This window comes from Amphibacillus sediminis NBRC 103570, assembly GCF_001552275.1.
GTDB classification, from domain to species: Bacteria; Bacillota; Bacilli; order Bacillales; family Amphibacillaceae; genus Amphibacillus_B; species Amphibacillus_B sediminis.
Genome location: NZ_BCQW01000001.1, coordinates 1 through 398,816, shown reverse-complemented (window position 1 = coordinate 398,816; position 398,816 = coordinate 1). Strand labels below are relative to the sequence as shown.

Annotated in this window: 388 protein-coding genes, 6 tRNA genes, 2 other RNA genes, 6 pseudogenes, 3 riboswitches and 6 other annotated features; of the genes and pseudogenes, 320 read left to right on the top strand and 82 right to left on the bottom strand. The window is 37.7% G+C overall.

Translation table 11 applies throughout. The features are described from left to right. Nucleotides 1-17 precede the first annotated feature (17 nt). Complete coding sequence (gene hemL / locus ASE01S_RS01960; protein ID WP_067837462.1) at nucleotides 18-1,313, top strand: glutamate-1-semialdehyde 2,1-aminomutase; 1,296 nt, start codon at nucleotides 18-20, stop codon at nucleotides 1,311-1,313. 180 nt (nucleotides 1,314-1,493) lie between these two features. Next, nucleotides 1,494-2,972 (top strand): LysM peptidoglycan-binding domain-containing protein, encoded by a 1,479-nt coding sequence (locus tag ASE01S_RS01955; RefSeq protein ID WP_067837460.1) that lies wholly within the window; start codon nucleotides 1,494-1,496, stop codon nucleotides 2,970-2,972. 489 nt (nucleotides 2,973-3,461) lie between these two features. Here ASE01S_RS01955 and ASE01S_RS01950 read toward each other — a convergent pair whose 3' ends face one another. Further along, entirely contained in the window at nucleotides 3,462-3,650 is a 189-nt protein-coding gene (locus ASE01S_RS01950) for a YszA family small membrane protein (RefSeq protein ID WP_067837458.1), read from the bottom strand. A 138-nt stretch (nucleotides 3,651-3,788) separates the two neighbouring features. Beyond that, nucleotides 3,789-4,029 (top strand) — a binding site (T-box leader). A 140-nt stretch (nucleotides 4,030-4,169) separates the two neighbouring features. Between ASE01S_RS01950 and ASE01S_RS01945 the strand changes: the two genes are divergently transcribed. From ASE01S_RS01945 to ASE01S_RS01865, 17 genes and pseudogenes are all read left to right on the top strand, one after another. Further along, entirely contained in the window at nucleotides 4,170-6,818 is a 2,649-nt protein-coding gene (locus ASE01S_RS01945; RefSeq protein WP_067837455.1) for a valine--tRNA ligase, read from the top strand. Between the two features lie 320 nt (nucleotides 6,819-7,138). After that, complete coding sequence (locus tag ASE01S_RS01940) at nucleotides 7,139-8,434, top strand: bifunctional folylpolyglutamate synthase/dihydrofolate synthase (protein ID WP_067837451.1); 1,296 nt, start codon at nucleotides 7,139-7,141, stop codon at nucleotides 8,432-8,434. Nucleotides 8,435-8,788: 354 nt separating this feature from the next. Next, the gene (locus ASE01S_RS01935; RefSeq protein ID WP_067837449.1) at nucleotides 8,789-9,250 is read left to right on the top strand and encodes a type IV pilus modification PilV family protein; all 462 of its coding nucleotides are present in this window, start codon (nucleotides 8,789-8,791) and stop codon (nucleotides 9,248-9,250) included. Next, a complete protein-coding gene (locus ASE01S_RS01930; RefSeq protein ID WP_067837447.1) occupies nucleotides 9,243-9,662 on the top strand; it encodes a PilW family protein in 420 nt (139 codons plus the stop codon). Before ASE01S_RS01935 ends, ASE01S_RS01930 begins: the two co-directional genes overlap by 8 nt. Before the next feature lie 8 nt (nucleotides 9,663-9,670). Further along, the gene (locus tag ASE01S_RS01925) at nucleotides 9,671-11,167 is read left to right on the top strand and encodes a PilX N-terminal domain-containing pilus assembly protein (RefSeq protein ID WP_067837444.1); all 1,497 of its coding nucleotides are present in this window, start codon (nucleotides 9,671-9,673) and stop codon (nucleotides 11,165-11,167) included. A gap of 17 nt (nucleotides 11,168-11,184) precedes the next feature. Further along, a complete protein-coding gene (locus tag ASE01S_RS01920; protein WP_067837441.1) occupies nucleotides 11,185-12,831 on the top strand; it encodes a GspE/PulE family protein in 1,647 nt (548 codons plus the stop codon). Further along, on the top strand, nucleotides 12,819-13,853 hold the full coding sequence (locus ASE01S_RS01915; protein ID WP_067837438.1) for a type IV pilus twitching motility protein PilT: 1,035 nt from the start codon (nucleotides 12,819-12,821) through the stop codon (nucleotides 13,851-13,853). Before ASE01S_RS01920 ends, ASE01S_RS01915 begins: the two co-directional genes overlap by 13 nt. A gap of 21 nt (nucleotides 13,854-13,874) precedes the next feature. Beyond that, on the top strand, nucleotides 13,875-15,080 hold the full coding sequence (locus tag ASE01S_RS01910) for a type II secretion system F family protein (RefSeq protein WP_067837436.1): 1,206 nt from the start codon (nucleotides 13,875-13,877) through the stop codon (nucleotides 15,078-15,080). A 77-nt stretch (nucleotides 15,081-15,157) separates the two neighbouring features. Continuing rightward, a riboswitch (cyclic di-GMP riboswitch) is annotated at nucleotides 15,158-15,240 on the top strand. A gap of 107 nt (nucleotides 15,241-15,347) precedes the next feature. Then, nucleotides 15,348-15,671 (top strand): competence type IV pilus major pilin ComGC, encoded by a 324-nt coding sequence (locus ASE01S_RS01905; RefSeq protein WP_067837434.1) that lies wholly within the window; start codon nucleotides 15,348-15,350, stop codon nucleotides 15,669-15,671. 172 nt (nucleotides 15,672-15,843) lie between these two features. Further along, nucleotides 15,844-16,599, top strand: a complete 756-nt coding sequence (locus tag ASE01S_RS01900; protein ID WP_067837432.1) for a prepilin peptidase — start codon at nucleotides 15,844-15,846, stop codon at nucleotides 16,597-16,599. A 41-nt stretch (nucleotides 16,600-16,640) separates the two neighbouring features. Next, a complete protein-coding gene (gene pilM, locus ASE01S_RS01895) occupies nucleotides 16,641-17,609 on the top strand; it encodes a type IV pilus biogenesis protein PilM (protein WP_067837430.1) in 969 nt (322 codons plus the stop codon). Nucleotides 17,610-17,631: 22 nt separating this feature from the next. Next, a complete protein-coding gene (locus ASE01S_RS01890; RefSeq protein WP_067837428.1) occupies nucleotides 17,632-18,183 on the top strand; it encodes a PilN family protein in 552 nt (183 codons plus the stop codon). Further along, a complete protein-coding gene (locus tag ASE01S_RS01885) occupies nucleotides 18,176-18,730 on the top strand; it encodes a hypothetical protein (RefSeq protein ID WP_169793082.1) in 555 nt (184 codons plus the stop codon). The genes ASE01S_RS01890 and ASE01S_RS01885 overlap by 8 nt, the downstream gene beginning before the upstream one ends. Before the next feature lie 112 nt (nucleotides 18,731-18,842). Continuing rightward, the gene (locus ASE01S_RS01880; RefSeq protein WP_067837423.1) at nucleotides 18,843-19,676 is read left to right on the top strand and encodes an SPOR domain-containing protein; all 834 of its coding nucleotides are present in this window, start codon (nucleotides 18,843-18,845) and stop codon (nucleotides 19,674-19,676) included. 153 nt (nucleotides 19,677-19,829) lie between these two features. Then, a complete protein-coding gene (radC, locus tag ASE01S_RS01875) occupies nucleotides 19,830-20,402 on the top strand; it encodes a RadC family protein (protein WP_067837421.1) in 573 nt (190 codons plus the stop codon). 441 nt (nucleotides 20,403-20,843) lie between these two features. Then, complete coding sequence (locus tag ASE01S_RS01870; protein ID WP_067837417.1) at nucleotides 20,844-21,980, top strand: hypothetical protein; 1,137 nt, start codon at nucleotides 20,844-20,846, stop codon at nucleotides 21,978-21,980. Between the two features lie 55 nt (nucleotides 21,981-22,035). Continuing rightward, nucleotides 22,036-22,176: pseudogene (locus tag ASE01S_RS01865) on the top strand (JAB domain-containing protein); the annotation flags it as partial. Nucleotides 22,177-22,577: 401 nt separating this feature from the next. Here ASE01S_RS01865 and ASE01S_RS01860 read toward each other — a convergent pair. Continuing rightward, nucleotides 22,578-23,180 carry a hypothetical protein gene (locus tag ASE01S_RS01860; protein ID WP_067837411.1) on the bottom strand — a complete coding sequence of 201 codons (603 nt, stop codon included), beginning with the start codon at nucleotides 23,178-23,180 and terminating at the stop codon, nucleotides 22,578-22,580. Between the two features lie 503 nt (nucleotides 23,181-23,683). Between ASE01S_RS01860 and ASE01S_RS01855 the strand changes: the two genes are divergently transcribed. From ASE01S_RS01855 to pheA, 15 genes are all read left to right on the top strand, one after another. Beyond that, entirely contained in the window at nucleotides 23,684-24,724 is a 1,041-nt protein-coding gene (locus ASE01S_RS01855; RefSeq protein ID WP_067837407.1) for a rod shape-determining protein, read from the top strand. A 14-nt stretch (nucleotides 24,725-24,738) separates the two neighbouring features. Then, nucleotides 24,739-25,638 carry a rod shape-determining protein MreC gene (gene mreC / locus ASE01S_RS01850; protein WP_067837403.1) on the top strand — a complete coding sequence of 300 codons (900 nt, stop codon included), beginning with the start codon at nucleotides 24,739-24,741 and terminating at the stop codon, nucleotides 25,636-25,638. Next, complete coding sequence (gene mreD / locus ASE01S_RS01845) at nucleotides 25,638-26,180, top strand: rod shape-determining protein MreD (RefSeq protein ID WP_067837399.1); 543 nt, start codon at nucleotides 25,638-25,640, stop codon at nucleotides 26,178-26,180. Before mreC ends, mreD begins: the two co-directional genes overlap by 1 nt. Nucleotides 26,181-26,221: 41 nt before the next feature. Then, the gene (gene minC, locus ASE01S_RS01840) at nucleotides 26,222-26,902 is read left to right on the top strand and encodes a septum site-determining protein MinC (protein ID WP_067837395.1); all 681 of its coding nucleotides are present in this window, start codon (nucleotides 26,222-26,224) and stop codon (nucleotides 26,900-26,902) included. Beyond that, nucleotides 26,895-27,692 carry a septum site-determining protein MinD gene (gene minD / locus ASE01S_RS01835; protein WP_067837392.1) on the top strand — a complete coding sequence of 266 codons (798 nt, stop codon included), beginning with the start codon at nucleotides 26,895-26,897 and terminating at the stop codon, nucleotides 27,690-27,692. Before minC ends, minD begins: the two co-directional genes overlap by 8 nt. Nucleotides 27,693-27,922: 230 nt before the next feature. After that, a complete protein-coding gene (locus tag ASE01S_RS01830; protein ID WP_067837388.1) occupies nucleotides 27,923-28,654 on the top strand; it encodes a M23 family metallopeptidase in 732 nt (243 codons plus the stop codon). After that, the gene (locus tag ASE01S_RS01825) at nucleotides 28,644-29,489 is read left to right on the top strand and encodes a site-2 protease family protein (RefSeq protein ID WP_067837384.1); all 846 of its coding nucleotides are present in this window, start codon (nucleotides 28,644-28,646) and stop codon (nucleotides 29,487-29,489) included. The genes ASE01S_RS01830 and ASE01S_RS01825 overlap by 11 nt, the downstream gene beginning before the upstream one ends. A 15-nt stretch (nucleotides 29,490-29,504) precedes the next feature. Then, entirely contained in the window at nucleotides 29,505-30,953 is a 1,449-nt protein-coding gene (locus ASE01S_RS01820; RefSeq protein ID WP_067837381.1) for a ribonuclease E/G, read from the top strand. Between the two features lie 39 nt (nucleotides 30,954-30,992). Next, nucleotides 30,993-31,068 (top strand) — a sequence feature (ribosomal protein L21 leader region). A gap of 15 nt (nucleotides 31,069-31,083) precedes the next feature. Further along, nucleotides 31,084-31,392: a 50S ribosomal protein L21 gene (gene rplU, locus ASE01S_RS01815; RefSeq protein WP_067837377.1), complete on the top strand. Its 309-nt coding sequence runs from the start codon at nucleotides 31,084-31,086 to the stop codon at nucleotides 31,390-31,392. Nucleotides 31,393-31,403: 11 nt separating this feature from the next. After that, nucleotides 31,404-31,736, top strand: a complete 333-nt coding sequence (locus ASE01S_RS01810; protein ID WP_067837374.1) for a ribosomal-processing cysteine protease Prp — start codon at nucleotides 31,404-31,406, stop codon at nucleotides 31,734-31,736. A 14-nt stretch (nucleotides 31,737-31,750) separates the two neighbouring features. Further along, a complete protein-coding gene (gene rpmA / locus ASE01S_RS01805; RefSeq protein ID WP_067837371.1) occupies nucleotides 31,751-32,041 on the top strand; it encodes a 50S ribosomal protein L27 in 291 nt (96 codons plus the stop codon). Nucleotides 32,042-32,628: 587 nt separating this feature from the next. Then, nucleotides 32,629-33,150 (top strand): Spo0B domain-containing protein, encoded by a 522-nt coding sequence (locus ASE01S_RS01800; protein ID WP_067837368.1) that lies wholly within the window; start codon nucleotides 32,629-32,631, stop codon nucleotides 33,148-33,150. 12 nt (nucleotides 33,151-33,162) lie between these two features. Further along, complete coding sequence (gene obgE / locus ASE01S_RS01795; protein ID WP_067837364.1) at nucleotides 33,163-34,443, top strand: GTPase ObgE; 1,281 nt, start codon at nucleotides 33,163-33,165, stop codon at nucleotides 34,441-34,443. A gap of 136 nt (nucleotides 34,444-34,579) precedes the next feature. After that, entirely contained in the window at nucleotides 34,580-35,032 is a 453-nt protein-coding gene (gene thrR / locus ASE01S_RS01790; protein ID WP_067837360.1) for a transcriptional regulator ThrR, read from the top strand. 299 nt (nucleotides 35,033-35,331) lie between these two features. Then, nucleotides 35,332-36,195 carry a prephenate dehydratase gene (gene pheA, locus ASE01S_RS01785; protein ID WP_067837357.1) on the top strand — a complete coding sequence of 288 codons (864 nt, stop codon included), beginning with the start codon at nucleotides 35,332-35,334 and terminating at the stop codon, nucleotides 36,193-36,195. A 268-nt stretch (nucleotides 36,196-36,463) separates the two neighbouring features. On the opposite strand, the gene ASE01S_RS01780 is transcribed toward pheA, so the two are convergent. After that, the gene (locus ASE01S_RS01780) at nucleotides 36,464-37,000 is read right to left on the bottom strand and encodes a transcription repressor NadR (protein ID WP_067837352.1); all 537 of its coding nucleotides are present in this window, start codon (nucleotides 36,998-37,000) and stop codon (nucleotides 36,464-36,466) included. A 444-nt stretch (nucleotides 37,001-37,444) separates the two neighbouring features. Between ASE01S_RS01780 and safA the strand changes: the two genes are divergently transcribed. The 18 genes and pseudogenes from safA to ASE01S_RS01695 all read left to right on the top strand — a co-directional run bounded on the left by safA (nucleotide 37,445) and on the right by ASE01S_RS01695 (nucleotide 52,793). After that, nucleotides 37,445-38,647, top strand: a complete 1,203-nt coding sequence (gene safA, locus ASE01S_RS01775) for a SafA/ExsA family spore coat assembly protein (RefSeq protein WP_067837349.1) — start codon at nucleotides 37,445-37,447, stop codon at nucleotides 38,645-38,647. Nucleotides 38,648-38,944: 297 nt separating this feature from the next. Continuing rightward, nucleotides 38,945-39,685: an NAD(+) synthase gene (gene nadE, locus ASE01S_RS01770; RefSeq protein WP_067837345.1), complete on the top strand. Its 741-nt coding sequence runs from the start codon at nucleotides 38,945-38,947 to the stop codon at nucleotides 39,683-39,685. A 106-nt stretch (nucleotides 39,686-39,791) separates the two neighbouring features. Then, entirely contained in the window at nucleotides 39,792-40,523 is a 732-nt protein-coding gene (locus ASE01S_RS01765) for a YebC/PmpR family DNA-binding transcriptional regulator (RefSeq protein WP_067837342.1), read from the top strand. 35 nt (nucleotides 40,524-40,558) lie between these two features. After that, nucleotides 40,559-40,891, top strand: a complete 333-nt coding sequence (locus tag ASE01S_RS01760) for a hypothetical protein (RefSeq protein ID WP_067837339.1) — start codon at nucleotides 40,559-40,561, stop codon at nucleotides 40,889-40,891. Nucleotides 40,892-41,168: 277 nt separating this feature from the next. After that, nucleotides 41,169-41,741 (top strand): BofC C-terminal domain-containing protein, encoded by a 573-nt coding sequence (locus tag ASE01S_RS01755; protein ID WP_067837336.1) that lies wholly within the window; start codon nucleotides 41,169-41,171, stop codon nucleotides 41,739-41,741. 4 nt (nucleotides 41,742-41,745) lie between these two features. Continuing rightward, a pseudogene (locus ASE01S_RS15445) lies at nucleotides 41,746-41,866 on the top strand (conjugal transfer protein); the annotation flags it as partial. A gap of 148 nt (nucleotides 41,867-42,014) precedes the next feature. Further along, complete coding sequence (locus ASE01S_RS01750; RefSeq protein WP_067837332.1) at nucleotides 42,015-42,188, top strand: helix-turn-helix domain-containing protein; 174 nt, start codon at nucleotides 42,015-42,017, stop codon at nucleotides 42,186-42,188. Next, the gene (locus ASE01S_RS01745) at nucleotides 42,188-42,886 is read left to right on the top strand and encodes a response regulator transcription factor (protein WP_067837329.1); all 699 of its coding nucleotides are present in this window, start codon (nucleotides 42,188-42,190) and stop codon (nucleotides 42,884-42,886) included. Before ASE01S_RS01750 ends, ASE01S_RS01745 begins: the two co-directional genes overlap by 1 nt. Before the next feature lie 2 nt (nucleotides 42,887-42,888). Beyond that, complete coding sequence (locus ASE01S_RS01740) at nucleotides 42,889-43,812, top strand: sensor histidine kinase (RefSeq protein ID WP_067837325.1); 924 nt, start codon at nucleotides 42,889-42,891, stop codon at nucleotides 43,810-43,812. Nucleotides 43,813-43,911: 99 nt separating this feature from the next. Continuing rightward, complete coding sequence (locus ASE01S_RS01735) at nucleotides 43,912-44,835, top strand: ABC transporter ATP-binding protein (RefSeq protein ID WP_067837322.1); 924 nt, start codon at nucleotides 43,912-43,914, stop codon at nucleotides 44,833-44,835. After that, nucleotides 44,828-45,565: an ABC transporter permease gene (locus ASE01S_RS01730; RefSeq protein ID WP_067837319.1), complete on the top strand. Its 738-nt coding sequence runs from the start codon at nucleotides 44,828-44,830 to the stop codon at nucleotides 45,563-45,565. The genes ASE01S_RS01735 and ASE01S_RS01730 overlap by 8 nt, the downstream gene beginning before the upstream one ends. Before the next feature lie 10 nt (nucleotides 45,566-45,575). Continuing rightward, a complete protein-coding gene (locus ASE01S_RS01725) occupies nucleotides 45,576-46,316 on the top strand; it encodes an ABC transporter permease (protein WP_067837316.1) in 741 nt (246 codons plus the stop codon). 350 nt (nucleotides 46,317-46,666) lie between these two features. Beyond that, entirely contained in the window at nucleotides 46,667-47,275 is a 609-nt protein-coding gene (ruvA, locus tag ASE01S_RS01720) for a Holliday junction branch migration protein RuvA (RefSeq protein ID WP_067837312.1), read from the top strand. 17 nt (nucleotides 47,276-47,292) lie between these two features. Continuing rightward, a complete protein-coding gene (gene ruvB, locus ASE01S_RS01715) occupies nucleotides 47,293-48,297 on the top strand; it encodes a Holliday junction branch migration DNA helicase RuvB (protein WP_067837309.1) in 1,005 nt (334 codons plus the stop codon). A 74-nt stretch (nucleotides 48,298-48,371) separates the two neighbouring features. Further along, complete coding sequence (gene queA, locus ASE01S_RS01710; RefSeq protein ID WP_067837305.1) at nucleotides 48,372-49,400, top strand: tRNA preQ1(34) S-adenosylmethionine ribosyltransferase-isomerase QueA; 1,029 nt, start codon at nucleotides 48,372-48,374, stop codon at nucleotides 49,398-49,400. A 24-nt stretch (nucleotides 49,401-49,424) separates the two neighbouring features. Beyond that, the gene (tgt, locus tag ASE01S_RS01705; RefSeq protein ID WP_067837302.1) at nucleotides 49,425-50,564 is read left to right on the top strand and encodes a tRNA guanosine(34) transglycosylase Tgt; all 1,140 of its coding nucleotides are present in this window, start codon (nucleotides 49,425-49,427) and stop codon (nucleotides 50,562-50,564) included. A gap of 19 nt (nucleotides 50,565-50,583) precedes the next feature. Then, nucleotides 50,584-50,859, top strand: coding sequence for a preprotein translocase subunit YajC (gene yajC / locus ASE01S_RS01700; RefSeq protein ID WP_067837299.1), 276 nt, complete (start codon nucleotides 50,584-50,586; stop codon nucleotides 50,857-50,859). A 392-nt stretch (nucleotides 50,860-51,251) separates the two neighbouring features. Next, on the top strand, nucleotides 51,252-52,793 hold the full coding sequence (locus tag ASE01S_RS01695; RefSeq protein ID WP_067837295.1) for a hypothetical protein: 1,542 nt from the start codon (nucleotides 51,252-51,254) through the stop codon (nucleotides 52,791-52,793). A gap of 195 nt (nucleotides 52,794-52,988) precedes the next feature. On the opposite strand, the gene ASE01S_RS01690 is transcribed toward ASE01S_RS01695, so the two are convergent. Further along, nucleotides 52,989-53,369 carry a TIGR04086 family membrane protein gene (locus ASE01S_RS01690; protein WP_067837291.1) on the bottom strand — a complete coding sequence of 127 codons (381 nt, stop codon included), beginning with the start codon at nucleotides 53,367-53,369 and terminating at the stop codon, nucleotides 52,989-52,991. A gap of 136 nt (nucleotides 53,370-53,505) precedes the next feature. Between ASE01S_RS01690 and ASE01S_RS01685 the strand changes: the two genes are divergently transcribed. After that, nucleotides 53,506-54,795, top strand: a complete 1,290-nt coding sequence (locus tag ASE01S_RS01685; protein WP_067837288.1) for an ArsB/NhaD family transporter — start codon at nucleotides 53,506-53,508, stop codon at nucleotides 54,793-54,795. Nucleotides 54,796-54,957: 162 nt separating this feature from the next. After that, nucleotides 54,958-55,599 carry a DUF421 domain-containing protein gene (locus ASE01S_RS01680; RefSeq protein WP_067837285.1) on the top strand — a complete coding sequence of 214 codons (642 nt, stop codon included), beginning with the start codon at nucleotides 54,958-54,960 and terminating at the stop codon, nucleotides 55,597-55,599. A gap of 8 nt (nucleotides 55,600-55,607) precedes the next feature. Here the strand turns inward: ASE01S_RS01680 and spoVB are convergent, their stop codons facing one another. Further along, nucleotides 55,608-57,152 carry a stage V sporulation protein B gene (gene spoVB / locus ASE01S_RS01675; RefSeq protein ID WP_067837282.1) on the bottom strand — a complete coding sequence of 515 codons (1,545 nt, stop codon included), beginning with the start codon at nucleotides 57,150-57,152 and terminating at the stop codon, nucleotides 55,608-55,610. 111 nt (nucleotides 57,153-57,263) lie between these two features. On the opposite strand from spoVB, the gene ASE01S_RS01670 reads away from it, so the two are divergent. The 12 genes from ASE01S_RS01670 to phoU all read left to right on the top strand — a co-directional run bounded on the left by ASE01S_RS01670 (nucleotide 57,264) and on the right by phoU (nucleotide 71,942). Further along, on the top strand, nucleotides 57,264-57,551 hold the full coding sequence (locus ASE01S_RS01670; RefSeq protein ID WP_067837279.1) for a post-transcriptional regulator: 288 nt from the start codon (nucleotides 57,264-57,266) through the stop codon (nucleotides 57,549-57,551). A gap of 429 nt (nucleotides 57,552-57,980) precedes the next feature. Further along, nucleotides 57,981-60,236: a protein translocase subunit SecDF gene (secDF, locus tag ASE01S_RS01665; protein ID WP_067837276.1), complete on the top strand. Its 2,256-nt coding sequence runs from the start codon at nucleotides 57,981-57,983 to the stop codon at nucleotides 60,234-60,236. 573 nt (nucleotides 60,237-60,809) lie between these two features. Further along, complete coding sequence (locus ASE01S_RS01660; RefSeq protein ID WP_083511985.1) at nucleotides 60,810-61,151, top strand: LapA family protein; 342 nt, start codon at nucleotides 60,810-60,812, stop codon at nucleotides 61,149-61,151. A 132-nt stretch (nucleotides 61,152-61,283) separates the two neighbouring features. Then, complete coding sequence (gene recJ / locus ASE01S_RS01655; RefSeq protein WP_067837272.1) at nucleotides 61,284-63,614, top strand: single-stranded-DNA-specific exonuclease RecJ; 2,331 nt, start codon at nucleotides 61,284-61,286, stop codon at nucleotides 63,612-63,614. Next, nucleotides 63,604-64,116, top strand: a complete 513-nt coding sequence (locus ASE01S_RS01650) for an adenine phosphoribosyltransferase (RefSeq protein ID WP_067837269.1) — start codon at nucleotides 63,604-63,606, stop codon at nucleotides 64,114-64,116. Before recJ ends, ASE01S_RS01650 begins: the two co-directional genes overlap by 11 nt. A gap of 181 nt (nucleotides 64,117-64,297) precedes the next feature. Then, nucleotides 64,298-66,496, top strand: coding sequence for a RelA/SpoT family protein (locus ASE01S_RS01645; RefSeq protein WP_067837264.1), 2,199 nt, complete (start codon nucleotides 64,298-64,300; stop codon nucleotides 66,494-66,496). An 18-nt stretch (nucleotides 66,497-66,514) separates the two neighbouring features. Continuing rightward, nucleotides 66,515-66,964: a D-aminoacyl-tRNA deacylase gene (dtd, locus tag ASE01S_RS01640; protein ID WP_067837261.1), complete on the top strand. Its 450-nt coding sequence runs from the start codon at nucleotides 66,515-66,517 to the stop codon at nucleotides 66,962-66,964. Between the two features lie 547 nt (nucleotides 66,965-67,511). After that, nucleotides 67,512-68,531 carry a PstS family phosphate ABC transporter substrate-binding protein gene (locus ASE01S_RS01635; RefSeq protein ID WP_067837257.1) on the top strand — a complete coding sequence of 340 codons (1,020 nt, stop codon included), beginning with the start codon at nucleotides 67,512-67,514 and terminating at the stop codon, nucleotides 68,529-68,531. Between the two features lie 66 nt (nucleotides 68,532-68,597). Beyond that, nucleotides 68,598-69,554, top strand: coding sequence for a phosphate ABC transporter permease subunit PstC (gene pstC / locus ASE01S_RS01630; RefSeq protein WP_245630303.1), 957 nt, complete (start codon nucleotides 68,598-68,600; stop codon nucleotides 69,552-69,554). Then, nucleotides 69,554-70,438 (top strand): phosphate ABC transporter permease PstA, encoded by an 885-nt coding sequence (gene pstA / locus ASE01S_RS01625; RefSeq protein WP_067837249.1) that lies wholly within the window; start codon nucleotides 69,554-69,556, stop codon nucleotides 70,436-70,438. The genes pstC and pstA overlap by 1 nt, the downstream gene beginning before the upstream one ends. Before the next feature lie 18 nt (nucleotides 70,439-70,456). Further along, complete coding sequence (gene pstB, locus ASE01S_RS01620; protein ID WP_067837245.1) at nucleotides 70,457-71,263, top strand: phosphate ABC transporter ATP-binding protein PstB; 807 nt, start codon at nucleotides 70,457-70,459, stop codon at nucleotides 71,261-71,263. 19 nt (nucleotides 71,264-71,282) lie between these two features. After that, a complete protein-coding gene (phoU, locus tag ASE01S_RS01615; RefSeq protein WP_067837241.1) occupies nucleotides 71,283-71,942 on the top strand; it encodes a phosphate signaling complex protein PhoU in 660 nt (219 codons plus the stop codon). A gap of 317 nt (nucleotides 71,943-72,259) precedes the next feature. Here phoU and ASE01S_RS01610 read toward each other — a convergent pair whose 3' ends face one another. Further along, a complete protein-coding gene (locus ASE01S_RS01610; protein ID WP_067837236.1) occupies nucleotides 72,260-73,339 on the bottom strand; it encodes an N-acetylmuramoyl-L-alanine amidase family protein in 1,080 nt (359 codons plus the stop codon). A gap of 150 nt (nucleotides 73,340-73,489) precedes the next feature. Continuing rightward, nucleotides 73,490-73,714 (top strand) — a binding site (T-box leader). A 92-nt stretch (nucleotides 73,715-73,806) separates the two neighbouring features. On the opposite strand from ASE01S_RS01610, the gene hisS reads away from it, so the two are divergent. From hisS to ASE01S_RS01590, 4 genes are all read left to right on the top strand, one after another. After that, entirely contained in the window at nucleotides 73,807-75,072 is a 1,266-nt protein-coding gene (hisS, locus tag ASE01S_RS01605) for a histidine--tRNA ligase (protein WP_067837233.1), read from the top strand. A gap of 12 nt (nucleotides 75,073-75,084) precedes the next feature. Then, nucleotides 75,085-76,863 carry an aspartate--tRNA ligase gene (gene aspS, locus ASE01S_RS01600; RefSeq protein ID WP_067837230.1) on the top strand — a complete coding sequence of 593 codons (1,779 nt, stop codon included), beginning with the start codon at nucleotides 75,085-75,087 and terminating at the stop codon, nucleotides 76,861-76,863. An 84-nt stretch (nucleotides 76,864-76,947) separates the two neighbouring features. Beyond that, a non-coding RNA gene (ssrS, locus tag ASE01S_RS01595) (6S RNA) lies at nucleotides 76,948-77,129 on the top strand. 775 nt (nucleotides 77,130-77,904) lie between these two features. Continuing rightward, the gene (locus tag ASE01S_RS01590) at nucleotides 77,905-78,600 is read left to right on the top strand and encodes an alpha/beta hydrolase (protein ID WP_308417102.1); all 696 of its coding nucleotides are present in this window, start codon (nucleotides 77,905-77,907) and stop codon (nucleotides 78,598-78,600) included. Between the two features lie 240 nt (nucleotides 78,601-78,840). Here the strand turns inward: ASE01S_RS01590 and ASE01S_RS01585 are convergent, their stop codons facing one another. Together ASE01S_RS01585 and ASE01S_RS01580 are read right to left on the bottom strand one after the other, a co-directional pair. Beyond that, entirely contained in the window at nucleotides 78,841-79,473 is a 633-nt protein-coding gene (locus ASE01S_RS01585) for an RsfA family transcriptional regulator (RefSeq protein ID WP_067837227.1), read from the bottom strand. An 81-nt stretch (nucleotides 79,474-79,554) separates the two neighbouring features. Next, nucleotides 79,555-80,823 carry a replication-associated recombination protein A gene (locus ASE01S_RS01580; protein WP_067837224.1) on the bottom strand — a complete coding sequence of 423 codons (1,269 nt, stop codon included), beginning with the start codon at nucleotides 80,821-80,823 and terminating at the stop codon, nucleotides 79,555-79,557. A 259-nt stretch (nucleotides 80,824-81,082) separates the two neighbouring features. Between ASE01S_RS01580 and cymR the strand changes: the two genes are divergently transcribed. The 17 genes from cymR (at nucleotide 81,083) to mtnN (ending at nucleotide 98,782) form a co-directional block, all read left to right on the top strand. After that, nucleotides 81,083-81,502 carry a cysteine metabolism transcriptional regulator CymR gene (cymR, locus tag ASE01S_RS01575; RefSeq protein WP_067837219.1) on the top strand — a complete coding sequence of 140 codons (420 nt, stop codon included), beginning with the start codon at nucleotides 81,083-81,085 and terminating at the stop codon, nucleotides 81,500-81,502. 29 nt (nucleotides 81,503-81,531) lie between these two features. Then, nucleotides 81,532-82,704: a cysteine desulfurase family protein gene (locus tag ASE01S_RS01570; protein WP_067837216.1), complete on the top strand. Its 1,173-nt coding sequence runs from the start codon at nucleotides 81,532-81,534 to the stop codon at nucleotides 82,702-82,704. Beyond that, entirely contained in the window at nucleotides 82,704-83,813 is a 1,110-nt protein-coding gene (mnmA, locus tag ASE01S_RS01565) for a tRNA 2-thiouridine(34) synthase MnmA (RefSeq protein ID WP_067837213.1), read from the top strand. The genes ASE01S_RS01570 and mnmA overlap by 1 nt, the downstream gene beginning before the upstream one ends. A 296-nt stretch (nucleotides 83,814-84,109) precedes the next feature. Further along, on the top strand, nucleotides 84,110-84,781 hold the full coding sequence (locus ASE01S_RS01560) for a tetratricopeptide repeat protein (RefSeq protein ID WP_067837209.1): 672 nt from the start codon (nucleotides 84,110-84,112) through the stop codon (nucleotides 84,779-84,781). 15 nt (nucleotides 84,782-84,796) lie between these two features. After that, the gene (recD2, locus tag ASE01S_RS01555) at nucleotides 84,797-87,127 is read left to right on the top strand and encodes an SF1B family DNA helicase RecD2 (protein WP_067837206.1); all 2,331 of its coding nucleotides are present in this window, start codon (nucleotides 84,797-84,799) and stop codon (nucleotides 87,125-87,127) included. A 315-nt stretch (nucleotides 87,128-87,442) separates the two neighbouring features. Next, nucleotides 87,443-87,628, top strand: a complete 186-nt coding sequence (locus ASE01S_RS01550) for a YrzR-like zinc ribbon domain (RefSeq protein ID WP_067837203.1) — start codon at nucleotides 87,443-87,445, stop codon at nucleotides 87,626-87,628. Next, a complete protein-coding gene (locus tag ASE01S_RS01545) occupies nucleotides 87,609-88,694 on the top strand; it encodes an AI-2E family transporter (protein WP_373277920.1) in 1,086 nt (361 codons plus the stop codon). Before ASE01S_RS01550 ends, ASE01S_RS01545 begins: the two co-directional genes overlap by 20 nt. A gap of 53 nt (nucleotides 88,695-88,747) precedes the next feature. Continuing rightward, nucleotides 88,748-88,956, top strand: a binding site (T-box leader). Between the two features lie 105 nt (nucleotides 88,957-89,061). After that, nucleotides 89,062-91,695 (top strand): alanine--tRNA ligase, encoded by a 2,634-nt coding sequence (gene alaS, locus ASE01S_RS01540; RefSeq protein ID WP_067837197.1) that lies wholly within the window; start codon nucleotides 89,062-89,064, stop codon nucleotides 91,693-91,695. 123 nt (nucleotides 91,696-91,818) lie between these two features. Then, complete coding sequence (locus ASE01S_RS01535) at nucleotides 91,819-92,085, top strand: IreB family regulatory phosphoprotein (protein WP_067837194.1); 267 nt, start codon at nucleotides 91,819-91,821, stop codon at nucleotides 92,083-92,085. A 1-nt stretch (nucleotide 92,086) separates the two neighbouring features. Further along, the gene (ruvX, locus tag ASE01S_RS01530; protein ID WP_067837190.1) at nucleotides 92,087-92,500 is read left to right on the top strand and encodes a Holliday junction resolvase RuvX; all 414 of its coding nucleotides are present in this window, start codon (nucleotides 92,087-92,089) and stop codon (nucleotides 92,498-92,500) included. A 19-nt stretch (nucleotides 92,501-92,519) separates the two neighbouring features. Then, the gene (locus tag ASE01S_RS01525; protein ID WP_067837186.1) at nucleotides 92,520-92,801 is read left to right on the top strand and encodes a DUF1292 domain-containing protein; all 282 of its coding nucleotides are present in this window, start codon (nucleotides 92,520-92,522) and stop codon (nucleotides 92,799-92,801) included. 461 nt (nucleotides 92,802-93,262) lie between these two features. Beyond that, a complete protein-coding gene (gene mltG, locus ASE01S_RS01520) occupies nucleotides 93,263-94,498 on the top strand; it encodes an endolytic transglycosylase MltG (RefSeq protein ID WP_083511983.1) in 1,236 nt (411 codons plus the stop codon). A 158-nt stretch (nucleotides 94,499-94,656) separates the two neighbouring features. Beyond that, on the top strand, nucleotides 94,657-95,325 hold the full coding sequence (locus ASE01S_RS01515) for an O-methyltransferase (RefSeq protein WP_067837182.1): 669 nt from the start codon (nucleotides 94,657-94,659) through the stop codon (nucleotides 95,323-95,325). Beyond that, nucleotides 95,309-95,938 (top strand): uridine kinase, encoded by a 630-nt coding sequence (udk, locus tag ASE01S_RS01510; protein ID WP_067837180.1) that lies wholly within the window; start codon nucleotides 95,309-95,311, stop codon nucleotides 95,936-95,938. Before ASE01S_RS01515 ends, udk begins: the two co-directional genes overlap by 17 nt. Nucleotides 95,939-96,488: 550 nt before the next feature. Further along, complete coding sequence (gene greA / locus ASE01S_RS01505; RefSeq protein ID WP_067837177.1) at nucleotides 96,489-96,965, top strand: transcription elongation factor GreA; 477 nt, start codon at nucleotides 96,489-96,491, stop codon at nucleotides 96,963-96,965. A 223-nt stretch (nucleotides 96,966-97,188) separates the two neighbouring features. After that, nucleotides 97,189-97,851 carry a YrrS family protein gene (locus ASE01S_RS01500; protein WP_067837174.1) on the top strand — a complete coding sequence of 221 codons (663 nt, stop codon included), beginning with the start codon at nucleotides 97,189-97,191 and terminating at the stop codon, nucleotides 97,849-97,851. A gap of 238 nt (nucleotides 97,852-98,089) precedes the next feature. After that, nucleotides 98,090-98,782 (top strand): 5'-methylthioadenosine/S-adenosylhomocysteine nucleosidase, encoded by a 693-nt coding sequence (mtnN, locus tag ASE01S_RS01495; RefSeq protein ID WP_067837171.1) that lies wholly within the window; start codon nucleotides 98,090-98,092, stop codon nucleotides 98,780-98,782. Nucleotides 98,783-98,929: 147 nt separating this feature from the next. On the opposite strand, the gene sigK is transcribed toward mtnN, so the two are convergent. Next, nucleotides 98,930-99,628: an RNA polymerase sporulation sigma factor SigK gene (gene sigK / locus ASE01S_RS01490; protein ID WP_067837168.1), complete on the bottom strand. Its 699-nt coding sequence runs from the start codon at nucleotides 99,626-99,628 to the stop codon at nucleotides 98,930-98,932. A 91-nt stretch (nucleotides 99,629-99,719) separates the two neighbouring features. Further along, the gene (locus ASE01S_RS01485; RefSeq protein ID WP_067837165.1) at nucleotides 99,720-99,863 is read right to left on the bottom strand and encodes a sporulation histidine kinase inhibitor Sda; all 144 of its coding nucleotides are present in this window, start codon (nucleotides 99,861-99,863) and stop codon (nucleotides 99,720-99,722) included. 346 nt (nucleotides 99,864-100,209) lie between these two features. On the opposite strand from ASE01S_RS01485, the gene ASE01S_RS01480 reads away from it, so the two are divergent. The 12 genes from ASE01S_RS01480 to holA all read left to right on the top strand — a co-directional run bounded on the left by ASE01S_RS01480 (nucleotide 100,210) and on the right by holA (nucleotide 110,386). Next, entirely contained in the window at nucleotides 100,210-100,725 is a 516-nt protein-coding gene (locus ASE01S_RS01480; RefSeq protein ID WP_067837161.1) for a YqeG family HAD IIIA-type phosphatase, read from the top strand. Then, nucleotides 100,713-101,828 carry a ribosome biogenesis GTPase YqeH gene (gene yqeH, locus ASE01S_RS01475; protein ID WP_067837158.1) on the top strand — a complete coding sequence of 372 codons (1,116 nt, stop codon included), beginning with the start codon at nucleotides 100,713-100,715 and terminating at the stop codon, nucleotides 101,826-101,828. Before ASE01S_RS01480 ends, yqeH begins: the two co-directional genes overlap by 13 nt. 24 nt (nucleotides 101,829-101,852) lie before the next feature. Then, complete coding sequence (gene aroE, locus ASE01S_RS01470) at nucleotides 101,853-102,689, top strand: shikimate dehydrogenase (RefSeq protein WP_067837495.1); 837 nt, start codon at nucleotides 101,853-101,855, stop codon at nucleotides 102,687-102,689. Between the two features lie 14 nt (nucleotides 102,690-102,703). Beyond that, the gene (gene yhbY / locus ASE01S_RS01465; protein WP_067837154.1) at nucleotides 102,704-102,994 is read left to right on the top strand and encodes a ribosome assembly RNA-binding protein YhbY; all 291 of its coding nucleotides are present in this window, start codon (nucleotides 102,704-102,706) and stop codon (nucleotides 102,992-102,994) included. A 9-nt stretch (nucleotides 102,995-103,003) separates the two neighbouring features. Then, nucleotides 103,004-103,570: a nicotinate-nucleotide adenylyltransferase gene (locus ASE01S_RS01460; protein WP_373277916.1), complete on the top strand. Its 567-nt coding sequence runs from the start codon at nucleotides 103,004-103,006 to the stop codon at nucleotides 103,568-103,570. Continuing rightward, entirely contained in the window at nucleotides 103,557-104,129 is a 573-nt protein-coding gene (gene yqeK / locus ASE01S_RS01455) for a bis(5'-nucleosyl)-tetraphosphatase (symmetrical) YqeK (protein WP_067837146.1), read from the top strand. Before ASE01S_RS01460 ends, yqeK begins: the two co-directional genes overlap by 14 nt. Then, nucleotides 104,129-104,485, top strand: a complete 357-nt coding sequence (gene rsfS, locus ASE01S_RS01450) for a ribosome silencing factor (protein ID WP_067837143.1) — start codon at nucleotides 104,129-104,131, stop codon at nucleotides 104,483-104,485. Before yqeK ends, rsfS begins: the two co-directional genes overlap by 1 nt. Nucleotide 104,486: 1 nt before the next feature. After that, a complete protein-coding gene (locus ASE01S_RS01445; protein ID WP_067837140.1) occupies nucleotides 104,487-105,239 on the top strand; it encodes a class I SAM-dependent DNA methyltransferase in 753 nt (250 codons plus the stop codon). 349 nt (nucleotides 105,240-105,588) lie between these two features. After that, entirely contained in the window at nucleotides 105,589-106,203 is a 615-nt protein-coding gene (locus ASE01S_RS01440; RefSeq protein WP_067837136.1) for a helix-hairpin-helix domain-containing protein, read from the top strand. Between the two features lie 43 nt (nucleotides 106,204-106,246). Then, nucleotides 106,247-106,708: a ComE operon protein 2 gene (locus tag ASE01S_RS01435; protein WP_067837132.1), complete on the top strand. Its 462-nt coding sequence runs from the start codon at nucleotides 106,247-106,249 to the stop codon at nucleotides 106,706-106,708. An 11-nt stretch (nucleotides 106,709-106,719) separates the two neighbouring features. Continuing rightward, entirely contained in the window at nucleotides 106,720-108,987 is a 2,268-nt protein-coding gene (locus ASE01S_RS01430) for a DNA internalization-related competence protein ComEC/Rec2 (RefSeq protein ID WP_067837128.1), read from the top strand. A gap of 349 nt (nucleotides 108,988-109,336) precedes the next feature. Then, on the top strand, nucleotides 109,337-110,386 hold the full coding sequence (holA, locus tag ASE01S_RS01425) for a DNA polymerase III subunit delta (protein WP_067837124.1): 1,050 nt from the start codon (nucleotides 109,337-109,339) through the stop codon (nucleotides 110,384-110,386). 433 nt (nucleotides 110,387-110,819) lie between these two features. Here the strand turns inward: holA and rpsT are convergent, their stop codons facing one another. Then, nucleotides 110,820-111,086, bottom strand: coding sequence for a 30S ribosomal protein S20 (rpsT, locus tag ASE01S_RS01420; RefSeq protein ID WP_067837120.1), 267 nt, complete (start codon nucleotides 111,084-111,086; stop codon nucleotides 110,820-110,822). A 450-nt stretch (nucleotides 111,087-111,536) separates the two neighbouring features. Between rpsT and gpr the strand changes: the two genes are divergently transcribed. The 40 genes from gpr to ASE01S_RS01225 all read left to right on the top strand — a co-directional run bounded on the left by gpr (nucleotide 111,537) and on the right by ASE01S_RS01225 (nucleotide 156,101). Further along, on the top strand, nucleotides 111,537-112,631 hold the full coding sequence (gpr, locus tag ASE01S_RS01415) for a GPR endopeptidase (RefSeq protein WP_373277919.1): 1,095 nt from the start codon (nucleotides 111,537-111,539) through the stop codon (nucleotides 112,629-112,631). 72 nt (nucleotides 112,632-112,703) lie between these two features. Beyond that, complete coding sequence (gene spoIIP, locus ASE01S_RS01410; RefSeq protein WP_067837114.1) at nucleotides 112,704-113,855, top strand: stage II sporulation protein P; 1,152 nt, start codon at nucleotides 112,704-112,706, stop codon at nucleotides 113,853-113,855. Nucleotides 113,856-113,872: 17 nt separating this feature from the next. Then, nucleotides 113,873-114,175: a hypothetical protein gene (locus tag ASE01S_RS01405; protein ID WP_067837111.1), complete on the top strand. Its 303-nt coding sequence runs from the start codon at nucleotides 113,873-113,875 to the stop codon at nucleotides 114,173-114,175. A 118-nt stretch (nucleotides 114,176-114,293) separates the two neighbouring features. Beyond that, nucleotides 114,294-116,111 carry a translation elongation factor 4 gene (gene lepA / locus ASE01S_RS01400; protein ID WP_157065120.1) on the top strand — a complete coding sequence of 606 codons (1,818 nt, stop codon included), beginning with the start codon at nucleotides 114,294-114,296 and terminating at the stop codon, nucleotides 116,109-116,111. A gap of 153 nt (nucleotides 116,112-116,264) precedes the next feature. Beyond that, nucleotides 116,265-116,876 (top strand): TetR/AcrR family transcriptional regulator, encoded by a 612-nt coding sequence (locus ASE01S_RS01395; RefSeq protein WP_067837102.1) that lies wholly within the window; start codon nucleotides 116,265-116,267, stop codon nucleotides 116,874-116,876. 66 nt (nucleotides 116,877-116,942) lie between these two features. Beyond that, nucleotides 116,943-117,980, top strand: coding sequence for a hypothetical protein (locus ASE01S_RS01390; RefSeq protein WP_067837098.1), 1,038 nt, complete (start codon nucleotides 116,943-116,945; stop codon nucleotides 117,978-117,980). Nucleotides 117,981-118,380: 400 nt separating this feature from the next. Then, complete coding sequence (hemW, locus tag ASE01S_RS01385; protein WP_067837095.1) at nucleotides 118,381-119,544, top strand: radical SAM family heme chaperone HemW; 1,164 nt, start codon at nucleotides 118,381-118,383, stop codon at nucleotides 119,542-119,544. 109 nt (nucleotides 119,545-119,653) lie between these two features. Next, nucleotides 119,654-120,673 carry a heat-inducible transcriptional repressor HrcA gene (gene hrcA, locus ASE01S_RS01380; RefSeq protein WP_067837091.1) on the top strand — a complete coding sequence of 340 codons (1,020 nt, stop codon included), beginning with the start codon at nucleotides 119,654-119,656 and terminating at the stop codon, nucleotides 120,671-120,673. Between the two features lie 146 nt (nucleotides 120,674-120,819). After that, the gene (gene grpE / locus ASE01S_RS01375) at nucleotides 120,820-121,404 is read left to right on the top strand and encodes a nucleotide exchange factor GrpE (protein ID WP_067837087.1); all 585 of its coding nucleotides are present in this window, start codon (nucleotides 120,820-120,822) and stop codon (nucleotides 121,402-121,404) included. A 31-nt stretch (nucleotides 121,405-121,435) separates the two neighbouring features. Further along, nucleotides 121,436-123,262 carry a molecular chaperone DnaK gene (gene dnaK, locus ASE01S_RS01370; protein WP_067837084.1) on the top strand — a complete coding sequence of 609 codons (1,827 nt, stop codon included), beginning with the start codon at nucleotides 121,436-121,438 and terminating at the stop codon, nucleotides 123,260-123,262. Nucleotides 123,263-123,737: 475 nt separating this feature from the next. Continuing rightward, the gene (gene dnaJ, locus ASE01S_RS01365; RefSeq protein ID WP_067837081.1) at nucleotides 123,738-124,862 is read left to right on the top strand and encodes a molecular chaperone DnaJ; all 1,125 of its coding nucleotides are present in this window, start codon (nucleotides 123,738-123,740) and stop codon (nucleotides 124,860-124,862) included. Between the two features lie 41 nt (nucleotides 124,863-124,903). After that, nucleotides 124,904-125,848, top strand: coding sequence for a 50S ribosomal protein L11 methyltransferase (gene prmA / locus ASE01S_RS01360; protein ID WP_067837078.1), 945 nt, complete (start codon nucleotides 124,904-124,906; stop codon nucleotides 125,846-125,848). A 15-nt stretch (nucleotides 125,849-125,863) separates the two neighbouring features. After that, nucleotides 125,864-126,613 carry a 16S rRNA (uracil(1498)-N(3))-methyltransferase gene (locus ASE01S_RS01355; RefSeq protein ID WP_067837075.1) on the top strand — a complete coding sequence of 250 codons (750 nt, stop codon included), beginning with the start codon at nucleotides 125,864-125,866 and terminating at the stop codon, nucleotides 126,611-126,613. Nucleotides 126,614-126,618: 5 nt separating this feature from the next. Further along, nucleotides 126,619-127,971, top strand: coding sequence for a tRNA (N(6)-L-threonylcarbamoyladenosine(37)-C(2))-methylthiotransferase MtaB (mtaB, locus tag ASE01S_RS01350; RefSeq protein WP_067837492.1), 1,353 nt, complete (start codon nucleotides 126,619-126,621; stop codon nucleotides 127,969-127,971). A 142-nt stretch (nucleotides 127,972-128,113) separates the two neighbouring features. Further along, a complete protein-coding gene (gene rpsU, locus ASE01S_RS01345; RefSeq protein WP_067837072.1) occupies nucleotides 128,114-128,287 on the top strand; it encodes a 30S ribosomal protein S21 in 174 nt (57 codons plus the stop codon). A gap of 59 nt (nucleotides 128,288-128,346) precedes the next feature. Continuing rightward, entirely contained in the window at nucleotides 128,347-128,793 is a 447-nt protein-coding gene (locus ASE01S_RS01340; RefSeq protein WP_067837066.1) for a GatB/YqeY domain-containing protein, read from the top strand. A 149-nt stretch (nucleotides 128,794-128,942) separates the two neighbouring features. Continuing rightward, nucleotides 128,943-130,286, top strand: a complete 1,344-nt coding sequence (locus tag ASE01S_RS01335; RefSeq protein ID WP_067837063.1) for an NfeD family protein — start codon at nucleotides 128,943-128,945, stop codon at nucleotides 130,284-130,286. Next, entirely contained in the window at nucleotides 130,287-131,276 is a 990-nt protein-coding gene (gene floA, locus ASE01S_RS01330) for a flotillin-like protein FloA (RefSeq protein WP_067837059.1), read from the top strand. Between the two features lie 26 nt (nucleotides 131,277-131,302). After that, entirely contained in the window at nucleotides 131,303-131,791 is a 489-nt protein-coding gene (locus tag ASE01S_RS01325; protein ID WP_067837056.1) for a YqfB family membrane protein, read from the top strand. Nucleotides 131,792-132,207: 416 nt separating this feature from the next. After that, nucleotides 132,208-133,662, top strand: a complete 1,455-nt coding sequence (locus tag ASE01S_RS01320; RefSeq protein ID WP_067837053.1) for an ABC transporter permease — start codon at nucleotides 132,208-132,210, stop codon at nucleotides 133,660-133,662. Between the two features lie 17 nt (nucleotides 133,663-133,679). After that, a complete protein-coding gene (locus tag ASE01S_RS01315) occupies nucleotides 133,680-134,351 on the top strand; it encodes an ABC transporter ATP-binding protein (protein WP_067837050.1) in 672 nt (223 codons plus the stop codon). Continuing rightward, nucleotides 134,344-135,774, top strand: a complete 1,431-nt coding sequence (locus tag ASE01S_RS01310; RefSeq protein WP_067837047.1) for a PASTA domain-containing protein — start codon at nucleotides 134,344-134,346, stop codon at nucleotides 135,772-135,774. Before ASE01S_RS01315 ends, ASE01S_RS01310 begins: the two co-directional genes overlap by 8 nt. Before the next feature lie 261 nt (nucleotides 135,775-136,035). After that, complete coding sequence (locus tag ASE01S_RS01305) at nucleotides 136,036-136,944, top strand: PhzF family phenazine biosynthesis protein (RefSeq protein ID WP_373277917.1); 909 nt, start codon at nucleotides 136,036-136,038, stop codon at nucleotides 136,942-136,944. Between the two features lie 439 nt (nucleotides 136,945-137,383). After that, nucleotides 137,384-137,674: a sporulation protein YqfC gene (yqfC, locus tag ASE01S_RS01300; protein ID WP_067837039.1), complete on the top strand. Its 291-nt coding sequence runs from the start codon at nucleotides 137,384-137,386 to the stop codon at nucleotides 137,672-137,674. Nucleotides 137,675-137,688: 14 nt separating this feature from the next. Beyond that, nucleotides 137,689-138,888, top strand: coding sequence for a sporulation protein YqfD (gene yqfD, locus ASE01S_RS01295; RefSeq protein WP_067837036.1), 1,200 nt, complete (start codon nucleotides 137,689-137,691; stop codon nucleotides 138,886-138,888). 3 nt (nucleotides 138,889-138,891) lie between these two features. After that, nucleotides 138,892-139,854: a PhoH family protein gene (locus ASE01S_RS01290; RefSeq protein WP_067837032.1), complete on the top strand. Its 963-nt coding sequence runs from the start codon at nucleotides 138,892-138,894 to the stop codon at nucleotides 139,852-139,854. Between the two features lie 248 nt (nucleotides 139,855-140,102). Then, on the top strand, nucleotides 140,103-142,241 hold the full coding sequence (locus tag ASE01S_RS01285; RefSeq protein WP_067837029.1) for an HD family phosphohydrolase: 2,139 nt from the start codon (nucleotides 140,103-140,105) through the stop codon (nucleotides 142,239-142,241). A 15-nt stretch (nucleotides 142,242-142,256) separates the two neighbouring features. Next, nucleotides 142,257-142,724 (top strand): rRNA maturation RNase YbeY, encoded by a 468-nt coding sequence (gene ybeY / locus ASE01S_RS01280; protein WP_067837026.1) that lies wholly within the window; start codon nucleotides 142,257-142,259, stop codon nucleotides 142,722-142,724. Beyond that, complete coding sequence (locus ASE01S_RS01275) at nucleotides 142,699-143,079, top strand: diacylglycerol kinase family protein (protein WP_067837023.1); 381 nt, start codon at nucleotides 142,699-142,701, stop codon at nucleotides 143,077-143,079. The genes ybeY and ASE01S_RS01275 overlap by 26 nt, the downstream gene beginning before the upstream one ends. 22 nt (nucleotides 143,080-143,101) lie before the next feature. Then, a complete protein-coding gene (era, locus tag ASE01S_RS01270; protein ID WP_067837020.1) occupies nucleotides 143,102-144,004 on the top strand; it encodes a GTPase Era in 903 nt (300 codons plus the stop codon). Nucleotides 144,005-144,133: 129 nt separating this feature from the next. Then, nucleotides 144,134-144,253: a YqzL family protein gene (locus ASE01S_RS15440; RefSeq protein WP_083511981.1), complete on the top strand. Its 120-nt coding sequence runs from the start codon at nucleotides 144,134-144,136 to the stop codon at nucleotides 144,251-144,253. A 29-nt stretch (nucleotides 144,254-144,282) separates the two neighbouring features. Then, nucleotides 144,283-145,029 (top strand): DNA repair protein RecO, encoded by a 747-nt coding sequence (gene recO, locus ASE01S_RS01265; RefSeq protein WP_067837017.1) that lies wholly within the window; start codon nucleotides 144,283-144,285, stop codon nucleotides 145,027-145,029. A gap of 61 nt (nucleotides 145,030-145,090) precedes the next feature. Beyond that, nucleotides 145,091-145,266 (top strand) — a binding site (T-box leader). Between the two features lie 320 nt (nucleotides 145,267-145,586). Beyond that, nucleotides 145,587-146,480, top strand: a complete 894-nt coding sequence (glyQ, locus tag ASE01S_RS01260) for a glycine--tRNA ligase subunit alpha (RefSeq protein WP_067837013.1) — start codon at nucleotides 145,587-145,589, stop codon at nucleotides 146,478-146,480. Next, complete coding sequence (gene glyS / locus ASE01S_RS01255; protein WP_281176860.1) at nucleotides 146,467-148,554, top strand: glycine--tRNA ligase subunit beta; 2,088 nt, start codon at nucleotides 146,467-146,469, stop codon at nucleotides 148,552-148,554. Before glyQ ends, glyS begins: the two co-directional genes overlap by 14 nt. Nucleotides 148,555-148,779: 225 nt before the next feature. Next, nucleotides 148,780-149,595 (top strand): pyruvate, water dikinase regulatory protein, encoded by an 816-nt coding sequence (locus ASE01S_RS01250; RefSeq protein ID WP_067837007.1) that lies wholly within the window; start codon nucleotides 148,780-148,782, stop codon nucleotides 149,593-149,595. 948 nt (nucleotides 149,596-150,543) lie between these two features. Further along, a complete protein-coding gene (gene dnaG, locus ASE01S_RS01245) occupies nucleotides 150,544-152,370 on the top strand; it encodes a DNA primase (protein WP_067837004.1) in 1,827 nt (608 codons plus the stop codon). 33 nt (nucleotides 152,371-152,403) lie between these two features. Continuing rightward, nucleotides 152,404-153,525 carry an RNA polymerase sigma factor RpoD gene (rpoD, locus tag ASE01S_RS01240; protein WP_067837000.1) on the top strand — a complete coding sequence of 374 codons (1,122 nt, stop codon included), beginning with the start codon at nucleotides 152,404-152,406 and terminating at the stop codon, nucleotides 153,523-153,525. A gap of 167 nt (nucleotides 153,526-153,692) precedes the next feature. Beyond that, nucleotides 153,693-154,256 (top strand): hypothetical protein, encoded by a 564-nt coding sequence (locus tag ASE01S_RS01235; RefSeq protein WP_067836996.1) that lies wholly within the window; start codon nucleotides 153,693-153,695, stop codon nucleotides 154,254-154,256. Between the two features lie 26 nt (nucleotides 154,257-154,282). Then, nucleotides 154,283-154,987 carry a tRNA (adenine(22)-N(1))-methyltransferase gene (locus ASE01S_RS01230; RefSeq protein WP_067836991.1) on the top strand — a complete coding sequence of 235 codons (705 nt, stop codon included), beginning with the start codon at nucleotides 154,283-154,285 and terminating at the stop codon, nucleotides 154,985-154,987. Continuing rightward, entirely contained in the window at nucleotides 154,980-156,101 is a 1,122-nt protein-coding gene (locus ASE01S_RS01225) for a Nif3-like dinuclear metal center hexameric protein (protein ID WP_067836988.1), read from the top strand. Before ASE01S_RS01230 ends, ASE01S_RS01225 begins: the two co-directional genes overlap by 8 nt. 55 nt (nucleotides 156,102-156,156) lie before the next feature. Here ASE01S_RS01225 and ASE01S_RS01220 read toward each other — a convergent pair whose 3' ends face one another. Continuing rightward, the gene (locus ASE01S_RS01220) at nucleotides 156,157-157,098 is read right to left on the bottom strand and encodes a 4-hydroxy-3-methylbut-2-enyl diphosphate reductase (protein WP_067836984.1); all 942 of its coding nucleotides are present in this window, start codon (nucleotides 157,096-157,098) and stop codon (nucleotides 156,157-156,159) included. A gap of 570 nt (nucleotides 157,099-157,668) precedes the next feature. Here ASE01S_RS01220 and ASE01S_RS01215 point away from each other — a divergent pair. Continuing rightward, nucleotides 157,669-158,973, top strand: coding sequence for a DEAD/DEAH box helicase (locus tag ASE01S_RS01215; protein ID WP_067836981.1), 1,305 nt, complete (start codon nucleotides 157,669-157,671; stop codon nucleotides 158,971-158,973). 197 nt (nucleotides 158,974-159,170) lie between these two features. Next, nucleotides 159,171-160,064, top strand: coding sequence for a deoxyribonuclease IV (locus ASE01S_RS01210; RefSeq protein WP_067836977.1), 894 nt, complete (start codon nucleotides 159,171-159,173; stop codon nucleotides 160,062-160,064). 125 nt (nucleotides 160,065-160,189) lie between these two features. Here ASE01S_RS01210 and ASE01S_RS01205 read toward each other — a convergent pair whose 3' ends face one another. Further along, a complete protein-coding gene (locus ASE01S_RS01205) occupies nucleotides 160,190-160,474 on the bottom strand; it encodes a DUF2624 family protein (protein ID WP_067836973.1) in 285 nt (94 codons plus the stop codon). A 175-nt stretch (nucleotides 160,475-160,649) separates the two neighbouring features. On the opposite strand from ASE01S_RS01205, the gene ASE01S_RS01200 reads away from it, so the two are divergent. After that, entirely contained in the window at nucleotides 160,650-161,351 is a 702-nt protein-coding gene (locus ASE01S_RS01200; RefSeq protein WP_067836969.1) for a transglycosylase SLT domain-containing protein, read from the top strand. A 624-nt stretch (nucleotides 161,352-161,975) separates the two neighbouring features. Here the strand turns inward: ASE01S_RS01200 and ispG are convergent. Both ispG and yqfZ read right to left on the bottom strand, forming a co-directional pair. After that, nucleotides 161,976-163,076 carry a flavodoxin-dependent (E)-4-hydroxy-3-methylbut-2-enyl-diphosphate synthase gene (gene ispG / locus ASE01S_RS01195; protein WP_067836964.1) on the bottom strand — a complete coding sequence of 367 codons (1,101 nt, stop codon included), beginning with the start codon at nucleotides 163,074-163,076 and terminating at the stop codon, nucleotides 161,976-161,978. A gap of 316 nt (nucleotides 163,077-163,392) precedes the next feature. Further along, complete coding sequence (gene yqfZ / locus ASE01S_RS01190; RefSeq protein ID WP_067836960.1) at nucleotides 163,393-163,731, bottom strand: protein YqfZ; 339 nt, start codon at nucleotides 163,729-163,731, stop codon at nucleotides 163,393-163,395. A gap of 66 nt (nucleotides 163,732-163,797) precedes the next feature. Here yqfZ and ASE01S_RS01185 point away from each other — a divergent pair, with 66 nt between their 5' ends. From ASE01S_RS01185 to ASE01S_RS01135, 11 genes are all read left to right on the top strand, one after another. Next, complete coding sequence (locus ASE01S_RS01185) at nucleotides 163,798-164,427, top strand: NfeD family protein (RefSeq protein WP_067836957.1); 630 nt, start codon at nucleotides 163,798-163,800, stop codon at nucleotides 164,425-164,427. 296 nt (nucleotides 164,428-164,723) lie between these two features. Beyond that, nucleotides 164,724-166,370, top strand: a complete 1,647-nt coding sequence (locus ASE01S_RS01180) for a Na/Pi cotransporter family protein (protein WP_067836954.1) — start codon at nucleotides 164,724-164,726, stop codon at nucleotides 166,368-166,370. A 653-nt stretch (nucleotides 166,371-167,023) separates the two neighbouring features. Then, nucleotides 167,024-167,098 (top strand) — tRNA-Asn (locus ASE01S_RS01175). Between the two features lie 11 nt (nucleotides 167,099-167,109). Next, nucleotides 167,110-167,186 (top strand) — tRNA-Met (locus tag ASE01S_RS01170). Between the two features lie 21 nt (nucleotides 167,187-167,207). Further along, nucleotides 167,208-167,283: transfer RNA gene (locus tag ASE01S_RS01165), tRNA-His, on the top strand. 3 nt (nucleotides 167,284-167,286) lie between these two features. Beyond that, nucleotides 167,287-167,363 (top strand) — tRNA-Ile (locus tag ASE01S_RS01160). A 9-nt stretch (nucleotides 167,364-167,372) separates the two neighbouring features. After that, nucleotides 167,373-167,465: transfer RNA gene (locus tag ASE01S_RS01155), tRNA-Ser, on the top strand. A 45-nt stretch (nucleotides 167,466-167,510) separates the two neighbouring features. Continuing rightward, a tRNA-Phe gene (locus ASE01S_RS01150) sits at nucleotides 167,511-167,583 on the top strand. A gap of 292 nt (nucleotides 167,584-167,875) precedes the next feature. After that, nucleotides 167,876-168,439 carry a TraR/DksA C4-type zinc finger protein gene (locus tag ASE01S_RS01145; protein WP_067836951.1) on the top strand — a complete coding sequence of 188 codons (564 nt, stop codon included), beginning with the start codon at nucleotides 167,876-167,878 and terminating at the stop codon, nucleotides 168,437-168,439. 156 nt (nucleotides 168,440-168,595) lie between these two features. After that, a complete protein-coding gene (locus ASE01S_RS01140) occupies nucleotides 168,596-169,207 on the top strand; it encodes a superoxide dismutase (protein WP_067836947.1) in 612 nt (203 codons plus the stop codon). A gap of 209 nt (nucleotides 169,208-169,416) precedes the next feature. Then, on the top strand, nucleotides 169,417-171,549 hold the full coding sequence (locus ASE01S_RS01135; RefSeq protein WP_067836944.1) for a peptidoglycan D,D-transpeptidase FtsI family protein: 2,133 nt from the start codon (nucleotides 169,417-169,419) through the stop codon (nucleotides 171,547-171,549). Between the two features lie 210 nt (nucleotides 171,550-171,759). Here the strand turns inward: ASE01S_RS01135 and ASE01S_RS01130 are convergent, their stop codons facing one another. Further along, nucleotides 171,760-172,230: a hypothetical protein gene (locus ASE01S_RS01130; protein ID WP_067836940.1), complete on the bottom strand. Its 471-nt coding sequence runs from the start codon at nucleotides 172,228-172,230 to the stop codon at nucleotides 171,760-171,762. 18 nt (nucleotides 172,231-172,248) lie between these two features. Beyond that, nucleotides 172,249-172,587, bottom strand: a complete 339-nt coding sequence (locus ASE01S_RS01125; protein ID WP_067836937.1) for a hypothetical protein — start codon at nucleotides 172,585-172,587, stop codon at nucleotides 172,249-172,251. A gap of 178 nt (nucleotides 172,588-172,765) precedes the next feature. On the opposite strand from ASE01S_RS01125, the gene rpmG reads away from it, so the two are divergent. Then, nucleotides 172,766-172,915, top strand: coding sequence for a 50S ribosomal protein L33 (rpmG, locus tag ASE01S_RS01120; protein WP_067836934.1), 150 nt, complete (start codon nucleotides 172,766-172,768; stop codon nucleotides 172,913-172,915). A gap of 452 nt (nucleotides 172,916-173,367) precedes the next feature. Further along, nucleotides 173,368-173,925 carry a 5-formyltetrahydrofolate cyclo-ligase gene (locus ASE01S_RS01115; RefSeq protein ID WP_067836931.1) on the top strand — a complete coding sequence of 186 codons (558 nt, stop codon included), beginning with the start codon at nucleotides 173,368-173,370 and terminating at the stop codon, nucleotides 173,923-173,925. Nucleotides 173,926-173,928: 3 nt separating this feature from the next. Here ASE01S_RS01115 and ASE01S_RS01110 read toward each other — a convergent pair whose 3' ends face one another. After that, complete coding sequence (locus tag ASE01S_RS01110; RefSeq protein WP_067836927.1) at nucleotides 173,929-174,786, bottom strand: hypothetical protein; 858 nt, start codon at nucleotides 174,784-174,786, stop codon at nucleotides 173,929-173,931. 92 nt (nucleotides 174,787-174,878) lie between these two features. On the opposite strand from ASE01S_RS01110, the gene ASE01S_RS01105 reads away from it, so the two are divergent. The 6 genes and pseudogenes from ASE01S_RS01105 (at nucleotide 174,879) to ASE01S_RS01085 (ending at nucleotide 181,409) form a co-directional block, all read left to right on the top strand. Beyond that, complete coding sequence (locus tag ASE01S_RS01105; protein ID WP_067836924.1) at nucleotides 174,879-176,327, top strand: spore germination protein; 1,449 nt, start codon at nucleotides 174,879-174,881, stop codon at nucleotides 176,325-176,327. A 161-nt stretch (nucleotides 176,328-176,488) separates the two neighbouring features. Continuing rightward, on the top strand, nucleotides 176,489-176,701 hold the full coding sequence (locus ASE01S_RS01100; RefSeq protein WP_067836921.1) for a YqgQ family protein: 213 nt from the start codon (nucleotides 176,489-176,491) through the stop codon (nucleotides 176,699-176,701). After that, the gene (locus tag ASE01S_RS01095) at nucleotides 176,698-177,660 is read left to right on the top strand and encodes an ROK family glucokinase (protein WP_067836917.1); all 963 of its coding nucleotides are present in this window, start codon (nucleotides 176,698-176,700) and stop codon (nucleotides 177,658-177,660) included. The genes ASE01S_RS01100 and ASE01S_RS01095 overlap by 4 nt, the downstream gene beginning before the upstream one ends. Nucleotides 177,661-177,823: 163 nt before the next feature. Next, entirely contained in the window at nucleotides 177,824-179,719 is a 1,896-nt protein-coding gene (locus ASE01S_RS01090; protein WP_067836913.1) for an LTA synthase family protein, read from the top strand. Nucleotides 179,720-180,236: 517 nt separating this feature from the next. Continuing rightward, nucleotides 180,237-180,383 (top strand): annotated as a pseudogene (locus ASE01S_RS15435) (transposase); the annotation flags it as partial. 396 nt (nucleotides 180,384-180,779) lie between these two features. Continuing rightward, nucleotides 180,780-181,409 (top strand): MBL fold metallo-hydrolase, encoded by a 630-nt coding sequence (locus tag ASE01S_RS01085; protein ID WP_067836910.1) that lies wholly within the window; start codon nucleotides 180,780-180,782, stop codon nucleotides 181,407-181,409. 80 nt (nucleotides 181,410-181,489) lie between these two features. Here ASE01S_RS01085 and ASE01S_RS01080 read toward each other — a convergent pair whose 3' ends face one another. The 7 genes from ASE01S_RS01080 to comGA are packed head-to-tail and all read right to left on the bottom strand — an operon-like array spanning nucleotide 181,490 to nucleotide 185,322. Next, on the bottom strand, nucleotides 181,490-181,861 hold the full coding sequence (locus ASE01S_RS01080; RefSeq protein ID WP_157065119.1) for a hypothetical protein: 372 nt from the start codon (nucleotides 181,859-181,861) through the stop codon (nucleotides 181,490-181,492). Then, the gene (locus ASE01S_RS01075) at nucleotides 181,818-182,288 is read right to left on the bottom strand and encodes a ComGF family competence protein (RefSeq protein ID WP_083511979.1); all 471 of its coding nucleotides are present in this window, start codon (nucleotides 182,286-182,288) and stop codon (nucleotides 181,818-181,820) included. Before ASE01S_RS01075 ends, ASE01S_RS01080 begins: the two co-directional genes overlap by 44 nt. Beyond that, the gene (locus ASE01S_RS01070; RefSeq protein ID WP_067836898.1) at nucleotides 182,239-182,571 is read right to left on the bottom strand and encodes a prepilin-type N-terminal cleavage/methylation domain-containing protein; all 333 of its coding nucleotides are present in this window, start codon (nucleotides 182,569-182,571) and stop codon (nucleotides 182,239-182,241) included. Before ASE01S_RS01070 ends, ASE01S_RS01075 begins: the two co-directional genes overlap by 50 nt. Then, complete coding sequence (gene comGD / locus ASE01S_RS01065) at nucleotides 182,561-183,022, bottom strand: competence type IV pilus minor pilin ComGD (RefSeq protein WP_067836895.1); 462 nt, start codon at nucleotides 183,020-183,022, stop codon at nucleotides 182,561-182,563. Before comGD ends, ASE01S_RS01070 begins: the two co-directional genes overlap by 11 nt. After that, nucleotides 182,994-183,311, bottom strand: coding sequence for a competence type IV pilus major pilin ComGC (gene comGC / locus ASE01S_RS01060; RefSeq protein WP_067836891.1), 318 nt, complete (start codon nucleotides 183,309-183,311; stop codon nucleotides 182,994-182,996). Before comGC ends, comGD begins: the two co-directional genes overlap by 29 nt. Nucleotides 183,312-183,323: 12 nt before the next feature. Beyond that, the gene (comGB, locus tag ASE01S_RS01055; protein WP_067836887.1) at nucleotides 183,324-184,370 is read right to left on the bottom strand and encodes a competence type IV pilus assembly protein ComGB; all 1,047 of its coding nucleotides are present in this window, start codon (nucleotides 184,368-184,370) and stop codon (nucleotides 183,324-183,326) included. Then, the gene (comGA, locus tag ASE01S_RS01050) at nucleotides 184,354-185,322 is read right to left on the bottom strand and encodes a competence type IV pilus ATPase ComGA (protein ID WP_444541736.1); all 969 of its coding nucleotides are present in this window, start codon (nucleotides 185,320-185,322) and stop codon (nucleotides 184,354-184,356) included. The genes comGB and comGA overlap by 17 nt, the downstream gene beginning before the upstream one ends. Before the next feature lie 490 nt (nucleotides 185,323-185,812). Here comGA and ASE01S_RS01045 point away from each other — a divergent pair, with 490 nt between their 5' ends. Next, nucleotides 185,813-186,307: a shikimate kinase gene (locus ASE01S_RS01045; protein WP_067836881.1), complete on the top strand. Its 495-nt coding sequence runs from the start codon at nucleotides 185,813-185,815 to the stop codon at nucleotides 186,305-186,307. A gap of 233 nt (nucleotides 186,308-186,540) precedes the next feature. On the opposite strand, the gene ASE01S_RS01040 is transcribed toward ASE01S_RS01045, so the two are convergent. The 4 genes from ASE01S_RS01040 to ASE01S_RS01025 all read right to left on the bottom strand — a co-directional run bounded on the left by ASE01S_RS01040 (nucleotide 186,541) and on the right by ASE01S_RS01025 (nucleotide 190,212). Then, nucleotides 186,541-187,311 carry a YqhG family protein gene (locus ASE01S_RS01040; RefSeq protein WP_067836878.1) on the bottom strand — a complete coding sequence of 257 codons (771 nt, stop codon included), beginning with the start codon at nucleotides 187,309-187,311 and terminating at the stop codon, nucleotides 186,541-186,543. After that, nucleotides 187,289-188,929, bottom strand: coding sequence for a DEAD/DEAH box helicase (locus tag ASE01S_RS01035; protein WP_067836873.1), 1,641 nt, complete (start codon nucleotides 188,927-188,929; stop codon nucleotides 187,289-187,291). The genes ASE01S_RS01040 and ASE01S_RS01035 overlap by 23 nt, the downstream gene beginning before the upstream one ends. Nucleotides 188,930-189,165: 236 nt before the next feature. Then, complete coding sequence (locus ASE01S_RS01030; protein WP_067837488.1) at nucleotides 189,166-189,495, bottom strand: DUF3784 domain-containing protein; 330 nt, start codon at nucleotides 189,493-189,495, stop codon at nucleotides 189,166-189,168. A 294-nt stretch (nucleotides 189,496-189,789) separates the two neighbouring features. Then, nucleotides 189,790-190,212 (bottom strand): rhodanese-like domain-containing protein, encoded by a 423-nt coding sequence (locus tag ASE01S_RS01025; protein WP_067836869.1) that lies wholly within the window; start codon nucleotides 190,210-190,212, stop codon nucleotides 189,790-189,792. Between the two features lie 185 nt (nucleotides 190,213-190,397). Between ASE01S_RS01025 and mntR the strand changes: the two genes are divergently transcribed. Together mntR and ASE01S_RS01015 are read left to right on the top strand one after the other, a co-directional pair. After that, a complete protein-coding gene (gene mntR, locus ASE01S_RS01020) occupies nucleotides 190,398-190,823 on the top strand; it encodes a transcriptional regulator MntR (RefSeq protein WP_067836865.1) in 426 nt (141 codons plus the stop codon). 339 nt (nucleotides 190,824-191,162) lie between these two features. Then, the gene (locus ASE01S_RS01015) at nucleotides 191,163-192,053 is read left to right on the top strand and encodes a patatin-like phospholipase family protein (RefSeq protein WP_067836860.1); all 891 of its coding nucleotides are present in this window, start codon (nucleotides 191,163-191,165) and stop codon (nucleotides 192,051-192,053) included. A gap of 47 nt (nucleotides 192,054-192,100) precedes the next feature. Here the strand turns inward: ASE01S_RS01015 and ASE01S_RS01010 are convergent, their stop codons facing one another. Then, entirely contained in the window at nucleotides 192,101-192,469 is a 369-nt protein-coding gene (locus ASE01S_RS01010; protein WP_067836857.1) for an SA1362 family protein, read from the bottom strand. A 171-nt stretch (nucleotides 192,470-192,640) separates the two neighbouring features. Between ASE01S_RS01010 and ASE01S_RS01005 the strand changes: the two genes are divergently transcribed. From ASE01S_RS01005 to spo0A, 26 genes are all read left to right on the top strand, one after another. Further along, entirely contained in the window at nucleotides 192,641-193,144 is a 504-nt protein-coding gene (locus tag ASE01S_RS01005; protein WP_067836853.1) for a YqhR family membrane protein, read from the top strand. Between the two features lie 244 nt (nucleotides 193,145-193,388). Then, nucleotides 193,389-194,450 carry a M24 family metallopeptidase gene (locus tag ASE01S_RS01000; RefSeq protein WP_067836849.1) on the top strand — a complete coding sequence of 354 codons (1,062 nt, stop codon included), beginning with the start codon at nucleotides 193,389-193,391 and terminating at the stop codon, nucleotides 194,448-194,450. A gap of 42 nt (nucleotides 194,451-194,492) precedes the next feature. Next, nucleotides 194,493-195,050, top strand: a complete 558-nt coding sequence (gene efp / locus ASE01S_RS00995; protein WP_067836845.1) for an elongation factor P — start codon at nucleotides 194,493-194,495, stop codon at nucleotides 195,048-195,050. 713 nt (nucleotides 195,051-195,763) lie between these two features. After that, the gene (gene spoIIIAA, locus ASE01S_RS00990; RefSeq protein ID WP_067836842.1) at nucleotides 195,764-196,741 is read left to right on the top strand and encodes a stage III sporulation protein AA; all 978 of its coding nucleotides are present in this window, start codon (nucleotides 195,764-195,766) and stop codon (nucleotides 196,739-196,741) included. Next, nucleotides 196,686-197,195, top strand: a complete 510-nt coding sequence (gene spoIIIAB, locus ASE01S_RS00985; RefSeq protein WP_067836838.1) for a stage III sporulation protein SpoIIIAB — start codon at nucleotides 196,686-196,688, stop codon at nucleotides 197,193-197,195. The genes spoIIIAA and spoIIIAB overlap by 56 nt, the downstream gene beginning before the upstream one ends. A gap of 15 nt (nucleotides 197,196-197,210) precedes the next feature. After that, nucleotides 197,211-197,417, top strand: coding sequence for a stage III sporulation protein AC (gene spoIIIAC / locus ASE01S_RS00980; protein ID WP_067836835.1), 207 nt, complete (start codon nucleotides 197,211-197,213; stop codon nucleotides 197,415-197,417). A 5-nt stretch (nucleotides 197,418-197,422) separates the two neighbouring features. Beyond that, entirely contained in the window at nucleotides 197,423-197,812 is a 390-nt protein-coding gene (gene spoIIIAD / locus ASE01S_RS00975) for a stage III sporulation protein AD (protein ID WP_067836833.1), read from the top strand. An 18-nt stretch (nucleotides 197,813-197,830) separates the two neighbouring features. After that, nucleotides 197,831-199,009 (top strand): stage III sporulation protein AE, encoded by a 1,179-nt coding sequence (gene spoIIIAE, locus ASE01S_RS00970; protein ID WP_067836830.1) that lies wholly within the window; start codon nucleotides 197,831-197,833, stop codon nucleotides 199,007-199,009. 13 nt (nucleotides 199,010-199,022) lie between these two features. Next, nucleotides 199,023-199,649 carry a stage III sporulation protein AF gene (spoIIIAF, locus tag ASE01S_RS00965; protein WP_067836827.1) on the top strand — a complete coding sequence of 209 codons (627 nt, stop codon included), beginning with the start codon at nucleotides 199,023-199,025 and terminating at the stop codon, nucleotides 199,647-199,649. Between the two features lie 3 nt (nucleotides 199,650-199,652). Beyond that, complete coding sequence (gene spoIIIAG / locus ASE01S_RS00960) at nucleotides 199,653-200,291, top strand: stage III sporulation protein AG (RefSeq protein ID WP_067836823.1); 639 nt, start codon at nucleotides 199,653-199,655, stop codon at nucleotides 200,289-200,291. A gap of 1 nt (nucleotide 200,292) precedes the next feature. Next, a complete protein-coding gene (locus ASE01S_RS00955; protein ID WP_067836820.1) occupies nucleotides 200,293-200,886 on the top strand; it encodes a SpoIIIAH-like family protein in 594 nt (197 codons plus the stop codon). A 795-nt stretch (nucleotides 200,887-201,681) separates the two neighbouring features. Continuing rightward, nucleotides 201,682-202,143, top strand: a complete 462-nt coding sequence (gene accB, locus ASE01S_RS00950) for an acetyl-CoA carboxylase biotin carboxyl carrier protein (protein WP_067836816.1) — start codon at nucleotides 201,682-201,684, stop codon at nucleotides 202,141-202,143. A 12-nt stretch (nucleotides 202,144-202,155) separates the two neighbouring features. Further along, nucleotides 202,156-203,523 carry an acetyl-CoA carboxylase biotin carboxylase subunit gene (accC, locus tag ASE01S_RS00945; protein WP_067836813.1) on the top strand — a complete coding sequence of 456 codons (1,368 nt, stop codon included), beginning with the start codon at nucleotides 202,156-202,158 and terminating at the stop codon, nucleotides 203,521-203,523. Between the two features lie 34 nt (nucleotides 203,524-203,557). Continuing rightward, complete coding sequence (locus ASE01S_RS00940) at nucleotides 203,558-203,950, top strand: Asp23/Gls24 family envelope stress response protein (RefSeq protein ID WP_067836810.1); 393 nt, start codon at nucleotides 203,558-203,560, stop codon at nucleotides 203,948-203,950. A gap of 306 nt (nucleotides 203,951-204,256) precedes the next feature. Continuing rightward, a complete protein-coding gene (gene nusB / locus ASE01S_RS00935) occupies nucleotides 204,257-204,640 on the top strand; it encodes a transcription antitermination factor NusB (protein ID WP_067836806.1) in 384 nt (127 codons plus the stop codon). A 14-nt stretch (nucleotides 204,641-204,654) separates the two neighbouring features. After that, on the top strand, nucleotides 204,655-205,506 hold the full coding sequence (gene folD / locus ASE01S_RS00930; protein ID WP_067836803.1) for a bifunctional methylenetetrahydrofolate dehydrogenase/methenyltetrahydrofolate cyclohydrolase FolD: 852 nt from the start codon (nucleotides 204,655-204,657) through the stop codon (nucleotides 205,504-205,506). A gap of 11 nt (nucleotides 205,507-205,517) precedes the next feature. Then, on the top strand, nucleotides 205,518-206,873 hold the full coding sequence (xseA, locus tag ASE01S_RS00925; RefSeq protein WP_067836799.1) for an exodeoxyribonuclease VII large subunit: 1,356 nt from the start codon (nucleotides 205,518-205,520) through the stop codon (nucleotides 206,871-206,873). Continuing rightward, nucleotides 206,860-207,087, top strand: coding sequence for an exodeoxyribonuclease VII small subunit (gene xseB / locus ASE01S_RS00920; protein ID WP_067836795.1), 228 nt, complete (start codon nucleotides 206,860-206,862; stop codon nucleotides 207,085-207,087). Before xseA ends, xseB begins: the two co-directional genes overlap by 14 nt. Nucleotides 207,088-207,090: 3 nt before the next feature. Continuing rightward, on the top strand, nucleotides 207,091-207,975 hold the full coding sequence (locus ASE01S_RS00915; RefSeq protein ID WP_067836791.1) for a polyprenyl synthetase family protein: 885 nt from the start codon (nucleotides 207,091-207,093) through the stop codon (nucleotides 207,973-207,975). 1,089 nt (nucleotides 207,976-209,064) lie between these two features. Continuing rightward, nucleotides 209,065-209,658, top strand: coding sequence for a hypothetical protein (locus tag ASE01S_RS00910; RefSeq protein ID WP_067836786.1), 594 nt, complete (start codon nucleotides 209,065-209,067; stop codon nucleotides 209,656-209,658). A 16-nt stretch (nucleotides 209,659-209,674) separates the two neighbouring features. After that, nucleotides 209,675-211,570, top strand: a complete 1,896-nt coding sequence (gene dxs / locus ASE01S_RS00905; RefSeq protein WP_067836783.1) for a 1-deoxy-D-xylulose-5-phosphate synthase — start codon at nucleotides 209,675-209,677, stop codon at nucleotides 211,568-211,570. A gap of 2 nt (nucleotides 211,571-211,572) precedes the next feature. Further along, the gene (locus tag ASE01S_RS00900; protein WP_067836780.1) at nucleotides 211,573-212,394 is read left to right on the top strand and encodes a TlyA family RNA methyltransferase; all 822 of its coding nucleotides are present in this window, start codon (nucleotides 211,573-211,575) and stop codon (nucleotides 212,392-212,394) included. 21 nt (nucleotides 212,395-212,415) lie between these two features. Further along, on the top strand, nucleotides 212,416-212,865 hold the full coding sequence (gene ahrC / locus ASE01S_RS00895; RefSeq protein ID WP_067836776.1) for a transcriptional regulator AhrC/ArgR: 450 nt from the start codon (nucleotides 212,416-212,418) through the stop codon (nucleotides 212,863-212,865). A 26-nt stretch (nucleotides 212,866-212,891) separates the two neighbouring features. Continuing rightward, the gene (gene recN, locus ASE01S_RS00890) at nucleotides 212,892-214,616 is read left to right on the top strand and encodes a DNA repair protein RecN (protein ID WP_067836773.1); all 1,725 of its coding nucleotides are present in this window, start codon (nucleotides 212,892-212,894) and stop codon (nucleotides 214,614-214,616) included. A 224-nt stretch (nucleotides 214,617-214,840) separates the two neighbouring features. Beyond that, complete coding sequence (gene spoIVB, locus ASE01S_RS00885; protein WP_067836769.1) at nucleotides 214,841-216,112, top strand: SpoIVB peptidase; 1,272 nt, start codon at nucleotides 214,841-214,843, stop codon at nucleotides 216,110-216,112. Between the two features lie 296 nt (nucleotides 216,113-216,408). After that, complete coding sequence (gene spo0A, locus ASE01S_RS00880; protein WP_067836766.1) at nucleotides 216,409-217,188, top strand: sporulation transcription factor Spo0A; 780 nt, start codon at nucleotides 216,409-216,411, stop codon at nucleotides 217,186-217,188. 484 nt (nucleotides 217,189-217,672) lie between these two features. Here spo0A and ASE01S_RS15685 read toward each other — a convergent pair whose 3' ends face one another. Next, nucleotides 217,673-217,816 (bottom strand): hypothetical protein, encoded by a 144-nt coding sequence (locus tag ASE01S_RS15685; protein WP_157065118.1) that lies wholly within the window; start codon nucleotides 217,814-217,816, stop codon nucleotides 217,673-217,675. A gap of 286 nt (nucleotides 217,817-218,102) precedes the next feature. Here ASE01S_RS15685 and ASE01S_RS00875 point away from each other — a divergent pair, with 286 nt between their 5' ends. The 8 genes from ASE01S_RS00875 (at nucleotide 218,103) to ASE01S_RS00840 (ending at nucleotide 228,445) form a co-directional block, all read left to right on the top strand. Next, entirely contained in the window at nucleotides 218,103-218,621 is a 519-nt protein-coding gene (locus ASE01S_RS00875) for a ClbS/DfsB family four-helix bundle protein (protein WP_067836763.1), read from the top strand. Nucleotides 218,622-218,858: 237 nt separating this feature from the next. Then, the gene (locus ASE01S_RS00870) at nucleotides 218,859-219,452 is read left to right on the top strand and encodes a CAP domain-containing protein (protein ID WP_067836760.1); all 594 of its coding nucleotides are present in this window, start codon (nucleotides 218,859-218,861) and stop codon (nucleotides 219,450-219,452) included. A 140-nt stretch (nucleotides 219,453-219,592) separates the two neighbouring features. Further along, nucleotides 219,593-220,948, top strand: coding sequence for an aspartate kinase (locus tag ASE01S_RS00865; RefSeq protein WP_067836756.1), 1,356 nt, complete (start codon nucleotides 219,593-219,595; stop codon nucleotides 220,946-220,948). Nucleotides 220,949-221,226: 278 nt separating this feature from the next. Further along, on the top strand, nucleotides 221,227-222,648 hold the full coding sequence (gene lpdA, locus ASE01S_RS00860; protein ID WP_067836753.1) for a dihydrolipoyl dehydrogenase: 1,422 nt from the start codon (nucleotides 221,227-221,229) through the stop codon (nucleotides 222,646-222,648). Between the two features lie 20 nt (nucleotides 222,649-222,668). After that, nucleotides 222,669-223,655 (top strand): thiamine pyrophosphate-dependent dehydrogenase E1 component subunit alpha, encoded by a 987-nt coding sequence (locus ASE01S_RS00855; RefSeq protein WP_067836749.1) that lies wholly within the window; start codon nucleotides 222,669-222,671, stop codon nucleotides 223,653-223,655. Between the two features lie 13 nt (nucleotides 223,656-223,668). Next, on the top strand, nucleotides 223,669-224,655 hold the full coding sequence (locus ASE01S_RS00850) for an alpha-ketoacid dehydrogenase subunit beta (RefSeq protein ID WP_067836746.1): 987 nt from the start codon (nucleotides 223,669-223,671) through the stop codon (nucleotides 224,653-224,655). Between the two features lie 28 nt (nucleotides 224,656-224,683). Next, nucleotides 224,684-225,916 (top strand): dihydrolipoamide acetyltransferase family protein, encoded by a 1,233-nt coding sequence (locus ASE01S_RS00845; protein WP_067836743.1) that lies wholly within the window; start codon nucleotides 224,684-224,686, stop codon nucleotides 225,914-225,916. A gap of 492 nt (nucleotides 225,917-226,408) precedes the next feature. After that, a complete protein-coding gene (locus ASE01S_RS00840) occupies nucleotides 226,409-228,445 on the top strand; it encodes a methyl-accepting chemotaxis protein (protein WP_067836740.1) in 2,037 nt (678 codons plus the stop codon). A gap of 225 nt (nucleotides 228,446-228,670) precedes the next feature. Here the strand turns inward: ASE01S_RS00840 and ASE01S_RS00835 are convergent, their stop codons facing one another. Then, on the bottom strand, nucleotides 228,671-229,009 hold the full coding sequence (locus tag ASE01S_RS00835) for a DUF5634 family protein (RefSeq protein WP_067836737.1): 339 nt from the start codon (nucleotides 229,007-229,009) through the stop codon (nucleotides 228,671-228,673). 126 nt (nucleotides 229,010-229,135) lie between these two features. On the opposite strand from ASE01S_RS00835, the gene ASE01S_RS00830 reads away from it, so the two are divergent. Continuing rightward, complete coding sequence (locus ASE01S_RS00830; RefSeq protein WP_067836733.1) at nucleotides 229,136-230,083, top strand: aromatic acid exporter family protein; 948 nt, start codon at nucleotides 229,136-229,138, stop codon at nucleotides 230,081-230,083. Between the two features lie 406 nt (nucleotides 230,084-230,489). On the opposite strand, the gene ASE01S_RS15680 is transcribed toward ASE01S_RS00830, so the two are convergent. Next, nucleotides 230,490-230,639: a DUF4044 domain-containing protein gene (locus ASE01S_RS15680; protein ID WP_157065117.1), complete on the bottom strand. Its 150-nt coding sequence runs from the start codon at nucleotides 230,637-230,639 to the stop codon at nucleotides 230,490-230,492. Between the two features lie 156 nt (nucleotides 230,640-230,795). Here ASE01S_RS15680 and ASE01S_RS00825 point away from each other — a divergent pair, with 156 nt between their 5' ends. Beyond that, the gene (locus ASE01S_RS00825; protein WP_067836729.1) at nucleotides 230,796-231,914 is read left to right on the top strand and encodes a M20/M25/M40 family metallo-hydrolase; all 1,119 of its coding nucleotides are present in this window, start codon (nucleotides 230,796-230,798) and stop codon (nucleotides 231,912-231,914) included. A gap of 286 nt (nucleotides 231,915-232,200) precedes the next feature. Continuing rightward, entirely contained in the window at nucleotides 232,201-233,457 is a 1,257-nt protein-coding gene (locus ASE01S_RS00820; RefSeq protein ID WP_067836725.1) for a DNA polymerase IV, read from the top strand. A gap of 20 nt (nucleotides 233,458-233,477) precedes the next feature. On the opposite strand, the gene rnz is transcribed toward ASE01S_RS00820, so the two are convergent. Genes rnz through ASE01S_RS00805 form a run of 3 tightly spaced genes read right to left on the bottom strand, consistent with a single transcriptional unit; the run spans nucleotide 233,478 to nucleotide 236,174 of the window. Then, nucleotides 233,478-234,401 carry a ribonuclease Z gene (gene rnz / locus ASE01S_RS00815; protein WP_067836722.1) on the bottom strand — a complete coding sequence of 308 codons (924 nt, stop codon included), beginning with the start codon at nucleotides 234,399-234,401 and terminating at the stop codon, nucleotides 233,478-233,480. After that, nucleotides 234,398-235,420 (bottom strand): NADPH dehydrogenase NamA, encoded by a 1,023-nt coding sequence (gene namA / locus ASE01S_RS00810; protein WP_067836719.1) that lies wholly within the window; start codon nucleotides 235,418-235,420, stop codon nucleotides 234,398-234,400. The genes rnz and namA overlap by 4 nt, the downstream gene beginning before the upstream one ends. Next, nucleotides 235,410-236,174 (bottom strand): glycerophosphodiester phosphodiesterase, encoded by a 765-nt coding sequence (locus ASE01S_RS00805; RefSeq protein WP_067836715.1) that lies wholly within the window; start codon nucleotides 236,172-236,174, stop codon nucleotides 235,410-235,412. The genes namA and ASE01S_RS00805 overlap by 11 nt, the downstream gene beginning before the upstream one ends. Before the next feature lie 102 nt (nucleotides 236,175-236,276). On the opposite strand from ASE01S_RS00805, the gene ASE01S_RS00800 reads away from it, so the two are divergent. The 28 genes from ASE01S_RS00800 (at nucleotide 236,277) to ASE01S_RS00665 (ending at nucleotide 261,298) form a co-directional block, all read left to right on the top strand. Continuing rightward, the gene (locus tag ASE01S_RS00800) at nucleotides 236,277-237,068 is read left to right on the top strand and encodes an SDR family NAD(P)-dependent oxidoreductase (protein WP_067836711.1); all 792 of its coding nucleotides are present in this window, start codon (nucleotides 236,277-236,279) and stop codon (nucleotides 237,066-237,068) included. A 56-nt stretch (nucleotides 237,069-237,124) separates the two neighbouring features. Further along, complete coding sequence (locus ASE01S_RS00795; RefSeq protein ID WP_067836706.1) at nucleotides 237,125-237,466, top strand: iron-sulfur cluster biosynthesis family protein; 342 nt, start codon at nucleotides 237,125-237,127, stop codon at nucleotides 237,464-237,466. Between the two features lie 65 nt (nucleotides 237,467-237,531). Beyond that, nucleotides 237,532-238,074, top strand: coding sequence for an NUDIX domain-containing protein (locus ASE01S_RS00790; RefSeq protein WP_067836703.1), 543 nt, complete (start codon nucleotides 237,532-237,534; stop codon nucleotides 238,072-238,074). A gap of 15 nt (nucleotides 238,075-238,089) precedes the next feature. Continuing rightward, nucleotides 238,090-239,259, top strand: a complete 1,170-nt coding sequence (locus ASE01S_RS00785) for an endonuclease Q family protein (RefSeq protein WP_067836699.1) — start codon at nucleotides 238,090-238,092, stop codon at nucleotides 239,257-239,259. Nucleotides 239,260-239,383: 124 nt separating this feature from the next. Continuing rightward, nucleotides 239,384-240,025: a stage II sporulation protein M gene (gene spoIIM / locus ASE01S_RS00780; protein WP_067836696.1), complete on the top strand. Its 642-nt coding sequence runs from the start codon at nucleotides 239,384-239,386 to the stop codon at nucleotides 240,023-240,025. Nucleotides 240,026-240,129: 104 nt separating this feature from the next. Then, complete coding sequence (fur, locus tag ASE01S_RS00775) at nucleotides 240,130-240,582, top strand: ferric iron uptake transcriptional regulator (protein ID WP_067836693.1); 453 nt, start codon at nucleotides 240,130-240,132, stop codon at nucleotides 240,580-240,582. Nucleotides 240,583-240,733: 151 nt separating this feature from the next. Then, nucleotides 240,734-240,934 (top strand): hypothetical protein, encoded by a 201-nt coding sequence (locus ASE01S_RS00770; RefSeq protein ID WP_067836690.1) that lies wholly within the window; start codon nucleotides 240,734-240,736, stop codon nucleotides 240,932-240,934. 2 nt (nucleotides 240,935-240,936) lie between these two features. Continuing rightward, nucleotides 240,937-241,824, top strand: coding sequence for a site-specific tyrosine recombinase XerD (gene xerD, locus ASE01S_RS00765; RefSeq protein WP_067836686.1), 888 nt, complete (start codon nucleotides 240,937-240,939; stop codon nucleotides 241,822-241,824). Between the two features lie 870 nt (nucleotides 241,825-242,694). Continuing rightward, complete coding sequence (locus ASE01S_RS00760; RefSeq protein ID WP_174520226.1) at nucleotides 242,695-243,861, top strand: D-alanyl-D-alanine carboxypeptidase family protein; 1,167 nt, start codon at nucleotides 242,695-242,697, stop codon at nucleotides 243,859-243,861. Nucleotides 243,862-243,988: 127 nt separating this feature from the next. After that, a complete protein-coding gene (gene spoIIAA / locus ASE01S_RS00755) occupies nucleotides 243,989-244,342 on the top strand; it encodes an anti-sigma F factor antagonist (RefSeq protein ID WP_067836680.1) in 354 nt (117 codons plus the stop codon). Further along, nucleotides 244,339-244,779: an anti-sigma F factor gene (gene spoIIAB, locus ASE01S_RS00750; RefSeq protein WP_067836676.1), complete on the top strand. Its 441-nt coding sequence runs from the start codon at nucleotides 244,339-244,341 to the stop codon at nucleotides 244,777-244,779. The genes spoIIAA and spoIIAB overlap by 4 nt, the downstream gene beginning before the upstream one ends. A gap of 15 nt (nucleotides 244,780-244,794) precedes the next feature. Further along, nucleotides 244,795-245,544, top strand: a complete 750-nt coding sequence (gene sigF, locus ASE01S_RS00745) for an RNA polymerase sporulation sigma factor SigF (protein ID WP_067836672.1) — start codon at nucleotides 244,795-244,797, stop codon at nucleotides 245,542-245,544. A gap of 409 nt (nucleotides 245,545-245,953) precedes the next feature. Next, nucleotides 245,954-247,354: a spore germination protein gene (locus tag ASE01S_RS00740; RefSeq protein ID WP_067837485.1), complete on the top strand. Its 1,401-nt coding sequence runs from the start codon at nucleotides 245,954-245,956 to the stop codon at nucleotides 247,352-247,354. A 415-nt stretch (nucleotides 247,355-247,769) separates the two neighbouring features. Then, nucleotides 247,770-249,068 (top strand): diaminopimelate decarboxylase, encoded by a 1,299-nt coding sequence (lysA, locus tag ASE01S_RS00735; RefSeq protein WP_067836668.1) that lies wholly within the window; start codon nucleotides 247,770-247,772, stop codon nucleotides 249,066-249,068. 20 nt (nucleotides 249,069-249,088) lie between these two features. Continuing rightward, a complete protein-coding gene (locus tag ASE01S_RS00730) occupies nucleotides 249,089-249,523 on the top strand; it encodes a peptidylprolyl isomerase (protein ID WP_067836665.1) in 435 nt (144 codons plus the stop codon). A 177-nt stretch (nucleotides 249,524-249,700) separates the two neighbouring features. Continuing rightward, entirely contained in the window at nucleotides 249,701-250,051 is a 351-nt protein-coding gene (locus tag ASE01S_RS00725; RefSeq protein WP_067836662.1) for a GNAT family N-acetyltransferase, read from the top strand. A gap of 437 nt (nucleotides 250,052-250,488) precedes the next feature. Continuing rightward, complete coding sequence (locus ASE01S_RS00720) at nucleotides 250,489-251,226, top strand: segregation/condensation protein A (RefSeq protein ID WP_067836657.1); 738 nt, start codon at nucleotides 250,489-250,491, stop codon at nucleotides 251,224-251,226. Nucleotides 251,227-251,228: 2 nt separating this feature from the next. Beyond that, complete coding sequence (scpB, locus tag ASE01S_RS00715; protein ID WP_067836653.1) at nucleotides 251,229-251,834, top strand: SMC-Scp complex subunit ScpB; 606 nt, start codon at nucleotides 251,229-251,231, stop codon at nucleotides 251,832-251,834. Nucleotides 251,835-252,543: 709 nt separating this feature from the next. Continuing rightward, on the top strand, nucleotides 252,544-253,437 hold the full coding sequence (locus ASE01S_RS00710) for a D-alanyl-D-alanine carboxypeptidase family protein (RefSeq protein WP_067836649.1): 894 nt from the start codon (nucleotides 252,544-252,546) through the stop codon (nucleotides 253,435-253,437). Beyond that, entirely contained in the window at nucleotides 253,437-254,024 is a 588-nt protein-coding gene (locus tag ASE01S_RS00705) for a nucleoside recognition domain-containing protein (protein ID WP_067836645.1), read from the top strand. Before ASE01S_RS00710 ends, ASE01S_RS00705 begins: the two co-directional genes overlap by 1 nt. Next, complete coding sequence (locus ASE01S_RS00700; RefSeq protein ID WP_067837482.1) at nucleotides 254,024-254,554, top strand: spore maturation protein; 531 nt, start codon at nucleotides 254,024-254,026, stop codon at nucleotides 254,552-254,554. Before ASE01S_RS00705 ends, ASE01S_RS00700 begins: the two co-directional genes overlap by 1 nt. Before the next feature lie 478 nt (nucleotides 254,555-255,032). Next, complete coding sequence (locus ASE01S_RS00695; protein WP_067837479.1) at nucleotides 255,033-255,773, top strand: pseudouridine synthase; 741 nt, start codon at nucleotides 255,033-255,035, stop codon at nucleotides 255,771-255,773. A gap of 66 nt (nucleotides 255,774-255,839) precedes the next feature. Further along, nucleotides 255,840-256,556, top strand: coding sequence for a response regulator transcription factor (locus ASE01S_RS00690; RefSeq protein ID WP_067837476.1), 717 nt, complete (start codon nucleotides 255,840-255,842; stop codon nucleotides 256,554-256,556). Then, nucleotides 256,556-258,292 (top strand): HAMP domain-containing sensor histidine kinase, encoded by a 1,737-nt coding sequence (locus tag ASE01S_RS00685; protein WP_067836642.1) that lies wholly within the window; start codon nucleotides 256,556-256,558, stop codon nucleotides 258,290-258,292. Before ASE01S_RS00690 ends, ASE01S_RS00685 begins: the two co-directional genes overlap by 1 nt. 343 nt (nucleotides 258,293-258,635) lie before the next feature. Further along, nucleotides 258,636-259,001: a DUF4430 domain-containing protein gene (locus ASE01S_RS00680; RefSeq protein ID WP_067836638.1), complete on the top strand. Its 366-nt coding sequence runs from the start codon at nucleotides 258,636-258,638 to the stop codon at nucleotides 258,999-259,001. Nucleotides 259,002-259,007: 6 nt separating this feature from the next. After that, on the top strand, nucleotides 259,008-259,517 hold the full coding sequence (locus tag ASE01S_RS00675; RefSeq protein WP_067836635.1) for an ECF transporter S component: 510 nt from the start codon (nucleotides 259,008-259,010) through the stop codon (nucleotides 259,515-259,517). Nucleotides 259,518-259,572: 55 nt separating this feature from the next. After that, nucleotides 259,573-260,094, top strand: coding sequence for a sigma-70 family RNA polymerase sigma factor (locus ASE01S_RS00670; protein ID WP_067836631.1), 522 nt, complete (start codon nucleotides 259,573-259,575; stop codon nucleotides 260,092-260,094). A gap of 7 nt (nucleotides 260,095-260,101) precedes the next feature. Further along, the gene (locus tag ASE01S_RS00665) at nucleotides 260,102-261,298 is read left to right on the top strand and encodes a GerMN domain-containing protein (protein ID WP_067836627.1); all 1,197 of its coding nucleotides are present in this window, start codon (nucleotides 260,102-260,104) and stop codon (nucleotides 261,296-261,298) included. A gap of 157 nt (nucleotides 261,299-261,455) precedes the next feature. Here ASE01S_RS00665 and ASE01S_RS00660 read toward each other — a convergent pair whose 3' ends face one another. Next, a complete protein-coding gene (locus tag ASE01S_RS00660; protein ID WP_067836624.1) occupies nucleotides 261,456-262,058 on the bottom strand; it encodes a VanZ family protein in 603 nt (200 codons plus the stop codon). Between the two features lie 659 nt (nucleotides 262,059-262,717). Then, on the bottom strand, nucleotides 262,718-262,948 hold the full coding sequence (locus ASE01S_RS00655; protein WP_067836612.1) for a ferredoxin: 231 nt from the start codon (nucleotides 262,946-262,948) through the stop codon (nucleotides 262,718-262,720). A 379-nt stretch (nucleotides 262,949-263,327) separates the two neighbouring features. On the opposite strand from ASE01S_RS00655, the gene ASE01S_RS00650 reads away from it, so the two are divergent. The 5 genes from ASE01S_RS00650 to ASE01S_RS00630 all read left to right on the top strand — a co-directional run bounded on the left by ASE01S_RS00650 (nucleotide 263,328) and on the right by ASE01S_RS00630 (nucleotide 268,452). Beyond that, the gene (locus ASE01S_RS00650; protein ID WP_067836607.1) at nucleotides 263,328-264,392 is read left to right on the top strand and encodes a YpbB family protein; all 1,065 of its coding nucleotides are present in this window, start codon (nucleotides 263,328-263,330) and stop codon (nucleotides 264,390-264,392) included. Then, entirely contained in the window at nucleotides 264,393-265,940 is a 1,548-nt protein-coding gene (locus ASE01S_RS00645) for a RecQ family ATP-dependent DNA helicase (RefSeq protein WP_067836604.1), read from the top strand. Nucleotides 265,941-265,984: 44 nt separating this feature from the next. Next, nucleotides 265,985-266,578 carry a hypothetical protein gene (locus ASE01S_RS00640; protein ID WP_067836601.1) on the top strand — a complete coding sequence of 198 codons (594 nt, stop codon included), beginning with the start codon at nucleotides 265,985-265,987 and terminating at the stop codon, nucleotides 266,576-266,578. Between the two features lie 69 nt (nucleotides 266,579-266,647). After that, complete coding sequence (locus tag ASE01S_RS00635) at nucleotides 266,648-267,292, top strand: CBS domain-containing protein (protein ID WP_067836598.1); 645 nt, start codon at nucleotides 266,648-266,650, stop codon at nucleotides 267,290-267,292. Between the two features lie 188 nt (nucleotides 267,293-267,480). Continuing rightward, on the top strand, nucleotides 267,481-268,452 hold the full coding sequence (locus tag ASE01S_RS00630; protein ID WP_067836593.1) for an asparaginase: 972 nt from the start codon (nucleotides 267,481-267,483) through the stop codon (nucleotides 268,450-268,452). A gap of 416 nt (nucleotides 268,453-268,868) precedes the next feature. Here ASE01S_RS00630 and ASE01S_RS00625 read toward each other — a convergent pair whose 3' ends face one another. Then, entirely contained in the window at nucleotides 268,869-269,447 is a 579-nt protein-coding gene (locus ASE01S_RS00625) for a genetic competence negative regulator (RefSeq protein ID WP_067836588.1), read from the bottom strand. Between the two features lie 339 nt (nucleotides 269,448-269,786). Here ASE01S_RS00625 and sleB point away from each other — a divergent pair, with 339 nt between their 5' ends. The 44 genes from sleB (at nucleotide 269,787) to ASE01S_RS00405 (ending at nucleotide 313,648) form a co-directional block, all read left to right on the top strand. Then, a complete protein-coding gene (gene sleB / locus ASE01S_RS00620) occupies nucleotides 269,787-270,653 on the top strand; it encodes a spore cortex-lytic enzyme (protein ID WP_067836585.1) in 867 nt (288 codons plus the stop codon). A gap of 17 nt (nucleotides 270,654-270,670) precedes the next feature. Beyond that, nucleotides 270,671-272,020 (top strand): germination protein YpeB, encoded by a 1,350-nt coding sequence (gene ypeB, locus ASE01S_RS00615; protein ID WP_067836581.1) that lies wholly within the window; start codon nucleotides 270,671-270,673, stop codon nucleotides 272,018-272,020. Nucleotides 272,021-272,153: 133 nt separating this feature from the next. Next, nucleotides 272,154-272,810: a flagellar brake protein gene (locus ASE01S_RS00610; RefSeq protein WP_067836578.1), complete on the top strand. Its 657-nt coding sequence runs from the start codon at nucleotides 272,154-272,156 to the stop codon at nucleotides 272,808-272,810. A 214-nt stretch (nucleotides 272,811-273,024) separates the two neighbouring features. Continuing rightward, the gene (gene cmk / locus ASE01S_RS00605; RefSeq protein ID WP_067836574.1) at nucleotides 273,025-273,705 is read left to right on the top strand and encodes a (d)CMP kinase; all 681 of its coding nucleotides are present in this window, start codon (nucleotides 273,025-273,027) and stop codon (nucleotides 273,703-273,705) included. After that, nucleotides 273,706-274,287, top strand: coding sequence for a lysophospholipid acyltransferase family protein (locus tag ASE01S_RS00600; RefSeq protein WP_245630300.1), 582 nt, complete (start codon nucleotides 273,706-273,708; stop codon nucleotides 274,285-274,287). It begins immediately after the preceding gene. Between the two features lie 96 nt (nucleotides 274,288-274,383). Then, nucleotides 274,384-275,526 (top strand): 30S ribosomal protein S1, encoded by a 1,143-nt coding sequence (gene rpsA, locus ASE01S_RS00595; RefSeq protein WP_067836571.1) that lies wholly within the window; start codon nucleotides 274,384-274,386, stop codon nucleotides 275,524-275,526. A gap of 350 nt (nucleotides 275,527-275,876) precedes the next feature. After that, on the top strand, nucleotides 275,877-276,416 hold the full coding sequence (locus ASE01S_RS00590; RefSeq protein ID WP_067836567.1) for a YphA family membrane protein: 540 nt from the start codon (nucleotides 275,877-275,879) through the stop codon (nucleotides 276,414-276,416). A 146-nt stretch (nucleotides 276,417-276,562) separates the two neighbouring features. After that, nucleotides 276,563-277,873, top strand: a complete 1,311-nt coding sequence (gene der / locus ASE01S_RS00585; protein WP_067836565.1) for a ribosome biogenesis GTPase Der — start codon at nucleotides 276,563-276,565, stop codon at nucleotides 277,871-277,873. Nucleotides 277,874-277,886: 13 nt separating this feature from the next. Continuing rightward, on the top strand, nucleotides 277,887-278,927 hold the full coding sequence (locus tag ASE01S_RS00580) for an NAD(P)H-dependent glycerol-3-phosphate dehydrogenase (protein ID WP_067836560.1): 1,041 nt from the start codon (nucleotides 277,887-277,889) through the stop codon (nucleotides 278,925-278,927). Nucleotides 278,928-278,992: 65 nt separating this feature from the next. Then, nucleotides 278,993-279,253: a stage VI sporulation protein F gene (locus tag ASE01S_RS00575; RefSeq protein ID WP_067836556.1), complete on the top strand. Its 261-nt coding sequence runs from the start codon at nucleotides 278,993-278,995 to the stop codon at nucleotides 279,251-279,253. Between the two features lie 481 nt (nucleotides 279,254-279,734). Beyond that, complete coding sequence (gene spoIVA / locus ASE01S_RS00570; RefSeq protein ID WP_067836554.1) at nucleotides 279,735-281,213, top strand: stage IV sporulation protein A; 1,479 nt, start codon at nucleotides 279,735-279,737, stop codon at nucleotides 281,211-281,213. A 476-nt stretch (nucleotides 281,214-281,689) separates the two neighbouring features. Then, nucleotides 281,690-282,715: an EmtA family 23S rRNA (guanine(2470)) methyltransferase gene (locus ASE01S_RS00565; RefSeq protein ID WP_067836550.1), complete on the top strand. Its 1,026-nt coding sequence runs from the start codon at nucleotides 281,690-281,692 to the stop codon at nucleotides 282,713-282,715. 806 nt (nucleotides 282,716-283,521) lie between these two features. Further along, the gene (gene hbs, locus ASE01S_RS00555; RefSeq protein WP_067836543.1) at nucleotides 283,522-283,794 is read left to right on the top strand and encodes a non-specific DNA-binding protein Hbs; all 273 of its coding nucleotides are present in this window, start codon (nucleotides 283,522-283,524) and stop codon (nucleotides 283,792-283,794) included. A gap of 574 nt (nucleotides 283,795-284,368) precedes the next feature. Next, on the top strand, nucleotides 284,369-285,151 hold the full coding sequence (locus tag ASE01S_RS00550; protein ID WP_067836540.1) for a heptaprenyl diphosphate synthase component 1: 783 nt from the start codon (nucleotides 284,369-284,371) through the stop codon (nucleotides 285,149-285,151). 36 nt (nucleotides 285,152-285,187) lie between these two features. Continuing rightward, the gene (locus ASE01S_RS00545) at nucleotides 285,188-286,159 is read left to right on the top strand and encodes a polyprenyl synthetase family protein (protein ID WP_067836537.1); all 972 of its coding nucleotides are present in this window, start codon (nucleotides 285,188-285,190) and stop codon (nucleotides 286,157-286,159) included. Between the two features lie 63 nt (nucleotides 286,160-286,222). After that, nucleotides 286,223-286,996: a CheR family methyltransferase gene (locus ASE01S_RS00540; protein WP_067836532.1), complete on the top strand. Its 774-nt coding sequence runs from the start codon at nucleotides 286,223-286,225 to the stop codon at nucleotides 286,994-286,996. A gap of 232 nt (nucleotides 286,997-287,228) precedes the next feature. Further along, on the top strand, nucleotides 287,229-288,395 hold the full coding sequence (gene aroC, locus ASE01S_RS00535) for a chorismate synthase (RefSeq protein WP_067836529.1): 1,167 nt from the start codon (nucleotides 287,229-287,231) through the stop codon (nucleotides 288,393-288,395). Beyond that, nucleotides 288,395-289,474, top strand: coding sequence for a 3-dehydroquinate synthase (gene aroB, locus ASE01S_RS00530; RefSeq protein WP_067836525.1), 1,080 nt, complete (start codon nucleotides 288,395-288,397; stop codon nucleotides 289,472-289,474). The genes aroC and aroB overlap by 1 nt, the downstream gene beginning before the upstream one ends. Next, nucleotides 289,471-289,833 carry a chorismate mutase gene (gene aroH / locus ASE01S_RS00525; protein WP_067836521.1) on the top strand — a complete coding sequence of 121 codons (363 nt, stop codon included), beginning with the start codon at nucleotides 289,471-289,473 and terminating at the stop codon, nucleotides 289,831-289,833. The genes aroB and aroH overlap by 4 nt, the downstream gene beginning before the upstream one ends. A gap of 16 nt (nucleotides 289,834-289,849) precedes the next feature. Beyond that, on the top strand, nucleotides 289,850-290,956 hold the full coding sequence (gene hisC, locus ASE01S_RS00520; protein ID WP_067836518.1) for a histidinol-phosphate transaminase: 1,107 nt from the start codon (nucleotides 289,850-289,852) through the stop codon (nucleotides 290,954-290,956). Continuing rightward, nucleotides 290,953-292,053, top strand: coding sequence for a prephenate dehydrogenase (locus ASE01S_RS00515; protein WP_067836514.1), 1,101 nt, complete (start codon nucleotides 290,953-290,955; stop codon nucleotides 292,051-292,053). Before hisC ends, ASE01S_RS00515 begins: the two co-directional genes overlap by 4 nt. A 22-nt stretch (nucleotides 292,054-292,075) precedes the next feature. Then, the gene (gene aroA, locus ASE01S_RS00510) at nucleotides 292,076-293,353 is read left to right on the top strand and encodes a 3-phosphoshikimate 1-carboxyvinyltransferase (RefSeq protein WP_067837469.1); all 1,278 of its coding nucleotides are present in this window, start codon (nucleotides 292,076-292,078) and stop codon (nucleotides 293,351-293,353) included. A 249-nt stretch (nucleotides 293,354-293,602) separates the two neighbouring features. Then, entirely contained in the window at nucleotides 293,603-294,853 is a 1,251-nt protein-coding gene (locus ASE01S_RS00505; protein ID WP_067836510.1) for a tetratricopeptide repeat protein, read from the top strand. Between the two features lie 45 nt (nucleotides 294,854-294,898). Beyond that, entirely contained in the window at nucleotides 294,899-295,474 is a 576-nt protein-coding gene (locus ASE01S_RS00500) for a ReoY family proteolytic degradation factor (RefSeq protein ID WP_067836507.1), read from the top strand. A gap of 455 nt (nucleotides 295,475-295,929) precedes the next feature. Next, nucleotides 295,930-296,535: a lipoprotein heptaprenylglyceryl N-acetyltransferase LhaT gene (lhaT, locus tag ASE01S_RS00495; protein WP_067836502.1), complete on the top strand. Its 606-nt coding sequence runs from the start codon at nucleotides 295,930-295,932 to the stop codon at nucleotides 296,533-296,535. A gap of 47 nt (nucleotides 296,536-296,582) precedes the next feature. Further along, the gene (locus tag ASE01S_RS00490) at nucleotides 296,583-296,810 is read left to right on the top strand and encodes a hypothetical protein (protein WP_067836498.1); all 228 of its coding nucleotides are present in this window, start codon (nucleotides 296,583-296,585) and stop codon (nucleotides 296,808-296,810) included. A 518-nt stretch (nucleotides 296,811-297,328) separates the two neighbouring features. Beyond that, a complete protein-coding gene (locus ASE01S_RS00485; RefSeq protein WP_067837468.1) occupies nucleotides 297,329-297,643 on the top strand; it encodes a nucleotide pyrophosphohydrolase in 315 nt (104 codons plus the stop codon). Between the two features lie 5 nt (nucleotides 297,644-297,648). Then, the gene (gene dapB / locus ASE01S_RS00480) at nucleotides 297,649-298,452 is read left to right on the top strand and encodes a 4-hydroxy-tetrahydrodipicolinate reductase (RefSeq protein ID WP_067836494.1); all 804 of its coding nucleotides are present in this window, start codon (nucleotides 297,649-297,651) and stop codon (nucleotides 298,450-298,452) included. 33 nt (nucleotides 298,453-298,485) lie between these two features. After that, complete coding sequence (gene mgsA / locus ASE01S_RS00475) at nucleotides 298,486-298,890, top strand: methylglyoxal synthase (RefSeq protein ID WP_067836490.1); 405 nt, start codon at nucleotides 298,486-298,488, stop codon at nucleotides 298,888-298,890. A 5-nt stretch (nucleotides 298,891-298,895) separates the two neighbouring features. Continuing rightward, complete coding sequence (gene bshA, locus ASE01S_RS00470; protein ID WP_067836485.1) at nucleotides 298,896-300,050, top strand: N-acetyl-alpha-D-glucosaminyl L-malate synthase BshA; 1,155 nt, start codon at nucleotides 298,896-298,898, stop codon at nucleotides 300,048-300,050. Then, nucleotides 300,034-301,242, top strand: a complete 1,209-nt coding sequence (locus ASE01S_RS00465) for a CCA tRNA nucleotidyltransferase (protein ID WP_245630298.1) — start codon at nucleotides 300,034-300,036, stop codon at nucleotides 301,240-301,242. The genes bshA and ASE01S_RS00465 overlap by 17 nt, the downstream gene beginning before the upstream one ends. Then, the gene (locus ASE01S_RS00460; RefSeq protein ID WP_067836482.1) at nucleotides 301,218-302,204 is read left to right on the top strand and encodes a biotin--[acetyl-CoA-carboxylase] ligase; all 987 of its coding nucleotides are present in this window, start codon (nucleotides 301,218-301,220) and stop codon (nucleotides 302,202-302,204) included. The genes ASE01S_RS00465 and ASE01S_RS00460 overlap by 25 nt, the downstream gene beginning before the upstream one ends. A 1-nt stretch (nucleotide 302,205) precedes the next feature. Further along, entirely contained in the window at nucleotides 302,206-303,048 is an 843-nt protein-coding gene (panB, locus tag ASE01S_RS00455; RefSeq protein WP_067836479.1) for a 3-methyl-2-oxobutanoate hydroxymethyltransferase, read from the top strand. Further along, complete coding sequence (gene panC, locus ASE01S_RS00450) at nucleotides 303,045-303,917, top strand: pantoate--beta-alanine ligase (RefSeq protein WP_067836476.1); 873 nt, start codon at nucleotides 303,045-303,047, stop codon at nucleotides 303,915-303,917. The genes panB and panC overlap by 4 nt, the downstream gene beginning before the upstream one ends. Nucleotides 303,918-303,931: 14 nt before the next feature. Continuing rightward, nucleotides 303,932-304,318 carry an aspartate 1-decarboxylase gene (gene panD / locus ASE01S_RS00445; protein WP_067836471.1) on the top strand — a complete coding sequence of 129 codons (387 nt, stop codon included), beginning with the start codon at nucleotides 303,932-303,934 and terminating at the stop codon, nucleotides 304,316-304,318. A gap of 385 nt (nucleotides 304,319-304,703) precedes the next feature. Further along, complete coding sequence (dinG, locus tag ASE01S_RS00440) at nucleotides 304,704-307,421, top strand: ATP-dependent DNA helicase DinG (RefSeq protein ID WP_067836467.1); 2,718 nt, start codon at nucleotides 304,704-304,706, stop codon at nucleotides 307,419-307,421. Nucleotides 307,422-307,570: 149 nt separating this feature from the next. Beyond that, nucleotides 307,571-308,383, top strand: a complete 813-nt coding sequence (locus ASE01S_RS00435; RefSeq protein WP_067836463.1) for a ComEC/Rec2 family competence protein — start codon at nucleotides 307,571-307,573, stop codon at nucleotides 308,381-308,383. A 68-nt stretch (nucleotides 308,384-308,451) separates the two neighbouring features. Beyond that, entirely contained in the window at nucleotides 308,452-308,625 is a 174-nt protein-coding gene (locus ASE01S_RS15430) for a YpmA family protein (protein ID WP_083511974.1), read from the top strand. Further along, on the top strand, nucleotides 308,591-309,121 hold the full coding sequence (locus tag ASE01S_RS00430; RefSeq protein WP_067836459.1) for a hypothetical protein: 531 nt from the start codon (nucleotides 308,591-308,593) through the stop codon (nucleotides 309,119-309,121). Before ASE01S_RS15430 ends, ASE01S_RS00430 begins: the two co-directional genes overlap by 35 nt. Nucleotides 309,122-309,139: 18 nt before the next feature. Beyond that, nucleotides 309,140-310,327: a pyridoxal phosphate-dependent aminotransferase gene (locus ASE01S_RS00425; RefSeq protein ID WP_067836456.1), complete on the top strand. Its 1,188-nt coding sequence runs from the start codon at nucleotides 309,140-309,142 to the stop codon at nucleotides 310,325-310,327. A 27-nt stretch (nucleotides 310,328-310,354) separates the two neighbouring features. Further along, on the top strand, nucleotides 310,355-311,647 hold the full coding sequence (gene asnS / locus ASE01S_RS00420; protein WP_067836453.1) for an asparagine--tRNA ligase: 1,293 nt from the start codon (nucleotides 310,355-310,357) through the stop codon (nucleotides 311,645-311,647). A gap of 294 nt (nucleotides 311,648-311,941) precedes the next feature. Continuing rightward, nucleotides 311,942-312,628: a DnaD domain-containing protein gene (locus tag ASE01S_RS00415; protein ID WP_067836449.1), complete on the top strand. Its 687-nt coding sequence runs from the start codon at nucleotides 311,942-311,944 to the stop codon at nucleotides 312,626-312,628. Nucleotides 312,629-312,642: 14 nt separating this feature from the next. Beyond that, a complete protein-coding gene (nth, locus tag ASE01S_RS00410) occupies nucleotides 312,643-313,314 on the top strand; it encodes an endonuclease III (RefSeq protein ID WP_067836445.1) in 672 nt (223 codons plus the stop codon). Continuing rightward, entirely contained in the window at nucleotides 313,301-313,648 is a 348-nt protein-coding gene (locus tag ASE01S_RS00405) for a YpoC family protein (RefSeq protein ID WP_067836442.1), read from the top strand. Before nth ends, ASE01S_RS00405 begins: the two co-directional genes overlap by 14 nt. A gap of 169 nt (nucleotides 313,649-313,817) precedes the next feature. Here the strand turns inward: ASE01S_RS00405 and ASE01S_RS00400 are convergent, their stop codons facing one another. Both ASE01S_RS00400 and recU read right to left on the bottom strand, forming a co-directional pair. Further along, nucleotides 313,818-316,346, bottom strand: a complete 2,529-nt coding sequence (locus tag ASE01S_RS00400) for a penicillin-binding protein 1A (RefSeq protein WP_067836439.1) — start codon at nucleotides 316,344-316,346, stop codon at nucleotides 313,818-313,820. 17 nt (nucleotides 316,347-316,363) lie between these two features. Then, nucleotides 316,364-316,951, bottom strand: coding sequence for a Holliday junction resolvase RecU (gene recU / locus ASE01S_RS00395; RefSeq protein ID WP_067836435.1), 588 nt, complete (start codon nucleotides 316,949-316,951; stop codon nucleotides 316,364-316,366). Between the two features lie 289 nt (nucleotides 316,952-317,240). On the opposite strand from recU, the gene ASE01S_RS00390 reads away from it, so the two are divergent. The 8 genes from ASE01S_RS00390 to ASE01S_RS00355 all read left to right on the top strand — a co-directional run bounded on the left by ASE01S_RS00390 (nucleotide 317,241) and on the right by ASE01S_RS00355 (nucleotide 323,198). Next, nucleotides 317,241-317,516, top strand: a complete 276-nt coding sequence (locus tag ASE01S_RS00390; protein WP_067836432.1) for a hypothetical protein — start codon at nucleotides 317,241-317,243, stop codon at nucleotides 317,514-317,516. A gap of 211 nt (nucleotides 317,517-317,727) precedes the next feature. Then, nucleotides 317,728-318,069, top strand: a complete 342-nt coding sequence (locus tag ASE01S_RS00385) for a DUF1798 family protein (RefSeq protein WP_067836429.1) — start codon at nucleotides 317,728-317,730, stop codon at nucleotides 318,067-318,069. Nucleotides 318,070-318,164: 95 nt separating this feature from the next. Next, a complete protein-coding gene (locus ASE01S_RS00380; RefSeq protein ID WP_067836426.1) occupies nucleotides 318,165-318,419 on the top strand; it encodes a CotD family spore coat protein in 255 nt (84 codons plus the stop codon). Between the two features lie 440 nt (nucleotides 318,420-318,859). Beyond that, nucleotides 318,860-319,414 (top strand): SLOG family protein, encoded by a 555-nt coding sequence (locus tag ASE01S_RS00375; protein WP_067836424.1) that lies wholly within the window; start codon nucleotides 318,860-318,862, stop codon nucleotides 319,412-319,414. A gap of 128 nt (nucleotides 319,415-319,542) precedes the next feature. Next, nucleotides 319,543-319,842, top strand: coding sequence for a cell division regulator GpsB (gene gpsB / locus ASE01S_RS00370; protein ID WP_067836419.1), 300 nt, complete (start codon nucleotides 319,543-319,545; stop codon nucleotides 319,840-319,842). An 83-nt stretch (nucleotides 319,843-319,925) separates the two neighbouring features. Beyond that, nucleotides 319,926-320,310, top strand: an RNA gene (gene rnpB / locus ASE01S_RS00365) — RNase P RNA component class B. A 253-nt stretch (nucleotides 320,311-320,563) separates the two neighbouring features. Beyond that, the gene (locus ASE01S_RS00360; RefSeq protein WP_067836416.1) at nucleotides 320,564-321,703 is read left to right on the top strand and encodes a THUMP domain-containing class I SAM-dependent RNA methyltransferase; all 1,140 of its coding nucleotides are present in this window, start codon (nucleotides 320,564-320,566) and stop codon (nucleotides 321,701-321,703) included. Nucleotides 321,704-321,710: 7 nt separating this feature from the next. Next, nucleotides 321,711-323,198, top strand: a complete 1,488-nt coding sequence (locus ASE01S_RS00355) for a carboxypeptidase M32 (RefSeq protein ID WP_067836413.1) — start codon at nucleotides 321,711-321,713, stop codon at nucleotides 323,196-323,198. A 480-nt stretch (nucleotides 323,199-323,678) separates the two neighbouring features. On the opposite strand, the pseudogene ASE01S_RS00350 reads toward ASE01S_RS00355, so the two are convergent. After that, nucleotides 323,679-324,577: pseudogene (locus ASE01S_RS00350) on the bottom strand (Tn3 family transposase); the annotation flags it as partial. Here ASE01S_RS00350 and ASE01S_RS15425 point away from each other — a divergent pair. Further along, nucleotides 324,568-324,672: pseudogene (locus ASE01S_RS15425) on the top strand (helix-turn-helix domain-containing protein); the annotation flags it as partial. The pseudogenes ASE01S_RS00350 and ASE01S_RS15425 overlap by 10 nt on opposite strands. A 42-nt stretch (nucleotides 324,673-324,714) precedes the next feature. On the opposite strand, the gene ASE01S_RS00345 reads toward ASE01S_RS15425, so the two are convergent. Further along, nucleotides 324,715-325,413, bottom strand: a complete 699-nt coding sequence (locus ASE01S_RS00345) for a Crp/Fnr family transcriptional regulator (protein ID WP_067836409.1) — start codon at nucleotides 325,411-325,413, stop codon at nucleotides 324,715-324,717. An 86-nt stretch (nucleotides 325,414-325,499) separates the two neighbouring features. On the opposite strand from ASE01S_RS00345, the gene ASE01S_RS00340 reads away from it, so the two are divergent. The 8 genes from ASE01S_RS00340 to ASE01S_RS00315 all read left to right on the top strand — a co-directional run bounded on the left by ASE01S_RS00340 (nucleotide 325,500) and on the right by ASE01S_RS00315 (nucleotide 330,671). Beyond that, a complete protein-coding gene (locus tag ASE01S_RS00340) occupies nucleotides 325,500-326,282 on the top strand; it encodes an HAD-IIB family hydrolase (RefSeq protein ID WP_067836408.1) in 783 nt (260 codons plus the stop codon). Between the two features lie 259 nt (nucleotides 326,283-326,541). Further along, on the top strand, nucleotides 326,542-326,871 hold the full coding sequence (locus ASE01S_RS16380) for an ATP-binding cassette domain-containing protein (protein WP_157065116.1): 330 nt from the start codon (nucleotides 326,542-326,544) through the stop codon (nucleotides 326,869-326,871). Next, complete coding sequence (locus tag ASE01S_RS16375; RefSeq protein WP_306303203.1) at nucleotides 326,858-327,226, top strand: ATP-binding cassette domain-containing protein; 369 nt, start codon at nucleotides 326,858-326,860, stop codon at nucleotides 327,224-327,226. The genes ASE01S_RS16380 and ASE01S_RS16375 overlap by 14 nt, the downstream gene beginning before the upstream one ends. Before the next feature lies 1 nt (nucleotide 327,227). Continuing rightward, on the top strand, nucleotides 327,228-327,404 hold the full coding sequence (locus ASE01S_RS15665; RefSeq protein WP_157065114.1) for a hypothetical protein: 177 nt from the start codon (nucleotides 327,228-327,230) through the stop codon (nucleotides 327,402-327,404). Next, nucleotides 327,383-328,720 carry an ABC transporter permease family protein gene (locus ASE01S_RS00330; RefSeq protein WP_067836405.1) on the top strand — a complete coding sequence of 446 codons (1,338 nt, stop codon included), beginning with the start codon at nucleotides 327,383-327,385 and terminating at the stop codon, nucleotides 328,718-328,720. Before ASE01S_RS15665 ends, ASE01S_RS00330 begins: the two co-directional genes overlap by 22 nt. Nucleotides 328,721-328,731: 11 nt before the next feature. Beyond that, nucleotides 328,732-328,959, top strand: coding sequence for a hypothetical protein (locus ASE01S_RS00325; protein ID WP_067836402.1), 228 nt, complete (start codon nucleotides 328,732-328,734; stop codon nucleotides 328,957-328,959). 148 nt (nucleotides 328,960-329,107) lie between these two features. Then, complete coding sequence (locus ASE01S_RS00320; protein ID WP_067836399.1) at nucleotides 329,108-330,223, top strand: FtsX-like permease family protein; 1,116 nt, start codon at nucleotides 329,108-329,110, stop codon at nucleotides 330,221-330,223. A gap of 178 nt (nucleotides 330,224-330,401) precedes the next feature. Continuing rightward, nucleotides 330,402-330,671, top strand: a complete 270-nt coding sequence (locus ASE01S_RS00315) for a DUF6123 family protein (RefSeq protein ID WP_067836395.1) — start codon at nucleotides 330,402-330,404, stop codon at nucleotides 330,669-330,671. Here ASE01S_RS00315 and ASE01S_RS00310 read toward each other — a convergent pair. Both ASE01S_RS00310 and ASE01S_RS00305 read right to left on the bottom strand, forming a co-directional pair. Continuing rightward, nucleotides 330,655-331,068: a ribonuclease HI family protein gene (locus tag ASE01S_RS00310; protein WP_067836392.1), complete on the bottom strand. Its 414-nt coding sequence runs from the start codon at nucleotides 331,066-331,068 to the stop codon at nucleotides 330,655-330,657. The genes ASE01S_RS00315 and ASE01S_RS00310 overlap by 17 nt on opposite strands. A gap of 127 nt (nucleotides 331,069-331,195) precedes the next feature. After that, nucleotides 331,196-331,396 carry a cold-shock protein gene (locus ASE01S_RS00305; protein WP_067836389.1) on the bottom strand — a complete coding sequence of 67 codons (201 nt, stop codon included), beginning with the start codon at nucleotides 331,394-331,396 and terminating at the stop codon, nucleotides 331,196-331,198. Between the two features lie 228 nt (nucleotides 331,397-331,624). Here ASE01S_RS00305 and ASE01S_RS00300 point away from each other — a divergent pair, with 228 nt between their 5' ends. After that, on the top strand, nucleotides 331,625-332,221 hold the full coding sequence (locus ASE01S_RS00300) for an HD domain-containing protein (RefSeq protein WP_067836386.1): 597 nt from the start codon (nucleotides 331,625-331,627) through the stop codon (nucleotides 332,219-332,221). Here ASE01S_RS00300 and ASE01S_RS00295 read toward each other — a convergent pair. Continuing rightward, nucleotides 332,218-333,240, bottom strand: a complete 1,023-nt coding sequence (locus tag ASE01S_RS00295) for a C40 family peptidase (protein WP_067836383.1) — start codon at nucleotides 333,238-333,240, stop codon at nucleotides 332,218-332,220. The two genes, ASE01S_RS00300 and ASE01S_RS00295, sit on opposite strands and share 4 nt — an antisense overlap. A 151-nt stretch (nucleotides 333,241-333,391) precedes the next feature. Between ASE01S_RS00295 and ASE01S_RS00290 the strand changes: the two genes are divergently transcribed. From ASE01S_RS00290 to fdxA, 11 genes are all read left to right on the top strand, one after another. After that, entirely contained in the window at nucleotides 333,392-334,351 is a 960-nt protein-coding gene (locus ASE01S_RS00290) for a thymidylate synthase (protein ID WP_067836379.1), read from the top strand. A gap of 113 nt (nucleotides 334,352-334,464) precedes the next feature. Then, nucleotides 334,465-334,944: a dihydrofolate reductase gene (locus tag ASE01S_RS00285; RefSeq protein WP_306303205.1), complete on the top strand. Its 480-nt coding sequence runs from the start codon at nucleotides 334,465-334,467 to the stop codon at nucleotides 334,942-334,944. 14 nt (nucleotides 334,945-334,958) lie between these two features. Further along, nucleotides 334,959-335,183 (top strand): YozE family protein, encoded by a 225-nt coding sequence (locus ASE01S_RS00280; protein ID WP_067836371.1) that lies wholly within the window; start codon nucleotides 334,959-334,961, stop codon nucleotides 335,181-335,183. 147 nt (nucleotides 335,184-335,330) lie between these two features. Next, nucleotides 335,331-336,485 (top strand): exonuclease SbcCD subunit D, encoded by a 1,155-nt coding sequence (locus tag ASE01S_RS00275; protein WP_067836367.1) that lies wholly within the window; start codon nucleotides 335,331-335,333, stop codon nucleotides 336,483-336,485. A 2-nt stretch (nucleotides 336,486-336,487) separates the two neighbouring features. Then, the gene (locus tag ASE01S_RS00270; protein WP_067836362.1) at nucleotides 336,488-339,601 is read left to right on the top strand and encodes an AAA family ATPase; all 3,114 of its coding nucleotides are present in this window, start codon (nucleotides 336,488-336,490) and stop codon (nucleotides 339,599-339,601) included. A gap of 105 nt (nucleotides 339,602-339,706) precedes the next feature. Beyond that, on the top strand, nucleotides 339,707-339,955 hold the full coding sequence (locus ASE01S_RS00265) for a DUF2584 family protein (protein ID WP_067836358.1): 249 nt from the start codon (nucleotides 339,707-339,709) through the stop codon (nucleotides 339,953-339,955). A 186-nt stretch (nucleotides 339,956-340,141) separates the two neighbouring features. Next, nucleotides 340,142-340,708, top strand: coding sequence for a VrrA/YqfQ family protein (gene vrrA / locus ASE01S_RS00260; protein WP_067836354.1), 567 nt, complete (start codon nucleotides 340,142-340,144; stop codon nucleotides 340,706-340,708). Between the two features lie 55 nt (nucleotides 340,709-340,763). Then, nucleotides 340,764-341,726: a peptide-methionine (S)-S-oxide reductase MsrA gene (gene msrA / locus ASE01S_RS00255; RefSeq protein WP_067836351.1), complete on the top strand. Its 963-nt coding sequence runs from the start codon at nucleotides 340,764-340,766 to the stop codon at nucleotides 341,724-341,726. A 132-nt stretch (nucleotides 341,727-341,858) separates the two neighbouring features. Then, entirely contained in the window at nucleotides 341,859-342,068 is a 210-nt protein-coding gene (locus ASE01S_RS00250) for a DUF6501 family protein (RefSeq protein WP_067836347.1), read from the top strand. Nucleotides 342,069-342,144: 76 nt separating this feature from the next. Then, nucleotides 342,145-342,690: a histidine phosphatase family protein gene (locus ASE01S_RS00245; RefSeq protein WP_067836344.1), complete on the top strand. Its 546-nt coding sequence runs from the start codon at nucleotides 342,145-342,147 to the stop codon at nucleotides 342,688-342,690. A 27-nt stretch (nucleotides 342,691-342,717) separates the two neighbouring features. Then, nucleotides 342,718-342,957 (top strand): 4Fe-4S ferredoxin, encoded by a 240-nt coding sequence (fdxA, locus tag ASE01S_RS00240; protein WP_067836341.1) that lies wholly within the window; start codon nucleotides 342,718-342,720, stop codon nucleotides 342,955-342,957. 226 nt (nucleotides 342,958-343,183) lie between these two features. On the opposite strand, the gene ASE01S_RS00235 is transcribed toward fdxA, so the two are convergent. Continuing rightward, nucleotides 343,184-343,465, bottom strand: a complete 282-nt coding sequence (locus ASE01S_RS00235) for an acylphosphatase (RefSeq protein WP_067836337.1) — start codon at nucleotides 343,463-343,465, stop codon at nucleotides 343,184-343,186. Nucleotides 343,466-343,773: 308 nt separating this feature from the next. Here ASE01S_RS00235 and ASE01S_RS00230 point away from each other — a divergent pair, with 308 nt between their 5' ends. The 9 genes and pseudogenes from ASE01S_RS00230 (at nucleotide 343,774) to ASE01S_RS00195 (ending at nucleotide 352,409) form a co-directional block, all read left to right on the top strand. Continuing rightward, entirely contained in the window at nucleotides 343,774-344,739 is a 966-nt protein-coding gene (locus tag ASE01S_RS00230; protein WP_067836334.1) for a P1 family peptidase, read from the top strand. A 28-nt stretch (nucleotides 344,740-344,767) separates the two neighbouring features. After that, nucleotides 344,768-344,875, top strand: a pseudogene (locus ASE01S_RS16310) (transposase); the annotation flags it as partial. Nucleotides 344,876-345,268: 393 nt separating this feature from the next. Next, the gene (locus tag ASE01S_RS00225) at nucleotides 345,269-346,192 is read left to right on the top strand and encodes a peptidase U32 family protein (protein WP_067836331.1); all 924 of its coding nucleotides are present in this window, start codon (nucleotides 345,269-345,271) and stop codon (nucleotides 346,190-346,192) included. Between the two features lie 15 nt (nucleotides 346,193-346,207). Continuing rightward, nucleotides 346,208-347,434 (top strand): peptidase U32 family protein, encoded by a 1,227-nt coding sequence (locus tag ASE01S_RS00220; protein WP_067836328.1) that lies wholly within the window; start codon nucleotides 346,208-346,210, stop codon nucleotides 347,432-347,434. A 552-nt stretch (nucleotides 347,435-347,986) separates the two neighbouring features. Continuing rightward, nucleotides 347,987-348,352 (top strand): ArsR/SmtB family transcription factor, encoded by a 366-nt coding sequence (locus ASE01S_RS00215; RefSeq protein WP_067836325.1) that lies wholly within the window; start codon nucleotides 347,987-347,989, stop codon nucleotides 348,350-348,352. Continuing rightward, nucleotides 348,345-350,483, top strand: a complete 2,139-nt coding sequence (locus ASE01S_RS00210; RefSeq protein ID WP_067836322.1) for a heavy metal translocating P-type ATPase — start codon at nucleotides 348,345-348,347, stop codon at nucleotides 350,481-350,483. Before ASE01S_RS00215 ends, ASE01S_RS00210 begins: the two co-directional genes overlap by 8 nt. 168 nt (nucleotides 350,484-350,651) lie before the next feature. Then, the gene (locus ASE01S_RS00205) at nucleotides 350,652-351,413 is read left to right on the top strand and encodes an alpha/beta fold hydrolase (protein WP_067836318.1); all 762 of its coding nucleotides are present in this window, start codon (nucleotides 350,652-350,654) and stop codon (nucleotides 351,411-351,413) included. A 95-nt stretch (nucleotides 351,414-351,508) separates the two neighbouring features. After that, a complete protein-coding gene (locus ASE01S_RS00200) occupies nucleotides 351,509-351,910 on the top strand; it encodes a VOC family protein (RefSeq protein ID WP_067836315.1) in 402 nt (133 codons plus the stop codon). 64 nt (nucleotides 351,911-351,974) lie between these two features. Further along, complete coding sequence (locus ASE01S_RS00195; protein ID WP_169793081.1) at nucleotides 351,975-352,409, top strand: SRPBCC family protein; 435 nt, start codon at nucleotides 351,975-351,977, stop codon at nucleotides 352,407-352,409. A 266-nt stretch (nucleotides 352,410-352,675) separates the two neighbouring features. Here ASE01S_RS00195 and ASE01S_RS00190 read toward each other — a convergent pair whose 3' ends face one another. From ASE01S_RS00190 to ASE01S_RS00165, 6 genes are all read right to left on the bottom strand, one after another. Beyond that, entirely contained in the window at nucleotides 352,676-353,347 is a 672-nt protein-coding gene (locus ASE01S_RS00190) for a metallophosphoesterase family protein (RefSeq protein ID WP_245630297.1), read from the bottom strand. A 635-nt stretch (nucleotides 353,348-353,982) separates the two neighbouring features. Further along, nucleotides 353,983-356,517 (bottom strand): LamG-like jellyroll fold domain-containing protein, encoded by a 2,535-nt coding sequence (locus tag ASE01S_RS00185; protein WP_083511972.1) that lies wholly within the window; start codon nucleotides 356,515-356,517, stop codon nucleotides 353,983-353,985. Nucleotides 356,518-357,072: 555 nt separating this feature from the next. After that, entirely contained in the window at nucleotides 357,073-358,287 is a 1,215-nt protein-coding gene (gene bcbE, locus ASE01S_RS00180; protein ID WP_067836304.1) for a bacillibactin exporter BcbE, read from the bottom strand. A gap of 220 nt (nucleotides 358,288-358,507) precedes the next feature. Continuing rightward, on the bottom strand, nucleotides 358,508-358,771 hold the full coding sequence (locus tag ASE01S_RS00175) for a hypothetical protein (RefSeq protein ID WP_067836301.1): 264 nt from the start codon (nucleotides 358,769-358,771) through the stop codon (nucleotides 358,508-358,510). Nucleotides 358,772-358,843: 72 nt separating this feature from the next. Continuing rightward, a complete protein-coding gene (locus tag ASE01S_RS00170; protein ID WP_067836298.1) occupies nucleotides 358,844-359,722 on the bottom strand; it encodes a DNA-3-methyladenine glycosylase family protein in 879 nt (292 codons plus the stop codon). A 150-nt stretch (nucleotides 359,723-359,872) separates the two neighbouring features. Then, a complete protein-coding gene (locus tag ASE01S_RS00165) occupies nucleotides 359,873-360,400 on the bottom strand; it encodes a GNAT family N-acetyltransferase (RefSeq protein ID WP_067836295.1) in 528 nt (175 codons plus the stop codon). Between the two features lie 659 nt (nucleotides 360,401-361,059). Between ASE01S_RS00165 and ASE01S_RS00160 the strand changes: the two genes are divergently transcribed. Beyond that, entirely contained in the window at nucleotides 361,060-362,082 is a 1,023-nt protein-coding gene (locus tag ASE01S_RS00160; RefSeq protein WP_067836292.1) for a CAP domain-containing protein, read from the top strand. 76 nt (nucleotides 362,083-362,158) lie between these two features. On the opposite strand, the gene ASE01S_RS00155 is transcribed toward ASE01S_RS00160, so the two are convergent. Next, nucleotides 362,159-362,668, bottom strand: coding sequence for a methylated-DNA--[protein]-cysteine S-methyltransferase (locus ASE01S_RS00155; RefSeq protein WP_067836288.1), 510 nt, complete (start codon nucleotides 362,666-362,668; stop codon nucleotides 362,159-362,161). Nucleotides 362,669-363,277: 609 nt separating this feature from the next. Here ASE01S_RS00155 and ASE01S_RS00150 point away from each other — a divergent pair. Further along, complete coding sequence (locus ASE01S_RS00150) at nucleotides 363,278-363,988, top strand: DUF421 domain-containing protein (RefSeq protein WP_067836285.1); 711 nt, start codon at nucleotides 363,278-363,280, stop codon at nucleotides 363,986-363,988. A 146-nt stretch (nucleotides 363,989-364,134) separates the two neighbouring features. Here the strand turns inward: ASE01S_RS00150 and ASE01S_RS00145 are convergent, their stop codons facing one another. The 10 genes from ASE01S_RS00145 to ASE01S_RS00100 form a co-directional block, all read right to left on the bottom strand. Then, nucleotides 364,135-366,852: a S8 family serine peptidase gene (locus ASE01S_RS00145; RefSeq protein ID WP_067836281.1), complete on the bottom strand. Its 2,718-nt coding sequence runs from the start codon at nucleotides 366,850-366,852 to the stop codon at nucleotides 364,135-364,137. Between the two features lie 335 nt (nucleotides 366,853-367,187). After that, nucleotides 367,188-367,712 carry a CueP family metal-binding protein gene (locus tag ASE01S_RS00140; protein ID WP_067836278.1) on the bottom strand — a complete coding sequence of 175 codons (525 nt, stop codon included), beginning with the start codon at nucleotides 367,710-367,712 and terminating at the stop codon, nucleotides 367,188-367,190. Between the two features lie 231 nt (nucleotides 367,713-367,943). Further along, nucleotides 367,944-368,834, bottom strand: a complete 891-nt coding sequence (locus ASE01S_RS00135) for a LysR family transcriptional regulator (protein ID WP_083511971.1) — start codon at nucleotides 368,832-368,834, stop codon at nucleotides 367,944-367,946. A 5-nt stretch (nucleotides 368,835-368,839) separates the two neighbouring features. Then, on the bottom strand, nucleotides 368,840-369,421 hold the full coding sequence (locus ASE01S_RS00130) for a chromate transporter (protein WP_067836275.1): 582 nt from the start codon (nucleotides 369,419-369,421) through the stop codon (nucleotides 368,840-368,842). Beyond that, nucleotides 369,418-369,963, bottom strand: a complete 546-nt coding sequence (locus tag ASE01S_RS00125) for a chromate transporter (protein WP_067836272.1) — start codon at nucleotides 369,961-369,963, stop codon at nucleotides 369,418-369,420. The genes ASE01S_RS00130 and ASE01S_RS00125 overlap by 4 nt, the downstream gene beginning before the upstream one ends. Before the next feature lie 938 nt (nucleotides 369,964-370,901). Next, nucleotides 370,902-371,708, bottom strand: coding sequence for a YitT family protein (locus ASE01S_RS00120; protein ID WP_067836269.1), 807 nt, complete (start codon nucleotides 371,706-371,708; stop codon nucleotides 370,902-370,904). Between the two features lie 301 nt (nucleotides 371,709-372,009). Further along, nucleotides 372,010-372,450 carry a YndM family protein gene (locus ASE01S_RS00115; RefSeq protein WP_067836266.1) on the bottom strand — a complete coding sequence of 147 codons (441 nt, stop codon included), beginning with the start codon at nucleotides 372,448-372,450 and terminating at the stop codon, nucleotides 372,010-372,012. Nucleotides 372,451-372,631: 181 nt separating this feature from the next. Next, nucleotides 372,632-373,309: a thiaminase II gene (gene tenA / locus ASE01S_RS00110; RefSeq protein WP_067836263.1), complete on the bottom strand. Its 678-nt coding sequence runs from the start codon at nucleotides 373,307-373,309 to the stop codon at nucleotides 372,632-372,634. Nucleotides 373,310-373,573: 264 nt separating this feature from the next. Next, a riboswitch (TPP riboswitch) is annotated at nucleotides 373,574-373,683 on the bottom strand. Between the two features lie 56 nt (nucleotides 373,684-373,739). Beyond that, nucleotides 373,740-375,617, bottom strand: a complete 1,878-nt coding sequence (gene htpG / locus ASE01S_RS00105; RefSeq protein ID WP_067836260.1) for a molecular chaperone HtpG — start codon at nucleotides 375,615-375,617, stop codon at nucleotides 373,740-373,742. A 490-nt stretch (nucleotides 375,618-376,107) separates the two neighbouring features. Beyond that, entirely contained in the window at nucleotides 376,108-376,473 is a 366-nt protein-coding gene (locus ASE01S_RS00100) for an IDEAL domain-containing protein (RefSeq protein ID WP_067836257.1), read from the bottom strand. A 303-nt stretch (nucleotides 376,474-376,776) separates the two neighbouring features. Further along, nucleotides 376,777-376,960: riboswitch (Lysine riboswitch) on the top strand. A 217-nt stretch (nucleotides 376,961-377,177) separates the two neighbouring features. Between ASE01S_RS00100 and dapA the strand changes: the two genes are divergently transcribed. Next, nucleotides 377,178-378,062: a 4-hydroxy-tetrahydrodipicolinate synthase gene (dapA, locus tag ASE01S_RS00095; protein WP_067836254.1), complete on the top strand. Its 885-nt coding sequence runs from the start codon at nucleotides 377,178-377,180 to the stop codon at nucleotides 378,060-378,062. A gap of 342 nt (nucleotides 378,063-378,404) precedes the next feature. Here the strand turns inward: dapA and ASE01S_RS00090 are convergent, their stop codons facing one another. The 10 genes from ASE01S_RS00090 to ASE01S_RS00045 all read right to left on the bottom strand — a co-directional run bounded on the left by ASE01S_RS00090 (nucleotide 378,405) and on the right by ASE01S_RS00045 (nucleotide 388,005). Further along, nucleotides 378,405-379,031 carry a V-type ATP synthase subunit D gene (locus tag ASE01S_RS00090; RefSeq protein WP_067836251.1) on the bottom strand — a complete coding sequence of 209 codons (627 nt, stop codon included), beginning with the start codon at nucleotides 379,029-379,031 and terminating at the stop codon, nucleotides 378,405-378,407. Nucleotides 379,032-379,038: 7 nt separating this feature from the next. Next, the gene (locus ASE01S_RS00085; protein ID WP_067836248.1) at nucleotides 379,039-380,415 is read right to left on the bottom strand and encodes a V-type ATP synthase subunit B; all 1,377 of its coding nucleotides are present in this window, start codon (nucleotides 380,413-380,415) and stop codon (nucleotides 379,039-379,041) included. Continuing rightward, on the bottom strand, nucleotides 380,408-382,192 hold the full coding sequence (locus tag ASE01S_RS00080) for a V-type ATP synthase subunit A (RefSeq protein WP_067836244.1): 1,785 nt from the start codon (nucleotides 382,190-382,192) through the stop codon (nucleotides 380,408-380,410). Before ASE01S_RS00080 ends, ASE01S_RS00085 begins: the two co-directional genes overlap by 8 nt. Nucleotides 382,193-382,208: 16 nt before the next feature. Then, the gene (locus ASE01S_RS00075; RefSeq protein ID WP_067836241.1) at nucleotides 382,209-382,520 is read right to left on the bottom strand and encodes a V-type ATP synthase subunit F; all 312 of its coding nucleotides are present in this window, start codon (nucleotides 382,518-382,520) and stop codon (nucleotides 382,209-382,211) included. After that, nucleotides 382,510-383,517, bottom strand: coding sequence for a V-type ATPase subunit (locus ASE01S_RS00070; RefSeq protein ID WP_067836237.1), 1,008 nt, complete (start codon nucleotides 383,515-383,517; stop codon nucleotides 382,510-382,512). The genes ASE01S_RS00075 and ASE01S_RS00070 overlap by 11 nt, the downstream gene beginning before the upstream one ends. Before the next feature lie 12 nt (nucleotides 383,518-383,529). Further along, the gene (locus ASE01S_RS00065; protein WP_067836234.1) at nucleotides 383,530-384,120 is read right to left on the bottom strand and encodes a V-type ATP synthase subunit E; all 591 of its coding nucleotides are present in this window, start codon (nucleotides 384,118-384,120) and stop codon (nucleotides 383,530-383,532) included. Between the two features lie 29 nt (nucleotides 384,121-384,149). Next, nucleotides 384,150-384,626, bottom strand: coding sequence for a V-type ATP synthase subunit K (locus tag ASE01S_RS00060; protein ID WP_067836230.1), 477 nt, complete (start codon nucleotides 384,624-384,626; stop codon nucleotides 384,150-384,152). Nucleotides 384,627-384,655: 29 nt separating this feature from the next. Next, nucleotides 384,656-386,608, bottom strand: a complete 1,953-nt coding sequence (locus ASE01S_RS00055; protein ID WP_067836226.1) for a V-type ATP synthase subunit I — start codon at nucleotides 386,606-386,608, stop codon at nucleotides 384,656-384,658. Further along, on the bottom strand, nucleotides 386,595-386,921 hold the full coding sequence (locus ASE01S_RS00050; RefSeq protein ID WP_067836223.1) for a hypothetical protein: 327 nt from the start codon (nucleotides 386,919-386,921) through the stop codon (nucleotides 386,595-386,597). Before ASE01S_RS00050 ends, ASE01S_RS00055 begins: the two co-directional genes overlap by 14 nt. Before the next feature lie 217 nt (nucleotides 386,922-387,138). Continuing rightward, on the bottom strand, nucleotides 387,139-388,005 hold the full coding sequence (locus ASE01S_RS00045) for a CvfB family protein (protein WP_067836220.1): 867 nt from the start codon (nucleotides 388,003-388,005) through the stop codon (nucleotides 387,139-387,141). A 77-nt stretch (nucleotides 388,006-388,082) separates the two neighbouring features. Here ASE01S_RS00045 and ASE01S_RS00040 point away from each other — a divergent pair, with 77 nt between their 5' ends. Beyond that, nucleotides 388,083-388,526 carry a YaiI/YqxD family protein gene (locus ASE01S_RS00040; protein WP_067836217.1) on the top strand — a complete coding sequence of 148 codons (444 nt, stop codon included), beginning with the start codon at nucleotides 388,083-388,085 and terminating at the stop codon, nucleotides 388,524-388,526. Here the strand turns inward: ASE01S_RS00040 and ASE01S_RS15945 are convergent. The 8 genes from ASE01S_RS15945 to ASE01S_RS00005 form a co-directional block, all read right to left on the bottom strand. Beyond that, entirely contained in the window at nucleotides 388,514-388,669 is a 156-nt protein-coding gene (locus ASE01S_RS15945; protein ID WP_169793080.1) for a hypothetical protein, read from the bottom strand. The two genes, ASE01S_RS00040 and ASE01S_RS15945, sit on opposite strands and share 13 nt — an antisense overlap. A 514-nt stretch (nucleotides 388,670-389,183) precedes the next feature. Next, entirely contained in the window at nucleotides 389,184-390,443 is a 1,260-nt protein-coding gene (ilvA, locus tag ASE01S_RS00035) for a threonine ammonia-lyase IlvA (RefSeq protein ID WP_067836213.1), read from the bottom strand. Nucleotides 390,444-390,908: 465 nt separating this feature from the next. Further along, nucleotides 390,909-391,835 (bottom strand): manganese-dependent inorganic pyrophosphatase, encoded by a 927-nt coding sequence (locus tag ASE01S_RS00030; RefSeq protein ID WP_067836210.1) that lies wholly within the window; start codon nucleotides 391,833-391,835, stop codon nucleotides 390,909-390,911. Between the two features lie 84 nt (nucleotides 391,836-391,919). Further along, entirely contained in the window at nucleotides 391,920-393,167 is a 1,248-nt protein-coding gene (locus ASE01S_RS00025) for a glutamate-5-semialdehyde dehydrogenase (RefSeq protein ID WP_067836206.1), read from the bottom strand. Beyond that, complete coding sequence (gene proB, locus ASE01S_RS00020) at nucleotides 393,164-394,285, bottom strand: glutamate 5-kinase (RefSeq protein ID WP_067836203.1); 1,122 nt, start codon at nucleotides 394,283-394,285, stop codon at nucleotides 393,164-393,166. The genes ASE01S_RS00025 and proB overlap by 4 nt, the downstream gene beginning before the upstream one ends. 127 nt (nucleotides 394,286-394,412) lie before the next feature. Beyond that, nucleotides 394,413-394,633, bottom strand: a binding site (T-box leader). Between the two features lie 71 nt (nucleotides 394,634-394,704). Next, nucleotides 394,705-395,232, bottom strand: a complete 528-nt coding sequence (locus tag ASE01S_RS00015; RefSeq protein ID WP_067836200.1) for a VanZ family protein — start codon at nucleotides 395,230-395,232, stop codon at nucleotides 394,705-394,707. Nucleotides 395,233-395,710: 478 nt separating this feature from the next. Further along, on the bottom strand, nucleotides 395,711-396,787 hold the full coding sequence (locus ASE01S_RS00010; RefSeq protein ID WP_067836197.1) for a branched-chain amino acid aminotransferase: 1,077 nt from the start codon (nucleotides 396,785-396,787) through the stop codon (nucleotides 395,711-395,713). A 523-nt stretch (nucleotides 396,788-397,310) separates the two neighbouring features. Continuing rightward, on the bottom strand, nucleotides 397,311-398,801 hold the full coding sequence (locus ASE01S_RS00005; protein WP_067836194.1) for a glutamate synthase subunit beta: 1,491 nt from the start codon (nucleotides 398,799-398,801) through the stop codon (nucleotides 397,311-397,313). Nucleotides 398,802-398,816 lie beyond the last annotated feature (15 nt).

The window sequence follows — 398,816 nt, the reverse complement described above, 5'->3', positions numbered from 1 at the left end:
GAAAAGGAGACAAGGTCATGAAGGTATTTAACGAATCGATCCAAGCCTATCAAACGGCTAAAGAATTACTACCAGGTGGTGTTAATTCACCTGCGCGTGCTTTTAAAGCCGTAGGAATGAATCCAATCTTTATGGAAAGAGGGTCAGGTTCACGCATTACCGATATTGACGGGCAAAGCTATATTGATTATGTATTAAGTTGGGGACCACTAATTCTTGGTCATGCTCATCCTCATGTGGTAGAAAAGCTTAAAATGGCTGTGGAAGGCGGGACAAGCTTTGGTACCCCGACACGGTTAGAAAATGAGCTTGCTTCACTAATTATTGAACGTGTACCTTCAATTGAAATGGTTAGAATGGTCAATTCTGGTACAGAAGCCACAATGAGTGCGTTACGTTTAGCAAGAGGGTATACGGGTCGTTCTAAAATCATTAAATTTGTCGGTTGTTATCATGGCCATGGCGATTCTTTACTAATTAAAGCAGGTTCGGGTGTTGCGACGCTTGGACTTCCTGACAGTCCTGGTGTTCCTAAAAGTGTTGCAGAGCAAACCATTACTGTTCCGTATAATGATTTAGCAAGTGTTCGTTATGCCTTTGACCAATTTAATTCAGACATTGCGGCAGTCATTGTTGAGCCTGTAGCTGGAAATATGGGCGTTGTCCCACCAAACCCTGGGTTTTTGGAGGAGCTAAGAACGCTAACACGTGATGCTGGAAGTTTACTTATTTTTGATGAGGTAATGACAGGTTTTCGGGTCGGTTACCATAGTGCTCAAGGTCACTATAATGTCACTCCGGATTTAACTTGTCTCGGGAAGGTAATTGGAGGCGGGCTACCGGTTGGAGCTTATGGCGGCAGACGCGATATAATGGAATGGGTAGCGCCAGTAGGCAGTGTCTATCAAGCAGGTACTTTATCGGGAAATCCATTAGCGATGACCGCTGGACTTGCGACACTTTCCGCACTTGACAAACAGGCATATGAGATCTTAAATCAACGGCTTGAACAGTTGGTTAAGGGTTATCAGCAAGCTGCAAAGCGACATCAGATTTCACTTCAAGTTAATCGTGCAGGTTCAATGGTGGGCTTTTTCTTTAATGAACAACCTGTGACAGATTACCAGATAGCGCAACAATCTAATCATGATTATTTCAAAAAGTACTATCAGGCTATGATTGAGGCAGGTATCTTTTTACCGCCATCGCCGTATGAAGGAGTCTTTTTATCGACGGCTCATACGAAAGAAGATATTGAGTTAACTATTGTAGCTGCTGATCGTGCTTTTGCAAAAATAAAAGCAGCTTTATAGTTGTATAAATGATGTTTTTTGAATGCAAAATTAGTATAATGGTTGCTCAATTGAACAAAGTTAAATTAGCTTAATGTAAGGTGTTAGCCATAGCTCGACCACTGACAACTTGGCATATTCTCTTAGAATAAACATATAACTGTTAGGAGAGGACTTGTTGAGTTGAAAGGAGGAAAGGAAATGGCTGCACAAGAAGATAATAGCGCTTTTCAATTTGAGCTATGTGAAACGTTAGCGCTTCGACAGAATGAAGGCGTCGCAGAGATGCTTGGCATCGGACTTGATCCAGAAATCACCATCCAGAGTTATCCCGATTATATTTCGATAAGAGGAATTATTGTATTAACCGGGGAATATTTACCAGCAGATTTAGATTCCCAGGACACAATTAATAAACCTGAAATGGCTAATGCTCGTTATATGAAAAGAGTTGAACATGATGAGGATGGTATTTTTGAATTTGTTCATCATTTCCCCGTTGATATTTCGATTCCGCATGAACGTATCAAGCGGCTCGATGATCTATCTGTAAGTATCGATAGCTTTGATTATCGCCTTCCAGACGCCTGTAAATTAGAATTAGAAGCAACGGTGTTGATTCATGGATTAGAGCATCAACCAACGAAGCGGATTAAAGAAGAGTTGCCCCATACAGATAAGGAAGACAATACAGAACCGTTTGATCAAAAAGATCTGTCTGAAGATGAACCATTTGAATTTGATATAAAATATAAAGAGGATACACAGCCTGTCGCTGCAGATATTAAACGGGAAAAAGCGGATCAGCAAGAAGTAGAGGCTAGCGAAAATCAAAATAGCGTGCAAAGTAATAACTCAGCGGAAGTTGAACTAGTAACTGAAAAAGATGATCGATCAGAAACGACAGTTGAGAAAAATAATCGAGAAAAACAACTTGAAACGATAGTCGGGAAGAACGATAAAAGTAATCAGCCTGAACCAATAACCGAAAAAAATGAAAGAAGTAATCAATCTAAATCGGGAATTGAGAAAAACGATAAAAGTGATCAGGCTGAACCAATAACCGAAAAAAATGACAGAAGTGACCAATCTGAATCGGGAATTGAGAAAAACGATAAAAGTGATCAGGCTGAACCAATAACCGGAAAAAATGACAGAAGTGACCAATCTAAATCGGGAATTGAGAAAAATGATAGAAGTGACCACCCTGAATCAGCAAACGAAAATAATGATAGAAATGATCATTCTGAATTGGGAATCGAGAAAGAAGAACAGGACGCTCAACCTGAAGACACTATCGAAGAAGCTAATAAAGATGCCCAACTTGAAGTAGTAGTAGGAAAAAAACAAGAAAAATCCCAATCAGAAGCGAAAGCTAATGTTAGTCACAACAGCAAGCAAGCTTCAGCTAAAAGGGAACACGAGCAACAGGATGCGGAAGAAGGCACTGACAATCAAGAAGATCAGCTAGATCGACCAACTTATTTATTAGATTTGTTTGATGATGATCAAGAGGATGAACAACGTTATTCACAAATGAAAATGTATATTGTTCAAAATGATGACACATTAGATGTAATAGCTGATCGTTATGGGTTGAACTTGTCTCAGCTTCAAGAAGCTAATCGATTAGAGACCACTTCGGTTTATCAGGGGCAAGTCATTTATGTACCAAACTAATTTAATCATAATAGAGCTCAAGTTAAACTTAACTTGGGCTTTTGCAAATTCACCAAAGGGCACTGAATCTTTTGGTGTTTTTTGAAAGCTTGTTAAAGCTAGCTGTTGATAATTGACTAAAAAAACTATCTTCAAGAATAGGTGTATGATTATAGAAGTTGATGATGATCGTATAGAGCATCCGATATCATCGCTTATCAATTCAAATCTGAGGGGAAGATTTGTGCAATATATTAGATTCAGAATAGTAATCATAATCACCGAAGACTTAAGATGTGGATACTACGATGTAACGGACGTAGTGGTAAGAGGGTCTTTTTAAAATACTTTTTTCTCCCTTTATTTATTTAAAAAACGTTAAGTAGAAAGTTGTACAATGATTTACTTTAGAGATGAAAGACATGATAGAAGCCAATTCAAGAGCTCGTTGAATTGGCTTTTTGCATGCCTTAGCTAATCATCTAGGATAGTGTGGATGAGCTTATTGAATTAAATCCATTTAAGATAAAAAGCAACATAAATACCGATAAACAGGCCAGTCAAAAAAACGTCAAGTGTCGTTGGGAAGAGCAAGGTCCGAATCACTTGTACAACGATAATTGGAATTAAACAACGCTCAATTATGATTAGCCACTTTTGACACCATGGTGGCAACCGATAACGATAAAAGCGAGCCATATGTCCACCTCTCTTATTCGCCTTTTGGTGTATTATATGCATCATGTTTGTGGATGTAGCATTTAATTGTTAAATCCCTGTTGACTTTTTAACTTGTTTTTGGATAAAATAAACGATATCAAAACGAAATGAAACGAATAAAATACGATGAAGAGGAAGAGTACATTGTTTACACTTGACAGAGAGGAAATCACTAGCTGGAAGATTTCTAAGTCACTGACAGTGGAAGGTAGCCTTGGATGTAGTTTTACTGAACGTCATATTACAATGACTACTAGGTTAAACCGGTTAAAGCCGTTATCAAAATGAAGTGTATAGTCAATGATAGGCTATAAACAAAGGTGGTACCACGGATTGCTCAACCCTTTTCGTCCTTTATAGGACGAAAAGGGTTTTTTATTTTGAATGGCTCGGCATATTCAGCTATGTCAAAATGTTCTAACTTGATTTATAAAGAAGCTGAAAAAGGAGATTTAGCTAAGCTAGACTTGTGTTTATTGAATAAAGGAGGAAGATGAAATGAATGATCAAGGTCATAATTTACCACCGAAGTATGATCCAAGCACTATTGAGACAGGACGCTACCAATTTTGGCTAGAAGGCAAGTTTTTTCAAGCAACGCATGATCCTAATAAAAAGCCTTATACTGTCGTGATCCCACCACCAAATGTAACAGGGAAACTCCACATTGGTCATGCGTGGGACGGGACGTTACAAGATATTATTACAAGAATCAAACGGATGCAAGGCTATGATGTTTTGTATCTTCCAGGGATGGATCATGCAGGAATAGCGACACAGGCAAAAGTGGAAGCAAAGCTACGGGAAGAAGGAACGAGTCGTTATGATCTCGGTAGAGAAAAGTTTCTGGAAAAAGCTTGGGAATGGAAAGAGTCATATGCCTCATTTATTCGCAAGCAATGGGAGAAGCTAGGTTTGGGCTTAGACTATTCTCGAGAGCGATTTACGCTTGATCAGGGCTTATCAGAAGCTGTTAAAGAAGTATTTGTCCAACTTTATCAAGAAGGGTTAATTTATCGTGGTGAATATATTATCAATTGGGATCCTGTAACCCAAACAGCTTTATCTGATATAGAAGTTATTCATAAAGAAGTGACAGGTCACTTCTACCATATGAAGTACCCATTAAAAGATGGCTCAGGACATATTGAAATTGCAACAACACGTCCAGAAACGATGTTGGGCGATACAGCTGTAGCTGTTCATCCAAAAGATGAGCGCTATCAACACCTAATTGGCAAGAAAGTGATTTTACCTATTGTCGGTCGTGAAATCGAGATTATTGCTGATGACTATGTTGATAGAGAGTTTGGTTCTGGTGTCGTTAAAATTACGCCAGCTCATGATCCAAATGACTTTGAAGTTGGCAACCGTCATGATTTAGAACGTATATTGGTGATGAATGAAGATGGTACAATGAACGAAAATGCTGACAAATACGAGGGAATGGATCGTTTTGAGTGCCGAAAACAGATTGTTCAAGATCTCCAAGAGCAAGGCGTTTTATTTAAAATCGAAGAGCACGTTCATTCAGTTGGTCATTCTGAACGTAGTGGAGCTGTTGTTGAACCTTATTTATCGACTCAGTGGTTTGTAAAAATGCAGCCGTTAGCAGACGAAGCGGTAAAGCTTCAACAAAATCAAGCGGAAAAAGTAAACTTTGTTCCCGAGCGGTTTGAAGGCACCTATCTACGATGGATGGATAATATTAGAGATTGGTGTATTTCTCGTCAATTATGGTGGGGACATCGCATCCCAGCTTGGTACCATAAGGATACTGGTGAGATTTATGTTGGCAAAGAAGCACCGGCTGATTTTGATCATTGGGAGCAAGATACAGATGTTTTGGATACTTGGTTTTCTTCGGCATTATGGCCGTTCTCAACATTAAACTGGCCAGATACAGAGGATAAAGAATTTAATCGTTATTTCCCTACTAGTACACTGGTTACTGGTTATGACATCATTTTCTTCTGGGTAGCTCGAATGATTTTTCAATCTAAGCACTTTACCAACCAGCGTCCATTTGATGACGTGTTAATTCACGGGTTAGTCCGCGATGCAGAAGGGCGGAAAATGAGTAAGTCATTAGGCAATGGTGTTGATCCTATGGATGTCATCGATAAATATGGGGCAGACTCATTACGTTATTTCCTGGCAACTGGCTCTACACCAGGTCAGGACTTGCGCTTCCATTGGGAAAAGGTAGAATCAACGTGGAACTTTATCAATAAAATCTGGAATGCTTCTCGATTTGTTTTAATGAATACTGAAGGTATGACTTTGCAGGATATCGATCTTACATTGGATAAAAATGTTGCCGATCATTGGATTCTAACACGCCTAAATGAGACCATTAATCAAGTTAATCGTCATACCGATCGTTATGATTTTGGTGAAGCTGGACGTTATTTGTATAACTTTATTTGGGATGATTTCTGTGATTGGTATATTGAGATGGCTAAGCTGCCGCTCTATGGCGATGATGAGGCGGCTAAACAGTCAACACGATCCATTCTTGTCTATGTATTGGATCAGATTTTACGTATGCTCCACCCATTTATGCCATTTGTAACAGAGGAAATCTGGCAGCACCTTCCACATGAAGGTGAGTCGATTACCCAAGCGGTATGGCCAAAAGTTAACGAAGCCTATACGAATAAACAAGCTGCTTCAGAGATGCAACGTCTTGTTGCAATTATTCGTTCAGTAAGAAATATTCGAGCAGAAGTGGATACCCCATTGTCAAAGCCTATTGTTCTTGTGATAAAGCCAGATCATGCAGATATCGCTGAGCAGCTTGAGTCTAACCGTCATTATATTGAGCGCTTCTGTAACACAAACGAATTAACGATTCATCTCAATAGTGAAGTGCCAGAGAAGTCAATGTCAGCTATTGTAACTGGAGCAGAGCTCTATTTACCACTGGCAGGATTAATTGATGTTGAGAAGGAGATTGAACGCTTAACAGCTGAGCTAGAAAAGTTAAATAAAGAAGTGGATCGGGTTCAGAAAAAGTTAAGCAATGAAGGTTTTATCAAGAAAGCCCCAGAAAAAGTTGTTGCTGAAGAAAAGCAAAAAGAAGCTGACTATTTAGATAAGCGGGCAAAGGTGATGGCTCGCCTAGAAGAATTGAAAAATAATTAAGGATTAGCTCAAATGGGTGCGAAGCATCCATTTGAGTTTTTTGCTGGTATACTATATCCTAAGCTGATTCAAGCTGTTAAAGTATAAGGGAACATGTCATGTCTAAGTAGGAGATCCAACAGCCAGTAACGGCCCGATTGGTTCAACTAACGTTCAGTGTGCGAAGAGGAAGCTGACTAAGGCTCGCGACGTCGTGTCGCAACGTCTGCACGAGCACATCCTATGCGTCGAAACCCCACTGAACGAAAGTTTCACTTTATCTCGTGAAATAGAAGACCCGCCAAAACCTATTATGATGATAGAGACAGGAGTGGATGATCGTGTTTAAAACAAAGCAAGCTTTTGAACATTTTCTCAATCAACGTGATCAACTCGGAATTAAACCTGGATTAGAACGAATGGAGATATTGTTAGATGCAGTCAATCACCCCGAACAAAAACTTAAAGCGATTCATGTTGCTGGAACAAATGGAAAGGGTTCAACGGTTACCTATTTAGCATCGGTATTAATTTGCTCGGGATACAATGTTGGTACATTTATGTCGCCAAGTTTAACTAACCGGCAGGGTATGATTTCGATCAATCATGCATACATCTCAGATAAAGATTATCTGAAGTATGCGAATCGTTTAGCAACTGTCATTGAACAACTAGATTGCCATGGAAATCCTGCTAGCAATTTTGAAATTTTAGTTGCCATTGCTTACCAGTATTTTGCTGATTCAACCGATGTAGTGTTGGTTGAAGCCGGTATGGGTGGGCGAATGGATGCGACAAACTGTTTAATACCTGTTGTCTCAATCATCACCTCAATCGACTATGATCATACTTATTTTTTAGGGGATCAACTCGAATCGATTGCATATCATAAAGCAGGTATTATCAAACCCGGCTGTCCGGTTGTAGTCGGGGCATTGCCAGAAGAAGCAATGCGGGTCATCAACAGTGAAGCTTTGAATCAAGCGGCAAAATGCTATTCACTTCATGAGGATTTTCAGGTAAAACAAAATCATGATAATGTTTTCCTTTTTGAAACTAAAGATAGCCAAGATCGTTTAGCTTTTCAACTAGCACTAGCTGGTAAGCATCAGGTAGAGAATGCGGCCTTGGCCGTACAAACGTTATTTTTATTGAAAAATCAAGGATTTGTTATTACAGATCAGCAGATCCAAACCGGACTAGTTAAGGCAACGTTAGCTGCTCGATTTGAAACGATTCACACGAATCCAACCATTATTCTTGATGGCGCGCATAATGTAGCAGGTATCAAAGCATTTGTGCAGACGGCTGAATCACAATTTGCTAACGATCGCAAACAGTTACTATTTGCAGCATTCAAAGATAAACCATTAACAGCAATGGTTCAACAACTTGATCAATCTTTTGATCAGATAACATTCACGACTTTTGAGCATGAGCGAGCTATGACAACGGACGCACTCTATCAATTGTCGGATCACCCGTTTAAGACAAAAGAAGAGAATTGGCAGGCATATATTAAGCGAACGCTTTTAGCAGATGATAACGACGTCGTGACTTTTGTCTCTGGTTCACTCGCTTTCGTTGGAAAAGTAAGGGAATATATTGAGACAATGGTATTGCCTAGTTCGAAGTAAAACACTATACTAAAGACTAAGGATATAACGTATCGGTGAATACTACATAGCTACCTTGATCAGATTGAGGTTACAATACTTAATGATGGGTAATTTTGTTTAACTTCATTCAGCAGCAGTCTCCCACTTTTATAAGTGGTGAGATCAATGTCTATTGTATGCCATTCAATGGAGGGAAAATCCCGTCTGAATAAAGTTAAAGCCTCCGGTGGATGCCACAGATTTTCAAAGAAAAATAATCGAACTTCGCTCGATAAGATCTGGGCGCAAATACGCTAAGCCGCATTTGATTGTTGTTTGACATACTAAATGAACGTAAGCGTTTAGTTACTAATAGGAAAGGCGTGCAAAAAAATGGAGAGAACGTGGATTAAGAATGAAACCGGCCTAACCTTAATTGAATTGCTAGGCTCAATTACGATATTGTCGATTGTGATTATGACATTTCTAGCTTTTTTTATTCAATCTGCTAAGTCCACCAAGGTTTCTGAACAAATGATGGATGCCACCTATGCCACTCAACGATATGTTGAAACTGTCTATCATGAATCCATTGATGTCGACTATCAAGCATGGATTGAACAATTACGTTTAGAGGCAGATCAGTTTCATCGCACAAGTCAAGCAGATCAAATGACTGTTAGCTATGCCGGATACCGCATGGACGTGTTAATTGAACCTGTCATTGATCAAGAAAATAATAGATTGGTAGATTTATATAGGGTATTAGTCAAGACCTATGATCAACAAAATGTTAAGCAAGCCCAAATCGAAACAAAGCTGGTGGTGCATGCAGGAGGAGATACGAGTGGTTAAGGATGAGCGTGGAATAACACTAGTTGAGTTACTCGGTGTTTTGGCAATCATATCTGTCGTTATTACCTTAATTGGCTCTACTCATCTTTTCGGGCAGAAGCAATTTATCTATCAAATAGATGAGATCGATAAGATGGCAGAGGTACGTCAGCTCATGAGTCAGTTGACGACAGATATTCGTGCTGTTTCTGCAGAGTCGATCTCGATTGATCAAGATGCATTGGCAGTAGGAACGAATACGTATCAGTTTGAAAATCAAACGGTTTATCGAAATGGGCAAGTGTTAAGTAACGAGATTAGCACGTTCGATGTCGTGCTTTTAGCAGAAGGGATTGAAGTAAGTATTGAGAGTACAGCTAATCTGCGCCATATTGAAAGCAAGCTGGCTACCACCATTTATTTTCGAAAGTAGGTGATTAAATGAGCAAAATCTTGAAATGGCTTAGAAATGAGCGTGGCGCTAGTCTACTTCTCGTTTTAATGACTTTACTTGTACTATCTATTTTAGGGACGGCGATTGCCACTGTTTCATTTGCTCATGTTAAATTAACGGTCACGGATCGCGATTATCAATCAACCTACTATATTGCCGAAGCGGGTGCAAACCAAGCCTTTAACGAAATCACGACAGTGGTTGAGCAGGTCTATCAATTACGTGATGATCAAACTAGCTTTTTTAGCACACTTGATCATATCTTTATCAGTGAAATCGATCAATCGATTGATCAAGATTTCGAGAAACAATTTGGCGAACAGCCACAGGTCAGCATTACCATTGAACAGCTTGACCATGATAATCCGAGGGGATATCGTCTGACTGCAAAAGGTAAATTAGGTCAACGCAGCCGGACGGTTGAAAAAGATTTTTCGATCCGCTGGATTGATAAAAATCAAGGAGGACGGCTTCCGATAGCGCATGGTATGGCTGTTATGCTAAGAAATCGGTTATATTTAACGAATGGTCCTAGGATTGTAGGGGATGTTTATTTGGACTCTATCGAAGCGAATGCACTAATGCTTAACGGAAATGCTCGAATGAATCAAGGTAAAACCTTCTTACCAGCCAATGCTGATGATCGTGTTGTAAATAAACCAGATTATTATCCAGACGATCATCCAGATGTTCACGCGATGCAAGAGCAAATCCCTTGGGATATTTATCAGGAGCTAGCTGATAGCTTTCCTGATTTTCCTTCATACGATTATCCAGCTGATCAGACAATTGGTAATGAATATAATGAATTTAAAGTTATTAACAATGGTAGCCTTTATATAAATAGTTGGCAGGCGAATAACTATGTTTTGAAACTAGCTAATCACCTTCGCTTTAATCAAATTGTGTTGGGATCAAATAACACGTTGATTATAGACACCCAGGGAGCTGAATGGAACATCGTACTTGATCATTTAGATGCCAGTAATGGACATATTCAATTAATAGGTGGGGGAACAGTCAATTTCTTTATTAAAAACAAACTAACGTTTGGTAGCGCTAGTCAATTAAATTATTCAGGTGTGATTTCTCAGTTAAATCTCTATTATGGAGGACAAGAGACCATTATTTTAGGAGGAGGTCAAGCAATCAATGGATCACTGTTTAGCCGGCAAGCGGATATGGTAATTGAAGAAGGTGCTAGAATTAAAGGGTATTTATTAAGTGGAGGGAAACAAATCACCTATCAAGGAGGTGCACATGCGAATTCGTTTGTGATTGCCCCCTATGCTGAGGTTAATTTAATAGGCGGTGCTAATGTCTCTGGCGCTTTAATTGCAGATAGCTTAAATGGAACTGGAGGGGTTTCAGTGGAGTATCAGCAAGTTAATCTCGAGGAATTTCCATTTCAAATTCCGAATCGAGATGATCGAATTGGTCGTGATGACCTGATCATTGGTCAGCCAATTAGAGAGCAAAACTAGGGAAAGGGGGCTTCATTATGGCTATCCAAAAGAAACGTAAACTTGGTGATCTACTTAAGGAAGCGGGCCTAATTACTGAAGAGCAAATTATTCAAGCGCTTGAGCATAAGAAGGAAAGGCAAAAGCTTGGTGATGTCTTAGTAGAACAAGGCTATTTAACTGAGAGACAATTATTGGAAGTTTTAGAGGTTCATTTGAAGATTGCTAGTGTCTCATTATACCGTTTCCCAATCAATGAACAGCTAATTGAGCTAATCCCAAAAGAAGTGGCAAGGGCGAATATTTTAATGCCGATCGAACTGCACGAGAATAGTTTAACGGTAGCAATGAACGATCCATTAGATTATTATGCGATTGATGATTTAGAGCTGGCTACTGGTTTTGAAATTAAACCGGTGCTGGCGACAAAAGATGATATATTGCAAGCCATTAATAAGTATTATGATCTAGATGAGGACTTTGAGGCTGATGCAAGTGATGAGCATGCACCAGCTGTTCGAATTCTTGATCAAATTCTACAAACAGGTGTGACATTAAGAGCAAGCGATGTCCACTTAGATCCTAGCGAAGCAAAGATCGCAGTGCGCTATCGTGTTGATGGTATGCTTAGGAATGAGCGGGTCCTTCCTAAGCGAATCCAAAATGCACTTATTGCCCGAGTGAAAATCCTCGCTAACCTTAATATTACAGAAACACGGATGCCTCAGGACGGAAGAATTAGATTAGTGATCGATGCAAAACCCATTGATTTACGTGTATCCACTTTACCTACCGTATTTGGTGAGAAGGTGGTTATTCGGATTCTTGATTTGACGAATATTTTGAAAAAGTTAACAGAGCTGAACTTGGTTCAGGATACGTTAACCAAATATCAGGAAGTGATTTCACGTCCATCCGGTCTTATTTTGTTAACAGGTCCGACTGGGTCTGGAAAAACGACTACATTATATAGCTCGATTAATGAGTTGAATCGAGAGGATGTTAATATTATTACGGTTGAAGACCCTGTAGAATATCAACTTGAAGGAATTAATCAAGTTCAGGTTAATTCATCAGTTGGTTTAACCTTTGCGACAGGTTTACGCTCAATCTTACGCCAAGACCCAAATATTATAATGGTTGGGGAGATTAGAGACAAAGAAACAGCGGAGATTGCGATTCGTTCGGCGTTAACTGGACACCTGGTTTTTAGTACCTTACATACAAACAGTGCGATTGATGCTATCCCGCGACTTTTTGATATGGGTATAGAACCATATTTGGTGGTTTCAGCTTTAACTGGAGTCATGGCTCAACGTTTAGTTAAACGGGTATGTAAGGACTGTCAATATCAACGAAAGGCGACACCGTTAGAGCAGGAAGTATTTAATAAACGGCAAATCGAAATCGACCAGATAATGGATAGTAGTGGTTGTGATAGTTGTCGCGGGACAGGCTACCGCGGACGGATGGCTATTCATGAATTGCTAGTCATTGATGAGGAGATAAAGAGCATGATGATGAGCCGAGCGAGTCTATCAGAAATAAAACAATATGTCCGACAACATGGTATGGACTTCTTAATCGATGATGGTTTACAGAAAGTAAAACAGGGCCTTACGACACTTGAAGAAGTGATGCGCATTGCATTGATGAATAGGAGGAAGCTGATATGGACCGATTAACAAAACTTTTGACCGCTGCTTATCAAATGAATGCTTCGGACATTCATCTTACTGTCGGTTCGGTTCCAATCTTTAGAATTGATGGTCAACTCGTTCCTTATCGTGGGGAGAGATTAGAACCCAATGATACGGAGGAGATGGCAAGATCAATCGTGACTGATGATTTGTGGCATCGATTAGAAGTTGACCGAGAACTGGATTGGTCATATCAAATCACCGGTCTTTCACGCTTTCGTGTTAATCTTTTTTATCAACGTCAGAATTTATCGATCGCATTAAGAACAATCCCAACTCAGATTCCTAAGCTAGACGATCTAGGCTTACCTGAGGTACTTAAACAGATTGCCAAGAGACCACACGGGTTAGTGTTAGTAACAGGCCCAACGGGGAGTGGGAAGAGTACAACACTTGCCTCAATGATTGATTATATGAATCGAACGATGAAACGACATATTATCACATTGGAGGATCCAATTGAATATGTGCATCAGCATGATCAATCCATTATTGATCAAAGAGAAATTGGTCTTGACACGACTTCATTTCAGAAAGGTCTACGAGCCTGCTTAAGGCAAGACCCAGATGTTATTTTAGTTGGCGAAATGCGTGATTTAGAAACCATTTCGACAGCTATTACAGCAGCAGAAACAGGACATTTAGTATTAGGAACATTACATACACAGAGTGCTTCCTCTACGATGGATCGAGTGATTGACGTTTTTCCGTTGCATCAAAAGGATCACATCCGCATTTTATTAGCGAATGTCCTTGAGGCAATTATTTCTCAGCGGTTATTCCCTCTTATCGATCAGAATGGACGAATTGCCGCGACTGAAATTTTAATTAATAATGCAGCCATTAAAAATTTAATTCGTAATGAGAAGATGCACCAAATTCCTAATACGATACAAACTTCTAAGGAACAAGGAATGCACACACTTGAAATGGATATTCGTGAAAAAGTAAAAAATGGGTTGATTAGTCAGGTGGATGCTGAGCCATATCTAATCCAGTCGGTTTGATTTTTAAGGGGGTGAGCACGGGTGGCTTTATATGCCTATCAAGCTAAAACAATAGACGGGAAAGTAAAGAAAGGAAAGTTGGAAGCTGAGACTGAAAAAGATGTCTTAGCAGAATTAAGTCGAATCGGCTTACTTGTTTATCAAATAAAAAAGCTTAATCCTGTTCTCTATCAAGATATCTATATTGGACGGGCAATTAAACCTAAAGACTTTGTTATATTTTTACGCCAGTTTTCGACATTGATTGATGCGGGCATTACACTGGTCGATGCGATCGATATTTTAGCTGAACAATCCAATAGTAAAGCACTCAAGCAGGCTTTGGCTGGAATTAAAGAGCAGATTCAGTCGGGTGAATCACTTTCGCAGGCTTTAGCTGCTTATCCCAAACTTTTTCCTGAGCTATTTATTCAGATGATTCATGCAGGTGAAGTAAGCGGTCGACTCGATGAAATTATGGATCGGATGGCTACCTATTATGAAAAACAATATCAACTAAAGCAAAAGATTGTAACAGCACTCACTTATCCAGCTGTAATAGGTGTCTTGGCTTTACTGATAACCATGTTTTTGTTTGCTTATATCGTGCCGGTTTTCACTAATATGTTCCTGTCTTTTGACCAGGAGATACCAGCATATACCGCCATGATTTTGCGTATTAGTGCTTTTTTTCAACAATTTTGGTGGGTGATATTACTCGTTATCTGTTTAGTTGTCTTGACTGTGAAGCTACTCACAAAAAAACAACAATTTGCTTATTTATTTGATTTGTTTAAATTAAAAATGCCGATTTTTGGGCTGTTTACTCAAAAAACATTGTTAGCTCGGATGACGCAAACATTAAGTTCATTATTAAGCAGCTCAATTCCTATCTTAGAAGCTGTTGAGATTACTGAACGTGTCGTCAATAATCGTGTAATCAAGCAGGTATTAAAGGAAAGCAAACACGCGTTAGAGGAAGGAAAATCACTGGCAACTCCCATGACCAATCACTGGGTATTTCCGAAGCTTGTTTCTCAGATGATAGCGGTGGGTGAGGCTACAGGGGCAATGGATGAGATGCTTAAGAAGGTAGCTGACTTTTATGAACAGGAGCTTGAGGAAGCGTCTAGTAAGTTAAAGGCTTTGATTGAGCCGATCATGATTATTTTTCTATCATTTGTGGTTGGCGCTATTGTTCTTGCTATTGTCATTCCTATGTTTAATTTATTTGATTCTATCTCATAGCAAAATAAGCCAAAAGTATCATTTTACAACCAAAGGACTAGACATAATTTCCATAGCTAGTATAATAGTTTTATAAAATCAATTTCAGATGCGATGATAAATTACCTTATTTGGGCACTTTGGTAATTTGGAGCAAGTAGTGCAACCGGCTGACATCATAAAAGATTATTTATGTTGTGAGCTTTTTTTGTGTTCATAATTCAGAACATTGGCTCATATTGATTGGTAAAAGTTACAATTTATTTTTATTAGTCAAGGAGGATAAAAATGGCAAACATTAAAAAACTTATCAAAGGTGAAAAAGGATTCACTCTGGTTGAATTACTTGCGGTTATCGTTATTTTGGGGATTATCGTAGCAATTGCGATCCCAGCTATCAGTAATATTGTTGACAAAGCACGTAATGATGCGGACGAGCAAGAGGTAGCATTAATTTTAGACGCTGCTAGACTTTATGAAATTCAGGAAGAAAATAGTCTTCCGGTTGATGTTGATACCCTAATTGAGAGCGGTTATTTAGATATTCGCCAAGGGGATGCACCTCAAGGTACGGTAAGCCGAAATGAGAACGGAGAATTAGAATTTAATTAGTATGAAATACGAGATTGGACAGGGATCAAGAAAATCAAAATCATGCGATGATGGACGTGGACTAGGCAAGCTTTACCCTTGCCTAGTCATATAACGTAGCAGGAAGTATGGGAATGTGCTTGCTCGGTAGATTGTTCATTTGTCCAGCCACTTTATACTATAGGAGATCGAGATGGAATTATTTAATGTCATCATCTTTTTTATTTTAGGTACAGTATTTGGATCATTTTACAATGTCGTTGGGCTACGTGTGCCACGAAAGATCTTTCTACAGTCAGAACGATCAATTTGTCCCAAATGCGAAAAGACTTTGAACTGGTATGAATTGATACCGATTTATTCATATATTCTTCAAAAGGGAAAGTGTCGAGGTTGTCAGCACTCAATTAGTATCATTTATCCTCTTATAGAGCTTCTTACAGGGGTATCCTTTGTCTTATGCTATTGGCACTTCGGATTAACGATTGATCTGATTTTTGCGTTAGTGATCACATCGTTAGCGGTTATTGTCATTGTCACAGATCTGAGTACATATCTGATTCCAAATCGTATTTTACTTTTTTTCCTGCCATGGTTCATTTTATTGCGCCTGATTATTCCAGTTGATCCCTGGTGGTCACCGATTGCTGGTGCAGTTATAGGCTTTAGCTTAATTCTCGTCATTATTGTAGCTAGCAAAGGTGGTATGGGGGCTGGAGATATGAAATATTTTGGTGTACTTGGGATTGCTTTTGGGTACCAAGGGATTCTTTTAGTCTTTTTACTAGCTACTTTCTTTGGCGCATTGATTAATCTGATTTTGCTAGTGCTGGGAAAGGTGACACGTAGGTCAAAGATTCCCTTTGGCCCCTATATCAGTTTAGCTACACTAACGGTTTTATTTTGGGGAGAAGCCCTTATCACATGGTATATTGAGTTATTTTTTTAAAAGCAGTTGTTAAATAATTTAAAGCTGAGGGGGTGAATGCTATGCCACTCTTTAATAGAGAAGCTGTTTGTTTAATTTTTACTGACCGAGTTATACGTTACCTTGTTTTTTCCAGTCGTAAATCTGTACAGGTCACTGATTTTGGCGAAATTATTTTTGATCATTCTATTATTGAAGATGGACGAATCATTGATCAATTACAGTTAACGACTACTTTAAAACAACTGATCGAACAAAAGAACTGGAAACGTCATAAAATCAGCTTTATTGTTCCAGATAGCTTCGTTACTTTACGTGAAGAACAAATTCCAGCTCAGTTGGATAAGGAAGAGGCGAAGTCGTTTATTAAGCTCCAGCTAGATGGCAGCATTCGATTACCCTTTAAAAATCCAATACTCGATTTTCAAGTTCTTGAAGAAGGTGTCGAGCATCACCGGGTTTTGTTATTTGCTTATCCATCCGATCGCCTTTTACCTTATTATGATCTTTTTGAGAAGTTAACTTTGCAGCCAAAGGTAGCTGATCTTTCTTTCCTAAGTCTTTATCGTAGTTATCTAAAGGCAGATTTATCTGAGCCTCATGAGCACTTATTGGTTATTCAGTGGAACATTAATGATCTTATTCTAACGGTATTTAATGAAGATATCCCACGCTTTAATCGGCACATGCGTTTTGCGGGCTCTAGATTGAACTGGAAGAAAGATCCACAAACGCAACAGTTATCTTGGCAATCGTCTCAAGCGGATTTGTCAGCATTTGTGGAAGATCAATTATTGTCAATCGAGCGTTTCATGGATTTCTATCAATATTCAATTATGAATGGAGAAGCACAAATCACGTCGTGTTTAGTTGTAGGAGATTTTCCTGAGCTAGAGCTTATTTATCAACAACTTAGCAAACGCTTTGAATTAACACCTAAGTCACTTAACTTGCCCTTTAAGCTTCCCATGGCCTATGCTCCACTTTTTGGTCTTTGTTTAAAGAACGAGAACTTTACAGATAAGTCGTAATAAGGGGGAGGGGGACGACCAAATGATCGAGATTAATTTTTTTGAACAAAAGAAAAAGAATAGCGTCCCTTATTTACTATTAGCTGTTGCAATTATATCTAGCTTAGTCCTTGTAAGTTATCTGATTATTGCTACAAAGCAATTAAATTCTCAGTATACGGATAACTTAAGCCGAATTAAACAACAGGAAAAAATAGTAGCTGAAATTGAACAAATTAATTTAATGGCAGATCAGGTTAGCAAGCTCTCAGCCCAATTAGATCAACTGGAGCAAAATAAATTTCCGACGATCTACTTGTATGATGCGATTCAATCTGTACTCCTGAAACATGATGCCACGATTTTGTCTCACTTTCACTATTCACTAGGGGAGCGATTGTACATATCGCTACAATTGGAAGGTCTTGATCGAGTGGCAGAACTTGATCGTGCTTTGCTTCAATTAGCCTATATTAATTCAGTTGAGCTTGAGTTAATTGAATTGACAAATGAGGATAAAGCTTACTATCAAGCTGAGATGAAAATAGAGATAAATCATAACGGGTTACTTGAGGTGATGAGTGATGGTGACTAAATGGAAAAGAAAGCACATCCTATATCTAATTGTCATCATATTAGGACAGATTATGCTATGGTATTACGGTAGTGAATTTATGCTTAGTCCACATCGAGAAAAGTTAAATGAAACAAAAAGGACCTTAAACTATTATGATCAATTAATTCATACTGATCAGGCAAACCAGACAGCAACAGATTGGGTTGAAGTAGCAGAGTCTATTCAGTACCAATTGCCTACCGAGCAAAATATTGATCAAGTTCTTATTGCAATAAATAGTCTTGAAGAAGATCAAGACGTTACAATTCAACAGATTATGAAACTGACAGATGACAGCTCTTTTGCTGAACTAAGTTCCTATCCTGAGTCGATTAACCAAGTTCAATATCAACTTATCTTTAAGGCACAGTCAAGTCAGGCTTTCCGAGATTTTATTTTTCAGCTAGATCAGATCGAGCGGCATACCGAGATCACACAGCTAGATTATCAACAAATTTCCGATAATCTTATCGAGGGGAATGTCACAATTCGTATTTTTTATAATGAAAATGTCTTAATCAATTAGTATATATCATTTTTTTTGGAACATTAGACGGCTCTGATAGACATGGGTCGTCTTTTTTTTTAATTCTATCATGCTAGAGTTAATAGGACAGAGTAGATAGGAGTGGAAAAAAGTGGAGTCAAAAAAACAAATTTCTTATAAATTAAATAACGAAGAACAGAACGATAAACTTGATGCCTTATTGCATGATGAACAGGCTGCCGGTATGTCTGACGTAGAACCATTTGTCTATGCTTCACCACCTTCAAATAAGAACACGACGCGAAATAATATATGGATTAAGTTTGCCATTACGGGTTTGCTTGCTGTGGTCATAGGAGTAGGTTTTGGTCTCACATTATTATACATTTTTGCGCAAGGAGCTGATCAAGACTATGACCAAGTAAATGAGATTAGTGACCAAAATGCTGTATCAACCGCTGAAACTGGTGATACAAGTAATGACTACACATTGGCACCATTGTCCGGCTATGTTATTCAAGCGGGGGTCTTTCAAACAAGTGAACAAGCTGAGCAGTATCAGAGCGCGCTATCTGAAGAAGGATTCTCATCAGTTTTATGGGATACAGAAGAAGGCTACCGGGCTTTTATTGGTGTCTATTCAACAGAAGAAGAGGCTAAAGCAAATGAAACAGGGTTAAATGAAGCAGGGTTCGATTCATATGTCCGACAATGGCACGGTGATGAACGGTCACTTGACCTTTCTGATCAAGAACATGAATGGTTATCTCAATTCTCTAAACTTTGGGAGCAGGCATTAGTGGACTTCAATGATGATCAAAAGCAGAGTTGGGCAACCTGGCTTGAAATTGATAAAAACAGTTTTTCACAGTCGATGCAGGCCTTTTATCAACAAATTACTCAGCATTTTAATGAAATGGAAGCCAATAACCGACCTATACGATTACTTGAAATGTGGCAAGCTTATCAGAATCTTAACCATTAAAAATTATCTAAGGTTCAAGAAAAGTTTTAATGGAAGTATCTTTTAAAAAACAAATTTATAGATGTATCATCAATTGTTTATTAATTTAATTGAGTTGCAGCTTTATTTTTTTAGATTACAATGAAACTATCTTATAAAGAGAGGAGGTAATTTATGCCCAATCTTCATTTAAAAATGAAGGATATCCCGAAAAAAGACAGACCAAGGGAAAGACTCATTGAACACGGGGCATCACACCTATCTTTTCAAGAACTTTTAGCGATTATCATCGGAAGTGGGACGAGAGAGGAGAGTGTACAGGAATTAGCCAAACGAGTCTATATGCATTTTGAAGGGATTGAGCTTTTACGTGATGCAACGTTAGAAGAGTTAATGGCCATTAAGGGAATCGGGCAGGTAAAAGCAGTGGGCATACTTGCTACCATTGAGTTAGGAAATCGTATGAATAGGCTAATTGCAAATGAACGTTATGTAGTCAGGTGCCCTGAAGATGGTGCTGAGTTTGTTATGGAAGATATGCGATTATTAAAGCAAGAGCATTTTGTTGCCCTCTTCTTAAATACAAAAAATCAAATTATTCATCGTCAAACTGTCTTTATTGGTAGCCTTAATTCAAGTATAGTGCACCCACGAGAGGTATTTCGAGAAGCTGTCAAACGATCAGCAGCATCCATTATCTGTGTTCACAATCATCCATCTGGCGTGCGCCTACAAAGCTGTTCATAAAAGTGATCAATTAGATCTAGAATTCCTTATCAGATTCTATGACCAGCACCTTACTTCTAATGGAAACATAATGGAGGACAAGAGCATGGTGTAAAGCTATTGGCTTGGTCAAGTGATGTATGGTAAAGGCTATACTGCTTGAACTCTAGACTTATGGATGGGGATGCATGATAACATTTGTGTTATTTAGGTAGAATAAGCTAAGCTCGTCAGACTTAGATTATGATAGGGTCTACCTACCAATCTCCTAGTTGGAGAAACAGTCAAAAGGAGTACCTAACCATCACGTATCTTTTTTGAACAGATAGGTAGGGATTACCTAAGTAGCGATTGCTATAGGGTAACGGAGTCTCCATAGTACTCAACGTTTGCGGGTAATCTGCTTAGCAGGGGGAAGGGAGGCAGGTTGATAGATGAAAAAGGATTGGGGGCGTCACGAAGGTGACAGTTAAGCCGATTAATCAATTTTCAGTCTTACATGAACGGTTAAAACAGGGGAAATTTATTAAGGATTGTTATCGTTTATTATATCAAAGAGAGCTTTGGCAGGAGCTTCGGACCAGTTATCATACTAAAAGCTGGCAACGATCAAGGAATCATGATTTAAGCAAACTTTTATTTGCATTGAGATCCAGCAATTGGGGAACAATTGCTCAAATGATCAAACGTACATGGGTTATGGAAAGTTTAATTTATGTAATCGAGCTTCTTTTTATTTCACCTTGCTTAAGATCTGCTTATCACTCAAGCCCAGAACAAAGTCTTAACCACATTAAGGCCAATTGGGAAAATGTCCATTGGGTAATCAAGCTTCGTTATCAATCTAGACCAAATACCTTTACTAATCGGATTTGCCACTTAATTGATGATCAAAGGTTCATTAAATTAATTAGCCTTTTTTTCTCTCACCTGCAACAGTCACAAAAGGAACGCTTTAACGGCTTATGCTTGGCCATCCAACTATCGCAGCATGTTATATATCCTCAGGCTTTACCGATCACTTCCTCATCTTGTTTTTATTGCTTCTCCAACCAAACAGTTTATTTAGCTTTAATCTGCAATAAAAATTCTACGCTATTATTAGTTGAAAGATTGAAAGAAAAATTGGCCTCCGATTATAGTATTCACTTCCATCACTTCTCTAAGCCGATTCGCTTAGCAGGGTATTCAATACGTTATTCCCAGCGTCATAACTGTATCCGATTTGAAATTACCAAGCAAGCCCTCGAACACATCGCGCAATTACATCAGTATGGAAGTATGTGTAATAAAAAACCATATCCCCGAGGAGCGCTTATTCATTTACCTATTGATCAGATTGCTAATATCTATGCTAGAGAATGCTTTGTAGTTGCTTGTTTATTTAAGTATGCTGATAACTATAGCTTTTTAGGCCAATTGTTTTATTTTGCCCAACTTAGTTTACTAAGAACGATCGCCTTAAAGAAAGGCTGCTCCGTAACGAAGGCTGGCAAATGGCTGAAGGAACAGGGATATAAGCCGATTCGTTTGCCGAAACAACCTGCTCTGTTTAGTTTTCATGTAGACACATATCAACTGGCGAGCCGTATACATTGAAAGGTGTACGTACGGTTCTGAGGGAGGTTTGTCGCTATGGACAGATCGACCCTACGATCCATCACCATCACAAGAAGATATATATGTAACAAAGAGATTAGTCGAGTGTGGAAAAATGATTGGAATAGAGCTGTTAGACCATTTAATTATAGGTGACCATAAATTTGTTTCTTTAAAAGAGAAGGGGTATGTTTAAAATACTCTAATAGCCATGTCTCCTTTAATGCTTTTAATCCTATTCCTATAAAAATAAAGTTGAAAGAGGTTCGTTAACTGGCAACGACCTTTGCCTTTAGATCAAAAGCTCGTAGGTAAACATATCGAAAATAAAAGCCATCCATGAGTGAATTGCACCTCCAATTGTAAGTTGTGTGTCTAATAATTGGGCTGCAGTTTGTGAACGGGTGGTTTTCTCTGCTTTATATAGAAAAAAGTCAGATAGCCTTATCTAGCCATCTGACTGCTAAAAAACCTAAAGGGTAAGCCAAAGCTTTCTCTCAAGTTTTTATCTTAAATAGTTGTGAACACTCCCGCTTCAAGCGTGTTAAGTGGGGGGGAGTTCAAAAACAACTTAATCCTTAGTATTTGTTTCCGTCATCAATCAAATACGACCCGAACATCAGCGCTGTTTTCATAGTCGTAATTTTCAAATGAAAAAACATGTAAACGCATTTCAAAATCAGTTTCAAATGCAGGTAGTTTACCACCATTATAGTCTTCTATAGTCAAGACCGCATATGCTGATTTGCCACTCGCTACATCCTGACTCATGTATAATATTCGTTCATTCACCATTCTACCATCAACAGACACATCACGAGCTTGAAAGGTAACAGTTTCGTCTGTTTTATTATGAACATCAAAGGTAACTTCGATTCTTTCTTCATCCCAATATTCATCGATTATTTTCTCAATACTAACTAAAGTTGCTGAGAAGTCCTCATTATCGGCTATTGGCTGATTAAGTTCGATTAAGTATTCTCCCTCTACTGATTTATCCTCTACATCTTGTTGATCTGATTCATCACTCTCGACAACATGTTGATTATCCACGTCATTTTCCTCTATAGTATCATCGTCAACAACAGTTGTTGGTGGTTCCTCTGTAGGCTTACTGCCAGCAATATCTCTAAAAACGGACCCACAACCACTTAATATAAAATAAGTAGATAAGAGCATGATTAGTAATTTAAACTTCATATGTAACCCTCCTGTTTTCAAAAACATTCCCTGATATTATACGAGATTTATCAGGTTTTTTCACCTGTTTTTTAAAAAAGTTAGGAACAGCATTAAATGATTTTTACATTTCAATATCTGGAGCTGAATCTAACATTTTTAACAAAAAAAGCACCCGACCATTATTACACCCTGCTAGAACTTGGTGCTTGATTTCGATCAGTTCCTTTGCTGTGTGCTAATGTGAAAGAATTATAGAGATCTATAATAGAACTTTTAGATCATTTTATCGGGAGTGTTGTGATGATCTATTCCTAAATGAAAAAGGTTCACATAATAAGACTATCTATTTTTGATAAATTCTCGTATAATTAAAAAGGTGAGTTATCAAATTGAAAGCGACCTACTGAGAGAAAAATCTTACGTAGGCGCTTCTTAATTATGGTAAGATATAAGATAACAGCTTTTAAAACATCTTATAAGATATTATAGAGAATTTTTTGAGTATAGAGAGGACGATTGAAGTGGCAAAATTCAGTTTTACACAGGATTTAGGTATTGATTTGGGGACAGCTAATACTTTAGTTTATATTAAAGGAAAAGGAATAGTGGTTAGAGAGCCATCTGTTGTGGCTAAGAATAATTCAACCGGTGAAATTGAAGCAGTTGGTAGTGATGCAAGAAATATGATCGGGCGTACACCAGGAAATATTTCTGTTATTCGACCAATGAAGGATGGAGTTATAGCTGATTATGATACAACAGCTTCTATGATGAAATATTATATTCGTTTAGCTCAACGGAATCGTTCTGCTTTAGCAAGAAAACCGAATGTTATGGTTTGTGTGCCTTCTGGTATTACAATGGTTGAAGAGCGTGCTGTCATTGATGCGACAAAGCAGGCAGGGGCAAAAGAAGCTTTTCCTATTGCTGAGCCGTTTGCAGCGGCAATAGGTGCTGGATTACCGGTCTGGGAACCAACCGGAAGTATGATTGTAGATATTGGTGGAGGAACGACAGAGGTAGCCGTAATATCATTAGGCGGCATTGTGACAAGTCAATCGATTCGTACTGCCGGTGACGATATGGATGATGCGATCATTCAGTATATTCGCAAGAAATACAGTTTGATGATTGGTGAGCGTACTGCGGAATCAATCAAAATGGATATTGGTTCAGCCGGGCATAGCCTCGACAATGAATCCATGGATATTCGTGGTCGAGATCTATTAACTGGCCTACCTAAAACTATTACAATTACAGCAGAAGAAATTGCCCAATCTCTTAAGGATACGGTCACAGCTATTATTGATTCGGTGAAAAATACCTTGGAGAAAACACCACCTGAACTTTCCGCTGATGTGATGGACCGTGGTATTGTTCTATCTGGTGGGGGAGCTTTATTGCGAGGGCTAGATCAGGTTATCTCAGAAGAAACAAAAATGCCTGTTTTTGTGGCTGATGCACCTCTTGATAGTGTAGCAATAGGAACCGGTAAAGCTCTAGCCTATATTGAACATTTTAAATCACATCCGAACATTGCTTCTCGATCAACTATGGATTAATTGGAGGATTGTCTATGTCTTTTTTTCGTAGAAAACGACTGTTCTCAATTTTACTAGGGCTCATTATAATGGTAGGTTTGATCGGCTACTCGCTCAGTGATCGAGATGAACTTTCTGCTGTTGAGGAATTTTTTCAAGACGTATTTGGCTGGACACAGCAGGCCTTCTTGGCGCCCTTTAATTATATAACAAAAGTCGTTGATAATATTGATGGTATGATTAACATGTACCACGAAAATCAAGTTTTGAAAGAGAATTTGGCTCAATATCAACGCGTTTTGTATGAAGTGCAGGAGCTAAGAAACGATAATGAGGAACTGATGGCACTATTAAAGAAAACTGAAAGCATTAGAGATTATACACCGATTCAAGCCTCAATCATTGCTAGAAGTCCAGAACAGTGGTTCAAGCAAGTTACGATAAATAAAGGTAAACAAGACGGTATTAGTCAGGATATGGCAGTTATTACTGCTGATGGCATGATTGGGAAGATTCAATCCGCTTCTCAGTTTACCTCATCTGTTCTACTATTAAATGGTTTTGATCGATCTAATCGAATTGCAGTAACTGTTATGCTAACTGAAGATGGAGGAGAGGCACAGGGCTTTATTATGGGCTTTAATGAAGAACGTGAACAGCTTATCTTAGAGTTTACTGAGTATTATGATGAAATCCCTGAAGGTGAATCTGTCTTTTCATCAGGATTAGGTGGTATATTTCCTAGAGGTTTAGAAATTGGGACAATTGAGGAAGTAACGACCGATCAATACGGATTAACACAGATTGCCTATGTCCAGCCTTCCGCGGATATGGAGAATCTTAATCATGTCATTGTTGTAGATAGAACTATGGTAACCGACCACACGCCTGATGATACTGAGGATGACGATGATAAGAGTGAGGAGGAAGATTAATGTCTAGAATTGCTCCTCCTTTAATCCTGCTACTGCTTCTCATTTTGCAAGGAGGGGTTAGCTTGCTAATTCCTGCTAGTATCTCAGAAGCTGGCTTGATCATTGTCATTCATTCTGTATTTTTGTTTTTACTCTTACTTGTCATGTTTTATGATTTAGAGGATACCTATTATGCCTTGTTCTTTGCCATTTTGTCAGGCTTGTTAATTGATATCGTATATACAAGTATTATCGGTGTGTATATGTTTAGCTATGCTATCATCACCTATTTTTTCCATGGCATGCGCAAACTTCTTCATGCAAACTTCTATGTTGCGCTAATTTTAATGATCATTGGTGTTGGCTTAGTCGATTCTCTGCTCTATTTTATATATCAATTTATTGGTGTTACAAATATGGGGATAGCTGATTACCTATCTCATAGATTAATGCCTACGTTATTCGTTAATCTTTTAGTATTTCTTATTTTCTATCTGATTTTCAAACGCAAGCTGGTCAAATGGTCGAACGATCGATTTGATCCGAAACGTTCGACGAACTAAACTAACAGCGAATGTAATCGGATTGATAGGAGGTGTCGGATATGATCACTAAAAAACAATATGTCACAATAAAAGGAACACGTGAAGGCTTAACACTCTATCTTGATGATTCGTGTTCCTTTGACGACCTACTTGAAGAGCTCGACCGCACACTCTCGCAGGATGATCTTGATGAAGAGCAAATGATTACACTCACTGTTCAGCTAGGTAATCGCTATTTACATAATGATCAAGAAGAGACGCTACGTGCGTTGATTAGAAAGAAGAATAAAATGGTCGTGCAAAATATAGAGTCGAACGTCATTCTAAAACAGCAGGCATTAGAGCTAAAAGAGGAAAGTGATGTTCGGACGATTACTAAAACGGTTCGATCTGGACAAGTTGTTGAGGTGAAGGGAGACTTACTGTTAATCGGTGATGTTAATCCAGGTGCTACAGTTAAAGCAACAGGTAACGTGTTTATTATGGGGAATTTAAGAGGGATTGCTCACGCAGGTTATTTAGGTAATAAAGAAGCCATTATTGCAGCATCATACATGGATCCTGTTCAATTGCGGATTGCAGGACTATATAGCCGGTCTCCTGATTACAATTCTGATGGCGTTTATTTGGAATGTGGCTATGTTGATGATTCAGGGAAAATCGTGATTGATCGTTTACAGGCAGTAGCAAGAAAAAGACCACAGTTAAATGCTTTTGAGAGGAGTGTTATCAATGGCTGAAGCAATAGTCATTACTTCTGGAAAGGGTGGCGTTGGTAAAACCACAACGACAGCTAATTTAGGAACAGCGTTAGCTTTAATGAACAAAAAGGTTTGTCTAATGGATACAGATATTGGTCTTCGAAATTTAGATGTCGTGATGGGGTTAGAGAATCGAATCATTTATGACATTATTGATGTAACAAAAGGTCGTTGCAAGCTCAAGCAAGCCTTAATAAGAGATAAGCGATTTGATTATTTATTTTTACTACCAGCTGCTCAAACAAGTGATAAGAATGATTTAACTCCAGAGGCTATGGTTGAAATGATTACCGAATTAAAGCAAGAGTTTGACTATATTTTAATTGATTGTCCGGCGGGAATTGAGCAAGGTTATAAAAATGCTGTAGCAGGTGCGCATAAAGCTATTGTTGTGACAACACCAGAGAAGTCGAGTGTGCGTGATGCAGACCGGATTATTGGTTTATTAGAGCAAGAAAATGTCGAGCCTCCAAGACTTGTTATTAATCGGATTCGAAACCATATGATGAAAAATGGTGATATGATGTCCATTGATGAGATTATTCAAGTCTTATCGATCGACCTATTGGGTATTATTGCAGATGATGATGAAGTCATCAAAGCCTCTAATAATGGTGAGCCTGTTGCCTTTCAACCCAATACCAAAGCTTCAATCGCTTATCGAAACATTTCGAGAAGGATACTAGGTGAATCCGTACCGTTACAATCCTTTGACGAAGATAAAAGTGTTCTTTCAAAAGTTAAAAAGTTTTTAGGTTTACGTCATTAATTAACATTGAGTAGGGTGTCAATCTCCTACTCAATTTTTGTTTTCTCGCAAAGGTAGAGATCTAATAGTCAGTGGTATTTCTATAGTAATAGCCTCATCTTTTCTAAACCAAAATAAAGCTGCTAAAAGATTGGCTGTCTTTCACTTCGCAATCCATCTTGAGGTAATCATAAATCATTTATTTTCTCATAAACTTGTACAAATGCTAATCGTAGAAGGTTGTGAGAAACATGAAAAAAGATTTAGATCAAATTAGGAAGGACATCATAAAACGAAAACAGCAACGCCTCAAGACCGTCCAGATCCCCAATCGAGTCGAAGAGACTGAACGTCCATCAGTTCATTCGACTCAGAAGCCTAGTCATCAAGACCAAATCAAATCGAGAACGCCATTATTTGTTAAACAGCTACTTATTGCGTCGGCTTTTTTTCTCTTTACTGTGATGTTTTTGCAATCTGACTCGAATCAATTCGAGAAGTCAAGAAGTTGGCTGTATACACAACTTGTTGAGGATTTTCCATTTGCAACCGTAAATGTCTGGTACCAGGAGCAATTTGGTGTTCCCTTTGGCTTCTTTGTTGATCAGTCAACTGTACCAACATATGGTCAATTAGCATTTCCGGTAAGTGGAACTGTATCACAACCATTTAATACAAATGGACAAGGTGTACTTATTCAAGTAGATGACCAACCAGAAGTATTTTCAATTGAGCAAGGTACTGTTATTTTTGCTGGGAATGACCGTCAAACAGAAAAAACAGTGATTATTCAGCACCCTGATCGAACGAAATCTATTTATGGCTTTCTTGATCAAATTGATGTTACACCATATCAATTTGTTTATGCTAATCAGAAAATTGGTCAAGTAGCTGAAGGTAATAATGGTAATTTGTACTTTTCATTACAAAAAAATAATCAATATATTGATCCAATTGAGGTTATACCAGTAGATGACAATTAAATGGTTAGAGCATATTCATTTACATCCATCCATCTGGTTGACGATAGTCGTTTCTTTATTGACAGGTATGTTTGTCGAGGTTTCGATCATTTTTATTATCGTCATTTGGCATGAAGCTGGTCATCTTATTGCTGCTCGGCTCTTTAATTGGAAGATTGTTCGAGTCACAATATGGTTGTTTGGAGGCGTAATGGAAACAGAAGAACATGGTCATAAACCAATGATTGAGCAGCTTATTGTTACGGTAGCTGGTCCAATCCAGCATGCGTTTATCTATCTTCTTTTATTATGGATCCATTATATAGGCCTTTTACCTACAGATTTAATTTTGTTTGCTTTACGTTACAACTTTGCTATTTTGGCCTTTAACCTCATTCCGGCCTGGCCTTTAGATGGAGGGAAGCTCCTACATATTGGTCTGAGTGAGTGTTTGCCATTTAAAAAAGCATATGACTATACCTTAATTTTATCGATGCTAATCTTATTCGGACTTTTGATTGGACAACTTTACTATCAATATAATTTGTTGAATGCGATTATCGTCATTACTTTTCTTATTTGGGAAAATCGTCTAGAATGGAAGCAACGCTTTTATGTTTTTCAACGTTTTTTGCTTAAGCGGATGGAGCAAAATCAGGATAACCAGAAGCTCCTTCCTTTAAGTTTTCCTAGTCAGACGAGTATGATTGAAGTATTTTCCCGCTTCTATGCTGGCTGTTTTCATCCTATTCTAATTGAAGATCAGCATGTTTTAACGAACGAGCAGACTTGCTTGAATTACTATTTTCAAACAGGTTATTATCACGCCAAACTAGCTGACTTAATTAAGCAATAAAAAGTGAGGGTTCTTATGCTTGAACTAAACATTATCACAAAACCGACTGAAAAGATGGGCTTGGCCTTTAAAAACAATCAAATTATTGACTTAATGCTCGATCGACCCGACTATCCACAATCAGTTGGCTCAATCTTTCTTGGAAAGGTTTCAAAAATTGATCAGGGTTTGCAAGCTGCCTTTATTGATATTGGCCAAGAGCGATTAGGTTATCTAGAACTTAAACAAATACCTCAAGAGCAGCAACAAGCTAAGCGGATTGCGTCTCTTATCGATCAAGGTCAGCTGATCATTGTACAAGTCATCAAAGAAGCTTATCAAGAAAAAGGCGCACGTTTAACAGCGAATGTTACTATACCAGGTGAAGCAGTTGTATATTTACCATTTGGGAACTATGTCGCTGTTTCGAAAAAGCTTAATACCAATCAGCGTGAACAATATAAACAATTATTTATTGATGCATGTCAACAGAAAGAAGGTGTGATTGTGCGAACACAAGCAGCCTTACTTTCGATTGAACAGTTGATCGGGCAGCTAGAACAGTTGCGTAAGCTATGGCAGGAAATTGAGATAATCGCCAACTCAGCCACTAAGCCTAAATGTTTGTGGTATGATCATGCGGTGACAGATCGTTTTATCCGTCGTTTACCTCATCATTCAATTAAATCGATTATTTGCGACAAGGTTGAAACAGCAAATAACCTAAAAAAACGCTTTCCTGGATTAAGCTCGGTAGTGAAATGGCAAAAAGATTTACTTAATCAATTACCTATCCCATTGGAGCAACTATTTCAATCTTTACTTGACCCAGTGGTAAACTGTCGGCATGGTGTGACGATTTCAATTGATCAGCTTGAAGCTGCAACGGTTATTGATGTTAACTCAGCAGGTTATACAGGAAAACTTGATCAGCAGAATTTTGCTTTTCAAGTAAATAAAATTGCGGCTGAAGCGATTGCCCGACAGTTGCGACTACGTAACCTGTCAGGCATTATATTAATTGACTTTATTAGAATGAAAAAACAACGAGATCAAAAGACGATTATCGATATGCTGTCACAACATTTGAAAGATGATCCGATACGGACAGAGGTGGTTGGTTTTACTCGATTAGGTTTGCTGGAACTGACTAGAAAGCGAGAGGCGCCTATGCACCAGTTGATGCTGAGTCAAAAGACAACGCAGCTTAACAAACCATCATTAGCGAGCTTGGTCTATCAACTTGAACGGTTATTAATGAGCATGACGGATGAAGCCGTCGTCATTCATGTGACTAAAGCATTTAAACAACACTGGCAAAGATTAATTCAAGTCGATAGGCTTTCGCGCTATGTAACTTGTTCTGTTTATTTTATTGAAACAAAGGGTGTGGAGCATTATCGCCTTGTTCGTAGTGGATCGTCTATGATGATTGATACATATCTAGCGGAAAAAACCCCTCGAAACATTGACAAGATTATTTAGTTCATGATATTATCTTAATGTTATGCAAATAAGTAGCACCTGTTGCTACAACCGCGCAGAACAGGTTATAAGGGAGCGACCGCTCACACCTGTAATGGCGAGTCTGAGTTATTTAAGGAGGTGCAGTAGGATGTACGCAATTATTGAAACTGGTGGTAAACAAATCAAAGTAGAAGAAGGTCAAGAGATCTACGTTGAGAAATTAGCTGGTGAGGCTGGTGATACCGTTACTTTTGACAAAGTTCTTTTTGTAAGTGGTGACGAAGTTAAAGTCGGTACTCCATTTGTTGAAGGGGCTTCTGTTTCAGCTAAAGTTGAAAAGCAAGGACGTCAAAAGAAAATTACGGTTTACAAGTTCAAGCCTAAGAAGAATTATCACCGTAAACAAGGACACCGTCAGCCATACACAAAAGTAACGATTGAAAAAATTAATGCTTAAGGCTGATTGGTATGATCTATGCTACGATTTTTCGTGATCAACAAACAAATATAACAGCTTTTGAGATTACTGGTCATGCTGATAGTGGCCCGAACGGACACGATTTGGTCTGTGCTGCTGTTTCAGCAGTTGCTTTTGGAATGACTAATGCATTGATAAAGTTAACTGAGATTGAGCCAATTATTGATCAAGGTGGCGAAGGTGGTTATTTAAGGGTGGAGTTACCACACTCTATTACAGCAGCACAGCTTAAGAAAGCTGCTGTTTTATTGGAAGGTATGCTTGTATCCTTATTAACCATCGAGCGCGACTATGGTCAATATATATCCATCTCTGACAAATAAGGAGGTGCAAACCGATGTTACGTCTTGACTTGCAATTTTTTGCATCAAAAAAAGGTGTAGGTAGTTCAAAAAACGGCCGTGATTCAGAATCAAAACGTCTTGGTGCTAAACGTGCTGATGGCCAAGTAGTTACAGGTGGATCAATTCTTTACCGTCAACGCGGTACAAAAATTTATCCAGGTGTAAATGTGGGTCGTGGTGGTGATGACACATTATACGCAAAAGCTGACGGAATTGTTCGCTTTGAGCGTGTAGGTCGTGATCGCAAACGTGTTAGTGTATATCCTGTTGCACAAGAAGCATAATATAAAAAGCGTATCTTGAAGTGTGTTAACTTCAAGATACGCTTTTTTATTGGAACTGAGACAAAACTAAATAGGGAGAATGAGATCCGAACAATCTGACTAAGTGTAGGTAGCATACGTAGACCTCAGTAATAGCATAAGCTGAAGATCCACTATATGAACTGGGCTTCTTCATCCAGTTAGCTAAAAGCCATGCCTGTGGAAAGCACATTATTTTACCGAAAGCAGTGAGAGCATCTAGATATTGTTCGGATTTATTATTTCTAATTTTACTTTTGTCCTGGTTTCTTTTTTATCGCAGTGTAACTGGCTATAAGCTTCCCCTTCAAGAAATAAGTGAACAGGTCATGTCTAAGTGGGAGATCCAACAGCCAGTAACGGCCCGATTGGTTCAACTAACGTTCAGTGGGGGAGAGGAAGTTGACTAAGTTCGTGACGTCGTGTCGCAACATCTGCACGAGCACATCCTATGCGAAACCCCCACTGAACGAAGTTTCACTTTATTGCTGGTTTAAAAGATGGATTTAGCTTTAATCCCAAGCAATAGTTTGTTATAATTTTCTTACTATTGTTAGGGCGGTGTAAGTATGGAAGAAAGTCAAGTAGTCAATTTGTTGCGGCATTATCGGCATGACCTATCCAATGATTTGCAACTTATTATCGGTTATGCTCAAATGGGTAAGCTAGAAAAGGTGCAGGAGAAGGTGACTGAATTAGGAGACAGGCTTATGCAACAACAGAAATTTCAGAATATGCCTTTACCTAAAACCATCTTAACCCTATTACGTACCAACTATCAGAATGAACAGCTAAAATGGGAACCTGTTGCGGAACTCGAGGGTCACATAGAGGTTCGAGATAGTGTAGTCGCTGAGCTCATTAATCAAACACACCAAACTATTTTGAATCATACGATGAATTTCGTCCTCTACCATGGTACAATAAAATTTCAACAGCTTAAGTCAAGGCCCTTTGTAATTGAATTTGAATTGACGCAGTCATTAGCCAATATTAATCAATTAGTCAAAGAGTTATTAGAAATAGACGAGCGAATAAGAGTAAATCGTGCAGACGAGCAAGGACTATCCTTCACGTGGTCTGCACAGTAAACGAGGTGTAACATGTTTGTCGATCAGGTTAAAGTATATGTGAAAGCAGGCGATGGCGGTAATGGATTAGCTTCTTTTCGCCGTGAAAAATATGTACCATTTGGTGGTCCTTCAGGTGGTGATGGCGGTAATGGAGCCGATGTTATTTTTGAAGTGGATGAGGGCTTAAATACTTTAATGGATTTTAGATATCAGCGTCATTTTAAAGCTAAGCGTGGTGAAAATGGAATGAGTAAAGGCCAGCATGGTAAAAATGCTGAGCCGATGGTGCTAGCCGTTCCACCAGGTACTACAGTAAAAGATGAGGCAACAGGTGAAATACTAGCTGATTTAACGGAACATGGGCAAAGAGCAATTATTGCAAAAGGTGGACGAGGCGGTCGAGGGAATATTCGCTTTGCGACAGCACGTAACCCAGCTCCAGAAATCGCTGAAAATGGTGAACCAGGTATTGAGCGTGATATTATTATCGAATTAAAAGTAATCGCAGATGTTGGATTAGTCGGTTTTCCAAGTGTAGGCAAGTCAACATTACTTTCCATTGTAAGTGCTGCACGTCCAAAGATAGCAGATTATCATTTTACGACACTTGCACCCAATTTAGGAGTTGTTGAAACAGATGATCAACGGAGCTTTGTTATGGCGGATCTTCCTGGACTGATTGAAGGAGCGCATCAAGGAGTAGGGTTAGGTCACCAGTTTCTGCGACATGTTGAGCGGACACGTGTCATTGTTCATATCATTGATATGGCTGGGACAGAAGAACGCGATCCATTTGAAGATTTTAATGCTATTAATGACGAGCTACGTGCATATGACGCCACTTTACTAGAAAGACCACAGATTATTGTAGCAAACAAAATGGACATGCCAGATGCTGAGACGCAGCTACAACAATTTAAAAAACAGATAAACGATCAGTATCCTATCTTCCCGATATCCGCCATTACAAAGGAAGGTGTCCGTGATTTGCTATTTGCTATTGCTGATCAGCTCGAGCAGATTCCTAAATATCATAAGCCAGTTGAAGAGGCACCAGAACGTATTGTCTATCGTCATCAGCCAGAGGAAGAGCCATTTAAGATTAGCAGAGATCCTGATGGGGCATTTGTGTTATCTGGTGATCGATTAGAAAAGTTATTTAAGATGACCGATTTAACCCGTGATCAATCGATACAACGTTTTTCTCGACAAATGCGGACAATGGGTATTGATCAAGCGCTACGGGAAAAAGGAGCTAAGGATGGCGATATTGTTCGTCTCCTTAATTACGAATTTGAATTTATTGAATAATGAAACGTTAAAATAGGTTGTATAAAATGAGCTAAATAATTTGAGGCATTTCTTTGTTAGCATATTTTTACTACTTAGGTAGCTATCGATAGCTTTTTGAGTATGCACTTCAAGATATGTAAGGGAGATGGTAGATGTGAAGAAAAATGAACAAGAAACATTTTATCTTATCCGTGGAGATTTTCTTCCTGATGCCATGCGTAAAACGCTAGAAGTAAAAGCTATGTTAGAGAGAGGTCAAGCCAATTCAGTTTTTGAGGCTGTCAAACACGTTGGCCTCTCTCGTAGTGCATTCTATAAATATCGAGATGCTGTTTTTCCCTTTCAGGCTATTGATAACTTAAGAATTATTACGTTATTTTTTCATTTAGAGGATCGATCAGGTACTTTATCTCAATTACTTGATACTGTGGCCAGAGCTGGTGGAAATATTTTAACGATTCACCAAACGATTCCTATACAGGGGAAGGCGAACGTCACATTGTCATTAGATGTGGAACATTTAACAACTGAATTAGATCAATTGATTTCAATGTTAAAAACACAAGAATTTATTGAACGTGTTGAGATATTAAGCTCAGGCGTGTAATTATCCTTATTGATTTTCTGCTTACCATTGGTCTATTAAATTTCGTTCAGTGGGGGTTCGACGCATAGGGTGTGCTCGTGCAGACAGTTGCGACACGACGTCGCGAACTTAGTCAGCTTCCTCTGAACGTTAGTTGAACCAATCGGGCCGTTACTTGCTGTTGGATCTCTCACTTAGATATGACATGTTCTCTTATTTCTTGAAGTGGGAGGTACAAAAGCCCTTCCATGGGGCGAGTAATCGCAGCCCCAGTCAGTTACACTGCGATAAAAAAGAGTAATATAATGGGGGGGGACGAAATGACACTATCGATCGGCTATTTAGGACCAAAAGGGACCTTCACTAAAAAAGCGGTAGATGTTCTATTTCCAAAGGCGAATTCTGTCAGCTATCAAACGATTCCAGCCTGTATTGATGCAGTTAAATGTGGTCATGTCAAATATTGTGTCGTACCACTTGAGAATACTTTAGAGGGGACCGTTAACTTAACTTTAGATTATTTAATTGAAGCTAAGATGTTAAAAATCGTTAGCGAGGTTGTTGTACCAGTCCGACAGCATTTATTAATACACCCAAATAATAAACGGCACTGGCAAGAAGTTAAAACGATCTATTCCCATCCGCATGCATTAGCCCAATGTCATCATTTTCTTAGTAATAATATGAAAGACACGGCTGTTGAAGCATTCTCGTCTACTGGAGCTGCTGCTCAGTATGTGAATCAGCATCCTGAACTTGTTATCGCAGCAATTGCCAATGACTTGGCTGCTAAGGAATATCATTTAGAGATTGTTAAAAAGGATATCCATGATTTTGATAACAATCATACTCGCTTTGTCGTCCTACATAAGAACGATACGGCTTTAAGGATTAAGACCTTACCTATACAAGGGTTTAAAACAACTGTCATGATTTCTTTGCCAACCGACCATGCTGGTGCACTTCATCAAGTTTTATCAGCCTTTGCGTGGCGTAAAATTAACTTATCAAAAATTGAGTCACGACCAATGAAAACAGGATTAGGGCATTACTATTTCTTAATCGATATTGAACAAAAGATGGATGATATTTTAATACCAAATACTATTGCTGAAATAGAAGCGTTAGGTTGTAATGTAGAGGTTTTAGGTAGCTATCCTTATTATTTTAGTGAAGATGCTTAAGGTGAGATCATGCGTTGCAAAGCTAAGTAAACATAAAGTTAGTAGCATCGAATTGAGTTAGCATATATTTAATAATCAGTGTGTAAAAACTAAACGTCGACGTGGGCAATGCCATGTCGACGTTTTTATTATTTAACTTCATCTAGCCAGAAGTCTCCCCGTCTACATCCGATCATTGGCTCTTTTTTATGGGTAGGAACCGTCAGATTACCTAAACGGTGGGATGTCTTTGTTAGTCGTTTTTTAAAAAATCAGGATATAAAAGGGGTTATTCAACAATAAAACCTAGCTGATGTAATGCGTGATAGGCTGCATTTAACTTAGCTTCACTTTCGGCTTCAAGGGTGTGTAGATGCACACCATCCATTAACTCTGATAAGTAGGGTGATTTTGTTGAAGTGATTTTATCTAAAAATTGATTAACGTCATGTCGATCACTGACCATAATTAATGCTCTAAGATCACCGTATACAGGATGCTCGACAATGACATCTTTTACTGTTACACCATGATCTACAATACATTCTAATTCCGCTCGTGTCTGTTCTGGTGTATGCTTACAAGCAACGATGCGTTGATAAGAATGTGTTTTTGTCTGATTGCTCATATATAGATAGCCTTGACTTGTTGCAATAATAGGTTCATTTTTTGCTTTTAGTAGTGAAATATCCTGAACAATAACTTGTCGACTTACACCTGCTTTTTTTGCTAAATCTCCGCCTGTCAAAGGCTTGCCTTCTGTGCTTAACCACTTTATGATTGCTTTTCTTCTTTCCTGTCCAATTAATTTATTTGATTGATTCAATATTCCTCACTCCGCTTATCTTTACATTAATTAGCTCTATTTTCTCATATTTAATTATTCTTTTCCAGTTGCCTTTAATATTTATCTGTGTAACTGGCTGGGGCTGCGATTACTCGCCCCATCGAAGGGCTTTTGCAAGCCTCCTACTTCAAGCAATAAAGGAACACGTCATGTCTAAATGGGAGATCCAATAGCCAGTAACGGCCCGATTGGTTCAACTAACGTTCAGTGGGGAGAGAGGAAGCTGACTAAGTTCACGACGTCGTGTCGCAACGTCTGCACGAGCCCATCCTATCCGTCTAAACAACCACTGGGCGAGGTTTCACTTTATCTGAACAAAGCTTTTTACTAAAATGATTCAACTTTTATTCGGAATTGCATATCTTGTTAGGGAATAAGCCTGTTATTTGCCTAGATTGAAAGATTAAGAAAGGAGACTATCACGTGAAGATTCATATTGTACAAAAAGGCGACACGTTATGGAATTTAGCTAAAAAATATAACGTTGATTTTCAAGAATTAAAGGACCTTAATAGTCAGCTTGCTAATCCTGACTTGCTAATGCCTGGAATGAAGATAAAAATACCAACCGAGAAAAAAATGGTTCAAAAAGAGGGGACAAAAGAGCAGGTGATTACCCCTTATAAGCCACTTCCACAAAAGGCTCAGCCTGTCATCAAAGAAGATGATCATAAGGCCAAAAAGGAAGTGCCGAAACAGCTGCCTAAGAAACAAGTGACTCTACCAAAGCTTCCAAGCAAACCAATTCAATTACCTAAATTGCCTAATATCTACTCAACACACTTTAATATTGATGTTGATATTGAAGATAATGACAAAATCTATCAACATCAAACCATTCAGCATTTACATCACCATGAACCACCGAAAGAGACTAAGCCGGTCCAGAAGCCAGATAAGAAAGAAAAGAAAGAGGAGCAAGTAGCACCAGAAATGGGGTATTGGCCAGTTATGCCGTACTGTTATGTATGGACACCATGTATGCCAGTTATGCCTCAAATTCAAACAAACTGGCAGTGTCAGCCTTATCCTAACGAGTGTCATACTTTTGCCGATCCAGCAATGTTTCACCAAGGACAGTATTATCCAACAGATCAGCACCACTTTCCAAAAGAACAAAAATGGGGTGAAGTGGAACAGGCAGAAGATACGCCCGACCACTCTCCACACATGAGCAACGATAATGTTGATCCATCTGCCTATGATACCTATCCGCTTCACCAACCAACAGATCAGCAGCATTGGGGTAACCCAAATGGGGTGCCGGGTTATGCCTATGGTCAACAAATGCCACAAATGTCAGGTTATGATTATGGTCAACAAATGATGCCACAGATGTCAGGTTATGATTACGGTCAACAAATGATGCCACAAATGTCAGGTTATGATTACGGTCAACAAATGATGCCGCAGATGTCAGGTTATGATTACGGTCAACAAATGATGCCACAAATGACAGGCTATGATTACGGTCAACAAATGATGCCGCAGATGTCAGGTTATGATTACGGTCAACAAATGATGCCACAAATGCCAGGTTATGATTACGGTCAACAAATCCCACAAATGCCTGGTTATGATTATGGTCAACAAATGTCGCCTCAGCAAATGCGAGACGATCAATAAGTTGAAATCTTGCACTTAGGATAAATATGTTAGATTAAACGATATACCAAGGAGGATGGCTCATGTGCAATTTTCTCCTTGGTTTTTAATTTAATGGTCTAGTCTTTACTGGTTTTACGAATCGTCTAATTTGGTTACACTACAATTAATCTATAAACGAGATTGATTAATCTAAAAATGATATTATCAAGTCGACTTTTATCTTAGAAATGATTGCATCTTCTTTACATTTACGTAATAATAAATAGTGATTAGAATAAATAACTTGATTTAATATTTGGAAGGGGTCATATTTGGATGCAACAAAAAGTCGACAAGCTCGTCAAGTGGTTACAGGAACAAGTTGAGCAAGCAGGTGTCAAAGGTCTGCTTGTTGGAATTAGTGGAGGAATTGATTCTGCTGTTGTAGCTAATTTAATTAAGAGGGCGATGCCTGGAAGCTCGTTAGGTGTTATGATGCCTTGTAAGAGTCATCCTGCAGATCTTGATCATGCTACAGCAGTAGCCGAAGCAGCAGGGATTGACCACATTACGATTGACCTAACGAAAGCTCATGAAACATTACTCTCTACTATTACAGATACTCTAGATAAAGCCGGCATTCATAATCAGTCAAATGATAAGCTAGCCGATGCTAACTTACGCGCGAGACTTCGTATGAGTACTTTATACACCGTCGCAACAAATCATAATTATTTAGTTGTTGGTACAGACAATGCAGCTGAGTGGTATACGGGTTACTTCACAAAATATGGAGATGGAGGAATAGATTTAGCGCCGATTATCCATTTAACTAAAGGTGAAGTAAAAGAAATGGCAGGCTATTTAGGTGTTCCAACGGATGTTATAAACAAACAGCCAAGTGCCGGGTTATGGGAAGGACAAACTGACGAAAACGAAATGGGTACAAGCTATGAATATATTGATAAATTTCTCAAAGGCGAAGCCATTCCTGATAAAGATCGAGAAATTATCGAAGCTATGCATAAACGGACGGCACATAAGCGGGATGGACTTAAAATGCCAGATAAGTTCTAAAACATGTAACAACTATAATTAAATAGCAGTTTATTCCCCAGCATAGCTTATGATATGATAGACAACGAGAAGTATCAAGCTTGTTTTAAGAAAGGAGTCATAGCTAATGGCTGGACATTCAAAATGGAAGAACATTCAGAGACGAAAAAACGCCCAAGATGCTAAACGGGGAAAAATATTCATGAAGGCAGCAAAAGATATTTATATCGCTGCTAAGCAAGGTGGACCGGATCCAGAAATGAACCCAGCATTAAGACTGGCTATTGATAAAGCCAAGGCAAGCAATATGCCCAATGATAATATTGAACGTGCGATAAAGAAAGCAACAGGGACTCTTGATGGAGCCAGTTATGAAGAGGTTGTTTATGAAGGTTACGGTCCAGGCGGAACAGCCGTTATGGTTGATATTTTAACAGATAACAAAAATCGCTCAGCTTCAGATGTACGACATGCTTTCTCAAAAAATGGTGGTAATCTAGGTGAGAATGGTTGTGTTTCATTTATGTTTAATCGCAAGGGTTACCTTGTGATTGATCGATCAACCACAGATGTTGATGAGGATACTTTATTACTTGCCGTTATTGAGGCGGGCGGAGAAGAAATGGAAACGAGTGAAGATGTGTTTGAGATCTATACTGAGCCAGATCAATTTAATGAGGTAAGAGCGGCTCTTGAGAATGAAGGGTTTACCTTTGAAACAGCAGAAGTCACTTTAATTCCGACTACGTACACTAGCTTAGCAGAACAAGACCAAGAAAAAATGGAAAGACTAATCGAGCGTTTAGAGGACTTGGAGGATGTACAAGAGGTATATCACAACGCTGAATTAGCTGAATAGAATGTAAAAAAGACGTATTGAGGTGTATATTCACAGTGGGAGAAACAATTGATGGTGAACAAGTTGGTCAAAGATTTTCTGAACGGGATAGGCAGCAGGCATTAGAATGTCTAAATACGTTTAAGCAAGATAAATTTGATTATTATGTGATCTATCAGAAAGACAACCAAAAAACGATCAGGGAATTTCATTTTAATCAAGTCAATGTATTAGATAATGGACAATATTTAGTTGCTATGCATCATGAGGATATGCATGACTTTGTATGTTATTATAATGGTGAATCTGTTACGTTATTACCCGATGAAGTTTTAAAGGTTCGAATCGTTAATCCAGATGAATATGATTTTGTTGTATATACCGACTAAATGCTAGTCGGTATTTTTTACTTGATCTGAAAGATGACGCTCAAGAATCTATCAGCATCATTATTTTTTGATAAAATGTCAGGTATTTTTTAGTCTGTAGTACAGAGCATGGTATGAGCAGCTAGATGATTTGGTCAAGACCGTGTAAAAAAATGAAATGTTGACAGTGATTAAACGATTCATAAAGGCTTGAGATCGGTAAATTTTAAAACAAAGGTGTAAAATAAATTAATTTGGTCATCCTAGATATTATAGACGTTAGTGTGAGGTGAACAAATTGAAGTATTTATTAGCACTTAATCTGTTACTAATCGTAACTATTTTAATTTATAATGGGTCAGTGCAAGAATCAGAGCCAAATGATAAAGAGCAAACATTGACCGTTTCACGAACAGAAAAAAGTGAGGATAAAACAGCCTCGGATTATACCACAATAGAGCTTGTCATTCAGCGCCAATATTTAGATGGTCGAATGGAATCTGATACATACGAAGAATCGATTACTTCGATGGAAGATTTTTGGTACACGTATGAATCATATCAATTAATTGATCAAAGGGTAGGGCAAATGGTATTTAGGGAGTATGTCGATGATATTTCTCCCCATTTGAAGGAAGTGGGTTATTTTGGTTTAGAGGAGCAAAATCTAGCTATATTCGAAGGGAAACCGCAATATCAACAAAGGATTCAATCACTCTATGATATCGACCCGACTATTTTAAGTGACGATCAATTAGCTGCATTAAACGAGGGGATAAAGATTGATTCCAAGGAAATATATCAAGAAACGATCGAAGTTTTCCGTAATCTAAGTAAGGCTGAGCAAGTGGACGGCGAATATAGGAATTAGCATTAAAGATAATCAAGTAATAGTGAATGTGGCTGTGAAATATTTAGGTCAAGAGACAACGGCAACACAAATATCACAATTTAAGTTGATATTGGAAACAAGATAATTGGAAGATGGTTAAGTAGAATATGGGCGTACTATTACAGTTTTTGTAATTGTATGCTTTTTTTCATTTTGTATTTCGACCTTCAATTCAATCAAATGATCGTATCATGAATATCCTTGTATGTTCTGTATGAACGAAATATACTATAAATTATCGGAGGGATAACAATGGACTACATAACAACAAAAGAAGCAGCGAGTAAATGGGCCATTTCTGATAGAATGGTGCTTTATCATTGTACCTCTGGTCGGATTCATGGTGCTGTTAAGATTAGAAATACATGGCTGATACCAAAAGACGCAACGATACCTCAAGATAAACGATTTAGGAGAAAAAAATGATGACTAATAAAATACTAATTATAGATGATGATATAGAATTATGCTCATTGGTAAAAAAATGTGTATCACAAGTAAACCTCGAAGCAGATATAGCATATAGCGGACAAACAGGATTATATCAAGTCATGAATGAAAAAGATTCTTACTCCCTTATCATTTTAGATGTTATGTTGCCTAATATGGACGGTTTTCAAGTGTTATCTGAAATACGAGAATACAGCCATGTACCTGTACTTATGTTAACTGCTAAAGGAAGCGAACCCGATAAAATTACAGGGTTAAGTCTTGGAGCAGATGACTACTTAACAAAACCGTTTAGTATCAATGAATTAATTGCTAGAGTACAATCATTGATTAGAAGATACACCACGTTTAATCAAGGAGACTCTGTAAATATGCTTACTTTTAAAGGCTTGATTATTGATAAAGTGGCAAGGACTGTTCAGGTTGGGAACAAAATAATTGATTTAACTAGCAAGGAATTTGATTTATTGGTATTTTTAGCTACTAATAAAGGACGTGTCTTTACAAAAAAACAAATATATACACAAGTTTGGAAAGATGACTATGCTTTTGATGATGGCAATATTATGTCATTCGTAAGTAAGCTAAGGAAGAAAATAGAACCCAACTCGGAACACCCTTTTTATATTTTGACGGTACATGGCGTTGGCTACCGCTTTAATAAGGAGGCTTAATGATGAATTGGTTTTACATTTTAGCTTTCGTTTTAGCTATTTGCTTAATTATTATTTTCTATTTAGTGACAAAACTACAGAGGGTTGCTGAACAGATTTCAATTATTGAAGATTCTTTAGGAGATATAAAAAAAGGAAACTGGAATCGTCGTATTTTAGTAAATGAAAATGATATGACTAAAACAATTTGTTATTCCATAAACGACATAGCAATAAATAGTCAAACTCAACTCATTCAGCTAAAACAATCAGAACAGGCTTATAAACGATTGATGACTAGTTTATCACATGATGTAAAAACACCTTTAACTTCATTGGTTGGCTACTTAGAAGCTATTCAAAAGAAGTTTGTTACTGGCGAGGAAAAAGAAGAATATATAGAGGTCGCGTTGAATAAAGCACACCATTTAAAGGATTTTGTAGAATCTTTGTTTGACTGGGTAAAACTAGACGCAAAAGAACAAGTTTTCCAGCTTAAGCAATCTGATATAAACGAACTAACTCGTGATATATTGGCAGATTGGATACCAACTTTTGAAGAAAATCGTTTTGATTATCATATTGATATTTCTGATGAAGAATGCCTAATCCAGTTAGACCAAAATTCTTATATGAGAATGGTCAATAATTTGCTTCAAAATGCTATCGCACATAGTAAAGGAACGAAGATTAATCTAAAAATTATGGAAAAAGGAGAAGAAGTTATTGTTCAGATAAGCGATAATGGAAAAGGAATTTCTCCACATGACATGCCACACATTTTTGACAGATTATATCAGAGTGATGAATCTCGTTCAACCAATGGAAATGGTTTAGGACTGGCTATTGCTAAAGAACTTGTTCATCTGCATAAAGGAACAATCTATGCTGAAAATTCCTTGTCTGGAGGAACAGTATTTATGATAAAACTACCGAAAGCTCTTTAAATTTTAAGGGCTTTTTTTTATAAACAAGAAACAAACAAGGTTTCGGCAAGGTTTTGGCAAGGTTTGTTTGATAGGCTTTAGTTGAAGGAGGAAATGACTATGACGAATTATATAATAGAAACGAAACAACTTACCAAATTATTTGGAAACCAGAAAGCTGTAAACAACGTGAATCTCCATGTGAAAAAAGGACGTATTTATGGTTTGCTCGGTCGTAATGGTGCTGGTAAAACGACCATTATGAAAATGATTTTAGGATTGACTTCAATCACTTCTGGTGAGGTTGATGTATTTGGAAAAAACATTAAAGGCAGAGAAAAACAAGTATATCCTCGAATCGGAGCTATTATTGAAACACCGGGGTTTTATCCAAACTTAACTGGAACAGAGAATCTGGAGATTTTTGCAAAGTTACGTGGTACACCCGCTCCAAATGCTGTAAAAAACGCATTGGAAGTCGTCGGTCTCCCATATAAAGACAAGAAACTGTTCAGTGAGTATTCTCTCGGTATGAAACAACGTCTTGGTATTGCCAATGCTATCTTACATGATCCTGAACTATTGATTTTAGATGAACCTACAAACGGTCTTGACCCTATAGGGATTGCAGAGGTCAGAGATTTTATTAAGAATTTAAGTGTAGAGCGTGGAAAGACGGTTCTTATTTCTAGCCACATTCTATCAGAAATCTCATTGCTTGCGGATGATATTGGCATTATTGATCACGGCGTTTTACTGGAAGAAAGTAGCATGGAGGAACTTAGACGAAAAAATGGTAACTACATTCTTCTTCATGTTTCTGATGTTTCTAAAGCTACCTTGATTTTGGAACGTCAATTCGGCTTGAAAGATTATTCTGTGCACGACGATCATATGCTACGAATTTATGATACTTCTCTGGATATGGCTTCTGTCAATAAGGCACTTATGTTGGATGAAGTATCGGTTATCAGCTCTCAACTTTGTAATGATACTTTAGAGGACTATTTCAGAAAGATTACGGGAGGAGATGGCATTGCTTAAACTTATTCAAATAGAATTTCTTAAGCTACGACGTAGAAAATTTGTGTGGATGATGATGTTGTCAGCGCTCATTATGCCATTTCTAGCATTCTTATTATTTAAATATGCATGGACAGCAGACGGTGACCCCAGACAATTTTATAAATGGTCAGCATTTGGATTTACGCTTTGGATTATCCTGCCTGTTGTTTTAGGAATACTTAGCACTATGCTAATGTACAATGAAAACCAATACGATATGCTTAAACAACTTTGGATTGTGCCTGTCAGCAAAATGAGGTATTTCTTTAGTAAATTCTTCGTGGTTTTGATCTATGCTGTTTGTTTCATGATGGTTACATTTATTAGTTCTGTTATGTTTAGTGTGCTTCTCGAAGATATCGCATTGGATTGGGGAAACGTTTTGTTTTTGATGAAAAAATGTTTAGAAAGTGGTGTAATTATAGCTTTTGTAATTCTCCCAATCTTGGCAATTGCTACAACACAAAAAGGATACATTCTTCCAGTTTCTATAACACTGGTTTATGCTCTTCTTGGTTTTATTATAATGCCGATAAATATGTATCTAAGTCCAGTATCTAGCATGGCAGTAATCGTTGCTCGAAATGGCGATATCCCGGGGCTGGTGTTTACACAAGCAATGAACATACCATTGGCGTTTCTTTGTATTTTAGTTTGGGACATGATCTCAGTACTCCTTGCAAATATCGCATTGGGAAAAAGAAATTGAGGTGTTGGTAATGCAAAAATTACTGTGGGCGGAACAGCAAAAGCTTCGTCGCTCAAAATTTGTTTGGATTGCCGTTTTTGCAACAGTTATGGTAGCCGCGATTATTTTTATCGGGGGATTAGTTGAGTACGATGGCGTACGTGACATAGATACTGCTGGCTGGTATATGTCTGTGGCTCAACCATTGGCAACGATTTTTGTTCTTTCTGCGGTCACTGCCCTTTTAGGTAGTTATATAATTTGTCGAGAAGAACAGGAGGATACAATAAAATCACTTCAACTTATTCCCGTGAATGAAGCAAAGCTGACCATTGCAAAAATGATTATAACACTTATATTTAGTATTCTTCTGTACTTGCTCCTCTTCGTTATAACATTTGTGGTTGAAGCTTTCTTACACTTTTCTGATTTATCAATCGAAATGGTTTTCGGTTTCTTGAAAGCATACTTTCTTGATGGTTTAGGTATATTCCTTGCTATCTCACCTATTATTGCTTTGGTATCGCAAATGAAAAAGGGATATTGGCTTGCGTTAGTTATTACTGAATTTTATTCTTTTATTGGATTATTTACGAGTATGTCAGATAACCTAAAAGCCTTGTACCCCATTACAGCTGTATTTACCATTTCTGGCTACTATGACGCAACGACAAGTCAAATAATACTTAGTTGCATGAGTCTGCTGCTTTGCGTAGGGTTTGCCGCAGTCATACTTGCTGGCATGAACAAAACAACGACAAATTGTGTTTAATTCACTAACTAAGCAAAAACAAAACGAAATTTTAGAGTCACAAAATTAGAAAAACTGAGCCGACAATTTGAGAACGATAAATCTCACGTTATCGGCTCTTTATATTATACATTTTATGTTTTACATTACACGTTATTTCTAGTGCTAAAATCCCCATGCATTAATTCTGCTCATCACCTCTTTTACGCCTATTACAATGTTTATCATCCATCTCTCCCATTAACCTTTTTCAATCACTTGTGCTATATCTATCGATCTACCGGCTTAAAAGAGGTAGACTAGGCGAACATACGATTGTATGGTAAAATAGCTTCTAAGCATGTATAGTCAAATGTCGGGGAGTGGTTTAAGTGATTACATATTTAAAAGGACATCTAACTGAAATGTTGGATGTATCCGTTATTGTGGAAGTGAATGGTATTGGCTATGAAATTATCTGTGCTAATCCTTTTTACTTTCAGGATTCTCTCAATCAATCCGTTAAAATTTATACATACCATTATGTTAGAGAAGATGCACAAATTTTATATGGCTTTCGCAACCAAGAAGAGAAGCAACTATTTTCACATATTTTAAACGTGTCAGGTATAGGCCCTAAAGGGGCTTTATCCATTGTGGGGAACGGGTCAGTTGATCAATTTGTAACGGCTATTGAACAAGAAGATGAATCATACTTAACTCAGTTTCCTGGAGTTGGTAAAAAAACAGCTCGACAAATGATTTTGGATTTAAAAGGTAAGCTTTCATTTATGATTGGACAGAATGAAGCTGTTTCGGAGATGACCAAAGGAAGCTCGCATGCAAATAATAGTGAAGCTCTTCAGGAGGCAATAGAGGCGTTGAAAGCTCTTGGCTATAAGGAACGGGAGATCAAAATGATCATTCCACAATTGAAGCAAAGCAACATAACAAACACTGATGAACTTATTCGTAAGGGATTAGCCTTACTTATTCAGTAGAAAGGAAAGAATTGAATATGAATGATCGCATCGTTTCTGGTGAACAGTATGAAGACGAGGATATAATTGAATTAAGCTTAAGACCAAACACACTTGCTCAATATATTGGTCAAAAGGCAGCTAAAGAGAACCTGGCGATATTTATTGAAGCGGCTAAATTAAGGAATGAACCACTTGATCATGTTTTGCTCTATGGACCACCTGGACTAGGAAAAACAACAATGGCTGCGATCATTGCGAATGAAATGGGGGTCCAATTTCGGACGACGTCAGGCCCAGCGATCGAAAAAGCAGGAGATCTGGCTGCAATCCTTTCTTCTCTTGAGCCTGGTGATGTTCTATTTATTGATGAAATTCACCGGCTACCTCGTGCTGTGGAGGAAATATTGTACCCTGCGATGGAGGATTTTTTCTTAGATATTGTCATTGGTACGGGTTCTACAGCCCGTTCAGTACGTGTTGATTTACCACCGTTTACATTGGTTGGTGCAACCACAAGAGCAGGTTTACTCACGGCTCCTTTAAGAGATCGCTTTGGTGTATTGAGTCGCTTAGAGTATTACGAGACCAAAGACCTTAGCGTGATTGTCAATCGTACAGCCTCCATATTTAATGTGGCTATTGCTGAAGATGCTGCTTTAGAAATTGCCCGTCGCTCGAGAGGAACCCCACGAATTGCCAACCGTTTATTGAAGCGTGTGCGAGATATATCCCAGGTAAAAGGTGAAGATATGATCAGCTTAGCTACTACACAGGATGCGCTGAAAATGCTCCAAGTTGATAAGATGGGATTAGATCACATTGATCATAAGCTTCTTTTAGCCATCATTGATTCGTTTCAAGGAGGACCTGTCGGTTTAGACACTTTAGCTGCTACGGTTGGAGAAGAATCACAAACGATAGAGGATGTTTATGAACCCTTTCTCCTTCAAAAGGGCTTTCTACAGAGAACACCTCGTGGGCGCCTAGCAACCCCGAAGGCCTATCATCATTTTAATCGCCCTTTACCTAAACAAGATTGATTTGACTTGCTATTATTAACTATCATCATGTAACCTAGTTAAGTAGTATATTTAACAACAGATAGGAGTTAATCATGGATATAAAGGAATTTGATTTTGATTTACCTGAGCAATTGATTGCCCAAAAACCTTTAATGGATCGAACAGGCTCAAGAATGATGGTGTTAAATCGTGCCAAGCAAACCATTGATCATAAATATTTTCGTGATGTGATTGATTTTCTAGAAGCTGGTGATTGCTTAGTCCTTAATAATACTAAAGTTTTACCAGCTAGGTTGTTTGGTAGCAAGAAAGACACTGGAGCTAAGGTCGAAGTCCTGCTCTTACATCAACAAGAGAATGATCAATGGGAAGTATTGGTTAAACCAGCCAAAAAAATTAAAGAAGGAACAGTCATAACCTTTGGCGATGGCAAGCTAGAGGCCATTTGTGTGGGTGTTAAAGATCAGGGGGGAAGAGTCCTAAAATTTAATTATCAAGGGATTTTTCTGGAAGTATTAACGGAATTAGGAGAAATGCCCTTACCACCGTACATTAAAGAGCAACTGGCAGATCAGGATCGTTACCAAACGGTTTATGCTAAAGAAGAGGGATCAGCAGCTGCTCCCACAGCGGGACTTCACTTCACAGAGTCCTTACTGGAGGCGGTTAAAGAAAAAGGGGTGGAAATTGCCTTTGTCACCCTACATGTAGGTTTAGGAACGTTTAGACCAGTAAGTGTGGATACCATTGAAGAGCATGACATGCATGCCGAATACTATTATTTGTCAGAGGAAGAAGCGGAGAAGATTAACAAGATCAAAGATAAAGGCGGTCGTATCATTGCAGTTGGAACGACCTCTACTCGTACGTTAGAGACAATTGCAAATCAATATGATGGCAAAATCAAAGCTTCCAGTGGTTGGACGTCAATCTTTATCTACCCTCCTTATCGATTCAAAGCTATTGATGGTTTAATCACTAATTTTCATTTACCGAAGTCTACACTTATGATGCTTGTAAGTGCCTTAGCCGGTCGCGATTTTATTATGAAGGCCTATCACACCGCAATAGAGCATAACTATCGGTTTTTTAGCTTTGGCGATGCGATGCTAATTTTATAAATTATCTCAGAAGGAAGGCTTATTATGGCTGCAGTAACTTATCAATTAATTAAAACGTGTAAACAGACAGGAGCAAGATTAGGTCGTGTGGAGACACCACATGGCTCATTTGAAACGCCAGTGTTTATGCCTGTCGGAACATTAGCGACTGTAAAAACAATGAGTCCAGAAGAGTTGAATGAAATTGGAGCGAAGATCATTTTATCTAACACTTATCATCTCTGGCTTCGACCGGGAGAGGATATTGTCAAGGAAGCAGGCGGTCTGCACCGTTTTATGAATTGGAATGGCTCAATTTTAACGGATTCTGGAGGTTTTCAAGTCTTCAGTCTAAGCGACTTACGTCAAATTGAAGAAGAAGGTGTGCATTTTAGAAACCATATTAGTGGTGAAAAGCTATTTTTGTCACCTGAAAAAGCAATGCACATTCAAAATGCGCTTGGCTCTGACATCATGATGGCGTTCGATGAATGTCCACCATATCCTGCAGAATATAAATATATGAAAGATTCTGTTGAGCGAACAAGTCGTTGGGCTGAGCGATGTTTGACAGCACACCAACGTCCTCAAGATCAAGGCTTATTTGGAATTGTCCAAGGTGGGGAATATGAGGATTTACGTAAGCAAAGTGCGAAGGATTTAACCTCACTTGATTTTCCAGGTTATGCTATTGGTGGATTATCGGTTGGCGAACCAAAAGAAGTGATGAATCGTGTCTTAGAATTCACCACACCGCTATTACCTGATAACAAGCCACGCTATTTAATGGGAGTTGGGTCACCAGATTCACTAATTGATGGGGCCATTCGTGGTGTTGATATGTTCGATTGTGTATTACCAACTCGAATTGCGCGAAATGGGACGTGTATGACGTCGAACGGTCGACTTGTTATTCGTAATGCAAAGTATGCTCGTGATTTTTCTCCATTAGACCCGAATTGTGATTGCTATACATGTCGGAATTATTCGCGTGCATATATTCGACATTTAATTAAATCAGATGAAACGTTCGGTTTACGACTTACCTCTTATCATAATCTTTATTTTCTGGTAAAATTGATGGAGCAAGTACGAGAAGCAATTAAAGCAGACCGACTTGGTGATTTCAGAGATCACTTCTTTGAACAATATGGTTTTAATAAACCAAACGCAAAAAATTTCTAACATGAAGGGAGGTTATAAAATGGGTCTTGAAGGATTTGTTATGACAGTCCTGCCATTTGCACTGATGGCAGCTGTATTTTACTTTTTTCTTATTCGTCCGCAACAAAAACGTCAACGCGAAGTTAACCAAATGCAATCTGATCTAAAAAAAGGTGACAAAATTGTAACAATCGGTGGACTACACGGCACAGTTGATTCACTAGATGAAGCAACCATTGATATTGAAGTACACAATGGTCAAAAGCTTACATATGATCGATCAGCTGTCAAAAATGTTGTTAAAGAACAAGAATAGTTGTGTTAGAGTAGATACTTATATGTATCTACTCTTTTTTACAAGATAAGAGTGGCAACAGTCTGAGTCAACCTCGATACCATATTGTCACCTAGCACTTACCAGCACAAGGGTAACAACTTCGTCAACCTAGTGTTTCCTTAGCACTTTATTTAGCATGTTGATCAGACCATGAGATTGCCAATGCCCTTTATCAGTGCGTTTTAGCCATTATGGGAAAAAATGAATGGATCTGAGTAAGCAAACTCACGGTTAAATGGTGTTTAGTTTGTCATTCAATTATGAACATATTGTGAAACTATTCTTAACTGTATTTACTCCTTTCTTAAAACTAAGTAATATTAATAAGTGTGTGTATGAATTCACATTTAAATTTAGAAAGGAGTTATTTAATGGAACAACTCATTCAACAGGTTGATAGCTTACAGCTATTGAATCATTTTCTTTTATCACTTTTTTTACTTGTTCCAATGGTTTTAATCGCCCGAACGGTGGTTGCTGGTACACGCTACTCTCCTATTTTAATTATTGTAATCTTTGGTTTAGCAATGGGGTTCGTCTTAGTAGCAAGTGACTTAGCAGAGCCAGGCCTGCTTCAGTTTCCAGTCGTGGAGCTTATTTCAAAGACGACCAATATCGCACTCATCGTCACGTTTTTCGTAGGTGGTCAAGAAATAAGGAAGATTTTTGGTAATAAGTCAATGGAGACTAAGGAACTCTTGATTCACTCAGAAGAAGAGGTAGTATTAGGGACAAGTCGAACACAACTTGTTCTTATTGTGCGGTCATTTTTCTTATTGATTGGTGTTGAAGCGATTACACGTTTATTGCTTGGCTTAAATAGTGGGGAACTTGCTAACTATTATCCCATCATGGCTTACCTCGGCCTAATCGGTTCAATTATTTTAATCGACAGTAAAGCCAAGATTCTAGAAAAACCTCTCTATATTCGTAAGGGAGTCCTCGAAATAATTGTCATCGTAGGTATCTTAATTATTGCCTTCCATATGGCAGAACTTATACATAGTCTAGTTGCTCTTCCTTCAATTTTCTTTGCCATGGTTATTTCAACTTTATTAGGTATTATCTTTTATCGTTACGCTTTTGGACCAACTATTAAAGCGTTACTCTTTGCTGGTATACCGGTTGTATTAGCAGGAAACTTCATGGTAGGTGGTTCACGAATTATTGAAGTATTTGAAATGGAGGGGACGGGAGCCGTATTAGGTTATGGCTTCTTTGGTCAAATTTTTTGGATGTTCGGTGGTATGGCCCTCTTAATTTATTTTGGCCGTACGGCTAATGTCCGAAATCTAGCTCCGGGAATGGCTGGTGCTTTATCACATACTGGACTAACAGGTGCGTGTACAGCAGGAGACCTTGGCGATCGTGCAGCAAAGCGTGCGCCAATGCTTGTTAACATTCCATTTGCAATGCATATCTTTGTTTTCTCGATTTTAGCCGTTAGTGTTGAAAAAGGTTCACTATGGTTGATTCCATCTTTATTAATGTTAACCGTAGGAGTGGCCTTACTTATTATTGGACTAAGAAATCTCAAGAAGGCAAATGGCCAGGATCGTGATGAGCTTAAATCTTTACTTCAATTTGGCTTTGGCTGGCAAATCATAGCGATCTTTGGAGGGCTGTTATTATTAAGTTTCGGTCCTTTATCGCTTGAGTTTGGTGCCATGGCGAAAGCATCAGCGATTTCCCATTTTGGTTTATTTGCAGGTATTCAAGAGGGAATGTTTGGTATGGAAGCGGCAGGTTTAATTACGTTTACGTTTTCGATGACCTTCCTCGTCCATCCGTTTGTCTTCTTTATGTTCGGGAAAGCAATGGAAAATAATGAAGAAATGCCAAAGCTTCCTGTTTATATTTTGACCTTTATCGGTCTTTTTGGTATTCTAGCTGCTACACTTTTAGTCTCATAGCATAGCGGCCAACTTTTTTAGATTGATCTATTAGCGATTTAGGGTGTTAAAATACTGCTAGTCATCGTTGCACCGATAAAAAAATTTATCGGTGCAACATTCATTTAAGTAACCATAGCTCTGGTATGATTAGAGCTATGGTAACTAAATTGTTCTCAGAACTTTTTTTAATCATACGGATAATTTGGCATCAAATTAGCTTGTTCTCTTATCCCCAAATAAATTAACCCCAAAAATTGCCCCAAAAACACTGGTAAAAAAGAATCCAATATGATAGATCATTTGTTGCCAGGTAAAGTGCTCTCCATTTCCTAAAAATTGATAAAGATAGACGATTAGGGTAAAACCGATGCTTAATAATGCCCCGACTAACCATCCTTTACGCTTAGCCTTTGCTCCTGAAATAAATGCACTAATAAAGATAATCAAAAAACCTAAGATTGTAGTTAATTGATTAAAGAATGGATTTTGTAAATGAGTAAAACGTAAAGCAATGGCTAAAACCAGACTAGTCAGGAATAAAAACATCAACATGATTAACCAACCAAACAATAATGCTGTACTATGTCGTCTCATGACGATACACGCTCCTTCCTCAATCTACTACTTGTCTACAATATATGTTCGGAGAAACTTAATTAGACATCGATATTTCGCTTGGACAACTCATATAGTATAAAAGTGATAATGTACGGGGCTAGGAGGAGAAAACGTGGGTATAACATTGGCAGTTGGTATTTTTATCATATGCTATTTCTTTATTATTTTAGGTAAAGTTAATCAGGCATTAGTAGCCATGACAGGTGCGACAATGCTTATGGTTGCACATATTTACACATGGGATGAGGCGTTTAAGATTTATATTGATTGGGATACGATTGCGTTACTCTTTTCAATGATGGTTATTGTAGGAATAACTGAAAAAACAGGATTATTCCAATATATCGCGATTAAATTTGCCCAGCTTGTTAAAGGTCAACCGAAGTTGGTGTTCATTGGCACGTCACTAATTACAGCAATTTGTTCAGCATTACTTGATAATGTGACAACAGTGCTTTTATTTGTGCCTGTTATTCTTTCTGTGACAAAGCTTTTAAAACTTCCTAGTTTCCCATTTCTAACTATGATTATCTTCAGCGCTAATATTGGTGGTGCAGCAACATTGATCGGTGATCCTCCTAACCTTATGATTGGCCAGGCAATCGAGCATTTTACCTTTATGTCCTTTATTATCCACTTAGGTCCAATTGTTTTATTTTTACTGGTTGTTTTAAATTGCCTTATGTTAGTGATATTTGGCAAACAATTAAAAACAAAGGAATACCTCGTTAAGCAACTATTTAAACTAAATCCAGCTGATTATTTAACAAATAAAAAAATTCTTCCTTCAGCAATTTGTGTTTTTATCCTGACTATGCTTGGTTTTTTACTGCATTCGATTATTCATATTGATTTAATAACAGTTTCTATCTCGGGAGCGTTATTGCTTTTGTTACTAACTGAAAAGGAAATTGAGACCACAAAAGTCTTTGAACGGGTAGAGTGGGATACACTATTTTTCTTTATTGGTTTATATATCCTAGTAGGAGGCTTGAAGGAGGTTGGTGTGTTAAGCTTTATATCAGAAAAATTAATTTATTTAACCAAAGGAAATATCGTGTCAACCTCGATTGGAATTCTATGGTTCTCCGGTCTGTTTACTCAATTTGTTAATAATGTACCGTTTGTGGCCGCTATGATTCCAGTGATTAAAGAGTTCCATTCATATGGCATTGAGTATTTAGATCCTTTGTGGTGGGCCTTAGCACTAGGCTCGTGTTTAGGAGGTAATGGAACATTAGTGGGTTCATCTGCAAATGTCGTGGTTGCTGGTTTAGCAGAAGCAAATGGTCATCCTCTGCCTTTTATTCGCTTCCTAAAATTTGGCGTCCCTCTTGTTATTGTTACATTGATATTTTCGACCATTTATTTATTTTTCCGCCATCTTATCCCATTCCTATAGGTCATGTTATTAAGAACTCTTATGTGATAGGAAAGCTAACTTTCAGCCGAAATTCCCCTTAATTTAGCTTACTTATCAAAAAGCCTTTATAAAAAAAGCTACATAAGACCGTTACATATGGGAAAGGTAATGAGTGATCAGGATAAAAATGAGGGATAATGAATGATCACGTTAATCGTCCGAACGATATTGACGTATTGTATGATTGTATTAGTTTTTCGGCTAATGGGAAAAAGAGAAATTGGCGAATTAAGCTTGCTTGATGTGGTGATCTTTATTATTATTGCTGAAATAGGGGTCATTATGATTGAAGACTCAAATAAGACAATAATGGAAGCAACTATACCTATACTTATTCTGGTTGCTATTCAACGTGTGACAGCGATCATGTCACTTAAAAGTAAACGTTTTAGAGACTGGTTTGAGGGAAAGCCATCTCTGATCATTGCTGACGGTAAAATAGATGAAAATGAAATGAGAAAGCAACGCTACAACTTTGATGATTTAACTCAGCAACTCCATGAGAAAGATATAAAGGCTGTACAAGACGTCGAATATGCGATCTTAGAGCCTTCAGGAAAGCTGTCAGTTTTTGCAAAGGAAAAACCAGTATCAACAGGGATGGTCTACCTATTAATTATGGATGGTGAGATTCAAGAAGATATTTTAACCATCTTAAAAAAAGACCAAGCGTGGTTAGAGGAAGAGCTCAGGAAACGAGGCTATCGTGACTATCGTCAAATTTCCTATTGTACGTATGATCAAGCACATAATTGGTATATTGATGTTAAAGATAAACGCTGATACGATGATCAGCGTTTTTGTCTGATTAGCGGCTTTAGTTCATCAAAAGTAATGATTTTAAAAGTAAAGACAAGGATCAAGTAAATAATCAGTAAGAGCGCTAGTAAAAACAAAAAGGAGATCGGGTTAGATTGATAGTTTGGAAAAAAGCTCTGAAGCTGTTGACCGAGTATCCATGTCACCAAAACTAATATCACCATTCTCCCTATATCCATCCATTTCAAACTAAACTTAATTGTTTTCTTCAGACTAAAATAATGTAAGAAACTCGTTAATACTGTACCGACTGAAAGTGCAATGGCTACGCCAAAGATAGCTAATGAGGGCTGAGTCGCTAGTGCGATTAATAGAATATATTCAACTACTGTGGCGATAAGTGTATTCCACATCGCGAATTTAGCGAAGTCTAGTGCTTGAAGGGTAGCACTCAGTGGGAATTGAACATAAGTCAATAAGAAAAATGGTGCCATAAACGAAACAAGATAGCTAGCTTGAGTATTATGGTACATATATTGTAAAATTTGATCCGAAAAAAGGACAAGGACTACGGTTGCAATCGCTCCAGATGTAAATGAAATCCTGATAGCTTGATTTATTCGATAATGAACGAGCTGATGCTGATGCTTTGCTTCAGCTTCACTAATATTCGGGATAAGCGCAATCGCCAGGGCGTGTGTGATAAATGTTGGAAAAAACAATAAAGGAATAGCATAGCCAGTTAGGATACCGTATTGACTAGTCGCCACTGATGTGGTTAAACCCGCAAAGGCTAAGCTTTGGGAAACTAAAATAGGTTCTAAAAAATTGGATGCAGAGTTGATTAATCTACTTCCTGTTGTTGGTAAAGCAATAGAGAGAAGGGACTCTACTGTCGATCGACTCTTTTTTAAAGTAGAAAAAAACGCCCGTCTTATTTTTATTTTCTTGCTTGATTTAAAATAGTTTATCATAAAGATTAAGGAGATTAATTCCCCTAAAATAACAGAAAGCATCGCCCCAGCGGCAGCATAGGCTATCCCAAATGGGATAAGCCAATTAACAAAAAGGGTGATACATGAAATGCGGACAATTTGCTCAATAATTTGAGCATAGCTTTGGGGCTTCATATTTTGCAAGCCTTGAAAGTATCCCCTAATTACTGCACTTACTGCACTAATTGGAATCATGGGTGTAATCGCTAGTAAAGGATATAATGTGCGTTCATCTGTTAAAAGATGTCCCGCAACAATTGGAGAAAGGAAGATCATAAGAAATACGAAAATAATACTTAGACTACCCGTAATGGTAAGGGAGACAACTAGTATGCGTTTAATTTCTCGTCGATCTTGACGAGCTGATGCCTCTGCAACCCTTTTGGAAATTGCAATAGGTAAGCCAACCTGTGATAAAGTATACATTAGAAATAGAGTAGGCAAGGCCATATTATACAGGCCAATCCCTTCCTCACCCATTAGCCTTGCCATAACAATACGATTGACAAAGCCAAGTAATCGTGTAATTAATCCTGCCAATACAAGGATCATTGTACCTTTTAAAAAAGATTGCTTTGGCATAAAAAAATCCTACCTTCTCAAATTTTTATATTTCATTTACAATAATGTATATGCAACAATGATGTACAAGCATGACAAGCTAGTGGAAAAAGCTTATATAGGAGGAGCGTCATGGAAGAAAAACACGTCGAGGATTGGAAGCCTGTAATACAGAAAGTGATTGATAGTAAGGCACGTGAGCTTCAACTATTTGGATATGATGAAGCGACACCTCAGAGTATCTGGGAGTGTTTATTAAACAAAGTATGGAGAAAAAACCGTCAAAAGATGCTCCATCAGATCGTGGAAGATATTCTTCATCTAAATGGTCATACTTTTATGAGCTATATGACGACTCAAGCCCATCAGACTGACGATTTAATGGCATCAATTGCAGCGGTTATGGAGGATATTGACTAAATCTATTTTACACTGAGAAACAAGTGACGATGTCTAGAAATAAATTAGCCCTGGTTTATGTTTAATCGGTCCTACATTTGATTTCGAGGAATATAGGACTACTAAATTAAACAGTGTCTTTGATTTGGAGAAAAAAATTAGACCATTAATAACTAAGTGCTTTTACTGCTCCTACAAATTTCTTCACACTTCTATTCTCAGCACACCAAAGAGGTCGCTTCGGTGAGAACGATATCTCTCTAGTAATTACCAGCACAAGGTGGATTACAAAGGATTAAGTAGAAAAAAATTGACATTGTTTTACTTTACAAGCATAATACGAATGAGTGTTTATTCCATCTTAATGGGATAGGCTTTGTTCTTTCATTTAGGTTGAGTAAAATTATTTGATCCCAACCTAAAGAACATGGCAAGGAGGAAAAAATACATATGGTTAAAAGAAGTCGTCTGATAAGCTTTTTCATTATTTTAGCAACTTTAATAGCGGTAATCAGTACAACATTGTTTAATGTAACAGATAATCTTAAGCTAGGTCTTGATTTGCAAGGTGGAGTTGAGATTCTATATGAAGTTGAACCGTTAAATGAGAATCAGGAAATTAATAGTGAGGTATTAGATGCAACTGTCCGATCACTTAGACAGCGTGTCGATGTATTAGGTGTGAGTGAACCGAACTTTACTATTGAGGAGCCGAATCGAATTCGTGTACAATTAGCTGGTATCGAGAATGAGGATCAAGCACGTGAGTTACTTTCAACATCTGCACGGCTCTCATTTCGAGATGTGGAGGACAACGAATATTTGGATGGTTCAGATTTAGTTGAAGGTAGTGCCCGACAGGAATTTGATCCCTTTAGCAACCAGCCAATCGTGACCGTTCAATTTCATAATGCCAATCTGCTTGGTGATGTCACACGTTCGATCTTATCGGATAATGAAATCAGCAATCAATTGGTCATTTGGTTAGACTATGAAGAAGGTGATTCCTACTATGAAGAGGCAGTGAAGGAACATCCGAAATTCATATCTGCACCTATGATAGAAAGTGAACTAAATACGACAGATATTATGATAAATGGTAATTTTACCGTAGAAACTGCTAAACAGCTCGCTGATATTTTAAATGCTGGTTCTTTACCGGTTAATTTAAACGAGGAGTATTCCACTTCTGTAAGTGCTCAGTTTGGAATAGATGCCTTAAATGAAACCATTTTAGCAGGTGGGATAGGGATTTTATTCATTTTTGTTTTTATGTTAATTTACTATCGTTTTCCTGGATTGATTTCTATTATTACGCTTAGTCTCTATATTTATTTAGTTCTTCTCGTATTTGGTTGGATGAACGGTGTGTTAACTTTGCCAGGAATAGCAGCACTTATTCTCGGTGTGGGAATGGCGGTTGATGCCAATATTATTACCTTTGAACGTATGCGAGAGGAATTACGACAAGGTAAAACGATGGTGGCAGCCTTTGAAGCAGCAAACAAAAACTCAGTTTCCACGATTTTTGATACCAATATTACGACACTGATTGCAGCTACAGTTTTGTTTATTTTTGGAACAAGCTCAGTTAAAGGTTTTGCGACCCTATTGATTGTGAGTGTCCTACTAAGTTTATTGACAACTGTATTTGTAGCACGTTTTTTATTGGGACTATGGGTGAAAAGTCGTTTTCTAAACAAACGCTATCAATGGTTTGGCTTGAAACATGAGGCGATTCAAGATATTGCTAAATCGACGACAGTTAACACAACCTTTTTCGGTAAAAAACTTAACTTTGTCAAACATCGTAAAAAATTCTTTGTTTTTTCAATAACTATTTTTATGATCGGAATTATCTCACTAAGTATATTTGGTCTTAACTTAAGTATTGATTTTACTAGTGGGTCAAGAGTAGAACTTAATATGGGTGAAGCTGTTAGTGAAGATGTTCTGATTGACCAGTTTGATCAATTGGATCTTGAAGTGCACAGTCTGACCTTTTCTGGTGCCAATAATGAAATAGCAATAGCCAGATTTGATCAGCAATTAAGTCAGGAAACCGTTGCAGAGGTACGTGATCATTTTCAGGAAATATATCAAACTGAAGCTAATATAAGTACTGTATCTCCTATTGTCGGGCAAGAGTTGGCTCGAAATGCTATTTTGGCTGTGATTTATGCCTCAATTGGTATGATTATCTATATTACCATACGATTTGAGTTTTACTCTGCAATCTCAGCTATTATTGCATTATTGCATGATGCATTTTTGATCTTAGCTATTTTTAGCGTACTACAATTGGAATTTAACATTACGATTATTGCTGCTATTTTAACAATTATAGGCTATTCCATTAATGATACCATTGTTACCTTTGACCGCATTCGAGAGAACTTAAGAGCCAAAAAGCGGATTCGTTCCTTTGAAGTACTATCTCAAATTGTAAATGACAGTTTAATGCAGACATTGGCACGAAGTATCAATACATCTATAACGATTATTGTGGCAGCACTCGCCCTATCTTTATTTGGCGCCAATGCGATTACTAACTTTTCATTCGCCTTAATGATTGGGTTAATAGCAGGGACGTATTCGTCTATGTTTATGGCGACACAAATTTGGCTCGTATGGCGTGGCAGAACAATTAAAGAAAAACCCATTGTATTTGTTAAGAAAAAAAGAAATGATCAACCACAAGTTTAAAATAATGTGAGCTTTCATGAAACAAATAGAACTTAATTTGATCAGTTAGGTATGGACTTAGCGAATTTTCTAATTAGGAACGGGCACGTGTCTATTTTCACGTGTCCGTTTTTTTATCTGTCTAGAAAATGATGAATTTTTCGGAAGTGGATAACATGTAGGCAACCAGTTTAGCGACGTCCAGTTTGAAGCCCCAAAAACTAGGCGACTTCACGAATTGCCCTACGATAAGTCATCATCGGTTCGCAAGCTCACCGTGATTCTTTTATCTCAGTTGATTCGCTCCAGTCGCTACGTTTTTAAGCGGGCGCTCTGCACTTTGTTCTTGCCAGTGTGAACTTAACAGGTTTGAGGAACCGTAAATAGTAAGGGGTAAAAAACCATCGTCTTGCCAGATATGTTACTGACGATGCTCTCCTTACCCTATAGCCACAATGAAACCACACAAGATAATTACCACTAAAAAATGTTGGGCTAAAATCACCATATAAGTTTAATGGATAATCGTTTGTTTATTGAGATGAAAATTGTGGTATATTAAGAGAGATAACTTCTATTTGATGAGGTGAATAGATGAAAGGACAAACTTATATTATTTCAGCATTAATATTTGCCTTAATTGTAGCCGTTTTTGCAGTCATTAATGTTGATCCAGTTGAAGTTAACTATTTATTTACAACAATAGAATCCCCATTAATCATTGTCATTCTTGTCTCAACCTTATTAGGAGGCCTGATTACGGGTGGAGTAAGCTTCTATCATTTGATCAGTGTTAGAAAGAGAATTCGCCAGCTTGAAGAGGAGAATGTCAAGTTAAGAGAATTGCCACCTTTGGAAAAAGAGCTTGAACTTGCTAGTAATCATACATCTGTACTGGCTGAGGACCAGGATAGCAATGGAGGTCATGTTGAATAGTTTTATACGTGAAAGATGTTAAAAGAATCAAAGGACATTTTATTTCTTGATAGCATAATAAAGTGAAGTGAGCAAAGATTGATTGAACCCCTTGCCAGTCTCTAGTATAATAGATTGGTCAGGGGTGAAGTTATGCTAGAAAGTCAAATGGATTGGAAATTTACATATAAAGATCAACAAACATTAAGCCAAGAGCTTGATCGTTTAAAGCTCTCACCGTTAGTTAAACAGTTATTAGCTCATCGAGGCGTTAACACAGCTGAACAGGCTGAACGTTTTTTGAATCCTACATTAGATCAACTACATGACCCTGGCTTATTAGAGGGAATGCATGTTGTAAAGGAAAGAGTAAACCAAGCGATTGAACAAGGGCAAAGCATTCTAGTCTTTGGGGATTATGATGCTGATGGGGTAACGGCGACATCGATTATGGTTGAAACGCTTCATGAACTTGGAGCTATGTGTGACTATTATATACCTAATCGCTTTACTGAAGGCTACGGTCCGAATGCTGATGCCTTTCGTGAAGCTAAACGTCAAGGTTTTGATTTAGTGATAACGGTTGATACGGGAATTGCTGCTTTTGAAGCTGCACAGGTTGCAAAGGAAATAGGGCTCGATCTGATTATTACTGATCACCACGAGCTACAAGAGCAATTACCTGAAGCATTGGCCATTATCCATCCTAAATATTCAAAGGATTACCCATTTAAAGAGTTAGCGGGTGTAGGTGTGGCGTTTAAGGTTGCCCAATACTTGTTGAATTATTTTCCTAAACAGTATCTCGACTTAGTTGTAATAGGGACCATTGCTGATCTTGTCCCCTTAACTGGTGAAAATCGAATCCTTGCTAAATTCGGACTTCAGGCAATTAGCCAGAGTAAACGTCTAGGCCTTCAAGCCCTTAAAGAGGTTGCAAGTCTGGCGGGCAATGTAACAGAAGAAGATATTGGGTTTTCTATCGGACCACGAATTAATGCAGTTGGCCGATTAGAAACGGCTTATCCCGCTGTTGAGCTCTTGCTTACAGATGATCCTAGTGAAGCACAACGGATCGCTTCATCCATTAACTTAATTAATCAAGAACGTCAATCGATCGTTAATGAGATTGTTAAGGAAGCAATTGCGATGGTTAATCAGCAAGCAGAGGATCAGCGAGATGTTATTGTAGTGGCGAAAGAAGAATGGAATGAAGGGGTACTAGGAATTGTAGCTTCTAAACTGGTGCGAACCTTTCAGCGACCAGCTCTATGCTTAACGATTAAGCCTGACGGTCATGCTAAAGGTTCCGCTCGAAGTGTACCCGCGTTTGATCTTTTTGAAGCCGGGATGGCTAACCGTGAATTATTTGTCCAATTTGGCGGTCATGCACAGGCTGCTGGTATGACAATCGAACAGAGTAAGATTAATCTTTTAAGGAAAACGCTTAATGAAACAGCTAGAGAGCAATTATCACCTGATGATTTTAGAGAACATGCTGAGATTGAGGTTAAGTTAGATCTAACTCAATTAGATCTTTCTACTATTCAGGATATTGAACGTTTGGCACCATTTGGGATGTCGAATCCTAAGCCACTCTTTTATCTAGATGGATATGCTGTTGAAAAACGGCAAATAGGTGGACAAAAAAATCATTTGAAGATGATAATTGAGCAAGACGATCATCAATTAGCAGTGATTGGATTTGGCTTTGGTCATCACTACCATCGAATTTCAGCTCATGCCAACCTTGAAGTCATTGGTTCCCTACAAGTCAATGAATGGAATGGCGTTCGAACACCGCAAATGCTTGTTCGAGATTTACGTATTAGAGAGTGGCAGCTGTTTGATTACCGTGGATCTAAGCATTGGCAACGGGAGCTTAATCATTTAGAACCAAAAAATACCATCTATTTGAGCTTTCAAAACCAGTCAAATGATTTAAATGGTTCTGTGTTGTCAATCAGTGAAATAGACAAGTTGAACTTAAACAAAATAAATGATTTAGTATTGATTGATATACCAGATCAACTAGATCAGCTTACTAATGTTTTGATCAATCTGCAACCTAATAATATATATGCATGCTATAGAGTTGAACAGGATCAGTTGTTTACGTCAATCCCAACACGAGATGATTTTAAGTGGTTATACGGATTTATTGTTCAGCGGGGTCGTTATGACCGTCAATCAGACCGGACTCAAATTGCACGTTTCAAAGGCTGGCAATTAAGTAAAATCGACTGGATCATTCAAGTGTTTTCTGAGCTTGAATTTGTTAAAATTACTGATGGGATCGTACATCCAAACCAACAAGTGATTAAACGAGACTTAACGGAATCATTGTCATATCAAAAAGCTCTACAGCAACAAGAGGTTGAGCAGGTATTATATTATTCAAATTACTTAGAACTTAAAACATGGCTTGAAAGCCAAGTAGGGTTAAAAAATCCTACAGAGGAGGAAATGATTTATGGATTATAAGCAGTATATTACAGTTGTTAAGGATTGGCCAAAAGAGGGAGTACAATTTAAAGACATAACAACATTAATGGACAATGGGAAAGCATACAAATCAGCAGTTAATGACATCGTTAATTATGCTAAAGAAAAAGAAGTAGATATTGTGGTAGGTCCGGAAGCGCGAGGTTTTATTGTAGGATGTCCAGTTTCATATGCTTTAGAAATTGGTTTTGCTCCCGTCCGCAAAGAAGGAAAACTTCCAAGAGAAGTGATTAAAGTTGATTATGGCTTAGAGTATGGTAAGGATGTCTTGACCATTCACAAAGATGCAATTAAGCCTGGACAGCGTGTGCTTATCACCGATGATCTGTTAGCTACTGGTGGAACAATTGAAGCAACGATTAAACTGGTAGAGGAGCTTGGCGGAATTGTTGTAGGATGTGCCTTCTTAATTGAATTGACTTACTTAAACGGTCGAGATAAATTAAAAAGCTATGATTTGCTAACACTTATGCAATATTAACAGATGACAGGGCGTGCCGATTTTGGTGCGCCTTATCTCTATAGCCTATCTAAAACGGATTTTGTTGAAATCATTTAGTGAAGTGTTATAAAATATTAAAATAAATGTTATGATAATAAGCACAACCCAAAGCCAAACTTAATGGAACGCGTTAGGATTAGAAGGATTAAGGTGATCATATATGTCAAAAGAAAATATTTTGACGGCACAGGATGTCATTGAGCAAGCAGCCCAATATCTCTCAGAGCAGGATACCGATCTTGTCCGCCGTGCCTATGAATATGCTAAAAAGGCCCATGCGAATCAATTCAGACGATCAGGTGAGCCGTATATTATTCATCCTGTTCAAGTTGCAGGTATATTAGTTCAATTAGGTTTGGATGCAGAAACCGTCGCAGGAGGGTTTCTTCATGATGTCGTAGAAGATACAGAAGTGACGATCGAAGAGATTGCTTCGGCATTTAACGAAGAGGTAGCCATGCTAGTCGATGGTGTAACGAAGCTTGGTAAGATTAAATATAAATCGAAAGAAGCTCAACAAGCTGAAAATCATCGTAAGATGTTCATTGCGATGTCAAAGGATATTCGTGTGATCTTAATTAAGTTAGCCGATCGAATGCATAACATGCGAACACTCAAGCATGTGCCACCAGAGCAGCAGCGTCGAAAGGCTAATGAGACGTTAGAAATTTTTGCTCCGTTAGCTCATCGTTTAGGAATATCAGCGATAAAATGGGAGCTAGAGGATACAGCTTTACGTTATTTAAACCCTCAACAATATTATCGAATTGTTAATCTGATGAAACAGAAGCGTGAGGAACGAGAGTACTATATTAAAGAAGTAATGAAGGAAGTTCAGAAGCAACTCGAAGACGTTAATATTAAGGCAGAATTTTCGGGCAGACCAAAGCATTTGTATAGTATTTATCGGAAAATGGTCTTGCAAAATAAACAGTTTAATGAAATATACGATTTGCTTGCCGTCCGAATCATTGTTGATAGTATTAAAGATTGCTATGCGGTGCTTGGCATTATTCATACCTGCTGGAAGCCAATGCCGGGTCGGTTTAAGGACTATATTGCTATGCCTAAGCCCAATCTTTATCAATCTCTTCATACAACCGTTATCGGTCCAAAAGGAGCCCCTTTAGAGGTTCAGATTCGTACGAAGGAAATGCATGAGATTGCAGAATACGGAATCGCAGCTCATTGGGCTTACAAAGAAGGAAAGAAGCTAGACCCAAATAAAGATAATTCAGAGGAGAAATTGGCTTGGTTCCGAGAAATCCTCGAATCACAGAGTGAAACGCATGATGCAGAAGAGTTTATGGAGTCCTTAAAGGTCGAACTATTTGCTGATATGGTTTATGTCTTTACACCAAAAGGTGATGTGATTGAGTTACCTAAAGGCTCGGTTCCGATTGATTTTGCCTACAAGATTCACACCGAGGTTGGTAATCATACGATTGGTGCACGTGTTAATGGAAAGATGGAACCACTCGATTATCCTTTGAAAAATGGAGATATCGTCGAGGTGATGACATCCAATCATTCTTATGGTCCATCACGTGACTGGGCCAAGATGGCCCAAACCTCTCAGGCTCGAAATAAGATTAAGCAATTCTTTAAGAAGCAACAACGTGAAGAAAATGTTGTGAAGGGTAAGGAATTAGTTGAAAAAGAGATCAGTGCAGCCGGCTTTGATCCTAAGCAAGTATTCACACAAAATAACTTACAGCGCGTTGCCGACCGTTTTAATTTTATTAGTATTGATGATATGTATGCTGCTGTTGGTTATCAAGGGATAACGGCATCACAAATTGCCACTCGCCTAATGGATAAAGTACGGAAAGCCGATGAGAAGAAAGAGCTTGAGGATACCATTGAAGAGGTTCAGCATAAAACAAAGCCTAACTCACCTCGTCGAAAAGACTCAGGTGTAAGGGTTGAGGGTGTTGATAACCTACTTGTTCGTTTGGCAAAATGCTGTAACCCTGTTCCAGGTGATGAAATTGTTGGCTTTATCACTAAAGGGCGAGGTGTATCGGTGCACAGGAAAGATTGTCCTAATATGAATATTGAAGGAATAAAAGAACGTACTTTACATGTTGAATGGGAATCGGAATCAGCAAGCACAAAGCAATACCATGTTGATTTGGAGATTTCAGGATATGACCGCCGCGGGTTATTAAATGATGTCCTTCATACGGTTAATGAAATCGGGACAAATATTATAGCCGTCAGTGGTAAGTCAGATCGTAACAAGATCGTTGTTATTCATCTAACACTTCTGATTCATAATCTCAGCCATCTACGCAAAATAGTAGAGCGATTAAAGCAAATTAAAGACATCTATACCGTTGAACGTGTCGTTCAGTAAAAAGGGGTTAAAGGATATATGAAAGCAGTTATTCAGCGTGTTAGTCAAGCTCGCGTTAAAGTCGATGAGAAGATTGTTGGTGAGATTGGTCAAGGGTTAGTCGTTTTATTAGGGGTAACTCACGAAGATACCGATGAAGACTTACAATATCTTGTCAAAAAAATTAGTCATCTACGAATATTCGAAGATAAACAGCAAAAAATGAATTTATCCGTTCAAGATATTCATGCAGAAATTCTTTCTATCTCACAATTCACTCTATATAGTGATACGCGAAAAGGTAGACGTCCTAACTTTATCGCAGCAGCTAAACCCGATAAGGCACTTCCTATGTATGAAACTTTTAACCAAGAGCTTGAGCAAGCTGGTATAAAAGTAGAGACAGGAGAGTTTGGTGCTATGATGGCAGTAGAGCTTATTAATGATGGACCAGTTACCATTGTCATTGATAGCCAAGAACGTCATTAATATTTAAGAAAAATAAACTGACTAAAAATGATTCATTTCATTTTTAGTCAGTTTTTTAGTCCTATTTCTTAACTAAAAGTGTAGTTTCAGAAATACACCAGTTTGTGGAGAATCTAACCTTCGTAGGGACCAATGCGATTGTTAAATTTGTTAACTAGTTTAGGCGTAACGCATATGATAGAAAGTCTTGTCAGATAAACGCCTTTGAATTAAGAATGCTTCTTTATTTTCCTTACATAATACTTGAAGAAAGTTTGGAGAGAGGAGAAGTTATAGCGCCACATTGTGATCTATGAGTTTACGAAATAAATGCAACCAAATGAGTTAGTATCAAACTCGCTTAATTACCGCCGATTCTATCCTTCTCATGATTTAAGTTCTATAAATCTATCTACTTACAAATTAATCCATTACTCGTATTTTATTATAATTTACATCTTCTTTACACACAATTAACGATAAGTTCAAACTTAACCGTTATGATGGACATGTGGTCAAGTTAAGAGCACACATGAATAAAGATGAAAACTATAGGAGGATTTATCTTATGAAGAAATTAAAGTTAGTGGGGTTAGCTTTACTCGTCATGTTATCGATCGGTTTCTTAGCAGCATGTGGAGGAACAGATGATGATACAAGTAATGACGCAAATGAGAACACAAATGATCAAGAAGAAAATGTCGATACAGATGAAAATGATGCAAATGATGATCAAGAACTATCTGGTAGTGTTGTCATTGATGGTTCTGGAACTGTTTATCCTTTAATGGCTCGTATTGCAGAAGAGTATATGACAACGGAACAACAAGGTGTTTCTGTTGAAGTTGCACGCTCTGGTACAAGTGCTGGATTCCAAAAATTCTTAGTGCCAGATGGGACAGACTTTAACGATGCCTCTCGAGAAATTAAAGATGAAGAACTACAAGCAGCTGAAGAAGCTGGATTTGAAGTAAAGGAATTAAAAGTAGCATTAGATGGTTTAACTATTGTTATTCACCCAGATAATGATTGGGCAACTGAATTAACAAAAGACGATGTGATTAACATTTTCAAATCAGGTGGTAGCATTACAAACTGGTCTGATATTAATTCAGACTGGCCAAATGAAGAAATAAAGACTTTTGGTCCGAATGAAAATCATGGGACATATGAATTTTTCCATGAGAATATACTAGATAAAGAAGATTTAAAAGATAATGTTGATTTACAACAAGAGTACTCTACTTTAGTTACATTAGTTTCAGAAGATGTTAACTCAATTGGTTTCTTCGGCTTTGGTTACTATGTAAATAACCAAGACAGCGTTAAGGCTGTTAGCATTGACTTTGGTGATGGCCCGGTTGAGCCAACACTTGATACAATCGCTGAAGATGGTGACTATGCTGAGTTCACTAGACCAGTATTTACTTACTTAAACTTAGATCATGCTAAATCTAAGCCACAAGTTTTAGATTATGCTATTTATCTGATGAACAACATTAATACGTTCGCAGGTGAAACTGGATTTGCTCCATTGCCAGATGCAGATGTACAGCAAGAAATCGATTTTCTTGAATCATTAAACTAGATAAGATGGTGTAAAGAGGAGGGCATAGGCTCTCTTCTTTATGTCATGATAAAAGGTGGGTTAGTTGTGTCAAATTATAATCATGCTAAAAGAGATGATACTGTACGTGTAAAGACATTAATTGAACAACAAAAGGATACTAAAACCTTGCTTTATTTTGGGGAGAAATTTATTCCAAAACTATTATTTGTTGTGGCCTTTTTGTCTATTTTAACTACTGTAGGCATTGTATTGGTTTTGGTAACGGAAACGTTTGAATTTTTCCAGCGTGTATCGGTAATTGAATTTTTTACAGGTACAGTGTTAAAACCATTAAGCCAAAATCCTGAGTTTGGGGTACTACCATTAATTAATGGGACGATCGTATCCTCAGTTATTGCTATGCTTGTAGCAGGACCGATTGGTATTATGACGGCAGTATTTCTTAGCGAATACGCATCAGATCGAGTACGACGTCTGCTTAAGCCAATCCTTGAGTTGCTAGCTGGTATTCCAACGATTGTTTATGGTTTTTTCGCTTTCACATTCGTAACCCCTTTATTACGACAATTCATTCCTGAACTAGATGCTACTAATATTCTAAGCCCAGGATTAGTAATGGGTATTATGATTATTCCTATGATTGCATCATTATCTGAGGATGCGATGAGTGCTGTTCCCAATTCCATTCGAGAAGGGGCGTTAGCATTAGGGGCGACCAAGCTAGAAGTAACCTTTAAGGTTATCATTCCTGCCGCTTTTTCAGGGATTGTGGCTTCTTTTGTATTAGGCATTTCTAGAGCGATTGGAGAGACAATGATTGTCACGATTGCAAGTGGAAGCTCAAAGAATTTCACTTTTGATGTCACTAAATCGATGCAGACCATGACTGCCTATATTGTCGAGGTTGCTGGTGGAGATGCTTCAACAGGCTCAACTATTTACTATAGTCTCTATGCGGTTGCGATGACATTATTTGTATTTACTTTATTAATGAATATACTAGCACGCTTTGTTTCTCGTCGCTTTAGGGAGGAATATTAATGAAATATATTGATCAACATCATGTTATTAAGAAAATGAAACGTCGTATCATGCTAAATAACTTTCTTAAAGGCTTGTTTTTTCTTGCGACAACCTTTGGCATTATCATATTAGCGGTGTTATTTGTTCAAATTTTTACTGAAGGATTTGGCTATATTGATACTAACTTTTTAACAGGTATGCTTTCAACTGATCCTGATCGAGCTGGAATTATGGGGGTTATTCTAGGAACGCTATGGTTAATGGTTGTAGTTGTTCCGATCACGATGATACTAGGTGTTGGTACAGCTATATATAATGAGCTTTATGCTAAAAAAGGTAAACTTCAATCTATTATTCAAACAAATATAGCGAATTTATCAGGTGTTCCTTCAATTGTTTATGGGATTTTAGGGATGACCATATTTGTACGGGCGATGAATTTAGGAAGTGTAGTGCTAGCTGGTGGACTAACGATGTCCTTACTCGTGCTACCAATTGTTATTGTTTCAAGTCAAGAGGCATTGCGTGCTGTACCACAGTTCTTAAGTGAGGCTTCCTATGGTTTAGGCGCAACCAAATGGCAAACTGTCAAAAATATTATATTGCCAGCCGCATTACCAGGTATTTTAACAGGGACGATACTAGCCTTATCACGTGCAATTGGGGAGACAGCTCCTTTGGTTGTTTTGGGGATTCCGGCTTTATTAATTCCTTTCCCGGGCGGTTTGATGGATCGTTTTACCGTCTTACCTATGCAAATTTATTACTGGACACTTGATGCCTCGTTAGTAGCGGAATATGCTAATCTAGCTTCGGCAACGATTATTGTCTTGTTATTAATGCTGTTCATCTTAAATTCAGTGGCTATTCTAATTCGCAATAAATTCCAACAACGTTATTAGATCAGGAGGAAAACCATTATGGATTTCGTAGCAAAAGTAACCATTAACCAAACAAATGAATTGAATAAAGCAGAAGTGGTTTATGATACAGAAGATTTAAATTTATGGTATGGTAACAAACATGCCCTGAAAAATATAAATTTACCTATCTATGAAAAAGAAGTGACCGCGATTATTGGACCTTCAGGCTGCGGCAAGTCTACGTATTTAAAGACTTTAAATCGTATGGTTGAGCTTGTGCCGAATGTTCATACATCAGGTGTCATAAAATATCGTGATCGTAATATTCTAGATAAGAGCTTTAAAGTTGAAGAACTTCGAACAAAAGTAGGGATGGTATTTCAAAAGCCGAATCCTTTTCCGAAATCAATTTACGATAATATTACTTATGGTCCAAAGATTCATGGGATTAGAAACAAAAAAATATTAGATGAGATTGTCGAGAAAAGCTTACGTGGTGCTGCCATTTGGGATGAGGTCAAGGATCGCTTAAAGGAAAATGCTTATGGATTGTCCGGTGGTCAACAACAACGTCTTTGCATAGCTAGAGCTTTGGCGATAGAACCTGATGTTATCCTAATGGATGAGCCTACCTCTGCACTAGACCCGAAATCAACTTTGAAAGTTGAAGAATTGATTCAAGATTTGAAAAATGACTACTCGATTGTGATTGTCACTCATAATATGCAGCAAGCTGCAAGAATATCAGATCGTACTGCTTTCATGCTAAATGGTGAATTAATTGAGTTTAAGCATACCAATACACTTTTCTCAACACCAGAAGACAAGCGTACAGAAGATTATATTACTGGCCGATTTGGCTAATTTATAGGAGGTAACTTAAATGCCGGCACGTGAATTGTTTGATTTAGAGCTTGAAGAGGTAAGAGATAAAGTCATTGAGTTAGCAAAGGCAGCTCGGGAACAATTAGAGCATTCTGTGGATGCTTTGTACAAAGCAGATGTAGAACTTGCCCAAAAAGTTATTGAAGCAGATACACAGCTTGATGAGCTAGACCTAATGATTAATGAATCTGCTATTTTACTGATTGCCAAGCAACAGCCTGTGGCAACAGATTTACGTAAGCTTATTGTTGCGATTAGGACCTCAACAGATTTAGAGAGAATGGCCGATAATGCCAAAAACATCGCCAGATCAGCACTCCATCTAGGATCAGACCATCAACTGACGATTCACGAAGCATTAGCTGATATGCGTGATGTAGCCTTTAAAATGATTGATTTGGCGATAGAAGCTTACAAAGAAGAGGATATCCAGTTGGCTAAAAAGCTTTCTGAATTAGATGACCTAATTGACCGTATGTTTGCGCAAGTATTAGAAGAATTGCTGCATATGTCTGCTACCAATCCGCAAAAAATTCAGTTGATTATGCAGATGGCCTTTAGTGCCCGCTATATCGAGCGATTCGGCGATCACTTAACAAATATTGCTGAGAGTATTATGTACCTTGTTAAAGGGGAAAACTATGACTTAAATGAGTAATAAAATAAAGGGCATCAAGAAGATCAACACTTCCTGATGCCCTTTGTTTATAGAAGTGTAACTGGCTGGGCTGCGATACTCGTCCCATCGAAGGGCTTTTGTAAGGCTCCCCCTTCAAGAAAGAAGGGAATGTCTAATCAGGAGATCCAACAGCCAGTAACGGCCCGATTGGTTCAACTAACGTTCAGTGGGGGAGCAAGGAAGCTGATTAAGTTCGCAACGCCGTGTCGCAACGTCTGCACGAACACATCCTATGCGTCGAAACCCCCATTGAACGAAGGTTCACTTATATGTGAACCCGGCGATTCAGATGAAAATCATTTTTGTTTACTTGTCAAGAAATATTGCTGTAAGCCCTCAATTATACCCTGTGTTATTTTACGTTGATAAGCATGTGACTGAATCTGTTTTTCTTCTTCTTGGTTTGAAATGAAACCAAGCTCCAATAAGATTCCAGGTCGACTTAACCCTCGTAATACTAAATAGTTTCCGTATTCAACACCACGATCATTGGCTCCAGTATATTCAATCAACTGATTGTGAACATATTCTGCCAGTAATTGCTCACTTTCATTTCGATAATAACTATTAATGCCAGTTGCAGTCGGATATTGTGGTTCACTATTATAATGTAAACTAATAAACACGTCAGCGTGAACATAATTAGCCAATGTTGCCCTGGGCATTAGAGCGTAATAATAATCATCCTCTCGAGTCATCACAACATCTGCACCTAACTGTGAGAGCTGATCTCGAAGTACTTCAGCTGTGTAAAGTGCATAATGGCTTTCATAATGATCGGTAATACTAATTGCCCCAACATCAACGCCACCATGTCCGGGATCAATCACAATCGTTTTACCTTTAAAAATAGATTGGTCGACAGTCTGTTCGAAAGGGTTTGCTTCCACGATCCAAAGTGGAATAAAGCCGGTAAGATCATTCCAAGTCACTTCAATCCAATCCTCATAGGTATCTCCTAGCTCTATCTTCTCATTGAATGGTAGTTCACCAATGAGATCACTATCTGTTGTTGGCTGAGCCCGGACATTTACATGTTCAAATGGGATATGAAAATAATCCTGCTGATCTGATTGGTCGGTCATTTCCGGTGAGGCTGGTTGATCTTTAAGAGTTGTTACAAATTGACTATTTATCCAACCTGTTTGGCCGGCGAACTCAATGGCTATCCAATCACCATCATGTTCAACAACTGGGTGTGTTTCACCTTGATTAACATGGCCTATAGGTTCAAACTCTGTTCCTGGTCCAGAACGAACGAGTAATTGATCACCACTAATTTGGATGCTCTCAGCATAAGTAGGTCCAACAGACAGGCTAATTAAAACTAACAAGATAATTAGATTTATGGGATATTTTAACTTTTTCAATAACATCGTATACTCCTTAACTAAGTTGGCTATCTTTATCATAATCGGATAACTGTTCCAAGTCAAAATTTATCATATTGATTAAGAAAAATGCAAAACAGACTTGACATTGACATGGTCAAACAGTATATTATAGACAATTCTAATAATTATCGACTAATACCAATGAGGGAAAGAGTAGTTAAAAAGGGCGGTTAAAGAGAGGGGATCTACGAGCTGAGAGGATCTCTAACAAGCGTTTTAATGAAAGACATTCCGTAGGTACTATGCTGAAAATAGCTAGTAAGCATAGTCGTTTGCAGGCGTTAACTGCTTTAAGTGGGATTGAATCATTCTTCAATTCAACTAGGGTGGCAACACGGGTATTCGCTCGTCCCTTTATAGGGAGGCGATTTTTTTATGCTTAAAAATATTTTATGATAAAGAAATTTAACCATCACTTCATTCATTTGGATGATTAGGGAGGCAAAATAATGATTAATTTACCAAGAGGAACACAAGATATTTTACCGGGGGAGAGTGAGAAATGGCAATTTATTGAGCAAAAATTTATTGAATTATGCCATACCTATAATTATAAAGAAGTAAGGACGCCGATTTTTGAACATACCGAGTTATTTCAACGGGGGGTAGGTGATACAACGGATATCGTCCAACGAGAAATGTATACTTTTGAAGATCGAGGTGGAAGAAGTATAACCCTTCGACCTGAGGGAACAGCATCTGTAACACGTGCATTTGTTCAACATAAATTACACGGTTCTGCCAATCAGCCCCAGAAATTATTTTACATTGGTCCGATGTTCCGTTATGAAAGACCACAACAGGGACGCATGCGACAATTTGTCCAATTTGGTGTTGAAGCATTAGGAAGCTCAGATCCAGCTATTGATGCTGAAGTAATCAGTCTAGCTATGTCATTTTATCGAAGTCTTGGCTTAAAATCATTACGGTTGGTTCTGAATTCATTAGGAGATCAGGAGAGCAGACAAAAGCACCGAACGGCTCTGATTAACCACTTTAAACCCTATCAAGCAGAACTTTGTTCGGATTGTCAATTGAGACTAGAGCAAAATCCATTACGTGTATTAGATTGTAAGAAAGACCGTGATCACATTGCGATGCAAAATGCACCCAAAATTCTAGATTACTTAAACGAGGAATCAGCACAATATTTTGAGCAAGTTAAGCAATATTTAGCTGTGATGGGGGTTGACTATGTCGTCGATCCTAATCTAGTCCGTGGGCTAGACTATTACAACCACACTGCCTTTGAAATTATGAGTGATGCTGAGGGATTTGGTGCGATTACCACATTAACTGGTGGTGGACGTTATAACGGCTTAGTTGAAGATTTAGGTGGTCCGAGTACACCAGGGATTGGCTTTGCTTTTAGTGCAGAGCGTTTGCTAATGGCATTGGCAGCCGAAGGAATTGATTTGCCAATTGATCAAGCCCTAGATTGTTATCTGATAGCGATTGGTAAAGATGCTGAACGCAAGTCTGTTGAATTGACACATCAACTCCGAAGTGAGGGTGTTCAAGCTGATAAAGATTATTTATCTAGAAAGATGAAAGGACAGCTGAAAGCCGCTGATCGTCAGAAAGCAAAGTTTGTGATTATTCTTGGAGACCAGGAGCTGGAGCAGGAAGCTGCTATCATCAAGAATATGGGTACCGGGGCTCAAGAGGTAGTCAAATTTGATCAATTAATTAGATATATAAAACAAAGTTTATAGGGGGTATGTGTGATGAGTGAAATACGACATCTGGCAGGAGAATTACGAATCAATCATGTAGGTGAAGAAGTTGTACTGAAAGGCTGGGTACAAAAACGTCGTGATTTAGGTGGGCTGATTTTTATTGATCTACGTGATCGGTCTGGATTAGTTCAGGTTGTATTTAACCCTGATGTTTCTAAAGAAGCCTTAGCTATAGCTGAGTCAGTAAGAAGTGAATATGTATTGCGGATAACTGGGCATGTTGTTGCACGAACTGAGAATACGGTTAATAAGAAAATGGCAACTGGAGCGATTGAGGTGATGGCTCAGTATGTTGATATTTTAAATGAAGCAAAGAATCCACCTTTTACCGTGCTAGATCATGCAGAAATCTCTGAAGATATTCGATTAAAATATCGTTATCTTGATTTAAGAAGAGAAACTATGCAACAAACCTTCAAGTTAAGACATCAAGCTTCACAAGTCATTCGAAACTTTTTAAGTGAGTCAGGCTATTTAGAAATGGAAACACCAATGCTAACAAAAAGTACCCCTGAAGGTGCACGTGATTATTTAGTACCTAGTCGGGTACACGAAGGTCATTTTTATGCGTTACCTCAGTCACCACAATTGTTTAAACAATTAATTATGGTGGCAGGTTTTGAGCGTTACTTTCAATTTGCTCGTTGTTTTCGTGATGAGGATTTACGTGCAGATCGTCAACCAGAATTTACGCAAATTGATATTGAAACATCATTTATGAGTAGCGATGAGATTATGGATATGACAGAGCAAATGATGAAGCAACTTATGAAGGAGGTTAAAGGGTTTGAATTAACTCTACCTTTGCCTAGACTAACTTATGCTGAAGCCATGTCTCGCTTCGGTTCTGACAAACCAGATACACGGTATGGATTAGAATTAGTCAATATCTCTACGTTGGTTTCTGATTCTGAGTTTAAAGTGTTTGCATCGACCATCTCTTCAGGAGGACAAGTCAACGGTATAAACGTGACAGGACAAGCCTCACAATTTTCTAGAAAAGACATCGATAAATTGACCGATTTCGTCAAAATTTACGGAGCAAAAGGGTTAGCCTGGCTCAAGGTAGAACAAGGTCAATTAAAGGGGCCGATTGCAAAGTTTTTTGATGATCAGAAACAGTCGGACTTAATAGCAGCATTTGATGCCCAAGAAAATGATTTACTATTATTTGTAGCAGACAAAACCCAAGTTGTTTATGATAGCTTAGGGGCATTAAGACAAAAACTTGCTAAAGAATTAGGATTAATCGATGAAAGTCAGTTTAATTTTGTTTGGGTAACGGATTGGCCATTATTGGAGTTTGATGAGGATGCGAAACGCTACTTCGCTGCCCATCATCCGTTTACTCTACCAATTGCTGAAGATATTGATAAGCTCGATACGAAACCGGATCAAGTGAAGGCTGAAGCCTACGACTTAGTGCTAAATGGCTTTGAGCTTGGTGGTGGATCACTTCGTATTCATAAGCGTGATTTGCAGGAGAAAATGTTTGAAGTGTTAGGGTTTAGTAAAGAAGAAGCTTATGAGCAATTCGATTTTCTGCTCAATGCTTTAACATATGGTGCGCCACCTCATGGAGGGATTGCTTTAGGTTTTGACCGATTGGTCATGTTATTAGCCGGCAAGACAAATCTACGTGATACTATTCTATTCCCTAAAACAGCATCCGCCTCCGATCCATTGACTTATGCACCAGGTTCTGTTAGTCCGGCACAATTAGATGAGCTTCATTTAAAGCTTGCATTAAAAAAGTCCGATTCATAGGCAGCAGTTAGCCATCGGATTGGAACTTGATTATCAAGAAAAATTATGCTAAGATATGTGCAGGAGTTAAGTATAGCTGAGTGAACAATCCTGATGTGTACGTTGAAATTATTAATGTTTTGACCGAACATTATAAAGTCGGGAGCTCGATGTTTCTGTGTGGATTACATGCCTTAAAGTGAGGACTTAAGAAGCGGAGAACAGAGCACCCACCTGCCAAGAGCGGGTTCAAAACTTTCTATTTAGACGGCACGATCGGGATTAAATAGAATACAACAATTATTAAAAACTCATTTCTAATGAAATGAGTTTTTTTGGTTCTACGTCAAAATATTGAAAAGCTTGTTCATGACATTGTAATACATCTCAAGTGGTAAACGGCTGTGTTTGCCATATGGTACCGTGAATGAGAAAGGACAAATGCGATGACGTAAACTTCTATCCCATTACCTTCTGTTGTTTTCACTGTCATTTCTCTGAAATTTACTTGCATTTGTTTTCCTGCTGGTAACTCTTCCAGCTTCGTATGTACAGTACGTCATCATCTTTGGAATATGAAGTGTTTCTCGAAGTTCCCTAACATATGTTCGAACAGTACTTTCTCCAATCTCTTTAAATGAACATCGTTTTCTAACCAATCTGCAATTTGAGAAGCAGATAAATCTGGATGCTCTCTAAGCCAACCAACTATGTTATCACGACACGGGTTCAATTTTCTCTTTCTTGTTTTCAGGATATTTACCCAGTTGCACGCTTCTTCAAAATCTAATTCTAGATAAGCATATACGGTGTTCCGTGATAGGTCGCATTTTTTTTGCGATCGCAGACACTTTAAACCCTTGTCTTTTTAATTGATGAACTGCCATAATCTTTTCTATTTTTACACCTTTTTTAAGAAGGATTATTTATTAACATTAGAGAATTGAATAACAAGATCATTAAGCGTAGAGGGGATTTTGCAATGAAAAAATTATCCTGTAATTGAAAAAATTATAAAGTAGTAGGGGAAAGAAACTTAAAATTGTATATATTTGAGCCACCATCAAAGCAAAAAGACAGACCAGCTATTCTATTTTTAATGGGGGTAGCTTTAAAAAGAACCCAAAAACCCCAGTACAATTCCAACATCAAGCAGATTATTTTTCTTCTAAGGGTATGGTTGCAATATGTGTTGAATATCGAAATGGCTCGGATGAAGGTTTCCTACCACCTCAGGCAATTTATGATGTTAAATCTGCTATACGATGGGTAAGAGGAAATTCCTCTGATTTAGGAGTAGATCCGAACAAAATAGTTGTATGTGGTTCGTCTGCGGGTGCATATATTGCTGTGTCTTCTATTATGTTTGATGATTTGTATGATGAACACGAATATAATAATCAAGGAACAAATCATGTTCCTAATGTTCTAATTGTTTTTTCAGGAGTCATGGATGGTGTTGATATAATGAGAAGACGCTATCCTGAATTATTGGAAAAAGCTATGGAGATATCACCTATACATAATATTAAAAATTGTTTGCCACAAACTTTATGGTTTTGTGGTACATCGGATATCGATTATGAACACAATAAAGCGTTTATAAAACTGATGAAACAAGAAGGAAATGATATAACAGTAAAAACATTTGAAGGTATAGAACACGGATTTTTTAACTATGGTAGGCATCAGAACGAGTATTTTCATATAACAGAGTATGAAATTGAGAAATATTTACATTCGTTGCAGATTATTTAGTAGTTAATTGAAAAAGGTCACTAATAAAAGCTATGAAAACAAAATTAAATTAAGAAGTGTTTGTGAAATAATACACATAAATTATTGGGTGCTTTAGTTGAAGAAGGCAATAAAATTGGACCACACATATTAGATATATCTAATATGTGTGGTCCTTTTAGCGTCAACTGTTTCACTTTCCTAAGCTAAATATAACCAGCGCTTGCTTTTTTTATTATTATGAGCGTTTTAAATTTTGTTTTAACGAGCCACCTGCTCTAAGTTTCCGTTTTTATCCATAATAAAGGTGGGAAGTTTTTTCTCATCTTCATCATTGAAAACCACCATTTTACGGGCCCGATCCATAATTTTCAAGAATGTTTGATAGTCTTCTTGAACCGTTTCAAGCTGCTTTTCCAATGATTTAACTTGCTTTAATAGTTTTTCGTTCTCGGTGACAAGTTGTTGTTGCTTTTGTTCAAGCTCATTATAGGCATGAATTTGTTTGTGAGATTGTTCTGTTTGCTTTTTTAAATGGGTCAAATATTGAATCACTTGATTTAAATCTAGTGATAGTGGTTCTGAAGCATCCTTAATCTCGCTTATCTCCTTTTGATAGACTGGTGGCTTGGTTTGCTTCACTTTATGCTGTAGGAGCTGTTCCCGTTTATTCTGTTTGCGCTGTCGTTTAGCAATGGCTACAGCCTGTTCATAATTTTGTCTTACTTCTGCATTCCAGCGAAAGCCACATGCAGCCGATGTACGATTTAATTGATCACCGACTTCTTCAAAAGCGTTAAGCTGTGTACTACCCTCGCGTATATGTCTTAACACTGTTTCTGCTAATAATAGGTCATCCTCATGCGACCATGCATCTTGTCTAACCTTTGCCATCAATTTCACTCCTTATCAATTGATCTATATTTATATAATCAATAGGTTCTTTAATTGAAGTATGGACAAAAGCTAGATTAATTATTCATATTTATTAATTTGTTCATACATTTGCTTCAATGCTCTTTCAAATTTACCAGTTTCTAAGGGTTGATAATATTTTTTTTCTTTTAGTGTATCCGGTAAATACTGTTGTTTGACCCATCCACCAGGGAAATTATGTGGGTATTGATAGCCGACCCCTCTGCCTAATTTGCTTGCACCTTGATAATGACTATCTTTTAAATGATCAGGGATCTCACCTATTTGTTGATGTCTAACATCAGCAAGAGCCTGGTCAAGTGCTTTGTAGGCAGAATTAGATTTTGGTGATAAACAAAGTTCGACTATGGCCACCGCTAGTGGAATCCTTGCTTCTGGAAAGCCAACGCGCTCCGCAGCTTCAATTGCTGCTAATGTTCTCGGTCCAGCTTGAGGGTTGGCAAGTCCAATATCTTCGTAAGCAATAACGAGCATTCTACGGGCAATACTATCGAGATCACCTGCTTCAATTAATCGAGCAAGATAATGAAGCGCAGCATTGACATCACTCCCACGAATGGATTTCTGAAAGGCTGATAGCACATCATAGTGAGCATCACCATTTTTGTCATGAGAAAAACTTTTTTTCTGCATACAGGCCTCAGCTACTGATAAATCAATCGAAACTTTATCATTACTTTTCTTCGTTGAGTATGCTGCGAGTTCTAGGCCATTTAATGCTGCCCGAAGATCACCATTTGCCGCATGGGCGAAATGCGTGAGAGCATCATCGCTAACCGTAAGCTGCATGTTTCCTAATCCATTTTCTTGATCGTTGATCGCACGTTCAAGTGCTTGTTTGACTTCATTAATGGTTAGGCGTTTTAATTCAAATAAGTGAACACGACTTCTTATCGCAGGATTGATGGCATGATACGGATTGCTTGTTGTACAGCCAATTAAGGTAATCAGATTGCTTTCCACATGTGGTAATAAAAAGTCTTGTTTGCCTTTATCAAGCCGATGAACTTCATCTAGAACTAGCACTAATGTTCCTGACATTTTAGCTTCTTCAACTGCAATTTCCATATCCTTTTTTTTATCGATAACAGCATTTAATACTTTATAACGTAACTCAAGTGATTCTGCTAGAGCGGTTGCCATAGAGGTTTTACCAGTTCCTGGAGGGCCAAATAAGATCATTGAGGCAAGTCTATTTGCCTCAATCATGCGGCGAATCATCTTTCCTTCTCCGACTAAATGGGCTTGACCAATAATGTCATTGATATGTTTAGGGCGTAATCGGTATGCGAGTGGCTGTTGTACCATAGGCTTTCACGGCTCCTTTAAATAGGCTGATTCGTTTCAAAAGATAACGAGCGTGTCTTAATCGTTTCTTTGACTTGACTTAAATAATTATTTTCGATTAGAATATAATACATTTGTATATATCAGATAGATATAGTCGCCTTTTATCGTACTTATTCTCCAATTGAAATGCAAGTGTTATCTTATTCATGCTATAATAGCGAAAGAGAAATAGTAGCGACTAGAAGAATTGGTCAAGAATTAAGGGAGTGGCATTAACATGAAGATTTCGACAAAAGGGCGTTATGGTTTAACGATCATGATTGCTTTAGCTAAAAAAACAGGGGATGGGCCGATTTCATTAAAGAGTATTGCTCAAGAAAATGATTTATCTGAACACTATTTAGAACAGCTTGTTCCACCATTAAGAAATGCTGGACTTGTTCGAAGTGTACGTGGAGCTTATGGAGGATACATGCTGGCAAAATCAGCTAAAGAGATTACTGCTGGTGATGTCATTCGGATTCTAGAAGGTCCGATTACACCAGTTGAAGGAATAGAAGATGAAGAGCCAGTTAAACAAGCGCTCTGGATTAGGATTCGTGATGCAGTGAAAAATGTGTTAGATACAACGACCTTAGATGATCTATCTAAATACAATGAAACGGGAGAGAATGAACCGTATATGTTTTATATCTAAAGTTTGGAATTCGGGAAGGATGAGAAGTAATGGATGCAATCTATTTGGATCATGCAGCGACAACACCCATGCATCCGGAAGTTATTAAAGTTATGACAAGCCTAATGGAGGATACATTTGGTAATCCATCAAGTATTCATCACTATGGTCGCAAGGCCCGAGCGCAGCTTGATAAAGCGAGACGCTATATAGCTCATTCAATAAGTGCTCATGAAAAGGATATTTATTTTACTAGTGGTGGAACGGAAGCAGATAACCTTGCTTTAATTGGTGTCGCTTTAGCTAATCAAACAAAAGGTAATCATATTATTACAACAAAAATAGAACATCATGGTATCCTCCGTACAGCGGAGTACCTTGAATCAATCGGTTTTGAGGTCAGCTACTTACCTGTAAATTCAGTTGGATTGGTTGATCCTGAAGCTGTCAAGCAAGCCTTGAGACCAGATACGATTCTTGTTTCTATTATGTTTATTAATAACGAGGTCGGTTCGATTCAGCCTATTAAACAAATCGGTCAATTATTAGCAGATCACCAAGCTTATTTTCATACGGATGCTGTTCAGGCATATGGTTTATTGCCAATTGATGTGACTGAACTAGGGGTTAATCTTTTATCTGCTTCTGCTCATAAAATTAATGGCCCTAAAGGTGTTGGGTTTCTTTATGCTCAAAAGGGTATAAAGCTGCAAGCGATGCAATTTGGTGGGTCTCAAGAACGCCTAAAGCGAGCAGGAACAGAAGGCTTACCTGGTATTATGGGCATGAAGAAAGCAATTGAATTAATTGAGCAATCAAGCTATCAATGCTATGCTCATTACCAAGAGCTTAGAGAGTTATTTTATCAGCAATTGGTTCAAGCAGGGATTGACTTCAAAGTTAATGGTGTATTAAAAAATAGTTCACCGACAATCCTTAACCTTAGCTTCCCCAATACACATGTCGAATCAGTATTAATGAACTTGGACCTTGAAGGGATCGCAGCTTCGAGTGGTAGTGCTTGTACAGCTGGATCTCTTGAATCCTCGCATGTACTCACGGCGATGTATGGCAAAGACGATGCCAGAACTAGGAATTCAATTCGTTTTAGCTTTGGACTAGCCAATAATCGGGAACAGGTAATTGAAGCTGCTGATCGTGTTGTTAAGATCATTAAACGATTGGTCAATCAAAGTGAAAAACATAAAGATGGTGATTTATAATGAAGCAAAATAAAGATATACGCGTCGTGGTTGGAATGAGCGGAGGTGTAGATTCTTCTGTAGCCGCTCTTTTACTCAAAGAACAAGGTTATGATGTGATCGGGATATTTATGAAAAACTGGGATGATACAGATGATGAGGGCTTTTGTACCGCAACTGAGGATTATGATGATGTTGTAAGGGTTTGTAATCAGCTTGAAATTCCTTATTTTGCTGTAAATTTTGAGAAAGAGTATTGGGATAAAGTTTTTACTTACTTTTTAGATGAGTACAGAGCAGGACGAACGCCAAATCCTGATGTTATCTGTAATAAAGAAATTAAATTTAAAGCTTTTTTGAATCATGCATTGTCTTTAGGAGCAGATTATGTCGCTACAGGGCATTATGCACAAACTCGATTAAATGGTGATCGAGTTGAGTTACTTAGAGGTGCAGATGATAATAAAGATCAGACCTACTTCCTTAATCAATTGTCAGCGGATGTCTTGAAAAAGGTGATGTTCCCACTAGGGCATTTACCGAAAAAGGAAGTCCGTCGTATTGCGAAGGAAAATGGTCTAGCTACAGCGAACAAAAAGGATAGTACAGGCATTTGCTTCATTGGTGAGCGTGATTTTAAAACATTTTTAAGCGAATATTTACCGGCCCAACCTGGCCGAATTCAAACAATGAGTGGTGAAGATAAAGGGCAACATGATGGACTAATGTATTACACCATTGGTCAACGACAGGGACTAGGTATCGGTGGTCCAGGTGGTCCTTGGTTTGTAGTAGGAAAAAACCTTGAAGAAAATATTCTTTATGTTGAGGCGGGGCATGACAATATCTATATGCAATCCGATCAACTTATTGCATTGGACGTTAATTGGATCAACAAGCCGATCGCACAAAGGTTCGACTGCACGGCTAAGTTTCGCTACCGTCAAAAAGATAGTAAAGTAACTGTAACCATTCAAGAGGATCAAACCGTTAAAGTAGATTTTGCATCACCTGAACAAGCGGTTACCCCAGGACAAGCTGTTGTCTTTTACCAGGACGAAATTTGTCTAGGGGGCGGTACAATTGATCAGATCTTTAATAGAGGTCGCAAATTAGATTATGTCGGATAAAGTGAAACTTCGTTAAGTGGGGGTTTTGACGCATAGGATGTGCTCGTTCAGACGTTACGACACGACGTCGCGAACTTAGTCGGCCTTCTCTCTCCCCGACTGAATGTTAGTTGAACCAATCGGGCCGTTACTGGCTGTTGGATCTCTCATTTAGAAATGACGTGTTCCCTTATTTCTTGAAGGAGGAGGCTTACAAAAGCCCTTCGTTGGGGCGAGTAATCGTAGCCCAGCCAGTTACACTGCGATAGAGAATGAAACTAGTCTTTAAATTGAAATGCGAGAAAAGGAGTGGAGGCATGGATCCTCTAAAAGCGGGCTTAAAACAAATGGAGCAAGGAGATTTCCATCAAGCAGCGTTAAGCTTTCAAGCTGCAATTGAGGAAAAACCTCAGGATCCAATAGGTTATATAAACTTTGGTCAAGTTCTTTTACATTTAGGAGATATAGAACGAGCCAAACTTTTTTTTGAACGAGCGATTGAATTAGATAACAATTTAGCTACAGCTCATTACGGACTAGGTCATCTTTATTACCAGCTTGAAAACTATCAAGAGGCAGCAAAATATTATCAACATGCGATTGATCTTGGTTTGACCGAGACCGATGTCTATTTTATGCTTGGATTAAGCTTGCAATATCAGCAACAATACCAGCAAGCCTTACCTCATTTACAGTATGCTTATCAGCAAAATAACCAGGATAGTGAAATAGCCTTTCAATACGGCTTGGTTCTTGCTCAAACTGACCAGCTTGAGGCAGCTATTCAACAATTTGAACATGTAATAAAATTAGATGCTTCACATAGTGATGCCTATTATAATTTAGCTTTGGCCCACTTATTTAAAGGTCAAACAGGCCTAGCGATTGACTTGTTAAAGCAAACTTTAAAGCTTCAGCCTAACCACTCGATGGCCCAACAAGCATTAAGTGAGATCGAACGACTAATAGCAGAGCAAGTTCGAGATTAAAGGGGATAAAGAGTAATGGAAAATCAGCTTATTATCGAAGATGAAAAGTATATTAAAGGTGAATTAATTTATATGATTTATTCGAATCAGGCTGAACATTTTTCCATTGCAAAAATAAAAGTGCTTGAAACGAATGAATCCTTTGCCGAACCTGAGCTTGTTGTTAAAGGCTATTTTAGTGAATTACTGCCTGGAGAAGCCTATCTATTTAATGGTGAGTTTGTTGAACACAAAAAATTTGGTCTGCAATATGAAGTGAGTCATTTTAAACGCTATTTACCCAATACAAGAGAAGGGTTAATTGCTTATTTATCAAGTGATTTGTTTCATGGTATTGGGAAGCGAACGGCAACTAGAATTGTAGATCAGTTAGGTGAAGGTGCCGTATCAAAGATTTTAGATCAGCCAGATTTGTTAGACCATATTCAAGGTATAACAAAAGAACGTAAAGAGGCTTTAATCAACAGTTTGAAGGAGCACCAAGGCTTTGATCATGTGGTGGTACATTTATCTAAATACGGTATCGGCTTGAAAATGGCACAAAAGATCTATCAGACTTATCAAGATCAAGCGTTAGACATTTTAATGAACAACCCGTATCAATATGTCTTTGATATAGAAGGGTTTGGTTTTCACCGCGCCGATAGTATTGCTAGTCAAAATGAAATTGCACATGACCACCCTGCTCGTCTTCGGGCCGCTTTCTTGTATATTCTTTATGATGCCATGCAAGAAGGCCACGTCTTCCTTCCTGATACGATTTTACTTGAGCGTTCTCGCAGTTTATTAGAATCAAACCAACAACCCATTAATCCAGAACTGCTTAAGGGTCAACTAATCGAAATGGAAGAAGAGCAGTACCTCATTGTGGACGAAGATCGCATTTATTTGCCAGTTTTATTTTATGCTGAGGTTGGATTTTGCTCTAATTTAAAACGCTTATTAATGGAAGAACATGAGCAAGAGGTTGTTGAAGCAGAACTATTAAAAATTGTTGGAAAGATTGAAGAAGAAGAAGTACTAAGCTATGGTAAGGAACAGTATCAAGCAATTGAACAAGCTTTGTCGGAAAAAGTGATGATTCTAACAGGTGGACCTGGCACTGGAAAAACAACAGTCATTAAGGGAATCTTAAGGGCATATAGTGCGAGCCATGAACTTTCACTTAACATAGCGGATTATAATAGTAAGGCTGAGTTTCCCTTTGTTTTGACTGCACCAACAGGTCGAGCTGCTAAACGTTTATCTGAATCAACTGGTCTTCCAGCTGTTACCATTCATCGCTTGTTAGGCTGGGATGGTCATGAAAGCTTTGAAAAAAATAAAGAAAATCCTTTAAATGGTAGATTTTTAGTTGTTGATGAATTTTCAATGGTTGATATCTTTTTGGCTAATCAGTTATTTAAAGCGATACCGAATGGAATGCAAGTTTTATTAGTTGGTGACGAGGATCAGCTTCCTTCTGTTGGACCCGGTCAGGTGTTAGCTGATTTACTGGCTAGTCAGCAGGTAAAGTGTGTTCAACTTAATGAAGTATATCGTCAAAAAGAGGGCTCAAAAATTATACAGCTTGCTCACCATATCAAACATAACCGTTTAACACAGCAAGACTTGGAAAAGGCTAGTGATTTTAATTTTATTCGTAGTCATCGATCTTCGTTAGTTGGAGTCGTTAAGCAAATTGCTCAAAAAGCTATCGACAAGGGATTTGAATTGAAAGATATTCAGATTTTAGCACCAATGTATAAGACTGAGGTGGGTATTCATCAAATTAATCAAGCTCTTCAAGCGGTTGTTAATCCAAAGCGAAAGGGAGTTCGAGAGCTCCGCTTTAAAGAGACCGTTTTTCGTACGGGAGATAAGGTTATACAGTTAGTGAACCAACCAGAAGATGGTGTGTTTAATGGTGATATTGGTCAAATTACCGCTATCTTTAAGGAAACTGAGAATGTAGATCAAGAGGAACAGGTCGTGGTGACCTACGATGATAATGACGTCATTTATACCCGGAAAGATCTTTTCAACATAATGCATGCCTATTGTATCTCCATTCATAAATCACAGGGGAGTGAGTTCCCAATTATCATTCTACCAATTGACTCAAGCTTTCGTAGAATGCTAAGAAAAAACTTACTTTATACTGCGGTCACCCGAGCAAAGCAATCTCTAATTATATGTGGGGATATACAAGCCTTTTTGGAAGGTGTCAAGACTGAAGATACGAATATGCGTTACACGTCCTTAATTAATCGTTTAACTAAAATAATCTCAGATGAGCATTATGCTGAGACGATAGAACTTGCCGTGAATAATCAAGAAGAACTATCTCCTTTTGATTTTCTCTAAGATCGTTTCTAAGATGATAATAATCCAGGATTTATAAATGGATGCTAATGCCCGTGATGAAGGCTTTAGCTAACTTGGTAAAGTAGATTTTAGTTTGGCTTTTACCCGGCAGCTTTCCTTCGTGCTGATAAGTTAAAGCGAATGATTTTGACGAGTGATCAGAAAGCATTACTATTTTATTCCCTGTCCATTACTTTTTTGATTCTGTTTACAAAGGCAATGCCTTGTTCAGTGATTAATCGAAAGTCATATGTTTAAAGAACACCTTTTTATTCCATAATAATTATAACAAGTGGAATGAAAGGGTGTTTTAGCATGCAATGTATTAACTGCCAATCCAAGAATTTGGGTCAAATCGGTCCAGACCATTATTATTGTTGGGACTGCTTTATTGAAATGCGCAAGCAGCAAAATATGTTTCATCTGCATGAGGTTGATTTAGACGGTAGTTTATTGCCTTTAAACGATTTATTTAGTGAAGATGAGCGTCGTGTCCAATGAACAAGATAGTAGGGATAATCAACGTATTATAAAATTGACGCGCTATGGCATTCTGATTATTATTGGTTTAATCATCCTATTCTTAATCAGACAGGTGTTTCCTGATTATCCACGCTTTTTGTTAAGTCTCTATAAAATTATTCTTCCGTTTTTTTTGTCGGGTTTACTGGCTTATTTATTTAAACCAATCATTGCTAGATTAATTCAATTGTCGTTACCTCGATGGCTTGCAATTATTGTGCTATATCTGACCATTGCAGGAGCTATTGGACTTGCTTTGTACTATACCTATCCGGTATTAATCAAGCAAATTGAGACATTAGAAGTTCAATTACCGGAGTTACTAGAAGGTTATCGAGGCTGGCTCAATCGGATTGATGAAATGCTTGGTTTTTTCCCGGAACATTTTCATGATCAGATCGATAGTCTATTTGCACGGTTTGAACAAAGTAGTGCCCATTGGTTAGAACAACGGATTTTAGGGTTAACAGGCATAGGAGAATATTTGATCAGTTTAGCCGTCGTTCCAGTTCTACTATACTATCTACTGCTAGACACAAACAAAATAAAAGCTAAGATGATGAATAGTGTTCCCAAACGTTACCAAAAGAGAGTCAAGCAAATGCTTGGCAGTGTTGATCATAATTTAGGAAAATATATCAGAGGACAACTATTGATTTGCTTATTTATTGCGATTACAACCTATATCCTTTATAAAGTCATTAACCTAGAGTATTCGTTAATTTTGGCTTTATTTATGGGTGTGATGAACATCGTGCCATATTTTGGGCCGATTATTGGTGCTTTGCCAGCTGTCTTAATAGCGCTAACGATGTCAGGTAAAACAGTCATATATGTGATATTAGGCATCTTTGTCTTGCAGCAAATTGAAAGTAGTTTATTAGCCCCATTAATATTGGGACGTAGCGTTCATGCACATCCGCTTCTTGTCATCTTAGCCTTGCTGATAGGAAGTGAACTGGCAGGAATATTGGGCATGATACTAGCCGTTCCTATCCTTGTAGTGATTAGAGAGTTATTTAAGTTCAATCTGTTTGAGAAGTAATTGACAGATCACCATATTTTTTCTATAATATCGAAAGATAATAGCTATTTAAACACAACACATGGAGAAGCATTAGTAAGCATCAGACCATTTTCAGAGAGATGTGCCCGTGGCTGTAAGGTACATTAAATGAAGAGGTGCAGAAGCTCGCTTTGAGTGCAAGTTAATCCTTGCCGGTAGCACACCGTTATTGTGCTAAAGGTGATAGTTATCATGTAACTATAATCAGGGTGGTACCGCGAAGACAACTCTCGTCCCTGCATAATTGCAGCGTCGGGAGTTTTTTATTGGAGATTGGTGATAGCTTAGTCGTCAACAGCTCGATGTTGGACAGAGCACTTAAGTAAAGAAAAGGAGAGGATTATAATTGAATCGATTAACTTCAGCACAAGTTAGACAAATGTATCTTGATTTTTTTAAAGAAAAAGGTCATCGTATAGAACCGAGTGCGTCACTTGTACCCCAAGACGATCCCACATTGTTATGGATTAATAGTGGTGTAGCTACATTAAAAAAATACTTTGATGGTCGAATTGTTCCAGACAATCCACGGCTTGTTAATGCTCAAAAATCTATTCGGACTAATGATATAGAGAATGTTGGCTTTACACCTCGTCATCATACTTTCTTTGAAATGCTCGGTAACTTTTCCATTGGTGACTATTTTAAGACAGAAGCCATTGAATGGGCATGGGAATTCCTTACTGACAAAAAATGGCTGGGTCTTGATCCGGATAAGCTTTCCGTAACAGTTCATCCAGAGGATGATGAAGCTTTCTACTACTGGAGAGACCATATTAAACTTCCAGAGGAACGGATCATTCGTTTAGAGGAAAACTTTTGGGATATTGGAGAAGGGCCGAGTGGACCAAATACTGAGATTTTCTATGATCGTGGAGAGCAATATGGCAAGGATCCTAATGACCCTGAGTTATATCCGGGTGGAGAAAATGATCGTTACTTAGAAATATGGAATTTAGTCTTTTCTCAATTTAATCATAATCCAGACGACACCTATACGCCTTTACCTAAGAAAAATATTGATACGGGTATGGGACTTGAACGAGTGGTATCAGTGCTCCAAGACACACCAACAAATTTTGAAACGGATTTATTTCTACCGATTATCAAGCAAGTTGAAAGTCTGACTACACATCAATACGGTGAGGATAACGCAACAGATATAGCCTTTCGTGTTATTGCTGATCATATTAGAACGGTCACGTTTGCTGTAGGTGATGGTGCTTTACCATCAAATGAAGGTCGTGGCTATGTACTAAGACGTCTATTACGTCGTGCGGTTAGATTTGCTAAGCAATTAGGGATTGAAAAGCCGTTTATGCATCAGTTAGTTCCAACAGTTGCCCGTATTATGGAAGATTTTTATGGTGAAGTCAAAGACAAACAAGAATTTATTGCGAATGTAGTTCAAACGGAAGAGGAGCGTTTTCATGAGACATTGCATGATGGCTTAGCCATACTTGCATCGATTATTGAAGCAGAGAAGGCGAAGCAATCGACGGTCTTTCCTGGTGTTGAAGTATTTCGATTATATGATACCTATGGCTTCCCTCAAGAATTAACAGAGGAATATGTTGCTGAAGCTGGCTTTACGATAGATAAAGCTGGATTTGAAGCGGAAATGAAGCGCCAACGTGATCGTGCTAGAAATGCACGCCAAAAAGTGGACTCGATGCAGGTACAAGATGATGTCTACAGTCAATTACAGGTTGAAAGTGAGTTTGTAGGCTATAATAAGCTTCAAGTTACCGCTCGGATTGAGGCGATTATTCAGGATAAAAAACAAGTGACACAGTCTGCTTCAAGCGAGGCTTATCTAGTATTTGATCAGACACCTTTCTACGCTGAGAGTGGTGGTCAAGTTGCTGATAGAGGTCTGATTAAGTCAGAATTGGCTGAGGCGACTGTATTGGATGTACAAAAAGCACCAAAAGGGCAAAACCTACACAGAGTTCAAATAAAACAAGGCCAACTAAAAGTTGGGGATAAGGTTGAGTTAACAGTTGACAGTAATCATCGACTAAGTATAGAGAAAAACCATACGGCAACACACTTGTTACACCAAGCTTTAAAAGATGTATTGGGTGATCATGTGAATCAAGCGGGTTCCCGAGTAGAAGCTGATCGTCTCCGTTTCGACTTCTCGCATTTTAATGCTGTTTCTGATCAAGAATTGAAGCAAATAGAGGAGATCGTCAATGAGAAAATATGGCAGGATCTGACTGTAACGACTGAGCTTCATCGCTTAGAAGAGGCTAAGCAAATGGGAGCAATGGCTTTATTTGGAGAGAAATACGCGGATATCGTTAGAGTTGTCCAAATTGGTAACTATAGTTTAGAGCTCTGTGGGGGATGTCATGTAAGTCATACGGCAGAAATCGGTCTCTTAAAATTGACAAGTGAATCGGGTATAGGTGCAGGAACTCGTCGAATTGAAGCAACCACAGGTAAAGGAGCTTATTTGTACACGAATGAGCAATTAGAGACCTTGCAGCAAACGGCTAAGGAATTGAAAGTTAAAACAGATCAAGTTCCTGAACGAGTTGCAGCTTTATTGCAAGAAATGAAGCAGTTAAATAAAGAAAAAGAGGCACTTAATCAAAAAATATCAAATATGGAAGCTGAATCAATTTTAGAAAAAGTGGAAAAGATTAATGATGTTGCTGTATTAGTTGAAAAAGTAGCCGCCAATGATATGAACCAGCTTCGGGCAATGGTAGATGAGCTCAAGCAAAAGATTGGATCAGTAATCATTTTATTAGCCTCTGTTAATGATGGGAAAGTTCAATTAGCTGCAGGTATTTCAAAGGATCTGGTTGAACAGGGCTATCATGCAGGTAAACTAATCAAAGAGACCGCAGCTATATGTGGTGGGGGCGGCGGTGGTCGTCCTGATATGGCCCAAGCAGGTGGTAAAAAGCCTGAACAGGTTGAGCACGCCTTACAGCATGCTAAGCAGTTAATTAAAGAGGTAAAGTAAATACGATGATCAATTGTGACGATTTAGTAACTTGTTATTTAGTCTGCTTTGAAGGTATAATGACCATAAGTGGAGAATTAATAACATAACTGAGTTTATTTTGAAAAAGGCGGGGTGTTTTGCATGGACTCAATGGATAAAACCATGAAATTTGACTTCTCTGAAGAACCCTTTGATGAGAATGTTAATGATGTTCTATTAACGGTATATCAAGCACTGCAGGAAAAAGGTTATCATCCAATTAATCAAATTGTTGGTTATTTATTGTCAGGTGACCCAGCCTACATTCCAAGATATAAAGATGCTCGAAATCTGATTCGTAGAATTGATCGTGATGAACTCATTGAAGAGTTAGTCAAGTATTATATCGCCCAGCATAAAGAGGTATAAGATGAAAAAAATGGGTTTGGATGTTGGTTCTAAAACAATTGGTGTGGCAATAAGTGATGCGTTAGGATGGACGGCTCAAGGTTTGACAACAATAAAGTGGGATGAAGCAGATTTTTCTTCTGCTGATCAACAATTAGCGTCGATTATTGAAGAACATCATGTAAGTGAATTTGTTGTTGGTCTACCTAAACACATGAATGGGTCAATTGGTGATCGTGGTGAGATTGCTAAATCCTATGCTCAATACTTAGAAAATAAATTCAATATTAAAGCAACGTTATGGGATGAACGTTTATCGACAATGGCTGCTGAGCGTGTGTTATTGGAGGCTGATGTCAGTCGAGGTAAACGCAAGAAAGTTATCGATAAGATGGCAGCGGTAATGATTTTACAAGGCTATTTAGATTCACACTAAAAAATTGGAGGTCAAGAACATGGCATTAGCAGAGAATGAACGCATTATTATCCCAGATGAAAATGGTGAGGAGCATCTATTTGAAGTTTTGTTTACCTTTGATGTAGACCAAAACAACCAATCCTATATTGCTGTTGTTCCAGTCGAACAAACAGATGATGAGGAGCAGGAGGTTTTTGCCTTCCGTTATGAAGAAAAAGCAAATGAGGATGACCTATCCCTTTTCGCTATTGAGACAGATCAAGAGTGGGATATGGTAGAGGAAATGCTAAACACACTGTTGGATGAGGAAGAACTATAATCGAATAATTAGCAGATGGTGGGGTGGCCAATTTTAGGCCCTCCACTTATATTTTGTCGACAGCTTGTAAATGCAAAATAGGGTGACAGCAGCCATTCAATATATTCTAGCTATGGTTTTTGTGTACATATTGAACGAAAATGTCTAACATTTACTGTTAATTAAGAAAACGTTGAACTATATTGTTAACAAACTAAAAAGTAACCACATGCTATTTTTAGCTCAGTGTGCTTCTTTACTTAAGATTCTTGAATTGACAAAAGCATAGCGTAACATTCCCTGCAAGAGTAGTCTTGATTTGTTCCAATGAGAAAATAACACTAAGTTCAATTTTTACTTGACTTCAACCCAAAAAATTTAATACAATGCTAATGATTTTTATCGAGCAAAATATAAAAAATAATAGAAATTCAGGCAAACTTTGTAGTATAATGTATCGGATGAGGGGAGGATATTTAAAAATGTCCAATTCTGAACATGAAAATAATCCATTAAATAGTCAAGGAAGTAAGCAAGCATCCGTTAACCAAACAGAAACTGACTCTAAATCAGATGCTAGTGATAAGGAAGTAAACCAAACATTTAAAGAAGAGCGGAAAAAGCGGTTTATTCAACGTTGTAAAGAAGCAAGCCTCGTAAGAAAAATAGTGTTTAGTATCATCTCTTTGCTTATATTACTAATAGTCTTTGGTGGTTTTTCGGCCTACAATTATATTCGTAAAGGTTTATCGCCAGTAGATCCAAATAGTAATGAAAGGGTTACTGTCGAAATACCACTTGGTTCGTCTTCGACTACTATTGCGAATATTTTAGAAGATGAAGGTATTATTAATAAAGCTTTAATATACCGGATATATCTCAGAGTTAGCAATATACCTGACTTTCAAGCCGGTGCATATGAATTATCGCCTTCCATGACTTTAGCCGAAATTTCAGACGTGTTACAGTCGGGCTCTGTTATGCAGGATGCACTTTTTACTGTTACGATCCCAGAGGGAAGGACTTTAGAGGAAATAGCTGAACTGTATGAGAAAAATGCTAATATTGACGCAGATGAGTTTATGGCGGTTATGCAAGATGAAGATTATATAAGAGAGTTAATTGAACGTTACCCAAACTTATTATCAGAAACGATTCTTGATGATGATATCCGCTATCCACTTGAAGGCTATCTATTTGCAGCTACCTACCCTATTTACGAGGAAAGTCCATCTGTTGATACAATTGTGACGGCTATGCTCGATAAGACAGAAGATGTCGTCAATCAATACTATGGAGAAATTCAAGAACTCGATCAGTACTCTATTCATGAACTCCTTACTTTTGCATCATTAGTAGAGCGAGAAGCTCGTAATGAAGATGAGCGAAAGCTTATTGCAGGTGTGTTCTATAATCGCCTAGAAGAGGGGATGCGTTTAGAAACGGACCCAACTGTGCTTTATGCATTAGGAGAACATAAAGACAGAGTTCTATTTTCTGATTTGGAGATTGAGTCACCATATAATACCTATCAAATATTTGGTTTGCCAATCGGACCTATTTCGAATTTTGGAGAAAGTTCATTAAAAGCTGTGCTAAATCCAACTGATACGAATTATCTCTTCTTTGTGGCAGCTCCAGACGGAGAAATCTATTTTTCAGAAACCTTTGATGAGCACCGTAGTTTGGCAAATGAACACCTTGATCGTGACTTGTAATGGTAATCAGGGACAAGCAAATGAGCTTATCCCTGATTTTCTATGTAAGTCCAGCTTGTAGAGGACTTTGAGTCTGAATAGCTGGCTGACTACAAGTGACAATTATTCGATCGATCACGATTTGTGATCCGTCTCATTAATGATGGAAGGGGATAACCATGCCAGATAATATATACGATTATTTAAATAAGTTAAGACCATCAGCCCCTGCATGGGCGTATATATTAGAAGAAGAAGCAGTTCGAGATGGTATACCTATTATGGAACGCGAAGGTATTGATTTTATTAAGCAGGTTATTCGATTAAAGCAACCTAAGAGAGCATTAGAAATAGGTTCTGCGATTGGTTACTCTGCCCTGCAAATGGCTGATGCATCCCCTGATTTATCAATTATTACAATTGAGCGTGATCAAAAACGCTATCAACGTGCTCAAGTTCATTTGCAGGATTTAGATAAAAATAACCAAATTGAGCTTATTTTTGGTGATGCGCTGGATGCTATTGATATAATCAGCCAAAAAGGCCCTTATGATTTAATATTTATTGATGCAGCTAAGGGGCAATATCAACGCTTTTTTGAATTGTATCAGCCTTTATTAAATTCAGGTGGCGTTATCATAACAGACAATGTGTTATTTAAAGGGTATGTTGCTGATTCAACAGGAGCATCAAAACGACTCCAAGCACTTGTGAAAAAAATACAACGTTATAATCAATGGTTGTCAAAGCATCAGCTCTTTGACACCATTTTTCTACCAATTGGTGATGGGATTGCCGTTTCAACAAAAAAAGAAAAAGGGGTTAGTTTTAATGAAACAGAAAGATAAACCAATAGTAATTGGAGTAGCTGGTGGATCTGGGTCTGGTAAGACTTCAGTAACACGCTCAATTTGTGAACGCTTTGTAGAAAAATCTATTTTAGTTATGGAACAGGATTTTTATTATAAAGATCAATCACATTTACCGTTTGAAGAGCGTTTAAAAACAAATTACGATCATCCTTTTGCTTTTGATAATGACTTATTACTTGAACACTTGAAGCTTTTACTTGATCATAAGCCTGTAGATAAGCCTGTCTATGATTTTAAAAATCATACGCGTTCTAAGCAATCCATTTATGTTGAACCGAAAGAGGTTATTATAGTAGAAGGGATTTTGATCTTAGAGGACCCTCGTCTCGTAGAGTTAATGGATATTAAAGTCTTTGTTGATACAGATGCTGATTTGCGGATTATCCGTCGATTACTACGCGATATCAATGAACGAGGTCGAACAATTCATTCGGTTATTGATCAATATCTAAACGTTGTTCGCCCGATGCATTTGCAATTTATTGAGCCAACCAAGCGCTATGCTGACATTATTATACCTGAAGGTGGAGAAAATCATGTCGCCATTGATTTAATGGCAACTAAAGTTGAAACCATCTTAAAAAACTAACTTAACTGATATCCTAATCATCATTTTAGATTGCTAAATGTAAATTTTCTGAAAAAAACTATTGAAATTAAATCAAAAATCTGCCATAGTATTGGTTAGTAACGTGCTAAGACGTTACTTTATTTTTAAGTAGTAAAAAGTATTAGTGTGTGCTCATGAAGTCCAATATCATTGCGCCTTGGCGTAATTGTGCCCAGATTTTATTGAGCAAAGCTCGCTCATTTTCATTTGAAAATCTGTGGCATCCGTCGAAGGCTTTAACTTTACTCAGCTAAGGGTTGAACCCCGCTGAATGTATACAGTAGGCATTCATCTCACCACTTATTGAAGTGGGAGATTTCTGCTGAATGAAGTTAAAAAGCAAAGCAAATTGAGACGTGGTTGCTCTAACGAGCTAGCGCGTCTATTGTGATAAGTGAGTGGTGGAAACAAGCCATTTACGATATTTGCTTATGATTTAGTGACTTTTTGAATAGCCTCTATCAACTCATTTACTTAAGAATAATGGTCAAAGAATATAAAATGGTTTGGGAATAAAGGAGTGTAGGAAATGGCTACTGAAAAAAGCTATTATATGACACAAGAGGGTAAGGAAAAATTAATCAATGAATTAGAGCATTTAAAGACAGTTAGACGACCAGAGGTTGTTGAACGCATTAAAGTTGCTCGTGATTTCGGTGATTTATCCGAAAACTCTGAATATGATTCAGCTAAGGATGAGCAAGCGTTTGTTGAATCTCGGATTGCTCAAGTCGAAATGATGATACGTAATGCTGTTATTATTGAAAATAATGAGACTGATTCCAATACCGTATCACTAGGTAAAACGGTTACATTCCAAGAGTTACCGGATGGTGAAGAAGAATCGTACACAATTGTTGGGAGTGCAGAAGCAGACCCGTTTGAAGGGAAAATTTCTAATGATTCGCCAATTGCGAAAAGCTTATTAGGCTGTGAAGTGGGTCAGGAAGTTACTGTTCCAACTCCAGCAGGCGATATGCAAGTAAAAATTATTAAAGTAGAATAAAATAGAATCTAGACAGCGGCGACGGATTGGTAACGTCGCCGTTTCATTATGTCCTTTTGTTCAAAAGAGAGCGATCGGCTTAACCTTTTGGGGCTTAATAGTGAAATTAAACACGAAAGAATGAGCTTGAGTTGGACAATTAATCTAAATTTTTAAGAAAATCTGTTGGGTTGTGCAGACTTTTTATCGTATAATGAGTTAAAGAAAAGGAGGCGACTCGCCCATGCCAAACGATAATTCATCCTATAGTCGAATGAATCGTTTTGAAAAGAAACGAAAAAATACTAAATGGCTGACTATGTTTATTGGTCTAGGGCTTATCTTGATTGTTGTCTTTATTATCATTTTAGCTACATCAGGCGATGATTTAGTTGATGATCCGCCAACACAAGAAAAACAAGAGGAGCCTGTTGATTCACCTAATAAACCTGATCAAGAAGAACCGCAATCAGACCCTGATCAAAATACACCTGAATCAGATGAGGATGAAGATTCTGAAGAACCAGACCAATCAGATTCAGATCATATTAATATCCAGTACCTTGAAATTGGTGATGATCACAATGTTATGTATGCTTATACTGGAAATTGGGATCCAATTCCAACAGAACAAGCTGAGCCGCATCAAATTTCATGGGATCAGTCTTCTCAAGATTGGCGCGAAATGATGCAGGCTGCTGAAATGGCGTCAGGTATAGCTGTTGACGAAATGTATTATCTATGGGTTTCTGGTGAGGGTCCACAAAGTGTGATTGCTACCTTTTCAAACAATACAATGGATCAGCATTATCGGGTCTATCTTTCTTGGATAGAAAACCAAGGCTGGCTACCAGATCGAGTTGAGATGCTTCATGAGCATGATCAGATGTTTCGCTTTAATAATTAACATAATAATAGACGTTAAAAATAATTAATTATAATATAGATTTAAATTTGCTACTCATTTGATTTGTTGAATATGTACAATTAGTTGAACAAAATCGGGCTGTTACTGGCTGTTGGATCTCCCACTTAGACATGACGAGTTCCCTTATTTTTTGAAGTGGGAGTCTTACAAAAGCCCTTCGATGGGGCGAGTAATCGCAGCCCCAGCCAAGTAATACTGCGATAAAGGAGAATGGAATGTGACAATTGGAATTATCGGCGCAATGGATCAGGAAATTTCTATGTTAAAAAATAACATGGAAATTGAATCAGAGATAACTATTGCCAACTGTACGTTTATTAAAGGAACTTTAAATCATAAAGCTGTTGTATTACTAAAGTCTGGTATAGGAAAGGTAAATGCGGCTTTAGCTACTACTATTTTGCACGAGCGTTATAAGCCTGCTTACGTCATCAATACGGGCTCTGCTGGTGGTCTTGCTACTGATTTAAATGTTGGAGATATTGTAATCGGTTCAGAAGTCATTCACCATGATGTAGATGTAACAGCTTTTGACTATCAGTATGGACAGGTACCGGGTATGCCCGTTACTTATCAAGCAGATCAAGTATTAATTCAGCAAGTAGAAAAGGTTCTCGAGACATTTGCTTCTATTGCATCTAAACAAGGGTTAATTGCAACAGGCGATTCCTTTATGTCTGATCCAAATCGAGTTAATGCTGTGCGTAAGCTGATTCCTGAGGTGATGGCAGTAGAGATGGAGGCGGCGGCGATTGCCCAAGTTTGCTATCAGTATGAGGTACCATTTGTAACTATCCGGGCACTTTCAGATATAGCTGGCAAAGAGTCTCATTTATCATTTGACCAATTTTTAGATTTAGCAGCCAAGCATGCTGCTGAATTAATTATAAAAGTAATTGAAAATCTTTAAGTGGATGATCAAAAAATTAACTTCTTAACTTAACAATCCTCAGTTGCAAATTTTTATCTTATAATAAATAGCGACGCAAATCTTGAATTTGCGTCGCTATTTTGAGTATTATTTTTTTATAAGATTGAGCATGGCCAAAGGCTTTGCCTATTTCTCTTGGCGGTAGTACTCATGAAAGATCTTCATTAAAGCACGCTTCTCTATTCGTGATACATAGCTTCGTGATATGTTTAGGTCACGAGCAATTTCCTTTTGAGTACGTTCTTTGGCATTACCAAGACCATACCGACTCATTAACACCATTTTTTCTCGCTGATCAAGCACAGATAGGTACTTACTAATCTTTGCTACTTCAAGGTTCAGTTGAATAAAGTCAACAATGTCATCATTTTCAGCTTGGAGTATATCGATCAAACTAATTTCATTTCCTTCTTTGTCCTGGCCGATCGGGTCCTGTAAAGATACATCTTTTTTGGTTTTCTTGATTGAACGTAGATGCATTAGAATCTCGTTTTCTATGCAACGAGCAGCATATGTAGCTAACTTAGTCCCTTTGTCAGGTGAGTAGCTTTCAATCCCTTTGATCAATCCAATCGTTCCTATTGAAATTAAATCTTCATTATCTTCACCTGTGTTTTCAAATTTCTTTACTATATGTGCTACCAAACGTAAATTGTGCTCAATGAGTTTGTTTCTCGCCTCATTACTTCCATTAAGCATTTCCTGTAAATATTTTGTTTCTTCACTCTGATTAAGTGGTAGAGGAAAGGCATGATTTTTGACATAAGAAACAAAGAAAAGCGCATCTTTAATTAGGAGTGTAAGTGCACTTAAAATCGTTGACATGTACTTTCACCTCCAAAGCATTTAGACTAAAGCCTATATCGTATCTTTATGATTTGGAGTGTGGAAAAGTGTCTGTCCGTAGAGGAATTATTTAATTAGCTATTGAACGAATAAGATGCGTCAACGAACGACGTTGAATTTCTAATTCCATTAATCGAATGAAATCAGGATCTAATTTTAACTCTGAAGCTATATGATAAGATTCCACTAATAATTCATCAGATAAATGTTTCAACGTATCGCCTCCTTACATCATTATTTCCCATTCTTTAAAGTTACTTTATCAAATTTATAAAATCGACACAAGTTGATGGTTATCTACAATGACTGTAGATAACTTGTGCATAGTTTTTGTTGGAGTTAGGTAAAAGTATTGTTATTCATGCATTTCTGGTGTGAATAAAGTTATCCACAAGATCGAATTTAGCGTGAATTTGTCGAACGATTTTTAGTTATATTGAGTGAGGTAATAGGCATAAACTATTTTTTAATGCTTTTTTTTAGAAATCCTTTTGAAACATGACACTAAATTGTTTATGATGGTAAAGTGATAGAAAAGATAAAATTGAGGTGGATTGTCCGTGTTAAGACGTTTTTTACCTGATCAATACGTCAGGAGTATATTTGAAATTAACCCAGAATCCTTAAAAGAGAAGGGGATTAAAGGTGTCATTACTGATTTAGATAATACACTTGTTGCTTGGAATGAGGCCCATGCTACACCTATGGTTTTGAGTTGGTTTAATCGTATGGAGGAAGAAGGTATTGATGTTACGATTATTTCAAACAATAAAAAGGCACGTGTTGAACTATTCTCGCAGCCCTTAAATAAGCCTTACATACATAAAGCCAGGAAACCACTTAAACGTGCTTTTGTAAAAGCGGCAAAGGACATGGGGCTGCCAAGAAAAGAAATCGTTGTGATCGGAGATCAGCTCTTAACCGATATCTTTGGCGGTAACCGTGCTGGGTTCCAAACGATATTAGTCGTACCTATTGTTGAGACAGATGAAAAAATAACACAATTTAATCGTAAGATCGAGCGTTATATTCTTAATCGATTAAAGCGAAAGGGGTTGATTAAATGGGAAGTTTAGATCAAGATCAATTGACTTGTCAAGGTTGTGGTGTGACGATTCAAACTCAGGATAAAGAAAAGCCTGGTTTTGTCCCAGCCTCTGCTTTAAATCATGATCCAGTTATCTGTCAACGTTGCTTTCGTTTGAAGCATTATAATGAGATTCAAGATGTTCCTTACACAGATGATCAATTTCTGGACATGATTAGCCAAATAGCTGATACTAATGGGTTAGTGGTTAAGCTGGTTGATATTTTTGATTTCTCTGGTAGTTTTATTCATAGTTTGCATCGTTTGACAGGAAGTAATCCTATTATATTGATCGGTAACAAGGTTGACTTATTACCTAAATCAACTAATCATAATAAATTAAAGCAATGGATGAAAAAAACAGCAGCTGATTTAGGTTTAACTGTAAAAGATGTTTTGCTTGTATCGGCTAAAACAGGTATCGGGTTTGATCAGGCTAAAGCAGCGATTGAACATTATCGGAACGGTCAGAATGTTTACGTAGTGGGCTGTACCAATGTAGGAAAATCAACATTTATTAATTATTTAATTAATGAATCGACTGGAACAAAGGATGCGATTACTACATCTTATTTTCCTGGCACAACATTAGGATTTATTGAGATTCCTTTGGATGAAACTTCAGTATTATATGATACACCTGGTGTGATTAATAGAGGGCAGATCGCTCACCATTTATCAGATCATGATATAAAATTAATTACACCTGCTAAAGAGGTTAAGCCACGCGTCTACCAACTCAATAGTCAACAAACACTGTTTATTGGCGGTTTAGCACGTTTTGATTTTATCAAAGGAGATCGCCAACCATTTGTGTGTTATTTTGCTAATAGTCTTGACATTCATCGGACTAAATTAGCAAAGGCTGACTCGCTTTATCGTGAGCATATAGGTGAGCTGCTTACTCCACCTAGTCAAGCTAGCTTAACGAAGTATCCAGCCTTAATTGAGCAAACATTTAGAGTTACTGGTGAGAAGACAGATATTGTTTTCCCAGGACTTGGCTGGATTACGGTAACGGGTATAGGTGCAACCATAGTTGTTTCATCACCAGCTGATGTACCGGTATCCAAGCGCCCAGCGATCATATAACTCATAGAAAGAGGGAGTGCAATGATGCAATTAGGATTGATAGGATATCCCATCCAACATTCTCGTTCGCCGTGGATACATCAAGCTTTTATGAAACAAATCAAGCTAGATGGGAAGTATCAACTATTTCAAATTGAACCAGATCAATTTGATCAGGGGATTCGCCAATTACAAACGCTTGATTTAGATGGTTTTAATGTCACTATCCCGTTCAAACAACGTATTATTGATTATTTAGATCAAATTGATCATTTTGCTGAGGCGATAGGAGCAGTTAATACAGTAGTATGTGAAAAAGGTAAATGGATTGGCTATAACACCGATGGCTTAGGTTACGTGTTGGGCATAAGATCAAGTTATCCTGATTTATTTGCGGGCAATAAACAAGTATTGCTCTTAGGTGCTGGAGGAGCTAGCCGAGGTATTTATTATGCACTTCTTCAAGAGAACTTTGATCGGATTGACATAGCTAATCGGACGACAGCGCGTGCACAGGAACTATTGTCGATCAATACCAGCAACTTGTCTTCAGATGTCATGACTTATCAGGAAGCTGCTCAACAGCTAAACCAATATGATCTAATTATTAATACAACCTCGGTAGGCATGCAACCGAACCTAGATAAACAAGTTATTGCTTTAGATGGCATTAAACAAAATACCGTAGTGAGTGATATTGTCTACCAACCCTTCTGGACAGCATTATTGAAGGATGCTAAGCAAAAAGGGGCGAGGGTGCATCATGGACATGAAATGCTTTTATATCAAGGTAAAATAGCTTTTGAGAAGTGGACAGGTCATCGAATTGATGCAGAGAAAATTATGCCAGACTTTTTAAACAGTATTTTAGCAGAAACTTAAAAGGAATGATGAATATGTTAACAGGAAAGCAAAAACGTTTTTTAAGATCTGAAGCCCATCATTTACGTGCTATTTTTCAAATAGGTAAAGATGGGGTTAATGAAAATATGATTAAACAGATAAATGAAGCGTTAGAAAAGAGGGAACTCATTAAGGTCAGTGTCTTACAAAATTGTTTAGAGGAAAAAGATGATATAGCTGCCGCTTTAGTTAAAGGTACTCAAGCTGAACTTGTTCAAATTCTTGGCAATACCATTGTCCTTTATAAGGAATCACAAGAAAATAAATCAATTGAGCTGCCATAGGAGTCTATCATGAAAATTGGTTTATTAGGCGGTACATTTGACCCGCCACATATCGGTCATTTCGTTATCGCAGAAGAGGTCTATCAACAAATGGAATTAGATGAAATCTGGTTTATTCCTTCTGCCGAACCGCCTCATAAAGATAGAGCGCGGGTTTCAGCAGCGGATCGGGTTGCAATGTTATCTGCAGTTATTCGTGAGCAGCCCCACTTCAAACTAAATACGCTTGAGCTTGACCGGAAAGGTAAATCGTACACGATCGATACCATTAAGTCTCTTCAACAAGACTTTCCAGAGGTGACTTTTTACTTTATCATTGGAGCGGATATGGTCGAATATTTACCGAAATGGCATCAGATCGATCAGCTGTTAGATTTGGTTAAATTTGTCGGTGTTAAACGTCCTGAATATCAATTAGAGACACCCTATCCGATTATACTATTAGATATACCCGGTTTAGATATCTCATCAACCATGATCAGGGAAAGATTAGCTCAAAAACGTTCTGTACAGTATTTAGTACCAAAACCAGTTATCAACGTCATTAGGGAGAGGGGTTTGTATGGACAAAAATAAAGTACTGGAATTGGTAAAACCTAAGTTAACGGCAGCTCGTTTTGCCCATACAGAACGTGTGGTTGAAACAGCATTAGAGCTAGCAAGGTTATATGATGTTAATCAAGAAGATACAATCTTAGCAGCTGCCCTGCATGACTATGCAAAATATCGTGATGTGAACGAAATGGCGAATATTATTAAAGAACACCAATTACCTCTTAACTTACTGAGCTATCATCATGAACTATGGCATGGCCCAGTTGCTTCTATACTAATCGAAACAGAACTATCTATAGCTAATGAAGCCGTTCAATCCGCTATTTTTTGGCATACAACTGGATCTGAAGGTATGACAGAACTTGAAAAGGTTATTTACTTAGCTGATTATATTGAACCAGGAAGAGATTTTGCTGGAATAGAAACGGTTAGAAAAAAAGCATATGAACATTTAAATGAGGCATGCTTTTTAGCCGTGCGAAATACGATTCAATTTCTAGCTGGAAGAGAGTATTTAATTTATCCAGAAACGTTAAAGATGTACAATGATTTAAAACGAAAATTGGAGGAAACCATTTAATGAATAATGAACAATTGGTACAATTAGTCGTAAAAGCGGCTGATGATAAGCGGGCAAATGACATTATCACATTAGATATGAAAGGTGTCTCTGTTGTTGCTGATTATTTTGTCATTTGTGACGCATCAAATGAAAGACAGGTTCAAGCTATTGCCAGAGAAGTAAAAGAACAGGCTGAGAAGCAAGAGGCGATAGTTAAACGTATTGAGGGCTTTGATCAGGCACGTTGGGTATTACTTGATTTAGGCGATGTGGTGTGTCATATTTTTCATCAAGAAGAACGTTTATACTACAATTTAGAGCGACTTTGGGGCGATGCACCTGTAGTATCCGTTGACATAGAAGAAGGGATATAAGATGTCCTATCAAAAAATGGCTAAACTGTATGATCGATTAATGCAGGATGCCCCTTATGATCAATGGCTTGCTTTTACTAATGCAATGATTGAAAAAAATCAGTTGAATGATGATGCCTCCATTCTTGATTTAGGCTGTGGGACAGGACAAATCACCTGTCGTTTAGCAGAGCAAGGCTATAAGCTTACAGGAGTAGATTTATCGGAAGAGATGCTTGTTGAAGCTTCTAATAGAGCTTATCAGCAACATTTAACGATTCAATGGGTGCAACAAGATATGACTACATTAGCAGGCTTTGCGAATTATGACCTTGTCATTAGCTATTGTGACGTGATCAATTATATTATTGGAGAAAATGCGCTTAGACGTGTCTTTAATTCTGCTTATCAGGCACTCAAGACAGGTGGCTTATTTATTTTTGATGTCCATAGTTTAGCACATGTAGAAAATCATCTGACCAACCAAGTTTTTTCTGAAGTATATGATGATCTTGCTTATGTGTGGTTTTGTCATCCAGGTCAGCAGCTTGGCGAGATGGATCATGATTTAACTTTTTTCATAAAAGAACAACAGCATTATCAGCGCTTTGATGAACAGCATCACCAACGGACTTATCCTGTTGATTTTTATCTTAGCTTACTTAAAGCAGTTGGGTTTACCATGGTTGAATGTTTTGAGGATTTCGCTACACAGCCTACTCAATCCGAGCTGATTACCTCAGCAGACCGTATCTTTTTCGTCTGTCATAAATAAACTCTTTTTACCCACTTCTATAAGTGGTGAGATTCAAATCCCTGTTAATTAAAATTAAGCCTTCGGCGGATGCTACAGATTTTTAGAGGAAATTTATTGGGGAAGCTTGATAAAACCTAGCGCAACTACGCCAAGGCGCATTTGATTGAAGCTGATTTCCAGTAAGGAATGGTCGGATCAGAAAAAATAATCCAACCATTCCTTATTGAGGTATGGCCCAACAAAAAATAATATTTTATTTTTTGCAGGAATTAAATAAGTCAATGTCGTATATAAAATCGTCAGGATATTTTCCTCATTCCTTGATTACCTCCTCATGCTTATCTACTCTAATGCTTAGAGGTGACCCATGAAATGGCTAAAAGAACATATCATTCTAGTTAGTTTTCTCCTCCTACTGCTTTTTGGATTCGGTTTGGAATTAGTCCGCAATGTCCGCCAATCAACTCCTCAACTAAACAGTGCTAACGCCACTTTTACTCAATTCGATGATCATGAGCTAATTCAAGTAGATCAACCATTAGAACAAGAAGAACAAGTAAATTCAGAAATAGCTGTCGATGTAAAAGGTGCTGTTGAGTCCCCAGGAGTCTACATTGTTTCTCCTCATACCCGAATCAAGGATGTGATACAACAGGCTGGAGGCTTTAATCAAGAAGCGGATCAAGATCAAATCAATTTAGCAGAAAAGGTTTATGATGAAATGGTTATCTATGTTCCCTATTTTACCGAGCAAAATAATTCGGTATCCCATAATATGTCTAACCATGATAAAATAAAAGTTAATCTGGCAACACAGGCTGAGCTTGAGACCTTACCTGGTATTGGAGCTACCAAAGCCCAAGCTATGATAGAGTATAGGGAAGCTAATGGTTTATTCAACACCATCGATGATTTAGAAAAAGTAAACGGTATTGGTAAGAAGACCGTGGAGCAACTAAGCGAGCATGTTGTCGTACCGTAAATTGGTTATGTTGAGACTTTATAGGTTAAAGGAGTAAAGGTAAATGGAGAGAATATCCTGGCATCAATATTTTATGGCTCAAAGCCATCTATTAGCATTAAGAAGTACGTGCGAGCGTCTAACTGTTGGAGCTACAATTGTTAGGGACAAGCGGATCATAGCAGGCGGTTACAATGGGAGTGTTTCAGGAAGTGATCATTGTATCGATAAAGGATGCTATGTTATTGATGGTCATTGTGTTCGGACAGTTCATGCAGAAATGAATGCCATTTTACAGTGCGCTAAGTTTGGTGTTCCAACTGATCAAGCTGAAATTTATGTGACACATTTCCCTTGCTTGCAATGTTGTAAATCAATTATCCAAGCTGGGATTCAAACCGTTTATTATGCTACGGATTATAAAAATCATCCTTATGCTTATGAGCTATTTAATGAAGCAGGGATAAAGGTAGAATGTGTTCCGTTAGCTGATCAAGTATTAAATTTACTACCACATCAACCTTAAAGGGGGATGAAATGAGAGGAAAAGGCCACTTATTTGTAATTGCGACAATGATTGGTTTTTTGATAGCTGGCCCTCATTCTTTGATCATTACAGGGGTCTGGATTTTTTTACTAGCTCTGGCCTATTGGAAAAGACGCTTGCGTTTGATCGAGTGTTTCATTTTATTTGTAACGAGTGTTTTTTTTGCTTGGTACTTTCCCAAGGTGGAAATGATCGATAAACCGCCTAATCAGGATTTTGTTCAGATAACAGGGACGATTCAGCAAATTAACCAAATTAGGGAGCATTACAGTTCTTTTGTCGTGATCGAGGAACAAACCGATCACCTCATTCAAATTAATAATTTTTCAGCTAATCAACCTAGTCTTGTTTCGGGTGCGACTTGTCATTTAACAGGAGAGGTTGTTTTACCTAGTCAAGCAACCAATCCTGGCCAATTTGATTATAGAGCATATTTAGCTAGGCAAAACATTCATTATCAATTGAATATTAATGATGTGAACCAGATCCATTGCCAAGGTGGTCATTTTATTGGCAAAGGTGTCGAGCTACGGCATATTTTAATGGATAGAATTAATCAGAGTCTTAGTCCAGCTACAGCTTCTTGGCTCAATGCTATTACACTAGGGAATAGAGATGGGATTGACCAAGATTATATTGAGCTCTTCCAACGCTGGCATTTAAGTCATGTTCTGGCTATTTCAGGCCTACACCTGTCGATCGTTATCATGATTTTGACTCTTTTGTTGATTCACATTGGTTACTTGACGAAAGAACGAAGCAGTCAAGTACTGTTTGTCTTTTTAAGCGTTTTTCCTTTTTTCACTGGTGGATCCCCTTCCGTTTGGCGGGCAAGCTTAGTTAGTGCCCTGAGCTTTTTCACTTTGTTTAACCAGTATAAACTTGCAAAACATGATTATCTTAGCTTGTCTTTTATTTGCTTATTAATTGTCAGTCCCCAATGGATTTACCATCTTGGTTTTCAATTTTCCTATCTCGTCACGTTCTCCCTTATTTTATCTAGGAAGCTCCTAAAACGTTTGACTCATCCATTACTCAAAGGATATTTCATTGGTGCATTAAGTATGCTCGTTGTTTTGCCATTGCAAATTCAACGTTTTTATTATTTGAATCCCCTTAGCTTAATCGTTAATCCGCTTTTCTCTGGATATTTTACCTTGTTTGTCATTCCATTTCTGTTTTTTATTTTATTTGCTTTCTTACTCTTCCCTTCCTTGGCACAACTACTTGACGTTATTTTTTTTACAATTCATGAACCGATATTAAAACTTTTGCTAACAATCGATGACCATCTCTTTCATCCGCTTATTTTAGGTGAGTTTCCACGTTATTCCCTTGTTCTTTATTATCTTGCTTTATTTATGCTTATGTATGCTTTAGAACAAAAAAATAAACCAACATGCTGGCTGGCGTTAATCTCAATTTTAATCATTGTTGGTTTTCAGCAAATCAAACCATATATTAGTCCATTTGGTAAGATTACCATGCTTGATTTAGGTCAGGCTAATGCCCTTGTTATGGAACTTCCATATCGTCAAGGTGTTATCATTTATGATTTAGGTGCGCGACCTGATTTCGACTTTGTTACGGCATCAAATCAAGTTTACCAAGAGGTGATCAAACCTTATCTTTATCAATCTGGGATTAAACATATTGATGCGATTATTTTGTCACATGATGACCTTGATCATACTGGAAGTTTAGATTATTTACTTGAGGATTTTAGCGTAGAAACGATTATTACGAGTTATTTTTTTCAAGGTTCCGAACAGATCCTTACATTAATAAAGCCGACGAATATCAAATATAATAAGGTAAAAGCAGGACAAGCATTTAATATCGGCCCTCAATCCTTTTTCGTTCTAAGTCCATCGCAAGACTGGGGAAATGAGAATGATAATTCTTTAGTGTTATTAACACAATTTGCTAATATGAACTGGCTGTTAACAGGTGATATTAGTGAACAGGTAGAATTAAAAATGGTACAAGCTCCATTCAAATATCACATTGATGTCCTTTCAGTCGCCCATCATGGCAGTGCCTCCTCTACTTCAGCTCCTTTTTTAGAGCAGTTTCAACCAGACGTCGCACTCATTTCAGTTGGAAGAAATAATCGCTACAATCATCCGAGTGATGATGTTATTAGTCGGTTGCGTTCACATCAGATTAGCATTTATCGAACAGATAAGCATGGGGCCGTGCAATTTTTGTATCACCAAAATAAACCACATGGAACATTTTTTACGTTTTATCCATAGACTATCAGTGAGAATATAGAAAAACAGCGATAATTAACTGTCTTAGCAACAGTTAACAGGCGTAGAAACAATCTGTTTGGTCAAAATAGAACTGCGGGGGACGATATTTAGAAAGTTATAAGGTAATTTTTGTAATTTTAATCTCCGTTGCTACACCATATCGGCTACTCGCTGGATGTGTATTTCTATATAAAATATCGGTTAATAAAAGGGTCCTAGGTCTTTTTATTAGCCGTTTATATAGATAAAGAAAGGGGTTATTGCCCCTTTCTTTTTTCATGCTTGTCAAAAAGCTAAACAACCCTTACGATAATAAAGGAAGGCTGTTTTGAGGGAAGGAAGGACCAATATGACCTATCTTGAAGCTATAGAAGAGATAAGGAAACAAAAAAAACTTGCATCGATTTATTTAATTTACGGTCAGGAGCGGTATTTAATCGAGCAGACAATCGCAACGATATTGAACCAGGTTATTGATCATGAGGATCGAGATGATAATGTTCTTCGCTATGATCTAATGGATGTATCAATAGAGGATGTTTTACTTGAGGTAGAAACGTATCCTTTTTTCGGTTCTGAAAAAGTTGTGATAGCCAACTATGCATATTTTTTAACAGCGAAACAAGAGAAAGCCCCTGTTGAACATAACCTGGAGTCGTTACTAGCTTACATAAATAATCCTGTTGATTTTTCAACATTAATTTTAATTGCTCCATATGAAAAGCTCGATGAACGTAAAAAAATTACTAAGACTTTAAAAAAGCAGGCATTCACGGTTCAATGTGAAGAGGTCAAGTCATGGCATTTAGATAAATGGATTACACACCTATCTAATCAATATGGTATTGCCCTCGATCAAGCTAGTCAAGATTTATTAATGCAAGAAGCAGGAACAAACTTGGCTCTAATTGAGAAAGAGATTGAAAAGCTTGCTTTGGCAGTAGGTGATCAAAAGCAGGTTTCGATTGAGTTAGCCAAAGATTTAATTGCACATCAAGGTCACGCTTCTGGCTTAAAACTTGTTGATACCGTGATGGAGCAGGACTTAATCAAGGCTATTTCAACTTTTCGTGATTTGATCCGAGTAAATGAGGAGCCGATTGCTTTATTGGCATTGCTTGCTTCACAATTACGAACCCTATATCAAGTTAAAATTCTTAAACAAAAGGGATACAGTCAAAAGCAAATGGCACAGCAATTAAAGGTCCATCCTTATGTGATTAAAATGGCTTCAGAGCGAGAAAAAGCCTTTAGTTTAGAACAGATCTATCAAGCGCTGAATCAATGTACACAGACAGACAGTGATATTAAACAAGGAAAGCTTGACAAAAGTTTAGCATTTGAATTATTACTATATCGTTTAATTGAGAGGGATAAACCAGTTAGAAGTGTGCACTAGCAAGCGCTATTGAACACGAAAGTTGATGGAAAAGAGCTATGGCATAAAAGTCCTAATCAAATACCAAATGTTTTTAACTTCATTCAGCAGAAGCCTCTCACTTCAAGAAAGAAGGAACACGTCATGTCTAAGTGGAGATTCAACAGCCAGTAACGGCCTGATTGCTTCAACTCACGTTCAGTGGGGGAGAGAGGAAGCTGACTAAGTTCGCGACGTCATATCGCAACGTCTGCACGAGCATATCCTGTGCGTCGAAACCTCCACTGAACGAAGTTTCACTTTATTGAGAGGAAGTTTGGTAAAACTCGGCAAAAATACGCCAAAGCGCACTTGTTTCAAAAAGTAGCTACAGTTTTAAAAACATAGCAATGAGCAGAAAGCAAAAACGATCCTTTAAAAAAAGGATCGTTTTTACGTTGGTCATCATATTGCATTATGCACCAAGTTGATTAACTTTTTTAGTTAAGCGTGATTTTTGACGATCACCGCTATTTTGATGAATAATGCCTTTTTGAACGGCTTTATCAATTTTTTTAATCGCGTCTTTTAGGGCTACTTTAGCTTCCTCGGTATTGCTTTCACTTACGAGTTGTTCAACGCGCTTAATTTTAGTACGCATTTCTGATTTTACTGAAGCATTTTGAGCACGATGGTCTTCATTAATACGGATACGTTTGATTGCTGATTTAATATTAGCCATTTCTTTTCACCTCCACCTGTTCACATCCATAAAAAAATATTATGGAACAAATGACATTGTATCAAAGCTTGGATAAGTTTTCAATAAAAATCTTGGTTCAGTCATGTAATTGTATGAAAATAGGCTGTTTCGGTAAAAGTATGAACAGCAAGGATTAAAAACATACGCTTAGATTGCTATTTGGTTACAACACTATCCTATCTAACCTACCAGCTGCCAATTATTTTTAATCAACTGAATTAGTGTAACCATTAATTATTTTGTAGAAATCCTAGTGAAAAAAGCAGACAGACCAATTATTTTCTAAGAAGAGAATACACGCTTCAAGTGATACAACGTAAAAAAGGATCAACCCTAATGTTTTAGAAACAGAATACCATGTTGATAAGAAATAAATATCAAGTTTGGTTTTGATCAAAGAGATCAATCATTAATAAAGGATGAGGTGTGATTATGGAGAAACATTCGGAAGAAAGCATTCGAACGGACTTGGCGGTAGAAGCAAAAGAAATGTATGTCAAGCAAGATATACCAGAACAACAACAAACTGGAGTTATTGTCAATGAAGAAAAATTGAACGGACTTACCGTTACTCATGTCAAAGTAAATCAAGAGGGAGAACAACGGATAAATAAAAAAGCAGGTCACTATATTACTATCGAAACAGATGCCGTTAAAAATCAAGATAGTAATGCTCAACAAAAGGCTGCTGAGCTTTTAAGCACTTTACTAGCAAATCTCTTAGAGGAGAAAAACATTGCTAAAGATGCAAGTTGCTTAGTGGTTGGTCTGGGGAATGATTATGTAACACCAGATGCGTTAGGACCACAAGCAGTTAAGAAAGTGTTAGTAACTAAACATCTATTTGATTATCATCCTGAAACGGTTGCGGATGGCTACCGACCGGTAGCTGCTTTTTCACCAGGGGTTATGGGTGTAACAGGTGTAGAGACAAGTGATATCATAAAAGGCGTGATTGAACAAGTAAAACCAGATTTTATTATTGCGATCGATGCATTGGCATCACGATCAATTGATCGTGTGAATCAAACGATTCAACTATCGGATACGGGAATTCACCCAGGTTCCGGAGTAGGTAATAAACGTAAGGAACTAAGCTATGAAACATTTGGCATTCCAGTGATTGCTATTGGTGTGCCAACGGTCGTTGACGCTGTAACGATTACGAGTGATACTATTGATTATGTCTTTAAACATATTGGCCGAGAACTTAAAGAAGGGGATAAACCTTCTCGACGTTTAGCGCCCGCTAGTATGACTTTTGGAGGGAAGACCTTAACAGAGGAGGACCTGCCTCAGCTCGAGAAACGACAGGCTATTTTTGGTATGATAGGATCGCTTACAGAAGTCGAGAAACGACAATTGATTAAAGAAGTGTTAAGCCCCTTAGGTCATAATCTGATGGTAACGCCAAAAGAGATTGATGGTCTGATCCATGATATGGCTCATTTAATTGCAAATGGCATAAATGGCGCACTTCATACACAGATAGACAGCGATCTTGCCAATAGTGCCACCCGTTAATAATTTCGAGTTCTAATCCTGCTTTCTCTATCATATAGTCTATTAAGTCAATTAGAGAAAGTAGGATTGCTTATGTCTAAAGGAAAAAAAATAAGCATACAAGAGCCATCCATTGTAAAAGGGTTAGTCATTTGGTTTGTGATTTGCATTTTAATTCATGCAACAATTGGTTTAATTGCTTCGCTCTCTCTAGGAAAGAGAGCATCACATCCCATTCTAACATCTGTTACCTCTAGTGTGGATACTTCCTTTTATTTATCATTAATGGCGTTAGAGTTTAAGCCGTTACGCGATCAATACCAAGACCTTATCCCAGATATATCATGGTCTGAGTTACTGTTGCAATTTACGACACAGCTTAATCGAACAGATTTACGTACATTATTTGGCCATGAATTACCCGGTTTTTATCCTTATCAACATCGCATTATTATTGGACAAACTGACACGACTTATGCCAATTTACCTGTTGAATCTGAGGCACCTTTAGATGTGATTCTTGAGGATCGAGTAGCAAGCGATTCGGATTCGGATGAGCTGGAGTCTAGTGATGAGGAAATAATAGATATGAGTGATTACCGTGTGTTTATCTATAATACCCATAACCGAGAATCTTTCCTTCCTCATCTTGACGATGTTACTGATCCTAATGCAGCTTTTCATTCAGAAATAAATGTTACGCTCGTCAGTGAACGATTGAAGCAAGCCTTAGGCAAACACGGAATAGGTACATTAGTAGATCAAACAGACTTTACCAAAGTACTTCATGATAAAGGATGGGAGTATTGGCAGTCGTATGATGCCTCACTTCCAGTTGTTGAAGAAGCGATCGCTCAAAATGAAACCATAAGTTATATCTTTGATATACACCGAGATAGCCGTAGAAAAGATGATACGACTATGACGATTGATGGGGAGGATTATGCGCGATTATTTTTTGTTGTAGGTGCAGATTTTGAAGGTAATGAGAAGAATATTGAATTTGCTAAAGATTTACATGAACGTCTTGAGGACATGTATCCAGGAATAAGCAGAGGTGTTGTTGAAATGGGCGGTGCTGGTCGAAATGGTGTCTATAATCAGCACGTGTCTAATCAAGCACTCTTGATTGAATTTGGTGGTGTTGATAATACATTAACTGAATTATATCGTTCTGCTGATGCATTAGCAAAAGTCTTTGCCGAATTGTATTGGGATGCGGAGCCTGTAAGCGGACAAAATTAATCATGGAGGGAAGTTTAATGTTCAAAACCATCTTTCGCTTGCTGATCATTGCTTTTATATTCGTGTTTGGTCTCACATTAGGAATGGCTAACCAGTCTGAAGAACCGGTCAATACTCAAATCGAGTTGATAGAAGATACGAGCATAAACGCAGATCTAGAGCTTGAGTTTATCGAACATGCCCCTGAAGTAATCGTTAATCACAACATTGACCCCACTTCTTCTTTGACATATTCGATTGCTACGTTCATTGAGAGAACCGGCCAGCTCTTTTATGAAGGAATCATAAAACTTGTTAGTGATCTAGCTCATATCATCTAAATCTATTGACGTTATTTGATATGGATAGCAGTTTGCTTATAGAAAATAATTGAATGAAATGTCTATCACTGCTATAATCAACCTAGTATTGTGGTCCGTAGAAAATAGGAGTGAATGAATAGTGACAAAAGATAGAGAACAAAGTCGTGTGCGTAACTTTTCGATTATTGCACACATAGACCATGGCAAATCAACTTTAGCCGATCGTATTTTAGAGAAGACGAAAGCCTTGACTCATCGTGAGATGAAGGAGCAATTTCTTGATGCCATGGACTTAGAGCGTGAACGTGGTATTACGATCAAATTAAATGCAGTCCAGCTAAAATATCAGCACCATGATGGTGAAGAATATATTTTTCATTTAATTGATACACCAGGACATGTTGATTTCACCTATGAAGTATCCCGAAGCTTAGCTGCTTGCGAAGGGGCTATTCTTGTCGTTGATGCTGCACAAGGCATTGAAGCACAAACGTTAGCGAACGTATACTTGGCCTTAGATAATGATTTGGAGATCATCCCTGTCATTAACAAAATTGACCTGCCAAGTGCTGATCCCGAGCGAGTAAAGCAAGAGATTACGGATGTGATCGGTATTGATGGGGAAGAAGCCTTACTTGTCAGTGCCAAATCAGGTATTGGAATTGAATCGATTTTAGAAGCTGTAGTAGATCGGATTCCTGCTCCTGATGGTGACGTGAATCATCCGTTACAAGCTCTGATATTCGATTCTTTATACGACCCATATCGAGGGGTAGTTGCCTATATAAGAGTTAAAGAAGGTAAGGTTAAAGTCGGTGATAAAATCAAGATGATGGCAACCGGTAAAGAATTCGAGGTTAATGAAGTTGGTGTGTTTAACCCTAAGCCCGTTCCACTTCAGGAATTACAAGTTGGTGATGTTGGCTACTTAACGGCATCGATTAAAAATGTCGGTGATTCGAGAGTAGGGGATACAATTACATTAGCCAATAACCCAGCATCAGAAGCATTACCAGGCTATCGCAAATTAAATCCAATGGTATTTTGTGGATTATACCCTATTGATGCAAGTAAATACAATGATTTACGTGAAGCTTTAGAGCGGTTAGAGCTAAATGATTCATCGTTACAGTATGAGGCCGAAACCTCTCAGGCTTTAGGGTTTGGCTTCCGATGTGGCTTTTTAGGGTTGCTGCATATGGAGATTATTCAAGAGCGTATTGAACGTGAGTTTAACATCGATCTTATTACAACAGCACCAAGTGTTATCTATCAGGTAAAGAAAACAGATGGATCGACTATCAATATTGATAATCCATCGTTTATGCCTGATAGTCAGTCGATTGAACAGGTACTAGAGCCGTATGTTAAAGCAACTGTTATGGTGCCGAATGATTATGTTGGTGCTGTGATGGAATTGTGTCAAAAAAAACGTGGAGATTTTATTGACATGCAGTACTTAGATGAGAATCGTGTTAATGTTATTTACGATATTCCTTTAGCGGAAATTGTATACGACTTTTTTGATTCTTTAAAGTCACAAACTAAAGGTTATGCCTCGTTTGATTATGAACTTAAGGGATACAAACCATCTAAGCTTGTCAAAATGGATATTCTATTGAATGGTGAAACGATAGATGCTTTGTCCTTTATTGTCCATCAAGACTTCTCGTTCGATCGAGGTAAACAAATTGTTGAGAAATTAAAGACATTAATTCCAAGACAGCAATTTGAGGTACCCGTTCAAGCTGCAATTGGCAATAAAATTATTGCTCGATCAAACATTAAAGCTATGCGGAAAAATGTCTTATCCAAATGCTATGGTGGTGACATTACACGTAAACGGAAGCTTTTAGAGAAGCAAAAAGAGGGTAAGAAAAGGATGAAAATGGTGGGCTCAGTTGAAGTTCCACAAGAAGCCTTTATGGCTGTTTTAAGAATGGATGACGAATAATACAGCGAACAATGCTAAAACAACGCGGGATTTCATATGAAATCCCGCGTTGTTTTGTTTTTTTTACGATTTTTAGGTCTTGACGCCAAAACTGAATCAACGTATGATTAAAAAGTAAACTGATAGTATACTTTTTTGTGTGGGGGGGTTTTTGTGAACAGAGAAGCAAGAAAGCAGCTCATTCGTGAACAAATTATCCAGTCACTTTATGATCTGTTAAAAGAAAAAAGATGGGATGAGTTATCGAGTAATGACATTTGTAAGAAGGCAGCTATTAGCAAACGGACGCTTTATCGTTATTTTCAAAGTCAAGATGACATGTATTTGGAATTGGTAAAAAGGAGCTTCGTCGCTTTGTGTAGCAAAATGGAGATCGGAATATCGAAGGGCGAAACGGCTGTGGACAAGATTTGTAATCTAGGAATGGCCTATCTTTCCTTTATGCAGAATTGTCCAATTGAGAGCAGTTTGATAGTTGGATTTGATGAACGAAAATATATCGAGTCAAACAGAAAAAAAGTAGAAGAAATCGGCTTGATTGCTAACCAGTTCGAACTAATCCAAGTTTTTCATAGATTAGATTTAGATCCTGCGATCTATGATCAACATTTAGCTATATTTTTATGGGGGCATATTCAGGGGGTGGCTCAATTGATCAATAGTAAGGGAGCATGGCTAGAGCATTACTATGGCATGACAATTCAAAAGATTATAGAGACACAAGTAAATTTAGCTAAGCAAGTCCTGTTGGGGGTGGAACAATGATGTTGAAAAGATGCATGATCGTGTTTATTGTGTTGATTTGTCTTGTAATTGGCATGGTGATTTGGGATGGTAGTTTTTTTACGCAGTACATATGATATATCAAAAGATAGCTATGATCCAGAGAAGAGCATGATGACAAAATTACAGTTTCAATTAATCCAAGCTGGCATTAATGCTGCAAGTAGCCATAATATGCAGCCATGGAAAATTAAGATGATCGATCAAAACACTTTCTCATTATATGCTGATCTTGATAAGCATCTACCTGTGATTGATCCAGATTATAAACAGCTTTTAATGGGACAAGGCACGTTTCTCAGCACAATAAGAAATGCTGCTTCACAATTAGGAGTAGAGCTTGATATTGCCTATCATCAGCTTGATATGAATCAATCTCATCCATTAATTGCCACTTTGACCACTAACAGTGACACGAAATCGGACATGGATACTTTGTCAACCGCATCAATTGGCAATAGCTCTGACAAGAAAGAAATTAACTATGACGAGCTGACACTTCTTATGCATGACCTTATTCCAACCTTAGAAGTTAAATGGATCGATAAAGATAACCTACCGCAATTCCAAAACTACTTATATCATGCAACTGTAATTGAAGCTGAAGATCAAGATGCAATGGAGGAAATGTTGTCCGTATTTCGCTTTACAAAGTGGGAGAAAAACAAATACAAATACGGCTTATCTTTGAATAATATTCGACCACCATTCAGGACTTTTGTGCAACCAATTGTTGGTATCACAGCAAAATGGAGTAGCTTTGGACAGTCAACCATCTCTAGTTTTGAACAAAGGTTAGAAAAAGAAGAGCATTATCTTGTCTTGACCATTGATAATCCGTCGCCTTCAGATTATATTCAAGTAGGTGAAGTGATCGCCCAATTACCTCAACATATAAATGGGTACACCTTACGACCTGCCGTCCAAATCTTACAACCGTTAGAGGGGATGGATCAGCTCTACCATAGCATGAGAGAAGTGTTTGAACTGAAGGGTGAGGTTGTCCAAATTATAGGTTTTTCTGAGAAAGAGAATACTTATCATGAATCCGTTCGACATCGGGTTAGTGATCTGATCATAGAATAGAGAACGTCTTCTCTTGTTTGCTAAATCGTTAAAAAGGCAAAACTGCCTCACCAAAATAATTTACTTTTGACCGCGAGTCATTTGGGCTCGCTTTTTTCTTGTTTACTAAATATGATCTGCTAGATCCATTATGATCAGGTCAATCACCCAACCCTTTAGCTTCACCTATGCGTCGAACCCCCCACTGAACGAAATTTCACTTTATGCAAATTGACACATTTCCGTTAACTTCGATTTAACAGTTAGGCTCTCCTATTTGATAAATTCAACTGTAACTTCAGTAGAATAACTTGATTAATAAAATGAGATGTACTAAGATACATGAAGGATAAACATGACCTTGCTTTTGTAATTGTCGGATTAACATTTGAAAGTTCTATGTAGAAAGGAGAAATAAACGATGATTAATTCAGTCTATATACACATTCCTTTCTGTGAGAAAATTTGTCATTATTGTGATTTTACCAAGTTCTTTTATCAGGAGCAGATGGCGGATGATTATTTAATCGCATTAGCAAAAGAAATGGACTATTATTTCAAGGATGATGATAGTAAGAAGGCGATGCGAACTATATTTGTAGGTGGCGGAACGCCAACAGCACTAAATGTTACTCAACTTAAGACACTTCTCAAACTCATTGAACGACATTTTGCTATTGACTTAGTTAAAGAATATACATTTGAGGCTAATCCGGGTGATTTAAATGAAGATAAGATTAAATTGCTAAAAGCATATGGAGTTAATCGTATCTCAATGGGGGTTCAAGTATTTGATAATCAGTTACTAGAGGAGCTTGGCCGATTACATCGTGTTAAGGATGTCGACCACAATATTGATATGCTTCACAAACACGATCTTAATAATGTTAGCATTGATTTAATGTATGGCTTACCGGGCCAAACGGTCGATGGCTTTCGAGCTTCTATTGCTAAAGCACTTTCTTATGATTTACCGCATTATTCATCATATTGTTTGCAAATTGAGCCAAAGACCATTTTTTATCAACGTTATCAAAAGGGGAAACTAAATAAGCCACCTGAAGAAATAGAAGCCGAAATGTTTCAACTCTTGATCCAGGAAATGGAGCGACATGGCAAGCATCAATATGAAATTAGTAATTTTGCTGAGATGGGTGCTGAAAGTCAACATAACTTAACCTATTGGGATAATCAGCATTATTATGGATTTGGTGCAGGTGCACATGGTTATTTACCTGGTCAAAGGATTGTTAATCTACGTCCTTTTCCGGCATATGTTAAAGAAGCTAAAAACACTGGGCGTCCTGTTTTGCATGTAGAAAGGATAGGCAAAAAGGAGCAGATTGAAGAAGAACTGTTTCTTGGGCTTAGGAAACGATCTGGTGTGAGTAGGACAACTTTTTCGTCAAAGTATGGTGTCGCACTGGAGCGATTGTATGATCAACAGATTCAAACGCTAATCGCAAAAGGATGGTTAGAAGAATTTCAAGATGGTATTCGCATGACAGAGCAGGGACAATTATTTGGTAATGATGTCTTTCAACAGTTTTTATTAGATGATGAGATTGAGTCAATAATCAAATAGACGACGGCATGGTTTTTAAGCAAGAGCATTGACAACTTCATATGGATTTGATACTTTATTAATAGAATTAGCACTCGATAGGTAAGAGTGCTAACAGAGGTGATCATCAATGTTAACCAACCGTCAACTTTTGATATTGCAGGTGATTATTGATGAGTTCATTCAAACGGCTCAACCGATAGGTTCCCGAGCAATATCAAAAAAAGAGCAAATAACGTTCAGTCCTGCTACCATTCGTAATGAAATGGCGGATTTGGAAGAAATGGGGTTTATTGAAAAAACCCATTCATCGTCAGGACGTGTACCATCAGAAAAAGGTTATCGTTTCTATGTTGATCATTTGTTATTGCCGTTTCACCTGTCAGCTAAAGATCAGCGGGAGATAACAAGTGTCTTTGAACAAGATTTAGTAGAATTTGAGCAAGTGGTCCAGAAGTCTGTTCGTGTTTTGTCTGATTTAACCAATTACACGTCGATTATTTTGGGTCCTGAGGTTTATGCGACCACACTTAAACAATTACAAATTGTTCACTTATCTCCAAGTACTGCTATCGCCATTTTAGTTACGAATACAGGACATGTTGAGCATCGTTCTTTCTCGATACCAGCTCAAATTAAAGCTTCTGATTTGGAGAAACTTGTCAACATTTTAAATGAAAAGTTGGTTGGTATCCCGATAGTAGAGTTGCATGATCGGCTACAGAAAGAATTGTCATTAATTATAAATCAATATGTTAATGATGTTGAAATAGCTTTTAGCTACTTAAAAGGAGCATTGTTTGATCAACAGCCAACAAATGTTTATATTGGTGGTATCACCAATATGATGCTTCAGCCTGAATTCAGTGACGTTACAAAAGTTCATTCTCTTTATTCTATTATAGAGAAAGAGGATTTAATGGCTAAAGTGCTAAGGTCGAATCAGCAGGGAATTCAAATATCGATTGGACAAGAGAACAAAGTACATGAAATGCAGGATTGTAGCCTTATTACTGCTACTTACTCACTAGCTGGTGAGCAAGTTGGAACCATTGCTTTATTAGGACCTAAACGGATGGAATATTCTAGGGTTATTTCATTATTAAATCTTTTATCAAATCAAATGTCTGATACATTCCACCAATGGTAATAATGTTTATTCAGTTGATTTTTTGGACGGCAAGGAATTCGCATTTAAATTCATTTGCGTCTTCCTTGCTGCTTCCTTGCTATGCAAACTTACCTTATTGGCGAGTTAATTAATTTTAGAAGTGTATCATATAGGAGGTGAACATCATGGAGGAAACAAATAAAACCAAGCATGATGATCAGGATATAAATAAAGCTGAGAAAGATACAACTGAAGAAGAGGTTGTAACAGATGTAGAACAAGAACTTGTTGATGATAATGATCATGACTCTGAAGCTGTAAGTGATGAACTGAAGCAGCTAGAAGCAGAAAAAGAAGAGATCTACCAAAAATTATTACGGATTCAAGCAGAGTACGATAATTTCCGTAAACGTACTCAACGAGAAAAAGCTGCTGATCTTAAATACAAGTCCCAATCGCTTGTAACGGAATTATTACCCGTTGTTGACAACTTTGAGCGTGCTTTACAAACGAAGCCAGATAGCGAACAAGCACAATCTTTTGTAGAAGGAATTGAAATGGTCTACCGACAATTACAGACTGCTCTCGAAAAGGAAGGAGTCGAAGTAATTGAAACGGTCGGACAGCCATTTGATCCTAATGTCCATCAAGCTGTGTTACAGGTAGAAGATGATAGCTACGAGTCCAACACAGTTGTTGAAGAAATGCAAAAAGGCTATCGCCTAAAAGATCGTGTGATTAGACCAGCAATGGTGAAGGTCAATCAATAGTTACATAGGTAAATGAAGGAGGAAATAGAAGATGAGTAAAATTATCGGTATTGATTTAGGTACAACTAACTCTTGTGTGTCAGTAATGGAAGGTGGAGAAGCCAAAGTTATTCCAAACCCAGAAGGGAGCCGAACAACAGCTTCTGTTGTTTCATTCAAAAATGGAGAGCGCCAGGTAGGCGAAGTCGCTAAACGCCAAGCGATTACAAACCCAAATACGATTTTATCAATTAAACGTCATATGGGTACAGATTACAAAGTCGAGATTGAAGGTAAAGCTTATACACCTCAGGAAATTTCCGCCATTATTTTACAGTATATTAAATCATATGCTGAAGATTATTTAGGCGAAAAGGTTGAAAAAGCAGTTATTACCGTACCTGCCTATTTTAATGATGCTGAGCGTCAAGCAACAAAGGATGCCGGTAAAATTGCCGGATTAGAAGTTGAGCGTATTATTAATGAGCCGACAGCAGCTGCATTAGCATATGGAATTGATAAAGGAGATCAAGATCAGACTGTCCTTGTTTATGACCTTGGTGGCGGTACATTTGATGTGTCAATCTTAGATATTGGTGATGGTACATTTGAAGTAGTCGCAACTGCAGGTGATAATCGACTGGGTGGTGACGATTTTGACCAAGTCATTATCGATCACATGGTAGCAGAATTTAAAAAAGAAAATGGTATTGATCTTTCCCAAGATAAGATGGCTCTTCAACGCCTAAAGGATGCTGCTGAAAAAGCGAAAAAAGATCTATCCGGTGTTGGCCAGACACAAATTTCATTACCGTTTATTACAGCTGGTGAGGCTGGACCACTGCACTTAGAAATGAGTTTGACACGTGCTAAATTTGATGAGCTTTCTGCAGATTTAGTCGAACGGACAATGGGTCCAACCCGACAAGCTCTAAAGGATGCAGGATTAAGTGCATCTGACATTAATAAAGTATTGCTAGTAGGTGGATCAACACGTATTCCTGCTGTACAAGAAGCGATTAAAAGAGAGATAGGACAAGAGCCTTCAAAAGGTGTTAATCCGGATGAAGTTGTGGCATTAGGTGCGGCTATTCAAGGGGGCGTGCTGCAAGGTGATGTAAAAGACGTCGTTCTCCTTGATGTTACACCATTATCATTAGGTATTGAAACGATGGGTGGGGTAACAACAAAATTAATAGAGCGAAATACAACAATTCCTACCAGTCATTCTCAGGTATTCTCTACTGCAGCAGATAATCAAACAGCGGTAGATATTCACGTTCTCCAAGGGGAGCGCGAGATGGCAGCAGACAACAAAACCCTTGGTCGCTTCCAATTAACCGATATTCCACCAGCTCCTCGAGGAGTTCCGCAAATTGAGGTATCATTTGATATCGATGCAAACGGAATCGTAAACGTTCGTGCGAAGGACTTAGGTACAAATAAAGAACAATCCATTACCATTAAATCATCTTCAGGTCTTTCTGATGAAGAAGTTGATCAAATGATTAAAGACGCTGAAGAGAATGCAGAAGCGGATAAAAAGCGCCGCGAGGAAATTGATTTGCGCAATGAAGCCGATCAACTTGTCTTCCAGACAGATAAAGTTCTTAAAGATCTCGGTGATAAAGTTTCAGAAGATGAGAAGAAAAAAGCTGAAGCGGCTAAAGATGAATTGAAAACAGCACTCGAAAATAACGATCTCGAAGCGATTAAAGCCAAGAAGGAAGCTTTAGAGCAAGAGGTTCAAGGCTTATCAATGAAGCTTTACCAGCAAGCACAAGAGGCTGCGCAAGCTCAACAAGGGGCAGAGCAATCTGGGGCTGATGATGTTGTCGATGCTGATTACGAAGAAGTAGATGACGAAGAAAATAAATAAAAATGGTAAAGTTCTAGAAGTCAAAGTCAGGTTATACTTGGCTTTGACTTTTGTCCTGTTAGCGTGAAATGTTTCTTTACTTTATCGCAGTGTAACTGGCTGGGGCTGCGATTACTCGCCCCATCGAAGGGCTTTTGTAGGCCTCCCACTTCAAGAAATAAAGGAACTCGTCATGTCTAAGCGGGAGATCCAACAGCCAGTAAAAGCCCGATTGGTTCAACTAACGTTCAGTGTGGGAGAGAGGAAGCTGACTAAGTTTGCGACGTTATGTCACAACGTCTGCACGAGCACATCCTATGCGTCGAACCCCCCCACTGAACGAAGTTTTTCTTTATCAATGGGAGCACTCGAAAATTATTTAAGGACATCGACATTTAAGAAGCAGAAATACAATTAAAATAGATAGTTGTTTAGGTACAGCCTTTAGTGTTATGATAAAAGTTATGCAGTAGATGAGACGGGAGTGACTAGAGATATGAGCAAGCGTGATTATTATGAAGTATTAGGCGTGAGTAAAAGTGCATCAAAAGAAGAAATAAAAAAAGCCTATCGAAAATTAGCTCGAAAATATCATCCGGATGTTAATAAAGATCCGGATGCCCCTGATAAATTTAAAGAAGCTAAAGAAGCATATGAAGTCCTAAATAATGATCAGAAAAGAGCCCAATATGACCAATTTGGGCATGCTGGTCCTCAAAGCCAAGGCTTTGGCGGCAGTGGCTTTGGTGGGGAAGACTTTGGCGGCTTTGGCGACATCTTTGATATGTTCTTTGGCGGGGGCGGTCGTAGAGATCCAAATGCACCTAGACAAGGTAACGACCTTCAATATACAATGGTGCTTGAATTTGAAGAGGCGATCTTTGGTAAAGAAACCGATATTCGTATCCCTAAAGACGAAACGTGTGAAACCTGCCATGGATCAGGAGCAAAACCAGGAACGCATCCTGAAACATGTACCCATTGTAAAGGTAGTGGGCAGCTTAACATGGAACAAAATACACCATTTGGCCGTGTTGTAAATAAGCGAGTTTGCCATTACTGTAATGGAACAGGTAAACAGATTAAAGAGAAATGCTCAACCTGTCATGGAAAAGGTAAAGTCAAAAAACAGAAGAAAATACACATCAGTATCCCGGCGGGTATTGATGATGGTCAACAGATTCGAATCGCTGGTCAAGGGGAACCTGGGGTTAATGGCGGACCTGCTGGTGATTTATACGTTGTGGTACAAGTTAAGGCACATGAGTTTTACGAAAGAGATGGCGACCATATTTTTTGTGAAATGCCGTTAACTTATGCTCAAGCCGCACTTGGAGATGAAATTGAGATTCCAACTGTTCATGGTAAGGTAAAACTTAAGATCCCTGCAGGGACACAAACAGGTAAAACCTTTAGGCTAAAAGGGAAAGGTGCACCAAATGTACGAGGCTACGGTCATGGTGATCAGCACGTTCGGATGCGAATTATTACGCCTACTAATCTGACAGCTAAACAGAAAGAATTATTACGTGAATTTAATGACTTGAGCGGCTATGAGCCAACAGGGGAAAATGAAGAATCTTTTTTTAGCAAGGTGAAGCGAGCATTTAAGGGTGAATAAGCTGGTTCAAATTAATTCCCTAAGGAAAAGAGTTGATCAATGTGAAATGGTCTGAATTGTGTATTCATACGACAAATGAAGCGATTGAACCAATATCAAACATTCTCCACGAAGCCGGCGCTAGTGGGGTTGTTATAGAAGACGCTGAGGATTTTGGCAGAGAGAGATCGACCGAATTTGGTGAAATATATGAGTTAGATCCCACTGATTATCCTGAAGAGGGTGTTGTGTTAAAAGCATACTTGCCGATTAATAGTTTTCTAGGGGAATCAGTTGAACAAATAAAACAAGCGATAAATCAATTGCTTGTTTATAATATTGATCTCGGACACAATCGGATTACTGTAAGTGAAGTTAATGAAGAGGAATGGGCATCGGCATGGAAGAAATACTATAAACCTGTTAAAATTTCAGGCCGCATTACGATTACCCCAACTTGGGAGAATTATCAACCTGTTTCAACAGATGAGTTAATAATTGAATTGGATCCGGGGATGGCTTTCGGTACGGGGACACACCCAACAACAGTTTTAAGTATACAGGCATTAGAAAAGTATCTTCAATCAGACCAGACAGTCATTGATGTTGGAACAGGTTCAGGAGTTTTAAGTATTACAGCTGCTTTACTTGGTGCGAAAGCTGTCTTTGGCTATGACCTTGATGATATAGCAGTAAAGGCAGCAAAAATAAATACCAAGCTAAATAAGGTCGACAATATTGTCACGGTTAAACAAAATAATCTACTGAATCATGTGGAGATTAATCCAGATATGATTGTTGCCAATATATTGGCCGAGGTTATATTACGATTTGAAAAGGATGCCTTTCGTTTACTTAAACCCGGTGGTCTCTTTATAACATCTGGTATTATCCAAGCAAGAAAACAAGACGTAAAACAGGCCTTAGTGAAAGCAGGCTTTGATATTGTTGAGGTCAATCAAATGGAAGACTGGATCTCCATAATTGCCCAAAAACCTTATCAATAAAGAGGTGGAGAATACATGCAACGCTATTTTGTTGATCAACAGAATTGGGACAGAGATACGGTTACCATTACGGGTGATGATGTCCATCATATTGCTAGAGTAATGCGGATGGGGATAGGAGATCAGGTGACGTGTACAAACACAGCAGGTCGATCTGCAGTCTGCCAAATTGAGGCTATTTCTGATACGATTAAATTAACAATATTGAAGTGGGTATCACATACTGCTGAACTGCCCATTCATGTTATGGTTGCTCAAGGAATACCAAAAGGTGATAAATTTGACTTCATTATTCAAAAAGGTACTGAGTTAGGTGCTCATGGCTTTATTCCATTTCAAGCGACGCGGTCTATTGTAAAATGGGATGAGAAGAAGCAGACAAAAAAGCGTGAGCGGTGGCAAAAAATTGCGAAAGAGGCAAGTGAACAAGCACATCGTTCGATACTACCAAGTATTAAGTCATGGCATAATTTGAATCAGCTGATTCAAGCAAGTCAGTCATTTGATCATAAATTTGTTGCCTATGAGGAGACAACAAGAGATATTAAAGTAAAGAAACTAGATCAATATTATCAAGCTATTCAAGAGCATGATAGTGCGCTATTCGTCATTGGACCTGAAGGTGGTTTAACCGAATCAGAAGTAGAAAAGCTTTATCAAGCAGAATTTATTCCAGTCAGACTAGGTCCGCGCATTTTAAGAACTGAAACAGCATCGTTATACGCATTGGCTAGTTTATCATACTACTTCGAGGAAACGGAGTGATTTCATTGACAACAGTGGCTTTTCACACACTAGGCTGTAAAGTAAATCATTATGAAACTGAAGGTATTTGGCAAAAATTTAAAGAACAGGGCTATGAACGGGTGGACTTTGACCGAGAAGCTGATGTTTATGTTATTAATACATGTACGGTGACCAATACAGGAGATAAAAAAAGTAGACAGGTTATTAGACGTGCTATTCGGAAAAACCCGGAAGCCATTGTTTGTGTCACGGGTTGTTATGCTCAAATTTCTCCAGGAGAAATTATGGAGATTCCAGGAGTAGATGTTGTTGTTGGTACGCAAGATCGTAATAAAATGCTTGCCTATATTGAGGAGCACCAGCAAACTCGTCAGCCGATTAATGGTGTAGCTAACATCATGAAAAATCGCGTATTTGAAGAAATGGATGTCCCAGTCTTTTCTGACCGTACACGTGCTTCACTTAAAATTCAAGAAGGCTGCAATAATTTTTGCACATTCTGCATTATTCCTTGGTCCCGAGGCCTACTACGCTCTAGAAAACCTGAAAATGTCTTAAAACAAGCGCAACAACTTGTTGAAGCAGGTTATCAAGAAATTGTTTTAACAGGCATCCACACCGCTGGATATGGAGAAGACTTTAAAGATTACGACTTTGCCGATTTACTTACGGATTTAGAGACAAAAGTAAATGGACTAAAACGGATTCGAATTTCTTCCATTGAAGCTAGCCAAATTACAGAAAAGGTCATGCAAGTTATTGACCGCTCAGAAAAAATCGTACGCCACTTGCATGTTCCATTACAAGCAGGATCTGATCGAGTATTGGAACGAATGCGTCGAAAATATACGACTTCGTTCTATAAACAACAGATTGATCGCTTGAAACAAGCATTGCCTGGATTAGCAATTACTTCTGATGTTATTGTTGGTTTTCCGGGTGAAACAGACGAAGAATTTTTAGAGACTTATCAATTTATTCAAGAAATAGGTTTTTCTGAACTTCATGTGTTTCCATATTCGAAACGGACAGGAACTCCAGCGGCTAAAATGGATGATCAAGTAGATGATGAGGTCAAGAATCATCGTGTTCATCAATTGATAGCTTTATCAGAACAACAAGCTAAAGCTTACGCCTCTAATTATGAAGGTGAAGTGGTTGAGGTTATTCCTGAAGAGGTTGAACAGCATGAAGAAGGGGAACAACTATTGATTGGCTATTCTGATAATTATTTGAAAGTACAGTTCACTGGTCCAGCAGAATTGATTGGAAAAATTGTTCGAGTTAAAATTACCAAAGCTGGTTATCCAGTTAATGTAGGAAGTTTTGTTCGTGTGATGGATTCACCAAACCTAACTTCAACTCTATCAAGCTAAGAAGGCTTTTACGTTCAATTAGTTTGCTAATAAATATAAAGTTGACCTAGTAAAAGCGTTATATTATAATGTCATAGAGACAAATGCATCGTGTACATCTGTCTTATAAATTGTTGGATGCTTCGGAGGGAGGGAAATTAGCATGTCAAATACAACTCGCGTTCGTAAAAACGAGTCTCTTGAAGATGCTCTTCGTCGCTTTAAACGCAGTGTATCAAAATCAGGTACATTGTCAGAATATCGTAAGCGTGAATTTTATGAAAAACCAAGTGTTCGTCGCAAGAAAAAGTCTGAGGCGGCAAGAAAGCGTAAGTAATTTTTAATATAAGAATAGATAATTATTTTATCCATTCTTATAAAGAGGGTGTAGAAGGAATGTCATTGTTAGAAAGTCTGAATCAAGATATGAAACAAGCCATGCGTAATAAGGAAAAGCAGAAGCTTAGTGTTATTCGGATGGTAAAGGCTTCATTACAAAATGAAGCAATAAAGCTTGGTAAAGACAATTTATCAGAAGAAGAAGAACTAACGGTTTTAGCTCGTGAGCTAAAACAAAGAAAAGATTCCCTCCGTGAGTTTAAAGAAGCTGGACGCGATGATCTTGTAGAAAATTTAACGGTTGAATTAGATGTTTTACAAGCCTATATGCCAGAGCAGTTATCTGCAGAAGAGCTCGAACAGATTGTAATAGAGACAATTGCAGAGGTTAAGGCAACCTCGAAGAAAGAAATGGGTAAAGTGATGGGTGCGCTTATGCCAAAAGTTAAAGGCAAAGCGGATGGAACAGAAGTGAACAAACTCGTTCAAAAGCATTTATCATAATACACAATGAAAGCCAAATAAAGCAAAAGTCCCTTACCATATTTAAGTATGGTAGGGGATTTTTTGCTTTGTTCATGATATACTAGAAAGGAAGTAAATGCTTTAGCTTTTATAACACTTTCCGTGGGTGGAGTAAAGGAGGTGGTGTAATGCGTATACGGTTAAGATATATGGCCATTCTAATCATAATGATCAATGCACTGTTTTTGATTCAGTCAAAAGTAATCTATGCTCAAACAGATGGCGAAGGCCAACTTGTCTACATCATTCCAATTGAAAAAGAAGTAGAGCGTGGTTTAGAGGCATTTCTGCGTCGAACGACGACAGAGGCTATCGAAGAAAATGCCGATCATATTATCTTTGAAATTAATACCCCAGGAGGACGTGTGGATGCAGCCAATAATATAGGAGAGATTTTACAGGCTATCGATATTCCGATGACAGCATACATACGAAGCCAAGCTTTATCAGCAGGTTCTTATATTGCTTTATTTGCCGATTATATTTACATGAATCCTCAAGCAACAATGGGGGCGAGCGGTATCATCACGGGTGATGGTAATGCTGCAGATGATAAGGCGCAGTCTTATTGGCTAGAGGCGATGGCAAGTGCTGCTGAGGCTAAAGGGAGAGACCGCTTGTATGCAGAAGCAATGGCTGATCCAAGTATTGATTTACCTGAATACAATGCCCCTGCTGGTAAATATCTGACATTAGGACCGACAGCAGCTCTAGAAGTAGGCTATTCCGAAGGGACAGTAAATCATCGAACTGAATTACTTAACCAATTGGATCTTTCAAAGGCAGAAATAGTAGAAGTTGAACCGACTATTGCAGAGGAGATTGCTCGCTTTTTAACCAATTCAACTGTGATCTCAATATTGCTTTCTTTAGCTGGGCTTGGTTTAATTGTTGAGATATATTCTCCAGGCTTTGGTGTGCCCGGATCAATTGGTATCTCATCATTAATTCTATTCTTTTATGGTCATGCAGTCGCTGGTCTTGCTGGTTACGAGGTCCTAGCCCTTGTTGTAATCGGAATCAGCTTAATTGTAGCGGAATTTTTTGTTCCAGGAGGTGTGTTGGGAGCGCTTGGGACACTAAGTATTGTCGCCTCCATGTTCTTTGCTTCAGGAAATATTCGTCAAATGAGCATAAGTCTACTGATTGCTTTAGTTGTGACGATAACTGTAGCTGTGATCTTATACAAGCGCATTGGTCTTGAAAAAGGATTATTTAAGCACATCATTCTTAACGATGCAGAAACCCCCGACCGCGGCTATGTTTCCACGATCAGTCGTGAAGAGTTGTTGGGGCAAGAAGGTATCACTGTTACGCCACTAAGACCATCCGGGGCAGCTAAAATTAACAATGAGCGAATAGATGTTGTCACAGAAGGCGGTTTTATTACGCATAATAAAACCATTGAGGTTATTAGTGTTGCGGGCTCGCGGATTGTTGTTAGAGAGAAATTGCAGAAGGAGGAAGATTAGATGGATCCATTTCTTGAATTTATGCCAGTTATTCTTATTGGTATAATCATTATCTTAGTTGTCATTTTATTAACGTTCATTCCAGTAGCGCTTTGGATTAGTGCCTTAGCTGCTGGTGTACGTGTAAGTATTTTTACGCTAATTGGTATGCGGTTGCGTCGTGTTGTACCAAATCGTGTGATTAATCCACTAATTAAAGCACATAAAGCTGGGGTGGGTGTTTCGATTAATCAATTGGAAAGTCACTATTTAGCGGGTGGTAATGTTGACCGTGTAGTTAATGCGTTAATTGCCGCGCAACGTGCAAATATTGAATTAAGCTTTGAACGAGGTGCAGCCATTGATTTGGCTGGTCGTGATGTACTTGAAGCCGTTCAAATGAGTGTTAATCCTAAAGTCATTGAAACACCATTTATTGCTGGTATTGCAATGGATGGTATCGAGGTGAAAGCAAAGGCAAGAATCACTGTTCGAGCGAACATTGATCGCTTAGTCGGAGGGGCAGGCGAGGAAACCGTTATTGCTCGTGTAGGTGAGGGTGTTGTTAGTACCATTGGTAGCTCAACTTCACATAAAATGGTACTTGAGAATCCAGATTCCATCTCTCACAATGTCTTAAATCGTGGTCTTGATGCAGGAACTGCATTTGAGATTCTGTCGATTGATATTGCAGATGTTGACATCGGCAAAAATATCGGAGCGATTTTACAGACTGATCAAGCAGAAGCTGATAAGAACATTGCTCAGGCAAAAGCCGAAGAGCGACGGGCAATGGCCGTGGCGCAAGAACAAGAGATGGTAGCGCGTGTTCAAGAAATGCGTGCTAAAGTAGTGGAAGCGGAAGCTGATGTACCTTTAGCTTTAGCTGAAGCATTACGATCTGGAAACTTAGGTGTCATGGACTATATGAATTATAAGAATATCAATGCAGATACGGATATGAGAGATTCAATCGGCAAAATGACAGAAGATGATTCTGATGAAGAATAATCAAGTAATTTGAAGGGCGTGAGCTGATGGAAGATCTTATCGTTCCAGTCATAACCTTTTTTCTTATCATAGGCGGCAGCTTGTTCAAGAATTATGTTGGTAATCAAAGTGAAAAAGAGCAACAAGCTAAGCGTAGACCGATGGTTAACCAACCAAAGTCTACCATGCAACAGAGACAAACAATGCGATCAGAAACGCCTAATCGCAAACCAAATCAAGTTAAGAATCAAGCAAAGTCGAGTTCAGAGGTAGACAAAAAGGCCCAGCTTGAACAATTAAAGCAAACCTTAACTGATAAACGTGAACAAAAAATTAGACATTTACAATCTGTTACCAGAAATTCGAGCAGAAAGTCAGTTTCAACTAACAGAAGTCGAGATAACGCTGCTAAATCAAAATCCTTTAATATAAAACGGAACATTAGTGGAAAAGGTTTAGCTACAAGTGTTGTCATGGCGGAGGTTTTAGGGCCACCACGCTCAAAAAAACCTTATTCAATCCGATCAGTGAGATAATAAGCCTTACCTTAAAAATAACCAAGTAGAACTACTTGGTTATTTTTATATGGACTGCTCAACATTAAGAGCTTAAACAATCCAAGTGATATCATTAAAAAAACTTTGTTTGCAAAAGTTTTTCAAAAAACCGGCGCCATCTCCCTGGTTTTTCTTAATAAGAAAATATAAGCTGCTCGGATATTTTTGTAATATTTTTTTATTAAGATGAAACATTTCTGCAACAATTTTCGTCCATATAATGGACTGTTGAACTTTCATAGACTTATACATATATCAAAATAATTGAAAATATGTTTGGATTTTCTAATTATCAAAGCATATAATGAAATGGTGGCAGCATGTCTCTATTAAAATGGCTAGCTTTTATGTGAAGGTTGCAGCAGGAGACATAAAACAATATAGGAGGTTAAGGAATGAATTTTGTAAAAAGAGGCTTTTTAAGTATTCTAAGAAGAAAAACAAAAGTTCTAATTCTATTTGCTGTGATATTTATCCTTGGTAACGTTATATCAGGAGCAATATCCATCCAGCAAGCGACGGGCAATGTTGAAGAGAGCATCAAAGAGCGAATAGGCGCATCCGCAACTTTAGAGATTGATCATGAAGCTCTAGAAGAGTTAAGTGAAGAAGAGTGGATGGAAATTGAATTTGAAAATTTAGGTACAGATCTCATCGAAAAAATTGGCAATCTTTCTTATGTTAAATATTATGACTATACATCAATGTTCTGGTTTGCCTCTGAGAATCTCTCATACTATCAAGGTGAGAATGAAGAACATGATATTTCGTTTGGATCTGACTATGAGTTTCAATTTAAGGGAATTAATTATCCGGCTGTTAGTGATATTGAAGAAGGGAAAGCCAAATTAGTAGATGGTCGTGTATTTAATCAAGAAGAAATTGATAATGGAGCCACGGTCGGGCTTATTTCCACCAAATTAGCAGAGCTTAATAATGTATCGGTAGGCGATACGATTGTTTTTGAAAATAAGGTCATGGACTATGACACAGATGATATTGATGGAACTTTAATTGATGCTCGGGAAGTACCAATAGAGGTTATTGGTATCTTTGAGACACAAACGTTGAAAGAAGAGAGTGAAGATGGCTTTGATAGCTTTATAGATTTTATGGATATCGATTTTCAGAATACCATTTATACCTCGAATCAGGTTATTAGTAATGAGAGTAGATGGCGTAACCAAGTATATGCAAGCGTCGATGAGGAGTATGCAGAGTATTATGAAGAAGAGGAACAAAATGAATACTTTAGGCCAATCTATGTGCTAAATGGGCCTGATGATAGCGAGGCATTTGCCGAAGAAGTAAAACCACTTTTACCTCCTTTTTATACGGTCATTAATGCCATGGATCAATATGATAACATAGCTGGTCCAGTTGAGTCGATGTCTAATTTATCAGGTTATGTTTTGACTGCTGCTGTTATTGCCACTGTTTTAATCATTGGCTTAGTCGTTTTATTGTTTTTGCGTGACCGAAAACATGAGCTAGGAATCTATTTATCATTAGGGGAGAAAAGAGCACGGGTCGTTGGTCAAATAGTTATTGAAGTTATGACTGTTGCATTAATCGCTATTACCCTGTCATTATTTACTGGGAATTTACTTGCGAGCTCTGTCTCTGATACATTGATTGAAGCCAACCAAGATCAGGATCAGGATTTTTATTACTATAGTGAATTTCAAACAAATCTTACGACAAGTGATGTCATAGAGTCTTATGAAGTTGAGTTATCGATGCAATATGTCATTATTTTCTATCTCGTTGGCTTAGCCACTGTTCTTGTTTCAACTGTCATACCACTAGTTTATATTGTTCGATTGAATCCTAAGAAAATATTAATGTAATAAGGGGTGAAAAAAATATGTTATTGCAAGCAAAAGATGTCAATTATTATTACCAAGATGGTGAAAGTCGTCGTTACATTTTAAAAGATACTAATGCACAATTTGACAAAGGGAAGTTTTATGCCATTCTTGGCCAATCAGGTTCAGGAAAAACAACCTTCTTGTCACTTTTAAGTGCACTAGATTCACCAAAAAGTGGTTCAATATTGTTTGATAATGTTGATATAAAACAATTAGGCTATGAAAAGTATCGTCGGAACAAAATCGGTATTATCTTTCAATCTTATAATCTTATCCCTACGCTTACCGCAGTTGAGAACGTGCTAGTGCCAATGTCGATTACCGAAAATGAAATTCCTGCTGATCGTTTAACTGTGGCATATAATCTGTTAGATTATATTGGTATCGTTAAAAGTAAAGCAGATCGCTATGTTAATAAACTTTCAGGTGGTGAGCAACAACGTGTTGCGATTGCTCGTGCGTTAGCCACCAATGTTGAACTTATTCTGGCAGATGAACCTACTGGAAACTTGGATGAAGAAATGGAACAAGAGATCGTTGATATTTTCAAAAAGTTAGCCCATGAACATAACAAATGTGTCATAGTTGTCACCCACTCAAATGAAATAGCTGAACAAGCTGATCAAATTCTAACATTAAAAAAGGGTCTATTAACCGTTCATGAGTGATTTTTTATCAAGATTTAATAAGGATAACTATGAAGAGCTAAATGAACATGGGAAAAATGATCATGAACAAATCCAAGAAAAGGATATGCCAGAAAGTCAAGACAAGAAGGTAGAATCACCTCAAGCTTCAGGGACAAAGGATAGTGCTGAACCAATTGAAGAGAATCGATCAAGACGCCAAGATTCTGAAGAGGAATATGAGATTGATCCGACTTATCAGGCGAAAAAGCGCAAAAGGCTGATTTACATAATAGCTGGTAGTGTGCTCGCTGTGATTGGACTATTCATTATTTGGTATCTAGCTGTTTACACAGAGGTTGAGGACTTTACCGATCGTCCGGTTTCGGATGCTCGTGCTTGGGCAAGTGAACATGATATTGAAATTGTTTTGTCAGAAGATTATAGTATGGATTACGATGCTAATCATATTATTAATCAAAATGTAGAGCCGGGGAAAAAAATCCGCAAAGGTAAGCAGCTAGAACTTGTAAGTAGTTTAGGTGCTGATCCAGAGGAACAGATAGAACTACCAGATTTCTCTGAGATGAATGATAATGAGGCCCAAGCTTGGATTGATGAGAATAGAGCCGATAACTTGAAGCTCGTCAGGGTCTATCATGATGATATCGAGGAGGGTGAATTTGTAGAATTCACTTTACGAGATAGCTCCATTGATGAATCTGAATACCGACGTAAGGATAGTGCTACCGTTTCCTACTCCAAAGGGGAAGAGGTTTTTGAAAAGGATATAACCGTTCCTGATTTTGTTGGTGGCGCAAGATCTGAAGTCGAGCAATGGGCTGAAACGAATGAAATTGACTTGACGATTAAGGAATCTGATTCCAATACAATCGAGGTCGACCATGTCATTAGTCAAAGTGTTGAACCGAATGAAAAAGTAGCCAAAAGAGATAAAATGAAGATCGTTGTTTCAGTTGGTAAAGCTTTTACGGTTCCTAATTTTAATGAATTAAACATGGAAGAAGCGATGGAATTTAGTCAAATTCCTGTTATTATCAAACAACGCTATCATAGTAAAGTCCGTTATGGTGGTCTTATTTCACAATCTGTTGAAGCAGGGACGAAACTAACGGATCAAGATGATCAGTCGATCACCGTAACCTATTCATTGGGTCAGCCGTACTTAAGAGATTATCGTGGCATGCTAGAGGGGGATTTGCCACAAGCTTTTTACGATGACTATCAATCAAAAGGGGCTGATATTAAATATGTTGTTAAATATGTTGATGCTCCAGAAGTTAAAGGGACGGTTGTTGGGATGAGCAAATTTAATGAGTTCGTGTCAATGAGCTATACAGTAGAAATACGGGTTAGTAAAAATGCCCTTGCTGAACCTTCACCACCTAGCTTTGATGATGAGACGCCAATTGATGAGGTAGGACCAGTTGACGAAGAAAAATAAAAGCGGATTTGTACTAGTTTAGCAGTAGGTAAGTCTTAAAAAATATATTAACCCTTCAATGAAACGGCCAGCACCTATCTTTTGATGGGAAGTGGTCGTTTTTTTGAAATGGTATCTAAAAAGTCATTCAGCAGAAGTCACAGATTTTCAGCGGAAAGTTATTGAGGTAAGCAGAAATACGCCAAGGCGTTTGCTAGTGAGGGTAAAAGCAATTGCTCATCTAAACGAGTTACATAAACAAAATAGAAGAAAAGTGAGGGGATCGATATATTATCAGTTACTGTTCATCATTATGACGCTTTTTGTCAGGAAAAAAACAAGGGAAACCCAGCAGGTATCGTTCTAAACGCAGATACGTTAACTGTTGATCAAATGCAACAAATCGCATTTGAAGTAGGCTTTAATGAAACGGCATTTGCCTTACAATCAAATAAAGCAGATTTAAGGATTCGTTTTTTTACACCTGGTCATGAAATGAATTTATGTGGTCATGCAACGATGGCGATGATTTCGGCATTACTAGACAAAGACTCACTAAATAATAAGACGATGCTAAACATTGAGACGGCAGCTGGCGTCCTGCCAATAGCCTTACAATCCGGCCCGGAGGGTAATGGTTTAATTCAGATGACACAATCCTCTCCATTATTCACTTTATTTAAAGGGGATAAAACGGAGTTAGCCCACGCTATTGGTATAAATAAAGATGATATTTGTGATGATTTACCAATTGTATATGGAAGTACTGGTACTTGGACGTTACTCGTACCAATTAAAAGTCTTGCTGCATTTGAAGTGATGCAACCAAACAATAAGGCCTTCCCTTCAATTCTTACGGAGATGCCTAAAGCATCGGTTCATCCATTTTGTTTAGAAACATATTATACTAAACCAGATATGCATGCACGCCATTTCTCATCCCCCTATTCTGGAACCATAGAGGATCCGGTCACCGGAACGGCTTCTGGTGTAATGGGTGCTTACTATGCCAAGTTTATAGTGGACCAGACTGTCGAGCCGTGTTATCAGCTTACAATCGAGCAAGGACAAGAAATAGGGAAAGATGGAGAGGTTCGAGTTTGTGTGACTGGTGATTTAAATCAGCTTCAGGTTTCAATTCTCGGTCAAGCCATCCATAACAAAGACTTGAAGATTGATTTAACAGAATAAAATAATAGCAAACTAAATGATTTAACTTCATTCAGCCCGATTGGTTCAACTTAACGTTCAGTGGGGGAGAGAGGAAGCTGAGCAAGTTCGCGACATCGTGTCGCAACGTCTGCACGAGCACATCCTATGTGTCGAACCCCCCACTGAACGAGATTTCACTTTATTGAGCGAAGCTCGAAAACCTGGCTGTTAATAGCGCATTTGATTACGAGCTATGAAATGCTTACCTATAATTGACCGATTATATTTCCCCTCAATTCCTCATCATATTGGCTGTTTTATATACTGCCTTGGTTTACTGTATAACAAGACTTCAGTACGGTTAAATTTCACCAATTTACTTGCTAATCAATCTAGAGCTATGCAAAAGGAATTGACACCACATTGGTTCTGATTATATACGTTCAATCATATCTTGAAAAGTGAGGGAGGCGATTCCGTGAGTAATTGGCAGACTAAATTGAGCGAAAAACTCAAATCTAAAGTAAATATTCCCGCACAACATCATATTTTGAATTTACCACGGATTACCATGATTGGTTCAATACATGTTTATATTGAGAATCATCGTGGGCTGTTACGGTTTACCTCGAATGAAATTGAACTAAGGGTTACACAGGGCTTGCTTACAATTAGTGGTCGTCACTTGGTAATAAAGATGTTGTTAACAGAAGAAATTCTAATCGAAGGTGAAATTATTGCTGTAACCTTTAAAGAGTCAAATACCTAAACAGGAGTGTTGTTATGAGACCATTAAAGCCATCTTGGTTGAAAGGAACAGTCATCGTTACAGTAAAGGGCCATTATCCTGAGCGTTTTTTTGACTTATGTGTACGTCACCACATCCCTGTCTGGGCCATAACAAAACAATCAGATTTGGAGTGTAGTGGGCAAATACATTTATCGGATATTCATCGATTAAGACAGCTAAGACGCAAAACGCGTTACAAGCTTTATTTTAAAGGTAAACTCGGTATGCCTTTTTTAATTGTTCAGCTTAAAAAGCTAAAAATTCAGTTATTTAGCCTCGTTAGCGCACTCCTTTTCTTTCTCTACCTGAGCCAATCTGTTTGGTTCATCAATATTGACGGTGTCACGGCAGAAATGGAAAAGGACATGCTGGAAACATTAACTGAATTAGGAGTGAAGCGAGGAAAATTAAAATTATTAATGGATGGACCTAGTGAAATTCAGCAGCAACTTTTAGCTAAATATCCTGAAATTTTATGGGTAGGGGTAACAACTTCTGGGACAAGTTATCGCTTAGAGGTGGTAAGCAAAAAACAAATGGAAGAGGATCAAGTCAAAGCTCGCACACATTTATATGCAAAAAAGGATGGTGTCATTACAGATATATTTGTTGCTAAAGGGCGACCGTTGGTTGAGGTGAATGACTTTGTTAAAAAAGGACAACTACTAGTAACAGGTGAGCTTGTTGACGATCCAGAACATGAGCAACAATCAGAGCTAACGGCTGTTGAAGCGAGGATTAAGGCTAGTACATGGTATGAATCAGAAATTAGCACACCTTTAACCGTAAAATATCAGACTGAGACAGGAGAAAGTGTTAATAAATATTATCTTAATATTGGTTCATTAGCCATCCCAATCTGGGGGTTTAGAAAGCACGAGTTTGATCAAATACGTCAAGAGAGTAAAGTCTATACGGCTAAGCTAGGGAATTGGCAACTTCCATTGGCCTTTACTCGTTTGGAGGTAAAGGAGACAGAAACAATCGAGCTAGAGCGATCAGAAGAAGAGGCCATTAAAGCAGGTATTAATCAAGCAAAGCGCAATCTTATTCAGCAATTAGGAACTGAAACAGAAATTGTGGAGGAAAAAATTTTGCATCAGACTATAGAGAATGGTAAAGTAAACATACACGTATACTTCACGGTGATAGAAGATATCGTGAATACTATTGAAAGTGATCAAGGAGATTAGTTTATGTCTGAAGCATTACATTTAATTGATTTACACATTATCGATCAAGCTGAAGCAATGAATCTGTTTGGGGCAGAAGATAGTCATTTGAAACAATTAGAGCTTCAGGTTGGTGTTTCTATTATTACACGTGGCGAACAAGTTAGAGTCCAAGGTGAGCCTGAAAGAGCTTCACTTGTTGAAGATGTCTTGCATGCATTATTAATGGTGATTCGGAAGGGTATTACCATTTCTGATCGAGACGTTATTTATGCGATAGAACTAGCGAAAAAAGGGAAAATAGACCAATTTGATACATTGTTTCAAGAAGAAATTATGCGAAATACATTAGGAAAGCCAATTCGAGCAAAAACGCTCGGTCAACGAACTTATATTAACCGTATTAAGGTAAATGATTTAATCTTTGGTATTGGACCAGCTGGTACTGGGAAGACTTACCTTGCTGTAGTGATGGCAGTAAAGGCTCTTAAAGAGGGAAAGATAAAACGCATTATCCTGACTCGGCCGGCAGTAGAGGCTGGTGAAAGTCTCGGCTTTTTGCCAGGAGATTTGAAGGAAAAAGTAGATCCTTATTTAAGACCACTTTATGATGCGTTACAGGATGTTTTAGGCTTAGAGCATACCACTCGGCTAATTGAGCGAGGCACAATTGAAGTAGCGCCACTAGCCTATATGAGAGGACGGACATTGGATGATGCCTTTGTCATCTTAGACGAAGCACAAAACACAACTCCAGCCCAAATGAAAATGTTCTTAACTCGGCTTGGGTTTGGCTCGAAAATGGTTATTACAGGTGATATTACTCAGATAGATTTACCGAAGGGGACTGTATCTGGACTAAAATCTGTACAACAAACGTTAAACCAAATCCAAGGTGTAAGTTTTGTCTATCTTGAACAACATGATGTAGTGCGTCACCCGGTTGTGCAAAAAATAATCGAAGCTTATCAACAAGTTGAATCTTAACGACTAACTAAGAGGCTATCCCTTTTTTGGATAGCCTCTCGTTATCGTGCTCGAGCGCTATCGATTTCTGGAAATAGCGAAGGTTTTACCCGCTCTATCTTTTGATTTTTCCGTTAATATTTAACATGTTTAGACAAATTGGATAACTTTGACGACTAATCGTATACATCAATCCAAAATCATTGTATGATTGAGTATAGATAGAATTTGAAAATGGAATTTTCTTTCCTGTTAAAGGAGTCGGTTTTATGCAGAGTTTTGTTAGGCGAGTGAAAGCGTTAAGTGAATCGATTCAGCTTATTTTAACCCTTGCTATTATGGGGATAGCTTTTTTCTTATTTATATTGTCTAATGTATACACAGAAACGTATGAAATAGAAAGATTTAGTAATGCTCAGGAAACAATCCGTTCTCCCATTACCATTGAAGACACGAGGGAAACAGAACGGCGCCAACGGGAGGCTCTTCAATCCGTTGAAGATCGTTATGTTATCTTACATGATGTTACAGAAGAAAGAGTTGAATATGTGCAAGAGCTTTTTGATGCGATTGCTTCTGTAAATAAGCCTGTTACAAATGATTCAGAAGAAGATGACGAGGATGACCAGTCCGACGTATCAATTGAACGCTCTACGACTGAAAAACTGCAGGAACTCAAGCAAATTTTAAGTAGTGATATTATTGAAGAATTAGCAGATGATGAATTATTGCGCTTAATAAATATGACTGAATCTGAAAAGCAATTATCGGTTGAACTTCTGACCACATCGCTTTATGAGATTTTTGCAGAAGGGGTACGACGTGAACAGATTGATCAAGCTTACACCCAATTGAACCAGCGCTTTCAGTTTTCAAGTATTGATTCAGAGCTAAAGGATGCTCTAGTTGCGCTAGGTGAATTTGCTATTGTTGAAAACTCATTCTTTTCAATTGAGGAAACCATGGAAGCTGAACGACAAGCCATGAGTAATGTAGAACCAGCGATGATCAGAGCAGGGGAAGTGATCGTTCGCGAGGGACAAACAATTACCAATGAAATCTATGATAAACTAACGCTGGTCGGATTATTAAACAGTGACCGTAATGTTTTTCCTATAATTGGCTTGTTGATCTTTGTTTTACTTTTAATTGGATTTTTGGCTTATTGTTTAAATAATTATTTGGATAAAAATAATTTGGAGCTAAAGCGTTCATTTGCTTTATTACTTATTGTTCTTGTGATCCTAACGATTATGAAATCAATTAGTTTATTTAGTACTGATGAGAATCAATTTTATTTGTTAACACCGATAGCTACAGGTACAATGCTCTTAAAAATTCTTTATCGAGAGCGAATTGCCCTTGTGTTTACGATTGTATTTACCTTTATAGCAACGGTGATGTTCAATGGACAAATTCCGGGTGCACTCAATATTGAAGTAGGTATTTATTTTTTGTTTGCTCAATTAAGTAGTATTGTTGCATTAATAGCCATTAAAGATCGAGCGGCTGTATTAAAAACAGTCCTAGCTACAGCAGTGGTGAATGTGCTCGTTATTCTTGCATTTTTATTTTTATCTTATGAAAGCTATCAGCTCAGGGAGATTTTACAGTATAGTGCCTACGGTCTTGTTGGAGCTATCGTTTCAGGTGTTGTCACCATAGGTATTCTCCCTTTTTTTGAATCCATTCTTGGCATATTGACTGATATGAAATTACTAACATTAGCTAGCCCTAACTATCCATTATTAAGAAAGATATTAACGGAAGCTCCAGGTACTTACCACCATAGTGTAATGGTTGCTAATCTTAGTGAAGCATCATGTGAAGTAATTGGAGCGAATGGATTACTTGCTCGTGTTGCTTCATACTATCATGATTTAGGAAAAACAAAGCAACCCCATTATTTTATTGAAAATCAAATGGGGATTAAAAATCCTCATGATTTTTTATCACCCAAGCAAAGTGCGTCAATCATCTTGGCACACCCATATGAGGGTGCTGAAATTTTACGTGAGCATCATTTTCCTAAGGAAATTATTGATATCGCAAAGGAACATCATGGAACCTCATTATTAAAATATTTTTATTATAAAGAAAAAGAACATAATAAGCATGCAAAAGAATCTGATTTTAGGTACCAAGGGCCTAAGCCACGGACGAGAGAGTCAGCGGTTATTTCTATTTGTGATTCTGTCGAAGCCGCTGTTCGATCATTAGATGAGCCAACTAAAGACAAGATCGATCAATTAATTGATAGCATTATTCAAGATCGCCTCAAGGATGGTCAATTTGATGATAGCTTGCTTACCTTTAAAGAGTTAACTATAATAAAGCAGACTATAAGTGAAACGTTAAATGGCATCTACCATTCTCGGATACAATATCCGAACGATGATGAAAAATAAAGGAGGTATCTGATCATGCACATTGATTTTCACGATCAAACCAATTCAGTTGCAGAAGAACATATTGATTTAATAGACCGTTTATTAACCTATGCAGCTAAAGAAGAAGGCATTAGCCCAGAAGTAGAAGTATCAGTTAATTTTGTCGATAATCAGAACATTCAAGAGTTGAATCGGAATTATCGACAAGTAGATCGCCCAACCGACGTCATTTCATTTGCACTTCAGGAGCAAGGGGAAGAGGAGTTAGCTATAATTGGTGAGGAGCTTCCCATTACTTTGGGTGACATTGTTATTTCAGTAGAAAAAGCACAAGAGCAGGCAGAGGAATATAAGCATAGCTTAGCCAGAGAATTTGGATTTCTAGCTTTACATGGGTTTCTACACTTATTAGGATATGATCATATCAATGAGTCGGATGAAAAAGAAATGTTTGCCCGACAAGAGGCTTTGTTAAATGACTTCGGATTACCGAGAAGTTAAGAAGAACCGGGTCGGTCTAGGCTATGCGTTAAATGGCTTGAAATTTGCTTTAATACATGAAATAAATATGCGTGTGCATCTATTTATGATGTTGATCGTGATTGCTGTAGCCATTATTTTGTCAATCTCAGCGGTTGAGTGGGTTTTGCTAAGTCTTACAATTGGATTTGTTTTCGTTGCTGAGCTATTTAATACAGCTATTGAACAATTATTAGATTATTTAGCTCCTGAACGGCATCGATTAGCTGGGATAATTAAAGACTTATCGGCAGCAGCAGTCCTGTTAGCCAGCATCGTTGCCATCATTAATGGCATTATTATTTTCTTACCCAAAATAATTGCCATATTCATCTAGATAGACATGAGGAGGAAGTTTGATGCAAGAAGAATTTAAGTCTGGTTTTATTACGATTATTGGTCGGCCAAATGTAGGGAAATCGACATTTTTGAATCGTGTCATTGGTCAAAAGATTGCAATCATGAGTGACAAAGCCCAGACGACACGTAATACCATTCAAGGTGTATTGACCCAAAATGATGCACAAATGATTTTTATCGATACACCAGGCATTCATAAACCCAAACACAAGCTTGGGGACTTTATGGTCAAGCTTGCTGAAAATACATTAAATGAAGTTGATGCAGTTATATTTATGATCAATGCAGAAGAAGGCTATGGAAAAGGCGATCAATATATTATCGATCGCTTGGCTCAAGTTTCTCGTCCTGTTTATTTAATTGTCAATAAAATCGATCAAGTTCATCCTGATCAGTTATTTGATCTAATTATACGCTATAAAGATAAATATCCATTTAAAGAAATAATTCCAATTTCTGCGTTGGAAGGCAATAACGTTGACCATTTACTTACTGTATTAAAAGATCAGTTACCTTCTGGCCCAAAATATTATCCTGATGATCAAATTACTGATCACCCTGAACGTTTTATCATCAGTGAATTAATTAGAGAAAAGGCGTTACAATTAACACGAGAGGAAGTACCGCATTCTATCGCAGTAGTGATTGAGAAAATTGAAAAAAAACCAGATGAAAAGGTATTGGTTCAAGCGATCATCATTATTGAACGTAAATCCCAAAAGGGTATAATTATTGGTAAACAGGGAGCAATGCTCAAAAAAATAGGCTCACAAGCTCGTCGTGATATAGAGCGATTGCTTGGAAGTAAGGTTTATTTAGAGCTTTGGGTAAAAGTTCAAAAAGACTGGCGAAATAAAGAGCGTTATTTGCAGGAGTATGGCTTTGATCAAAATGATTACTAAATTTCTGATTTGATTTGACCTAGTAGCTTATGCTTTATTCATGGAAAAAATTAATCAACATCGAACCAACTATTCAGGTCATTCTATTAATGTGAATGTTTTTAACTAAAAAGAAGAGGTGTAGACATCATGAATGATTTACCTTGGATTGTTTTTAGTCAAACAGGAAACATTGAAACCTATTTACTCATGAAGGAATATGAGCTAGATGATGATCAAGATCAAATGGATTTGATCGATCCAACCTAACAATGAATACTAAAAGGGATTGGTGAGAGGTGTTTGAAAAAGTTGAGGGTATCATTATTCGAACACAAGATTATGGGGAAACACATAAAATTGTAACAATATTTTCTAAAGAATATGGAAAAATAGCTGCCATTGCACGTGGGGCAAAAAAGCCTAAAAGCCGAATGGCAGCTATTGCACAGATGTTTATCCATGGCCAATTTCTCATTCAATTAGGGAAAGGACTTGGAGCAATTCAACAAGGGGAAGTCATCCAATCGTATCGGAAAATTAGAGAAAATATTGTGCAAACGGCCTATGCAAGCTACTTAGCAGAATTAACAGACAAGCTAATGGAAGAAAAAAAACCAGATTATTATCTATTTAAACAATTTGATGCAACGTTAACGGCATTAAGTCAAGACAAGGACCCAATCGTTTTGGTTATGATGTATGAGTTAAAGCTCTACCAAATAGCAGGATTTGCACCAGTTGTTGATCGATGCTGTCATTGTGGAGCTACAGATTTACTTGTTGGTTTTTCCATTACAGAAGGTGGTGTGATTTGTCAACGTTGCCATCACCTTGACAAGTATTCTGTCAAACTAAATTCTACCCAGCTTCAACTCCTTCGCTTGTTTGCTCAAGTTAACATGGACCGTATTGCGAATATATCTATTAAAGAAGAAAACAAACGTGTGCTAAAAGGGTTAATTGAACAATATTATGAGCAATATGGGGGTCTCTATATAAAGTCAAAGAAATTTTTGAATCAAATTGATTTGTTTGACTCATAAAGCCGATAACATGCTTGACAAAAGGCTAAAATTCGATTAACATTTGATTAGCATTTATAACCATTATGTGATGAAAGAGAAAAGTAGGCTATTGTGCTTGCGAGAGCGAATCTGGAATGGTGGAAGCCAGATGCAAGGTAATAGTTGAATGGCACTCTTGAACATAGGCGAATGAAAGTGACTAAAGTCAACTGGCTTTAGTAAATAGGGTGGAACCGCGGAAATCCCGTCCCTATGTCTTAATATTAAGGCATAGAGACGGGGTTTTCTTCATTTTAGTTGTCAAAGTATTGAGTTAACAGACACATGAAGCATGTTAAACGGTCTCTAGATTTAACTTTCACTCAGTAGAAGACTACCACTTGTATCAGTGGTGAGGTGAATGGTTAATTGTATACCATTGTAAGGGGGCAAACTCTGGCTGAATAAAGTTAAAGTCGACAAATTTGTCAAAGGAAATTTATTGAGTGAAGCTCGATAAAATCTGGACGCAAATCCAAGGCAAATTTAATAAATGGGTACTTATCAGGAATTTTTCAAATATGGAGGGAGTTATTATGCATATACAAGAGATAATTTTTACTTTACAAAAACATTGGTCTGATCAAGGGTGTATTTTAATGCAAGCTTACGATGTGGAAAAAGGAGCGGGGACAATGTCTCCTATGACATTATTACGGAGTTTAGGTCCTGAACCATGGAATGTTGCCTATGTTGAGCCTTCACGTCGTCCAGCAGATGGTCGCTATGGAGACAATCCGAATCGTCTTTACCAGCACCATCAATTTCAAGTTATTATGAAGCCATCACCTGATAACATTCAAGAGATTTATTTAGAATCATTAAAGAAACTTGGAATAGACCCATTGATGCATGATATTCGTTTCGTTGAAGATAATTGGGAAAACCCAACCTTAGGGGCAGCAGGCTTAGGTTGGGAGGTATGGTTAGACGGAATGGAAATTACCCAGTTTACGTATTTTCAACAGATTGGTGGATTAGAGGCAAAGCCTGTTTCAGTTGAAATTACTTATGGAATCGAAAGACTAGCATCTTACATCCAAGATAAGGAAAATGTATTTGATTTAACATGGACTGAAGGTGTTACCGTTCATGATATTTTCTATCAACCAGAGTATGAGCATTCGAAGTATACATTTGAGGAGTCAAATACGGAGCTCTTATTTAAGTTATTTGATCAATATGAGCAAGAAGCTACCCAAGTGATGGAAAAAGGTTTAGTCTTTCCTGCCTATGATTATGTATTAAAGTGTTCTCATGCCTTTAATTTGCTTGATGCAAAAGGCGTAATCTCTGTAACAGAAAGAACAGGCTATATTGGCCGTGTCCGTCAGCTAGCCCGTTCTATAGCTAAGCTATATGTAGATGAACGGGAAAAGCTAGGCTTTCCTATGTTGAAAAAGGAGGATGAAGCCATTGACAACGAATGAAGTATTATACGAAATTGGATTAGAAGAGATGCCGGCTCGGTTTTTAGCAGCTACGGAAACTCAGCTTCAACAAAAGACTGAAAAATGGTTGGCTGATCATCGATTAGAATTTCATGCTGTTAAGGTTTTTGTGACACCACGACGGATGGCTGTTCGGATTGAACAGTTAGCAAATAAGCAGCAAGATCTTGAGGAAGAGATAAAAGGTCCGGCTAGAAAAATTGCGTTAGATCAAGATGGTAACTGGACGAAAGCTGCCATTGGTTTTACTAAAGGCCAGGGTGTCAGTGTGGAAGACATCTACTTTAAAACGATAAAAGATGTTGAATACATCTATGTAAAGAAATTTATTTCTGGTAAAGCTACACCAGACATACTTCCATCATTTAGAGATGTGATCCTCTCGTTGACCTTTCCAAAGAATATGCGCTGGTCAACTCGAACATTGCGCTTTATTCGACCAATTAAATGGTTAGTAGGTTTATATGGAACGGATCTAATTTCATTTGAAATTGAAGGTGTGAAAAGTGGTCGAACGTCATTTGGGCATCGCTTTTTAGGTAAGTCTATTTCGATTCCTGAAGCAAGTCTTTATGAAGATTTATTAAAAAATCAATACGTTATCGTTGACAGTAAAGTAAGGAAACAACAAATAGTCAATCAAATCAATCAGCTTGCGACCAACCAAGAATGGAGTATTCCAATTGACCAAGAATTGCTTGAAGAGGTTACGCAGCTTGTTGAATACCCAACTGTTTTTTACGGTCAGTTTAGTGAAGATTATTTGGCTGTACCAGATGAAGCTTTAATTACATCTATGAAGGAGCATCAACGTTACTTTCCTGTTCGGGACCAAAATAAACGTTTATTACCATTTTTTGTATCGGTAAGAAATGGAAATACGGATCACCTCGACATTGTTTCAAGAGGGAATGAAAAAGTTTTAAATGCGCGATTAGCTGATGCGGTATTCTTCTATCAGGAGGATCAGAAGCAGTCTATTGATGCCTATAATAAGAAATTATCACGAATGGTATTTCAAGATAAGCTTGGGACGATTGCAGATAAAGTCGATCGTGTCACACAAATTGCCAATAAACTAGCTATCTTACTCAACCTTACAGATTCAGAACAAGTTCAAGTTCAACGTGCTGCACAAATCAGCAAGTTTGATTTAGTTACACTTATGGTTAATGAATTTACCAACCTACAAGGAATAATGGGTGAAAAATATGCTATCCTAGCCGGAGAAGATCCAGAAGTTGCAGTCGCTATAAATGAACACTATATGCCACGTCATGCTCATGATCAACTACCAAAAACAACAATTGGCGCAATTGTTAGTGTGGCAGATAAGCTTGACACCATTATTGGTTGTATTGGCGTTGGCTTAGTACCTTCAGGATCACAGGATCCTTATGGCTTAAGACGGCAAGCAATGGGTGTTATTCAAATTATTAACGACCAAAACTGGTCAGTTCGTATAGAACAATTATTGGATATTGTGTTAGAATTGTATCAACAGTCAACCGTTGAGATGGAGTCCCCAGATAAGGTAATTGCACAGTTTGAGCAATTTATTAAAGCTAGAATCATTTATTTAGCGAAAGAACAACAGATCGGAACAGATATCATTGAGGCAATTCTTAGTCAAGGGTTGGGTAAATTAAGTGATGTCATGAAAAAGGCGGCATTATTAGAAGCTAAGCGTACCGATCCAAACTTTAAACCGATTCAAGAAGCACTGATTCGTGTCTTGAATTTGGCGAAAAAAGGAGAACAGGAAGCGGTAAATCAAGACCTATTTGAAAATGAGACAGAGCAGCAACTGTACAATGCTTATCAAGAAATAACCCCAGATTACTTAAATTGTATCGAGACAGGACAATTTGAAGAAAGCTTAGATATACTTGGACAATTAGCACCATCTATTGTAGCGTTTTTTGATCAGACTATGGTGATGGCAGACGATTTAGCCGTTCGGGCAAATCGTTTAGCTTTACTGAAGCAGCTTGGTGACCTCGTTGATCACTTTGCTAGCTTCGATAAAATAGAATGGAAGCAACAGTTTTAACTACTTTATTTAGCAGAAATCTCCCACTTCTATAAGTGGTGGGATGACTGCATAATTGTATACCATTTAGTAGGGGATAAACCCCAGTTGAAAAAAGTTAAAGCCTCAGGCGGATGCCACAGATTTTCTGAAGAGAGAATTTTTCGGGCGAAGCTCGATAAAATCTGGGCACAAATACGCCAAGGCGCATTTGATTAAAAATGTGGGTTTAATAGGAGTGGACAAATGGATAAACCAATCATTTATTTAATTTCAGACTCATTGGGTGAAACTGCTGAAAAAGTGATAAAGGCTGCTTTACTACAATTCGTCAATGGACAAGAATACGAAATTGTTCGATCTCCATATGTAGAGGACAAAGCAAAAATTAAGCAAGTTTTAATTAAAGCTGCTGAAGATCGTGGCATAGTTGGCTATACTTTAGTTAGCCCTGATTTGCGTCAATATGTTAAGCGTAAGGCAGCTGAAATGGATCTTGAGGCCATTGATATTATTGGTCCTATGCTTGAAGCGATGGAGCGTTTATTTCAGAAGAAGCCAAGAATGGAAGCAGGTTTAGGACACCAACTAGATGAAGCCTACTTTAAAAGGGTTGAAGCAATAGAGTTTGCCGTTAAATATGATGATGGTCGTGACCCACGTGGGATTGAGCAAGCTGATATTGTCTTAGTGGGGGTATCTCGTACATCTAAGACACCACTTTCACAATATTTAGCATTAAAAAGCCTTAAGGTCGCTAATGTTCCAGTCGTCCCAGAAGTTGATCCTCCAGAAGAACTTTTTCGAGTGGATCCTAGTAAATGCTTTGGATTGAAAATTAGTCCTGAGAAATTAAATGGCATTCGAAAAGAAAGGTTACGGGCATTAGGTTTAAAGGAAGATGCTAATTATGCCGCCCCAAAGAGGATTCATGAAGAACTTGAATACTTCGAACAAATTGTTGAGCGACTCCGCTGTCCGGTAATAGACGTCTCAAATAAAGCTGTTGAGGAAACAGCCAATATTATCCTGCTGCTTCGAATGTCATCACAACCTGAATGATAAATAGAATAATCATTTTTCCTCAATCGGGCAAGCTTAGGCTTGTCCGTTGCATTTGCCTGACATCGTAACGAGGGCTCAAACCGATCAGACTAGAGTAAAAAGGCAGCTGTGAATTTAAGCTATCACCTAAGAAAAATGTCTCAATTGTTAGTCAGATTTGGGGAAGAAAAACTAGTACAGAATTAGGTAATATTTTCAAAATATCAGCTTCGTGTTCATCCATGTATTAATGATTAATGTCTGTTATTAAGAAGAAATGGTAAAGATAGAGATTAGAAAAAACGATTATTCACTTGGAGAGCGTCGACGTGGTTATTAGATAACCGTGCCGACGTTCTCTAGCTAATTATTAAGTTTTCCTATTTTAAAACACTTAAAGGTTCGATTGCTATTGAACCAGCTCCTATTTTTTTAACTACATTGAGCAGAAGTCTCCCACTTCTATATGTGGAGAGATGAATGCCTATTAATATCCTATTTAGTAGGTGAAAAACTCCGGGTGAACAAGTTAAAGTCTCCGGCGGATGCCGCAGATTTTTAAACGGAATTTTCGAGTGAAGCTCGATAAAATCTGAGCGCAAATACGCCAAAGCGTATTTGATTTAAAATAATAGCTTTTTTTTATTAATTATATTATAATATTAATTTGTGGTAAAAATATATACTATGTTCCATGTTAAGCCAATTGACATGATTTCTTAAGGTGGCTCGGTTTGCTTACTTGTTTCTAGATCGATAAACGGCACTTAATTGAAGTTTTTTTGATTTAGCAGGAATTTGTTGATCATTTGTAGAACAGGTAAGCTAGCATAAAACACAAAGGACTTAGGACTTTTAGGCGTTTTCCGAGGGGGAAATCCAAGAAAAAAATATTTTCTGGATTTTTTGTCGAAACTTGCAGGAATTTTTGATTTTATTCTAGAATCTAATTAAATGGTGATGCTAATGGCCGCTCAAATTCCTGAGCACTTAATAGATGAGATTCGACAAGCGAATGATATTGTCGATATTGTTGGTGAGTACGTCTCTTTAAAAAAGCAAGGTCGAAATTACTTTGGGCTTTGTCCTTTCCATGGTGAAAAAACACCATCTTTTTCAGTTACCCAAGATAAGCAAATTTTTCATTGTTTTGGTTGTGGTAAGGGGGGCAATGTCTTTACCTTTTTAATGGAGATTGAAGGTTTCACCTTTCAGCAAGCTGTTGAACACTTGGCAGAGAAAAGTGGACAAACGTTGCCAGACCAATATGCAGGGCAAATTGAACAAGCGAACCACTCTCATGATCAAGTTGGCTTAAAAGCTTATGAATGGCTGACTAAATTCTATCACCATGTTTTATCACATGCTAAAGAAGGGGAACAGGCACAACATTATTTAAAAGAACGTGGATTAACTGATGAGATAATAGAACAATTTCAAATTGGTTTTTCTCCACCAGCCAGTGAACTTGTTCCACAATTTTTAGCGAAAAAAGATTTCAACCTTCAGCTCCTTGTTGCATCAGGCGTACTGACAAGAAATGATCAAAATGATGCATATGACCGTTTTAAGGGACGGGTTGTTTTTCCAATTCGGAATCATCTTGGAAAGACAGTAGGGTTTGGTGGTCGATCAATTACGGATATCGAACCAAAATATTTAAATAGTCCTGAATCAAGCCTCTTTCACAAAGGGAAGTTGCTTTACAATTTTGATTTAGCACGTAGTGAAATGAAAAAAGCGGGACAAGCGATTCTTTTTGAAGGATATATGGATGTCATTTCCGCTTTTCAAGCAGGGATTAAAAATGGTGTAGCATCACTAGGTACAGCTGTAACCGAACATCAGGCCGCATTGTTAAAGCGTTATGTCGATACAGTAGTGATATGCTATGACGGCGATAATGCTGGAGTCGAGGCAGCTTTTAAAGCAGCTAAATTGTTCTTAAAGGTAGGCGGTCAGGTAAGGGTCGCTTCACTTCCAGATCAGCTTGATCCAGATGCGTATATTAAGCAATATGGAGGAGATAGGTTTAAACATGAGGTTATAGAGGCAAGCTCTACGTATATGAGTTTTATAATGACATATTATAGAAAGGGCTATAATCTTCAACTTGAAGCAGACAAGATCGCTTATATTAATACCATAATTGCAGAAATTGCTGAATTGGATAGTGTGTTAGATCGTGATCATTATGCAAGACAGTTGGCTAAATCACATCAGCTATCCCATGAAACCATTATAGCTGAAGTGAATGAAAAAAGGAAAAAACAAGGTAAGAATAGGGATAAGCTTAGTTCATCAAGCCATACTAATGAGCGCAAGCTAATCCAGAATAAAAAAAAGTTATTACCAGCTTATCATACAGCTGAGCGTAAATTACTTGCCTATATGTTCTATGACACAGCGATAGCTGATCAAATAAAACATGATCTAGGTGCATCCTTTAATATTGACATGCACAAAATTATTGTAACCCATTTGTATGCTTTTTATGAAGAGGGACATGAAGCGAATATTAGTCATTTTATTGAACGATTAGATGATCAAGCGATAAAAAACCATGTCATTGAGATTGCAATGGAACCCATTTCGCCTGATATTACGTCGAATGAAATTAAGGACTATATTCACATTATCAAAGCAGAGCAAGAAGATAAAGTTTTGATACGGAATTTAGAAGCCGAGCAGAAAGCGGCTGAACTAAATAAGGATTTTGTTAAAGCTGCTCAAATCGGTATGGAAATAATGGAGATTCAGAAAAGATTAAAACAAAGCAAAAGTAGTCGATAAGGTAAGAGAAAGTCGGAAGGAGGGGGACTCTTTATGGCAAATAATAAGCCAACTCATTCAAAAGAGAATGATCAAGAGTTATCATTGGAACAGGCTAAAGAACAGATTGTAGAACTAGGTAAAAAGCGTGGAGTCATTGCTTATGAGGATGTTGCAGAGAGACTAGCCATTTTTGAGCTAGAGTCTGATCAAATTGACGAATTTTATGAATTTTTAGGTGAGCAAGGGATAGAGGTAGTTAGTGATTCGGATGAAGATCCAGATGAACAACAAATTTCTAAGGTAGAAGAATTTGATTTAAATGATTTAAGTGTTCCACTTGGAATCAAAATTAATGACCCGGTACGAATGTACTTAAAAGAGATCGGTCGTGTTGATTTATTATCTGCTGAGGAAGAAATTAGCTTAGCTGAACGGATTGAACAGGGTGATGAAGAAGCAAAAAAACGACTAGCTGAAGCGAACCTGAGATTGGTGGTAAGTATTGCTAAGCGATATGTAGGTCGTGGTATGCTTTTTCTTGATTTAATTCAGGAAGGGAACATGGGACTAATTAAAGCCGTAGAAAAGTTTGATTATCGTAAAGGCTTTAAATTCAGTACGTATGCCACTTGGTGGATTCGTCAGGCCATAACTAGAGCTATTGCTGATCAAGCTCGTACGATTCGAATACCTGTTCATATGGTTGAAACGATCAACAAGTTAATTCGTGTTCAAAGACAGTTACTACAAGATTTTGGACGTGAGCCAACTCCTGAAGAAATTGGACAGGAAATGGATTTAACTCCTGATAAGGTTAGAGAAATTTTAAAAATTGCTCAGGAGCCTGTTTCACTGGAGACGCCAATAGGCGAGGAAGACGATTCACACTTAGGTGACTTCATTGAAGATCAGGAAGCGACTTCACCATCTGATCATGCCGCTTATGAATTATTAAAAGAACAGCTAGAAGATGTTTTAGATACATTAACAGATCGTGAAGAGAACGTTCTACGGCTGAGATTTGGACTTGATGATGGCAGAACACGAACCTTGGAAGAGGTCGGTAAAGTGTTTGGCGTGACACGTGAAAGAATTCGTCAAATTGAAGCAAAAGCTTTACGAAAGCTTCGCCATCCAAGCCGCAGTAAACGATTAAAAGATTTCCTTGAATAATGAAATAGGATTCTTAGCATAAAATTGGCTCAGTCAATCCAGTTTTCAGTTGAGCAACAATTGAAGCTGATTGACTCTTTTTTTTTACAGTGACGGTTTCCAAAACTTAAGAACTTCTCATTGAGCTTAGCATTAAAATTTAGCCATTGCTCGCGAGGTGATGTCAAATGGACGAACAAAGAAGAGCAGTCATTATTAATGAAATACGCTATTGGAAAGAAAATCACCTTTTACCTGACCATTATTGTGATTTTCTATTTGCACTATATACCGAGGGGGAGCAACTCGAAACGACAGATCCGTTACCAAATGAAAAGTCAGAGACTGCTGACATTCGGGACTTAATTAATCCAATGGTTTTACTCATATTATTTATTAATCTAATTGTAGCACCGCTTGCGATATCAGTTATTTACCTGCTTCAAACGAATTGGATCATATCAGTGATTATTTTATTGCTTGCTCTTATTATGAGTATTTATTTATATCGCTATCAACTTGTACGGGTACAAGTCGCTAAACCATATATTATTTTAATTTTATTACTTAATATTTTTGCTATTACGGTTTACATGGTTAACCGGTGGGTTAATCATTATTATACGCTCGCATTTATCGTATTTCTACAATTGTTTATTTGGCTTTATCTTGGTATTAAGCAAAAGAATTATTGGCTAATAGGACTAAGTATCATCGGTTTTGGTGCCAGTGTTGCTACAATCTTATGGTAATGTGATGGAGTAGGGAGTTTTACGAAATGAATGAAAATGTATTGTCAAGCAGATTACAAGCTATAGCAAGTTATTTACCGAAAGGGGCATACTTTGCTGATATTGGCAGTGATCATGCTTATTTGCCTGTTGTTGTTTGTCGGCTAGATCCTTCTGCTCGTGCTATTGCAGGAGAGCTAAATGATGGCCCCTATCAATCAGCTCTTGCCCATGTTCGTGCTTTCAATTTATCAGATCAAATTGAAGTTATCAAAGGAGACGGCCTAACAGTATTGGGTGATCGATCGATCAAACAAATTGTAATTGCTGGCATGGGTGGTGGGCTAATTCGTACCATTCTGGATCAAGGAAAGGAAAAACTAGCCGGGATTAAACGGTTAATTTTGCAACCAAATGTTGAAGCTAGACTTGTCCGTGATTGGCTAGTCAAGCATAATTTTTGCTTGATCGATGAAACCATCCTCAAGGAAGATGGTCATATCTATGAGATTTTAGTTGCTGAGCCAAAAACAGCCAATAAACAAGTCGAATATACGGAGCAGGAATTATTATTTGGACCGATATTATCCAAACAGAAAAATACGGCTTTTTATCATAAGTGGAAATCTGAACAAAAGAAGCGATTACGTATTCTAGCTGAGATGCAATATGCTAAACAGATTGATCGAGAGAAGATCAATCAATTTGAAAAAGAACTCGCGTGGATAAACGAGGTGTTAAAAGATGAGTAAATCATGTACGGTAGGGAAAATAATCAATATACTTGAACAATGGGCACCTAAAAAGCTTGCTTATGATTGGGATAATGTCGGATTACAAATTGGCGATCTATCAGCAGAGGTTAATTGTATTTTGACAACACTTGATGTCAATGAAGCGGTTGTTGATGAGGCAATTGAGGTAGGAGCACAGCTTATTATAGCTCATCATCCCTTATTATTTAAACCTTTAAAACAAATTAATTTCGCTGAGCCAATCGGTCGGGTAATACGTAAACTGATCTGTTCAAATATTGCTGTCTATGCTGCTCATACTAATTTAGATATTGCCTCTGGTGGTGTCAATGACTGGCTAGCCACCTGTCTTAAGCTAGAAGAAGTAAAGGTTATGTTGCCTGAATATGAAGAGAAACTATATAAATTGCATGTCTATGTTCCTAATAGCCATGTTGATGAGGTTGATCTAGCCTTAACTCATTTAGGCGTTGGTCAGTTAGGTGATTATTCAGAATGCTCATTTCGAATTCAAGGGACAGGCACATTTAAGCCTGAGCAAGGTTCGGACCCTTTTATTGGACAAAAAGGGGAAAAAGAGTATGTTGAAGAAACTAAGCTTGAGTATATTCTCCCAGAACCGTTAATAAAACCAGTTATCACCAAGCTTATTAACGTTCATCCATACGAAGAACCTGCCTATGATCTAATCGAATTAGCTAATCAAGGTCGTGTACAAGGTTTAGGACGAATTGGGAAGCTCAAACATCCGATTAGGCTCGGACAATTTGCAGAACAGATTAAGAACACATTTCAGCTTCAAGGCTTACGAATAACGGGTGATCCAGAGCAAATTGTAGCTAAAGTAGCTGTACTTGGAGGCAGTGGTGAAAAATACTTCAGACAAGCAAAAAGGTTAGGGGCAGATGTTTATGTCACGGGTGATCTGACCTTTCACCAAGCACAGGACGCTGAAGCATTGGGTTTGGCTTTGATTGATCCAGGTCATTATATTGAAAAAGTGATGATAACGGGACTACAAAATGACTTAAAAGTTAAGCTAGCTGATCAAACTCTTGATATTGAAATCGTCACTACCGAGGTAAATACTGATCCATTTATATATATGTAGCATCAGTAAAAGAGTATAGAGAAAGGATTGATATCAATCCTTTCTTATACTCCAACTATTTAGATTTAACCTTTGGTAGTATTTTTTCCTGTTTTACTTTTGTCTGTGTATCCCAAGTTGAGGGATCTTCAGGGTCATATTGCTCAACAAACTTAATGACCTCTTTGGTAATCAGGGTAGGTGTTGAGGCGCCGGCTGTAATCGCTACCTTATTTACTCCAGATAGCCAATCTAGTTGCAGTTCTGATAAATCAGCAATTCGATAAGCTTTGGTCCCCGCAATTTCTTTTGATACTTGAGCGAGTCGATTAGAATTATTGCTGCGCGGATCACCAACAACTAAAGTAAGATCAGCTTCCTTTGCCTGTTCAGCTACAGCCTCCTGCCTTACCTGTGTAGCCATACAGATCTCTTGAACCATTTCCGTCTGAGGAAACTTGGCTTTAACGGCTTGCATGACATCATACACATCCCACTGACTCATCGTTGTTTGGTTCGTGACCAATATCTTATCATGTTTAATCATTAAAGCTTCTACATCCGCCTCAGTTTGGACAAGATAAATATGATCAGGAGCAATGCCAACGGCTCCTTCTGGCTCGGGATGTCCTTTCTTTCCGATATAGATGATTTTATAGCCTTGCTGTACGCGATTATAAATTAAATCATGGGTTCGTGTCACATCTGGACACGTTGCGTCTAAAACGGTTAACCCTTTTGCTTTGGCCTTTTCCTTTACAGCAGGAGAAACACCATGTGCGGTAAAAATAACTGTGCCATGGTTAATGTCATCCAAAAGGTCGGCACGATTTTTACCATCTAATGTAATGACGCCCTCTGCCTTAAAGGCTTCGGTAACGTGTTGGTTATGCACAATCATACCGAGGATATAAATGGGCCTAGGCAGGTTCTTATCTTTCACCGCATTTTGAGCAATAACCATGGCATCTACAACTCCATAGCAATACCCACGCGGTGCTATTTTAATAACTTCCATGACTATTTCCCCCTAGTCAGTATTCTAACAATTGTGATCATTAGCATTGCATAAAATTTGTGATAAAATGTTATCTGTGTTACATTTCGACTTGTAAAAATCGAACGGCACAGCTAAGCTCTGCGTAACATTTACCAATTCTCTTTCTGAAAAATAGCCCCATGTCGGTTTTTCGCCTGACTTAACAAATGGCTTTTATGTATGCTAATCATTAGTTACATTATAAAGAAAAAGATATGAAAAAACAAAAATAAATTATAGCAGGTCTAGTACGATACGCTTAACCACGTGTAATAAGTCTAATAAAGTCAAATTTAGAGCCAACAAAGCACGGTACTCTAGATACTAACTAACACTGGGAAGTGACATTTATCACCGTTTTAATAGATTAATCCGAAACAGAGAAACTATCTTATATAGGTCAATGAAGACACCAAAGTGAGTCGCGTGCTATTTATCCATGATCGGGTCTCAGTCAAAGCATTAACTCGTTTAGCGTTAAAGATGTGCATTTTGAACCAAACTCCACTATAATAGAAAAGATAACAGATTCAAATGAGGAGCTTTATAATGAAACAACAACACTATTTTAACGAATATAATTTATCTCCCTGGATACACGAGATTATTGACCAACTCCAATTTAAACATCCAACACCGATCCAGCAACGGGTTATTCCAGCTATATTAAGAGGTGAGAGTGTCATTGGACAATCTCATACAGGATCCGGCAAAACACATGCCTTCTTGTTGCCACTTTTCAGCAGTTTAGCTCTGGAAAAGCAAGAGGTACAATTTGTCATTACCTCACCTACTAGAGAGCTAGCTAGACAAATTTTTGATGAGGTTAAGAAAGTGATAAGCTTTGCTGGAAAAGAAGATGAGATTAAGGCAAAGCTTTTTATTGGCGGTACAGATAAAAAACGGACAATAGAGAAGCTTAGGGAACAACCGCAAATTATTGTAGCAACACCTGGGCGGTTATTGGACTTAATTAAGGAGGGGGCCATTGATCTCTTTTCCGCTCGCTCCTTTGTCGTTGATGAGGCTGATTTAATGCTTGATCTCGGTTTAATTGAGGAAATTGACCAAATGTTAGTACGAGCTAATCCAGACATTCAAGTATTAGTTTTTTCTGCAACTATCCCGGAGCGGCTTCAGCCTTTTTTAAAAAAGTATTTACATCAACCATCCTTTTTTCATATTAAGGATCAATTTGCTCCTGAAACAATTGAGCATCGTTTAATACCATTACGACATCGCGAACCTGCCGAAGTTATTCATCATATCACAAAGTTGATCAATCCTTACTTAGCGATTATATTTACGAATGGTAAGGCAGAGGCTGACCAATTATTTGAAAGTTTACAGGCACAGCAAATTGACGTTGGCCTTATCCATGGTGGACTAGCTGCTCGAGAGCGTAAACGGGTTCTGAAAGATATTCAAGCACTTAAATTTCAATATCTTGTCGCAACAGACCTTGCTGCACGAGGGATTGATATTAAGGGTGTAAGCCATGTGATTAATGCACAGCTACCTAAAGAAGAAGAGTTTTACATCCACCGTGTTGGTCGAACAGCACGAGCAGGGATGGAAGGGACAGCTATCAGTTTATATACCGATCAAGATTATCAGCTCCTTAATAAGCTTGAGGAGAGAGGGATAGCTTTCACAACGTATGATATCCATCAAGGTGAATGGAAGGAATTAAAGTCTTGGAATGAGCGTGCCAAACGGAAAAAACAAGGACATGATCTTGACCAAGAGGCATGGAGACGTGTAAGAAAGCCAGCCAAAATCAAACCTGGCTATAAAAAGAAAATGAAACGACAGCAAGAGAGAATAAAACGTCAGTTAAAACGAAAACAGTAGTGCGTGCTGCTGAGATGTCATGTGAAGAGATTAGACATGGAGTTGTTTTACTAGGGAAATATGACGCTCCAAGCGCATGATCGACAAGCTTAGACTTGGCCCAGCAGATCAGAAGTATTAAACACACCATAGATGATCCAAATGTTATGTTATGCTAATCAAGTGAAATTAGACAAATTAAAACGGGGTGGAGAAACATGAAAATAGGATCGCATGTATCAATGAGTGGGAAAAAAATGCTGTTGGCATCTAGTGAGGAAGCCGTAAGCTACGGCGCTTCTGCTATGATGATTTATACTGGAGCACCTCAAAATACTAGGAGAAAAGCCATTGCAGAATTAAATATTGAGGCAGGACTTGAGCACATGAAAGAGAATGGAGTCAATGATATTATTGTTCATGCGCCTTATATTATTAATCTAGGTAATACGACTAAAGCAGAAACCTTTGAGCTTGCCGTTACCTTTATGCAAAGCGAAATTGAACGGACAGCGTCTATTGGTGCTAAACAAATCGTCCTTCATCCCGGTGCTCACGTAGGTGCTGGAGTTGAAAAGGGAATAGCACGTATTGTTGAAGGGTTAGATGAGGTCTTGACCAAAAACCATGATGTCCAAATTGCTTTAGAGACAATGGCTGGAAAAGGTTCAGAGCTAGGCAAAACATTTGAAGAACTAGCAATGATAATGGACGGTGTTCATGCTAATGAACGACTCTCTGTTTGCTTTGATACTTGCCACGTACATGATGCTGGCTATGATATTGTCAATGATTTTGACAAGGTTTTGGATCAGTTTGATAAGATTGTAGGAATTGATCGATTAAAGGTTGTTCATGTTAATGACAGTAAAAATGAAAAAGGTGCAGGTAAGGATAGACATGAGAATATTGGATTTGGATATATTGGATTTGATGCATTAAACTATATTGTTCATCATCCACAGTTAAGTGATTTACCAAAAATTTTAGAAACACCTTATGTTGGTGCAGACAAAAATAGTAAAAAACCACCATATAAATATGAAATTGAAATGCTAAAGACGAAGAAGTTTGAGCCAGAGCTAAAAGCGTTGATTATGAATCAATCGTAATCGTTTAGCACCCCGTGATTTTAGAGCTTAGTCTGAAATTGCGGGGTGCTTTGTTTTGGCTAAACAAGCACACGATTAGGACTGGATTTAATTTTACATTAAATAGAAGACGCTCAACTAAAACCTTATTTAAACCATTCTGCAACGCCATACTGTTGGATAAATTGATCAAGGATAGCTTTGGCTTTATCCGCTGTTACCTGATCGGTAATCGATGCAAGCTGTTGAAATTTAATGGCGAGGTCCTCTTTGTTAAAAGGGTCATAATTTTGTTGTCTTAGAATATTAACAATTTGCTGAGCCTGATGATCAGTAAGCGGGACGTTATATTCATTAGCATAACTTTTAAGCTCCAAAGCGGTTATCTGTTGTAATTTATTTCGAACGAGCTGTTTTAAGACAAGATTCATCTTTTTCCTCCTTTTCGAATTTAATCGCTGCCAACTACCACTATAAGCTAATATATGTTTAATGGAGTAAAAGTTTACCATTATATTGTAAGTTGGGTGTGAAAAAGTTGCATTAATCTGCTTTTTAAGGTAGGATAACCATTTGTAATGTGAAGAAAGAGAGGTAAATTAAGAAATGAAACAAAATGGCATTATTTTGTTAATCGTACTATTTATTTCAGCCCTTACTTTATTATTATACAGAAATTATGATCAAGTACGATTGACAGAACTAGAACAAGAGAATCAAGCACTATCTGCTCGAAATAATCAGCTTGAGGCTGAACTCAGCTATCACAATCAATTTTTTACGGCCACGTTGACTGACGACTTTCAGCATTGGCATCAAATTGAACAAATAGCAGAGCAGATGGTTGAAGATAGCTATGGACAGTTTAAAAAAACATGGGCGCTTTACTTAGCTAATGAAGCTAAGAATTATCGCTTAGATCCTTTTCTTATTTATGAATTGCTAAAGGTTGAAACAGGGAAGACCTTTGATCCAGAGTTGATCGGGCCAGAGACTCGCTATGGGCGGGCATATGGGATGTCACAATTTATGCTTAATACTGCACCATGGATAGCGGAGATAGCCGGTTTACCATACAATGATGAGCTATTGTTTGATCCCTACTATTCAATTCAATTAGCCGTTGTGTATTTAGACTTTCTTTATCATAAATATGATAATTGGGATGAAGCTTTAACAGCTTACCATCGTGGAATGACCGGAATGGAGCAATATAAAGAAGAGAACGGTCATGCTAAAAGTGAATATGCACAACAAATTCAGTCACAAGCTAAAGAACACCATCATACCATTGTTATGACTTATTAATGATTTAACTTTATCGCAGTATAACTGGCTGGGGTACGATTACTCGCCCCATCGAAGGGCTTTTGTAAGCCTCCCCCTTCAAGAAAAAAGGGAACCCGTCATGTCTAAGGGGGAGATCCAACAGCCAGTAACGGCCCGATTGGTTCAACTAACGTTCAGTGGGGGAGAGAGTAAGCTGACTAAGTTCGCGACGTCGTGTCAAAACGTTTGCACGAGCACATCCTATGCGTCGAACCCCCACTGAACGAAGTTTCACTTTATTCAACAGAAATCTCCGCTGCTATAAGTGGTGAGATGGATGCCTATTGGCTACCACTCAGGGGAGAGGCAAACCCCAGCTGAATAAAGTTAAAGCCTCCTGCGGATGCCACAGATTTTTAGTGGGAATTTTTCGAGCAAAGCCTCGAAAAAACTGGGCGCAAATCGCTAAGGTGCATTTGATCTGCTTAGTGAGTTATAGTATGGGGTGTTCACATCACCTGCTTTGCTAAGGATGAAATAGGGAATTTAAGCCAAACACTCAATTAGACTAGTAATCAACAAATGCTACAGCTTTATGGTTAAAGCTGTAGCATTTGTTTTCATCTGTCTGCTTAATCATCTTTTACCAGCTAAGAGCCTTTATTACAATTCAGCACCTGCTTCTTGCTTTGCCAAATACTCAGCAGCTAGCTTATCAACCTCTTTTTTTAACTCATCAACCATGATTTCTTCAGGAACCTTGCGAATAATTTCACCGTGTCGAAATAATAAACCTTCACCTCTAGCTCCAGCAATTCCAATGTCAGCTTCACGTGCTTCTCCTGGACCATTAACTGCACAGCCTAATACGGCAACCTTTATTGGGGCTTTAATTTTAGAAATATACGTCTCGACTTCATTAGCAATTGAAATTAAGTCGATCTCAATTCGGCCACAGGTAGGACATGAAATAAGTGTAGCGGCATTAGCTGCTAAGCCAAATGATTTCAAAAGCTCTCGTGCGACTTTGACTTCTTCAACAGGATCAGCACTCAAAGAAATACGCATTGTATTTCCAATCCCTTTGCTCAAGATTGCCCCCATTCCAGCAGCACTTTTAATACTTCCTGCAAAGAGGGTGCCAGATTCAGTAATGCCAAGATGAAGCGGATATTCAATAATCTCTGCCGCTTTTTCATAAGCTTCAATGGCTAACTTAACATCCGAAGCTTTTAATGAAACAATGATATCATGGAAATCTAATTCTTCTAAGATTTTAATATGATGCAAGGCGCTTTCTACCATTCCATCGGCAGTTGGATAGCCGTATTTCTCTAGAATGTGTCGCTCAAGTGATCCTGCATTAACACCGATTCGAATAGGGATGCCTTTTGCTTTTGCCGCATTTACGACTGCTTCAACCTTATCTCTCTTACCAATATTACCAGGGTTAATTCTAATTTTATCGGCTCCACCTTCAATAGCTTTTAAAGCAAGCTTATAATTGAAGTGAATATCAACAACTAATGGTATATTAATTCGTGCTTTAATTGCTGGAATTGCTTCAGCAGCTCGATCATCAGGACAAGCTACTCGAACGATTTGACAGCCTGCTTCTTCTAATCGATTAATTTCTGCTACCGTTGCTTCGACATCATGTGTCTTCGTCGTTGTCATTGACTGGATGATTACTTGATCCTTCCCACCAATGACCAGATTTCCCACCTTAACTGGACGAGTATTCTTTCTGTGTATTAAAGCCATTGCTTAAACGCTCCTTTTGTTAACTAACATGAACTAAATAAATTTATACATTCTATATTTAATTATATAGGTTATCAGATTAAAAGAGAAGTCGAAACCTTTGACATTTTGATATTCGATTACATGGCAATTTTATCTGTGAAATTTTTGAATATAGTTAATGTGTATTCTAAACTGGTACGAAATGAGGTGGACATATCCAAAAGGCAACCCTTTGCTAAGACATGTTCTAGCAACTGAAATGATGATTTAAACAAATCATGGAGTCAGTTAACTTTTGCAGTAAAAAAACACCTGGTCCGTTTTTTAAAATACATTATCCATTCTCATGATACACAGGAAATAAATAGACGCGTCCAATCTTTAATTGATAAGGGTCTGCTTTAGGATTGAGTGAAAGGAAATCAGTCATTGCTTGCTCAATGTTATGAATTTGACTGTCATTTATTTGCTCAATAATGGAAAGCCATTGATCTCCCTGTTGGACTTGATAAGAAATAACTTGAAAGCTTTGGGAATTATGATCATAATATAAATAGGATGAATTTAATGAGGAATGAGGATCTTGACTAATAACATGGCTTAGATCCTTTAAACAGGCGTATATAAATAAGAGAAAAAGAATAGTAATGATACTTTTACTTCTACTAGACATTGACCTCATCCTTAAACTTGGATTTAATGCTAGTAAAATATATATAGATCGAAGGAGTGGATTATGATGGAATGGTTTAATTTTGAGTGGCTAAGTTTTTTTATTGTCGGCTTGGCTACTCTTTTTTTAATAGGTGAGCTGCTAGTAAATGCCAAAGGAATATTTGCAGGTTTAGGTCTTATTTTAATGACAGTTTATTTTCTCGCTTATCTTGATCCTTCGATGTTCTTAACGATGGCTGTATTATATATCGTAGGGATCCTATTTATATTTATTGATGGACAATTTATTAATGACGGATCACTTGCTGGTATTGGCGCAATTCTTATGATTATATCGGTTGGCGCTAGCTCCCCAAATTGGGTGGTTGGATTATATGCAGTCGTTGGCTTAATTGTTGGCGCAGTAATGTCGCTATTTTGGATAAAAGTATTACCACGACGTAATATGTGGAGTAAAATTACCTTGTTAGATCAGCTTACCGATGATAGTGGCTATAGTTCCATGAATAGAAATTATCGAAAACTTCTAGGTGAAACAGGAATAACCCTTACAGATATGCGTCCAGTCGGAAAAATTAAAATAAATGGTGAGGAATACAGTGCCATTTCAAACGGTCATTGGATCTCTCATGATGTAAAAGTTGTCGTTAAACAAGTTGATGGCACACGGATACTTGTAGAAATAGTCGATTGATAAATTTAAAGGAATTAGGTAAATAGAAGCAGATTGCTCCTTAAACAAAGCTTTCATCAAATGCGATTTGACGAAAGCTTTGTTCTGTTTTAAAGGCAACTGTTAAGATACGTCAGTTTGGGAAAGATAACTTAGAAGCGGTCCGTGCTGTTTCCTGCATTTCGTTTCGCTAAAAGTACTCTGTGTAAATTTAGTGTAAATTTTAGTCGAATTACCTTTACATTTTGTTTATATTTCATTAATAATAGACAGGGATTTATATGTTTATGAAATATAAAATGAAGGGATGAAAATCCGTGGAATTAGATATCCAAAACATAATTTTTGAATTTTTAGGTGGACTAGGGATATTTTTGCTTGGTATCAAATATATGGGGGAGGGGCTTCAGAAAGCTGCTGGAGACCGGTTAAAAGATATCTTAGACAAGTTTACCAGTAATCCGTTTATGGGAGTGCTTGCGGGTATAGTCGTTACAGTGTTACTACAAACAAGCTCCGGTACGACTGTGTTAGCAGTAGGGTTAGTTAACGCAGGGTTTATGACCTTACGCCAATCGATTGGAGTGATTATGGGGGCAAATGTTGGGACAACCATAACCGCCTTTATTATCGGAATCAAAATTGAGGAATACGCTTTACCAATTCTAGCTGTTGGTGCCCTTATGCTATTTTTCTTTAAGAATCAAAAAATAACCAATTATGGATTGATGATCTTCGGTTTTGGTGCACTTTTTTATGGATTGAAGTTGATGGGAAGTGGACTGTACCCATTACGTTACCTTGAAGCGTTTCATGAATTAACGGTCGATATGTCTTCTAATCCGATTTTGGGCGTAATTATAGGAGTTGTCTTTACTTTTATTGTTCAAAGCTCAAGTGCAACGATTGGTATTTTACAAAATTTATATGGACAAGGTGCAATGGATTTAGCTGCAACTTTGCCAGTTTTGTTTGGTAATAATATTGGAACAACAATAACGGCAATTATCGCATCAATTGGTGCGAGTATTGCTGCAAGACGGGCTGCTGTAACTCATGTTATTTTTAACCTGATTGGTGCTGTGATTATCTTATTGCTACTAGGGCCGTATCAGCTATTAATTTCAAATATTCAACAGGCACTAGGACTCAATGCCGAAATGACGATTGCTTTCGCTCACGGTATCTTTAATATTGCTAATCTAGTGTTGTTATTCCCTTTTATTGGACTCTTAGCTTTCCTTGTTACGAAGCTTATTCCTGGTGAGGATTCAGTTATTGAATTTAAAGCTACTCATTTAGATCCCATTTTTATTCAACAAACACCTACAGTTGCTTTGGAGCAAGCAAAAGAAGAAATTATTCGAATGGGAGAGTATGCCTATCGAGGCTTAGAAGAGTCGGCCCGCTTTTTAAACAATCATCAGGCTAAGCATGCTGATCATGCATTCCAAATTGAAAATGCATTGAACAAGCTTGATCGTGAGATTACAGAGTACTTAGTCCAACTTTCAGGTGCACAGTTATCAGATGTTGAAAGTGAAAAACATACAGCCTTAATCGACTCAGTTAGAGATATAGAGCGAATTGGTGATCACTTTGAGAATGTTGTAGAATTGATTCAGTTTAAAATATCGAATAAGATTGTCATAACAGATGAGGCTAAGGAAGATTTGAATGCAATGTTTGAATTAACAAATCGAACGGTTAAACAGGCTATTGAAGCATTAAATGACGATGACCGCATCAAAGGACTTGAGGTGGTTAAATTAGAAAATCAAATTGATCGTATGGAAAAGAACTTCCGTAAGAAACATATTATTCGATTAAATGAGGGAACATGTTCAGGTTCTTCTGGCATTGTTTATGTCGATATATTAAGTAATTTAGAACGAATCGGTGATCATGCACTAAATATTGCTGAGATGGTATTAGGAGAAAAAATTCCAGAGGTTGTCCATTAAATTTATAGAGAAAACCTTAAAGCTGAATGATTCAATTAACGAACATTTTTTTGTTCAAAACGATATGATTTGGCGCAGATAAGACTCAGCTTAGTTATACAACTTATTGTAAGTTTTCCAAGGAGAAGCGGAAGCGGATCATTGATGATTTGGTTCCCGTTTTTTCTGTTGGAAAAAAGCATGATATCGTTTTTTCTGACTTCGACAAGTTATGTTTATCGGAGTGTAACTGGCTGGGGCTGCGTTACTCGCGCCATCGAAGGGCTTTTGCAAGACTCCCCTTCAAGAAATATGGAACACGTCAATTTCTAAATGGGAGATCCAACAGCCAGTAACGGCCCGATGGGTTCAACTAACGTTCAGTGTGGGAGAGAGGAAGCTGACTAAGTTTGCGACGTCGTGTCGCAACGTCTGCACGAGCACATCCTATGCGTCAAAACCTCACTTAACGAAGTTTCACTTATGTGATGCGATTGAAATCAATAATATATTAGGATTTTTCCAGAAAACTATTGAATAGTAACTAGCCTCATGCTATATTATGTTTGTTGTGAAAGAATCTTGTTCAAAAAAACTATTGACGGCGGTTCATATCCATGTTATATTATATACCGTCGCTATCATAAGTACATACTAGCGATATCATATATTGATCCACAGTAGCTCAGTGGTAGAGCTATCGGCTGTTAACCGATCGGTCGTAGGTTCGAATCCTACCTGTGGAGCCAATTAAAAAAATGGCGGCGTAGCTCAGCTGGCGAGAGCGTACGGTTCATACCCGTGAGGTCGTGGGTTCGACTCCCTCCGCCGCTACCATTTTTCAAATTATATCTTATGGCGGTCGTGGTGAAGTGGTTAACACATCGGATTGTGGTTCCGACATGCGTGGGTTCGATCCCCACCGGTCGCCCCATAAGGACCCTTAGCTCAGTTGGTTAGAGCTATCGGCTCATAACCGATCGGTCGCAGGTTCGAGTCCTGCAGGGTCCACCATTTATTTACGGAGGAGTACCCAAGTCCGGCTGAAGGGATCGGTCTTGAAAACCGACAGGGGCTTCACGGCCCGCGGGGGTTCGAATCCCTCCTCCTCCGCCATACATATATATTGTACGTGTAGGAAAGAACAGTATATTAAATCAAGGCTCGGTAGCTCAGTCGGTAGAGCAACGGACTGAAAATCCGTGTGTCGGCGGTTCGATTCCGTCCCGAGCCACTTTTTAAAACAAGCCTAGGTTAGTGCTTGTTTTTTTATGCTTATATCAGGGAGACTGGATCTGTGTTCTAGTGACTGTAACCTGTTGGAAGCAAGAGATCATATCGTCTTTTACCAATCAGTAAAACTTAATACCTTCACTTAATAGGAAAAATCTTAATTATAGTAACGTAATAATTGACAAACAGAAAGGCTTTGGATCAAGTTTACTTTTTTTGTTTAGTCTGGTGGTGATTGAGGAATGATAATAGCATAAATGTTATATATGCTATGCTAATTAGGAGGATAAATGATGCTTGACCCAGCCTTATTAAAAGATATTGAAGATCAATTGATAACCAGGAAAAAGGAAATTATCGAAAGACGTCAGCAAATGTTTCAATCACAAGCAGAGACTGAACAATCAACGGAGTTGTCAAATTATGATAACCATCCGGCAGATCAAGGATCAGAGTTATTTGAACGGGAAAAAGATATTGCCTTAGCCAGACATGAACAAGAAGAGCTGAATCATATTAACCAAGCTTTAGCAGCAATCGCTAAAAATGAGTACGGCCAGTGTGACGTCTGTGGGAAAACGATAGATCCAGAACGATTACGAGCATTACCGACTACAAATGTATGCGTTGAGCACGCTAAGAGGAATGATCGTGAGACGACGATCGATTATTCGTATAGTTCATTAGAAAACGATGATGTGGATAGCTGGCGAATTTTGGAGCGCTATGGCACATCAGAGACCCCTTCTGACTTTATCGGTGATCATGATGATTATAACGAGATGTTGGAGGGTAATACCACATTGGAAAGTGAAGATCATATGGATCGCTACGGAAAAAAAAATAATCAGGATTAATTATTTACATGTTTAAGCCTAGTTAATTTGGTGAATATAAAAAATAGTTAAGCAAAAAATTTGCTAGTTGAGGAGTATTTTGCTAAAGTAAAACTTATAATGAAAGTGAACATTTTGTGAACTTTCGAATAGGAATTTAAAAGGAGGCTATTTATTATGGGAAAATTTGAGTTGCCAGAATTACCTTATGCTTATGATGCATTGGAGCCTTACATTGATAAGGAAACCATGAACATTCACCATACGAAGCACCACAATACGTATGTCACTAAATTAAATGCTGCATTGGAAGGGCACGCAGACCTTGCAAATCTTTCATTGGAGGAGCTATTAGCTGATCTAACTAAGCTGCCTGCAGATATTCAAACTGCTGTTCGAAATAATGGTGGTGGTCACGCTAACCATAGCCTATTCTGGACACTTTTATCACCGAATGGTGGAGGAGAGCCTACTGGAGCATTGGCTGATGCAATTAAAGCTAAATTTGGTAGCTTTGATGCATTTAAAGAGGAATTCGCTACAGCTGCAGCGAATCGTTTCGGTTCTGGTTGGGCATGGCTAATTGTTGACAATGGAGAATTGGCTATTACAAGCACCCCTAATCAAGATACGCCGATCATGGAAGGACAAACACCAATATTAGGTTTAGATGTATGGGAGCATGCTTACTACTTAAAGTATCAAAATAAACGTCCTGACTATATTTCAGCTTTCTGGAATGTCGTGGATTGGAATAAGGTTTCTGAGCTTTACACAGCCGCCAAATAGTACATTTATTTATAAAATCCAAGTCAGATTGACTTGGATTTTTTGTTGGTATTTAATTGTGAATCAATGCTTGCCATCTCTATTCGACAATAAGATGTTAAAGGAATTCGAAGATTGTAAGGAATTTTTTTTAGAGCTGTTATATGGCTATCATTAAGAAAGGAATTCATGCTATAATAAAGCCAGCAAAGTAAAAAGGGGAGAACACAATGGCGGACAAGAATAAAAAAAGGGCTCAGCTACCTGTACGCCTAAATATATTATTCCTATTTGTATTTCTACTATTTTCACTATTAATCTTACAGCTAGGTGTTGTTCAAATATTGAATGGGGAGGAAGCGCGAGAACGGGTCAATCAAACTGAAAATACGCGAGCGTCGATCGCAGTACCAAGAGGTTTAATGTATGATCGCTATGGTAAATTACTTTTAGATAATGAACCGGAGCGGTCGATCACGTACACACCACCCAAAAATGGTGACACAGCTAGCAAACGATTAGAATTAGCTGAGAAGTTAGCCGGAATGCTTACAATGTCTGATGATTTTGAGGAACTGGAGTCGATGGTTAAAGAGCGTGATATGAAGGAATATTGGTTGGTTAAGGGGAAAAAGCATCTGAAAGAAGCAGAGGATCGTCTAACCAATGAAGATAAAGAGCTTACTTCTGGTGAACAATACCAAAAGATGTTAGATTATATTACTGAAGAGGATTATAATATCTATGATTGGGATGACCCTGATCTATTAAATGTTGTGGCCATTAAGAAAGAGCTGGATCAAGCTTATGAGCTATCCCCACACACGATTAAAAATGAGGGGGTAACAGAGACGGAGTATGCCTTGATTTCAGAAAATCTTGCCCAATTACCTGGCATTGATGCAAAAATTGATTGGAACCGAGTCTCGTTATATGGTAGTACCTTCGCAACTTTTCTAGGTAGTATCACATCTTCTGATCGTGGGATTCCAAAAGAATACCAAGATTATTACCTTAGTCTAGGTTACAGTCGGAATGACCGAGTCGGGATTAGTGGTTTAGAACAACAATATGAGAGCTTTCTACGTGGGCAAAAGGAAGTTATTCAATATACAACCAACAACAATGGTGATATCATTGGATCTGAAACGGTAATTGAAGGGAAAAGTGGTAATGATCTGATTTTAACTGTTGATATCGAATTTCAACAGGAGGTCGATCAAATTGTGCTCGATGAATTAAAGAAATATATTAGTCAGAACCCTAGTGAAAATAAATATATGGAGGATGCGATCGTTGCAGTCTTAGACCCTAAGACTGGCGATGTACTTGCCTTATCAGCAGCTCATTACGATCGTAAAGAGAACGAATATGTCATCCAGCCACACCGTGTTATTTATGATGCGCATATTCCAGGGTCAGCGATCAAGGGTGCGACGATGCTAACGGGTTATCAAACAGGGGTGGTTGCGCCAGGTACCTATATACTGGATCGCCCCATTAAAATAGCAGGCACACCTACAAAAAGTTCATGGAGAACCATGGGCAGTATCAATGACTTAAAAGCCATCGAGCAATCCTCGAATGTTTATATGTTTGAAATTGCAATGCGCATTGCTGGAGCGACCTATCGTGAGAATGAACCGCTACGTAACTTTAACTCAGAGGGTTTTCAAATTATGCGTAATTACTTTAATCAATTTGGACTCGGTTCTAAAACCGGGATCGATTTGCCTTTTGAAGAAACAGGGGCGGTTGGTAGCAATGTTCAAGACGGTGGTTTACTACTTGACTTTGCGATTGGGCAGTATGATACCTATACGACCTTACAACTGGCACAATATGTTTCAACGATAGCAAACGATGGCTACCGAATTCGTCCACGAATAGTTAAGGAAATTCGTCAAGCCAATGGCAATAAAGAAAGCTTAGGACCTGTACTAGAGAGCTATGGTCCAGAGGTTCTTAATCGAATTGATATGGATGAACACCTAATCAAACGCGTACAGGATGGTTTTCGACAGGTTGCTACAAATGGAACCGGGAGTGGTCACTGGGCGAGTAATCCATATAATGTCGCAGTTAAGACAGGGACAGCACAAAACCATTTCTATGTTAATGGTGTACAACAACAAACCAATAATTTAACTCTAGTTGGCTATGCACCATACGATGAACCCGAGATTGCTTTTGCGGTTGTAGTTCCAAAAGCAGGAATAGGAAATAACCATAGCGGAATCCATCACAATATTGGTAACCGTTTGATTAATACCTATTTTGAGATGAAAGAAGCACGTGATAAAGCGGGTATTGACGAAAATGCCATTGATGATATGGCGAATAATATAGACGAAAACGATTAAAAAAGTGAAGTTTCAATTTTTTATCAAAAGTTATGTCAAAAGTAAACAAAGAAAAGAGAAACCGAAAATAACTAGTGGCTTTAGTTACTTTCGGTTTTTTTAACGGATAAATATAGCATAAGCAAAATGTATTTTACTAGCGAAATAACACCCTTATATAAAGTGTTTTGTTTTGACCCCAGTCATTTAGTTAAAGAGAAGGTTACTTATTTATTCACGCACTGCGATGGTTTCTACAATCTCATCAAGAGACATGTCACTCGCTAATTGAAATTGTCCTATCTGAATATTGCGGTCATAGCCGTTTTCTGCTAGGTAATCTGCAAATTGTTCATGGCTATCAATCAGATTAGCCATGATTAAAAAATCTGCCACTTGCGTAATGGTCATCCCTGGTCTAATCGTTAAGGTAAATTGATAAATATCTGCTGAACTGATACCTTGATCATTTTCACTGTCTGCTTCATTATCACTCGTTGCTTCGGTGCTTTCGTTATAAATGGGTTCTTCAAGTGAGATAAAGTAACCTAACTGCTCAAGCGCATCGATCATTTCTTGTTCACTTGGTTCGCTTTTTTCTAGCTTAACATCGTCTTCTGTATTAAAATAAATATATTGAAACGCTAATATTATCGTTGCTGTTAATACACCTAAGGCAAAATGTCTAATCGGTTGTTTCAATTTTATCCCTCTTATCTGCTAATTAGAAAGCTGGTTAATCAGCATTTCTACATCGTATTCGCTTAGTTGAGTAGCTTGACTTATTTGAGCAATGCTATAACCCTCTTCATACATACTTTCTACTCGGTCAAAAATAGGTGATGATTTCTTTTTAAAATCGCCAAAATCAATTTGATTAGGTAATAATTCCTCTTCTAAGACTTTTAATTTTTTCTTTGTTTGATAGCTATCTTGTAAAGTTGACAAAGATAATTGCTCGATTTGGTTCTCAATTTGTTTAAACTTATCTTGACTGAAAAAGGAGATAATCAGTAAAACTATCCCTACAACAAGAAGTGCCACAATCGTATATATCACATTCATTCCCCCGATCTATATGTTATAGTTATAACATATTTTTTTTGATAGGAAAATGGATGCAGAAAAATTGCTGAATACTTGACTTGAAAAAAGCCGCTTTGTTTGGTAATATAGATAAGTCTGAAATAGTGTTTAGATTTATTAAATGATTGTTGAAAAGTTTGGAGGGATAAACATGCGTGTAAATATCACACTTGCGTGCACTGAAACTGGTGATCGCAATTATATTACAACAAAAAACAAACGTACAAATCCAGAACGTATTGAATTAAAAAAATATAGTCCACGTTTAAGAAGACATACGTTACACCGTGAAACAAAATAATTCAAATAAAACTCTTATCTTAATTTATTAGATGAGAGTTTTTTCATATTATTTAACTTCAAGTCTCCCACTTCTAAAGTGGAGAGGTATCCTATTTAATGGGGGGACAAACCCGCGAAAAGTTGAAGGCACCGACGGATGCCACAGATTTTCTGAGGGGGAATTTTAAAAAAGCTTGTAAAAACGCAAATACGACAAGGTAGATTTGATTAGCTTTCATTAAACTGGCAGTTTGAAAGGTATATAGAATAGGACATTTAGCCTAGCGTTATTGTAGCGACATTGATTTGGCTGTTATCGATAACACGTTCGTGCGTGAAATTTTCTTTGAATGAGTTGTTTATTTGCTCAAATTTAGTTTCTTGTTTAGGACATGAGCAGCCAAAGACAAATTATAATAAAATATCGAAATTTTGGCTTAACTAGAATACGGAAATAAAGGGGGTAGCTGTTTGAATACTTCTAAAAAAGAGTTAAGAGAACATTATTTACAACAACTTAAGCAACTGGATGATGCTAAACGCTTGTTGATTAACCAGGAGCTTCAAAATGAGCTCTATCAACATCCTGTTTGGCAACAAGCAAAGTCAATCGGGATAACGATTGCCCAGAGCCACGAGTGGCAGACATGGCCAATCATCGAGCAGGCATGGCGTTCAAACAAAAAAGTAGCTGCACCAAAATGTCGACCAAAGGACAAACAATTAGATTTTTACTATATTCAATCAGAAGCTGATTTAGCCCGACAGTTTTTTCAATTGATTGAACCGATTCAAACTCGAACAACACTTGCTCTTCCTCACCAGCTTGATTTATTGATTGTTCCAGGACTTGTCTTCGACCATAATCATTATCGAATTGGTTATGGAGGTGGATACTATGATCGCTATCTAGCTCAATATGATAAAGTAACGCTAGCTTTGTCCTGGAGAGGACAGATAATTGAGCATATTCCGACAGAACGATTTGATCAGCCGGTTGATCATTTAATTGTTGCTGAAACTTTATAACACTTAGCTACCCTCATTAGCTATTCGCTGGATTAATTGTTTTTTATTACCTTCTAGATCTTCATAGACAACGATTAAATGATCGCTCTGCTTGGATACGAGAATTAAAGGCATTAAACTATGCTCAACTTTTTGGGCCACTTTAAAAGGCAGGATATAATTTTGGTACAATCCCTCCCATAACTGTGCGATAACTCGATTTTGTCTGGCTTGATCAAGATCGAGTAAAGGCTTTTCTGCATAATCGCTTAACTCAATTAACGGTATTTCAAGATATTGCTTTCTATCAATGTTAAAATGATTAATCAGCTCTGTCCAATGATAATCCAATTGTTGATTAGTCATTTGTTGAAGCGTTTCTACCCAATGCTCTTGACGAGGTGTGCTCGGGTTTTTAAACGCGTAAGCCGGTCGAAAGGTGTCATCAATGATATAAAGAAAATTCGTTGTCATTTTATTAATGCTTTTAATATCATTTGATTCGCCGTGTAATTCAGCATAATGATAACTAATTGTCTGGTAAAGTTGACTATCCTTCAATGCTAAACTGGCTTCCTGGACTATTTTTTGTTCATCTTGAATCCATTTTGATTGAATACCTTTAAGTTGTCCATTTTCAAACAGTAAACTTACATCTTGTCTTAAATATGCTGGCTTTTCAAGATTAGATTCGACTATCCAGCTTAACACGGTTTGATTTTCAAGTTCTTTTAAGACTAAGTCCGTTTGCGCAGTCGTAAACTTTGTCTCAGGGTCAATCGGGAAATACTTCAATGTGTTCACAGACATTGAACTAAGCCAACAGGCCATTAATACACAAAATCCCAGCGATATGCTGATCATAACAATTTTTTTCTTCATTTGTCCCCACCCAATCTAGAATAGCTTCCTATTTATATCTATGTATGAATGTACAAGTTTAGTATAAGCTAACTTAGAAAGGGTGGTATTTTATGAGACGCAGTTTAAAGTCAAGCTATCATAATAAAATTGACTACTTGTCAAAGGAATTGGCTGTCGATCAGAATTTTGATCTTGTTAAGTTGGAAGTGACTTATGCCAATCGAGAGATGTGCTTATTTTTAGTTGATGGTTTTGTTAAAGATGATATACTCATGTTTCTCATGCGCTTCTTATCTAATCTAGAACCAGAGGATTTAGAACAGGATGGATTAAATAAATTATTGCGTACTTATATTCCGTATGCTGAGCTTGATTCAGAAAAAGATTTAAACACAGTCATTGATCAGGTTTTGTCCGGTCCAGTGGCATTAGTAATTGAAGGTTTCGAACATATTATTTTAATCGATACACGTACATACCCAGCTAGAGGACCAGAGGAACCAGATTTAGAGCGTGTTGTCAGAGGATCAAGAGACGGGTATGTTGAAACCATTATATTTAATACCGCCCTAACTCGAAGACGAATACGTGATCGATCTTTGCGGATGGTCTATATGCAAATTGGTAAGCGTTCTAAATCAGATGTCTGTTTATGTTATTTAGCGGATATTGCCGATCCAGGAAAAGTCGCATTAATTGAAAAGCATCTAAAGGAAATTGAAACGGATGGTTTACCGATGGCCGAAAAAACGATCGAAGAATATTTAGCCGGTCAATTTTGGAACCCTTATCCAACGATTCGATATACAGAAAGACCTGATACAGCGGCCTCGCATATATATGATGGGCATATCATCCTTATTGTCGACGGATCACCAAGTGTTATGATTCTCCCTGCAACGTTTTGGCATCATCTTGAGCATGCGGAGGAATACCGTCAGAAGCCTGCCGTAGGTGCTTATTTAAGAATCGTTCGTTTTGTTGCGGTTTTAGCAGCATTATTTCTGTTACCACTCTATTATTTATTATCGACTGAACCTCAGCTTTTACCTGATTACCTCAGTTTTTTAGGACCGAAAGAAACCGATGGTATTCCACTAATCGGTCAATTTTTAATAGCGGAGGTCGGGATTGACGTGTTAAGGATGGCTGCTATTCATACACCATCCGCTTTAGCAACTGCATTAGGGTTAGTAGCTGCCATTATGATTGGTGAAGTAGCAGTTGATGTGGGCTTGTTTACTAGTGAGGTCGTCTTATACATTGCGATTGTAGCAATGGGGACTTTTTGTACTCCAAGCTATGAGCTATCACTAGCCAATCGTTTAGCGAGGTTATTTTTATTAATTAGTACAGCTCTATTTAAAGTCCCTGGTTATGTTATCGGTGTAACGCTATGGCTACTGCTCTTAACAAAGATGAAAACATTTAAAACTGGGTATTTATGGCCATTTATTCCATTTTCACTAAAGCCATTATTAAATGTCTGGATAAGGAGACCAATCCCGCTAATGCATCGTAGACCAGACTTTTTAGATCCTCAGGATCCAGACCGATAAGTATCTTTCGAGTCAATGAAAGATGCTTTTTTATTATGAACAAGCGAAGGAGCTGAGCATTTAACAATAATAGTACAACCTTTTTTAATTTTGATCTATTTTTTACGTGTTAACGCTTCATAAACCATGTGTAAATTTGTTATAATGATTTAGGTGATCATATGAATTCATTCCGTGAAGTACAACAACTTCTATTAAGGTATGGCATTATAACGTACATAGGAGATAGGTTAGCAGAAATTGAGTTAAGTTTATTAGAGATTGAGGAGCTTCATCAACAAGGTGTGTTAGATAGATCAGATTATCAACAAGCAGTTGCATTTCTATTAACAGAACGTGATAAGATAAAAGAGGAAAGGGAGAGTAAGAATTGAATTATTTATTGGGTGTTGACATTGGCGGGACAACAGTAAAGATTGGAATTATTAGTGAGAACGGTGAGATTATTTCGAAATGGGAGATCCCTACAAAAAAAGGTGATCAAATTGATCAAATCCCCAATGATATTTGGTCGGCAATTAAGGACAGAGCTGACCAACTGCAAATTAGACATGATCAATTATTAGGAATTGGTGTTGGTGCACCAGGGTTTGTTGAAGCAGAGACGGGGAATGTGGCTGAAGCAGTTAACATAGGGTGGAAGAATTTCCCGTTAGGGCACTTATTATCACAGTTATCATCATTGCCAGTCTATGTTGATAACGATGCCAACATCGCTGCACTTGGCGAAAGTTGGCTTGGTTCTGGAGATTTAGCAGATAATCTAATTGCTATCACGTTAGGGACAGGCGTTGGTGGTGGAATTATTGCAAATGGCAAAATTGTCAGTGGAACGAACGGGACAGCTGGAGAAATTGGTCACATGGTGGTGACATCAAATGGTGCTCCTTGTAATTGTGGACGTACTGGCTGTCTTGAGACAGTAGCTTCAGCGACTGGGATTGCTCGAATAGCTGAAGAGAAAGTTAAATCAGACTTATCCTCCACTCTTAGCAATGTTTTACAGAAACAAGGAAAACTGACAGCGAAGGATGTGTTTGAGGCGGCTAAGCTTAATGATAACGGAGCTATCCAAATTGTTCAGGAAGTAACAGATATTTTAGGTATGGCTATTGCAAATATTGCAACAATCGTAAATCCTTCTAAAATTATTATCGGTGGTGGCGTTTCAAATGCAGGAGATGTGTTGCTTAAACCATTGATCACTGCATATCAAAAATATGCTTTACCAAGAACGTTTGAGGGCAGTGAGTTTGTCATCGCAGAATTAGGAAATGATGCAGGCATTATTGGTGGAGGATATTTAGTGAAACAAAATCAAACTGTTGCATAATATAAAGGATGTATTAAATTTATGTAACCTTAAACACGTTTGCCACGTCTAAGTATTTAGTAGGTTTAAAAGTTATGATTTAAAGGTATTCTGATACAGAAACCTTTATAATCTAGAAACCTTATCAGATAGAGAGAGTTTAACCTGAGGAGGGTTTACCTGTATGTTTAACAAAAAATTAAAATTAAATTTATATGTGATAGCAAGCTTATTGTTTGGCTTGAAAACGTATATTATTTATCGATTTCTCTTTAATATTTCATTAGAAAATGCTATGCAAGAGTTTATATTATTTATTAACCCTTTTGTTACGGCTTTTCTTGTTTTAGCTATTAGTGTATGGATGAAACCTAAAAAGCAATTACGGTTTATTCGTTGGGCTACATTAATAGGTACATTAGTTTTGTACTTTAATTTGCTTTTTTATCGAAACTTTGGTGATTTCTTAACCATTCCTGTTTTCTTTCAAGGAAGTAACGCGGCTGATTTAGGAGGAAGTATCCTTGCTCTTATTGAGTTGGGCGATCTGTTGCTGTTATTAGATGTGGCGTTAGTTTGGTATCTATCAAGACGAGATCATCTTGAGTTAACAGTTAGCTTTACAAGAAAAAAACAATTACTTGTTTTTAGTATGTCTATTATCTTCTTATTAGGAAACTATATTCTAGCAGAAATTGAGCGTCCACAATTGCTGCAAAGAGGATTTGATCGGGAATATTTAGTCAAAAATATTGGATTGTTTAACTTCCATATTTATGACATTATCCAGCAATCACGTTCACAAGCACAGCGTGTTTTTGCAGATGGTAATGAATTATCCGGTATTATTGATTACGTCGAGCAAAATACAACCGATACTGAGCAAACAGATATGTATGGTATTGCAGAGGGTAAAAATGTTATTTTTATTTGGCTTGAATCATTGCAAACTTTTGTCATAAATAACACGTTGCATGGTGAGGAAGTTACTCCATTTTTAAACAGCTTAATTGATGAAAGCTATTACTTTGAAAATTTTTATCACCAAACGGAACAAGGGAAAACAGCTGACTCTGAATTTATCGTAGAAAACTCACTTTATCCATTACCAAGTGGTGCTGCATACTTTACGCATAGTTCGAATGCATATCACTCTATGCCACAAATTTTGGATGAAGCAGGCTATACGACAGCGATTTTTCATGCCAATAATGGTAGCTTTTGGAATAGAAACTCAATGTATGAGACCTTAGGCATTGATCATTTCTATGACATTGATTCTTATGAAGTTAATAGCCAAAATTCTGTTGGTTGGGGACTTAAAGATAAAGAGTTTTTTGAGCAGTCAATGAAATATTTAACATCTTTACCTGAGCCCTATTATTCACGTTTTATTACGTTGACAAACCACCACCCGTTTGACTTAGATGAAGAGGATGCTACAATTGATCAGTTTGACTCTAACTCACGAACTTTAAATCAGTACTTCCAAACAGTTCGCTATCTAGATGAGGCTGTCGAAGAATTCTTTGATCATTTGAAAGAGACTGGTGTTTATGACAACTCTATTATTGTCTTGATGGGCGACCATTATGGAATTAGTGATTTCCATAATCGAGCCATGTCAATGTATTTAGATAAAGAAGAAATTACTGATTATGATCATATTCAGTTACAGCGTGTGCCATTTTATATTCATGTACCTGGTCAAGAAGGTAAAGTTATCTCTGAAGTTGCTGGCCAAGTTGATGTAAAGCCTACACTCTTGCATTTATTAGGTGTTGATGATTCAAATGATATCAGCTTTGGAACAAATCTATTTGGTCCGAATCGGAAAGAGTTCGTTGCCTTAAGAGATGGAAGCTTTATTACCAATCAGTATATTTTCACCAAAGATTCGTGCTATGATCGTGAAACAGGTGAGCTACTAGGTAATGAAAACACTGGGCGGTTTGGTAGTGATGAGGAAGTTGAAGAATCGGCATGTGCCCCATTAATAGAAAAAGTACAAGAAGAATTATCCTACTCTGATCGAATTATTTATGGTGACTTATTCAGATTTCATGATTTTTCTAATTGAATTTTGATAAGACTGAGCTAAGTCGCTTTAATAAAGAGTAAATCGTACACAGAAAAATTGACGGGCAAGCTTAGGCTTGTCCGTCTTTAGTTTTGTGTCACAATATAACTTAAACTGTCTCTATACTAAATGTGGTGGTGCCCTCCGTTATATAACCAGGCTCCAAAAGAAAACAAAAAATTACACTCACTCCCCTCTCTTTTGTTAACCTAAAGTTGTCGAGACAAAAGGTCAAGGGAGAGGGGAAGAATGCAAAATTATTTTATCATAGAAATGTTAGGGATTAAAACAAGCATGTAGATGTTTGGGATATGCATAGTGAATCAGATGTGTTTCTTGTGGAGCTTTATACCAAGGTGAAAAAGCAGAAGTGTCCATTCTGTAAAAAGAAAACCAAGCATGTTCATAGCTATCATACACAGGATAATTCAAGGGCCAATCTTGTCCAATAAACCGGTTAACATATCTCTAAGAAAGAGGCGTTACTTGTGTACGAACTGTAAGGAGAACATCTCAACGTTGGAAACAGGAGATTCTACAGTCATTTATGTATCCTTTTAACAATGGATACATTGAAGGTGTCAATAACACAATCAAAGTGACAAAGCGTATGTCATATGGTATTAAAGATTTTGAACGATTGAAAAAGAAAATATTGTGGTGACAAGAGGTTAGAAAGCTTTGGCATAAAGGAACTTAGCAGAGGAAATATGCGAGACTCCTGCGGAAAAACGGGCGATCCGAGACCCCACAGCGGGCTTTGCGAGGAGGCTCGGGGTTTCGTCCGCGGAAAGCGAGTATATTTCCCTCTACGGTCTATGCCTAATCATTATTTGTTTATAAATCCTTTTAACAAAAGCAATGGTGGAGTGAAATTCGTACCACCACATTTGACAGAGAACCCTTAAACTTCGTATTACTATAACTAAATAACGCGAAGTCTTCTCGGTTGGTTTGGTTCAAATTGTAATTTTTGATAAAATATATTTAGATCGCTAGGTTAATCGCTATTTTCATTTTATCTGTGTATTAATTGTTGAAATTAAAGGAGGAAGGCTATATGAGTTTAAACATTGAAACGTTATCTTTAGGTCCATTGGGAACAAACGCATATATTGTCTCACAAAACAGTCATGCATTGGTGTTTGATCCTGGAGCTGAAGCGGATCGCTTAATTAGCATGATCAATAATAAGCGTCTCGATCCACAAGCTATCTTACTAACCCATGCGCATTTTGATCATATTGGAGCTGCCGATCACTTGCGAAAGCATTTCCAGATACCTTTATATGTGCACAAAGCAGAAGCGGATTGGCTAACAAATCCCGTTTTAAACGGTTCTGCTCTTTTTCAGCATACAGAAATTATCGCTAGTGAAGCAGATCAATTTTTAGAACCGGGAAAATTACAAATAGGGACTTTTTCATTTGATGTCTTACATACTCCAGGACATTCGCCAGGAGGTGTCTCATTTGTTTTTAATGATGACGACTTAGTGATATCAGGTGATTGTTTGTTTCGAGGAGGTATAGGCAGAACAGATCTTACAGGTGGTGATCAAAATGTTTTGTTAGCTAGTATTTATAATCAGTTGTTTTCTTTGCCTGATCATTTCCAGGTTTATTCTGGTCATGGACCTAAAACAACAATTGGTTATGAGAAGCAGAATAATCCTTTTTTAACAAATTAGCATATCTTTGATCATCTCTCTTAGTTTTTCTTTAGATCTAATTTGCCGATAAAAAAACAAAAACAGTCGGTTATTTAAAATCAGGGGGGCAGTGGTAACGTGTAGATACGTAATTTTTGATAAGCTAAATCTGTTTCAGCTGTAATAAGTAGACGAACGCTTGATTCGTCAATTGGTGTCATTCTAATATACGCTTGTCCAATAGGAAAGTGATATTCAACCTGGGTTGGTGTCTCGAAATGATCAATATCATCAATGATGGATCGATAAGCGATTTGCTGAATAGATTCTAGTTTTATCTGTTCGACTTCCATCAGAGATAATTCCATAGTTGTAGAATACGATTGAATCATACTAATCGTAACAAGTGAGATAACAGTAAGTATATACATAAGGTAAACTAAAATGCTACCCTCCTGATGCTTGTGAATAGTGTACAATAATTTTTTCATATTGTGCTCCTGACATCATTTCAAGGTTAATCTTAACTTTGTTGGCATTTCCAGAAATGGTGAATTTAGCTACATCACGTAGTAATATTTCATGCCCAGCTCCATTTACCTGCCGTCTAATTTGATCCCTATATTGAGATATAGTAATCAAATCACCTGAATGAGTGATTACATTGATTTGATTCGAATCAATATGTGAAATTTGATGTATCTGTACTTCATCAATAACAAAATGAAAAAATTGTAATGCGGCAAAGTGATCATATTGTGAAGTCGATAAACTTGCTAACCAGATCGAAGATGATAAATAGACAATAATTGAGATTGCACTAAGGGCGATTAACCCTTCTAAAAGCATGAATCCTTGCTCGCTAAGTCTATTCCGCTTGGTAGTAAAGAATAGCTTGTTCTTTTTGTCTCTTCGCATTTTTCCATGTCCCCATTCCTCTAATTAATCCTTGATCATATGTGAATGTAACTTCCATTTCGTTGTTCTTTGTATTGATTTTTTTAGTTATAGGTAGAGATATAGGATCAATGTTCTGAAGGAAATTGTGCAGAAGGTGATAATGCTCTACACGTTCAATTAAAATGGATTGCTCTAATTTTATCCAATTAATCATTGGAATGAAAGTCGTTATGATGATTAAGCTTATCGCAAAAGCAAGAAGAAGCTCTAACAGGGAAAAGCCTTGTTCATTAGTATTCACTATAGTAACTCCTTCCTTTACCAAGTGGAAAAGTAATCATGTATTGCCTGTTCTTTAATTTAATACTCATCGTTCCAGGACCACGAATAATTCCGGAATTTGTGAAGGATAATGGGTTAGATAATGAGTAAACCTCTACTTTCCAATCTTCAGGTATAGGTCTTACAATCAATGGAGGATCAAATGGATTAGATCTTATTTCATACCGGTGAAGGGTTGGTCTGATATAGAGCATATTATAACTTGGTGACAGCATTGTCTGTTTTTGTAAATGAATGATATCCAGCTCAAATTGATGATACCAAAGCTTGAATTGAAGGTTATCATAAAAGCGACTATAGAAATTTAGGCCAACAATCAGAATTGTCCCACTTATAGCTAAGACTAACAGTAGTTCTATTAAGGTAAAGCCACTTTCTGGTTTATTCGATGTCAACTGTAATAATTTCATAACTGTTCAAGTCTTTAAAGATCATTTTCTTTTTTCCACTAGGCAAGATATCGGTTTGAAGGTAATCTTCATTTACCAGCTTAGCTACAGAAGACGGATATTCACCGTTATCAATTAAGTACGCTTGAACTTGGCTGGTAGCTAGTTGAATCATAGCTTCATCACCTTTTACATGGATATCCTCATTTCTTTTCGATAAATTTGGGATTAACAAAAGCATTAAAATTGTAATAACGGCGAGCACGATTATCATTTCAATTAAGGTGAACGCATCTTCACGTTTTACCATAATGATCATCTCCTAAATAGTTTGTATGAGTTGTAGCATGGGAATTAAGATCGATAAATAAACAAAAATGATACTAAGAGCAACAATGGCTAATATGGTCGGGTGCAGGATTTTGATTCCTTTTTCCAATGAAGTTTGTAATTGATCGATTGTAAGATTAGCAAAGGTCAATAAATCACGTTTTAATCGCTGATTTGTATTCTGGTGATAAAAAATATGCTGTAATTCACGTGAAAAATAAGGGTGGTTTCGGAAAGCTTCGCTCACTGGTAAGCCAGTGGTTAGATCTTTTTGGATAAGTGAACAGTTATAGCTTAATAGTGAGTGATCATCTTGTTCTACCATGATCTTTAAACCGTCTTTTAATGTAATGCCGGCTTCCAATAATGAGCTTAGGTGAATCGAGAACAAGAAAGTCATTTGTTTTTTAAAATAGTAGCGGATAATAGGAAGTTTGTTTAGTACTTTTAATCGAAGGGACATTGGTAGTTTTTCTTTGGCCATTATCCATATCACAACGAGTAGAACAAAAAGGCTAATAAAAATAATTATCAAATAGTATAAAAAGTTAATCGTTCTAATCGCACTAAAAACGATTGAAGAGGTTGCTGTAAAGCTTGAGTAAAGTTGGATAAAAGCGGGATAAATATAAGTTTGAATAAAAAAGAGCAAAATAATGAAGCTAAAGACAAGGACCATAGGATAGCGAATGGTTTGCTTAAATCTCGCAATAATAGCTAAATGGTTTTGAACTAGCTCTACACTTTGATTCAAAGCATCAATTAACTGTCCATGATACATAGCAAAATGAATAAAGCTTACGATACTATCATGAAAGTTTAAATCGGCTAATGCTTGATCAAATGATCGTCCTTTTTCAAGTTCAACCATCAGATATTCTGTAATATCGCGCCACTTTGAATACCATTTTAAGGCGTTGAGTGCTTCATCAATGGAGTACCCTTGATTTAATAATTGACTTAATCGTTTGATAAAAATAGTTTGTTCTTTGATAGGTAGGGCAGGTAAGTTACGATGTCTTTTATTCAGTAAAACCATAGGCTATCGCCTTTCTTTTGAGATGTTCGAATGTTTGGAAAAATACTGTATCGGGATCAAGTGAATCTAGAAATGTATTCAGATTATCACCTGATAGAAGTTCCATTATGGCAGCTCGCCTAACGTAAACGTCCTGCTGTTTGATCGGAAGGAGTTCCAAAGCACATACTGCTAGTAAATTTTGTGCTAAGTCAATCGGTTTAACACCCATTTCAATTAAGCGATGGATAGTTCCGATTACATTTTTGGCATGAAGAGTTGATAAGACGAGATGGCCTGTATATGCAGCATGAAAAACAAATTTAGCTGTTTCTCTATCACGAATTTCTCCAACCATAATTAAATCAGGGTCATGACGCAAGGCCGCTTTTAATCCATCATGATAGCTTAGCTGATGGGATTCATCAATTTGGATTTGTAGTAAATGGGGAAGGTTTTTTTCAACAGGATCTTCTAACGTTATAATTTGTAAGGGTTTTTTACTAGCTAAATACTCCAGAAGAGCATAGAGTATGGTCGACTTTCCAGATCCGGTTGCACCAGTAAACAAAATTACCCCGGAAGGTCTCGTTATGATCTGTTCAAGTGAAGAAAGCTGATAAGGAAATAAAAATAATTGATCAAGTTTTTGAACGTATCCTCTTTTTAATAAACGAATAGCTAGACTTTCCTGTCCTCTTTTTAATGGTAGTGTTGATAAACGTAGATCAAGGACTTGTTCGTCTAAATCTAATACTACAGCACCATCCTGTGCTTTGCGTGTTTCTCCAATATCCATACCTGAAGAAAACTTTAAATAATTTAGAACGAATCTGTATTGGTTCAGACTTATCGATTTATCAAGATATCGTCCACCGTTGATGCGGAAATAAATGGTAATCTCAGAACCATTTGGGCAGAAATGAATATCTGTTGCGTTAATATTTATAGCTTTTTTGATCAAATGATTAATAAAGTTAGGAGCAGAATAAATACAAGGTCACCTCACTTTCATATTTGTACTATAATGGGTTAAGTCGATTGATGCAAATGACTAAAAAGGCTAAGCAGTCTACTATACTTAAGCAAATTTGGTCATTTTATGATACTATCATCAATTTGTAAAACTTGTAGAACTAGAATAATAAATTTAATTTTATTCAGCAGAAGTTTCACTTTATAAGTGGGGAGAGATAAAGGCAAATATGTATTCTATTCAGTGCAAGCTCAAACCCGGCTGAATATAGATAAAACCACCGGCCGATGCCACAGATTTTCAGTGGAAATTTATCGAGTGAAGCTCGATAAAACTGAAACCTCAAATAAGCCAAGAATATATTTGATCGCTGAGTATGACACTTCTATATCTTCTTTAGACTAACTCCACACTACAATCGGCAATTTACCAAAAATGTAAAAATACTATTATGCTATAATGGATCAAAAAGAAGGGATTGTTTTAAATGGAAAGTGTATATTTTATTGGTTTTATGGGGAGTGGGAAATCGACAATTGCCCAAGCACTTGCTCAGCATATGCAAATGAAAATGTTGGATACCGATAACCTAATTGAAACAGTAACGAACAAAACCATTAAAGCTATTTTTGAATGTGATGGCGAAGCCGTATTCAGAGAAATAGAGCATGACGTGCTCATCCATACACCAGCAAATAACCATATCATTGCAACAGGTGGAGGAATAGTTGAGCGATCGGATAATAGGATTTGGCTTGAGAATAAGCAAGTTATCTATTTAAGAACACATTGGAACACGATCAAGCAAAGATTACAACATGATCAGGTCCGACCGATTTGGCAAGACAAACGCCAAGATAAAGCGCAATTATTGAAAAGAAGGGACCCTTTATATTTAAAAGCGGCGACGCATGTCATTGATACAGACAATTTAGATGTAGAGACGATCGTTAGTCAACTCAGCCAGTTGTTAAATAAATAGTATAGCTTATCAATTAAAGGAGAAGCTAAGACTAAAAAAGGATGACACTGATGGCAAATAAATCGTGGCTTGAGTTATTAATGGAAACGACAAGAAGTTATGACAAGTTTCTTAGGCAAAGAAGAGAGCAAAAGTTCGTTCAGCATTTTGTTTATCGCCCACCTTATGTGAATCGTTGGTTTGGGATCTTACCAGCTAGCTTAAAATATTTATACCAGCAAATTAAACAGCTGTTATCTAAGATAAAACACGCCGCCATTAATAACAGTAAGTAAGATACTGGGCTGATAAATAGCTTTAATATTGGCTCGTTCTTTTTCATATTGTTCCTGATCTTGTTCACTATCATGTTCAAAAAAATAATCAAGTAGTCGACATTCTTCTTCTAATGCTTGATAGGATAGCTCGGCCCATTCATGCTGTTGATTCTGGAGTTGATCTAACAAATATTGTTCGATTCTTAAAAAACCGTGCTTAAATGAGATTAATGGGGTAATAAGATAACAATAATCTGGAATTGTGGTTTGCCATTGTTCATCCGCTAACCATTGTTGGGCCTTATCAACCATCGTTCCATTTATTAAATTAAGACCAATCGATTTAATCACTTCTTGCTTAGTTTTTCCTTGAAGGGTAATTTTTATATTAGCAACTAACCAGGGATATAAAGGTGTTTGCTGCTGTACATTTATGTTTTGATATAATTTAGTGTATTTCCCTTTTGCTAAGACATCTTCACTAATTTTACGGAAATATTCTGTGCCAAAATAGATATAGGAACGCTCACGTGATGCTTTTAGATAATCAGTAGTTACTTTTAAATGCATCGGTTGTCCTTGCTGATTTAATTTTTTAACATATTGCCAATAAAATGGCCGATTTAGTAAACGTTCATCCATTTCTGCTGTTAACTGTATGTTTAGCCCATCCTCATCTTCAGCCACTGTGCAATGATTTGCTGTAAAATATTCAATTAAAAAATCATGAAGATTCTCGATTGTCATGTTCACTTATCTCCTCTTGATCCTGCTGCATGTAATCAATAACAGCAGCTAAATTATTCATCTTAATTTTTATTTCACCAATACTCCTTGACCCACCAATAATCGTATTAATCTCATCTTCAATCGAATCAACATCTAATTTGGCTAATATATGATCAAGTTGACCAATTATCCGCTCAAATAAATGAATCTTTTGATAGAGTAGTTTGAGCACATGATCTTCTATCGTTTGCTCGATTGCAAAATTATAGATATGAACATCCTGTTGCTGCCCATAGCGATGAATTCTTCCTATCCGCTGTTCAACACGCATCGGGTTCCAGGGTAAGTCATAATTAATCAAGTGATGACAAAACTGAAGATTAATCCCTTCTCCTCCAGCTTCTGTCGCAATCAGCACTTGAGCATGATCCTTAAAGAGTTGCTTCATCCAATCTTTTTTCCCGCGTTTAAAACCCCCGCGGAAGGGAACTGAACTGATACCATGTTCTTTTAGTAGCCATTGTAAATAAACTTGTGTTGCACGATATTCAGTAAATACAATACATTTTTCATTTATTGTCTTGATTAATTCCACTAGCTTTAATGCTTTGGCATGGTGAGGAAGTCCTTCTAATTGTTGAACAAGTTGCTTGGATTGATTAGATTGCTCTTTAATAAGGGATGTATACAAAGCTTCTCTAGAAGAACAAAATTCTCTAAGATAAAGGGTTTTTGTTGTGTTAAAGTCTTGCAGACATGATTGTTCTAGATCATGATAAAACTGGTATTCTTGTTCAGTAAAAGAAATAGGCACGGTTTGCACATGACGTTTAGTCCAATCTAGTGACGTTTCACTGCGCAGGTTCCTCACCATTACTTTTTGTACTAGCCGCTTTAACTCAGCGTCAAGTTCTTTTGATCCACGATCAAATGTTTTAAGGAAAGTACGCTGATTTCCTAATAAACCAGGTCTTAACAACGTAACCAGATTAAAAACATCGGTTAGTTTATTTTGAATAGGTGTTGCTGTTAAAAGAAGACAATATTTTTTAGATAAGGCTTGTACAAATTGATAGTTTTTAGTTTGATGATTTTTTAGCTTATGGGCTTCATCAATTAGTAATAAATCATAATGTTGTGCTAGTATTTCTTGGCGATGGGGCTCTCTTTTGGCTAAATCAATTGATGTAATCATAATATCCTCATTGGACCAAATCGGTTTCTTCCTAGCAATCGTTGTTCGAATAAAGAATTTTTCATGTAACTCACTTGCCCATTGGTTTACTAAAGAAGCTGGGACGATAATAAGTGCTTTTTTAACTAATCCTCTTAAAATATATTCCTTTAAAATAAGACCTGCCTCAATTGTTTTTCCCAAGCCAACTTCATCGGCCAAAATAGCTCTTCCGTTCATATCATCAAGAACAGTTTGGGCTGTTTCCAGTTGATGTGGTAAAAAATTAACATGCTTGATTTGTTCGGAAACCTTTAATGTATGTGATTCAGGAACTAGTAATGCTTGTGCCATATTATATGTACGTTGGAATTCATGCCAATCCGCCATTGGTTGATTTGTTGTTAACTTTTCAGATAAACAATCGATAAATGTTTGATCACGCGTAAGTTCAATATGCATGGTTGATCCATCCTTTTGGCATAGTAATTCTAGTATGACCAAATTTATTGAAAAATATGAGATGGGGTTGGGATAATTAAAGAGTAAGAAGACAGAGAGGATGTGAATATCGGGTATCAATTGATAAGAGGGAACAAAAGTTCTATATTGATAAAAGACTATCCATACTGATGCTATCGGCTTTACAACGACAGCACACCTATTGAGGGATCAAAGTCATAATGTGGATATATATTCTATTTTTTAAATCTTCTTCCTGTGTTAACGTATAGGATCGTAAAGACAACTATACCGATAAAGAGGACAAGACCAAAGACGAATAACTCGATTATTTCATATACTAGACTAAGTATCCAAAATAACATACTGAACGACAAAGCAAACATCATTTTCCCGATAAACTTGCAGAGAGCAACTGTGTCATATTGATTTTTTTCTTCCGCTGTTTTTGTATTATACCCTGCAATAAGGCTAGCACCTTTGCCTTTAATAAAAATAATTCCTAACACAGCAAACAGCATGATCATTAATGCTATGATAATTAGTGAAACAATTGTATCTTCCATCATATTTTCCTTCCTTCAAATCCGATAGCTTTATTACTTGTTCGCCCGTATTAAACTAACTATATTCTGTTCACTTGAAAGGGTTCCTTACAAAGTCGATTTTGCTTTGCTGGTTTAAATAGCTATAACAATTTCTACCGAGTCACTCACCTAACTGTTTTGTCTTCTTTTTTAGAACAACAATTTTTACGAAAAAAGTGTCAATAACAGACATCATAGAGCGTTATCAAAAAAAGACAAAGCGATCAGTTACAACGCGCTTTGTCTTAAGGTAAACCGTTTATCAAAACTCATTTAATATTTCGGCTTTTCTGTTTTTTTAATCTTACCTGTCCATTGTTTGAAACCATCTTTTAAATCATAAAGCTCTTGATAGCCTTCTTTATGAAGTAACCATGCAGCTCTTGATGAACGTGATCCGTTTTGATCATATAGGTAGACCGGCTTATCTTTACGCAATTCTTTCATGCGCTGTTTCAACTGTGTGACAGGTATGTTTCTTGCACCCCAAATATGCCCGCCATCATATTCTTTTTGTTCACGAACATCAATTAACTGGGCTTTCCGATACCCATTTCTAAAATCAGATTCGGTGAGTGTTGTTAAAATTCTCTTCGTTTTAAAATAGCGATAGATCGCAAAACCTATGTATATAAGTAAAATGAGAAGTAATACGATCCAATCCCAAGCCAATCCAACTGTTAATCTTAAACTCATAATTCTTTCCCCTTTTTGTCAGTCTGATATCATTATACGACTTTTTAATCATTTTTTCAAAATGAAATTATGAGTGAATGCCACTCCATTATGAATAGACTTGTTTCACAGTATAAACTGTTGTATCCTTTAATAAAGGAATGATTAAATAGTTATTTTTTTGATTGAAGAATTGGAGGACGATTATGCCAACACCAAGTATGGAAGATCATATCGAGCAAATATATATTCTAATAGAGTCAAAAGGGTATGCCCGTGTCTCTGACATTGCAGAAGCCCTTGATGTCCATCCATCCTCCGTAACGAAAATGGTACAGAAGTTAGATAAAGATGGTTACTTGAATTATGAAAAATATCGTGGTCTGATCTTAACACCACAAGGTAAAAAGATTGGGAAGCGATTAGTTTACCGACATGAGTTGTTAGAACAATTTCTTGAGATAATTGGAGTAGATCAGGCGAATATCTATCAAGATGTAGAGGGGATTGAACATCACTTAAGTTGGAATTCAATCGATAGGATAGGGGATCTTGTTCAATATTTTGAAAGAAATCCTGATCGTGAACAAGAGCTCGCAAAATTCAGACAAGAACTTGAACAAGAACAATAACAGAGTATATATGTCCCAAACGAATCGGTGAACCGTTAAAACGGTTCACCTCTTTTTATCGCAGTGTAACTGGCTGGGGCTGCGATTACTCGCCCCATCGAAGGGCTTTTGTAAGCCTCCCACTTCAAGAAATAAAGAAACACGTCATGTCTAAGTGGGAGATTCAACAGCCAGTCACGGCCCGATTGGTTCAACTTACGTTCAGTGGGAAGAGAGGAAGATGACTAGTTCGCGACGTCGTGTCGTTGGGAGCTTAATTAATATACGTTATTAGGTATTTTTTTTCATTGGAACTGCATAGCTTTTAACAACGATTAAGATCGTAAAGGAGCGTGTACAATGAAAATAGATGGTGTTTTTTCCGGTGGAGGTGTAAAAGCGTTTGCTTATATAGGTGCGTTAGAAGCAGTTGAGCAAGCAGGAATAAAATTTGAACGTGTAGCTGGAAGTTCAGCTGGTGCACTGATAGCAGGTCTAATTGCTGCTGGCTATCAAGCATCTGAATTAAAGCAAAAGGTAATTAATTTAGATCTTACCGATTTTCTAGATGGATCAAAGATGGAGAGGTTTTTACCTTTCTTAAAATGGCTCTCTCTTTATCATAGCTTAGGCTTGTATAAAGGAAAGAAGTTTGAAGGTTGGTTAGCTCAGTTATTAGCTGATAAAGGCATTCATACATTTAGTGATTTAGATAAGGATAAGCTAAAATTAACGGTTGCCGATTTGACGCTTAAACGATTAATTATCATCCCTGATGATTTAGAGCAAGTATTTGGGGTGGCAGCAGATCGGTTTTCTGTTGCTAAAGCTATTAGAATGAGTGCTAGCTTACCTTATTTTTTTAAACCCGAAAAGTTATATGATCAAGAAGCAAAGAAGCATTTGTTAGTTGATGGTGCTCTCTTAAGTAGTTTACCGATGTGGCTATATAAAAGAGCCAATCAAAAGCTAGTTCGGCCAGTCATTGGTTTCCAACTACAGTCTAAAGAAAATTATTTAATGCACACTAAAAGTGATAATGCCTTACAGTTTACCAAAACATTAATAACGACAATGCAGCATGCCCAAGATCTAAAATATATTGCAAAGTATGATCAACCTAATATCGTATTCCTTGATACAGATGAGGTTAATGTCGCTGACTTTGGCATTGATAAACAAGAACGTCTAGCATTAATAGCAAACGGAAAAAAGAAGACTCAAGTATACCTAAAGAAACAATTTCAATAATGTTATAAGGTTCTTATTAGAAGCATGAACGATTAAAAAAGGGTGAGCTATAAGGAGGCTCTCCCTTTTCGATTGCTTTTTTTACCATCTATCACTCTTAGATGGGGTGGCATAGTGGTACGCTTTTTACTAATCGGAATCATTTTCTTTGTAGTGGTAGTTGATTTATGTCCAGTTTTTAACCTTCTTCTTTGTGAAGCCTTTGCTGCACGACGATATTTTTTTAACTCATCTGTATTCTGATGTCGGAAAAATAAAAAATACCTTATTAAATAAATTGTTGCACCGATACCTACAAAAATAAATACGCTTCTAAGAAAAGTAGATGTGTTGGTCGTTAAATTAGTAACTAGACCTAGAAGAGCTAATGCAAATAAAGTGTAAATGAAGAATCGTAATGGTCTCCGCTTTTCCATTTAGTCCATCCCTTTCAGTGGCTAATTTGTTAATATTCATTTCCCATATTTAAAATAGGCTAATCTTGATAATCAATCTTATTATCACCAAGTTTTTATAGCTTATTCAATAATAGTAAAAATGAATAAGATAATTTTAGTTTGGTAAAAGTAGTAAACGAGGTGAGTAAAGTGCAGACAACAAAAGCTAAAAGTGAAACAAGTCATACTCTCTTTTTCCGAGTTTGTTCGACAGGTTTCTTTGGTGGTTTATTTTGGAGTGGGATAGGGACAATTTGTGCTTTTTTAAATTTTACAGATGTATCTCCAGCCACACTCATGTTAAAGCCTTGGTTAGATTCAGAATGGAGTAAGGGTTGGTCAGGAGAGATTGTTTCGGTTTTTATGATAAGTGTTTTGTCAATACCACTTGCGCTAGTCTACTATTTATTTTTCCGTAGATTGACAGGTCTTATGCCTGGTTTCTTATATGGTGTGGCCATATGGTTAATCATATTCCTAGGTTTATCACGATGGAATCGACATATCCCTCGGTTAATTGAACTTGATCAAAATACCTTAGTTACCACCTTATGTTTAATGATATTGTATGGTGTATTTATCGGTTATACCATTTACTATGATTATTTAGATCAACAATTTGATCAGGACAATCATTCATCTAAACATAAATAATGTAGCAAAACTACTAGAATGAACCCGACCATCATTGATTATGTTAGTATCCTTAACCCCACATCAGTTGATAAACCCATTGTCAGGTGCAGCATTCTGCCCTTAAAGCAGATAAACATTGCATAGAGAGATTAAAATATCCTGCAATTGATGGATACCATCGTCAAATGCGAAGAAGATATGATAAACTAGAAAAGAATCTATTGATACTGAATAATCATTCGTTAGGAAAGGGTGGGAATTAATGGATAAATTAACACAATTACGTCAGATGATGGAGGAACAAGACTTAGATGGGTTTATTGTTACAAATTCGTTTAATCGCCGCTATCTTAGTCAATTTACTGGAACAGCTGGTATGGTTATTATAACACAAAATGAAGCGCTTTTTATCACAGATTTTCGCTACACTGTACAAGCTGCAGAACAGGCGATTGGGTTTGATATTATCGAGCATAAAACATCTATTGTTGACGAAATGGCTAATCAGCTTAACAGTCGACAACTTAAACGAGTTGGCTTTGAACAAGAACACGTAACATTTGCTACATATCAACAATATAAACGTGCGGTTAGCGCAGATTTAGTACCAATATCCGGTCTAGTTGAAACCATTCGGATGATTAAATCCGAACAAGAATTATCAATTATGCAAAAGGCTGCTGAAATTTCTGATGCCGCTTACCAGCATATTTTATCCTTTGTCAAACCGGGAATGAGAGAAATAGAAGTTTCAGACGAATTAGAATTTTTTATGCGTAAGCAAGGGGCAACGTCTTCTAGCTTTGATACCATTGTAGCATCTGGCCATCGTTCAGCATTACCCCATGGAGTAGCGTCAGATAAACGAATAGAAGCAGGTGAATTAGTAACCATTGATTTTGGCGCATTGTACCAAGGCTATTGTTCTGATATGACCAGAACATTTGCTGTTGGTGATATTTCTGATCAGTTAAGAGATATTTATCAGACCGTTCTTGATGCCCATTTAAAAGGGTTAGCCGGTATAAAAGCTGGTATGTCGGGTAATGAAGCCGATGCGCTAACACGCAACTATATTCAAGAGCGTGGCTATGGTCAGTATTTTGGCCATGGAACTGGACATGGATTGGGTCTTGAAGTGCATGAAGGCCCACGCTTAGCTCCAAGCTCTGATACCATTTTAAGAGAGAATATGGTTGTAACCGTTGAACCAGGAATATATATTCCTGAAGTGGGTGGATGTCGAATCGAAGATGACATCATTATTACAAAAGACGGAAATAAGAGCTTGAATCGCTCGCCAAAAGAACTTATTATATTATAGTTGGAGATAGAGAAAAAGTAAGTCGATTAGGGAGGAAAAAAAATGATTTCGGTAAATGATTTTAAAACAGGCTTAACCATTGAAGTAGATAACGGTATTTGGCAAGTATTGGAATTTCAACATGTTAAGCCTGGTAAAGGTGCTGCATTTGTGCGCTCAAAGCTACGTAATTTAAGAAATGGAAATATCCAGGAAAAAACATTTCGAGCAGGTGAGAAAGTAGCTAAGGCGCATATTGATAATCGTAAAATGCAATACCTTTATGCCTCTGGAGATATGCATACCTTTATGGACATGGAAAGCTACGAGCAAACTGAACTTTCTGCGGCTCAAATTGAGTACGAGCTTAAATTCCTAAAAGAGAATATGGAAGTAAATATTATGTCATTTCAAGGAGAAACATTAGGAGTCTCATTGCCAAATAACGTAGAGTTAGAGGTTACCGAGACTGAACCAGGGATTAAAGGAGATACGGCGAGTGGTGGTTCTAAACCAGCGGTCATGGAGACTGGACTCACTGTTCAAGTTCCTTTCTTTGTCAATACAGGAGACCGTTTAATTATTAGTACTTCCGATGGAAAATATGTTTCACGTGCGTAGTGTCTACCATTAACTGAACCCATTTTATAATGGGTTCTTTTTTTTACATGCCTAGCCCGCTGAATTTATCGCAGTGTAACTGGCTGGGGCTGCGATTACTTGCCCCATCGAAGGACTTTTGTAAGCCTCCTACTTCAAGAAATAAGGGAACACCCATGTCTAAGTGGGAGATCCATCAGCCAGTAACGGCCCGATTGGTTCAACTAACGTTCAGTGGGGAGAGAGGAAGCTAACTAAGTTCGTCTCGTGTCGCAACGTCTGCACTAGAGCATTCTATGCGTCGAAACCCCACTGAACGACGTTTCACTTTATCGAACAAAGCTCGATAAATTCTGGCGCAACCAAGGTACATTTGATAATGATTCCCTTATCATTTGGGCAAATGCCCATGGTAAGGGTTTTTTAGTGAATTAGAAAAAACCCTAAGCATAAATGAGTAATGCCATTCACTCCCCAATATTTAATCATCCAGAAATGTCATGCAATGATACAGTTAAGGTTTGCCTGTTTTTTAAAAACTTAATGCATGCACATAAAATAAATTCTCGGTTTGTTAGTGCTCTCAATAAGCATAAAGTCACTTAACAACGGCTAGCGCAATTTTTTATTTTCTAATGATGTCTCGTTAGGGTACATCATCATTGTTCTGTCATATTCAGGTCACTCTATCATATATTAGAACTAATCATGATTAGGTAGGGAGGGAGACAAGTTTGGTAGCTGAAGAAATTCTAGCATTATTCCCGATCCATCATCGTAAGCTTTTAAAAACCTTAATTGATGAAAAATGGCCTCACTTAGAAGAAATACGAATAAGGATAAACCGGCCACTTGAGCTTATTAGTCACAATCGATTTGATCTACTGGATCATGTTATTTTTACTGAAGCTGATGGTGAATTTTTACTTAATCAATTAAGCGAATTTTCTCGCTATCGCTATCAACAAGAATTAAAAGAAGGCTTCATCACATTAGTAGGTGGCCACCGGGTCGGTTTGGCTGGACGGGCTATCGTCCATGCAGGAGCTATCACTCAGATTCAATCGATTTCATCTTTCAATATTCGGATTGCGAATGAGCAGATTGGAAGTGCAGCAAAGCTTATGCCTTTTATTTATAAAGAAGGTCATTATTTAAATACACTGATTATTGGTCCGCCACAGTCTGGGAAAACAACCTTACTTCGTGATATAGCGCGTCTAATGGGAAATGGATGGGCGCACGTACCAGCAGTAAAAGTAGGATTAATAGATGAGCGTTCTGAAATAGCAGGTTGTCACAATGGACTAGCCCACTATCAAGTCGGGATCAGGACAGATATTATGGATAGTTGTCCTAAGGTAGACGGGATGATGATGATGATTAGATCGATGTCACCACATGTTATCATCGTTGATGAAATTGGCTCTGTCCAAGATGTACAAGCTATTCAAGAAGTAACGAAGGCGGGTGTCAATCTTGTATGCACAGCTCACAGTTACAGCTATCAAGAATTAAGTAAGCGACGTAGCTTTCAAACCATACTAAACGATCAACATTTTGATCGCTTTCTAATTTTAAATCGTGATCGTAGCTGCACTCCTACTATTTTGGATTCAAACGGACACATCGTTGAGAAAGAGTGGGTGAAAAAGAATGAATTGGATTGGAGCAATGCTCTTAATAGCGGCCACTACGTTAATCGGCTTTGACCGCTCTGATCGGTTAAAAAAAAGACCGCAGCAGCTTCGTCAACTAAAAACAGCCTTACAAATCATGGAAGCCGAAATTATTTACAGTCAACATACGATTCGGTCAGTTTGTCAGCATGTATCAAACCAAATACCAAATCCTTTAGCACACTTTTTTAATTTAATTGCAAATAAAATCTCAGATAGTGATGATTTGGCTTTACTCTGGACGCAAGAGCTTAAGCAGCTTAAATCATACACTGCACTCGAGCAACATGAATTAGATATTCTACAGCAGTTTGGTAATACGCTAGGGCAATTTGATACCAATCAGCAGCAAAAACAAATCCAACTAACGCTCGTTCATTTAGACAGATTATTGGCAGAGGCACATGATAACTATTTAGCTTTAAGTAAAGTTTATCGTGGTATTGGCGTATTAAGTGGCATTTTAATTGCATTAGTTTTGATATAGAAAGGAGCTAGGTAAATGTATCATGATGCCTCAGTTTTATTTCAAATTGCAGGAATAGGCATTGTTGTTGCAATGATTCATACTATTTTAAAACAAATGGGCAAAGAAGAATATGCACAATTTATAACCCTAATTGGTTTTGTCATTGTATTAATGATAGTGATGGAAAATATCGCAGACTTATTTCAACAAATAAAATCAGTCTTTTTGTTTCAAGGTTAAGCAAGATGTTAATCGTTCAAATTATTCTAATTGGTGTTATCGCAAGTCTGCTGATTACATTGCTAAAATCCTATCAGCCTACCATTGCACTTGTTATCATGATTGCTACTACCTGCTTATTATTCTTCTTTGTATTAGAGCCATTAAAGGAAATTGTCAATGTGATTCAATCTATGGCTGGACAATATCAGCTTGATATTGTTCATCTGGAAACCATGTTTCAAATCATAGGGATCGCTTATCTAACAGAATTAGGAGCTCAGTTAACTCGAGATGCAGGTTTATCCGCAATTGCAAGCAAAATTGAATTAGTCGGTAAAGTGTTTATTTTAATTGTCTCTGTACCAGTCCTGACAGCAGTTATTGAGGCTATTATCCGTTTTATCCCAAGCTGAGACAAATGGAGGATCAAAATGCGGCTATTGTCCAGAGTAATTATTGGCTTCATTATATGTGTTTTCATTGTTCAAGATGCTGTTCATGCTCAATCCGCTATTGATGATCAAGAAGATAACTCGCCAAATTTACTGGATAGAATTGATCTTAGTGAAGTTGAAGCATATTGGCAAGACATGCGACATGACTATCAAGATTATTTACCAGAGATAGATCGCCTGACCGTAAAAGATCTTGTTACAAATAATCAATCCTTATCAATTAAAGAGGTGTTGCGAACTTTTCTTAACATAATAGGCTATGAAGTCATTGCGAATGGACGTTTATTAGGACAGCTCATTGTATTAACGATTATCTCTGCACTTCTGCGTAATATTCAATCAGCCTTTCAAACAGAGACTGTCAATTCTATTGCCAGTTTTGTTTTAATGCTTGTATTAACAACATTAGCTATCCAAAGCTTTACAGCAATTAGTGAACTTGTCATTCAAACGATCGGACAAATGCACAGCTTCATCATTGCTCTATTGCCTCTACAGTTAAGCTTATTAGCTAGCGTAGGGGGAATTGTTTCCGTTGCTTTTTTTCATCCTATTATTATTTCATTTTTACACATCACTGTTTTTTTAACTGAAAAGGTTATTTTATCATTGATATTCTTTTCACTTATCCTTCATCTTGTAAGCTCAATGAATAAAGCCTTTCAATTAACCAAGCTTGCTGATTTATTGAGACAAGTTGGCTTAGGATTATTAACGGTTTGTTTAACTGTTTTTTTAACTGTTCTATCTGCTCAAGGAGCTGTGACAGCGATACAAGATGGGTTAGCGATAAAAACCACTAAATTTGTTTCCAATAATTTCATTCCAGTTGTAGGGCGAATGTTTTCTGACGCAACAGATACGATTTTTGCCGCGACACATGTATTAAAAAATGGAATTGGCATCTTTGGACTGGTTACTTTGTTGCTAATGATTAGCTGGCCAATAATTAAAGTCGGAATAGTCGGTTTAGCTTATAAGCTTGCTGCGGCCATTCTTCAACCAATAGGAGAGAGTCAGCTTGTTAAATGCTTAACGATTATTTCTAAGCACATTTTTTATCTGCTGGCTTGTCTATTTGTTGTCTCTTTTATGTTCATGATGACGATCGTTATTCTGCTTGTCGCAAGTAATATCACGTTAATGATTAGATAGGAGTGAAACTGAGATGAGCTTGTTAGCAAACTGGATTAGTCAACTTATCGTTCTTGTTCTTATTATGATGATTGTACTTATGCTACTACCAGATCGTCATATGAAAAAATATGCTCAGTTTAGCCTTTCACTCATTTTTGTTTTATTTTTTATTCAACCTATTTTATCTATTTTCAACATTGATATTAGCCAGCAGTCTGATCAACTAATGGACCAGCTCTTTAATGATCCAGATACCTCTACTATGAATAAGGATATTAACATTCAAAAAAAAGAAATACAAGCCTCTAGTCATGCATATGTTATAGAAGAGCTAGCTAACCAGTTAAAACAAGAAGTAGAGGAGGAATTTAATCATACATTTAATTATCGTATCACCCATTTAGAAGTGGACACACCCTATTCTGAGAATGAGGATTTATCGGTTGAACCTGCAATAGAGGATATAACAGTCCATATCCATCTAGATAAAGCGGGTGAAACGATTGGATATGTTAGTCCGATCATCATTGATACTGAACAAGAAGTGAATAGGACAGATGTCGAGTTTGAACAAGACCATCCAGTGCTTCTTAGCTGGTTAAGTAATCGTTTGGATATCAATCAAACGCAGATCAAGTTGTACTGGGAGGGGGGGTAGATTTTGGACAATCCAATTAAGAAATTAATAGAGTGGCTCCAACAAAAAAATGAGGGTAAACAGAAGTTAAGTAAACCAGGTTATTTAATTATCCTAGCTTGTACTGGGGTTGTATTACTTCTATTAAGTCAATGGTTTCAAGCAGACGATCCAAAACAGTCTACAGATGAACAACGTGATAGTGGTGGTGATAATACGGAAGTTTTTATGTCCAAAGATACTGAAGATCCGTTGGCAGAATTAGAGGCTTCGTATCAAGCGGATCTAAAAGATATGTTAGAAAAAATTGCCGGTGTTACCGATGTGGAAGTGATGGTTAATTTAGATGCAACTGGTGAACAAGTTTTTGAGAAAAACTTAATTATTGGAACGCAAACAACTGTAGAAAATGACCAAGGTGGCGGGACACGAAATATTGATGATCTAACCGAAGAACAGCAAGTGGTGATTATAAGACAAGGTGATCAGGAAATCCCTTTAATCGTTCAAAGTAAAAAACCAACAGTCCGTGGTGTGCTAGTAGTTGCTAATGGCGTTGAGCAAATGCAAGCGAAACAATGGGTATCTGAAGCTGTTTCAAGAGTGTTAGATGTTCCACCACATCGAATATCAATTATGCCAAGAAGTAAAGGAGAGGAATAAAATGCTAAAAAAACAAACCGTATGGCTGTTAACATTGTTAAGTTTAATGATCGTTTTAAGTGTTTATTACATGAACTCACCGACTGAGGAAGATTTTGCATTTATTTTTCAAGAGGATGATGAGAAAGAAACAACTTTAACATCAGATGAGGACAATAGTGCTGTGATGAATGAGCAACAAAATCAGCAAAATGAGATGGACTTAGAAGAAGAATCAACAATTTCTACTATATCATCAGACGATGAACTATTTACATTAATACGTATGGAGTTAGCACAATCAAGAAGCAGCCGTTTAGAGCAATTAGAATCAATTATGGCTTCAGGCTCGGCATCAGCCGAAGAAAAAAATGATGCTTATGATGAAATGAAAAAGATTGACCAATTGTCGACAAAAGAGCTAATTGTGGAAGAAACACTTAAGTCTGAATATGGCTACACTGATGTACTTGTACGCTCAATGGATGAGAATATTGTTGTGACCATTAAAACTGACGAACTTTCCGATACAGAAGCTAATCAGATTATGAGAACGGTTTATGATGAGTTTGGCCCGATGCAAGTTGAAGTTAAATTTCAACCTGCTAATAGCTAAAATATTAACATTAGCATAAAAAAGGGCAAAGTGAAACTTCGTTCAGTGGGGATTCGACGTATAGGATATGCTCGTGCAGACGTTGCGGCACGTCGCGAACTTAGTCAGCTTCCTCACTCCCCACGGAACGTTAGTTGAACTAATCGGGCCGTTACTGGCTGTTGGATCTCCCACTTAGACATGACGTGTACCCTTATTTCTTGTAGTGGAGTCTCACAAAAGCCCTTCGATGAGGCGAGTAATTGCAGCCCCAGCCAGTTACACTGCGATAAAATTAATGTCCATAAGACTTAAAGAAGCAATCGATCGGAAAAAGGGTTAAAACGCAAAAACACAGCAATTAGCAACGGTGATCACAACAATAAGGAAATAGCAATGAATAGTAATTGGATAAAAATTTTGGAACAGGGCAAGCTTAGCTTGTCCTGTTCTGTTTTGGTAGCAGGACGTTGATGGAAATGCTTGAATATAAGCCTCACTAAGTCCTTAGTGCTCGAATGCTTTAGAGTATTAAACAATTGATAATTATTCTGTTTGCATTTTCTGATAGTGAAAACGAGCTTTCCTTCATTTGAAGTAAAAGAATGTCGGTAAGATTGGCTAACTTGCATAGGTCTCTAAATTAAGACATACTAAAGGTGTGTAAAGCCGTGCTAATGTTTTTAGAGTGTTCAAGATAATCTTATAGTTGAAGTTTCACTCAATTTCTAATAGAATTATTAGTAAGCATTAGTACCTGTTATTAATAATTAGTCTCTATTATCCTATTTTTAATCAATAAGGAGTGTATGTTTTATGCTAAACATAAATGAAATTCAAACTTTGATAAAGTCATTAGATGAATCTTCGCTTGATGAGCTAGTATATGAGTATGACGGATTAAAATTAAAGCTGAAAAAAAGTAAAGAAAATACTACAGTGGTTGAATCTGTCCCTCAAACGGTAACAATCAGTCCTGCTAATCAACCTAGTGAATCGCCTAAAGCAATGGAACAAGAGACTACTAAACCGACTTTTGATTACCAAATTACGTCTCCAATGGTTGGAACCTTTTATTTATCTTCTTCACCTGATAGTGATCCCTATGTTCAGGTAGGCGATAAAGTATCGAAAAAGTCAATTGTATGTATTGTTGAAGCCATGAAGTTATTTAATGAAATTGAAGCAGAAGTAGACGGTGAAATTGTTGAGATCCTTGCCGAAAACGGCGAACTGGTTGAGTATGGTCAACCATTATTTGGGGTAAAACTAAACTAGGGGGATGCGAACATGTTTAAAAAAGTTTTAGTGGCAAATCGAGGGGAGATAGCTGTTCGCATTATTCGAGCTTGTAAAGAATTAGGTATACATACAGTGGCTGTGTATTCAGAAGCAGACCGTGATGCGCTGCATGTTCAATTGGCCGACGAGGCATATTGCATTGGACCGGCTAATAGTTCAGAGAGTTATTTGAATTTTACACCAATTATGAGTGTGGCTAATTTAACTGAGGTTGATGCTATTCACCCTGGATATGGCTTTTTATCGGAAAACGCGGATTTTGCAGAGCTTTGCGCAAAATGCCATATTACCTTTATTGGACCAAGTGTGTACGCGATTCAAAATATGGGAGCAAAGGATGTTGCCAGAGAAACAATGAAAAAAGCTGGAGTACCTATTGTCCCTGGTTCTGATGGTCTTATCGAATCTGAGGAGCAAGCGATCGAGTTAGCTAAGTCAATCGGTTATCCGATTATTATTAAAGCAACTGCTGGTGGCGGTGGAAAAGGTATTCGGGTTGTTAGAACTGAAGATGATTTATTACAGGCACTTCAAGTCACCCAGCAAGAGGCGGAAAGGTCGTTTGGTAATCCGGGTGTCTATATTGAAAAATTTATTGAAGATTTTTCACATGTTGAAATACAAGTACTAGCAGATAACTTTGGAAATGTGATACACTTAGGTGAAAGGGACTGTTCTGTTCAACGTCGACTACAAAAATTAATTGAGGAGACGCCATCGCCTGCAATTAATGAAGTAATAAGAGAGAGAATGGGTCATGCTGCTGTACAGGCAGCAAAAGCTGTTAACTACTCTGGTGCTGGAACAATTGAATTTATTTTTGATAAAAAAGACCAAAAATTCTATTTTATGGAGATGAACACGCGGATTCAGGTCGAGCATCCTGTTACTGAAATGGTTACGGGTGTAGATCTAATAAAAGAACAGATTAAAGTAGCAAGTGGCCTACATTTGGAAATTCAACAGCAAGATGTTCGCTTTAATGGCTGGGCGATAGAATGTCGGATAAATGCAGAAGATCCAGCTAGGAACTTTATGCCGACCCCAGGTGTGATCGATATGTACTTACCGCCAGGGGGATATGGTGTGAGGGTTGACTCTGCAGCGTATCCAGGCTATCGCATTCCTCCTTATTATGATTCAATGATTGCCAAGCTCATTACTTATGGTCAAACACGGGATGAGGCTATTGAACGTATGAAGCGCGCCCTAAGTGAATTTTTCATCGAGGGAGTCTCAACTACCATTCCATTTCATGAAAAGGTAATGAACCATTCCGTTTTTAAATCTGGAGACTTTAACACAAAGTTTCTTGAATTATATCCAATTATGGCTGAACATGAAGCAGGACAGTAGAACAGTTTGATTACTCTAAAAGGAGTGGATCACGGTGAGTGAACAAGTTATTTTAAATGAAAATTCAAGTCTTGGAAAAGTAGAAATTGCACCAGTAGTTATTGAAGTCATTGCTGGGATTGCTACAACTGAGATCAAAGGAGTACATGCAACTCGTGGGAACTTCGCTACAGGTGTAGCAGAACGTTTCGGTCTTAAGGCTTACGGTAAGGGAATTAAGGTCGAGTTAACAGAAGCTGGTGTTGTTATCGATGTTTTTGTTGTCTTTGACTATGGTGTCGCCATTCCTGTTGTTGCCCAAAAAGTTCAAGAGAATATTAGACAAACGCTTAAGAATATGACTGCTCTAGAGATTGAAGAAATTAATGTTCACGTTGTAGGTGTACAAATGGATAAAGACGGTCAAGCAGATGATGATCGCGCTTAAACCAGCAAGAAACAAAGGCCCTAGAAATAGGGTCTTTTCCCATTTATCGCAGTGTAACTGGCGACCCGATTGCTTCAACTAACGTTCAGTAGGGGAGAGAGGGAGCTGACTAAGTTCGCGACGTTGTGTCGCAACGTCTGCACGAGCACATCCTATGCGTCGAACCCTCCACTGAACGAAGTTTCACTTTATACAGATTTGCTTAACTTTAATTTAATCATTGTAGCTTTTTGATCAAAGATTAGTTATGATAGTAATGACTTTTATCTAAAGTCACGTTAGAGCAAAAGAACAAGGAGAATAGTCATGAATCGTAGACAAGCAAGAGAAAAAGCCTTTCAAGTGCTTTTTTCACTTGATAATGAGGATTTTAACCCCGATGAGGCCATTGAGGTCAGCTTAGAAGACGCACAACCAAACGATTTCTTTATCACACTTATCAATGGTGTTGTAGAGGAGAAAGAAGCGATTGACCAATTTATTGCGAAACATTTAGAGAATTGGTCAATAAATCGCATTGCCTCAGTTGAGAAGACCTTATTGCGAATTGCTACCTATGAAATGTTTTATCAATTAAAAACTCCAACGGGTGTAGCAATTAATGAGGCAGTAGAGCTTGCTCATATATATGGTGATGAGAAATCAGGTAAGTTTATTAATGGGGTTTTATCAAAAATGATAAATAAATAAAGGGGATGAGTATAATGAGTGCTGAAATCATTTACGGCAGCGAGCTAGCAAAAACCATACGTCAGGAAATGAAAGAAGAAGTTAAAACGTTAAGACAAAATGGAATCGTTCCAAAACTTGTGGTGGTTCTAATTGGTGACGATCCTGCTTCTAAATCATATGTAGCTGGCAAGCAAAAAGCGGCAGATTTTATAGGCATTGAATCAGAACTCATTGCTTTACCTAGTCAAACGACCCAGGCTGAATTATTAGCGTTAATTGATCAATTGAACCATAATGAGGAAGTAAATGGAATTTTGGTTCAACTTCCATTACCTGATCAAATTAATGAACAGTCTGTTATTGAAGCGATCCATCCAGATAAGGATGTCGATGGCTTTCATCCCATTAATATTGGAAAGATGCTAACACAACAAAAGACTTTTTTACCATGTACGCCATATGGGATTTTAACGATGCTTAAGTCGAAAAACATTGAACTTAAAGGAAAGCATGCTGTAATTATTGGTCGTAGTCATATTGTTGGTAAGCCTGTGGGCCAGTTACTTTTAAACGAAGATGCAACGGTTACATATTGTCACTCCAAAACAAAAGATATTGAAACATTCATTTCGATGGCAGATATTTTAATTGTTGCGGTTGGAAGGGCGCATTTTGTTAAAGGTGATCATATCAAGCCAGGAGCAGTGGTAATTGATGTGGGAGTTAATCGTATTGCAGATGGCTCATTAACAGGCGATGTACTTTTTGATGAAGTCAAGGAAAAAGCTGCCTATTTAACTCCAGTTCCTAAAGGGGTTGGGCCAATGACTATTACGATGCTTATGAAAAACACAATTCAAGCTGCGCGTGAAGCAGCAAAATAGGGTGATTCTATTTGCCAGACAAGTATTTAACTGTAACTGCATTAACCAAGTATATTAAGCATAAATTCGAGAGTGATTCACATATGAAAAATGTTTGGATAAAGGCTGAGATCTCTAATTTTAAACATCACAGCCGAGGACATATGTATTTCACTTTAAAAGATGACCAAGCCCGAATTTTATCGGTAATGTTTGCTGGATATAATCAATATTTAAAATTCACGCCAGAGAATGGCATGCACGTTATTGTTAGAGGGGACGTGAATGTGTACGAGCCTCAAGGTCAATATCAGTTTTATGTGCAAGAGATGCATCCAGATGGACTAGGTGCACTTCATTTAGCTTACCAACAATTAAAGGATAAGCTGGATCAAGAAGGTCTATTTGCAGAGGTTCGGAAAAAAAGCATTCCTTTATTTCCAAGCCATATTGGTCTAATCACATCCACCACTGGTGCTGCAATTCAAGATATGCTAACAACAATTAGGCGACGATTGCCTAGTGTGAAAATATCAATATTTCCAGTGCTTGTCCAAGGAAGAACAGCTAAAGACACCATTAAATCAGCTATCGAACAGGCCAATACTGATCGAACCATTGATACATTAATTGTTGGACGAGGTGGCGGGTCGATTGAAGAACTATGGGCGTTCAATGAGGAAGTCGTTGCACGTGCAATGGTCGCCTCGCGCATTCCGATTATTTCTGCAGTTGGTCATGAAACAGATTTTACTATAGCTGACTTAGTTGCAGATTTAAGGGCTGCTACTCCTACTGCTGCTGCTGAGCTTGCTGTTCCATCAAAATTGGAACTTGTCAATCAAGTTAGAGCTTTAACCAGACAGCTTACAAATTCACTCAATCAGAAAGTCGAGAATAATCGCGGACAATTGCAACGGTTGCAAGCTAGCTATGCTTTTAAATATCCAAAGCAATTGGCTGTTCAAAAAGAGCAACAGCTTGATCGCTTGCTCGAGCGACTTGAGCATTCAACCCGCTCAAATTTAAAGCAATACCATGATCGATTGAATCAATCCACAAAAGCATTATTGTTTCAACACCCCAAGCATAGGATTCATGCACTGACTAAAGAAAAAATATATCTAACTAAAGCATTGAACACTGCCTATAACCGACTTTTACAGGTTAAGCTGAATCAATTTGAAGCACTGATTGATAAATTACATGTATTAAGTCCATTGGCGACGATGAAGCGTGGTTATTCAATAAGTTATTCATCAACCGGACAGCTGATCAAATCAGTGAGGGATGTAGAGCCTGGCGAACAGCTTACTGTTCAACTTGGCGATGGACATCTTGATTGTCAGGTATGGGGAATTGAGGAGGATCACAATGACAAACAATAAACGTACATTTGAACAGGCAATAACTGAATTAGAATCAATCGTTGAAAAATTAGAAGCAGCTGATGTGCCACTTGATCAAGCCATTGCCTATTATCAGAAGGGAATGGAATTATCAAAATGGTGTAGTGATAAGTTGACCGATGTAGAAAAACAAGTAGCCAATATAGTCGACAAAAATGGTTCAGTTGAACCATTTGAAGTTGAGGAGGACTAAGGCATGAAGCCGAATCTCTCTGCTTATATTGAGGAGACACGGTCGTTAATTAATCAAACCCTATTAGACTTCATTAAGCCACAATCCATCCCCAACCCGTTACGGGAATCAATGATCTACTCAATTGAAGCAGGCGGGAAACGGATTAGGCCAATTTTAATGATAGCTTGTTGCCAGGCTTTTGGTGGGAATCTGGAAAAGGTCTTGCCTGTTGCAGCCGCATTAGAGATGATTCATACGTATTCACTTATTCATGACGATCTACCAGCAATGGATGATGATGATTTAAGGCGAGGGCGACCAACTAATCATATTCAATTTAATGAAGCTACTGCTATTTTAGCAGGGGATGGTCTGTTAACTTTAAGCTTTCAAATGATAAGTCAAGCTAACCAGTTAACAGATAATCAAAAGGTATACGTTATTCAGCGTTTGAGCGAGGCTTCAGGTATAACAGGTATGGTTGCTGGACAAATGTTGGATATAGAATTAGAAGACCAGGATATTTCGATTGAACAATTAGAGGAGATACATCAGTTAAAAACGGGCCAATTATTTATTTATGCAATGGAGATAGGGGCATATCTTGCTGATGCGCCGTCAGAAAAACTCACAGATATTATAGATTGTGCCACACAGTTGGGACTTGTTTTTCAAATTCAGGATGATATTCTAGACATAACTGGCGATCAAGTAAAATTGGGAAAAACGATCGGCAGCGACCTTGATAAAAACAAAAGTACATATCCTAAATTGTTAGGGCTATCAGGTGCGATTCAACAAAAAGAAATAAAAATTAACCAGGCAAAGCGAGCTTTAGAAAAAGCAGGTATATCTGATTCGATATTGGCACAATTAATTGAATATTTAAGTGATCGAGAACAATAAATTACTAAAAGATCTAAGCGTTTTAACATTCAGCAAAATACTCCCGCTTCTAAGTGGTGAGATAAATGCAAATATGTACTCCATGCAGTAGAGGTACCAACTCGGCAGAATAAAGTTAAACCATCAGCGGATGCGACAGATTTCAACAGAAATTTATCGAGCAAAGGCTCAATAAAATTTGGGTGCAAATACGCTAAGGTGTATTTGAGTCTAGTGTTTATCGCAGTGTACTGTAAGACTCCCCCTTCAAGAAATAAGGGGAAGTGGGAGATCCAACAGCCAGTAACGGCATAATTAGATTCAACTCACGTTCAGTGGGGGAGAGAGGAAGCTGACTAAGTTCGCGACGTCGTGTCGCAACGTGTCTGTACTAGCACATCCTATGCGTCGAACCCCCACTGAACGAAGTTTCAATTTATTAGCTAAATTATCTTAACTATGTTATAATATCTTTATATAGAATGGTGCAGTATTCTAGTCAACTCTCCACTTTTGAAGGCGGGCCTAAAAATCTGCCAAAGGGCACATCGATGAAGTTCCTTGTGTCGGCTTGAGGCGCCCAGCCTTGGGTCGGTGCTGGGAGTTAAGGTCGTAGGGCGATCCACAAAGGCATGTGGGCGTTGACCCTGCTTCCGCGGAGGCCCATCTCTGTCATGATAATTTAGCCAAATTATCACGATGGAATGGGGTATGAACCTGATCAGTAAATGACATGGGGATTTTACTGTCAGCGTAGCCTGCCTTGAGTGACTTTTGAGGGGATTATAGTCTTAGCTAACATTTAGGTGGCCACTAAATGCGATGCTTCATCTATATGAAATCAAAGTTGCAAAAGAGGCTAGGAAGTGGTTAAGAGTTGCTGAGGAAATCTCCTAGACTGTTCATAATTGACACTTAATAGGGATTATAGTACGGACTAAGTGGTAATCCAGTCTAGTCTTCGGTGACGGGGCTAAAATGTATTTAAAGGGGAACCGCCAGAATGGCAACATTCGGTATGCATTTGGGAAAACCTACTGGACCTAAGCCGTAGTTTTTACCTATTGGGTGACCATTCTACGGTACATATCTAAGAATGAGGAGTTACAAATGTCAAAATCACGATCGCAATTAAATAAATCAATTAAATTTAGTTTAAGCATTGCCGTTATCACATTTGTGTTAGCGGCTGTTTTTTCAGTTATATCATCCTCTTTACTAAGTGGAGTTTCCTGGACAATCGGGTTTATCATTCTCTTAGTCATTGTATTAATAGGGGTTTTTTTTGATTCTATCGGAATTGCGTCTACTGCTGCTAACGAGACACCGTTTCATGCTATGGCTGCTGAGAAGGTTTTTGGTGCAAAGCAAGCGGTTCGAATTATCCGAAACGCAGATCGGTTTTCGAGTTTTTGTAATGATGTTATCGGCGATATATCTGGTATTATTAGTGGGACAGCTTCGGCGATTATTATTATTCAATTTGCAAATGTCCTTGGGCACAGTGAAGGCTCTGTTGGACAGATCGCATTAAATGTTATTCTAACAAGTATAGTTGCAGCCATAACGGTAGGTGGGAAAGCCCTAGGGAAATTCTTAGGAATCCATTATTCGACTTCCATAATTATTTTCGTAGGAAAAGTTATTGCATTTTATGAGAGTAAGTTTAATTTAAAGGCTATTAAGAAAAAAAGACAGGATTAGAAATAGGAGGACCCTCATGGATCTGACTAAAATTAAAAACCCCTCTGTGTTGAAAAAGCTAACAGAGGATGAGTTAAACGTTCTAGCATATGAAATAAGAAAGTTTTTGATTGAACAATTAGCTGTTACAGGTGGGCATTTAGGCCCTAATTTAGGTGTGGTAGAGTTAACTTTGGCCATTCATTGTGAATTTAATAGTCCTACCGATAAAATTCTATTTGATGTTGGCCATCAATCTTATGTCCACAAAATTCTAACAGGTCGGGCTAAGGACTTTAAAACATTAAGACAATATCAAGGCTTATCTGGATTTCCCAAGCAAAAGGAAAGTGAACATGATGTATGGGAAACAGGACACAGCTCAACATCATTATCTGGTGCAATGGGGATGGCTATTGCTCGAGATTTATCTGATCAGTCTCACCATATTGTCCCGATAATTGGTGATGGAGCTTTAACTGGAGGAATGGCCTTGGAAGCCCTCAACCATATTGGAGATGAGCAGAAGAATATCATTGTTATTTTGAATGATAATGAAATGTCTATTGCTAGTAATGTTGGGGCACTTCACCATGCCCTAGGAAGAATGAGAAGTGCAGGTAAATATAATCGGGTTAAGGATGAAGTGGAGTTAATCTTACGCAAAATTCCTACTTTTGGCTCAGGATTAGCCAAAGTTGCGGAACGCTTCAAGGATAGTATGAAATATTTTATGGTTCCAGGTATGCTTTTTGAAGAATTTGGATTTACTTATTTTGGCCCAGTAGATGGACATAATATCTCAGCATTAAGAAAACATTTAGGGTTTGCTAAGAAGACAAAAGGACCTGTACTCGTTCATGTTGTAACTAAGAAAGGTAAGGGTTACTTACCAGCAGAGGCCGATTTAAAAGATAAATGGCACGGAGTGGGTCCATACAAAATTGAATCTGGGGAAAAAATAACAAAGAAAAGTAAAGGAGAGCCATGGAGTAAGGTAGTAAGTGATGCATTAATCAAGCAAGCGAGTCAAAATGATAAGCTAGTGGTAATCACACCTGCGATGATTCTTGGATCTAAGCTTGAAGCTTTTCAAGAAAAGTACCCTGATCGATTATTTGATGTCGGTATTGCGGAACAACATGCTACAACAATGGCTGCAGGAATTGCCAGTCAAGGCCTGAAACCATTCTTGTCAATTTACTCAACTTTCTTACAACGTGCGTATGATCAGGTTTTACATGATATTTGTCGAGTTCATGCCAATGTAATTATAGGCATTGATCGAGCTGGTTTTGTTGGAGCAGATGGCGAAACACACCATGGTATTTATGATATTGCCTTTTTACGCTCAATGCCAAATATAGTGATCATGATGCCTAAAGATGAAAATGAATGTCGGGATATGCTTGAAACAGCTATGCACTACCAAGAAGGACCTATTGCCATTCGTTATCCACGGGGGAATGCGACGGGTGTAACTCCAAAAAAACAAGTATCGATATTACCGATAGGATCATGGGAAGTTCTTCGTAAAGGGCAAGATCTAGCTATCTTAACATTTGGTACGAGTATTGATTTGGTTTTACAAGCTGCTGAATCGTTAAGTGATTATGGCATTTCTGTTGAGGTAGTTAATGCCCGTTTTATTAAACCATTAGATGAAGCATACTTGCTCCAGCTTTTTAAAACGGGAAAACCCATTTTGACGATAGAAGAAGCCACATTAATGGGGGGCTTTGGAAGCTCTATTTTGGAAAATGCTGAAAGGCATGGCTATTCTAATTTAACAATTAAGCGGATGGGAATTTCAGATTATTTTTATGAACATGGTCATGTCAATCAATTACTAGAAGAAGCAGGGTTAGATAAGGCCAGTATTATTAATCAAGTGAAGAAAATGGTCGTAACACCAATTAAAAGGGTAAGATAAATATGGCAGAGAAAAAAGTAAGATTAGATGTATTACTAGTAGAACGAGGGTTAGCAGAAACGAGAGAAAAGGCTAAACGTGCCATTATGGCTGGTTTAGTATTTTCGGAAGCGGAACGTTTAGATAAACCTGGAGTTAAAGTCTCAGAGCATATTCCATTAACTGTTAAAGGAAATGTTCTCCCTTACGTGGGTAGGGGTGGACTGAAGTTAGAGAAAGCTTTGAATACATTTAAGATAGATGTTCGTGAACAAGTCATGATTGATATCGGATCTTCTACAGGAGGGTTTACCGACTGCGCACTTCAGAATGGAGCTAAGCTTTGCTACGCTGTTGACGTTGGTTACAATCAACTCGATTGGAAGCTAAGAAAGGATCCTCGTGTGGTTGTAATGGAGCGAACGAATTTTCGTTACGCGACACCTGAAATGTTTGATAAAGGTATTCCAACAATGGCAACGATAGACGTTTCGTTTATTTCACTCAAGCTTATTTTTCCAGCATTAAAACCGATTATGTCTAGCGGTGGTGATGTAGTTGCGCTCATCAAACCACAATTTGAGGCAGGACGTGAACAGGTTGGCAAAAAAGGTATTGTTCGAGATCGTCAAATACATGAACAAGTCCTCATGAATGTGATTAAACAAGCTGCTGATCATGGCTTTATTCTTTGTGATTTAACATTCTCACCAATAACAGGTGGTGATGGGAATATTGAATTTTTAGCCCATTTTAAACTTGAGCTAGATAAACCGATAAAACAGCAAGAGGATTTAAACATGGTTGAAAATATTGTTGATCAAGCTCATCACGCTCATCAATAAAGTGCGGGAAAGGAAGATACTATGAACAAAGGCCAACGTCATATCAAAATACGGGAATACATTACCAACCATGATGTAGAAACACAAGATGAATTAGTGGATGCTTTAAGAGATCAGGGATATAATGTAACTCAAGCAACGATATCCCGTGATATTAAAGAACTCCATTTAGTTAAGGTACCCATGTCAAACGGACGCTATAAATATAGCTTGCCAGCTGATCAGCGGTTTAATCCTCTAGAAAAGTTAAAGCGGTTAATGCGTGATGCTTTTGTCAGTGTTGACAAAGCAAGTCATTTTCTTGTTTTAAAAACGTTACCGGGTAATGCCAATGCATTAGGGGCTCTCATCGATAATTTAGACTGGGAAGAAATTTTGGGAACCATTTGCGGAGACGATACGATACTAGTCATATGTCGTAATGAAAAAGAGACCGAGGATATTAAAAAACGATTCCTAGTTATGTTGTAACTAGTTATAAATTGAGGTGAGCAGTTATGTTAACTGAGCTTTCAATTAGAAATTTTGCTATTATTGAACACTTAACTTTAGAGTTTAACGAAGGATTAACAGTTTTAACTGGAGAAACCGGTGCCGGTAAATCGATTATTATTGATGCGATTCAGCTTTTAACTGGTGGAAGAGGTTCAACCGAATATATTCGCCATGGTGCCAATAAAGCAACATTGGAAGGATTATTTTTAATACATGATAAAAAACATGAAGTTTATACTATGGCTGAAAAATATGGTCTTGAGCTAAATTCGGATGGGATGCTTATTTTACATCGGACAATTAGTCAAAATGGCAAAAGTATCTGTAGAATTAATGGTTCCTTAGTGACTTTAGCTATTTTGCGTGAATTTGGAAAGGTTCTCATTGACATCCACACCCAGCATGAAACGCAGTCACTTATGGATGTTGATCGTCATTTACGCTTACTCGATATGTATTTTCATGATCAGTTGGACGACGTATTAAAGGATTATCAAAAGATTTATCATAAATTAAATACCTTAAAAAATCGTATTGAGCAATTTAATTTTAATGAACAGGAAATAGCACAACGATTAGATTTGCTAAACTTCCAAATTCATGAATTAAGGCAAGCGGAATTGGTGCCAGGAGAAGATGAATCATTGCAAGAAGAACGTGATCGTCTTGCTAATTTCGAAAAAATATACCAAAGTATACAAGAAAGTTATAATGCACTACATGGAGAACAAAAAGGTCTAGATTGGTTATCATTAGCGTTAAATAGTCTTGAAACAGCAAGTAGTTATGAACCTGGTCTTAATAAAAGTAAAGAGGAATTCTCCAATTATTATTATTTAATTGAAGAATTATCTTATCAATTACGCCAATACTTAGAAGGATTTGAATTTGATCCTGAACGTTTAAATGTTGTGGAATCACGTTTAAGTGAACTAAACCGTTTAAAGAAAAAATATGGTTCTAACGTAAATGCTATGCTTGAATACGCAGCTAAGATCGAAGATGAAATTGATCAACTGCAAAATCGTGATCAATCTATCCAACAGCTAGCAGAGCAAATTAAAGAGCTATCTGAAGATGCGTTAGCAGAAGCTAGACATTTACATGAATTAAGGCAACAGGCTGCTAAAAAACTCGTTGATACAATTGAAAAAGAATTAAAGGATTTATATTTAGAAAAAGCAACATTTCAAGTTGAAATTCAGTTAAAGCAACAGCAAGATGGCGGTGTAACCATTGACGGACAACCTGTACAGTTAGGTCCCACAGGGATTGATCGTGTCCAATTTTTACTCTCAACCAATTCTGGAGAGCCTGTTAAGCCATTAAATAAAGTAGCATCAGGTGGAGAACTATCTCGAATCATGTTGGCATTAAAAAAGATTTTTGCCAAACATCAAGGTGTTACATCTGTGATTTTTGATGAGGTTGACACCGGTGTAAGTGGAAGAGTTGCACAAGCAATTGCTGAAAAGATTTATCGCATTGCAACAGGATCTCAAGTACTTTGTATTACTCATTTACCTCAAGTAGCTGCGATGGCTGACCACCATGTATTAATTGAAAAAGAAATGGATCAGTCGCGGACCTTAACGAAAGTTAGATTGCTCGATCATCAGGAACGTGTTGAAGAAATTGGACGAATGATTACAGGAAGTGCCTTAACTCAAACATCTATTGATCATGCAAACGAATTAATTCATCATGCGAATGACTATAAGACCTAAAATATTTACACATTAGTTGATAGCTGATGTGTTTTTTTTTGTTTTTTTTACTAATTATATGTGTGGAATATTATACCGAAATGCCAACATTGAAACTTGATTATGTTCGAATTATGAGTGGAAATCTTCTCTTATTTTTGAGAACTTTACTGGGTTTAAAATAATCGATTCAAGGTCAAATTAGAGGTACAGATAAATAAAATTTGAGTAGAGGAGCGTGAGCTGTGAAATATAATAAATGGCGATATTTATGCGGCATAACCGTTATTTTAACTATATTCGTGTTACCTTTTTTGTCAATCATTCAAGATTTTCTGGCAGTTCCTAACCAGATTAACATATCGACTGAACCTATTCCCATTACAACTTTAGGAAAGAATGTTGCTATTGATCAATCATCAAATCAAGTTGTTGAGATAAGTCAAAATCAACTCAAACCAAAAACCTCAGGGAACACTTCTTTATTTTATCATTACAACGGTATTCCATTTAAAAAAGTTAACGTCAATGTAAGTAGTGGTTACCAGGTCATTCCTGGAGGCCAATCAATCGGAGTTAATTTACAAACTTTGGGTGTTTTAGTTGTTGGCTTTCACCATGTTGGTGACGAGGAAAATCCCTCTTCACCAGGTCAAGAGGCAGGGATCGAAATTGGCGATATCATATTAAGTATCAATGAACAATTGATCCAATCGATAGACCAGATTGCACCATTTGTGGAAGATGCCGCTGAGGAAAATCAAGCCATGCTTGTCAAAATAAAACGAGACAATAAAACATTTACCAAAGAACTTAGACCAAAATATGATACGAAAACAGAAGGGTATCGCATGGGTTTATATATTAGAGATTCCGCTGCAGGTATAGGTACGATGACTTTTTATGATCCAGTCACCAAAAAATATGGCGCTTTAGGTCATGTCATTTCTGATATGGATACAAAAGAGCCTATAGAAATTGAGTCTGGATCAATTGTTAGATCTACAATTACATCCATTCAAAAAGGTGATAGTGGGAAGCCGGGAGAAAAAAGAGCATCCTTTAATAAGAAAAATGGAATGCTCGGAAGTATTACTAAAAATAGTTCATTTGGTGTATTTGGGGAGCTTGAACATGATTTATTGGACAGCCAATGGTCTGAGCCTTTAACAGTAAGCCGACCAGAGGAAGTAAAAGAAGGTCCGGCTCAGATATTGACTGTAATCGACGGAGAGGAAATTGAAGCATTTGATGTCGAGATTATCAATGCAATAAATCAAAAAAACCCAGCAACTAAAGGCATGGTTTTAAAAATAACTGATGAAAAATTATTAAAGGAAACCGGAGGAATTGTGCAAGGTATGAGTGGAAGCCCAATTATTCAAGATAACAAAATAATTGGTGCCGTAACACATGTTTTTGTCAATGATCCAACTTCGGGCTACGGTATTCATATTGAATGGATGTTAGATGAGGCTGGGATTAATCATGAAGAATCAATGTCTTATGCAAGTTAACAATTATGGGTAAATAGACGAGGGAACGGTAACATAGCTATTTATTAGCTGTATTACCGTTTTTTTTGTCAATTATTATGCTTCCATATCGTTTTAATTTGGAATAATATGCTATAATAAGATTAACAAATATTATTCGACAAATATTCTTTTATTTACCAATTATTTCGGTTAAAAAATCGAATACTTAGAACTTTCATCGAATAATAATTTTCTTGCCAATAAAAAAAGGGAAAAGCAACTCATTGTCGAAATTACATAGGGGAGTCAAGGAAAGATAAGGAGGAAATACGATCGTGGGAAAAATTAAAGTTTGTTTGGTCGATGATAATCAAGAATTGGTAAGGCTAATGGAAGAATATTTTGGGGAACAATCAGATATTGAAGTGGTTGGTACCTCATTTAATGGTAAGGATAGCCTGGCTATGCTAGAAAAATGTCATCCTGATATCGTAATACTCGACATAATCATGCCTCATATGGATGGGTTAGCTGTATTGGCTAAAATGAAGGAATTAAATGTATCGAAACAGCCTCATGTTATTATGCTAACAGCATTTGGTCAAGAAGATGTAATGAAAAAGGCAGCTGATTTAGGTGCTTCCTACTTTATCTTGAAACCATTTGATCTTGAATACTTAGCCGATCAAGTAAGGCAGGTCTATGGCAAACCAGTTAAAGAACGCAAAACAGCTAAACATGCTGATCATAAGCAGAATAAATTTGATCTAGAGGCAAGTATTACGAACATCATTCATGAAGTTGGTGTTCCAGCTCATATTAAAGGTTATATGTATTTACGTGAAGCGATTACCATGATTTTTAATGACATTGAATTACTTGGTTCTGTAACAAAAGTACTTTATCCGGATATTGCCAAAAAATATAATACTACACCTTCAAGAGTTGAACGTGCTATTCGTCATGCTATTGAAGTGGCTTGGAGTCGTGGAAATATTGATTCGATCTCAGATTTATTTGGCTATACGGTTAGCAGTACAAAGGCTAAACCTACGAACTCTGAGTTTATTGCGATGGTGGCCGATCACTTGCGATTAGAATATCGAGCAAGTTAAGGCTACTGATAAATGGGTATCCACTTACCAACACCTAGTTTAGAGTATAAATAATATGTCCTCCCTTTCGTCAATAAGACGTTAAGGGAGGGCTTTTTTTTTTGACTTTTTTGCAGTGTAACTGTCAATGAGGGAACATGTTATGTCTAAGTGGGAGATCAACAGCCAGTAACGGCTCGATTGGTTCAACTAACGTTCAGTGTGAGGGAGGAAGCTGACTAAGTTCGCGACGTCTGCACGAGCATATCCTATGCTTCGAAACCCCACTGAACGAAGTTTCACTTTATTGCTCTTTTTAAAGTGTGATTAAAAAAGTAAATCAAGTCATATAAAAGCTTATTTAGCATATATGTGAAAGAGTAATTAGATCGATCCCAAGTGTTTAATCGAAAGTATAATGGAGAATTGACAGGATATGCTTTTTCCTTTAATCATTCAATGGTTTTCGTTTATCTGCTGACAGGGGGGAGGACTATTAATGAAATTAAAGCACTGGATACAATGTCGTTTTTTTAAAAGGCATAGGTACTGTTACTTTAATAATTGTTGTATTATTTGCGGTAAACAATACCTGCCAATAAAAGCAAATAAGAGCGACGAAGACTGATGGAGCTTGTTTCAACTTCATCCTGCAGAAATCTCCCCCTTCTATGTAAATGGTGAAATGAATGCCTATCTGCGATCAGTGGGGGGGGAGGAAGCTGACTAAGGTTCGTGGCGTCTTGTCGCAACGTCTGCACGAGCTTATCCTATGCTTGGCCTCCCCATTGAACGAAGTTTCACTTTATCTATCATCTGAGGATGGGAAGAAATTATTAGTTTTTTTATTATTTTTTTATGAAATATGACGTGTGATGTCATCTTTTTGCTGGTATATTTATACTAAGCTTAAATTAAATTAGGAGGAACGTAGCATGCCAAAACCAAAAAACAAAAATGAATTATTAGAAGAAGCCAAACATCAGTACCAGCACCTAATCGACTTAATCGATGTTCTTTCGCCCGCAGATCAGGATAAAGCTTTCTTATTCGAAGATCGAGATAAGAATATTCGAGACGTCCTTGTCCATTTGCATGAGTGGCACATCATGCTTGAGGGCTGGTATCAGTTAGGTGTGGTCGAACAGAAAAATCCTGAAACCCCAGCAAAAGGATTTACATGGCGCCAGCTTCCTGAACTAAATTTAAAGATTTGGCAGAAATATCAGCAAACCTCACTAGCGGAAGCGAAGACGAGACTAAACAATTCGCACCATCGTATGTTGGAGCTTATTGAAAAGCATACGGATGAGGAGCTTTTTACTAAAAAACGCTATCCTTGGACTAAAACAACTTCACTTGCTGCTTATTTTATCGCTAATACATCCAGTCATTATCTCTGGGCTCAAAAAAAGATTAAAAAGCAGTTAAGACTACTTAAACAATTAGCGTAATAGCTCGATGAATTAAGTTTTCCAATTGAAATCATCCCTGTAGTATGAAAGAAATCGAATTAAAGCGGTTTGTAATAGCTTAAGTACTGTTTAAGCTTTTGTTTTCCCGACCGTTGTTATCATCCGTAGCTTACCATTAGTATTTAGATAAGGATCCTATATTAAATGATTTCCTTAAAAAAAATGAATAACTGGGCTCCTTTTTTACGAAACTAAATTAAAAAAGGAGGATTTATGATGAAAAAAAAGCTTTTGATTATATTATTATTTTTATTGATAAATCCGATTATTTCTTTAGCTGAGACCACTTATACGGTGAAGGAAGGCGATTCTTTATGGGAAATTGCTATTCAACATCAATTAGCTGTGACGGAAATCATTGAAGCAAATCCTCAATTTGACAATCCTGATCTTATTTATCCTAATGACAAAGTAAGAATTCCAAATTCAGACGCGATTAAACATACTGAGCACATTGTTATTCAGTTAACTAATCAAGAACGTGCACGACAAGGTCTACCCATACTTAGACCTGATTTAAGTTTATCTCAAGTTGCTCGCGAGAAGTCGGCAGATATGCTTGAGCATAATTACTTTTCCCATACGAGTCCAGCCTATGGTACCCCTTTTGAGATGATGGATGACTTTGGTGTATATTATTTGCGAGCCGCAGAGAACATAGCAAGAGGAGAACAAACCCCGCATGATTTAATTAAGACATGGATGCAAAGTCCTGAACATCGTGCCAATATTTTAGGTGACTTTACCCATATTGGTGTAGGCTATGTAGAAGATGGGAAGTATTGGACACAGATGTTAATTAAACGGTAAAGTTTTAATTTTGATGAAATAACATGAAAGCATTGCTACAAATTCTCCAATCTCATGAATAATCTGAATTTTATCATAACAATTTCGCTGTAAATGTGATAATATTTTACTCATAGAAAAAATAATTGGAGATGTATATCATGAAAGTAGCCAAATTTGGGGGAAGCTCGGTAGCAAATGCTGAACAGTTAAAAAAAGTAGCTCGTATTATTCAAGCAGATTCATCAAGACGAGTGGTTGTCGTTTCCGCTCCGGGAAAACGGGATAATGCAGATATTAAGGTGACAGATTTATTAATTAAGCTTGGTGAAGCTTACCGCCATGGTCAGAATTATCAAGCTGAACTAACAGCTGTTATTGCTCGTTTTCAATCGATCATCAGTGATTTAAATTTATCTGGTCGCGTGCTTACAGATATTAATGATGATGTCAATGCCATTATCGCTAGTGATGAGACCATTGAAAGTAAGCTTGAGGCCATAAAGGCAATTGGGGAAGATGCCTTAGCTAAAGTCTTAAGTGAGTACTTAGTGAGTCTTGGCATCAAGGCCACATATCTAAATCCTAAGGATGCGGGAATTATCTTGAGTGATCAACCAGGAAGTGCTCAAATATTAAATGAGAGCTTTACTAAATTATATCAACTTAGAGAGCGAAATAATATTGTCGTCATACCAGGATTTTTTGGTTATACGAAAAAAGGAAAGCTTGTTACTTTTTCTCGTGGGGGATCTGATATTACAGGATCAATTGTTGCTGCTGGTGTAAAAGCAGATTTATATGAGAACTTTACAGATGTTGACTCTGTTTACTGTGTTAGTCCACAAATTGTAAATCAACCAAAGGAAATAACTGAACTGACTTATAAAGAAATGCGTGAATTGTCATATGCAGGATTTTCTGTTTTTCATGCAGAAGCACTCATTCCTGCAGTAAAAGCTAAAATACCCGTGTGTATTAAAAACACTAATAACCCCAATGGTTCAGGGACATTTATTGTTTCAGAAAAAAGAGTTAAGGGGAATCCTGTAGTTGGGATTGCTAGTGATAAAGGATTTATGAGCCTATATGTAAGCAAATATTTAATGAATAGGGAAATAGGCTTTGGTCGTCGCCTATTAAATATTCTCGAGGATGAGGGTATTTCCTTTGAACATACTCCATCTGGGATTGATGATTTATCGGTTATTTTAAGGGCGGATCAAATGACTCCGGAAAAAGAGCAAACCGTTATTGATCGAATCAAACGGGAGCTTGAACCGGATCTTGTCCATACTAGACGCGGGTTAGCCTTAATTATGATTGTTGGTGAGGAGATGCACAGTTACATAGGAACAGCAGCCCGAGCCACTAAGGCATTTGTTGATGCAAAGGTAAATATAGAAATGATTAATCAAGGATCCTCAGAAGTTTCATTAATGTTTGGAATTAAAGAAGAAGCCGTGGATCGTGCAGTCCAGTCATTATATCAAGCCTTTTTCATTGAATCATTTTAACTATATAAGCTTAGTTGAACCTCTTATAACTTTAAATGTATAAGAGGTTTTTCTTTTATGGATGATGCTAAGGCAAAGAGCGTTGTACATACACTTTAATTTTTTGCTTGATCGAACGGTCATTTTTACTTGCTATCGCCTAATCTTATCAATTTTTAATACCTGTTACTAATATCATGTATAAAAGATTCTTGCTAAATGAATCAATTAGCGATATGATAAAGTTAAAGGTTAAAATAAAATATTACATCATATTATTAATAAAAAGGAGCTTTTTTATGGTTGAAAATTATGACCTAGTCATATTGGGTGGTGGTATGGGAGGTTATGTTGCGGCTATTCGTGCCAGACAGTTAGGCCTATCGGTAGCATTAGTTGAAGCGGATTTATTAGGTGGTACCTGCCTTCACCGTGGTTGCATTCCGACAAAAGCTTTATTAAAAAGTGCATCGGTCTATCAGACAATAAAAGAAAGCTTAGCATATGGGATTGAAACAAACAAATATACACTTCATTTTAGTAACGTTCAAGCAAGAAAAGAAAAAATAGTTAAGCAGCTTTATCAAGGGGTACAGCACTTGATGAGAAAAAATAACGTGGATCTTTATCATGGTTACGGCAGACTGTTAGGATCATCGATCTTTTCACCATTGGCTGGGACTATTTCGGTTGAGCATAGCGATGGGCGAGACAATACCATGTTAATCGGTAAAAATGTCATCATTGCAACTGGGTCTACTCCACGTTCTGTTGACTTTTTACCGTTCGATGGTCAATATATTCTATCTTCGAACCATGCCCTTGATCTTGAGGCACTACCTGAAAAGGTTGTGATCGTTGGAGGAGGTGTGATTGGAGTAGAATGGGCCTCTATGCTAGCTGATTTTGATGTTGAAGTCTATTTAGTAGAGGCAGAGAAGCAAATTTTACCGAATTTTGACCACGAAATTATTAAAGCATTAGAACAGAAATTAGTCAGAAAAGGTATAAAGCTCTTAACGAACACTCAAGTCACAAGTCATGAAATTATGGCTCCAAAGGTTAAACTAAACGTTAAACAAAATGAAAAAGAGCAAGCACTAGTGACAGACCGTGTGCTTGTTGCAATTGGACGAACAGCTCGAACAGAAAATATTGGATTGGAAAATACCTCAATAGAAAGAGACCAGTCTGGGTTTATCAAGGTCAATCAAAATTATCAAACCAAGGAATCACATATTTATGCGATTGGTGATGTCATAGGTGGACAGCAATTGGCTCATGTAGCAGCTAATGAGGGGAAACTAGCTGTTGAGCATATCGTGGGACATACGAATTTAACGACAGATCAGCTGATAGCTCCGAGCTGTGTTTATTCAAGTCCAGAGGTTGCCGCTATTGGTTTAACTGAACAAGAAGCGAAACAACAGGGATACCAAGTCGAGATTGGAAAGATGTCATTTACAGCAATAGGCAAAGCAATCATTAATGGTGACGATTCTGGCTTTGTAAAAATAATATCCGACACGAAAACCAAAGATTTACTAGGTATTCATATGATCGGTAATCAAGTAACAGAGCTGATTTCAGAGGCTGGATTAGCATTTATTCTAGATGCTACCGCCGCAGAAATGGGAATGACGGTTCATCCCCATCCTTCATTAAGTGAAGCCATTCAGGAAGCAGCATTAGCAATTGATCATGCAAAAATTCATGGGTAAGAGAAAGGAGCATCCATAAGATGTTGAAACATGACGAGCTTGGATTAAGCAATGACAATGTATTAGAAATGTACCGCTTAATGGTATTAGCAAGACGTATCGATGAGCGAATGTGGCTATTAAATCGAGCAGGTAAAATTCCATTTGTTGTATCTTGTCAGGGGCAAGAGGCACAGCAGGTTGCCGCAGCCTTTGCCCTTGATCGCTCAAAAGATTATACCGCACCTTATTATCGAGATGTAGGGGTTGTGCTAGCATTAGGAATGACAGCTAAGGAATTAATGCTACAAGCCTTTGCTAAAGCAGAAGACCCGAATTCAGCTGGTCGGCAAATGCCTGGTCATTTTGGTTCGCAAAAATTAAGAATTCTATCCGGCTCATCGCCTGTGACCACCCAGGTACCTCATGCAGTTGGGATCGGATTAGCCTGTAAAATGAATCAAGATTCTTCGATCGCTTATGTTACCTTAGGAGAAGGGTCAACGAATCAAGGGGATTTCCATGAAGGAGCAAACTTTGCAGCTGTGCATAAACTCCCTGTTATTATCATGGTTGAAAATAACCAATATGCCATTTCTGTGCCATTAAACAGACAAGTTGCCTGTGAGAAAATTTCAGATCGTGCTATCGGTTATGGTATGCCTGGAGTAACAGTTGATGGAAATAATCCGTTAGTTGTCTATCAAGCTGTTAAAGAGGCGGCTGACAGAGCTCGTTCCGGTAATGGTCCATCATTAATTGAAACAATCAGCTATCGATTAACCCCACACTCAAGCGATGACAATGAACGTACCTATCGTTCTAGTGAAGAGGTTGAACAGGCGAAAGAGAAGGATGGTTTGATTGTCTTTAAACAATATTTAATCGAAAATAATGTATTAACAGAAGATCTAGATGCTGAGATAGAAAAGCAAGTTAAAGAAGAGATTGACCAAGCAACTGATTATGCAGAAACGGCACCATATCCATCACCAGAATCACTTTATCATGGTGTCTATTACGAATAAGGAGGGGAAGGTAGTGCCAGTATTATCATATATTCAAGCGATAAATGCAGCAATGCGTGAAGAAATGGAGCGGGACGAAAAGGTATTTATATTAGGAGAAGACGTTGGAAAACGTGGTGGTGTTTTTCTAGCAACAGAAGGCTTATATGAGCAATTCGGAGCAGACCGTGTCATCGACACACCACTAGCTGAATCAGCTATTGCTGGTGTTGGTATAGGAGCTGCAATGTATGGGATGAAGCCAATAGCCGAAATGCAATTTGCAGATTTTATTTTACCAGCTGTTAATCAGATTGTGTCTGAAGCTGCTAAATTACGCTATCGATCGAATAATGATTGGAGTTGCCCCATTACAATTCGTGCCCCTTACGGTGGTGGTGTACATGGCGCATTATACCACTCTCAATCAATTGAGGCGTTATTTGCTAATCAGCCCGGACTCAAAATTGTTATCCCTTCAAGTCCTCGTGACGCTAAGGGACTGCTTAAAGCAGCAATTAGAGATCCTGATCCTGTCCTGTATTTTGAGCATAAAAAAGCGTATCGTTTATTAAAAGAAGAAGTACCTGAAAACGATGAAGTTATCCCAATTGGTCAAGCCAATCAAGTTCGTGATGGAGACGATTTAACGGTAATCACTTACGGGTTACCTGTACATTATGCATTAGAAGCAGCCAATCAGCTTGCTGACTCAGACCAAATAGAGACAACCATTTTAGACTTGCGTACAGTCTATCCGCTTGATCAGGCTGCCATTATTAAAGCAGCTCAGAAAACCGGTAAAGTCTTATTGATAACTGAAGATAATAAAGAAGGAAGTATAATGAGTGAGGTAGCCGCGATTATTAGTGAGCATTGCTTATTTGATTTAGACGCACCAATCAAAAGGTTAGCTGGCCCAGATGTACCTGCAATGCCCTTTGCTCCAACTTTAGAGAAAGAATTCTTGATAAATCAGGATCAGATTAAGGCTGCCATAAAAGAACTGGCTGCATTTTAATCATGGCTCGAATGGAGGAAGTGAATTTATGAATGTGAAGACAATAACGATGCCACAACTTGGAGAAAGTGTGACAGAAGGTACAATAAGTCAGTGGCTTGTTACCAAAGGAGAGCAAGTGGAAAAGTATCAACCATTAGTCGAGGTAATGACAGATAAGGTTAATGCAGAGGTACCAGCTTCATTCTCTGGTAAAATCGTTGAATTATTAATTAATGAAGGAGAAACTGTAAAAGTAGGAACTGAAATATGTAAGGTCGAACTCGAAAATGAAACGATCGACGATATAAAAACTGAACCAGGTCATCAGACTGAACTAGCAGCAGCAGAAGATCAGTTAGCTGAAAACCATTCGATGAGACAGCGATACTCACCAGCTGTTTTAGCGTTAGCTAGTCAGCATCAAATCGACTTAGCACAAATTCAGGGGACAGGTCGTGGGGGAAGAATTACCCGTAAAGATATTCAAAAGCTGATTGAACAAGGTATGGAAGAGAATGGAGCGGAAACGGTTAAGCCAAAGCCAACCATTCAATCATCTCAGCTATTAGAAAGCTTACCTGGTGATCGGGAAATTCCTGTGACTGGGATTAGAAAAGCTATTGCAACTAATATGGTCAGAGCTACTTCAGAGATACCTCACGCTTGGATGATGATTGAAGTTGATGTGACAAATTTAGTTAAGTATCGAAATGATGAAAAGAATCGTTTCAGGGAAACGGAAGGTTATAATCTTTCTTACTTTGCCTTCTTCTTAAATGCAGTAGCTAAAGCATTGAAGAAGTTTCCTGAATTAAATAGTTCTTGGGCGGGGAATAAAATCATTCAGCACAAGGATATTAATCTATCGATTGCCATCGGAAGTGAAAAGGAGCTATATGTTCCGGTTATCCGAAATGTTGATGAAAAAAGTATCAAAGGAATCGCTAAAGACATACATGTGCTAGCGCAAAAAGCTCGAAATGGTACATTAACACATCAAGATATGGAAGGCGGCACATTCACGGTTAATAACACTGGCACATTTGGTTCGGTTCAATCAATGGGGGTCATTAATTATCCGCAAGCGGCTATTTTGCAAGTCGAATCCATCGTTAAACGCCCGGTTATCATTAACGATATGTTTGCTGCGCGTGATATGGTGAATTTATGTTTATCATTAGATCATCGTATTCTGGATGGTGTTATATGTGGTCGATTTATGTCACATGTTAAAGAGATTCTTGAAAACATATCAGGTGAGACAACCCCGATATATTAATCTAAGCTTGCTTTCCATTCAGCAGACGTTTCCTAATGCCATTTGTATTCGATTCAGTGAGGGTACGACCTCCGGCTGAATTAAATCTGGGCGCAAATATGGCAAGGCATATTTGCTTAAAGCTGCTTTAATGATTTAATAAAAATCATCAAGCAGCTTTTTTACTGTCTAGGAAATGATAAATTGTTCGGAAGTGGATAACATGTAGGCAACCAGTTTAGCGACGTCCAGTTTCGAGCGCCAAAAACTAGGCGACTTCACGAATCGCCTTACGATAAGTCATCATCTCAGTTGATTCGATCCAGTCGCTACGTTTTTAAGCGGGCGCTCTGCGCTTTTGTTCTTTATAAGTGAATAAATTGTTAACAAATGATTAGTTCTTAATGCCTGAAAAAGTTATATATCCAATGTTTTCGTAAATTGTTAACATAATCAACTCTAAAATATAGTATAATTGTGTTTGTTTTCACAAAGAAGCCGAGAGGTGGTTGAATGGATTTTAATACAAAGAAAAAGATGACAACACAAGGAATTAGGGGGAAACTTATACTAGCTTTTAGTCTTATTGCGCTATTACCTGTTTTTATTGTTGGGGTAATCGTTTATAAACAAGCTGTTCAGGCATTAGCTGATGAAGTGGGATTTAAGGTACAGGACTTTGCACAGGTTCAGATGCAAAAGTTAGACCGTATGATCTACGAACGTTCACGAGAGATCCAATTGCTAGCAGAGTCAGAGGAAATAACAGTTTTGATTAATCAACAAACTGATAACACCTTTTTAATCAAACAATTACAAAAATATGATTATTTTGAAGCTATAAATCTAATGGCTCCAGATGGCACACCCTTAGCCCAAACCCACAGATCATTTTTGCCAAAGGCCAATTTAAATTCAAGAATGTGGCAGATGGCTATTGAATCGGGACAAGCAATTTCCGAGATTACTTATGAGCCAGCTCTTGAGGAGTTTGTCATTATGTTTTACCTACCGGTTTATCAGGACGTGGAATTAGTCGGTATGCTAGAGGCTGCGTTTAATGCTGAATACATATGGAAAGATATTAATGCAATTGTATCGGATCATAGTATTGTTGAATTAGTGACGAAAGATGGAACGAAAATAGCTGATACCGTTACATCAGCTAGTGTAGATGTAGCAGAGATAGATGCAGAATTTGATGAAGATTCATCTGTCTTTCAAGTGATTAATCAAGCAAGTACTGGAGAGTCAGGTGTTATTCAATCGGTAATGAGCACAGGTGAGGACGCAATTGTTGGTTTTGCGACAAGCTCCGGCTATGAGAACTACAATGGGAATGATTGGGTTTTGCTAGTTAGTGAGCCAACTCAAATAGCCTTAAAATCAATCAGTCAATTACGTGAGATTGTTCTAATTACAGCAGTTATCGTTTTGGTTGGTGTTATTCTCGTCTCTTTCTTTATTGCTAATAGTATTGCTAAGCCACTCTTGTACTTGCGAAATAAAGCTCTGGCCGTAGCTAATGGTCATTTAAATGAACAAGTAGTGATTAAAAAAGGGGGTAGGGAAATTACTCAACTAACAGATGCCATGAATACGATGATTCATGACCTCAATGAGTCGCTTAAACAAACTGAAAAGACTTCAGCTGATGTCAATAAGCAGAGTGAGCTCTTAAGTAAAGCTAGCTTGGAGCTACAATCTGGAAGTGAGCAATTAACATCGAGTATGCAGGAAATTGCCGCAGGAGCAGAGAGCCAAGCTACTCTTTCAAGCCAAATTGCCAAAGCGAGTCATAGCTTAGATGAGGATATACATTCTGTCAGAAATCAATCGAATGCCTTACAAGATAAAGCCAATGGGGTTGCTGATTTGGCAAAAAACGGTGTCACTCAAATGACACGGTCACTTGATCAGATGAAGCAAGTCAATGATGATGTTAGCCGTGCAGTCGGTAAGATTCAAGATCTTGAGGAACGAACTTACGATATTGGTCAACTGACAGAGGTTATCAATGCCATAACCGAACAAACTAATTTGCTAGCCTTGAATGCTGCAATTGAATCTGCTAGAGCGGGAGAGGCTGGAAAAGGGTTCACTGTAGTTGCTAATGAAATTCGAAAGTTAGCAGATCAGGTCAGTCGATCGGCAATTGATATAGCAGCTGTTATTGATAAAATTCAATCTGATGCGAAAGATTTAGGCTTTTCATTAAATCAAACAGCAGATCAATCCGTACGAGGGGTTAATGAGTTTGAAACCGCAACTTCATTCTTTGATCAAATTAATGAAGCCATGCAAATGATGTACAGTACGATTGAACAAGTTAACCAGTCAATTCAAGGGATTGAGAAAAATAGTCAACAGATGTATAGTAGTATGAATCAGATCGCTGCTATCTCTGAAGAAAGCTCGGTGGGGATTGAAGAAACAGCAGCTTCTATCCAACAGCAAAAGGAGATTGTCGATCATTTACGCGAGCAATCCGACCATTTGTATTTATTATCAGATCAATTAAATCAGCTTGTAAGTAGGTTTCAACTTTAGGCTAAACGAGTATATTGAGTTAAGTAGCTAATAATACGACTAACGTCATTAAGCAGAAGTCTCCCATGAGATGAATACCTATTTGTATTGCACTCAGTATGGACAAACCCGGCTGAATAAAGTTAAAGCCTCGGCCGGATACCATAGATTTTCAGAGCAAATGTATCGAGCTTTGCTCGATAACATCTGAGCACAACTACGTCTGGGCGCATTGATTACTTGAGGTTACGATAAGCTTTGTTCGTCCATAATTTCAATTGCCTGAATTGATAAGAGGGCTTCTAATAGCGTATCGTAGCCTCTTTTTTGAATCGAATTACTGCTAATCCATCTACATGTCCAAATTGGTGTAAATGGCAATAGCCTTTCTTGATCTAGATGTAAGTAACGCAAATAAACATGGAACTCTTCCTTATCTTTCCTGATTCGATAGCCGAGGTTTAAAATATCGTGGTGTATGGTTTTTTCATACAAATCAACATGCTCAAATGAATATTGTGCTTCAATTTGTTTTTGTGTATCTTTAAATTGTTGTAATAGATCTTTGTAGTGAATATAATCCATTAGATTATCCTCCTATAAATGTTAATATTAGTAGGATAATCCAAAATTTCACGAACTATACATAAAAAGCATATTTCAATGCTTAATCTGTAATGCATCCAATTAAATGGAAAGGAATGATCAGAGATGAAGATTGGCTACCGTACGTTAAAGACAGCACTAGCCGCACCGATCGCTGTTTTTATTGCACAGTTATTACAACTTGAGCACTATGGATCAGCAGGTATTATAGCCGTACTATGTATACAACCGACTAGAAAGCAATCCTTCCTTACTGCCTGGCATCGGATTGCAGCAGGACTATTATCCATTGTCTTTGCTTACTTTATCTTTGAATTTATTGGATATTCGCCATTTACAATCGCTCTTTTGCTTATACTGTTTATTCCAATCACAAATTTATTAAAAATTGCCCCAGGAATAGTGACGAGCTTAGTCATTTTATTTCATTTTTATGGCGATCGAATGGTCAGTTGGGAATTAATCATAAATGAAGTCGCCATTATGTTGATTGGCATTGGCTCAGCCTTGATCTTTAATTTATATATGCCTAGCTTGGATGCCAAATTAACTAAGATTAAAAGTGAGATTGAAAGGCTTTATCAGGCCTCATTCAGGAACTTTGCAGCCTATTTACGTGGTGAGGAAAGTACACTTCCTTATCAAATGGTAAATGCGATTAGCGAACATCTGGAGGAAGCGAATCAGTTAGTCCGGCGCAATATTGAGAATACCTTTAGTCGAAATGCTCAGCGTCAGCAGGCATACTTCTCGATGAGAGGTGTGCAGCTTGAGACGCTAAACCGCATGGTGGATATGATTAAACCACTAGAGGTCTCACTGGACCAGTCGAGACGCATCGCTAGTTTATTTGAAGATTTAGCTGACGCAATTTATCCAGATAATGCTGCTCAGTATTATATTGACCAAATCGCTCAATTAAGAGAAACATTTGAACACGACCCATTACCTTTGACAAGACAAGAATTTGAAATAAGAGCTCGTCTATTTCATATTCTATTTGAAATAGAACACTATTTAATTATTAAGAACCAAACTGTTACGGAATTTTAGCGATTTTAACCAAACTTATCACATATCAAATACCTTGGTATCTATTTGCGCTAAGATGTTATCGAGCGAAAATTTGTGGTATCCACCAGAGGTTTTAACTTGTTCAGCCAAGGGGTTTGAACCTTAACAGAATGGAATAGAAAATAAGCATTCATGTTACCACTTATAGAGGTGAGAGATTTCTGCTGAATAAAGTTAAAATTCTCCAGGAAACATTAGCTTCCGTGAAAATTAACAAGTAAGGCTTAAAGGCATGAGATCTATAGTTAGGATATTTTTTTCCATAATGAAAAACGGGCTATGGCCATATACAGCCAATTGCCCGTTTTCCAAATTGAAATGGTACAAAGTGTGATCAATCTATCCACTGTATCTATAGATAATCCCTCAGCTCTAGTCCTTTAAATTAAAGGATATATACAAGTCCAGACGTGATGACAGAACCAATCATTATAATAATCATGAGGTAAATGAAAAATTTATAACGACGTTCCCGTTTTGAGGGTTTACGTGGTTGGTTCATTGTTTTTTTCTTTTTTGTTTTTGACTTAGCCATAAAAATACCTCCTTCAACAGGTGATTCCATTTATATTTTAACGTTTGGCCATTTAACTTACAAGTGATTTATTATCAGGTAAATGTTAGATTGACAAATCGCTTCATTTTGCGCTAACGTTATATTATTAAAAATTAGACAAAGTGGGGACAAAAAATGATCAATCAAGAACGTTTATTAAATGAATTCCTAAGGTTAGTTCAAATTGATTCAGAAACAGGGGACGAACGTCAGATAGCTGATACGTTAAAGGAAACGTTTGAACATCTCGGTTTAGAAGTCGTTGAAGACAACTCCCAATCACGGACAGGACATGGAGCCGGTAATCTTGTTTGTACGTTAAAAGGTGATCCCGCGATTAAGTCACTGTATTTCACATCACATATGGACACGGTTGTTCCTGGGCAAGGTATTAAGCCAATTGTTTCAAATGGTTATGTTAAGACAGATGGAACGACAATACTTGGAGCTGATGATAAAGCCGGAATAGCAGCAATGATTGAAGCGATTCATGTGATCCAAGCAGAAAAGATCAAGCATGGTGATCTTCAATTTATTATTACTGTTGGAGAGGAATCTAGTTTAGTCGGTGCTAAAGCACTTGACCATAACTTGGTAACTGCTGAATTAGGCTATGCGTTAGATAGTGATGGAAAAGTAGGAGACATCGTAGTTGCAGCACCAACTCAAGTGCGCTTCTTTGCACGAGTAAAAGGTAAAACAGCTCATGCCGGTGTTGCCCCTGAAAAAGGAGTATCAGCCATTACGATTGCATCAAAGGCTATTTCTAACATGCCTTTAGGTCGAATTGATCAAGAGACGACAGCGAATATCGGTCGCTTCGAAGGTGGTCAAAAGACGAATATAGTTTGTGACTATGTTGAAGTATTGGCTGAGGCCCGTTCTTTAGATCGAGAAAAATTAGATCGACAAATTCATGCTATGAAAGCAGCTTTCCAACAGGCAGCTGACCAGTTAGGTGGAGAAGTAGAAATTGAAGCAACCGAAATGTATCCCGGCTATCGTCAACAAGCTGGTGATCAAGTTGTTGAAATTGCTAAAACAGCTGTTAAAGAAATTGGTAGAGAAAGTAACTTACGCCAAAGTGGCGGTGGAAGTGATGCTAATGTTATTTCAAGTTATGGCATTCCGACTGTAAACTTAGCGGTAGGATATGAAAATATTCATACAACAAATGAGCAAATGCCAATATCTGAATTAATTAAGATAACTGAACTTGTCATTGCTATCACCAAGCAAATGGAAAAGCAATAATTGACAGGTTATCGAAAAGGTAAATAGTTCGTAGCTTTAGCTCCTTATCTCAACAAGCCAAGTTAAAGACTATAAGACTTAGTGAAGTTACCGAGTCTGAGGAATGATGTTGACATCCCAAACATGAGTGGCATTACTTGATTGCTCTATGCTATGAACAAATCATACTGTTCAATTTCGTGCAAAGATACTTTCATTATACCGGTCTCCTTTCTACCGTCATCCAGGTGATTATAAATTATGTTATAATGGTAAAGAACAAACGTTCTGAAAAGGAAGCGATGTTATGTCAAAGTGGTATCCTAAAAATGGTCGTGTTATTTTTCATTTAGACATGAACAGTTTTTATGCCTCGGTTGAAGCAGCATACAATCCTGCTTTAAAGGGGAAGCCCCTAGCTATTGCCGGTAATCCTGAGGAGCGTCGTGGTATCATTGTGACGAGTAGCTATGAAGCACGTAAGTATGGTGTACGCACGACAATGCCGGTCTGGCAGGCTCGTCGACTTTGTCCTGAGTTAATTATCATTAGACCTAATTTCGAACGCTATCGCCATGCTTCGAAGGAAATGTTTAAAATGATGGCTGAGATTACCCCCTATGTTCAACCTGTATCAATCGATGAAGGGTATATGGACATTAGTGAATGCCAAGCACTAGGTTCACCACTAGAAATAGCCGAAGCCTTACAAAGTCGAATTAAAAGCGAACTAGATTTACCTTGTAGCATAGGAATTGCACCGAATAAATTTCTTGCTAAGATGGCTTCAGATATGAAGAAGCCAATGGGCATAACTGTATTAAGAAAAAGGGATTTGCCAGAGAAGCTTTGGCCACTACCGATAGAAGATATGTACGGAGTAGGTGCAAAAACTGCTGAAAAGCTACGCAAGCTAGATATTTGCACAATTGGTGATTTAGTAAAAACAGATACCTTTCAGCTAAAACATACTCTCGGTGTGAATGGTGAAAGATTGCAGAAAAGGGCAAGTGGAGAGGATCAAAGCCCAGTTGATCCAAACGCGATTTATGATTTTAAAAGTATAGGGAATTCAGAAACTTTACCAGAAGATACTGTTGATGATAGTAAAATCACTCAACTACTCCGCAAACTATCACGAAAAGTAGCGAATAGATTAGAGCGAAAAGAAGTCGTCTGTCAAACCATTCAATTGATGATTCGCTATCACAATCGAAAGACCATTACCCGTAGTGTAACGAAAGCACAATATATAAGTGAGGAAGCAGATATCTTTTGGGTTGCGAATGATTTATTTGAACAGCATTGGACAGGTGAACCTATTCGTTTGCTAGGTGTAACCGCACAAGGCTTAGTCGAGAAAACCGCTATAGCTGAGCAACTTGACTTGTTTCATTATCAGGACCAAGTAGAGAATGAAGCGATTCAAGGTGTTATTGATCAGTTAACTGATAAATATGGCAAGAATCCTTTTAAATCTACAAAGCAAAAGCGCGATGATATTCAACCGGGTACAAGCTTCCAAAAGGATTTCTTAGATGATTTCCGTAATAGTAATGAATAAGCAAAGATTAGCTCAATCGTCTAATCTTTGCTTATTGCAATTTCACTGAAATCTGAGGCAATAACTGTATTTTGAAAAATGGTTCGAGCTTCGTTTACAATCGTTTCCAGTTCTTTCCCCTGATAACGAGCAGATATATGTGTTAAAACGAGCTGCTTAACTTTTGCACGCTTCGCTAAATTGGCTGCTTGCACACTTGTGCTGTGGAAATATTGATAAGCCAATTCTTCATCAGAGCCTTTGAAGGTTGCTTCGTGTACGAGCAGATCACTATTTTCAATGAAACGATCTAAATTTTCTAAGTATCTTGTATCACCTAAAATAGATAGCTTTCTACCTGGCTTATTCGGTCCAATAAAGTCGGCCCGTTGAATTTGTTGGCCGTTCGGTAGGGTCGTATGAGGGTTCTGTTTAATTTGTTGATAAATTGGCCCAGGCTCAATCCCAATCCCTCTAAGCTTTTCGACTCGAAGCTCACCCAATTGGTCTTTTTCATTAATGATAAAACCAAATGAATGGATACCATGATCAAGTTGCTTTACTTGAACAGTAAATGAATTAAAATCTAAAGTCATCTCTTCCTCTAATTCAACAAACTCGATCGGATAAGTAAGGTTTGTCTGGCTTATCTGTAGGCTGATTTCGATAAAGGCTTGGATACCCTTTGGTCCATATAGCGTAACAGGTGTTAACCCGGCTTGGAACGAACGACTACTTAATAAACCCGGTAAGCCATAAATATGATCGCCATGTAAGTGTGTAATAAAAATCTTTTCAATTTTTCTTGGTTTGATATTGGTCCGTAGAATTTGGTGCTGGGTTGCCTCACCACAGTCAAAAAGCCAAATTGAACCCTGTTCCTGAAGTAGGTCTAGTGCAATCGCACTGACATTCCTAGTTTTAGAAGGTAAGCCTGCTCCAGTACCTAAAAAGGTTAACTTCATCTATTCCATCCTCTACGATAGGGCTTTGGTGCCTCTAATTGATAATTTAATTCTTGCGCCGCTCGACGTGGCCAATATGGATCACGTAGCAACTCGCGAGCTAAGAAAATTAGATCAGCGCGTTCATTTTGAAGAATTTCTTCAGCATGAAGAGGAGAAGTGATCAAGCCGACTGTGCCTGTTGGAATATTTACAGCCTGCTTAATTTGCTCTGCATGTCGAATTTGGTAACCAGGGTAGACATTAATGTGTGCTTGGATCACGCCCCCTGTACTGACATCAATTAAATCTACCCCTTGGGCTTTCATTTGTTGACTAAAATAGATAAAATCATCGATTTGATTCCCTTTTTCATTATACTCATCTGCTGAGATACGAACGAATAGAGGACCATTCCACACGGTTTTTATTGCTGAAATAATTTCACTAAGAAAGCGGTAGCGATTTTCTTTATTCCCGCCGTATTCATCTGTACGATGGTTGGATAACGGAGAGAGAAATTGATTGATTAAGTAACCATGAGCAGCATGGATCTCAATAATATCAAATTGAGCCTGAACTGCCCGACGCGCAGCATCCTTAAATGCTTCAATTGTTGTACTAATATCAGCTTTACTCATTTCAATTGGCTTTTGATCGCTTTCGTTCATAGCTATAGCTGAAGGTGCCATACTTGGAGCATTTGTCTCAGCCTTGCGTCCAGCATGTCCAAGTTGAATGGCGCTTGTAGCACCATGGGCATGGATGCGCTTATTTAGGTTTAATAACCCAAAAATTTGTTCATCCTGCCAGATACCTAGATCCTGCATCGAGATTCGTCCTTCAGGTTGAACAGCGGTTGCCTCAATCATGATCAAACCAGTTTGACCAACTGCACGTGATTCATAATGTGTCAGATGAAAAGGTGTTACTTGGCCATCTTCTTTTACTACGGAATACATACACATGGGTGCCATCACAATCCGATTTTTTAAAGTAACAGATTTAAACGCGATTGGTTCAAATAATTTAACAGTCATTGGAATCATCCTCCATTATAGCTTCTTTATATGTCCAGCATTTTTGGATAGCTAGATCCGGTCGATCCGTAATTATCATATCACATCCAAGCTTAAAACACCTTCTTAAATGATCAGCGCGGTTGACAGTATAGCTTCCTATATAAAACCCTTTTTCATGTAATTTTTTAACAACATTATTATTTAGGGCTTTATACTTCAGGTGTAATCCATCGGCATTGACTTGGGTTAATTTCTTCTCTAGAGGATAGGGGATCGTGGATCGTAACCATGCCGTAAGGAGCTGTTGGTTGATCTCTTTTATCTTTGCTATCGATTGAGCGTTAAAACTTGACAGGACAACACGATTTACCATATTAAAGCGGTTAATATGCTGGCAAACGATCGTCTCAATCCCGTCATAATGTCCTTTATTTGTTTTTAGCTCAATATTAAGAATCAAATGTTTATCACTCGCCCATTCTAGAAAATCAGCTAAGGTTAATAGTCTTTCCTGATGATAGCGTGGATGATACCAAGAACCTATATCAAGATGTTTAAGCTCTGCATAAGTATAGGATCTTACAGGGCCTTTATAGACTGTAACTCGATCAATGACGTCATCATGTATCATCACAGGAATATCATCTTTTGTTAGATGCACATCAGTTTCAATTCCATGTGCCCCTTGTTGATAGGCTAACTGAAAGGCTGCTAACGTGTTTTCTGGCGCATAAAAGCTTGCACCTCTATGTGCCAATATTTTTGTCGACATAAGGATTCCTCCTTTACCAAACAGCTAAAGTAAGTTGTATTTGCAGTCTTGAACAAATCGTAGCATAATATAAGGTAAATATACAGGTAAACGAGGGAGATTATGCGTGATTTTTCGAATAAAGTTATTGTAATAACGGGCGCAACAAGTGGAATTGGACTGAAATTAACCAATAAGCTTGCAAGTATGAAAGCAAGGCTTATTCTCGTAGGCCGTTCAGAACAAAAGCTGTTGAAATTACAGGAAGATCTTAGGAAGCAATTCCAAGTTAACAGCGATTATTATAGGATTGATTTACTCGATCGCACCAAGTGGCAGACGACCTTGGCACAAATAATCAACCATTATGATCGAATCGATGCAGTGATCAATAACGCCGGTTTTGGAGTCTTTGACTATGCCGTAGCTACTGATCCTATTGTGACGGAACAAATGTTTCAGCTTAATGTACTCGCTCTTATAGAGGCAACAAGACAATTTATCCCAGTCTTTCAAGCTCAGAATTTTGGTCACCTTATTAATATTGCCTCTTTTGCAGGAAAACTTGCAACGCCTAAGTCAGCTGTATACAGTGCGACAAAACATGCAGTCTTAGGTTATACCAATGCAGTGAGGTTAGAAATTGAACAAAAAAATATTTATGTTACGGCTGTCAATTTAGGACCTGTTCGAACTGCCTTTTTCCAACAGGCAGATCCGAATGGAGATTATCAAAAGGCGATTAGTTCTTATATGCTTGATCCTGACTATGTAGCCGATCAAATTATCAGATATTTATTTAGGCGTAAGCGAGAAATTAATTTACCAAAGTGGATGGCGGTGGGTGCTAAGCTTCATCATCAATTCCCTCAATTCATAGAAAGAGTAATGCGAGGAGCATTTAATAAAAAGTAAATATCTGAAAGTGAGAGGCTTCTGTGGATGAAGTTAATTAAAAGGAGGGAGAAGTCATGAAGTTGAAGATGAATGATCAAGCTATAGCCCGATTAAAAAAGTATCTGGCAGATCCTGATTTATATTTATTGTTAATCTTCGATATGTCTGGCTGTCAATGTGGCATGAATGGAACACCAACTATTAAACTGACGCGTGATAAGTTGTTAACCGATCAAACAGTAGAGCAAGACTACTTTCGTGTTATCATTAATAAGAATGACATTGTATTTTTCGAACAAGAAATGACATTAAAGGATTTAGGCCATGGCTTTCAACTAACTAGTCCTGCTGGGATCTTAAATCCTATTATACCCAATCGTCATTTTGAACAAGGTTTATTAGCTAGAACTAAATAGGGTGTGAGTTAAATTGAATGAAGTGCGATCTATACCTATAATCAAGGAAAAAGGATGCGAAAACGATGAAAAAATATGAAGAAAAAACAATTAGTAGTGAAACGATCTTTTCAGGACATATTATTGATGTAAAAGTAGACAAGGTAGAGTTACCAAACGGAAAGACCTCAACGCGTGAGTTAGTTAAGCATCCAGGTGCCGTCGCAGTCATTGCAGTCACAGCGGATAACAAATTAGTAATGGTAGAGCAGTATCGGAAGCCATTAGAAAAAAGTCTAGTGGAGATACCTGCTGGAAAGCTAGAGGCTAATGAGCTACCTGAACATACGGCTCGAAGAGAACTGGAAGAGGAGACAGGATATACAACAGATCACCTTGAATTTGTAACCTCCTTTTATACATCACCAGGTTTTGCAGATGAACTATTATACATATACTTTACCGATCAACTTAAACCAACTCATGCCGGCTTAGCATTAGATGAAGATGAGTTTGTTGAAGTCCAGGAATATAGTTTATCAGAGCTAGAAGCATTACAGCAATCTGAGCGTATTCACGATGCCAAGACTATCTATGCGATCCAATTTTTAAAATTGAGAAATTCTTAAAAAGAAGGAAGAATGATGTTAAAACAGTATTATGGCGATTTTCATATTCATATTGGACGAGATCAATTCAATAGACCCGTAAAAATTACCGGTGCGAAGTCCTTGACATTAACAAATATTTTACAAGAAGCGAGTAGGCGAAAGGGTATCCAAATGATCGGAGTGATCGACTGCCATGCGCCTGGAGTGATAGCAGAGCTTGAGACATTGCTAGAACAGGAGCATGCTTATGAGCTTGAAGAGGGCGGCATTCAATTTGAATCTGTCACACTTATTCTTGGAACAGAGTTAGAAATATATGATGAGCATTGTCAAGGGCCTATTCATGTCCTTTGTTATCTACCTTATTTTGAAAAAATGAAGCAGTTTAGTCAATGGCTGGCAAGTTATATGACAAATATTAACCTTAGCTCGCAACGCGTTTACTTATCGAGTCATGCTCTTCAAAAAAAAGTAAAAGAACTGGATGGTTTATTTATTCCTGCTCACGTTTTTACACCATTTAAAAGCTTGTATGGAAGAGGGGTGCATCGCTCTCTTACAGAAGTATTTGATCCAGAAATGATTGATGCCATTGAATTAGGCTTAAGTGCAGATTCTACGATGGCCGATCATTTGCAGGAATTGCATCGATTTCCTTACCTGTCAAATTCAGATGCGCATTCCTTAGCCAAGCTAGGGCGGGAATACCAGCTTTTGGTTTTGGCTCGTCCAAATTTCACTGAGTTTAAACTAGCATTACTCAATCAATCAAATCGAACGATAGTGGCGAATTACGGTCTTAATCCTAAATTAGGTAAATACCATCAAACTGTATGTAAGCATTGTTTGACACCAAATCCAACGCAACAAATGTGCCAGCAATGCCAGCGAACAGGTGTGATAAAAGGAGTATCTGAACGAATAGCAGAACTGTCAGATTGTCCAGCAAAGGATCGCCCTAATCGTCCACCATATTATTACCACATCCCGCTTGAATACGTTAATGGGTTGGGTAAGAAAACCTATGATCGATTACTAGAGGCCTTTGGGACAGAGATGGCTATCATTCATCAGGTGAATGAGCAGGATCTTAGCGCCGTTGCTGGCGCTAAGATTGCTAAACAAATCATTGCTATTCGCAAAGGTGAGGTAGTGATTACACCAGGTGGGGGAGGAAAATACGGTCGAATAAAGAGACAATGACTTTTGGTTCTATTTGCTCTACGAAAATCATAGATTCCATTATAGAGGTTGTTCATAAGTTTAATTGAAGCTAATAGCTTTCGTCTTATGAAACGGACTTGATACTGTAATGGAGGCGAGCCAGATGCGGGTAAACTATCGCAGGGAATTTAGTAAGCATCTTGAAAATCATCATTTAAGCTATTTCTTTATTTTGGTGTTATTTTTGATGGGCTTAATATTCGGCGCTATTATTGTCTTAACCATGCACTTTACTCAAAAACAGGATTTGTTATTTTATTTAAATCAATACTTTGGACGTATTGAAGATTCGATGATCGGTAGTCCATTTGATTTATTAAAGATGTCGATAGTAAATCACATTCAATATTTAGCCATTTTTTTCGTTCTTGGCTTATCGATTATTGGCTTACCTGCTATTTGGATTATGGTATTCGCTAAGGGGACTTTTATAGGCTTTTCAGTTGGCTTTTTTGTTAGTCAATATGGGGCACGAGGATTTGCATTTGTTAGTGCCGCTCTACTGCCGCAGAATTTTATTATTATCCCTGTTTATTTGCTAGCAGGTACACTAGCCATGATTTGTTCACTATACCTACTTAAACGTTTAACAGGGCGAAGACTAGCGAGAATGTCATTTCAACCCATGCTGCATTATAGTAGTATATTTATTCTTCTAACTGTCTGTCTCGTGCTTGCGGCATTTGTGGAAGCCTATTTTTCTTCCTATTTAATCAGATATTTAACGAGTTCTTTCAGTTTATAATTATTTTAAACTAATTAATTCTATATATTTTTAAATTATAATAATTTTAATTGACACCTTATCACTCTCTTATTATAATTGAGAAAGTGAGGGAGGTTTCCGTTATGGAACATCGTATTGAGCGGATCAAGAAGCAACTGCATGCACAAAGCTATAAACTTACGCCGCAACGTGAAGCTACCGTTCGTGTTTTACTTGAACGTGAGGAGGATCACTTAAGTGCTGAGGATGTTTATTTATTAGTTAAAGAAAAGGCACCAGAGATTGGTTTGGCAACGGTTTACCGGACTCTAGAATTATTATCCGAATTAAAGATTGTTGATAAAATAAATTTTGGTGATGGCGTTTCCCGTTATGACTTAAGAAAAGAGGGGGCTACGCATTTCCATCATCATTTGGTCTGTATGGAGTGTGGAATAGTCGAAGAAATAGTAGAGGATTTGCTTGAAGATGTTGAAAAATTGGTTGAACGTGATTGGGGCTTTAAAGTTAAAGACCATCGCTTAACCTTTCATGGCATTTGTCGTCAATGTCAAAGCAAAAATAACGTGTCATAAAAAAGAATGGCTACTGTAAATGTAGAACGAAGCGACAGATTGTTTGTTATCAATCTGTCGTTTTTATATATAAATGATCTAGGTATATATCATTTCTGATCCGGTTATCTTGGTAGTATAGCGCTAACGATACTTGAAAGGAACTTCTACAATGTATAAACTTAAGGTAATAGTCTTAGAGGTAGGTAAATTCGTGGTAGTTATGGCGATCTCGGCTGTGATTTTTTCTTATGGCCTAACGATGATGCAATCAGAGTATCGGCAGAGACTGAGAGAATTAATACCGACAAGGGAAGCGGAGCAGGTCTATTTATCACGCTACCTTTCAATATTTAGACACTTAGGAGAGTAGAAATGAAATACGAATTGGACGATTTTTATCATTATATACAAATTGAACGTGGCTTATCTGAAAATACGCTACTCGCATATCAGAGAGACTTAACGAAATATAGCTCGTACTTAAATGAACAACAATCTATTTCAGATTGGAAGAGTGTCGAGCGAACACATATTACCCATTATCTTTATCATTTGCGAGATAGGGGGGCATCACAAGCAACAATCGCTCGAACTCTTTCATCAATTAGACTCTTTCATCAGTTTTTATTACGTGAACATGTGGTTGATCGGGACCCTAGCATACATATTGAAACACCTAAGCGTGATCAGAGATTACCTAAAGTTTTGTCGTCGGAAGATATTGATCAGCTCCTTGATATTACGGTTGATGATCCCCTCTCGTCCCGTAATCAAGCTATGCTCGAAACCATGTATGCGACAGGATTGCGTGTATCTGAGCTTGTTCAACTAACCCTTAATGATTTACATTTAATGATGGGATTTGTACGTTGCTTTGGTAAGGGTGGAAAAGAAAGAATCGTCCCGTTGGGTGATATGGCGAAACAATCAATTGAATTATACCTAGAATATGGGCGTCCTCATTTGGTCAAAACTAAAGCCACTGAACAGCTTTTCGTCAATCATCACGGCAATCCATTGACTAGACAAGGATTCTGGAAGGTATTAAAGGGAATGGCTCGAGATAAAGGGATTCAAAAGCATCTCTCTCCCCACACATTAAGACATTCATTTGCAACCCATCTATTAGAAAATGGGGCCGATCTAAGAGCTGTACAGGAAATGCTGGGACATGCAGATATTTCTACAACTCAAATTTATACGCATGTATCTAAAAAAAGATTAAAAGATATTTACAGTCAGCATCATCCTCGTGCCTAAGCATATAAGCTGGTTTTCAGTTCATGATGTCTGAATTAAAACGGCAAAATACTTAATAATTTTATCGCAGTGCAACTCGCTGGGGCGCTACTCGCCCCAGCGAAGGGCTTTTATAAGACTTTCACTTCAAGAAAAAAGGGAACACGTCATGTCTAAGTGGAGACCCAACAGCCAGTATCGGCCCGATTGGTTCAACTAACGTTAAGGGGGGATGGAAAAGACCCCCACTGAACGAAGTTTCACTTTATCAAACCTTTACGAATTGCTAATATAATATAACGATTAACATTCCTAGTGACTTTCCCTTTGATATTTCGGATTGAATGCCTTGACATGATATGAAGTCGCTAGGGATTAATTTTGTTTAGAAATATGACTTAATCGTACATATCAAGAGATCAGCGATTTGAGATTCATAGCATATTTTTAGACGATTTTGATATTGCATTAGGCTCGTTTTCCTTCACTGGAAAGCGGGCCTATTTTGCTTATATTCTCTATTTTGGTTGAAGATGGATCTAAGTCAGAGCTTTTCCTGATTTTATCGCAGTGTAACTGGCTGGTGCTGCGATTACTCGCCCCATCGAAGGGCTTTTGTAAGACTCCCCCTTCAAGAAATAAGGGAACCCGTCATGTCTAAGTGGGAGATCCAGCAGCCAGTAACGGCCCGATTCGTTCAACTAACGTTCAGTGGGGGAGAGAGGAAGCTGACTATGTTCGCATCGTCGTGTCACAACGTCTGCACGAGCACATCCTATGCGTCGAAACCTCCACTGAATGAAGTTTCACTTTATTCTAATGCTTTTGTTATAAGATTTGTTATTTTTGGAAAAACTAAAGTTAATTATGTTTAGGAGGCTTGAAACGATGATGAAAAAGCTTATTGTACTATTATTTACTGTCCTGATGGTCAGTACACCTCTTCAATTATTAGCAGAAGAAAATAATAATAAAGTGTTAGATTTAAACGCAAAAAGCGTTATCTTAATTGAGAGAAATACAGGTGAAATTCTATATGAAGAAAATAGTGATCAGCAATTACCACCTGCAAGTATGACTAAGATGATGACCATGCTATTAATCGCGGAAGCACTTGATCATGGCAAGATAAGCTTAACGGAAACAGTACGAGTTAGTGAACATGCGGCCTCAATGGGTGGCTCACAAATTTTTTTAGAGCCAAATGAAGAAATGACTGTAGAAGAATTGCTAAAAGCTGTAGCGATTGGTTCAGCGAATGACGCAAGTGTTGCTTTAGCAGAACATATTGCTGGAAGTGAGCAAGCTTTTATTACAATGATGAATGAGAAGGCAACTGAACTAGGGTTGGAGCAAACCATGTTTAAAAATACAACGGGGCTACCAGAACAAGATCACTATTCATCTGCTTATGATATGGCTATGATTGCTCGAGCCTTGTTAAAATATGATTTTATAACAGACTATACCTCCATTTATGAGGATTATTTACGGAAAGACTCTGATAACGAGTTTTGGCTTGTAAATACCAACCGTCTAATAAAATTCTATCCAGGTGTAGATGGCTTAAAAACCGGCTTCACTCAAGAAGCTAAATACTGCTTAACAGCAACTGCACTAAAAAATGATATGCGTTTAATTGCAGTAGTAATGGGAGCAGACACCCCAAAAGAACGAAATGCTTCGATTACCAAGCTATTAGATTTTGGCTTCTCCCAGTTTAGCCATCATTTGTTACATGAGGGACACGAACAGGTGACTGAAATGGATATTATTAAGGGAAATAAATCTACTGTTCCATTGATCACTCAGGATGCGGTATCGATATTGACCAAAAAAGGTGAAAACCTTGAACAATTGGAGACTGAAATCATCTTAAAGGAAAATGTTGTAGCACCTATCGAGGCTGGTGAGGTGCTTGGCAGCTTAAAGGTTTACTTAGATGGAGAAATAGTAAATGAAGTAGATTTGATTACAGAAGAATCTGTTGACCGAGCTAGCTTTTTGAAATTAATTAAAGATTCGACGAAACAACTTCTAGAGATCGGGAAACCTTAGGCGAAATACCACTAGTTTTTTCTACTTTTGTCGAGGAGAAGGGATCTGACTTGCTAATCTAGAAAACCAAAGGAGAAACTTATTCTATTAAGATTAGAACAAAGTGAAATCAAAGGGAGGAATAGCTATGGCTCTGCAAAAGCAATTTACCATGAAAGAGAATGTCCTATTAGTTCGTCTAAGTGGGGAACTTGATCATCATGAGGCCAATGATTTAAAAGTACTTTGGCAAACACAACTTCAACAAAAGCGTGCCCATCATATTATTCTAAATTTAGAAGAGCTCACATTTATGGATAGTTCCGGTTTAGGGGTGATTTTGGGACGTTATAAGGAAATCCAACAAGTCGGTGGTGAGATGGTCATATGTGCTATCTCACCAACGGTTAAACGATTATTTGATTTATCAGGCTTATTTAAAATTATGCGTTTGGAACGAAGTGAATTAGAAGCACTAACCTATTTGGGGGTGGCATCATGAACAATCATATGCGTGTTTCTTTTAAAAGCAAAAGTGAAAATGAATCTTTTGCTAGAGTAGTTATCGCTTCATTTTTGGCTCCTTTAGATCCAACAGTTGATGAGCTAACGGAAATTAAAACCGTTGTATCAGAAGCGGTCACCAATGCTATTATACATGGCTATGAACAATCCGATCAATTTGATGTTTATTTATCGTGTGAAATCAATGAACAAACAGTGACGATTATAATTGAGGATTTAGGTATTGGTATTGAAAATATTGATGAGGCCATTCAACCACTTTATACATCGAAGCCTGAATTAGAGCGTTCAGGTATGGGATTTACGATTATGGAGAACTTTATGGATAAAGTATCAGTTGAATCGGCATTAGGTCAAGGTACTAAGGTTGTGCTTGAGAAGACCTTTCATCCATCACGCACTTACTGTCAGTAGGAAAGGATGAATCAGATGTCTTTAGATCAAGCAAAGAAACAAAGACAATTAACCGATCAAGAAGTTAAGAAATACATTGAATTAAGTCAAGCCGGTGACCAAGCAGCAAAAGATATTTTAGTAGAACGAAATGTGAGATTAGTCTGGTCAGTAGTCCAACGTTTTTTAAATCGTGGTTATGATCAAGAAGATTTATTTCAAATTGGATGCATCGGTTTAATTAAATCAATCGATAAATTTGATTTGAGCTATCAAGTTAAATTTTCTACGTATGCTGTACCTATGATTATTGGAGAGATTCAACGTTTTATTCGTGATGATGGCTCGATAAAAGTCAGCAGATCATTGAAGGAGCTCGGTCATAAGATTAGGCGAAAAAAGGAGAGTCTGGCTAAAACCTTTGGACGATCGCCTACAGTGTCAGAGCTTGCCTGTGCATTAGATATTAGTCCAGAAGAGGTCATCCACGCTGAAGAAGCTGTTAAGGTTCCGCATTCTATACATGAAACTGTCTATGAGAATGAAGGTGACCCGATTACTTTACTTGATCAATTGGCTGAGGATGAAGCGGATTGGTTTGATAAATTGTTGCTAGAGCAAATCATCAAAAGACTTGAACCTAGAGAACAGTTAATTGTTTATTTACGCTATTATCAGGACCAAACCCAATCCGAAGTAGCGAGTCGGCTTGGGATATCTCAGGTTCAGGTATCACGCTTGGAAAAAAAGATCCTTCTTCATATGAAAGAACAGATTAGTCTGTAAAAAGAGGTACGAACAATGACGTACCTCTTTTATCGCAGTGTAACTGTCTGGGGCTGCGATTACTCGCCCCATCGAAGGGCTTTTGTAAGCCCCCTACTTCAAGAAATAAGGAAACACGTCATGCCTAAGTGGGAGATCCAACAGCCAGTAACGACCCGATTGGTTTAACTAACGTTCAGTGGGGGAGAGTGGAAGCTGACTAAGTTCGCGACGTCGTGTCACAACGTCTTGAACCCCCCACTGAGCGAAGTTCAATTAATGATTTGATCCTTACCCGTTTTATCGGGGCGCATAGAACTGTCTAAATGATTCATACTAAGTCAGACTACTAGATAGGGATGTGTTTAGCTTGATCAAACGAAGAGAACAGTCGTTTAAATTAGGACAAATCAATCAGGTAGAAGCATATATGAAAGAAAAAGTTGGGGTCGGTAAATCTTTTGATCTCGGTTTCCGTGAAATTATATTGCGTAAACAACGCGTTCATGTTTATTATACAACGGGTCTTTGTGATGCCTCTATAGTTGTTGAATTATTAAAAGTGCTTGTTGCCATTAATGATAATGAACCTGAGGACAAAGAACTGCCGGCAATTATTCATAATAGGTTAGTTCATCAGCAGGTAGAGAAAACGAAGGATATTGAAACGGCCGTCACTCAACTATTATCAGGATTAATCATCCTATTTATTGACGGGTATAATGAAGCCTTTATTGTAGATGTACGTCATTACCCAGGAAGAAATCCAGAGGAGCCTGATACTGAAAGGGTTGTCCGTGGATCAAGGGATGGCTATACGGAGAATATTATTGAGAATACAGGCTTAACCCGAAGAAGGGTTCGTGATCCTCGACTTAGAAATGAGATTGTTCAAGTAGGGAAAAGATCTAAAGCAGATGTATGTATATCCTATATACAAGATATTGCAGATGCCAAATTAATTGAATTGATCAAAGAAGAGTTGAAAAATGTTAAATCTGATGGACTCTCGATGGCCGAAAAAACATTGGACGAGTTTATCGTTCATCAAGGTTTTAATCCATTTCCTTTAGTCCGTTATACAGAACGTCCAGATGTAGCTGCTAACCATTTGTTTGAAGGACATGTCCTGGTAATGGTTGATACATCACCGAGTATTATTATAACACCGACTACTTATTTTCATCATGTTCAACATGCTGAGGAATATCGACAATCCCCGACAGTAGGTTCCTTTATACGATGGGTAAGATTCTTAGGAATTATATTGTCGATTTTCCTACTGCCAATATGGTATTTATTGTCACTTCATCCTGAATTACTGCCTGAGACAATCGACTTTATTGGACCTAAAGATCAAGGGAATATTCCTTTATTTTTACAAATTTTATTAGCAGATATCGGAATTGAGTTTCTTAGAATGGCGGCTATTCATACCCCAACTCCTTTATCAACAGCAATGGGGTTAATCGCAGCGGTATTAATTGGTGAAATTGCTGTTGATGTAGGGATGTTTACACCGGAGGTTATTTTGTATGTAGCGATTGCAGCGATAGGGTCTTACTCAACCCCTAGCTATGAATTAAGTGTAGCTAATAAAATCGTTCGGGTTATTCTTATTATTATGACAGCCATATTCGGGTTACCTGGCTTTATGATTGGTTCAACTTTATTTGTCTTAGTTTTGGTAAGAACCAATTCACTTAATACTCCTTACCTGTGGCCATTGATTCCGTTCAATTTCAAGGCACTATTACAGGTTCTGATTCGTTATAGTGTGCCTTCATCTGAGACACGACCAAGTATTATTCATCCGAAGCAAAAGCTGTAATATTGAGTGAAGTGAGTTGAATAGTCTAGATGATTGTGGTAAATTAGTTTTATTCTCGACCAAGAATGAATCAATATAAGTAGCTTTATCAGATCGGGAAGGCATTTTGGAAAAAGCGGGGAGCTACAAATTGATTAATCATATGATAATACATCAAGCTTTTACTGATCATCTCCTTCACTTTAAGGAGAGGCTTGGGATGATTATACACAAATAAAGTAGTTTGATAAACAGATTGGTGTCTAAGCTTTCATTTACCAGAGCCCTTTCTTCTCGGCTTCATGACAATAAGATCATTGTCAAGGACGTCAAGTTGAAGCGTGGCTCTTTCACTCGCTTGACATACTAGCCGATAAGTGTCAAAGGCACTTAATAAATAATAGAGAAAAAGTTACAGCAAAGAGGGGGAACTACGGTGAATGAACAATTTGTCGTGAACGAACATGGTCACCTTACAATTGGTGGTGTCGATACCACGTATTTAGCTGCTAAATATGGCACACCATTATTTGTTTATGATGTTAATAAACTGAGATCGAACGCTCGAGCTTTTATTAATGGCTTCAAATCGTTAGGTGTTAAAGCGCAAGTGGCTTATGCGAGTAAGGCTTTCTCATCAATCGCTATGCTTCAAGTGGCAAAGCAAGAAGGATTAAGCCTTGATGTTGTTTCACAGGGAGAATTATATACGGCACTTGCGGCTGATTTTCCAGTTGAAAAAATTCATATGCATGGAAATAATAAAAGCCAAGCTGAACTTGAGATGGCTGTTGAACATCATATTGGTTGTATTGTGATTGATAATTTTTATGAAATTGAACTACTTGAACAGATATTAGCTAAACATGACACTGAAATGGATGTTTTAATTCGAGTAACACCTGGAATTGAAGCACATACACATGATTATATAATGACAGGTCATGAAGATTCTAAATTTGGCTTTGATTTAGCTAATGGTCAAGCAGAAAAGGCCTTTCAATTATTACAAGATAAAAAACAATTTCGCGTAAAGGGTCTTCACTGTCATATTGGCTCCCAAATCTTTGAAACAGAAGGATTTCTAATGGCGATCAGACGTTTATTTGAAACTCTAGCAGCTTGGAAGGATAGATATGGATATGCTCCAGAAGTGTTAAATCTTGGTGGTGGCTTTGGGATTCGTTATACTGAAGAAGATCAGCCACTCGCCCTTGAGCATTATGTCGAGGAAATAGTAAAGGAAATTGGCAAGCAAACTGAGCATCACCAGATGATATTTCCTGAGATATGGATTGAACCAGGGCGGGCTATTGTGGGAAATACAGCAATTACCTTATATCGAGTAGGTTCGAAAAAAGAAATTCCGCAAGTTCGAAATTACATTGCCATCGATGGAGGCATGACAGATAATATTCGTCCAGCTCTTTACCAAGCTAAATATGAGGCGACAATAGCTAACAAAGCCAATCAACCAGAGCGCTTTAAAACCTCTGTTGCTGGTAAATGCTGCGAATCTGGTGATATGTTGTTATGGGATATCATGTTGCCAGAGGTAGACTCTGGTGATATACTAGCAGTGTTTAGTACAGGTGCTTATGGCTATTCAATGTCAAGTCACTACAATCGACTGCCTAAAGCAGCCATTGTCTTTGTTGAGAATGGGGAGGACAAATTGGTGATGCAGAGAGAATCGTATAAGGACTTGGTACGTTATGACTTATCATATGAATAAAATGGGGGAAATTAATTAAAATGAAACAAGCAACCATTACATTTGAAAATGGAGAAGAAATTAAAATTGAATTGTATGAGAACGATGCTCCAGGTACAGTAGCAAACTTTGAGAAGCTGGCGAACGAAGGCTTCTATAATGGCGTCACCTTCCACCGAGTTATTCCTGGCTTTGTGGCACAAGGAGGCGATCCAACTGGAACTGGTGCAGGCGGACCTGGTTATACGATAAAGTGTGAGACTGAAGGAAATCCACATAAACATGTTGCTGGAGCGTTATCGATGGCCCATGCTGGGAAAGATACTGGTGGAAGTCAATTTTTTATCGTTCATGAACCACAGCCACATTTAGATGGTGTTCATACGGTTTTCGGTCAGGTTATTGAAGGTATGGACGTGGTGCTTCGTATCAAACAGGGTGATGTGATGGAAAAGGTTGTTGTAGAAGAACGATAGGCTTGGTAAGAAGTTGCTAAACCTTATTGGTTCGACTGTGAATGCAATCTTTAATAAGTGATCATAGTGCCTAACATTTTTTGATAACAAACCAAAACCTTAATTTTTATCACTTATTAGCATCATTCACAATAATGATAAATAAGACCATGCTTTCTGGTCTAGTAAGGGGTAATTATGTTAATAAGATTTAAGAAGTCAATGGAGAAGATTGCGATGGGGTTATTGTCTTTTATGCCAAATGAAAAAGATGTAAAAAAACTCCAGCAAACGATTAAGGCCTATGAAGAAAATGAGCATTGGCAGCTTTATTTATGGAAAGAGGCTGAAGATGTGTTAGGAGCAATTGGAGTCTATATTGATCATGAAAATAACCAAGTTGTTGTACAGCATATTTCTGTTAACCCATCCTATCGTGACATGGGCATAGGCCGTAAGATGATTGAAGCCATTCGATCGATTTACCAAGAGAAGTATTCAATCATGGCTAATGATCTAACAAAGCCTTTTCTAAGTAAATGTGATTAATTGCTAGCTGAGTTAAAGCCCGTATGCCTATTTAAGTACCACAGTTCAGGAACTGTGGTATTTTGCCGTATTCAGCTTTACTTCTGTCCGATTGTCTTATAATTGATGGTATAGTCCTTGGGCGAGGACAGCCAATTTGTGCTATAATTAACAAGATAAGCTTTATCAGTGTAACTGGCTGGGGCTGCGATTACTCGCCTCATCGAAGGGCTTTTGTAAGCCTTCCCCTTCAAGAAATAAGGGAACACGTCATCTCTAAGTGGGGAGATTCAACAGCCAGTCACGGCCCGATTGGTTCAACTAACGTTCTGTGGGGAGAGAGGAAGCTGACTATGTTCACGACGTCCTGTCACAACGTCTGTCTGCACGAGCATATCCTATGCGTCAAAACCCTCACTGAACGAAGTTTTATTTTATTAATTATAAGGAGAATACTCATGCATGAATCATATAGTGTACGATTGGATGGTTTTGAGGGACCACTCGATCTACTATTACATTTAATTAATCGATATGAGATCGATATATATGATATCCCAGTTGCGACGATAACAGCCCAATATATGGAGTATATTCATACGATGCAGCAATTAGAGCTTAACATTGCAAGTGAGTATTTAGTAATGGCTGCGACTTTGTTAGCCATCAAAAGTGCATTGCTTCTTCCAAATCAAGAGTTAGAGGAGGAGGATGAAGGATACGAAGAAGACCCAAGAGATGAGTTAATGGCTCGGCTTATTGAATATCGAAAATATAAAGAAGCAGCAGAAGAGCTTAAGGAGCTAGAGCATGAGGAAAAGGAGAGTTATATTAGAGCACCTGAAAAAATCGAGCACAGCCAATCAGATTTACCTAAATTAGCCAAAGGTGCCGTTTCAATTTATGACATGCTTGCTGCCATGCAACAGGTTTTTAACCGAAAAAAGTGGAATAGACCGATGACGACGACCATAGAACGGGTTGAAATACCGATTAAGCAGCGAATGGAGGAAATACTAAACCAAGTAGTTGCAAGTCCTGAAGGTATTCCATTTATTGAGCTATTTCCTTACCCTGCTAAAAGTCATATAGTGGTAACATTTATGGCTATGCTTGAATTAATGAAAGAACATTTAATTTATTGTGAGCAGGAAAAAACGTTTGATCAATTGATTCTACATAAATGGGAGAACTGACAATGAAACTAAACCATTACAAAGCAGTGATCGAAGGCCTTTTATTTGTTTCAGGTACAGACGGGTTAACTGTAAAGCAAATGGCAGCGATCATTGAGACTGATCAAGATACCGTAAACCATATTTTAAATGAATTAAAGTATGATTATGAAAATACAGACCGAGGTATTCAACTATTGGAGGCTGAACAGCAATATTACTTGGCATCAAAGCCAGAACACGCTCACTATTTTCAAAAACTCATGTCTAGTCCTCATGTATCCAAACTGTCTCAAGCTAGTTTAGAAGCTTTAGCGATCATTGCTTACAATCAACCGATAACACGGGCTGAAGTTGAAGAAATTAGAGGGGTCAAAAGTGACCGTCCAATTCAAACATTGATCTCAAGAGGACTAATTGAAGAGGTTGGAAGAAAGGATACAGTGGGCCGACCGATAATGTTTGGCACAACCTTAGAGTTTCTTACTTATTTTGGTTTGCGGTCAATTGAAGAGTTACCACCATTAACTGAGCAAATGATTGATGATTCGGTCACTGAAGAGGCTGATTTGTTTTTTAATCAGCTGACTAATAACGATCTTGAACAATCACCTAATGGTAGTGAGTGATTATAGCTATGTCACTTTTTTAGCAGAAGTATCCACTTCTATAAGTGGAGAGATGAATGTCTATTTGTATTCTTATTCAGTGGGGGATGGAAAAACCCCCACTTGAACGAAGTTTCACTTTATCGAGCGCAGCTGGATAAAATCTGGCCGAAAATGCCAAGGCGCATTCGATTCTAGCCCTGTTAGTTACTAATTGAGGGCAAAAAGACCTTGAGTTTCCTTGTCACGCTATTGCGTGGCAATTTTTTAGATTTGTTCCGTTTTTTGTTCTACCTATACAGGGTTATCATTAATCTTTATCGCAGTGTAACTGGCTGGGGCTGCGATTACTCACCCCATCGAAGGACTTTTGTAAGCCTCCCAAAAAATTAGTCTTATCTAAGCGGGAGAGAGGAAGCTGACTAAGTTCGCGACGTCGTGTCGCAACGTTTGCACGAGCATATCCTATACGTCGCAACCCCACTGAACGAAGTTTCACTTTATTCTAGTCCCTATTCTCCCCAATCAACGAGCTTTTTAATTCTTCAAACAAACAATAAGAAGTATAACATCAATCGATCAACCTCGTTCATGCATTGAATCAAAATACTCATTCGCTGTAACTAAATAAAGCAGCCCCTTTTTTAGAGGTTTTCAACCTAGATACGCATATCAGATTGTTTCACACATAAATTAGACTAAGTGAAAAAGGTTAAAAAGAAGGTGGATCATGCGAAAAAAAATGATGCGAGTCGTGCTGGTAAGTAGCTTGTTATTGTTTTGTTATCCACAATTGCTAGCGGCTAAGCCAACCGTTACAGCCGATCAGGCAGTCCTATTAGATCAAAGAACAGGTCAAATACTATATGAAAAAAATACTGACAAGCCTCAGCTGATAGCAAGTATAACTAAGATCATGACAGCTATTATTGCCATCGAATATGACGATTTAGCTGACTACGTTACGATAAGTAAAGAGGCTACCTTGGCTGAAGGCTCCTCTATTTATTTAATGGAAAATGAACGTATCTTGCTTGAAGACCTCGTCTATGGATTGATGCTGAGATCAGGCAATGATGCTGCAGTTGCGATAGCTGAGCATGTTGGTGGTAGTGTTGATGGCTTTGTCTATTTAATGAATGAAAAGGCAAGTTGGCTTGGGATGAAAGATACCCATTTTGATAATCCACACGGTCTTGATTCGGACAACCATTATTCTACCGCAAAAGATATGGCGATATTGATGCGCTATGCCATGCACAACGAAACATTTTCCGAAATAACAGCTGCCAAAGTATTTCGGTCAGAAAACCGAACCTACGCTTGGGGCAATAAAAATAAACTCTTAACATCGTACCCTTACACAATTGGAGGTAAAACAGGCTATACAAAAGCAGCTGGCCGAACTTTGGTTTCAGTTGCAGAAAAAGATGGCATACAATTAATCGCTGTTACCATTAATGATCCAAACGATTGGCATGATCATATCCAATTGTATGATTGGGGCTTTGAGGAACTGGATTCATCCGATAGTATGAAGCAAGAGCAAGATCTCCAAGCTAAGACATCTGCTAAGCTTTTAAATCTACTTTATATCATAAAAAAAATGGTGGGATTAGATTAATGGTACATCTTATCTGGGCAGGAATGGCGTGTATTGGGATTTTATATGCCTTATTTAATGGCACAATTGAAGAAGTCAATACTGCTATTTTTGAGAGTGCGCAGGAAGCGATTCAGCTCATAATTGGTTTAACAAGCATTTTAATTTTTTGGCTAGGTATGATGAAAATAGCAGAAGCAGCTAATATATTAAAGCGTCTCAGTGCTTTTTTTAAACCATTGATTTGTAGACTATTCCCTGAATTACCGAAAGACCATCCAGTTATGGGTTATATTACCTCAAATTTTATTGCTAATTTATTCGGCTTAGGAAATGCAGCAACACCACTTGGATTAAAAGCTATGAAAGAAATGCGTGATTTAGCAAATAGCGATAAGGCTACTCGATCGATGATTACGTTTTTAGTCATTAATACATCAAGCTTAACGCTAATCCCTACAACAGTGATTGCGTTAAGGTCACAATATCTTTCTAATGCTCCAACAGAAATTGTTGTGACGGCAATTATTGCATCATCAATATCAACTTTAATTGGAATTTTGGTTGATAGAATCTATTATTACAAGAGGGAGAGAAAGAAAAAATGATGCAGTTTATTTCCACTTTGAGTTTGCTATTTATTCCATTATTTATTCTAATTGTCCTTGTGGTAGCCACCTATAAGAGAATTCCGACCTATGATTTATTTGTTGAGGGAGGTAAGGAAGGGTTAAGTATGGCTGTATCGCTGTTGCCTTACTTGCTTGGCATGCTAGTTTCTATTTCCATTTTTAAAAGTTCAGGTGCGTTAGACGCCATTGTGTCTGTTTTTCAACCGGTTCTTGCACTATTTAAAGTACCAGCGGAAATTGTACCTTTGGCATTAACACGACCTATTTCAGGGACAGCAGCATTGGCGATTACCGCAGATTTATTAAAAACTTATGGACCAGATTCGTTTATTGGTCGTCTAGCATCGACCATGCAAGGTAGTACGGATACGACCTTTTACATTATTACCATTTATTTCGGATCAGTTGGAATAAAAAAAATGGGCGATGCATTAAAAGTGGGCTTGTGGTCAGATCTTGCCGGAATGGTGACAGCTATTATAATTGTCACAATTATTTTTGGTTAGGAAGACGAAATGAAAATAAGGTATCGCTTAGTTTAGAAATTATCAGACATTTTTTGCTTGTAACGCTTAACTGTTGATCCTTCCTACCTCTCACTAGGGGGACATTGAGATAAAAAACGGTCTCCCTTGTAAAAAATTGTCATATATACAATGGTTGTATGACTGCCTCTCTAGAAAGAGAAAGTTTGACTGTTTTCATCTCCTTCAATAAGCTCTCAACTCATTGTGATTTCCCTAACTTACTAAATCTATCGATGATCCTTTAACATCATCAGTTACTTAAGCTGATCAAGGCTTGACTAGCTTTACGGTTAAAGATAAAGACTAGCAATCGAGGTTTGAATTTTGATCGGATAACTTTTCTTAAGCTAGCTTCTCACTGATTAGTTCTTAAATCAAGTTGTTTTAGTACGCGTTTTCTGGCAAAATAGGGAGAGGAATTAAAAAATGAGTGAGTGATAAAGGAACTGGTGATTTTATGTCAGAGAATGAGATACGCTTGCAAAAGGCAATTGCTCAAAGTGGTGTGACATCACGACGAAAAGCAGAGCAGCTTATTGAGCAAGGTAGAGTAAAGGTTAATGGTGTAACTGTGACAGAACTTGGAATAAAGGTAAGCAAAAGCGATAAAATTGAAGTTGATCAAATTCCAATAAATAAAGAGCCTGTTGTTCATTATTTACTATATAAACCGAGAGGTGTTATTTCGAGCGTCAGTGATGAGAAAGGAAGAAAGGTCGTAACTGAGCTTATTCCAGACAGTGAGGTAAGAATTTATCCAGTTGGTCGATTAGATTATGATACTTCTGGTTTGTTACTGCTTACTAACGATGGGGAGTTAGCACAGCTTCTTATGCATCCAAGTCATCAAATACCTAAAGTTTATGTAGCAAAAGTAAAAGGTATTCCCTCTAAAGAATTAATAAATCAACTAAAAAAAGGTGTGCGTTCAAAAGGAGAGTTATTAAAAGCAACAAAAGTTAAATTACTCTCTGTTGACCACGCTAAAAATACAGCTATTATTGAACTAACCCTTCATGAGGGAAAGAATAGACAGGTGAGACGGATGCTTGAGGCTATTAATCATCCTGTGATTAAATTAAAAAGAGAACGTTATGGATTCTTGAATTTGAAAGGGTTACAACCTGGTGGCTATCGGGAGCTTACCGCTCATGAAGTAAATCAATTAAGAGATGAGGCATTAAAAAGCAAAAAATAAATGCTTCTTGAGAAACCATATGCAAAATTTGCTGAAAAAAGAAATGGTAAGAAAGGGGTTTATGGGATGGAAGGTCAACAAAAGATCCTTATTGTAGAAGATGAAGATCGGATTCGTCGGCTTTTAAGGATGTATCTCGAGCGAGAGGACTTCATCATTGTGGAAGCTATTGATGGTAACGAAGGTGTAAAGTTAGCGAAAGAACAGCCATTCGATTTAATAATTTTAGATTTAATGCTACCAGGGTTAGATGGGATAAGAGTTTGCAAGGCTATCCGAGAAGAGCAAATGACGCCTGTGATTATGTTAACCGCTAAAGGTGAAGAGTCGAACAGAATTGAAGGGTTTGAGTCTGGTGCAGATGATTACATAGTAAAGCCTTTTAGTCCTCGGGAAGTTGTTTTAAGAGTGAAGGCTTTGCTTCGACGATCTCAGGCTATGCCTATTGCAAGCCATCACGCTACAGCAAAGAATGTATTAGTATTTAAATATCTAACGATTGATAATGATGCCCATCGAGTAACCGCTAATGATATTGATATTACTTTGACACCTAAAGAATATGAACTTCTATATTTTTTAGCGTGTAACCATGATCGTGTCTATGACCGTGAACAATTACTTAAAGAAGTTTGGAAATACGAGTTTTTTGGTGATCTCCGAACAGTGGATACACATATAAAACGTTTGAGAGAAAAGCTCAGTAAAGTATCGAAAGAAGCTGCTCAGATGATTGTTACAGTATGGGGTGTGGGGTACAAATTTGAAGTGGATGATGCCTAATGGTATTGCGGAGTGTTGTAGGGAAGTGGTGGTTTCTTTTTGTGCTACTTATGGTCGCACTATATTCATTACTAGGGTATATCATCTACCAGTTTGCTTTAGTCCAATATATGGACGATGCAGAGTATGCATTAGTTCGATCAGCTAATAGAATCTATGATTTAGTCAATCAAGATTCAAATTTGGCATGGACAGATGATCAATTATTAAATTTAGCCGATGATGATGTTATTCAATTCATTGTGTACTATCAGGATACAGTTATTTTGACTAGCCCAGGTGCAGATCAAAGTGAATTAATCACGTTAATTAATGATGGCCAAAATATCAGTGATGAGAGTGCGTTTTTTTTGGGGAAACTACCGTTTAATGGGGAAAAATTATTGGTTTCTGCAATTCAGGATGAGCAGTTAACGGTCGTGACCTATCAACCATGGGCATCCATATTAAAGAGATTAGAGACCATACAGTTATGGCTTTGGATAATTGGTACATTTCTTATTACGACGATGTCATTATTTATCTATTTGTTAGCGAAACGAATCACCATCCCTATATTACGTTTACGAAAGAGTGCATTAGAGTTAGCTAATGGTGAATTTAAAACGAAAGTCCCGATGGTTAGTCATGACGAATTGGGTGAATTGGCGATGGCATTTAACCGTATGGGAAGACAACTTAATTATCATATCAATGCTTTGAAGCAAGAGAAAGAAATTTTGCATAATATTATTGGTTCAATGAATGATGGGGTGGTGACCTTAAATTTAGATGGCGAAATCATTCTGTCTAATCGACAAGCTGAACATTTTTTAGCTGATATGAACTATGAAACAAATCCATTGACAGTGGATGATTTTGAATCTACAATGTCGACACCGTTTATTAAGGCTATGCAAGAGGTAATGAGCAAGCGAAAGGAAAAAATAGTCGAGTTGGAAGTTCAGGGACGGATTTGGATCTTGATTGCGACCCCTTTAATGGGAAAGGAAAAGGTAAGAGGGGTTGTCGTGATTATTCGAGATATGACTGAACAGCGAAGGCTTGAGCAATTAAAGGATGCGTTTGTGGCGAATGTATCACATGAATTAAGAACACCGATTTCTCTACTACAAGGATATAGCGAGGCAATTGTTGATGGATTAGCTGAAACACCTGAACATCAGCAAGAGCTTGCACAAATTATACTAGATGAATCGTTAAGAATGGGACGTCTTGTTAATGATTTATTAGATCTCGAGCGATTAAAGGCAGGACAAATGGCGTTAGCCATCCAAACCCATTTAGTGAAACCATTTCTTGAGCGGATTATTAGAAAGTTCAATAGCCTCGCCGAGCAAAAGGCATTATTGTTAAGACTTGATCTTGACCCAAGTGTAGAAGAGCTTGCCTTTGATTATGATAGATTAGAACAAGTATTTACTAATTTAATTGATAATGCTATTAGACATACACCTATACATGGTACTATAATGGTGAGTTGTATGCGTGATCAGCATTTAATCATTTTTAAAGTAAAAGATAGTGGAACAGGCATACCTAAAGAAGACTTACCCTTTGTTTTTGATCGGTTTTATAAAGCTGATAAAGCTAGAACGCGATCTAATCTTAACAAAAAGGGAACTGGACTAGGATTAGCCATAGCTAAGCAAATTGTAGAGGCCCATAATGGTACAATTAAGGTTCAAAGTAAACAACAAATGGGTACTACCTTTCAATTTACTATTCCGACTTAAAGAAATGGGATTGATAAAAAGCCAGATCTTTCTATCTATTCGAACGACTCCACCTTGACGTGTTCCTTATTTCTTGAAGTGGGAGTGTTATAGTCAGTTACCCTGTAATAAATTCAGTGATTAGTTTATAGATTCGAAAGATTAACCTTCATCCAGCACAAGTCACCCACTTCTATAAGCAGAAAGATGTATTCCATTTAGTGGGGAGGCAAACCGGGCTGAGTTAAGTTAAAGCTTCGGTGAGCTCTAGGTTTTTCAGAGGAAAGTTATTGAGCGAAGCTCGATAAATCTGGGCGCAAGTACGCCAAGGCGCATTTAAATTAATAATTCGGGGGAAAATATAATGTTAAAGAAAATTTATCTAGCTTTATTCGCTGTTTTTTTACTGGTAGGGTGTCAGAATGCTGATCAGACTAGAAATGATCAAATTCAAGTATCAATTACCATTTCGGTGGATCATGGTGCTGAGATTGTCGTTGATGAAACAGTGCAAATAGATAATCAAGCTATACTATTTGATGTATTAGATGAGCATTATGATATTGAAGCAACACCGGATGGTTTTATAACTGCAATTGAAGGTATTGAACAAACAGACGAAGATTTTTGGATATATACAGTTAATGAAGAAGATATTTATGTAGGCGCTAAGGAGTATCAACTATCTGATCAAGATCATGTTGTGTTTGATTTACAAAAGTGGGAATAATAAGAAATGCGTAAGACGAACCGTTTAACTCTTATATCTTGTCTCGCAGCACTAGCTGTTGTAGGTCGTGTCGGATTACGTTTCATACCAAATGTTCAGCCGGTAACGGCAATCATCATTCTATCAGGCTATTTCCTTGGTCCGGGCTCAGCTATACTGTTAGCTGTTGTCTCAACCTACATATCTAATTTATTATTGGGCATGGGGATATGGACGATTTGGCAGATCGTGGCTTGGGTGATGATTGCAGGTTTAGCGGGCATAATTAAAGCATTAAAAATAGCCAAGCCATTATTTTTATTAAACATATTAGGATGTCTCACAGGGTTTATCTATGGACTTTTTTTTAGTATCGTGAATTATTTGGTGACTGGGAGCTTTTGGCCTTATTATTTTGCCGGACTACCTTTTGATTTAACTCATGCCATTAGCAATGTTATCTTTATTTTAATTTTATACAAGCCATTGCTGTTTATTTTCAAACACCAAGAAAAAAATAATCAAATAGGAATATGATGTAACATTATGATTCATAAGGCGACTAATATTCTGAGGACAGGAGATCTTGTAAATGAAGACCACATTCGATTCCCTTTATGAGCAATATCATGATGATCTCTTTCAATATATTTTTTATTTAGTTAAAGAGCGCCAGGCGGCTGAGGATATTGTTCAAGATGTTTATATAAAAGTTTTGAAATCCTATCAACATTTTCGCGGAGAAAGCAGTGAAAAAACGTGGTTATTCTCTATAGCACGCCACACGACAATGGATTACTTTCGTAAGCAACAAAGACAACGGAATAAATTGGCTAGTTTTTTTAACAAAGATCAGGATTTAGAACAATTAAAAGATCGAGATGCATTACCTGAGGAAATTGTTGTCCTAAATGATCAAATACAACAAATTTATCGCTTGCTTGATCAGTGTACATTAGATCAGAAGCATGTACTAATCTTAAGATATATCCAGTCCTTATCGATACATGAAACCGCTCAAATTCTTGAATGGTCAGAAAGCAAAGTGAAAACGACGCAGCATCGTGCAATCAAAAAATTGCAACAGCTGTTGCAGGTAGAGAAGAAAGGGTGAGACAGATATGGATCAAGAAAAGCAAGCCTACGAAATTCAGAATAATTTAAACCAGATGCCAAAAATAAAAGATCGACAATCAAAAGATCTGCTCTTTCAAAAAGTCGAAAATCGGCTTGATAACAATCTGCCTCAGCAACAAAAAATATCGGCAAAATGGTTTTTACCAACAGTTGCTACTGTTTTTATTATGGTGCTGCTTCTGATTATTGTTCAGACCGGTTTAATTAATGATAATCACAATGCTGACCAACCAGTAAGGCAACTGGAGGATAATCAGTTTACGGTTACCGAAGATAATAGTGGATCAGAAAATCTTGATAATGATCAAGCGGTAGAGAATTTTGATGAGAGCTTAAGCACTGAAGAATTCGATCAGCCAGATGACTCATTAATTTTTTATCACAATGAAACTGAGGTCCCATTATTTACGATTGCTGCCGTGGATTTACAAAACATGTACACTATTCCTATTACACTTGTTTCAACGTCATCAACGGGTGATCCCAATGATTACTATAATCGTATTTCAACCATTATTGACGAAGAGATGTATGGGGTTAGCATAGGTCTTTTAGAGGGTATTACGTTTGAAATCCCAGACGGTGAAGAAGTCCTTCGTATGATTGTGCCTGAGGATTATCACGTGAACGGAAGCTCAAATGCAGAGCGCCTTCAAGAAATGGCTAATTTTATGTTTGCTGATCTTCAAATGGCATTAATGGTTATTGAAACAGAAGCTGGCGAATCAATCGAGCTTGATCCATTTGGTTTATCCGAATTAGAAATTAACCCTGTTCGACATCTTGCCTATAAAATTTATCAAGTAGATAATCTGCAACGCTTGTTAATTCCAATTCAAGCTGATTTTTCAAGCGCCCCTTTTTTCACAATAGATGAGGCTTTGATCGAGATGCAACAGGATCAAGCGGAATTTAATATTACTGCGACGATTCCAAGTGATGCTACTTTCTCATATGATACATCTAACAGTGAACAGTTGACGCTTGACTTTGACTCGCATTATCAGTTTGGCGACAATGTTGCGACAAAAGAAATGATTGAGGCTATTTTGATGACTGCAAAAAGTTTTGACTACACAGAAGTAGACTTAAGCATTGAAGGTGTTGACAATGTGGCTGGATTTGATTTAAGCCATCCGCTTACAGTTCCGGATGCTGTTAATCCAGTTATTCTGCATTAACCATTTACAAATATATTTTGAAAGACTAATTCGGACCTTAGCTGAATTGGTCTTTTTAGCATGGAGTCCCATTTAATAGGTGAGAGGATTTACTGGAAGGCTCGATACTGAATGTGGTGGCATGAAAAACACACCACCACATTTGACAATTAGACCGTTAATTTTCAGCTTGTTTATTTTTTAATTGATAGTCTTTAGCAATTTTTAAAATAAATTCAAGAAAGGTGTTGCTATCAATTTTGAATTTTGTCATTAATGAAAGAAAAATGACACAGAAAAGCTTAAATAAAAAGTAACCAAGAATGACGCCGAACATATTGTAAATAAAATCATTTATATCAATATGTCTATTGTGCGCACCTAATAAGAGATAAACAGATAGTTGTAATAACTCAATGGATAGAGTTAGGATCAATCCATATTTAAAAATAAGTTTAAAATTTACTTTTTTTAAAAAAGGGACTAGGAAGCCAAAAGGAATGGTTAATAGTGTATTTAAGAACATAGATGTATTAAAATCTGTAAATGGATGATTCGGAACAAAAACAAATGCTTCAGAAAGACTGTGATAAGTTGGGTCTAAGTCAGTGATAATGGGAAACTGAGTATAGTTAATGACTAACATCATATAAAAATAAAATGCTCCAAAAAATAATAGATAAGAAAAAGACCTTAGCTTTTTTAGTCTTAGATAGAATGCTAAAAGAATAAAGACTAATGCTGAAAGTAGTCTAAAGCTGTAATTAAAATCTATTAACATAGTTACCTCCTAATAAAAAGTGGGAGATAATAAAATCCCATCATTAAATGAGTTAATATTGTACAAATAATATCTCTACTCTTTCTTTTTGAATACTGACACTCATAAAAACTTGAGATGAGGAAGAGCGAAAGTAATAATTGGGAATTTTTCCAATTGATTAATCCATCATTTTTTAATTTAAGTAAAGATGCCTGATTAACAATATAAACCATTGTAGTTCTTTGACTATAATTATACATAAAATGGGATTTTTTACAATATTACATCATAAATTTAATCTGAATAAATTTGTAGTCAAAGATCACCAGAATGAGTCGAAAGAGTGTATGTGTAAGTTTTTGTTGAGTTTTCAAATGTTGATCAAACTTAATATGTAATGTTCATTTTTAATTACTGATTGAACAATGATGAAATGGAAAGCGTTCAAGAGAGAAGAATGGTGATCGATGGGGTTATCGAGATTGCTTAAGGAAGTGAATATGATATTTAAGGACAATACTCTGCCAAAATCGGTAATACACAGGTTTCACGAACCGGCTAGCCTATTATGCATAGTTTCATGTAAACCTGTGTTGTTCTTTGTCAACCGTTTCCTTTAAGATCCTGCTTCTGTGCCAAAATAAATGAATCTGAAGTAATTTTAAACAACAGGGCAGTTAGTCTTGAAAAGGCTCAGATTTAACTTTAATCGATTCGGTAGGACAACCATGACAAGCATCAAACATATCTTCAACTAAAACTTCAGGAATAGGTGCCTGTCCTTGATTTTGATCGAGTAGAACATAGGCAATGCCTTCATCATCATAATCATATATTTCTGGTGCAGAGGCACCACAAGTTCCGCAAGCGATACAGGTCTCTTTATCTACGCAAGTATAATATGCCATTGATTCGTTACTCCTTTCTTACGTAAATAATGTCTACTCTATTTTAAAGTTTGTCATTTAATTTAGCAAGATAGCATTTTTGTTAAGAGATTGATATGATGATAAAGTGAAACTTCGTTCAGTGGGGGTTTCGACGCATAGGATGTGCTCGTGCAGACGTTGCGACACGACGTGGCGAACTTAGTCAGCTTCCTCTCTCCCCACTGAACGTTCGTTGAACCAATCGGGCTGTTACTGCTGTTGGATCTCCCACTTAGACATAACGTGTCCCCTTATTTCTTGTAGTGGGAGGCTTACAAAAGCCCTTCGATGGGGCGAGTAATCGCAGCCTCAGTCAGTTACACTGCGATAAAGAGAAAAGAAGAAGAGAGCGAATACGATGTTTTACTATTTAATCTTACATGGTCTGCAGCGGATTGAGGGGCAAAGGAGTCCGGCTGCCATTTATCATTTGTTACAGGGAAGAAGATCTGCTCAAACCATTCAGGATGGTAACCTCTATCAATTAAGCGAGTATTTTGCCTGTTATCCAACCTTAAGTCGCGCTGATTTTAATCATGGCATAGTCCAGTTAATTGAAAAGGATTGGATTAAAGTTACAGCGGAAAATCTGGTCTATTTAACAGGTAAATCCCATTCTTTCCTTAATAAATACAGTCAATCATTCCCGCTTCATTATTTACATGGTGGAAATTATGCGAGAGCTGTCCCTTTATTTATGAAACGAATTTATCTCGCCATTCAAACCTATACCCATCTGTCTGTAAATAATAGAAATTTTGACCCAATTATAGATGACTATTCGGTGCAAAACTGGATCAAATCACATTATCAACAAAATCGTTATCAACTAAAGGAATGGTTAATCCAATTATACGACAGCTTAAATGGATTTCTGATCACACTCGATAGTTACTCGGCTGAACTGTTTGTTAAACGAATAACAGCTTACCAACGGATCGGTGCAACTATTCAACAATTAGCTTGGCAAAACAACTGCTCCATTCATGATATTGAAATAAGATTAATGGCCATTTTCCAGCACTTACTTTTCCATATAGACCAACACCATCTTGAGTTATTTTATCCATTAACTGATTACCCGTTTTCCACAAACGTTGGCTTTATGACCGCTTCTGCCCAAAAAACCTATCAAATGCTTAAACATGGCTGGTCAAAAGATAATATCGCTTCACGACGGGGATTAAGACCAAGTACGGTTGAAGATCATATCGTTGAGATTGTTTATGCTGATCCAGCGTTTCAACTATCAGCATTTATTGACGAAAAATCGATTGGACAAATATTAGAAGCAATCAAGGTGATTCAAGATCACAAGTTATCGTCGATCAAAGCCTTTCTCAACCATCAATTTAGTTATTTTCAAATTAGATTAGTACTAGCGCGTTACGATAAAGATAAGAAGAAAGGAAATGAAGTCTAAGTGCAACAATTAGAAGATATACTACACTTATACTTTAACCATAAGACTTTCAGATTAGGACAAAAAGAAATTATTAATGATATAATAGAGGGGAAGAGTGTATTAGCAACATTGCCTACAGGTGCTGGGAAGTCCTTATGTTATCAACTACCTGCCCTAATAACTCAAGGAACAGTGATCGTTGTTTCGCCATTATTATCATTAATGGAGGATCAGGTAAAGCAATTAAAGCGTCAAGGACATCATATAGCAGTAGCCATTAATAGCTTTAATACAGAACAAGAGCGGCAAATGATTCTTAGCCGACTTTCTCAGTACAAGCTTATTTACTTATCTCCAGAAATGTTGCAGAATCAAGTGATTCTTGATAAATTGCAGAAGCTTCAGATCGATTTATTTGTTATTGATGAAGCACACTGTATATCACAATGGGGCCATGAGTTTAGACCGGATTATTTAAAGTTAAATCAGATCATTGAACATTTCAATAAGCCAACAACGCTCGCTCTAACGGCAACAGCTACTCCAGATGTTCAGCAGGACATCATCAATCAGCTGCCTGCTGTTAAATTTTCTAAGCATATTTATCCGATGGATCGTAGTAATATCGCGTTCATCGTTGAACATCTAGCCGATCCTAATCAAAAAGATCGCTATTTAATCGATTTGTTCGAAAAATTTCAGCTACCCTCTTTAATATATTTTTCTAGTAAGAAGGAAGCTCAACGCGTAGCAATTATGCTTCATAAACAATTTCTGCATCTTAATGTAGCTTATTACCACGGTGACCTTGATTCTACTGAAAGGCAGTTAATTCAACAGCAGTTTATGGAGGATCAGCTTGATATTGTTTGCTGTACGAGTGCGTTTGGAATGGGAGTAGACAAGCCTAATATAAGGCTAATCATCCATTACCATTTGCCAACACAGATTGAGTCATTTATTCAAGAAATTGGTCGTGCTGGTCGTGATCAATTGAGTTCTGTAAGTATTACCCTCGCTACACCTTATGAGCACCGTTTACCTGAACGCTTAATCGATTCAGAACTACCAAAGGAAGCTGTAGTAGATCGGATGTTTAGCTATTTAAGTAGCCTAGATTTAAGCATACAACCCTTACCTATTAAAGATGAGGATTGGATGATTCAATTACAAGTGACAGAGACGCAATGGCGATTTTTAAAAAACTATCTGATCAATAAGCAAATAATCGAGCATAACCAATTTGTTGAACACAAGAACTTGTTTCATGTCAAAAAAGAATTGATTAAAAAAATCAAACAGCGAAACCGATATAAAATGAAAAAGTTAGACGAACTTGTCAGGTGGCTAAATACTGATCATTGTCGTCGTGATCAGCTCTATCAAAGCTTCTCCACGCCCGTATCAAAGCTGGAATCGCTTTGCTGTGATCAATGTGGTTTTTCGATTGATCAATGGATACCCCCGAGTGAGGCTAATATGGCTGGAAATAAATTAGCGAAAGAAAGTTGGAAGGACGACCTTAAAGAACTTATTTTACCTTTTAAATATAGACAGTTAGAATAAAACCTAATCTAATGATAATCGACCTATTAAAGGAGGTGTTCCACGTGAGTGAACAACATGATGATCAGGCTAATTTATTACGGCAGCAAGTAGCTTCTATTCAAAATGAAGTTCAAATACAGGATGAAAATGAAGCGTATGATCCAGAAGATCAGGAATTAGATGTATTAAACCTGCCACCTAGAAGTGAGGTGCATGATGCTCAATCTGCGAAGGTGAGATGGAAAGTAAGCTATTCACTTATTCGCTTACTTGTCGTATTTTTTATTCTGATTGTTATCTTAATTTTAACCTTTAATTATTGGGGTGATTACTTCCTGCAGAATGAATTGTTTTCTCAAGTGCGGACCACGAATCAAGTTGGAGATTCTGTTCACATTGTCAGGTTAAGCGATACATTATCTGAGGAAGTGACAAGGAAATTCCAGTTAGATCCGAGTGAACCAGAATTGACCTCTATAACTGGTCGCTATTATATTACACAGGAAGATGATACTTTGGAAAGCGTGATGTCACGATTTTACCAAAATGAACAAGTATTACCTTTATTAAAACAATTAAATGATTTAACTATCTCTCCAACAGATCGCTTTGAAGCTAACGAACGCTTATTTTTACCGAATATACGAATCGATTAGTTATCCAGTACTGATGCGATAAGTCAAAGCATAAAATAAGTGTGATGTTATAGATTGAGGTGATCAGATATGTTTGTTAGAAGCATTATGGTACCTAGTTATGCTTGTCATGTATGCCTGCCAACCGATTCCTTAAAGTCCGCTCTGACAAAGCTTGAAAAGATGGATATTGAAGCAATGCCGGTTCTGAGTAATGAAAGGGAATATTTGGGTATGCTGGGAAAGCAAGATATTTATCGAGCATATTTTCTTCAAGATCAGGATAAGGATGTGTTTTTAACAGTAACGACGGTTCAAGATGTTGTCAATCATTCAGATTTATATATTTATGAAGATGAAGTGTTTGAGCAAACCTTGACTACCTTTAAACAATTCGCGATAATTGCGGTAGTAGATGAACATCGTCATTTCAAAGGGATTGTGACACGATTTGACGTCTTGGAAAGATTTAAAAGTACATTTGGGATGAATCGATCGGGTATACGCCTAGCCCTTGCTACTGCTGATGAATCTGGTCGTCTTAATCAGCTAACTGACATCTTAAAACAAGTTCGTGCAGACATTATCTCGCTAACGACCTTTGATGAAGCAGATCGGTTAATACGTCGAATCATCGTAAAAGTAAGTCCAGCCATTAATCAGAAAAAAATTAAACAAAAGTTGGAACATTCTGGTTTTAAAATTTTAAGTATTAAAGAATGCGCTAATGATTAATTAGCGTTTTTCTTTTGGATTAGTACAAATTAAACGTCATTTCGTCAGGATTGCTTAAAACTATTTAAAAGATCACGTATTTTGTCATTCACAAGTGATAAAAAGGGTAAGTTAAAGGCTTAGCGACCTTTTTATTTATCTCTTAAGCAATACTTATGTATTTTTATCGTTAATGAGGTGGGATTTAGATGAAAACAATCGCTATTATTCATACGGGTGGCACTATTGCTATGTCAGAAGATGTAAAAACCGGTGCTGTTGTACCAACAGAGTACCATCCCCTAAGTAAAGAATTGGCTCAGCTTAATCAAATCGCTTCGATTGAGGAACATTTTTTATTTGATTTACCATCTCCACATATAACCGTTAGTCACATGCTTGAGCTTGGTCAGTATATTGAAAATATCATAAATGAATCGCAATATGATGGTGTCGTTGTTACACATGGGACGGATACATTAGAAGAAACGGCTTATTTTCTTGATTTATATTTAGATCTTGATAAGCCAATTGTGATAACTGGAGCAATGCGTTCAAGTAATGAGATTGGTTCAGATGGTTTATATAATTTAATTAGTGCTGTGCGGGTAGCCGGTGAGTCATCAGCAATAGATAAAGGTGTTTTAGTTGTAATGAATGACGAAATTCACACAGCTGCTTATGTGACTAAAACATCAGCAAGTAATGTGGCCACGTTTCAAAGTCCACAGTTTGGTCCAATTGGTTTATTAACGAAGCAAGAGGTTTACTTTTATCATAAATGGATCAAATCTGAAAAGATACCGTTTAACACGGTTACGGGATGTGTTCCACTTGTTAAATGCTATAGTGGAATGGATCGAGCATTAATTGACGCAATTATTCAAATGCAGCCCAATGGATTAGTTATTGAAGGGTTTGGTCAAGGAAATTTACCACCTTGGTTGGTGGAACCTATTGAACAATTAATTTTAGACGGGATTCCTGTTGTCTTAGTATCCCGTAGCTTTTTAGGTGTTGTTCAACCGACGTATGGTTATCCTGGCGGTGGTAAACAACTAAAAGAGAAAGGTGTTATTTTTGCCAAACGTCTGTCTGGGCCTAAGGCAAGGATTAAGCTATTAGCATTATTGGAAGCGGGTTATCAAATAGAAAAGATTGAAGCTGTCCTGGAGCAGTAAAATATGTTAGAGGACACTAATCTGTTCAGGTAAGGTTCTCCACTTATTTTTTGTCACTCCCTGCCAGATCGCTGAACGAAGTTACACTTTATTGAATTACTTCAGCCTAATTTTTGACGAAATGCGAAGAAGGAGATTTTTAGAACCACTAGTTACCGTAGGCTCTACCTATAGTCCCTACAGTAAAAAAATCGAAACTAAGTATCTGTTGATAATAAAAAAGATCGAGTAGTATTCTTGGAACTACTCGATCTTTATCTTTACCTTTACCAAGTCATCAACAACTCAAATCATTGTTGGCTTGTTATTCTGCTACGCACTGTTTCTAAAATATCACTACCATTATTTTCTGCTCCATGCGCTGAAAATCCGATCCATTTGCAATTAACGACGGACAACCATAGAGTTAGCTAATGTTAAGCAAACATTTGGCGAAGGGCAAACATGGCTTGTTCTTCAATAATCAATTGACCATATTCCATTAGGCGTGCAGGGGATAGAACACTAGCTTCTGAGTACTCCGAAAGTAGAGCGATAATATCCTCCTGGTTTATGTCATTTAACAGATCATCAGTAAAATACACATAGTAGTTATTTTCAAAATAATAAACAGCTCCTGAATCGATCTCTAAGCGACCTAATGTATGCGCGAGCTGGATGATATCTTCAAAGTCATCAAATACATAGAGTAAAGCGTCACTTTCATCAAGTGTAACCTGCATTTCAATGAAGTCATCTTCGTCTTCCTGGTCAATATGTTCTTGTGTAACGATAATTAACATGCCTTGTGCTTGAAGCATATATACTTGCACTGATAAAACTCCAGATAACTCGATATCTAATTCGTCACTCGCTTCAAACATCATATCGTGAAATAGAGCTTGCATGGATGGCAAATCCCGCCAAAGCATTTCTTCCGTAAGTCCACGTTCAATTAGATCATCAAAAGTTAAGAAAATTTTAAATTGATTTGATGATAATCTCTCTAACCGCATGCTAATTACCCCCTTAAAGTAAGTGTGATAACGATTCATATTTTAAAAAAGGTGCTTTTGCTTATTATATGATATTCTAAGCAATTTTGAAACATGGATGCATGCTTGTTTTTATTTATTACAACCAGTAACGGCCCGATTGGTTCAATTAACGATCAGTGGGGGGAGAGAGGAAGCTGACTATGTTCGCGATGTCGTGTCGCTACGTCTGCACCATCACATCCTATGTGTACTTAATCCACACTGAACAAAGTTTCACTTTATTCAATGTATAAAATAGTTGTTTTATTAGAAACTACCTAGCAAAAGACATTTATCATGGATTTAGGAGGCGAATATATGAAAACACTGATGATAAAAAGCTTATCTTTGGCTATTCTATTTTCCTTTATAGGCATTGCTAGCCATAATGAAATTAATGCATTTAGTCCACAGGTTATTCAGCACGGTGCCACTGGCGAGGACGTCGTTGAATTACAAGCACGGTTACAATATTTAGGGTTTTATAATAGTCAAATTGATGGGGTATTCGGTTGGGGAACGTATTGGGCTTTACGACACTTTCAATATGAATTTGGTATGGAGATTGATGGTTTAGCTGGTGATCAAGTAAAAGAAAAGCTGGTTCAAGCTAGCGAGTATGACAAAGACTTCATTCGTAAAAATCTAGAAGCTGGTCGTAAGTTTACTTATTATGGAGGCATGAATAAAGAAGATCAAGTAAAGAAAAAACCTAATGAGACGAATCAAACGGAAGGTGAGCCAAGTCAGAATCAAGCTCCAACAGATCAACAGCAAGCTGATCAAGATCAAGCGATCGAACCTACATCTACAAATGTCCCGAATGGTTTCTCTCAAAATGATATTCAATTAATGGCACAAGCTGTCTATGGCGAGGCGCGTGGCGAACCTTATGAAGGACAAGTGGCTGTAGCCGCGGTGATTTTAAATCGGATTCAAAGCACAACTTTTCCTAATACAGCTTCGAGCGTTATCTTTGAACCATTAGCTTTTACGGCAGTGGCCGATGGTCAAATTTATCTAGAACCTGATGAGACAGCACGCCGAGCGGTATTAGATGCCATAAATGGATGGGACCCTACCGGAGAAGCTCTATATTATTTTAATCCAGATACAGCGACATCTGACTGGATTTGGTCACGTCCTCAAATTAAACGAATAGGTAAACATATTTTTTGTATGTAGAAAAGGAGTGATAAACAATGGCACGATGGATACTCATTGGTCTACTCTCAGTTGGCTTGATTGGTACGGGGATATGGGGGTATAACCAAAATGAGCAAAGAGAAACATTAATGGTTCAAGCTGAAAACAATTATCAACGCGCTTTTCATGATTTAACCTATCATTTAGATTTGTTACATGATAAGATCGGAACGACCTTAGCGTTAAATACAAAAGAGCAATTATCACCGCAACTGCTTGAAATTTGGCGCTTAACCTCTCAAGCCCAAACAGATGTCAGCCAGCTCCCGCTTGTTTTGTTACCATTTAGCAAAACAGAAAATTTTTTAGCGGAAATCGGTGATTTTAGTTATGATGTAGCGGTACGAAATCTTGAAGATGAGCCTTTATCTGATGAAGAGATTGAAAAGTTAACAGCCTTGTATCAGTCTTCAAATGATATTCGTGAGGAGCTGAGAACGGTACAGCATACGGTCTTAAATGATCAACTTCGTTGGGTAGATGTCGAGTTAGCCCTAGCTTCCTCTGAAGTAGAGCAAAGCCCTATTATTGATGGTTTTACTAAAGTTGAGGACCATGCTAACGGTTTTACCGAAACACATTTTCAAAATTTATCAACAAACTTACCTAATCAACAGCATAAGTTTGCTTATTTGACAGGCGACCCGATCACTGAAGAAGAAGCAATTCAACTGATTAAAGATCAATTTGAACTTCCTGATGATATAGAAATTGATCTTCAAAAGAGTGGTGATGGTGCCCAACTACAAACATATAGTGGTTCGTTTTCCACAGATGACGAGCAGGGCTATGTAGAAATTACCGAAAAGGGTGGTCATGTTCTTTCGTATATGATTAATCGTGAATTATCTGATGCGACGATTGGTTTAAATGAAGCCCAACAACATGCTGAAGATTTATTAGAAGATCAGGGTTTTGATCAAGTGATTTTATTACAGTCAAGTCAATATGATAACACTGGCCTTTTTCAGTATATTGGCACCCAAGATGACATTTGGGTTTACCCTGATAAAGTGATGGTTAAGGTTGGATTAGATAATGGCGATATTGTCGGCTTTAGTGCAACAGACTATTATCGTCATCACAATACCCGAGAAATTGAAGAACCGGAATTGACTTTAGAGGAAGCAAAGGATAAAGTTAATCAGTCGTTGACTATTGAAGATCAGCACTTAGCGATTGTCGAGGACCCAGAAGGAAATGAAGTCTTAACCTATGCTTTCTTTGGTACACTAAATAATGACACTTATCGGATTTTTATTGATGCTTCCACAGGGTATGAAGTATCAGTTGAGCTTTTGCAAGATGTTGAAAGACGCTGGGATAAGCGTGTTTTAACAGACTAATCACACCTTTACCACATACTAAACACCTACTACCTGAGATCTATACGATTAAGGTGTAGGTGTTTTTTCTTGCTCGACATCCTCATATCTGCCATAATATGAATAGAATTAATAGAAGGTGAGGGGTTTGTTAATGTTTAAAATAGGAACAACTTTAACCTTAGAATATAAAGAAGATGAGCATGAATTAATGAATTATCGTTGTCGAATTGTAGAATTTAATGAAGACACCATATATATAGATTACCCGATTCACACGACTACGAGTCGGACTGATTTTTTTCCAAATGGAACAGTACTTATTGCCTATTTTGTCGGTAGCGATCATGCGGTTTATCAGTTTAAGACAGTTGTAAAAGGGAGAAAAAAAAATAACATCCCAATGTTGCTTTTACATTTCGATCAGAGTAAACTTATAAGGGTACAAAGGCGAGAATATGTTCGAGTCAGCGCACAGTTAGATATATCCCTTACCCATCCTGACAACCTATTTGAGACATTGACAACCATAACGACAAATATTAGCGGAGGGGGGATGGCCGTCATTATACCTGAGGATCATCCCATAAAGCCGGGTATGGTGTTGGATAGTGTCATGGTATTACCAAGTCATAAAAGGGATCAATACTATTTACATACAAATGTTGAAGCTGTACGGATACAACCTCAAAAGCCTGATCCACAAACGTCTTTGTTATCACTAAAGTTTACTCATATTAATGAACGTGAACGTGAACAAATTATTCAATATTGCTTTGATAAACAACGTAAACTGAGACAAAAACTATAATAAGCTTTAACTTCATTTCAGCTGAAGTCTCCCGTGCTATAATGAATTCCATTTAGTGGAGGTTACAAACTGTTGAATAAAGTTAAAGCCTCCAGCGAATGCGATAGAGTTTAGAGGGCATTGACCGAGTTAAAGCACGATAAAAGCTGGGGGCGCAAATATGCTACTAAGGCGTATTTGATTATGGTTATGAAGTAATGAAAGGGCGAAGTAAATGGAAACAACAAAGTTAGCAATTGCTATTGATGGACCAGCGGCAGCAGGGAAAAGCACGGTAGCAAAAAAAATAGCCCAAAAGCTAGGTTATGTTTATATAGATACGGGAGCGATGTACCGGGCTCTCACATATCAAGCCATTAATAGAAACATAGACTTAAATGACGAACAGTCGCTATACTCATTATTGATTAAAACGACAATTGAATTAGTACAAGGGGAAAAAGGGCAAAGAGTGTTAGTAGATGGAAAGGATGTAACCGATCCAATTAGAAGTCAATCCGTTACAAATAGCGTTTCACAAGTGGCAAGACATCGACTAGTAAGGGAAGAAATGGTACGACGACAACGAGCATTAGCTGAAAAAAGAGCAGTAGTCATGGATGGCCGTGATATCGGCTCCCATGTCATACCAGATGCAGAAATAAAGATTTTTTTAGTTGCCTCTGTGGCTGAGCGTGCTGAACGTCGCTACAAAGAAAATATGAAGAAGGGCTTTAAAACAAGCCTAATCCAGCTTGAGCACGAAATTGCCGAACGTGACAAACTAGACTCTGAGCGTGATGTGTCGCCATTGGTTAAAGCAGAGGATGCAATTGAGGTGGATACAACCTCCTTAGATATCGATCAAGTTACAGCTAAGATTCTTAGTATAATTGAGCAAAAAGGAGGGGTCTAATTGGGTTTTTACCATGTTGCTAAAAATATTGTCTGGTATACGCTAAAGCCCCTTTATCGGATGGAGGTCATTGGCAAGGAAAACATTCCGAAAAATGGCCCTGTCATCATTTGTTCTAATCATATTTCAAATTTAGATCCACCAGTCGTAGGAGGATCATCGCCACGTGATCTGCATTTTTTAGCAAAAGAAGAATTGTTTGAGAAAAAGTGGTTAAGTAAGTTACTTAGAAGTCTCAATGCTTTCCCAATTAAACGAGGAATGAGTGATCGAGCAGCTCTACGCCAAGCTCTTCAATTACTAAAAGATAATAAGGTATTGGGATTATTTCCTGAAGGGACACGAAGTAAGTCAGGGAAACTTGGAAAAGGTCTAACAGGCATTGGTTTTTTTGCTTTAAGATCTGATGCTGTCGTTGTGCCTTGTGCTATTATCGGGCCTTATAAAATAGGAAAAAAACTTAAAATCATCTATGGTTCACCAGTTAATATGACAGAGCTTCGTAACACAAAGGCTTCGGCAAAGGATGCTACTGAAACCATTATGGAAGCGATTAAAGTGTTGTTAGAAAATAATAGTTAAAATTAAACCTTAAGACTTGACAAATGTTCTGAAATGTTAGAACTTAGAAAAGGAATAGTTTATTTCTTGTCGCAAATTGAAGGAGGCTCTTATTTGATGGATGAAATGAATAAAGAAGTATCAGATTTTAAAGAATTGGCGATTGGCGAAATCGTAACTGGGAAAGTCGTAAAAGTAGAAGATAAACAAGTACTCGTTGATATTGGATGGAAGACCGACGGGATTGTTCCAATTAGTGAGTTATCTAGTCTACACATTGACTCGGCTGGAGAAGTTGTTTCTATTAATGATGAGTTAACTTTAAAAATAAAGAAAATATCTGATGATGAAATTATTTTATCTAAGCAAGCTGTAGACACTGAACAGGCTTGGTTAGACTTAGAAGAAAAACTTGCTTCTGGTGAAGTATTTGAAGCCCCTGTTAAAGAAATCGTTAAAGGTGGTTTAGTCGTGGATGTGGGGTTACGTGGCTTTATCCCTGCTTCACTAGTTGAGACCTATTTTGTTGATGATTTTTCTGATTATCAGGATCGTTTATTAACCTTAAAAGTCGTTGAGTTAGACCGTTCTAAAAACCGTGTTATCCTATCGCATAGAGCAGTAGTTGAAGAAGAAGAAGCGGTTAAGAAGCAAGGGCTTCTGGAAAATTTACAAGAAGGTCAAGAAATTGAAGGAAAAGTCGCAAGATTAACTGATTTTGGTGTATTTGTTGATTTAGGTGGAATTGATGGTTTGGTCCATATTTCCCAACTCTCACATGACCATGTAGAACAGGCAAGTGATGTAGTAAGTGAGGGCGAGACAATTAAAGTTAAGGTTCTATCGGTTAATCCAGAAACAGAGCGTATTTCCTTATCCGTTAAAGCAACTCTACCTGGACCATGGGAAGCTGTTGAAGATCAAATTTCAACTGGTAGTGTTGTGGAAGGTACAGTTAAGCGCCTTGTCCATTTCGGTGCATTTGTGGAAGTATTACCTCAAGTAGAGGGTTTGGTTCATATATCTCAAATTTCAACAGAACACATTGGTACACCACAGGAAGTACTGGAAGTTGGACAGACTGTTAAAGCTAAAGTATTAGATGTTAATCAGGCTGAAAAACGAATTTCATTGAGTATCAAAGAAGTTGAAGAAGAGCAGAATCAACAAGAATTAAAATCGTATAAAAAAGAAGATGATGATGCTGGTTTCTCTTTAAGTGATATGATTGGCGACCAACTTGATCAATTCAAGAAATAGATAGCCTGATCGAATATTTTTTATTGATCTATGGAGCAAGTAGGGAAAATATATTCTCTACTTGCTTTTCATTGTTATTAATAATAAGTGCAACCAGATCAAAGCATGTAGCAAAGCTGATCGTTTCTAATACCTATCATTTAAACAGAGTCTCTTTACATAGGTAACATGTTTAATCGTTTACTTGCTATAAATAGCTTATTTCGTATAAATATGATATATATCCCCAATTTCCCTTGAATCTTATCTGTACCTAACGAGATGGATTCTCTGCAAAACTAAAAGCTTATCATAATTAGCGTTTAGTCTCACCTCTTTCAAGCCATAATAATGGTATGGGGGTGAACCGTATGTTCTTCTATTGGATCAGTTGGTTAGCCATTTCTTATTTCACCTTTTTCAAACCAAAATCAAGTAGGATTAGGGCAGCGATCATCGTGTTACTTTTATTAAATATCATTTTAATTAATCATTACATGTCTTTAGGGAACTTAGATGTATCGTTACCATTTTTCTATTGTTTGATCTTGATTTTATTTATCTTGCTTAAAAAACGACTTCGAGTAACACAGCTTTTTATATTGTGTGGTTTAATTTTAAGTTTTGTCGGTACTCGTTATTTATTAATTACTAGTCCAATATGGCTCTTTTTTAATGAGTATGCCATCACAAGTATTCTGCTGATCATGATGGTCTCTTTTTATACCAAACAATTAAATGAAAAACTAGTATTATTCTCAGCTGCGTTTTTTATTGGCGAGCTTTTTTATAGTATGAATGTTCGTTTACTGGATTGGTTTTTGATATTAGGGAGCCCTATTTTTTTTATTTGCTTTTATATTAGTTTAGTATGGTTACTTGTTTATGATAAGCTAGCCGCTAATAGGTGAGTCATCTATTTAAAGATGAACAGTCATGAGCTGCTTCTATACTTTATCTTTGGGAAAAGATTGTTTAAATAACTATCTTTTGCTAAACTATATAAGTTAGTGAGTGATTAAGTTAATGATTAAGATAAAGAAAGGATGAACCTTTCATGCGAAAATCTATTGTAGCAATTGTCGGAAGGCCGAATGTTGGAAAATCAACGATCTTTAATCGTTTAGTAGGTGAAAGGATTTCGATTGTCGAGGATGTCCCTGGTGTAACACGTGATCGCATTTATGCTGAAGCTGAATGGTTAACCACGAAATTTAATCTAATTGATACTGGTGGAATAGAGTTAGGGGATGAACCTTTATTAGTTCAAATGCGTGAACAAGCTGATATGGCAATTAATGAAGCTGATGTTATTATTTTTATCGTTAATGGTCGTGAAGGGATTACATCAGCAGATGAGGAGGTTGCTAAAATCCTCTATAAATCAAATAAACCAGTTGTATTAGCGGTTAACAAAGTGGACAACCCTGAAATGCGTGAAGATATTTATGAATTTTATAGCTTAGGATTCGGAGAACCATTTCCAATCTCAGGAACACACGGTTTGGGACTTGGAGATATGCTTGATAAAGTGATTGAATATTTCCCAACATTAGAAGTTGAGCAAGTTGACCAAGATACTATTTATTTTAGCTTAATTGGACGCCCGAATGTTGGGAAGTCTTCTCTAGTTAATGCGTTATTACAGCAGGAAAGAGTGATTGTCAGTGATATAGCTGGTACAACTCGTGATGCGATCGATACCCCATTTACTAAGGAAGGTCAAGATTATGTGATCATCGATACCGCAGGAATGAGAAAACGTGGAAAAATATATGAGTCAACTGAACGATACAGTATTATGCGTGCTTTGAAAGCAATTGAACGGTCAGACGTTGTCCTGTCCTTAATTGATGCTGAAACTGGGATTATCGAACAAGATAAGAAGATTGCCGGCTATGCTCACCAAGCAGGAAAGGCCGTTGTTATTGTCGTTAACAAATGGGATACAGTAGAGTCCGATCAAAAAGCTATGAAAGATTTTGAACAAAAGCTCAGAGTCCATTTCCCATTTTTAGACTATGCGCCAATTGTCTTTTTATCCGCACTGACCAAAAAGCGGACACATACGCTTTTACCTCAAGTGCGATTGGCAAGTGAAAATCATGTTAAACGTGTTGAGACCAACGTATTGAACGATGTGGTAATGGATGCGGTAGCCATGAATCCCACGCCAACTATGAATGGAAAGCGACTCAAGATTTTATATGTAACACAAGTTGCTGTAAAGCCTCCTACCTTTGTCGTCTTTGTTAATGAGCCTGAATTGTTGCATTTTTCATATGAACGGTTTTTAGAAAATCGGATTCGTGAGGCTTTTGGCTTCGAAGGTACACCAATAAAAATATATGCAAGAAAACGTAGCTAGGGAGTGTCTTAGGATGGAAAAAGTAGCCGTATTAGGAGCAGGGAGCTGGGGAACAGCGCTAGCAATGGTTTTACATGAGAATGGTCATGATATCAGACTTTGGACAAACGACTCTGAACATGCTAAAAATATGAATCAGACTCATCAAAACTCTGCTTATTTACCAGATGTGTCATTACCAGAGACATTAACCGCATATCATTCTCTTTCGGAAGCATTAGCCGAAGTATCGGCGATTGTTTTTGTTTTGCCTACAAAGGCAATTCGGTCCGTTTGTCAGCAAGTCCGTGATGTTTTAAAGCATAAAGTCACCATTATCCATGGGACGAAAGGAATTGAACCTAAAACCTTTAAACGTGTTTCCGAACTCATAGCAGAGGAAATTCCTGAGCACTTATATGAGGATATTGTTGTTTTATCAGGTCCAAGTCATGCAGAAGAAGTAAGTATTAAACAGCCAACAACTGTTACCGCTTCTTCAAACTCAGAACAAGCCGCTCACCATGCGCAGGACTTATTCATTAATGACCGATTTCGTGTATATACCAATAAAGATATTATCGGTGTTGAATTAGGTGGATCGCTAAAAAATATTATTGCTTTAGGAGCAGGCATATCTGATGGGTTAGGTTATGGTGATAATGCGAAAGCAGCCCTTGTGACAAGAGGTCTTGCGGAAATAGCTCGCTTAGGAACAGCTATGGGTGCAGATCCATTGACCTTTGTCGGCTTGACTGGTATGGGCGATCTTATTGTAACTTCAACCAGCAAGCATAGTCGAAATTGGCGGACAGGAAACATGTTAGCAAAGGGGAAGAGCTTAGATACAATCCTTGATGAAATGGGGATGGTCGTGGAAGGTGTCCGCACTGCAGAAGCGGCTTATCATCTAGCTAAGAAGAAAGGGATAGAAATGCCAATTACTTCAGGTATCTATCATGTTTTATTCAAAGGGGCTAGCCCACGCGAAGTAGTTGATCAATTAATGACCCGTGTTAGACGAACGGAAACTGATGAGATTCATTCTATGTTAAAGCAGTATTATCAAGCCTAACAATGAACAGCTTTATCTTCTCTTGCATATAGTATCATGAATATGCTAAGCAAGGAGGAGAATAGGTGAGCGATTTCCAGAAGGGTATATTTGATCACATTCAGAACAAAGCAAATATTAAACCTGAACAGGTATTTAAGGTAGCTCAATCTGTACAAAATGCTGATTTTACAGACGAGGCAACTGTTAGAGACTTAGTTAAGCAGCTTAGTCAGCTAGCCAATAAACCGATATCGAAGGAAAAGGAAGATAAGCTAGTTAATTCCATTACCAAAAATAATTTACCCCATGATCTTAATACGTTAGGACAACTATTTAAAAAGTAACTTATTTTAGGCATTCGCTTATACAATTCATGTTGCTACGCATAAACTATTATGCACAAGCATTCACATTAAAGTTGCCCTGGGTATTAATTTTAGTCAATCCGAGTTAGAGTGCCCCTTCTAGCTCGGTTTTTTATTTTTGTAACGATTCTATGTAAATGCAATGTCATATGATTTTAACATGCATTCAACATCTCGTTTACAGATAACCTCGTCAAAGCCAGCATTGCTATTACGGACGAACTGGTTTCAATATAAAACAATTATGTGCTAACTTAGTACTAGTTTTACATATAGATAATTAATAAAATCAAGTGGACGTACTAAATCTACACCTAGCTTTAAGTATTTTTAAGAAAACTTATCCTTTAGCTGAAAATATCTTTGAATCAACTGTCATAATCTATTGGGACAACATCATAGACTTTAAGTGTCAGAGCATCGTACTTAACGACGTCGAAGGAGTCCGGGAGGGGATTATGTGGAAAAAGTAGATATTTTCAAAGATATTTCTAAACGAACGAACGGTGATATTTATTTAGGTGTTGTTGGAGCAGTGCGTACCGGTAAATCAACTTTCATAAAGAAATTTATGGAAAAAGTTGTTTTGCCCAATATGCGAGATGAAGGTGATCGAGCACGAGCACAGGACGAATTACCACAAAGTGCTGCTGGAAAAACAATCATGACGACAGAACCTAAATTTGTTCCAAATCAAGCCGTTCACCTTGAGGTAGACGAAGGATTAGGTGTTAATGTTCGTCTGGTGGATTGTGTAGGCTATACCGTTAATAGTGCTCAAGGTTTTGAGGATGAAAACGGCCCGCGAATGATTCACACACCATGGTATGAGGAACCTATTCCATTTCACGAAGCAGCCGAAATAGGCACTAGGAAGGTGATTCAAGAACATTCAACAATTGGAGTTGTTATTACAACAGATGGTTCGATTGGTGAGATCCCTCGTCAGGATTTTGTTGAAGCGGAATCACGGATTGTGGAGGAGCTAAAAGAAGTTGGTAAACCGTTTATTATGGTGATCAATTCAACCAAGCCTTATCACGAGGACACTGAGCTTTTACGCCAAGCTTTAAACGAGCAGTATGATATCCCTGTTTTAGCTATGAGTGTAGAAAGTATGCAGGAAGATGACGTGTACAATGTACTGAGAGAAGCCTTATTTGAGTTTCCTGTTCTCGAAGTGAATGTTAATCTTCCAAGCTGGGTCATGGTCTTAAATGAAGATCACTGGCTCAGATTAAGCTATCATGAAGCCATTCAAGAAACGGTCAAAGATATCAAACGATTACGTGATGTTGACCGAGTAGTAGGTCATTTTGATGAATATGATCATATTGAACACGCTAAAATCAATGGTATCGAGATGGGTGAGGGCATTGCTGAAATTGATTTAGATGCACCGAGCTATCTATATGACCAAGTACTTAAAGAAATTGTAGGTGAGGAGATTAGAGGAAAGGATCACTTACTCGAGCTTATGCAGGATTTCGCTGAAGCCAAACGTGAGTATGATCAAATTGCTGACGCTCTGAATATGGTTAAGCAAACGGGATATGGGGTGGCGGCACCAACAGTTAATGATATGACCTTAGACGAACCAGAAATCATTCGACAAGGCACACGATTTGGTGTTCGATTAAAGGCGATCGCGCCATCTATTCACATGATAAAGGTTGATGTCGAATCTGAATTCTCCCCAATTATTGGTACTGAGAAGCAAAGTGAAGAGCTTGTTCGATATCTAATGCAAGATTTTGAAGATGACCCACTTTCTATTTGGCAATCAGATATATTTGGGCGTTCCTTAAGTTCGATTGTTCGTGAAGGTATTCAAGGAAAGTTATCATTAATGCCAGAAAATGCTCGATATAAGCTAAAAGAAACACTTGAGAAAATTGTCAACCAAGGGTCAGGGGGGTTAATTGCGATCATTCTTTAACGACTTGAATTCCAAGTCGTTTTTATTTTTTTGGGTATTTGGATTATCGCATGGAAAAAAACCTTAAAAGGTTGTTGGTCTAATCCGAGAGTAAACTTGCAATATTCTACAATTCATGCTATCAATTATTGATTGATTTTTATCATCCCTTGTTTTAAGATAATAGTAATATTAAATGGGTGGGGGTATTCTAATCATGATGATGGCAGTGTTCTTGACAGTTATTCAATAACTACAAATTGAATAACAATGATGCTTGAAAAACCCTTGATAGATTAGGGTTATTTGTTGTGTGATTTTCAAGTATCAGCAGTCAATGAACTTAATCATCATAATGCCGTTAAATATGCTGTCTAACACACGTGTTAATACAGTTTATAAATAACGTTTACAAGAGGTCGTGATGAATCTTAAGATGGTTCATCACGGCTTTTTTGTGCTCTTAATTCGGCGTTCTGAAAATTGGAGGCGTTAGTATGACTCTTTATTTTGCCAGCATATTGTCTGGATTAGAATACGTTTTATCAAATGAAATTAACAACAAGGTGAGTGATTCTGAAATAATTCAAATAAATAGAGGAAAAGTTTTCTTTACCACAGCTGAGTCTTTTACATGCTTAAGTTCTTTAAGGTCGGCAGATAATTTATTTCAAGTGATTGATCAATTTCAAATTGGACCACATAAAAAGCACTTATCTCAGGTAATTGAGCGAATATCCCAGTTGGATTTGGATTTTATTGATCATAAAGATTTATATTGGGTAAATGCGAGCCGTAAAGGAAAACAAACCTATAGTCGTTTTGAAGTAGCAAAAAAAGCAATGGAGGGCATTAAAAAGCGTTACCCTGATTGGAACATTGGAACACCCCAAAATCATCAAGTAGAATTTAGACTCGACATTGAACATCATCATGTGATTTTTTCATTTCGACTTACAAATGCGACGTTTCGTTTTCGTAATCAGAATCGACAGTTCTCTCGTGCATCATTACTTCCCTCTGTGGCTCATGCGATGGTGTGGTTATCAGATCCAAAATCGACAGATATTTTCGTAGACCTTTGTTGCGGTTCAGGCACAATTTTGTCTGAACGAGCGACATACCCTGCAAATCGGATCATTGGTGGCGATATATCTGACCCGGTCATAAAAATAGCCCAAAATAATCTTGATGATTCGATGGTGGAAGTCAATGTTTGGGATGCAAGGAAATTGCCTTTTGCTACTGGTTATGTCAATAAAATTGTAACTAATCTTCCATTTGGTAGACAAATTTCCCCCGACGAGGATTTAGAATTGTTCAATCACCATACTATGACTGAAGTAGGTAGAGTATTGAAGCTGGGCGGGAGAGCGGTTATTTTGTCTGAGAGTGCTAATCAATTGTTATGGGAAGCAAAACGATTAGGGCTTTTTTGTCTGAAATCTTATTCTCTGAGTTTGAAGGGGGTAAATCCTACCTTGTTTGTATTTGAAAAACAAGATGAACAAAGAAGGGAGTAGCCATTTAAGAGAAAAATTCATTAAAAGCAAAAAACAGATGGTAGTCAAGCAGAGCATATCTTTTGATGATAATGTGTCGAAAGTAGTTTACAAAATGGTTATCGATTTAAAGAAATTTCAAAAAAGAGATATTATCCTTATGGTAAGGAGTAACAATGTTAACCAATATGCTTAACCGTTCATTGATATCAAGAAAGGGAGAACGATTATCGTTTTTTGCTAGAGTCCAAGACTCCACATCCTACCCATTGGCCAAAATGCGGTACGTTTGCAAGGAGCTACGGCAAAATACTAATTATTTTTTGATTGTCTTTCTTGACTATCATTTTGTAACTAAGCGGATATCATCCAAATCTGGAGGATCATCAAATCTCATATATCTAATTACTTTTATCTCAGACTCTTTTATTTTTTAAAAATGACTCTTTTCCGATTTTTTCGATATAATCTTAGTTTATAAAAATATAAAACTGCAATGAAACCATTGTTCATGATGGTGAATCATAAAACAAATTTTGATTTAATATTACAATAAGTGACAATAACTTTAAACTTTTTTGACATAAAGATTAAAAATTGAGATAAAAGAAGCACTTTTCCATTAGGTATTTTGAACAAATTTTATGATTATTAAATAATTATTGTGTTTTTGGTTGAATTTAACGGTAAAGTCGTTTATTATAAGCCTAGTCATCAATAATTTTGATGAACTGAAGTATAGAATTTGCAAAAATTGTGAACAAATGGAGTATAACCATTTAAGTTCGTATGCTTCATGGATTTAAATGTGGGAGGAGGTGAATATCATGAACAAGACAGATTTAATTAATGCTGTTGCAGAGAAAAGCGAACTATCAAAAAAAGATGCGACTAAAGCTGTAGATGCCGTTTTTGAATCAATCATGGATTCACTAAAAGATGGTGAAAAAGTACAGTTAATTGGTTTTGGTAACTTTGAAGTTCGTGAGCGTGCTGCCCGTAAAGGCCGTAACCCACAAACTGGTGCTGAGATTGAAATCCCAGCTAGCAAAGTTCCAGCTTTCAAACCAGGAAAAGCCCTTAAGGATAGCGTGAAATAATTTCTACATAGGGCAATACGACAAAGGGTGCAGTTTATCTGTACCCTTTTTCTTTATTCTTAGTTATAAGATTAATTAATTTGATAGGATCATCATAGTTACTGATGTTTACATATACGATTCTAAAATTAGAGCTTGCAACAATTGATTTGGATTAAACCTGATTTATCGCAGTGTAACTGGCTGGGGCTGCGATTACTCGCCCCATCGAAGGGCTTTTGTAAGCCTTCCCCTTTAAGAAATAAGGGAACACGTCATGTCTAAGTGGGAGGTCCAACAGCCAGTAACGGCACTAACGTTCAGTGTGTGAGTGAGGAAACTGACTAAGTTCGCGACGTCATGTCGCAACGTCTGCACGAGCACATCCTATGCCTCGAAACCCCCACTAAACGAAGTTTTTTTATCCGAGTACTAGAGACATTGATTTCTATACAGGGTTTATAGCCAACATTGCTTTTGATGTTAACTGCTTTTCTGTTTAGTTTTAGCCAATAATGATGAGGAAGTAGAGGTATAGTATATGCTATAATAGACTATACTAATGATCAGTTTACTTTCTGATTCGGAGGCTTACATGGAGACTCAACAATTAATAGAAAAAGCTGCCATCCAATTAAAAAAAGAGTTAAAAGACTGTTCATTAACGGTAATGCCATCTAAAATACTAAATACTACTGATTATCTTGAAATCATCTCAGCTATTATCCAACTGTCAGATTGGAAAGAAGAGAAGAAAGTCGCCAGTATTGTGGCAACCATGCTTGTTCAATTATCGTTAGATGTTCATGACCAGATAAATAATAATCAAATCGATCAATATCAACATTCAAGAATTATTTTACAAGGGGATATTTTGAGCAGTCGATATTATATGCTTCTTGCTTTATATGATGAGATTGCTTTAATTAAACAATTTGCCTCAGCCATCAAGCGAATTAACAGTTGGAAAATGTGGCTCACAGATTTAAATGCAGGTGAGCTTAATCGATATGTTAAAACTAAGATTAAGATTGAGACAGAAGTGATCAACTGTCTAGCGCGGTATTTCAGCTTACAACAATTCGAGAATTGCTTTACTTCTTTTTATCTCTATCTGTTTTGGCAAAATGAACATCATTTATTCAAAAAATCCATTAAAAGTGAATGTGCTAAAATTTATCAACAAGGCTGTAGCAAACAAGGACAGCTTCAGCCGTACCACACATGGGTAAACTACCATCTTAATTTATCGCGGAAGACCTTAGAGCATAAGCTTATTGATCAGCAGCAGGATTTACCGTTGTTCTATAATGTTATGACAGCTAAATTCGCTACTTATCGAAATCATACCGAATCAGACCTTGAAGCCAGGCTGTAAACGCGTACCTAATCATTTAAGTATAGGATGAACTTTATGCAATTACCTAAACAATATCATCGTTTGAATCATGATGCCGAACAAGTAGAAGAACTGCTTTATCAAACCTTACTTGATGCCGATGATTTAATTAAAGAACAAAGTATTCAGTTGTTGAAATCTGGTGGTAAGCGGATTCGCCCGTTACTATGTCTAATATCAAGTTGTTTTGGTTCTAACTCCCCAACCCTAAGAATACGATCGGCGGCTGTATTAGAATTAATTCATATGGCTTCATTAGTCCATGATGATATGATCGATTGTGCACCTATCCGACGTGGACAGCCTACGATCCATCAAAAGTACAACAATCAGGTTGCGACCCGCATTGGTGATTATATCTTTGCGACCGCACTTGAGCAGATTGCTACCATAAAAGATGTCAAAATACATAATCTCTTAGCGTATACATTAAACCAATTATCTGTTGGGGAGCTTGAACAATTGCGGTCACGTTACTCGATCGATCTTTCAGTCAAAAACTATCTAAGGAAAATTCGAAATAAAACGGCATTGTTAATTGCAACATGTTGTAAAATGGGAGCAATGATTGGCCAAACAACAGAAAAGCTACAAAGACATCTTTACTTTTACGGCTATTATTTGGGTATGTCTTATCAAATTATTGATGATATATTAGACTTTACTCAATCAGAGCAACAATTAGGCAAGCCAAATGGGCAGGATTTAGTAGAAGGATATATAACCTTACCTACACTAATTGCACTTGAGGACAGATCCTTATACAGCGATTTAGCACAACTCTATCAGTACTATGATCGAAACAAACCATCTGACTACCAAGTGATCATCGATCAAATCAAACGTACGAATGCAATTGAGCAGTCTAAACGAATCGCTAATCAATACCTTAACAAGGCAATAAATATTGTAAAGCAATTGCCTAATCAGGCTGAAAAGCAGTTATTAATGCAAATGGCTGCTTACTTGAGTCAAAGGAGTTATTAGTGCTACCGGTTACCTCCAGAGCTGTTAAGCTACTGATTACTGAGATAAAAGGAGATTATGCAAATGTCAGACTATCAAGTTTTTACACAACAAATTAAAGAAAAAACCGGTATTGACTTAAACCTTTATAAAGAAGTCCAAATGAAACGACGGCTGACTTCACTACGTGATAAAAAAGGGTTTAAAGACTTTAAAAGTTATTTTGTTGCACTTGATCAAGAACCGGATTTATTATCAGAGCTTTTAGACAAAATGACCATTAATGTATCAGAATTTTATCGAAATTCAGTAAGGTGGCAAGTGCTTGAAAAAAAGTTATTACCAAATTTACTTAAAAAGAAGAAGAATTTAAAAATCTGGAGTGCAGCATGTTCAACAGGAGATGAGCCTTATACGATTGCGATGATGCTTGGTCAATATGTCGATTTAAACCAGATTACTATCTTGGCAACTGATATTGATGAGAACATTCTGCAACGTGCACAACAAGGTATCTACACCGAACGCGCTTTAAAAGAAGTACCAAGTGAATTAAAGGACAAATATTTTACATACGAAAACCCCCATTACGTTATTGATGAGAAAATCAAGAAAGCGATCACGTTTAAAAAGCATAATCTTTTGTCAGACCCTTATCCATCGAATTTCGATTTAATTGTTTGTCGAAATGTATTAATTTACTTTACAGAGGAGGCCAAAGCTTCTGTTTATCATAAATTCAGTCAATCCTTAAATAGTGAAGGGATATTGTTTGTTGGTAGTACTGAACAAATTTTTAGTCCTGAGAAATATCAATTTAGCGTGATCGATACCTTTTTTTATCAAAAAATAGATTGATAGATTTTAAGGTGATGCAGGAAGGTCATTCATTCAATTAAAAGAGTTGAAGCCGTACCAGGAAAAAGCCATTCCATCCAGACAACTCTCTGTAGTTATGAATAAACAGATCCATTACTAAAAAGTCTATATATTTTAGAAAAAAAAGAATTTTCTATTAATTACTACACACAGATTAGCAAAGGTATGTTATATTAATAAAAATTATATAGAATACAGGGGGAATCTGTTTATGCGTTATTTAACGGCGGGGGAATCGCATGGAAAACAGCTCACCACTATTGTGGAGGGTGTTCCAGCTTTACTACCACTAACAACTGATGATATTAATCAATCACTACTCCGTAGACAAAAAGGACACGGTCGTGGTAAACGCATGCAAATTGAAAAGGACTTAGTGAATATAGCAGGCGGTGTGAGACATGGCTATACACTGGGGTCTCCCATTGCACTTATTGTTGAGAATGACGATTTTAAGCATTGGCAAGATATCATGGGCGAAGATCCCATTGACTTAGACAAAGAGATAAGGCGAACAGTTACGCGCCCTAGACCAGGTCATGCAGATTTAAATGGGGCCATTAAATATGGACATCGTGATATGCGAAATATTTTAGAGCGATCATCGGCTCGTGAAACAGCTGCTCGTGTCGCTGCTGGTGCAGTAGCCAAAACCTTGTTAACACAATTAGACATTAACATCGTCGGTTATGTAAATGAAATTGCTGGGATTAAGGCCCAGGAGAAACAAGAGTTAAGTTTTGATGAAAAAGTCGAAATCTCTGAGACATCACCAGTTCGTTGTTTGGATCAGGAGGCTGGACAAAAGATGATGGCAGCAATTGACCAAGCGAAGGCAGACGGTGATTCAATTGGAGGAATCTGCGAAGTTTATGTAGAGGGTATCCCGGCTGGGATTGGTTCGTATGTTCATTATGATCGAAAGCTAGATGCACGGATTGCTTTTGCTGTACAAAGTATTAATGCATTTAAGGGAGTAGAATTTGGTCTCGGTTTCGAAGCAGCACGTCGTAATGGTAGTGAGGTACACGATGAAATTATTTGGTCAAAAGAAACTGGTTTCAAGCGAAAGACCAATAATTTAGGAGGATTTGAAGGTGGCATGACATCTGGAATGCCAATTATCGTTAAGGGCGTGATGAAGCCCATACCTACCTTATACAAGCCATTACAAAGTGTGGATATTGAATCTAAAGAGCCATTTAATGCGAGTATTGAGCGGTCGGATTCTTGTGCGGTTCCTGCTGCAGCAGTAGTAATGGAACACGTCGTGGCCTTTGAGATAGCAAAAGCTATCCTAGAACAATTTCCAAACGATCAATTTCCTAAATTAAAAGCAGCATTTGACCAATATCGTGAAGAAGTAAGGTGCTTCTAATGCAAAAGTTATCGATCAAAACGAGTACAAATCAGTATCAGGTTATGATTGGGAGTGGGCTAAGGTTTCGCGTGTCAGATTTTCTGACTAGGTCATACAGTAGTATTTTAATTGTGACCGATAGCAATATAGAAGAGCTCTATCTCCATGATGTCATAGCAGGGCTATCCACCTTCACCAATATCAATTATACAGTTGTACCTGCTGGAGAAGGATCGAAGAATAGTCGGGTTTATTTTGACATTATGACTGAAGCGATTCAATCAGGATTAGATCGTGATGGTCTGATCATAGCTCTAGGGGGCGGAATGATTGGCGATCTTGCTGGGTTCGTCGCTGCCACTTTTATGCGAGGTATTGACTTTATTCAGATGCCAACCACCATTCTGGCCCATGACAGTAGTGTAGGTGGAAAGGTAGCCATCAATCATCCAGAAGGTAAAAATTTAATTGGAAGCTTCTATCCACCTCAGGCTGTGATTTATGATCTTGATACACTGCAGACATTACCTTTAACGGAAATGAGATCAGGCTATGCAGAAATTGCTAAGCATAGCATGATTCATCAACCTTCTTTTTGGCAAGACATTAGCAAAGTGAAGATTCGGTTGCCACTAAACGAAGACCAACTCATGCAAGATTTACTAAGGGGAATTGAGGTCAAAGCAGCAATTGTTGAGCAAGATGAGCGAGAGTCTAATATTAGGCAGTATTTAAATTTTGGCCATACTCTTGGTCATGCGTTGGAAGCAGAGCTTGGCTATGGTAGAATAACTCATGGTGAAGCTGTAGCGCTTGGCATGCTGTTTGCAATTAAGGTAAGTGAGCATGTGTTTAATTGTTCATTACCTTATACAGAATTCAAAGAGTGGTTAAAAGATAATCATTATCCAATATCTTTACCAGCACTATCAAAGCAGCATTTACTAACAAGAATGAAACGTGATAAAAAGGCGAAAAAACAGACGATTCAGTTTGTCTTATTAAAAGAGTTAGGTCAGCCAACCATAGAGCATATCGAGGATCAACACATGCTTGTTTGGTTAGAAGAGTTTTTTAGAGAGTTGGTGAGTTTTTGATAAGAGGTGTACGTGGTGCAACAACAGTCACATTGAATGATGAAAAAGAAATCATAGACAATACACGAGCTTTAATTGTTGAAATGATAAAGCAAAATAATATAAATCCAGATCAAGTAGCTTCTGTCCTTGTTTCCGTCACAGACGACTTAAATGCTGCTTTTCCAGCTAAACCCATTCGTGAGTTAGATGGGTGGAGTTATGTTCCAGTGATGTGTATGCGTGAAATTAATGTACCTAATGGGCTGACTAAATGTATTAGAATTATGATGACGATTAATACATCAGTGGCACAGAAAGATATTATTCATGTTTATCAAAACAACGCAAAGCAACTTAGACCAGATTTATTGAAATAATAGGGGGAGAACTGTCGTGAAAGCAAAGAAAGTATTTGAGTCAATGTCGCCTTATAAACCAGGTAAACAAATCGAAGATGTAAAAAAAGAATTTAATTTAACTAAAATTGTCAAGCTGGCTTCAAATGAAAATCCGTTTGGGTATTCTGCGACAGTTGATCAAGTGGTCAAAGAATATGGGAATCATTTTGAAATTTATCCTGATGGTTATGCTGCTGAGCTCCGTGCTTTATTAAGTGAGCAATTGGCTGTTGATCCTGATCAACTTGTGTTCGGCTGTGGTTCAGATGAAGTTATTGATATCATCTGTCGCACTTATTTAGATGCTGGTGCTAACACGATTATGGCGACACCTACATTTCCTCAATATAAACACAATGCACTCATTCAGGGAGCAGAAATAAAGGAAATTCCATTGATAGATGGATACCATGACCTTGACGGGATGCTCGATGCGATTGATCAACAAACCAAGGTTGTGTGGCTCTGCTCACCAAATAATCCAACAGGCTGTTTGATTAATAAGCAATCACTGCAATCCTTCATAGATAGATGTCCAGAGCACGTCTTGGTTGTCATTGATCAAGCCTATTATGAATATATTACGGATGAAGATGCTCCAGATCTAATTGCTTTTATGAACCAGTATCCTAACGTGATTGTACTTCGAACCTTTTCAAAGGCTTATGGCTTGGCCGGTCTTAGAATCGGATATGGTGTTGCATCATTAGCGGTTAGCCAAGCATTGAATATTGCTAGGGGTCCGTTTAATACAACGCTGTTAGCCCAAAAAGCCGCTATTTCAGCCCTTAACGACAAAGCATTTTTAATGCATTCTGTTACAGAAACAGTAAAAAACAGAGCGAAGCTTATGGCATTTTGTGACCAGCATGACTTAGATTATTATGACTCAGAGACCAACTTTCTGTTCATTAAACTGCCGGTGTCTGGTGATGCGATTTTTGAATACTTATTGACCAAAGGATTTATTGTTCGGTCTGGTGAGGCATTAGGCCATCCAAATGGTGTTCGTATTACAATCGGTGATCATGAAGACATGAATGAGCTCCAAGATCATATCGAGGCATTTTTGACAGAGCACGTGGGAGCTGGATCTAAGTGAAAAAACGCATTTTAATTGCTGGGCTAGGCTTGATTGGCGGTTCGATAACATTAAGCTTAAAGGCGACCAATCAACACCATCTGATTGGTTATGATGTCAATCATGATAGCTTAACATATGGGATGGAGCATGGTTTTTTTGATCAAATCACAGATGATTTCCAGCAAACGATTAAGACTGTAGATGTGTGTATTTTAGCAGCTCCGGTTTCTAAGACAATTGAACTTATTCATCAAATTAGTCAGGTTGAATTTACTCGTCCAATTATCATCACAGATGTCTCCTCGGTAAAGGGCAATATAATGAAAGCTGCAGAGTCGATTACTTCGCCGTTTGTCACCTTTATCGGCGGTCACCCAATGGCGGGTTCCCACAAGAAGGGAATTGAAGCAGCCAAGGAGCATCTATTTGAGAACGCCATTTATATTTTGACGCCGACCAAGGCAGCTAGTATGCAATCGATTCAAGAGTTAAAAAACATTTTATCTGTTACTAATTCGATATTTCTTGAATTGGAACCAAAGGAACATGATGAAATGACAAGTGTCATCTCTCATTTTCCTCATTTAATTGCTTCTTCGCTAGTCCATCAGGCTAAAAGCTGGCAACAAAAGTATACAAAAATTCCAAGTTTAGCGGCTGGAGGCTTTCGTGATATTACACGAATTGCTTCAAGTAACCCTGCAATGTGGCAGGATATTTTTTTTCAGAATAAGAAAGTGCTATCTCGTTTAATAACGGATTGGATTAAAGAAATGGAGAGCTTGAAGCAATTACTTGAGACTGATGATAAAGTATCGATGTATCATTATCTTGAGCAAGCTAGAGAATATCGTGATGGTCTAGATAGACGTAAGCGCGGTGCGATTCCAGCGTTCTATGACTTGTATGTTGATATTTTTGATCAGCCAGGTGCACTTTTACAGGTTGTAACACTGATAGCAGAACAAGAAATTAGTATCAAAAATATTGAGATTCTTGAAACGAGAGAAGAAGTAACAGGAGTACTACGATTAAGTTTAATCAGCAAAGCTGATCAGATAAAGAGTCATCGATTACTGATTGATAATGGATATGAAACGACATTAGTAGAGTAGGGGGTCTATCAACTTGCAACATATCAAACTTAAGGGCCAAAGGGGTGTTTTGCGAGGAAAGCTTTGCGTTCCTGGAGATAAATCAATTTCTCACCGTTCCGTCATCTTAGGTTCCCTCGCCAAAGGAACAACAATAATCACCAATTTCCTTAATGGTGAGGATTGTCTTGCTACCATTGCTGCATTTAGAGCAATGGGGATAGAGATTGAGCAAGACAATCAAGTCGTCACCATTACTGGCAAAGGTATTGAAGAATTGAAAGAACCATTAGAACCCATTAATCTTGGTAATTCGGGGACAACAGCCCGGTTGTTATTAGGAGTATTAGCCGGTTTACCTTTTCATTCAACTCTCTATGGTGATAATTCACTAACGAAACGCCCAATGGATCGAATCACCGATCCTCTCCGAACAATGGGGGCTAAAATTGATGGACGTGCTAAGGGTAAATACCTTCCTTTAGCAGTAAGAGGGCAGCAACTAACTGGAATCACTTATCATCCGCCAGTAAAGAGTGCACAGGTCAAGTCAGGAGTTCTACTGGCTGGGCTGTTAGCGGAAGGAACAACCACTGTAGTCGAAAAAACTAAAACTCGTGATCATACAGAGAACATGCTACAAGCCTTTGGAGCAAAAGTTGATGTCCAAGGTCTTACAGTTAAGATAAAAGGTAAGCAGTCTTTAAAGGGGACATCCATTCAAGTTCCTGGCGATATCTCTTCGGCAGCCTTTTTTATTGGAGCGGCAGCAATGGTTCCAGGTAGTAAAATTACCATAGAGCATGTTGGATTAAATCCTACACGGACAGGTATTCTTGATGTAGTGAAAGCCATGGGCGCAAAGCTTTCTATTGTTGAAACATCAACTATTGGTGGGGAGAAGGTTGGAACCATCACCGTTGAATATTCTGAGCTTAAAGGTATAACGATTGCTGGTGATGTAATCCCAAGAATGATTGATGAGCTACCGATTGCTGCTTTACTAGCTACTCAAGCGAAAGGGGAAACGGTCATTAAGGATGCCGAAGAATTGCGGTTTAAAGAAACGGATCGTATCGCAACAGTCGCTAATGTTTTGACTAAATTAGGTGCTCATATTAACCCAACAGAAGATGGGATGGTTATTAAGGGTGTGACACCGTTGACTGGGACAAACGTTGAATCTTATGGTGATCATCGTATTGGGATGATGATTGCGATTGCCTCTTTAGTTTGTCAGCAGGAAGTGATATTAGAAAATCCTGATGCGATTAATGTTTCTTATCCAGGCTTTTTTGAAGATTTAAATAAACTAGTTTAGCCAAAGCTAAGCGTATCTTTAAACAGATGCGTTTGGCTTTTCATCTTTTCTAGGACCAATTCCCACGCGCTATCGGCTATATACAACACGCTTTGAACAATGGATGCTGGTACAAGAAATGGTTAGACGTATTGAGAGATTTGGGCTAAACGATTAAAGTTTTAGTGACTCACTTTTTAATTGAATAATCTATGCTTTTTCGATATGATGAAGCTATTCTAAGCAAGTAGTGAAAGGACTGGACCATTAGTGAATCAAATTTACCAAGCCGTACAGCTTATTGAAAATGACCAAGTTGATCAAGCATTAACGATATTAAAGCAATACAAGTCTAAAGCAACTGAAGAAGAACAATTTTCCATAGCTGATTTATATTTGGAATTAGGGTTATTAGAGGAAGCAAGGGAGCTATTATTAAATTTATTAGCAAGCAATCCGAATGACGGACAGATTATGTTAACTTTAGCGGAAATTTATATTGAATCTGATCAGGATCAAGAGGCACTCGACTTGTTAACGAAAATCGATGTTAATAGTGACGATTACTTGCCGGCATTACTTACCACAGCTGACTTATATCAAAGCCAAGGTCTTTATGAAGTAGCTGAACAAAAGCTAATTGAGGCAAAACAATTAGCGCCCCAGGAGACCTTAATTGATTTTGCACTTGGGGAATTAGCCTTTTCGAACGGTGAATACCAAAAAGCTGTGACCTATTACCAAAAGGTTTATCAATCATCAAGCTTAATGGTTCAGGTTGACATTGCTCTACGGTTAGCCGAAGCCTATGCTACTATCGGTGAATTTGAGCAGGCCTTACATTACTATCAGGAGGCCGAAAAGGAAGAAGCAGATGTATTATTTCGATATGGATTCGTAGCTACAAGGCTGGACCGATTTGATATTGCCGTTCATGCCTGGGAAGAGGTGCTTAAACAAGATCCAGAATTCGTCTCAGTTTACCCGCTGTTAGCAAAGGCATATGAAGAGACGGGACAGATTGAGGAAGGATATGAATTGGCGGAAACTGGTATAAAACTTGATCCTTTGAATAAGGAGCTTCTCCTAATTGCTGCCCGATTGGCTCAGCGCTGTGGTTTTTCTGATCAAAGCTACCGTTATGCTCGAGAAGCCATCTCGATTGATCCAGGATTTAAAGAAGCTGTTCTTTACTTAGTAGAAAATTATCGCAGAGATAGTGATTTTCAAGCAATAATTGATCTGTTAACTCATATTATAGAACAAGGTGAGGAGGATGGATATTATAAATGGGAGCTAGCCAAAGCATACGAAGCTGAAGAATTATATGATCAAGCTTTAAGCTGCTATCAAGATGCTTATCATGCTTTTAAAGATGACGGTGATTTTCTAAAATCATATGGTTACTTCTTGGTTGAAGAGGGGAAAATGAAAGAAGCCATGACTATTTTTAATCGTTATTTAGCCATTGAACCGAGTGATACTGAAATTGAAACCTATTTGGCAAGACTTAACGATTAACCACTATTTTTACTTTCCTAGAGAATGATTAGGAGGGAAGCGGAGATGAGTACGTCGGTATCAATTCAAGATAAAAAAGCATTTATTCATTGGTTTTTAGAACATTATCAATTAAAAAAAAGAGAGAGTGTCTGGATTTTAAACTACCTGACTAATCATGAGAGCTTATTAGCTAATGTTCACTTTATCCGTGAGGCACGTTTTTGTCCTAGAGGAATTATTATTTCAAGTAAATGTTCAAATGATGTTCCCTTTCGCTTTTATAAAGATCATATAGTGACAACAGATGCAGAGAAGTCGTTTCATGACATAAGGTTAAATCGTCATGAACCGATCTATATTCAATTATCATTTGAAAATGCCCATCAGAGCGCAGAATACAGTGCCGTTTTAGAGGATAATCCTTTTTTACCGGATGACTTTTTTATAACAAAACGCGAAAAAATCCTTGCTCATGAATTTCTCAATTTCACCCTTTTTCAAGCTAGAAAAAAACAATTATTAGCTAAAATTGATCAAGCATTAGACCAACAGGATCTGTACAGCTTCAACAAATATACCAAAGAGCTAGATCTATTAAAAAAGGATTACGATTCTGATCAAATTTATTTAGATGATTAATACCCCTTACCATCAGAGTAAGGGGTACAATTTTGGCTTTAACCTCGTCCGGCCAAAGTCTCCCACTTGATAAAGTGGGGGTTTTGACGGATAGGATGTGCTCGTGCAGACGTTGCGACACGACGTCGCTAAATTAGTCAGCATCCTGAACGTTAGTTGATAATCCGGCCGTTACTGGCTGTTGGGTCCCTCACTTAGACATGACGTGTTCTCTTATTTCTTGAATAGGGAGTTTTACAAAAGCCCTGCGATGGGGCGAGTAATCGCAGCCTCAGCCAGTTACATTGTGATAAAATCTGGGCGCAAATACGTTAACGCATTTGAATGATCGATTTAGATATGGCTTGATTCATTTTAATCGCATAGTGTAAATTATAGATAGTCATTAAAAGCATGGCAGCAATATTAAGGATGTACATCCAATATTTTGTACATAGAATGGAGCCTTTCTAAACATGGATATTATTTTTGCTATCTTAAAGCACCGCATGACCCTAATTTTTTTATTTTTAGTCAATTTACTTGGGACTATCTATGGTTACTTCTGGTATGGAAATCAGTTAGCTCAAACCCCTGCTATTTTTTTAATATTTGTACCAGATAGCCCGACTGCGAGTTTGTTTTTTACTATATTCCTTGGTTTCTATCTTTTTAAAAAACATGTCCCATACATTGAAGCACTTGCAATGATTACCTTATTTAAGTATGGCATTTGGGCAGTCGTTATGAATATTTTAAGCTTATTCGTCGATGGCAATCTACCTTGGCAAGGTTATATGCTGATTGCATCACATGGGGCGATGGCTATTCAAGCGCTTTTGTATGCCCCTTTCTACCGATTTAAAATGCGTCATCTTGTCATAGCAGGCTTATGGACACTCCATAATGATTTTATTGATTATATATTCGGGATGATGCCTCGCTACCGTTCGTTAGATCTATATATGAATGAAATCGGTTATTTTACTTTTTGGCTAAGTATCGCTTCAATAGGCATAGCCTATTACTTAACAGTCAGAAAGCAAGTGGAAACAACCCGTCTATCCGATACACGTTCGTAACGACATGAGAATACCCTATAGTATAAAAACTTAGGGAGGCTGTCACAATGCCTGTACTAGCCACACTCCACTTATTATTGCAGGTTCAGTATCGTTTAGCGGTTAAACAGCTAGTCGTGCTTCAAGTGTATAAACCTATGATTATGGTCTTTTCAATTATTATCTTGTGCTTAGGCTATGTGGCTATTAAAAAATATATCTTTTCAAAAAAAGCCGAGCCAGAAGACCATGTTCAGCAAATCGACATTGATGCCAAACATAAAAAACGTTCTTAATTGATTATTAAAAAGACATTGTTTCGATCATTCACACCATCTGATACGTTGTCAGATGGTGTCTTTTTTTGTACAATGAATTGGATAAGCATTTTGTCTAATAAGCACTTAACTTTCACAGATAGAAACGATTTGGGTACGACTTGGTATAAATAAGTGGATTTCATTGATCACATGTACCTTGGGCGTGTTTATACCCAGATTTTATTGAGCCTGCTCAAAAAATTGCCTCTGAAATTCTTCGGCATCAGCCGGGATTGAATGGAATACAAGTACATATATCTCACACTTATAGAAGCGGGAGACATCTGCTAAATCAAGTTAAATAAAATTAACGGGCTAGTCAAGAGGCTTATAGCTGTTGGCACAAGAGCCACCGTCACTTTAGAATTGAAAGTTGAGTAAATAAGGTGAAAAAATTGTCAAACTAAGCAACCTTCGTTAACATTAATTAGAGAAATTAGTTTATCAATAGAAAAGAGGGCCTAACCGTGCAGAATTATGATAAAACGAACACAATGGCTATGCAAAAGCGTGTTAATGATTACATATCTCAGTTCAAAGAAGGCTATTTTAGTCCATTAGCTATGATGGCCAGATTTACCGAGGAGGTAGGTGAACTAGCTAGAGAGGTTAACCATTCCTTCGGTGAAAAACCAAAAAAAAGCTCGGAAGAAGCGAATAGTATAGAAAATGAATTAGGAGACATTTTGTTTGTTGCTTTATCATTTGCTAATTCTCTTAATATTGATGTTAGTGAGGCTTTTGACCAAGCGATGACAAAGATTGAGACGAGAGATAAAGAACGTTGGACAAAAAAAGAAACGGAGTGAAACTCATGGATCAAATAAAAGTAGTTGTAGCTGGAGCAAGTGGAAAAATGGGCAGTGAGGCATTAAGAATGATTAAGAAGCATTCAGATTTAAGTCTTGTTGCATGTATCGATCTTCACCATAAAGGTAAACGTGTAAATGAAATTGATGGATTACCTGACTTTGATGCTATTTTTTACGATGATATTAATCAATGCTTGGCAGAGGTAGAAGCCGATGTACTAATAGACCTAACAAGTCCAAAAGTAGGGTACAAGCACACAAAAGCAGCTTTACTTAATAACGTACGCCCTGTGGTAGGAACAACTGGCTTTACAACTGAACAGCTCGATGAATTAACAGCCTTAGCTAAAGAGAAGCAAATCGGTGCAGTTATTGCACCAAATTTCGCGATGGGTGCAGTCTTGATGATGCAATTCGCCAAAATGGCTGCTAAATATTTTCCCGACGTTGAGATTATCGAAAAGCACCACGACCAAAAGTTAGATGCCCCTTCAGGTACTGCAGTAAAAACAGCTGAATTAATACAGCAAGAACGACAAGCCAAACAACAAGGTCATCCAAACGAACACGAGACGCTAGATGGTGCAAGAGGAGCAGACTTTGACGGCATGAAAATTCATAGTGTGCGTCTGCCGGGATTGGTGGCGCATCAAGAGGTAATCTTTGGTGGACCTGGTGAAAACTTAACGATTAAGCATGATTCTTTTCACCGTGAATCATTTATGTCAGGAATAAAATTTGCTATTGATCATGTTATGGATCTTAGTGAGCTTGTATATGGTCTCGAATACCTTATGCTAGATTAGTTATGAATACACTATAATGAGGGAGCTATTTTTATGAAAATATCGTTAATTGCCCATGATGAAAAGAAAGAATTAATGATTGAATTTGCGATCTCGTATCAGCATATTTTACAAAAGCATCAGTTATTTGCTACAGGAACGACAGGAAAGCGAATTAGCGAAGCGACAGGACTTGCTGTTCATCGCTTTCAATCCGGTCCAATTGGTGGTGACCAACAAATTGGTGCCAAAATTGCAGAAAATGAAATGGATCTTGTCATCTTCTTTAGAGATCCTTTAACAGCCCAACCGCACGAACCAGATATTAGTGCCTTAATGCGTTTATGTGATGTGCATCAAATACCACTTGTCACAAATCTAGCTGGGGCAGAAATTATGATTCGCGCCCTTGAAGCAGGCTTTTTTGCTTGGCGTGATGTAGTAAAGGAAGATGAATAAACGCGATGACGACTAAGCTAAAAATTGGGGTGACCTGCTATCCTTCTGTAGGTGGTTCTGGGATTGTTGCGACAGAGCTAGGCAAGCAATTAGCTAGTCGAGGTCATGACATTCATTTTATTACGTCAGATATGCCCTTTCGCTTAGAGATGATATCACCACATATCTATTATCATCAGGTTGAAATGAACCACTATCCTGTGTTTCAGTATCCGCCTTATGATTTGGCATTAGCGAATAAAATGGCTGAGGTTATTGATCAGGAGCAGTTAGACGTGTTGCATGTCCACTACGCGATGCCGCATGCGATTTGTGCTATCCTTGCTAAACAAATGGCTAATAAAGATGTGAAAATTGTTACAACATTACATGGCACTGATATTACGATTTTAGGTATTGAGCGTAGTCTGAAAAAAATGATTAAATATGGGATTGAACAGTCTGATGTTGTTACGGCTGTTTCCAATAGTTTAGCCCAAGACACTTATGACCATCTTAGTGTTAACAAACCGATAGAAGTCATTTACAATTTTATTGATCATAGTCGCTATTATCCTTCAGACAAACGTGACTTAAAAGATGCCTATCAGATTAAACGTGATGAAAAGGTCATTATTCATATCTCTAATTTTAGAAAGGTTAAACGAATTGACGATGTAATCCATACGTTTGCCGAAATTATCAAGCATATTCCAGCAAAGCTATTACTCGTTGGAGATGGTCCAGAATATACAGCTATTTCTGAATTAGTTGAGCAACTACAAATTCAAAACCAAGTGCTTTTTTTGGGTAAGCAGCAGAATATTCCTGCATTGTTATCTATAGCAGATCTTAAGCTACTTATGTCTGAAAAGGAAAGCTTCGGCTTAGTGCTAATCGAAGCGATGGCTTGTGGTGTTCCGTGTATTGGAACAAAAATTGGCGGGATACCAGAAGTGATTAAGCACGGTGAAAATGGTTACCTAGTACCATTAGGAGACATAAAAGGAGCCAGTACCCACGCGGTAGAATTATTAACAGATCGAAAAAGCTGGCATGCTTTCTCAAAACAGGCACTTAAGGATGTACAAAGTATATTTCATGCCAATACGATTGTGTCAGAATATGAGGCACTCTATTATCGGTTACTTAAGGATGAGTTAAATGAGACAAGATGCTGACATGAAGAAAGCTAAGGCAGTTATCAATAGGATAAAGAAAGCTGGATACCAAGCCTATATCGTAGGAGGAGCCGTCAGGGATTATTTATTGGAAAAGCCCATTCATGATATTGATATTGCAACTTCAGCAAAGCCAGAGATGATTCAGCAGCTCTTTTCAAAGGTAATACCGATTGGTATTAATCATGGTACAGTGTTAGTTCGGTACCAGCATCAATCATTTGAAATTACAACTTTTCGTACTGAGAAGGGTTATTCAGATTTTCGCCATCCCGACGAGGTTTATTTTGTCGAATCGATTGAAGAAGATTTGTCACGTCGTGATTTTACGATTAATGCCATGGCTTTAGCTGAAAGTGGAGAGATTATTGATCCATTTGATGGCCAAGCGGATTTAAAGCTTAAACGAATTCGTTGTGTTGGCCAAGCTAAACAACGTTACTCTGAGGATCCGCTAAGAATATTGAGAGCATTACGATTTGTTAGCCAACTTAATTTCAATTTGGACCAACAATCATATGATACGATTAAGACATATAACCATTGGATCAAAAAAATTGCTATAGAGCGTATAACCGTTGAGTTAGTTAAATTGTTCCAAGGTCAAGCTAGCAGGCGTGCTGTTAATTATGCTATCCAGCTAGGGGTATTTCAGCAGTTACCCGTTTTTGAACAAAATGAGAAACTAGTTCAACCTTTGTTAGACTACAGTCAGACTGTGGATTATTTAGTCGAAATTTGGACATATCTGATTCTTAAAGTTGAGGATGCACCACTTTTATCCAATTGGTGTAAGGCTTACCGATTATCGAATAAAGAAAAGCTGGTGGGTCAAACGCTACTAGAAGCTTGGAGATGCTATCAGGAAGAAAGTTTGTCAAAATGGCTACTCTACCAGTTGCCTCCTGACTTAGACGATGTGTTTATCCGTTTGATTTCACAACTTACAAGTACACGAGTTACAACAAAACAGCTCATTGCGATAAGAGAGTCTCTACCAATAGTTAGTCGTAAACAACTTGATATTAATGGTGACAGGCTGATTAAACTTTATCCAAATCGAACCCGTGGTCCTTGGATTAAACTTTATTTAACAGAGATTGAGTATGAGGTCGTACAAAAAAATTTAAATAATGATTACAAAGAGATAAAGGAGTGGATTTTATCATGTCATCCACCCGAGAGAAGCTAATTACTTTATTGGCCAAGCACAGTCATACATTTGTTTCCGGCCAATGGCTATCCGAACAGCTCAACTTATCTCGAACAGCTGTATGGAAGCAAATAAAACAACTTAAGCTTGATGGCTATGAATTTGAAGCTACTCCTAATAAAGGCTATCGCTTAGTATCTACTCCGGATAAAATTAGCCAAAATACTATTTATTGGGGTTTGCAAACCAAGTGGCTTGGAAAGCCATTGCAGTATTATGATGAGCTTCCATCCACACAAATTCATGCCAATCAGGAAGCCCAAGCCGGAGCAAGTCAAGGATTGGTAGTTGTCGCTGAACGCCAAACAGCTGGAAAGGGACGTCTGAACCGCACGTGGTTTTCCAATAATTCTGGCGGACTTTGGTTTAGCTTTATTTTGCGACCAACATTATTGCCAACACAGGCTCCTCAGCTAACTTTACTTACTGCTACGGTACTTGCCGAGGTAATCGCTAATAAAACCAATTTACAGCCAAGTATTAAATGGCCTAATGATCTTTTAATTGGTGATAAAAAGGTCGCAGGGATATTAACTGAGATGCAGGCTGAGCAGGATGGCATTCATTATTTGGTCATAGGTATAGGATTGAACATTAATCAAGGGCCTGAAGCATTTGATGATCGTGTCAAAAATCGTGCGACCTCGTTATCCATTGAAGCGCAAAAACGATTTGATAAACGTGACCTGTTACAAGCGATTTTAACGAGGTTTGAGTATCATTATGAACACTATTTGGAGTATGGCTTTGAACAGGTCAAAAAAAACTGGGAGAGCTATGGTTATCGGATTAATCAATCGATTACTTATGTTACTAGAAATCAAACCCACAATGGGATCATAAAAGGGATAGCAGAAGATGGAGCACTATTAGTAGAGACGAAAAATAAGTCAGTAGAACGACTATATTCCGCAGAAATAGCATGGTTTGAGGAGGTATAGGATGAAAAGTAAATTAGATTTATTAGAAATGAAACAACAAAATGAAAAAATAACGATGGTAACAGCTTATGATTATCCTTCAGCAAAGCTTGTGGAGCAGGCTAATGTTGATATGATATTAGTCGGAGATTCATTAGGAATGGTAGTATTAGGGTATGAATCAACGATCAAGGTAACGATTGATGATATGATTCATCATGCAAAGGCAGCTCGACGCGGAGCACCTCATACGTTCATTGTTGTCGATATGCCGTTTATGTCTTACCATATTTCACTCGAACAGTCATTAGAAAATGCTAAACGACTTTTTCAGGAGTCTGAAGCACAAGCACTTAAAGTTGAGGGAGGTTCAACAGAAGTACTAGAGCTTACTAAACGTTTAACTCAAGCAGGGATTCCGGTTGTTGCTCATATTGGTCTTACACCTCAGTCTGTAAATGTATTTGGTGGTTTTAAAGTACAAGGAAAAGATCAACAAGGGGCTGCCCGTATCATGCAAGAGGCAAAGGCATTAGAAGCGAGTGGTGCGATTGCATGTGTGTTAGAAGGGATACCGAAAGAGCTAGCAGAAGTCATTACCAATCAATTAGCAATTCCGACCATCGGAATAGGGGCTGGAATTGCTTGTGATGGTCAGGTGCTCGTCTATCATGACCTATTGCAATATGGAGTAGAACGTTTTCCTAAGTTTGTTAAAAACTATGCTGATATTAATACGGTTATTGTTAAGGCCTTAACTAGCTATGTGGCTGATGTAAAGCAGTCCCATTTCCCTGAAGATCGACATAGTTATGTTCTACCGCCAGACACGACCTTGTCTGACATCGTGGGGGACAAGTCATGAAGATTATTCGCAACGTAGCGGAAATGCAAAAGCAAAGCATGGAGCTAAAGCGAGCTGGTAAAACCATTGGCTTTACGCCGACAATGGGGTATTTACATGAAGGACATGCCTCGTTGATGGAGCAGGCTAGAGTTGAATCGGATATTGTCGTGGCCAGTATTTTTGTTAATCCATTACAATTTGGGGCTAATGAAGATTTTGATCAATATCCACGTGATGAAGCAAGGGACATTCAATTAGCTAAGGAAAAAGGGGTAGACTACCTGTTTATCCCTGCCGTTTCTGATATGTATCCAAACCCGACTGGAATTCAAATGCTTCCAAATCAACGTATAGCGGTTTTATGCGATCGCTCACGTCCTGGTCATTTTCAAGGCGTCTTGGTTGTATTGTCTAAGCTTTTTCATCTTGTTCAGCCAGACTATGCCTATTTCGGTATGAAGGATGCTCAGCAACTTGCCATTGTCGATCTACTCATTAAGGATTTGAATTTTCCAATCCAACTACGAATGGTTCCAACGGTTAGAGAAGAGGATGGTCTCGCCAAAAGTAGTCGTAATGTTAACTTAACGAGTCAAGAACGAGCAGAAGCACCTCATTTATATCAAGCTCTCCAGCTTGCTGAAACAAAAATTGTTGACGGTGAAAAAAATCCTGTTAATATAGTGGATGAAGTCAAACAATATATAAAGACGTATACGTCAGCTCTAATTGATTATGTCGAAATATTGTCATTTCCTAATTTAACAGCTGTTGATTGGATTGATCAGGATGTGATTATAGCACTTGCTGTTCAATATCAACATGTGCGATTAATCGACAATATAATTGTAAATAAAGCTGGAGAACGTGTTCACGCACTTAGGTGAGGAGGTATGCTAAGATGTATCGAACAATGATGAAAGCAAAGATTCATCGTGCTAGAGTTAGTCAAGCTAACTTAGACTATGTAGGCAGTATTACAATTGATCAAGATATTATGGAAGCCGTTGATATTCTTCCTCATGAGAAAGTTCAAATTGTCAATAACAATAATGGTGCCCGACTAGAAACTTATGTTATTCCTGGTGAGCGTGGCAGTAAAATGTTTTGTTTAAATGGTGCAGCAGCAAGATTAGTACAAGTGAATGATATTATTATTATCGTTTCGTATGCTAGCGTTGCAGAGCAAGATTTAACAACCTTTAAGCCGAGAGTAGCTCTAATGAATGAGGCCAATGAGATTGTAAAAATGTTAGAACAAGAGCCACCTTTAACGGAATATAAATAATTTATCGAGATCGATCAAACGATAACAATCAGCTTTTAACCGAGTAAACACGTAAGACTTGGAGTAGCTTTTCGAGTTAGGTAAACGGACGCGGGAGAGATCATCGTGTTAATATCGTTTCTAGCTGGAAAATGTCACACAAAAACGTGACAGGACAGGCATAAGCTTGTTTGCTCCAAGTCTTTTCGTGCATTACGAGATTCAACTCGTGTCTTGTAAGCGACCTGCTTAATCTTTAAGCTAGCCAATTAATGATTAGGGTAGGGTGATAGGTTAATTCCAAACGCGTATTGAATGCCTTTCAAGCACTAATGTTTTGTTATTACCTATTTAATTGCTGTGCAGTAAAAGATATACAAACCTAAACATTATGGGACTGATAATTATGAATAAATTTGCTGTAGTGGATTTAGAAACAACGGGTAATGCTCCCCATAAGAATGATCGGATTATTGAAATTGGGATTGTTATCTATGAAAACAATCAAATTACATCCCAATATAGCCAATTAATTAATCCAAATCAGCATATCTCACGATTTATTACCCACTTAACAGGGATATCGAATCAGATGGTGATGGACCAACCATCATTCGACCAAGTAGCAAGAGATATTCGTGCCATGTTTGAGGACGCTTATTTCGTTGCACATAACGTTCCATTTGATTTAGGATTTCTAAATGTTGAGTTGAAAAATGCTGGGTTGATGCCTATTAATCAACCCATTATTGATACGGTTGAGTTAAGTCGTATTTTGCTGCCACAAGCACCTAGTTTTAAACTCAGTCAGCTGTCTGATTGGTTGAAGCTACAACATGTTGATCCACATCGTGCATTCTCAGATGCCTATGTAACAGCTAAATTACTTGACCAACTGCTAAATAAGCTTAATGTGTTACCTTTAACAACTATTAAACGTCTAACTCAATTAGAACCCTATCTAAAAAGTAGTCTTGGTCAAATCTTACACAAACTAAAAGAACAGCAAAAGAAAAATCAAGCGGTTAATGAAGCGTTTGAGTATGCTTATGGGTTGGCATTTAAGCCTATCGAGGATCAACTGGTCTCTAAAAGTCAACAAGAGCTAACCTTTGGTGAATATCTTGACCATCTTTTTTCAGATCATAGTCCCTTTCATCATGTATTTCCACATTTTGAATTTCGTACGGGTCAAAGAGAGATGGCTGAATACGTTTTTCACGCGTTTACAAGTGGAAAGCATGCATTAATTGAAGCAGATACCGGTACAGGAAAAACTTTGGCTTATCTAGTGGCTGCACTTTATTATGCGATCCATAATCAAGAACAAGTTTTGATCAGTACATATTTAACACAATTACAAAAACAACTTATCAACCAAGAGATACCGAGATTGCAAGAGGCACTACCTTTTTCATTTACTACAACGGTACTAAAAGGAAAACACCATTATCTGAGTTTAAGGTTATTCAGTCAGGCTTTACAGGAACAAAATATTGATCATTATGATCATGCTTTAACCAAGGCGATCTTAACAGTCTGGCTTACAGAGACAACGACAGGAGATATTGATGATGTTCAGCTTCCTCAAACCGGCTATCAGTTTTTTAGGCAAGTATCGGTAGCGATGGAAGAATCGTTACCTTCAGGTCATGATAAGTCCTTTTGCTATTATACTAAGGCACAGCTACGTGCTCAACGTGCTGATTTAATCATTATTAATCATGCTTTACTTGGTGCTTCATTCACTCATGAGTCGATCTTGCCTAAATTGAAAAAAATCATTGTTGATGAAGCTCATCAGCTTTCTCGAGCAACTGCCCATCACTTTGGGATAAAGCTTGATTACGTCACCTATCAACGGCACATGGACCGTATTGAAGCTTTAATCAAACGGATTGGAACTTCTGAAAAAAGTGACTTATTTAAACTGATCAGTCACTTGAGAGAAGAAGGGGATACGCTGTTTCGGTTTCTCTATTTGCTTGCCCATGGCACTGAACACCGCGCTACTAATGATATTGGTCGAGTTCAGTATCAAGTTGAAGATGATCATCATGATTGGCAACTCGCTATTGATTTAGCTGACCGGATCAAATTTTTATTATTAGAATTTATTACTGAATTTAAAAAATTACAAGACCAAGAATCACGGCACAGTGTAATAATAAGTCAATCCATTGAAGAAATTAACGAGCTGAAACAAATAATCAGTCAGTATTTTAGTAGCTCCGATCATCAGGTTAAAGTACAGTGGATTGAAGCTGACCCCCATGGTGCACCAAATGCTGTTTATCTTTTTCAAGAGCCATTAAATATAGATACCCTATTAAGGGAGCAATGCTTTGATCACTATGAAAGTGTAGTATTAACGAGCGCTACTCTAACCGTTGCACAGGATTTCGATTATTTTAAAGAGCAAGTTGGATTGCTTGGTGCAGATCTAATAGAAAGAAGAATCCCTTCACCATATGATTATCCAAATCAAGTCAAAGTACTGATCCCGAATGATTTTCCAACGGCTCACTACCGAAGTATGGATCCATTTATTGAAGCAACGTGTGAAGCCATCTTTAGTTTAGCAGAGCTTACAAAAGGTCGAATGTTAATCCTTTTTAATGCTTACGATATGTTAAAAAAAGCATATGCTTTATTGAAAAATTGGTTTAATGATGATTATTTGCTAATCGCCCAAGGAATTTCTAGTGGAAGCCACGAACGATTAAAAAAGAATTTTCAAAATTTTGACCAAGCCATTTTATTAGGGACGAATGCTTTTTGGGAAGGACTTGACATACCTGGCAAGGACTTAGCATGTGTCGTTATTGTCCGACTACCTTTTGATTCACCCAATCATCCGGTTTATCATTTGCAAGGTGAGCAGCTCAAGCAGCAAGGAAAAAATCCATTTGTGCGACTTTCACTTCCAAGAGCTGTTATCCGTTTTAAACAAGGCTTTGGGAGGTTAATTCGTTCACAAAACGATCAAGGTATTATCTTCATTTGTGATGATCGAATTATGACCAAGCCATATGGCAGGAAGTTTATTGAATCTATTCCAGAGGTACCTATCTATCACCGTCGAACACATGAACTGTTAGATATCGCTAAATATTCCCTATAGGTGCCTGTTTGAAAAAGTGCTCTAATATTAGCAGGATAGGGGCGGGGTTTTTCACATTATAAAATGAGTAGTCGAAAAAACAAATCGGTTTAGTATGGTGGATAAATAATGACTTATACTATTAACTAGTAATTTCTTGAGGTGAGGTCATGCTTAAGCGCCATTTAAACTGGCTAGTTATGTTATTTATTCCGATTTTCTTAGCCTTTTCAAATCCGATTGTACTTAAAAATGATGGAGTTGCACTTTACTTTATTGATTTACCAGATGGTGAGGCAACATTAATCAAAACCAGTGATGACCATTTCAGTTTAATTAATACAGGTTCATTAGAGAGTAGAGCCCATTTAGCTGATGCGATCACCGATCTTAATGTGAATAAGATTGATTATTTAATTGTAACTGAACATGATCCAGCCTATTCGGCTAATACTGATTGGGTGCTCGATCATTATCAGGTCAATCATTATTACGATATAACAGATACGAACCAAGTCGGTCAAACATTGAAAACAGGTGATCGATATCCTTTGTCGCCACTGCTCACTTTCCATGTCTTGAAGGTTAATTCGGAGAAGCAATCTAGCACCAATTTACTAACATATCGAGATCAGGCTATCTTATTTTTGGGACGAACTAATTTTACTAAGAGTGACATCTCTTTAACAAAGGATTATCATGTCCGTGCTATTAAGATCGCCCACTTCGCGATCCAATTTGCGCCAGAGCCAGCTGTCCTTAAAAAATTGAATCCAGATTTTGCGATTATCTTTGCATTAAAAAATCGAGTTGCAAATCACGATTTACTATCTTATTTAACTGAGCAGTGGGTGGATGTCTATCAATTAGAGTTTACCGGATCATTAATGCTTGTATTTTTTGAGGATAAATATGAATTATTTGAGGAATTTAAACTAAAAAATCCAGATCTATTAACGTTTTTGCCAAAAAAACTGTTATAATGTAATCAGGTTTATCAGTTAGTCATATTTAGACCATTTTAATTAATGAAATAAAAGGCTGGGATACTATGAGGAATGAAAAAATAGAAACATTATCGACAGTAAAGTTACAACACAATCCAGAGCTTTACAAAATTGTAGACAGCTTAAATCGAACCTTAAAAGACGATGACTTAATGTTCGGTTTAGCATTAGATGAGGAAGATAATGAGACGGCAGTCTTCACAATATATCGAACTTAGCTGGGTTAAAATTACCTTATCGCTCCTCTTATTATGTATTTTAGCTTTGATTGGGTTTAGCATTTATTTATATTCATCGATTGAGTCGAATCGAACACGTGATTTTAAATTTACTGAAGCAAGATTAGAAGAGCAACTATCGCTTGATCAGATCATAACGTTATCTCGTTATCACGGTACGATATATTATCATGTTGCTGTTGTTAAAACAATAGAACAAGAGCAGCTTATTGTTTTTATTAATCAAGATGATCCAGAAGCTGATTTAGTTGTTTTTGATCAAGAAGAACTTGTTACTGAAGACGAAATTATGACTTTATGGCGTAGTCAAACGTCGTACCAAGAGCTTTATCACACTCAATATGGACTTCGTAATCAGACCCCTTTATTAGAAATCGTTTACCTTGATCAAGATAAACGGCTTAGCTATGATTACTACCGTTTGGACGATGGCTCATTTGATAGTGGTATTTCGTTTGCCCATGATACTTACTAGTAGAAAGGTGATTTTTGTATGCAGTTAGCGAGACGCGTTCAAGCTTTAACACCATCATCAACTTTGGCGATTACAGCTAAAGCTAAAGCTCTCAAACAAGCAGGACATGATGTAATTGGTTTAGGCGCTGGTGAGCCTGATTTTAATACACCAGACTTTATAGTAGAAGCAGCTCAAACCGCGATGAATGAGGGCTTAACTCGATATACACAGGCTGGTGGTATTTTAGAATTGAGAGAAGCGATTGTTAATAAGATTTACCGTGATCAACAGCTAAGCTACGATCCAGACCAAGTAGTTGTCACAACGGGAGCTAAACACGCACTTTATACATTATTTCAAGTTTTACTCAATGACGGGGATGAGGTGATTGTTCCTAGTCCATATTGGGTAAGCTATCCTGAACAGATTAAGTTAGCTGGTGGCGTTCCCGTATTAATAACATGTCATGAGCAGAATCAATTTAAATTAACACCTGAGCAATTAGAGGCAAGCATCACAGCTAAATCGCGAGCTGTCATTATTAACTCTCCGAGTAACCCTACTGGGATGATGTATACGGAAGCCGAATTGGCTGCACTTGGAGAAGTATGTCTAAAATATAATATTCTCATTATCTCAGACGAGATTTATGAAAAATTAATTTATACCGAACAAGCACACATTTCAATCGCTCAGCTTTCCGAAAAACTAAAAAAACAAACCATTATGATTAATGGTGTTTCGAAGTCTCACGCAATGACAGGATGGCGAATAGGTTATGCGCTAGGCTGTAAAACGATTATAAAAGCAATGGCGAATCTGATTTCGCATTCAACTTCTAATCCAACAACAATTGCTCAATACGCAGCACTTGCAGCTTATCAAGCTGATGAAACAGAAATTGAAAAAATGAAAGTTGCGTTTAAACAAAGATTAAATCAGACACATAAACGTCTCAATCAACTACCCGGAGTCACATGTGTGAAACCGATGGGAGCATTTTATTTATTTCCTAATGTTAAAGAAGCGGTAGCCAAGACAGGATTCTCCTCAGTCGATGAGTGGGTAACGGCAATCTTAGAAGAAGAGAAGGTCGCACTTATACCAGGTAGTGGTTTTGGGGCACCCGATTATGTTAGGCTATCCTATGCGATAGAGCTTGAACAATTAACTGAAGCAATTCAGCGGATTGAGAACTTTATCCTAAGACATCAAGTCGATTAAATTATATGGTATTTTGGAGGTTACGTAGTGAAAACAACAATTAATCAGGTTGATAAGTATTTAGATCAGGAAGTCAGAATAGGAGCATGGTTAGCGAATAAACGTTCAAGTGGTAAAATAGCATTTTTACAATTACGTGATGGAACAGGGTTTATCCAGGGTGTAGTAGTAAAAAGTGATGTTGATGAAGAAACATTTACAAAAGCTAAAGCCCTTACCCAAGAAACATCTGTTTATGTGACCGGGACGATTGTAGAAGATACACGTTCACCTTTTGGTTATGAAATGCAAGTCAAGCAGTTAGACATTATTGATGAATCTGTTGATTTTCCAATTACACCTAAGGAACATGGAACAGAATTTTTAATGGATCACCGTCATCTTTGGCTACGTTCGAAGCGACAGCATGCGGTTATGAAAATCCGTAATGAAATTATTCGTGCCACGTATCAGTTTTTTAGTGATGAAGGCTTTATTAAAATTGACCCGCCAATTTTAACGGGTTCAGCAGCAGAGGGAACAACCGAGCTTTTCCACACGAAATACTTTGATGAAGAGGCATATCTATCACAAAGTGGGCAATTATATATGGAAGCTGCTGCCATGGCTTTTGGTAAAGTCTTTTCATTTGGGCCTACTTTTCGAGCTGAAAAGTCAAAAACACGTCGTCATTTAATCGAGTTTTGGATGATCGAACCAGAAATGGCTTTTGTAGAACATGAAGAAAGCTTAGTGATTCAGGAAAACTATGTTAGCTACTTAGCCCAATCCGTTTTAAAAAATTGCAGCTTAGAGCTTAATACCTTGGACCGTGACATAGATAAATTGGCAAATGTGACAGCTCCTTTTCCACGTATTACATATGATCAAGCGATAGATCTATTAAAAGAAAAGGGCTTTAATGATATTCAATGGGGAGAGGACTTTGGGGCACCGCATGAGACTGCCATTGCCGAAAGCTTCGATAAACCGGTGTTCATTACCCATTATCCAGCAAACATTAAAGCTTTTTATATGAAACCTGATCCGAAACGACCAGAGGTGGTGCTATGTGCTGATTTAATCGCACCAGAAGGTTACGGAGAGATTATTGGTGGATCACAGCGAATTGATGATTTAGCTTTAATGAAACAACGTTATCAAGAGCATGGTTTAGCTGGTGATGCTTATCAATGGTACTTAGAATTACGTCAATATGGAAGTGTTCCACATTCAGGTTTTGGCTTAGGGCTAGAGCGAACAGTGGCTTGGTTTGCAGGAGTTGAACATGTTCGTGAAACCATTCCATTCCCACGTTTACTAAATAGACTTTATCCTTAATCTGTCTGATCAAAAAATGTTGAATGAAAAAAGCGGCTGACGAGTTGTGCAGCAAAGGATATGATACTAGCACAAACACGTGCTACCCATCAACGCCGGAGTCTTTAACTTTATTCAGCCGGGTTTGAAATACAAATATACATTCATTCACCACTGCTAGAGGTGGGATACTTCTGCTGAATGCAGTTCAAACAATAATTAACGACCCTCGATTGTTGAATCGAGGGTTTTTAGTCAGTAAGGTAGGACGTGTATTAATGCGATATGTTAAACTATTGGATAGAGGTGAACAGCATGAACGAAAAAGAAAGGTATCAAATTTTTTTGCAGGACCAGCTGACTATACCCGCTCGTTTGCTTAGAGATTATCATAAATTACATTTAACTGAACAAGAATTAATCGTGCTGTTGCATATCCATCGCTTCCAGTCTATTGGAAAGATGTTTCCAACCCCTGCAGAAATTGCAGAACTCGTTTCCTTTGATGAGCAAACTTGTAGTCAATTGCTACGCCAACTGATGCAAAAGCATTGTTTATCTATCATTGAAAACAAGAATTCAGATGCAAAGGTTGATGAGCGTTATTCACTGGAGCCTTTGTGGGAACAGCTATTTATAGAGAAAGTTCAGTCAGATTCTACTCAAAATGAACATATTATGAATATCTTTATTTTATTTGAACAAGAATTTGGTCGTGCTTTATCCCCGATTGAAATTGAAACAATTAATATATGGCTCGATCAAGATAACTATGATCCTTCACTGATTAAAGCCGCCTTACGTGAAGCAGTCTTAATGAGCAAATTAAATTTCAAGTATATTGATCGTATTCTCCGTGAGTGGGAGCGTAAAGGTATTCAGACCGTTGAACAAGCGCGTAAACAAGCTAAATCCTTTCATACCCATCAGCAAAGTAATGATCAACAGACAATAAAGCGTGATTCATCGGTATATTACAATTGGCTAGAGGAAGATGAATAGGGGGGAATCGATAAATGTTAAATAATAAGCAAATGAGACATGTTCTTGATCAGTTTGCAAAAATGTTTCCAGATGCAGAATGTGAGCTTGTTCATAAAAATGCGTTTGAGCTTATTATTGCAGTCGCATTATCAGCTCAATGTACCGATCAATTGGTAAATAAAGTGACGAAAACATTATTTCAAAAATATCAAAGACCTGAAGATTACCTTGCTGTTCCATTAGAGGAATTACAGCAAGATATCAAATCAATTGGCTTGTATCGAAATAAAGCTAAAAATATTCAGAAGCTTTGCCAAGCCCTTATTGATCGCTTTGATGGAAATGTTCCAAGCAGCAGAGAAGAATTGGAATCACTGGCTGGAGTAGGAAGAAAGACAGCTAATGTCGTTATGTCGGTCGCTTTTAATGAACCAGCCATTGCCGTGGATACCCATGTTGAACGTGTCTCAAAACGGTTGGGTATTTGTCGATGGAAGGATTCACCTTTGGAGGTTGAAAAAACGCTCATGCGACGTGTCCCAAAAGAAGAGTGGAGTGATACGCATCATCGCTTTATTTTCTTTGGTCGCTACCATTGTAAGGCACGAAACCCACAATGTGAAGTTTGCCCCTTATTGGACATCTGCCGTGAGGGACAAAAAAGAATGAAGCAAAAGGGGAAGATGGGCTATGAAAAAACTTGATCCATTTTGGGTTGAAAGTTGGAAAGAAGTTAGTCGTGAATTGACTCATCTCTATCAAACGAAGCAATATGACAAAACAATTGAGCCAATGAAAAGCTATATTCACATATTTTTAACTGCTTTATATCAGCTTAATCAGCTCGAACAATCTGAAGCTAATCAACCATTAATAGATTTAAATAAACTTAAGCATGCACCGATTAATTTATCAGAGCGCATCGATTATATTCAATCAAATCCGAGTCAATATCATGCATATATACAGTTAAATGCCTTATTTAATGAGCTTGAAAAGCTATACGCTAAAGTTTCAATTATGAGTAAGTATACGTGATTTTTACCGTCCATGCAGAGCAAGATTGCTAACTATTTAACCCCCGCAAGCAATGAAACCATAGACTGTCAATATCGACAACAAATAAAAAGGTTCTACTCATCATTATTGATAAGTAGAACCTTTGTTTATTTCACAGCCATACGTAGTGAAGAAGAGTGCAAGCCGCTTATGAATCTTCTCCTTCAGACGCGTCATTGTCTGATTGGTTATCATTTCCACCATCATCATCGTCTTCATCGTCTTCATTACCATTGTTATTGCCGTTGCCATTATTACCATTATTGTTATTTGGATCTGGCGCTTCCGGTTGTTCAGGCAGGTCGATCTGATCTGGCGTTTCCGGTTCTTCCGTGTCCTCTGGTTCTTCAGGCTCTTCAATTTCCTCATCTGGGACTCTAATTTCTACCCGCCGAGCTTCACTACGTATATCACTATTATTTGCACTTACAGCGGTAACCTCGACTGTATAGACAGAGCCACGCTCTACATTGCCTATTGTGAAGGTGGTATCACTAGTTGAAGATTCGTTATTGGTATTGCCATCTGTACCATATTGAATCATAAAGCCAACATCTTGTTCGCCTGAGTATGACCAATCGACAAGAATCTGATTAAGATCAGCATCATATTCAGCTGAAAGACTACTTATCGGATCAAGACGATCAAATTGCTCGGACTGTGCGGTTGGTTCATGCCCGCGTTTAAACAATTCAGTTACAATTTGTGATTCCGGTGTATACTCACTTGGTAACTTAGCTGGATTTGATCCACGCTCAACCTTCACACGAACAACTGAATCTGGCATTTCAAAATCGGGTGTGTCAATATTAGCGGACAATTCACTCATGACGTTTTTAAAAATCAACTGTGAAATATTCGTATATCCAGTTGGGACAGAACGTGTTGCATTTTCATGGTAACCAGTCCAGACTGCGATCGTGTAGTTGGTTGTATAGCCTGCGAACCAAATATCAACATTATCATCCGTAGACCCTGTTTTACCAGCCAACGGTAGGCCTGGAACATTAGCCGTACGTCCTGTTCCTGGCTCAGTTGTAACAACTGATTTTAACATATCTGTAATCATATAAGCAGTCGCATCAGACATCGCAACAATTGGATCAGATTTTAGTGACTCACTGCGTCCATCACTATAAATGACTTCAGTTACGGTATAGGGTTCATTATAAATCCCACCATTACCAAAGGCAGAAAATGCACCAGCCATATCCAATGATGACACACTTAGCTTTGATCCACCGATACCATCTCGAATATTAATGCCATCCTCAGGAATAGGCATGCCTAAGCGTTCTGCAAATTCGGACGCCTGACCTAATCCAACTTCCTCTAAAGCCTTAACTGCGGGAACATTAAGAGAAAGCTGTAAGGCATAGCGAGCACTCACATAGCCTTGATATTGATTATTCCAGTTTCGAATCGGACTACTCCCTGCAACTTCGTATGGGGCATCGTTGTTCAATTGGTGATACGTTGACCAATTCAAATACTCAATAGCAGGTCCAAAGTCTAAAATAGGCTTAATCGAAGAGCCGGGTTGACGTTTAGCTTGGGTGGCCATATTAAAGTCACCAATCTCACGATTTCGACCACCACCAATGGCCCTGATCGCTCCCGTTGACGTATCAATGACAACAAGACCTGATTGAAGCTCATCATCTGGATAATTAATGGGACTTTCATCAGATAAAATATATTCAACATGATCCTGTGCATCCGGATCTAGAGTTGTATAGATCTCAAGCCCGTCATTGTACATATCCAGTCCAAGCTTTTCTTCAATTTCTACATTAACCTGATCAAGGAAAGAATGGTAAGCGGTTCTAGTTCGCTCTGTAAGATTTAGCATATCCTCAACTTCAACACTAGCTGCCTCATCGGCTTCTGCCTGGGTAATTTTCTCATGGCGTACCATTAGTTCAAGCACTGTTTCCATCCGTTCTTGGGCAAGCTCTGGATTAGCGGTCGGATCATAAGCACTTGGACGCTGAGGTAAACCAGCTAGAAGTGCTGCCTGAGACAAAGTCAACTCATCCAAATCGGTAATACCGAAATAGGTTTCAGCAGCAGTAGCAACACCGTATGCACCAGCACCATAGTAAATTTTATTGAGATACATTTCAAGAATCTCTTCTTTTTCATAGGCCCGTTCCACTTGTAGAGCAAGCCATTGCTCTTGGACTTTACGCTTCATCGTTTTTTCCGGTGATAAGAGTGAGCTTTTAACCACCTGCTGCGTAATCGTACTTCCCCCTTCAGCACCAAAGCCTCGTCTTAAGTTGGCAAGTATTGAACCAATTGAACGTCTAAGATCAACACCAAAATGCTTGAAAAAGCGGGCATCCTCCGTAGCTATGACAGCATCAATTAAGATGTCTGGGAGCTCTTCATAACTAACTTTCGTTCTCGATTCCTGACCAAGATCAGCAAAGATTTCCTGATTGATATCATACACTTTTGTCGAGGCGGGATCGCCTAATAAATCGTGATCTAATGGTGGTGCTGTAATAATATAATAGCCAAAAACAGCCCCAGCACTAATAATGGCTACCAAAAATAGCACCAATATTGATAATCCTATCTTTTTCCAAATAGAAGTTTTCTTCTTTGTTTTCTTCTTTTTAGATTGTTGTTCTTTTCTTCTTGCAACACGTGATTGGCTATTATCTGCCATACGTATCTTCCTCCATTCTAGAAAAACAAGTGATCAATGACTTTAATATAGTCAATGAGAGCAGGGTAACCAGTGGGAACTTCAATTCCTTCTCTTGCAATGAAGCTATAAGGAATTGATTTTCTCCCTCCTTTATATTGACTCTCCCACAGCGGAAAAAGTTTCACAGCAGGAAAGAAAAAGGTCTGATTATGGGAGCTAAAACGCATAATGACAAATGCTATACCGTGATGCTCAATAACGGCCTTCATATGTTCGATTTGATGCTGATGGAAATTGTGGAGCGGAAAAGACGTTTTATTTTTTGTTTCCTTAGCTTCAAAATCGATATAACGACCTCGATACACTCCATTATAATCAGTTGTAGATGCCTGTTTGAAGTAACCTTCCGTAATAACAGCAGCACTTCTTTTTGGGTAATCGACGTTAACGATTTGAACAGGTGTAGGTTTTTTGTGTACCACACAGATATTATGTGTTAAGTAGTAATGGTTGGTCTGATTTATATCTTCTTCTAAAGTCATCCCCCGATTACTGAAATTAGCCCGTTGATCTGTGTTCGTGACATGATTTATGCGAGTCTTTTTACCATTTGGATAGTTCATATCAGCATCCCCCCACAGAATGTATCATACCAGAAAACAATCTAGTTTGAGAATTAAAATGATAGACGATTGATAAAAAGAGGCTAAATAACTATGAAAATACTTTGTTGAATCTAGTATTAACATCTTTCTTTTATTATATAAGTTCCAACTGTCATTTTTCTATTAAAAAAATAGCCAAAAAAACACTAGTTTTGTTCGTCAGACACTAGTTTTGTCAACAGTGCAGGAACAAGATGCTTATACATACAATTAATTATAGCAATAAGTCAATAAGGAGCTGAAAGATATGAAGCAACAGAACGGGCTAAAAAAATTTGAAACAAAGTTATTAAATCTTAATACCATGTTAAGCAAAATGGAACAAAAGATTACTTTTGAGGTAGATACCCAGATCTGTTATCAGCATCAGCAGTGTGCAGAGCGAATTTTTCAATTGCGTGATCAAATTGGTGCACTTGAACATAAAAGGATTAATCAGCAAGTTCTCACCAAAGAAAGCTTTATTGAATCAATCAAAAGGAGATTTTTAACGATAAGAGATTGCTCAAAGATTATTGAATGACAGTCCACTCCTTATTTTTCCATAATCGGCGTAGCTAAAGGTATCCAGACGATCGCCAAGTCTCTTCTTAGTTTTTTGTAAATAAGTAATATTTGAAAATTGACATCGAAATCGAGCGTTAGCAAAGCTAATTGATCATATATCCGAAACGATAACGGTTTACGAAAAGAGGGACGCATGATAAAGTGTAAGAGGAGAAGGAGTGTGAGTCATGGTCATTGAAATGACACATACGTTAAAAAATGCGTGCTTTTCGTTAAAAGAAAAGTTTTTAACTGATCAAAAGCCTGAAAACAAGAGGGACCCACAATTTTTTGAAATGGTAAGAAAAGAAGCAGAGCCGTTATTCGACTTAATTCATAAATGGGAAGAAGAGACCTTAGCAGCTATTAAACAACGTCAGTTTCATGTGCATCCTCAACAGGTAATCGCTACAAAAGAGAACTTTGAACTAATTTTAATGCATAGCTATTATATTGATGTAAAAAAGCAACGCTACATGGAATTATATCAAGCGATCCAATATGTATTTGATTTATTATTAAGTCATTAAACTAAAAAAAATACCAAAACATGGTCAGATGCCCGCCACCTCTTGGATTAATGCACATAAGCTATTATGAATCCAAAAAAGGAAAGGGGATTAAAATGCGGAAAAGGAGACATTGCTGTCAAACTGGACCAGTTCAAACCATTGTTTGCCCAACAAAGCATCAGCATGTCAATACGTGCAGTCAAAGCCATGTTAATTATGTGCATCCAACCCACACGACTGTAACAGATCACCATACGATTCATAATACTCATTATTATCCACAAACAACCTCTTATGGACAAACGGTTAACCAAACAAATGTCTATGGTGGACCAACTTGGCCACAAGGTTTTAATCAATGGCGTTAGCCTAATGACAAAGGTAAGAATCGAAAGCGGATATAGAAGGCGATGCACATAAGAGTTGGAGCGGGCAAGCTTAGGCTTGCCTGCCGTTCTTTTACCCGAAATTTTTGAAGATAATCACTGGTACTTAATCCTTTGATTTAGATATTTTATGAAAGCAAAGTGAGATCTGGAAGTTATATCAGTTGGAGAAAAAGATCATTTTGTTGTATATAGTAACAAAGTAATAAAGTGAAACTCCGTTCATTGGGGGGTTCGACACGGTTAGTTGAACCAATCGGGCCGTTACTGGCAGTTGGATCTCCCACTTAGACATGACGTATTCCCTTATTTCTTAAAGTGGGAGGCTTACAAAAGCCCTTCGATGGGGCGAGTAATCGCAGCCCCAGCCAGTTACACTGTGATAAATAGGTTAAAGTTAAAATTGGAAGGATTACGAACAAATGGGTAAAGTTTTAGCTATAACAGGTTACAAAGCAGCTGAATTGAATATTCGCTCGAACACTGATGATCGGATTAACTATATTAAGCAGGCACTTGAACAAGCAATCCTGTCATTTATTGAAAATGGAACAGAATGGATCGTTACTTCAGGACAAATAGGTGTGGAACTCTGGGCTTGTCAGGTTGTTAACAAACTTTCGTCAAGCTATCCAATTAAATATGCCGTTATTCCTCCCTTTGAAAATCAACAGAAATGGTGGTCTGAAGCAAATCAAGAGGCTTATCAACAAATCATTGATCAGGCTCATTACTATGCTTTGCTTTATCAAGGGGAATATCAAGGGGCTTATCAGTTTTCAGCCAAGAACAAATGGTTATTAGACAAAAGCGATGCGAGTCTGATTTTAGTCGATGAAGAGTTCCCTGGCAGTGTCCAGTACTTTTTAAAAGAAGCAAAAGCTTACCAGAAGCAGTCTGATTATCTAATTCGTTACATTACACCCTTTGACCTGGAAGAAATTGCGAGAGAATATCAAGCAAACCATGACTGGTAAGGCTAACTGTGATAAATTTACTAGGCTGCATGATAGACTGCTCTAAATAATCCAACTTGTACATTGACATTTTCTAAAAAATTTGAAAAAATACATATTAAGTGTTGTTAAATGATGAGGTGAAGCCAATGAAACAAGGAAGTCAATTACAATCAAAAGATATTTTAGATAAAAAGTTTAAAACATCAATGCGTGGCTATAATCAAGAAGAGGTTGATGAGTTTTTAGATACGATTATTCAGGATTATGAATTTTTTAATCAAAAAATCGAACAATTAAAACAAGAAAATGAACGACTAAAGTCACAAGCTGAACAGCAAACGCGTGTAAGGCCGCAAACGTCAAACCATCAAGTTAATTATGACATATTAAAACGTTTGTCAAATCTTGAAAAAGCAGTGTTTGGTAAAAAATATACAGACGCCTAATGGTTGATGTGGTAAAAATTGATAGATGCTAAATGATTATTAATGTGCTATACTAGGACTAGTGCTTATAATCAGTTAAATGAATGTTTTGGTAATCGCTGCAATTTTTAATTGTAGAGGAAAGTCCATGCTCACACAGGCTGCGATGCTTGTAGTGTTCGTGCTTGATGAATTCATAAATCAAGGGAGTTGGTTATCCAACTTACGGCAGGATAAGGTGCTAAGTCTAATGGATATGTACCGAAGTCCTTTAAAGTGCCACAGTGACGTAGTCAAGCTGGAAACAGCTTGAGTGGAACGCGGTAAACCCCACGAGTGAGCAACCCAAATTTTGGTAGGGGCATCTTGGAGTAGGGAATTGAACCGAAACAGGGACCATTTCAGTGAAATGGTAGATAGATGATTACCACTAAGGTACAAGGTTGACCACCGCAAGCAGTACTTTAGTACAGAACATGGCTTATAAAACATTCATTGGTCTATTAACAACAAGTTAACCTTCCAAAGGCATTTTGTCGTTGGAAGGTTTTTCTATTTTTTTGATTAAAGGAAGATAGGGCTTTATTGAAGGATGCGTTCACGACCAAGAATTTAAACCATTATAACCACTCATAATAAGACGTATTCCCTTTATTTCTTGTATTGTGAGTCTTACAAAAGCCCTTCGGTGTTAAACGATTTCTAATTTAGATGTAAGTTAATAGCTAATGGAGGCTTATTCATGCAGGAGACAGTCAAATTATTAGCGACAGCAGCCATGGGACTAGAAGCTGTTGTGGCTCAAGAAGTTAAAGCACTAGGATATCAAGATGTAAAAGTAGATAATGGAAAAATTAGCTTTGAAGCACCGCTATCGGCCATCCCACGCTGCAATTTGTGGCTAAGAACAGCTGATCGGGTCAAGATAGTGGTTGGTGAATTCAAAGCAACTACATTTGATCAATTGTTTGAACAGACGAAAGCATTAGATTGGGAACGTTACATTCCGGAAAACGGAAATTTCCCTGTAATTGGGAAATCGGTTAAATCGACATTATATAGTGTGTCTGATTGTCAGGCCATTGTCAAAAAAGCTGTAGCAGAAAAGCTCAAACAAAAGCATGGCGTGGCACTGCGTCTGCCTGAGACTGGAGCGCTGTATCGTATTGAGGTGGCACTATTAAAAGATCAAGTCACATTGACGATCGATACATCAGGAACTGGTTTACATAAGCGAGGGTATCGAATTGGCCAGGGTGAAGCACCATTAAAAGAAACGCTAGCCGCAGCGCTTGTTCAATTAACGAATTGGCGTCCTGAATTTCCGTTAGTCGATCTGTTTTGTGGTTCTGGAACCATATTAATTGAGGCCGCCTTAATTGGTCAAAACATTGCCCCAGGCTTTAATCGATCATTTTCCAGTGAAGAATGGGACTTTATCCCGAACCAAACGTGGGAAAATGCTTTTGAAGAAGCTGAACAATTGGCTCAGTATGATCAGCCTCTTAACATAACGGGGACAGATCTTGATCCAAAAATGATTGAGATCGCTAAAGCTAATGCGATTGAAGCTGGCTTAGCTGATCTAATTAATTGGAAGCAAATGATTGCATCAGACTTTCACCCGAAACAGCATAATGGTTACGTAATTAGTAACCCGCCTTATGCTGAACGAATTGGAGAGCTGAAAACAGTTGAACAGATTTATCGTGATCTAGGCAAATCGCTACGGCAGGATCCAAGCTGGTCTAGCTATATCCTGACATCAAATGAAAAATTTGAACAATTGTTTGGTGCAAAGGCAACTAAGAAGCGTAAGCTTTTTAACGGTTATCTTAAAGTCGACTATTATCAATACTTCGGGAAGCATAAAAAGGAGTGAATAAAAAATGACCATTGAACAGCAATTTCTAGACCTAATGAAGGAAATAACTGCATACCAAGAAGCATTAGCACTCATTCATTGGGACCTTAGAACAAAAATTCCTAAAAAGGGAATGGAGCAACGTTCAGAGGTAATTGGCTTACTGTCTGAAAAGATTCATCAATTAACCACTTCAGAAAAAATGAAGACATTAATTGATCAATTGAAGACAACGGCAACTAACCCTGTTATAAAACGTGCCGTTGCAGAGTCAGAAAAAGAATACCAGAAGAGTAGCAAGATTCCAGATCATGAATTCAAAGCTTTTGTTACCTTGCGTTCTAAAGCAGAAACCGTTTGGCAGGCTGCAAGAGAGCAGAATGATTTCTCCCTTTTGCAGCCTTATTTAGAGCAGCTGGTTGAATATAATAAAAAATTTGCTGGCTATTGGGGTTACCAGGAGAATAAGTATGATGGCTTACTAGATAACTATGAGCCAGGACTAACTACTGCCATTCTTGATCCTGTCTTCGACAAGCTTAAGCTGGCACTTGCAGATTTAGTTGAAAAAATTAGCCAATCAAAGGTCGATGTTGATGTCAATAAAGTTCTACACTACTTTCCTAAACAGGCACAAGAGCAATTTAGCTTAGCTATTCTTGAGAAGATGGGCTACGATTTTGCTGCAGGACGATTAGATGAGACAATTCATCCATTTGCGATTAATATTAATCCAAAAGATGTTCGGGTCACAACACGATATGATGAGCAAGATTTTAGAACAGCGGTTTTTGGAACGATTCATGAGGGTGGGCATGCCCTATATGAGCAAAATATTGCTCCTGAGCTTTATCAAACTATTCTAGCAACAGGAACTTCAATGGGCATACATGAGTCTCAATCCCTGTTTTGGGAAAACTTTATTGGTCGGAGTAAAGGTTTTTGGCAAAGTCATCTTAGTCTTTTTAAAGAAATGGCGCCAGCTGGCTTTCATGCCTTAGATTTTGAGTCATTCTATCAAGCGATTAATGAAGTTAAACCAAGCTTTATTCGGATTGAAGCAGATGAATTGACTTATTCATTGCATATTATTATTCGCTATGAACTAGAAAAATCGTTGATTGATGGCGACTTACAGGTAAAGGATTTACCCGAGGCTTGGAATCAAAAAATGGAAGATTACCTAGGTATTCGTCCTGCAACTGATAAACAAGGGGTTCTGCAAGATATTCATTGGTCTGCCGGAGACTTTGGTTATTTTCCAACCTATGCATTAGGTTATATGTATGCAGCGCAGTTAAATCATCAATTAAGACAAACGATTGATGTCGATCCGATTATTGCATCAGGTGACTTTGAACCAATTAAAGCATGGCTAACCGAGCATGTCCACAGACATGGAAAGATGAAGAAACCACTTGAAATCATTCAAGATGTGACCGGTGAAGGCTTAAATCCTGATTATTTGATTGATTATTTGACTAAAAAATACCAAGATATTTATCAATTTTAATGCACTATATTTGTTCAAGCAGAAATAGCAGCTTTCTGAATCGGATTCAAACAGCAAGCTTAAACCAAGTTGACCAGTCAAAAGTCAAGCTGCTTGCGTTTTTCAATTAAGAATCACGAATCAGACCACAATTTGTAATATACTTATGATGAAACGGACACGCGACTAGTTATAGTCACGTGTCCGTTTGCAATAGCTTAACAGTCAGATAAGATGATAAAGTAGTAAAATGGGGGTTTCGACGCATTAGAGGTGCTCGTGCAGACGTCGCGAACTTAGTCAGCTTCCTCTCTCTCCCAGTGAACGTTAGTTGAACCAATCGGTCCGTTACTGGCTGTTGGATCTCCCACTTAGACATAACGTGTTCCCTTATTTCTTGAAGTGGGCGGCTTACAAATGCCCTTCGATGGGGCGAGTAATCGCAGCCCAAGCCAGTTACACTGCGATAAACCAAAATAATTTCGAGTCTGATAAATTTCAAATTCTTGGGGCAAATTTAAATCCTAATAAATCAGTCAGTCCGAATATTTGGTCTGTGTAACCAGCTGTGTCTGTATAATGCTCTTCTATGTTTAGATCCGTCTCATGGTGCAACAACCCATCCAAAACATGAATCGCATCCCTTGAATTAGTATGAATAATCTTTGTGTAGTAAGAAGAGAATTGATTACTGGTAAAACGGTAGATGGTGGCTCCCTTTCCAGTTCCATAATGTGGATTTGCATCTGCATGTAGTGATGAAACACCCAGCTACATTCTCATACCATCTGACGAAGATGTTGTACCGTCACCTCAGTAGAAAGGCAATTGTAATTTGTGATGAAAATTTACTAATACGGCTTGGGCTTTATTCATTGCTTCTTCATACATGCGCCATTGAGATACATTGGCTAATTGCTTATATGTAAGTCCGGGTGTTGCTTCAGCCATCTTGCTCAAACCCATTCCTAAAAGGGCTGCCATAATAATAATTGTTTCTTCTTTATCCGATTTTCGATTATTTGAAGCATGAGTAAACTGCTCATGAAATCTTGTTATATAAGCAACACCCATGAGTAATTCGATTAATTTTATTCTTGGCAGCATCTGATAGAGACTTGCACTAAATTTTTTTGCTTCTTTTGGAACATCCTTTTCTAAACGCGCAAGAGACAGCTTTCCTTTTTCAAGAGAAACTCCGTCCAACTTGTTGGAATTGGCAGCTAACCACTTTAACCTTTCATTAAGGCTGCTGGTTCTCTCGTCATATAATCTTCGAATGATAAACTAACTGATAATCTCGTTTTCTCCTTCGTTTGATTCCATTGATCTTCTGATAACAAATATTCCTCAAAATCTCTATATTGTCTGCTACCAACAATAGAAACCTGTAAAGCTTTATAAAGAAGGAAATATGACTGTAAATCAAATTTGTGAAATTACAAATGTGTCTAGAGCTTCACTATACAGAAAATTATCAGAAGTGGAGAACTAACGAATTTTAAGGATAACCTACGAGAACAGGAGTATCCTTTTTTTACTTATATCGGATTCCATTAGACATTTCTTCTAATTTGGCCCAATTTAATATACGAATAGAGTTTTTATCTCTTTCAATAATTTTTTTTTGGGATAGAGAATGAATAACTCGATTTAGATGTCGATATGTCGTGCCAAGTAAATCCGCAATCTCTTTTATATTGGAAGTCTTTAGCTCTATTCCAAAGATGTTATCAGGTTCAGGTGATATCGTGGACATAAGGTAACTTGCAAATTTGTTTTCAACAGATGCTAATAAATTGACACGGGAAGCTGTTGTACAGGTTTGAAGCTTATAGCTTACATGTTCTAAAAGTGTATGCAAAAACTTCGGATTATTCATTTCATGTTGTTTTATATAATCAAAATGTAGTCCAATTAATAAGCATTCATTAACTGCTTTAACTTGTGATTGGACGGGAACTTCTCGAATTAGTTCAATATCACCAATAATGGAAAAAGGTTGGACAAATCGTAGTAAAAGTGATTTTCCAGTTTCAACACTTGATGTTATTTTCACTTTGCCTTCCACTAAAAACAACAATGATTCCAGTTCAATTCCTTCAAGTAAAATAATTTCATCTTGTTCATATTGCTGCAATGTAAATGGAAGTTGCTTTTCTTGGTCAAACATTTCTTCAATATGATTTTCTCGTAATTTTGAATCAAGTAGCTTCAAGTCTTGAATATATTTCATATTAAAACTCCTTTTGGGACATATGTCCTTTTTATTATAATATAAACTGATATGATAAGAACAATAATACGTAGGAGTGGTATAGAATGAAGTTCGTATTTGATTTAGATGGAACAATTTGCTTTAAAGGTCAGCCTGTTTCTGAAAAGTTATTAATAGCATTAGAAAAATTAGTAAAAAAAGGGCATGAAGTCATTTTTGCATCAGCTAGACCAGTACGCGATTTACTCCCCGTCTTACATGACCGTTTTCATCAATATCCAATGATTGGTGGCAATGGATCAATGGTGGCAATAAAAGGGGAAATCATATCAACAGTCAGCTTTGATGAAGAAATGCTCGTAAATATTGTTCAATTACTAAGAACTTATAATGTTTCCTATTTGATAGATAGTGATTGGGATTATGCTTACACAGGGCCTGTTACACACCCAATTTTAAATAACCTAGATCCACAAAGACGTGCTAAAAATGTTAGGTTGGATAAACTCCAGTCAATCGTAAAAATTTTGATGTTAACATCAGATAATATGGAAGAAGTCGAAGAACAGCTTAGAAAAATAGATGTTGTTGTTCACTCTCACGGAAGTGAGGGAGTTTTAGATATAAGCCCTAAAGGAATCGATAAATGGAGTGGGTTGCAACAACTGGGAGTAAAAGAAGGGGAATACATTGCATTCGGTAATGATGCAAATGATATTGCAATGTTTCAACATGCATTTTATTCAGTCATGATTGGTGAAAGCTTACAACTGTCACCATTTTCATCTGAACAATTGTCCTTAAGTGAGGATATCGAAAACCTTATAGTTCAAAGACTTAGTAAATTGGGAGATATAAATCCAATAAATAAATTGGTAACCTTATAAGTAAGTAACCTATGCTTTCGTTAAATATTAAAGTTATTTGATTAAAAGGCGCTATTCCAAAGTGTGACAAAAGTCCAATTTCTCAATTTTAATACTGGGAAATTGGACTTTTTCATATTGTAATTTCCTTAACGTTGTAAATCCGCATTTTCCTGACGCTACCCCTATGTATATCATTATAAATAGTAATATTTAAACATTTTTTTGCAATATATGTTATAGTATTGATGATAAATTTAAATGGCGAAGGAGGTTTTTTATGGATCTAGCAGTTGAAGGGGTCAGCTATGCTTATCGTGATGGGGATACATATCGGTCTATTTTAAAGGATGTTTCGCTAACATTTGAAAGCGGAAAGTTTTATGCGATTTTAGGTGAGTCTGGCTCGGGGAAAACGACGTTTTTATCGATCATTAGTGCTTTGGATGAACCAGGGCAAGGTAGAGTATTATTTGACGGAAAGGATCTACAAGAAATTGGTCTGGATACGTTTAGACGTAACTATAGTTCAATTGTTTTTCAAAGCTATAATCTTATTCCATATATGAATTGCTGTAGAAAATGTGATGGTCATTATGGGCATAAGTGACCGTACCGACCGAGCTTCAATTAAAAAGCAAGCGCTATACTGGTTAGAAACAGTTGGTATTGACCAATCCAAAGCTTATCGGAAAGTCACCAAGCTTTCGGGTGGGGAGCAGCAGCGTGTTGCGATCGCACGCGCATTAAGCACCGAGGCTAAAGTCATTTTTGCAGATGAACCAACCGGAAATTTAGATAGTACGACATCAGAAACAATCATCTCCCTATTAAAAAAACTCGCAACTGATCACGATAAATGTGTGATTACGGTAACACACTCTGAAGCAGTAGCCCAACAAGCTGATGTTGTTCTCCATTTAGATAGCAAATTGCAACAATTTAACGTAACAGGGGGACAGTGAGATGCGCTTCATTCATCGTGTCTGGTTGAGTATCATTAAGCAGCCGATTAAATCATTACTTCTGTTTTTGCTCTTCTTTATTCTTGGCAACGTGATCGTAGCTGGATTTTCTATTCAGCAGGCTACTAATAGCGTCAAAACTGATATGATGAACCTTTGGGGGCAAAGGCTACCGTAAAGAGTTCGATTAATCATGCCTTTACCTATCCCGATCGTGAGCTAGCAGGAGAGGTTTATCAAGATTATAAAGCGTTACTCGATCAATTAATACAATCGCCCGAGGTTAAGTATGCAGATTATAGTATTTATATCGAGACTTTTATTCATACTGATCATTTAGTATATCGAGATGATTCCTCTATCCTTAATGAGCCTGAACGGCTTGATATATTAAATGTTTTTACTGGCGTAAATCGGGCAGATTTTAAAGAACTCGTCTCTAACGAAATAACGATTGAAGCAGGGCGCACATTTACTGAGCAGGAGATCAATCTAGGCCTTCCTGTTTTATTGATCAATGGATCTACTTACGAATATTCTAACCAAAGATCGATTGAGGTCGGCGATGTTATTCGGTTCACTATTGAGTTTTCCGATGCACGCACTAATGAGCTTATTCATACTGAGCCTTATGATCTGGAAGTAGTTGGACTATTTCAGAGCGGACCCTCGATAAACTTTAATTTCGATAGTGCAAGTCAAATAGATCTGAATTTATTTATCCCGAATCAAACGATGATTCAGTTGGCGGAGCGTATTGAAGAGATCATGATGACTTATGATGATGTCACTTTTTGGAATAACCAACTGGATATTTTTATTGGTGTACCAACATTCGAGTTGAAGAATGTTGAGGCTATCGATTCATTTACCGAGCAAGTTAACCAACTGCTTGAATCCATTACACTTGATCGTGAGCACTATCAGCTGGTTACCTCAGCTGATGCTTATGATGATATCGCCATACCGATGGAAAGCTTGTTAAATACATCATCAATTATTTTGATGGGTGCGATAGGCTTTGGAATCGTCATGATTAGCCTGATTGTTCTTTGGTTTTTGCGTGACCGACGCTTTGAGTTAGCTGTTCTTCTTGCATTAGGCGAACGAAAACAGCGTTTAATGATGCAAGTTACGATAGAGCTTGTAGTGATTGCTTGGTTGGCAGTGAGTGGATCGATCTTAACAGGTCACTATATCGTTACCCATTTATCCGAAAATATGTTAGAGACCTTTGTCAATCAAGATCAGCCTGTTCTAGCAGATTCCGACGATACGGATGAGGTGGTACACGAGGCCGTTGCACAGGCAGAACAGGCGGTAATTAACCCTTTGGCATTAGATACAGACGAAATCATAGCAAGCTATCAAATTAAATTTGGGGCTCGTTTTTATGGTGTGCTTTATAGCTTGTGCTTATTGATTATTTTAGTCGCCGTCATTTTACCGATGAGTTATTTGCTTAGGTTAAATCCTCGAAAAATAATGCTTTAAAGGAGGAGCATATGTCTTTACTAAAACGCGTTTGGCTAAGTATCATTTATCGTCCAATTCAATCGTTACTTTTATTTTTATTTACTTTATTATTGGCTAACGTCATGGCAGGCTCCTATACCATTTTACAAACAACCACTACGATTAAACAGGAGATAAAAGATCAATTCGGTGCTCGTGTGACGGTTCAGTATCCAGCCTTTCAATCATCAAATAACGTTAGTCTTTTTTTTTTCTGAGCCTATTTTTACTCATTATCTTGATCTATTAAAGGATATTGAACAGCTCAACCATGTCGAATATGGGGATTATCAGCTATTTATCAACCTATTAAATCCAAATCAAGTTGAATTGACTTTCGGAGAACTAAATCAAGATGCTTATACCTTGTCTTCACGCCTAACGGGTGTTAATGAAGCTGAATTTATTAATCTATATGAGAAGGATATCGAGATAGTTGCGGGGAGGAGCTTTACTGAGCAAGAATTAGAAACAGGTGCAAATGTACTAATCTTAAACAGCGCTTACGACCAGTCAGGTGAACATACGCCTATTGAAGTTGGAGACCAACTTCATTTAGACATGACTATCTACGCCCCTCCTACTCAAACTGAGCAACGAGGTGAACAGCTTTATCAAGAACAGATCAGCTTTGAGGTCATCGGGTTACATGATACGCTACCAACTGTTCGCGATCTAGCTGCGGAATGTGGGACTAGCTTTGGTTGTATTGAAGAGCGAATTTTCATGCCAAATCAAACGTTATTAAGTTTATACCAAAAGGTGAAGACCGAATTTCCCATTGAAGAAAAAGATCAAGAAGAAATGTTTGGGCAAAGTTTGATTCAGTTGGGAGTAAAAGCATCGCTGTTTGTGTTAGATACAGCGGAAAGCTTATCGATCTTTGAGCCACAAGCCAAAGAGGCCATTCAGAATACGATCCATTCATTAAAAGAAGACGACCTAATCGATGAAGAAAACGATTGGATGGTACAGTTTAAGCTTGTCACTTCCGATCAACATTATCAAAGCACGGCTGAGACGATTGAAAATATTAGCTTAATCGCAAAAGCTAGCTTCTTTGGCTCAATTATCGCAATGACAAGCATTTTAACCGTTATTATTCTGTTGTTTCTTAGAGACCGGAGCAAGGAAATGGGATTGCTTAGAGCTCTAGGTGAACGGAAGCATCGCTTACTTGGTCAAATTTTACTAGAGGTTTCTATTATCACCATTTTGGCCCTTAGCTTATCTTTAATAACAGGTCAATTACTAGCCAATCAATTGGCCACATCTATTTTCCAAACTGCTGAACCAGCAGCTATAACAAGCACGAGTGATCAAATGATTACAACCATTATTGACAGTACAACGATCGCTTTTGATGGGCAATACGTTTTCATGGTCTATTTAGTTGGAATCACAACAATTTTATTAGCAATCATTTTTCCAATGATTTATTTACTAAAGTTAAATCCTAAAAAAATTCTAATGAAACATTAAGCTAACTAACGAGCATCTTCCTTAAATAAGGGGGATGCTCGTTCTCATATTAGCAAGTAATCCTATTTGAGCTAAAAAAGAAGAGAACATTTGTTCTTGTAACCTTTTCATTTTAATAAGACTATTGTATACTAGAGCAAAATCAATATTTAAGGCGTATAGGGAAGAGGGGATTGGATTGGGTCATCTCTCACTAGCTGACTATCTAGAACATTTGTGGGTAAAGGGCTTTAAGTTATCAGACGAGCAGGTTCGGTTCATCTACTTTGGCAAAAAATATACTGAAGCAACAGATGATTTGGTTCGTATTGCCTTAGAAACCACACTCCGCTTACAGTTTCAGTTTGATGGCTCCTTTTATATTAGTTTGCTAGAATTGCTTAAAGAGCATCAGATTACTAGTTTTAAAGAAGCGAAGCAGCTATTTAAAGTCAAGGGCATTCAGTAATCGCTGATTGTTTCGTTTGGAGAGCTAATCGGGCAAGACGGTCTGCTTGTTTATTTTGCTGATCTGGTATCCACTTAATAAAGCAATGGGGGAAGACCTGCTGATATTCAAGGATTTGATTGAGATGAGCTTTAAAGCTGTGACGTTTAACAAAGCGTTTCTCGATTGCATCAACGACTAGTTTCGAATCAGAACGAATTGATAGAATTGTATCAGGGAATTGTTTTTGACAATATCTAAGTGCGTGAATAACGGCTTCAAATTCTGCTTGATGATTGGAAGCTTGGCCAATATAAGCATAACCTTGATGACAGATTTTTTTATTTTTAATGACAAAGCCAATCCCACTTTCTCCTGGATTACCAGCAGTAGCGCCATCTACATATACTTCTAACATGATTTATCGCCATCCTTTTAATAACGGTTTATTATCTGAATCGGCTTGATCTCGTTTAAACCACGATCTTAAAGGCTTAGATTAAGATGTGCAAAAAAACGGTGACACCACGGTCACCGTTTGAAATTTATTTTTTTGTTACGTTAGCAGCTTGTGGTCCACGATCGCCTTCAACAATTTCGAAGGTCACTTCTTGGCCTTCTTCTAGCGTTTTAAAGCCTTCTTCTTGAATGGCAGAATAATGTACGAATACATCATCGCCTTCTTCTAATTGGATGAAGCCGTATCCTTTTTCTGCATTGAACCATTTGACAATACCGTTTTGCATGTACATAATCCTCCTAGATTTCCACGTTAAACGTGACTAAAATACAAATAAGATGAACGAAGAAAAAGTAGCCCAATTGAAGTGTAGGATCGTTCCTGCACCACTTCAATTAAGGCTACTGCATTAATGATCCAGACATCTTCTTTGCTTGAGTAAATGATAGCGTATTTTTTGGTGAGCGTCAAGTTGCCCCATATCTACCAAAGACTTGGAAGGAGTATGATTATAATGAATCAAAATGATCAATTAATGCTAATCAAGCAATTTGTTGCTGAGAAATTTAGCTCAGATTATAGCGGACACGATTTCGATCATATGAGACGTGTGGCAGTGCTAGCCGCTAAGATAGCCAAGAAGGAAGGAGGCGATCCTTTTCTAGCAGAAGTATGTGGATGGGTACATGATCTCATTGATGATAAATTAACCGCTAATAGTGAACTAGCCCAACAAGAACTTGAGCATTTCTTGTTGAGCCTTGATTTTACAATCAAACAAATTAAACAAATTCAAGCTGCCATTGAAACGGTGTCATTTCGTAAAGGAAAACAACCCCAAGCTACTCTCGACTGTATTGTACAGGATGCAGATCGGCTTGATGCAATAGGAGCAATTGGCATCGCACGGGCTTTTAGCTATGGTGCAACCAGACAACAACCACTTTATGCCGATCAAGAGCCATCTACCCTTGCCCATTTTGAGTCAAAGCTCTTAAAATTAAAGGATTTATTAAATACCAACACAGCCAAGCAGCTTGCCGAACAGCGACATCGACTGCTTGAAGATTTCTATCATCAATTTATTGCTGAATGGCATCTTGATTGCTAATTTTTTGAAACACGACGGCTCCCTAGGTAACGTGATTGCCAATATTCTTCTGATAACGCAGAGACGGTAACACCGTTTGATTCGCCCGCATGAATAAATTGGTCATTCCCAAGATAAATACCTAAATGAGATGGACCGGTCTTATAGGTCTCAAAGAAGACCAGATCGCCAATAGAACGTTGATCAACCGCTTGTGTTTGATTCCAAATCTCAGACACTGTCCGGGGTATTGAAATAGCATGCTCAGCGAATACGTATTGTACGAAACCACTACAGTCAAATCCAGCTGTCGTTGTCCCGCCCCATTGATAAGGAACACCTAGCTGTGCTTTGGCTGACTGAATCAGCTCATCCATAGCAAAAGCGCTTGAGTTTTTAATTGATTGAGCTGTAGGTTCTTCATTAGCTTTTGTCGTTTCGGATGTATTCAGAGTTGAGTAATTGGCTTCCTCCTGTAAAGTTTCTACTAATGCTTGTGATAGGGTAGTCGTTTCTGGTAAATCAAATGCTTGCTGAGCTTGATGAAGGGCGAGCTCTGTCTTTGGTCCGTAAATACCGTCGATGTTAGCTGTATAGTAACCAAAATAATAAAGCGCTTTTTGCAAACCCATTATCTCATCATTTTCCTGACCATGTTGTAGCGGATAATCAATGGCTTTTAGCTCATTCATATAATAATGTTGCTCGCTGGCCACGATGGCCTGAACGGTCTCAATATTTAATGTACCATCTGGTTCAATCGCATGTTCTATTTGGAATTTTTTTAAAGCGTATTCGGTAAATAAACCAAATTCACCATCAATCTCCTCATCATAATAGCTTAAGTTATTTAGTTTTTGCTGAATGACGCGTACTGCCGGGCTGTGATCACCGTATGCGATATGCTGATCTTGTTGATTAAGGAGATGGTTTTGAAGCATTGGATAAGCATCAACATAAAAGGTAAAGGGTTGGCTGATGATATAACTATAGGTAATTGACTGCTTAACAACTTGATCAAGCTGTGCCTGAGCCAACAATTAAACGCCTCCTTTATATTGAATTTGAACTAACTAAGCTGTCTACTAATGTGTATTCTGATCAAAATCAATAAATGTATGTTGAACGAAATGTTATTATTCTGTAATATTAAACAAGAAGATTTTTTTAAAAAAGTGGAGGCGGTAAGTCATGTCAAAAAATGAGCAAGCTTATTTAGAACTATGTCAATCCATTATTAATAATGGGGTGACAAAGGGAGATCGTACAGGTACTGGTACATATTCAATCTTTGGTGCACAGATGCGCTTTGACTTAAACGAGGGCTTCCCTTTACTTACAACCAAAAAAGTAAACTTTAATTTAATTGCGTCTGAATTAATTTGGTTTATTCGTGGTGATACAAATATTCGCTTCTTATTGGAGCATAACAATAATATATGGAATGAATGGGCTTTTAAACGCTGGGTAGAAAGTGAAGCCTACAGTGGACCTGATATGACGGATTTTGGTAATCGAGCTTTGCGAGATCCAGAATTCAATCGCTTATATCAGGACGAAATGGAACAGTTTAAACAGCGTATTCTAACGGACGATGATTTTGCCAAACAATATGGAGATCTAGGTGCAGTCTATGGAAGCCAATGGCGGGCATGGCAGACCTCAAAAGGTGAAACGATTGATCAGCTTAAAGATGTCATCCAATCGATCAAACAAAACCCTGACTCTAGACGTCATATTGTAACAGCTTGGAATCCGGAAGATGTTCCAGCAAATATGGCCTTACCACCATGTCATACTTTATTTCAGTTTTATGTAGCTGAAGGGAAATTGTCCTGTCAGCTTTATCAACGTAGTGCCGATGTCTTTTTGGGTGTCCCTTTTAATATTGCGAGTTATGCTTTATTGACACATTTGATTGCACATGAATGTGATTTACAGGTTGGTGAATTTGTTCATACATTAGGTGATGCGCATATTTATTCTAATCACATTGAACAGGTTCACACACAGCTCAGTCGGACACCATTACCATTACCAACACTATCCTTTAAAGAAGGCTTTACATCCATCTTTGATTTAAACGTTGAAGATATTCGACTAGAGAATTATCAGTCGCACTCAGCAATCAAGGCCCCGATTGCTGTTTAAAAGCTGTTTAACATTTTCCACTAAGGGTTAGTGTTAGCTGATGATTTAACCACTGTAGTGAACCACTACTAAGAACAAGCTTTGACATAGGGAGGAGAGATAACGTGTTTTCCATGATCGCTGCCCATGATCGCAATCGTCTAATTGGTAAAGGGAATTGGATGCCATGGCATATCCCAAATGATTTAAGTTATTTTAAAGCAATGACTACAGGAAAAACGATTGTAATGGGTCGTAAAACTTTAGAAACCTTTAAAAAACCATTACCAAATCGAAATAATATCATCCTTACTCGTGACACAGCTTATAAAGTTGCTGGTGCACAGGTTTTTCATGATTATCAAGCTATATTGAACCAATTTCAAAATACAGATGATGAGATTATCATCATTGGCGGTGGTGAGATCTACCAACTTTTTTTACCCTATGTAGATCGATTATATATAACATGGATTGATCAGAGTTTTGATGGGGATACGTATTTTCCTGAATACGATTTGTCGGAATGGAGGATAACCAAAAAGGAAAAAGGCTTAAAAAATACGGATAATCCATATGACTACTATTTTATTCAATATGACCGTATTCGATAAAAGAGGAGATGACGATGCAATCATTTCACCAATATATGATGCGTTATAGAGGATTAAAACAGAAAACAGATGAGCGGAGGCTGGCTGACTGGATGTTTCATGAACATGATTTTCCAAAGCATAGCCATTCCTATGATGAAATTAGCCGTTACTTAGAATGGAATATCCCTTTCACCAATGCCGTTAATGTGTTTGACCAATTATGGGAGGACTATCTTGAAACACAGCATGAGAGGTAGAATAGGTGAAGGGAGAGCTTTGAGTCGTAAAACGCTGTATTGAAAGAACTGTAACAGGCAAGCTTAGGCTTGCCTGTTACACTTTTAGCTGAACTTTTTTATCAAGTAGGTACAAACATTTAGAAAGAAAAGGGAGAGGAACTTTAGATGAGACTACTACATACAGCGGATTGGCATTTAGGTAAAATCGTCAATGGTGTCCATATGACCGACGATCAAGCCTATATGATCGAACAACTTTTTCAAATCATTGAGCAATATCGACCTGATGTGGTCATGATTGCTGGTGATATTTATGATCGATCAGTGCCACCGAAGGAAGCGGTCGAACTGTTGGATTATACCTTCACCAAACTTTTAGACCAATATAGCATACCAATTCTTGTGATTTCAGGTAATCATGATAGCCCTGATCGTTTACACTTTGGTAGTCGAATTTTTCGTCGTAACCGGCTTTTAATTGAAGCAAAATTGAGCAAAGATATTGAAGTATTTTCTTACGCTGATCAATTCGGGCCTGTTCATTTTTATCTCATTCCATATTTTGATCCAGCTGAAGTAAGGACATTATATGGAGATGATTCTGTTCAGACCCATCAGGATGCCATGAAAAAGGTTATAGAGTCAATCAAAGAGCGGTTCGATCAGCAAGCGCGACATGTTTGTATTACACATGCTTTTATTGCAGGTGGAATGGAATCAGATTCTGAAGAGCGTTTAACCATGATCGGAGGTAGCCCTTACATTGACCATGAATTGTTTGACTGCTTTGATTATGTTGCATTAGGACACTTACACCAAGCACAAAAAATACAACGTGAAGCTATTCAATATAGTGGTTCGATATTAAAATATTCCTTCTCAGAGGCTAAGCATAAGAAATCAGTAAACCTAGTTGAGCTAAAACAAGATGGTTCACTTGATATTGAGCGAATTCAGCTAAAGCCAAAACGAGACATGCGGATCTTAGAGGATTACTTTGATCAACTGCTTAATGATGACTGCTATCCTGGAACAGACGATTATCTCCATATTCGATTATTGGATGATGGCCAGCTACTTGATCCAATTAGTCAATTAAGGAAAAAGTTCCCGAACATTCTCCGTTTAGAACGCAAGGTTAAACAGTCAGATTTAGCTCTTGATCAGCTTAAAACATTACAAGAGCGCCAAAAAATGTCCCATGAAGAGCTTTTTACTGCTTTTTACCGAGATATGAAGGGTGAAGACATCTCACTGCAACGAAAAAAAATTATAAATGACTTAATCAGCGAGCTAATCAAGCAGGAGAGGGGGGAGTAGTTATGCGGGCACTGAGATTAATGGTGGAAGCTTTTGGACCATATAAAGACAAGCAAACAATCGATTTTAGTTTGCTAGGCAATGAGGCTATCTATTTGATTACCGGCCCAACGGGTGCTGGTAAAACATCCATTTTTGATGCGATTTGTTTTGCATTATATGGTAAGGCAAGTGGTTCTGATCGAGATTATGATACATTAAGGAGTGATTTCGCCGCTGCTAATCAAACGACAGAAGTCGCTTTTACATTTGAACTCAGACAGCAAACCTATCAGGTGATTAGGAGACCGAAGCAGCTCAAAGCAAAAGAGCGCGGTGATGGGCTACGGGAATATCCCGCAACTGCTGAGCTTTATAAAATTGAAGCAAACGAGAGAAAGCTGCTACATAGTAAGGTCAATGAGGTAAATGAGACAATAACGGCATTGCTTGCCCTAGATTATGAGCAATTTTGTAAAATGATCATGATCCCTCAAGGTGAATTTCGTAAACTTATTGCTGAAAATAGTCGTGAACGCGAGCTAATTTTACAGAAGATTTTTCATACCTATTTCTATCGTAATCTTACCGAGCAACTAAAAAATAAAGCTAAAGCATTGAAGGATCAACTCTATGATTTAGATATGCGGATTAAAACAAAGCTTGAGCAAGTAAACTGGTCGACTGATCAACAAGATCAGCAAACAAGCTGGACTTTCAAAGATTATTTTCAAGCATTATCAAATAAGTTGAAGGACAATAACGACTGGATAGTAAAGCAGAAAAAACAGCTAATGGCTGAGCAAGAAAAAACAGCACAATTACAAGAGGAATACCGTCAAGCACAGGTATTGATCGACCAGTTTAATGAATATGATCTGCTAATTAATCAACAACAGCAGCTTGCTAGCCAAAAGATTGTTATTGAACAAAAACAAGCTAAATTAAAAGCAGCAGAGCTAGCAAATAGGTTGCAACCCTATGAGCAACAACTGAGAGAACGTGAAAAAGAATGGCTGAGCCAAAAAAACGAGCTGGCAGTGCATGAAAAGGAGCTTGTCGGATTAAAAGATCGCTTAGCCAAACTAGAACAAAACTTTATTAAGCTTAAAGACGACTATCCAAGTAAACTTGATCAACAACAAGCATTAACGAAGCTAAACGAACAAACACAGATATGGCATCAAGTGATCGAGCTTGATACAGTCCTAGCAAAGCTCAAAAGCGAATCGCTCGAGAAGGATCTGGTTATTAAGCAAGTAGAACTCAAACTATCCGAAAAAGAACAGCAACTAAAAAAAATAGATGAGCAACTTGGCCAATTATTTGTGTTAAGTGAACAAATCTATCAATTAAAAATAGACTGTCAACAAGCAAAGGATAGACTGGTTGTTATTACTGAATTGGCGGAATCTTATCAGGAATTACAGACTTTACTTCAGGTTTACCAGAAAGCTGAGGGCGATTATAATGAATTAAAGCAAAAGCTTGCCACTACTAATCAGCAACTTAAACAGTGGGAAACAGATCAGCAGCACCATTTCGCAGCCAGTTTAGCCAAGGAATTAATGGAAGATCAACCGTGTCCGGTTTGTGGTTCACGTGAACATCCATATCCGGCAGATATGATAGATTCAACACTTGATCCTATTGAAAAAGATCGATTATTAAATAGGATTGAGCAGATTGAGCAAAAGCTTAAGTTGCAACAAGATCGCTTAGTCGAGGCCAAAGCTAATCATCAAGCTAAACAAACCCAAACCGAACGGCTATCTCACCGACTTAACCTAACATTCAATCAATTAACCGATCAACTGATTAAACAGCAGTTAGATCAAGCCCAGGCAAGCCATCAAGTCAAGCAAGAACAACTTAAACAACTGACCATGCAATTAACCGATTTAAAGCAACTTGAGCTCGAAAAGGAAAAGCACAAGCAAGCGTTGGATGAGTTAGTTGTGAAGAAAGATGAACAATACCAATCATATCAAGAGCTCAATCAAAAAGTGCTACGATTGGATGGGCAAAAAGCGTCGTTATTACCACAGTTGCCAAAAACATCGCTAACCTTTGAGCAATGGCAAATACATTTACAGGTAAAGCAAACAAACTTGGCTAATTGGTTTGATGACTATAAAGCTCAAGAGGAAAAGATCTTAGCTATTCGTGAACAAACGAGTCAGTTGGAATCACGTTATCTAGCCAGTCTAAACTTTTTGGAGCAGTTAAACGAAAGATATGACCGTGCTCAGCAACAGTTCACGCGAGAACTAGCTCATTCACGCTTTGATGACATCGATCAATACCAAAAAGCCAAATTATCAGTTGAACGGATTCAACAGCTTGTCGAAGAGCTTGACCAGTTTGAACAAAAAAAGCAAGAAGTTGGATCACGCTTAAATCAATTAGCAGAATATCTTGAGCAAAAGCAAAAGCCTGCGCTTGATCATATTCAACAAAGGCTTACTGAGCAGCAACAACAAGTTGACAAGCTAATGCGCGAACTTAATCATGCGGAGCATAAGTTAGAGCATGATCAAATGATTGCAGAGCAAGTGAAGGAGCTATACAGACAATACCAATCATTGGATGCTGACTTCCGCGACGTATCAGCATTGGCTGATCTAGCAAAAGGAGATAATCATTTACGACTTTCATTTGAACGATATGTATTAGCTGCATTTTTAGATGAAATTTTACTTCAAGCAAACTTTAGGCTTGATCAGCTTAGTGATCATCGCTACCAACTTTTAAGAAGTGAACGACTAGCTAAATCTGGTGCACAAAGTGGACTTGATTTAGAGGTATTAGATCAGCATACAGGTAAAACCCGTTCGGTAAAAACGCTGTCAGGGGGGGAGAGCTTTAAAGCATCATTAAGCTTAGCCCTGGGAATGGCTGATGTTGTTCAGTCTCATTCAGGTGGCGTTCAACTTGATACCTTATTTATTGATGAGGGATTCGGAACATTAGACGACCTATCCTTAGAGCAAGCCATCGATACTTTAAAAGGACTGCAACAAAATAATCGAATTCTAGGAATTATTTCACATGTACCACAATTAAAAGAAGAAATTCATGTTAAATTACAGATTACCTCATCTCCAAATGGATCAACAGCTAAGTTTAATTTATAGTTATCGCTTGCGTAGTGAAAATAAGTTATAAAGTCTGTGTTCCTTATCATTTGGTAATAACTTGAATAACCTCTATAATAGGATATAGCAAAGGAGGACGGTCTAATGTCAATGCCACTTACTATCGAATCAACGTTGGTCACGCAGGGTAAAGAGGTACGCGTAAAAGGTAAAGAGAACTGCTTTGTGGTTACTTTAACAGGCTATCGACTTTACCCAATAGGTGATCGGATTGAAATTAGGAGACACGAAGACGCTGATCAAATTGGCTTTGGTAAAATAGTTGAACTAACATGGCGGGACAACCAAACTATTTGTACTTATCAACTTCTTTCGCTTCACAGCGTCAATTAATGACAGATTACGATGAGTAGCTTGTCTTATTATTGATTTTCTTGCGCTTACCCAGGAAATATCTAAAGTATCGGCACTGCCGATACTTTTTCTTTGGGTATTTCTCCGTAAAGGGTAGGACGATTCACACTTTTATTCGCCTAGCGTAAGCTATCCTAGTAGATAAAAGGAAAAGAGGGATTCAATATGAAGCAATTTGCCCCATTTACACAGGCTGGTTATCCATATACTCAAGCACAAAATTTTATGCCGAGAATGCCTATGTATCCCGGTATGCCAAATCCACAGATGATAACACAAGCGACTGCCCCTAAAACGGGATTATCAGGATTATTGCAACGTTTTTTACCATCTGTTGGTAGTGGTAATCTAACTGAAACGCTCGGTCAGTTACAAAACATTTTAAAAATGACTCAATCTATTACCCCGATGATTCAACAGTATGGTCCATTATTAAAGAGTCTTCCTAGTATGCTTGCGCTAATGAAAGAATTCAATGAATCAGATGAGAGTGATGAAAGTAAGAGTGACGAAAGCAACCAAAATAAAGATGAAAGTAAAGCAATAGAGGATGAAGAAAAAGAAACGACCGATGATGAAACAGAAGTTCACATCGATACAGTTGATCATAACACGATCGAATCCGATTTGGCGAAGATCTCGATTAACGAAAAAGATGACAACCTGTACAAAATTGAAACATTAAGAGATCGTTCCGCTAAGAATACTACAAGCCCAATCCTATACATTTGATTATTCATTCTGGGCAATTTAAAATAAGGATAAACTAAACGAAGGAGCAGATATGATGACAGAAACGAAACAAGCATTGGCGACTTTTGCGGGCGGTTGTTTTTGGTGTATGGTTGAACCTTTTGATCAACAACCTGGTATCATTTCAGTTGTGTCTGGTTATACAGGAGGGCATAAAAAGAATCCAACCTATCAAGACGTGTGCAGCGACACGACAGGACATTATGAAGCCGTACAAATTACGTACGACCCAACTCGATTCTCTTATCAAAAATTAGTGGACATTTTTTGGCAACAAATTGACCCGACTGATCCGGGTGGACAATTTAATGATCGAGGCGACTCTTACCGTACCGCCATTTTTTATCATGACCGTGATCAGCAAGAAATAGCCGAGAAATCTAAACAAGCATTAAGCGAGTCGGGTAAATTTACTAAACCGATTGTGACAGAAATCCTACCTGCCCAACCCTTTTATCCTGCTGAGGAAGAGCATCAGGATTATTATAAAAAAAATAGCTTCCATTATCGTCTTTACAAAAAAGGTTCTGGTCGAGAGGCTTTTATTAACCAGACATGGAAGCGAAGCTACTCTCAGTCTGAACTAAAGGAGCGCCTAACCCCAATCCAATATCATGTCACCCAAGAAAATGGGACAGAGCCGCCGTTTCAAAACCCGTATTATGCAAATCAGGAAGAGGGAATTTATGTGGATATCGTCAGTGGTGAACCTTTATTTTCTTCACGGGATCAATATGATGCGGGCTGTGGTTGGCCAAGCTTTACCAAGCCTATTAACCGGAATGAGTTAGAGGAAAAACTTGATACCTCTCATGGTATGCGTCGAATCGAAGTGAGAAGTAAAGCAGCTGATAGCCATTTAGGACATGTATTTAATGATGGACCAAAGGATGATGGAGGGATGCGCTACTGTATTAATTCAGCCGCCCTGCGCTTTATTCCTAAGCATAGGCTTGAGCAAGAAGGCTATGGTGTCTATAAGGCGCTATTTGATTAAGCTTTTCACCAGTTCCTTTGCTCTGTTTCGGAATAAAACTGAAAATTTGTCAACAATGCTTATCTTTTTTGCAGAAACGTGTTAGAATATATAGGAAAGTAGCGTGTACAAAGAGAGAGAGGAGTGTGCGCATTGATTCATACCAAATGGAACGATAAAGAAACGATTAAACATATTAAGTGTGTACATGCGAATGCGAAGAAATTTGTGGTGAATAATATGTTAACACCTGGTAAGATTTATCCTGTAAAAAACGAAACAGAGGAATTTTATTTTATCATTGATAATTCCAATCGCATTGGCGGTTTTAAAAAAGACTATTTTAGCGAAGAAAGTGAATAACACATGGTTTTAATGAAAGGTTTAAAGCTATAGTAGAAGGCGAGCCAAATACTCCCATCATTCAGGAGCTGATTCAATGAAAAAGCTGATTCTCATACGACATTGCCAAGCAGAGGGGCAGCACAAAGACTCCCCTTTAACGAACCTTGGGGTTAATCAAGCACGACGATTGGCAGAATTTTTTACTGAAAAGGATCTTAAAATCGATCGTATTATATCCAGCCCTTATATGAGAGCTGTTGAGACCATCCACCCCTATGCTTATAGTCATCATCTAAAGATTGAACAGGACGCCCGGTTGCAGGAGCGTATTTTAAGCGCTGAACCTGTCGATGATTGGGTAGATGTCGTCAAGCATTCTTTTATTGATAAGAATTATCGTCTACCAGGGGGAGAATCATCTAATGATGCCTTAAAACGTGGGCTTGCCGTGATTAAAGAAGCCATGGAGGATCCGAATCATCTTCATGTTGCGATTGTGACACATGGGAATTTGCTGACACTACTTTTGAGTCATTTTGATTCAAACTATAGCTATACAGAATGGCGTTTCCTTAAGAATCCAGATGTATTTCTAATTGAACACGAACATGATTTCTATCAACTTCAGCATATTTGGTAGAAACATCATTATAAGGAGGGGTATACGTTGGCATTTGTTATTACATCTGCTTGTATCGGTGAAAAAGCTGGGGAATGTGAAGAGGTTTGTCCAGTTGATTGTATAGAAGAAGGAGACGAAATGTATTATATCGATCCGGATATTTGCATCGATTGTGGAGCTTGTGAAGCCGTATGTCCGGTTGAAGCCATTTATATGGAAGATGAAGTTCCAGAAGAAGAGCATGAATATATTGCCCTTAACCGTCGTTTCTTTGAAGAAAAGTAGAAAAAAGCCGTGTATAACTTTAAATTACACGGCTTTTTTTAACGCTGATTAATGATGAATGTTCAAACATCGCATAAAGTGAAACTTTGCTCAGTGGAGGTTTTCCATCCCCCACTGAACGTTAGTTGAATCAATCGGGCGGTTACTGGCTGTTGGATCTCCCACTTAGACATGACTTGTTCCTTATATCTTGAAATGGGAGAGTTACACTGTGGTAAAATAACCTTTAGTAGACGACTTTAAAGGATTGATATGCCTTTAATTCTTCTGAAATAGATAGTTCAACATCTTCAACCCGTGCAGCTGGACTTGGACTAGCTTTGATTTGATCGATAAATTGATAGACTTTTTCTATCTCACCTTCAACTTCAATTTCAACCGTATCATCTAACTGATTTTTAACCCAACCCGTTACGCCAATTTCATTTGCCTTTATTTGAGTTGTATAACGAAAGCCAACACCTTGAACCATCCCATGTACAATCATATGTGCATGTATCTTTGCCATATTATCACTCCAATTAAAATGTTAGGACTAAAGTAAAGTGAAACTTCATTCAGTGGGGGTTTCGATGCATAGGATGTGCTCGTGCAGACGTCACGAACTTAGTCCGCTTACTCTCTCCCGCACTGAACGTTAGTTGAACCAATCGAGCCGTTACTGGCTGTTGGATCTCCCATTTAGACATTATTTCTTGAAGTGGGAGTCTTACCAAAGCCCTTCGATGGGGCGAGTAATCGCAGCCCCAGACAGTTACACAGCGATAAAATACCCTTGTTTGACTTCTATTAAACCAAAGAATGGGGGACATAGCAATGCAAAATGTTATTTCGATTAATCAGCTTAATCAATTTAAAATAGGGCATGCTGAAAACGACCAAGCGATTACCGGTTGTACCGTTGTCTTGGCTGAAAACGGAGCAAAAGCAGGAGTCAGTGTCCGAGGTGGATCACCGGGGACAAGAGAAACAGATTTATTAAAATCAGAAAATCTTGTCGATATCGTTCATGGTGTTTTTTTTACAGGTGGGAGCGCGTTCGGCCTAGATGTTGGCACTGGGGTTATGCGCTATTTAGAGGAAAGAAAGATTGGCTTTGATACGCAAATAGCGCATATCCCAATTGTTCCAGGAGCTGTCCTCTACGACTTAATAATTGGACAATCCCATATTAGACCAGACGCCCAATTAGGATATCAAGCATGTCTCAATGCACAGGAGCGTGATGATCGTTTAGGAAACGTTGGAGCTGGTCTAGGGGCAACTGTTGGTAAGTGCTTAGGGCCAGATTATGGGATGAAAGCAGGACTTGGCCATTACGCACTTCAAGTAGGCGAGTTAATGGTAGCTGCCCTGATTGCAGTCAATTGCTTTGGAGACATCATCGACCCAAAAACTGGCCAGATCCTGGCAGGTGTTTATGATCGGGGGACTAAACAACTTTTAAATAGTGAACAAATGATGTTAAAGCAACTTGAACTGAATACGAATCGCTTTTCTGGCAATACAACGATCGGTACTGTATTAACTAATGCCAAGGCAAATAAAGCACAATTGAACAAAATAGCTAGTATTGCACATGACGGGATAGCTCGTACAACGCGTCCTTCACATACCTTTATTGATGGTGATACACTGTTTGCACTAAGTTGTGATCAGGTAGAGGCAGATTTAAATGTCGTCGCGATGTTAGCTACAACAGCTGTTGAGCAGGCAATCGTGTCTGCTGCCAGAACCGCTAAATCTTTAGCAGGGTTTCCTAGTCACTCTGAAACGCAATAACCTAGTAGGGCTTCGTTCCTACTAGGTTTTTTACAATGGATACATTGAAGGTGTCAATAACACAATCAAAATGACAAAGCGTATCTCATATGGCATTAAAGATTTTGAACGATTGAAAAAGAAAATATTGTGGTGACAAGAGATTAGAAAGGCTTTGGCATAAAGGAACTTAGCAGAGGAAATATGCGAGACTCCTGCGGAAAAACGGGCGATCCGAGACCCTACAGCGGGCTTTGCGAGGAGGCTCGGGCGTTCGTCCGCGGAAAGCGAGTATATTTCCCTCTGCGGTCTATGCATAATCACTATTTGTGTATAAAGCCTTTTAACAAAAGCGATGGTGGAGTGAAATTCGCACCACCACATTTGACAGAGAACCGGTTTTTTTAGTTACATAATGGGTTCAAGGACAATTTGTATTTTGTCAATTAATATAATAAAAAGTATGAAAAAATGTGATATTTATCACTGCTTTTTGATGTGATTGGTTCATAATTAGCAATAGACTGTATTTTTTGAGGTGAATAAGTACATGAATTTATATAAACCAGAACTACTTGCTACAGCAAAGGATCTTGAAGAAGTAAAACGATTAGCTCAAGCTGGAGCCGATGCTATTTTAATTGGCCATCAACAATTTGGTAATCGTGTAGCAGGTGATTTTGAATTATCTGATATCAAGGAGGCAATTGATCTCCTTCATGCTATGAATAAAAAAGCCTATATCCAAGTTAACGCCATTTTTCATAACCAACATCTTGAGGCATTACCTGATTATTTAACAGCACTTGAGCGTGATGGTGTCGACGGTATTATCGCAGGTGACCAGTCGATCTTTCAAATTAAACGAGACCTCAACTTAACAACACCATTAACATGGAATCCTGCCACCTTATCAACGAACTATCAAACATTAAATTACTGGCATCAGCGAGGAATGGACCGGGCAGCATTATCTAATGAACTATCATTAGATGCGGTTATTGAGATCAAAGAACATGTCAGCTGCCCCATTGAAATACAGGTGCATGGCATGACATGTATCTTTCAATCGAAGCGCAAGCTTGTTCGAAATTATTATCAGCATATCGACAAGTCCTACGAGCAAGATCAGGTTCGATATATTAAAGAAGATAAAAAAGCAGATAGTCACTATCCTATTTTTGAGGATATTAATGGTACACATATCATGAGTACAGAAGATTTAGTCATGATTGATTATCTCGATCTGATTCTTAGTGCTCAAATAGATGGCTTAAAGATAGAGGGGATGATGAAGTCAACTGACTATAATGAAAGGATTGTCATACTCTATCGTGAAGCAATTGACACGTATTTAACAGATCCAGAGCTCTATCAAATTAAAAAGGCAGGCTGGAAGCAATCCATCTATCAAACCCAACCGAATCAACGTAAGATCGGGACAGGTTTTTATTTTAAAGAACAGATTTACTAAGAGGAGTAGAAAACGATGCAAATAGAAAGACGGAAACCAGAATTACTTGCACCAGCGGGCAATTTAGAAAAATTAAAATTTGCCATTCATTACGGGGCAGATGCTGTCTATATTGGTGGGCGACAATTTGGGTTACGTGCTAAAGCTGGAAATTTCTCTTTTGAGGAGATGGCAGAAGGGGTTGTATTTGCTAAAAAGTATGGTGCTAAGGTTTATGTAGCCACCAATATTATTGCCCATAACGAAAACTTAGCTGGTGCTCATGACTATTTTAAAAAACTATACGATATTGGTATATCAGCTGTGATTGCTGCTGATCCAGCTTTAATTCAGGCGTGTCATGAAGCAGCACCTGATCTAGAAGTACACATTAGTACCCAAGCATCGATTGCGAATTGGAAAACGGTCGAATACTGGAAAAAAGAAGGGATCCCCCGTGTTGTACTAGCGCGCGAAGTCTCGGTCGAAGAAATACGTCAGATCAAAGAAAAGGTTGATATCGAAATTGAGGCCTTCATTCATGGTGCAATGTGTATCTCATACTCTGGACGGTGTGTTCTTTCTAACCATATGACAGCAAGGGACGCAAACCGAGGTGGATGCGCTCAATCCTGTCGATGGAAATACGATTTATTTGAGGATGGGACGGATGGAACCGTTGCTGTTTCCGATCAAGCAGACGAAAAATACACCATGAGTTCACAGGATTTAAGTATGGTAGAGCATTTACCCGATTTAATTGAAGCTGGGGTAGATTCGTTGAAAATTGAAGGACGGATGAAAAGTATTCATTATGTCGCAACAGTAGTCAATGTTTATCGGAAGATTATAGATACGTATTTTTCTGATCCAGAAAACTTTCAACTTGACCAGGCTTGGATTGATGAAATTTGGAAAGCAGCGCAACGCTCTCTCTCAACAGCCTTTTACTATCATGAACCAACGGAAAAGGATCAGCTTTTTGGTAAGCCTGATCGAATCCCTAAATATGACTTTGCGGGTCTGGTTTTAGATTATGATGAGCATACACAAGTGGCGACCATTCAACAGCGCAACAGCTTTGGTATTGGTGATGAGGTTGAGTTTTTCGGGCCGAACTTTTACCGTTTTAAACAAAAGATTCATATATTATGGGATGAGAATGGTGAAGCAATTGATCGTGCCAAGCATGCCATGATGATTACCAAAGTAAAGGTCGACCAACCTGTCAAGTATTATGATATGATGCGTAAGCAAAAATAAAACAACAAGCATTCACATGATGTGGGTGCTTGTTGTTTTTTGGGGGAAATTACCTTTGTCCACAACAAGTGAAGATCATACCGGTTTGTATAAGCAAATAACTGCATTAACAAAATAAAGCTATATTTTGTTAATGTTAGTAGGTGTTTTTCAAGCTAAACCAAATGTGCCTTGGCGCCTAGATTTTATTAAGCTCGATGAATTCCACGGAAAATTTGTGGTATCCGTTAACTTGTTTAGCTTAGGCTTGAGCCCCCACTGAACGTTAGTTGAATCAATCGGAGTTACTGGCTGTTGGATCTCCCACCCACTTAGAAATGACGTGTTCCCTTATTTTTTAAAGTGATAGGCTTACAAAAGCCCTTCGACGGGGTTACACTGCGATAAACCTGTTGCCATAATAATGAGAGGGGAAAGCTATACCTAGATCAATCTTTGATTAACAGCATGCTTATTTCTATTAAAGATTCATTCAAATGATTACTTGAATATAAATCATCCATCAATTATAATATATTCAAATAATCTTTTGAATGAAAAAGGATGAGACCGATGAATAAAAAAGATACATGTGAGATTTATTGTTATGACGAAGTAAAGGTTAATCAGATTCAAGCAGATATGGAAAAAGAAGATATATCCAGTGTAGCCCAGCTCTTTAAAGCCTTGGCTGATCATAACAGGGCCAAAATTGCCTATGCTTTATGCCAGGATCAAGAGTTATGCGTATGTGATATCTCGCATATCATAAGGTCTTCCATTGCTACCGCTTCCCATCATTTACGCACCCTTCATAAATATAAGATTGTCAAATATCGCAAGGAAGGGAAAATGGCGTTTTACTCATTAAATAACGGAAATATTAAGCAGCTTATTGCGATTGCATTAGCAAATAAAGAGAGGGAAGCCCATGTATAATCAGCAAGAAAAAGCATTTGAAGAAGCTTCTAAAACTTATCGAGTACAAGGATTCACTTGTACAAATTGCGCTAACACATTTGAGCGTAACGTTAAACAAATACCTGGTGTTAAGGATGCAAAAGTAAATTTTGGAGCATCTAAGCTTGTTGTTAAAGGGAAGGCAACGATCGCAGAATTAGAAAAAGCCGGAGCATTTGAAAACTTAAGGGTTCAAGATGCCAATAAGAAGGTTGAAGCGCGTGTGCCTTTTTGGAAACAAAAAGAAAACGTTAAGGTCTATATCGCAACTGCTTTATTGTTTGTTAGTTGGCTATTAAGTTATCGATATAATGCTGACCACGTGATCCCTAAAATTAGCTATGGCATTTCAATACTTATCGGAGGGTATTCATTATTTATTAAAGGACTGAAAAATCTAGTTCGACTCAACTTTGATATGAATACACTAATGACCATTGCGATTTTAGGTGCAGCAGCAATTGGTGAGTGGGGAGAAGGCGCAATTGTCGTTATACTCTTTGCCATTAGCGAAGCTTTAGAGCGTTACTCAATGGTAAAAGCTCGTCAGTCGATTGAATCTTTGATGGATATTGCACCAAAAGAGGCTTTAATTCGTCGTGACCAAAAAGAAATGATCATTCCTGTTGAAGATATTCGTATCGGAGATATGATGATTGTTAAACCTGGTCAAAAGTTAGCCATGGATGGAATTGTTGTTAAGGGTAGCTCGACTCTAAATCAATCTGCAATAACAGGAGAAAGTGTACCTGTTCTCAAGAAAATTAATGATGAGGTATTTGCAGGAACATTGAATGAAGAAGGTTTGTTAGAGGTCAAAGTAACGAAACAAGTTGAAGATACGACCCTCGCAAAAATTATCTATCTTGTTGAAGAGGCACAAGCAGAACGTGCACCTTCTCAGGCCTTTGTCGATCGTTTTGCCAAATACTATACACCGATGATCATTATTGTTGCTATTCTCCTAGCAATTGTTCCACCACTATTTATCGGACTTGATTGGAATGAATCGGTTTATCGTGGTTTAGCTGTCTTGGTCGTAGGATGTCCATGTGCATTAGTTATCTCAACCCCAGTTTCAATCGTAACAGCCATTGGAAATGCCGCAAAAAATGGGGTTTTAATAAAAGGCGGCATCCACTTAGAAGAAATCGGTTCCCTAAAAGCGATTGCGTTTGATAAGACGGGTACCCTAACCAAAGGTATTCCTGTTGTAACCGATATTGTAACGTTTAATAAAGATGAGCATGAAGTCATAAGTTTAGCTGGGGCCATTGAACAAGGGTCACAGCATCCACTTGCTTCTGCTCTTATAAGAAAAGCTGAAGAACTTAAATTAGACCTAAACCGTATAACCGTTGAAGAATTTCAATCGATCACAGGTAAAGGTGTAAAAGCAAAGGTCGATCATCAAATGTATTATCTCGGAAATCCAAAACTTTTTGAGGAACTTTTTTCAGGCGAGATTAATGCTGCAATAAATCAGCAGATTAAGACTCTTCAAGCTGACGCTAAAACGGTTATCATACTAGGAACAGAGAAAGAGATTCTTTCACTAATTGCAGTTGCCGATCAAGTAAGAGAGGCATCGAAGCAAGTGATCCGCAAATTACAACAGGTTGGGCTTGAAGAAACAGTTATGCTAACTGGTGATAATAAGCGAACAGCTGAGGCTATCGGAAAAGAAATTGGTATTTCTCACATTAAAGCTGACCTACTTCCAGAAGATAAATTGAATGTAATAAAACACCTCCGGACAAAATATCAAGGTGTGGCCATGGTTGGGGATGGGGTCAACGATGCTCCTGCTTTGACAGCTGCAACTGTAGGTGTGGCAATGGCAAGCACTGGTACGGATACAGCTCTAGAAACAGCAGACATTGCCTTAATGTCCGATGATTTAATTAAACTTATTTATGCGATTAAATTAAGTCGAAAGGCCTTAACTATTATCAAGCAAAACATTACGTTATCATTAGTCATTAAGACAGTCGCTCTATTACTGATTATCCCTGGGTGGTTAACTTTATGGCTAGCTATTTTTGCTGACATGGGAGCCACACTCATCGTAACACTAAATAGTCTAAGACTGTTAAGAATCCGGATATAAGTAACACTTACCTGATGATAACTTTTGAATGGCATAGTTGGAATCATACATCGTCGGTTTCTCAATGAAGGGATACCGGCGATATTATTTTGTCAATAATTTGAACAGAACGCTAAGTATAAAAACAAATGAATGTCTGATAATAAGGTGAAGAAACGAGGGATAATAATGAAAAAAGTCACCTTTAATCAATCCATCATTTATTATCAGGTAGAAGGAGAAGGTTTGCCGATCTTATTTATTCATCCTCCAGGCATCGGACGGGTTGTTTTTCATGCCCAGCTTCCATTAGCCAATTATTATCAGTTGATCTTACCAGACTTTAGTGGTCATGGCCAATCCACCTCACCATCTCATCGTCACATTATTAAGCAATACTGTTCTGAGATCGAAGCGATATTAGATCATGAAGGAATTGATAAAGCCATTCTTTGTGCCTATTCAGCAGGTGGTATAATTGCTCAAACCTTTGCTTGTCAGTATCCAGATCGAACTGAAGCTTTAATTGTATCTGGTGGCTATCCAAACGTATCAACGGCAAGACTACATTTACTATATTATGCTGGTATGCTTTCACTACGGATGACAAGAAATTATTTAACAAAAATATTAGCTGCTAGCAACACAGCAAATGATCTGGATAAAACAACTCTAGTTAAACATATTAATCAAACTGACTTTAAAAAGTGGTATCAGTATTACTTTAGTACACATCAAGTAAATATTAAGCATTATTTGGATAACATAAACTGTCCTAGTTTATTTGTTTACGGAAACAAGTTGGATTTTACTTATTATTATCAGCAGGTTTACCAATCACAGTCTCGGATCGAACTAGCTTTTGTTGATCTGGGGACACATCAGATACCAGTAAAGAAAGCTCAGGCATTTAATCATCTAGTTAAGCAGTTTATTGATCGCCATATTTAATGCTGGTCCTTTTAAAAGCAATTAAAGAGAAATTTGCGAGCTCTTATCATGTTAAGATAACGATGACTTAAATGATAGGGGGAGGAAAAATAATAATGATAAAAAGCATAATCCAACTTACCTTGTTTGTTCACAATTTAGAGGAAGCTAAGACGTTTTATGTAAACAAGTTAGGTTTTGTCGTAAGGGAAGAAGCAGAATTTGGACCAGAATGGCAATACCTCACAGTTTCCCCAGCAACAGATAACGAAACAATGATTGAACTTGCTGAAGCAAAGACTCCCGAACAAAAACGCCTGATCGGCAAACAAGGAGGCGATACGGTGATACTAATGTTTGAAACGGATGATATTGAAAGAGATTTTAACGAATTAAAGCATCGTGGGATCGTTTTTCATGGGGAAATACAAGATGTACCAGGAGGAAAGGGGGTAGGATTTAAGGATTTGTACGGAAATGAATTGGATTTATTTCAAACAAAAGTTGATTATGATTAGTTCTCAAAACTTAAACGTTTCATATCAGAGTGTCAGAGGACCAAAAAGGAGAGTAACTGGAATCATGACATTTGCCAATCATTTAAATGCCAGCTTAACAAAGGATCTTAAAGCTGATCCAGAACAGATCTACGATGCCTGGTTAACACCAAAGTTAATTAAGCGATGGATGTTCCCTGATGGAAACCTCGTAAGGGTTGAAATAGAGAATCGGGTAGGCGGAGAATTTATTTTTACTGATAAAAGGGGTAGACAATTAATCGAACATGTAGGGAGTTACCTAGAGCTAGAACGACCTAGTCGACTCGTTTTTACATGGGCCACCGTTGATGATTTACCAGATATCGATCGTGTGTTTGTCGATATCGAATCGACAGACACTGGTAGTCAACTAACTTTAACGCATCAACTTCATCCAAATTGGGCTGAGTATAAAGACCAGACAATAGATGCTTGGGACAAGATGATCACAGCTATGCAAGATCAACTTAATTTTTAAGCAGCAGATTACGCAACCGATGTTATATATAATATAAGTGTCACAGTGGTGGTAATTAAGATAATCATTACACTAAAATTTTTTATTTTGTCTCACTATCATAAGAATACTTTAATTTTGAGACAAAATCTTTTTTATGACATGTTACTTCCGATAATATATATTATGTAAACTAGAATTTGAAAATAAGAAAAGCGTTTCCTGTCTTAACTTCCTATATACTTATACTTTATACTTTTTCATTACTATAAAGTATATTTTGATAATCAAGGCCCCTCAAAAGGTGGATTTAAGTAATGTTCTGCAAAATCCTCTTTGTAAGGCGCGTTAGTTTTAAGAATTCTTTCAGACGCCCTTTTTGCATCATATGGAGTTACCTTGAGTTCAACATCAGGACCGAGTAAAGCCCAACAAGCTCCATTTGCTCGACTCTGTAATCCAACACTTCCTGCATTAATTACACGTTTATAATTGACAATGCGATCAAACTGTATGTGAGTATGACCACAAACAATAACATCTTGTGAAACATTTTCAAGCATAGGTCGAATTTCGTTTTCTGTAGTATTTATTCGAATCGCCTCTTCATCGCTGCGGGGAGAACCATGTACAAATAAGACTTCTCCCAAACCTTCAATGCTCAAAGTAGCTTTTTCTGGTAAACTCTTTAGGAATCTTAATTGCTTTTCTGTTAATTGATTAGCACACCAATTATTTAATTCGGCAGTAAAATCATCTAACCCTTTTTCCTTTCCACAACGGTAAGAAACTTCACGATCAACGTTACCTCTAATAAAAATAAACTCATCCTTATAATCCATTAAAAAATTCATTACTTGACGTGGTTCGGGTCCCCAAGCTAAATCCCCACCGACAAGAACTTGATCAATGTTTGCTTTTCTAATCTCTTCTAAGACTGCTTTTAATGTAGTTTGCATGAATATCGTAAAGTGCAGCTACACGCATTTAAATATACCTCCCCCATTATAAATTAATTTCTATTTCATTAATGACCATTATTAATAACTCGTTTTATCCATAGTAATTCTGACTCGAATAATATTTTTCATATATCAAATGTAATTTCATGGAAAGCAGAAAGGTACATTGGTATTGAAACGTCCGGATAAATACGAGTATATTACTCTGGATTTTGTATTATCTCCAGCCACTTAATATACCGTTCAATTAATAGGTGAGAAATTATTTTATCAAGTATATATTTTATGCTTCTAATATAGCAATTCACAAAAGATAAATTCAACTTATTTGATTACAATCCTCTTTTTTCTTTGCGTTCCAAATTAATTAATTACATAAGCTATTCCCTCTTTGTCACTTATTCCCTTCCTTAAGCTATTGACTTGATGCTACTGATGCGGGCTATATAATTTTGGTCTGTTTCTCTCTGGATATATGTATTAATAAATATTAGTATCAAACTTGAGTAGACTCCTGTTAATAAAAGGAATACTCTTTTACTCGCTATTCCTGTTCAAAAAATGAGTTTCAGGAATAGCGAGTTTTTTGCAGCTAATTTAAATTTATCTTAACAATTAAGTAAGCTCTTCTATTAATCCTTCTTGGCAAGTTGAATCATTTCTTCCTCTGAAATCGCACGATTGAATATAATTAATTCATCAATTAAACCTTGATATGGTGGATCCCAATAGTTAACGCCTAAGCCAAAACTGCTTGTTGGATTAAAAATACTTGGAAATTGACTCCCCGAAAAGACTTGCTTACCATTTAAATAGACGCTTATATCTTCATTATCTACAACAAAACCTAAATGGGACCATTCATTGACCGGAATTGTTGTCCCTGTTGGTGCATCATACCACTCTGAACTCCCAGACCAAATCATAGTTTGGTCATCGACTGTCCCTTTAAGCACTAGACTAATCCAGTTATTTTCATCTTTTGCACCAAAAAATGTTGTGGTATGCGTCGCTAATGATTCAGGTTTTACCCAAAGTGTAACAGTGTAAGCGTTAGATTGGATTAATCCATTCGGTAATCTAATACCTGAATATCCATTGAAATAAGCTGCTTTTCCTTTTATTCCGTCTGCAAAAGTGATCTCACCACCTGAATTGTTCAAACGATTTCCTGTTATGATCCCTTCACCAACTAAGTTATCTTGTTCTTTCAAATTATCTTCAAAGGAAAATTGAAGTTTTTCTATTGTATCCGTACTTTCTTTTGCTATGACAGTAAGGTCAAAGCTTTTCGTTGCTTGAGCATCACCTTTTGTAATATTTACGGTAAGTGTTACCTGAACATCATCATCTTGTTGATTGACCTTACCAGATGAAGATACTATCTTTTCATTCGAGCTTTCCCAATCAATTTGACTATTATGAAAACCAACTGTCGGCAGCTGAAGATCGCGGTTAATCTGATCTAATCGACCAATTTCTAAATCTTGTTTAACAGCTTGCACAACTTCACCATCGGGCATATCCACTAGTTTACTCCCCCACATCGATACCCCTTTGTTGGATAGTGCTGTAAATGTCAAAACATATTGGTTAGAGGTATGATCCCATTGGTGAACCAATACTCCATCATAAGTGAGGTTATTGGTTTTGATTTCAATACGGTAGTCATCGTAAAGCCTCCAAATGCCATCTATTTCACCTGAAATCGTCTTGTCTTCATTTAATAAAATATAAGAGGAACGTTTTACAGTCGTATTATTATCTTTTTCATGGTTCAGATATTTATATTCACCAGGAATTGATTTTTCATCTATTTTCGATAATGTTTCACCTGTGTATCGATATGGAGCAAAAACGGGCCAATCTTCACTATTGTAATAAATGGGATGAACTCTTGTTTCAAACATTTCGCCTGTATCTGGAAATCTTGTATGAAAGACAACGAATTGCTTATCATTATCATCTGTCAAGACAGAATTATGACCGGGAGAAACATAACCATAGCCACTTCCCATGGTTGGATCACCAACGTGACGTTCAAATAAAAAATGTCCCATCATTTTATTCCCATATGGAGCATTATCGGTATTGTTAGGTAAAACAGCAGGTTTTCCATCGGCATCAGTATAAGGGCCTGTCGGATTTTCTGAACGGAATATGCGCATATTATATTCACCATCTGCACCTAACCAACCGTAAGTCACATACAAATAATAAAAACCTCGATCTTCATCATAAACCACATAAGGACCTTCCCCTGACTTAGCAAAGCCTCCTGAAATATGAGTTCCGAAGTATCGATCAATCAGACGACCATCCTCTGTTACCCCATCTTCTCCTGGATAGATCGCTTGTCCCGTCTCTTTATTTATTTCTAACAAATAAATCCCGCCAGACCATGATCCGTATACCATCCATAGGTCTCCGTCTTGATCATAAAACAGATTGGCATCAATCGCATTCGGATATCGCTCATTATTATAGGAACCATCATTTCTGAACCAATCATCATTTTTTCCATCAACTTTCCCTTGTTCTATCAATTCAGAAATGTTGGTATTTGTCCATTTTTTATTCACATCACTATTCTCATCAAATGCATCATCTTCGGTAAAGCCAGAGTACATAATGGTATCCACATATTGATACGGCCCTTCAATATCCTGAGAAACGGCATAACCGATTGCAGAACGTATATATGTGGAAGATGCACTGTAATAAATCATATACGCACCTTTTGTTCCGTCTTCGTTTACATAATCATCATTCCAAAATATATCTGGAGCCCAGACGGCATAGCCACCTTTACTATCAGCATCATCTTTTCCTGCCCACTTAAATGACTCCTTTAAATTCATTTCTAGATCACCATATAAAGCATTATCTGTTGCTTGATAACCATTAGTAAAGCGCTCCCAATTCATTAAATCTTTAGACTTACCTGCTTCAATATGTGTACCAAATACATAATAGGTATCCCCTTCTTTAATAATGGAAGGGTCATGTACGGAAACATTTTGAAAGGTTGGTGTTTCCGTGTTTTCTTTGTCTATCATACTCGCTCCCTCTCTCTCCTTATTAAATGTTATGGTCATGATATAAATAGCTAATACAATTAGAAGAATGGCCACAACAGGAAATATAATCCTTTTCTTTCTGTTCATTGATAGTCTCCTTTTCATTATTAAACCGCTTACAATAAAATGCACCTTGGCATGTCTGTGCCGAGATTTTATCGACCGAAGCTCGATAATTTCCCGCTGAATAAGTTTAAACTTATACGTAACAGTTCATTTATATATAATAATAATATAGAATGGATAAAAAAATTACAATAGTTTACTAATAATTGTACGTACATTAAGTTGAAATGATAAAAAGACTATGGACACTACGAACATACCTGAGATTGTTGGAATGGTGTTATAGCTCATCCACTGAACGAAAACTATATAAAAAGTCTAATTCTCAAATTAACTGCGAAAATTAGACTTTTTTTCCTTAATTATTTTGTGAATAAAGCGAAACTTCGTTCAGTGGGGTTTCGACGGTGTGCTCGTGCAGACGTTGCGACACGACGTGGCCAACTTAATCAGCTTCATCTCTCCCCCACTGACCAATCGGGCCGTTCCTGGCTGTTGGACCTCCCTCTTAGACATGATGTGTTCCCTTATTTCTTGAAGTGGGAGGCTAACACTGTGATAAAGCCTTGAAGGTTGTTAGCTTAAGTGGAGAGCGACCTTTTTTTTCTCTTCAGGTTTTATCGCAAAAAAAGTGATCAATGCTGCAACGCCACTAATTACTGCTAACAGTATATATAGTAAGACGATATTATCCATAATTAATGCGACAATAGGTGGACCTGCCGCCACACCTAAAAAACGCATACTGCTATACAAGGAAGTGACCGTCCCCCGAATTTCTTTTTTAATGCCTTCAGTAATTAAAGCATCTAAGCTCGGTAAAGACAGACCAATTCCCAAACCAGATAACGACAACAAGACAGTCATCATGACCATACCTAACTCAGCTCGGACCCAAAGCAAGGGTACGCCTGTTATTACATTACCAATAAGAATTAACCACTTCATCATAACTTTATTGTTCCCAATCTTTTTACCGGTAATGAACGAAGACGCACAAAGAAATAATAAAGGAATAGCCAACACTAACCCTCTATAAACCGATTCTACTCTATACTCGGATTCAAGGAATGAAGAAAAATGAAAGAGGAAACCAAATAGAACAAACATGTTCAGACAACCAATAATAAAAATAGAAATTAACCAACGTCCGTTTTCTTTAAAAACATGCTTTAACGTCTGTAAAAAAGCAGAAAAGCTTTGTTTTTTTTGATCAGACTTTTTTGGCCTTTTAACTAAAAAGCTAACAAGTAAAATTGAGATGATTGAAAAGATCGGGATAGAAATAAAAGGTAAATACCAAATAATAAGCGCTAGCAATGCCCCGATAATCGGACTTAAAACCTTTCCAAACGTATTAGCTGTTTCAACTAAGCCTAAGCCAGCACTAACATCTTCCTCATCATCAAACATGTCTCCGACAGTTGGTATGACAACTGGAAAAGCACCAGCAGCTCCAACACCTTGCAATAAACGTCCAACTAAGATTATCATGTAGGGGTTGGCCATTCCCCAGGCAGAAAAAGCTGAGATAGCACCTCCAGCTCCTGTGATGATCAGACATGGAATGATGACCTTTTTCCGCCCTATTTTGTCAGATAAATAGCCAGCGAACGGAATTAAGATAATAGCAACAACCGAATAGACAGTGATGATCATACTCGACTGAAAGCTTGATATGTTAAGCTCTTTTTCAATAAGAGGCAAAACAGGAATTAACATCGAATTACCTAACGTCATAACGAGAGGGATCGATGCTAATGCCAATAAGTCCAATTTTTTTTCTTTCATATCACGTCATCCATTTCGTTAGTTTTTGAAATCCTTAACTATTATTTACTTAAGTATTATTTCTATTCATTGGCATTAGCTAAAAAACCCTATGGAGAGTTTTAGCAAAAAATTCTCCATAAGGTGCTTTTGAGTATGACCAAATTCTAAGCATTTATTAATCCACTATCACCTAATCAACTAAATTCAAACCATATCCTTCTAATAGTTTTTCTACTGATTATAATGAATATGTATCATCATAAACATTAGAGTATTCATTCATTTGTGTTATATTTGCTCTATTATCTTCATCTAGGACGATATCTGAAAAGCCAAAAATATCCGTAAAGCTTTTTTGTAATTCACCTTCTGACCCTAACACATAACTAAGCCAAGCTAAAGAATCTCGTGATTCCTCGGTAAGGCTGACTGTTATGATATCACCATTTTTATGGTCTTTGTTGAACCCCCCTGGGATATGCCGGGGGTTTTCAAAGACCATAAAAAACACACCTCGTCATCATCTCGGTGTATCAATACTCAATTAGATTTTGCTAAAGTCCATCCAAAGTGACTAATCATGATCAAACCAATAAGCCAAATATTTAAATTCACCCCATTGATCATATAATTGCTTCATTTCTTGTTGAGAAGGACTTACTCCTGAAAAATATTTCATACGAACATGTTTTTTAAAATCACTGTCAATCGGTAAGTAATCATAGCGACCTAGTAACATCAATATCGTGCTTATTGCATATGGCCCCACACCTTTAATCGTTTTTAACTGGGCGATAACTTGATCAGTCGAGATCACGTCATGCTTTAGACCCTCTAGATCAAGGTCCTGACTTACTATTCTTTGAGCAAGTTCAAAGATATAAGTACTACGATAGCCAAGCTTCAAATGCTTCTTTAAATAATCCTCTCCTTTTGCAACCACAGTGGTTACATTTGGAAAAGAAAATAGTTTTTTCTCAAGGTGATACGGCTTCCCTAAATGGGTAACAAAATTGTTCGTCATAGCTATTGTACGACTCCAGGTTGTATTAGTCGTAAAAATTGTTTTAACAATATCTTCAAATAAAGATGGCGACCTGAGTAATCGACCTCTATACTGTTTTATAATACCGTTCCTTTCTCCGATATCTTGGCAAAGCTGATAAAACCGATCAAAATCCTCATCCAAACGGAAAATCCATTTGATCTTCTCTTCAATCTCTTGCTCTTCAACTGGTGATAATACGTCATCTATGTATTCCAGATCAACGATTAAGCTGTTAAGCCTATGTTGTATCGAAACAAAAACGATCTTTCCTGTCGACAGCTCTTCAACTCGAGACAATACTTTTTTATCATGATCGAAATCAAAAGGTGATAATCGATACCACCCATGATCCGTCACTGTAGCATAAAAGTTAAAAGAATGAGGTAACGCGATAGTTAAAGACATGACCAATCCCCTTTTATTATATTTCTTCAATGATTGAAGTTCTGCTACGTTCTAAACTATGATCCTCAAAGCGAAACGGGTAGTTTGCAGGATGTCCACATGGCTTCGATCTAACAACTTCTCCCACCCCTAAAATTAATTGAAAATTCTTTATATTTCAGATTGGCTACTACTATGTACCCGAAGATACTCATCTTTCAACAAAGACATGACATGAAGTGATTGGTAACCTTGATCTGTTTTGATGCACTCTCTAAGCGTTCCCTCTAGTGTAAAGTTAACTTTTTGATAGAGTTTAAGTGCCTTTGTATTCTCTGTGTTGACATCCAGCCATAATCGATTTGCTTTTACTGTATTGAAAACCCAATCCTGTACTAGTCTTAAAGCTTCTTCACCAAAACCGTTACCCTTAAAATCGATAACAATTCTCAATAACTCAATGCTATCATCTTTACTTGAAAAACCTCTAAGAATAATGATACCTATTTTTTGATTGATTAGCCTGTCCATAATAATGAAATGTTTTATATCGTCATTGCCCATGGCTTCTTCGTGCTGTCTAGGTAACCATAAATTGATATAACACCGATTGTGTCTGTCATTTTCTAATTGAACAATATAATTGATATCATTATATGAAGCTTCAAGAAAATAGATCCGTTTAGAATATATATCCATATCCTACCTCCTTTCTCTTAAAAAATAAATAGAGATGATTATTCTGAGGACATTTACTTCTCACGAACACCCCTAATAACAGCTTGTGTCACTTAGATGACGGCAAAAGTCGAATAGATGTGATTTATTATTTATGTAGTTAGTCTATCATTAATTGCTATAACATTCATTGGGTCAAAGGCAACTTATTAACTTATGACCTTTTACATAATATGATCCTTCTTCAAGTTAAAATATATTCGTTAGTTGAAGACCAAAATCCTATCATTACCCTAATTGCCGAGATAGATTGAATCTAAACTTTTACCTATACTCATCTTCATTCATGAATTTCAAGTATATAATATCCCCTTTTCACTCCATACTCATTATTATATATTATCATTTTTTTTACATTTTTGGCCTTTATTCTATTGAAAAAAATATTACAATTATTTTAATTTTGTAACAGAAAAAGGTTGTGAGATTGCTTGTCAAGATAGATTTTAATGTATTTTTTTCCTATCTACCCATTAACGACCTGTTTAACCAACCTATCGAACTAGATAGAACAAGTAAGTAATGAGTGTATTAAGGTTTTGGTAAATAACGGTGCGATTGTAACAAAAAAAGCGTGTTATGATGATGACGAACGAAAAAACAAAAGGAGTGTTAAAGTTATGTTTAAAAAAATAGCCGTAACAGCTATTGTATCAGCAACATTATTGTTAGGTACTTCATCATCCACACAGGTTGAAGCAGCTAATTTTAAACGTGCAGAAAATCTTTTTTCACAGCGTAGTGTTGCTGTCAATTTTGATAGATTAAGTAATCAAGTTCAACGATGTCTAGAAAAATACTTTAATAAATTTACTCAAGCACATGCATCAAAGAATAATGATCAATCAGGTGATAACAATAAGGTGCAAACACCTGAAAAAACAGAAGAAAATCAGGAATCTAGCAAACAAGAGGAACCTGAAGCAGCTAAGCCTGAATCAAAAGATCCAGAAGCAAAGCAACCCGATAAAGAGGAAGCACAACCAGAAAAAGTTGAGCAACCTGATAAAGAAGAAAAACAATCAGAGAAAGCTGAACAACCTGATAAAGAAGAAAAACAATCAGAGAAAGCTGAACAACCTGATAAAGAAGAAAAACAACCAGAAAAAGCTGAACAACCTGATAAAGAAGAAAAACAACCAGAAAAAGCTGAACAACCTGATAAAGAAGAAAAGCAACCAGAAACACCAGCTGCTCAAGAACCAACTGAAAACAATCAAGCTCCAGAGCAAACAAACAATGGCCAAGCTGAGCAACGCTCAGAATTAAATGCATTTGAGCAAGAAGTTGTTGAGTTGACTAACCAAGAGCGTGCTAAACATGGGCTTTCTGCGTTGGAAATTGATACAAAGCTAAGTTCTGTTGCAAGAGAAAAGTCTCGCGATATGGCAAGTAGTGGCTACTTCTCACATAATAGCCCAAATTACGGTTCACCATTTGATATGATTAAGCAATTTGGGATTAGCTATCGTACCGCAGGTGAAAATATTGCCAAAGGTCAAAGATCTCCACAAGAAGTAGTAAATGCTTGGATGAATAGTGAAGGTCACCGTGCTAACATTTTAAATGCCAACTATACCCACATTGGAGTTGGATACGTTGAAAATGGAAATCATTGGACTCAAATGTTTATCGGAAAATAAGTCACAAATAAAAAGTGAAGCAAAAACTGGCAGGTAGATCGCTAGTTTTTGCTTTTTTTAATTGAATGACTAATTATCACATGGCTTGCTCAAGCTTTAATAGCTTTGCCTTCATCTCTAAGCCAGCTCGAAACCCTGTTAATGCCCCATTTTTACCAATAACACGGTGACATGGAATGACCATTAAGAGCGGATTAGCCCCGATTGCTGATCCCACTGCTCTAACCGCACGAGGTCGATTTATGCGTTCAGCGATTTCCGCATATGACCTGGTCTCGCCGTACGGTATTTCAGCTAGCGCTTCCCATACCTGCTGTTGAAACCTTGTTCCAATGGGATCAATCTGTAATTGAAATGTTTCAGCTTCACCCAAAAGGTAGGAAGTTAGCTGATCTTTATACACCTGTAATTTTTGGTCATCTTGAATCAGTTTATAGTGAGAGTAGCAACGTAGCGCCCAATTATTTACTTCCTCGATAGATTGATAGGGAGAGCCAATATAGCACAAACCTTTCTCGCTTGCGACCACAATGAATTGCCAATCTTGCATAATAAAATTACTCCAATAAAGATGCGTTTCTTGCATTTATCGTTACCTCCTCAGCCATAATCCCCTAAATGATTGGTCGATTTGAACAAAATAATCTAACAGTACTTGTTCTTTCATATGTGTATTGTAACAAACGGACTGGTTAATGTGTTAGTATTTGTTCCTATCACATAAAGTGAAACTTCGTTCAGTGCGGGTTTCGACGCATAGGATGTGCTCGTGCAGACGTCGCGAACTTAGTCAGCTTCCTCTCTCCCCACTAAACGTTAGTTGAGCCAATCGGGCCATTACTGTCTGTTGGATCTCCTACTTAGACATGACGTGTTCCATTATTTCTTCAAGTGGGAGGCTTATAGCCAGTTACACTGTGATAAATGTATTCATTAAAGATTGTCCACGCGCTCAACAAATCCCTTTTTTACTACCTTTGTTTTAATCTCAGTCAGGACTTACGCAAACCTATTTCGCTCAGAATGATAAAAGTTGAGTTCAGCTAGTAACTATTTTGGTGCTATCTCCATTTTTAGATATGAATCAAGTTATTTCTTTAATACAGTCGTTGTTTAACTTCTTTTAATATGTTTGGTATCATCTTTTTTTATTAGTCAAAACTAAAAGCGAAAAAAGAGATGAGGAGGGCTAGCGATGCTTATGCACTTCACGGTTATATTTAGATCCATTATTGCTTTTTCATTATTACTATTAGGCACACGCATACTTGGCAAACAAACCATTTCCCAAATGAATATGTTTGACTTTGTTGCGACAATATCATTAGGCTCCATCGCTGCTAATTTAGCCTTTGATACATCGATTAAAATGCACCATAATATTTTAGCCTTTATTATCTTTGTGTTCGTGATCTATCTGACAGCTTACATCTCTTTAAAAAATACCAGAGCCCGAAAGCTTTTAGCTGGTAACCCGACTGTCCTTATTGATAACGGCGTTATACTTAAGGAAAATATGAAAAAAATGCGTTATACACTTGATTATCTCAATCAACAATTGAGAGAAAAAGATGTCTTTAATATTTCAGAAGTATTGTTTGCCATTTTAGAAACAAATGGTACCTTAACCGTTCTAAAAAAACCACCCTTTCGGCCAATTGTGAAACAAGATTTAGCTATTCCTACTTCGGTTGAATCGAGATTAGCCGTCGAGTTAATTATGGATGGGAAATTATTAGCAGATAATTTGATACAAAATAACATTAGTGAGGATTGGCTGAAACGCGAGCTTACCAATCGCCAGTTAAAAGAATCAGACGTCTTCTATGCGGTTTTATCTGCTAATAATCACCTTTTTGTTGCTAATTATGATCAAGATTTAAGCTGTCCAACTAATCAAGAATGATGTCATCGTCCATATATTTAGAAGCAAAATTGCCAAATATTCAAAAACCTTGATTACGCCTACAACGCAATGTACAATTAATTATCCTTTTATCGTCTTTGTAGGTTGATCTAGAAAATGATCTGTAAACCTTAAACTTAACGATATTATTGCTGTTTTTCGGCTCCAGCAAATTTCCATACACCATCTTCTTTATCAAAATCAATCAAATAGTTCTCATGATATGAATCGCCACCGTAATCTTGTGGTCCGATTTCTCGTGTCTGTTTAAATTTGAAAAATTCATTGCCTTTGACTATCACTTCAAAATCATATGGAGCTTCATAAAAGGACGGTGGAGCTGCTGGTTGCCAATAGAGAGAAAATGCTTCGTTAATTATCGTTTCCATTCCTTTTTCAGCAACATAATCGCTCACTGCTGGATATACTAACTGATAAACCTCATCATAGAATGGATGGTTAGGGTTGACTCCAGAGTTCCAGATCGTTACGCCATCATCATAGTCATAATACTTCTCAAATAGATCACCTATATATACCTCACTGAGCGACGTCGATATCTTTTGATAGCTTTCTTTTATGATTGTTTCGAGCTCACCATCACTAAGTTTTGATTCATTTTCTTGTTTTGCCGATTCTCCGCCATTTATAACAAACGGAGTAAAGGAATGATTGATGATGTCGATTGGTCTATATTTTTCATTAATCTTTTCTACATCTGCGTCTGTCAGTAACTCCTCCGGGTTTGATAAACTTTTATATCTCAATTCCACACCCTTTTCTTCTTCATAACCTGTCTTCATCTCCACAGTTCCATCATCATTTAAAGTATAAAATATCTCTTGAAAAACACTTCCTGCTCGTAAAGACGAAGATGTCTTGATGGTGCCATCTTTATAAATATTGATATTCTTACGTATCTCATTTTCAAAAATCTTAACAGGTTTGTTATTTTTCAAAGTATATATCTCATGGATTTCGGATCTTCCATCTTCTCGATAAACACCTAGGATTAATTCAGGTAGCCCGTTACCGGCTATATCCCTTAATTCATAACCATAATCATCCGGAAGAGACTGCGGTTCATAATGAATAGGCCCCAAATCTTTCTCATCTAGCTCATTCTGACCCCACTTCTCACTCACGGCCATACGATATGTTTCTAGCAACTCGTTGTAATACGGGAATTCATTCAAATACGTTTTGATGACTGAGTAATAGTGAGGATGTTCATTTAAAAATGCCGTCATATTTAACATTGGATAAGAACCTTTTTCCCCTTTGCTCTCTATAACAATATCTTTTGCACTATTTATCAAAAGTCCCTTTACATCGCTGGCTGCCATATCAGGGTTATAGGACCAGACAAGTGCGGCCGCTCCAGTAACCATAGGCGCGGCAAACGATGTCCCACGCACTGGCTTTCTATCGTCTTCATCCTCTTTGGTCCGATCGATATACAACCCGCTAGCCGGTGCTGCAATGTCGATGGCCTCACCATAACTTGCCCATGCTGGTGACTGGTAGCTTGTCTTATCTTCTGATAGTTCAGCGCCACCAACAACTATAATATGACTTAGAATATCTTCTAATTCATATTGTAACTTGCTTTCGCCTTGTGCAGTTGCCAAGTCATATGTATCTTGATTTATATTTGCAAACACACCCGTACGCCATACCTCTGAGGCGGTCTGTTCATCCCAATCCTCATTTTTTGCTCGACTATAACCATTCCCGGCACTCTGAATAATCAAAAATTGATTGTTTCTGTCAGATGCCAAAAGTTCATCTAAGGCTAAAATCAAATTTGCTGAAACTTGATTATTTGAATTTTGTTCAGCATGTAAATACCGATGATACGCTTCATCTTGCTTATCAACATTTTGGAAAAATTGCTGAAACCAATTTTCTTCTTTGCTCCATCTTTCCTTACTCATAGGTGATGTTCCCCACGAAAGATTAATCACCTTTACCTCATGATCTTGACTATTCTTTATCTGACCAATAATTTCAGTTTCAGATATGGTTTCAATTTCATCCTTTGTGATATCGCCCATGCTTCTAAACTTAATCTTAGCAACTGGTTCCGCAACCCCACGAATTGTCTCAGAATTTTCATCTGCAGCGATTGTTTTCGTTACTAATTCTGCGTGTCTCTTATACTCTGCGTTTTCAGCAACATTGACGACAACAACTGTTTCTTTATCAATCGCAGCATCATCAATATTTTCACCTTCTTCACCCAGTTTACCAGTTTCTAATACAGCTACGTCAACTGTTTCAAATTCATCTTCATTATTGTCCAAGTAATACCAAGCAGAATAAGCACTGATCGCTTCAGCCCACCAATTATCACCCTCTGGATTGGCCTGATCAATTTTCTCTATATTTCCCTGCTCTTCGCTGTCATTAAGATCGGAAATAAACGATGGTGTTGACGGCTTTGCTAACTTTACCAACTGATTATTCTCAAATCGATCAGCAAGTTGATTGAGTCCCTCTAATGACCTCTCTTCCACTTGAATCTGAAGCATATTAATCGAGCCTTGTAATTGTCCAACAAGTTCTCCATTTACGACATTCGCAAGTTCCTTGGCTTGCTCATTCGATATCTCTGAACTAAGTATTAGATTCAATAGATTTTCATAAAAGAAAATTTCAGCTTCACTGTCGTAACCAATTTCCTCATGACTTGGACTATAAATAAAGTCACCATTCTCAAAGATCGTTGTTTGATCTTTGGTCATACTTGATACCACTAACTCCGATGCATCTTTATTTTTATTTCTCATCATGAAAATACCACTAACTATTAGAATAATCATTAACAATACCGATAATAGCTTGACGTTGTTTCTTTTCATTATGAAATAACTCCCCTCAGAAATGTTTCTTCAGATATTGAGTTAAGTATATTCGCTTATCCCCTATCTACCTGATTATTATACTATTGGATTTTGATTATAAACTCAATGGAAATGCAGGGAGCCATGGTGATATTCACTGTAAATCTAAAACGAATATTGAAACTAATGGGGGAAAAGTAAGCAGAATGAATGATAAAAACACGACTCTAATTTCAAAAACTGATATTAGAGTCGTGTTTATCTATAACAAAATTTATTTTCACTGAGAAATGATAAGATTTTCAGTGGCCTCGCTATTTAAGGATGTTTTTTTATTGGAATCGTTAATGATTCTATTTTAATTGCATGGTCGTTATGCACGTAGGATCATCTCGGAATGATGATAATTCTGACTTTGCTGATTTTCCATTTTGAGAGATAATCACTTGATAGGTTTGATTACGTGGTAGCCACAAATCAATAAAACCATTACTTAAAGAGGTTACAGTCTGATCGATTATGACATTACCATCGGCATCCTCTATTAACAAGTCAAATTCTTCATTAACCATCTCTCCTTGGCATCCCGTTAAACTATGGTTGACACATGGATGTGTTTCATCCTGATAAGGGGCAATGGAGATAAAGAATTGATCATCAGGTAGATCATATGTAATTTCTTCGTTGTTCTGCTTTGTTACAATCAGCTGCTCAGATGTAATCGAAGCTGATATGTCGTTGTGATTTCCAATGCTATAGTTGTGCACAAGCTCTTCAATTTCTGCTGATGTAAATTCTGTCGTTTGATTTCTATTTATGATGACAACAGTTAGGATGACAGCCACTATTATCGTAAAAATACTGATTATTTTCTTCATGACAGCATAATCTCCTTTCTATTCTACCAAAAATATTTTACCATAAGCTTAAGGTTATTTTTGGTAAGTTGCCATTTTGTCACAAAAATTTAACTTCATTCAGCAGAAGTCTCTCCCTTCTATAAGTGGGAAGTTGAATGCCTACTGCAGTTAAAGTCACAGAAAAAAATAATAGCCAGTATTAATCTTTACATTTCAATCATCCTATATTATAGCTAGAAAAACATTAAGCTAATTTAACGCCTTATTCTCTTTAGTCGAGAATAAATCTAGAAAATCTAAACCACGTTTTGGGCATGATCTATTCTTCATTTTAATTGCAGTAATTTGTGTATATAACTCGGTATCCGTGATTTCCTTCTTGATCAACTTTATTTGTCCGGTGTACATAGAGATAATTGATTTCGGTACAATTGCAATTCCCATCCCCGCTTCTGCCCACATTAATGAAGTACGTGCATCATCATTTAAGCAGGAAATGATCGGATTAATCCCTTTCTTTTGAAAAGCAGCTTTAATCACGTGCTCCATTCGACGGTAAATAATAATCGGAAGCCCTTCTAAATCTAATATTGATAAACCTTGTTCAGGATATGCTTGTAAAAAGCTTTGTGTAGCGATCGCATACATAGGCTCTGGTTCTAAGCGATAGCATTGATAATCCTGTGATTGGAAAGGCGTTCTGACAATAGCTATATCAATAACTCCCTCATTTAATTGCTCTAATAGCTCATAAGTATTGCCTTCATAAATCTCAAACGTTGTACTCGGATGCATTTGTTTAAAAAATTGTAACCGCCACTGATAAAGGGCAGAGCCAACTGAAGAGATCATCCCTAGCCGAATCGTTTCACCCTGCCCATTCTGGAAATGGTCAAGTTCTCTGATCGTCATATTAGATAGTGAAACAATGGCATTGGCTCGTTTATAGAGTATTTTTCCAGCCTCCGTCAATGTTACCTTTCGAGCACCGCGCTCAATTAGCTTAACATGGAGACTCTCCTCTAATTGCTTTAGTTGAGCACTTAACGGCGGCTGTGAAATACCGAGTTGTTTAGCCGCAGCCGAAATCGTTCCGCTTTCAGCAATTGCGATAAAATATTGCAACTGTTTAATATTCATGATTATCACCCTGCAAAATTAAATATAATTCCAATTAGTGCTGAAAAAGCAATAAACACAACTGGATGCAACTTTTTCGTAGTACGCTGATAATTGGATAAATAAAACAACAATACAGCTAGAATTAATGCACGCACATTGACTAAATCGGTAATCGCCCCTGTATCTCGGAACAATTCCACTCGAATCAAATCAATCGTGATAACTGTAAATCCTGCTGCTGCTATTAGAGCTGTCGAAGCAGGACGTAAACCGTAAAAGACTGCCTGGACGTGATGGTTATCTTTAAATCGATTTAAAAATTGGGCAATCATGATAATAATGATAATCGAAGGTGTAACAAGTCCAATCGTGGAAACAATGGCTCCTAAAAAACCACCACCCATGTAGCCGGCATATGTAGCCATGTTTATCCCAATAGCTCCTGGAGTAGACTCTGAAATGGCAATCATATCCGCTAGCTGCTCATAACTAAACCATCCCATGCGATCAGAAATATCATATAAAAATGGTAAGGTAGCAAGACCACCACCAATTGAAAATAAACCTATTTTAAAAAACTCATAGTATAACTGTAAATATATCACTGCTCTGTTGCTCCTTTCTTCATTTTTGTTAGCAAGCCAACGATCGCTGCTAAAACGACAAAAACGACTGGGGATAGGTTAGTAAAGATAGATAAGGTAAAAATAGCAACAAAAATAATAATGCCGACCTTATCAATGATAGAGCTTTTCCATAGCTTGAGTACGGCATTTAAAATCAGGACATAAACACTGACACGTACCCCAGCAAAGGCGTTTTGAAGTAGCATTGAATCAGCAAAATTATTCAAAAACATCGCAATGACACTAATAATAATTAACGGGGGAAACACAACACCTAATGTGGCGACAACACCACCTAATATCCCCATTGTTTTTTGGCCGATAAATGTTGCGGTATTAATCGCAATGACTCCCGGTGTTGTTTGGCCAATAGCATAATAATCGACTAATTCTTCTGATGTTGCCCATTTCTTTGTTTCAACAACCTCACGTTGGATAATTGGCAGCATGGCATAGCCACCACCAAACGTCAAAACTCCAATTCTTGCAAAAGTTACAAATAAGTCCAATAGTACTTTCAAGATTCCCCCACCTTTCTATATTCTTGTTGTATATAAGTATGAAAAGATATACTTTTTATGTATATATACTACTTTTAGAAAAAGGGTATGTCAAATGAGTTGCTTTTCTTGTTTTGTTGTCTCTTTAATGGCACTTGGAGGTTAATTGATTCATTTACAGCTGCTACATGTGAATTTCTTAGTCTTTTGAGTGAATAGATTAACTTGCATAGCTTGTCCAAAGCTGGTAAAAAAGAGTGTTTACTATAAGCCTTACCAAAAATCGTATAATTGTTAAAAATAATGATACAGACATGTTTCAATCCGCATTCTTTACAGTATAATAACGTTAGAGAGGAAAGTAAATGGTCACCAAGGTTTTGTCCTTTACCTTAGTGACCATAGCAATAGATCGCCCATAGAGTGGCAGTCTAACTTCTTTTCACACCTACCACCCTATTGTCAGCTTGTGGGCTTAGATAGGGTGGCTTTATTTATGATTATTTTTATTTGCTATAATCAAAATGAGTGTAGCAAAGCTAATCATAATGACTAAACTTTCATATACTGTCATAATGATCACTCTCCCTCCATAGGAAGTGACCGCCACCCTATAAGCTTCTATCGCTACTATATTATAAGAAGAAAGTAAAATAATGTTCTAAACAGATTAGCGTGATTTCAGTATTTCGTTGTTTTGACTAGTTAAGAGGTCGGTCAGATGTTTATCCGATCAGAGATAAACGAATGATCTTTGCAAATAACATCGCGTAAGTGTCCATAGGAGTGATGAGTCATTAAAGAGCGTGTCTTTGTAACGAAAAATTAGTTCATATAGTAGGGCTGGATGGACTAATTTTTAAAGTTAGTTGTAGTCAAAAGTGCTATAAGCATCATAAAAAACCGCTAAGGTGGGTTATTGGTATCCTCTTAGCGGTTTGCTTCAAAGTAAATCCAACTTAATTTTGAGCGAATTCTCCATCAACCTCCACCGTTTCATAAATATTAATAAATGCGTTAGGATCATGCTTACGGACTATTTTTTTAATTAACATCGTTTCGTATCGGGTGACAACCATCATTAATATTTGCTTTTCTTCCATGGTATATCCACCATACCCATTTGTTATAGTTATGCCTCGATAAATCGAATCAAGCAACTCCTGTCTGATTTGTTCACCGCAGGTCGTCACAATTTGCAGTGTTAATTTAATGTGATTTGTGTGGACGGTATCAATAACACGCCCTGTAATATAGATTGAAAGCATCGTATATATGGCGATATTCCAATCAAATATCGCTCCAGAAATGAGTACAATAATCCCATTCATTCCAGTTAGGAGTAAGCCTACTCTAATATTACTCATTCTAGACACAATCATGGCGATAATATCAAAACCACCGCTAGTACCAGAATATTTTAAAATAAGTCCGATCCCAACTCCTGCCATGACACCACCGACTATACTTGATAATAAGGTTTCTTCTACCACTGCTATTTCAGGAATTAAATAAAGAAAAAGTGATAAAGAAATCACACAAGCAATTGTATTATAGGTAATGGTACGTCCTAATTTAACAAAACCTAATATGAGAATGGGAACATTCAAAGCAAAGTTAAGAAGACCCGTTTTGAATGGGGTAATCAAGCTGATTAAAATGGCTATACCACTAACCCCGCTACTTAGAAGTCCATGTGGCACAAGAAATAGATTAAAGGAAGTTGCCACAATAACTGAACCTATAATTATGACAAGCGATCTCATCTGTTTGCCTCCTCAACTGCGAATACATGCCAGCTAAATTTAGCAAATGTTTTGACCACTGTCAATATAAATTCTTATTCACATTATATTCAAAAAATTGTTACACACTTTCTCTGGTCTTAGCAACTAGCCATAATACTTGACTGATCAATGAAACACCATAACACGAAGTGTGCTATGGTGTCCCTGTTATCAAATACGTCTTGGCGTATTCGCCGAGCTTCGCTCGTAAAGTGAAACCTTGTTGTTGAATCACATGCAAATGGGTATTCATTTCTTGGAAGACTTCTACCGATTGAAGTTAAAGCTTGTCATCGTCATCACCAAAGTCCTCTAAATAATCAAATTCATCTGACGCTTCGGTGCTGTAATCATAGTTCTCTACTCGTAAAGGTTCCTCATCATAATCAAGCACTTCAGCCACATATGGGTGGAAAAACAATTCATATATACCAATCACCAGTGCCGATAAAAAGGCAGCGGTTAGGGGGTCTCCACCTACTGTTAACATATCAGCAAGTAGATAAATGGCAGCAAAAGCAATACCAAAGTCAGCAAGTGCTGCTATGACATTATTGGTTCGTCTTAAAATAATTAAATCACCGATATAGTAGGAAGCAATACTGACAAAGTTAATCAGAAAGATAGAGCTAACAGCCATACCATAGCCTATACCGAGAACTAAGTATAGTAAGACAAATGTTGCAAGAAATTTTAACACAATTAATTTAACATGTTCCATCCTAAACACCTCCGATAGGCTTAGGATGGATAAGTTTAGTAATAATATGCATTCTTTACATTGTTTTTTTTGCTTTTTTAGTTATCGAGACTGAATAAAATTTCAAAATGTTGCTTCGTATTGTTGGTTAGTCCATTTTTACACTAGTATATAAAGAGGATACCACCATTAAATGTGGGTATCATTTTAAGTAAGCTTCTATCGGCCATTTTTCTAAAGTATAGGCCATCTCCCAAAATAAATACTCATACTGACAACTTATCACAAAATGGTCTTTCATTCTGTTTCGGTCCAGCTCTGTTACTTGACTAGCAATTTGATCTAAGCGATTGATTTGTTCATAAACCAATTCCTTAAACCAATCTGATCCATATGTTTTAATCCATTCTTGATAAATGGGCTCTTTCGGTCTTTTATATTTTAGCTGCTCACCGATCTCATAATATAGCCAATAGCATGGCAGTATCGCAGCGATAAGATCCCCAAGGTGTCCAAATTGAGCTGCTCGATACATATGCGAGCTATATGCATAGGCTGTTGGAGCGGGCTTAAATGCTCGCTGTTCCTCTTCAGTAATATTAAGAAGCTTAGTAAAGGTGCGGTGCAAAGCCATCTCAGCTTCATATGTTCCCTGTGCATGTATCGCCATCCGATTTGTTATTTCTAGTGTATCTGCCTTCGCTCCACCCAGGGCCTGCACTCGGGCAAAATGGGTTAAATAATACGAGTCCTGCATAACATAATAGCGAAAACGGTCTAACGGCAAGGTTCCATCTCCAACTCCTTGGACAAATGGATGCTCAAAGCTAGCCTGCCAGATTGGATCTGCCTCTGTTCGAATAAGTTTAGAAAATTTCATAAAATATTTCTCCTCTCATCATTAAGTAAGGGAAACATAAATATTTCACCCTTCTTACCCTGTTCAAGTTGTGCTAAAACGCTTATGCTGACTTGTCGTTCAGCGTTGTTAGCAGATTTGGCTAAGGAATTAACGATTTTTCACCAGATCTCAAGGCTCTTCTCTGATCTTAAAGCTAATGGTTGATTCAATCTGTGACGCATAGCAAAAAACCACTTCTCTAAAGACAGAGAAGTGGTCACAAAATAAGCTGCTTAAGCTTGCTTAAGTTTAAAGCCACTTCCCTCCGCTAGTTTGAACTAGATCAGGTTCTAAGAGTCTTGAAGCTTAACTTCAATCTCAGTCACTTTACGGTGACCCCCCTAGTGGTATTGACGTTATTAAATTTTTCCACAGTTATACCTTACCATTGATTAGCGATATGTCAAGCTTACTGCATGACTTTCCAAACATCATTGGTGTAGCTGATCGGGTCCTCAATAGGTAGCCCTTCAATTAATAATGCCTGGTTATAAAGAATATTAGTGTACGTTTCAATTTGATCTGGATCGGATGAAAAGATGGCTTGAATCGCTTTGAAAATATCATGGTTCGTATTAATTTCTAACACTTTTTCTGCCTGAATACCTTGATTATCTGGCATCATACTTAATACTTTCTCCATCTCAATTGAAATGTCACCCTCATTACTTAGACAAACTGGGTGTGATTTTAACCGTTTAGAGCTACGGACATCACTAACTTTTCCTTTTAAGATATCCTTCATCTTATCAAAGATAGCCTGATCTTCCTCATTCACTTGATCTGACTCACCTTGTTCTTCATCATCGAGACCAAGATCACCACTCGAAACCGATTTAAATGATTTCCCTTCATATTCTCCCAGCATCTTGATCGCAAACTCATCAATATCATCAGTGAAATATAAAATTTCATAACCTTTATCACGGACCATCTCTGTTTGAGGTAATCGTTCAATACGGGCATTGGTTTCACCAGTTGCATAGTAGATAAAGGATTGCTCATCCTTCATACGCTCAACATACTCTGATAATGTGACAAGTTTTTCTTCTGTTGAAGAGTAGAATAAGAGTAGGTCCTTAAGTGTATCCTTATTCTGACCAAAGTCACTGTAAACGCCATATTTTAATTGGCGACCAAAGGCATTATAGAACTTTTCATATTTCTCTCTATCATTTCGTAAAAGCTTTAACAGCTCTTGTTTAATTTTTTTGACAAGGTTTTTCTCAATTAGCTTCAGCTGGCGGTCATGCTGAAGCATTTCGCGCGAAATATTTAATGATAGATCCTCTGAGTCGACGAGCCCCTTTACAAAGCTAAAGTAATCTGGTAACAATTCTGGGGCTTTGTTCATGATTAAAACGCCATTAGAATAGAGTTCTAGACCTTTTTCATATTCAGCCGAGTAATAATTATACGGAGCCGTCTCTGGAATATAAAGAATGGCTTGATAGCGAATGTTACCATCGACACTAACATGGATATACTCCAGCGGTTGATCGAAGCCATAGTGTTTCTCTTGGTAAAATTGATTATAATCGTCATCAGTTAATTCTGCTTTATTTTTCTTCCAAATTGGAATCATACTGTTAACGGTCTTTTCTTCGACGATCGTTTCATATTCGTCTTCTGAGCCTTCTTTTAATTTTTCTTCACTTAATTCCATTTTTATTGGATAACGAATAAAATCGGAATATTTTTTAATAATCGTTTGGAGTTGGAAAGGCTCTAAAAATTGATCGTAATCATCATCTTCCGTGCTTTCTTTAATTGTTAACGTGATTTGAGTACCCGTTTCTTTCTTATCACAAGGCTCAATAATAAAACCGTCTGCCCCTTCTGAATACCAGCGATAGGCCTGCTCCTCCCCTAGCGCTTTTGATTCAACTGTGACTTGGTCAGCCACCATAAAAGCTGCATAAAATCCAACACCAAACTGACCAATAATGTCATGACCGTCTTTAATTTCATTTTCTTTCTTGAATGCAAGTGAGCCACTTTTAGCAATCACACCAAGATTGCTTTCAAGCTCTTCCTTGGTCATTCCGATCCCAGTATCTGTTACCGTTAACTGACGCTTATCTTTATCCGTATCAATTCTTATGTAATAATCTGATTGATTAAATGTGATCGAGTCATCAGTTAAAGCTTGGTAATACATTTTATCGATTGCGTCACTCGCATTGGAAATTAATTCACGCAAGAAAACTTCTCGCTTGGAATAAATTGAATTAATCATCAGATCTAATAATCGTTTGGATTCTGCTTCAAATTGTTGTTTGGCCATGTGTCTCTCCCTCTTTCTTTAATAATATTAGCACTTAATACTTACGAGTGCTAACATATATTTTTTAACATAGAAAGAAAGGGTTGTCAATAAAGTGAAACTTCGTTCAGTGGGGTTTCGACGCATCGGATGTGCTCGTGCAGACGTTGTGCACGACGTCGCGAACTTGGTTAGCTTCCTCCTCTCTCCCCACTGAACGTTAGTTGAACCAATTGGGCCGTTACTGGCTGTTCGATCTCTCGCTTAAAAGACGTGTTCCCTTATTAAGTGAGAGTCTTACAAAAGCCCTTCGATGGGGCGAGTAATCGCAGCCCCAGCCAGTTACACTGCGACAAATCTACTATTCGACTCCCACCCTTTAATTTCTTGAGTGGACGATCAACGAGCTGACCAGCTAATGTTATGCTTAGTGTAGCTATTTGATACCAAGAAAACCTAAAAAAAAAATCAGCATCACCCTTTAAGTAAAAAGTAGTGATACTGATTTATTTTATTTATGCGAAGCTGACGTACAGTCAACATGTCGTTGCTCAGCAATCTCATTTAGTAAATGTTGATATTGCATCGATAATGCGTCAAACCATGCTCTGTCGTTTGTTGACAGGGCAAGATCAATGAGTTGCTCTAGCTCTCCTAACGTATAGCGTGTAAAAGGTTTTTCTTTCTCAAGCTTCGCTACTTGAACTTGAATGCTATGACCTTTCAGTAAGTGGTTGTCGCTTGATATAACACGTAACTGTAACACATTCTCTTCAGTTGTATGCTTTTCAACATAACCGTGAATACGCTCACCTTTGCTAGATCTTAACTTAACCCAGTCGCCAATCATTACCCGTTTATTGTCTTGCGCTTCCATGCCTTGACACCACCTTTTCTAGAGCGATAATCCATTTTAAATTGACGGAAAAATTAGAATCATCAATTAAAATAGTTAATTGTTATTTTATTCGCTAAAGGTAAATGTGTCAATAGTATTGCTCAATTCAATTTAGTTAGGATGTCCCTGTTCAAAGTAACCAGTTGGAGATAATCATGAATGTTTTGCTGTTAGCTTGAACCTCTATAAGTTTGAATCGATTTTTTAATCTTCTCTAAACAATTGTCAATTGGAGATTTTTTTGATATAGTTGAGGCACGTTAATACTTCAATATTTATTGAAGTGGGTATAGAGGTTGCGAATGTTATCAGTAGATTATATAAGATAAATGAGCATCAATGCGTATAATTAAAAGGAGCATTCGCCGAAGCAAAGTAAAGCTCATTTATTTACTTTGCTGGTATGGCTCTTAATAAGTGCCGTACTGTCATATAGTAGGATACTATATGGAGGGCTATCTCACGGCATCATGGAATTGACAGATCTGATGCAGCTGCGGATTGCGTTCGTAAGCTGTTGTTTTTTTTGCCCTTATGTGTATGCAGTAACATCACTGATAAGGGTTAATGAATGAATTATCTATTAGCTTTTAATGATCGTTTATATGATGGATATTGGAAGCTAGTCTTACCTTCCAATTATGGTAAAAGGCAGATCATTACGAATTAGGAGTGAGAATAATATGGATTTTGGAAGATTATTAACTGCTATGGTTACACCGTTTGATCAAACGGGTGCCATTGATTATCAACAGACGGTTCAGTTAATTGAACATTTGCTCCAAAATGGATCGGATGGACTCGTCGTTAATGGAACAACCGGTGAATCGCCAACCTTATCAACAAAAGAAAAGCTCAATTTTTTAAGTTTTGTCGTTAAGCATGTAAATGGACGTGTTCCTATTATTGCTGGCACCGGGACAAATAACACCCAGGCTTCAGTTGAACTGACTCAACAAGCTGAGGCCATCGGTGTAGATGGCATAATGCTCGTCACACCATATTATAACAAACCTTCTCAAGAAGGGATGTATCAGCATTTTACTACTATTGCACAGGCAACCAAATTACCTGTTATCCTTTATAGTATTCCTGGTCGTTCGGTCGTTAAGCTCGATGTAGCCACGGTCGTCCGTCTGAGCCAACAAAAAAATATTGTTGCCATTAAAGATGCAACAGGCGATTTAGATGCGATAACACGTATTATTAAACAGACGCCAAGTGACTTTCATTTATATAGTGGTGATGATAATTTGTTACTGCCCATCCTAGCTGTTGGGGGACATGGGATTATCTCAGTCACTTCTCATGTAGCTGGAAACCAAATGCAGGCACTCATTCAAGCGTTTCTTTCTGGAAATGTAACGAAGGCTCAGCAGCTTCATCACGAGCTGGCCCCACTCGTAAAAGCAATGTTTATTGCTCCAAATCCAGCACCTGTTAAAGAGGCTTTAAAATTAAGCAACATTCCTGTTGGAAGTGTACGACTACCACTCATTCCATTAGATGAAAAGGAATTGGCCTATTTAAAAGATGCACTTAATCATTTAAAAACGCTCGACGATTGAAATGATTAATACTTTTATAGCTAATTGGAGGCAACGAAGTGCTTATTGCGCTTGGTTGCTTTTCCTTTCTGCAGGCTATAGCTCCTGTAAATATGTCTCTTGGTAGAAGAAAAAATTTATCTATCCTTGTGACAACAGAATAGCATTGGCAAAATGCTTAACTCACCTATTCTTTTCTCGTACTTTTAAAGATTCACTCCCACTCCTTTTCCACCTTGTATTGGCAATGGCTTATGGTTAGCGTTTTTGCTCCTTCATCCTTGCACTCACCTCGAAACTAAAAATAGCTATTGATAAGATTGATGATAAATCTCTTATCAATAGCTATTTGGCTATAAAACGTTACCCCATATCTTTAACTTTCATAATACGAGTAATGTTTGCACGCTCATTCTCTTCAAGCTTCATTTGAATATAATGAATGGTTTCCTCGAGTTGAGGTATTTTCAAATACTCAAGTGCATTGACACGACGACGTGTTTTTTCAATTTCATCTGCCATTAGCTGACATGTCTTTTCAATTTCAGATAGCTTTAACAGCTTAGGCAGTACTTTACTAATCTTTTCAATGGAATCATCTAATTCACTATTGGAATTCAAAAGACCATATTGCATCTCAGATTTTTTCTCATCTTCATCGACAGAAAAATTCATCTCCGGTACGATTACACTCATAATATTCTTTTCTTGAATATTAAGGGTAACCGATGTGTTCGGTACAGCAAATAGCTCTTCTATAAATGACTCATTGAGCAGTGACTTAGCGACAACAAATGCACGCATCGCTTCTGTTAATTCTCGTTCCACTTCATCGCGTAATTGATTATTTTTACGAATAAGAGTGATAAACTGTCTCATCAGCTCATCTTGTTTGTCTTTTAAAAGCTTATGGCCTCGAGTCGAAATAGCTAAACGATCCTTAAGGTTGGATAGCTCCATCCGAGTTGGCTTGACGTCTAATCTAGCCATAGGTCGATCACTCTCCTTCCGGCATAAACTCGTCGATCAATTCACTCTTAATCCGTTTCAGTTCAGTCCGTGGTAGGATTGAAAGTAGTTCCCATCCAAGGTCCAATGTTTCCTGAATGGAACGATTTGTATAGAAGCCTTGGTTAATATATTCTTCTTCAAATCGCTTGGTAAATTCAACATAGAGCTTATCTGTTTTGGATAAAGCTGATTCTCCTAGTACGACAGCTAGCTCCTTAGCCTCTTTACCTTTTGCATAGGCTGCAAAAAGCTGATTCATCGTTGGAGCATGATCTTTTCTTGTTTTCCCTTCACCAGTCCCTTTATCCTTCAATCGGGAAAGTGATGGTAATACATTGATCGGTGGCTTGTAACCAGCTTTATTCAAGTCACCTGACAGAATAATCTGTCCTTCTGTAATATATCCTGTTAAATCCGGAATTGGGTGGGTAATATCGTCTTCTGGCATTGATAGAATCGGGATCTGTGTAACAGAACCTTTTTTACCAACTAGACGACCCGCACGCTCATAAAGCGTCGACAAGTTCGTATAAAGATAACCAGGGTAACCACGACGACCAGGTACTTCGCGTCGTGCCGCCGAAATCTCACGTAATGCTTCACAGTAATATGTCATATCGGTCATAATAACCAACACGTGCATATCCTTTTCAAAAGCTAGATACTCAGCTGTAGTTAAGGCCATCTTTGGTGTCGCAATCCGCTCAATCGCTGGGTCGTTCGCTAGGTTAATAAACATCACTGAACGATCAATCGCTCCTGTTTTGCGGAAATCCTCCATGAAGAATTCAGCTTCATCGAAGGTAATACCCATTGCAGCAAAAACAACGGCAAATTTCTCATCACTATTTAGAACGGTAGCTTGGCGAGCAATCTGAGCAGCGAGTTCCTTATGGGGTAAACCTGAACCTGAAAATACAGGTAGCTTTTGCCCACGAACTAGTGTGTTGAGATGGTCAATGGCTGATATTCCTGTTTGAATAAACTCATCAGGATAATCTCGAGCGATTGGATTAATGGCTTGACCATTAACATCTAAACTTGTCTCTGGAATAATTTCAGGGCCATCGTCGATTGGCCGTCCCATCCCATTAAAGACACGTCCAACCATATCTTCAGATACGTCCAGTGAAAGAGGTTTGCCTCTAAAGCGAACTTTGGTATCCTTAATATTAATTCCACTAGGTCCTTCAAATATTTGAACCATAGCTTTATCGCCTTCTACTTCAAGGACTTGGCCGTGACGAATTTCACCTGTTTGCATCTGAACTTCAACGAGCTCGTCAAATTTAACACCTTCAACTTGTTCAACTGCCATTAGAGGTCCAACGACTTCGCTCACTGTTTTATATTCTTTAAGCATTTTGCGTCATACCTCCTTCAGCAACAATTTGATGCAACTTATCTTTAATCTCTTGTTTAATTTCATCAATTTGCGATAAATTGTCCTCAGAAATATATTTAACACGGGCAATTTTATCACGTAGTGCTTCTGTTCCTTCATTTATCTCTTTAAAGTAAGCTCCTAAACGCATAGCTTCACGAGCCTCTGTTTCAAAGGAGAGAATGAGGTCAAGCATTAAGAACTGCTTCTGGCGAGATGTAAAGGTATCAACATCATCAAAAGCATTTTGTTGTAAATAATCTTCACGTAGTGATTGAGCAATCACCATTGTTAAACGATCCTTCTCTGATAAAGATTCAATCCCTACTAATCGCACAATTTCCTGTAGTTCTGCCTCTTCTTGTAGAATAGTCATGGCATGTTGAACCATTTCAGACCAACCTTGCTTTAATTCATCATTCAAATGGCTGCCTACCTCACTTAAATAAAGAGAGTAGGATGTCAGCCAGTTAACAGATGGAAAGTGACGTTTTTGAGCTAATGATGAATCGAGTGCCCAATACACTTTAACAACACGTAATGTATTTTGGGTAACAGGCTCTGACGTATCCCCACCTGGAGGCGACACAGCTCCAATTGCGGTAATACTACCTTCACGTTCCTCAGATCCAATCGTGAGAATTCGTCCAGCACGCTCATAATACTCAGCAATACGACTACCAAGATAAGCAGGGTAGCCTTCATCACCTGGCATTTCTTCTAAACGCCCTGACATCTCACGTAAAGCTTCCGCCCAACGTGAAGTTGAGTCTGCCATGATGGCTACACTATAGCCCATATCACGGAAATACTCCGCAATGGTAATTCCAGTATAGATTGAAGCTTCACGAGCAGCGACCGGCATGTTGGACGTATTAGCGATTAGAATGGTTCGCTCCATGATCGATTCACCTGTGTTAGGATCAATCAACTCTGGGAATTCATTTAATACGTCGGTCATTTCATTACCACGTTCCCCACAACCTACGTATACAACAAGATCAACATCACTAAACTTAGCAATTTGGTGTTGCACAACGGTTTTACCAGCACCGAATGGACCTGGTACAGCCGCCGCTCCACCTTTTGTAATTGGGAAGAAGGTGTCAATAACACGCTGCCCTGTTAACATTGGTTTATCTGGATTTAATTTTTTCTTAAATGGACGACCGCGACGTACTGGCCATCTTTGCATCATCGTTTGTTCTTTAATGCCATCCTCTGTCTCAATCGTATACACGACATCCTCTAAAGTAAATTCTCCATCTTCAATCGATTTTATTGTACCTTTAACACCATATGGTACCATGATGTGATGTGTAATGACTTTTGTCTCTTGAACAGAACCGATAATATCTCCGGCTTCGACATAATCACCAACTGCTTTTATCGATTTAAATGCCCATTTCTTATCTCGATCAAGAGCAGAAATATTGACACCTCTTACAAGGAAATTACTTTCGGTTTTTGCCTTGAATGTATCTAATGGTCGTTGGATACCATCAAACATTTGTGAAATGATACCTGGGCCCAGCTCCACTGATAATGCTTCACCAGTCGTTTCTACAGGCTCACCTGGGCCAAGACCAGAGGTTTCTTCGTATACTTGGATCGAAGCGACATCATTACGCATTTCGATGATCTCGCCTACTAATCTCATGTCCCCTACGTAGCAAAGGTCTTGAATATTGGCGTGCTCCATCCCTTCTGCCATAACTAAAGGACCGGAAACTTTGATAATTTTCCCTTTCTTCAAATAAGTCCCCTCCTAATTATAAGATGTTCTGTCCAACCGCTTTTTCTACATTCTCTTCGATTCGGTTCTTTCCAATATTTAACGAACCCTTATGGTTAGGAATCAAGATAATTGCAGGTTGTACTTCAGCATCATATCGTTTAATTGTATCCGGTATTTCCTTAGCCATTGCTTCCGTCAAATAAATGACTCCATAATTTTGTTGAGCCAACGAATCAATCGTTTCTCTAGCCTTTTGAGCCGTTGGGGAAGCAAAGACATCAAAACCAAGAATTTTGAAAGGAAGCACCGAATCTTTGTCACCTACTACAGCTATTTTATGATCCATAAATAGGCCGCATCCTTTCTCTAATAGCCTCTTCAGCAATTTGATTATCTTTACCGACTAAAATTAAGCGGATATTGGTAACTTCTTTTTCAAGTGCAAATATAAATGCCATTAATGGCATTGGTCCAAAGGCTTGGTATGTGCCTTCTTCCATTAAGTCATAAACAATTTCGTCAATAACCTTATCCAACACCATTGGGTTAATCTCATTTTTAGAGTTAACTAGAATGTCAGTCAATTTCTCCGCATAGGGTTGATTTAAATACAGTTGATTTAATACATTTACAGCTCCTTGCTCAGATGCATCAATGATCGCTTGTTTAGAGATTGAACCTGAGCTTGATAAAACCGTATGCAAAAAGGAACGTGACTTTCCTTGGTTTAAACTCCGAACAACATTTGACAAATTATCTAAATCGATTAAAGCATCAGCCATACGCGTGATAGTGGGATTGTTCAAACGATCTGTGATGGCACGCATATGCTTATAATAGTAAGTATCCATATAAACATCAGCTGCCTCTAAGCGACCGTAAGTATTGAAATCCTCAATAGCCGCTTGTACACCTTCAACCATAATCTGATTTACTTCTTGCGATTGCTCTGTCTTGATCAGGTTTTTCAGTGAGGCTAAGGTATACTTGCCAATTGGAACAAGCAAATGCTCCAAATCCTGATCAGTAAAACGTTGTTTTAACAGTACTTTCGCATTATGGTAATCATAACGCAACGTAAAAATTTGAATAACCTCTGAATTTGGTGTAACAGTAAAAAGCTCTTGATAAATATCTCTAAGCCGATTCATTAAAAAAGAATCAAAATGCTTATTCTCTAAGACTGCTTGTGCATCAAAATGATATTCGGTACTCTTTAATACATCTAACGCTTCTTCAAGATCTTGAGCACGAAGCATTTTTTCGTAGTCCTCACGAGTTAAGAGCTTCGTTTCGTATACACGCAACAGTGTATTGACGCCGAGATAATCAGTGTCTTTCATGTATTCTCCCCCTTATTCATTGCTTTTAAATGCTAAGGTTGCAAGTTGTGGAGAAAATTCTTTTTTCAGCTCATTTACCAACACATCAAAGCAGAAGTTATAATCGATCCCGCCTTGTTGAACAATAAATCCAGCTTTAGATTTGACGACATCATCGGACACTTTCACAAACGAGTATTGATTAAGAACAGTCAAAACCTGTTCAGCTTTGAAATGATTAGCCGTTCTTGCGCCTGGCACAACCAGCCACTCGCTGTTTGAATCTAATTTAGCTAAAACACCATTTAGAAAGGCTGCAAATCGATCAGCATCCCAGTCGGCCATTTTGCTTGCGGCCTCCTTAAACACTGAATTCAACAATGCTTGTTTTTTGGCAAGGACTGTGTTTCTTTGTTTGTTCGCTAATGTTTGTGCTTCGCGTTCATAGTCGTTCTTCATTTGACGAGAGATAGCTTCCTCTCGGTTTTTTTGACTTTCCACAAGCTTTTGACGTTGTTCTTCCAATTTGTCATTAGCAACTTTTTCATATTCATCGATCTTCTTTTGTCCTTTTTCTTTGGTTTTCTCCAAAATTTGCGTGGACAAAGCTTGTAATTCTTTCATAGTCCTCATCCTCTCACTATTTTTTTATCTTATGCCAAAACAAGTAAGAAGGAGATGACAAAGCCTAGGATAGCATATGTTTCAACCATTGCTGAGTAAATAATACCTTTAGAGTTTTGATCTTCTCTTTTTGCTAGAATCTGAACCGCTGCCGTTGATACGCGACCTTGGAAAATCCCAGATGTTAACCCAGTAAAGGCTACTGGTAAACCGGCCATAAACAAGAAAATACCATCAGATAAAGCCATACCTGGATCCATATTTAAATAAATTAAGAAACCAATAACGAAGCCATATAGACCTTGTGTACCTGGTAGAAGTTGAAGAATCAAAGATTTACCGAATTTTTCAGGCTGTTCTTTAATTAATGAAGCCGCAGCTTCACCTGTCATGCCGACCCCTTTTGCAGATCCCATTCCTGAGAAGATAACTGCAAACCCAATTCCTAGGGCTGCAAAAATAAATCCACCATTATTCTCGATAAAAAATTGTAACCAGCTTTGCATAATAAATTCCTCCGTCTCTTTTTATTTCTTTATGATTTTTTTATATTAATATGCTTTTCAGATGCTCGAAGTGGATTTAGTGATTTACCCCCACCTTCATAAAATTTGCCGAAAAACTCAACAAAAATCAGACGAGCTCCGTGTACATATGATCCTAAGAAAGCTAAACCAATGTTAACGGCATGTAGAATAATAAATAGTACCACACCAATGGTAAATCTTCCCCATGTTGGGAAGAAGCCAATGATCATGTTAAAAGCAAGTGCAATACTTCCACTTGACACACCTAATGCCATTAATCGTGTATAGCTGACGATGTCGCCTACATAACCGGTAATCCCATACAAATTATAAAGACCAACACCGATTCCTAATGCTTTGTTTTCTGAAGCGAGCATAGTCGCTAAAATAATCCCTACTGCACTCATAATAGCAATGATGGCTCCAACTGTCCCAAGTAGATCATTTGATAGAACCATATTACCGAAAACTAGGATAATAAGGCCGACAAATAGGCCAATCCAACCAAATCCATCAGCAAACGCACCATATTTATCACGATTTTTCAACTTCAAGTAAGCATTAATCCCAAGGCCGAAGAAGACCTGAGTTACACCAAATATAACTGAAATCAATAAGATCGTAATGACATCATGGGTTGTTGATAGTATTACAAATGGCATTTCTGCCCCAAAGAATGATCCATAGACAATTCCCCATAGCATTGTCGGATAGGATAATAGATGGAAAAACTTAAGACTTTTTTGCATACCCTTTTCAAGTTGAAAGAATCTTAGCGCAATAAATGTTGCCAGCCACAACAATATGCCATAACCTAAGTCTGCTGCCATCATCCCAAAGAATACAAGGTAAAAAGGAGCTAAGAATGGCGTTGGATCAATTTCATTGTATTTAGGTAAGCTATACATGGCTGTGATGCTTTCGAATGGAGAGATAAAGCTATTATTCTTAAGAACGATTGGTACTTGTTCAATCTCAGCCTCATTGACATCTTCGACAATAAGACTATAGTTTTCATTAGCCAATGTTTGCTTAAGTGCTTGCTTAAATGATGGAATACGCTCATCCTCTAGCCAGCCCTCCATAATAAACAAATGTTTTTCATCAATCAACAAAAGTTTACTTTTTTCGCGCTGAAGCTTTGCATGATAGTACTCTTCAGTTAACATCAATTGCCATTCCTCATCAGTCATCGCTGTTAACTCAGACTTTATCTGTTTCTGCTTGGCTTTTAAATGCTTTAACTCTTGCTGAGCATTCTTTAGCAATTGATCTGGCTTTTCTATAAAACGATGAGCCAAGCTGTCAAAATGACTTTCATTAAGCAACTGCTTAACTTCTTGGGTATTTCGACGGTCATAATAAACGGCAACACCGAGCTCATCTGCATTTTGATAAACTTCCTCAACAAAGACCCAGTCACTTTGTTTAAGGTTATTGATATATTCATTTCGAATATGTTGAGGTATTGTTCCTACATCACCTGATATATGCTGCATATCCTGTTCGCTCGCCTTAAAACCTAGCTTTGACCATTTTGAGAAAAATGCTTCTTCTTCAATAAGACGTTTGTGCTCTTCTGCAATGTTTTCTAGTTCTTGTTGCTTATTTAATAACGTAGAGACTAAGTCTTTAGGCGAAAATTGTGCTACTGCATGTTCAAGCTCTGCTAAAGAATATTCTTTTCGCTTTTCACGCAGTTTTTTCAGCAATGGCGTTTTAGGTAAGTATGGCTGAACAAACGCTAATGCAGCTTGTACTTGGTCAATTCGAGTTTCTAACTTCTTTACCCTCGTTTCTAAAAGGTCAACCTCGTGTGGTGCTAGCTGATCATCTCCAAGGTCGGAAGAAGGTAAGTCAACCACTTCAAAACGTTGTAACGCTTGAATAGATTGTAGCAATTGATCCTTGTACTCATGAAAGGATATTAAAGTTAGCTTCTTCATTTTAGCTATTGCCATACTTCTTCATCACCTCCTCAATCACCGCATTCACCAACTGATCCTTCTTGTCAGCAAAATTTGCTTCGAGTTGTTGTAATTCGGTCTCTTGCTTTTGGGCATAATTGGCTGCTAATGCCTGAAGCTTCTCCTCTTTTAACGCAGCTTCTTTTTCGGTAAACGCCTCGACAGCACGATCTACCTGTTGCTGCAACTCGATCAATTTCTCTTGAGTTTCTTTTTCCATTTTCTGCAGTTTTTCTTGATAGTCTCGCTCTAATTCCTCAGCTTGACGCTCTATCTTTTTAACCTCGTCAATGGTTTTTAAACTCATCTCCTGCACCCCCAATCATACAGCAAGCAGTATTCTAAAGATTAAAAAAATCTTCAAGTAACACTATTATATCGCTTATATTCTTACTGTTCAAACGTTTTAATCAACTTATGTCATTTGGTATGGTTCAAAAATAATTGTATATAAATAAGAAGAAATAGGCTAAATAAATTAAAAAAAAGCACCTTTTCACTAATTCGAAACAAGGTCTTTTGTCCTAACGCCTTTTTTCTATTAATAAAGTTAATCCATCTTCTTGTTTTATTTTGCCTTCTTTATATAACTTCCCCATTGCTCGTTTAAAAGCGGCTTTGCTAATATTAAATGTTGACTGAATAAGTTCTGGACTCGATTTTATATCAAGTGGCATCGTACCGTTATGGGCAATAAGGTATTGGTAGATGGTTTCAGCATCTGTATCCCTTGCATCTTGTTTTCGAGGTAATAAAGAAATATTCAATGTCCCATCGTGTTTTACTTTAATGACACGTCCCTGAACCCATTCGCCCAATCGAAGATCATCCTTACGTTCGCTATGATGAATAAACCCTCGATAGCCTTGTTCAGTAATGATGACGGCTCCCTCCTTACCCGTACGAAAGACTCTTCCACTAATATCCTGGTTAAACATATTTTCATTTGCATGGTCCCAGTTTCCTTCGAAATCTTGTTCAGTAACAGGTTCCCCTAGCAGTCTCCCTTTTTTATCGTGTTTTAACGATAGATAAAGCTGATCTCCTTCTTTTGGCCAAACCGTTCTTATCGATGGTAAATCATCTTCAGATACAAGGATGTGCTTAGCTATACCGATATCAACAAACACCCCTACTCCTTCTCGAATCGCAACGACCTCAGCCCAATCAAATGTGTCAAGTCTAACTGATGGAAGGATGGTCGTTGCAATTAATTGATTATTTTTATCATGATAAAGAAAAGCTTCCACTTGCTCTCCTTCAGTTAAAGGGGATGTCGTTTCATTCTCGTGTAGTAAAATTTCGTTCGTACCGTCTGTCAAAACATAACCCGTTTCAATTATTCGTTGGACCGTTAAGGTAACGATCTCTCCTGATTTTAAAATGTTCATTTCTTTCCAGTCTCCTTTCATGATATGATTAATTCTAGTAAGATTTTTGTTATATAACAAAAAACGGAGGAAATTTTATGCTCATTTATGTAGATGGTGATGCCTGTCCTGTTGTAAATGAAGTAATCGAAACGGCTGCCCAGTTTTCGCTTAAAGTCGTCATCGTTAAAAGCTATGCTCATTATTCCATTACAGCCTATCCTGAACATGTGAAAGAGGTGTATCTTGATCGTTCACGTGAAGCCGTGGATTATCGAATTTTATCGTTAATGGATAAAGGTGACATTGTGGTGACTCAGGACTATGGCTTAGCCGCTCTCGTTTTACAAAAAAGTGGCCATGCTATTTCACCAAGAGGATTTCAATATAATCAAGATAATATCGAGCGGCTACTTGCGAGTCGGCATCAATCCGCTCAGATTAGAAGGCAAGGTGGCCGAACGAAAGGACCGAAGCCGTTTTCCAATACAGATAAAACACAGCTTATCATGCAATTCACTAAACTCATTCAGTCTTTATGATCAGTAGGATTTTCATTAGTTACGATCTCAGCGATTTTACTTTGATGCCATCTTAATGCAGTATCCTCTGGTATGTCATAAATTTTATTTAACCGTAGCAATTCATTTTTGTATTGGGTTTGAACAAGCATTTTAACCTTCATAGTATCTCACCACCTCATTATTATGTCTCAATATGGCCAAAAATCATGTTAGAAGATCGCTTTTTTAACATCAGCCTGCTGGAGATCAAGCTAAACAAGGTCCGGATACATTGCTAAGCATTCAAAGGAGCTTCAGATAGCCCAGCAAGTGAAAGAGAGGGTGGCCAAACTTTGATCCCCTCTCCTTTAATGTATTGATCTTCATTCGTAATGAATCTGCTATGTTTTACCTAGCTTGCTTTGTTCAAGTCATTATCAAACAAGAACGTCGGGGTAAAGTGAAACTTCGACGCATAGGATGTGCTCGTCGCGAACATAGTCAGCTTCCTCTCTCCTCCACTGAACGTTAGTTGAACCAATCGGGTCGTTATTGGCTGTTGAATCTCCCAGACATAAAGTGTTTCCTTATTTTTCAAGCGGGAGGCATACAAAAGCCCTTCGATGGGGCGATTAATCGCAGCCTCAGCGAGTTACACTGCGATAAAATACAATCAAAAGCTGATCTTTTAGCTATTTAAATAAGTAACTGGAATAAATCTTTATCCTTGTTAATCTCAATATAAGAAAAGCCTTTCTGCTCCATGCGATCAATCAAGGATTGATAATCATTTTTATCCTGTAACTCTATACCAACAAGAACAGGGCCTCGATCACGATTGTTTTTCTTAGTATATTCAAAGCGGGTAATATCGTCATTCTCCCCGAGTACAAGGGTTAGAAACTCCCTTAATGCTCCTGCCCGCTGCGGAAAGTTAACGATGAAATAATGCTTATAGCCTTCATAGATCAACGAACGCTCTTTGATATCTTGCATCCGATCAATATCGTTATTACCACCACTAATAATAACGACAACATTCTTACCTTTAATTTCTTCTTTAAAATCATCTAAAGCAGATACAGGCATTGCACCTGCTGGCTCAGTCACAATTGCATTCTCATTGTATAAATCAAGGATTGTCGTACAAATTTTCCCTTCTGGTATCGTAGCAAAGTCATCTACTACTTGTTGAGCTACTTGAAAGGTCAGATCACCGATTCTTTGTACACTCGCCCCATCAACGAATTTATCTACATAATCCAGTTTGACTACTTTTTTAGATCGGATTGAAGCTTGCATTGACGCAGCACCTGCCGGTTCAACTCCAATGATTTTGGTTTTAGGACTGATATTTTTTATATACGATCCGACACCAGAAATGAGACCGCCCCCTCCTACCGACATAAAAACATGTGAAATGGGTTGGTCCATTGCTTCTAATATTTCCAGTCCGATGGTACCTTGACCAACAATCGTTCGGTAATCATCAAATGGATGAATAAAGGTCATATCATGTGTTTGGCAATATTTTTTCGACTCATCCGATGCATCATCAAATGTGTCACCTGTTAGGATGATGTCAACATAATCTCCACCGAAAAAAGCTACTCGATTAACTTTTTGACGCGGAGTAGTTGTTGGCATAAATATTTTACCTTTAACTTTCATCGCTTGACAGGAGTAGGCAACGCCCTGAGCATGGTTTCCAGCACTCGCACATACGACACCTTTACTTAACTCTACTTCGTCTAAGCTTTTCATGAAATTGTAAGCGCCTCGTATCTTAAATGAGCGGACAACTTGTAGATCCTCACGTTTTAAATAAACATTACATTGGTACTTCTCAGAAAGGATAGGATCTTTCTGCAAAGGCGTTCTGGTCACTACATCTTTTATCATTTGATTAGCGATAACAATATCCTTTATGTCGATTGTCTGCAATTGTGTACTCATTTTTCCAGATCCCTTCTTTTCTATACAAGATTCTGATTATTCTATCGGTAGGAGAGCTACTCATGAGAGCCCTCACTTCACTAAACTGCTTAGAGTTAAGGAAATTAGATTATCAAATGCGTCCTGGCTGATTTGCGCCCAGATTTAATCAAGTTAAGCTTGATAATCTTCTCTATATCCGTGGCATCCGCCGAGGTTTGCACCTAAAAAAAGCATTTATCTCACCACTTAATAAAAGTGAGAGAGTTAAACTCAATGAAGTTAAACTAGAAAATCCTGCACGAATAGACTTGGAGCTGGCAATTCTACTTGCCCTGTCACACTTCACACGTGACATTTCCTGTCAAGAAAAGATATTCCCTTAACAGGAATACCTGCCCCAAGTCTTATACATTTACTTGGTTTACACTTCATTAGTGATAGCTCACCAATTTGTCCTCGTTCTTATTTAGCATAGCACAAAACTTAAGAGAGCGCGTCCGTTAACTGTGGCACAATTTGCTTTTTACGTGAGACAACGCCTTTAAGTTTAGCTTTGTGATCTACCAAGTTAATATTAAATGCACGATTTATCGCTTCTGCCTTATTGCCCAGTGCGACCACCATTGAATCATTTGTTAAAATATCTGTTACAACAAAAACAAATAAATCAAGATTCCGTTCTGAAATGACTTGCTCAATCGCTGCTTTAATCGCTTGCTCGTTATTCAAAACTTCTTCGGGATCAACCGTGTTAACTTGAGCAATTTCAACTATGCTTGCACCCATTTCAAACGCTTTAGCATCAAGTGTTAGTAGTTCCTCAACAGTCTTATCACTTAAATCCGCCCCAGCCTTTAACATATCTAATCCATATTTTTGTGGATCTACCTCGGCAATTTTGGCCAGCTCATATGCTGCTTCTTCATCTTCAGCCGTACAGGTTGGTGATTTAAAAAGTAGAGAATCCGAAATGATCGCAGATAGCATTAATCCTGCTATATGCTTTGGAATAGCAATACTATGCTCTTTAAATAACTTATTAAGAATGGTGGCTGTACAGCCAACTGGCTCTGCTCGATAATAGAGTGGGTCACTTGTTTCAAAATTTGCAATTCGATGGTGATCAATGACTTCTCTTACTTTTACTTGATCAAGGTCCGAAACACTTTGTTGCTGCTCATTGTGGTCGACTAAAATCACTTCGTCAGTTTCATTAGCTACAGTCTGTACAACCCGCGGAGCAGTGACCCCAAACGTTTTTAGTGCAAATTCTGTTTCACTATTAGGCTCACCTAACGCAACAGGCTCAGCTTCTACTCCTAATTGTTCTTTTAAATATGCATACACAATTGCTGATGTAATCGTGTCCGTATCAGGGTTTTTATGACCGAAAATCAATAACTTACTCACTAAATATCTCTCCTTCAAAACTTAATCTACTATTTGGTCTCCTTCCATATTGTAACGCAAAATAGTGGATCTTTCATCAAAAAGTTATGACCTAGATTGACCTTGACCAGAAAGTAAATATTTGGATGAAGTCAGTGCTTTTAATCCCATCGGTCCACGTGCATGAAGTTTTTGGGTACTTATACCAATTTCTGCCCCAAAGCCAAATTCAAATCCATCGGTAAATCGGGTAGATGCATTATGATAAACACAAGCCGCATCTACTTCATTGAGAAATTGGGCTACATTAGCTTCTGTTTCTGAAATAATGGCTTCCGAATGCTTCGTGCCGTAAAGGTTAATATGTTGGATGGCCGCTTGCGTATCACTCACCACTTTAATCGCAATAATATTATCCAAGAACTCTGTATACCAATCTTCCTCTGTTGCGCTAGTAATCGTCGAATCTAATGCTTGAACTTCATCATCTCCTCTAAGTTCGACCCCAGCACTTTTTAATGATCCTATTAATTCAACACCATATTGGTTAAACCATTCTTTCTGTACTAGTACAGTCTCGATGGCATTACAAACGGATGGCCGTTGTGTTTTTGCATTGATCACTAGCTCTATAGCCATTTGCTTGTCAGCGTCATGGTCAATGTACATGTGACAATTTCCTGCACCAGTCTCCAAAACAGGTACGGAAGAATTAGCTACTACTGTATCGATCAATGCCTTGCTTCCTCGGGGGATTAGGACATCGAGATATTGATTAAGTCGAAACATCTTTTCTGCAGTTGCTCGACTCGTATCTTCAAGTAACTGGACACTGTTCACTGGTAAATCAGATTTTGACAGTGCATTTTGAATCACCTGAACAATGACCGTATTAGAATGGATCGCAGTTGAGCTACCACGTAAGATTACTGCATTACCCGCTTTTAAACAAAGACTGGCTGCATCTACCGTCACGTTTGGTCTCGCTTCATAGATGACCCCAATCACACCAATCGGCACGGCAACTTGTCGAATCTTGATCCCATTAGGATGATCCCATTCTTGTAGCGTTTCTCCAATTGGGTCATTAAGCTTAATCAATTGCAAGAGCGCCTGACTTATATCTTTTATTCGTGACTCTGTTAGACGTATCCGGTCAATAATAGATTCGTTAATTTGGTTAGCCTGTGCGTACTCAATATCTTTTTGATTAGCGATTAATATTTGATTTTGCTGAACAATAAGCTCCTCAGCAATTAATCGTAATGCCTCATTTTTAGCTTCGGTTGTGGCTTTCGTTAAAGCTGTTGAGGCTAGTTTGGCTTGCTTACCTAATTGCTCTAATGTACTCATGCTTCTACCTCCTGAATCGTTAATATGAGTTTATTTCGATGAATCACTTCTGGTCGTGAGCATCCCGTTATTTGCATAACCTCTTGGCTACTCAGCCCTTTAACCTGCGCAATCTGCTTGGCAGAATAGTTTACCTGACCCTTAGCAATACATTTATTCTGATAAAATACCTCCACCACATCATCTTGACCAAAATCTTGTTCTGTTTTGACAATACCGACAGCTAACAAGCTTTTTCCTTGTCTTAATAAAGCGTGATTGGCCCCTTTATCAATGTAAATTCTTCCTTTAGCTTTGGAATGAAAAGCAATCCACTGCTTCTGCTTTCTAACATGGGCGTTTTGATTATTGCCAATATACGTTCCATCTCCTAAACCTGCCAAAATGTTAATAAGTTTATCTCCTCCATCGCCACTTCCGATAAAACATTTAACTCCAAGCGATGTAGCTGTTTGTGCTGCAATTAACTTTGATTTCATTCCACCAGTACCAACCTTAGATACAGATGACTGGCTTGTTTGGGAGATTAATTGATCAGAAACATAGCCTAACCTCTGATAGCGCTTAGCATCCTGATGGACATGAGGATTTTTGTCATAAATTCCATTAATATCTGTTAAGATAATTAAAGTATCCGCATTGACTAGGCCGCTAACTAGTGCAGACAACATATCATTGTCACCAAAGGTCAGCTCATCAATCGCGACTGAATCATTTTCATTAATAATGGGGATCACCCCACGTTTAAGTAACTCTGTAATCGTTTGATAGACATTGGTAAATTGCGGCTCCTGGCTGAATACATCTCGTGTTAGCAAAAGCTGTGCTGTCACATATCCGTATTGTTTTAAGATATGATTATAGGCCTCGATTAATAAACCTTGGCCAACAGCCGCTGCCGCTTGCTTGCCAGCAACGGTTACTGGACGACTCGAGTAACCGAGATCACGAAAACCAGCTGAAATTGCACCTGATGAAATTAAAATAACCTCGACTCCCTGCGCTTTAAGTAACGCAATAGCTTTACTGTGCTCTTTTAATTTGCTTAGGCTCAATGTACCATCCTTTTCAGTTAATGAACTGCTACCAATCTTAACAACAACCCGTTTATCATTCATCTCATCACCTACTTTTTAATTACAAACACTTTATAGGGAGATTCGGAAGATTGGTTACATCCAAAACCATCATTTCCTTATCAATCCAAGCATTTAAAAAACTGCTTTCTATCCACTACATGTCTATGTAATGGACGGAAAGCAGTTTTCCGCGGTACCACCATACTTGATAAGTTTAACTTATCCGCTTCATTTCTTGATAACGCTCTTTGGAGCGATTAAGGTTAACCTTAATAATTCAAAGGATAGGGTTCGATAATGAGTGGTAATCCTGGAACGTTTCAGCCTATGCGTTCCACTCTCTTTTCTTACAATCAATTATCTACTGGTCCTTGTCATCATCTTTACTAATTATTAGAGTTGCTTCTATTATCCACAAGGAGATACAGAATGTCAATACTTTTGTCAGAAAACTCTGTTCATTTGCTTTTTTCAAACGACCTTGCATAAAGATAAACAAAATAGCCTAGCACTGCACCAGTGGTATTGAAAAATAAATCATCCACCGTTCCATAACGTGTTAAAGTAAACAAGGCCTGTGTTAATTCAATCATTAGCGAGAACAAAAATCCAGATCCTATTAGTAAAATAGGGTGTCGTAATGGTCGAAAAACGACCGGAGCAAGCATACCAAAAGGTACAAACATCATAATATTACCAAGAGAATAAAGCAACTGTAAATGAAAATAACCATCTGCCATGTGGCTTAATTGATAAAATAAATTTGTATCAAAACTAAACGGCCTCGGTCCAATAAATGGAATTTGGAAGGTGAAAGGCCGAAAGGTTAAATAGATAACCACTAATATATAAATAAAAAAAACTTGAACAACCGTTTCATTTAATAAACTTATTTTTTTCTTATGCTTTACAAGGTGCCCTCTCCTTAAAAGAAGCCATAATGGGTAGCCTATTGCAATAAACGGTATAAATCTTAACTCTAACATCTTAGTCATCCTTTTATCATCAAATGCGCCTTAGCGTATATGCGCCCAGATTTTATCGAACGAAGCTCGATAAAGTGAAACTTCGTTTAGTGGGGGGTTGACGCATAGGATACTAGTACAGACGTTGCGACACGACGTCGCGAACTTAGTCAGTTTCCTCTCTCCCCCACTGAATGAAATACAAGTGCATTCATCTCACCACTTATTGTAGTAGGAAATGTTTACGAATGAAGTTAAACATTAACAGGAAGCCAGTATAAAATGATGAATAGTCCTTTGCTGATCTAATAACTTAAATTAAAAGCCAGTGAACAGACCAGACTTAACAGACTTTTCTAACAAGCAAAATGCTCCAAAGCCAACAGAAAGCGATGCAGCATTTCTCTTCATGTAAAAAGGGAACAGGTCAAGCTCAAAGCTTGCCTGCTAAAAGTCCATCTATATGACTATTCTTCATTAATCACGTTTCTTTACCCGATTACTTACTCACCTTTACTATCCAATTAAATGAATCTTCAATTTCACCATACTGAATGTCGGTTAATGTTTGATAAAGCTTCCCTGCAATCGGCCCTGTCTTTTGATCATTAATGGTCATGATTTCACCACCAAATGATAGCGCACCAATTGGCGAAATGACGGCGGCTGTTCCTGATCCGAAAGCTTCTTCCAGTTCACCATTCTTGTGAGCTTGGACTATTTCCGTTAGAGCAAGTTTCCGCTCGGTAACTTTAATCCCCCAATGTTGAAGTAATTGAATCACGGATTGACGCGTTACCCCAGGTAAAATACTACCATTTAATTCGGGGGTAACCACTTCTCCATTTATTTTAAAGAAAACATTCATACTTCCTACTTCTTCAACATATTTCTTTTCTAAACCGTCAAGCCATAAAACTTGAGCAAAGCCATCTTTTGCAACCTTCTGTTGTGCAATTAGGCTGCCAGCATAGTTTCCTGCTGTTTTAGCTTCACCTGTACCGCCTCTAATCGCACGAATATATTCATCCTCAACAGCAATTTTTACCGGATTGATTCCTTCTTTATAGTACGCACCCACAGGTGAAAGAATGATAATAAATTTATACTGCGTTGAAGGGGACACACCTAGAAATGGCTCAGTCGCTATAACAAAAGGTCGAATATAAAGTGAGGTTCCCGGCGCAGTCGGAACCCAGTCTCTTTCTAATTCAACAAGTGTTTTTATCGCTGTTAATGCAAAGTTTGGATCAATTTCAGGAATGCACATTCGAACATTTGAACGATTTAATCGTGCAATATTTTGCTCTGGTCGAAATAAATTAACTTCACCAGTAGGTGTGGCGTAAGCCTTTAAACCTTCAAATACGGTTTGTCCATAATGGAAGATCATCGAGGCTGGGTCTAAAGTTAACGGTTGATACGGAATGATACGCGCATCAAACCAGCCTTTATCAACTTGATAATCTGCTATAAACATATGGTCAGTAAAATGTCGTCCAAAGCCTAGCTCATTGTAGTCTGGTTTTGTTTTTTTAGCTTTAACAGTCGTAATCGTTATTGCTTGATTTGTCAATTAGTAGCTCCCCCTTAAACGTACTTTACGAGATTATAATATATCTATTTTATTACGTAAACATATAAAAAGCCAATACATTTTTTATTTTGATATGGTTAGACTTGAGCAATCGCTAACAACTATTCCGTTGATAGATGAATGATTAATAACTTGAATTAGCTATAGAAGCAAGAATAATTGACGCTGGGAGAAAAGAGTAATTAGATAAGAAAAATCCGAACATTAATCCCTCAATGCTTATAGCGTTCGACACAACACTTCGCTTGCACATGCCAGCACAATGGAGACATCTTCATAAATTCAGTGTCTCCCTAGCCGTGGGGCACGGCTTCGGCTAACTGTGTGAAGAAGGACACTTCACACAGTGGATCCTCAGCTCGTGCTGGGACTGCGGTTACTCGTCCCACCGAAAAAACATGTTCCCATAAGAGTCTACGTGTTTTTTATCTACGCTTAGTTCAGAATGTTCGGATACTCAGTTTCATTATTTAGTCCCAGCCTCTTATTCATTTAAGAATTGCTAGACTGCTCGAACTGTAGGAAGTGTTGTTTTCCCCATTAAATATTGATCGACACAATGGGCTACCTCTCTTCCTTCATTAATGGCCCAGACGATTAAACTTTGACCGCGTCTTGCATCACCAGCGGCAAAAACCCCCTCAACATTCGTGTTAAATTGTCCATAAGGTGCATCAATTTTATTTTGGTCTAGATTAACACCAAAAGCGTTTAACAGTGGCTGTTCAGGTCCTTCAAAACCAATAGCAATGATAACGAGTTGCGCTGGCCACACTTCTTCACTTCCAGGTATCTCTTCATAAACAAACATTCCATTTTGATCACGTGTTTTCCCCATCTTGACAGTAAATAAGGCTTGCACAGCATCACGACCATCTGTAATAAATGCCTTTGTCTGAACAGAATACTGGCGACCATCTTTGCCAAATTGTTCTTTTGCTTCTTTGTGTGCATACTCCAGACTAAACACTCTCGGATATGCTGGCCATTGATTCCCTTCGACCCGTTTTAATGGTAACTGCGGATTAATCGAAAATTGATTAACACTTTTTGCCCCTTGGCGAAGAGCAGTAGCGACACAGTCGGCACCTGTATCTCCTCCACCAATCACAATAACGTCCTTCCCTTTTGCATTAAGCGTATCGTTATCTTGACCGTCAAGTAGTTTTTTGGTTGCCTGAGTCAAGTAATCCATTGCATAATGGATCCCCTGGTATTCACGACCAGGAATCATTATATTACGAGGCTTTTGGGCACCGGTACACAATATAACTGAATCATATTGTGCCTTAAGTTGGTCCGGGCTGATATCCTTGCCTACTTCTGTATTTAGCAAAAACTTAATGCCTTCTTCTTCTAATAGATTAATACGTCGTTGGACAACTTCTTTGTCTAACTTCATGTTTGGAATACCATACATGAGTAACCCACCAGCTCGGTCAGAACGTTCATACACCGTGACGTCATGTCCAGCTTGGTTTAATTGGTCTGCCGCTGCTAAACCAGCAGGTCCAGAGCCAATAATAGCTACTTTTTTTTCCGTTCTTGCTTTTGGAATACGTGGTTTAATCCAGCCCATTGCAAAGCCTTTGTCAATAATGGCACGCTCAATATTCTTGATCGCAACAGCGGGATCAGAGATAGCAACCGTACAAGATCCTTCACACGGCGCTGGACATACTCGCCCTGTAAATTCCGGAAAGTTATTTGTTTTCATCAACCGTTTTAAGGCTTCTTGCCATTTTCCTTGATAAACTAAATCGTTCCATTCTGGAATCAGATTATGGATCGGACAACCAGAGGTTGCACCATCAATTTCCATTCCAATATGGCAAAATGGAGTAGCGCAGTCCATGCAGCGCGCCCCCTGACGCTGCATCATATCATCTGAGAAAGGAGCCGAATACTCTTTCCAGTCTTTAATTCTCTCAATTGGATCACGCTCAATTGCCTGTTCTCGGTTAATTTCCATAAATCCTGTTGTTTTCCCCATATTCTAGTCTCCTTT

What these genes read in the sequence shown, in the direction of transcription:
- hemL (WP_067837462.1), top strand. Translation starts at nt 18, where the DNA reads ATGAAGGTATTTAACGAATCGATCCAAGCCTATCAAACGGCTAAAGAA.
- ASE01S_RS01955 (WP_067837460.1), top strand. Translation starts at nt 1,494, where the DNA reads ATGGCTGCACAAGAAGATAATAGCGCTTTTCAATTTGAGCTATGTGAA.
- ASE01S_RS01950 (WP_067837458.1), bottom strand. Translation starts at nt 3,650, where the DNA reads ATGGCTCGCTTTTATCGTTATCGGTTGCCACCATGGTGTCAAAAGTGG.
- ASE01S_RS01945 (WP_067837455.1), top strand. Translation starts at nt 4,170, where the DNA reads ATGAATGATCAAGGTCATAATTTACCACCGAAGTATGATCCAAGCACT.
- ASE01S_RS01935 (WP_067837449.1), top strand. Translation starts at nt 8,789, where the DNA reads ATGGAGAGAACGTGGATTAAGAATGAAACCGGCCTAACCTTAATTGAA.
- ASE01S_RS01925 (WP_067837444.1), top strand. Translation starts at nt 9,671, where the DNA reads ATGAGCAAAATCTTGAAATGGCTTAGAAATGAGCGTGGCGCTAGTCTA.
- ASE01S_RS01920 (WP_067837441.1), top strand. Translation starts at nt 11,185, where the DNA reads ATGGCTATCCAAAAGAAACGTAAACTTGGTGATCTACTTAAGGAAGCG.
- ASE01S_RS01915 (WP_067837438.1), top strand. Translation starts at nt 12,819, where the DNA reads ATGGACCGATTAACAAAACTTTTGACCGCTGCTTATCAAATGAATGCT.
- ASE01S_RS01905 (WP_067837434.1), top strand. Translation starts at nt 15,348, where the DNA reads ATGGCAAACATTAAAAAACTTATCAAAGGTGAAAAAGGATTCACTCTG.
- ASE01S_RS01900 (WP_067837432.1), top strand. Translation starts at nt 15,844, where the DNA reads ATGGAATTATTTAATGTCATCATCTTTTTTATTTTAGGTACAGTATTT.
- pilM (WP_067837430.1), top strand. Translation starts at nt 16,641, where the DNA reads ATGCCACTCTTTAATAGAGAAGCTGTTTGTTTAATTTTTACTGACCGA.
- ASE01S_RS01890 (WP_067837428.1), top strand. Translation starts at nt 17,632, where the DNA reads ATGATCGAGATTAATTTTTTTGAACAAAAGAAAAAGAATAGCGTCCCT.
- radC (WP_067837421.1), top strand. Translation starts at nt 19,830, where the DNA reads ATGCCCAATCTTCATTTAAAAATGAAGGATATCCCGAAAAAAGACAGA.
- ASE01S_RS01860 (WP_067837411.1), bottom strand. Translation starts at nt 23,180, where the DNA reads ATGAAGTTTAAATTACTAATCATGCTCTTATCTACTTATTTTATATTA.
- mreC (WP_067837403.1), top strand. Translation starts at nt 24,739, where the DNA reads ATGTCTTTTTTTCGTAGAAAACGACTGTTCTCAATTTTACTAGGGCTC.
- mreD (WP_067837399.1), top strand. Translation starts at nt 25,638, where the DNA reads ATGTCTAGAATTGCTCCTCCTTTAATCCTGCTACTGCTTCTCATTTTG.
- minC (WP_067837395.1), top strand. Translation starts at nt 26,222, where the DNA reads ATGATCACTAAAAAACAATATGTCACAATAAAAGGAACACGTGAAGGC.
- minD (WP_067837392.1), top strand. Translation starts at nt 26,895, where the DNA reads ATGGCTGAAGCAATAGTCATTACTTCTGGAAAGGGTGGCGTTGGTAAA.
- ASE01S_RS01830 (WP_067837388.1), top strand. Translation starts at nt 27,923, where the DNA reads ATGAAAAAAGATTTAGATCAAATTAGGAAGGACATCATAAAACGAAAA.
- ASE01S_RS01825 (WP_067837384.1), top strand. Translation starts at nt 28,644, where the DNA reads ATGACAATTAAATGGTTAGAGCATATTCATTTACATCCATCCATCTGG.
- ASE01S_RS01820 (WP_067837381.1), top strand. Translation starts at nt 29,505, where the DNA reads ATGCTTGAACTAAACATTATCACAAAACCGACTGAAAAGATGGGCTTG.
- rplU (WP_067837377.1), top strand. Translation starts at nt 31,084, where the DNA reads ATGTACGCAATTATTGAAACTGGTGGTAAACAAATCAAAGTAGAAGAA.
- ASE01S_RS01810 (WP_067837374.1), top strand. Translation starts at nt 31,404, where the DNA reads ATGATCTATGCTACGATTTTTCGTGATCAACAAACAAATATAACAGCT.
- rpmA (WP_067837371.1), top strand. Translation starts at nt 31,751, where the DNA reads ATGTTACGTCTTGACTTGCAATTTTTTGCATCAAAAAAAGGTGTAGGT.
- ASE01S_RS01800 (WP_067837368.1), top strand. Translation starts at nt 32,629, where the DNA reads ATGGAAGAAAGTCAAGTAGTCAATTTGTTGCGGCATTATCGGCATGAC.
- obgE (WP_067837364.1), top strand. Translation starts at nt 33,163, where the DNA reads ATGTTTGTCGATCAGGTTAAAGTATATGTGAAAGCAGGCGATGGCGGT.
- pheA (WP_067837357.1), top strand. Translation starts at nt 35,332, where the DNA reads ATGACACTATCGATCGGCTATTTAGGACCAAAAGGGACCTTCACTAAA.
- nadE (WP_067837345.1), top strand. Translation starts at nt 38,945, where the DNA reads ATGCAACAAAAAGTCGACAAGCTCGTCAAGTGGTTACAGGAACAAGTT.
- ASE01S_RS01765 (WP_067837342.1), top strand. Translation starts at nt 39,792, where the DNA reads ATGGCTGGACATTCAAAATGGAAGAACATTCAGAGACGAAAAAACGCC.
- ASE01S_RS01750 (WP_067837332.1), top strand. Translation starts at nt 42,015, where the DNA reads ATGGACTACATAACAACAAAAGAAGCAGCGAGTAAATGGGCCATTTCT.
- ASE01S_RS01745 (WP_067837329.1), top strand. Translation starts at nt 42,188, where the DNA reads ATGACTAATAAAATACTAATTATAGATGATGATATAGAATTATGCTCA.
- ASE01S_RS01740 (WP_067837325.1), top strand. Translation starts at nt 42,889, where the DNA reads ATGAATTGGTTTTACATTTTAGCTTTCGTTTTAGCTATTTGCTTAATT.
- ASE01S_RS01735 (WP_067837322.1), top strand. Translation starts at nt 43,912, where the DNA reads ATGACGAATTATATAATAGAAACGAAACAACTTACCAAATTATTTGGA.
- ASE01S_RS01725 (WP_067837316.1), top strand. Translation starts at nt 45,576, where the DNA reads ATGCAAAAATTACTGTGGGCGGAACAGCAAAAGCTTCGTCGCTCAAAA.
- ruvB (WP_067837309.1), top strand. Translation starts at nt 47,293, where the DNA reads ATGAATGATCGCATCGTTTCTGGTGAACAGTATGAAGACGAGGATATA.
- queA (WP_067837305.1), top strand. Translation starts at nt 48,372, where the DNA reads ATGGATATAAAGGAATTTGATTTTGATTTACCTGAGCAATTGATTGCC.
- tgt (WP_067837302.1), top strand. Translation starts at nt 49,425, where the DNA reads ATGGCTGCAGTAACTTATCAATTAATTAAAACGTGTAAACAGACAGGA.
- yajC (WP_067837299.1), top strand. Translation starts at nt 50,584, where the DNA reads ATGGGTCTTGAAGGATTTGTTATGACAGTCCTGCCATTTGCACTGATG.
- ASE01S_RS01695 (WP_067837295.1), top strand. Translation starts at nt 51,252, where the DNA reads ATGGAACAACTCATTCAACAGGTTGATAGCTTACAGCTATTGAATCAT.
- ASE01S_RS01690 (WP_067837291.1), bottom strand. Translation starts at nt 53,369, where the DNA reads ATGAGACGACATAGTACAGCATTATTGTTTGGTTGGTTAATCATGTTG.
- ASE01S_RS01680 (WP_067837285.1), top strand. Translation starts at nt 54,958, where the DNA reads ATGATCACGTTAATCGTCCGAACGATATTGACGTATTGTATGATTGTA.
- spoVB (WP_067837282.1), bottom strand. Translation starts at nt 57,152, where the DNA reads ATGCCAAAGCAATCTTTTTTAAAAGGTACAATGATCCTTGTATTGGCA.
- ASE01S_RS01670 (WP_067837279.1), top strand. Translation starts at nt 57,264, where the DNA reads ATGGAAGAAAAACACGTCGAGGATTGGAAGCCTGTAATACAGAAAGTG.
- secDF (WP_067837276.1), top strand. Translation starts at nt 57,981, where the DNA reads ATGGTTAAAAGAAGTCGTCTGATAAGCTTTTTCATTATTTTAGCAACT.
- ASE01S_RS01660 (WP_083511985.1), top strand. Translation starts at nt 60,810, where the DNA reads ATGAAAGGACAAACTTATATTATTTCAGCATTAATATTTGCCTTAATT.
- recJ (WP_067837272.1), top strand. Translation starts at nt 61,284, where the DNA reads ATGCTAGAAAGTCAAATGGATTGGAAATTTACATATAAAGATCAACAA.
- ASE01S_RS01650 (WP_067837269.1), top strand. Translation starts at nt 63,604, where the DNA reads ATGGATTATAAGCAGTATATTACAGTTGTTAAGGATTGGCCAAAAGAG.
- ASE01S_RS01645 (WP_067837264.1), top strand. Translation starts at nt 64,298, where the DNA reads ATGTCAAAAGAAAATATTTTGACGGCACAGGATGTCATTGAGCAAGCA.
- dtd (WP_067837261.1), top strand. Translation starts at nt 66,515, where the DNA reads ATGAAAGCAGTTATTCAGCGTGTTAGTCAAGCTCGCGTTAAAGTCGAT.
- ASE01S_RS01635 (WP_067837257.1), top strand. Translation starts at nt 67,512, where the DNA reads ATGAAGAAATTAAAGTTAGTGGGGTTAGCTTTACTCGTCATGTTATCG.
- pstA (WP_067837249.1), top strand. Translation starts at nt 69,554, where the DNA reads ATGAAATATATTGATCAACATCATGTTATTAAGAAAATGAAACGTCGT.
- pstB (WP_067837245.1), top strand. Translation starts at nt 70,457, where the DNA reads ATGGATTTCGTAGCAAAAGTAACCATTAACCAAACAAATGAATTGAAT.
- phoU (WP_067837241.1), top strand. Translation starts at nt 71,283, where the DNA reads ATGCCGGCACGTGAATTGTTTGATTTAGAGCTTGAAGAGGTAAGAGAT.
- ASE01S_RS01610 (WP_067837236.1), bottom strand. Translation starts at nt 73,339, where the DNA reads ATGTTATTGAAAAAGTTAAAATATCCCATAAATCTAATTATCTTGTTA.
- hisS (WP_067837233.1), top strand. Translation starts at nt 73,807, where the DNA reads ATGATTAATTTACCAAGAGGAACACAAGATATTTTACCGGGGGAGAGT.
- aspS (WP_067837230.1), top strand. Translation starts at nt 75,085, where the DNA reads ATGAGTGAAATACGACATCTGGCAGGAGAATTACGAATCAATCATGTA.
- ASE01S_RS01585 (WP_067837227.1), bottom strand. Translation starts at nt 79,473, where the DNA reads ATGGCAAAGGTTAGACAAGATGCATGGTCGCATGAGGATGACCTATTA.
- ASE01S_RS01580 (WP_067837224.1), bottom strand. Translation starts at nt 80,823, where the DNA reads ATGGTACAACAGCCACTCGCATACCGATTACGCCCTAAACATATCAAT.
- cymR (WP_067837219.1), top strand. Translation starts at nt 81,083, where the DNA reads ATGAAGATTTCGACAAAAGGGCGTTATGGTTTAACGATCATGATTGCT.
- ASE01S_RS01570 (WP_067837216.1), top strand. Translation starts at nt 81,532, where the DNA reads ATGGATGCAATCTATTTGGATCATGCAGCGACAACACCCATGCATCCG.
- mnmA (WP_067837213.1), top strand. Translation starts at nt 82,704, where the DNA reads ATGAAGCAAAATAAAGATATACGCGTCGTGGTTGGAATGAGCGGAGGT.
- ASE01S_RS01560 (WP_067837209.1), top strand. Translation starts at nt 84,110, where the DNA reads ATGGATCCTCTAAAAGCGGGCTTAAAACAAATGGAGCAAGGAGATTTC.
- recD2 (WP_067837206.1), top strand. Translation starts at nt 84,797, where the DNA reads ATGGAAAATCAGCTTATTATCGAAGATGAAAAGTATATTAAAGGTGAA.
- ASE01S_RS01550 (WP_067837203.1), top strand. Translation starts at nt 87,443, where the DNA reads ATGCAATGTATTAACTGCCAATCCAAGAATTTGGGTCAAATCGGTCCA.
- ASE01S_RS01545 (WP_373277920.1), top strand. Translation starts at nt 87,609, where the DNA reads ATGAGCGTCGTGTCCAATGAACAAGATAGTAGGGATAATCAACGTATT.
- ASE01S_RS01535 (WP_067837194.1), top strand. Translation starts at nt 91,819, where the DNA reads ATGGACTCAATGGATAAAACCATGAAATTTGACTTCTCTGAAGAACCC.
- ruvX (WP_067837190.1), top strand. Translation starts at nt 92,087, where the DNA reads ATGAAAAAAATGGGTTTGGATGTTGGTTCTAAAACAATTGGTGTGGCA.
- ASE01S_RS01525 (WP_067837186.1), top strand. Translation starts at nt 92,520, where the DNA reads ATGGCATTAGCAGAGAATGAACGCATTATTATCCCAGATGAAAATGGT.
- mltG (WP_083511983.1), top strand. Translation starts at nt 93,263, where the DNA reads ATGTCCAATTCTGAACATGAAAATAATCCATTAAATAGTCAAGGAAGT.
- ASE01S_RS01515 (WP_067837182.1), top strand. Translation starts at nt 94,657, where the DNA reads ATGCCAGATAATATATACGATTATTTAAATAAGTTAAGACCATCAGCC.
- udk (WP_067837180.1), top strand. Translation starts at nt 95,309, where the DNA reads ATGAAACAGAAAGATAAACCAATAGTAATTGGAGTAGCTGGTGGATCT.
- greA (WP_067837177.1), top strand. Translation starts at nt 96,489, where the DNA reads ATGGCTACTGAAAAAAGCTATTATATGACACAAGAGGGTAAGGAAAAA.
- ASE01S_RS01500 (WP_067837174.1), top strand. Translation starts at nt 97,189, where the DNA reads ATGCCAAACGATAATTCATCCTATAGTCGAATGAATCGTTTTGAAAAG.
- sigK (WP_067837168.1), bottom strand. Translation starts at nt 99,628, where the DNA reads ATGTCAACGATTTTAAGTGCACTTACACTCCTAATTAAAGATGCGCTT.
- yqeH (WP_067837158.1), top strand. Translation starts at nt 100,713, where the DNA reads ATGGGAAGTTTAGATCAAGATCAATTGACTTGTCAAGGTTGTGGTGTG.
- aroE (WP_067837495.1), top strand. Translation starts at nt 101,853, where the DNA reads ATGCAATTAGGATTGATAGGATATCCCATCCAACATTCTCGTTCGCCG.
- yhbY (WP_067837154.1), top strand. Translation starts at nt 102,704, where the DNA reads ATGTTAACAGGAAAGCAAAAACGTTTTTTAAGATCTGAAGCCCATCAT.
- ASE01S_RS01460 (WP_373277916.1), top strand. Translation starts at nt 103,004, where the DNA reads ATGAAAATTGGTTTATTAGGCGGTACATTTGACCCGCCACATATCGGT.
- yqeK (WP_067837146.1), top strand. Translation starts at nt 103,557, where the DNA reads ATGGACAAAAATAAAGTACTGGAATTGGTAAAACCTAAGTTAACGGCA.
- rsfS (WP_067837143.1), top strand. Translation starts at nt 104,129, where the DNA reads ATGAATAATGAACAATTGGTACAATTAGTCGTAAAAGCGGCTGATGAT.
- ASE01S_RS01445 (WP_067837140.1), top strand. Translation starts at nt 104,487, where the DNA reads ATGTCCTATCAAAAAATGGCTAAACTGTATGATCGATTAATGCAGGAT.
- ASE01S_RS01440 (WP_067837136.1), top strand. Translation starts at nt 105,589, where the DNA reads ATGAAATGGCTAAAAGAACATATCATTCTAGTTAGTTTTCTCCTCCTA.
- ASE01S_RS01435 (WP_067837132.1), top strand. Translation starts at nt 106,247, where the DNA reads ATGGAGAGAATATCCTGGCATCAATATTTTATGGCTCAAAGCCATCTA.
- ASE01S_RS01430 (WP_067837128.1), top strand. Translation starts at nt 106,720, where the DNA reads ATGAGAGGAAAAGGCCACTTATTTGTAATTGCGACAATGATTGGTTTT.
- holA (WP_067837124.1), top strand. Translation starts at nt 109,337, where the DNA reads ATGACCTATCTTGAAGCTATAGAAGAGATAAGGAAACAAAAAAAACTT.
- rpsT (WP_067837120.1), bottom strand. Translation starts at nt 111,086, where the DNA reads ATGGCTAATATTAAATCAGCAATCAAACGTATCCGTATTAATGAAGAC.
- spoIIP (WP_067837114.1), top strand. Translation starts at nt 112,704, where the DNA reads ATGTCTAAAGGAAAAAAAATAAGCATACAAGAGCCATCCATTGTAAAA.
- ASE01S_RS01405 (WP_067837111.1), top strand. Translation starts at nt 113,873, where the DNA reads ATGTTCAAAACCATCTTTCGCTTGCTGATCATTGCTTTTATATTCGTG.
- ASE01S_RS01390 (WP_067837098.1), top strand. Translation starts at nt 116,943, where the DNA reads ATGGTAGTTTTTTTACGCAGTACATATGATATATCAAAAGATAGCTAT.
- hemW (WP_067837095.1), top strand. Translation starts at nt 118,381, where the DNA reads ATGATTAATTCAGTCTATATACACATTCCTTTCTGTGAGAAAATTTGT.
- hrcA (WP_067837091.1), top strand. Translation starts at nt 119,654, where the DNA reads ATGTTAACCAACCGTCAACTTTTGATATTGCAGGTGATTATTGATGAG.
- grpE (WP_067837087.1), top strand. Translation starts at nt 120,820, where the DNA reads ATGGAGGAAACAAATAAAACCAAGCATGATGATCAGGATATAAATAAA.
- dnaK (WP_067837084.1), top strand. Translation starts at nt 121,436, where the DNA reads ATGAGTAAAATTATCGGTATTGATTTAGGTACAACTAACTCTTGTGTG.
- dnaJ (WP_067837081.1), top strand. Translation starts at nt 123,738, where the DNA reads ATGAGCAAGCGTGATTATTATGAAGTATTAGGCGTGAGTAAAAGTGCA.
- ASE01S_RS01355 (WP_067837075.1), top strand. Translation starts at nt 125,864, where the DNA reads ATGCAACGCTATTTTGTTGATCAACAGAATTGGGACAGAGATACGGTT.
- rpsU (WP_067837072.1), top strand. Translation starts at nt 128,114, where the DNA reads ATGTCAAATACAACTCGCGTTCGTAAAAACGAGTCTCTTGAAGATGCT.
- ASE01S_RS01340 (WP_067837066.1), top strand. Translation starts at nt 128,347, where the DNA reads ATGTCATTGTTAGAAAGTCTGAATCAAGATATGAAACAAGCCATGCGT.
- ASE01S_RS01335 (WP_067837063.1), top strand. Translation starts at nt 128,943, where the DNA reads ATGCGTATACGGTTAAGATATATGGCCATTCTAATCATAATGATCAAT.
- floA (WP_067837059.1), top strand. Translation starts at nt 130,287, where the DNA reads ATGGATCCATTTCTTGAATTTATGCCAGTTATTCTTATTGGTATAATC.
- ASE01S_RS01325 (WP_067837056.1), top strand. Translation starts at nt 131,303, where the DNA reads ATGGAAGATCTTATCGTTCCAGTCATAACCTTTTTTCTTATCATAGGC.
- ASE01S_RS01320 (WP_067837053.1), top strand. Translation starts at nt 132,208, where the DNA reads ATGAATTTTGTAAAAAGAGGCTTTTTAAGTATTCTAAGAAGAAAAACA.
- ASE01S_RS01315 (WP_067837050.1), top strand. Translation starts at nt 133,680, where the DNA reads ATGTTATTGCAAGCAAAAGATGTCAATTATTATTACCAAGATGGTGAA.
- ASE01S_RS01310 (WP_067837047.1), top strand. Translation starts at nt 134,344, where the DNA reads ATGAGTGATTTTTTATCAAGATTTAATAAGGATAACTATGAAGAGCTA.
- yqfD (WP_067837036.1), top strand. Translation starts at nt 137,689, where the DNA reads ATGAGACCATTAAAGCCATCTTGGTTGAAAGGAACAGTCATCGTTACA.
- ASE01S_RS01290 (WP_067837032.1), top strand. Translation starts at nt 138,892, where the DNA reads ATGTCTGAAGCATTACATTTAATTGATTTACACATTATCGATCAAGCT.
- ASE01S_RS01285 (WP_067837029.1), top strand. Translation starts at nt 140,103, where the DNA reads ATGCAGAGTTTTGTTAGGCGAGTGAAAGCGTTAAGTGAATCGATTCAG.
- ybeY (WP_067837026.1), top strand. Translation starts at nt 142,257, where the DNA reads ATGCACATTGATTTTCACGATCAAACCAATTCAGTTGCAGAAGAACAT.
- ASE01S_RS01275 (WP_067837023.1), top strand. Translation starts at nt 142,699, where the DNA reads ATGACTTCGGATTACCGAGAAGTTAAGAAGAACCGGGTCGGTCTAGGC.
- era (WP_067837020.1), top strand. Translation starts at nt 143,102, where the DNA reads ATGCAAGAAGAATTTAAGTCTGGTTTTATTACGATTATTGGTCGGCCA.
- ASE01S_RS15440 (WP_083511981.1), top strand. Translation starts at nt 144,134, where the DNA reads ATGAATGATTTACCTTGGATTGTTTTTAGTCAAACAGGAAACATTGAA.
- glyQ (WP_067837013.1), top strand. Translation starts at nt 145,587, where the DNA reads ATGCATATACAAGAGATAATTTTTACTTTACAAAAACATTGGTCTGAT.
- ASE01S_RS01250 (WP_067837007.1), top strand. Translation starts at nt 148,780, where the DNA reads ATGGATAAACCAATCATTTATTTAATTTCAGACTCATTGGGTGAAACT.
- dnaG (WP_067837004.1), top strand. Translation starts at nt 150,544, where the DNA reads ATGGCCGCTCAAATTCCTGAGCACTTAATAGATGAGATTCGACAAGCG.
- rpoD (WP_067837000.1), top strand. Translation starts at nt 152,404, where the DNA reads ATGGCAAATAATAAGCCAACTCATTCAAAAGAGAATGATCAAGAGTTA.
- ASE01S_RS01235 (WP_067836996.1), top strand. Translation starts at nt 153,693, where the DNA reads ATGGACGAACAAAGAAGAGCAGTCATTATTAATGAAATACGCTATTGG.
- ASE01S_RS01230 (WP_067836991.1), top strand. Translation starts at nt 154,283, where the DNA reads ATGAATGAAAATGTATTGTCAAGCAGATTACAAGCTATAGCAAGTTAT.
- ASE01S_RS01225 (WP_067836988.1), top strand. Translation starts at nt 154,980, where the DNA reads ATGAGTAAATCATGTACGGTAGGGAAAATAATCAATATACTTGAACAA.
- ASE01S_RS01220 (WP_067836984.1), bottom strand. Translation starts at nt 157,098, where the DNA reads ATGGAAGTTATTAAAATAGCACCGCGTGGGTATTGCTATGGAGTTGTA.
- ASE01S_RS01215 (WP_067836981.1), top strand. Translation starts at nt 157,669, where the DNA reads ATGAAACAACAACACTATTTTAACGAATATAATTTATCTCCCTGGATA.
- ASE01S_RS01210 (WP_067836977.1), top strand. Translation starts at nt 159,171, where the DNA reads ATGAAAATAGGATCGCATGTATCAATGAGTGGGAAAAAAATGCTGTTG.
- ASE01S_RS01205 (WP_067836973.1), bottom strand. Translation starts at nt 160,474, where the DNA reads ATGAATCTTGTCTTAAAACAGCTCGTTCGAAATAAATTACAACAGATA.
- ASE01S_RS01200 (WP_067836969.1), top strand. Translation starts at nt 160,650, where the DNA reads ATGAAACAAAATGGCATTATTTTGTTAATCGTACTATTTATTTCAGCC.
- ispG (WP_067836964.1), bottom strand. Translation starts at nt 163,076, where the DNA reads ATGGCTTTAATACACAGAAAGAATACTCGTCCAGTTAAGGTGGGAAAT.
- yqfZ (WP_067836960.1), bottom strand. Translation starts at nt 163,731, where the DNA reads ATGTCTAGTAGAAGTAAAAGTATCATTACTATTCTTTTTCTCTTATTT.
- ASE01S_RS01185 (WP_067836957.1), top strand. Translation starts at nt 163,798, where the DNA reads ATGGAATGGTTTAATTTTGAGTGGCTAAGTTTTTTTATTGTCGGCTTG.
- ASE01S_RS01145 (WP_067836951.1), top strand. Translation starts at nt 167,876, where the DNA reads ATGCTTGACCCAGCCTTATTAAAAGATATTGAAGATCAATTGATAACC.
- ASE01S_RS01140 (WP_067836947.1), top strand. Translation starts at nt 168,596, where the DNA reads ATGGGAAAATTTGAGTTGCCAGAATTACCTTATGCTTATGATGCATTG.
- ASE01S_RS01135 (WP_067836944.1), top strand. Translation starts at nt 169,417, where the DNA reads ATGGCGGACAAGAATAAAAAAAGGGCTCAGCTACCTGTACGCCTAAAT.
- rpmG (WP_067836934.1), top strand. Translation starts at nt 172,766, where the DNA reads ATGCGTGTAAATATCACACTTGCGTGCACTGAAACTGGTGATCGCAAT.
- ASE01S_RS01110 (WP_067836927.1), bottom strand. Translation starts at nt 174,786, where the DNA reads ATGAAGAAAAAAATTGTTATGATCAGCATATCGCTGGGATTTTGTGTA.
- ASE01S_RS01105 (WP_067836924.1), top strand. Translation starts at nt 174,879, where the DNA reads ATGAGACGCAGTTTAAAGTCAAGCTATCATAATAAAATTGACTACTTG.
- ASE01S_RS01100 (WP_067836921.1), top strand. Translation starts at nt 176,489, where the DNA reads ATGAATTCATTCCGTGAAGTACAACAACTTCTATTAAGGTATGGCATT.
- ASE01S_RS01090 (WP_067836913.1), top strand. Translation starts at nt 177,824, where the DNA reads ATGTTTAACAAAAAATTAAAATTAAATTTATATGTGATAGCAAGCTTA.
- ASE01S_RS01085 (WP_067836910.1), top strand. Translation starts at nt 180,780, where the DNA reads ATGAGTTTAAACATTGAAACGTTATCTTTAGGTCCATTGGGAACAAAC.
- ASE01S_RS01080 (WP_157065119.1), bottom strand. Translation starts at nt 181,861, where the DNA reads ATGAAAAAATTATTGTACACTATTCACAAGCATCAGGAGGGTAGCATT.
- ASE01S_RS01075 (WP_083511979.1), bottom strand. Translation starts at nt 182,288, where the DNA reads ATGCGAAGAGACAAAAAGAACAAGCTATTCTTTACTACCAAGCGGAAT.
- comGD (WP_067836895.1), bottom strand. Translation starts at nt 183,022, where the DNA reads ATGAAATTATTACAGTTGACATCGAATAAACCAGAAAGTGGCTTTACC.
- comGC (WP_067836891.1), bottom strand. Translation starts at nt 183,311, where the DNA reads ATGGTAAAACGTGAAGATGCGTTCACCTTAATTGAAATGATAATCGTG.
- comGB (WP_067836887.1), bottom strand. Translation starts at nt 184,370, where the DNA reads ATGGTTTTACTGAATAAAAGACATCGTAACTTACCTGCCCTACCTATC.
- ASE01S_RS01045 (WP_067836881.1), top strand. Translation starts at nt 185,813, where the DNA reads ATGGAAAGTGTATATTTTATTGGTTTTATGGGGAGTGGGAAATCGACA.
- ASE01S_RS01040 (WP_067836878.1), bottom strand. Translation starts at nt 187,311, where the DNA reads ATGACAATCGAGAATCTTCATGATTTTTTAATTGAATATTTTACAGCA.
- ASE01S_RS01035 (WP_067836873.1), bottom strand. Translation starts at nt 188,929, where the DNA reads ATGCATATTGAACTTACGCGTGATCAAACATTTATCGATTGTTTATCT.
- ASE01S_RS01030 (WP_067837488.1), bottom strand. Translation starts at nt 189,495, where the DNA reads ATGGAAGATACAATTGTTTCACTAATTATCATAGCATTAATGATCATG.
- ASE01S_RS01025 (WP_067836869.1), bottom strand. Translation starts at nt 190,212, where the DNA reads ATGAGTTTAAGATTAACAGTTGGATTGGCTTGGGATTGGATCGTATTA.
- mntR (WP_067836865.1), top strand. Translation starts at nt 190,398, where the DNA reads ATGCCAACACCAAGTATGGAAGATCATATCGAGCAAATATATATTCTA.
- ASE01S_RS01015 (WP_067836860.1), top strand. Translation starts at nt 191,163, where the DNA reads ATGAAAATAGATGGTGTTTTTTCCGGTGGAGGTGTAAAAGCGTTTGCT.
- ASE01S_RS01010 (WP_067836857.1), bottom strand. Translation starts at nt 192,469, where the DNA reads ATGGAAAAGCGGAGACCATTACGATTCTTCATTTACACTTTATTTGCA.
- ASE01S_RS01000 (WP_067836849.1), top strand. Translation starts at nt 193,389, where the DNA reads ATGGATAAATTAACACAATTACGTCAGATGATGGAGGAACAAGACTTA.
- efp (WP_067836845.1), top strand. Translation starts at nt 194,493, where the DNA reads ATGATTTCGGTAAATGATTTTAAAACAGGCTTAACCATTGAAGTAGAT.
- spoIIIAB (WP_067836838.1), top strand. Translation starts at nt 196,686, where the DNA reads ATGAATTGGATTGGAGCAATGCTCTTAATAGCGGCCACTACGTTAATC.
- spoIIIAC (WP_067836835.1), top strand. Translation starts at nt 197,211, where the DNA reads ATGTATCATGATGCCTCAGTTTTATTTCAAATTGCAGGAATAGGCATT.
- spoIIIAD (WP_067836833.1), top strand. Translation starts at nt 197,423, where the DNA reads ATGTTAATCGTTCAAATTATTCTAATTGGTGTTATCGCAAGTCTGCTG.
- spoIIIAE (WP_067836830.1), top strand. Translation starts at nt 197,831, where the DNA reads ATGCGGCTATTGTCCAGAGTAATTATTGGCTTCATTATATGTGTTTTC.
- spoIIIAF (WP_067836827.1), top strand. Translation starts at nt 199,023, where the DNA reads ATGAGCTTGTTAGCAAACTGGATTAGTCAACTTATCGTTCTTGTTCTT.
- ASE01S_RS00955 (WP_067836820.1), top strand. Translation starts at nt 200,293, where the DNA reads ATGCTAAAAAAACAAACCGTATGGCTGTTAACATTGTTAAGTTTAATG.
- accB (WP_067836816.1), top strand. Translation starts at nt 201,682, where the DNA reads ATGCTAAACATAAATGAAATTCAAACTTTGATAAAGTCATTAGATGAA.
- accC (WP_067836813.1), top strand. Translation starts at nt 202,156, where the DNA reads ATGTTTAAAAAAGTTTTAGTGGCAAATCGAGGGGAGATAGCTGTTCGC.
- nusB (WP_067836806.1), top strand. Translation starts at nt 204,257, where the DNA reads ATGAATCGTAGACAAGCAAGAGAAAAAGCCTTTCAAGTGCTTTTTTCA.
- folD (WP_067836803.1), top strand. Translation starts at nt 204,655, where the DNA reads ATGAGTGCTGAAATCATTTACGGCAGCGAGCTAGCAAAAACCATACGT.
- xseB (WP_067836795.1), top strand. Translation starts at nt 206,860, where the DNA reads ATGACAAACAATAAACGTACATTTGAACAGGCAATAACTGAATTAGAA.
- ASE01S_RS00915 (WP_067836791.1), top strand. Translation starts at nt 207,091, where the DNA reads ATGAAGCCGAATCTCTCTGCTTATATTGAGGAGACACGGTCGTTAATT.
- ASE01S_RS00910 (WP_067836786.1), top strand. Translation starts at nt 209,065, where the DNA reads ATGTCAAAATCACGATCGCAATTAAATAAATCAATTAAATTTAGTTTA.
- dxs (WP_067836783.1), top strand. Translation starts at nt 209,675, where the DNA reads ATGGATCTGACTAAAATTAAAAACCCCTCTGTGTTGAAAAAGCTAACA.
- ASE01S_RS00900 (WP_067836780.1), top strand. Translation starts at nt 211,573, where the DNA reads ATGGCAGAGAAAAAAGTAAGATTAGATGTATTACTAGTAGAACGAGGG.
- ahrC (WP_067836776.1), top strand. Translation starts at nt 212,416, where the DNA reads ATGAACAAAGGCCAACGTCATATCAAAATACGGGAATACATTACCAAC.
- recN (WP_067836773.1), top strand. Translation starts at nt 212,892, where the DNA reads ATGTTAACTGAGCTTTCAATTAGAAATTTTGCTATTATTGAACACTTA.
- ASE01S_RS15685 (WP_157065118.1), bottom strand. Translation starts at nt 217,816, where the DNA reads ATGAAGTTGAAACAAGCTCCATCAGTCTTCGTCGCTCTTATTTGCTTT.
- ASE01S_RS00875 (WP_067836763.1), top strand. Translation starts at nt 218,103, where the DNA reads ATGCCAAAACCAAAAAACAAAAATGAATTATTAGAAGAAGCCAAACAT.
- ASE01S_RS00870 (WP_067836760.1), top strand. Translation starts at nt 218,859, where the DNA reads ATGAAAAAAAAGCTTTTGATTATATTATTATTTTTATTGATAAATCCG.
- ASE01S_RS00865 (WP_067836756.1), top strand. Translation starts at nt 219,593, where the DNA reads ATGAAAGTAGCCAAATTTGGGGGAAGCTCGGTAGCAAATGCTGAACAG.
- lpdA (WP_067836753.1), top strand. Translation starts at nt 221,227, where the DNA reads ATGGTTGAAAATTATGACCTAGTCATATTGGGTGGTGGTATGGGAGGT.
- ASE01S_RS00855 (WP_067836749.1), top strand. Translation starts at nt 222,669, where the DNA reads ATGTTGAAACATGACGAGCTTGGATTAAGCAATGACAATGTATTAGAA.
- ASE01S_RS00845 (WP_067836743.1), top strand. Translation starts at nt 224,684, where the DNA reads ATGAATGTGAAGACAATAACGATGCCACAACTTGGAGAAAGTGTGACA.
- ASE01S_RS00840 (WP_067836740.1), top strand. Translation starts at nt 226,409, where the DNA reads ATGGATTTTAATACAAAGAAAAAGATGACAACACAAGGAATTAGGGGG.
- ASE01S_RS00835 (WP_067836737.1), bottom strand. Translation starts at nt 229,009, where the DNA reads ATGGATTATATTCACTACAAAGATCTATTACAACAATTTAAAGATACA.
- ASE01S_RS00830 (WP_067836733.1), top strand. Translation starts at nt 229,136, where the DNA reads ATGAAGATTGGCTACCGTACGTTAAAGACAGCACTAGCCGCACCGATC.
- ASE01S_RS15680 (WP_157065117.1), bottom strand. Translation starts at nt 230,639, where the DNA reads ATGGCTAAGTCAAAAACAAAAAAGAAAAAAACAATGAACCAACCACGT.
- ASE01S_RS00825 (WP_067836729.1), top strand. Translation starts at nt 230,796, where the DNA reads ATGATCAATCAAGAACGTTTATTAAATGAATTCCTAAGGTTAGTTCAA.
- ASE01S_RS00820 (WP_067836725.1), top strand. Translation starts at nt 232,201, where the DNA reads ATGTCAAAGTGGTATCCTAAAAATGGTCGTGTTATTTTTCATTTAGAC.
- rnz (WP_067836722.1), bottom strand. Translation starts at nt 234,401, where the DNA reads ATGAAGTTAACCTTTTTAGGTACTGGAGCAGGCTTACCTTCTAAAACT.
- namA (WP_067836719.1), bottom strand. Translation starts at nt 235,420, where the DNA reads ATGACTGTTAAATTATTTGAACCAATCGCGTTTAAATCTGTTACTTTA.
- ASE01S_RS00805 (WP_067836715.1), bottom strand. Translation starts at nt 236,174, where the DNA reads ATGTCGACAAAAATATTGGCACATAGAGGTGCAAGCTTTTATGCGCCA.
- ASE01S_RS00800 (WP_067836711.1), top strand. Translation starts at nt 236,277, where the DNA reads ATGCGTGATTTTTCGAATAAAGTTATTGTAATAACGGGCGCAACAAGT.
- ASE01S_RS00795 (WP_067836706.1), top strand. Translation starts at nt 237,125, where the DNA reads ATGAAGTTGAAGATGAATGATCAAGCTATAGCCCGATTAAAAAAGTAT.
- ASE01S_RS00790 (WP_067836703.1), top strand. Translation starts at nt 237,532, where the DNA reads ATGAAAAAATATGAAGAAAAAACAATTAGTAGTGAAACGATCTTTTCA.
- ASE01S_RS00785 (WP_067836699.1), top strand. Translation starts at nt 238,090, where the DNA reads ATGTTAAAACAGTATTATGGCGATTTTCATATTCATATTGGACGAGAT.
- spoIIM (WP_067836696.1), top strand. Translation starts at nt 239,384, where the DNA reads ATGCGGGTAAACTATCGCAGGGAATTTAGTAAGCATCTTGAAAATCAT.
- fur (WP_067836693.1), top strand. Translation starts at nt 240,130, where the DNA reads ATGGAACATCGTATTGAGCGGATCAAGAAGCAACTGCATGCACAAAGC.
- ASE01S_RS00770 (WP_067836690.1), top strand. Translation starts at nt 240,734, where the DNA reads ATGTATAAACTTAAGGTAATAGTCTTAGAGGTAGGTAAATTCGTGGTA.
- xerD (WP_067836686.1), top strand. Translation starts at nt 240,937, where the DNA reads ATGAAATACGAATTGGACGATTTTTATCATTATATACAAATTGAACGT.
- ASE01S_RS00760 (WP_174520226.1), top strand. Translation starts at nt 242,695, where the DNA reads ATGAAAAAGCTTATTGTACTATTATTTACTGTCCTGATGGTCAGTACA.
- spoIIAA (WP_067836680.1), top strand. Translation starts at nt 243,989, where the DNA reads ATGGCTCTGCAAAAGCAATTTACCATGAAAGAGAATGTCCTATTAGTT.
- spoIIAB (WP_067836676.1), top strand. Translation starts at nt 244,339, where the DNA reads ATGAACAATCATATGCGTGTTTCTTTTAAAAGCAAAAGTGAAAATGAA.
- sigF (WP_067836672.1), top strand. Translation starts at nt 244,795, where the DNA reads ATGTCTTTAGATCAAGCAAAGAAACAAAGACAATTAACCGATCAAGAA.
- ASE01S_RS00740 (WP_067837485.1), top strand. Translation starts at nt 245,954, where the DNA reads ATGAAAGAAAAAGTTGGGGTCGGTAAATCTTTTGATCTCGGTTTCCGT.
- ASE01S_RS00730 (WP_067836665.1), top strand. Translation starts at nt 249,089, where the DNA reads ATGAAACAAGCAACCATTACATTTGAAAATGGAGAAGAAATTAAAATT.
- ASE01S_RS00725 (WP_067836662.1), top strand. Translation starts at nt 249,701, where the DNA reads ATGTTAATAAGATTTAAGAAGTCAATGGAGAAGATTGCGATGGGGTTA.
- ASE01S_RS00720 (WP_067836657.1), top strand. Translation starts at nt 250,489, where the DNA reads ATGCATGAATCATATAGTGTACGATTGGATGGTTTTGAGGGACCACTC.
- scpB (WP_067836653.1), top strand. Translation starts at nt 251,229, where the DNA reads ATGAAACTAAACCATTACAAAGCAGTGATCGAAGGCCTTTTATTTGTT.
- ASE01S_RS00710 (WP_067836649.1), top strand. Translation starts at nt 252,544, where the DNA reads ATGCGAAAAAAAATGATGCGAGTCGTGCTGGTAAGTAGCTTGTTATTG.
- ASE01S_RS00705 (WP_067836645.1), top strand. Translation starts at nt 253,437, where the DNA reads ATGGTACATCTTATCTGGGCAGGAATGGCGTGTATTGGGATTTTATAT.
- ASE01S_RS00700 (WP_067837482.1), top strand. Translation starts at nt 254,024, where the DNA reads ATGCAGTTTATTTCCACTTTGAGTTTGCTATTTATTCCATTATTTATT.
- ASE01S_RS00695 (WP_067837479.1), top strand. Translation starts at nt 255,033, where the DNA reads ATGTCAGAGAATGAGATACGCTTGCAAAAGGCAATTGCTCAAAGTGGT.
- ASE01S_RS00690 (WP_067837476.1), top strand. Translation starts at nt 255,840, where the DNA reads ATGGAAGGTCAACAAAAGATCCTTATTGTAGAAGATGAAGATCGGATT.
- ASE01S_RS00685 (WP_067836642.1), top strand. Translation starts at nt 256,556, where the DNA reads ATGGTATTGCGGAGTGTTGTAGGGAAGTGGTGGTTTCTTTTTGTGCTA.
- ASE01S_RS00680 (WP_067836638.1), top strand. Translation starts at nt 258,636, where the DNA reads ATGTTAAAGAAAATTTATCTAGCTTTATTCGCTGTTTTTTTACTGGTA.
- ASE01S_RS00675 (WP_067836635.1), top strand. Translation starts at nt 259,008, where the DNA reads ATGCGTAAGACGAACCGTTTAACTCTTATATCTTGTCTCGCAGCACTA.
- ASE01S_RS00670 (WP_067836631.1), top strand. Translation starts at nt 259,573, where the DNA reads ATGAAGACCACATTCGATTCCCTTTATGAGCAATATCATGATGATCTC.
- ASE01S_RS00665 (WP_067836627.1), top strand. Translation starts at nt 260,102, where the DNA reads ATGGATCAAGAAAAGCAAGCCTACGAAATTCAGAATAATTTAAACCAG.
- ASE01S_RS00660 (WP_067836624.1), bottom strand. Translation starts at nt 262,058, where the DNA reads ATGTTAATAGATTTTAATTACAGCTTTAGACTACTTTCAGCATTAGTC.
- ASE01S_RS00655 (WP_067836612.1), bottom strand. Translation starts at nt 262,948, where the DNA reads ATGGCATATTATACTTGCGTAGATAAAGAGACCTGTATCGCTTGCGGA.
- ASE01S_RS00650 (WP_067836607.1), top strand. Translation starts at nt 263,328, where the DNA reads ATGTTTTACTATTTAATCTTACATGGTCTGCAGCGGATTGAGGGGCAA.
- ASE01S_RS00635 (WP_067836598.1), top strand. Translation starts at nt 266,648, where the DNA reads ATGTTTGTTAGAAGCATTATGGTACCTAGTTATGCTTGTCATGTATGC.
- ASE01S_RS00630 (WP_067836593.1), top strand. Translation starts at nt 267,481, where the DNA reads ATGAAAACAATCGCTATTATTCATACGGGTGGCACTATTGCTATGTCA.
- ASE01S_RS00625 (WP_067836588.1), bottom strand. Translation starts at nt 269,447, where the DNA reads ATGCGGTTAGAGAGATTATCATCAAATCAATTTAAAATTTTCTTAACT.
- sleB (WP_067836585.1), top strand. Translation starts at nt 269,787, where the DNA reads ATGAAAACACTGATGATAAAAAGCTTATCTTTGGCTATTCTATTTTCC.
- ypeB (WP_067836581.1), top strand. Translation starts at nt 270,671, where the DNA reads ATGGCACGATGGATACTCATTGGTCTACTCTCAGTTGGCTTGATTGGT.
- ASE01S_RS00610 (WP_067836578.1), top strand. Translation starts at nt 272,154, where the DNA reads ATGTTTAAAATAGGAACAACTTTAACCTTAGAATATAAAGAAGATGAG.
- cmk (WP_067836574.1), top strand. Translation starts at nt 273,025, where the DNA reads ATGGAAACAACAAAGTTAGCAATTGCTATTGATGGACCAGCGGCAGCA.
- rpsA (WP_067836571.1), top strand. Translation starts at nt 274,384, where the DNA reads ATGGATGAAATGAATAAAGAAGTATCAGATTTTAAAGAATTGGCGATT.
- ASE01S_RS00590 (WP_067836567.1), top strand. Translation starts at nt 275,877, where the DNA reads ATGTTCTTCTATTGGATCAGTTGGTTAGCCATTTCTTATTTCACCTTT.
- der (WP_067836565.1), top strand. Translation starts at nt 276,563, where the DNA reads ATGCGAAAATCTATTGTAGCAATTGTCGGAAGGCCGAATGTTGGAAAA.
- ASE01S_RS00580 (WP_067836560.1), top strand. Translation starts at nt 277,887, where the DNA reads ATGGAAAAAGTAGCCGTATTAGGAGCAGGGAGCTGGGGAACAGCGCTA.
- ASE01S_RS00565 (WP_067836550.1), top strand. Translation starts at nt 281,690, where the DNA reads ATGACTCTTTATTTTGCCAGCATATTGTCTGGATTAGAATACGTTTTA.
- hbs (WP_067836543.1), top strand. Translation starts at nt 283,522, where the DNA reads ATGAACAAGACAGATTTAATTAATGCTGTTGCAGAGAAAAGCGAACTA.
- ASE01S_RS00550 (WP_067836540.1), top strand. Translation starts at nt 284,369, where the DNA reads ATGGAGACTCAACAATTAATAGAAAAAGCTGCCATCCAATTAAAAAAA.
- ASE01S_RS00545 (WP_067836537.1), top strand. Translation starts at nt 285,188, where the DNA reads ATGCAATTACCTAAACAATATCATCGTTTGAATCATGATGCCGAACAA.
- ASE01S_RS00540 (WP_067836532.1), top strand. Translation starts at nt 286,223, where the DNA reads ATGTCAGACTATCAAGTTTTTACACAACAAATTAAAGAAAAAACCGGT.
- aroC (WP_067836529.1), top strand. Translation starts at nt 287,229, where the DNA reads ATGCGTTATTTAACGGCGGGGGAATCGCATGGAAAACAGCTCACCACT.
- aroB (WP_067836525.1), top strand. Translation starts at nt 288,395, where the DNA reads ATGCAAAAGTTATCGATCAAAACGAGTACAAATCAGTATCAGGTTATG.
- ASE01S_RS00500 (WP_067836507.1), top strand. Translation starts at nt 294,899, where the DNA reads ATGAGTACGTCGGTATCAATTCAAGATAAAAAAGCATTTATTCATTGG.
- lhaT (WP_067836502.1), top strand. Translation starts at nt 295,930, where the DNA reads ATGGATATTATTTTTGCTATCTTAAAGCACCGCATGACCCTAATTTTT.
- ASE01S_RS00490 (WP_067836498.1), top strand. Translation starts at nt 296,583, where the DNA reads ATGCCTGTACTAGCCACACTCCACTTATTATTGCAGGTTCAGTATCGT.
- ASE01S_RS00485 (WP_067837468.1), top strand. Translation starts at nt 297,329, where the DNA reads ATGGCTATGCAAAAGCGTGTTAATGATTACATATCTCAGTTCAAAGAA.
- dapB (WP_067836494.1), top strand. Translation starts at nt 297,649, where the DNA reads ATGGATCAAATAAAAGTAGTTGTAGCTGGAGCAAGTGGAAAAATGGGC.
- mgsA (WP_067836490.1), top strand. Translation starts at nt 298,486, where the DNA reads ATGAAAATATCGTTAATTGCCCATGATGAAAAGAAAGAATTAATGATT.
- bshA (WP_067836485.1), top strand. Translation starts at nt 298,896, where the DNA reads ATGACGACTAAGCTAAAAATTGGGGTGACCTGCTATCCTTCTGTAGGT.
- ASE01S_RS00465 (WP_245630298.1), top strand. Translation starts at nt 300,034, where the DNA reads ATGAGACAAGATGCTGACATGAAGAAAGCTAAGGCAGTTATCAATAGG.
- ASE01S_RS00460 (WP_067836482.1), top strand. Translation starts at nt 301,218, where the DNA reads ATGTCATCCACCCGAGAGAAGCTAATTACTTTATTGGCCAAGCACAGT.
- panB (WP_067836479.1), top strand. Translation starts at nt 302,206, where the DNA reads ATGAAAAGTAAATTAGATTTATTAGAAATGAAACAACAAAATGAAAAA.
- panC (WP_067836476.1), top strand. Translation starts at nt 303,045, where the DNA reads ATGAAGATTATTCGCAACGTAGCGGAAATGCAAAAGCAAAGCATGGAG.
- panD (WP_067836471.1), top strand. Translation starts at nt 303,932, where the DNA reads ATGTATCGAACAATGATGAAAGCAAAGATTCATCGTGCTAGAGTTAGT.
- dinG (WP_067836467.1), top strand. Translation starts at nt 304,704, where the DNA reads ATGAATAAATTTGCTGTAGTGGATTTAGAAACAACGGGTAATGCTCCC.
- ASE01S_RS00435 (WP_067836463.1), top strand. Translation starts at nt 307,571, where the DNA reads ATGCTTAAGCGCCATTTAAACTGGCTAGTTATGTTATTTATTCCGATT.
- ASE01S_RS15430 (WP_083511974.1), top strand. Translation starts at nt 308,452, where the DNA reads ATGAGGAATGAAAAAATAGAAACATTATCGACAGTAAAGTTACAACAC.
- ASE01S_RS00430 (WP_067836459.1), top strand. Translation starts at nt 308,591, where the DNA reads ATGAGACGGCAGTCTTCACAATATATCGAACTTAGCTGGGTTAAAATT.
- ASE01S_RS00425 (WP_067836456.1), top strand. Translation starts at nt 309,140, where the DNA reads ATGCAGTTAGCGAGACGCGTTCAAGCTTTAACACCATCATCAACTTTG.
- ASE01S_RS00415 (WP_067836449.1), top strand. Translation starts at nt 311,942, where the DNA reads ATGAACGAAAAAGAAAGGTATCAAATTTTTTTGCAGGACCAGCTGACT.
- nth (WP_067836445.1), top strand. Translation starts at nt 312,643, where the DNA reads ATGTTAAATAATAAGCAAATGAGACATGTTCTTGATCAGTTTGCAAAA.
- ASE01S_RS00405 (WP_067836442.1), top strand. Translation starts at nt 313,301, where the DNA reads ATGAAAAAACTTGATCCATTTTGGGTTGAAAGTTGGAAAGAAGTTAGT.
- ASE01S_RS00400 (WP_067836439.1), bottom strand. Translation starts at nt 316,346, where the DNA reads ATGGCAGATAATAGCCAATCACGTGTTGCAAGAAGAAAAGAACAACAA.
- recU (WP_067836435.1), bottom strand. Translation starts at nt 316,951, where the DNA reads ATGAACTATCCAAATGGTAAAAAGACTCGCATAAATCATGTCACGAAC.
- ASE01S_RS00390 (WP_067836432.1), top strand. Translation starts at nt 317,241, where the DNA reads ATGAAGCAACAGAACGGGCTAAAAAAATTTGAAACAAAGTTATTAAAT.
- ASE01S_RS00385 (WP_067836429.1), top strand. Translation starts at nt 317,728, where the DNA reads ATGGTCATTGAAATGACACATACGTTAAAAAATGCGTGCTTTTCGTTA.
- ASE01S_RS00380 (WP_067836426.1), top strand. Translation starts at nt 318,165, where the DNA reads ATGCGGAAAAGGAGACATTGCTGTCAAACTGGACCAGTTCAAACCATT.
- ASE01S_RS00375 (WP_067836424.1), top strand. Translation starts at nt 318,860, where the DNA reads ATGGGTAAAGTTTTAGCTATAACAGGTTACAAAGCAGCTGAATTGAAT.
- gpsB (WP_067836419.1), top strand. Translation starts at nt 319,543, where the DNA reads ATGAAACAAGGAAGTCAATTACAATCAAAAGATATTTTAGATAAAAAG.
- ASE01S_RS00360 (WP_067836416.1), top strand. Translation starts at nt 320,564, where the DNA reads ATGCAGGAGACAGTCAAATTATTAGCGACAGCAGCCATGGGACTAGAA.
- ASE01S_RS00355 (WP_067836413.1), top strand. Translation starts at nt 321,711, where the DNA reads ATGACCATTGAACAGCAATTTCTAGACCTAATGAAGGAAATAACTGCA.
- ASE01S_RS00345 (WP_067836409.1), bottom strand. Translation starts at nt 325,413, where the DNA reads ATGAAATATATTCAAGACTTGAAGCTACTTGATTCAAAATTACGAGAA.
- ASE01S_RS00340 (WP_067836408.1), top strand. Translation starts at nt 325,500, where the DNA reads ATGAAGTTCGTATTTGATTTAGATGGAACAATTTGCTTTAAAGGTCAG.
- ASE01S_RS16380 (WP_157065116.1), top strand. Translation starts at nt 326,542, where the DNA reads ATGGATCTAGCAGTTGAAGGGGTCAGCTATGCTTATCGTGATGGGGAT.
- ASE01S_RS16375 (WP_306303203.1), top strand. Translation starts at nt 326,858, where the DNA reads ATGGGCATAAGTGACCGTACCGACCGAGCTTCAATTAAAAAGCAAGCG.
- ASE01S_RS15665 (WP_157065114.1), top strand. Translation starts at nt 327,228, where the DNA reads ATGCGCTTCATTCATCGTGTCTGGTTGAGTATCATTAAGCAGCCGATT.
- ASE01S_RS00325 (WP_067836402.1), top strand. Translation starts at nt 328,732, where the DNA reads ATGTCTTTACTAAAACGCGTTTGGCTAAGTATCATTTATCGTCCAATT.
- ASE01S_RS00310 (WP_067836392.1), bottom strand. Translation starts at nt 331,068, where the DNA reads ATGTTAGAAGTATATGTAGATGGCGCTACTGCTGGTAATCCAGGAGAA.
- ASE01S_RS00305 (WP_067836389.1), bottom strand. Translation starts at nt 331,396, where the DNA reads ATGCAAAACGGTATTGTCAAATGGTTCAATGCAGAAAAAGGATACGGC.
- ASE01S_RS00300 (WP_067836386.1), top strand. Translation starts at nt 331,625, where the DNA reads ATGAATCAAAATGATCAATTAATGCTAATCAAGCAATTTGTTGCTGAG.
- ASE01S_RS00290 (WP_067836379.1), top strand. Translation starts at nt 333,392, where the DNA reads ATGTCAAAAAATGAGCAAGCTTATTTAGAACTATGTCAATCCATTATT.
- ASE01S_RS00285 (WP_306303205.1), top strand. Translation starts at nt 334,465, where the DNA reads ATGATCGCTGCCCATGATCGCAATCGTCTAATTGGTAAAGGGAATTGG.
- ASE01S_RS00280 (WP_067836371.1), top strand. Translation starts at nt 334,959, where the DNA reads ATGCAATCATTTCACCAATATATGATGCGTTATAGAGGATTAAAACAG.
- ASE01S_RS00275 (WP_067836367.1), top strand. Translation starts at nt 335,331, where the DNA reads ATGAGACTACTACATACAGCGGATTGGCATTTAGGTAAAATCGTCAAT.
- ASE01S_RS00270 (WP_067836362.1), top strand. Translation starts at nt 336,488, where the DNA reads ATGCGGGCACTGAGATTAATGGTGGAAGCTTTTGGACCATATAAAGAC.
- ASE01S_RS00265 (WP_067836358.1), top strand. Translation starts at nt 339,707, where the DNA reads ATGTCAATGCCACTTACTATCGAATCAACGTTGGTCACGCAGGGTAAA.
- vrrA (WP_067836354.1), top strand. Translation starts at nt 340,142, where the DNA reads ATGAAGCAATTTGCCCCATTTACACAGGCTGGTTATCCATATACTCAA.
- msrA (WP_067836351.1), top strand. Translation starts at nt 340,764, where the DNA reads ATGACAGAAACGAAACAAGCATTGGCGACTTTTGCGGGCGGTTGTTTT.
- ASE01S_RS00245 (WP_067836344.1), top strand. Translation starts at nt 342,145, where the DNA reads ATGAAAAAGCTGATTCTCATACGACATTGCCAAGCAGAGGGGCAGCAC.
- ASE01S_RS00235 (WP_067836337.1), bottom strand. Translation starts at nt 343,465, where the DNA reads ATGGCAAAGATACATGCACATATGATTGTACATGGGATGGTTCAAGGT.
- ASE01S_RS00230 (WP_067836334.1), top strand. Translation starts at nt 343,774, where the DNA reads ATGCAAAATGTTATTTCGATTAATCAGCTTAATCAATTTAAAATAGGG.
- ASE01S_RS00225 (WP_067836331.1), top strand. Translation starts at nt 345,269, where the DNA reads ATGAATTTATATAAACCAGAACTACTTGCTACAGCAAAGGATCTTGAA.
- ASE01S_RS00220 (WP_067836328.1), top strand. Translation starts at nt 346,208, where the DNA reads ATGCAAATAGAAAGACGGAAACCAGAATTACTTGCACCAGCGGGCAAT.
- ASE01S_RS00215 (WP_067836325.1), top strand. Translation starts at nt 347,987, where the DNA reads ATGAATAAAAAAGATACATGTGAGATTTATTGTTATGACGAAGTAAAG.
- ASE01S_RS00210 (WP_067836322.1), top strand. Translation starts at nt 348,345, where the DNA reads ATGTATAATCAGCAAGAAAAAGCATTTGAAGAAGCTTCTAAAACTTAT.
- ASE01S_RS00205 (WP_067836318.1), top strand. Translation starts at nt 350,652, where the DNA reads ATGAAAAAAGTCACCTTTAATCAATCCATCATTTATTATCAGGTAGAA.
- ASE01S_RS00200 (WP_067836315.1), top strand. Translation starts at nt 351,509, where the DNA reads ATGATAAAAAGCATAATCCAACTTACCTTGTTTGTTCACAATTTAGAG.
- ASE01S_RS00195 (WP_169793081.1), top strand. Translation starts at nt 351,975, where the DNA reads ATGACATTTGCCAATCATTTAAATGCCAGCTTAACAAAGGATCTTAAA.
- ASE01S_RS00190 (WP_245630297.1), bottom strand. Translation starts at nt 353,347, where the DNA reads ATGCAAACTACATTAAAAGCAGTCTTAGAAGAGATTAGAAAAGCAAAC.
- ASE01S_RS00185 (WP_083511972.1), bottom strand. Translation starts at nt 356,517, where the DNA reads ATGAACAGAAAGAAAAGGATTATATTTCCTGTTGTGGCCATTCTTCTA.
- bcbE (WP_067836304.1), bottom strand. Translation starts at nt 358,287, where the DNA reads ATGAAAGAAAAAAAATTGGACTTATTGGCATTAGCATCGATCCCTCTC.
- ASE01S_RS00175 (WP_067836301.1), bottom strand. Translation starts at nt 358,771, where the DNA reads ATGGTCTTTGAAAACCCCCGGCATATCCCAGGGGGGTTCAACAAAGAC.
- ASE01S_RS00170 (WP_067836298.1), bottom strand. Translation starts at nt 359,722, where the DNA reads ATGTCTTTAACTATCGCGTTACCTCATTCTTTTAACTTTTATGCTACA.
- ASE01S_RS00165 (WP_067836295.1), bottom strand. Translation starts at nt 360,400, where the DNA reads ATGGATATATATTCTAAACGGATCTATTTTCTTGAAGCTTCATATAAT.
- ASE01S_RS00160 (WP_067836292.1), top strand. Translation starts at nt 361,060, where the DNA reads ATGTTTAAAAAAATAGCCGTAACAGCTATTGTATCAGCAACATTATTG.
- ASE01S_RS00155 (WP_067836288.1), bottom strand. Translation starts at nt 362,668, where the DNA reads ATGCAAGAAACGCATCTTTATTGGAGTAATTTTATTATGCAAGATTGG.
- ASE01S_RS00150 (WP_067836285.1), top strand. Translation starts at nt 363,278, where the DNA reads ATGCTTATGCACTTCACGGTTATATTTAGATCCATTATTGCTTTTTCA.
- ASE01S_RS00145 (WP_067836281.1), bottom strand. Translation starts at nt 366,852, where the DNA reads ATGAAAAGAAACAACGTCAAGCTATTATCGGTATTGTTAATGATTATT.
- ASE01S_RS00140 (WP_067836278.1), bottom strand. Translation starts at nt 367,712, where the DNA reads ATGAAGAAAATAATCAGTATTTTTACGATAATAGTGGCTGTCATCCTA.
- ASE01S_RS00135 (WP_083511971.1), bottom strand. Translation starts at nt 368,834, where the DNA reads ATGAATATTAAACAGTTGCAATATTTTATCGCAATTGCTGAAAGCGGA.
- ASE01S_RS00120 (WP_067836269.1), bottom strand. Translation starts at nt 371,708, where the DNA reads ATGAGATCGCTTGTCATAATTATAGGTTCAGTTATTGTGGCAACTTCC.
- ASE01S_RS00115 (WP_067836266.1), bottom strand. Translation starts at nt 372,450, where the DNA reads ATGGAACATGTTAAATTAATTGTGTTAAAATTTCTTGCAACATTTGTC.
- tenA (WP_067836263.1), bottom strand. Translation starts at nt 373,309, where the DNA reads ATGAAATTTTCTAAACTTATTCGAACAGAGGCAGATCCAATCTGGCAG.
- htpG (WP_067836260.1), bottom strand. Translation starts at nt 375,617, where the DNA reads ATGGCCAAACAACAATTTGAAGCAGAATCCAAACGATTATTAGATCTG.
- ASE01S_RS00100 (WP_067836257.1), bottom strand. Translation starts at nt 376,473, where the DNA reads ATGGAAGCGCAAGACAATAAACGGGTAATGATTGGCGACTGGGTTAAG.
- dapA (WP_067836254.1), top strand. Translation starts at nt 377,178, where the DNA reads ATGGATTTTGGAAGATTATTAACTGCTATGGTTACACCGTTTGATCAA.
- ASE01S_RS00090 (WP_067836251.1), bottom strand. Translation starts at nt 379,031, where the DNA reads ATGGCTAGATTAGACGTCAAGCCAACTCGGATGGAGCTATCCAACCTT.
- ASE01S_RS00085 (WP_067836248.1), bottom strand. Translation starts at nt 380,415, where the DNA reads ATGCTTAAAGAATATAAAACAGTGAGCGAAGTCGTTGGACCTCTAATG.
- ASE01S_RS00075 (WP_067836241.1), bottom strand. Translation starts at nt 382,520, where the DNA reads ATGGATCATAAAATAGCTGTAGTAGGTGACAAAGATTCGGTGCTTCCT.
- ASE01S_RS00070 (WP_067836237.1), bottom strand. Translation starts at nt 383,517, where the DNA reads ATGAAAGACACTGATTATCTCGGCGTCAATACACTGTTGCGTGTATAC.
- ASE01S_RS00065 (WP_067836234.1), bottom strand. Translation starts at nt 384,120, where the DNA reads ATGAAAGAATTACAAGCTTTGTCCACGCAAATTTTGGAGAAAACCAAA.
- ASE01S_RS00060 (WP_067836230.1), bottom strand. Translation starts at nt 384,626, where the DNA reads ATGCAAAGCTGGTTACAATTTTTTATCGAGAATAATGGTGGATTTATT.
- ASE01S_RS00055 (WP_067836226.1), bottom strand. Translation starts at nt 386,608, where the DNA reads ATGGCAATAGCTAAAATGAAGAAGCTAACTTTAATATCCTTTCATGAG.
- ASE01S_RS00050 (WP_067836223.1), bottom strand. Translation starts at nt 386,921, where the DNA reads ATGAGTTTAAAAACCATTGACGAGGTTAAAAAGATAGAGCGTCAAGCT.
- ASE01S_RS00045 (WP_067836220.1), bottom strand. Translation starts at nt 388,005, where the DNA reads ATGAACATTTTAAAATCAGGAGAGATCGTTACCTTAACGGTCCAACGA.
- ASE01S_RS00040 (WP_067836217.1), top strand. Translation starts at nt 388,083, where the DNA reads ATGCTCATTTATGTAGATGGTGATGCCTGTCCTGTTGTAAATGAAGTA.
- ASE01S_RS15945 (WP_169793080.1), bottom strand. Translation starts at nt 388,669, where the DNA reads ATGAAGGTTAAAATGCTTGTTCAAACCCAATACAAAAATGAATTGCTA.
- ilvA (WP_067836213.1), bottom strand. Translation starts at nt 390,443, where the DNA reads ATGAGTACACAATTGCAGACAATCGACATAAAGGATATTGTTATCGCT.
- ASE01S_RS00025 (WP_067836206.1), bottom strand. Translation starts at nt 393,167, where the DNA reads ATGAGTACATTAGAGCAATTAGGTAAGCAAGCCAAACTAGCCTCAACA.
- proB (WP_067836203.1), bottom strand. Translation starts at nt 394,285, where the DNA reads ATGAATGATAAACGGGTTGTTGTTAAGATTGGTAGCAGTTCATTAACT.
- ASE01S_RS00015 (WP_067836200.1), bottom strand. Translation starts at nt 395,232, where the DNA reads ATGTTAGAGTTAAGATTTATACCGTTTATTGCAATAGGCTACCCATTA.
- ASE01S_RS00005 (WP_067836194.1), bottom strand. Translation starts at nt 398,801, where the DNA reads ATGGGGAAAACAACAGGATTTATGGAAATTAACCGAGAACAGGCAATT.